Raw genomic sequence first — 439,471 nt, 5'->3', positions numbered from 1 at the left:
CCTAACCATCGAACGCGTCGTCCGGGTTTCGATATCCAGGACGATGCGCCGAGGCGGCAGATGCAGCTGGTCGTCGGGCGGCGCCCGCCGTGCCGCATCCCAAGCGGCGACCCGATCTCCGGTCGCACGTCACGACGCGGCCCGTTCCCGATCCCGGGGGCGGGCCGTCTCGTTTTCGCCGGTATTGCCCCGGAGAGCCGCCCGGCGGACGGGATGGATCCGCATCGCGCGAAGGATTCCAGGATGCGCCACGCTGTCTTTGGCCGTATCGGCTCGTCTATGCCCCTCCGCCTGACGGTTGCCGCGCTGGCGCTCGCCACCGCGCTGCCCGGCACGGCGGCGCGGGCCCAGTATGTCGACGGCCCCGCCTACGGTGCTCCGCCGTCCGGCTACGAGGAGCCGGGCGACGCGCGTGGATATCGCCGGCCGCCGCGCCGGATCGAGCGGGAGCCCGTCGGCTTCAACTGCGATGCCGTGCAGCGGGGAATCACCGGCCCGAAGCCGTTCTCCTGCCCGCTCCCCGGCCCGAAGCCCCTCGGCGTGCGCTGCTTCTGCGATCTCCCGATCGCGTCGTTCAGCCCGCCGCAGACCGCAATCGGGCGGGTCGTGCCGTAAACGCGCCACGGCCGCACCGTCCGGGGACGATGCGGCCACGTCGATCGAGTACGGGTCGGGGGCCCGCCCGGCTCAGTTCAGAACGACGACCTTGGCGCCGACCTTGACGCGCTCGTAGAGGTCGGTGACGTCGTCGTTGGTCATCCGGATGCAGCCCGACGACACCGCCTGGCCGATCGTGTCCGGCTCGTTGGAGCCGTGGATGCGGTACTCGGTCGAGCCGATATACATGGCACGGGCGCCGAGCGGGTTCTCGATGCCACCAGCCATGTAGCGCGGCAGGTCGGGCCGGCGGGCGATCATCGCCTTCGGGGGGGTCCACGACGGCCACTCGCGCTTGGCGGTGATCGTGTTGGTGCCGCTCCAGCTGAAGCCCGGGCGGCCGACGCCGACGCCGTAGCGAAGGGCTTGGCCGTCACCCAGGACCAGATAGAGACGGCGCTCGGCGGTGGAGACCACGATGGTCCCCGGGGTGTAGGGCGCGTTGAAGGCCACGACCTCGCGGGGGATCGGCTGGACCTGCGCCTGCGGCGCGGCCTGCACGCCCTGGCCGTAGCCGGGGGCGTAAGTCCCCTGGTAACCGTACTGGCCCTGATCCGAGTAGTAGGCGTTGGAATCCTCGTTCCCGAAGGGATCGTACGACGAGGCTGCCAGGGCCGGCGTCGCGGCAAGAACAGTCGCGCCGAGGAGTGCTGCGAGTGCGGTGACCGTGGTCTTCATGGGTGGCCTGCCTGTGCGATAACCTTTGCCATTACAAGCGTGGGCATAGCCAGGCAGTTCCACAAAACCGCCAAGATTCTACGGGGCGGCGGAATACGTATCCCCGTCCGACCGTGCGAGGCGGCTCAGTCGACCTCGTCGGTGTGGACATCGAACCGCGCCAGATGCGCGTAACCGAAATTGGTCGAGATCGCGCAATCGGTGGCGTCGCGTCCGCGGGCCATGACGATGCGGCCGATCCGGGGGCAGTTGTGGCGGGCGTCGAAGGTGTACCAGCGCGGTCCCCCGGGCCCGTCGAGATAGACCTCGAACCAGGCGGAGAAATCCATCGGCGCCGGGTCCTTGGGCACGCCGATGTCGCCGAGATAGCCGGTGGCGTAGCGGGCCGGGATGTTCATGCACCGGCACAGGGTGATGGCGAGGTGGGCGAAGTCGCGGCAGACGCCCTCGCGCTGCATGAAGCCGTCATGGGCGGTGCGGGTGGCATCGGCGCGCTGGTAGTCGAAGCGCAGGCGCTCGTGGGCGTAGTCGACGATCGCCTGGACCCGGGCCCAGCCCTCCGGGGTCGAGCCGAACAGCGACCAGGCGGTCTGCGAGAGCTTGTCGGTGTCGCAGTAGCGCGAGCCGAGCAGGAACATCAGCACCGCGTCCGGTAGATCCTGGACCGCGATCTGGCGCGCCTCCGGCACCACCGGGTCGGGCAGGCCGGAATCCTGGACGGTGATGTCGGCCGAGACCGTCAGCTGGCCGGGCGGCGCGAGGATGCGGTGGCAGGTGTTGTCGAAGACGTCTTGATACGCGCGCGCCGGGATCGGCGGATCGAAGGTGATCACGTGCGGCGTCAGCACGTCGGGCATCCGCGACGGGTGAACGGTCAGCATCAGGATCATCGGGGTCGGCTGGGACATCGTGAAGGCGATATCGAAACCGGTCTTGATCTTCATCGCGGCCTTCTCACTGTGTCGCCATCCGCGCGGGGTCGCCACGCACGCTCGTTCTGGGTCCGGCAGCTCAACGCGCCGGGGTGGGGCCGGGCCCCTGACAGTCGGGTTGGGTCGTCGCCGTCGCGGCCAACTCGACCACGTCGACCTCGACGCGCATGCCGAGATCGTCGCTGGCCAGGCCGAAGAAGGAGCCGTGCAGCGGCACCGCCTGCGCGGGGTCGCGGGTCACCGCGACGCGGATCAGGTCGCGGTTGCCGACGATGCCGTTGGTCGGGTCGAACTCGATCCAGCCGGCGCCGGGCAGGTAGACCTGCAGCCACGCATGGGTCGAGCCGCCCCCGACATGGCGCGCCCGGTCGTTGCGGGGATTGTAGAGGTATCCGGACACGAACCGCGCGGCCATGCCGAGGGCCCGCACGCCCTCCATCATCAGCACCGCGAAGTCGCGGCACGAGCCGCGCTTGCCGCGCAGGGTGGTGAGCGGGTCCTGCACGCCCTTCTCGGACCGGGCCAGGTAGGTGAAGTTGGCCCGGACGCTGCGGGTCATGGCGGCCAGCAGCTCCTGCGTGGGGACGCGGCCCTGCTGCGGCAGGAAGCTGCGCGCCCAGGCATCGACCTCGTGGCGCGGGTCGGGCCATTGCCGCTCGATGGAGCGGGCGAGATCCGGCATGTCCTCGGCGCCGTAGCCGAACGGGTAGTCGGTCGCGTGCGGCGCCAGGGGGAAGACCGGCGCGTGCCCGGGCGTATGTTCGAGGGTGATGCCGGACGCGAAGGTCAGCCGCTCAGACCGGGTGTCGAAGGTCGCGACCGCGACGCAATTGCCGAAGACGTCGAACATCCAGCGCAGCGAGGCCGGCTCGGGGGTGATGTCCAGGGTCGCCTCGATCAGCCGCTGATCGTAGCTGTCCCGGGGCCGGAACATGATCCGATGCTCCCCGAAGGATACCGGCCGCCGGTACTGATAGACCGTTCGGTGATTGACGGACAGGATCGGCAAATCGGCAGTCTCCGGGCTCGTGCCGACACGTCTTTCACCACAGTGAGGCATCCACCGATGCAAGAGCCGGGCCCGTCGGGGTCCGGCCCGGTCCGCCGCGCCATACACCGGGCCGGGAAGCCGGCTTCGCGATCGCCCGCGCCGCCGGGACGCTCAGACGACCGGGGGTGCCGGCTCGGCGGTCGCGCGCTCCGCCTCGACCAGCACGTCGAGGGGGCGCCAGGGCTTGGGGATGAACACCGCCTCGGGCGGCAAATCGGGTCTGGGCAGGCCATGGCCCGAGGTGACCACCAGCCGCGCCCGGGGCCAGAGGGTCGCCACCGCCCGGGCGAGCTGCAGCCCGTCCATCCGGCCGGCGAGGCGGATATCGGCGAAGACCAGGGCGACGTCGCCGCCCCGTGCCTGAAGCACCGACAGGGCCGCCTCGGCGCTGTCGCAGCCGATGACGTCGAGCTCGGTCTCCTCGAGCAGGGTCTCGGCCAGGGCGCGGATCTCGGGATCGTCCTCGACCACCAGGGCGACCTGGGGATGGGTCGCGGCGGCCCCGGCGATCTCCGCTCCGCGGCGCGCGGGCGCATCGTCGGCGGTCTGGCGGACGCGGCGGACGAGGGCGGCCAGATGTTCCGGTACACCCTCGGTGACCAAATTATCGTAGACGGACGCGAGTGTACGACCGATCTGATCGAGCGGGATACCCGGCGATAGCGTATCGGTGAGCGGCAGGGGTGCGCTCGTCAGGTGCTTTCTCAAGGACTCCCCCCGAAGTCTTCCCGCACGCCGGAAAAAAACGCAGCGTACAGGGAGGAAAGTCGGCAATCCGCCGGTGGTTGCGCACCCGCAACCGAATCGCCCGCCGGCGCGCCGAGACGTTACTGGGTGGCGGTTTCCGCGTCCGCGTAGGCCATGATCCCCGACACGGCCTGCACGTTCTGGTAGCGCGACCCGCGCGCACTCATCATCGCCTCGAACTTCTCGTGGACCTGCGCCACCGAGAGGCTGAGCGGCTTGCGGTGCCGGCCCCGCCCGACGAACCGGTTCGCGGCGAAGAAGATCGAGCGGTTGGCCCGGGCCGGGCCGGGGAGCAGCGCGGCGGCGGCGGCGGCGGGCTTGTTCACCACGTTGGCGAGGAACTCGCCGGCGTCGTCGGGCCCGAGGAAGTGGGCGAGATAGACCTCGCCCAGGGACAATTCGTGCCCGATGCGCAGGGCGATGCGGGCGGCGTCGCGCTTCAGCATCTCGCCGGCCATCAAGGCGGAGAGATAGGGATCGCGGCGCAGTTCCAGCACCCGGGCGCGCTCGGCTTGATCGGTGATCACCGGCCGGTCGTTGGCATCGGCCGTGATGAGCGCAGCCTCCTTCGCGAGGCCGTATTTGGGTCCGAAATCCCGGACCACGCCGAGCCAGGTCCGCTCGATGAACTGGTACAGGCCCGTGGCCGAGGAGGTCTTAGCCTGGACCGCGGTGACGAAGCTCGATTCCTTGTCGGCCACCGCCATGAGCAGGACCGGGTCGGTCTGCACCGCCTGCGCGGCGCGCACGATCGTCTGGACGAGGTGGCGCCGGATCTTCATCGGGCCGAATTCGAGGATGTCGTTCGGGTCGCCGGCCGCGCTCTCCGACAGGAGGAAGTCGTAGGATACGCGGTCGACCGTGTTGGAGCCGATATCGGTGTCGAGATCGTGCACGGCGGCGAAGCTCGACGAGGCGCGCAGCGGCGTCCGCTCCAGCTCGTCCTCCAGCGCGACGGTATGGATGCGCGGCCGCGGCATCGTGATCTCTGTGGCGGCCTCGGCGGGCGACACGGCCGGCGAGAGGCCCACCTTGCCGAGGTCCACCCCCGACCCGATCAGGGCGGCGCTGAGGCCGCCGGCGATCAGCGAGACCGTCAGCAGCGACCGGAACAGGGCCGGACGGCTGCCATGGGCACGGCCGAGCACCGGCTGCGCGGCGATCACGTCGGCATGGCCGGAGCCGAAATGGCCGGGCGCGGAGCCCGGCTTGCCCGTGATGGTCTTCGACGATCCGACCGCGCGGCCCTGCATCGTTTTCCCGAATCCTCGCGCGCCGTTGACGGCGCCAGAGACTCAACATCGCTTGACAGATGTGGCGACAACACGGCCGCGCTTGTGGCGGCTCTGGGGCGGAGACAGGTGTTTTCGCGGCGGATACCCGGGCGCCCCTCAAGACGGAGCCCCGCCGGATCGGCGGGGAGCGCGGAGCGACAAGGACTTAGACCCCGCGCTCGAACCCCGCCCCGATTGCAACGCGATCGGGAACGGCTCTAAGAGGGCGCCATGCGGGCACCGCTTCAAGGTGAGCGGAGCCCGGTCCCGTGTTCCTGCCAGAGTCAGCCCCGATGAGCGGCGTCAACGAGATCCGGTCGACCTTCCTCGACTACTTCGCGAAGGCGGGACACGAGGTCGTACCCTCTTCGAGCCTCGTGCCGAAGAACGATCCGACGCTGATGTTCACCAACGCCGGCATGGTGCAGTTCAAGAACGTCTTCACCGGCGTCGAGCGGCGGGCCTACGACCGGGCGACGACGGCGCAGAAATGCGTGCGGGCCGGCGGCAAGCACAACGACCTCGACAATGTCGGGTACACGGCGCGCCACCACACCTTCTTCGAGATGCTCGGCAACTTCTCGTTCGGCGACTACTTCAAGGACCGCGCCATCGAGCTGGCCTGGACGCTGATCACCAAGGAGTTCGGCCTGAAGCCGGACCGGCTCCTGGTCACCGTCTACGCCGACGACGACGAGGCGGCCGGCCTCTGGAAAAAGATCGCGGGCCTGTCCGACGACAAGATCATCCGGATCGGGACCTCCGACAATTTCTGGCAGATGGGTGATACCGGCCCCTGCGGCCCGTGCTCCGAGATCTTCATCGACCAGGGCCCGGCGCTCCAGGGCGGCCCGCCCGGCTCCCCGGACGAGGATGGCGACCGGTTCCTGGAGTTCTGGAACCTGGTGTTCATGCAGTACGAGCAGCTGGAGCCGGGGGTGCGCAACCCCCTGCCGCGGCCGTCGATCGACACCGGCATGGGCCTGGAGCGCATGGCGGCGATCCTCCAGGGCGTGCCCTCGAACTACGAGACCGACCTGTTCCGCGCGCTCATCGACGCGGTGGCGCACGCGGTCTCCCGCGCGCCGGAGCCTGCGACGCTCGCCTCGTACCGGGTGATCGCCGACCACCTGCGGGCCTCCTCCTTCCTGGTGGCCGACGGGGTGCTGCCGGGCAACGAGGGCCGCGGCTACGTGCTGCGCCGGATCATGCGCCGCGCCATGCGGCACGCCGAGATCCTGGGCGCGCGCGAGCCCACCCTCTACCGCCTCGTGCCGACCCTGGTCCGCGAGATGGGCCAGGCCTATCCCGAGCTGATGCGGGCCGAGAGCCTGATCGGCGAGACCCTGAAGCTGGAGGAGACCCGCTTCCGGCGCACCCTGGAGCGCGGCCTGTCGATCCTCGACGCGGAGAGCCGCGACCTCGCGGCCGGCGACAAGCTCTCCGGCGAGACGGCCTTCACGCTCTATGACACCTACGGCTTCCCCCTCGACCTGACTCAGGATGCCCTGAAGGCACGGGGTATCGGCGTCGACACCGACGCCTTCGCGGTGGCGATGCAGCGCCAGAAGCAGGCGGCCCGCGAAGCCTGGAAGGGCTCGGGCGACGCGGCCACCGAGACGGTGTGGTTCGGCCTGCGCGAGCGCCTCGGCGCCACCGAGTTCCTGGGCTACGAGACCGAGACCGCGGAGGGCATCGTCACCGCGCTGCTGCGCGACGGTGCCGAAGTCGAAAGGCTCGGATCCGGCCAGAGCGGTTTCGTCCTCGTCAACCAGACGCCGTTCTACGGGGAATCGGGCGGCCAGGTCGGCGATACCGGGCTGATCCTGGCGCCGGGCCTGCGGGCGCGCGTCACCGACACGCAGAAGAAGCTCGGTGACCTGTTCGTCCACCACGTGACCGTCGAGGAGGGGACGCTCGGCCTCGAACAGCCGGTGGAGCTGAAGGTCGATCACGCCCGCCGCCGGGCGATCCGGGCCAATCACTCGGCCACCCATCTGCTGCACGAGGCGCTGCGGCAGGTGCTGGGCGACCACGTCGCCCAGAAGGGCTCCCTGGTGAGCCCAGACCGCCTGCGCTTCGACATCAGCCACCCGAAGCCGATCGAGGCGGAGGAACTGGCCCGGGTCGAGGACATCGCCAACGCGGTGCTGCTCCAGAACGCCCCCGTCGTGACCAAGCTGATGGCGGTGGACGATGCCATCGCGTCGGGCGCCCGGGCGCTGTTCGGCGAGAAGTACGGCGACGAGGTGCGGGTCGTCTCGATGGGCCTGCCGGTCGGCGGGGAGCCTGAGGCGGGACGGCTCAGGAACTTCTCCATCGAGCTCTGCGGCGGCACCCATGCCGCGCGCACCGGCGATATCGGGGCGATCACCGTGGTGGCGGAGAGCGCCGTCGGCGCCGGAGTCCGCCGGATCGAGGCGTTGACCGCCGACGCGGCGCGTCACCACCGCGCCGGGGAAGCCCGGACGCTGGCGGCCCTCGCCGGCATCCTGAAGGCCCCGGTGTCGGAGGCTCCGGACCGCCTCACGGCGCTGATCGAGGATCGGCGGCGCCTGGAGCGCGAACTGGCGGAGACCCGCCGCAAGCTGGCCATGGGTGCCTCGGAATCCGGATCGGGCGGGGGTTCGCGCCAGACCGAGATCGCCGGAATCGCCTTCCGCCGCTCGGTGGTCGAGGGCCTCGACATGCGCGACCTCAAGCCGATCATGGACGAGGAGAAGAAACGCCTCGGCTCCGGCATCGTGGCGATCGTCGCCGTGGCCGCGGACGGCAAGGCGGGCCTCGTGGTCGGCGTCACCGACGACCTGACGGCGCGCTACGACGCGGTCGGGCTGGTCCGGGCCGGTGCCGGCGCGCTCGGCGGCAAGGGCGGCGGCGGCCGCCGCGACATGGCCCAGGCCGGCGGGCCGAACGGCGCCGGAGCCGAAGCCGCCCTCGACGCCGTCGAACAGGCCCTCACCGAAGCCGCCTGAGGCGCGTGCCCCACGTGAAAAGGCCGCCCCGTTTCCGGAGCGGCCTCGATTCAAGGGGTGGGATCGTCTGGGCCGTCGGGCGACTTACTTGCCGCCGCCGCCGCCCTGCGGGGCGACCCGCGACGGCTGATTGGCATTGCCGCCTGCCGCCGAATCGTTCGAGATCGTATCGGCCGGCTGTCCGGTCGGCGAGTAGGTGATCGCCGGATCGGCACCGGTGGCATTGGACTGGGTGCTGACCACGCCCGGCGCCCCGGACGGCACGACCACCGTGGTGCTGTTCGGCGTCTCGATGACTTGAGCGGTTGCCGGCGCGATGACGGCAAAGGCGAGAACGGTGGCGAGCAAAGTCCGGGTCATGAGAATTCCTATCGGTTCCGACCCAGGCAACTTCGATAGCGCACAATCGATCCTGCGATGTTGCGACGCGGCAAAAAATCTGCGATCCCAGCGTCGCGGGCCGCGCGGCTTCAGTTGGCCCGCGTCCAGCTCTGCCGCTTGCAGAAGACGCGCATGACGCAGCCGGAAACCTCGAGGGTGTTGGGCCCGGTGAGGCGCAGCGAGCCGGAATAGGTCTTGCCGTCGTTCGGGTTGTAGAGCGAACCCGCGTAGCCCGAACCGTCCGGTTGGCGCGCGTCGAGGATCTGGACGCCGACGACGCTGCGCCCGCGCAATGCCGGGTCGGGATTCTTGGCATCCAACGCCTTGCCGGGGGCGCTCACGATCGTCCCGCAGAACCCGCCGCCGCAGGGCGCGACGCGGATGCGCGAGCTGCCGGTCTCGGTAAGCCACAGACCCGCCGGATCGGCGGCCCGCGCCGGGCCGCCGGACGCGCCCGCCGCGAGCGCCAACAGAGCCGCAAGGCCAAGCCTCGAACGCATCCCATGCCTCCCGATGATTCTTCCCGCCCGAAGCATGATGCGGAACCCGGCGTTCCGATATCGTCAGGCGGTGACAGCGCCCGGCCGCGTGCCGCGGTGCGCGTGTCCCGGCCGACGCTTCTCCGTCAGCGCGTCGGGGTTGGCAACGCGGTGCCGAGGTAGGTCTCCACGACCTCGCAGAACGGTTGGCCCGCCCCGGTCGAGAGCACCGCGTCCACCTCGAACAGGGGATCGTCCGGACCGGACTCGGCGCCGGCGGCACGAACCGCGACGGTCCGGCGGACCGGAGCGAGCGGGCGCACGACCCGGCCGAACGGAGTACGGGTCCCGTCCAGCGTCGCGTTCATCTCGGGCGTCAGGCGGGCCGGAACGTACCAATTGTCGGCCTCAGACATCACGTGATCGCCGCAGACCAGGCGCACCCGGCGATAGCGCACCGGCTCCTCCGGGCCGATCGCCAACCGCGTGCGCTGCGCGGCGGTGAGCGGCTTCTCCGGCCCGGGCAGGCGCTCCGCCACGAGGTGCGGGTCGGTCGCCATCCTGTGCTCCGCGCACCAGCCTTCCAGGGCGAGCGTCGCGCTGTGGGCGGCGAGGATGCGGCCGCGCAGCCCCGCGACGAGGGCGTCCCGGCCCGTGGATAGGTCGATCGCGGCCGGTGTCTCGGCGAGGGCCTTGCCCGGGCCGCTCACCGGCAGAACGGCTAGCAGGGCCGCGAGTATGCGGGCGCGCGTGCTGTCGTCGCGGGACGCGGAATCGCCGCGACCGGGTGGATGCCCGATGGGCTTCGTCCGCCGAAAAGCTGGCCCACGCCGCGACGGCAATTCCACACCGAGGCTCCTCATCGGACATGCCGGCTTCGGCCGGATGGCCCCGACCTCGGCGCGGGTTAGACGCCCGGGCCGGCCCGAAGTCCACCCCACGCGCCATGCCGGGCGCGGTCGAGAAGCACCCTATCGACCGGACGAGGCGCGCGCCGCCGGCGGCAGGTCGGTGCAGAGGCCGAGCGCGACCTCCGCGGCCAGGCCGACGGTCTCGCCCAGCGTCGGATGCGGATGGATCGTCCGGCCGATATCGACGGCGTCGGCCCCCATCTCGATCGCGAGGGCGATCTCGCCGATCATGTCGCCCGCGCTCGGACCGACGATGGCTCCGCCCACAATCCGCTTGGTCCCGGCTTCGAACAGCAGCTTCGTCAGGCCGTAATCCGCGCCGTTGGCGATGGCCCGGCCGGAAGCCGCCCAGGGAAAGCGCGCCACCTCGACGCTCCGGCCCGCCGCCCTGGCGGAGGCCTCGGTGAGCCCGACCCAGGCGATCTCCGGATCGGTATAGGCCACCGAGGGGATGACCGCGGCGTCGAACCCGGACCTGTGGCCGGCGGCGACCTCGGCGGCGACGAGACCCTGATGCACGGCCTTGTGGGCGAGCATCGGCTGCCCGACGAGGTCGCCGATGGCGAAGATGTGCGGCACTTCCGTGCGCATCTGGCTGTCGACCGTCACGAATCCCTGCCGCACCGCGACGCCCGCGGCGTCGAGGCCGAGCGCCGCCCCGTTCGGCCGGCGGCCTGCGGCCTGGAGCACGAGATCGTAGCGCGTCGCCTGCGCCTCGCCCGCCAGGGTCACGGCGATGCCCTCCGGGCCGGCCGTCGCGGCGACGACCTCGGCGCCGGTCAGCACGCGGTCGAACCGATGGGCGTTGCGCTTGGTCCAGACCGCCACGAGATCGCGGTCCACGCCCTCCAGCAGGTTGGGCAGCCGTTCGACGACGTCGACCCGGGCGCCGAGCGCGCTGTAGACCGTGGCCATCTCCAGGCCGATGATGCCACCGCCGATCACCAGCAGCCGGCCCGGTACGAAGGGCAGTTCGAGCGCCCCCGTGGAATTCACGATGCGCGGATCGTCCGGCAGCATCGGCAGGGCCACCGGCGACGAGCCCGCCGCCACGATGGCGCTGGCGAAGGCGAGGCTCGTCTCGCCGCCCGCGTGCAGCGCCACCGTCACCGCGTTCGCCCCGGTGAAGCGCGCGGTCCCGCGGATCACCGCGACCTTGCGCTGTCGCGTCATCTGGGCGAGCCCGTCGGTGAGGCGGCGCACGGTGCCGGCCTTGAAGTGGCGCAGCTTGTCCAGATCGATCGTCGGCGCGCCGAAGCTGACGCCGTGAGCGGCGAGGCGCTGGGCCTCCTCGGTGACGGCCGCCACGTGCAGCAGCGCCTTGGACGGGATGCAGCCGACATTCAGGCACACGCCGCCCAGCGTCGCGTGGCGCTCCACCAGGATCACCCGCCGCCCGAGATCCGCGGCCCGGAAGGCGGCCGCGTAACCGCCGGGGCCGCCACCGATCACCAGCACGTCGCACTCCGCCTCCGCGGTTCCCGCCGTCGCGGACCCTGCCGTGGCCGGCTTCGCTGGGGCCTCACCGGTGACCGCCTCCACGGCGGCGATGCGGGCGACCAGGGTGCCGGCCGAGACCGTGTCGCCGAGGCCCACCAGCATCTCCACGAGCCGTCCCGCCACCGGCGACGGGATGTCCAGGGTCGCCTTGTCGGATTCCACCACCAGCAGGGTCTGGTCCTTGGCGATGGCTTGGCCGGGCGACACCGGAATCTCGATCACCGGAACGTCGGCGTAGTCCCCCAGATCGGGGACGCGGATCTCGTGAGTCTCGGGCATGGCGTCGTCGATCACAGCAGGGCGCGGCGCAGGTCCGACAGGACCGACGCGATGTGGCCGAGGAAGCGGGCGGCGGCGACGCCGTCGACCACGCGATGGTCCCAGGACAGGCTGAGCGGCAGGATCAGCCGCGACTGGAAGGCGTTTCCGTCCCAGACCGCTTCCGTGCGTGAACGGGCCGCGCCCAGGATCGCGACCTCAGGGGCGTTGATGATCGGGGTGAAGCCGTCGCCGCCGATGCCGCCCAGCGACGACACCGAGAAGCACCCACCCTGCATGTCCGCACCCGAAAGGCTGCCGGCCCGGGCCTTGTCGGCCAGCGCTGCCATCTCGGTGGCGATCGTGATCAGCCCCTTGCGGTCGCAGTCGCGGACCACCGGGACCATCAGGCCCTTCGGGGTGTCCACCGCGAAGCCGACATGGACGTACTCCTTGAGGACGAGGTCGGAGCCCTCCAGGGAGGCGTTGAAGCGCGGATAGGCCCGCAGGGCGAGGGCGGCGGCCTTGATCAGGAAGGCCACCATGGTGACCCGCGCCGGCGGCGTGCGCGTCTCCGCGTTGAGGCCGACCCGGAACGATTCGATCTCGGTGACGTCGGCCCGGTCGAAATTGGTGACGTGCGGGATGGTCAGCCAGTTGCGGCTGAGATTGGCCCCCGAGATCGTCTGGATCCGCGACAGCGGCTCGCGGCGCACCGGGCCGAATTTTTCGTAGTCCACCGTCGGCCACGGCGGCAGCAAGGCGCCGATCCCGGAGGGCGCCGCTGATGTCTGGGCTGGGGCCTGGAGCGCCGCCTTGACGAAGGCGTGCAGGTCCTCGCGCAGGATCCGCCCCTTGGGGCCGGTGGCGGGGACGCGGTCGAGGGTGATCCCGAGCTCGCGGGCGAGCTGGCGCACGGAGGGGCTGGCATGGACCTCGCCCGACGTGACGGGCCGCTGATCGTCGTTCGACGGCTGGGCCGGGGGAAGGCTCGCTCGCAACATGCCACGCGCGCTCCCTCCCCCCTCTGCGGGGGAGGGTGGCCCCCGAAGGGGGGCGGGAGAGGGGAGCGCGGTATCCGGAAGAGTCACGACAGGTGTGAAACCCGCATCGTCGCGCTGCCCCTCTTGCGGGACTTCGTCCCGTCCCCCCCTGCTGCGCAGGGTACCCTCCCCCGCAGAGGGGGGAGGGGTAGGCGCGTCGACCGTTTCGCCGCCTTCCGCCGGCTCGACCATGAGAATCGGCGTGCCCTCCGAGACCTTCGAGCCCACCGCGACCAGCAATTCCCGCACGGTGCCGGCGACCGGGGAGGGGACCTCCATGGTCGCCTTGTCGGATTCGATGCTCAGAATCAGGTCGTCCACGGCGAGGCGGTCGCCCGGCTTCACCAGGAGTTCGATCACCGGCACGTCCCGGTAATCGCCGATATCCGGGAGGGCGATCTGCAGTGCGGCGCTCATGCGGGCGAGTTTCCGTGGCTTGTCTTGGGTGGAGTGGTTTTTGGGGGCGAGGTCCGGGGCCGGGCCGCGCGGCGTTCGTTCGCGCTCTAGCCTCTGTCCCACCCACACGCTCATCCTGAGGTGTGAGCGAAGCGAGCCTCGAAGGAGGGCTCCAGGGATCGCGCGGCCAGCTGGAGGGCTCCTTCGAGGGCTCCGCTTCGCTCCGCCGCCTCAGGATGAGGACGCGGGTTGGATGTCTTAGATCGTCCAGGGCGCCGGCGTATCTGCGTCGATCCCGTAGCGCCGGATCGCCTCGGCGACCGTGGCCCGCGGCACCGTGCCGGCCTCGGCGAGCGCGTGCAGGGCGGCCACCACCACGTGCTGCCGGTCCACCTCGAAGAAGCGGCGGAGCGCATTGCGGGTGTCGCTACGGCCGAACCCGTCGGTGCCGAGCGTCACGAACCGGGCGCCGACATAGGAAACGATGAGCTGCGGGTAGGCCCGGACGTAGTCGGTCGCCGCCACGACCGGCGTCGCGCCCGGGAGCAGCGCCGCCACGTGGCTCACCGGGGCATCGGCTTCCGGGTGCCGCATCGCCTGCCGCTCGGCCTCGCGGGCATCGCGTGCCAACTCGCTGAAGCTCGTGACGCTGAACACCTCCGCGGCGACGTCCCAATCCTGCGCCAGCAGCACGGAGGCGGCGATCACCTCCGGCAGGATCGCGCCCGAGCCGAGGAGGCGGATCGCGGCCTGCCCGGTCTCCGGTCCGGACAGGCGGTACATCCCCTTGAGGATGCCGGCCTCAGCCCCCTCCGGCATGGAGGGCTGGGCGTAGTTCTCGTTCATGGCGGTGAGGTAGTAGAAAGCGTCCTCGCCCTCTTCCATCATCGCCCGGGCGCCGCGATCGACGATCACCGCCATCTCGTAGGCGAAGGCGGGATCGTAGGCCCGGCAGTTCGGGATCGCGGCCGCCGCGAGGTGGCTCGACCCGTCCTGGTGCTGCAGGCCCTCGCCGCCGAGCGTCGTGCGGCCCGCCGTGGCGCCGATCAGGAAGCCGCGCGCCCGCTGGTCGGCCGCGGCCCAGATCAGGTCGCCGACCCGCTGGAAACCGAACATCGAGTAGTAGATGTAGAACGGCAGCATCGACAGGCCGTGGACGCTGTAGGCCGTGGCCGCCGCGGTCCACGACGAGATCGCCCCGGCCTCGGTGATGCCCTCCTCCAGCAGCTGCCCGTCGCGGGCCTCGCGGTAGTAGAGCATCGAGCCGGCATCCTCCGGCTCGTAGAGCTGCCCCTCGGGGGCGTAGATCCCGACCTGCCGGAACAGGTTGGCCATGCCGAAGGTGCGCGCCTCGTCGGCGACGATCGGGACGACGCGCGGCCCGAGATCCTTGTGCTTCAAGAGGTTGCCGAACAGCCGGACCACCGCGGTGGTGGTCGACATCTCCTTGCCGGCCGCCTCCAGGGCGAAGCCCGCATAGGTCGAGAGCGGCGGCACCGTCACGGTCGGCGCCGTGCGGCGCCGAGCCGGCAGGACGCCGCCCAGCATCTCCCGGCGCTCGCGCAGGTAGCGCATCTCGGCGCCGTCCTCGGCCGGCTTGTAGAAGGCCAGCCCCTCCACCTGCGCGTCGGAGAGCGGCAGGGCGAAGCGGTCCCGGAAGGCGCGCAGAGCCTCCACGTCGAGCTTCTTGGCCTGGTGGGAAGTCATGCGCGACTCGCCCGCGCCGCCCATGCCGTAGCCCTTCTTGGTCTTGGCCAGGATCACGGTCGGCCGGCCCTTGGTCGCCTTGGCGGCGGCGAAGGCCGCGTAGAGCTTGCGGAAATCGTGGCCGCCGCGCTTCAGCCGGTCGACATCGGCATCCGACATGTGCGCGACGAGCTCACGCACCTCCGGGTCCTCCCCGAAGAAGTGGGCGAGGTTGTAGGCGCCGTCCTTGGCGCCGAGCGTCTGGTACTTGCCGTCCACGGTGTCGGCGAAGCGGCGCAGCAGGGCGTGGTTGGTGTCACGGGCGAAGATCGCGTCCCACTCGGAGCCCCACAGCACCTTGATGACGTTCCAGCCGGCCCCGCGGAACAGGCTCTCCAGCTCCTGGATGATCTGGCCGTTGCCGCGCACCGGCCCGTCCAGCCGCTGCAGGTTGCAGTTGATGACGAAGGTGAGATTGTCGAGCTTCTCCCGCGCAGCGATCGCGAGGCCGCCGATCGATTCCGGCTCGTCCATCTCGCCGTCGCCGAACACGCCCCAGACGTGCCGGGCGGAGGTGTCGGCCAAGCCCCGGTGGCCGAGGTAGCGCATGAACCGCGCCTGGTAGACCGCGTGGATCGGGCCGATGCCCATCGAGCCGGTCGGCACCTGCCAGAAATCCGGCATCAGCCAGGGATGCGGATAGGAGCAGAGGCCGTCGCCGGCGATCTCCTGGCGGTAATGCTTCAGCTGCTCCTCGGACAGGCGGCCCTCCAGGAAGGCCCGGGCGTAGATGCCGGGGGCCGAATGCGGCTGGAAGTAGACGAGATCGCCGTCCGCGCCGCCCTTGAAGAAGTGGTTGAACCCGACCTCGAACAGCTCGGCCGCCGAGGCGTAGCTCGCCACGTGCCCGCCGAGCTCGCCGTAGGCCATGTTGGCCCGCACCACCATGGCGAGCGCGTTCCAGCGCATGATCGAGGTCAGGCGCTCCTCGATGTCGAGATCGCCCAGGTAGCGCGGCTGCTTCTCGAGCGCGATGGTGTTCCGGTAGGGCGAGTAGGGCAGGGCCTCGTCGAGGATGCCGATCTCCTTCGAGCGGCGCTCCAGCCGGTCGAGGATGAAGCGCGCCCGCGCCGCGCCCTCGGTGCGGAACAGGGATTCGAGGGCGGCCAACCAATCCTGGGTCTCGGCCGGATCGTGATCGACCTCGGCGGAGCGTGCGATCGTCGTCCTCGGCGGTATGGCGTTCATGGGGCAGCTCCCGGCTTTTCATCGAAGCATACGGGTTCGGACGCGGGCCGACATGCCGAATTTTTGTTATGCGGGACCGATGATTAGCATGGTTTGCCCAGTTCGCCGGTGAAACTGGTACATTCTGCCGGCGGCACGACCCGCTCGGGGCCAACCGCGCGATGAAGGATGTCGCTGCGAACCATTCATCGGTCTTCGAGACGGCTCACCGTCGGATCGTTCGGTGCCTCGTCGTACGCCGTCCCTGCGCGCGCAGCGAGGCCACCCGGTGCGCCGCGCGATCGCCAACCGTAGCGCTGCCCCAGGTTGGTTCGCTGCGCACGCAAGGAGGGTCGGCGCATGCGCAAGGGGACGCCCTCCTCGATCGGCACCACCAAAAGCTTTCCTTCCATCCGGCGATCAGCGGCATGCTATGCCCGTCGCAAACCGGAGAACGAAAACGTGGTCTCCCGACCGGCCCATCTGGACGCCGCCAGCCTCCGCATCCTCGAACGGCTGCAGCAGGACAGCGAGATCAGCATCGCCGATCTCGCCGAGCAGGTCGGGTTGTCGACCTCGCCCTGCTGGCGCCGGGTCAACGACCTGAAGGAGGCCGGGATCATCCGGGGCTGCGTCGCGGTGGTCGACCCGATGAGCCTCGGGCTCGCGGTGAACGTCTTCGTCCACGTCTCGCTGGAGAAGCAGACCCAGGCCGCGCTCCAGGCCTTCGACGAGGCGGTCCGCAGTCGCCCGGAGGTGATGGAATGCTACCTGATGAGTGGCGAGGCCGACTACATGCTGCGGGTGGTGGTGGAGGATCTCGGCCAGTACCAGCGCCTGGTGCTCGACCACCTCACCCGCATCCCGGGGGTGGCCAATATCCGCTCCAGCTTCGCGCTGGGGCAGGTGAAGTACACGACGGCACTGCCGCTCGGTCACCTGACGCGGTGATCCGACGACGCCCGCACGACCAATCGCGGGGCAGGGCGGCGGACATCATGAGGATTGGGGCGCGCGCAATGCCCGATCCGGACACGACGCGCTGAAGGGAGGATGGTGGAGCCTAACGGGATCGAACCGATGACCTCTTCCATGCCATGGAAGCGCTCTCCCAGCTGAGCTAAGGCCCCACTTTCATCCGCCGCGGTTTGGGTCCCGCGGGGCCTCGCCGTCCGGCTGTCGTCCGGCGAGGCCGGTTCTATAGGCGGCTCGCGCCGCGGACTCAACCCCTTTTTTTCGTCTCGGTCGGGGTGTTTTCGAAGGCGGTGCGGAGACCGCCTTCAGCTCTCTTCGTCGTTCTCGATGTCGCCGTCGATGAGGTCCGCGACGTCGTCGTCGCCGGCATCCTCCTCCTCGAGGAAGGTATCGTCCTCGGCGGCATCCCCGTCTTCGACCGTCTCGTCCTCGGGTGTCGGATCCGCCTCGTCCTCGGCGGCCTCGACCCCGTCGAGCGAGACCAGCTCCGGACCCTTCTCGTCGGTCTCTTCCTCATCGTCGTTCGACGCCCGCGACACCACCGGCGCCGCAACCCGGCTGGTGGCGGCCGCCTGATAGACCGCCCCGCATTTGGGACAGACGGCGGGGTCGCGGGCGAGGTCGTAGAACTTCGCGCCGCAGCTCATGCATTGGCGCTTCAAGCCAAGTTCCGGTCGGGCCACGGGCGGACACCTCGTCGTCACTACTATCTCGGGGGAGGGGCCCCGTTAGTCGGGGGCGCCGCCCCTGTCAATCGAACCCGCGTGACCGAATCCCGGGCGGCGGGCTCGTGGGGGATCCGGTGGATGACGTGCGACGGTGCGCGTGTTAACCGCACCGCGGTTTCACGGTCCGATTGCAGCGGCGCGGCGATCCCGCGCGACGCGCCGGACCCCAGCCCACCGTCGAGCCCGATCGGACGTCCCGTGTCTCACGATTCGCCTCCCGAGCCCCTCACCGCCGCACCGGGCACGCCCCTCCGGGGGCAGCTGCGTCCGCCGGGGGACAAGTCGATCTCCCATCGGGCGATGATCCTCGGCCTGCTCAGCGAGGGCGAGACCCGGGTCGAGGGCCTGCTCGAGGGCGACGACGTGCTGCGCACCGCCGCCGCCGCCAGGGCGCTAGGGGCCGGAGTCGAGCGCCTCGGCGCGGGCCGCTGGCGGGTGCGGGGCGTGGGCATCGGCGGGCTGTGCGATCCGGCCGACGTGCTGGATTTCGGCAATGCCGGCACCGGCTCCCGGCTGATGATGGGCGTGGTCGGCGGCCAGCCGGTCACCGCGACCTTCGACGGCGACGCCTCCCTGCGCTCGCGCCCGATGCGCCGGATCCTCGACCCGCTGACCCGCATGGGCGCCCAGGTCCTCGCCGAGGCCGAGGGCGGGCGCGTGCCGCTGACCCTGCGCGGGCTCAAGGAGGCGATCCCGATCACCTACGAGACGCCGGCCGCCTCGGCGCAGATCAAGTCGGCGGTGCTGCTCGCCGGCCTCAACGCCCCCGGAACCACCACGGTGATCGAGGCGGCGGCGACCCGCGATCACACCGAGCGGATGCTGCGCCTGTTCGGCGCCGCGGTCAGCGTCGTGCCGCACGGGCCCGGCGGACACGGCCGCAGCATCGCGCTCACCGGCCAGCCGACCCTGCGCGGGACCGACGTGGTGGTGCCGGCCGATCCGTCCTCGGCGGCGTTCCCGCTCGTGGCGGCGCTGATCGTGCCGGGCTCCGACGTGGTGATTGAGGGCGTGATGATGAACCCGCTGCGCACCGGCCTGATCGCCACGCTGCTCGAGATGGGCGCGCAGATCGAGCGCGTGGCCGAGCGAGACGAGGGCGGCGAGACCGTGGCGGATCTGCGCGTGCGGGCGAGCCGCCTGACGGGCGTCGATGTCCCGGCCGAGCGGGCGCCCGCGATGATCGACGAGTATCCGGTCCTGGCCGTGGCGGCGAGCTTCGCCGAGGGCCGGACCCGGATGAACGGCCTGCACGAGCTGCGCATCAAGGAATCCGACCGGCTCGCCGCCGTGGCCGCGGGTCTCGCGGCCAACGGCGTCCGCCACACGGTCGCGGGCGACGACCTCGTGGTCGAGGGGGACGGCACGGCACCTGCAGGCGGCGGCACCGTGGCGACGCATCTGGATCACCGCATCGCCATGGCGTTCCTGGTGATGGGTCTCGCCACGCGGGACCCGGTGACGGTGGATGACGGGGCGATGATCGCGACGAGCTTTCCGAGCTTCCTGCCGACCATGCGGGCCCTCGGCGGCCGGATCGAAGGGTGAACCGCATGCCCCTCGTGATCGCGATCGACGGCCCGGCCGCTTCGGGCAAGGGTACGCTGGCCAAGCGACTGGCCGACCATTACGGCCTGCCGCATCTCGACACCGGCCTGCTCTACCGCGCCGTCGCCCTCGCCCTGATCGATGCCAGCCTGGCGCTCGACGACCACGGTGCGGCGGCCCGGGCGGCGCAGGCCCTCGATCCGGAGAAGCTCGACGACCCGCGCCTGCGCGATCGGGCGATGGGCGAGGCGGCCTCGCGGATCTCCGCGGTCCCGGAGGTCCGGGCCGGCCTTCTGGCCTGGCAGCGGCGCTTCGCGGCCGATCCGCAGGGCGCGGTGCTCGACGGGCGCGACATCGGCACGGTGGTCTGTCCCGAGGCCGAGGTGAAGCTGTACATCACGGCCTCCCCGGAGGAACGCGCGCGCCGCCGCCATCGAGAACTGTCCGGCCGCGGCGACACCGCGACCTTCGCGGCGATCCTGGCCGACATCGAGGCCCGCGACGCGCGCGACGCCGCCCGGGCCGCGGCCCCGCTGCGCATGGCCGGCGACGCGGTGCGGCTCGACACCACGGACCTCGACCCGGACGCCGCCTTCGACGAGGCGCGCGGCATCGTGGAGCGTGCGCGGGGCGGCGCCCGCTGAGGGTTCGTCCCCGGCCTCGTGTTGACCCCCCGGTCCCGCTCACCTATTGCGAACGCGCCGTCCCCAGCGGCCCGCCGCAGGCGTATCGGGGGCGCGAGCGCGTAGCTCAGCTGGTAGAGCAACGGACTTTTAATCTGTAGGTCTTGGGTTCGAACCCCAACGCGCTCACCAAATCTCCTGCAAGCGCAGTGACTTAAGAGCAACAACAAATTCGGTGCTTCCCAGCGACAGGGCTGGGTTGCACGGGGGTAGCACGCGGCAGGGTTGCCGCTTTCCCTCGGTTGCCGCTGAGCAGTTGCCCTGTGACGAGCTGAAGCCGCTAATTGCTGTCGGCGCAGATGCTGGCCATGGCCTGGCGCTGCGCCTCGAGGCCAAGCCCTGAGCGCCCCAGACGGGCCGTAGAGACCCGGAGGTAGGAGACCAAGGCCCCGGCGCTCACCGGCGCTTCTCCTGAGCCTCGGCGGCGCCCTGCATGGCCTTGGCCCAATGTGGGCACGTGTGGGTCCGCAGGTCCTTCAGGTGCCGGCGCTCGTGCACGTGCTCACACATGCGCACGAACTTCTCGGCCCAGGCTCCGGCATCGACGGCCCCCTCCTGATCCGTCCCGAAATCCGTGAGGCCGCAGCGCGGGCAAACGGCCGTGCTCATGCGCTTCCCGTTCCCTGTGGCCACGCGTGACCGATGCACGAACGGTCGTTCGTGCTGACGTCACAGCAGGTGAGAACGGAACGGTTAAGGAAGCGTCATCGGTCGCTCAGCAGCCTATCCGGCATTGCGCAGCGGAGGTAACAAGGCAACGCCAAGTTATTGACGATCAATCAATATTCTTGAGAGCGTACACGCAAAATGTATATCGTTGTCCCAGCAATATAATTAAAACATTATTTGAATCAAGTCTATCGGAACTGAATTTTATGCATACTTTAGCCGTCGATCAGCTCGAGAGGCATCAATGTATTTTGCTAAGCGTTATCATCCGAAAATCCCGTCTGGGAAGGCGCCATCCGAGATTGCACAGATAGAATTTCGCTCATGTTCTCACCCTCACGGTGGCCCGTTACCTTCGAATGATGAATGGTGCAATTTTGGAGATGTTTTTTTACCGTTCCTAAGGATAGCTTTTATAATAACAGAACGAAATAAATCATCTGCTTTAAAATCTTTTAAAGCTCTCGATCTAGAAACGCGATCTGATCTGATACAAAATCTTGAGATTTTGTCAACGTGGTTCAATGGTAACGCGAGATTAGTCGACGCTGCTCGAGCACGATTAGTGATCCTCTGTGCTTGTTTAGCCGAGCATCAAAATTAGCTCAGCCAAGGCAGGCTCATCCAGCGTTCATGGTCAAGCGTGCCCTCTATGGGGCCGCCTCACGGAGACCACATGCGAGCACTCCTCACTGGCACCGCCCTGCTCGTCCTTGCGACGGCCGGGGCCGCTGCCCAGCCCTACGACGACAGGCGACCGCCCCCGCCAGGCGAGGAGGATTTCGCCCGGCCCCCGCCGCCGCCACATCGCTTCAGGCCCCCGCCGCCGGGCGAGGACTTCGATGACGATAGGCCGCCGCCGCCGCATCATCACCGCGGGCCGCCCCCGCCCGATGACGACGATGACGGGCCGCCGCCGCCGCCGCCGCGGCGCTACTGAGAAGCAGCTGTAGGGGCTTCTTTAACCGCCCCGCCGCACCCTGACCTTGGCCGCCGACGAGTGGTCGCACCGGCGTATGCCGGTGGATGCGCCCCCGCGCTGCTGACGCGTGCGGGGGCGTCTGCACGTCTTGGAGGTGCGCGATGCGTGGATCCATGAAGACCGCCGGTGCAACCGCTCTGGCCACGATCATCCTGTGCGCCAGCCAGCCGGCAGCCCAGGCCCGCGACGGCATTGGGGTCGGCGGCGCCGTAGCGCTCGGCGCGCTCGGCGGCGTCGTGGCCGGCAGCGCCATCGCCTCGGCCAACAACGGGTACTACCCGGGCCAGCCGTTCTACCGCACCCCGCCGCCTGTCTACGTCGAAGAGGTCTGCCACTTCGAGCGGCGCGGCTTCATCGATCCCTACGGGGTCGAGCACATCCGGCGCGTGCGCGTCTGCGAATAGGGCCTGTCTCACCGGCCCTTGCTATCCCCGGCGGACGCTCCTAGCCTGAAGGTCTCGGCGCGCATCGCATGCGGCACCGACACCGGAGAGGAGGTCAGCCATGAGACATCACGGCACCAGCCCCCGAGCATCGCGCATTGCCGATGCGGACCAGGACAGTCCGCCCAACCACGACCAGCAGGGATAGTGGCTCTTCGGGCGGTAATCCCAGCCGGATCGAAGAGTGTGGACCCTGCAAAAACCCGCCGCCTCAGGACGGCGGGTTTTTTCGTGGGCCACCGAGCCGACCTCACGACGCTGCAGCGGAACGAACAGATCGCCGAGTGGATCCGGCTCACGGAAGCGTCGCCCGTCGATGAGAAAGTTGGGCAAGTTGCCCAGGTTTCTAAGGGCGGCCGGGGCAGAGAAGGCGGGGTCAGCGCTGCTACGCGCGAGCTCGGGATTGAGCGCACAGAGGCGCGCCGCGCCCTGAAGATCGACGGCATAGCGCCGGCGGCGAAGGAAGCTGCGCGGGCGGCCGGGCTCGAGAACAACCAGAGCGCCCTGCTCAAGGTCGTGCAGGCAGAGCCCGAGCGCCAGGCCGTTCGCTTGTCGTACCACTGTGATCCCGGCGCGGCAGCCAGCCGCATACGGCTCAGCTAACGTGCAGGCGTCTCCTCGAGGCGTCCTTCATGCTGTTCCCCGTGCCTGTCTTCCGCCGCTTCCTGCTGCTCGGGCTCATGCTCGCCAGCCTGATTGCACTGGCGGATGGCGTGGCACACCATGAGCTGCAGAGAGCCACGAGCGAGATGGCCTCTGCTGTGGCCGGCGCGTCCGATGAGTAGCCGAGCGGCGCACGTCGAGGCCCTGGCCCTGCTCCTCATGCTTGCGGGTGTCGGGCCGGCCTCGGCCCTAGTGGCCGAGCCGGCTGACCTGCCAGCGCTCGAGCGGGCGTGGCACGGATGCGTACGCCAGGCGTACGACGGTCAGCAGGATCAGGGCAGCAGACCCGGCCGGGAACGCAACGCCCTGGACGAGTGCAAGCCGCACGAGGACGCCTATGTAACCGCGCTGATGGCAGCTCGCCCCGGTGACGCCGACGCCCCCATGAACGGCTGGGCACGGACCTGGGCGGCGTACGTGTCGTTTGTGGTCGATCCGGTGAAGGCCCGGATCGAGGCTTTGCGCCGCTGATCTACATCGGTACCGCCGCGCGGCGCGAAATAAGCTTCTGTCAGTCGAGGCTACACGGTAGCATTCTAGGCAAGGTACGCTTGTGTAAGGTTTACTTAAGGAGATCGATTTCGCTTAATTGACGGCAAAGGGTGCCAAGCAAGGCGTAGCTGCTAAATTTCTCGACTGATCTAGCAGCTAAATAGTAAGGAAGGCGACACTTGCCTCAATAAGAGGTTTAATACTCGGTATATTACTGATGTTTTCGCTTGTATAGAGACTTTTTTCTAAAGCATCGACAGTTCGTTTCACATCAGACTTAGATTTTTTATAGGTTACTCCAACCGTTTTGTATATCTCCTCTAGTAAATCGGCAGGTTCTTGTATTTCCTCAAAGTCCATACCTACTTCAACACCAAAATTTCTTAGGGCCGCGTAGTTTAATGAAGGATCAATTCTCGCAAAATGATCTATTTCCCAAATAAACCAAGTCTCTACTTCCATAGTTGCAACAACGATTATTGGGCATATGGGCTGTTGTGGAAGTTGTTTAGCAAATCCCGCAATTGCCTTCTCCTTTTCATTATACTCAAAATCAGGCCTTAGGTCGCGCACAATAATTATCTTTTCGTAACCCTGAGCTACCAGCCCATCATATCGTTCTTTAAGTGCGGAAATTACTCGTCCGTCCGCCGCACAATCCAAAATTAGGATATAGAACTCCGGATTATCAGTTGTATTATCTATTGTCGAGCCCTGCATTTCTATTGTCTCAAACTTCCTCCCGCCGAGAAGCTTCCTAGTCTCAATTCTTAAAGGGGATTGCTCAGCGATTGTCTGTAATAATTCCACCACAAATATCTGTTCTGTCTGCCCCTCTGTCAAAATAATCATTTTCTTCATTTTGTGGCTTCCCGAAAGAAGTCTCTAGATAGAAAATCAAAATTGCTGAGACCAGTATAACGAAATTCGTCAAAAACGTCTTTTGAATTACGATAATTTAATGGGTAAACAACGTTTGAATGGCGATCAAGTATGGTCCAATATTTTAGGTTAACGCTATTCATAACAAATCGGTCATTCGTTGAGGCAATCAACTGCATTGAGGTGCCTCTGACGCGACCGATCAACAAATCTATAAGCTCGCAGGAGCGGCTGTAATCCAGCCCTTCGCCGATATCATCGATTATAAGGAGATGCGACTCGTCGTCGAGCAATCCATAATTCACTTGTATAATCGTAGACAGAGCACGAAACATACCTTGCGAGATTTCGAGCTGTTCAATCTGTTTCGGAATATCTCTCTCTTTCACGAATAGACAAGATAACTTACCTCCGACATTCATGATTTGAACAGAATCAGTAAAAGTTATTCCAATATCTTCTAAATCATACCCGATTTTAGCCATATCAGAGATTACTTTAATTTTAAATTTTTCACCATGCTCAATCAACGCTTTTCGAAGGATTGCAGTTACCTGTGATGCGTCTCTAACATTGACTTGTTGTGCGCCTTCTTGAAACATGACAAAGTTTTGCTGACCTAGCGGAGAACCAAATGGTATATAATACGTACCCTTTGACCAATTCAAAAGCTTATCAAGAAAGCTGTGCTGTAATTTATCTTGCCGTACGACTACTGCGAGCTGATCGTCTGGGCTTTGAAAAGGAAGATCTCGACCTTCTTTTTCCGCATAAATAGTTCCCGCGCCACCAGCTTGGCGTGTTAGTTTAGGTACATCATTTATCAGATATTCTTCAAGAATAATCTTTTGATCTTTGATCTGAAGGTTGTACTTAATATGATCGTTTGCGGCTTTGAACGCGAGTTTAAAGTCGCCATTCGCGATTGGCAACTTAATTAATCCACTTAGTCGCGCTACTAAATTCCACAAAACGTTGATAGATCGAGATTTTCCACTTGAATTCCGACCAACAATTAAATTAATACCTTCAAGCGTCATATCCTCCAGACGCCACTCCTTCGGATCGCCAGAATGCTCACTATATGATAAATTTGTTAACTGCATAGCATTTTGAGCCATCTTTTGTCGCGCGAGTTTAGCATGTCATAAAATAGGATTTATGTAAATTGTCTACCGTTGTTACATAACTTCGCTGCGGTCTGTCACGCCGCACTCAGCTGCTGTTCCTGCGCGACCTTTGAAATGGGGCGGGGGGTACGTTCGCGTCATCTAGCACCGTGTCTAGCCTTGGCTTTGGCGTGCCAAAGTACGCCGGTTGCCGTTGTCAGGCATCGAGCTGCCCAGCGAGTGCGGGCCGCTGCTGCCAGCTGTAAGATCGGGCTTTTTGCCTCGCCGACCGGCCAACCCGGTGGGACCGTTCCGAAGGCTTCGCGTGCCGCGTCTACATCCGAGCTTATGCCGGTCACCCTTGAAGTTGTGGGAGGCCAAGGCGCAGAGTCTGATCGAAGTTCCCAGCCGGACTTTTCGGCGGGAACGTTAGTCCGCCAGCATGGCAATGAGCGAGAACGAGCCGGCAAGCGCGAACGTGCCTGCCACCAGGGCCATGATCAGGAGCATTGGAGAAGCCTCAGACGCCCGATAGCGCCGCTTTCCATGAACGCACACGGCTACGCTCGGTTGCGCGGCCGAATGCTGAGCTTCGGCCGCTCGGCCCCGCCCCGATCTGCTCACGGGGCGGGGGAGCGTCCGATCTCACCGGCAGTCGGGCCAATACGCAACGCGGCCCTCGAGCATGGTGCCGGAATTCGGTTAGGCGGCCGTCACCTAGGCCGGCGCAGCCTTGTGCCGGAACAGGCCACGCACGAGCCGGAAAGGCAGCCGCATGAGCCTGTAGAGGGCGTGGGCGGCCATGACGACAAGGACGGCCAGCAGGGCCAAGAGGGTGTTGCGCATGCGGTGCACTCCCGCGGAGTGAACAGGGCGGTCCGCCACCGCTAAGCCTTCAGTAGGCGCGCCGAACGCGGCGCGATTGTGAGGCCGTTCTGGGCGCACCTTGGCAGCCGATGGCGCAGGCTGTTTCTTGTGGACAACCGCAAAAACCTGCCTTGCAGTTGAACACATTTGGCCGTTCATCTCAGGCGCATCTGGTGGAGCCTATGGCCGTCGGTTGACGACGCCCGCCATCAGCACACACCAGACAGCGTAACCGCCTGAACAGGCGGTTTTTTGTGCCCGCAGGGTCGTGCGCCAGCCGCGCACGCGCCCCGCCTTTCCCTGCCTTTACCCAGCACTGCCCGCCCCCGCCTGCCGTCCTCGGCCGGCGGGCACTCGCGCGTGCGCAATCCAGAGAGCGCAATGAATACGACACCAACCGGCACCGCGCCGGAACCCGCCCTGCTGCTCGGCCTCGAGGCGATCGCCCACTTCCTCGGCGTCTCGCCTCGCCAACTTCGACAGCTCGCTACCAACGGCGACGTGCCTTTGTTCAAGCTGAAGCGCTCGGGCCTTCTGGCCGCCCGACCTGCGAGCCTTCGAGCTTGGTTGGAGCAGGAGGAAGCCTTGGCCCTCCAAACACAAGATGGGGAGGCGCGAGCATGAGCAACAATGTTATCGACTTCTGCACTTACCTCCGCTCTCAACAAAATCGCCCGATCAAGCCAGTTTGGGTTCCGGACGCCTACTACAAGATGGTGGACGGACGAGGCATTTCGCACTGGACAGGGCACGAAGTATTATGTCGTCTAGTCAGAAATCCTGAGTACAGAGGCCCCTTGCGGTCCTCCTACGTACTTGCCAGCGACCAGCAAAATCCGTTCGAGTACGTTGAGATTAGGGGCGAAGACGGCCGCCCCATTTGTCGGCCGGCAACACCGCCGTCATGTGATGTTGATGATTTTGACTGGGACACGTTCGAGCGCGAGGCTTGCCGCTCATGACGGATCTATCCGACCTGCCTCTGTTCAGCGGTATCCCCGCCGTTGAACCCACGCCATCGAGGAAGCGCCGCCCTAAGCGGCGCAACCTCTTTGGCGAGCTCGTTTCAGCCTACGTCGAGCCGCCGGCACCTTTGGCTGGCAGCGGCGGTGTGCTGCTGCCCTTTCCGCCGTCACGAGACACACGGCTCATCGCAGAGCTTGCCAGAGCTTTTGTGACCCTACGCGAACGCCATGGCCGCCGGTGCCGGGTAATGCTGCTCGACAAACGGTTCCGGCCAATCGCTACCAAGCTGCGCCGCATGGGCGTCCCGGGTGTCGACGTCGAGGATGAACTCGCTCGCCTCGAGAAGGCAGTCGCTCGCGTCGTTTGGATCCACGACGGCCGTCCAGCCTGCGGGACTGGCGGGGGGAATGCCGCATGAGCCTCCATCACATGCTCAGGGCTTCCACGGCTCTGGAAAGCACGCCGGAGCTCGAGCCGACGACGCTGGAACCCGTATCGGGGGAGGGTGTGCCGGCACCACAAAAATTGGGCCGAGCTGCTACCCAGGCCAAATGGGAATGGCTCGACAGCGTACTTGCTGACGTGGCAGCCCACGAGCTGAGCTCGGCGACCTTCTGTGTCGCCTTCGTCATAGCCCAGCACGTCAACACAAGATCGGGAGACGCGTGGCCCAGTCAGAAGCGGATGATGCGGATGACGGGCTTAAGTGAGACGACATTGCGCGTTCATCTCAAGGCGTTGATCGACCGCGGGCACATCGAGCAGCTGAAACGCGGCGTCCGGAACGGGAACAAATACCGGCTGCGCAGAGCGACCGAGGGGGCGGATCAGGGCTGATCCAAACCCTCGGATTTCAGCGGGTTTAACTGGCCCCGTTCGCGGCCTTTGAAGGCCGCCCAAACCCTCGAAAATCCGAGGGTCTAAACCCTCAGGTTTTCGAGGGTTTCATATGAACCCTGTACGTGAACACATGAGAGGGCTCGTCCCGACACGGCGGGTCGGCAGGGCGGCCAGCGCCCCAGGCGCGTTCAGGCCGGCATGTCGAGCCCGCCCCGGCCGCATGAAGCACGGGTAGAGCCAACGCCTGTCCCCGGTGTCTGACTTCCAAACTACCCGGGCCGTGCATCTCGTTCTGGCATAGCGGCGAGGGCTATGCCCCTCGACCGCGCTTTTGCCGAGAAGGGCGAGGATACGGAACGCGTCAGAGCTACGGCGTGACACTGGAACCCCTAAGCTCACACTTCGCGCCCGCGCACGAGCACATGCGAGGCCGGGCCTGCGCACTCGCTCAAGCTGCCGGGGGCAGACGCGAGCGCGCAGCCCCTCGCCGGCGTGCCGTTGGAAGCTTAAGGGACGTGCCCGCAGTTTTGCGGCCAGTTCGCCCCATAGTTGCTCAGCCAGGAATGACGTCAGGGACGTTCGGCCGGGCATCCTGGAAGGCCACACCAACGGTATCCTCACGCCGCCAAACGACACGTACGGGCGAAGCCGCCGGTTCGAGACCGAGCACGAGATCGAAGTGGCGGGGTACGCTCGTTCCAGGCGGGAACGCCAGGCAGGCCCCGATAGGCGAGAAGTTTAACGCCATACAGTCAACACCGTGCTCGGCCCCGGCGAAGGCGGCACGACCTGCAATCGTTGTATCGGCGCGAAGCTTGAACCTGCGCTCATGCATCGGATTACTCACTACATGTGCGAACTACGTGAGGAATAATACACGAGCGTTCTGAACGGTTCGACCGAAAGCCAGGGCATGTCTGTTAATGATGAACATGGCTCCCGGTCTATAAATCGGCGAGCGCCATCCATCGGCCACGTTGTTCCTGAGATGACGCACGAGGCTAGACCTCAAGCCGAAGCTCGCCGGCAACGGCGCAGGCCAGCGAGTAGGAGCTCGTGAGAGCCGTGGCGCCAAGCTTCAAAGCACAGTTCGGCCAAAATCCTCGTCGTCCGAGCCCTGATCCATGATCCTCGACGCCCTTGACCTTGAAATCTCAGCCATTCTCGGACAGGTGTTGGTTCAAGAGATCGTGTTGTACTCATCGACCATGTGGGACGCAGCCGCGGTGCGTTCCTTCGCCGGCCTTCAGCAATGGGGCAGGCCACGGTTGGCGGCGGGAGCCGGGCGACATGAGCCTTGAGGCCCCGTTCGGCACCCGCCGACGGGGCCTTCTGGTTTCGGCCTGCCGTCACATCCGCTGCAGCTCGAGCCTTCGACCAGGCTGGCCCAATATTGGAACCCATGTGGCCCGCTACAGCCGGCCGCCCGCGCGCCCGCAGAACGGCGCGGGGCTGAGAGCGCGAGGCCTGAGGCGCCTGCTCGAGCGCTGCCCTCGAGAGGGGGAGTACCGCCGACCATTCCACGCCCTTCCCCGCAACGGCACAGGCCATGGCGCACACGGCGGCCGCCTCGAGCTCACGCTCACACCTCGAGCCACGGCTCAGGCAGCACACGCGCCGGCTCAGCTCGAGCCGCACAGCTGAGCCCGCAGCTCGGGCAAGGGCTGAGGCGCGCAGGCCTGGACAGCCGCAGCCTCGCAGGGCTCGCAGAAATTGGTCACAGGCAGGCGCTCGCCCGCCGACTTCCCCCGGCTCACGCGGCAGGCCTTGCGTCTGCCTGCGACCCGCGCAGGGGTGCCGCACGGCATGCCTGGCCAAGTGGAGGGGCTCCCCTCCCCCCCCTTCAAAGGAACGTACCATTCGCGCCAGGGACGGGCTCCCGCGCCAGCCTCTATATTGCGCGTTTCTCACCAGACCTAAAACGTGCTTTCATTTCAGTCCAAAAGCACGAAATCCAGCGCTAACACCCTGATGTAATTGAGCTTGCTGTGATATTCTCGGCCGGTCATTCGATGCGCAGGCCGAAACCATTGTTAGTGCCTACCGTTTTGCTTGAGAGGCTGCCGTGCCAGACTTTTCTACATCCCTAAGTCAACGCCAGAGGACTAGTTCCCTGCGTCCCCTGGTCGAGGTCGTTGCCGCCGAAGCCGAGGTCGACCGGAAGCATCACCGGACCCGGAAGCGCAGCCGCGGCGATTGTTCGAGGGGGTTCTTTGACGACCCCGACAGGTTTGCCCTCGCAGCGATGGTCGCGGCGCAGTTCGCCGGCGAGGCGTCGCCCATGCAGTTCGGCGGCCATCGCTCGGACTGGTCATCGGCTCGGCATGCTGCGGCGCTGTTCGCGCCTGGCCGCGGGCAGCGCGTGACGTATAGCCACCGTCGCGTGGAGGGCGCGCTCATGGCCAGAGCGATCTTCAAGGCGCCGGACCGTCACGAGACGGCTGCCCGTCGGCTGACACGGAAACAGCGGACACTCGAGGGACTGCCGGCGACGTGGGTCGCTCTATCGGGGGCCCTGCTCGCGCATCTGAACAGCTCGGCGAGGAGTGGGGCTCGAGCCTATGCGAGGGCCCTCCTCGGCCGCCTTGGTTGGCGCGACGTCCCGCCTTCTACGTGGACGAGGCTCGGTCAGTTGCTAGCGCCTAAGGAAATCAACGACTTGGCGGAACTTTTGGTCAGTGACCGGCCGTGAAGCATCGCCGATGATCGTGCCAGTTCGCAAACGACCGCAGGCGACCGGCTCGAGGCATGAAAACCACCCCTGTCCCCGTCCTCAATACGCTCGATGACACTCGGGCTCGGCTTGGCCTCGGCAGGACGAAGGTCCGTGAGCTCGTCAACTCGCACGACCTTGAAGCTGTGAAGGTAGGGCGGCGGACGCTCGTGACGGAGGCCAGCATCGAACGCCTAGTCGGCCGCCTGCCTCGCATCCGCTGATCGCCCCTCAGGACCCATCCGTCATGGACATGAAGACCTCTCTGCGTACGACCCTCAACGCCCTCTCTAGGGCCGGCATGCCGCCGGGCGCCGCACTGCCCGCTGCCACGCCCGCTCTCAGCACCGGACAGCCGGCCGGCAACGCCCCTCAGGGGGCGATGCCGAGCCAAGCAGGTGCGGGGAACATGGCCGATATCGTTGACGCGCTGAACGCCGCGCACGGCCTTCGACCCGGCGCCAATCCGGGAGGCCCGTTCGACGCAGCGACCCGGCCGGCTCGGGCCTATGGCGTCGCGGCGCCCGAGGATCTCGCGGCAATGGTGAACGCGGAGCATGGGCTTCACGCCGGCGCGAACGTGCCACCAGAGTTTGCCGCCCGTTTCGCTGCCACCGCTGAGGGAACTGAGTGATGCTCGGCCGCAAGAAGGCACAGGCGGCCGTCGCTCCCGCCCACGAGATCCAGACGCCCGCGGTGTTGCCGCCGGCAGTCGAGCAGGCCGCCCGGGTTGAGCTCGAGCTTGCTAACGCGCGTGAAGACCTCGCGTCGGCCGAGGCAGAGGCGGATGCCGCCCGAGCCGCGTATGACGCGGCCGCCGATGCAGCGAGGCTCTCCGAAGCGGTCGCCGCCCGGGCCCGGGTCGGTGAGGCAGAGACGCTGGTCGACATCGGGCGCCGGCTGGTCGCCCGCCTCGCGGTCGAGCTCGAGGAACTGCTCGAGGGAGCGGCGGACGCCGCTGCAGCGGCCGAGCGAGCGAAGCTGCGCGAGGAGGGTGCGAGAGCCTCGGCCGAATACCAAGCCGCCTTCCGCGAGCGCATGCCGGAGCTCACGGCCGGACTTCGCGACCTCGTCCGGCTTCATGCCCTCGCCGAGCTCGCTCGCGAGGCTGCGGCCGACAAAGGTGTCAGCTTGCCCCGCGCCGACGCTTTCCGCGACATCGAGGGCACGCCGCGCGTCGAATTGAGCCGCCGAGAGCTCGATTTGTGGATCAATCCGACTGGCAGCATTCCCTATGGCGACGTCGACCAGCGGAAGGTGAGGATCCGGGGCGACGGCGTGGGTACTCTGCAGGGCCGCAACCACTTGCACGAAACCACGCACCGGCGCCGCTACGAGGAGGTCACGTTTCGGCCTCGGACCATGGGCGAGGTGGCGCCGCCCTTGTTCGAGCACTTGGTGATGCCGTGCTTCACCGCAGGCGCCCCGGCTGGCTGGTCGCCTTTGAAACAGGGCACCCGGCCCCGCGACGTACTGAACGCGCTCGAAGCGCTCGAAGCCAGGGCAGATAGCCCACGGCCAGAGCCCGAGGTTCGCACCGAGCGTCGGCCGCTCGAGCGTGCCCGCGACGTGCGGACGAGCTCTGAGAAGGGGCCGACAGCAGTGACGGAACTGCTGCGGACGCTCGGCTGACCGTTCACTTATCGAGATTACTGGCATCCTGTGGCGGGATGCCAGTATAGCAGGGCGGTACTTGAGGATTTCGTCGGCAATCCAACAACGGGAAGTAGACCTCTGTGCCCTGCACGCTCCCGAGCGGACATAACAGTCAAGGTCTACGTGCCGACACTTCAATTCCGATCCGATCCACGTGTCAGCGCACGTGGATCGGTAAGCCGCCGCCGGGCCGGGATCCCCCGGCGGCGGCAACTTCCCGGCAAATAGGGGCGTGCAGGCCGTGAGCAATCTGACCTCGACCCTGACCCTGCAGCTCAAGGATGACGGGCTGCAGGCCAAGGCGAAGGCCGATGCCGAGGCGCTCAAGAAGCTCGGCGCGAGCGGGGCGGACCTCAAAAAGCTCGGCGAGGCCGGCGCGGCTGCCCTGAAGCAGCTCGACGCGCTGGCCGGCAAGGGCGCGCGGATCGACGCCTTCAAGGCAGGATCCCGGGCGCTGAAGGAACAGGGCGCGGCCCTGCGCCAGGCGCGCGTGACCGTCACGAAGGAAGCTTCGGCCCTCGCCCGGGCGCAGGCAGCCGGCGACGCCAAGGCGATCAAGGCCGCCGAGAAGGCACAGGCGGCTGCCATGCGCCGCCAGACGGCCGCGCAGGAGGCGTTCCTCGACCGGGGCCGCGCCGTGCGCGCCGCCCGGAACGAGCTGCTGACCGCCGGCGTCGGCCGCGCCGGCCGGGGCCTCGCGCTGGGCGCCGCCGAGAAGCAACTCGCCAGCGAGACCGAGGCGGCGAACGCGCAGCTGCGCGAACAGATCGCCCTGCTCGGCCGCGTCTCTGGCGCCGAGCACAAGGCTGCCACGGCGGCAAAGACACACGCCCTGGCCGAGCGCATGGCCACGGCCGACAGCCGCCGCCAGGCCGTCGCCTCGGCCGAGCGCAGGCTCAGGGACGGCATGGGCCGTTCCGGGGGCGCGGGCGCCGCGGCGGCCGCGGGCGCCGAGGCTGGCATGCTGTCGCACGGCAGCCGCCGGCGGCGCGGGCACGGCGACGACCCCGAGGCCGAAGCCGAGCGCCGTCAGCACTACATTCGCCACCATGGCATCGTGGGCACGGCGGCAGCCGGCGCGGCCGGCTACGCCTCGGCGCATGGCGTCGTGGGCGGCATCGAGCATGCCGTGCACGCGGGGGCGAACTACCAGCACGAGATTGTCGCGCTGCAGAACGCCGGCCGCACGCCGCACGAGCTCGAGGAAATTCACGCGGCCAGCAAGGCGACCACGGCAGCGGTTCCGACCGCTTCATTCGAGGAGAACCTCAAAGTCATCAACGAGACGACCGGCGCGTTCGGCTCGCTCGAGCACGCCATGGAGCACCTGACCTTCATGCAGAAGGCGGCTTCCGTCGTGCACGCGGCGGCCGGCGACAAGGTACAGGACGACGCCGGCGAGATGGGCAACAAGATGGCCCGTTTTGCCGAGGAGCGCGGCACGGCCGGGAACGGCGAGACCTTCGAACGTGAGACCGGAAAGCTCGTTCGGGCCATGGTCTTCACGCGCGGAAACTTCAATCCGACCGAGATGCTCAACTTTGCTCAGCAAGCGAAGTCGAGCCTGCAGGGCTACAATGAGCGGTTCTTGACCGGCATCATGCCGTCCATCGTCGGAACGATGGGCGGCGACAGGGCCGGCACGGCGGCCAACTCGTTCACCGGCGTCATCGACGGCAAGGTCAACCGAAGCCAATTCGGCAGCAGCGGCTCTGCGGGAGGTCATCAGCTTGTCGGGGCAAGCGAACGGCGCCATCGGGCGCGTGAACGCGGCCGGCGGAATGCTCCGAGGCCGGCCAAGCGGTGACCGCTTCCATGACGGCTACACGCCGGGATTTGGGGCAGAGTGATGGGCAACGCCGTGGAATGTGACAGGCTCGAAGACCTAGAGCGCCTCGCCTTGGTCCAGAACGACGCATTGCGCGTGCTCATCGAGCACATGCGGGCCCTGACCGTCGTGAACGGAGCTCTCATTGCGCAGCTCGGCGGCCAAGTTGACCGCGACGTGATCCGAGAGGCGGCCCTTGGCGCCCTAAACGCTCAGGGGAACGTTCTGGGCAGCCTCGCCGGGACCCTGTTCGAGGCCCTCACTCGGGATCCGGTGGAACAGCACGACGTGGTGGCCTCGACGCTCGCCGACAGCCTCGCGAGGCTGCAGTGATGCTGGCAACTCGCCGGCGTGTTGTAGGCCGGGCCGGGCTCGAGCCGGACCGGGCCGAGCATCCGCACCAGATCCGTGTCACGCTCCCGCCCGTGGATCCGAACGCGCCGCCTGTGAAGCGGCCGCCGAGCTCTCGCAGTATAGCCAGGCTGCGGGCGAAGGCCGAAGCGGCCGCCCGGGACGCCGCTGCCGCTCGAGCACTCCGAGCTCAGGTTCAACCCGGGCTGAAGCCACCGGCGGGCAAGCTTTTCGCTGCTGACGTCGACGCTCTCGTGATCCTCGGCCCTGCAGGCGGGCTAGGCACGTCGGAGCTGATCGCACGCACGCTCATGCCGCTCGCCGCGGCCGGGCGGCATCCTGCAGCAGCGCTCGTAAGCGCGGGCGCCTGGCAGGACGAGGCCGCCTTGCGCGAGGCCCTCGCCGGCATCGGTGGGAAGCTCGCCGCCATCGGCCTGCGGATTGACCGGCGGAAAGCAGGGCTTCGCATGGCGAAGGCGAAGCGCGCCTGAGCCCGGCACAGCACCCCGCGCTCATCCTTCCGCCCGCACGTAGGCCGTCGGTAAGGACGTGTTGTTCTGCAAGGTGAAGCTGAACCACGGCAACACGATGCCGCGCGCAACCCCGGAAACTTGATCTAAAGCAGAGAAAACGGCAGCAGTAGCTATGCATTGCCTGTGTGGAAGCTGTTAGCGAACGAACTTCGGCGGGGCGGCTTCATCCCGCCGCATCTCATCGTTACGCATCATGGCCACGAGACCTTGTTCAATAAGTTGGTAATAGGCCCTCGATTTCCGACCGCCTTTTGCAACTTCTAAAGCGTAGCGCTTTGCTGTGTCGCTTGCTCTTGGCCACAACAGTTTTATTGTGTTGTAGCTGGACTGTTCAGCACGAAGACAATAGGCCCGCCCGCGCGGATCGCTGTCAGTAGCGCAGACTGCATCGACATCGTAGTCTGGGATCTCTAGCTCAGCTCCAGGCACTGTCGTTTGACCCGCCGCTGTAGGAGCTGACGGACGTGACATTTCGCGCTGTCGGGCCTCTACAGCGGCCCGGTACTCGGGCGTCGCATAGTAGCCCGGATCGGTCCAGGCGATGGCTGGGGCCGGGACCGCCAGAAGGAGAGGGACAAGAATAGTGCGCATCACGGGTTCGTTCCTGTTCCTGCCTTGCCGCACTTCATGCCGAATCGGAGCGAGGCGCAACGTCGAAATCGCCCGCTGCCCCTCGGCAGCTTTCGTCGGTTCTGCTGGCCGCCAGGCTGCAGAATGAGGCTCATCTCCTCGAAAGCCTGAGGCCGGCGCTCGCCGTTCATACGAGCGCGCGGCGGCCTCAGGCGTCTACAGAGCGCGCCGCAGCCGGGCTTGCGCGATTCTGGGCTGTCAGGCGCCTGTTTCCGGGGTGGGGACGGCTTGAGGATGGTTCTCTGAAATTTCTGGTAGCCGTGGCGTTCGCAGTTGTGCCTGCACTCCCCCTAAAGCCTGTATGGCGCGCCCGAGGCAGACGCAGGCGCAGCCACGCGGCCCACTCGTGGCTCGCTACCGTGACCTTGTTCGTGTCGTTTCTTGAGCGGCTGAGGCGCCGTTCCTCGACGTCGACCAGGCCAAGCGTGCGTGCCTGGCGCAGGGCTCGCTTCGCCACGGTGAGGCAGACGCCGGCGAGCGCCGCGATGTGGCCGAGGGCGAGCGTGCAGGCGCCGCGCTTGGCGACCTCGAGGGCGATGACGGCCAGCACGGCCTGCTCACCCCCCGTGAAGGCTGCCGCGAGCGCCGGGGGCAGGTAGCCGGCTGCGGCCCAACGCCGGCGTCGGGTGAGGCTCTCAGGCGTACGAGGGCGCGACCCGGTACGATGATGCGCGCGGCCAGGCGGCGTCCTCTCCCCTTCGAGGGGAGAGGCGACCGCCGGAACGACCTGCGCCGCGACGGCTGCGAGGGGCTGTACCTTGGTAGGAGCCGCCCGAGCAGCCCCGCGTCGCGCGTTCAGTAGCCCGTCGAGCTGCTCAGCCTCGGCATCTGTGAGGCCGCCAGCCCCGTAGGCCTCCCAAACTGCTGAGACGACTTCGTCCAGCCGGTCGGGAGCAGCGGCCTCCACGGCGCGCCGCATGTGGTCGAACACCATCGTTCACGGTCCCTATAAGGGCCGCGTTCCAGGGTCCGGGCAAGCCGCTACCGTCGCCGGAATTTGCCATTCCAGCTTGACTCGCACAGGCGAGCTATGGCCTCTGGAAGGCGGTGGACCGTTCCTCTTGAGGCTCAGGTTCTAGACGGCCTCATCCCTGGCAGGGGGTGGGGCCGTTGGCTTGTCAAGGGCTCAGTTCCGCGGCGGCAATTCCTCATTTTCCGGGCACAGCCGCTAGGCATATTTGCAGACCAAGGTCGCCGCAACTCCCACCAAGCGGATATTTCGGAGTTTTCGCGGAGAGAAATACTCCGATGGCGGATCGTTCGATGATCTGACCTGTCGGAGTTTGCGCCATCTTGGAGCTTAGTTGGCCGTCAGCATCTTGCTGAACGTAGTTTACTGCTGTCGGCGTGAGACCGCGGCGCCCTGCGCTCGACCGCTGGGCTGTCGCTGAACAGGAGTAGATCGGAAAGGACGCTTATGCGGCGTGCCATCCCGCTTCTGCTCGATCAGTATTCCGAACAGCCCGCAGAAGTAGGTTTTCACCCTCATGGGCTGGTCTGTTTCGCATCGACGCATACCATGCATCGATCATAGCAACGCGATAGATAAGATCGTGCCTTGAGCGATGTCGCATGCTGCCCCTAACGTTCTCGATAAACCATCGAGCGGCATAGTTTGGGGCCGTAACAACTATCTCAGACCCGCTAGCGATTGTGCCGACGTCATAGAAACGGGCACACCTCAGGGCCTTGAGGACTTCATCCCTGTGTGATTGCCTGACACCGATGCAGCGCATCAGATCGTCAAATGAATGCCATGGGAGATGGGGCTCGACGTATGGAGCCCGGAAGAACCTCAGCGGCTTATTGTTGAGCGTGCTGATGTAAATCGGAGAGTTGAGGCTATTCATGCCGCCCTCCGATGATCGTTTGAACGCGTTCGCGCCGACGCGAACGCGGCTGCGACCGAACTGGCGGATCAAGTGCGTCCGCTGCAACCAAAAGAGCCGCCGCAGCCTCACGCGCCGCTTCGGGCAAAAGGAGGCAGGTGGGCCCACTCCCGAGCGAAGAAGCTGTCGCCATTATGCCTACGACCTCGACGCCGTTGTCGAAGGTCACACAGGCAATACGAAGCTCATCCGAGTCTTCTCCACGGACATGTGCACCGTTCCGTAGGTTCAGAACACGTTCCCGTCCGCCTCGCCTAGCTCGACGGCGCGGCGCCCTTGATGCAAACGCATCGTTGCTTGTAGGGAATCTCGCTTCGTCTTCATCCTCGTACAGCCGGTGGATGTCGGCTTCGGACTGCCGCAATGTGTCGGCCATGATCCTGGCGAGGGTCACGGCATGCTGAAATGCCTGCAAATCGCCAAGCGGCGGCAGCAGCGCGCCCGGCACGACGGCCAGGTCGGAAGCGATCACGCCAAGGTCCTCAGGGGCATCCGGGCGCAGGGCGGCTACGGCGATGTCGCGGGCGAGAAGGCCAATAGCCTTTAGCTGGTCGGTCAGCATAGTCTCCTCCCTCACGGCATCATCGCGGAGGTAGAGCTGCGAGCCTGAGCCTCGATCCATGCATCGAGGTCGGTATCTCGATAAAAGACCTTGCCGCCGATTTTATAGTAACGCGGGCCTTTACCCTTCACTCGCCACGCGCGCAGCGTGGAAGGCTTAGATCCAAGCTGATCCGCAGCATCCGTCTCGCATCGGAAACCGCGCTGTTCGAGTGCTGTAGGCTTATCCATCTTTGCCGCCTCGGCTCCAAGTGACCGTTCACGGCTCGCCAACTTAATCAGATTTTCGCGCCGAGCTACGCAAATAAATCGCCGGGTGCTCGGGCATTTCTGGCTCAGAGCCGCAAAGCGCGTCGAATTCCGCATTGAGCCGCACAGCGGCTCGCGCTTCCTCGCGCTGCTCGCTTAGCGCCTGCCCCAAAGCCCTCGCGAGCGCGCGTCGCTCGTGTCCAGGGCTTATTCGGGCCTTCTGGGCGCATTGTGAAAGCTTGAGCATCAGGTCGGTCAGGGCAGCTGACGTCCGGCCCCTGCCGTCCTCAATCGTCCATTTTTCCCGCCTGGCGAGGCGCAAGATGGCTATGGCCCAAACGAGTAGCGTTGTGTCGGGCGGGCGTCCTCGGCGGGCATCGTTGAAAGCGCGATAGCCTTTGTCCAAATCGAAATCGGCACCCTCTGCGCATTCGAGGACCTCACGGGCGAACCTCAGGCGCGCCTTGACATCGTTGGCGATGACTTCAGGGCGGCGCTCAGACCTAAGTAGCTCTTCCTTTAGACGAGCTCGTGCCAAATCTCGCAGAGATTGGTTCAATGCGTGGGCTTGTTTCGAAACCATTCGAAGAGCTGCGATGATCTCGGCATCGTTGTTGTTGCTGCCGAGATACCTGCTGATATCGGCCTCAAGCAGTCCCCTAACTTCATCTGTCGCTTCCCCGCCGACCCGGGCGATTGTTTCGCTGATGGTCGCCCACTGCGCGTCTGTGAAGGCAAAAACCATTCTCAGCCGCCCTGCCGTAGCGTGATGATATTCGATGCTTCGAGTTTCTTTCGCGCCTCCTGCAGTGCCGCCGCTCGCTTCCTCGAGCTCTCCTCAGCCGCACGCTTCACCGCCTCCATCTGCAGTTGGGCGTATCGCATGGCCGTCGCGACCGACTTGTGCCCGCAGATCCGCATCTGATCGGGGAGGGAGATTGTTGGGTCGGAATAGATCTTCGTGCAGAACCAATGGCGCACTAGGTGAGTGGTCGCGTTCTCCTTCGCGACCACGCCGGCCGCCGCCATCGTCTTCTCGAAGGCGCCCTCGAGCGTCTCGACCCGCATCGCCTTCAAGTTCCTCGACGGGCACACAGCCGATACGCCGGCGATCCGAGGCGCGGCCTCCAAGATGCCGCGCGCCTCCTCGGTGAGAGGCTTGGTGAGCGAGCCAGTCTTTGTATCGGGCCATGAAATGACCCCTTCATCGAAGTCGATGAATGACCACTCAAGGCCGGAGATCTCGCCGACACGGCAACCTGTGGCGAACAGGAGGCGGATGCCGAGAGCTTGGAACTCTGTGATGGCGGCAGAGGCCTGCAGCGCCTCTACGGCGTTCAGCAGCTTCGCCACTTCGATATCGGAGAACAGGCGCTCGCGTCGGCGAGAGGCGAACTTGCGCACCCGACAAGGATTCGAGCCGGGTTCACGGAGGCCCCACTGTTCAGCGAGGCTCATCGCCGACGACAGCACCCGCACAATCGCGTTCGCGTGTGTGCGGGTTGCCCGGCGCTGATGGTGGAGCTCGGCTACACGAGCTGGCGTGAGCGCCTTCACGGCTATGTCGCCGAGCTCAGGCTTGAGGACCTTCTCGATAATCTGCCTATAGCCTGAGGCTGTCCGCGCCTTGAGGCGCGTGTCGACATGTTCGGCTACGAACCGGTCGAGGAGGTCACGAACCTTCGGGGCGTTCCGCTCCTCAGTCTGAGCTTTCTTGGCCGCAGCGAGCTCGGCCGCCGGGTCGGCGCCTAGCGTTGCCCCGGCGAGGATCCTTACGGCCTCCTGGCGCGCTTGATCCGGGGAAAGCTTGTCGGCTGCGCCAATCGTCTGACGCCGATAGGGCGCGCTGCGGCCGCGCCCGGCTCGGTAGGCCACGATGTACGTCTTGGCGCCCGTCGGGCGCACACGGACCCCGAAGCCCGTCAGGTCACGATCCCAGGCCGTATACTCGGCCGGGCGGGGCTCGAGCCCGTCGACCATCCGTTTGGTGATTCGCTGTTCGGCCATGCCACTCGCCCGGCCCGGGCTCACAATGCGATCCACGGGGCAGGGCGGGGTAGCACCGAGCCTGTTCCGGGGAAGCACCGGGGAAGCACGCGGGGTAAATAACGAGCGACATTCATCGACGCCCATCGACAGAGTAGGGCGCTAAGCGCCTACAAGGCAATCGTTTTATCGATTGGCGTGCGCATGGGCCAACGCCGTTAACGCGGCTGTTCGCAAGCTTTTAATCTGTAGGTCTTGGGTTCGAACCCCAACGCGCTCACCAAACAGATCGCTGAGATCGCCGCAGAGCCCGCTTTGGCTGTCGGTCGCCGGCTGTTCCCGCTTGCCAATTCTGACGCCTTGATTGGCAAACTCGGTCCGTGACGGACCCGAGGCGTGCGGCCGCGGCGGTTGCGCTGGGCCTCCTCCTGTCCGCTCCCCAGCTCGTGCATCGCGGCCCGTGGGCTGCCGCTCACATCGACGCCAAGGGCTTCCGGCCCGTTCCGGTCACGGACTGATCCAGGTCCCGTCTCGCCGTGCCCCTTTTATGTTCAGGGGCGGTGTCGCGAACCGGATCGGGCGCAAGCTCTCGCCGGGACCATTACTGCAAGATCGGGTTGGGCCTCCGCCGCCTCTTCGGTTCTACGGTTAATCGATCTGATGATTTGCGGTCATCATCGATTTGCGCCGCATAGGTCCCATTGAATGAATTGAACAGCGAGTGGATCTATATGATAATTGGCATTCGATAGACATTACATGAGCCTCAGGAGCAAAATTGGTCCATAAAAATGTCTTGTGCAGGGGCAGTTTTTGAGTATACTAGAGTTGTCGTAAACTAATGGTCAATAATGAGTCGTAGATCTTGATCATTGACTGTAAAAATACATATCCTTTAGGCGAGTATTGCAGATAATTGCTAAAAACCGCAACATGACAATCAGATGACATATCAAGAAAAGCGAACCGACCCCTGTCCAGGGGCAGAAAACCCTCAGATCCAGGCATAAGGCGTCGACACCATGGCTCTCGCGAAGAAATCCGCCGTCCACTCAATGCCGGCCCCGGCCGCCCCGCGGGACAGGGCGCCGGCCGTCGCGGGCCGGTCGCACCTCGCCGCCGAGGCGGAGAAGCGCAAGGCCCGAACCTTCGCGCGCCAGCAGAAGGCCGCCGAGCGGATCGCCTCGGCCACCGCCGAGCTGTCCAGCGGGATCGCCGAGGCGGCAGCCGCGGCCGAGGAGCTGCGCAAGGCCTCCGAGCAGATCGGCGTCGGCGCCGAGGAGGCCGCGGGCGCCGCCCAGGAAACCATGAAGGCGGTGAACCAGGGCGCGGTCCTGATCCAGGCCGCCAAGGAGAATGCCGGCACCTCCCTGCGCAAGACCGAGGCCCTGTCCGGGCTCATCGTCGAGACGGCCGCGCAGATCGGCGCGACGGTCGGGGCCATCGCCAAGGCGTCCGAGCGCCAGGAGGCCTCGGTGAAGCTGGTCGAGGAACTCGACCGGCAGGCCAGCGCGATCGGCGAGATCGTGAAGGCCGTCGCCCGGATCGCCGACCAGACCAACCTGCTCGCCCTCAACGCCGCCATCGAGGCGGCCCGGGCCGGCCAGCACGGCAAGGGCTTCGCGGTGGTCGCCGACGAAGTCCGGACCCTGGCCGAGACCAGCGAGAAGTCCGCCCGGGACATCCAGGAACTCGTGGCGCAGATCCAGGCCGACGTGAAGGTCGCGGCCGACGGGATCAGCCAATCCGCGGTCTCGGCCCGCGGCGAAGTCGACAAGGGCCGGACGGTGACCGCCCAGCTCGAGCGGGTGCGGGGCAACATGGCCGAGATCATCGACGGCTGCGGCGAGCTCGCCCGGGCCGCCGACGAATCGGCGACCGCCGCCACGGAGGCCCAGAAGGGCGCCGAGATCATCGCGGCCGCGGCCGAGGAGCAGAGCGCGGCCTGTCAGGAGGCCGGCAAGATGGTGGAGCAGCAGACCACCGCGCTGTCGCAGAGCGAGGACGCCGCCCAGGAACTGTCCGGCCTCGCCGAGGAACTCAAGAACAGCACCAATATCGGCAAGAGCGCCGAGGAGGTCGCCTCGGCCGCCGAGGAGCTCTCCAGCGCCGTCGAGGAGATCAACCGCGCAGCAGGCCAGGTCACGATCGCCCTCGACGAGATCACCAAGGGCGCGCAGCAGCAATCGGCCGCGACCCAGCAATCCTCGGCGGCGATCGCGCAGATCGAGCGGCGCGCCCAGGTTACCCAGACACTGGCGGGCAACGCCGTGGAGAAGGCCCAGGGGATCTCGGAGCTGCTGATCGAGAACAAGAGCCTGGTTGACGCGATGATCGACGGCCTTGAGCAATCCGTCGAGGCCGGCCGCGTGAGCCGCGACCAGATCGCGTCCCTCGAGCAGGTCAGCCGGCGCATCGACAAGATCGTGGACGCGATCACCACGGTCTCGATCCAGACCAACATGCTCGCGGTCAACGGCTCGGTGGAGGCGGCGCGGGCCGGCGAGTTCGGCAAGGGCTTCGCCGTCGTGTCGACGGATATCCGCAACCTCGCCCGGGATTCCGCCGAGAACGCGGAGCGGATCAAGGACACGGTCAAGACCATCCAGGACACGATCGTGTTCGTGCGCGGCGACCTTCAGGAGATCGCCGACAGCGCCGCCGTCGAGGTCGAGAAGAGCGGCGCCATCTCGCGCAACCTCGACATCGTCGTGAAGGACATGGTCGAGGTGCTGTCGGGCAACCGGGAGATCCTGGCCGGCGCCGACGGCATCACCCGCATGGTCCGGGAGGTCCAGACGGCGATCGAGCAGGTCGCCGCCGCCGCCCAACAGGCGGCGCGGACCTCCGCGGAGGCCGGGATCGCCGCCGGCGAGCAGGGCAAGGGCGCCGAGCAGCTCGCCGCCGCGATCGAGGAGATCGCCTCGCTCGCCGACGAGCTTCAGGCTGCCTGAGCCGAACCGCCCGGAGAGCGAGAGACCGACCATGGCAAACGCAGCAGCTCAGGCAGTGCAGGCGCCGGATCCCGGGTTCACGCCCGATCCGGCCGACGCCGCGGCGCGGAGCGACGAGGTGGACGGCCGCGGCGAGGCCCGTCAGTTCGTGATCTTCCACGTCGAGACGGAGATGTTCGCCGTCGCGCTGGCCGACGTGCAGGAGATCATCCGGATCCCCGAGGTGGTGCGGGTGCCGTTCAGCCCCGCCTCGCTGCTGGGGCTGGCCAACCTCCGCGGCACGGTCCTGCCGGTGCTGAACCTGCGGGACGTGTTCGCCTTCCCGCCCGTGCTGAACGACGATGCCACCCGGGTGGTGGTGCTCGACCAGGGCCATCCGATCGGCCTGGTGGTCGACCGGATGGCCAACGTCGTCACGGTCGATCCCGACCGGATCGAGCCGACCTCGGCGATCGAGGGCAGCGTCGACACCGCGCTCCTGACCGGGATGATCAAGGGCGACGACGGCCGGTCGATGGTGATGATCCTGGACGCGGCCCAGCTCGTCAGTCGCGAATTCAGCCAGATCGCCGCCAAGACCCGCCGGGCCGCCGGCCAGGTGCAGGCCGCCGACGCGGATTCGTCCGCCCGGGCCGAGATCCAGGCCGACGAGGATCAGCTCGTGAGCTTCGAGGTGGCGGGGCAGGAATATGCCTTCCCGATCGAGCGGGTGCAGGAGATCGTCCAGCTTCCCGAGCGCATCACCCACGTCCCGAATGCGCCGGCCCACGTGCTCGGGGTCATCACCCTGCGCAACCGCCTGCTGCCGCTGGTGTCCTTGCGCGAGATGTTCGGCCTCCAGGCCAAGGCGTTCAGCGAGACCAACAAGGTCGTGGTGGTGTCGCTCGGCGACGGCGGGACCCTGTCGGTCGGCGTCGTGATGGACAGCGTCAAGGAGGTGCTGCGGGTCAGCCGCGACCTCGTCGAGGCGATGCCGGCCCTGCTGTCGCAGGACGGCGGCATGGACGAGATCCAGGCGATCTGCCGGCTGCAGGAGGGACGGCGCCTGGTCTCCGTGCTGTCGGTCGAGACGATGTTCGACACCACTGAGCTGCGCAAGCTGGCCGCCACGGAGAATGAGGGCATGCGTGCCGACGGACGACAGGACGGGGACGAGCGCCGGGACGCCGCCGACGAAGAGCAGTTCGTGGTGTTCCGCCTGATGGGCGAGGAATACGGCGTGCCGATCGAGGCGGTGCAGGAGATCGTCCGCGTGCCGGACGAGCTGACCCGGATCCCGAAGGCGCCGTCCTTCGTGGAGGGGGTGATCAACCTGCGCGGCGTCGTCCTGCCGGTGGTCGACCAGCGCCGCCGCTTCAACCTCGCCGAGGCGGAGCGCAACGACCGTCAGCGGATCATGGTCTTCACCGTCCGGGGCGTCCGGACCGGCTTCATCGTCGACTCCGTCTCCGAGGTGATGCGGATCTCCGCCAAGGCCATCGGCGACGCGCCCAACCTGTCGGACGCGCAGCAGCGCCTGATCCGGCGCGTGGCCAATCTGGAGAGCCAGAAGCGCATGGTCCTGCTCCTGGACACGATGCAGCTCCTTGACACCCAGGAAGCCGCCGCCGTCCGGCTCACCACCCATTGAGCGCAGGTCCGGGCGCCGCCCGGACCTGCGTCCCGCTCCCCCGTCACCCTTGCGAGACCCCGCATGATCCGCGCCCTCGTGGCCGATGATTCCGCGTTGATGCGCAGGCACCTCACGCAGCTCCTTGAGGCGGCGGGCGGCTTCACGGTTCAGACGGCCCGCAACGGCGTCGAGGTCCTGGAGGCGCTCCAGAGCTTCGATCCGCACGTGATCACCCTCGACGTCAACATGCCGGAGATGGACGGGATCACCTGCCTGTCGCGGATCATGAGCGAGGATCCGCGGCCGGTGGTGATGGTCTCGTCGCTGACCGAGGAAGGCGCCGAGACGACCCTGCAGGCGCTGAGCCTCGGGGCCGTCGACTTCGTCCAGAAGCCCGGCGGCACGATCTCCCTGTCGATCGACCGGATTCACCGCGAACTGCTGATGAAGGTCCGCAGCGCGGCGACCAGCCGGGTCCGCCGCAGCACCGGCCTGCGCGGGCGCCTGGCCGCCCAGCGCCGCCGCGCTGAGCCGGAGCCGCAATCCCGGGTCGCCGTCGCGAGCGGGGGGCGCCCCGGGCTGGTCCTGGTGGGCGTGTCCACGGGCGGGCCCGGGGTGCTGGAGGAGATCCTGCCGCGCCTGCCGGCCGGTTTCCCCTGGCCGGTCCTGGTCGCCCAGCACATGCCCGGCAGCTTCACCGGGGTGTTCGCCCGCCGGCTGAACGACCTGTGCCCGCTGTCGGTGGTGGAGGTCGCCCGGCAGATGCCGGTCGAGCCCGGCACGGTCTACATCGCCAAGGGGGATGCCGACCTCGTCGTGACCCGCCGCGGCATCGGCTATTCCGCGACCCCGCTGCCGCAGAGCGACGACCATATCTGGCATCCCAGCGTCGCCCGCATGGTCGAGAGCGCGCTGGCCCTGCTGCCCGCCAACCGGCTGATCGCCGTGCAGCTCACCGGCATGGGCGACGACGGCGCCGAGGCCATGGCCCGGGTGCGCGCCGGCGGCGGCCTGACCATCGCGCAGGACGAGGAGACGAGCATCGTCTTCGGCATGCCGCAGGAACTGATCAAGCGCGGCGGGGCCAGCGTGGTCCTGCCGAGCGACGCGATCGCAGAGCAGCTCGTCAGGTGGCTCCGCGCTCCGGAAGCCGGCGCGCGAGTCGGGGAACGCCGCCGTGGCCCTTAAGAAACCGACCCTCCCGCCAAGGACCGAAGCCGGGGCGCCGCAGGCGGATCTCGCCGCCCTCACGGCCGCCCTCGCCGCCCCGGAGGGGGGCGAGCGGCGCCGGGCAGCCCGCGATCTCGGTGCCTTCCCGGAGGCCGGACCGCTCCTCTGCGCGCATCTCGGCCGCGAGCCGGCCGCCAGCGTCCGGGCGGTGATCCTGACGACGCTGATCCGGATCAAGTCCCCCGCGGTGGTCGAGGGCCTGCTGCCGCTGCTGCGCAGCGAGGACAGCGCCCTGCGCAACGCCGCGATCGAGGTGCTTCAGGAGATGCCTGCCGAGGTCGAGCCGCATGTCGCCGACCTGCTGGCCGATCCCGACAGCGACGTCCGGATCCTGACGGTCAACATGCTGAGCCTGCTGCCGCACCCGAAGGCGCCGACCTGGCTGGCCGAGGTCGTGGCGGGCGATTCCCATGTCAATGTCTGCGCGGCGGCGGTCGACGGCCTCGCGGAGATCGGCGATGCCAGCGCCATCGCGCCGCTCCAGGCCCTGGCCGCGCGCTTCCCCGAGGTCCCCTTCATCCGCTTCGCGGCCGCAGCGGCGATCCGCCGGATCGGAGGCGCATGATGCAACTGCCCCGTTCCCTCGTGCAGACCGCCCCGGCGGTCGAGATCACCGAGGACGAGTACGAGAAATTCTACGAATACTTCTATCGTCGGACCGGTATCTCGTTCAGCGGCAAGAAGGAGTATTTCTTCGAGAAGCGTCTTTTCGAGCGGATCGCCAAGACCGGGAGCGACAGCTTCAAGGCGTACTTCACCCTGCTGCGTTTCCAGGCGTCCGGGGAGGAACTGCAGCACCTCGTCAACCTGATGACGGTGAACGAAACCTATTTCTTCCGCGAGGACTATCAGTTCGACGCCCTGGTGCGCGGTATCCTGCCGGAGATCGCCCGGACGCGCCGGTCCGGCGGAACGCTGCGGATCTGGTCGATGCCGTGCTCGACCGGAGAGGAGCCGTACTCGATCGCGATCCAGATCCTGGAAAACTGGTCGCGGGCGGACGAGTTCGCCATCGAGATCACCGGGTCGGACATCGATTCCCGGGTGCTCGCCGATGCCCGCAAGGGGATCTACGGCAACCGCTCCCTGCAGCGGCTGTCGCCGGAGCTGCGAAAGAAGTACTTCCGCGCGGTGGGCGACGATCAGTTCGAGATCCACCACGAGCTGCGCGGCTCCATCGAGTTCTCGATCGCCAACCTGTCCGACTCGATCCACATGCATCGCTACCGCGCGATGGACGTGATCTTCTGCCGTAATCTGCTGATCTATTTCGACGATATGTCCCGACGTGCCGCGGTCGAGGCGCTCTACGAATGCCTGACCCCGGGCGGGTTCATCTGCCTGGGACATTCGGAGAGTATGAGCCGGATGTCGTCGATGTTCCTGCCGCGCAAGTTCGGCGACACGATCGTCTATCAAAGACCGATCGATCAGGATTGATACGGGCATGGCCGGCAAACGAATACTTGTCGTCGAGGACGGCATCACGATGCGGATGTTCTATCAGGACGTGCTCGGCCGGGCCGGGTTCGTCGTCGAGGAGGCCGCCAACGGGGTCGAGGGCCTGGAGAAGGCGCTGCTCGGCGGCTTCGACCTGATGATCGTCGACATCAACATGCCCAAGATGGACGGCTACGAACTGGTGTCCCGGATCCGCCGCGAGCCGTCGCTTCAGGCGATCCCGGTGGTCACGATCAGCACCGAGTCCAAGGACATCGACGCGACCCGGGCCTACGAGGCGGGCGCCAACTTCTACATCGTCAAACCGGCCGATCCCGTGCTCCTCGTCGAGACGGCGCGCCTGCTGACGGGCGCGCGGGCATGAGCAATCCCCTGCTGGCCCGGTTCATCCCCGAGGCGCGCGAGCTGCTGCAGGTCTCGGCCAGCGGGCTGCTGAAGCTGGAGCGGAACCCGACGGACGAGACCGCGATCAACGAGGTGTTCCGGGCTGTCCACACGATCAAGGGCTCGTCCGGCCTGTTCGACGCGGCGGCCCTGACCCGGCTGGTCCACGCCGCCGAGGATCTCCTCGGGGAGGTCCGGTCCGACGCGCTCCAGATCGACTCCGCCCTCGTCGACATGCTGCTCGACAGCCTCGACCAGGTCGGCCAGTGGATCGACGAGCTCGAGCGGCGCGCCGTATTGCCGACGGATGCCGACATCGTCGCGCACCGGATGGCAGCGTCGCTGCGCCAGCGTCTGCGATCGCAGGACGGCGCGGCCGACGGCGCAGCGGCGGACGGCCCGCGGCACGGGGCTGGTCCGGCCTCCGTCGAAGACCTCGCGACTTTGCCGCCGGCGCTTCTCGCCCGCCTGCCGGCCACCGCTTGCCTCGACGCGTTCCGCCGCGCCTGCGGCGGCCAGGCGATCCACCTGGTCCGCTACGAGCCGGAGCCGGGCTGCTTCTTCAACGGGACCGATCCCCTCCAGGCGATCCAGCAGGTGCCGGACGCGCTGGTCCTCGACATCGCGCCCGCCGAACCCTGGGGGCCGCTCGAGGATCTCGATCCCTACCAGTGCAACCTGCACTTCGCTCTGCTGAGCACGGCGGCCCGGGCCGAGATCGAGCTGGCGATGCGCTACGAGCTGGACCGGATCACCATCGCCCCCGTGCGGCCCCGGGACCTGGTGCGGATCGCGGGCGAGGCCAGCGACGGTCCGATCTGGGACGACTTTCGCGAGGCGGCCACGGCCTTCCTCGCCGCCGGGCGCCATGACGACCTGCGCAACGCCGTGGCCGCTCTGCGCAGCGTCGCCGGGCCGACGCTCTGGCGCCGGCAGGCGCTCGACTGGCTGGACGCCGCCCTGTCGGCGCCTGAACCCGATCCGGCGCTCGTCGGCGCATTCGTGGCGGCCGCCGGCTCGGGCCGGCTCAATCCGGTCCCGGCGGCCCCAGCGCTCGCCGCCGTCCAGGCTCCGGCGCCGTCGGCCGCCGATCCGCGCCAGGAACTCGCCCAATCGGTCCTGGCGAGCCAGCACCGGGCGTTGGAGCGGACGGGCTACGATGCGGATCGCCTCGCCTCCGTCGGCACGGTGGTGGAGAACGTGCTCCTCAGCCTCGGCCGCGAAGCCGACCGCGCCGCGTTCCAGGCCGCGCTGGAGGCGGCCCGGGAGGGCCGCTCGGTCGCGCCCGTGCTGAGCGCCCTGTCGGCCGTGCTGGCGGGCGCCCCGCTCCAGCGCGCGGAGGACGCGCCCGCGCCCGCGGAGACGCGTCCGCAGACCTTCGCCGAGGAGGCCCCGCCGGCTCCGGCCCTGGGCGGAAAGGAGCCCGAGCAGCGCCTCGCGGCGAAATCCCTGAAGGTCGACCAGGCCAAGATCGACCTGCTGATGAACCTGATCGGCGAACTCGTCGTCTCGAAGAACGCCCTGCCGTTCCTCGCCAAGCGCGCGGAGGAGACCTACGCCTCGCGCGAGATGTCCCGCGAGATCAAGGAGCAATACGCGGTCATCGACCGGCTCGCCCAGGAGATGCAGGGCGCGATCATGCAGGTCCGCATGCTGCCGGTCTCCGAGATCTTCGACCGGTTTCCCCGGCTGGTGCGCGACCTCGCGCGCAAGCTCGGCAAGCGGATCGACCTCGCCCTCGAAGGCGAGGACACGGCCGCGGACAAGACCATCATCGAGGCGCTGGGCGACCCGCTGCTGCACATCGTCCGCAACTCGTTGGATCACGGCATCGAGTCGCCGGACGAGCGCCGGGCGGCGGGCAAGGCGACCACCGCCCGGATCCTGCTCAAGGCCCGCCAGGAGGCCGACAGCGTCATCATCGAGGTCCAGGACAACGGCCGCGGGATCGACCCGGCCCGGATCCGCCGCGCCGCGATCGCCAAGGGCGTGGTCGGCCAGGAGGAGGCCGACCGCCTCTCCGACCAGGAGGCGATCAACCTGATCTACCGTCCGGGCTTCTCGACGGCGGCGGAGGTCTCCGACCTGTCCGGCCGCGGGGTCGGGATGGATGTGGTGCTGACCACCGTGGAGAAGCTCGGCGGCCAGGTCACGGTGAGTTCCCGCATCGGCGAGGGAACGACGACGCGCCTCGCCCTGCCGCTCAGCATGGCGGTCACCCGGATCATGATCGTGGAGGCCGCCGGCAGCCTCTACGGCGTGCCGATGGACATGATCGTCGAGACCGTGCGGGTGCCGCGGGAGCGCATCCGGATGATCAAGAAATCCGAGACCTTCGTGCTGCGGGAGACGATCATCCCGCTGCTGCGCCTGTCGCGCCTGCTGAACCTGCCCGAGCAGCCCCGCGGCGAGGCCGACGCCGCCGTGCTGGTCTGCCACGTCAACGGCCGGCGTCCCGGGCTGATCATCGACAATTTCCGGGAGGGGATGGACGTGATCCTGAAGCCCCTGGAGGGCGTCCTGACCGGCATCGGCGGCTATGCCGGCACGACCCTCCTGGGGGATGGCCGCGTCCTCCTGGTCCTCGACCTCAGGGAGCTGCTGTGATGGCCATCCGGATCGTCCGCAGGACCGTCCACCTGGAGGGTCACTGCACCGTCGAGGAGGCCTTGCCGCTCCTGGAGGCCCTGCGCAGGCCGGGCGCCCACAAGGTCGTGCTGACCAAGTGCCAGGGGCTGCACGCCGCGATCCTGCAGGTCCTCGCCGCCGCCCGGCCGGCCGCCATTGCGCCGCCCGCCGATCCGGCGCTGGCCGGCCTCGTCATGCCGTTCCTGCAGGCGTCCGGAGCGGCCGCTTGACCACGATTCTGGCCATCTCGAACCGGAAGGGCGGCAGCGGCAAGTCGACGACCTCCGTCAATCTGGCGGCGGAGTGCGGCGCCCGCGGCCGGCGTACGCTGCTGGTCGATCTGGACACCCAGGGGCATGCCGGCCTCGGCTTCGGCATCGTGCCGGAGCGCGACGCGACGACCGCCCACCACATCTTCACGACCCCCGATTTCGACCTGCTGGACGCCGTCCGGCCGACCGCCTCCGCTGGCGTGTCGGTCGTCCCCGCCGACCAGCTGTTCGACGGCACCACGGCCATGGACCGCAGCGCCTCGGCCTTGCAACGCGGCCTGCGCAGACCGGAGATCGCGGCGCGCTTCGACCTCGTGATTCTCGACACGCCGCCCTCGCTGGACATGATCCTGGTCAACGCCCTGGCGGCGGCCGACGGCGTCCTCGTGCCGATGATCCCCCACGCCCTGTCGGCCGAGGGCGTGCGGCAGCTGGCGCGGCTGTTCTTCCGCATCGCCACCACGGTGAACAGCGACCTGAAGGTGGTCGGCCTGCTGCCGGTGATGCTGAACGTGCACACCAACCACCACCGCGAGACCCTGCACGACATCGCCCGGGAATTCGGGATCGAGCGCGTGCTCACCGGGATCCGGACCGATATTCGCCTGGCGGAGGCCTTCGCCGCCCGCGAACCCATCCGGGACTACGCCCCGTCGAGCCGCGGCGCCGCCGATTACGGCCTGCTGGCCGACGAGCTGGCCGCCGTCTGGCAGACCGATGCGGCGCCCGCAACCCACCAGCCATCTTAGGAGACGCGCGTTGGCCACGACGATCATGATTGTCGACGATTCCCCGACGATGTTGATGAGCATCGAGGGCATCCTGACCAAGGCCGGCCTCGGCGTCGTCAAGGCGGTGAGCGGCGAGGAGGCGGTGGCGACGCTGCAGGCGGGGACCAAGCCCAACCTGCTGATCACCGACCTCAACATGGGCGCGATGAACGGGATCGAGCTGATCCGCCGGGTGCGCAAGCTCCCGGGCCTGCAATTCATTCCGATCCTGATGCTGACCACCGAGTCCCAGCAGGACAAGCGCAACGAGGCGAAGTCGGCCGGTGCCACGGGCTGGATCGTCAAGCCGGTGGATCCCGAAGCGCTGCTCAAGGTGATCCGCCAGCTCGTCCCCGGAGCCTGATCGTGCCCTGGGTGCCTCCGCCGCGCGTGATCCGATGGGTGGGTCCGCTCTGCGCTGTCTTCACCGCCGTGGCGCTCGCCGCCATCGGTGCGGTCGCGTTCGGCCCCGCGCCGGGCGTCGCCGCCATCGCGGCGGCCGGCTTCGCGGCGAGCTGGGGGGCGAGCCGGGCCGCAGCAGCGGCGACCCGCCGTTCGATGGAGCCGGAGGCGGCGCCGCGCCCGGAGACGGTGCCGGCGGAGGTGTCCGCGGCGGATCGGCCGGACGCGGCCGGGGCGTCGGCCGCAGCCGGAGGCGCGGCGTTCCACGCCGCCCTCGCCGATCACTTCGCGGTCTATGACCGCCTGTTCGAGCGCGCCGCCACCGACACGGCCTCGGTGACGTCCGAGACCGAGGCCGCCGCCTACGACATCATGACCAGCCTCCGGGAGGTCGATGCCGCCATGACCGAACTCCTGGCCTTCCTCGACCTGTCCGGCTCCAACGCGCGGGTGATCGAGATCGTCGACCAGACCGACCAGCAGCTCGCCGAGAATCGTCAGTTGATCGGCGACTTCCTGGTCCGCCGCGACCAGGACGTGGTGGCCTGCCGGCAGCGCCTCGACGAGCTCGACGTCGCGACCGCGCAACTGACCCTGGCGACCGACGGCGTGCAGACCATCGCCCGCCAGACCAACCTGCTCGCCCTCAATGCCACCATCGAGGCGGCCCGGGCCGAGAAGGCCGGCGCGGGATTCGCCGTGGTGGCCAAGGAGGTCAAGGAACTCTCGGGCACCTCCGCCGGCACCGCGACCCGGATCGCTCAGGATCTAGCCAGCCTGCGCGAATCCATCCGGGAGAATTTCTCCACGCTGGTGACCGACCGGGTCGAGAGCGAGCGCGGCGAACTCATGAAGATCGCCGCGGCGATCGCCAGCCTGACCGAGAACATGGAGCGCCTCGTCTCCCATCAGCGGGACACGCTGGTGAAGGTCCAAGAGGAGAGCGCCCGGATCGCGCAGCCGATCGTCCGGCTGATCGGATCGATTCAGTTCCAGGATGTCACGCGCCAGCGTCTTCAGCATCTCGAGGGTATTTTTGCTGCGGCCCGCACGCATCTGCATGCGCTGGACTTATCAAGTTCCTTGACGAAATCTTGGCCTGACCCTAAGTCGTTTGCTGAGATCGCGCTCGCGGAAGGACCGTCTCCTCCAAGAAGCGTAATGAATCATAATAAAGATATAGAATTGTTCTAGATATTGCCAATATTTTTCAATTTAACTTGCGCGTTTGGTTCGAAATTTGTGCTTCGCACGAACCATTCCTGTGCGTGCGACAGGAGGATTGATCCATGGCATCGGTTCTCCTGACGGATGACGTGCCGGTCGTGCGAATGACGGTCCGGCGGTTTCTCGAACGGGGTCAGCACACGGTCCAGGAATGCGGCTCCGCCGCCGAGGCGGAGGCGCTGCTGAGCGGCCGGCCGTTCGATATCCTGGTCACCGACCTGTGGATGCCCGGACGGGACGGCCTGACGCTGATCGGCTGGGTGAAGGCACACAGGCCCGGCCTGCCGATCATCGCGATCACCGGGGGGGCCCCGCGGGCGCCGCAGGTCTTCTCGATGGAGGAGGCCGCCCGCGTCGGGGCCGACCGCGTGCTCATGAAGCCGGTCGGCATGCAGGAACTCCTGGCCGCCGTCTCCGCCCTGGCCCCAGCGGCCGCCAAGGAGTGACCGAACTGATGCACGGCCTCGGACAAATCCTTCTCCGCAACCGGGCGGGTGTGCTCGACGCCTGGCTCGCACGGCTGCGCGACATCGCGCCGAAGGCGCAGCCCGCCTCAATGCAGCTGCTCAAGCTGGAGCTCGGGACGCTGATCGAGAGGCTGACGGCCTATTTCCTCGCGGACGCAGGCACGGGCACGGGCGAGGGACCCGCCTTCAGAGCCGTCGAGGAACAGGCCGCCACAATCAGTGCCGCCTGCGCCCGCGACGGCCTGACGCCGATGGAGACCGCCACGCTGATCCTGTCGCTGAAGACGATCGCGGGCGAGCTGCTCGACCGCGCCACCAGCGCCAAGGTGACCGAACTCTACACGATGCGCACCGCCCTCGACGCGGTGGTGGACAGGCTGGCGCTGGTCACCTTCGCGGCCTTCGTCGAGACGCGCGAGGAGATCATCAAGCGCCAGGGCCGGGCGCTCCTCGACCTGGCGACCCCGGCGCTGCCGATCTGGCGTCACATCATCCTGATGCCGCTCGTCGGGATCATCGACACCCAGCGGGCGCGGCAGGTGATGGAGTGGCTGCTGGAGGCGCTCGCCCGCGAGGAAGCGCATATCGCGATCCTCGACGTGACCGGCGTGCCGCTGATCGACAGCCGCGTCGCCCTGCACCTGACCAAGACCGTGGAGGCCGCGCGCCTGCTCGGCTCCCGGGTGATCGTCACCGGCATCAGCCCCGATGCGGCCCAGACCCTGGTGAAGCTCGACGTGGACCTGTCGAGCATGATCACCCGGGGGAGCCTGCGGGCCGGCCTGGCCGAGGCCTTCCGGCTCCTCCGCCAGTATGCCAAGGGCGCGACCGAGACGATGCTCTGATGCGCGTCCCCATCCTGCGGCTCGGCCGCGTTCTCCTCACCTCCCTGCCGGCCGACCTGACGGATCAGCAGGTGATGGACCTCCAGATCGACGCCCTCGCGCTGATCCAGGCCGGAAAGGCCGACGGCCTCGTGATCGACATCACGGCGGCCGATGTCGTGGATTCCTACATGGCCCGGATCCTCTCGGAGACGGCCAAGATGGTGCGGATCATGGGTGGGGTCGCGGTCCTGGCCGGCATGCAGCCCGCCGTGGCCCTGACGCTCGTCGAGATGGGCCCGGCCATGATCGACATGGAGACTGCCTTCGATCTCGAGGGCGGCGTGGCCAAGGTCGCTCGGCTGGTGGCGTCCCGTGGAGGTCGCCATGACACAGTCCCGACCGCCTGATCGACCCGGACCGGAACCGGGGACACCCGGCACCGCGACGCACGCGAGCGTCGACATCCGGATCCAGGACGACATCCTGCGGGCCCGCCAGGCGAGCCGCGCGGCCGCCGCGGCGATCGGGTTCGGCACCGTCGATCAGACCCGCCTGGCCACGGTCGTCTCCGAACTCGCCCGCAACACCCTGACCTATGCGGGCGGCGGCGCGTGCCGCGTGCTCACGCGGCTGACGGCGCAGGAGCGGAGCATCGTGATCGAGGTCGAGGATCAGGGCCCCGGGATCGCCGACGTCGCCGGCGCGCTGACCCGCGGATACTCGACCGGGGGCGGCCTCGGCCTCGGCCTTGCCGCCGTGCACAAACTGATGGACGACATGACCATCGAGACCCGTCCGGGCCGCACGCTGGTGCGGGCAGCCATGACGAGGCGCCGATGAATCCGCAACCGGATGTCGTGCAGCCCGACGTGGTCACCGTGGCGGTGACGACCGAGATCGATGCCGCCGAGGCCCGGCAGGAAGCCCGCCGGCTCGCCCTGCGCCACGGCTTCGGCACCGTGCGGGCGCACGGCCTGGCGACCGCGGTCTCCGAACTCGCCATGAACCTCGTCCTCCACAGCGCCCGCGGCGGCCTGATCCGCCTGACCGCGCGGGCATCGACCGGTGCGGCCGTGATCGAGCTCGTCGCCGAGGATGACGGCCCGGGGATCCCCGATCTCGCGCTGGCCATGGAGGACGGCTTCTCCACCCGCGGCGGCCTGGGCTGCGGCCTCCCGGGGACACGCCGCCTGGTCGATGCCTTCGCCATCACCTCAAACGTGGGGGAGGGGACGCGCATCGTCTGCCTGGTGCGGCGGCCATGAGCGCGGGCCCGCAGATCCCGAGCCCCCGGATCGCTGCGGCGACCCGGACCTATCCGGGCGAGACCGCGTGCGGCGACATGGTCGCCTGGTGGCGGGAGGGGGACGCCACGCTGGCCTGCATCGTCGACGGGCTCGGGCATGGGCCGGACGCCCACCATGCCGCCCGGAGCTTGCTGGCCTTGGTCGAGGGGCAGGCGGGGATCGAGCCGACGCAGCGGCTCGCCGTCGCCGACCGGGCCATGCGCCGCACCCGCGGTGCCGCGGCGGCGCTGGTGCGGATCGAGCCGGCCGCGAACACCATCACGGCGGCAGCGGTCGGCAATATCCAGGGCGCCCTGTTCTCCGCCCGCACGTTGCGCTTCGACGGCATGCCGGGCATCGTCGGCGGGGGCCTGCGCCCGCTCAAGCCCCTCATCCTTCCGTTCGCCTGCGCCGACATCCTGGTCCTGTGGACCGACGGTCTTCGGCCGGTGGACCTGATGGCCGATCCGCACGCGGCGCGCGGCGATCCCGAGCGCCTCGCTGCGGACCTGATGGCCAGCCATGGCCGCCAGAGCGACGATTGCGGCGTCCTCTGCGTCGCCTTCCGCGCGTGACGCCGCATGGACATGCTCCTGCAGCGCTACACCGACGGCATGGCCCGCTACGTCGCCACGGCGGACGAGGCCCCGCTCCTCGACATTGAGGAACTCGGCCGCCTGGCGATCACCGACGACATCTCCCTGGACGAGATCGCCGGCCTGCATGAGGGCGCCGCGCTGGCGCTGACCGACCGAGGCGTCCCGATCAACCGGCCGGAGGTCATCCGGCGCATGTCGGCCTGCCTGAGCGCCCTGATGGTCTCGGCGGCGGTGGCCTACCAGACCAAGATCGACCTGCTCGAGCGGCATCGGCAGCAGGAGCGCGACCGGACCGAGCGGGACCGGCAGCGCCTGGAGACCCTCGGCCAGTTCGTGGGCTCGGTGGCGCACGAACTCAACAACCTGCTCCAGCCCGTGCGCGGGATGACCGAGATTATGCTGGCCGATCTGCCCGGGAAGCCCCCGGAACGCGCCGACCTCGAAGTGGTGGAGGCCTGCGCGATCCAGGCGGTCGGCGTCATCCAGGGCATCCTCGGCTATGTCCGGCGCGAGGCGATCGCGCCCCAGCGCCTCGCCTTCGGCGCCGCGGTGGCGACCGCCTGCACCTTCATCCGGCCGGTGCTGCGCCAGCCGTTCGAGGTCCTGATCCACGACCGGGACAGCGAGGTCCTGGCCCTTCAGGGCGAGTTGACCCAGATCCTGCTGAACCTGCTCCAGAACGCCGTGCAGGCCGGGGCGACGCGCATGCGGGTCGAGGTCGACCGGATCGGCGGCGGCTGGGCGGGCGGCCGCGGCGGATCACGGCCGTCGATGCGGCTCCAAGTGGCCGACGACGGCCACGGGATGTCGGCCGCTGTCGCGGCGCACGCCCTCGACCCGTACTTCACCACGAAGGCGAGCGGTCAGGGCACCGGCCTCGGGCTCGCGATCGTCAGGAGTATCGCGCTCGGCTGGTCGGGCGACCTGCAGCTTCAATCGGAGCCGGAGCGCGGAACCACCGTGACCTTGCTGCTTCCGATCGCTGGACCTCATGGGTGATCGCGCGCATCGCTCTGTCGGCGCAGGTCGTCTCCAAACCCGAGCCGTCAGCGACTGTCGCAGCGGCCGGCCGGGCCGTGTCCGGCTGGATTGCGTCGTTCGGGGGCGCGAATGGTTCGCGGATCCGATTCGCTGCCGGGCGTTCCCGGGAAACCGGGATGCCGTCAGCCGAGTCGGCGGATCAGCCTGCGTGTTCGGTCGCGCCGTGTGGTGTTTCGGTCGATGCCGCCTGGACGGTTGCACCGCGGGGCAAGTTCTGCGCGGCAGCGCCGCGACGATTGCGGCGGCCGGTCGGGCCGTTCAAGCGTGTCGCGGGAGCGTGAGCGCCGCCGCGCGGCGCCGCGGGCTCGGCCCGACGACGGACGGGGCGCCGCCCGCTCGAATCCCTGCGCCGTGCCGCATCACCCGGTGGGTGACCGGCGACCCGGCTGCTCTGCCGCGGGAGGTGCGTTGACGCGACACCGCACCGTGTCTATAGAGCGCGCTTCGCCGAGAGGCCGCGCCTTCGCGCGCGCTGCGTCGCGGCCATCGCCAGACAACCTGACGCGACGACCGATTTCCGGCAGAGCCGGCCCGTCGGCATCGCCCGACGAAGAGAACGAGGATTCCATGGCCAACACCGCTTCGGCCAAGAAAATGACCCGCAAGATCGCCAAGCGCACGGCGATCAACCGCTCGCGTCGCTCGCGCATGCGCACCTTCGTCCGCAAGGTCGAGGAGGCGATCGCCTCCGGCAACCAGCAGGACGCGCTCACCGCCCTGCGCGCCGCCGAGCCGGAGATGATGCGCGCTGCGCAGCACGGCATCGTTCACAAGAACAACGTGTCGCGGAAGGTTTCGCGGCTGGCCGCCCGGGTGAAGGCGCTCGCCGCCTAAACCACCCCTAAAATCGAGACGTCCTGAAGCCCGGCTCCCTGAGCCGGGCTTTTTTCTTGCCCGGATCCCCGTCGACCGGACGCCCGGGGGGCTCGAGACGGCCGGAAGCGTTAACCCTATCCAAGAATCGGCGACATTGCAGAGTCAATGCACGGCGTGTAGTTTAACAAAAACTGACACCGTTCAAGCAAAACAGCGCGATTTCGGGACTCAGGCGAATCAATCCGATTCGCCAAGACTCTAGCGCGGCGGGTCAGCGGCCGCCGAAACACTTCCGGATGGGAATCCGCGCCGTCCCCGCAAGTCCCACTGTTAAAGGAACCGTAGGTAATTGTTGATAGGCTCTCCCAATCGGCAAAAGTTCCTCGTTATGGGCTTGACTCCGTTCGGGGGACCCTGTCCCGCCCGTTCGTGCGGGACTCTGAGGGCGTAATTCGTGCGTACGCGCCGCCTGCGGGACTCCGGGGGCAGCGTTGGGAGAGCCAATGATGCGTGTCGACGGAACTGTGGCGAGCGACGACGAAGGCGGCCGCAACGGCGGCGGCACCATGGATTACGGATCCGCCTGGGCGCGCGTGAAGCGCCGCCTGCGCGCAGAGCTCGGCGAGGATGTGTTCGCGAGCTGGTTCGCCCGTCTTGAGCTGGAGGCGGTCGCCGGCGGCACGGCGCGTCTGACGGTGCCGACCCGCTTCCTCAAGAGCTGGATCGAGTCGCACTACCTCGACCGCGTGCTCAATACCTTCAAGGCCGAGGTCGAGGAGATCGCTCGGATCGAGGTCGGCGTGCGCGGCACCGGCGCGCCGGTCCGCACCGTCGCCACGGGGGCGCCGAAGGCAAATCCGGCCAGCGGGCCGCTCGCCCGTCTGCACGCGGCCGGTACGCCCGTCTCGGTGCCCGCGATCGCCCCGGAGCCGCGCCCCGCGGAGAGCGGCGATCTCAGCGGCACGCCCCTGGATGCGCGGCTGACCTTCGCGAGCTTCGTGATCGGCCGCTCCAACGCCCTGGCGCACGCCGCCGCCGAGCGGGTCGCCGCCCACCAGGGGGAGGGCGCGCTCTACAACCCGCTCTACCTCCATGCCGGCGTGGGCCTGGGCAAGACCCATCTCCTGCACGGCATCGGCCACGCCGCCCGCGAGGCTGGGCGCCGGGTCATCTACCTGACCGCCGACCGGTTCATGTACGGCTTCGTCAACGCCCTGAAGACGCAGTCGGCGCTGGCCTACAAGGAGCGCCTGCGCGGGATCGATCTCCTGATCCTCGACGACGTGCAGTTCATCCAGGGCAAGTCGATCCAGGCCGAGTTCGGCCACACGATCAACGCGCTGATCGATGCCGGCCGGCAGGTGGTGGTCGCCTCGGACCGCCCCCCGACCGAGCTCGAGGCCCTCGACGAGCGAGTCCGCTCGCGCCTGGGCGGCGGCCTCGTGGTCGAGATCACCGCCCTGGACGAGGCGCTGCGCGTCTCGATCCTGTCGGCGCGCCTCGCCGCGGTGCGGGCTTCGCATCCGGGCTTCGACGTCTCGCCGCAGGTGGCGACCTACGTGGCCCGGGCGATCACCGCCAACGGCCGCGACCTCGAAGGCGCCGTGAACCGCCTGCTCGCGCATGCGACCCTCACCGGCACCGCCGTGACGATGGAAACCGCCGAGAGCGCGATCCGCGACCTCGTGAAGAACCGCGAGCCGAAGCGCATCAAGATCGAGGACATCCAGAAACTGGTCGCCTCGCGCTACAACGTCTCCCGCTCGGACATCCTGTCGGAACGGCGCACCGCCGCCGTGGTCAAGCCGCGCCAGATCGCCATGTACCTCTCGAAGGTGCTGACCCTGCGCTCGCTCCCGGAGATCGGCCGCCGATTCGGCGGGCGCGATCACACCACGGTCCTCCACGCGGTGCGCAAGATCGAGAAGCAGATCGGCGAAGATTCGGTGCTCGGCGACGAAGTCGAGCTGCTGAAGCGGATGCTCCAGGACTAGTTGAAGGCTCGCCCCTGATCCGGAGCCGACCTGCGCATGACTGCGCGGGTCGGCTCCGGCGGGGAACTGATCCGTGTGCGGCGCCGTCCTGATCCGGGTCCGCCGCAGACAAACGTCTCAGAACACCTGCGCTGTCACGCGCTCTCCGCCGTCTCCGTGCATTCGGGGCTGGCCGAGGGCGCGTGCGCCGTGGCAGACTGGCGTGAGCCGAGACGGCCCTGTAAGGCCGCGTCGCCGCGAGGCGAGAACGGGGACCCCGGGGGAGTGCTGATGACGGACGCCTTCATCTACGACCACGTTCGCACGCCGCGCGGGCGCGGCAAGGCGGACGGCTCCCTCCACGAGGTGACGGCGCTCCGCCTCGCCGAGACGGCCTTGCGCGCCCTCAAGGACCGCAACGCGCTCGACACCCACCTCGTCGACGACGTGATCCTGGGCTGCGTCGACCCCGTGGGCGAGGCGGGCGGCGACATCGCCCGGGCCGCGGCCCTGGTGGCCGATTACGGCGCCCATGTCCCCGGCGTGCAGATCAACCGGTTCTGCGCCTCCGGCCTCGACGCGGTGAACTTCGCCGCCGCGCAGGTCATGAGCGGCCAGCACGCGATGGCGGTGGGTGGCGGCGTCGAAGCGATGAGCCGCATCGGCATCGGAGCCTCGGGCGGCGCCTGGCCGGTCGACCCGGCGATCGCCATCAAGTCCTACTTCATGCCGCAGGGCATCTCGGCCGATCTTATCGCCACCAAGTACGGCTTCACCCGGGACGATTGCGACGCCTACGCGGTCCGCTCGCAGGCGCGCGCGGCGCGATCCTGGGCCGAGGGGCTGTTCGACCGGTCCGTGGTCCCGGTCCGCGACGTGAACGGCATCACGCTGCTCGACCGCGACGAGCACATGCGGCCCGGCACCGACATGCAGTCGCTGGCCGCACTGAAGGCGTCCTTCGTCCAGATGGGCCAGATGGGCGGATTCGATGCCGTGGCCATCGACGCACATCCCGACGTGGAGGCGGTGGATCACGTCCACCACGCCGGCAACTCCTCCGGCATCGTCGACGGCGCGGCCGCCGTTCTGATCGGCTCGCGGGCGGCCGGCGAGGCGGCCGGCCTGCGCCCGCGCGGCCGGATCCGGGCCTTCGCCAATATCGGCTCCGATCCGGCCCTCATGCTCACCGGGCCGGTGGACGTGACCCGCAAGGTCCTGGCGCGGACCGGGATGAACCTGTCCGATATCGACCTGTTCGAGGTCAACGAGGCCTTCGCGGCGGTGGTGCTGCGCTTCTGCCAGGCTTTCGACCTCGACCCGGAGGCGGTCAACGTCAACGGCGGCGCCATCGCCCTGGGCCACCCCCTCGGGGCGACGGGGGCGATGATCCTGGGCACCGCCCTCGACGAGCTGGAGCGGACCGGCAAGGAGCGCGCCCTGGTGACGCTGTGCATCGGCGCCGGCATGGGCACCGCCACGATCATCGAGCGGGTCTGACGGCACCCCGGCACGGGAGCGGCGTGGCGCCGCTCCCCAAAGACCAGGAACGCTGATAGAGGCGCGGGCGACGATCGGCCCGGCCCCGGGCCGGACGATAAATCGATGGGAGACAAGCCCTTGAACCGCCTGATTGCGACGCTCTGCCTGGGCGCCACCCTGAGCCTGCCGCTCGCCGCCCGCGCCGACGAGACCGCCGACCGTGTCGCCGCGGCGACCGCCCTCGTGAACAAGACCCTGATCAAGAACCTCCAGACCGGCTTCAACGTCGCCCTGGAGAAGACCGTGGCGCCGATGCCGGAGGCGCGCGCCGAGTCCGTGCGCAAGGAACTCACCGACGAGTTCGACAAGCAGCGCGGCATCATGGTCGAGGGGCTGTCGAAGGAATACGCGCAGAAGTTCACGCTGGCCGAGCTGAAGCACCTCGACGAGATCTATGCCGACCCGACCTACCTCAAGTTCCAGACCATGAACGCCGATCCCAATTCCGCGGCGACGGCGATTTCCCAGAACTCGGTGACGAAGCTGCTCAACATGCTGGCGGTTGCCTCGGCGACCGACAACACGCCGAAGCCCGGTGCGCCCCCGCTGCCGCCCGCTGCGGCGCCCGCCCCGGCGCAGAAGTAGGCGATGGGCGCCGCGCGCGACCGGCTGGCCTCAGGCCGCGCGCGCGGCCGCCATGGGGGCGAATCCCGCCACGGGCGGCAGCGCCTCCAGGAGCGGCTTGGCGAAGTGGTAGCCCTGCACGAGCGTGATCCCGAGATCGCGAAGGGCGTCGAGTTCACCCGCGGTCTCGACGCCCTCAGCGAGGACCGTCACGTCGAGCGCCCGGGCGATGGCGACCACCCCCGAGACGATGGCGTGGCGGCCGGCATCGGTATCGAGGCCGCGCAGCAGGTCCATGTCGATCTTGATCAGGTCGGGGCGGAAATTCGCCAGCAGGCTCAGGCCCGCGAAGCCGGCGCCGAAATCGTCCAGCGCGGTGAGGAAGCCCTGCTTCCGGTAGGCCGCCACGATACGCTTGACGTGCGCGGTATCGTGGAACCGCTCTTGCTCGGTGAACTCGAACATGATCCGCCGATGGGCGAAATCGACGCGTCGCGCCGCCTCCAGGGACGCGCGGATACAGGCATTCGGCTCGTAGACGGCATTCGGCATGAAGTTGATCGACAGCCGCGTGCCGCTGTCGCGGGCGAAGAGGCGCCCGGCGAGTTCGATCGCCTTGACGCGGGCGGCCTGATCGAACTGGTAGCGCGTCTCCTCGGTGACGCGATCGAGGATCGTCCCGGCCGGCTCGCCGTTCGGGCCGCGCACCAGCGCCTCATAGGCCCAGACGGATCGGTCCGTGAGGTCGAGGATTGGCTGGAACGCCATCGTGAACTCGAAGTCGAGCTTGGTGCCGGCGCGGCAGGCGCGGCAGCCGATATCCTTCATCATGTCCGGCTTCCGTCGGTTCCCCCCGACCGGAAGACCTTGGACGATGGCGCTCTACACAACCTTAACGTGGGCGCGTCGGTTTCATGCCGACGCCATCCTGGGAGGACGGCACCGTGACGCTGACCGATTTCCGCTTCGAGACTGATCCCGACGGTATCGCTCTGGCGACCTGGGATATGCCTGGCCGTTCGATGAACGTGATCACCGAAGGCGTGATGGACCAGCTGGAGCGGATCATCGCGCAGGTCGCCTCCGATCCGGCCATCAAGGGCTGCGTGATCGCCACCGGCAAGGACAATTTCTCCGGCGGCGCGGATCTCACCATGCTCCAGGGCCTCGGCCGGGCCTACGAGCAGCTCAAGGCCGAGCAGGGCGAGGAAGTAGCGATGCGCCACTTCTTCGAGGCGTCCCGGCGCCTGTCGCTGCTGTTCCGGCGGCTGGAGACCTGCGGCAAACCCTTCGCGGCGGCGATCCAGGGCCTGTGCCTGGGCGGCGCCTTCGAGCTGGCACTCGCCTGCCATTACCGGGTCGCCTCGGATGACGGGAAGACCCGGGTCGGCCTGCCGGAGATCAAGGTCGGCCTGTTCCCGGGCGGCGGCGGCACGCAGCGGGTCACCCGGCTGATGCAGACCGGCGACGCGTTGCAGATGCTGTTCAAGGGCGAGCAGATCCGCGCGCCCATGGCCAAGGGCATGGGACTGATCCACGCGGTGGCGCCCCAGGGCGAGATCGTCGAGCGCGCCAAGGCTTGGATCCGCGAGGGCGGCTCCGCGGTGGCGCCGTGGGACGTGCCGAAGTTCAAGGCGCCCTCCGGAAAGGTCTACTCGCCGGCCGGCATGATGATCTGGCCGCCGGCCAACGCCATCTACCGGCGCGAGACGCACGACAATTACCCGGCCGCCAAGGCGATCCTGGCCTCCGTGTACGAGGGGCTGCAGCTGCCGATGGACCTCGCCCTGCGGGTGGAGAGCCGTTACTTCGCCCATATCCTGCGCTCGACCGAGGCGGCGGCGATGATCCGCACGCTGTTCATCTCGATGGGCGAGCTGAACAAGGGCGCCCGCCGGCCGAAGGACGTGCCGGCCACCCGTCTGAACCGGGTCGGCGTGATCGGCGCCGGGTTCATGGGTGCAGGCGTCGCCTATGTGACCGCCCAGGCGGGCATCGAGGTGGTGCTGGTCGACCAGTCGGTCGAAGCCGCCGAGAAGGGCAAGGCCTACGCCCACACGCTGATCACCGGCCAGATCAACAAGGGCCGCGCCAAGACCGCCGACCGGGACGCGCTCCTCGGCCGGATCCAGGCCACCTCGGATTACGGGGCGCTCGCCGCATGCGACCTCGTCATCGAGGCCGTCTTCGAGGATCCGAAGGTGAAGGCCGAGGTGATCCGGAAGGTCGAGGCCGTGATCCGTCCCGACGCGATCTTCGCGTCCAACACCTCGACCCTGCCGATCACCGGCCTCGCCATGGGCGCGCAGCGGCCGGCTCAGTTCGTCGGCATCCACTTCTTCTCCCCGGTGGAGAAGATGATGCTGGTCGAGATCATCAAGGGCGAGGCCACCGGGGACGCCGCGCTGGCCACGGCCCTCGACTACGTGCGCCTGATCAAGAAGACCCCGATCGTGGTGAATGACGCCCGCGGCTTCTTCGCCAACCGCTGCGTCGGCGCCTACATCCTCGAAGGGCACAAGATGCTCGCCGAGGGCGTGCCGCCGGCGATGATCGAGAGTGCCGGCCGCCAGGCGGGCATGCCGGTCGGGCCGCTCTCGCTCAACGACGAGGTCGCCCTCGACCTCGTGCTCAAGATCGCCAAGGCGACGGAGGCCCAGGTCGGAGCGGGGGCCGTCGACCCGGCGCAGAAGGCGATCCTGTCCGCGATGGTCGAGACCCAGGGCCGCCTCGGCCGGAAGAACCGCAAGGGCTTCTACGACTATCCCGAGGGCGCGCCGAAGCGCCTCTGGCCCGGCCTGAAGGACCTGCAGCCGAGCCGCCTCGACCCCGATGCGGTGGACTTCAACGAGCTGAAGCAGCGGCTGCTGGTGGTGCAGGCTCTGGAGGCCGCCCGCACGGTGGGGGAGGGCGTGATCACCGACCCGCGCGAGGCCGATGTCGGCTCGATCCTCGGATTCGGCTTCGCGCCGTTCACCGGGGGGGCCCTGTCCTACATCGACTTCATGGGCGCGGCGGCCTTCGTCGATCTGGCGCGCGGCCTCGAAGCCAAGCACGGCCCGCGGTTCCGGGTGCCCGACAACCTCGCCGCCATGGCTCAGCGCGGCGGCACCTTCTACGCGGAGGCCGAGAAGCGCGCCGCCTGAGATCAGCCGGCCGGACGCCCGTGGGCGGCGTCCGGCAAGCGTGACAGTTCCTCCAGAAGGACGGCGCGTGCGCAGGCACCGAAGGCCCGCATCAGGCGCCCCCGCGCCCGGTCGGGCGGGAACAGCAGCGCGAATCGGACGGGCAGGGCCGGTGCGAAGGGCCGAATCGCGATCGGCGAGACCTTCGCCTCCTCGTGCGCGGCGAGTGGGTTCATCACACTGACGCCGAGCCCGGCCGAGACCAGGGTGCAGATCGACGCGCCGAGCCCCGCCTCGGCGGTAATCGTCAGCGCGATCCCGGCCGCATCGAACACAGCCTCGGTCCGTTCGCGCAGGGCGCTTCCGAGGGAGGAGGCGACGAAGGGCACGCCGCGAAAATCCGCAGGTCCCAGCACGGCGCGCGCCGTCAGCGGGTGGTCCTCCGGCAGGACCGCGACGCAGGCGCGCGTCTCGACATGATCGAGCCGGGCGTCCCGGGCTTCGCCGTAGAGCATCGTCAGCGCGGCGTCGCAGAAGCCGGTGGCAACCCAGTTGTTCACCGTGTCGTCGTCCCCGGAATGGATCGCCACGACCACGTCCGGGTGCGCGGCGCGGAAGCGCACGACCGCTCGGGCGAGGAGGCCCCCCGCCAGCCGGGGCATCGCCGCGACCCGCAGCCGCTCGGCGCCGAAGGCGCGGATGCGTGCAGCCGCCGCCTCCAGGCTGGTGAGACCCACGAAGGCCCGCTCGACCTCGGCGTGGAAGCGGGTGCCGTCGAGGGAGGGGACCACCCGGCTGCCGCTGCGGTCGAAGAGCGGAAGGCCGGTGATCGTCTCGAGCTGGGCGATCAGCCGGCTCACCTGCGGTTGCGAAGTGTGGAGGTGCCGGCTCGCCTCGGTCATGGAGCCTGTGGCCACCACCGCCCGGAAAGCCTCGATGTGCCGGAAGGTCATGCGCCGCTCGGCCATATTGGATCCGTATGCTGGGCGGGTGAATCGGCATTGGACGCGGTCCCGCCGCCGCTCCTACGATCAGTCGGCAAAGATTCGGCGCGACAGCCCGATGTCGCGCGGGTCCGGAGCATTGACGGTTCCGGGAAAACGAGGGGGTTCGGATCGTGTCGAGGGCGCTTTCGCTTCTGGTGGCTTCGCTGTGCTGGGCCGGGCTCGCCGCCCCCGCCGCCGCCGAGGGGCGCCTCGACAAGATCCGCGCCACCGGCCAGATCAGCCTCGGCTTCCCCGACGCGTCGCCGCCCTTCGGCTTCCTCGACCAGGATGCCAAGCCGGTCGGCTATTCGCTCGAGATATGCGAGCACGTCGCGGAGAAGCTCAAGTTGGTCCTGGGCCTCCCGAAGATCGACATCCGCCACGTGCCGGTGATGTCGGCGACCCGGATCCCGCTGATCAACAACGGCACGATCGACCTCGAATGCGGCACCGCCAGCAACCTGCCGGAGCGGCACAAGCTGGTCTCGTTCGCGCCGACGACCTTCGTGGCGCAGGTGGTGCTGGTCGCCAAGAAGGACGCGCCGGTCGACGTGAACGACATCGCCTCGTTCCGCGGCAAGGCCATCTCGGCGCAGGCCGGCGGCGAGACCCAGCGCGTCGCGACTCGGCTCAACGTCCAGGACAAGCTCCAAATCCAGGTGATGCCGGCCAAGGACACCGCGGAGGTGTTCCTGCTCGTGGAGACCGGCCGGGTCGCCGGCGCGATCAACGACGATGCCCTCGCGCACGCCACGGTCGCGGGCGCCAAGCGGCCGGGTGACTACAAGATCGGCACCAAGGGCTTCGAATTCGCGCCCTACGGCATTCTGGAGCCGAAGGACGACCCGGCCTTCAAGGCGGCCGTCGACAAGGCGGTGGTCGAACTGATCCAGGACGGCACCGTGGCGCGGCTCTACACCCGGTACTTCGAGCGCCCGATCCCGCCGCGGGGCATCAACCTCGAACTGCCGATGAGCGACGTGCTGCGGCGCGCCCTGGCCAGCCCGACAGATTCCGGCGACGAGAGCGTGTATCGATAGGGCCGGCGAGTTCGAGATGTCACACGATCTGACCCGCGAGGCCGCAGCGGCGGCCGCCGTCGACCTGCGTAGCGACACGGTCACCCGACCCACCGAGGCGATGTACGCCCGAATGCGCACAGCGCCGCTGGGGGACGACGGGCTCGAAGGCGACCCCACCGCGCGGGACCTCGAAGAGACCGCCGCCGCGATCCTCGGCAAGGAGGCGGGCCTGTTCGTGCCGAGCTGCACCATGGCCAATCTGCTCGCGATCCTGGCGCAGGTCCGGCGCAGCGAGCAGATCCTGCTCGAGGCGCAGGCCCACATGGTCAACACCGAGCGGGGTGCGGCGACCTTCACGGGCACGTTCCTGCTCGGCCTGCCGGGGATCGACGGGGCCATGGACCTCGACCGGCTGGAAGACGCCCTCGGTCCCGGCGCCAGCCCGCTCCGGACCGGCATGATCGCCCTGGAAACGTCCCACAACGCGGCCGGCGGGGCCGTGCTGCCGCTGCAGCATATGGCGGCGGTGTCCGCCCTCGCGGGGGCCCGCGCCATCCCGGTGCATCTCGATGGGGCGCGCCTGTTCAACGCTGCGGCGTCGCTCGACGTGACCCCGGCGGAGGTCGCCGCGTCGGTCGACACGGTCTCCCTCTGCCTCTCCAAGGGCCTCAGCGCGCCGGCGGGGGCGGTTCTGGCTGGCCCCGCCCCGGTGATCGCGGAGGCGCGGCGCCTGCGGAAAATGCTCGGCGGCACCCAGCGCCAGATCGGGATCGTCGCGGCGGCCGGCTTGGAGGCGGTGACGGTGATGGGAGCCCGGCTCGCAGAGGACCATGCGACGGCGCGCCGGCTCAGCGCGGGGCTGAACACGCTCGGGCCCCGCATCGTCGCGAGCATCCCGCAGACCAACATCGTCCAGGTCGATCTAACCGGGACCGGGCGCGACAGCGCCCGCTGGATCGCCGATCTCGAAGGCGCCGGGATCCTGACGCGCCCCTTGGGGCAGCGGCGCCTGCGGCTGGTCACGCACCGGCATATCGGTGCCGGCGACGTGGACCGCGCGATCGCGGCGTTCGGAGCCTGTCTCGACGCGGCGTGACTGTCGCCGGGTCCCGCGTGCCGGCGTTGTCGCCGCGCTACGCCACCCGCGCCCGCGCCCCGAGCATGCGGGCGAGCAGCGCCACATCGGTGGCGTTGTCGGACAGGAGGTCGGAGATGTCCCCGATCTCCAGCGCCTTCACGTGGCGGCAGCGCATCCCGAAGCGGCCGGCTCTGCAGGTGCAGCGCAGTTGCGGACCGCCCGCCCGCTCCTCCAGAACGACGTCGTACCGGTTGCCGGTCGATCCGCGCATGGCGAAGCTCAGGGCCGCGGGGGCGGCCGAAAAGGCGGCGAGGGCCCGGCCGCTGATCGCGCCCGGTATCCGACGGGGGTGGGGCGGTCCGCCGGCGATCCGGGCGATGGGCACGCCGATCGCCGCTGCGAGGCGGTGCACGTCCGCCGTCTCGGTCTCGCGCATGGCGGCCAGGGCGATCGCCGCGCAGGCATAGGCATCCTCCCCGGCATCGTGATGCTCGAAGCGGATGCCGAGGCGCCGGGCGACCTTGCCGAGGCCGCAGCCCTCCGGGGCCGGGAACACCCGGCGCGCGACCTGCACCGTGCACAGATAGGCGAGATCCGGAACCGGCAGGCCGGCCCGGGCGAGGCCGGCGCGCAGGACGCCGATGTCGAAGCTGGCATTGTGCGCCAGGATCAGCCCGCCCGCGAGGTCGTCCAGGTACGGCGCCATCGCGCCGGCGAAATCGGGCGCGTCGACGACGTTCGACGGCAGGATCCCGTGGACCCGGATGTTGCCCGGCGCGAAGCGCATCTCCGGCGGCCGGATCAGGTGGCTCTCCCGCCGCACGATGCGCCCGTCGGCGATCCAGGCGAGTCCCACCGCGCAGGCGCTGTCGCGCCGCTCGTTGGCCGTCTCGAAGTCGAGGGCCAGGACCGTCATCGCGGATCGACCGTGCCGGGTGGGAGTTCTCGGGGTGTTCTCAGGCCGGTTTAGGCCGACCGGAATCCCGCTTCAACCCTGCGCCACCATCGCGAGCCAATCGTCCTCCGACACGACCCGGACGCCGTGCTTCTCCGCGTCCTTCAGCTTCGAGCCGGCCCCGGGACCGGCCACCACCAGATCGGTCTTGGCCGAGACCGAGCCGGAGACCTTCGCCCCGAGCCGCTCGGCCACCGCCTTGGCCTCGTTGCGGGTCATCTTCTCCAGGGTGCCGGTGAACACCACGGTCTTGCCGGCGAAGGCCGAGGCCGCTTCCGGCCGCTCCATCGGCTCGACCCGGACCTGATCGAGCAGGGCCGAGACCGCGTCGGCATTGTGCGGCTCGGAGAGGAACAGGATCAGTGCCTCCGTCGCCACCGGGCCGATCTCGCCGTCATCGGCGAAGATTCGGTAGGCGTCGCCCGGGCGCTGTCCGCCGGCCCGATCGAGCGCGGCCCGCACGGCGTCCAGATCGCCGTAATGCGCGAGCAGGTTCTCGCGCTGGGGCGCGCTCAGGCGCGCGCGTTCCTTGGTTGGCGTCTCGCCATCCTCCGGAAAGCCCAGCTCGAGCAGGCGATCCCGGGTCGTGCCGCCGACCCGGGGCACCGCGGTCAGCTCGATCCAGTCCGGGCCGGGCTGCGCGGCGGCCGCCTCGGCGATGGCGGCGATCAGCGACGGCATGTCGCGGAAGCGTTTGGCCAGGGCCTTGGCGGTGGATTCGCCGATCTGCGGGATGCCAAGGGCGAACAGCAGGCGGTGCATCGGGATGCTGCGGCGCGCCTCGACGCCGGCGAGCAGGTTCCTGATCGCCTTGTCGTCGTCCTCGCCCTTCTTCTTCGGGGTCTTCTTGGGCGGCTCCGCCGACCCCGATTCGGCCCGGCGCTCGGCCGAGAGCGCCCCGCGCCGGGCCACGATGGCGGCTTTCAGCGTATCGAAATCGAGACGGAACAGGTCCGCGGGCTGGCGCACCAGCCCCGCCTCGAACAGGACCTCGATATAGGTCTCCCCGAACCCCTCGATGTCGAAACCGTTGCGCGACACGAAGTGCTTCAGCCGCTCCACCCCCTGCGCCGGGCAGATCAACCCGCCGGTGCAGCGGCGGATCGCGTCCGGCCGGCCGGTGCGCGGGTTGACGGCTCGGACGGCGCGGCTGCCGCAGGCCGGGCAGGTCTCCGGGAACGCGTAGGGCTGCGCGTCAGCCGGGCGCTTCGACAGGTCGACATCCATCACCTTGGGGATGACGTCGCCGGCCCGCACCACCGTCACGGTGTCGCCGACGCGGATGTCGCGGCCGTCGCGGATCGGCTCGCCGTCGGCGCCGACGCCCTTCACGTAGCCCTCGTTGTGCAGGGTCGCGTTGGAGACCACGACGCCGCCGACCGTCACGGGCCTGAGCTTGGCCAGCGGGTTCAGGGACCCGGTGCGGCCGACATTGATGACGATATCCTCGACCGATGTCGTCGCCTCCTGGGCGGCGAACTTGTGGGCCAAGGCCCAGCGCGGCGAGCGCGAGACGAAGCCGAGCCGCTTCTGCAGGGCGAGGTCGTCGACCTTGTAGACGACGCCGTCGATATCGTAGCCGAGCGTGGCACGGTCCGCCTCGATCCGGCGGTAATGGGCCAGCATCGTGGCGATGTCGGTGACGGTCTCGGTGAGCGGGTTCACCGGCAGCCCCCAGGCGGCGAAACGCTGCAGGGCGCCGGACTGGGTCTCGGCGATCGGTGCCGAGAGCTCACCCCAGGCATAGGCGAAGAACTTGAGCGGCCGGGACGCGGTGATCCCCGGATCGAGCTGGCGCAGGCTGCCGGCGGCGGCGTTGCGCGGGTTTGCGAAGAGCGGCTTGCCCGCAGCCTCCTGGCGGGCGTTGATCGCGGCGAAATCGGCGTGGGACAGGTAGACCTCTCCGCGCACCTCACAGATCTCCGGCCAGCCCGCGCCGGCGAGCATGTCCGGGATGTCGTGTACGGTCCGGGCATTGGCGGTGACGTTCTCGCCGACCTCGCCGTCGCCGCGGGTGGCGGCGGTGTCGAGCCGGCCGCCGACGTAGCGCAGGGACAGGGACAGGCCGTCGATCTTGGGCTCGGCCGTGAAGGCGAGGGGCGCGGCCTCGGCGAGCCCCAGGAACCGGCGCACCCGGGCCGTGAACTCGGCGACCTCCGCGTCGTCGAAGGCGTTGCCGAGCGACAGCATCGGCACCGCGTGCCGCACCTTGGCGAACTTTTCCGAGGGCTTGGCCCCCACCGCCGTGCCGGCCGCACCGGTTCCGGCGAGATCGGGGAAGCGGGCCTCGATCGCCTCCAGGCGGCGGCGCAGACGGTCGTAATCCGCGTCCGAGATCTCCGGCGCATCCTCCTGGTGGTAGAGCCGGTCGGCCTCCAGGATCGCCTCGGAGAGCCGCGCGTGCTCGGCGCGGGCCTCCTCGGCGGTCAGGTCGAGGGCGGGCGGATCGGATTGCGCGGCGGCCATGGCGGCGTTCTAGCGCATCGGGCGCCCGGCGGGACCCGGCTGCAAGGCGGCATCCCCGGTTTCCCTCAATCACGGACGGCGAGCAGATCGCCGCGGCCCGCGACCCGGAAGGCGCCGAGAAAGACGATCGCCACGAAGAACGCCACCGCCGACAGCGGAAGGATCGGCGCGAGCCAGCCGGCGAGCGCGGTGCCGGCGACCGAACCCAGGTTCATCGCCGCCATGTAGACCTCGAACTGCGTGGCTGCCCCCGCGCGCCCGCGGCTGGCCTGGAGCAGGGCCGGCATCAGCGCGACGATCAGCAGGCCCGGCAGCATGTCGGTCAGCGCCAGGATCAGCGGTCCGGCCGACCCGGCGCGGCCTGCGCCGAGCAGGGCGGCGGCGGCCATGAAGGTGACGGCGCTGGCCAGCAGGAGCGCGCGCAGCGGCCGGACCGGGCCCGCCCTGTCGGACCAGATCCCCACCGCCAGCGCGCCGGCCGTGCCGCTCGCCAGCGCGAGCCCGGCCTGAATCCGTGAGAGGGCGGCCGGATCCCAGGCCTGGCGCTGGAGCAGATCCACCGAGAAGGGCAGTTCGAACAGGCCTAGCGCACCGTCGAGGCCGAAGCACAGGGCGAGGAGCCGGAGAGCCCTCGGCCGCCGGAGGCTGGCCGCGAGCCGGCGCAGGAAGCGGCGGAACGGGAGGCGTCGGGGCGCCGGTCCGCGCCGGGTCGGCGTGGCGAGGGCATCGGCCGGCGCCTCGCGGACCAGCAGCATCGGCAGGCTCGCCAGGATGGCGGCCGCGAGGAGCCAGCGCGCGCTCACGGCGAGCCCGTAGGCCGCGAGCATCCAGGCGAAGGCCGCGGCGCTGAGGCTCGTCCCGACCACGAACCCTGCCCGCGTGCACCCGCTGACCCGGCCGAGCTCGCCCTCGGGGACGTGGTCCATGATCATCCGGTCGCAGGCGGTGTCGAGGAGGGCGGCGCAGAGGCTGTGCGCGAAGAAGATCAGGCCCAGCCACCCGATCCGATCTTCGCCGCCCCACAACAGGAGCGCCAGGGTGGCGTGGCACCCCAGGATTGCCGCGACGGCGAAGATCCGGCGCCGGCCCATCCGGGAATCCCCGCCCCGGTCGACCACCGGACCCCACAGGAGCGGCTGGAGGGTCCAGGGCAGGCCGGCCAGGGCGAAATGGACGCCGATCTCCGCCGCCGAGACGCCCCGCGCCGTGAGATGGTTGGCCAGGGCGGTCAGCGAGAACCCGGCGATCAGCCCCTGATAGAGGTAGGTGGCGAAGAAGACACCGTAGCGGGTGCGGCGCCCTGAAAGGCTCGGCTTCTGCCGCAGGGTGCTCTCGGCACGGAGCGCGGTCTGCCCGCTCAACCGCGCCGGCCCTTGCCCACTGCGCGATGCGGCGCGATGCTCCTCATGCCGCCTTCACCGGATGCGCTCCCGTGCCCTCACGTTCCCTAGACCCTAGCCCGGGCCGACATCCGTCGCGAGGCGTCGCTTGAGCGCGGCGGACGTGTGGCTCGTTGACCTCGCCCTGTCGCCGAACCGGCTCGCGCGATGCGCGCACGTCCTCGATCGACCGGAGCAGGACCGCGCCGAACGATTCCTGCGGCCGGCGGACCGGGCGCGCTTCATCGCGAGCCACGCCGCGCTCCGGCTGATCCTGGCTCAAGCGCGGGGATGCGCGCCCTCCCAGATCCGCCTGATCGCCAGACCGGGCGGCAAGCCGGAGCTGATCAGTCCGGCCGGGGGCGGCGCCGATTTCAACCTGTCGCATTCCGGCTCCCGGGCGCTCGTCGGCCTCTGCGACGCGGCCGCGATCGGCGTCGATATCGAGGGGCTCCGGCCGATCCCGGACGCCCTGCGGATCGCGCGGGCGCATTTCGCGGCGGACGAAGCCGGCGCCCTCGCGGCCCTGCCGCCCGAGATGATCGGGCCGGCGTTCTTCGGGCTGTGGACGCGCAAGGAAGCGGTGGTGAAGGCCTTGGGCACGGGCCTGTCCGCCCCCCTCGACCGCTTCAGCGTCACCCTGCCGCCAACGCCGCCCCGCCTGCTGCGCGGGGGCAACCCCTGGACGCTGGCGTCGGTCGAGGCAGGCCCCCTCTATGCCGCCACCGTGGCGGTGCGCGCGGTCGGCGCGACGATCCGCCATCACACGCTGCCCGCAGACTGGCCGGACCGTCTCGGCTGAAAGCGGCGAGACCGCGCTTGCGGCGCGCCGAAGGCACGGCTATAAGCCCGCTCGCCGGCCTCGACAGAGATGCGGGACGGCCTTCGGAGTGTAGCGCAGTCTGGTAGCGCACCACGTTCGGGACGTGGGGGTCGCAGGTTCAAATCCTGCCACTCCGACCAATCTTTCCCGAGATTTACCATCCTCCTGGCCTATTGTCGGACCGGTGACGGGTTTACGCCGCGGTGTCGCATCGCGAGCAGCTTGATGCTTGTTGCCGTCTTCGAAACGCGTGCGGTGGTCGACCGCGCAGACCTAAGCACGTCAGATATGACGCGACCGATCTCTGCGAACGATGACCGTCCTCTGCTAAAACGCCAGGGCTCGACCCGCTCATAACCGTGCGCGGCTGCCCGCGCGCTCAAAGCCCCCGAGATCGGCAGTCGGGCCCGGGCGCATGAATCAATCCAGACCATGATCCCTGCGGGTCCAACCGGTGAATGGATAGTCCCAGACGCTACCGGGACGCGCCGGGACCGTAGGCGGTAGCGCCCCGCAGCGGCCGATCGTTCACCCGCATGCTGCGCGTTCGATCCCGCAGGCTATCGTCCCCGGTCTGACAGTCAGGGCGTGCTGCTCCGAACAGGCGGCGGTTTGCCTTGGTCGTCGGGTGGCGGAGTCGAGCATCAGGGGCACGATCCGAGGCGGGGACGCACAGCGACAGCCCACGGCCGTGAAGTCCGTATTGCGTGTGAAGCCCTCCCAAGGCTACGGAGTCCGTGAAGTGCAGCGATCGGCATGGATGTGTCCTGACGCAGATGATGGGCTAGCGCGACATAAATATGATCACTCACAGCTGCAATTGATTTCGTTTCTTGAGGGTCATAAGAGCATGAATATCGATAACAATAGAATTTTTGAATTAGAAAGAGCGGCAGAATTTCATGCCTTCTCTGTGCGGCAGCTTATTGCGCAGCGTGAGCGTTTGTTTAAGATCGCAAAACTGTCATCGAACTTCATAAAATCAGCCAATGCGGTGCAAATTGGCAAAGTCTTGGGCCTGGTTGAGAAGTCAAGCGGGCAGTTTTACCAAGACATATTCGGACTGCTTTACAATCAAGCAAAACAAAACGGCTTTTTTGTCGAGTTCGGGGCGTGTGACGGATTGTTCCTGAGCAATACGGCGTTGCTCGAGAAGGAGTTCGGTTGGGCCGGTATCGTCGCTGAGCCCATGCCCACTTGGCATGCGCAACTGGCCCAGAATCGGAAATGCTTGATCGAGAAGCGGTGCGTCTGGCGAAAAACCAAAGCTCAGATACAGCTCCTAGAGTACAAAGACGACGAACATAAAACGGAATCCCGCATTGCGGGCCACGACTCCAAGGACCGGGACGTCGCGCGGATACATACAGTCGAAACCGTCACATTGACCGATATGCTGACACAGAATGGCGCGCCGAACATTATCGATGTGATGTCTATCGATGTCGAAGGCGGCGAGCTAGATATTATTGCGGACTTCGCATTCGATCGATACAAGATCAATTTCCTGACCATCGAACAGCATGCCGGAAACGCGGAGCCGATTCGTGCGTTGATGGAAGCGAAAGGATATACGCAAGTCCTGGCCGACATTTCCGGGCATGACGGTTTTTATGTACCGCGCGAATCGGCCGAGCAACTCGGGTCATCACAATAGACAGGCCGATCGGCCCCTCGATTTGGATGGGTGCCGAACCGGGAGCGGAGGTCGGGATGACGCCGCAGCGCACCCGCGTTGCCAATCCCGTCCTGACGCGTTGTCCCGCCGAAACTGTAGGAGGTGTCAATGCCCGTGATTCGGTGGCTGATCGGCAAGATCATCGGCTTCATTCTCGCCCAGACCAGGGCGCGCCAAGCCGGCGTGATGGCGAAGCAGCGCGAAGCCGGTCGCTTCGAGGGCGATTATTCGACCAAGGCCAGAAACTTCGAAGATGACTACAACGCCGCCGCGCGGATGCTGAAATCTCGGATCGATAAACGCTTTCCCGACAGCTACTATGCGCGGCTGAGTTCCGGCAACAACAGCTCCTACGATTACGGTCAGGATCGTGCGCTGGCGATCGATACCATGTCGACCGCCATCGCCATGGCGTTGCGCGGCGGCGCCTCCGTCGAACAAGCCGCTGCGGCGGGCGCGGCCAGCGTCGGGATCTGATCGCCCGTATCGGACCGGGCCTTGGAGGCGGGACGGGGTGCTGATTTTCGAAGTCGTGGCGAGGCTGTCCGGCGGCCGGTGCCGGCTCCAGGGCCGGTAGTCACGACCGACACGGTCGTTTTGCAGGACGCGGCGGCTGCCCGGCGCAAGGTTTTCAAAAACCTCTCATTCGGCACGCAGCTTCTGAAGCGCAACGATGATGGCTGCGTCGCGACTCGCCAAATGTCGCCCGTTCGCATTGTGCGGTTGTTATTGTCGCTGTGATGGCGTACAGGTAAGAAATCGACTGTTGGCCAGATATTCGGCCGCATCGCCTGAACAGGGCGAGCGCACTGCATCTCTCCCATTTTCGACGACCAGCGACCGAGCGCGTGCGATGCGTGCGCTCGACCTCTTTGTTTGCCTATAATGATATGGAACACCTATGAGCATCGGCACCGTCAAGTGGTTCAACGACACCAAGGGCTTCGGCTTCATTCAGCCGGATGACGGCGGCAAGGACGTGTTCGTTCACATCTCCGCCGTCGAGCGCGCCGGCATGCAGGGTCTGACCGAGGGGCAGAAGGTTTCCTACGAGATGGAGACCGACCGTCGCAGTGGGAAGCAGTCGGCCGGCAGCCTTCAGGCCGCTTGAGCCTCACTCGTCCTTCGGAACGAGTTGCGAAGCCGTTCCCCCCGGAACGGCTTCATCTATTTTCGGCCGCTGGATCCGAATTCCGGTGTGCATGAGGAGACTTCGTGGGCCAATACAAGACAAGTCAGCTCGTTGATCGCATCGAGGCTGTCACCAAAGCGCGGCAGGCCACGCTCGACCGGTTCCGGGCACGTCCGGCCGCCGATGATCCGGCCGTCCTCGCGCAGCAGGCCGCCCGGCAAGCCGTGGTCGAGGCGCGCGATGTGCGGAACGCCGAGCGGGAAACCGCCCGTGCCGCCGACGAGGCCCGGCGTGAAGCCGAAATCCTGGCGGAGAGCGAGCGCGCCGCGGCCGAACTCATCCGCCAAGAGGCCGAGACGGCCGAGCGGCAGGCAGCCCAGGCCGCCGAACAGAAGGCTGCGCGCGATGCACGCTTCGCGGCGCGCAAGGCCAGAACCCGCCGATAGGCCGTTCCAACCCCTCGAAGCGCTTCCCTGGAGGACGGCACATGTCTCACAAGTTCAAGGTCGGCCAGCACGTCCGGCAACTCGGCCTCAGCTACTCCGGCAACAAGAGCGTGGTCGACGGTCTCTTCGAAGTGGTCCGGCTTACGCCGGATGACCGCTCGGGCGAGCCGACCTACCGGATCCGGTCCGACCTCGGCGAACGGGCCGCGCGGGAAGGCGAACTCGTCCGCGCCTCCTGATGAGGGCTTGACCGGGACACAGACTGCCTCCGCCCGGTGACGACCTGCGAAGCGACGAAGCTGTGCGAGGACCATCCTCGCCAAGGATGGTCACCGGCAGCCGGAAGAAACGACGCGCTGAGGCGACGCCGTTTGTCGGATTGGCACCACGCTGCACGCATGATCCCAACGATCGACGCAGGCAGGACCCGAGATCGTTCCTTAGCGGTTCGATCAGGAGGGCGGGGCTGCCATGCATTTGCAAGTCGGATCGTTCGAAGATGCAGCCACGTTTGATCGTGACTGTGCGTGCTGCTGCGAGGAGCCTGCTGTGTACAATCCTTTCCTGTCATCCCTGATGCTCGCGATCGAGTCGCAGCGCGTGATCGAAATGCGGCTGGTCCGTCTCGCCTGGGGCGGCCGCGAGGGGTTGGCCGAGGCGCAGTCGATGATCGCGGAAAAGGTCGACGCCGCGGCGGAGGCCATGGCCACCCTCATGTTCGGCGGATCGCCTGAGACCGTCATCGCGCGCTACCGCGAACATGTCGCCGCGAACACGAAGCGTCTGAGCATCTAGGACCCAACTATGTCGACGGCCGATTCACCCGCCCCCGATGTCGCGATCATCGAGCCCAACCAGACGGCCTACATCCTCAAGGTCTCGCGTCCGGACGATGCGGAACTGTCCGGGCGTCTGGTGATGTTCTACGCCGCGATCACGACATCCGAGGCCGATGCGCTCGCCGTCGTGCGCCGTGCCGTGAAAGCTGACGCGGATGTCGAGCCGACCGGCGTCCGTCTCTCGCAGCAGACGGCCAGCGCGCTCGCCCTAGAGGCAGGTCTCGCCAGAGCCCTTTGACGCGGTGTTCAGGGGCATCATGGCGGACCGCGGTTCCACCGCGCAGCCCCCCAGTGTCCGCAGGGGTGTCTCCCGCATCCCCGCGGCCGGTCCCCCCGATGGGTCGACCGGCCGCTCGATTCAGCCTCGTCCGGCCGTCTTCATGGCGCCAGCGACGGTGCCCTTGGTCGACGGGGCCGCCGCGTTGGTTTTCGGCACGGGGGCCTTCGGCTTCTTGGTCTCGCGGTTTCCGCGTTTCTTTTCGGTCGCCATGGTCTTGCTCCTGGAGGAAAAGTCGCTGGCGGAACGGTGCCGCCCTCAGGGTCGGATCGTCGGCTCGTCTCCGAGCAGCCGGATCGAGTTCGCGATCGGATTATCGAGGGCGCCGAACACCGCGACGAGGCGATCGCTCGCCCACAGTTCAGCACGATGCCCCTCGACCAATCCGACCGCCTGACGCTCGGCGTCACCGTCGTTGCGGGCCGTGATGATGCAGGTCGTGAGCACGCTGCCGCTCGGGGCGAACCGATGCACCTGATAGATCCGGCGTGCATGCCGCGACCGGGGCTTGGCGGGGAATTTGATGAGGTCTGCCACGCGCGCCTGTCCATCGCAGGCGGGGGCACGGGCCCTCAGCCACCGGAGCCTGGATCAACCGTTCCGGCAGTCTCGATAGTCTGCACCGGCGAGGCACACAAAGATAGCCCTGAACCCGGCTTCCGGCCTGCCAACGCAGCCAGACACTCGCGGCATTGCGCCTACGACTTCCTGAGCTGGTCGGGATGCTTCTCGTCCGGCATCGTCTCGCGCACATGGCGCCGGACGATCTCGGGACTGAATGGTTTACCGATGAACGTCGCGCCCTTGGGCAGGTCCCCCGGTCCGGGCTTCAGCCGACCCGAAGCGACGACCACCGCGATGTGCGGCCACCGCTCCGAGGTGACCCGTGCTAGGTCGAAGCCGTCTGCCTCCCCCGGCATCTGGACATCGGTGAACAGCAACTGCACCGCACCGTGGTGCCGATCCAGCACCTTCAGCGCCTGGGCGACATTCATCGCCTCCAGCACCTGGAAGCCCGCATCCTCCAGGATGCTGGTCGCCTCCATCAGGATCAGGGCGTCGTCATCGACGACGAGGGCGTGGGGCGCAGCGCCCGGATTAAAATGGTTCACTGACTTCAACGCGTACGAGGGGCAATGCGGTTGCGCCCAAGACAAAATAGATTTGTCGCACCCGCCAGGTTTGACGTGCATCTTCAATATGCGACGACCGCTCTATAGAGATGTAAGCCTATGGTCGGTGCCGTGCTAAGCTGACCGCAGGCGGTCGGGACACCCAGCCTCGGCAGCGCCAGATTCGGGATGGTCCGTTGGTCGAGATCAGCATCAGGCACCGGACCACATACCGCTATCGCCAGCCGGTTACCCTCGGGCCGCACCGGCTGATGATGCGGCCCCGGGAGAGCCACGAGCTGCGCGTGCTGTCGAGTACCGTCACCCTGTCACCGGATGCCGCCGTCACCTGGGCTCAGGATGTCGCCGGCAACGCCGTCGCGACGGCGACGTTCAGCTCCGAGGCCGACAGCCTCGCGGTGGAGTGCCTGTCCCGGGTGGTGCTGTCCGCCGCCGCCTACCCGGTCTTCGCCATCGCCGCCTCGGCGATCACGTTCCCCTTCCGCTACACCGACGACGAGTGGACGGATCTCGGGGCGCTGACGATCCTGCAATATCCGGACGGCGCTCCGAGCCTGCGGGACTGGGCGCAGGGCTTCGTGGCCTCCTACCCGACCGACACGCTATCGCTGCTCAAGGACCTGAACGCCGGCGTCGGGAACGCCATCGCCTATCAGGTTCGCGAGGACGAGGGCATGCAGTCCCCGAGCCAGACCCTGTCCCTCCGGATGGGCTCCTGCCGGGATCTCGCGACGCTCCTCGTCGAGGCGGTGCGCAGCCTCGGCTTCGGGGCTCGGGTCGTCTCGGGCTACCTTCACGACCCGTCGCGGATTCTGCTGGGCTCGGCGGATTCCGGGGCCACGCATGCCTGGGCGGAGATCTTCCTGCCGGGCGCGGGTTGGATCACCTTCGATCCGACGAACCGGAGCGTCGGCGGTGCCAACCTGATCCCGGTGGCCGTGGCCCGCGACATCCGGCTGGCCATGCCCCTGGTGGGAAGCTACCTCGGACCGGCGGACGCATTCCTGGACATGTCCGTGGCGGTCAGCGTCGGCGGATAGCGACCGGCGGATCGTCCGAAAGCCGCTCACGGCCTGTCGGGGCGATACCGCCGGCGCGCGACGTTGGACGCATGGGCCTTGGAACGCATGGGCCTCGGAACGCATGGACCTCGGCGGCGACGTGCCGGACGGGTAAGAATGCCATCCATGGCATCGCGATCGCCGGAACACCTTCAGGACGAAGCGGGCTGCGCCGCGGCTTGGTCGCGCTTTGCCCGCAGCGTCATCGCCATCGCGGCGTTCCTCGGCGTGTCGGCGATCGCGTCCGTGGCGATGCTCGATCCCTACGGATTGCGCGCGGCGCCGGGCCACCCACCCGGCCCGATCATGGATGCCAACCAGCGTCTGGCCTACCCGCAGATCGCCCGCGGCGGCGCCTTCGACGCGGCGGTCTTCGGCACCTCGACAGCCCGGCTGCTCGATCCGGACGCCCTCGACAGGGCCTTCGGCGCACAATTCGCCAACCTGGCCATGAACGCCGCCACCCCGGACGAGCAGCTCCACCTGGCCGCGCTGTTCCTGGCGCGGCGGCCGGTGCGCGCCATCCTGTTCGGGCTCGACGCGACCTGGTGCGCGGCCGATCCCCCCGCCCGCACCGCGAACGCGTTTCCGGACTGGCTCTACGCGGAGGGGGCGCCGTGGGGCGTGTTGCGGCAGGTCAACCTGCGGTCCGTCACGGCGGCGGCCCGGGTCGGGCTCGCGCGTTTCGGGCTGGCCCGCCCCCGAATCCGGTCGGACGGCTACGCGGTCTTCACCCCGCCGGAGGATCGCTACGATGCCGCGCGTGCCAGGGCCCATATCCGAGTCGGCGCCGCCGATCCGGCCGCACCCGCCGATCCGCCGGACGCGCCCATGCCAGCGCTCGATCGCCTCGACCGGTTCCTGGGCGGCGTGCCCGCGCAGGCGCTGAAGCTCCTGGTCTTCATGCCGGTCCACGCGGTCGCGCAGGGGCCCCCCGGGACGGCGGCGGGCCGGCGCGAGGCGGCCTGCAAGGCCCGGGTCGCCGCGATCGGAACCCGGCATGGCGCGACGGTGGTGGATTTCCGGATCGCCTCACCACTCACGACCCGGGACGCGAACTACTGGGACGCGCTGCATTACCGCGTGCCGGTGGCGGCCCGGATCGTTACGGATCTGAAGGCCGCGGCCGCGACCGGTGCGGAGGACCCGGCGGGGGTCTATCGGGTGCTGGCCCACCCGTGAGGCGGTATCACGCGGCGGCCCGCTCGGCCCGTGCCCAGCCCTCGCGGGTACCGCTGCAGTAATCCGCGAAGGTTCCCGCCCGGATCGCCGCCCGGGCGCCTGCCATCAGGTCCTGGTAGTAGGCGAGGTTGTTCCAGGTCAGCAGCATCATCCCCAGGATCTCGTTCGACCGGACCAGATGATGCAGGTAGGCCCGGGAATAGTCCCGCGTCGCCGGGCAGGCCGAGGCCTCGTCGAGGGGCGCCGTATCTTCGGCATGGCGGGCGTTGCGCAGGTTGACCCGGCCGTGGCGCGTATAGGCGAGGCCGTGGCGGCCGGCGCGGGTCGGCATCACGCAATCGAACATGTCGATGCCGCGGGCGACCGCGCCGAGGATGTCGTCGGGCGTGCCGACGCCCATCAGGTAGCGGGGCTTGGCCTGCGGCAGGTGCGGCTCGACAACCTCGATCATGGAAAACATCACCGCCTGCGGCTCGCCCACCGCGAGGCCGCCGACCGCGTAGCCCTTCAGGTCGAGGTCGGTGAGTGCCCGGGCGCTCTCAACCCGCAGGGCCGGGACGTCACCGCCCTGCACGATGCCGAACAGGGCCCGGCCGGGCTGCTCGCCGAAGGCGACGCGGCACCGCTCGGCCCAGCGCAGGGACAGGTGCATGGCCTTCTCGATCGCCCCGTGCTCGGCCGGCAGGCGCACGCATTCGTCGAGCTGCATCTGGATGTCGGAGCCGAGCAGTCCCTGGATCTCGATGGAGCGTTCCGGGCTCATGTGGTGGGCGGTGCCGTCGATATGCGAGCGGAAGGTCACGCCCTGCTCGTCGATCTTCCGCAAAGCGGACAGCGACATCACCTGGAAGCCGCCGGAATCGGTCAGGATCGGCCGGTCCCAATTCATGAAGCGGTGCAGGCCGCCGAGGCGGGCCATGCGCTCCGGGCCGGGGCGCAGCATCAGGTGATAGGTGTTGCCGAGCACGACGTCGGCGCCGAGGTCGCTGACCTGCCCGGGATACATCGCCTTGACGGTTGCGGCCGTGCCCACCGGCATGAAGGCTGGGGTCCGGATCTGTCCACGCGGCGTCGTGATCGCGCCGGTGCGAGCCGCGCCGTCCTGCGCCAGCAGGGTGAAGCCGAAGGGGGCAGGGTCGGTCATGGCAGATCCGCGCGCGGGCCGGTGAAGAGCAGGCTGGCGTCGCCGTAGGAGTAGAAGCGGTAGCCCGATCGGATCGCGTGCGCGTAGGCCGCGCGCATCGTCTCCAGGCCCGAGAAGGCCGAGACCAGCATGAACAGCGTCGAGCGTGGCAGGTGGAAGTTCGTCACCAGGGCATCCACCGCCCGGAACCGGTAGCCCGGGGTGATGAAGATGTCGGTGGCGCCGGAATAGGCCGAGAGCCGTCCGTCCGGTGCCGCGGCGCTCTCCAGCAGGCGCAGGGCCGTGGTCCCTACCGCGACGATCCGGCCGCCGGCCGCCCGGACGGCGTTGAGCGCCTCGGCGGTGGCCGCGTCCAGATAGCCGACCTCCGCGTGCATGCGGTGGTCCGCCGTATCCTCGGCCTTGACCGGCAGGAAGGTGCCCGCGCCGACATGCAGGGTGACGTGGTTGCGCTGCAGCCCGGCCGCGTCGAGATCCGCGAGCAGCGCCTCGGAGAAATGCAGCCCGGCCGTGGGGGCCGCGACCGCGCCTGGGCTCCGGGCGTAGACCGTCTGATAGTCGGTCACGTCCCGCGCATCGGTGGCGCGCTTGCCGGCGATGTAGGGCGGCAGCGGCAGGGCGCCCTCGGCCGCGATGGCGGCGTCGAGGGCGGCGCCCGCCCGGTCGAAGTCGAGCACCACCTCACCGGCCTCGCCCTTTCCGGCAACCGTTGCGGTCAGGTCGCCGAAGCGCAGCGTGTCGCCGGCGGCGAGCCGCTTGGCCGGGCGGGCGAAGGCGCGCCAGCGCGCCGGCCCTTCGCGCAGATGCAGCATCGCCTCGGTGCGCTGCCCGGGGGCGCCCGGCCGGGTGCGCAATCCGTGAAGCCGCGCCGGGATCACCCGGGTGTCGTTGAAGACCAGGGCGTCGCCGGCCCGCAGGGTGCCGGGGAGGTCGCGGACGGTCCGGTCGTCCGGCGGCGCACCCGGCCGCACCACCAGAAGTCGCCCGGCATCGCGCGGCTCGGCCGGGCGCAGGGCGATGCTGGTCTCCGGCAGGTCGAAATCGAACAGGTCCACGCGCATCGCGGGCTGCCTGCACTGAACCGCACGCGGTTTCAACCGCGGAACCGCAGCCGAGCGGGCCCGTTTCCGCGTCATCTGAGATGCGAGACGCCCCGCCGATGCCCTGGTACGCCGTGCGACCCCGCGACGACGCCGATCCACGCTGGCCCCTGCCGGGGAAGCCGGAGATCGTCCTGAAGGCTGCGGGTCCGGACGAGGCCCGGGCGAAGTTCGAGGAGGCCTATCCGAGCCAGCCCTTCGGCAGCCCGTCCATGCCGGTGCCGGATACCGGCGCCGGCAGCTTCCGCGGGGATCCGGAGGCGCTGGTCGTGTCCGAGACAAGCGAGCCGCCCGCACCGCGGGATTAGGGTCATGGCAGCCCCCGACCGCCCCCGGCGGGTGACCCTCGATGGGCAACTTCTCGGCTACTGGGAGCGCGAGGCCCTGCGCCTCGAAGCCCTGGCGGCCGCCGCGCGCTTCGCCTGGCAGCGCCGCCAGTTCCTGCGCAAGGCGGAGGCGGCCCGTGCCAAGGCGGCGCCCAGCCGCCAGCGCGAGGCCGAGCGCAGTCCGGAATCGGGGACGAACCCGTCTTAGGCATCGTCCCGAACAGTGTGGCCCTCGCCATCCTGGGCGACACGCGGAAGCCCTTTCGAGGGGTGGCGGTACTGCAACGTGCAGAGAGCCCGCGCCCGATAACCGAGGGTTCCAAGTCGGTTCTTAGCCCAGGCTAAGATCCTTTCGACAGCGTTGAACCTTTGCCGTGGCCTGGGGCCAGCTTCATGCCGTATGGGCGCGCCGACCCCTGATCGGCACTGCCCATGGACCGCACCCAGAAAGCCGCACTCCTCAGCGCCGGCATCGGCCTCGCCGTCACGGCTCTGAAATTCTACGCCGCGTGGCTCACCGGCAGCCTGGCGCTGTACTCGGACGCGCTGGAGAGCATCATCAACGTCGTGGCGGCGATCGGCGCCTTCGTGGCCCTGCGGGTCGCGGCTCGCCCCGCGGACGAGGACCACCCCTACGGACACCACAAGGCCGAGTTCTTCTCAGCGGTCATCGAAGGCGCCTTGATTGCCGTGGCCGCGCTCATGATCTTGCGCGAATCCTTCTATGGGCTGCTCGCCCCCCAGCCCCTGGACGCGCCGGCCGTGGGTGTGGCGATCAATTTCGGGGCCGGGATCATCAACGCGGCCTGGGCCGTGGCCCTGATGCGCTGGGGCCGGCGGTGGCGTTCGCCGGCCCTGATCGCCGACGCGCGCCATGTCTTCTCCGACGTCGTGACGTCCTGCGGCGTCCTGATCGGCGTCGGCGCCGTGGCAATCACGGGATATCCGGTTCTCGACCCCCTCGTGGCCGGCCTGGTCGCGCTCAACATCCTGTGGTCCGGGTTCCGCATGGTGCGCGAATCGGTGGATGGCCTCATGGATCGGGCGGCCCCGCACGAGATGGTGACCCAGATCCGGGCGCTGATCTCCCAGCATGGGGAAGGGGCCCTGGAGGCACACGACGTGCGCACGCGCGCCGCCGGCCAGGCCACCTTCATCGATTTCCACCTCGTGGTCCCCGGCGCCATGACCGTCGAGGAATCCCACGCGATCTGCGACCGACTCGAGACCGCCCTGGGCACGACCATTCCCGGGGCGGTGGTGACGATCCATGTCGAGCCCGGCGAGGAGGCCAAGGGCCACGGATTGCCGGTGCTCTGAACGCCCCCCGTCAGCTCCAGGCGTGCAGCGGCGGGGCGACGCCGTTCAGGGCGTGATTGCCGACGATGGCGTATTTCCACCGGACCGGGTCGTGCAACGTATGCGTCCGGGCGTTGCGCCAGTGCCGGTCCAGGTTCTCGGCCGCCAAGGTCGAGCGCGTGCCCGAGAGCTCGAACAGCTTGTTGGAGGCCGCCAGGGCGACTTCGGTGGTCAGCACCTTCGCCTCGGCCACGGCGAGCTGGGCCGCCGCGACGGTCTCCGCGTCCGGCCGCGCCACCGCCGCGTCGAGGAGGAGACCGGCCCGGACCAGCAGCGCCTCGGCGGCATGCTGGCGGATGGTCAGGTCGCCAACCGCGTGGATCGTGTAGGGATCGTCGGCGGCGCGCTCCAAACCGCTGTCGACCCAGGGCCGCGCCTTGTCGCGGACGAAGCGGATCGTGTCGTCCAGAGCCTCCCGGCCGATCCCCGCATCCACGGCCGCCTGAATGATCTGGAACACCGCACCGTCGGTGGCCGGTGCCGCGTAGCCCTTCCAGGCGGGCACCAGATGCGTCTTGGGCACGCGCACGTCCTCGATCAGCACGGTGCCGCTCGCGGTGCCACGCTGGCCGAAGCTCGACCAATCGTCGATGACGGTCAGACCCGGCGCATCCCGCGCGGCGATGGCGTACCAGGCGCGGCCCTCCTCATCGAGGGCGACGATCGGAACGCGGTGGGCGAGGAGCGCGCCGGTCGCGTAGAATTTCTGGCCGCGGACCACGACGTGGTCGCCGTGATCTGTGAACCGGGTGTCGAAGTCGGCCGCCCGCTTGGTCCCCCGCTCCGAGAACGCGTTGCCGAATCGCGTTCCGCGCAGGATCTCGCTGAACAGCAGCCGCTGCTGCGCGTCGTTCGAGACGGTCCGGATCGCCGCCACGATGCCGAGATGGTTCTGCGCGATCTGCGCGATGGCGGGATCGGCCGCCGCAATGATCGCGATCACCTGCGCCAGCGTCCGGTAGGACAGTTCGGGGCCGCCATGGGCGCGCGGCACGTTGATCGACCACAGCCCGCTCTGGGAGAAGGCGTCGAGTTCGGCCAGCGGCCGCACGGCGCCGCGGTCGCGCTCCGAGGCGCCCCGACGGAAATCATCCGCCAGGCCCCGCGCGACGGCGAGCGCCTCGGTCTCGTCACGGATCACATGGGCCGGGGCGGGCGGCCGCACCGGGCCGGGGGCACCGCGGGCGCCGTGCGGTTCGAGGGTTCGTGCGTCGACGGCGATAGTCATGGCTCACTCCGGGCAAGCAGGGGAACGCGTCGCGGATCGGTCATGCCGCCTCCGCGCGCCGGGCCCGGGCGGCCTCCAGGGCGCGGACCCGCGGGATCACGTGCGCACCGAAATACGCCACCTCCTCCTGGAAATGCAGGAAGCCCAGGAGGGCGAGGTCGGCCCCGGCATCCTTGAGGTCCAGGATCCGCTCGGCGATCTGGTCGGGCGTGCCGATCAGGTTGCTCCGGAAGCCGTCATTGTACTGGACGAGATCCTCGAAGCTGGATTTCGCCCAATTGCCCTCGCCCTCCGGTGAGGCCTTGCCGGCGTTCTTGACCTCGTGGCCGAAGGCCTTCACGGCCTCCGGGTCGGCGTGATCGATGATCTCCCGGAGGACGGCGCGGGCTTCCTCTTCGGTGTCCCGGGCGATGACGAAGGCGTTGACGCCGATCCGCGGGCTGTTGCCGCTCTGCGCCGCCTTGGCTCGGATATCCTCGACCTGGATGCGGATATTGTCCGGCGTGTTGCCGTTGGTGAAGTACCAGTCGGAGACGCGGGCCGCCATGTCGCGCGCCGCCCGCGAGGAACCGCCCTGGAAGATCTCCGGAAGCGGCTGTGGCGGCTTCGGCTTCAACGTGTAGTCGCTATAGCGATAGAAATCGCCGCGGAAGGTGAAGTTGTCCTGCGTCCAGATCCCGCGCAGGCTGCGGATGAACTCCTCCGAGCGGCGGTAACGCTCGTCGTGATCGAGCCAGGGCTCGCCGATGGCGCGGAACTCACCCGAGAACCAGCCCGACACGATGTTGACCGCGACGCGACCCTCGGTGAGCTGGGCGATCGTGGCGATCTGCTTGGCCGCGAGCGTCGGGTTCCAGGGGCCGGGCAGGATCGCGGCGATGACCTTGAGCGTCGTGGTCGCCGCCAGCAGCGCATGGCTGAACGCCACCGATTCGTGCTGATACTCGGCGCCGTATCCGGCGGTGAAGCGGATCTGCGTCAGGGCGTAGTCGAAACCGGCCTTCTCGGCGATCTGCGCCAGCGTCCGGTTATACGCGGCTTCCCAACTCGTCCGCTGCGGGACCTTGCTGATCACCAGGCCCCCCGAGACGTTGGGCACCCAATAGGCGAAGCGGATCGGCTCGCGCTCTGCGTCTGCACTCTGATAGCTGGTCATCCGGCGCTCCCTGGCCTGCGCGGCACGACGTGCGGCGTCACCTTTGGTCGATCGCCGTGGACTGAATACACAATTCAGAAAATCGGCCGACCGCTCAAGACAATCGAAAATATTCCAGCCCCGGCTGCGCGGGTCAAAGGAACAGGTTGCTGTTTTGAGTGCGCCGGCGGCGACGTTCTTCTTCGCAGAACGGCGATCGGACCAGATTTGTCTCGGAGCCGACAACCGGCGGCCGTTGGGGGGACGGAGACGCGAATCTGGAGAACGGCGCGGCGCCGTTCCCCTGCCCGAGACGAGACCGCTAAGCGGCCCGCGGCGTATCGGTCTCGTGCAGGCGCCGCCACGCGAAGACCGAGAAGACCCCGATCAGGCACGCGGCGAGACCGAACCACGTGAACGCGTATTGCAGGTGGTTGTTGGGAAGGTCGACCCGCAACTGTCCGCCGCGCGGCCAGGAGGTCTGATTCGGCACCGCGTCGGCCTCGATCAGGTAGGGCGCAACCTCCGGGACGCCGCGGGCGGCGGCGATGCCGGCAACATCGCGATTGAACCACTCGCCGCGGGCGGGGTCTGCCTCCGGGACGAACAGCCCACGGGGCTCGCTGGCGCGCAGGATGCCGGTGACCGTCGTCGGGCCCTCGATCAGGCCGTCCCGCCGGTCGGACTGCGCCTTCAGCTCGGTCGGAACGAAGCCGCGATTGATCAGCACCATGCCGCCGTCCGCCCGCTCGAAGGGCGTCAGCACGTAATACCCCTGGAGGGCCCGGCCCGGCGTCTCGCCGGCGGCGAGGCCGTGGACCAGGGTCTCCCGGTCGTTGAGGAAGTGGCCGGAGACCTGCACGTGGCGGAACTCATCGCGGGCGGGATCCCAGGCGGCCGGTACGGGGGGCGCCACCGGTTCGGCCCGCGTCAGCCGCACGATCCGGGCGATGAGATCCTCCTTCCAGGCCCGGCGTTCGATCTGCCAGGTGCCGAGACTCAGGAGGATCGCCAGGGCGATCAGGGATGCGAGACCGGGCGCGATCAGGTCGCGCCACGGGCCCCGGGACGCCGCCGCGCTCACAGCTCGAAGCGCCCCTGCTCGGCCTTGTTGCTGAACTGCAGGGCAACCAGCATGCCCTTGAGCGGCCGGACCAGGATCAGGCTGAGACCGACCGACAGCGTCGTGGCGACCAGGGCGTGGACCCAGATCGGTGGCTCGTAGGTGATCTCCAGCCACAGGGCGAGGCCGACCACGATCAGGCCGACGATCGACATCACGAAGAAGGCCGGACCGTCGGCCGAATCGAACTTCGCGTAGTCGAGCCCGCAGGCCTCGCAGGACGGGCGCAGGGTCAGGAACCCCTTGAACAGGTGTCCCTCACCGCAGCGCGGGCAACGGCCCCGCAGGCCCGTGGGGATCGGCGGCGGCGGTGAATAGGTGCGTTGGTCCACGGGCACACTCCAGACCGATCCGAGGGGCCGCGACCGCGCCGCGTCCGGGTCGTCGCCCTCGATATGGGGATTCGCGGAACCGGGACACGAAAAAGGGCGGCCGGAGCCGCCCTTCGCAGGTCCGCCATGCAGCGGGAGGGGCCTCTCAGTGGGCGGCGCCGTGGAAGACGCCCGAGCCCCACACGTAGATGGCGGCGAACAGGAACAGCCAGACCACGTCGACGAAGTGCCAGTACCAGGCGGCGAACTCGAAGCCGAGGTGCTGGCGCGGGGTGAACTGCCCCGCATAGGCCCGGAACAGGCACACCGCCAGGAAGATCGTGCCGATGATCACGTGGGCACCGTGGAAGCCGGTCGCCATGAAGAAGGTCGACGAGTAGATGCTGCCAGCGAAGGCGAACTCGGCATGGCTGTACTCGTAGGCCTGGCAGGCGGTGAACAGCGCGCCGAGGATGATGGTCAGCCACAGGCCGTATTTCAGCCCCTTGCGGTCACCCTCCAGCATCGCGTGGTGCGCCCAGGTCACGGTGGTGCCCGAGGTCAGCAGGATCAGGGTGTTGAGGAGCGGCAGGTGCCAGGGGTCGAACGCCTCGATGCCCTTGGGCGGCCAGACGCCGCCCGTGAACTCCACCCGCGACGCCTGGATCGGGTCGGCGGTGTAGAGCGCGGCCTCGAAATAGGCCCAGAACCACGCCACGAAGAACATCACCTCCGAGGCGATGAACATCATCATGCCGTAGCGGTGATGGAGCTGGACGACCCGGGTGTGGTCGCCCGAATTGGCCTCGTGCGCCACGTCCTTCCACCAGGAGAACATGGTGTAGAGGACGCCGAGCGCGCCGGCGCCGAAGATGTAGGGGCCCGGGGTCAGGGTTCCGATCTGGAGGCTCTTCATCCAGAACACGGCACCGAAGGCCATCAGGAAGCCCGAGAACGCCCCGATCAGCGGCCAGGGACTCGGGCTCAGGATGTGAAAGTCGTGATTCTTGGCGTGCGCCTCGGCCATCGTCCCGTCGCTCCTCACCCGCGCGCCCTGCGCCGTTCCCGGCTTCCGGCCGCACGCTGCTGGCTGTTTGCTCTTGGCCGGGCGCGGCACGGACCTCGCCCAAGCTTGTCCGCACGTTTAGTCGGTGCGGGCCCGTGTTGTCACGCGCCCGCGATCAGAAATCCCGCTTCGCCCCCGTCGGCGCCGAATTGGCCACCGCCGCCGTGACCGGCTGGCCGTTCTTGGCCGCGAAGTAGGTGTAGGAGAGCGTCATCTCCGAGAGATGCGCGGTGTTCGAATCGTCGCGTACCGCCGGATCCACATAGAACACCACCGGCACGTCGAGGGTTTCGCCGGGCTGGAGCGTCTGCTCGTTGAAGCAGAAACAGGCGATCTTCACGAAGTAGCCGCCCATCAGACCGGGCTGGACGTTGAAGGTCGCGACGCCGGTCGTCGGCTTGGGGCCGGTGTTCTGCACCCGGAAGAACACCGTCTTGGTCTCGCCGAGCTTGGCCTCGACGCGATTCGCCTCCGGGGCGAACTTCCAGGGCAGGCCCGGCGCGACGTTGGTGTCGAAATGGACCACCATGCTGTCGTCGGCCCGGGCCGCGGAGGCGGCCAGCGCCGGACCCTGGCGGGGCGTGCCGTCGTAGCCGGTCGCCTTGCAGAAGGCGTCGTAGAGCGGCACCGACGCGAAGGCAAGGCCGACCATGCCGACCGCCAGACCGGCGCAGGCGATGGCGGTGCGCCGCGCGCCTTTTCCGACCTCCGAACGGGGTGCAGTCACAGCGGTCTCCTCAGAGCGGGCGACTCAGGATCTGCGGTCCGAGCTTCACGATCGTCAGGACGAAGAACAGCAGAACCCAGGCGCCGAGGGCCAGCGCGATCGCCACCGAGCGCTTCCGGCGGCGCGCCTCCTCCTCGGGGGTGAGGGGGCGGTACTGGATCTCGGGATCCGGCATGGCGCTCAGCCCAGGACCGGGTAGAACAGGTGGAAGCTCTGCTCCGCCAGAAGTGCCGAGAACAGCGCGAACAGGTACAGGATCGAGAAGCCGAACATGCCCAGGGCGGCACGCTTCTCGGCCTCGCCTGTGGTGTTGCGCAGGACGCGGATGCTGAAGGCGATCATGCCGAGGCCGCCCACGACCCCGATCACCCCGTAGATCAGCCCGCCGAAGCCCAGTGCCACCGGGGCCAGCCCCAGGGGTGCCAGCACCAGCGAGTACCACACGATCTGCCGGCGGGTTGAGGCCGGGCCGGCGACGTTCGGCATCATCGGGATGCCGGCGCGGGCGTATTCCTCGGCCTTGATCAGGGCCAGCGCCCAGAAATGCGGCGGGGTCCAAATGAAGATGATGGCGAACAGGACCAGGGATTCGATCCCCACCGAGCCGGTGACCACCGCCTGCCCGATCACCGGTGGCAGGGCGCCCGCCGCGCCGCCGATGACGATGTTCTGGGCGGTCGCCCGCTTCAGCCACATCGAGTAGATCACCGCGTAGAACACGATGGTGAAGGCCAGGAGCCCGGCGGCCAGGACGTTCGCCGCGAGGCCGAGCACCAGGACCGAGGCCACCGAGAGGAACAGCCCGAAGCCCAAGGCCTCCTCGGAGGAGATCCGGCCCGCCGGGATCGGCCGCGTGGCGGTGCGGCTCATGACGGCGTCGATATCGGCGTCCCACCACATGTTCAGGCACCCGGAGGCGCCCGCACCCACCGCGATGGCGAGGAGCGAGATCGCGCCGATCGCCGGCTGCACGTGGCCCTGCGAGACGACCATGCCGACCAGCGCGGTGAAGATGACGAGAATCATCACCCGCGGCTTGAGCAGGGCGAAATAGTCCGGCACGTCCCCGCCGGCGGCCGAGAGGGCCGGGGCCGGACCGTCCCGTCCGATGGTGTTCGTCAGGCTCGTCATCGCGTCTGCTGCTGCTGTGTCGGTGCCCGGCCGCGCGCGTCACGGCCGGGTCGAAATTGGAGATCGACGTGTTCCAAGGTTGGGCGCGAGCGGTGCCCTCGGCCCCTGCGATTCGCCCTCAGCGCTCGCCCTTGCCGGGAGGTCGGCGACCGGCCCCCGGGGAAGGGCGAGGGCCGCGGATGCGGCCCTCGCGGATATCGATCAATGCGCGCCCGGCTCGTCGACGATGCGGGGCAGCGTCTCGAACTGGTGGAACGGGGGCGGGGAGGGCAGCGTCCATTCCAGGGTGGTGGCGCCTTCGCCCCAGGGATTGTCCGCGGCCCGCTCCTTGGAGCGGAAGGCGAGGACCACGCCGATCACGAACACGAACATGCCCAGGCCGAAGATGTGGCCGCCGTAGGTCGAGACCTTGTGCCAGCCCGCGAAGGCGTCCGGGTAGTCGGCGTAACGCCGCGGCATGCCGGCGAGACCGAGGAAGTGCATCGGGAAGAACAGGACGTTCGCGCCGATGAAGGCCAGCCAGAAGTGCAGCTTGCCGGCCCATTCCGGGATGATGCGGCCGGTCATCTTCGGGAACCAGTAATAGACGCCGGCGAAGATGATGAACACTGCGCCAAGCGACAGCACGTAGTGGAAGTGCGCCACGACGTAGTAGGTGTCGTGCAGGTACTTATCGACCGCCGAGTTCGCGAGCACGACGCCGGTCACGCCGCCGACCGTGAACAGGAAGATGAAGCCCACCGCCCAGTGCATGGCCGCGGTGAAGCGGATCGATCCGCCCCACATTGTGGCGATCCACGAGAAGATCTTCACGCCGGTGGGCACCGCGATCACCATCGTGGCGAACACGAAGTAGGACTGCGTCTGCAGCGAGAGGCCGACCGTGTACATGTGGTGGGCCCACACGACGAAGCCGACGACGCCGATCGCCACCATGGCGTAGGCCATCGCGAGGTAGCCGAAGACCGGCTTGCGCGAGAAGGTGGCGATGATGTGCGAGACGATGCCGAAGGCCGGCAGAATCATGATGTAGACTTCGGGGTGACCGAAGAACCAGAACAGGTGCTGGTACAGGATCGGGTCGCCGCCGCCGGCCGGGTCGAAGAAGGTCGTGCCGAAGTTGCGGTCCGTGAGTAGCATCGTGATGGCGCCGGCGAGCACCGGCAGCGACAGCAGCAGCAGGAACGCGGTCACCAACTCGGCCCAGGCGAAGAGCGGCATCTTGTGCAGCGTCATCCCCGGGGCGCGCATGTTCAGGATCGTGGTGATGAAGTTGATCGCCCCCAGGATCGAGCCGGCGCCCGAGAGGTGCAGGGCGAAGATCGCGAAGTCCACGGCCGGGCCGGGATGGCCGGCGGTCGAGAGCGGCGGGTAGACGGTCCAGCCGGTGCCGGCGCCGGAGGCGCCCGGGGCGCCCTCGACGAACAGCGAGCAGAGCAGCGAGCAGAAGCCGGCCACCGTCAGCCAGAAGGAGATGTTGTTCATCCGCGGGAACGCCATGTCGGGCGCGCCGATCATGAGCGGGACGAACCAGTTGCCGAAGCCGCCGATCAGGGCCGGCATCACCATGAAGAACACCATGATGAGGCCGTGGCCAGTGACGAACACGTTGTAGGTCGCGGGGTTCGAGAAATACTGCAGCCCGGGCTGCTCCATCTCCATCCGGATGCCGAAGGAGAGGAACGCGCCGATCATGCCGGCGCAGAAGGCGAACAGCAGATAGAGGGTGCCGATGTCCTTGTGGTTCGTCGACAGGAACCACCGGGCAAAGAACGACGGCTTGTGGTCGTGGACCTCGTGGGCCTCGGCATGGGCTGCGGCTGTAGCCATGGTTTCGGGTGCCTTGTGGATCTGATGGGTTCGGATCGGTCAGCCGGGGCTCAGCGCGCCTCGGCGAGGCTCGTGCCGGTGTCGTTGCGGGCGTACTTGGTCTTGGCCTCCTTCAGCCAGTCGGCATAGGCCTGCTCGCTGACCACACGGACCACGATCGGCATGTAGGCGTGCCGCTGGCCGCACAGCTCGGAGCACTGACCGTGGAAGGTGCCTTCCTTGTCAGCCTTGAACCACATCTGGTTGAGGCGGCCGGGGACCGCGTCGATCTTGAAGCCGAAGGACGGCATCGCCCAGGAATGCAGCACGTCCGCTGCCGTGACCTGGATCTTCACGATCTTGCCGATCGGCACCACCATCTCGTTGTCGGCCTGCAGAAGGCGCGGCTGCTTGTCCTCGTCGATGTTGGCATCAAAGGTGAAGCCGCCGCCGGCCTCGGTCTGCGGATACTCGTAGGACCAGTACCAGGCATGGCCGATGACCTTGACCATCATGTCGGCCTTCGGGTCCGAGAGCTGCGTGCGCAGGAGGCGGAACGAGGGGATCGCCACGGCGACCAGAATCAGCACCGGGACGATCGTCCAGGCGATCTCGATGGCGGTGTTGTGGGTGGTGCGCGAGGGCGTCGGGTTGCGCTTCTCGCCGAAGCGGAAGATGCACCACAGGATCAGCCCGAGCACGAAGACGGAGATCGCCAGCGACAGCCAGTGCAGGCCGATCTCGAAGCTGAGGATGTCCCGGGCGTTCTCGGTGACCGGGATCTGCCGGCTCATCTCCCACGGCACCGGCTGGCCGAAGCCGCCGGCCTGTGCGCCGGTTGACGGGAAGAGCAGGGCGCCGAGAGCGGCGAGGCTCCAGAATGACCGGTTGATCGTCCGCACCGTCCGCATCTGCCTCTCGTGGCTCCCCTGGCTGTCTGGCTCCCGCCGGACCATCGTCCCGATCCCGGGCGGGATTGTTCCGACGTGACGGAGTACCAGTTGTGTCACCCGGCATTATCCGACCGGGGCTTCAGACCACAAGGGCCGTCGAGGTGCAACCGCACAAGCGTCGCATCGCACGCTTTCCGGCCGGTCCGTGCCATTGCCTCCCCGGTGCGGTGACGGATAGCTGTGCGCGACGCCACCGGAGGGCCGCATGTCGAGCGACACCGATCATCGCCCCCCCGGCCTGCCGCCCTGCGCGGTGGACGTGCCCATGCGGGTGGTCGCCTATACGGGGGCCGAGCAACGGTCCGGAACCCGGGCCCTGGCGGTCGAGGCCCCCGTCAATCTGGTCTACGGCAGCGTGCCCCACGCCGTGATGATGGCCACGCCGGCCGATCTCGCGGATTTCGCCTATGGGTTCAGCCTGACCGAGGGGATCATCGAGGATGCCGCGGAAATCCGCGGGACGCGGGTCGAGGCCGGACCGGAGGGGCTGCGGCTGCATGTCGATCTGGCCCCGGGCCGGCTCCGCGAGCACCTCGCCCGCAAGCGTGCGATCAGCGGCCGCACCGGCTGCGGCGTGTGCGGCATCGAGGATCTGGCCGACTTGCCGCGGGCCGCGATGCGGGCGGCGGCGGACCTGCGGGTCCCGTTGCCGGCGATCGCCCGCGCCCTCGCGGGACTCGACGCGGCGCAGACCCTCGGGGCGGAGACGCGGGCGGTCCACGCCGCGGCCTGGGCTGAGCTCGATGGCACCCTCGTCGCCGTGCGCGAGGATGTCGGCCGCCACAATGCCCTCGACAAGCTGATCGGCGCCCTGATGCGCGGGGAGATGCGGGTGGACCGGGGATTCCTGGTGATCACCAGCCGCTGCTCGTTCGAGATGGTCGAGAAGGCCGCCCGTCTCGGGGCGGCCGTGATCGTGGCGATCTCGGCGCCGACCTCCCTGGCGTTGGAACGCGCCCGGGCGCACGGGATCACCCTCTGCGCCATCGCCCGCGCCGACACGGTCACGGTTTTCACCGGCGCGGAGCGGCTCGCCGACACGTAGCGCGCTATTGCGCCGCGGCAGGTTCCTTCTCCGACGGACCCGGGACGATGGTGGCGCCGCCGATCACCCGGACGGGCTTCCGGTCGGTGGGCGGGTCCTTCCAATCCTTGGTCGCGGGCTTGGCCGCCTCGGCGACGGCGCCCTCGGCCGGCGTGACCGGATTGGCCACGGGGGCGGCGGGCCTCACCGGCGGCGCCTTCTCGATCGCCGCCGACTTGGTCTCGGGCGTCTCGCTCTTTACGGTGTCGGCGGGGGCGATCTTCGGGGCCGGCGCCTCGGGCGAGGCGCGATGGATCGCGCGCAACTCGGGCGCCCGCGGCGGTACGGCGCGTGCGACCTTCCGCGGCGGCAGGCTCCGACCGGCACTATCGGGGTTGAGTCCGTCGGGGCCGCCCTCCGGCCGGAGGGCTTCGCCGGACGGCCGGTGCGGGAGCCGCAGGGCCGGGACCTCCCCGGGCGCGCGCGGGATCGGCCGGCGCACGGCCTCCTCCTCGGTCCAGCCGAAGCCGGGGGCGGGGCGTTCCAGGCGCGCATAGGTGTCCGGGGTGCCGAGCCGCTGACGGCCCACGATCCCCCCGCTGGCGGGGTCGACGAACAGCCGCATCGGCGCGCCCGCCGGGCTGACCGCCTCGACCACATAGACGCGGCCGTCGTAGCGCGGCCGGCTCAGTCCGGTGAACCCTTGGTCGGCGAGGCGCCACGCCACGACCCGCGGGGGCATCACCTCTTCCTCGAAGAACTGGGCGCTGGCGTCGTGGCCGAGGCCCAGAAGGGCGCACCCGGACAGGAGCGCGGCGCAGAGCGCCCGGGTTGTGGTCGTCCGCAGGCGTGCCGCCGTCCTGATCATCGTCACTCTTGTGCGTTCCCGTTCTGGAGACCCGGCAGAGTGTCCGGTCCCGGCATGGTCCGGGCCGGTGAACCCGGACCTCGACCATGCCGGCGAGGTCGTTGCCCCGCATGCCGCTTGTGCTCGGCCCGGTGGGTAGAGCGTGCGATTCGGGCGAGATTGCGGAGGCCGGGTCCGGCGCCCGGACCGCACCCCGGAACCCAGCGTCGACGGTCTCTTGCTGAAAGCATTTCAATCTGGCAATTTCGCGACTTAGGACAGCACAACTGTCCCATCGGCCGTGCACCCCGGCCGTCTCCGACTCGCGCGCAGGCGAGACATCCGGCAGACGGATACGGGCGCGCCAGTGCACCGCTCCCCGAGCGGTCAGGGTCCTCGATGAATGCAAGCTGCTGGACGTGTCCCCGTGGACCGGCCGGATGGCCTGCGACATGAGGTCGGAGCGACTGGTGCCGACGGCCTGCGGGCACGAAACATGCTCGCAGCGTCAAGGCGGGTCCGTCTAGGGGCGACGCGTCCACGGACGGGCGAGGCGAGGGAAGGACGAATCGAAGCATGTCGCAACGCAGAGCCGCCGAAGTGCCCGCCGCTTCCCCGGTCGAGGCCACCGCCCCGCGCGGCGGCGCGATGCCGCTCATCGTGCGCGACCCGGCGCTGCCGGCCTCGCAGGGCGCCTACGACCCGGCCAACGAGCACGACGCCTGCGGCGTCGGCTTCATCGCCGACATGCACGACCGCCGCACCCACGCGATCGTCGCGCAGGGTCTGAAGATTCTCGAGAACCTCGACCACCGCGGCGCGGTCGGCGCCGACCCCAAGATGGGCGACGGCTGCGGCATCCTCACGCAGATCCCGCACGGCTTCTTCGCCGAGGAATGCTCGCGTCTCGGCTTCGAGCTGCCGCCGGCGGGCGCCTACGCCATCGGCCAGTTCTTCATGCCCAAGGCCGAGGAGCCCCGGGCGATCATCCAGGAGATCATCGAATCGGTCCTCGCCTCCGAAGGGCTTCCGCTGCTCGGCTGGCGCGATGTGCCGGTCGATCCGGAGGATCTCGGCGTGGCCGTGAAGGCGACCGAGCCGCATCACCGGCAGGTCTTCATCGGCCGCCCGGCCTCGGTGACCGATCAGGACGTGTTCGAACGCCGGGTCTACGTCGCCCGCAAGGTGATCTCCAACCGGGTCTACGGCCTCGACGACCCGCGGGTGAAGGAGTTCTATCCGGTCTCGGTCTCGACCCGGACCATCGTCTACAAGGGCATGGTGCTGGTCACGCAGCTCGGCGGCTACTTCCTCGACCTGAAGGACGAGCGCTTCGTCTCGGCGATCGCGCTAGTGCACCAGCGCTTCGCCACCAACACCTTCCCGACCTGGCGCCTGTCGCACCCGTACCGGATGGTGGCCCATAACGGCGAGATCAACACGCTGCGCGGCAACGTCAACTGGATGGCGGCCCGGCAGGCGAGCGTCGATTCCGACCTGTTCGGCAACGACATCTCGAAGCTCTGGCCGATCTCCTACGAGGGCCAGTCCGACACCGCCTGCTTCGACAACGCCTTGGAGTTCCTGGTGCAGGGCGGCTACCCGCTCGCCCACGCGATGATGATGCTGATCCCGGAGGCCTGGGCCGGCAACCCGCTGATGAGCGAGGAGCGGCGCGCCTTCTACGAGTACCACGCCGCCCTGATGGAGCCCTGGGACGGACCGGCCGCCGTGGCCTTCACGGATGGCCGCCAGATCGGCGCGACCCTCGACCGGAACGGCCTGCGCCCGGCCCGCTACATCGTCACCGACGACGGCCTCGTGGTGCTCGCCTCCGAGATGGGTACCCTGCCGATCCCGGACGAGAAGATCGTCCAGTCCTGGCGGCTCCAGCCGGGCCGAATGCTCCTGATCGACCTCCAGAAGGGCCGGATCGTCTCCGACGAGGAGATCAAGGGCGAGCTCGCGGCCGCGCATCCGTATGCCGACTGGGTCAAGAACACCCAGATCGTGCTGGAGGATCTGCGCCCGGTGCAGCCGCGCGAATCGCGCGGCGACGTCGGCCTGCTCGATCGCCAGCAGGCCTTCGGCTACACGCAGGAAGACCTCAAGCTGCTGATGCAGCCCATGGCGGTCACCGGCCAGGAGGCGGTCGGCTCGATGGGCACGGATACGCCGCTCTCGGCGCTCTCCGAGAAGTCGAAGCTGCTCTACACCTATTTCAAGCAAAATTTCGCGCAGGTGACCAACCCGCCGATCGACCCGATCCGCGAGGAGGCCGTGATGAGCCTCGTCTCGTTCATCGGTCCGCGGCCGAACCTGCTCGACATGGAGGGCGCGTCCCGGCGCAAGCGCCTGGAGGTCCGCCAGCCGATCCTCACCAACGCCGACCTGGAGAAGATCCGCTCGATCGGCCATTTCGAGGACCGGTTCGACACCAAGACCCTCGACACCACCTACCCGGCCGAGATGGGCGCTCAGGCCATGGACGGCGCCCTCGACCGGCTCTGCGACCGGGCCGAGGCGGCGGTGCGGGGCGGCTACAACATCATCGTGCTCACCGACCGGGCGGTCGGGCCGGACCGGATCCCGATCCCGGCCCTGCTGGCCACCGCCTCCGTGCACAATTACCTGATCCGCAAGGGCCTTCGGACCTCTGTCGGGCTCGTGGTCGAGTCCGGCGAGCCGCGCGAGGTGCATCACTTCGCTTGTCTGGCGGGCTACGGCGCCGAAGCGATCAATCCCTATCTCGCCTTCGAGACGCTGCTGGCGATGAAGGACGAATTCCCGCCGGACCTCACCGACGACGAGATCATCTACCGCTACGTCAAGGCGATCGATAAGGGGCTGCTGAAGGTGATGTCCAAGATGGGCATCTCCACCTACCAGTCCTATTGCGGGGCGCAGATCTTCGATGCGGTCGGCCTGAACTCGAAGTTCGTGAGCCGCGACTTCTTCGGGACCGCCACCACCATCGAGGGCGTCGGCATGGCCGAGGTCGCCGAGGAGACGGTGCGCCGGCACCGCGATGCCTTCGGCGACGCCCCGGTCTACCGCAACGCCCTCGATGTCGGCGGCGAGTACGCCTATCGGTTGCGCGGCGAGACCCACACCTGGACGCCCGACACCGTGGCGACGCTCCAGCACGCGGTGCGCCTCAACGTGCCCGCGCGCTATCGCGAGTTCGCGGGTTTGGTGAACCGCCAGGAGAACCAGCTCAAGACCCTGCGCGGCCTGTTCCGCATCAAGGGGGCGGAGGAGATCGGCCGCGCGCCGGTGCCGCTCGACTCGGTCGAGCCGGCCTCCGAGATCGTGAAGCGCTTCGCCACCGGGGCGATGTCCTACGGCTCCATCTCCAAGGAGGCCCACGAGACGCTGGCCATCGCGCTGAACTCCTTCGGCGGCCGGTCGAATTCGGGCGAGGGCGGCGAGGAGGTCGAGCGGTTCAAGCCCCTGCCGGACGGGCGCTCGCGCCGGTCCGCGATCAAGCAGGTCGCCTCGGGCCGCTTCGGCGTCACGACGGAATATCTCGTGAATTCCGACATGATGCAGATCAAGGTCGCGCAGGGCGCCAAGCCCGGCGAGGGCGGCCAGCTGCCCGGCCACAAGGTCGACGCCAAGATCGCCAAGGTCCGCTACGCCACCCCGGGGGTCGGCCTGATCTCGCCGCCGCCGCACCACGACATCTACTCGATCGAGGATCTGGCCCAGCTGATCTTCGACCTGAAGAACGTGAACCCGGCGGCGGACGTCTCGGTGAAGCTCGTCTCCGAGGTCGGCGTCGGCACGGTGGCGGCGGGCGTCGCCAAGGCCCGGGCCGATCACATCACCATCTCGGGCTATGACGGCGGGACCGGCGCGGCGCCGCTGACCTCGCTCAAACACGCGGGCGGTCCCTGGGAGACCGGTCTGGCCGAGACCCAGCAGACCCTGGTGCTCAACGGCCTGCGCGGGCGCGTCGCCCTCCAGGCCGATGGCGGCATCCGGACCGGGCGCGACGTGGTCATCGCGGCCCTGCTCGGCGCCGACCAGATGGGCTTCTCCACGGCTCCGCTGATCGCGGCCGGCTGCATCATGATGCGCAAGTGCCACCTGAACACCTGTCCGGTGGGCGTCGCCACGCAGGATCCGGTGCTGCGCAAGCGCTTCAAGGGCACGCCCGAGCACGTGGTGAACTACTTCTTCTTCGTGGCCGAGGAGGTGCGGGAGATTCTGGCGTCGCTGGGCTTCACCAAGCTGGAGGAGGCGGTCGGCCGCTCGGACGTGCTCGACAAGGTCGCGGCGATCTCCCACTGGAAGGCGCGGGGGCTCGACTTCACCAAGCTGTTCCACCGGCCGAAGGTGGCCGAGGGCACGCCGATCCGGCACGTCGAGCGTCAGCACCACCCGATCGAGACGGTCCTGGACCGGCGCTTGATCGAGCGGGCCCGGCACGCCATCGAGACCGGGGAACCGGTGGTCGTCACCGATACGATCCGCAATTCGGATCGGGCCGCCGGGGCGATGCTGTCCGGTATGGTGGCGAAGGCCCACGGCCATGAGGGCCTGCCCGACGACACCATCGTGGTGAAGCTCTCCGGCACCGCCGGCCAGAGCTTCGGCGCCTGGGTGGCGGCCGGCGTGACCATCGAGCTGACGGGCCACGGCAACGACTATGTCGGCAAGGGCCTGTCGGGCGGCAAGCTGATCATCCGGCCGAGTGACGCGCTCCGCTCTCCGGCGGACCGGACCATCATGGTCGGCAACACCGTGCTGTACGGGGCCATCGCCGGCGAGTGCTACATCCGCGGCTCCGCGGGCGAGCGCTTCGCCGTGCGCAACTCGGGCGCGATCACTGTGGTCGAAGGCATGGGCGACCATGGCTGCGAGTACATGACCGGTGGCGTCGTCGTGTCGATCGGCGAGACCGGGCGCAACTTCGCGGCCGGCATGTCGGGCGGCATCGCCTACGTGCTCGACGAGGACGGTTCGTTCTCGGCCCGCTGCAACCTGTCGATGGTCGATCTGGAGCCTGTCGAGGAGGAGGACGACCTGATGCGCCGCTTCCACCAGGACGGCGACCTTGAGACCAAAGGGCGCGTCGACATCCTGGCGAACATGTCGGGCCACGACGAGGAGCGGTTGAGCCAGCTCATCACCAACCACCTCAAGTACACGGGCAGCCCGCGGGCCAAGCAGATCCTCGACGACTGGGCGCATTTCCGCACGGGGTTCGTCAAGGTGATGCCGGTCGAGTACCGGCGGGCCCTGCGCGAGATGGAGATGGCGCGGATGCCGGTGGCGGCGGAATAGGGAAGGCGAAAATCCCCGGTCCCCATGCGTATCGTCTACGATGTCGAGAAGCGGGCTCGCACGCTGCGTGACCGCGGTCTCGATTTCGAACGGTGTGCAGAGATCTTCACGGGGACCGAGCTGACCCGCCAGGACACGCGGGGTGAGTACGGCGAGTCCCGATGGGTGACGGTCGGCTATATCGATGACCGTCTCGTCGTGACAGTCTGGACGGAACGAGACGGCGATCGGCGGATCATCAGCTTGAGGAAGGCCAATGACCGAGAGAAAGCGCGCTACGGCGCACGGCTCAGATCGGCAGATCTCCCCTGATGAGATCGGTTGGGATCCGGACGACGCTCCCGAGCTGGATGAGCGCTGGTTTGCCGAGGCCGATGTTAGGGTCGGCGGCTCTCTGATCCGCCCCAGCGGTCGCGCGGGGAATACGGAGCGGGTCGACCTTCCGACTGCGCTCATTGAGCCGTTCCGTGCCCGGGGGGCGGACTGGCAGATTCAGATCGAGGTGGCCCTACGGGAATGGCTGGCAGAACATCCTGAACGGGTCTGAGCGGAGTTACGACGAGCGGACATCCGGCTCGTGTGGGTGGTGGTTGGTCCCGTCGCGACACGGGCAGGAAGAGACGAGCACGATGGGCAAGATCACAGGCTTCCTCGAATTCGACCGGCAGGAGCAGAAGTATCAGCTCGCCGCAGACCGCGTGCGGCACTTCCGCGAATTCACCCTGCCGCTCGACGAGCACGACCTGACCAAACAGGCCGCGCGCTGCATGGATTGCGGCATCCCGTTCTGTCATGGTCCGACCGGCTGCCCGGTCCACAACCAGATCCCCGACTGGAACGACCTCGTCTTCCAGTCGGATTGGGAGGAGGCCTCGCGCAACCTCCACTCCACAAACAATTTTCCCGAATTCACCGGCCGCATCTGTCCCGCGCCCTGCGAGGAGGCTTGCACGCTCAACCTCGAGAATCAGCCGGTGGCGATCAAGACGATCGAGCAGGCGATCGCCGACCGCGCCTGGAACATGGGCTGGGTGAAGCCCGAGCCGGCGGAGACCCGCACCGGCAAGCGCGTCGCGGTCGTGGGCTCCGGCCCGGCCGGCTTGGCCGCCGCCCAGCAACTCGCCCGGGTCGGGCACGACGTGCACGTCTTCGAGCGCGAGCCCAAGGCCGGCGGCCTGCTGCGCTACGGCATCCCGGACTTCAAGATGGAGAAGCGCCATATCGACCGGCGCGTGCGCCAGATGGAGGCCGAGGGCGTCGTCTTCCACTACAATCAGAATATCGGCGTGACGAAGCCGGTCGACGAGCTGAAGGCGGAGTTCGACGCGGTGATGTTCTGCGGCGGGGCCGAGGATCCGCGCAATCCGCAGCTGCCGGGCCAGGATCTCGACGGCGTCCACTACGCGATGCCCTATCTGATCCAGTCCAACCGGCGCGTGAGCCAGGAGCCCATGCCCGGTAACGGCGAACCGCCGATCCTCGCCGCCGGCAAGAACGTGGTCGTCATCGGCGGCGGCGACACGGCCTCCGACTGCGTCGGCACAGCGTTCCGGCAGGGCGCCCTGTCGGTGACGCAGCTCGACATCCGCCAGCGGCCGCCGGAGCGGGAGGACAAGCTCACCGTATGGCCCTATTGGCCGACGAAGATGCGGACCTCCTCCAGCCAGGCCGAGGGCGCGGAGCGCGAGTTCCAGGCCGCGACCCTGCGGCTCGAGGGCAACAGGAAGGGTCAGCTCACGGGTGTCGTCTGCGCCCGGGTGGATGCCAAGCGCCAACCCATGCCCGGCTCGGAATTCGTGCTCCCGGCCGACCTCGTCTTCATGGCGATCGGTTTCGCGGGTTCCGTCCAGAGGGGGCTCCTGGAGCAGTCCGGGATCGGCGTGAGCAAGCGCGGCAACGTCGAGGCCAACGAGGAGGATTACCGCACCTCGGACGGGAAGATCTGGGCCGCGGGGGACATGCGCCGGGGCCAGTCCCTGGTGGTCTGGGCGATCCGCGAGGGCCGTCAGGCCGCCCGCGCCATCGATGAGACGCTGATGGGCGCGAGCGTCCTGCCGCGATAGGCGCGATCGGGACCGGCGCCGGCGCGCTCAGGCCGAAGAGGACCGCTCCAGCCTCATCCGGGCGGCCAGCGGAAATCGTCGGCCCGGCCGGGCTGCGGCATCGGGGCGTTCCCACGCAGCAGGGTCCGCTCCACGGTGCCGAGGTTGTCGGCGTCCCGGGGGCGGCCGCTCAGCAGGGTGCCCCCGGGCGAGACCTCCATCCGGCTCAACGGCACGACGGGACCCGCCGCGGGCTTGACCGGAAGGGCCGGCACGCCGGGGGGCTCGGGCAGGCTCGGCAGCATCGCGGTGATCTGCCGGTCGATGGCCGCCGTGTCGGTGGGCTGCCCGGTCCCGTCGAGGCTCGGGCCGGAGACCGAGGGCGCGGCGCTCGGCGCCACGGCGGCGGACGGCTGGTCGGGCTGCGCCGGCGCCGTACCCATGAGGCGCTTGAGTTCGACATCGGCGAAATGTGCCAGCTTCCGGTCGCCGGCCTTGGTGAAGTGGACGCCGTCCGCGGTGCGGAGCTTGGCGATCTGACCCTCCGGATCCGGCCCCGAAACAGCATACCGGTCCCGGTCGTCGACGAAGCCGGGCCAGATGTCGACATAGGTCGCACCGGCCTTGGTGACGCTGTCGCGCACGATGTCGTTCACGGCGGCCAGGTCGCGGCTCAACGCGTCGCTCTGCATCGGCGGAAGCCCGACCCAGATCAGCGGCAGCTTCCGGTCGGCGAACACCTTGACCAGCGCGTCGACACGGGCCCGGTACAGGGTACGCCAGCGGTCCGTCAGGGGATCGGCGGTCTCGTCGCCCTCGCGGATGGGCTGGCGGTCGTTGGCCCCCATCATGACCACGGCGTAGCGGACCTTCGGGTTCGCCTGCAGATAATCCTGCACCGCCTTCGGCCAGTCGACCACGTCCTTGCGCACGAGACCGCTGTCGCCCTTAGCGCGATCGATGACGGCGACGTCGGCATTGTCCTCGAACACGTCGTCGAGGCCCTTGGCGAGGTGGTCGGCGAGGGAATCGCCGAACACCGCGATCTGAACGTGCGGCTCGGTCTTGGCGACGGCGGGCTTCGGCGGCGTCGGGGCCCGGGCTGGGCGCACCCGGTGCTTGATGGCGGGCACCGGCCGCTGCGCTTCGGTGGGGGCGTAGGTGTTGCGCGGGCGCGGAGCCCGATAGGTCCGCTCGGGCGGCGGGGCGACCGGCTGCGGACGGTCCTCCCAGGGCCAGTAGAATTGGCGCGGCGCTTCCTGCGGCGGCGCGTAGCGGGGCTGTTGCCGCCCGTAATTGCCGTCATCCCGGTAATAGGCGTCCCGGGGGCGCCGGCGCGGCGGCGCCTCGTAGTAGGCGCCATTGCCGGGCTGCTGGTACCCGTCGCCCCACTGCGCCAGCGCCTGGGCGCCACCGAGCAGCGGCACGCCGATCAGCCCCAGCGCGCCGGCCAGGGCCAGCTGAACAGGGCGGATCGCGCCACTTCGGTGACCGACTTTCATGCGCATCCTGTCTTCTTCATCGGGAACGACGCCGTCCTTATCACCCGCACTATAGGGCCAAGGCGTTGGCCGGTCTAAACCGTGATCGCGGTCAGGGTCCGGGCACCCCGCGACCCGCGACATGGGCGAGGAGGGCTGTCGTCGCGTATCCGTCGGCCGGCAGGCCCGCGCCGATCTGGTAACGGCGTACCGCCTCGCGCAGCTTGGGCCCGGCGCGGCCGTCCTTGGGCCCGTCATAGTAGCCGGCCGCCGCGAGTCCGGTCTGCAGCGCCCGCAGGCCCGGCCCGTCGAGGCCCGCCGCCGCGGGCCAAGCCGCGGCCAGCGCGGGGCCGCCGCCGAGCCGGTCCGCGAGATGGCCCACCGCCAGAGCGTAGGAATCGGACGTGTTGTAGCCCCGGATCACCTCGAAATTGTCGGTGATCAGGAAGGAGGGTGCGCCCCGGCCCCCGGGCAGGAACAGGCTGGCGCGGCCGCGGGGGGGCAGCGGGTGGCCGTCGGCACGCCGGACGCCCCGCTCGGCGAAGGCGGCGAGGTCGCCGGTGTAGCGTGCCAGATCGAAATCGCCCGGCAACAGCACCTCGTAGCCCCACGAGAGCGCGGGATCCCAGCCGAGATCCTTCAGATAGGCCGCGATGGAGGCCAGCGAATCGGTCGCGCTGGTCCAGATATCCCGCCGGCCGTCGCCGTCGAAATCGACTGCATGCGCCAGATAGGTTGAAGGCAGGAACTGGACTTGGCCCATGGCGCCCGCCCAGCTTCCGCTCATCCGCTCCGGGGTGACGTCGCCCCGTTGCAGGATGATGAGCGCCGCGAGCAACTCGTCGCGGAACAGGCTGCCCCGGTGACCGGCCGCGGCCAGGGTCGCGAGGGCCCGGATGGTCGGGATCCCCCCCGCGCTGGCGCCGAAATCGGATTCGATCCCCCAGATGGCCAGGACCACCGGACCTGGCACCCCGGAGCGGCGCTCAATCGCTGCGAGCGGCCCGGCCAGGGCAGCCGCGCGTGCACTTCCCTTGGCGATCCGGCCGGCCGAGACGGTGCCGACCAGATAGTCCCAGACCGGGCGCACGAACTCGCTCTGGCGGCGGGTCCGGGCCAGGATGCCGGGATCCGGCGCCGTCACACCGCGGAACGCCGCGTCGAAGGTCTCCGCGGCGATGCCCCGGGCCGCGGCATCGGGGCGCAGGCCGTCGATGAAGGACCGGAAGGCACCCTCAGGGCGAGCGTCCGCCCCGGCACGCGTCGTTGCAGCCGCGAGGCCCAGGACGGCCGCGAGCAACCCTCTGCGCGATGGCATCCGGTCAGATCCGGTTGCGCTTCGACAGACGATCCTCCCAGGCGAGCGCCTGCGCCACGATCGTGTCGAGGTCGTCGTGGCGGGGCTGCCAGCCCAGCCGCGCGCGGATCTGCCCGGCCTCGGCCACGATCTGCGCCGGATCGCCGGCGCGGCGGGGACAGAGCCGCACCGGAAATTCGCGGCCGGACTGCCGCTTCACCACCGCGATCACGTCGAGCACCGAGTAGCCGCGCCCGTAGCCGCAATTCAGCGTCAGGCTCTCGCCCCCCGACCGCAGGTGGTCGAGTGCCACCCGGTGCGCCTCGGCGAGGTCCGAGACCTGGATGTAATCGCGCAGGCATGAGCCGTCCGGCGTCGGGTAATCGGTCCCGTAGACGTCGAGCCGCTCGCGCTGGCCCAGGGCCGCCTGCGTCGCGACCTTGATCAGGTGCGTGGCGTTCGGTGTCGACTGGCCGGACCGGCCGCCCGGATCGGCACCGGCAACGTTGAAATAGCGCAGGATCACGTAGGAGAAGCCGTGGGCCGCCGCCGCGTCGGCGATCATCCACTCGCTCATGAGCTTCGAGCGGCCGTAGGGGTTGATCGGCCTGAGCGGAAGGTCCTCGGGGACGGGTACGATCTCCGGCTCACCGTAGACGGCCGCCGTGGAGGAGAAGATCACGTGCCGCACGCCCGCCCGGACCGCGGCCTCGATCAGGGCGCGGGTCTTCACGGTATTGGCGAGATAATAGCCGAGGGGGTCCGCGACGGATTCGGGCACCACGATCTTGGCGGCGAAATGGGCGAGGGCGTCGATCCGGTGCTGCAGGATCGTCTGGGTGACGAGGGCCTGATCGGCGACGTCGCCCTGCACGAGCTTGACGCCCTCCGGAACCGCCCAGTCGAAGCCGGTGGAGAGATCGTCCAGAACGACGACCTCCTCGTGGCCGGCGTCGAGCAGGGCCAGAACCATGTGGCTGCCGATGTAGCCGGCGCCGCCCGTTACAAGGACCGCCATGTCATCCCCCCAAAAGCCGTCGCCAGTAAGCCTGCTTACGTGGTTGCAGACGGTATATTTACGGCAGGCTAACCCATACTATCCACATCGAGCCCTTGCGACGCGCCGCGTTAGCCTGTCTCACTGGCGCACCGGCCACCGGCGTGGGTGGCGGGCTCGGCGCGGAGCGCGTCGAACCTGTCACTGTGAAGCGTCGACCACGTCGTTCCATTCTGTCCTTGGGGTTACCGATCGATGAAACCGATCCGCAAGGCCGTCCTGCCCGTCGCGGGCCTGGGCACGCGCTTCCTGCCTGCGACCAAGGCAGTCCCGAAGGAGATGCTCACCGTCGTGGACCGGCCGGTGGTGCAGCACGTCGTCGACGAGGCAAGGGAAGCCGGCATCGAGCATTTCGTGTTCGTGACCGGACGCGGCAAGGCGGTCATCGAGGACCATTTCGACATCGCGTTCGAATTGGATCACACCCTGCAGGAACGTGGCAAGACAGCCGCTTATGAGGAGTTGAAGAAGGATCTGCCCCGGGCTGGGCAGACGAGCTTCACCCGCCAGCAGGCACCCCTCGGGCTCGGCCACGCGGTGTGGTGCGCCCGGGAGATCATCGGCGACGAGCCTTTCGCCGTTCTGCTTCCGGACATGCTGAGCCGCGGCTGCATGCAGCAGATGCTGGCGACCTACGAGCGCCACGGCGGCAATGTCATCGCGGTCGAGGAGGTGGCACCCGAGGAGACCCATCAGTACGGGATCGTGAGCGTCGGCGAGACCTACGGCCAGTCGTTCCAGATCACCGGCATGGTGGAGAAGCCCAAACAGGGCACGGCGCCCTCGAACTTCATCATCTCCGGCCGCTACATCCTGCAGCCCGAAATCTTCGGGATCCTGGAGCACGGCAAGAAAGGCGCGGGCGGCGAGATCCAGCTGACCGATGCCATGATCGACCTGATGGAGACCCAGGATTTCTTCGGCCTGCACTACGAGGGGCGGACCTACGACACCGGCTCGAAGCTCGGCTTCCTTACCGCGAACCTCGCCTATGCGCTGGAGCGCAAGGATCTGGCGGGGCCGCTGAAGGCCGAGATCGCCAAGCTCCTCAAGGAGCACGGTTGAGCGGGGCACCGCCCCTGAGAAATTGCGGCTGATCGCTCCGGCCACGGTTCCCCGAGAGGACCGCTCGTTGACTGCCATGCAGCTATGCGTCGGATGCGGCAGCCGCCGCGATTTAGCCCTTGCGTCTTGTGCGGCGCACTTTATTTTGTGCGTTGCGGGATCGCGATGGCGTCGCGGTTTCGCAGCCCTTCTTGGGCGTTTCCTCCCTAGACTTCGGGCCGCTCCTTCGGGAGTGGCCTTTTTTGTTTTGGGGACCGCGGGTTCGCGGGATCGTCTCTATTCGGCGGCCATCCGGCGCGACGCGAGATCACCCAGTCCGGTCGCGACTTCGCCGATCACGGCGCGCAGCGCGTCCACAAGTCCGGGAAACCCGGAATGCATCGCGAGGCTCGTCTCGTTCATGTAGAGCGCGCGATTGACCTCGATCTGGAGGGCGTGGCGTCCGAGGTTCGGCTCGCCGTAATGCTCGGTGATGAAGCCGCCCGCGTACGGCTTGTTGCGCACCACGTTGAAGCCGCGTGCCCGGAAGGCGCTGTCGAACCCGTCGATCAGCGCGGGGGCGCAGGCGGTCCCGAACCGGTCGCCGAGCACGACATCGGCCTTCATCTCCGTATCGCGCCCCAGGCTCGATGACGGCATGGAATGGCAGTCGATGAGCACACAATGGCCATGGCGCTGGGTGGTGCGCTGGATGAGGCCGCGCAGGATCCGGTGATACGGCTTGTACAGGCCCTCGATCCGCGCGGTCGCCTCCTCCACCGGCAACCTCCGGGCGTAGATCTCCTGTCCGTCGGCGACGACGCGCGGAACCGTCCCGAGCCCTCCGGCGACGCGCATCGAACGCGTGTTGGCGAAGGCCGGCAGCCGCCCGTCGAACATGCGCGGGTCGAGCTCGAACGGCTCGCGGTTCACGTCCAGGAACGCCCGGGGAAAGTTCGCCCGCAGCAGCGGCGCGCCGAGCTCGACCACGGGCGCGAACAGGCGCTCGACATGCGCGTCCTCCGACCGGCGCAGGGTCAGGGCATCGAGACGCGACGCGGCGATGAAATGCGGGGGGTAGACGGACCCGGAATGACCGGTATTGAACACGAACGGCAGGGTGTGCGCCGCGGGTTCGTCGACCGCATAGGGCGGGGCGAATCCGAAGGCGTCTGGCTTTACCGATTCGGGAGCGCTCATCGATGCGTGGACAACCCGGCGACGGAACAGGCACGGCAAGCGCGCAGTGTGGTGTGCGTTCGCCCGCCTGTCCACTGCGCGGCGGCGGTCGACGGTGCCGTTCGGGGGATTCCGAACGCACCCTGCGGCGATGATCCTAACACCTTGTTTACCATCGCCTCCCTTTATGGGATCAACACCCTGACACGAAGGCGCGGATCCGGCCGATGAAAATCCTGCTGGCGGAAGACGACAACGACATGCGCCGGTTCCTCGCCAAGGCGCTCCAGAACGCGGGCTACGACGTCCTGTCCTTCGACAACGGCCTCTCTGCGTATAATCGCCTGCGCGAGGAGCCCTTCGAGCTCCTGCTGACCGACATCGTGATGCCCGAGATGGACGGGATCGAGCTGGCGCGGCGCGCCACCGAACTCGACCCCGATATCAAGGTGATGTTCATCACCGGCTTCGCGGCGGTCGCGCTCAACCCGGATTCCAAAGCGCCGAAGGATGCGAAGGTCCTCTCGAAGCCGTTCCACCTGCGCGATCTGGTCAACGAGGTCGAGAAGCTGCTCGCCGCCTGAGCGCCTTCGCGTCGACCCGGGTTCCGGTGGTTACAGGTAAGCCTGTGACCCCGCGGGCATAGGCAATTCGCTCTTCGCGCCCCAATATGGTGGGGGATCACGCGCGGAACGTCGAAGGCCATGCAGCCGGTCACCATCTACACCACGGCGTGGTGCCCCTATTGTTCGGCGGCCAAGAGCCTGCTGAAGGAGAAGGGTGCCGCCTTCCAGGAGATCGACGTCGAGCGCGTGCAGGGCTCCCGCGCCGCCATGGTCGAGAAGGCGGGCGGCCGCACCAGCGTTCCGCAAATCTTCGTGGGTGCCACGCATGTTGGCGGCTGCGACGACCTCTACGCGCTGGAACGGGCCGGCACGCTCGACCGCCTCCTGAAAGACACCGCCGATGCCTGAGGCCTGCTTCACGGCCGCCTGCGTGCAGATGCGTTCGGGTCGGGACCCGGCCGCGAACCGCGACGCGGCCGTGGCGGGCGTGCGCGCGGCGGCGGCCCGGGGGGCCGCCTACGTGCAGACCCCCGAGATGACCTCGCTGGTGGAGCGCAACCGGGAGCGGCTGTTCGCGCATGTCACCACGGAGGACCGCGATCCGACGCTCGCAGCCCTGCGCGAGGCCGCCCGGGAGACCGGCACGGTGGTGCAGGTCGGGTCCATCGCGGTGCGGGCGGGCGACCGGATCGCCAATCGGGCGTACCTGATCGACGCCGATGGCGGGATCCTGGCTGCCTACGACAAGCTCCACCTGTTCGATGTCGATTTGCCGAGCGGCGAACGCTGGCGGGAATCGGCGACCTATACCGGCGGTACCTGTGCTGTGGTCGCCGCCACGCCCCTGGCCGCGATCGGCCTGACGATCTGCTACGATATCCGCTTCCCCGGCCTGTACCGGGCGCTCGCCGAGGCCGGCGCCGAGGTGCTGACCGCACCGGCCTGCTTCACCCGTCAAACCGGTGCGGCTCATTGGCACATCCTGCAAAGGGCGCGGGCGATCGAGACCGGGGCCTTCGTGATCTCGGCGGCACAGGGCGGCGTCCACGAGGACGGACGCGAGTCCTTCGGCCATTCGCTGATCGTCGATCCCTGGGGCCGGGTCTTAGCCGATGCCGGCGGCGACGAACCCGGGATCGTCCTGGCCGAGATCGACCGGGCTCAGGTGGCAGACGCCCGGGCCCGGATCCCGTCCCTGCAGCACGGACGCACCTTCACCGTCGAACGGATCGGCCGTCCGGTCGTGCCGGCACAATAGGCACCGCGAAAAGCGACAGTATGATCCGGTACAGTCTCGTCTGCGAGGCGGGGCACGGCTTCGAGAGCTGGTTCCCGTCCTCCGATTCCTACGACACGCAGGTTGCCCGCGGGCTCGTGTCCTGCCCAGTCTGCGACAGCGCCTCGGTCAGCAAGGCCTTGATGGTGCCGAGCATTGCGCGCAGTGACCGCGGCGCCTCCGTGCCCCCGGCGCCGGTCGTCGAGGCGCCGACGACCCTGATCGCCGAACCCGAACGGCAGGTGCGGGCGATGTTGCGGGCCCTGCGGGAGCAGGTCGTGGCGAGTTCCGAGCATGTCGGCACGCGCTTCCCCGAGGAGGCGCGCCGGATCCATTACGGTGAGGCGGAGGGCCGCTCGATCTACGGAGAGGCGAGCCCCGCCGAGGCGCGCGCCCTCATCGACGAGGGGATCGAGGTGGCCGCACTCCCGATCCTGCCGGACGACCGCAACTAGGCGATCATCCCGACCAGGGGCCTTCAGCGGGAGGCGCGGCGCCGGGGCCGGCCGCCCCGCAGCGGGTCAGGGTCGCGCCGCGGCCGTTCCGGCCAGCGAGGCCAGCGCGAAGGCCACGAGGGCGTTCCAGCCGGCCAATGAGAGCCCGAACACGCGCAGGGCGGCCACCGAGCAATCCACCACCTTGGTCGATTGCAGGGCATTGAGAAAATCCCCGACCTGACCCGGATTGGCCCCCGTGCCGCCCCCGCAATCGGTCGGTCCGGGCCAGAAGCCCCATTCCGCGCCCGCGTGATAGACGCCGATCCCGGCCCCGTAGAGCAGGCCGAGGGCCGCGAGCCCGAGGGCGATCCGGGCAAGCCGCTCCGGCACGAACAGGGCGATCACGCCCAGCGGCAGGGCCGCGTAGTAGGGCAGGCGCTCCGTGAGGCAGAGCTTGCACGGGGCGTAGCCGTATCCGTACTGCATCACCAGCGCGGCACAGAGCGTCAGGGCGGAGAGGATCGCCAGCCACAGGCCGGCGGTCTTGAGACGAAGCGCAGCGGCCGTATTCATCGCTACAAGATCACCTTGAACAGCAGGAAACCGAGGACGACCAGCGCCACGGAGATCGCCACCACGACGTTGAGGTGCCGGTCGAGGACGCCGCGGATCTGGACCCCGTAACGCCCGAGCAGACCGGCCAGGATGAAGAACCGGGCGCCCCGGGTGATGATCGACAGCACTGTGAACCAGAACAGGCTGTAATGGGCGAAGCCCGACGTGATCGTGACGAGCTTGTAGGGAATTGGCGTCAGTCCCTTCAGCAGGATCACCCAGTGGCCGTACCGGGCATAGGATTCCTGGAAGGTCGCCGCCGAGTTCTGCAATCCGTAGAGGCGGATCAGCCATTCCCCGACCGAGTCGAACAGAAGTGCCCCGATCGCGTAGCCGACGAGGCCGCCGAGGACCGAGGCGACGGTCGCGATGGTGGCGTAGAGCCAGACCCGGTCCGGGCGGCTCACCGCCATCGGCACCAGCATCGCGTCCGGCGGCACGGGGAAGAACGAACTTTCCGCGAAGGCCACGGCGCCGAGCGCGTAGGGCGCGGAGGGCCTGACACTGAGGGCCAGGATCCACGCGTAGAGCCGGCGGAGCATTCGGTGTCCCGGATCGAGGTATCGGCCGCCCTTTGAGCATAGGCGCTGCGGCTTGGCCAGATCGCGGCGACGCGCGAAAAATACGCTTGGCCGCCGCCGCCGACCTGTGCGAAGAGCGCCGGGCAGGCGGGTATGGCGGAACTGGTAGACGCGGGCGACTCAAAATCGCCAGCCGCAAGGCGTGGGGGTTCGATTCCCTCTACCCGCACCAAAGCCGCGGCCCGCGCCGGCATCGATCACCGCGCCCGTGACAACCATTAAGGGCAGACGGTCGCGCTGACGCCGGCCTGGGCCATCCCTATCTTGGCCGAGATGCGGCTCTGCGGGCCGCTCCTCGAACAGGGCGATGCCGTGAGTGAGCCTCGGAGCGTGGCGATCCTGGGCGCCGGCATGGCGGGCGCGGCGGCGGCACGCGGCCTCGCGGAGGCCGGGCTGAGCGTCGCAGTGTTCGACAAGGGGCGCGCGGTCGGAGGCCGGATGGCGACCCGGCGGTGCGGGTCGCTACAGTTCGACCACGGGGCCCAGTTCATGCGGGCCCACGGGGCCGCCTTCGCGGCGCGGCTGGCGGAGTGGGAGCAACGGGGAATCGTCGCGCCCTGGGCGGGTGCCGCGCGCTGGGTCGGAATCCCCGATATGACCGCTCCGGTCCGCGCGCTCCTGGCGGGGCTTCCCGTAGCGAGCGGCGTCACCATCACGCGGGTCCGCCGGACCGGAGCCGGCTGGCACCTCGACACCGCCACGGGGACGACCCACGGCCCGTTCGACGCCGTCGCGCTCACCTGTCCCGCGCCGCAGGTGAAGGCCCTGCTCGACGCGTCCGGCTTCGCGCTGCCAAACATTGAGGCCGCGACCTACGCACCGTGCTGGTCGCTGATGGTCGCGAACCCGGGCGCGGCATCCGAGGCGCTGATCGAACCCCGGGAAGATCCGGTCGGTCTGATCGCCCTCGACGCGTCGAAGCCGGGCCGGCCCGGGGGGCTGCGCCTCACGATCCACGCGACGGCGGCCTGGTCGCGGGTCCACCTCGAGGAGCCGCACGAGACGATCGTCGCGGCGCTGCTCGCCGGCGCGGAGCGCGACCTCGGCATCGTCCTGCATCCGACCCATGCGGAGGCCCATCGCTGGCGCTACGCGCAGGTGGACCATCCCCTGGGGGTGCCGAGCCTGTACGATCCGGCCCTGCGGCTCGGCGCGGCCGGCGACTGGTGCCTCGGGGGGCGAATCGAGGCCGCCTACGACAGCGGCGCGGCGCTCGCCGGTTCCATCCTGGCCGATCTCGGCACGGCCGCATGATTCCGCCGATCGCGTTCCATCCCGCCTACGAGGCGAGCCTGCCCGCCGGCCATCGCTTTCCGATGCGGAAATACGGTTTGCTCGCCGAAACGCTGATCGCCCGGGGCCTCGCGCCGCTCGGCTTCGTCACGCCGGAACCGGCCTCCGCCGATATCCTCGTCCGTGCCCACGACCCCGCCTATGTGGAGGCGGTCCTGACCGGCACCGTGAGCCGTGAGGTCGAGCGGGCGATCGGCCTGCCCATCGACGCCGCGGTGGTCCGGCGCTCGCGCAGCTCCGTGGGCGGGACCCTGCTGGCGGCGCGCCTCGCCCTCGCCGAGGGTCTCGCCGGAAGTGCCGCCGGCGGCAGCCACCATGCCCGCCGCGAGCAGGGGGCGGGCTTCTGCGTGCTGAATGACGTCGCGGTGGCGGCGCGCACGCTCCAGGCCGAGGGGCTGGTGCGGCGCGCTCTGGTCGTCGACCTCGACGTCCATCAGGGCGACGGCACCGCGGATTGCCTCGCCCTGTGTCCGGACCTGTTCACGCTCTCGATCCACTGCGAGAACAATTACCCCTCTCGGAAGATCGCCGGCGATCTCGATATCGGCCTCCCGGACCGGCTGGGGGATGAGGGCTACCTCGACGTGCTGCGCGCGCGCCTGCCGCACCTGCTCGACGCGCTCGCGCCGGACATCGTGTTCTACAACGCCGGCGTCGATCCGCACCGGGACGACCGTCTGGGCCGGCTCTGCCTCACGGATGCGGGCCTGTTCGCGCGGGACCGCTTCGTCGTGGCGCAGGCCCGTACCCGTGGGATCCCGCTCGTGGCGGTGATCGGCGGCGGATACGCCACCGACGTGGACGCCCTGGCGCAGCGGCACAGCCTGGTCTTCGAGGCGCTGGCCGCGGAGGCCGCGACGGAGCCGGCACCCGCCCCGGCCCGGGGCGGTACCGGCGGATGATGCACCGCCGCATCAGGGTCCGTCGAATGGAGCCGATGCGGCGGCCTGGTAAGGTTTGCGCAAGCCCCACGTCCCAGGTTTCGAGGCGCGCGGATGTCTCCTGCGAGGCGTCCGCGACTCGTATCCTGTCGCCGTTGAGGTTGAGCCATGCTGGCGCGGGTCTGGGATATCGTGAAGGCGACGCTGGCGGTGGCGGCCCTGATCGCCGCGGCACTCGTCTCGGCCGACAAGCTCGACCGGCAGCGGGCGCAGCCGATCGTCGGCGTGGCGGCGGGCGATCCCGTGGCCACGGGTGCGATCACGCCGGCCCTGCGCCCTTGAGCGGCAGGTCCCGATTCGGACCGCGGCTCACCAGCCGTTGATGCGCGGCCAGACCGCGCCCGTCAGATGGCCGCCCGCGATCTCGTGGTAACGATCATGCTGGGCGCCGGTGGCGCAGGCGTGGTTCGGCAGGATGCGCAGGCGCGCGCCGACCGGCAGGTCGGGCAGGGCGGCCGCAGAGCCCGTCCGGACGGCCAGGATGCCGTGCTCCTGGTTGGCATCCCGGACGATCAGGTCTGGATAGGGGCGGCCGGCGCGGTCGCAGGCGACGCCGTAGCCCTGGTCGACCGCCTGCCGGGCCGTGCCCCGGTCCCGCGACAGCGCCATCCAGCCGGCATCGGTGATGATCCAGCCCTTCTCCCGCTGGTGTCCGATCACCGTCGTCAGGACGGTGAGGGCGATGTCGTCCACCGCGCAGGAGCCGACGCCGGCCTGGAACAGGTCGCCGATCATGAAGACGCCGGCGCGGACCTCCGTGATGCCGTCCAGTCGATGCGCATAGCGCGCGGTCGGCGTGGAGCCGACGCTGACCACCGGGCAGGGCAGGCCGGCGTCCCGCAGCATCGCGGCCGCCGTCACCGCGGCCGTGCGCTCGGCCTCCGCGGCCGCCCGCAGCGCACCCGGGTCGCTCAGCCCGTAGCTGTCGCCCGCGTGCAGCAGCACCCCGCGCAGGCTGGCGCCCTCGGCGAGGACGCGTCCGATCGCGACGAGCCGCGCGGAATCCTGCGGCGTCACCCCGGAGCGATGTCCGTCTGCGTCGACTTCGATCAGCACCGGCAGCCGGTCCCCATTGCGGCGGCTCCAGTCCGCCACGGCCTGCGCCTGCTCCACCGAATCGAGGATGATCGCCAGATCGGTCTGCCACGCCCGGCGGATCCCCCCGACGCGCTCCAGCTTCTGCGGAGCGATCCCCACCGCGTAGATCAGATCTCGGACGCCGCCCTCGGCGAAGTATTCCGCCTCGCGCAGGGTCGAGACCGTCGCGGGACCGGCCTCGGACGCCATGGCGATCTGGGCCACGTCGCGGGATTTGGCGGTCTTGAGATGCGGGCGCAGGACCACGCCGAGCCCGTCGAGCCGCGCGCGCATGGCGGCCACGTTGGCCTTCAGCCGGTCGCTATCCAGCAGAAGGCAGGGGGTCTCCAGGGTGTCGAGCCCACCGCTCTTCTCTACCATCGGCCCGCTCCTGCCTGTCCGCGATGCTTCACGCTTCGCAAGGGGATTATCGTCCGTTCCGCGGAAGGGACAGCCAAGGGCGCCGCCTCGCCCGCAGAGGCTTGCGGATTCACGCATCCCTGCCGGATGCGGGCAACGGTCGGGCCCACACGCGTCTCCCTCCCCCACACAGGGGGAAGGGAGGGCGCGCGGCAGTTCTGGACAGCCATACCCGTCGGCTGAGCGATGAATCAAACGGTCACGGTGCGCGCCCAGCGTCCTGAGGGCGTATAGCTGCTCCGCGGATGGAAACGCCGCTACCCGGCCCTCCGCAGGGCATCCACGAAGGCCGCCGCGTCGCGCGCGATATCGGCCGCATCCTTGCCGGGGCGATAGAGATTCGAGCCGAGACCGAAGCCGTCGGCGCTGGCTGCGCGCCAGCCGGCGATCCCGTCCGGCGTGACGCCGCCGACGGCGAGCACCCGCGTCCCGGAGGGAAGCACGGCCCGGTGCGCCCTCAGCGCTGCCGGCGAGGCGACGTCCGCCGGGAACAGCTTGAGCGCGGTCGCGCCGGCGGCAAGCGCCGCGAAGGCTTCGGTGGGCGTCTGGTAGCCGGGCAGGGAGACGAGCCCGAGGGCGCGGGTCGCGCCGATCACGGTTGCATCCGTGTTGGGCGAGACCACGAGGCTCCCGCCCGCGGCGCCGATTGCCGCGACCTGCGCCGGGTCCAGCACGGTGCCGGCCCCCACGAGGGCGCGCCCGGAGAGGCGCTCGGCGAGGATCGCGATGCTGCGCAGGGGATCCGGGGAGTTGAGCGGCACCTCGATCAGGGTGAACCCGGCCCCCACGAGGGCCTCGCCCACCGCCGGCGCCTCCCCGGGCGTCAGCCCGCGCAGGATCGCCACCAGCGGGCAGGCCGCGAAGGCCGCCTCGAATCGGTTGAGGATGGTCATGCGCTCAGGCTCCAGATGGCGTGGATGCCGGCCGTGATCGAACCCTCCGGCACGATGACGGGGGTCCCGCCCATCTCGGTCACCGCGACCGCGTAGAGGGCGCTCAAGCGACCGCCGCCCAGCAGATGGACGGGACGGCGCCCCAGATCGTCCCGGGTCGCCACATCCGCCCCGATCAGCACGCCGCTGGCGTAGGCGGCGGCCTCGGACCGGGGAAGCCGGTCGAGGAGTAGGCCGGCCCGGACCTCGAACAGGGTTGCGGCGAGGTTGGAGGACGCGATCCCGCGACGCAGCCCGCGCCGGAACGGGGCGCCGTCCGAGACCACCCCGTCGAGAAGGCCCGCCATGATGCCGTGGGACCGAAGCAGCGCGAAGAACTCGCCGGTCATCACCGTGGTGAAGGTCGTGATCGCGCCGTCGACGGTCTCGACCCATTTGTTGTGCGTGCCGGGCTGGCAGAACAGCGCCGTCGGCGGCGCCCCACCCACTCGGATCGCCCCGAGAACCTGGATCTCCTCGCCGCGCATCACGTCGGGCCTCCGGCCGTCCCGCAGGGCAACGCCGGGCACGATGCGCACGCCCGGCGCGACGTCCCGGCAGGCGTCGGCGAGGCGCTCCAGGGTGGCGGGGGCATCGACATAGGGGGCCTCGCACCAGCCCCGGCTCGACCCCACCATCCCGGCCGCGATGACCGGCCCGGCGCCGAAGCGCGCGCGCAGGGCGGCGATCTCGGCCGGATAATCCTCCGGGCCGAGGGCGAGGACACCGCGGTCATCCTGCGCCGACGCGATCACCGCGCCGTCGGACGCCATCGCGTAGGCGCGCCGGTTGGTCGTGCCCCAATCAACGGCGATATAGGCCGCGCGATCGACCATGCTTCCCCCCGGCGGCGAATTTGTCTGAGTTAAGTCGAAGCCTATGGGCGGTCAAGCGCGGGCGGATCCGGAGGCCGGCGGTGAAGAACGGATATCACCGGCCGGGGATTGTCCCGTCGCGCCGAGCGTTTGCGATGGACGGAAGCCGGGCGGTTCGGCGATATGGCGGCAAGAATCGAAAATCGGGAGGGAAGCGCTTGGCACGGGACGTGATCCTGGCGACCGATGGCCTGACGATGGAATTCCGCGGGTTCCGGGCCGTCAACGGCGTCGCGCTGCAGGTCGAGCGCGGGACGATTCACGCGCTCATCGGGCCGAATGGGGCCGGCAAGACCACGTGCTTCAACCTGCTGACCAAGTTCCTCATCCCGACCGCCGGCACGATCCGCTACAAGGACCGCGACATCACCGGCATGAAGGCCGCCGATGTCGCCCGGCTCGGCCTCGTCCGCTCGTTCCAGATCTCGGCGGTCTTTCCCCACCTGACCGTGACGGAGAATGTCCGCATCGCCCTGCAGCGCCGCCGGCGCGGCGATTCCTTCGACTTCTGGCGGCCGGAGAAGGTGCTGCGGGCGCTCGACGGCGAGGCGCTGGCCCTGGTCGAGGCCGTGGGCCTCTCGGACTTCGCCGACGTGCTGGCGGTGGAACTCTCCTACGGCCGCAAGCGGGCCCTGGAGATCGCCACGACGCTCGCCCTCGATCCGGAGATGCTGCTCCTCGACGAGCCCATGGCCGGCATGGGCCACGAGGACGTGGACCGGACGGCCCAGCTGATCCGCCGGGTCTCCAAGGACCGGACCATCCTGATGGTGGAACACAACCTGTCGGTGGTGGCGTCCCTGTCGGACCGGATCACCGTCCTGGCCCGCGGCCAGGTTCTGGCCGAGGGCGATTACGCCACTGTGTCGAAGGATCCGCGCGTGATCGAAGCCTATATCGGGGCGGGACATGCCTAAGACGGCGCTGAAGACACCCGCGCCGGCCGCGGCGACGGACACCCTCCTCACCGTCCGCGGGCTGGAGGGCTGGTACGGCGAGAGCCACGTGCTCCACGGCATCGATCTCGACGTCCGGGTGGGCGAGGTGATCACGCTGCTCGGCCGCAACGGCGCCGGCAAGACCACGACGCTCCGGGCGATCATCGGAATCCTCGGCAAGCGCGCGGGCTCGATCGTCTATGACGGCGTCGAGACCATCCGGATGGCGTCCCGCAACATCGCCCGGCTCGGCCTCGGCTACGTCCCGGAGGAGCGCGGCATCTTCGCGAGCCTCACGGTCCACGAGAACCTGATGCTGCCGCCCCGGGTGAAGCCGGGCGGCATGACGGTGGCCGAGATCCACACCCTGTTCCCGAACCTGAAGGAGCGCGCCGGCAGCCAGGGCACGAAGCTGTCCGGCGGCGAGCAGCAGATGCTGGCGATCGGGCGCATCCTGCGCACCGGCGCCAAGCTGATCCTGCTGGACGAGCCCACGGAGGGTCTCGCGCCGGTCATCATCCAGCAGATCGGCCGGACCATCCAGCATTTGAAAGCCCAGGGCTACACGATCGTGCTGGTGGAGCAGAACTTCCGGTTCGCTCAGACCCTGGCGGACCGTCATTTCGTGATCGAGCAGGGCCGGGTCATCGACATGATCCCCAATGCCGAACTTGACGCCAATATCGACAAGCTTCACGCCTATCTGGGCGTCTGAAGCCTGCAAGCAAAACCGTGGAGGCGCCGGCCTGCGGCGCTCCGAATACACGGCCGACACAGAAGCGTGCCGCGCCGCAGGAGGATGAGAACGCCATGTTCGGACGTATCGCCCGGCCCGTGAGCCTCGCCGCCCTCGCCGGTGCCCTGACGTTGGGGAGCGCCGCCGCCCAGACGCCGGTGAAGATCGGCATCCTCGGCGACCGCTCGGGCGCCTATTCGGACATCAGCGGCGAGGGCTCGGTCGTGGCGGCGAAGCTCGCCGTCGAGGACTTCAAGCCGGAGCAGCACGGGCTCAAGGTCGAGATCGTCTCGGCCGACCACCAGAACAAGCCGGATGTCGGCGCGGGCATCGCCCGGCAATGGTACGACCGCGACGGCGTCGACATGATCACCGACGGGGTGACCTCCTCGGTGGCGCTGGCGATCAGCCAGGTCACCAAGGAGAAGAACAAGGTCTTCATCGACACCGGCGCCGGCACCGCCGACCTAACCGGCCCGCAATGCACGCCGAACACGATCCACTGGGTCTACGACACGGTGGCGCTCGCCAACGGCACCGGCGGCGCCATGGTCAAGCGCGGCGGCAGCACGTGGTTCTTCCTCACCGCCGACTACGTCTTCGGCCAGACGCTCCAGCGCGACACCAGCGCGGTGGTCACGAAAAGTGGCGGCAAGGTCGTCGGCTCGGTGAAGACGCCGTTCCCGACCTCGGATTTCTCGTCGTTCCTGCTCCAGGCCCAGGGCTCAGGCGCCAAGGTGATCGGCTTGGCCAATGCCGGCACCGACACGATCAACTCGATCAAGCAGGCCGGCGAGTTCGGCATCACCGAGGGCGGGCAGGCTCTGGCCGGCCTCCTGGTGTTCTCCTCCGACGTGCACTCGCTCGGCACCAAGGTCGCGCAGGGGCTGGTGCTCACCGAGCCGTTCTACTGGGACCTCAACGACCGGACCCGCGCCTTCTCCGACCGCTTCGCCAAGCAGATGAAGGGCGGCTCGAAGCCCACCGCCAACCATGCCGGCGTCTACTCGGACGTGCTCCATTACTTGAAGGCGGTGGCCGAGCTGAAGTCGACCGCCGACGGCGCCGCCACGGTCGCCAAGATGAAGGCGATGCCCACCGACGATCCGCTGTTCGGCAAGGGCGTCGTCCGGGCGGACGGGCGCAAGATCCACGACATGTACCTGTTCGAGGTCAAGAAGCCCGCCGAGTCCAAGGGCGAGTGGGACCTCTACAAGACGCTCGAGACCATCCCCGGCGATCAGGTCTTCCGTCCGCTCAACGAGGGCAACTGCCCCCTCGTGAAGGGTTGAGGCACGGTCGCGGCGCGGAGGGGAGCCCATGACGACGATCTTCGGCGTTCCGATGCAGGCCCTGTTCGGGCAATTGCTCCTCGGCCTGATCAACGGCTCGTTCTACGCGATCCTGTCGCTGGGGCTGGCGATCATCTTCGGGCTCCTGAACATCATCAACTTCGCCCACGGCGCGCTCTACATGATGGGCGCGTTCGTGGCCTGGATGCTGCTCACCTACGTGGGCTTGGGCTACTGGTGGGCGCTGGGGTTGGCGCCCCTGGTGGTGGGTGCCTTCGGCATCGTTCTGGAGCGCGTGCTGATCGCCCGGCTCTACAAGCTCGACCACCTCTACGGCCTGCTCCTGACCTTCGGCCTCGCGCTGATCATCCAGGGCCTGTTCCGCAACCAGTACGGCGTCTCGGGCCTCCCCTACGCGATCCCGCCCGAACTCTCGGGCGGCCAGCGCCTGCCGTTCATGTTCCTGCCGAACTACCGGGCCTGGGTGGTCGTCGCCTCGCTCACCGTCTGCATCGCCACTTGGCTCGTCATCGAGAAGACCAAGCTCGGCGCCTATCTCCGCGCCGCCACCGAGAACCCGACCCTGGTCCAGGCCTTCGGGGTGAACGTGCCGCTGTTCCTGACCCTGACCTACGGGTTTGGCGTCGCCCTTGCCGGTTTCGCCGGGGTGCTCGCGGCACCGATCTACTCGGTCAATCCGAACATGGGCGCCGACATCATCATCGTGGTCTTCGCCGTGGTGGTGATCGGCGGCATGGGCTCGATCATCGGCTCGGTGATCACCGGCTTCGCCCTCGGTCTGGTCGAGGGGCTGACCAAGGTATTCTATCCGGAGGCGTCGGCCACCGTGATCTTCGTGATCATGGTGCTGGTGCTGCTCGTCAAACCCGCCGGCCTGTTCGGGCGCACGGCCTGACCGCGAACCGAGGCTCCACCCATGGCCGACACCGCCGCCATCGACGCCCCCCCGATCGCCGCCGCGCTGCCGGTGCGCCGGGACGACAAGGCGCTCCATCGCCTGATCTTCGTGGGCATCGCCCTGCTGCTGATCGCGGCGCCGATGCTGCTGTATCCGGTCTACCTGATGAAGGTGCTGTGCTTCGCGCTGTTCGCGCTGGCCTTCAACCTGCTGCTTGGCTACGGCGGCCTGCTCTCCTTCGGCCACGCCGCCTATTTCGGCATGGCGAGCTATCTCTGCGCCTATACGGCCAAGAGCCTCGGCTTCACGCCGGAATTGGCGATCCTGTCGGGCACCGCCACGGCGGCGCTGCTCGGGCTCGTCTTCGGTTCGCTGGCGATCCGGCGGCAGGGCATCTACTTCTCGATGATCACCCTGGCGCTCGCCCAGATGGCGTTCTTCTTCGCGCTCCAGGCGAAGTTCACCGGCGGCGAGGACGGCATCCAGGCGGTGCCCCGGGGCAATCTGTTCGGAATGATCAGCCTCGCGGACGACCGGGCGATGTACGGCCTCGTCTGCGTGATCTTCATGGCCGGGATGCTGCTGATCTACCGCATCGTCCACTCGCCCTTCGGGCAGGTGCTGAAGGCGATCCGCGACAACGAGCCGAGGGCGATCTCCCTGGGTTATCGGGCCAGCCAGTACAAGCTCGCGGTGTTCGTGCTCTCGGCGACGCTGGCGGGGCTCGCGGGCTCCACCAAGGCGATCGTCTTCCAGCTCGCGTCGCTGACCGACATCCACTGGTCGATGTCGGGGGAGGTGGTGCTGATGACCCTGGTGGGCGGCATGGGCACGGTGTTCGGGCCGATCGTCGGCGCGTTGGTGATCGTCACCATGGAGACCTACCTCGCCCAGTTCGGCGCCTGGGTGACGATCATCCAGGGCTGCGTGTTCGTGCTCTGCGTCCTGCTGTTCCGGGAGGGGATCGTCGGCCTGATTGCCCGGGTCGCGCGCAGGCCGCTCTGACGATGCCCGTGGTGACGGTTCATTAACCAAGAACGGCACAACCTGCAGTTCCAAAGCTGTCAGGTTCGCCATCATGAAGGCCCGCTCCCTGAGCATCGACGATCCGGCACTCGATTGCCCGATCCCGCCTGAGACGGTCGGACGCCTGATCAAGGCGGATCCGGACGGCGCCGCCTCCCTCCTGGACGGTATCCCCGAGGCGACCCGGGCCCGTCTGGCGGTCTGGCTCTACGGCCGCAGCCACACGCACGAGATCGGCGTCCGGGTGGCGGCGACCTGCGACGGGGCGACCCTGCGCCGGGCGGCCGGCATCGTCGGCAACGCTCTCTACGACCTGTCCCGGCGCCCCTACGCGGCGCCGAGCCACGGGACGCGGGCCGGCACGGGCCGCATCACCCTGGGCGGGGCGCAAAGGCGCGCCTGAGCGCCGCCGTCGCGGATCGGGGCTGCCACGCGTCGAACGTGGGCAGCCGCCTTCCGGGACGATGCACCAGGGTCTATCCTCGCGGCCGATGTCCACCCCCGCACCCTCTGTCCGACGCCTCGACCCCGTGCTCGTCGACCGCATCGCGGCGGGCGAGGTGGTGGAGCGCCCGGCCTCGGCCGTGAAGGAGCTGGTCGAGAACGCCATCGACGCCGGCGCCCGGGCCATCGAGGTCACCGTGGAGGCGGGGGGCCGCCGGCTGATCCGGGTGGTCGACGACGGCCGCGGCATGAGCCCGGACGACCTCGAACTCGCCGTCGAGCGCCACGCCACCTCCAAGCTCCCCGGCGGCGATCTCACGGCGATCGACACGCTGGGCTTCCGCGGCGAGGCGCTGCCGTCGATCGGCGCGGTGTCGCGGCTGACCCTCGTCACCCGGACCCCGGAGGCCGAGGCGGGGGCGAGCCTGACCGTGGCGGCGGGCCTCAAGGGTCCGGTCCGCCCGGCGCCGGCGCAACGCGGCACGCGGATCGAGGTGACCGAGCTGTTCGCCGCGACCCCGGCCCGGCTGAAATTCCTGAAATCCGACCGGGCCGAGAACGCCGCCATCGCCGAGAGTTTGCGGCGGCTCGCCGTGACGCAGCCCGGCATCCGCTTCACCCTCCGGGCCGATGCCGGCCAGCCCCTGGTGCTGCCGGCCGAGACCGGGCCGGAGGCGGAGCTGCGCCGCCTCGCCGCCGTGCTGGGGCCCGATTTCGCCGCCAACGCCCTGCCGGTCTCGCTGGCCCGGGAGGGTTTTTCGGTGACCGGCCATGTCGGCCTGCCGACCTATCACCGGGGAGCGGCCAACCACATCCACCTCGCGGTCAACGGCCGCCCGGTCCGCGACCGGCTGCTCTTCGGGGCGGTGCGCGGCGCCTACGCCGACACCCTGGCGTCCGATCGCCACCCGGTGCTCGGCCTCGCCATCCTGTGCGATCCCGAGCATGTCGACGTGAATGTCCACCCGGCCAAGACCGAGGTCCGCTTCCGCGAGCCGGGCCTCGTGCGGGCCCTCTTGGTAAGCGCGATCCACGACGCCCTGCGCCGCGGCGGTGTCCGCTCGGCCACGACCGGCGCGGCCCGGACCCTCGACGCCCTGCGCCCGGCCGGTCCGGGCCTGGCGATCCATACGGGCGCAGCCGTGCCGAGCCTGTTCCAGCCGTCGCGTCCGAGCCCCTTCGCGGTCGGCGCACCCTCGGTGGCGGCGCCGCCGGGCTACCGGCGGTCGGATTCCTGGAGGCCGGCGCCGGTTCCGGACGCGGCGGCCTTCGACCCGATGGGGGAGGGTGGCTTCGGCGAGGCGGCCCAGGCCGTGTTCGAGCGGCCCGGATCGAGGTCCGACGCGGCGGCCCCGCCGCAGGCGGATGTCCGCCCCCTCGCCGAGGCTGCCGAGGCGCTCGACCATCCGCTCGGCGCGGCGCGGGCGCAGATCCACGAGACCTACATCCTCGCCCAGACCCGCGACGGCCTCGTGATCGTCGATCAGCACGCCGCCCACGAGCGCCTCGTCTACGAGCGGATGAAGGCCGAGCGCGCCGCTGGCGGCATCGCCCGCCAGGGCCTGCTCATCCCCGACGTGGTCGAGATGAGCCCGGACGAGGCCGACCGGCTGGTCGCCGCCGCGCCCGACCTCGACCGGCTCGGCCTCGCCGTCGAGGCGTTCGGGCCCGGCGCCGTGCTGGTGCGCGAGGTGCCGGCCGCGCTCGTCGGCGCCTCGGTGCGCGATCTCGTGACCGACATCCTCGACGCCCTCGCAGCGAGCGGCGACGAGGAGGGGGGCGCCCCCGCCGCGGAGGGCGGCCCGCTGGGGCGCCGCCTCGACGCGGTCCTGTCGCGGATGAGCTGCCACGGCTCGGTCCGCGCTGGCCGCCGCATGCGGCCCGAGGAGATGAACGCGCTCCTGCGCGCCATGGAGGCGACGCCGAATTCCGGCCAGTGCAACCACGGCCGCCCGACCTCGATCGAATTGAAACTCTCCGACATCGAGCGCTTGTTCGGCCGCCGGTGACGCTCAACCGCCCGGCGCGGGCGGCTTCCAGATCTGCGCCGCCACCTCCGCGGCCGCGCTCAGGGCGGCGTGGAGATCGGGATCGGCATCGCGCGCGCCGGCGCGGATCGCCCGGACCAGGGCCTCGACCGGCGCGCCGGAGAGGACGTTTTCGCCGGTCGCGTGCAGGCGGTCGGCCTCGGCGATCTCGCGCGCGGCGATGCCGATCGCGTTGGCCACCATCAGGGCGACGTAGCGCGGGCGCCCGGTCAGGCCGGGGACCACCTCCTCGGTCAGCGCCCGGCGGGCGGCGTCGAGGAGGGCGGCGCCGGAGGGATCGTCCCGCATGCTCATCTCCACGCCCCGGGGGCCGTCGCCCGCAGGATCGCCCGTTCGAGATCGGGCACCATCCGGCCGGTGAGCGCCAGTTCCAGAGAGAATTCCCGGCCGGAGACGTGCCGCGCGCCCTGCTCCAGGGCAATCACCGCCCAGCGCAGATGCGCCATCACCTCCCAGTAGGCGACGCGCGCCGGATCGATGGCGCGCCCGCCGGCCTCCGTATAGCCCCGGTAGAAGGCCGCGCGGGATCCGATGCCGCCGGCCTCCAGCTCGGGGCGACCGAACCGCCAGCAGGCGGCGCAGAACCAACCCAGATCCTGGGCCGGATCGCCCCAGCCGGCGAATTCCCAGTCCAGCACCGCGGTGAGCCCGGCGGCGTCGACCATGTAGTTGCCGGTGCGGAAGTCTCGGTGCACCAGGGTCGGGGCGGCGCAGTCCGGCGCGCGGACTTCGCCCCAGCGCAGGCCCCACTCGATCGCCGGCCTCGAGGCCCCGATCCCGTCGAGGCTGGCCCGCAGCCGCGCGATCTCGGCCCGTGTCGGGTCCGGTTCGGGCACGCCCAGGAAGGCCAGCGCGGCGGGGGGCGCCCGCGGGTCGAGGGCCGCGTGGATCCGGGCGAGTTCCCCGCCCAGGGTCTCGGTGAGGGCTTCGCGGTCGCCGCCCAGGGTCAGTTCCTTGGCGATGCGCGGCCCCAGCCCGATCCCCTCGACCAGTCCCATCAGCGCGAAGGGTGCGCCGATCACCCCGGGATCGTCGCAGACGCCGACCGGCTCGGGAACCTTCACCCCGGCGGCCCAGACCGCCTCCAGGATGTGGAACTCCTCGGCGCGGGACCGGCTCGACGCGATCGTCGCGGGGGCGTCCATGCGCAGCACGAAGGCCCGTGTCCCGCCGTCGAGCCGGCAGCGGACCAGGCGGTTCTCCTGGATCGAACCGCCGCCGAGGGGGCGGATGTCCTCGATCACCAGGTCCGGGCAGCCGAGATGCCCGGCGATCCAGACGCGCAGCCGATCCTGATCCATCGGCTACAGGCCCGAGACGAGGTGGCCGCCGTCGACCGCGACGACGCTGCCGGTCATGTAGGCGCCGGCTTCGGAGGCGAGGAGCAGGAGCGGGCCGTCGAGCTCGGCGGCTTCGCCGAGCCGGCGCTGTGGCACGCGTTTGATCAGCGCCTTCCCGGCGTCGGACTCGAAAAACGCGTCGTTCAGCTCGGTCTTGATGTAGCCCGGCGCCAGGGCGTTCACCCGGATCCCGTGGCGCGCCCATTCCAGTGCCAGGCTCTTGGTGAGCTGCACCACCCCGGCCTTCGAGGCCGCGTAGGGCGTGAGACCGCCGGTGACGCGCAGGCCGAGGATCGAGGCGATGTTGACGATGCTGCCGCCGGTGCCGTGCTTAACCATGCGCCGGCCCGTCGCCTGCGCGACCAGCCAGACGCCCTTCAGGTTCGTGTCGAGCACGGCATCCCAATCGGCCTCGTCGAGGTCGAGGGCGGGCTTGGTCGCGGTGATTCCGGCATTGTTGACGAGCACCCGGACCGGGCCGAACCGCGCCTCGGCGGCGTCCAGCGCCCGCTCGATGCTGCCGGCGTCGGTCACGTCCATGACGGCGGCGTGGGCTTGGCCGCCCTCCGCCGCGACGCGGGCGACGGTCTCGGCGAGGGCGTCCGCCCGCCGGGCGCAGAGGGTCAGCTGCGCCCCGGCGCGCGCGAGCGTCCCGGCGAAATGGCGGCCGAGGCCGCTGGAGGCGCCGGTGACCAGGACGTGCCGGCCGGCGAGATCGAACAGGTCCGACATCTCAGTGCATCCGTTCGAGGGCGAGGGCGATGCCCTGGCCGCCGCCAATGCACATGGTCACGAGTCCGTATCGGCCGCCGGTGCGGGCCAGCTCGTAGAGGGCCTTCACCGTGATGATCGCGCCCGAGGCGCCGATCGGGTGGCCCAGCGCGATGGCGCCGCCGTTCGGATTGACCTTGGCGGGGTCGAGATCGAGGGCGCGGGCGACCGCGCAGGCCTGGGCCGCGAAGGCCTCGTTCGACTCGATCACGTCGAAATCGGCGGCGCGCAGGCCGGTCCGGTCGAACAGGCGCCGCACCGCGGGAACCGGGCCCATGCCCATCTCGGACGGGTCCACCCCCGCATGGGCATAGCCGACGATCCGGGCGAGCGGCGTCGCTCCCGTGCGCTCGGCCTGCGCGGCGCTCGACAGGACCAGGGCGGCGGCGCCATCGTTCAGGCCCGAGGCGTTGCCAGCGGTGACGCTGCCGGTCTTGGAGAAGGCCGGGCGCAGCTTGGCGAGGTCCTCGACGCCGGTGAGCTTCGGGTGCTCGTCGGTGTCAAACGCCACGGTCTCGCGCTTGCGTTGGACCGGGACCGGCAGGATCTGCTCGCGGAACTGGCCCTCGCGGATCGCCCGGGCGGCCCGGGCCTGGCTCTCCGCGGCGAAGGCGTCCTGCTCGCCCCGGGAGACCGCGTAGCGCTCGGCCACGTTCTCGGCGGTGACGCCCATATGGCCGTGGCCGAACGGGTCGCTCAGCACGCCGACCATGTAATCGACGAGGCTGACATCGCCCATCCGCTGGCCGGTGCGGCCGGATGTCAGGAGATGCGGCGACCGGCTCATGCTCTCGGCGCCGCCGGCCAAGGCCGTGTCGGCGTCGCCCAGCAGGATGGATTGCGCGGCCGAAACGATCGCCTGCAGACCGCTGCCGCAGAGGCGGTTGACGGTGAGGGCCGGCACTTCCTTCGGTACCCCGCCCTCGATGGCGGCGACGCGGGCGATGTAGGCGTCCCGCGGCTCGGTGGGGATGACGTTGCCGAACACCACATGGCCGACGGTCTCCGGCGCCGTACCGGACCGCTTCAAAGCCTCCGCCACGCAGAGCGCCGCCAGCGCGGAGGGCGGCGTGCCCGCGAGGCTACCCCCGAAGGTGCCGATCGCGGTCCGCACCGCGCCTGTGATCACGACATCGGTCATCGTTTCGCTTTCTGGCTCACGCCTCGACCGCCCAGCTCCAAAAGGCATCGCCCTCGGCTTCCAGGCTGCGGTTGAGCACCATTTTGTGGACCTCGTCAGCCCCGTCCACCAGCCGGGCCTGCCTGGCGTAGCGGTAGATCCATTCCAGCGGCGTATCGGTGGAATAGCCCCGGGCGCCGTTGATCTGAATCGCGACATCGGCGGCCGCGTGCAGGAGGTTGGCCACGTGCACCTTGGCCATCGAGACCTCCTTGCGGGCGAAGCTCCCCTGGTCCAGGGCCCAGGCGGCCTTCATCACCAGCAGGCGGCCGATCTCGATCTTCATGGCGAGGTCGCCGAGCATTAGCTGGATGCTCTCGCGGTCGGCGAGCCGGATCCCGAACCCGTGGCGCTCGGCGGCGTAGGCCCGGGCAACCTCGACGCAGCGCTTCGACAGGCCGAGCCAGCGCATGCAGTGGGTCAGCCGCGCCGGGCCCAGGCGGATCTGCGTCAGCTTCAGCCCGTCGCCCTCGTTCATCAAAACGTTCTCGGCCGGGATCTCGAGCCCGTCGAAGAGCAATTCACAATGGCCGCCATGCTCCTCCGGGCCCATGATCGGGATGCGGCGCAGGATCTCCCAGCCGGGCTGGTCCCGGTGGAACAGGAAGGCGGTCAGGCCCTTGCGCGCGTCGTCCGAGGTCCGGGCCATCAGGATGAAGTGCGCCGCTTCCTCGGCGCCGGTGATGTACCATTTGCGGCCGGTGACCACGTAGGTGTCGCCCCGCCGCTCGGCCCGGGTCTGGATCATGCCCGGGTCGGAGCCGCCGCCGGGATGCGGCTCGGTCATGGCGAAGGCCGAGCGAACGGCGCCGCGCACGATCGGGGCGAGCCAGCGCTCTTTCTGGGCGGGCGTGGCGACCTTCTCCAGCACCATCATGTTGCCGTCGTCCGGCGCCGCCGAATTGAACACCACCGGCCCGAAGATCGAGCGGTTCATGGCCTCGTAGCAGACCGCCATGCCGACCTTGTCCAGGCCGGCGCCCCCGGTCTCGGGCCGGAGCTGGAGGCACCAGAGCCCCTCGGCCTGCGCCAGGCCGCGCAGCCGGGCGAGGTCCGGCAGGCCGATATTGCCGTGGCCGTCATAGGCGGAGGGGTCGGATTCCAGCGGCAGGATGTGGGTGTCCACGAAGGCCGCGATCCGGGCGCGGTAATCCTCCACGCGGGGGGAGATGGTGAAATCCATGTCGGGTCGCGGCCTCCGGCCGATGCCTCTAGCGCCGTGCGGACCGGTATTCTGACAGGATCGGCCGCCGTTATCTGCACCGCGACGAACACGAACCGGGTCGGTGAAACGTATCCATTCGACGCGGCTCCCGCGCGGTTCATCCAGGACCCGGCCGGCTCGGTTCGGTCGCGGATCGATCCTGCGGGCTGGGGGCGGGGGTCGCGCCGGGCGGGTTTTGGGTTCGGCCGGCCGACATGTCGAGGCCGTAGCGGAGCGGCGGTCTGCGCTCATGTCAACCCCGGTACGGCCGAGCGGCAGGCGGGATATCGACGGCGTCCGACGCGGCGACGTTGCGGCTCCGGTCAAAAGTCCCGCGCCCGGTCCCGGAGAACGAATTTCTGGATCTTCCCGGTCGAGGTCTTGGGCAGGGGACCGAAAACCACGGTCTTGGGCACCTTGAACCGCGCCATCCGCCCGCGGCAGAAGGCGATCACGTCCTGCGCGCTCGGCGCTTCCGTGCCGGGCTTCACCTCCAGGAACGCGCAGGGGCTCTCGCCCCAGGTCGGGTCCGGCCGTGCCACCACGGCCGCCAGCATCACCGCGGGATGGCGCATCAGCACCTCCTCCACCTCCAGGCTGGAGATGTTCTCGCCCCCGGAGATGATGATGTCCTTCGCCCGGTCCTTGATCTCCACGGATCCGTCCGGATGCCAGACCGCGAGATCGCCGGTCCGGTACCACCCGCCCGCGAGCGCCTGCGCGGTGGCATCGGGATTGCCGAGATAGCCCTTCATGATGGTGTTGCCGCGCAGACAGATCTCGCCCACCGCCGTTCCGTCCCGCTGCACCGGCCGGTCCGTGGCCGGGTCGACGACGGTCACGTCTTCGAGGGTTGCGAGCGGCACGCCCTGGCGCGCCATGCGGGCGTAGCGGTCGTCCTCGGACAGGTCCGCCCAGTCCGGCTGCGCCAGGCAGACGGCCGCCGGTCCGTAGCTCTCGGTCGCGCCGTAGAGATGCAGCACCTCGAAGCCCAGTTCCTCCATGGTGCGGATGATCGTCGAGGAGGGCGCCGCCCCGCCGACCGCGCACCGGACCCGCTGCGGGAAGGCGCGCCGGTCCGCGGCCGGGGCGTGCGCGATCATCGAGAGCACGATCGGGGCGCCGCAGAGATGCGTCACCCCGTGTTCAGCGATCAGGCGGAAGATCGCGGCCGGCTCGACCTTGCGCAGGCAGATCTGGGTCGCGCAGGCGGCGACGCTGGCCCAGGGATAGGACCAGCCGCTGCAATGGAACATCGGCAGCGTCCAGAGATAGACGCTGTCGGCGGTTAGCCCGAAGGTGACGGCGTTGCCGAGCGCCTGAAGATAGGCGCCGCGGTGGCTGTAGACCGCGCCCTTCGGATCTCCGGTCGTGCCGGAGGTGTAGAGCAGGCAGAGGGACTGCCACTCGTCGGCGGGTCCGGTCCAGGCGTGGTCCGGATCGCCGGCCGCAAGCAGCGCTTCGTAGGGGATCGCACCGGGTATGCCGGTCTCGCCGATCGCCACCACCAGGATCGGCTCGGGACAGGCGCTCAGGGCCTGGGCGGCCAGCGGGGCGCAGTCGGCCTCGACGATCAGCACGCGGGCGCCGCCATGGGCCAGCGAGAAGGCGATCGTCGCCGGATCGAGGCGGGTGTTCAGCGGGTTCAGCACGGCGCCGAGCATCGGCACGGCGAAATGGGCCTCGATCATCTCGGGGACGTTCGGGGCGAGGATCGCCACGGTGTCGAGGCGCCCGATCCCGTGCCCGGCCAGGCCCGAGGCCAGGCGGCGGCAGCGCGCGTAGAGTTCGGCATAGGTCAGGCGCCGGGCCCCGTCGATCACCGCAATCCGCCCGCCCGCCGCCGCCGCGGCGCGCGCCAGGAGGCTCACCGGGGTCAGGGGGACGTGATTGGCCGGAGTCCGGTCGAGGTCGCTCTCGAACGGGTGACGGCCGGCGGCGCCGGACCGTGCGGGGCGCGGATGGGACTCCGTCATCGTTGTGCCTTCTGGTCGGGCGCGAAATCGTTGTGGCGCGTGGCGTTCGCTCCGACGGAGGATGATTTCCCGCCCGACCCGGCTGTCAATCGCCGCCGCGTCCCGGGCCGGTGCCCCCGTCCGGTTCTGTCACCCCGCATGGTTGACGGCGGGGCGACCCTGGCCGATGCCCGTAACCTGGGGTCGGGCCGATCCGGGCCGGCGATGGAGGGAAGGCGACCGTGGGGAACGACAACGGGCCGATGGTCTCCACGCAGGCGGGACGGGCCATGGCCGAGGGCGGCGTGGCGCGGGCGCGCGAAGCCTACGAGCGCTTTGCCGAGGCCGGCGAGATGGCGTTGAACGCCTTCGAGGCCTCGATGGCCCAGACCTTCGAGGGGTGGCGCTCGGTGATGGGCTCCAGCCGCGAGACCGCCAACCACCTCAACGAGAGCAACGCGGCGGGCGCCCGGCGGATGCGCGAGCAGTGGGAGGCCGCTGGTGCGCGCCTCTACAACGCCTTCGAGGACAACACCGTGCACACGCTGGCGGCGATGCGCGAGATCGGGCATCGCGTGCTCGTCGCCTCGGACACGAACGTCCGCGCCACCCTGGACTATGCCGAGCGCGTCGCGCAGGCGGCTGATGCCCGGGAGGCGGCGGCCCTGAACGCGGCCTTCCTGCAGAAGCAGGCGCGCCGGCTGACGGACCAGATGGTCGACATCCACCAGACCACCAGCCGGCTCGCCCGCGAGGCCGCGGCACGCACGGAAAAACCGTGACCGCCGACCCGGCGGCGCGCGCGCTTCCGGTGACGGCGATGCCGCGGCTCGACGATCTCAGCCAGGCCGACGTTCCGTTCCGGACCGGCGATTTCCTCGCCTACGCGCCCCACGATTTCCACCGCATCGCCTATGTCGAGTGGGGCGACCCGGACAGCGCGCGTGTTGTCGTGTGCGTCCACGGACTGAGCCGCCAGGGCCGGGACTTCGATCCCCTCGGCTACAGGCTGGCGAAGATGGGCTACCGGGTCGTCTGCCCCGACCTGCCGGGGCGCGGCCTCAGCGGCTGGCTCAAGGATCCGGAACTCTACGGCCTGCCGCAATACGCCGCCGACATGGCGGCGCTCATCGCGCATCTGCGGATCCGCGGACCGATCGACTGGGTCGGCACGTCCCTCGGCGGCCTGACCGGCATGGTCCTGGCCGCGTCGGCCAACACGCCGATCCGCCGCATGGTGATCAACGATATCGGTCCGTTCCTGCCCTGGGCGCCGATCCGCCACATCGGCTCGCGCCTGCGCGACGCGCCGCGGCTGCACCACAACCTCGCCTCGGGCGAGTCGCGCCTGCGCACCGTCCTCGGATCCTTCGGGCCGCTGACCGACGAGCAGTGGCGCCACATCGCCAAATACAGCTTCTTCCGGGAGCCGAACGGAGGCTGGCGGCCCCATTACGATCCGGGCATCGGCGACGCGTTCAGGCCCGGACGGGTCTACAGCGTCAGCATGTGGCGCGACTGGGACGCGATCACCTGTCCGGTCCTGCTGCTGCGCGGGGCGCAATCGGAACTTCTCCTCGCCGCCACCGCCGACGAGATGACCCGGCGGGGGCCGCCGACGGAGCGCGTCGAGATTCCGGATTGCGGCCATGCCCCCGCCCTCCTGGACGATCGCCAACTCGCGATCGTGACGGATTGGCTCGGGCCGGCATCCTAGCCCTGCGACGACGGCGGGCATGATGCGGCGGGGCTGCGCCCAGCGGAATCGCGTCAGTCGAACTCTTGGGCGATGCCGGCGCGAATGTGCATCTCCGTCGCCGCTTCAAATATTCATCCGCCGATCCCTGCGTAGTTTAATCGGTGCACAATAAGTTCAATACAATGCGCGCGCCGAGGCGCGGACGGGCATTGCACAGATCGCGCAACCATCTTCGATATCTCAGATGTCGCCGCCGCGACCTTTCGTTGCGTGCTGGGCTTGGCTGTGGCATCTACTGATCGCAGGCCAGATTCCCGGCCGCACGATATGGCAGCTGTGTGTTGTGGTCGGCGGTTCGGGTTGCGGTTGTGCATGCCCGCCAACAGAGACGACGTTCGGACCCCGACCCATGGCCAAGTCCAGTCCAAAGCCGAAGCAGACGACGGCGATCGATCATGGCGTCGGCAGCCGCATCGCGTTCCTGCGCGCGGCGAACGGGCTGAGCCAGTCCGCCTTGGCGAGCGCGCTCGGGGTGAGCTTCCAACAGGTCCAGAAATACGAGACGGGCAAGAACCGGGTCGGGGCTGGCCGCCTGCAGGCGATCGCCGAGCGGCTCGGCGTCCCGGTATCGAGCTTCTTCGAGCCGGAGGCCGAGAACGCGGCGGATAACGGTCCGGCCTTGCTGCGCGTGTCCGGGGCCGTGGAACTCCTGCGCGCCTACAATCAGATCGCCGACGATCAGATGCGCCGCGACGTTCTGAGCCTCGTGAAATCCGCGGCGCGGATCGGCCACCAGCGGGCCATCGAGGCCGCCGCCGCGGACAATGCCTCCCGCAGTGCGGCTCCGGGCGCCTGAGGTCGACCGGCGCGCTCGGCCGAGAGCTCGCGCAGACGCGACGGGACCCGCGTAGGGTCGTCGCAAAGCCTCACCATCGGCCGCTGTCGGGAAGGGCGCCTCGAAGCGACCGGTCCGTCGACCGTCCGGCTCCCGCATCGTCTGCTCCGAAAGCCGGAGGGTCACCCCGCGGGACGATGTTGGCCCGATCCGGCGGGTGAGCTGACCGACGGCGCAGATCGTGCGGTCAGGCGGCGAACCGCGCCAGGGCGACGGCGGTCTCGCCGTAGGCGCGCCGCTCCAGTTCGGCGAACCCGTCCGGCCAATCGAAGTGCACGGTCTCGGCCTCCTCGACCACCACGAGGGCGCCCGGCGTGAGCCACCCACCCGCGGCTGCGCTCGCCAGAGCCCGGGGCGCGAGATCGCGATGATAGGGCGGATCGCAGAACAGGAGCGAGAACTGACCCGCCGTCCCGGCCGCGCCGAGCCGGGTCGCGTCGCGCCGGAACAGGCGCGTCACGCCCTCGGCGCCGAGGGCCTCGATGTTGGCGCGGATCACCGCCCGGGCCTCCGTGCCGTCATCGACTAGGAGCGCGTAGGCCGCACCCCGCGAGAGTGCCTCGAAGCCGAGCGCCCCGGTGCCGGCGAACAGGTCGAGCACCCGGGCTCCCGCGAAGGCGTCGTCGTAGGCGTGGGCCAGCACGTTGAACAGCGACTCCCGGAGGCGATCCGAGGTCGGCCGGATGGCGGAGGTGCGCGGCGCCGCGAGCCTGCGGCCGCGCCAGGCACCTCCGACAATCCTCATCGCGTCCCGCGCGGCGGCCGCCCACCGCCGGGCTTGCTGCCGAACCCGCCGGGCTTGCCGCCGCCCGGTCGTCCGCCGGGTCTTGCACCCCCGCCGGACCCGCCCCGGCCGGGAGCCTTTCCGGCGAACCCGCCGGGCTTGCCACCGAAGCCGCCTGGTTTGCCGCCGAAGCCGCCCGGTTTGCCGCCGAACCCGCCCGGCTTGCCCCCGGGCCGGGCACCACCCGGTTTCGGGCCGCCGAAGGCCGGCTTACCGCCGTCCTGACCGCGCTTCTGGGTCCGAAAACCGCCCTTGCCGGCACCCGCGCCTTCCGCCGAGCCGGCGTTGAAGGGGCGCTCGCGCCGCTCATCCGTCCTGGGTCCCCGCCGGTCATCCGGCCTGGCATCGCCCCTTGGGCGCTCGGCGGCGCGCGCCGGTGGCCGGTTCGGCCGCTCGCCGCCGCCGCGCTCGCCGCGGGATGCCGGGGCCCGCTCGCCATACGGTGCGGGGCCGCGCGCGCCCCCGGATCCACCCGCACGACCGGAACGGCCGCCGGCGTCCCGCTGCGGCCGCTCGGACGGGCCGTCATCGGCGTAGCGGCGACGCGGTTTCTCCTGGGGCGCAGGCTCGACCGGGGTCGCGGCGAGGCGCTCCACGACGACGCGGCGGTCCCCGGCCCGGATCGAGCCGACGCGTTCGCGTCCGCGTTCCGCGGCGGCGGCCTGCGCGGCCCGTGGATCGGCGCCGCGGCGGGGGATGCGCGTCCCGCGCGGCTTGGAATCGTCGTCGTCGCGCCAAGCGGCGTTGCGCGGTCCGGACCCGGATCCACCCGTCGAAACGCGCGGTGCGGGGGCGGGGCGCGCGGCGTTGCGCCGGCTCGCGGCGCCCCTCTGGGCGGTCTTCGCACCGCCATCCTCGGCCTTGGATCCGCCGAACGGCACGATCGGCTCGCGCACTGGGCTGTCGAAATCGACGCCGGCCTGCTCGGCGAGCGACTTGCCGAGCTGATCCTTGAGGACCCGGGTGCGGATCTCCTCGACGAGGCCGACCTCCAGATCGCCGAGCTGGAACGGCCCGAAGGACAGGCGGATCAGCCGGTTCACCGAGAGGCCGAGATGCTCGAGGATGCGCTTGACCTCGCGATTCTTGCCCTCGCGCAATCCCAGCGTCAGCCAGACATTGTCGCCCTGCACGCGGTCGAGCATGGCCTCGATCGGGCCGTACTCCATCCCGTCGATCGTCACGCCCTTGGCGAGCTTGTCGAGCTGGGCCTGATCGGTATCGCCATGGGCGCGGACCCGGTAGCGGCGCAGCCAGCCGGTGTCGGGATGGGCGATCACCTTGGCGAGGCCGCCGTCGTTGGTGAGGAGCAGCAGCCCCTCGGTGTTGATGTCGAGGCGTCCGACCGCGACGACCCGGGGCAGATCCTCGGGGACAACATCGAAGACGGTCTGCCGGCCCTCCGGATCGCGCGCGGTGGTCACGAGGCCCCTGGGCTTGTGGAAGATCCACAGGCGGCTGCGCTCCCGCAGCGGCATCGGCTCGCCGTCGATCAGGATGCGATCATCCTCGGTGACGTTGCGTGCCGGCGAACTCAACGTCTCGCCGTTGACGCTCACCCGGCCGGCGAGGATCATCGCCTCGGCGTCGCGCCGCGACGCGATCCCGGCGCGTGCCATCGCCTTGGCGATCCGCTCCCCGGGGGGCGTCGGCGCGTCGGCGGGTTCGGCCGACGGGTCCTCGGCCGCCGGCTCGGACGGGGGGCGCACGGGGTGTCGCTTTTCCGGACGCGGCTTGGCGGCGGATTCGGCCGGCGCCGGCTCGGCTGCGCTGCCGGCGTCGGTCGTCGGCGTCCAGCGCCCCACCCGCGCGGTCTCCGGGTCCGGACGGGCGGGACCCTCCGGCGTGTCGTCTTTCGGCATATCGCTCATGCCCGGGCCTTAGCAGAGCCGATACCGACAGGCGAGACGGGTCTTTGGGTCTGGAACGCCGTCGGGTTCCCACACGAAAGGGCCGCTCCCTGGGGAACGGCCCTGAAATCCATCGCTGGCGCTCCGCAGAAGCGGACCCGGTGGCCGATACGGAACGGCGCCGTTCCCGGGCGCCACCACCCTGATCGGAGACCGATACGTCGGTCAGAGCCTGGGAGAGCGGCCCCGCATCACGCCAAACACCGCGGAGATGAGGAACAGCGCGATCGCCACGAAGAAGATCACCTTGGCCGCTTCCATGGCCGTCCCGGCGATGCCGCCGAAGCCGAGCAGAGCCGCGACGAGCGCGACGACGAGAAACGTGACAGCCCAACCGATCATGGCATCCTCGCGTTGTTCGAGCCGGTCCCTGGTGGGAACCCGCCCGTGGCAGGTCCCGTTCCAATCGTCCCGTGGCGATCAGAGCTTGTCGGTTGCCGACTTCACCGTGTCCTTCGCGTCGCCGACAGTGCTCTGGGTCTTGCCCTTGAGCTCCTGAGCCGCACCCTCGGTCTTGAGCTTGTCGTTGCCGGTCGCGTCGCCGATGCCCTGCTTGGCCTTGCCGAGAGCCTCGTTGGCGACGCCCTTGATCTTGTCGGTGGTGCTGCTCATGGCGTTACCCTTCCTGTATTCCTGCGGCGGCGCCGCACGAGATGCTTAGAACGGACACGGTCGCGCGTATGTTCCAGGCCTTAACATTGCTCTGGATCAATCCGCCGGGCCGCGGGGCCGCCCGATTCCGGGTGATGGAACGGCGGCACCATGGCGGATGATTCCCCCGGCCGCGCCGCGGCGCCGGGCGCGCGCGCGTTCGATCAGGCTTTCGCCGCGGCGCGGCGGGCGGAGGCGGCCGGCGAGGTTCCGGTGGGAGCCGTCGTGGTCCGGGACGGGGCCGTGCTGGCCGTCGCCCACAACCTGCCGCGAACGCTGCACGATCCGACCGCGCATGCGGAGATCCTGGCCATCCGGGCGGCCTGCGCGGCGATCGGCGACGAACGGCTCACCGGCTGCGACCTCTACGTGACGCTCGAACCCTGCCCGATGTGTGCGGGGGCGATTTCCTTCGCGCGGATCCGGCGGCTCTACTACGGGGCATCGGATCCCAAGGGCGGCGGCGTCGAAAACGGGCCGCGGGTCTTCAACCAGCCGACCTGCCATCACGCGCCGGAGGTCTATGGCGGCTTCCGAGAACGCGAGGCGGCGGCGCTCCTGCGGGACTTCTTCGCGTCGAAGCGGGTCTGACCGCGGATACGGCAAGGATGCGCAATACCGGGCGGGACCTGCGCCACCGGACGGCGCCGTTCCGGCCCGATCTACGGATTGACCCGCAAGCCGACCAGGAAGGTGTTGTCCTGGAAGCTCGCCCCGGTCACCGTGCTGTTGATCTGCTGGTAGATGTAGGTGCCCCGCAGGGTCAGCCACCGGGTCAGGTGATAGTCGAGCCGCGCGGTCGCCGAGACCCCGTTCTCCCGGATCGTGCTGCCCTGATAGTCGTTCCGCAGGAGCGAGCCGCCGATCACGATCGACAGGTTGCGCAGCAGGTCGTGCTGGATTTCGAGGGTGGCGACGTCGGTGAGGATGCCGCTCGACCCGACGATGGTCGTCTCGGTGACGCCGGTGGCCGCGGTGAGGCGAACGGTGGTGAGCGGGCTCATCGACCAGACCAGGGCGGCGTTGACCAGGGGGGCGTCGATGGCGCGCAGGGTCGGATCGACGTAGGTGCGGTGCTGGATGCCCGCCGAGATCTCGCCGGTGAGCGTGCGCAGCAGGCCGAAGCTGGCCCCGACCATCACGGCAATCCCGTCGGAATCGCGCCGGATACCGTTCTGGTCCTGCCGCAGATCGTAGACGCGGGTATCGGCCAGGATGTCCACGAAGGGGCTGAAGTCCGGATTGACCTCGTAGGCGGTGCGCAGCTGGAGACTGTACTGGTTCAGGTTCCGGTCGGCCTGATTGATGATCGTACCGTCGGACAGCCGGGCGTTGTCGAATTCCGAGCGATCGATCGAGCCGCGCAGCGTCACCGACAGGCGGTTGAAGGTCTCGGTCGCGCCGAGGGACGCCCCGTATACGGCCAGCAGCGGCCGGCTCGTGGTCGCGGCGGCCTGGAGCCCGAGGTTCGCGGCCTGGAGATTGGGGTTCGACGTGCGCTGCGTGTCGACGAGGAAGCGGCCTTCGGCGTCGATGTGCAGATCGCGGTCCGCATCGATGCGCAGGCGCACGACGCCGTCGGCGGCGGGCCGGCTCGCGGGTTCGTTCTGCGGCGTCTCCAGATAGGCGCCGCGCAGGGAGCCCTGGAGCGAACTCGACGACCAGTTGCTCTGGAAATCGACCGCCGCATCGGTGCGCAGGGCCACGGAGCCCTTGGCGAGCTGCCGGCTGGTCTGATCGGGGTTGGAATCGTATCCGAGGCTCTGCGCGAAGCTCGGCAGCACCGTGAACGAGCCGACCTGATAGCCGAGTGGCGCGTAGGCGGGATCCATGGGGATCGGCCGGGCGAGATCGGTACCCAGGATGAAGCCCGGGGTCAGGAGGCCGAGGGCGGCTGAGCCGGGGATGAGCGGCAGGATCGGCCGAAGTTGCGTCGGCGCCTGCGGCAGCGGCACCCCGACCACCGGCTGCTGGATGATCGGTGTGAGCTTCAGGGCCGGGCTCGGAACCTGGGTGATGTCCTGCGTGAACCTGCGGGTCGCGGTGCCGAGCCGGCGCGGGGGCGCGGCGCGCGATCTGAGCAGGGCCGAGGGCGCCAGATTGGCCGGTGCCGTCGAACTGCCGCCGGTGCGCTGGCCGCCTCCGGTCGTGCGGGTATCGAGCTGGGACTGGCCCGGCTGGACCTGCCCCTGCGTCGGGAGCGCGGGCGAGAGCGGCGAGCGCAGGCTGTCGCCGCCGATCTGGTCGCCCCCCGTCGTATCCCCGCTCGGCGAGCCGCGGCCGTCGTCGCGCGACAGCCCGTCCGGGAGGCGCCGCCTCAGGGAGGGGAGGCCGTTCGGGGCCGTATCCAGTCCGGTTCCGGGATTGTCGGGCTGCCCTGTGACGGGGCTGATCGCATCGAAGCGCTGCGCAGAGGTCGGCGACGCCGCGAGCGCGAGCGTCAGGGCTGCATACGCGAGCCGAATCTCGTGCCGGTCCCGCCGGTCAGACCGTGCCGTACGCACTTGATCTCGGTCTCCACCAATATCCCGAGTCCTGAACGCCGGGATTCACCGTCCACGCCGCGACCAAACGGGTCATCGGTATGGTTAATTGAGGCTAGCTCTACGTGGTTAATGTCGCGTCAACGGCGCGTTCGGCCAGCATTTCGAAATCGCGACGGCCTGTTTCCGTCTCGAGTCCGATCCGATTGAGATTTGCGTGGAAATCCGCTAGGATCAGAAAGTTTTCGATCGCATCCGAGATGGATTGGTCGATCCGGATATTTTGAATAACGGGGGTCGATCATGAACGAGAGTGTAGCGAGCGAGCAGTCGGAGCGCATCGAACTGGCTGTCGATATCGTCGCGGCTTATGTGTCGAACAATTCGGTCCCTTCGACCGATCTTCCGGGCTTGATCGACATCGTTCACGGCGCTTTGAGCCATCTCGCGACTGCGGGCGAGGGCTCGACTGGGCCGGCCGAAAAGTTGACGCCGGCGCAGATCCGAAAGTCGATTACGACTGATCACATCGTCAGCTTCGAGGACGGGAAGCCCTACAAGACTCTCCGCCGGCATCTGACGCTGCGCGGGCTGTCGCCGGAGGCGTACCGGGCGAAATGGGGGCTGCCGGTGGACTATCCCATGACCGCGGCGAGCTACTCCGCCCAGCGATCCGAGCTGGCGCGGGCCCTCGGGTTGGGGCAGCAGCGCCGCAAGTATAACGGCCCCGTCCAGCCGATCGTGACGGAAGCGCCGGCCGCAGCGTCGCCGAAGCCGCGCAGCCGGAAGAACGCCCCGGCGGAGTGATCCGCTCGGCCGGTCCCGTTGCACGGTGAGGCGCGCGGACCGCGGAAGCGTGGCAACCCGGCAGCCGTCGATCGGCTACCGATCGGCATCGCCGGGCGATCCGGACCCGCGGCGCAGGCCACGAGGCCTGGTGCGATGAGCGCGCTCTCGGGCCGGACGGCGCGCTTGCGCGTCGCGCAACCGTGCGCCGCGCGTTCGCGGCTAGGCAGGCCGCACGTCGCTGGCATCTTGCGCATGTTGCTTCGCACAATCGAGCGAACATCCCGCGCCGGAGAGCCGCGCCGTGCCGCCATTGCCGATCCTTGCCCTCGCCGTCGCCTCCTTCGGGATCGGCACCACTGAATTCGTGATCATGGGCCTGCTCCCGGAGGTGGCCCAGAGCTTCGGCGTCACGATCCCGCAGGCGGGCTATCTCGTGTCCGGGTACGCCATGGGCGTGGTCGTGGGCGCGCCGGTCGTGGCCATCGCCACGGCGCGCATGCCGCGCAAGGCGGCCCTGCTCGCCCTGATGGGCGTGTTCCTGGCCGGTAACCTCGGTTGCGCGATGGCGCCGAGCTACACGCTGCTGATGGCCGCGCGGATCCTGACGGCCTTCGCGCACGGGGCCTTCTTCGGAATCGGCGCCGTGGTGGCGCGGGATCTGGTGCCGCGGGAGAAGCGGACCCAGGCCGTCGCCCTGATGTTCACCGGATTGACGCTGGCCAACGTCCTCGGCGTGCCCCTCGGCACCGCCCTCGGGCAGGTCGCGGGATGGCGTTCGACCTTCTGGGCGGTGGTGGGGATCGGCCTCGCGGCAGGCTTGGCGATCCAGCTCTGCGTGCCCACGGGGCTGCCCGGCACGCGCGGACGCCTGGTCAGCGAGTTCCGGGCGCTCGGCCGCTGGCCGGTGCTGCGGCCGATGCTGATCTCGACCCTGTCGTCGGTGAGCTTCTTCACGGTGTTCACCTACATCACCCCGTTCCTGACCGGGGTGACCGGGTTCTCGCCGCAGGGTGTGACCGGCGTACTCTTCGCCGCCGGAACCGGACTGACCATCGGCAATCTCGCGGGCGGACATTTCGCTGACCGGGGCCAGATGGCGACGATCGTCGGCAGCTTCCTCGGCATCGTGGTGTCTCTGCTGCTCCTGGCCGTCGTCGCGCACCATCCGGCGATGACGGTCGCGGTTCTGGTCCTGTGGTCGGGGCTGGTCTTCGCCCTGGTCTCGCCGCTCCAGATCTGGGTGGTCGAGGCCGCCAGCGACGCGCCGAACCTCGCCTCGACGCTCAACCAGGGCGCCTTCAACCTCGGCAACGCCACGGGGGCCTGGATCGGCGGCGCCGCCCTGACGCTCGGCGTCGGCTACGGAGAGTTGCCGCTGATCGCGGCGGCGGTGTCGCTCGTCGGCCTCCTCCTCACCCTGACGGCCGTCAGCCGCGCAATGCGGCGGGTGTTTTCTCCCTCAGCGCCGGGGGCCTGAGCGCACGTCGCCGTCGCCGGCAGCATTCTCCCGGTTCCGGTGGCTCAGCCGATGCGCCCGGCGCCGGATTCTCAGCCCCCGCGCACGAGATCGCCGAGCAGGCTCGCCGCCACGGTCGCCTTGGAGACCGTCAGACCGGACGCGCGGATCGCGTCGACCGCATCGCGGATCCGGGCGAGTGACGGCCCCCGGGCCTTCGCCCAGGCCTCGACGGCCCCGGGCCCAGCGCCGAGATCGGACACGATCTCGGCGGTCAGCTTGCGATGGGCGGCGGCGATGCCGGCCACCGCGCGCTCCAGGGCGACGCGATCGAACGTGTCGGCGACCGGGACGGTGCGCGCGGCCGCGGCGAGTTCATCGAGGCGGAAGGCGTGCTCCAGGGCGAAATGCGTGGCGGCCACTTCCTCCACCGGCCGCCCGCCCGCTTCGGCGACCCGGACGATGTCGGGGGCGGAGACCAGGGCGGTGAGGGAGGCGAGCCGCCGGGCCTGCGCCGGTTCCATGCCGAGCTCTTCGAGCTCGGTCGCGCGTGTGTCGATCGCCCCGCGGGCCGCCGCGTCGAGCACCTTGGGCAGCGCCGCCTCCACCGCCGCGATGCCGTCCCGGTAGCGTCCCACAATCGGGGCGAGGCCGCCGGTTAGGTCGAGGTTGCGGATGAACCAGACGATGCGGTTCATCAGCAGATCCTGGACCTCGGCGTAGAGGCCGAGTTGATCCGCGCCGGTGATCCGGCCGGCGAGGCCGTCGATGGCGAGGTTGAGCTCCATCAGGCCGAAGGCGTCCCGGGTCGCCGCATAGGCCTTGGCGATGGTGGCCGCGTCGGCGCCGGTCCCGTCGACCAGGCGCGTGGTCAGGGACGGGCCGCCCCGGTTGACGATGATGTTGGCCAGCGCCGTGGCGATGATCTCGCGACGCAGCCGGTGTCCCTTCACGGCGTCCGGGAACTGCTCGCGCAGGGCCTTCGGGAAGTAGCGCTGCAATTCGCGGTCGAAATACGGGTCGTTCGGTACGGCGCTGTCCAGGATCGCGTCGTGCAGCGACAGCTTCGCGTAGGCGAGCAGCACCGCGTATTCCGGCCGGGTCAGCCCCTCGTTCCGGCGCAGGCGCTCGGTGAGCGTGGCATCATCGGGCAGGAACTCCACCGCCCGGTCGAGGCGCCCCTCGGCCTCCAGCGCCTGCATGGTCCGCAGGGCGAAGCCGGTCTCGCCGAGGCCGCCGCGCTGGGCGAGGGACAGGGCGAGCGTTTGCAATTCGTTGTTGCGCAGGACGAGGTGGCCGACCTCCTCGGTCATGGTGGCGAGCAGGGCGTTGCGGGCCTCGTAGCTCAGCCGCCCGTCACGCTCCGGCGTCATCAGGGCGATCTTGATGTTGACCTCGACGTCGGAGGTGTTCACGCCGGCCGAATTGTCGATGGCGTCGGTGTTGAGGCGGATGCCGGCGCGCGCGGCCTCGATGCGCCCGCGCTGGGTCAGGCCGAGATTGGCGCCCTCGGCGACGACCTTGGCCCGCAATTCCGGGCCGGTGATGCGCACGGCGTCGTTGGCGCGGTCGCCGGCATCGTCGTCGGTCTCGGTCGTGGCGCGGATATAGGTGCCGATGCCGCCGAACCACAGCAGGTCGGCCGGCGCTTTCAGGATCGCCTGCATCAGCTCCGTGGGCGTGGCCTCCGCGCGGTCGAAGCCCAGGGCCGCCCGCACCGGTTCAGAGAGCGGCACCGTCTTCAGGCTGCGGGAGAACACGCCACCGCCCGCCGAGATCAGGCTCCGGTCGTAATCCGCCCAGGACGAGCGCCCGAGATCGAACAGGCGGCGGCGCTCGGCGAAGCTCGCCGCCGCGTCCGGGTTCGGGTCGAGGAAGATGTCCCGGTGGTCGAAGGCCGCGCGTAGCCGGATGCTCTGCGACAGCAGCATGCCGTTGCCGAACACGTCGCCCGACATGTCGCCGACGCCGACCACGGTGATCGGATCGGTCTGGACGTCGATGTCGATCTCGCGGAAGTGGCGGCGCACCGCCTCCCAGGCGCCCCGGGCGGTGATGCCCATGCCCTTGTGGTCGTAGCCCTGGCTGCCGCCGGACGCGAAGGCATCGCCCAGCCAATGGCCCTTCTCCAGCGAGAGCGCGTTGGCGATGTCCGAGAAGGTGGCGGTGCCCTTATCGGCGGCGACCACGAGATAGGCGTCGTCGGGATCGTGCCGGACCGTGTCGGGCGGGGGCACGATCGCGTCGCCGACGATGTTGTCGGTGAGTTCGAGCAGGGTGCGGATGAAGAGCTGGTAGCTCTCGGTGCCCTCCCGCATCCAGGCGGCGCGGTCGGAAGCCGGCGGCAGGCGCTTGGGGAAGAATCCGCCCTTGGCGCCCACCGGCACGATCACGGCATTCTTGACCTGCTGGGCCTTCACCAGCCCGAGGATCTCCGTGCGAAAATCCTCCGGCCGGTCGGACCAGCGCAGGCCGCCCCGGGCGACGTAGCCGAAGCGCAGGTGCACGCCCTCGACCCGGGGGGCGTAGACGAAGATCTCGAACAGCGGCCGGGGCAGGGGCATCGCCGCCACCTTCGCGCAGGCGAACTTGAAGCTGATCGTCTCCCGCGGCTTCCCGTCGGCCCCCGTCTGGAAGAAGTTGGTCCGCACCGCCGCCTCGACGAGGTTGACGAACCGGCGCAGGATCCGGTCGTCGTCGAGGCTGGTGACGTCGGCCAGCGCGTCCTCGATTCCGGCCCGGACATCCGCGGTCCCGGCGGCGCGGTCGCCCTTGGTGGCGGGCTCGAACCGGACGCGGAACAAGCTCACGATCGCCCGCGCGATCCCGGGATGCCGGCTCAGGGTCCCGGCGATGTAATCCTGACCGTAGCGGATGCGCAGCTGGCGCAGGTAGCGCCCGAGCGCCCGGAGCAGCGCCGCCTCACGCCAGGCGAGGCCGGCCTCCAGCACCAAGCGGTTGTAGCCGTCCGATTCCGCCGTGCCCTCCGCGATGGCGAGCATCGCGTCTTCCAGGGGCTGCTCCAGATCCGTGAGTTCGATCGCGGCCCCGCTGGCGCGTTCGAGCAGCATGTCGTGCAGCCAAACCCGGTCCGCCTCGGCGGCACCCGCCGGCACGATCCGGTAGGTGCGCTCGTTGATGACGCGGAAGCCGAGATTCTCCAGGGCCGGCACGCGATCGGACAACGCGATCGCGGTCATGCGCGAGAACACCTTCAGGCGGACCTGCGCGGCCGAATCCGACCCGCGGCGGCCGAGATGCACGGCTCGCGGCTGTTCCGCGCTGAGGCTGTCCAGGATCGCGACATCGCCGACGGCGACCTCCGGCTGGAAATTGTCCCGGTAGGCGGCCGAGAACGCGTCGGCGTACCGGGCCGCGAGCCGGCGTGCCCGGTCGCCGCCCTGGCTCTCCGCGAGAACCGCCCGCAGGGCGTCGCCCCAGGTCCGGACCAGGGCGGCGATGCCGGATTCGAGGCCGGCCGGATCGATCTCGGGGGCGCCCTGGTCGGGAAGGCCGACGATGTAGTGGGTGCGGGCGAGCGGCCCCTCGGGGTAGTCCGGGTAGGCGGCGCTGAGCCGCCCGCCATAGGCGTCGGCGAGGTAGGCGCCGATCCGCGCCCGGATGGTCGAATCGTAGCGCTCCTTCGGGACGTAGACGAGGAGCGAGACGAAGCGGCCGAAGCGGTCCGGCCGCGACAGGACTCGGATCCGCGGCCGGTCGGCGAGGTTGGCGATGGCCAGGGTGAACCGGTAGAGCCGCTCGACGTCGATCTGGAACAGCTCGTCGCGCGGATAGCTCTCCAGCACCGCCAGGAGGCTGCGTCCGGCATGGCTGGTCGGGTCGAGGCCGGCGCGGGCGACGACGGCCTCGACCTTCCGGCGCAGGACCGGAACGTCGCGGGCCGGGCTGGTATAGGCGGTGGCGGTGAACAGGCCGACGATCCGCACCTCGCCCGAGAGCTTGCCGAGGCCGGAGAACAGCTTGACCCCGACATAGTCCAGGTAGGCGGACCGGTGGACGCGGGACTTCACGCTCGCCTTGGTGATGATCAGCGCCTGGGGTTCCTCCAGGAAGGTCAGGATCTCGGGGGTGTAGTCCACCGGCGTCCGGCCCCGGCGCAGCGGCGTGGCGCCGGGATCGCGCAGCACGCCGAGGCTCGACCCATCGACCAGGGGATGCGCCTCGCCGTCGATGCCGTGCTGCTGCATCCCCACGAGGAGGAACTGCCCGTCCGTCAGCCAGTCCAGGAAGGCCCGCGCCTCGGCGATCTCGCTCTCCGGCATGGGGGTCGGTGCCCGGCCCAGATTCTCCGCGAGATCGGTGAGCCGCGCCAGCATCGCGTCGTGATCGTCGGCCGCCAGGGCGACGTCCCGGTAGACGGCCGCCAGCGCCTCCCGCAGCCGCTCACCGGCCTCCGCGGCGAGGCGATCGAGATGGATGTGGATGAAGCTCTCGCGCGCCAGGCTGCCCTGGGCGTCGGCGGTCGTCTCGCCGACTACGCGGATCAGCGCCCCCCCGGCATCCCGCTCGACACCCAGGATTGGGTGGGCGACGAGGTCCGGCGACAAGCCCTGCTCGGTGAGTTCGGCCAGCGTCGAATCCAGCAGGAACGGGCGGTTGTCGTTGATGACCTCGAGGATCGTCATCTCGCGGCGGCGGCCGTCGCGGACCAGATCGACATCGCTCAAACGCATCCGGGCCGGATCGCCGGGCCGACGCGGGTCGGCCAGGAATGCCCGGGCCCGGGCGGCGAGATCGGCCAGGGCATCGGCCTGGTAGGAGGCCAGATCCTCCGGGGTCACCCGCCCGAGCAGGTCGCGCACGAAACCGCCCGGGCCGCCCTGCTCGGTCACGAGGTCGGCGGCGGCCTCAATCAGCCCGGCACGGGCCGTCTTCTGCTCGGAGGAGGACAACGCCGTCGCGGTCTCGAGTGTCATCGCGCTTCTCCCGAACCGGGTTGCCGACCTTGAGCAGATCCCGATCCGGCAGTCGTCGGGAGCGGCGCGGCCTTCATCGTGATGCGCCCTCGTCCGCCGGAACCGGTGTCTCCTCCGGCGGCGCGCGTCCTAGGGATAGCAGCGTGGCCTGCCGTGTCGATGACACGCCCCGGCGGTTTGGGCACCGGTGCATGTCGAACGGCGCGAACCGTCAGGATCCGCTTGAGCACGCGCGGAAATGTGCATATACACGCATTGTGATGGATCACCCTTCGACCGAGCCCTGCACCTGCTCCGCCCTGCGCCGCGCCACGCGCGCCGTCACCACGGCCTATGACGCGGCCCTGCGGCCCTCCGGTCTGCGGGTGACGCAATTCGCGATCCTGCGCCTTCTGGACCGCCTGGGACCGACCCCGGTGACGCGGCTGGCCGCCGAGGCGGCGCTGGAGCGGACCACGATGGCGCGCAACCTCGACCCGCTGGAGCGGCGGGGCCTCGTGCGGATCGCCGCCGGCGAGGCGGATGCGCGCGAGCGGGTGGTGGTGCTGACCGAGCCCGGCCGGGACGCCATCGCGGCCGCGATGCCCCATTGGCGCGCGGCGCAGGCCCGCATCGCCGCCCGGGTCGAGCCCGGAGCCGTCGCCGCCCTGGCCGAAGCCCTGATCGCCGCCTCCTGACCGACCCGCCTTCGCCCCGGAGCCCGACCATGCCATCCCTCGCCGAGACGCGTCCCGCGCCGCGCCTGCACTACGCCTGGATCGTCGCCGCGGTGACCTTCCTGGTCCTGCTCGTCGGCGCGGGCGTGCGCGCCACGCCGAGCGTGCTGATCGTGCCCTGGGAGCGGGAATTCGGCTGGACCGCGTCCATGATCGGGGTCGGGATCGCGCTCAACATCTTCCTGTACGGGATGATCGGCCCCTTCGCGGTGGCGATCATCGAGCGGTTCGGCCTGCGTCGCTCCGTCTGTACGGCGCTCCTCATCCTGGCGATCGGCACGGCCGCGACCAGCCTCATGACCGCGCCGTGGCAGATGGTTCTGCTCTGGGGCGTCGTGGTCGGCTCCGGCTCCGGCATGGTCGCCAACGTGCTCGGGGCTACCGTGGCTGGGCGCTGGTTCGGCAAGCGTCGCGGGCTGGTGCTGGGAATGCTCACGGCGAGCAGCGCCACCGGACAGCTCGTCTTCCTGCCGGTGCTGGCCTCCCTGGCCGTGGGGCAGGGCTGGCGCTCGGTCTCGCTGGTGGTCGCGGCCGCGACCCTCGCGCTCATCCCGCTGGCCGCCCTGCTGCTGCGCGACCGCCCGGCGGATCTCGGCCTGCCGCGCTACGGCGAAACCACGGTGACGCCGACGCCGGTCCTCACCGAGAACCCGGCGATGCGCGCCCTGCGCGGCCTGCGGGTGGGCCTGCGCTCCCGGGATTTCTGGCTGCTCGCCGGCACGTTCTTCATCTGCGGTGCCTCGACCAACGGGCTGGTCGGCACGCACCTGATCCCCGCCTGCATCGACCACGGCATCGCCGAGGTGACGGCGGCGGGGCTGCTCGCGCTGATGGGGATCTGCGACCTGATCGGCACCACGGCCTCGGGCTGGCTCACGGACCGGTTCGATTCGCGCAAGCTCCTGGCTTGGTATTACGGCCTGCGCGGGCTGTCCCTGATCTTCCTGCCCTATTCCTTCGACCTCAGCTTCTACGGCCTCTCGCTGTTCGCCGTGTTCTACGGGCTCGACTGGATCGCCACGGTGCCGCCCACCGTGCAGCTCGCGGGGAAATCCTTCGGCGAGGAGAACGCCGCGCTGATGTTCGGCTGGATCGCGGCCGCCCACCAGATCGGCGCCGCCTCGGCGGCCTGGCTCGCCGGCATGGTCCGGACCGATACCGGAACCTATTTCGGCGCCTTCGTGTCGGCGGGGCTGCTTTGTCTCGTCGCGGCGCTGATGGCCGGCTTCGTCGGGCGCAGGCCCGCCGAACCGGCCCTGCACCCGCTGCCGGCCTGAGCTGCGCCGGGCGGGCGGGATCGTCATAAGTGTGCCGCGATGAGCGAGCCCTGATCGGCCCGTCCCCGCGCATCCCGTGAGCCCGCCTTGACAGTCGTGATCCGGCCCGTGCCGCCGGTCCAGGAGACCCGCGCCCCACGCCCCTGGTCGGGCCCGGGCTTCGTCGAGTTCGTCGCGATCATCGCTCTGATGATGGCGGTGACCGCGATCTCGATCGACAACCTGCTGCCGGCCTTCCCGGCGATCGAGGCGCGCTTCGCCGTGCCGGATCCCAACCGGCTGCAGCTCCTCGTCTACGTCTACATGATCGGCTTCGGTTTCGCGCAGATCGTCTACGGGCCGGTCTCCGACGCCGTCGGGCGCCGGCCCGTCCTGCTGGTCAGCCTCGCGATCTACGTGGTCGGCTGTGGGCTCGCCATGATCGCCCCCAGCTTCGGCTGGCTGCTCGCGGCCCGAATCATCCAGGGCATCGGCGCGGCCGGCGGGCGCGTCCTCTCGGTGGCGATCGTGCGCGACCGCTTCTCGGGGCGCGAGATGGCGAGCGTGATGTCGCTCACCATGATGGTGTTTCTCATCGTCCCGATGGTCGCGCCGGCGATCGGCGGCATGATGCTGGCGCTGGGCTCCTGGGTCTACGTCTTCGTCTCGATGCTGGTGCTGGCCTTCTGGCTGACGCTCTGGTTCTCGATGCGCATGCCCGAGACGCTGCACCCGGAATACCGCCGGCCGCTCTCGCCGGCCTCCACCTGGGAGGCGATCCGCCTGACGCTCCGGACCCGCGTCGCCGTCGGCTACGCCACCGCCCTCGGGCTGATGACCGGCTGCATCATGGGCTATGTCGGCTCGGCCCAGCAGGTGTTCGATACCGGCCTGTACCATCTCGGCCCGCTCTTTCCCCTGGCCTTCGGGCTGGTGGCGGGCGCCATGGGGACGGCGACGCTGATCAACGCCCGGGTCGTCCGGCGGCTCGGGATGCGGGCGCTGTCCCATGGCGGCGTCATCGCCTTCACGGCGGTCGGCCTGCTCCAGGTCGGCGTCGGGCTCGCCTATCACGGCCAGCCGCCGCTGGCCCTGTTCCTGTCGATCCTGGCGCTGAACCAGTTCCTGATCAGCTTCGCCATGCCGAACTTCAACGCGCTCGCCCTGGAGCCGCTGGGTGCGATCGCCGGCACCGCCTCCTCGTTCCTCGGTTTCTACACCACCCTCCTCGGCGCCCTCTGCGGCTTCCTGATCGGGCAGTCCTTCGACGGGACGGTGGTGCCGGTGGGCCTCGGCTATGCCGGCCTCGGCGGGCTGGCGCTGGTCGTCGTCGCCTGGACCGAGCGCGGACGCCTGTTCCGCGGCGGCGTCTCCGGCTGAGGCGGCGGCTTAACCCGGTCTTCAGCGGACCGGGCCAAGCTCCGGTCAGCTTCGCCGCCGACCGGACCCCCCATGATCGCCCGCGCCCAGGACGGAACGCTTCTCGCCGCGCGGCTGCTCCTGGCCGCCGCGCTCCTGCCCACCGGGATCGCCCGGGCCCTCAACGTCTCGGGCTTCGCGCTGACGCTGGCCGGGTCCGGCGTGCCGTTCCCGAACGCCGTCGCCACGGCCGCGGTGGTCGTGCAGGTCTTCGGGCCGCTCGCGCTGATCCTGGGCGTGCTGCCGCGGCTCACGGGGCTGGCGCTCGCCGTCTTCGCGGCCCTGACCGCCTTCGTGCTTCACGCCTTCTGGCATTACATCGGCCCGGCGGCGGTCGCGGAGCGCACGCTGCTGCTGGCCGATCTCGGCCTGGCCGGCGGTTTTCTGATGTACGCCCTGACGGGCCCCGGCGCCTGGAGCTGGCAGGGCTGGCGTTCCGGTGCGGCGCCGCAGGGCGCGAAGCCCACCGGGAAGACCGCCGGCAAGGCCCCCGCGGCCAGGGGCGCCAAGCGGCCGCCCGGCCGTTCCCCCGCCCGCGCGGCGGCCTGAGCGGCAACTAGCCGTGCCGCGGCCGCATCTCGGCGGCGGTGGCGGTCGGAGGGGGAGCGGCGGCGGCGATCGCGTGGCGTCCCGAGATCTCCGACCCGGCATCCGGCGTCAGGCGGCGGAAGGCCAGCGCCGAGACCGCCGAGATCACCGCCACGGCGAAGAAGGCCGGCCCGAAATCGGCCGCCTCGATCTGCGTCCGGCCGTGGAGGCCCGCGGTCCCCTCCAGCGCCAGGGCGCCGAGGGTGACGCCGAGGCTCAATGACAGCTGCTGGCAGACGCTGGCAAAACTCGTGGCCGCGCTCATCTCGCGGGATTCGAGATCGGCATACGCGATGGCGTTGACGCAGGTAAACTGGATCGAGCGCGCGCAGCCGCCCACGAACAGCAGCGCCACCATGATCCAATGGGACGTCTGCGCGGTGTAGAGCCCGTTCACCGCCAGGAAGACGGAGGCGAGCAGCGCGTTCCACGTCATCAGGGTCCGGAAGCCGGTGCGGCGCAGGATCTTCGGCGCGAGGGTCTTCACGAACATCGCGCCGGCCGCTGCCGCGAAGGTGATCAGACCAGAATGCAGGGCGTCGAGCCCGAACCCGACCTGCAGCATCAGCGGCAGCAAAAACGGGATCGCCCCGGTGCCGATCCGGAACAGGCTGCCGCCGAGCACCGCGACCCGGAAGGTCGAGCGGCGCATCAGGTCGAGCCGGACGATCGGGTGGGCGACCCGCCTTGCATGGGCCCAGTAGAGCGGAAGCAGCACCGCGCCGCCGGCAAGGCAGCCCCAGGAGACGGCGGGCGGCAGCAGGTGGCGTCCCATCGAGGCGAGGCCCAGCATCAGCGCGGCGAGCCCCGTCCCGAGCAGCAGGAAACCCAGGATGTCGAGGGGCGGCCGTTCGGGCTCGCGGACATCCTCGAAGAACAGGGTCGCCAGCACGATCCCGGCGCAGCCGATCGGCAGGTTGATGAAGAAGATCCAACGCCAGTCGAACCAGGTGGTGATCAGGCCCCCGACCGGCGGGCCGAGCACCGGTCCGACGAGGGCCGGGAAGGTCAGGTAGGCCAGCGCCGTGACGAGCTGCGATTTCGGCACGCTGCGCAGCACGACCAGCCGCCCGACCGGGACCATCATGGCCCCGCCCATGCCCTGGAGGAACCGCGCCGCGACGAACCACGCCAGCCCGTTGGCGGCCGCGCAGGCGAGGGAGCCGGCCATGAACACCACGAGCGCCGCGCGGAAGACGGTGCGCGAGCCGTAGCGGTCGGCCATCCAGCCACTCACCGGGATGAAGATCGCCAAGCTGACGAGATAGGAGGTCAGGGCGAGCTTCAGCGCGATCGGGTCCTCGCTGAGGCTCGCGGCGATGCTCGGCAGCGCCGTGGCGATCACCGTCGAATCGGTGTTCTCCATGAACAGCGCGGTGGCGACCGTCAGGGGGACGATCCAGAGCGGTTTTTGGGCGGCGGAGGGCATCGGGGGGCAGACGCGCGGCACGCCGCGCCGGTTGCACGGCAGGGCGGCGACCTCGCATCCTCGTGTTTCGCTTATGTATCCATCCTGCAACAGACGTTGCGCAGCGGGCGCCGTTACCTGTTTTGCGCGCGGCTCGATCGCTATGTCTCGATCACGCCGCCGTGATGTCGGCGCAATTCGGCACGGCGCCGGGTCACGAGGAGTTCGATGCAGCCCAGCCCCAGCCCGGCCCGCACCCTGCCGCGGATCGCCGCCGGCGTCGCGCTCCTCTCGATGGTGGCGGCCTGCGGCACCGTCCTCCTCAACGATCGCGGCTCGCTGACCCGCTACGATCGCCTCAAGGCGAGCGATCAGGTCGCGTCCGCCGCCCGGATCTACGTGGACCGGCCGGCGCTGGCCAAAGCGCGCACCGTGCGCATCATCCCGACGGCGTTCCACGCCGATGTGGCGGGGGCCGTGCCGCTGACCGCAGCCGAGCGCCGCCTGATCGCCAACGCCGCCGACCGGGCGCTCTGCTACGACCTGTCGCTGAGATACGATGTCGTGACCGGGCGCGACGCGGACCTGACCGTGCGCGCCCAGGTCACCCGCGTCGATCCCACGGATCTCCTCGGCGCCGGCGCGACCATCGCGGGTTCGGCCGGGGTCACGGTCGCTTCCCAGTTCGGGCTCAGCGCCGCCGAGGGCATCGGGCGCGTGCCGATCCCGCGGGTGCCGATCGGGCTGGGCAGCCTCACCGTGGAGGCCGAGGCTTTGGACCGGAGGCGCGAGCAGCGCGCCGCCATGGTCTGGGGCGGGGCCGCGAACTCCTTCACCAGCCAGCCGCGCTTCTCCCGGGCGAGCGACGCCTACGACCTCGCCGGGGATTTCGGCCAGGATTTCAGCTACCTGCTGGCGACCGGCACGGACCCGTTCACGGCTCCCAACACCCTGCCGACCTGGGACCGTATCCGCGTCACCACCCTGGGCGAGGCGCCCCCCGACCCGGATTGCGAGGCCTATGGCCGGGCCCCGGGGATCGACGGCATCCTGGGCGACTATATCGGCCTGCCGCCCGAATACACCGATCAGGGACCCGCGAAGGCGAGGCGCTGACCGCGCCGATCGGAGTGCGAAAAAGCGGGGGAGCCATGCGTGTTTTCCCGCTGCGGCGCGGCGACGGCGCATTGGCGCCACCGCGGACCCCGTGATACTGCCACTTGCCAACCCGATCCCGCTGCGCGAGCCCACAGGCGCGGCCGTCCGAGGAAAGTTGGCACATGGCCCAAGTAGACTCCGCATCGATCATCGAAGGGCTGACCTTCGACGACGTGCTCCTGCGGCCCGCCGCCTCCTCGGTGATGCCGACCGAGGTCAACGTCGCCTCGCGCCTCACCCGGTCGATCCCCCTGAATCTACCGATCCTCGCCTCGGCGATGGACACCGTGACCGAGGCGCCGATGGCCATCGCCATGGCGGCCAGCGGCGGCATGGGCGTGATCCACCGCAACCTCGAGCCGCCCGAGCAGGCCGAGCAGGTCCGGCTCGTGAAGAAATACGAGTCCGGCATGGTGATGAACCCGATCACCATCCATCCGGACGAGACCCTGGCCGACGCCTTCGAGGTGATGAAGCGTAACCGCATCTCCGGGATCCCGGTGGTGGAGCGGGGTCCGAACGGGTCGCGCGGCAAGCTCGTCGGCATCCTGACCAACCGGGACGTGCGCTTCGCCACGAATTCGGCGCAGCCGGTCGCCGAGCTGATGACCCGCGACCGCCTGATCACCGTCCGCGAGGGCGTGACCCAGGACGAGGCCAAGCGCCTGCTGCACCAGTTCCGCATCGAGAAGCTGCTGGTCGTCGACGACCATTACCGCTGCATCGGCCTGATCACCGTCAAGGACATCGAGAAGCGCATCACCTACCCGTTCGCCGTCAAGGACGAGCAGGGGCGCCTGCGGGTGGCGGCCGCCACCACCACCGGCGACAGCGGCTTCGAGCGGGCCGAGCGCCTGATCGATGCCGGCTGCGACGTGATCGTGGTCGATACGGCGCATGGCCACTCGATCAAGGTGCTCGATGCCGTCGCCCGGGTGAAGCAGCTGTCGAACGCCGTGCAGGTGGTGGCCGGCAACGTCGCCACCCGCGAGGGCGCGCAGGCGCTGATCGATGCCGGGGCGGACGCGATCAAGGTCGGCATCGGCCCGGGTTCGATCTGCACGACCCGGATCGTGGCGGGGGTGGGCGTGCCGCAGCTCACCGCGCTGATGGAGGCCGTGGAGGCCGCCGCCGAGGCCGACATTCCGGTGATCGCCGACGGCGGCATCAAGTATTCCGGCGACCTCGCCAAGGCGATCGCCGCGGGCGCCTCGGTGGCGATGCTGGGCTCCCTGCTCGCCGGCACCGACGAGGCCCCGGGCGAGGTCTTTCTGTATCAAGGCCGCTCGTACAAGTCGTATCGCGGCATGGGCTCGGTCGGCGCCATGGCGCGGGGCTCGGCCGACCGCTACTTCCAGGCCGAGGTCAACGACACCCACAAGCTCGTCCCCGAGGGGATCGAGGGGCAGGTGCCCTACAAGGGGCCGGTGGGCAACGTCCTGCACCAGCTCGCCGGAGGCCTGCGCGCCGCCATGGGCTATGTCGGCGGCGCGACCATCCCGGAGTTTCAGGAGCGGGCGCGCTTCATCCGCATCACCAATGCCGGCCTGCGCGAGAGCCACGTCCACGACGTGACGATCACCCGCGAGAGCCCGAACTATCCGTCGCGGACCTGAGGATCCCCATGCGCACGCTGATCGTCGGGGCCGGAGCGACCGGCGGCTATTACGGGGCGCGCCTCGCCGAGTCGGGCGCCGACGTGACCTTCCTGGTCCGGCCGGCCCGGGCGGAGAAGCTCGCCGCGAACGGCCTCGTCCTGCACTCGCCGCTCGGGGATTTGCACATCCCGAATCCGCAGACCGTCACCGCCGACCGGCTGGCGGAGGCGGGCGCGTTCGACCTGATCGTCCTGTCCTGCAAGGCCTACGACCTCGACAGCGCGCTGGCGGATCTCGCCCCGGCGGTGGGGGCGGAGACGGCGATCCTGCCCCTGCTGAACGGCCTGTCGCATCTCGATGCCCTCGACGCCCGCTTCGGCGCGGAGCGCGTGCTCGGCGGCTCCTGCGCCATCGCCGCGACCCTCGCGCCGGACGGCGCGATCCGCCACATGAGCGAATTGTGCAGCATCACCTACGGCGAGTGGGACGGAGCGCGCACGGCCCGGATCGAGGCGGTCGACACCCTCATGCGCGGCCTGAAGTTCCAGCCGCGCCTGAGCGACGCGATCCTGCTGGAGATGTGGGAGAAGTGGGTGTTCCTCGCGACGCTGGCCGGGGCGACGACCCTGATGCGCGCCGCCGTCGGCGACATCGTGGCGGCGCCTGGCGGCGCCGATTTCATGGCGGCGCTGCACGGGGAATGCACGGTCGTGGCCGCGGCGAGCGGCTTCCCGCCGCGGACCGTGGTGGCCGAGCGGGCGCGGGGGCAGCTCACCGCCGCGGGCTCGACCTTCACGGCCTCGATGCTGCGCGACATCGAGAATGGCGGGCGGATCGAGGCGGATCACGTGATCGGCGACCTGATCGCCCGCGGCCGGCGGCTTGCCCCGGCGGCGGCCTTCCCGCTGCTCACGCAGGTCTATACGGGGCTGAAGGCCTACGAGGCGCGGAAGGGGCGGGAGGCGGCCTGAGCCGCCGCCAACTCAGTAGCGGCCGGGCGGGGGCGCCGGCGGCGCGCCGTATTCGAGCTGCGTCTTGGCGTCGACCGGCCGGCGCGGCGGCGGCGTCAGATCCGGCTGGGCGGCCGGTGCGCTCGCGCAGGCGGCGAGGGAGGCGGCGACCAGGGCCGCGAGGGCGATGCGAACGGCTGACGACATGCGCTGAGAGACTCCCGGTGTCCGCCCGGTCTCGGACCGCCCTGGTCCGCGACGGGTGGATGCCATACGACACGCGGCGATCCGCGCGGCGGACCACCCGGACGCGTTCTGAGCCGCGATCGTGCTCGAAGCTCGGCCGTATCGTGGCGGCATCGTGGGACAAGCGTGGCCGTTTCGCGCCTTGTTCGACTCATTCTGAAGGAACAGACCCCTGACCCCCGCCGCCCGCTGCTCCGCCGCCATCGAGGTGCTCACCGACATCGTAGACCGGCGCCGGCCGGCGGCCGATGCCCTGAAGGATTGGGGCCTCGCCCACCGTTTCGCCGGCTCCGGCGACCGGGCCGGCATCGCCAGCCTGGTCTACGACGCCCTGCGCCGACGGTCGTCCGCGGCCTGGATCATGGGCTCGGATACCCCGCGCGCGGTCCTGATCGGCGCTCTGCGGCTCCAGCAGGGTTTGGCCGCGGCCTCGGTGGCCGCGTTGTTCTCCGGGGACCGCTTCGCGCCCGCGCCGTTGACCGCCGAGGAGCAGGCCCGCCTCGACAGCGGCACGCTGAACGACGCCCCGCCCGAGGTGGCGGGGGACGCCCCGGCCTTCGTGCTGCCGGACCTCGCGGCGGCTCTGGGCGACGACCTCATCCCGGAACTGAAGGCCCTGGCCCGGCGCGCGCCCCTCGACATCCGGGTCAACGCCCTGCGCGGCCGCCGCGAGGACGTGCTGCCGGCGCTCGCCGCCTTCGATGCGGCCCCGACGCCGCACGCCCCCCAGGGCCTGCGCGTGCCGATCGGTGCGGACGGGCGCGGCCCGGCGCTCCATGTCGAGGCCGAGTTCCTCGACGGCTGGTACGAGATCCAGGACGAAGGTTCCCAGCTCGCGGCCCTCCTGGCCGATCCGCGAACCGGCGAGACCATCGTCGACCTCTGCGCCGGCGGCGGCGGCAAGACCCTGGCGCTCGCGGCCGAGACCGGAAACGGCGCCCGCCTGATCGCCACCGACGGCGACCCGCGCCGGCTCGCGCCGATCCACGAGCGTTTGCGCCGGTCCGGGGCCGTGGCGGAGATCCGGACGCCGCGGGGCGGCAAGGCGCGGGCCGACGTGCTGGAGGATCTAGACGGTACGGTCGACCGGGTTCTGGTCGATGCACCCTGCACCGGCTCGGGCACCTGGCGGCGCAATCCGGACGCCAAGTGGCGCCTGCGCCCCGGCAGCCTCGCCCTGCGGACCGCCGAGCAGGCCCAGGTCCTCGACCGGGCGGCGCGGCTGGTCAGGCCGGGCGGCCGCATCGTCTATGTGACCTGCTCGCTGCTGGCCGCGGAGAACGACGCCGCCGTGGACGGGTTGCTGTCGCGCTGGCGCGGGCGCTTCGACGTGGTCGCCGCCGCTGATGTGCTCGCAGCGGGCCCGGCCTCGCTGCCGGCGGCGGTGCGGACCACGCTTCACGGCATCCAGATGACCCCGCATCGCACCGGCACCGACGGGTTCTACGTCGCGGTGATCGCACGGCGCGGCTGAGGTCCGGGACCCCCGGGGCCCTCCGCGGCGTTGGACCGGCGCGCCTTCGGGAGCCGGCCGCACCGCGCGCCGGTCCCGACCTGTCGCTTTTCCGGGAGACGCCCTTGCGCCTGGACCGCCGCCTGCTGCTCGCCGGATTCGGGACTGCCTTCGGCCTGCGCTCGGCGCGGGCCGCCAGCGACGGGCCGCCGGAACCGGCCTCGCATGAATCGATCCGGGCGCTGCCCCGCTCCCTGCCGGGGGCGGATCTGCAGGTGATCGATCTCTGGCCGGGCGAGGCGCCAGGCGGTGGCAGCGGGCCCGACGCGGACGGCTACCGCTATGTCGAGGGTGTTGTCGGCGACATCACTCGGGTGGCGCGGCCTTGCCTGCTGGTCATGCGGCCGGCCAATGCCAACGGTGCCGCGATGATCGTCGCGGCCGGGGGCGGCTACGAGTTCATCGCCCTCGGCAACGAGGGCGTCCCGGTGGGGCGGGTCCTGAATGCGGCCGGCATCACGGTCTTCCTGCTGGTCTATCGCTTGCCGGCAGAGGGCTGGGGCTCGGGCCCCGACGCGCCGCGCCAGGACGCCCAGCGCGCCGTCCGGCTGGTCCGGGCCCGGGGGACGGAGTTCGGCATCGACCCGGCTCGAGTCGGCGTGCTCGGCTTCTCGGCTGGCGGCCACCTGATGGGCGAGACCGCGGTCGGCAGCGCCCTGGATCTCTACGCCGCGGTGGATACCGTCGACGCGCAGCCCGTGCGGCCGGCGCTGGCCGGATTGATCTATCCGGTCATCACGATGCGAAAACCCTTCGACCGGACTCATACGCGCCGGATCCTCGTGGGCGACGACGTGACCCCGGCCGAGATGAAGACCTATTCGGTCGACCTGCAGGTCGGCCCGGACACGCCGCCGACCTTCCTGGCCCAGGCGATCGACGACCCCGTGGCGGTGGCCGATCATCCGCTGCTGATGTTCTCGGCCCTGCGCAAGGCGCGGGTGCCGGCCGAACTGCACCTGTTCGAGCGCGGCGGCCACGGCTTCGGCCTCGGTGCCCCCGGCACGCCGGCGGCGGCCTGGCCCGGGCTGTTCCTGGCCTGGATCCGCCTCCACGGCTTCCAGCGGCGCTGACCCTCAGCCCTGGCCGGCGATCACGCGGTGCAGCTTGGCGACCTTCGGCCGATTGGTGCGGAACTGGCCCCGCTCCACGGACACGAACACCACGGTCGCGATGGCGAGCGTCGTCAGCCACCAGATTGCCGTCAGCCCGACGCCCAGGCAGGCCACCGTGAAGGCCGCCGCAAAGCACCCCATCTCCCCGGGAACCAGGGCGGGACCTTCGCGCCCGGACCGGCGGATCGAGGCGTAGAGCGCGAAGGCTGCGGCGAGGGCCCCGACGATTCCGAGCTCGTACCAGAACTCGAACAGAGCGGTCGTGGGCGCATTCAGCGGCAGCAGCCCGACCAGGCGGCCGCGCAGGGCCGTCTCGAAACCGTGGCCGGTGATCAGCCGCACCGGATCGGTGGTCACCACCTTCTGCCAGCTCTTCAGCGACAGCACCGCCGGCGCCAATGGACCGAGTACGGCGGCGCCCACGGGCCGCGCCAGGAACGGCAGCAGCGGCGCCACGGCGAGCAGGACGGCGGACAGGGTGGCGGTGAGCGTCACGCCGAGCTTCGGCCGGTAGCTCGTCACCGCGAAGGCCACGGAACCGACCGCCAGGGCGGCGATCTGGGTCGCGTCCGGCTGGACCGTGAGCGCCAGGGCAACCAGCAGGGCGACCCCCAGGGCTTCGCGGTCGCGGCGCCGGGACCGGAGCCATGCCAGCGCCGGCCAGACCAGCAGGATGAGCAGCACGAGGCCGCGGTCGAGCGCGCCATCATCCTCGGTCCCGGCCGGCGCCATGTGGGCGCCGAACAGCCCGAGCATGATCGCCACGATCGCGCCTGCGACGATTCCGAGGGGCAGCAGGTAGAGGTTCGCGGACCGCATCCGGTCGGGCAGGGCGAGATAGCCGAGCAGGGCCAGCCCGATCGTGGCCGCGAGGTTGACGAGGCGCTCCAGGGCCGGCCCGAGGAACGGCGTCCAGGTCAGGGACAGCGCCGACCAGAGCACCACGAGCATCCCCGCCAGGAAGGCCGGCGCCGTCAGCAGGCGGTAGGCGGAGGAGCGCACCGGCCGCTGCCGCCGGTCGATCACGCTGGCGATGATCAGCAAAATGACGGCGATCGGCGCGAGGATCACCGAGGCGCGGCGGGCGACCTGCGCCAGGACGGGGAGCACAACGAACAGGCCGAAGAAGCCGATGCGCCGCAGGAGTGCGGCGGCGTCGAGCGCCGGGTCGGCGGTGGTGGGAGTCGACGCGCGGGGCATCAGGCGCCTTCTTCCGGACCGGAACGGCCGGATCCCTGCTCGATACGCAAGCCTCGCGCAAGCCGCTGTAGACGCAGCGCCACACCTTGCCGCCGCGCGCATCGCCTCAGGCCACGGTGGCGGCCTCGCGCGGGCGTCGCCGCACCGCGCGCCGGCCGAGATCCGACACCACCCGCCAGCCGCCCCAGGCGGCGAAGAAGCCGATCAGTCCGGCGGCCAGGCCGTCGGCGCTGGTTGGGATCGCCGGGCTGAAGTCGCGATAGGCGGCTGCAGCGACCGGCATGTCGGGATCGCGCAACATCGCGACGACGCGGCCGAGCGGGCTGGTGGCCGAGGCCAGGGCCTGCTGCTGCGCGCTCAGCCGGGCGAGCCGGGCAATGTCCGCCTGCGCGGCCGCACCGCGCCGGGCCACAAGCTCGTCAGGGTTGCTGCGCAGCCGGTCGACTGCGCCCTCGCGGGTGGTGCCGGAGGCTTGGGCGTCCGATTCGAGCACCGCCACCTGCCGCCGCAATTCATCCGCGGCGCCGCCGATGCGCTGCGCGTATTGCTGCGCGAATTCGGGGGCCTGCGCGGCCACCGCGCCGCCGAGGAGGCCGAGGGCGATGCCGAGGGTGCGGAGCACGCGGAACATGTCAGGCCTCCGGCGCGGGGAATCGCGCATCGACACAGAGCATGCCGGGCCTCACGCTGGAAGCGTCAGCAGGCCGGCCTGCCCATCGCCGCAGCCGAACAGCAAGCGGCTCCCGCGCCCGTCCCAGGCGAGCGCGGTCACACCGCTGCCCGCGACGGACGGCCGCACCAGGAGTTCCGAGGCGTCGGTGAACCGGACCAGCAGGATGCAGCCGTCCTCGTAGCCGATGGCCAAGACCGGCGCCTTCGGGTGGAACGACACGCGCGACACCCGGGCGGAACGGACCCCGCATTCCCGGGGGGCCTTCCCGGTCGGGCCCTCCTTCGAGTCGAACGGCCACACGATCGCGGCCTCGGCGCCGCTGGTGGCGAGCCAGTGCCCGTCCGACGACCACGCCACCGAGCGGACCTTGCCTGGATAACCCGACATCCGCATGTGGCCGCGATCCGGCTGGAGCCGCCACCCGTGCAGGGCATTCTCCTGCATGGTCGTCACCACGAAACGGCCGTCCGGCGACCAGGTCACGTCGATGTGGGAGCCCTTCCAGTCGATCACCTCCGCCGGGGTTTCGAGGTTCGGGTACCAGAGGCTGACGCCGTTGTAGTGGGCGATCCCGAGACGGTAGCCCTTCGGGGCGAAGACGAGGCCACGGCCGGTCGAGGGGGCCTGGAAGCTGCGCTCGCGGCCCTTGGCGTCCCGGGCCACGACATTGCGCCCGGCCGACCAGGCCACGGCGCCGTCCGGATGGAGCGCCAGGGCGTCGATCCAGGCGCCGCCCTTGGCGGATCCCACCTGTTCCACGGCGCCGTCCGCCCGGACCTCGACCACCCGGCCGTCGTCGCCGCCGGTGAGCAGGCGCGCGCCGATCCCGGCCGCCACCAGGATCCCGCCCTCGGGATGGGCGACGAGCCGCGTCAGGCCCGCCACCTGCGCCAGCGCGACGGTGCCGTCGCTGAGCGCCAGGGCCGGCACGTCCTTCAGGAAATGGGCCGCGACCACGTGCGCGCCGGGCTCCAGCGCGGCGACGTGACTGGTGAGGGTGGGATTGCTGACGGGACTGCTCATGGTGCGGGGACCTTCGCGGCAGGCGGTGCCGTGCGCAAGACCAGGATCGCCGTCAGCAGCGCCAGGCCGCCCGAGAGGGCCGCGGGTGCGACCAGCGCGTAGAGGGCGAAATGCCCGTAGGCCTGCGCACCGAGATATGCGCCGAACAACAGGGACAGCCAGACCAGGCCGTCGCCGATCCAGCCCAGCGGATCGCCGGTCCGGGTCAGCGCCTGGGCGATCTTCTGTCCCAGGCTGAAGAGGGCGCCGGTGACGAAGGTCGTGCCGGCGCGGAAGCCCTTCACCTGCGCCAGGACCGCGTTCTGCGAGCCCATCGCCACGGCGACGAAGAAGGCGGCGAGGCCGAGTTCCGGTGATTCGAGGCCCAGCCCGAGGCCGCCGAGGATCAGGAGGGACTCGTAGGCGAGGACCACCGGCGTGGTCCAACGGGCCGGGACCAGGATTGCGAGGCCGCTGCCGAGCACCGAGCCTATCAGGAAGGCGAGGATGAGCGTCGCGGGCAGCACCAGCCGGTGGAAGTCGGCGGCCGCGCCGAAGACAGCGAGCTGCGTGGTGTTGCCGCTCATGAACGAGGTGTAGAGCCCGCCCAGGCGCACGAAGCCCAGGGCATCCACGTATCCGGCCAGACCCGTGAGGAGCAGGCCGAGGCCGAGCTGCAGCAGCCGGCTCACGCGTCAGCCCCCCGGTACGGCCCCGGTAACCTTCCGTTAACCACTTGGATCGCTTCGTTCACCGGCGTGAGAGGTCGGTTAAGACGGCGCTCACCAAACGCGTGCAATTCGATGGAAACAGGGTGAACGCCGTGTCGAGAGGGGCCGTTGCCCCAGCGATCCGACCGGGGGACACCGAGCCCCCGCCGGGTGAGTGGGAGTTGCGTCATGGTTCCGTTCGCTGCCGCTTTCGTCTGCCCGTCCATGCCCGTTCTGGACTCGGCCACCGCCACGATCCTCGTGGTCGAGGATGAGCCGAGCGTCTGCGAACTGGCCGCCGAAACGCTCCTCGACGCGGGCTATCGGGTGCTCACCGCCGCGGATGCCTGGCAGGCCGAGGCGATCCTGGCCAGCCAGAGCGTGGACATGCTCTTCACCGATATCGATCTCGCTCGCAACACGAACGGCCTCGCGCTGGCCCGCCGTGCCCGGGGCCTCTGCCCGGACCTCCCGATCGTCTACACCTCCGGTGGCCGCGCCGACCTGTCGGCCCGCGACGCCGTCTCCGGCTCGGTCTTCGTGCCGAAACCCTATCGCCCGAGCCAGCTCGTGGCGCTGACCCGCGACGTGCTGAACGCCGCGCTCCCCCATCACGCCTGACCCGGACCTCCGAGGACACACGCCATGTGGCGCTCCCTTTCCGCACTCGGCCTCGCCCTGGCGCTGTCGGCCACGCCGGCGAACGCCGCCTGCGACGTGACCGGCGCGAAGATCGAGGAGGCGATCGCCGCCAAGGGCGAATTGCGCGCGGATGCCAATGCTCAGCTGGTGCGCGACCTGCGGACCCTGCGCGACGCCGCCATCGTGCTGGACACGTACAAGTTTCCCGGTGAGTGCGAGGTCCTGCTCGGGATCGCCAAGTCGTTGCTGTCCAACCCCGGCAAGACCATCGAGCAGGGCGGCGACACCGACGAGGACAAGGCCGAGAGCCTGATCGAGGCCCGCGAGCCCAAGGACGCCGCCGGCACGCCGAAGGCGAAGTGACCTCCGGGCACGGCGGGACGCGCAGCCTGCCTGGACCGGGCTTCCGAACGCCCGGTCCGCTCCGCCGTCTTCCGAACGGCGCCGACCGCCCCTCGGGACGCCGCCCCCGCTCGGTTTAGGGCTCCTGCCCGCCGGTCGCCCCGATCTTCGCCCGGGCCATCGCCTGGCCGAGCTTCGCGGCGATCTGGTCGCGCAGCATGTCGGCCATCTCGATGTCGACCAGGCGCCAGGTCAGACCGCGCAGCCGCAATCGGATGCGGGTGCGCGCGCCGCGGGGCGCCTCGGGCGGGATCGGGATCACCACCGCGCGGAAGCCCCGCATTTCGAGGGCCGTGTAATAGGGCAGGAGCCGCCCGACGCTGCGGATCGCGAGGCCTTCGGGCCGCGTGTCGGACGGCCGTTCGAGATCGAGCTTGTCGGGCCAGCCATTGGCGAGCAGGTCGATCACCGTCTCCGGGGTGACCATCGATTCGGACAGGGCCAGGGCCAGCCCGTAGGCGGCATCGCCGAGGCGCTGGCGATCACGGGCCTCCAGGTCCGGGTCGGCCTCCGCGGCAACCCGCATCGCCGCCGTGATCTGACGCACCAGGGACAGGCGGAGCGTCCGGAAGTTCACGTGGCTCTCGATATAGGCCGCGTCGTGCCGGCGCACCGCCTGCGAGAGATCGTAGAGCGACCAGAGCGGGCTCATCGTGAACGCGACCCAGGCGAGGGCCAAGCCGAGCGGGACCATGAGCCAGCGCACGGTCTCAGACCCCCGGCCGCAGCGTCACGAAGCGTCCGCCCAGCGCTCGAGACCCGAGAAGGCCGCCACCACGCGCTCGTAGACCGGGCGTTTGAACGGCACGATCAGGTCCGGCAGCTCGGCGAAGCGGGCCCAGCGCCACGCGTCGAACTCGGCCTTGTGGGCGCCGCCCCCCGGACGCAGCACGTCGATCGAGGACTCGTCACCCAGGAAGCCGTAGGCGAACCATCTCTGGGTCTGCCCCCGGTAGCGCCCCTGCCACGCCTGCTTCATCACGTCGGGCGGCAGGTCGTAGGCGAGCCAGTCCGGAATCTCGGCGAGCAGGCGAAGCGCCTCCGGCGGGACGTTGGTCTCCTCGTAGAGTTCGCGGCGCGCGGCCGCCTCCGGATCCTCGCCCGGATCGACGCCGCCCTGCGGCATCTGCCACATGTACGGGCCTGAGACGTGCTCGGGCCCCGCATCCTTGCTCCGGCGTCCGACGAAGACGCCGCCTCCGGGCGCGATCAGCGCGACGCCCACGCAGGGGCGGTAGGGCAGGGCGCTGCCGGGATCCGAATCCGTCGTCATCGGCCGGACCATAGGTCAGGCCCGCGGGGCGCGGCAACGCCGATCGGGGACGCGGCCCTCCCGTTGCGCCCGGAGACTATCGGTGCGGGAGCGTTTCGCGAGCTCACTCAATCGGCCGTAGTAACCCGCTTCTCGCGGGCGCCGCGCAGGGCGACGCTGGCCGGGACGAGCCGCAGCCCCCGGGCATCGAGATCCCGCGCCCAGCGGGCGATTCGGTCGACACTGAGGGCCGCACCGCTCGCCGAGATCAGGGCGAAGCCGTTGGCCCGGGCCCGGGCTTCGGCCTGCATCAGGGCGGCGTCGATGGCGTCGGCGCGCGGCGTGGCGTCGAGGACGATCTCGGCACGGGCGATCGGCGTGCGGGCCTTGTTGGCCGGCGCGGCCGGGGATTTCGGATTCGTGCCGTCGTCGAGGAAGCCGAGGCCGCGGGCGCCGATCTCGCGCAGGATCGGCTCGAAGGCGGAATCCGCCATCAGCTTGGAGCCCATGTAGTTCACGACGCCGACATAGCCCGGGAAGCGCGCGAGCGCCCAGGCGAGGCGGTCGACATTCTCGGGGCCCTTCAGGGCGGTGAGCAGGCCCTGGGGGCCCGGGTCGCTGTCGGGATAGTCGAACGGCTCCATGGGCAGCTGGAGGAAGACCTCGTGGCCGGCATCGCGCGCCCGGGCGGCGGCGCGCTCGACCTCGCCGCCATAGGGCAGGAAGGCCAGGCTGACGGCTGCCGGCAGGCGCGCGGTGGCACCCGCGGTGGCGGCCTGGCCAACACCGAGCCCGGTCACCACGATGGCGATGCGCGGACCGGTTCCGGGCTCCTCGGGCCGGGCGTAGACGTCGAGGGCGCGCACCCGGCCCTCGCCGAGCTTCGGGATCAGGCCGTGCCGGCCGGTCTCGCTGATGCGCGGGTCCGGCGCGGGGGCGAGTCGCGGCGCGTTGGGGGGCGGGACCCGGATCACCACGGCATCGGTCGGCGCCGAGCCGAGGGGACGCACCACCGTGACGCCGGATGCGGACTCGATCTCCTCCGCGCTGCGCTGGAGCTGGGTCGGTCCGGGGGTGGTCATGGCGACGGACGGCTCTGCCACCGGCACCGGGGCGGCCGGCCGCGCCGCGGGCTCGCGGAACGCGATCATCGCCTCGGCGCGGGGCTCCCCGCCCTGGGGATCGCCGAGCGCGACGACGAGGCCGACCGACAGGGCGAGCGCGGCCGCGATGGCCCCCGCCGCGACCCTCGGCCGGCGCAGGACCGCGAGGTGCCGTCCGAACCGCCCGCTGGGCTGCTCCGGCACCTGCGCCTCCGGCACGCCGAGGGGGCGCGTGAGGATATCGTCCGTGGACTCGGTCAAGCGGCTCTCGACACGGAATCGGTCCCGCCGCGCCGGACGCGGCACGGATCCCGGACGCCATTGCCGGCCGGTATGGTTAACGATCCCCTAAGGACCAGCCCGGGATACGAAAATCCCGCCCGGCAGGTCGGCCGGGCGGGAGCGGATAGCGCCGTTCGTGGTCTGGGCGATCAGTTCGGCAGGCTGGGCTTCTGCTGCTGGGCGTTCGGCGTGCCGTTGGCCGCGCCCTTCTGGATGCCGTGCAGGAAGTCGACCGCCGCGATCAGCTGCTTGTCCTTGGCTGGGTCCGACGGCATGTAGGCGGAGGAGCCGCCGCGCTCGTCGGTGTCCTTCTGCTTCAGGTGGCCCTTCAGCCCGGCCTCGCCCTTGGTCTCGTCCTTGCCCTTCAGCTCGTCCGGCACGTCCTGCAGGACCTCGACATCGGGCTCGATGCCCTTCGCCTGGATCGAGCGGCCCGACGGCGTGTAGTAGCGCGCCGTGGTCAGCCGCAGGGCGCCGGATCCGCCGAGCGGGATGATCGACTGCACCGAGCCCTTGCCGAAGGAGCGCGTGCCCATGATGGTCGCGCGCTTGTGATCCTGCAGGGCGCCGGCCACGATCTCCGAGGCCGAGGCGGAGCCGCCGTTCACGAGGACCACCACGGGCTTGCCCTTGGTCAGGTCGCCGGACTTTGCGGAGAAGCGCTGCGTCTCGTCGGGGTTGCGGCCGCGGGTCGAGACGATCTCGCCGCGGTCCAGGAAGGCGTCCGAGACCATCACCGCCTGGTCGAGCAGGCCCCCCGGGTTGTTGCGCAGGTCGATCACGTAGCCCTTGATCTTGTCAGGCCCGATGTCGCTCGACAGCTTGTCGATTGCGGCGCGCATGCCGTCGAAGGTCTGCTCGTTGAACTGCGTCAGGCGGATATAGGCGACGTCGCCGCCTTCGACCTTGGAGCGGACCGGTTTGATCTTGATCACGTCGCGGGTCAGGGTGACGTCGATCGGGTCCTTCGACTCCTTGCGGCTGATCTTGAGCTTCACGCTCGAATTGACCGGGCCGCGCATCTTGTCGACCGCCTGGTTCAGGGTGAGGCCCTGGACCTGATCGTCGTCGATCTGGGTAATGACGTCGTTGGCGAGCAGGCCCGCCTTGGCGGCGGGGGTGTCGTCGATCGGGGTGACGACCTTGATCAGGCCGTCCTCCATGGTGACCTCGATGCCCAGCCCGCCGAACTCGCCGCGGGTGGTGGTCTGCATGTCGCGGAACGCCTTGGCGTCCATGTAGCTCGAATGCGGGTCGAGCGAGGCCAGCATGCCGTTGACGGCCGACTCGATCATCTTCGACTCGTCCGGCTTCTCGACGTAGTCGGTCCGGACCTTCTCGAACACGTCGCCGAACAGGCTCAGCTGGCGATAGGTTTCGGCCGAGGCGGCCACCGCCCGGGGACCCGATAGGAAGTCGGTCTGGGTGGCCACCATGGAGGTGCCGGCACCCAGGAAGGCGCCGAGCATGATCAGAGACGTCTTGCGCATCAGCCGCGAACCTTCTCGCCAAGTACCGTATTAGTCGGGCTTCTCGCCCACCACGGCTCCGGATCGATGGAGCCGCCGTCCTTCTTGAACTCGACGTACAGGGTGGGATCGCCGTCGGACCCAGTCGGGCCCGGGCCTTTCTCGCCCATGCTGCCGACTGGTTCGCCCGCGAGCACGAACTGGCCGACCTCGACGCTGATCTGTTCCATCCCCGCGAGCAGGAGATAGTAGCCGTCGCCCGCGTTGATGATCAAGAGTTGCCCGTAGGACCGGAACGGCCCGGCGAACTGCACCCAACCGTCGGCCGGGGAGGAGACCGTCGCCTTCGAACGCGTCGCGAAGGACACGCCACGGCTGGTTCCACCGTTGCCGTCGGGCTGGTTGAAGCCCCGCGCCAGCCGACCGCTGACAGGCCGCGGCACTTCGCCCCGCGCCTCCGAAAAATGCACTTTCGGTGCCAGCCGCGCGGGATCGCGGAAGCCGGCCGCGGCAAATCGTTCCTGCGTCACGCGGATCTCGCGTTCGGCCGCCGCCTTCGCCTCCTCGGCGGAGCGTTTGGCCGCCACGGCCTCGGCTTCGGTCCGGTCCAGAAGATCCTTCAGGGTCTTCGCCTGGGCACCGAGCTCGGCAGCCCGGCGGCGCTCGGCGGTGAGGCCGCTCTCGACCTCCGCCTGGCGGGCACGGCGGGCGGCCACCAGGGCCTCGAGGCGCTGGCGCTCCCGCGCCCACCCGGTCAGGTCGCTGGTGAGGCCTTCCTTGTCCTGTGCGATCAAGCCGCGCAGGCGGATCATTTCCGCGAGATCGGCCGCCAGGGTGTCGACCTCCCCACGCAGCTCCGGCACCACGGCACCGAGCAGCATCGAGGTGCGGATGGCCGCGAGCACGTCCTCCGGGCTCACGAGCACCGCCGGTGGCGGGCGCCGTCCCATCCGCTGGAGCGCGGCCAGGATCTCGGCGACCACGCCCCGGCGGGCCTGGAGCGAGCGTCGGATCGCGGCCTCGCTCTCGCTCATCGCCTTCAGCCGCTCCTCCAGGCGGCTCAGCCGGTCCTCGGTCGCCTGCGCCTGACGGCCGGCGTCGAGGAGAGCGGAGTCGAGCTTGGACCGGTCCGTACCGATGGCGGCGATCTCGGCCTCGAACTGCGCCCGCTGGCCGTTGCTGGCGGCCAAAGCATCCTGCACGCGCTTGAGGTTCTCGGCGCGACGGTCGCGCTCCGCATTGTCCCGCTGCGCCGCCTCGGAGTCCGGGGGCGCCGGGGTCTCGGCATGCGCGGGCCACGCGCCATAGGCCGCGGCCAGCAGGACCAGAGCGGTCAGGACACGGCGGGAGGCGCGACCGGACGACGACGGGCCGATGGGGGTATTGGCCCGCGCCCGGACGGCATCGATTTCGACCATGACCACCGCCGGTCAGCCCGCCTCGCCCCGATGATAGGGATGGCCGGCCAGGATGGTCAGGCTGCGGTAGATCTGTTCCAGGGCCAGCACGCGCACGAGTCCGTGGGGCAAGGTGGCCGCCCCGAAGGACAGGATCAGCTCCGCCTTCGTCCGAATTGAGGCGTCCAGACCATCCGGCCCGCCGATGACGACGGTCAGCGCCGGCCGCCCGACATCACGCCAGCCGGCCAACCGCTCGGCCAGGGCCGCGCTGGGGATATCGGCACGGCCGCGCTCGTCATACGCAACCAGGACACCGCCGGGCGGCAGATGGGCGGCGAGCAGCGCTGCCTCCTCGGTGCAGCGGTCCAGGGCGCGTCGTGCGCGCGCTTCCGGGATCTCCACGCTGTCGCAGGCCGAGAAGCCGAGCCCGCGCCCCAACTGGGCGGCGCGGTCGCGATATCGTGACGCGAGTTCCCGCTCCGGTCCGGCCTTCAACCGTCCGATCGCCGCCAGGACGAGTCGCAAGCGGTCGGTCCGGCCTAGCCGAGGGCGAGCCCGACCGGACGATCGGCGCCCCACATCTTCTCGAGATTGTAGAAGCCGCGCACTTCCGGACGGAAGATGTGCACCAGCACGTCGCCGGCGTCGATCAGAACCCAGTCGCAGGCGGGCAGGCCCTCGACCCGGGCGTTGCCGAAGCCGCGGTTCTTCATCTCCTGGATGATCTTGTCGGCGATCGAGCCCACGTGCCGCTGCGAGCGACCCGACGTGATGATCATCGTGTCGGCCAGCGACGTCTTTCCGGCGAGGTCGATGGCGATCGTCTCCTCGGCCTTCATCTCGTCGAGGCAGTCGAGGGCGAGGGCTTTGAGATCGTCCGAGCGCGCCTGGCCGGGCTCGTCCGGGGCGAGAACGGCGGTGCGGATCGTCTCCGTATGAATGGTTTCGGGCAGAGTCCTGGTTCCTCGTGGTGCCGCGGGCGGCGTCACCCCTCGCGGGGAGCCATGAAATTGGCGGTATCGGGCGGCGATTGCAACCGCGCCGTCTCCGAACCCCCGCCACGTCTCGGCATACCGTTACGGATCTCCGTCGAGGACAGGCTCGACCGCGGCCCGTGGAGGAAGGTCCAGGCCGGCGGCCGACGCAGCGCGAGCGTCGAGGCCGCGGCCTCGGGGATGCGCGCCTGCGCCAGCCGCTGGGCGGCGCGGGTGCTCAGCGGGGTCATGGTCCAGCCGGGCCGGTCGATGACCGCGATCGGCACGAGCCGCGCGATCTCGGCGGAGCCTTTCCAGCGGTGGAAGGTGCCGAGCGAATCAGCGCCCATGATCCAGACGAAATGAACGCCGGGGCAGCGACGCGTGAGGAAGCGCAGGGTCTGCACGGTGAAGCGGACGCCGAGGGCCGCCTCGACGCCGGTCACGGCGATGCGCGGATGCCGGGCGACCCGGTGCGCCTGGGCGCACCGCTCCGCAACGGTCGGGAGCGTTTTGCGGCTCTTCAGGGGGTTGCCGGGGCTGACCAGCCACCAGACGCGGTCCAGCCCCAACCGACGCATCGCCAGCACGGAGACGTGGCGATGGCCGAGATGCGCGGGGTTGAAGGATCCGCCGTAGAGGCCGATCCGCATGCCGGGCGCGCTCGGCGGCAAACTCAGCCGCACGCCGGACCCTCGGCCGATGTCACGGACGGATCTGGCCGCTGCCGTGGACGCGATACTTGAAGGTCGTGAGCTGCTCGACGCCCACCGGGCCGCGGGCATGCATCCGCCCGGTGGCGATCCCGATCTCGGCGCCGAACCCGAACTCGCCGCCATCGGCGAACTGCGTCGAGGCATTGTGGGTCACGATCGCCGAATCGACCTCCGCCAGGAATCGGGCCGCCTCGGCCTCATCCTCGGTGATGATCGCGTCGGTGTGATGCGAGCCGTAGGTCTCGATATGCTCGATCGCCGCGGCGATCCCGTCGACCACGCGGACCGCGATGACCGCGTCGAGGTACTCGGTGTGCCAATCCTGTTCCGCGGCGGCGGTCACCCGGGGATCGACCGCCCGCGTCTCGGCGTCGCCGCGGACGGCGCAGCCGGCATCAAGCAGGGCGCCGACCAGGGGGGTAAGATGCGTCGCCGCGCAGGCACGGTCGACCAGCAGGGTCTCGGCGGCGCCGCAGACGCTGGTCCGGCGCATCTTGCTGTTGAGCAGCACGGTGCGGGCCATGGCGAGATCGGCCGCGGCGGCCACGTAGACGTGATTGATGCCGTCGAGATGGGCGAAGACCGGCACCCGCGCCTCGGCCTGAACGCGGGTGACGAGACCGCGCCCCCCCCGGGGCACGATCACGTCGACGCAGCCGTCGAGGCCGGCGAGCATCAAGCCCACCGCCGTGCGGTCGCGGGTCGGTACCAGCTGGATCGCGTCTTCCGGCAGGCCGGCATCGGCCAGCCCCCGGCTCATCGCCCGGGCGATGGCCATGGCGCTGCGGTGGCTGTCCGAGCCCGCCCGCAGGATCGCGGCGTTGCCGGCCTTCAGGCACAGCGCACCGGCATCCGCGGTGACGTTGGGGCGGCTCTCGAAGATCACCCCGATCACCCCGAGCGGCACCGCGATGCGCTCGATCAGCAGGCCGTTCGGCCGCTCGATGGCGGCGAGCTGGCGGCCCACCGGGTCGGCCAGCAATCCGATCTTCTCGACGGCGTCCGCCATCGCCGCCAGGCGTCCGGGATCGAGGGTGAGCCGGTCGATCAGGGCGGCGGTCTGACCGGCGCTGCGCGCGGCAGCCACGTCGCGGGCGTTCTCGGCCAGGATCTCGTCGCGGTTCGCCCGCAGGCGCTCGGCGATCGCCTTCAGAGCGAGATCCTTGGTCTGCGCCGAGGCCAGCGCCATCCGCCGGGCGGCCGCACGGGCGCGCCGGCCGATCGCAGCCATCTGCTCCGGCAGGGCGTCGGCCTCAGCGAAGTCCGATCTCAGATTCAGGACGGGCACGCTGGCGTCCTCGGTTCGCGACAGCCGTTCACCGGCTCGACGGGGAAGGGCGCTGTCTTCGCACATCGTGCGGCGCACCGACAAGTGTGCTGTGTCACAGTCGCCAACAATACTTAACCGGACGCGTTCGACATCAATGCTGCTCCGTCACGGCATTCTTCAGAACAGGGCCAAGTCATCGCGATGCACCATCCAGGCGCGGCCTGGATAGTTGAGCAAATCCGGGATCCGTGCGCTGGGATGCCCGATGATCAGTGCGGCCTCGGCATCGTCGTAGGCGACGAGGCCGCGCCCCAGCGCCCGGCCCTCGGGATCGCGGATCTCCACGGCATCGCCGCGGGAGAAGCTGCCGTCGATCGCCCGGACACCCACGGGCAACAGGCTGGCGCCGCCCCGGAGGGCCTGCACGGCACCGGAATCGATCGTGAGCGACCCCCTGGGTTCGAGGGACCCCGCGATCCAGGTCTTCCGCGCCGCGGTCGGCGTGGAGCCGGACAGGAACCACGAGCAGCGCGCACCCTCCCGCAGCGCCTTCAGGGGGTTCTTCCCGCGCCCGTCCGCGATCACCAGATGGGTGCCCCCGGATACGGCGATCTTGGCCGCCTCGACCTTGGTGCGCATGCCGCCCCGCGACAGCTCGGAGGCCGGCCCGCCCGCCATCGCCTCGATCTCCGGGGTGATGCGTTCGATGACCGCCAGATGGCGCGCGTCCGGGTCGCTCTTCGGCGGTGCGGTGTAGAGGCCGTCGATATCCGAGAACAGCACCAGCACGTCGGCGTCGATCATCGTGGCGACCCGGGCGGCGAGGCGGTCGTTGTCGCCGTAGCGGATCTCCGAGGTCGCCACCGTATCGTTCTCGTTGACGACCGGCACGGCGCGCATCTCGAGAAGCTTCAGCACGGTTGCCCGGGCGTTGAGGTAGCGGCGCCGCTCCTCCGTGTCCTGCGGCGTCACCAGGATCTGGCCAGCCACGATGCCGTGATGGCCCAGCGCCTCGGCCCAATGCCGGGCGAGGGTGATCTGCCCCACCGAGGCCGCCCCCTGGCTCTCCTCCAACCGCAGGGGCCCCGGCGGCAGGCCCAGCACCGTCCGGCCCAGGGCGATGCTGCCGGAGGACACGACCAGCACGTCGACCCCGCGCCCGTGCAGCTCGGCGATGTCCTCGGCCAGGGCCGCGAGCCAGGCATGTCGCAGGCGGCCGGCATTGCGGTCGACCAGCAAGGCCGACCCGACCTTGATCACGACGCGGCGGAAATCTTCGAGGGCGGGGATCATGATTCTTCGCGGACGGGCGGTACGGGGCGGTTTGGACGACGGCTGCGGTCTTGGACAGCCTTAGGCGAAGGCTGAAGGGGAGGATCGGAACCGGGGTGGCGCGCTCAAGCTGCCGGGCTGTAGGCGGGCACCAAATCGGTATGGATGAAATCGTTGCCTTTGAAGAGGAGCGGTACGGCGTGGACCTTGGCGACGGCATAAGACAGGCAGTCGCCGAAGTTCAGGCAGGCGGCATGACCTTGACCCTTGCCGTAGCGGCCAAAGGCGTGAGCAGCAGCTCGGTAGGCTTCTAAGCCGAAATTGACGGTCCGGATGCTGGGCGTGGCGATCAGGCGATCGAGAAACGCATCGGCGAAGGTTGGCATCAGAGAGCCGAGTACCATTCGTGTTTCGAGGAGGGTCGGCGGTCCCACGAGCGCGCGATGACGAACGATGATCTCGTCAAAGATCTGCCCCTCGGGTTCGCCGAGCGCGATCGCGACGAGAGCGGAACTGTCCAGTGCGATCACGCCGGTAGACCGTTCCAATCGTAGAGCCAGCCGTGATCGTTGAGGGCTCTTGGTACGATGTGTGGGCGCGCTTCGGCCACGAGCGCCCGGATCGCCGCGAGTTCGGCCTGTTGGTCAGGATCGAACCCGCCCTCGGCGGACGTATTCCGATCCAGGTCCCGAAGGGCCGTCGCGACGGCCTCGTCGAGTGACGTGCCGAGGCGGCTGGCAAGATTGCGCGCGCGCTGAAAGTCCTCGTCGCGAATCGTCAGCAGCTTGGGCATCGGGCTGTCTCCGGCGCCAGCTTATCGCGCAGGCGCCGCGCCGCCAATCACGGCTCCCACGCCGCCACCGGCTCCCTGTCCGCCTCCACGCTGGCGTCGATCTCGGCCTGGAGTGCGCGCAGCGCCTCCGGCACGCCCTTCCGGCTCGCGGAGGACAGGACCAGCGGTGCCCGTCCGGCCGCGCGCTTCAGCTTGGCCACCTGGCTCTTGAGCGTCTCGGCGTCGAGCGCGTCGGCCTTGGACAGCGCCACGATCTCGGGCTTCTCGGCGAGGCCGTTGCCGTAGGCCTCGATCTCACCGCGAACCAGCTTATAGGTCTTGCCGGCGTGCTCGGTGGTGCCGTCCACGAGGTGCAGCAGCACCCGGCAGCGCTCGACATGGGCCAGGAACTTGTCGCCGAGGCCGACACCCTCGTGCGCGCCCTCGATCAGGCCGGGAATGTCGGCGAGCACGAATTCGCGCCCGTCCGAACGGACCACGCCGAGCCCGGGATGCAGGGTCGTGAACGGGTAATCGGCGATCTTCGGCTTGGCGGCCGTGACGCTCGCCAGGAAGGTCGACTTGCCGGCATTCGGCAGGCCGACGAGGCCGGCATCGGCGATCAGCTTCAGCCGCAGCCAGATCCACATCTCCTGGCCTTCGAGGCCCGGATTGGCGTGTTTCGGCGCGCGGTTGGTCGAGGTCGTGAAATAGGCGTTGCCGAAGCCGCCGTTGCCGCCCTTGGCCAGCCGGATCGTCTGGCCGACCTCGGTCAGGTCGGCGATCAGGGTCTCGCCGTCCTCGGCGAAGATCTGCGTGCCGGCCGGGACCTTCAGCACCGCGTCGGCGCCGTTGGCGCCGTGGCAGTTCGAGCCCATGCCGTGCTCGCCCTTCTTGGCCTTGAAATGCTGCTGGTAGCGGTAGTCGATCAGGGTGTTGAGCCCCTCGACGCACTCGACCCAGACGTCGCCGCCGCGTCCGCCGTCCCCGCCGTTCGGGCCGCCGAACTCGATGAACTTCTCTCGCCGGAACGCGACGCAGCCGGGGCCACCGTCACCGGACCGGATATAGACCTTGGCTTCGTCGAGGAATTTCACGGTCCGTCTCGTCGCTCGTGCCTGCGGGCGGCCCGTAGGCCGCCCGGCGATGAATATGGGGTGCCCGATTGGGCCCGGCGCCCGGGGACGCTCAGGACGCTTCCGCCAGGTCCGGCTCGGTGACCCGCTGGCGCGCGGCCCATTCGGTGCCGTCCAGGGCGAACCAGTCCAGGTCCCGTGCACCGCCGCGGGCCGGGCTCGGCGTCGACCGCCGGTCGGTCCAGCGGAACCCAATCTTCTCGATCACGCGCTGCGAGGCCCGGTTCGCCGGCAGCGCCCCCGCGGTTAGGCAGGTGCCCCCGGCATAGGCGAAGAAGGCGTGGACCAGGGCCCCGGCGGCTTCGCTCATCAGGCCGTTCCCCCACCAGGGCTGGCCGAGCCAGTAGCCGAGATGCGGCGCACCCGCGTCCCCCGCGATTCCGACTAGGCCAATCAGGCGGCCGGGGGCGGCGCGCAGGGTGAGGGCGAGGGTCAGGCCCGTCCCGGCGTTGTTGGCACCGCGGACCTTCACCAGGAAGTCATCGACCGCCTCGCGCCCCAGGGGATGCGGGATATGCGCGGTCATCTCGGCCACGGCCCGCTCGCCCGCGAGCGCCATGATGGCCGGAGCGTCCTTGGCGGTCGGCCAGCGCAGCCACAGCCGGCGGGTCTCGATCCGGAAGACGTCGTCGCGGGTCAGGTCGGGGAACATCGTGCCCTCGCAGGGACGGTGCGCCCGGCCCGGGGCACCGCCTCAAGACGACGAAGGGGAGGATGGCGTCCCATCCTCCCCGGTGTTCCGTCCGACCCGGCCCGTCAGGGGCCCGGCAACGACGTCTCCGGTCCGGTGTGGGACACCGGGCGGGACGCCAGCTTCGCCACGTGGGGCGCCCGCCTGTTATTCCGCGGCCTCAGCCAGCGGCGTTACCGCTACGAAGTCGCGCCCGCGGCGCGTCTCGAAGCGGACATGGCCCGGGACCAGCGCGAACAACGTGTGATCCTTGCCAATGCCGACATTGGTGCCGGGATGCCATTTGGTGCCGCGCTGACGCACGATGATGTTGCCCGGAATCACGGCTTCCGAGCCGAACTTCTTGACGCCGAGGCGCCGGCCAGCCGAGTCGCGACCGTTGCGGGACGAGCCGCCTGCCTTCTTGTGTGCCATGGGATGAACTCCGAATTCTGATCTGCGGGGGTGCGGTCGCGGATCGGGCCCTGACGGACCGCTACGCGCCCTGCGGGGCCGTGCCTCAGGCCTGGATGCCGGTGATGCGCACGACCGTATGGTCCTGCCGGTGGCCGCGCTTGCGGCGCGAGTTCTGGCGACGGCGCTTCTTGAAGGCGATCACCTTCTTGTCGCGGCCGTGGCGTACGATCTCGCCCGTGACGCTGATGCCCGACAGGGTCGGGGCGCCGACCTGAGTCGCGCCCGCGCCGTCGGCGAACAGCAGGACCTCGCCGAAGGTCACGGCCTCGCCGGCCTCGCCGGCCAGGGTGGCGATGGTGATGGTGTCGTTGGCGGCGACGCGGTACTGCTTACCGCCCGTCTTGATGACTGCGAACATCGTTCTCTCGTGTTCTCGAACGGCCTCCGGGGCGGCTGCCCCTGGACCGGCTTCTTGTTTGAAGTCATTGCGCGGGCTTGAGCCCGGACAACGCGAAACGCGCGGACCCCTTGAGAGGCCGCGCGCCATGCGGGCTCAGTAGGGGCGAGGCACCGCCGTGTCAATCCTCGCCGGACGCGCTCAGCGGATCGGCGCTCCGGTGGCCAGGATTCCCCTGGCGACGCTGCCCTGCGGCCCGAACGCCGCCAGCGCCCCCGCGCACCACGCTTCGCGGCCGTCTGCGGCGAGCTGCTGGCGGACCTGGGAGGCGCGCGTCCGCAGCTTCTCCTGCAGTACGGTTTCCTGGCCGGCATTGACCCGGGCGCCGAGGCGCAGGGTCGTCAGCTGTCCGGCCTTCACCTGAACCCCGGGACAGGATTGCTCGGCGATGATCGTCGTGGCCGCCGCCTCGGCGTAGCTGTCGAGGGGGGATGCCGGGGCGACGGGCGCGGGGGAGGGCGCTTGCGCGCAGGCCGGTCCGGCAAGGACCAGGGCCAGGAAGAGAGATGGCCGGCGCAGCGCTCGGACCTCCACGAGGCCGTCTCGGCCGTCCCGCCGGGTCTGGCTTGTCCGGACCCCGTCGACAACGCGCTTCGTCATGCTCGGCCACCTCTCCGACGCGGTGCAGCGACGGCGGCTGCCTACACCCGCGCCGGGGCCGGCGTCACCCGGCCCGCCGCACGGCAACGTCCTCACGGAACCGCCTTGAACTCCCCTTCGATGCGCAGGCTCACCTCGTCGCCGAGGCCCGGGAGGTAGGCGTTGATGCCGAACTCCGAACGCTTGACCATGGCCCGCCCGTCGAACCCGACGGTATAGCGGTGGTCGACCGGATGGATCCCGGCCTGGTTGAAGGTCGCGTCGATGGCGAGCGGCCGGACCGTGCCGCGCAGGTTGAGGTCGCCGGTGATCCGCGCGGTGGTCGGACTCGTCGGCTCGACCGTGGTGGCCGTGAAGGTCGCCGCCGGGAACTTCGCGGTGTCGAAGAAGTCCGGCGCCGCGAGGTGCTCGTTCAGGCGGGTGCTGCCGGTGATCACCCCGGCCAGGGGCACGCTCACGGCGAGGCGGCTCTTCTCCGGGGCCTTCGGATCGAGGGTGAGGGTGCCGGTCAGGCCGGCGAACTGCCCGTAATAGGTCGAGTAGCCGAGGTGCGAGACCGACCACGTGATCTTGCCGTGGTCGGGATCGAGCACGTACGCGCCCGGCCGCACCTGGGTCGGATCCGCGCTCGGCGCGACCGGAACGGCCGCCGCGGCGGGGTCCTCCGCCGCCCGCGCGGGCGCCAGGATCAGCAGGCCCAGCAGGGCAAGAAGTGGCGCGCGCATGCTCGTCCCCCCATGGCCGGCCAAGCTCGGCCGGCGCGGCGCCCGTGATTTCATGAAGTCCCGGCCGGCTCAAGCGCGTCTGGCGGACGCGCTTGCGCTTCTGTAGGCATCCCTCGACAGCGGGCGGGCTTGGAATGATCGGTAAACTCAGGGGCGTGGTGGATTCGTTCGGAGAGGATTTCGTGATCCTCGACGTCTCGGGGGTCGGATACATCGCGCATTGCTCGGCCCGGACCCTTCAGCGCATGCCCAAGGTCGGCGAGCCCGCGGAACTCTCCATCGAGACGTATGTCCGCGAGGACATGATCCGCCTCTACGGGTTCCGGTCCGATGCGGAGCGGGAGTGGTTCCGCCTGCTCCAGACCGTGCAGGGCGTCGGCGCCCGGGTGGCGCTCGGGGTCCTCTCGGTGCTGGAGCCGGAGGCCCTGGCCGGCGCCATCGCGACGGGCGACAAGGGGGCGATCAGCCGCGCACCCGGCGTGGGACCGCGGCTCGCCGCGAGGCTGGCCGCCGAGCTGAAGGACAAGGCCCCCGCCTTCACCCCCATGGATCCCGCCCTGGTCGCCCTGGGCGGCGCCGCGGAGACCGGCGCCCCCCCCGGGCCGGTGGCCGATGCCGTGTCGGCCCTCGTCAATCTCGGCTACCCGCAGATCCAGGCCGCGACCGCCATCGCCGCGGCGCTGAGGGAAGCCGGGCCGGAGGCCGAGGCCAGGGTCCTGATCCGCCTGGGGCTGCGCGAACTCGCGCGTTGACGCCCCGCCGCCGGGTCGGGCGCCCCGGCGCATGGGGGCTGGGCCCGAACATATCGAACCGGGTCTCTTGACCCGGTCAAAGTCGGATGCCATTTCCGAAAAAGACCAGTAAGATGTTGAAACTTCGCTAGTTTTCAACTTTTCTAATCTGGCGGAGTGCAGGAGTTCGGCCCGGAACCCTCGGGCCGCACTGGAAGAAGGCGGGATCTGCGGCACGCATGATCGTCTGTTCTTGCAACGTCCTTTCCGACGGCGCCGTTCGCTCCTGCCTGGCCCCCGGACCGGGATGCCCCCGGACACCGGCCCAGGTCTATGCCTGCCTCGGATGCAGCCCGAAATGCGGGCGCTGCGCCCGGACCATCCGTGCCATCATGCGGAGCGCGCTCGGTCAGGACGAGCCATCGGAGGGCAGCCATGCCTGCTCGACAGCTTGCGCTCAGGCTTGCAGTTTGGTTTTGCTCCAAACTGCGGATGAGGGAGTCGCCGCCTGACGTGACTGCCCCCGCCAGAAAAGACTGCAAGGAGTTCGGGGGCTATGAAGGGCGACACCAAGGTCATCGAGTATCTGAACCGCGGCCTGCGTAGCGAGCTGACCGCCGTCAGCCAATACTGGCTGCATTTCCGCATGCTCAACAACTGGGGCTATATCGATCTGGCCAAGTTCTGGCGCAAGGAATCGATCGAGGAGATGAACCACGCCGACCGGTTCATCGACCGGATCCTGTTCCTCGAAGGGTTCCCGAATCTCCAGGAACTCGAGCCGCTCCGGATCGGCCAGAACGTCCAGGAGGTCATCGAGTGCGACCTCGCCGCCGAACACGGCGCGCGGAACCTCTACCTCGAAGCCGCGCAGTACTGCGACTCGATCAACGACCGCGTGTCCATGCGCCTGTTCGAGGAGCTGGCGGAGGACGAGGAGGGCCATATCGACTTCCTCGAGACGCAGCTCGACCTCATCAAGCAGATCGGCCTGCCGCTCTACGCGCAGCGGCACATCGGCGGACTTGAGCCGATCGCGCCCGAGAAGGATTAATCGGCTCCGGGCCCCCGCGGCGATGCGGGGGCCCACGAAGGATGGCGCAGCTGGCTTGGACGGCCCGCGCCACGAGGCACGGGAACGGGAATCGGGATGCGGCTCGTTGTGGTCGGCGCCGACGGGCGCATGGGGCGGATGCTGGTGCGCGCGGTCGCGGACGCGGAGGGCTGCGCGCTCTCCGCGGCGATCGAGCGGGCGGGCTCGCCGGCGCTCGGGCAGGATGCGGGCACGCTCGCCGGCCTCCCGCCCCTCGGCGTCCCCGTCACCGACGATCCGCTCACGGCCTTCGCCGCCGCCGACGGCGTGCTCGACTTCACAACACCGGCGGCCACGATCCACTTCGCCGAACTCGCCGCCCAGGCCCGCATCGTCCACGTGGTCGGCACCACCGGCCTGTCGGACGACGATCTGAGCAAGCTCGAGGCGGCCTCCTATCACGCGCGGATCGTCCAATCGGGGAACATGTCGCTCGGCATCAACCTGATGGCCGAGCTCGTCCGGCGGGTCGCCAAGGCGCTCGGGGACGAGTTCGACATCGAGATCTGCGAGATGCACCACCGCATGAAGGTCGATGCCCCTTCGGGAACGGCGCTGTTGCTCGGCGAGGCCGCCGCCGAGGGCCGCGATGTCGACTTGAAGGCTGTCCGCGTCTCGACCCGGGACGGGCATACCGGGGCGCGCCGGCCGGGCGATATCGGCTTCGCGACCCTTCGGGGCGGCACGGTGGTCGGGGATCACAGCGTGATCTTCGCCGGCCCGGGCGAGAGCCTGACGATCAGCCACCACGCCGCCGACCGCGGGCTGTTCGCCGCCGGGGCGGTCAAGGCGGCCCTCTGGGTGCATCCCAAGCCGCCGGGGCTCTACGCCATGGCGGACGTGCTCGGCCTGTGACGGGGACCGCACCGCCGATGGAACGCATCCTGGTCCTGGCCCGCCACGGCCAGAGCGAATTCAACCGGCTCAACCTGTTCACGGGCTGGCGCGATCCCGACCTCACCGAGCGCGGCATCGCCGAAGCCCGGGCCGCGGGACAAGCGCTAAAGCGGGCGGGCCACGCCTTCGACGTCGCGTTCACCTCCGGGCTGGTGCGGGCGCAGCACACCTGCGCGCTCATGCTCGAAGAGATGGGATTGGCGGCCATCCCGGTGCTGCGGGACGGCGCGCTCAATGAGCGCGATTACGGCGACCTGTCGGGCCTCAACAAGGACGAGGCCCGCGGCCGCTGGGGCGACGCGCAGGTCCACCAGTGGCGTCGCTCCTACGACGTGCGGCCGCCCGGCGGTGAGAGCCTCAAGGACACGGCGGCGCGGGTGCTGCCCTTCTATATCGAGGCGATCCTGCCCCGGGTGATGCGGGGCGAGCGGGTGCTGGTGGCGGCCCACGGCAATTCGCTGCGGGCCCTGGTCATGGTCCTCGATCAGCTCGACAGCGAGACGGTCGCGGCGCTGGAGATCCGGACCGGCGAGCCCCTGATCTACCGTCTCCACGCGGACACCACCGTCGCGGCCAGGTCGGTTCTCGAACGGGACGCGGCGGCCGGCTGAGTGGCGCGGGAACTCGCACCCGGCCTGATCCACCACCCGGGCTTCCTCGATCCGGCGGCGCGCCTCCGCCTGGCCGACGAGGTTGCCGCGGTGCTCGACGACGCGCCAGCCATCACGCCACGGATGCCGCGCACCGGCACGCCCTTCTCCGTGCGGATGTCCAATGCCGGGCCGCTCGGGTGGGTCTCGGACATCCGGGGCTACCGCTATCAGGCGGTGCATCCCGAGACGGGACGGCGCTGGCCGGCGATTCCGCACACGGCCCTGGCGGCCTGGGACCGGCTCGCCTGCTACCCAGCCCCGCCGGAGGCCTGCCTGATCAACCTTTACGACCCGGGCGCGCGCATGGGGCTCCACCAGGACCGGGACGAGGCGAACCTGTCCGCCCCGGTCGTCTCCCTGTCCCTCGGGGCGCCCGCTCTGTTCCGCTACGGCGGCCTGCGGCGCAAAGATCCGACGCGCTCGGTCCGGCTGCTCGCGGGCGACGCCCTCGTCATCGGCGGCGCCGCGCGGCTGATCCATCACGGGATCGACCGGCTCTATCCGTCGGGCGATCTGCTCGACGCGGATTCACGCGCCGGGTTTCTGCCGACCGGGGGCCGCTGCAACCTGACGCTGCGCCGGGTCACCGCGCCCGCCGGCTGATCGGGCCTCCCAATATCCTGATCTTCCAGCCGCTTGACAGCGGCGGCGCGCCGTCGGACGCATCGCGCAAGGCGCGGCCCACCGGGCCCGCCGGGGAGACACGAAGGCCGATGCTGGTGCGTAACCTGACGCTGCGTCGCGGGCGGAACCTCGTCCGCGCGACCCTCGTGCTCGCGACCCTGGCATTCGGACCCGGTGCCCCGGCCCGGGCCGGGGACGCCGTCTTCCCGCCGGGCTCGCGCTTCGGCTTCGAGCCCCCGGCCGACATGACGCTGTCGCGGCGTTTCTCGGGCTTCGAGCGCAAGGAGGGAGGGGCCACCGTCTCGGTGGTGGAACTGCCGCCGAACGCCTTCGCGGAACTCGTCAGCGGCTTCACCGATGCCAACCTCCTGAGCCAGGGGTTCGCGGTCGAGAAGCGCGAAGAGATCAAGATCGGCGACAACGAGGGCATGCTCTACACCGGCGAGCAGCCCGCCGACCCGAACGCCTCCGCGCCGGCGATCCGGAAATGGATCCTGGTCGTCGGCGCGCCCACCGTGACAGGCCTGGTCATCGCCCAGGCGCTGCCCGACGCCGAGACCGAGGACTCGATGCGGCGGATGGTGACCGGGGTGAGCCTGCGTCCGGCGCTGACGCTGGACCAGCAGGTCGACGCGCTGCCCTTCCGCATCGCCGACCTGGCGGGCTTCCGTCCCGTCCGGGTGCTCGCCGGAAACTCCGTCCTGCTGACCCAGGGCCCCAAGGACCAGATGCAGAATCTGGAGCAGCCGATCCTGGTGCTGGCGCAGGCGGTGCAGCAGCCGCCGACCGCCGAGCAGCGCGACGGCTTCGCCCGCGCGGCGCTGGCCTCGAACCAGACCCTGAAGGATTTCGTGATCGAGCGGGCGCAGAGCTACCGCTCGAACGGCGTCGACTGGCACGAGATCGTGGCCCGCGCCGTCGACCAGCCGACCAACATGCCGGTGGTGGTCTCGCAGACTATCCGATTCAACCCGGACGGCTATCTGCGCGCGCTCGGCGTCGTCCGTGAGGACCAGCGGACCGGGGTGCTCGCGAAGTTCCGCGAGCTGGTCGACAGCGTCCAGCTGAAGTAGCGCCTCACCAGACCGCCGCCTGTCCGTCGCGGCGGGGATCGCTCGCCGCCACGTAGCCCTCGACCGCCGGGTCGCCCATCCGCCAGATGAACTGGCCGGCGCCGAAATCCTGATAGCTATCCTGGATCACCTCCAGCCGGTGGCCCAGGGCCTTCAGCCGATCGAGGGTGGCGGCCGGCATCGCCGCCTCGACGTTGATGTCGAGGCCTTCGCTCACGCGCCAGCGCGGCGCGTCGCAGGCCGCCTGCGGGTTCTGGCCGTGGTCGAGCATCCGCACCAGGGTCTGGACATGGCCCTGCGGCTGCATGTTGCCGCCCATCACGCCGAAGCTCATCACCGGCGCCCCGTCCCGGGTGAGGAAGCCCGGGATGATGGTGTGGAACGGCCGCTTGCCGGGGGCGACGACGTTGGGGCTCTCCGGATCGAGCACGAAGCCGTAGCCACGGTTCTGCAGCGAGATTCCCCAGCCGGGAACCACGACGCTGGATCCGAAGCCCATGAAGTTCGACTGGATGAAGCTCACCATCATGCCGGATTCGTCCGCCGCGGTGAGGTAGATGGTGCCGCCGGCGGGCGGCTTGCCGGGGCCGAACACCTGGGCGCGGTTCCGGTCGATCAGCCGGGCGCGATCCGCGAGATAGGCCGGGTCGAGCATCGCCTCCGGCGTCACCGCCATCCCCCGCGGATCGGCGACGTAGCGGTAGGTGTCGCTGAAGGCGAGCTTCATCGCCTCGATCTGGAGATGCTGGGCCTCCGGTCCGTCGACGGCCAGACCGGCGAGGTCGAAATGCTCCAGGATGCCCAGGGCGATCTGCGCGGCGATGCCCTGGCCGTTCGGCGGGATCTCGTGCAGCGTGTAGCCGCGGTAGTCCTGGGCGGTGGGCGTCACCCATTCGGGGCGATACCCGGCGAGGTCCGCCGCCGTCAGGGCGCCGCCATGGGCCTGGGCATGGGCGGCGATCGCCTCGGCGATCTCGCCCCGGTAAAAGGCCTCACCCTTGGTCTCGCCGATCAGCCGCAGGGTCTTCTCGGCGCCGGGGAAGGTCACCAACTCGCCGACCTCCGGGGCCCGGCCGCGGGGCAGGAAGAACTCCGCGAAGCCCGGCTGCCGGGTGATCGCCTCGACCCGGGCGGCCGCCGCCCATTTCTGCTGCACCACCACCGGCGCGAGATAGCCGCGCTCGGCGATGCGGATCGCCGGTTGCATCAGGTCGGCGAAGGGGAGGCGGCCGAAGCGCTCGCTCAGCGCGACCCAGGCGGCGACCGCGCCGGGGACGGTCACGGAATCCCAGCCCCGCATCGGCGGCCGCTCCGCGGGCCCGTATTTCCGCAGGAAGTAGTCGCGGGTCCAGGCCGCCGGGGCCCCACCGGAGGCGTTGAGGCCGTGCAGCGCCTGGCCGTCCCACAGGATGCAGAAGGCGTCCGAGCCGAGACCGTTGCTGCACGGCTCGGTCACGGTCTTGGCGGCCGCCGTGGCGATGGCCGCATCCACGGCGTTGCCGCCGGCCTGCAGCATCTGGATCCCGGCCTGCGCGGCCAGGGCGTGCGAGGTCGCCACGCAATTGCGCCCGAACATCGGCATGCGCAGGGACGGATACCCGGACACCCAATCGAACGGCTTCATGGCACAACCCTCGCGGCGGCGGCACACCCATGCCCACCGCTCCTGGCATACAGGATATCGGGTATCCGTGAAGGCCCGGATGAGGAGGCCGCAAACGCGAAACGCGGACCCGAGGGCCCGCGCTGCACAACGTTCGATGTGTCTGGACGATTGTGATCAGTAGGGGCGGCCGTAGAGCGGCGAGGTCGGGTCCAGCCGGTCGACGAAGGACAGGTCGACGTTGCGGACCGCGGACGAGCGCGCGCCGATGAACGGGCCGTTGGTGATCGGATCCGGCAGGATCCCGCGGCCGTAGCGATCGCTCGGGCCGTAGGGGGGCGTCAGCTGGTTGGAGGCAGCGATCAGGTAGGGGTTGAGGGCCGGGTTGCGCGAGCCGCCGGCGCCCGGAACGTTGGAGGTGAGCGGCACGTTGCCGGCGTCGAGCCAGCTGCGGGGGCGCACGCGGATCGGGAGCGGGCGGCTGACCCGGTAGATCGGGCCCGGAACGAAGCCATCCTGCGCCTCGGCGGGCGCGAAGGCCAACGCGCCGAGGCCGGTGGCGGCGATGACGCCGAGAAGGGCGATTCTGAGCGAGCGCATGGCCAACCTTATCTGTGAGTGTCACCAGTGTGACGGGCGAAACTTAACAGTTCGCCGCCTTTGACGAGAAGACGCTTGGCCGAGGCTGTTGTTCCGCCTCTAAGGCCGAGCTTACGCGTTTTGCCACACTTGAGCCTCATTTTTTATTTCGCGACCGTTTCGCGCTGGATCCGGCCCCGTCCGCAGCCTCCGCGACCTGCGAGACGGGAGGACAGGACCGCGTCGACGCTGCGCCCGCGAAGGCCGCGGTCGTCTCCGGATCGCCCAGATCGAGGAAGCGCAGCGCGTCGAGTGTGCAGGCCAGCGCCTGGAGCTCGGGCGGCCGCCCGAGCGGGGCACAGGACCAGCCGTCGAGCCGGAAGGCGGCTCCGTGGGTGACGAAGCCCGCGCAGGTTCGCGGCAACGGTCCGCCGAAGGTCACCTCCAGGGTTTCCACCGCACCGAACTTGGTGTCGATCTGGCCGCGCGCACCGGTCCGCAGGACCGAGAGGGCCGGCCGATCGATGGTCGGGCCGGTTGCGGCCCGCCGGGCCAGCAGGACGAACAGCGTAGGTGCCGCGCCGGCTTCCATCCCGCGGCTGAGCGTCACCCGCAGCGCGGGCGCCTCCAGGGCATCGAAGTCGCCCCGGGTGAGCGTATCCTCGCGCAGGCCCGATCGCGGATCGATCCGGGCGGACACGCGCACGGGGTCGAGACCGGGCTCCGCCACGTCGAACCGGGCCGCGGGCAGGGGCGGCGGTGCCGCCGACGGCCGCATCGTCGGGACGAAGCCGAGCCCGGTGCCGGCAGCGGCCAGGGACATGCCGGGGACCGTGGCGGCGGGCCCGACTACCGGACGCCACGCGCAGACGCACAGCAGGGCGATGATGGAAGAGGCGAGGACGAGGCGCAGGCCGAGCGCCCCCGGCGACAGCGCGGTCCGCTCGACGAGCCCCGCGGGCGCGATCCCGGCCCTCGCATCTGCCGATCCGATCAGCATGGCACCCCGTGCGGACAACGGACCCCATGGTCCGCCCGCGACCGTCGCAGGAAAGGATTGAATTCCCTTTCCGGTCCGCGTCCCGCCGTCGGCTTTTCCGGCGCAGGGTGAATCGATCGTTGCGCGGGAGCCGGCCTTGACAGGGCTGACCCTTGCGCGCCTTGCTCGGCCCGACCGTCGATCCCACCTCCGATCAGGACGGGGTCTGCGGTCGCGCCCGTCGATGGGCGCTGTCCGGCACGAACGATCCTTCGGCCGATATGTCTGGCAGGGGCGCGGCGCCCGGATCGGTCAGGGTTTTCCGCGCGGAGACGAGAGATGGGTTACAAGGTCGCCGTCGTCGGCGCCACGGGCAACGTGGGCCGCGAGATCCTCGATATTCTGGCCGAGCGGGCTTTCCCCGCCGACGAGGTTGTGGCTCTGGCCTCGCGCCGCAGCCAGGGTCAGGAAGTCTCCTACGGCGACAAGACGCTCAAGGTCAAAACGCTGGATACCTACGACTTCTCCGACACGGACATCTGCCTGATGTCGGCGGGTGGCGAGACGTCGAAGGAATGGTCGCCGCGCATCGGCCAGCAGGGCTGCGTGGTGATCGATAATTCCTCGGCCTTCCGCTACGACGCGGACGTGCCGCTGATCGTGCCCGAGGTGAATGCCGACGCGGTGGTCGGCTTCTCCCAGCGCAACATCATCGCCAACCCGAATTGCTCGACCGCACAGCTGGTCGTCGCGCTGAAGCCCCTCCACGAGGCGGCGACGATCAAGCGCGTGGTGGTCTCGACCTACCAGTCGGTCTCCGGCGCCGGCAAGGAGGCGATGGACGAACTGTTCAACCAGACCCGCGCGGTCTTCACCGCCGGCGAGATCAAGCAGGACGGCAAGTTCACCAAGCGCATCGCCTTCAACGTCATCCCCCACATCGACGTGTTCATGGAGGATGGCTACACGAAGGAAGAGTGGAAGATGGTCGCCGAGACCAAGAAGATGCTTGATCCCAAGATCAAGCTGACGGCGACCGCGGTCCGCGTTCCGGTCTTCATCGGGCATGCCGAGGCGGTGAACGTCGAGTTCGAGCGGCCTCTTTCGGCCGAGAGGGCCACCGAGATCCTGCGCAGCGCCCCCGGCGTGCTGGTGGTCGATAAGCGCGAGAACGGCGGCTACATCACGCCCCACGAGGCAGCCGGCGAGGACGCGACCTACGTCTCGCGCATCCGCGAGGATGCGACCATCGAGAACGGCCTGAACTTCTGGTGCGTCTCGGACAACCTGCGCAAGGGCGCGGCCCTGAACGCCGTGCAGATCGCCGAGGTCCTGATCAACCGCAAGCTGCTGAACCGGGCCAAGCGCGCGGCCTGAGGGCGCTCGATTACGTACGGGAATCTGGACGGGTGCGCCCGGATTCTCGTTTATGCGGTTCAAGATCGTCCCGCGCTCTCCCTCCCCCCTTTGCGGGGGAGGGAGAGACGCGGAACCGATCGTGCTCCTTCTCGCACGACGCCCCGCAAGCCTTCTGTCACGCGCCTGTCACAGTCTCCGCTCACGCCGCTTGCCGGACGCAACGGAGAGTCATCGTGCTGCGCGCACTCACTTCCTGCCTGATCGGATTGGGGCTCCTCGGCGCGTCCGGAGCGCAGGCAGAGCCGCGCAATGTGGTGTTGTTCGTCGCCGACGGCTTGCGCTACGGCATGGTCGACGCCACGAATGCCCCGACCATGGACCGGCTCATGAGGGCCGGCGTGCGGTTCACCAACACCCATTCGCTGTTCCCGACCTTCACGATGCCCAATGCCACCGCCATGGCGACCGGGCACATGCTCGGCGATACCGGCCAGTACGGGAACACGATCTACACGGCGTTTCCGGTGCCGGGTGCGGGCGAGAGCCTCACGCCGTTCCTGGAGAACGACCCGGTCCTCGGCGACGTCGACGAGCATTTCGCCGGCAATTACCTGAACGAGGAGACGATCCTACGGGCCGCCCATGCCAAGGGCCTGTCCACCGCGAGCATTGGCAAGCTCGGGCCGTCCCTGGTCTTCGATCACACCGCCCGCGCCGGTCAGGAGACGATCCTGATCGACGACAGCACGGGGCGCGCGGGCGGGATCCCGCTGAGCGACGAGCTCAAGACCCGCCTCGGCGCGGCCGGCCTGCCCGTCCAGGCGCCGACGCGGGGCGCCAACGGAGCGGCCGGGAACGCCGAGACGCCGGGCACCGTCGCGGCCAATGTCGAGCAGCAGGCCTATTTCGCCGACGTGGCGACCAAGGCCGTGCTGCCGCTGTTCGCGGCGCGGAAGGCCCCCTTCGTGCTGGTGTTCTGGTCGCGGGATCCGGATGGGACACAGCACAACCAGGGTGACAGTCTGGGCCGGCTAATTCCCGGCATCAACGGCCCGACCAGCCTGGCGGCCATCCACAACGCCGACACCAACCTCGCCACCCTGCTCGCCGCGCTGAAGGAGCAGGGGCTCGCCGACACGACCGACGTGATCCTGACCTCGGATCACGGCTTCTCGACCATCTCCAAGGAGAGCGCGACGAGCTTCGCGGCCACCCAGAGCTACAAGGGCGTCCCGACCCGTCAGCTTCCGCCCGGCTTCGTCGCCATCGACATCGCGCATGCCCTCGGCTCGAACCTGTTCGATCCCGACGCCAAGGGCGCCAAGCTCGCACCGGACAGCTTCCCGAGCCGGGCGAACGGCCTGATCGGCACCGACCCGGTCAAGCCGGACGTGGTGGTGGCGGCCAATGGCGGGTCCGACCTCGTCTACCTCCCCAACGGCGACCAAGCCCTGGCGCGCCGGGTGGTCGAGGCCCTGTCGCGGCAGGACTATGTGAGCGGCCTGTTCGTCAGCGCCGCCCTCGGCTCGATCCCGGGGACGCTACCGCTCTCGGCCATCGCCCTCGACGGCTCGGCGCTGACCCCGATGCCCGCCATCGTCGTGAACTTCCGGAGCTTCTCCACCGGCTGCGCCGATCCGACCACCTGCGGCGTCGAGGTCTCGGACACAGCGCTGCAGCAGGGCCAGGGCATGCACGGCAGCTTCTCGCGGGCCGACACGAGGAACGTGATGGGCGCCCTGGGCCCGAGCTTCCGCGCCGGCCTCGAGAGCCCGGTCCCGGCGAGCAACGCTGACCTCGGCAAGACGATCGCCCGGATCCTCGATCTCACGATCCCCGCAAAGGGCACCCTGGTCGGCCGCGTCCTCACCGAGGCTCTGGTCAACGGCGCGACGCCCATAACCGAAGCGAAGGTCGTGCGCTCGGACCCGGACGCCACCGGTCTGGCGACGATCCTGACGTATCAGACGGTCGGGGGGACGCGCTATTTCGATACCGCCGGCTATCCAGGCCGCACCCTCGGCTTGAGCGGGGAGAGCCGCCCGGCCGCGATCGACGCGCAGTGAGATCGCAACCGGGGTCCCCGGTCCCGTCGGTCCGCCGCCCAGACGCCCCCTGAGCCGCCGTTCGGGGCCGTGTCGCCCCGAACGGGCGGAAGTCGTCCCGGACCCTGGCCTACGCCATGCCGAGGGCCTGCATGTAGAGCTCGAGGATGGCCTCCTGCTCCTGGCGCTCGCTGTGATCCTGTTTGCGGATCCGCAGGATCGTGCGGACCGCCTTGGCGTCGAAGCCCCGGCCCTTCAGCTCGGCGAACACCTCTTTGATGTCGCCCATGATGCCGGCCTTCTCCTCCTCCAGCCGCTCCAGGCGCTCGATGAACTGCTTCAGCTCGTCGGCGGCCACGCCCTCGGCCGACGAGACGTCGCCGCCGGGCCGCTGGGACGCGGCGCTGGGCATCGAATGGGCGTTCATGGAGCTCTCCGGACTGCACGGCGCGGTTGCGCCCTCGACCCGTGGTTAACGGGGCGAACTTACCGGAAGCTTAGCCGATTCGCGGCCGTTCAGTGTCCCTCGGGCCGTGAGGCTGCGAAGCCCGCCTGCTGCTCGGCGCTCGCCTCGGTCTGGAACTGCGCCTTCCAGGCGCCGTAGGGCATGCCGTAGACCGCTTCGCGGCCCTCGTCCTTGGTCATCGGCACGCCGTGGGCGTCGGCGGCGTCCTTGAGCCAGTTCGAAAGGCAGTTCCGGCAGAATCCCGCGAGGTTCATCAGGTCGATGTTCTGCACGTCCGTGCGGGCGCGCAGGTGCGCGACGAGCCTGCGGAACACGGCCGCTTCGAGTTCGGTCCGGGTCTGGGCGTCGATCTCGCTCATTGAAGGCTTTCCACTTCTTGCACAGTCCCAGGATTTCGGGACCGGGCGCGCCGGGATCAAGACGCGATCAGCGGCCGGAGGATGCGGGCGAAGCGCGCGGCCCACTCGAGCTGACCCTCCTCGCCGGCGATCAGATCCTGGCGGATCTCCACCAGGGCGTTGGGCAGGCCGCGCGCGGTGGCGTGACGATCGATCGTGTCGCCCGGCAGGCCGCCGCCATAGGGTTCGTTGTCGCCGACCGTCAGGCCGGCGGGATCGGCTTCGAGGGCCGTGATCAGCGGGCGGGCGAAACGCGCGTCGCGGTCGTAGAGGATGCCGACATGCCAGGGCCGCGGATTGCCGCGCCAATACGGCGTGAAGCTGTGCATGGTCAGGATCGCGGGCGGCCGGCCGGCGGCCTCGGCCCGAGCGATCGCCGCCGCGATGGCGGCGTCGAACGGCGCGTAGAAGCGGGCGATCCGCGCCTGCTTGCCGGCCTCGTCGATCCGGGCATTGCCCGGCACCACGGCGCCGTCGGAGAGGCGCATCACCAGCGTCGGGTCGGTGCGCCCGCGGTTCGGGTCGATGATCAGGCGGGAGAAGTTCGTCAGGATCGCCGGCACGCCGAGCTGCGCGGCCAGGCGCCGGGTCACCGCCGCCGCGCCGATATCGTAGGCGATGTGCCGGGCGAACTCGCGGGCCGGCAGGCCGAGATCGATATCCGGCGGAACATGGTTCGAGGCGTGGTCGCAGGCGATGACGAGGCCGCAGCCGGGGTCGCCGGGTATGATCTCGCAGGGATGCGGCGCCGGATACGGATCCGGGGTGGCCACTTCAATCTCCGGACGGGTCACGGGGCTCCGAGGTCTTCAGATCTGTGCGGGGGTGCCGATGGCGCTTGCCGTGGCGCGGCGGCTCGGGCAGATCACCTATCAAGGATCGTGCGCTCACGGCAAGAAACGGGCCCGCCGCCCGCAGAGAAACGGGCGGGGACCGCGCGATCGGGTCAGAGAGGAGCCCGTCCGACGCCATGACCGAGACCGTCCCGCCCGTCGCCGATCCGGCCATCCAGGCGCAGCGCGCGTTGCTCGACCGCCTGCTCACGGCGGCGATCCGCGCCACCCATCCCGATCTCTGCCTGCCGCCGCATCTGCCGGCGCCGAGCCCGGGCCGGTTGATCATCCTGGCCGCCGGCAAGGCGGCCGGCAGCATGAGCGCGGTGGCGAGCCGGTTCTACCGGCAGCAGCACGGGCTGGGCGACGACCGGATCGTCGGCCTGGCGGTGGCGCGCCACGGCTACGGCCAGGACGCCCCGGGGATCCACATGGTCGAGGCGGGCCATCCGGTGCCCGACGAGGCCGGTCTCGCGGCGACCAAGGAGGCCCTGCGGCTCGCCACCGAGGCCGGCCCGGAGGACGAGGTGCTGGTGCTCCTCTCCGGCGGCGGCTCGGCCAACTGGATCGCCCCGGCCGGTGACCTGACGCTCACCGAGAAGCAGGCGATCACCCGGGCGATGCTGCGTTCGGGCGCGCCGATCGGCGAGATCAACACGGTGCGCAAGCACATCTCCCGGATCAAAGGCGGCCGCCTCGCGCTGGCCGCCCGCAACGCCCGGCGGATTCTCACCCTCGCGATCTCGGACGTGCCGTTCGACGATCCGGCCGTGATCGCCTCCGGCCCGACGGTGCCCGATCCCTCAACCCTGGCCGAGGCCCGCGCCATCTGCGAGCGCCGGGGTATCCCGCTGCCCGAGGAGGGCCTGCGCCTCCTGAACGACCCCAACAACGAGACGCCTAAGGACGGTGATCCCGCCTTCGCCCGGGCCGAGTACCGGATCATCGCCCGTCCGATCGACGCCCTGAACGCCGCCGCCGAGGCGGCCCGGGCCGCGGGCTACGAGCCGGTGATGCTCGGGGCCGACCTGGAGGGCGAGGCCCGCACGGTCGCGGCCGAGCACGCGGTCGAGGCCAAGCGCCACAAGGCGGCCGGGCGCCGGGTCGCGCTGATCTCGGGGGGCGAACTCACCGTCACCATCCGGGGCGAGGGCAATGGCGGCCCGAACCAGGAATACGCCATGGCGCTGGCGCTGGCGCTGGACGGGGAGCCGGGCATCTCCGGCATCAGCGCGGACACCGACGGCACCGACGGCGGCCGCGGTCTCGCCACCGATCCGGCGGGGGGCCTCGTCGATCCGACGACCCTGCAACGGGCCCGCGCCGCCGGCCTCGACCCGGCCGCGATGCTGGATCAGAACGACTCCACCGCGTTCTTCGCGGCCCTCGGCGACCTCGTGAACCCCGGCCCGACCCGTACCAATGTCAACGATTGCCGCATCATCCTGGTCAATTAAGCTGCACGCTCCGGTCCTCTCCGCAGTCACGGTGGCCGGGCTCGCGCTCTTCAGCGCGAGTCCGGCGAAGGCTGATCTGCGCCTGTGCAACCAGACCGGCAGCAAGGTCGGCATCGCCCTCGGCTATCGCGATCCGCAGGGCTGGGTCACGGAGGGGTGGTGGGACCTCGCGCCGAAAGCCTGCGAGACCCTGCTCAAGGGCGCGCTGGCGGCCCGGTTCTACTACGTCTTCGCGGTGGACTATACGCGCGGCGGCGAATGGAGCGGGCGCTCGCTGATGTGTACGCGCGACTCGGAGTTCACGATCCGGGGCATGGAAGATTGCCTTGCCCGCGGCTATGACCGCAACGGCTTCTTCGAGGTCGATACCGGCGAGCAGAAGAGCTGGACCATCCAGCTCACCGATCCCAACCGGGCCGATGCGCCGGCGAAACCGTAACGTCCCGCCCGTGTCCTTGCGCGGCCCCGCCCCGGATGCGCACACCCACGTCCCATCATCACCACGCGGCGAGCCTCCAGGGCGCGCGCCGAGGATTCCGGAGGATATCGCTTGAAACGCTCGCGCCGCACGAAGATCGTCGCCACCCTCGGGCCGGCCTCCGACTCGCCGGAGATGATCGAGCGGCTGTTCCGCGCAGGCGTGGACGTGTTCCGGCTCAACATGAGCCATCTGCCGCGGGAGTTGCTGCCCGAGAAGGTCGAGGCGATCCGGACCATCGAGCGCGAGGCGAGGCACCCGATCGGGATCCTGGTGGATCTGCAGGGGCCGAAGCTGCGGCTCGGCACCTTCGCGGAGGGCGCCGTGATGATCGAGGCCGGTGCCGCCTTCGTGCTCGACGGCGATCCGACCCCCGGCGATTCGAACCGCTGCCACCTGCCGCATCCGGAGATCCTCCAGGCCCTGGAGCCCGGCCACGCGATCCTGCTCGATGACGGCAAGCTGCGGCTCTCGGTGGTCGAGACGTCGCAGAACCGGGCGGTGACCCGGGTCGAGGTCGGCGGACGGATCTCGAATCGCAAGGGCGTGTCGCTGCCGCACACGGTGATCCCGGTGCCGGCCATGACCGACAAGGACCGGGCCGATCTCGACGCCGGCCTCAATGCCGGCGCCGACTGGATCGCCGTATCCTTCGTCCAGCGGCCCGAGGATGTCGCCGAGGTGAAGAAGGTCTGCGCCGGCCGCGCCCTGGTGATGGCCAAGATCGAGAAGCCGCAGGCGCTGGCGCGGCTCGACGAGATCATCGAGATCTCGGACGGGCTGATGGTCGCCCGGGGCGATCTCGGCGTGGAGATGCCCCTGGAGCAGGTTCCGGGTGTGCAGAAGCGCATCACCCGCAGCGCCCGGCGCTTCGGCAAGCCGGTGGTGGTCGCGACCCAGATGCTCGAATCGATGATCACCGCGCCGGTCCCGACCCGCGCCGAGGTCTCGGACGTGGCCACCGCGGTCTACGAAGGCGCAGACGCCGTGATGCTGTCGGCCGAGAGCGCCTCGGGCGCCCATCCGATCGGTGCCGTGGAGACCATGAACCGGATCGCGGAGCAGGTGGAGCGGGACGCGCTCTACTGGTCGATCATCCGGGCGCAGAGTGCGACCCCCGACCACACGGCCAACGACGCCATCGCGGCGGCGGCGCACCAGATGGTCAACGCCCTCGACCTCGACGCCATCATGGCCTGGACCAGTTCCGGATCGACGGCCCTGCGTCTCTCGCGCGAGCGCCCGAACGCCACGGTGATCGCGCTGACACCCCGGCGGGAGACCGCGCGGCGCCTCGCCCTGGCCTGGGGCACCCATCCAATCGTCACGAAGGACGCCAGCGACGTGGACGACATGTCATTCCGCGCCGCCAAGTTTGCCGTGCGCGAAAAGTTCGCCGCAGTGGGCGACCGGGTGATCGTGGTCGCCGGCTTGCCCTTCGGCACGCCCGGGGCCACCAACCTCGTCCGGCTCGCCTTCATCACGCGGGAGCACGCCGAGAAGGCGTGATTCCTATGCGACCCGGTTTTTAAGACCCGCCCGCCGGTCCTGTGCGCAGGCCAGCCCGTGGCCGTTCAACGGCGTCCGATCGAAGGGCTCAGGGCAACCGATCGAAAGATCGCGCTTGGTCGGGTGGAGGGCGCGGATCAGGGAGACCTGTCGGAGATCCGCGCCGCCACCCCGCCGCTCACGGCGTGGCAGCCGGCACGGCCGCGGTCGTCTCGCCGGCGAGCCGCGCGATTTCCTCGGTCACGCGCTCCGCGGCGACGTACTGGAGCATGTGCCCGATCCCCGGCAGCAGCACGAGCCGCGCCCCCGGGATCGCGCGCGCGAGCGGCACCGCCTGAAGGTCGCTGCGCACGATCGGATCGGCCTCGCCGGAGATCACTAGGGTCGGCACGTGGATCGCGCCGTAGCGTGGGCTCTGCGCCGCGAGCGCCGTGGTCAGGCCTAGGAGATCCTGGACGTTGGCGAGCAGCGTCCCGGGGCGCAGGACCAGGGCGGCCCGGGCCGCCTGCGGGTAATCCGGCCGCTCCGGCTGCGGCCGGAAGACCCGGCGCGCCGCCTCCGGCAGGAAACGCTGCGCCAGCGGCGGACCGATGGTGCGGCTGAGCAGCCACGCCACCGGCGGCGTCACGGCGAGCCGCCAGTACCACGGCAGGTCCGGCATGCGGTCCGGCATCGGCATCGCCACGGGTGCGGCGAGGACGAGGGCCGAGACCCGCTCCGGGTGATCGAGGGCCAGCGCCAGTGCCAGCGAACCGGCCCAGGAATGGCCGAACACGATCGCCGGACCGACACCCATGTTGGACAGCGCCTCGGCGATCAGCCGCGCCTGCACGGTCGGCGCCGCGGCCTCCCCGCCGGCGATCCGGTCGCTCCAGCCGAATCCCGGCCGGTCGAAGGCGATGACCCGGAACCCTCGGGCCGCAAGGCGGCGGCCGATGCCCTCCATCGGGTCCGAGGCATTGGCCGAGGCACCGTGCAGGAGGACGATCGGGACCCCGCCCGCGGGCCCGTCCTGGATCGTGGCGAGGCGCCCGCCGGTCACGTCGACGAAGGGCCCGGCCGGCGGATACTCCGCGCCGACCCGCAGGCTGATCACGAGGCTGATGACGGCGCCGACAGCCAGGATGAGGCTCACCGCCGCTATGGGCAGCGCTAGGATGGCGAGCACGATTCCGAGCACCCGGGTCACAGGTCGCGGCCGTCGACCTCCGGCGCGAGACGATCGATCGCCTCGCCGATCTTGTCCATTTGCGGATAGAGTGACCGGGCCCGGCGGAACGCCGCCAGCGCGTGCACCTTATCGTCCTGGGATTCGTAGATCCGGCCCAGGGCGGCCCAGGCCTCGAAATGGCGCGGCTCCAGGACCAGCGCCCGCTTCAGATCGGCGATGGCGTCATCCCTGTCGGTCAGGAGCCAGAACACCGTCGCGCGCCGATTCCATCCCTCGGACCAGTCGGGCTCCAGGGCCGTGACCCGGTCCATCAGCTCGGCCGCGAGCGGGAACTCGTGCGCGGAGACGGCCTGGCGGGCCCGGTCCGTGAGCAGGTCTGCGGTGGCACTGCCGGACCCGGCGAAGCGCCGCTCGATGAGCCGGGCGATCCCCTTGGCCTCGACCGGATCCTCGCTGGCGCGCAGGCGGGCAAACAGGTCGTCGAGGCTCGGCGGCTTCGGCGCGGGTTTCGCCTCGGGCGCCGCGCGGTTGGGCCGCCCGGCGTCGGCTGCGGCCTGCGCCCCCGGCGTCGCGGCGCTGACGGCCGAAAGGAAGACCAGGGCGGCGAGGCAGCGCGTCGGGATCATGACGCCAGAGTGTGCGCCGCCGACAGACCCGTCAACGTGCCGCGGTGCCGCGCACGCGAAAGCAGCCGCGCCCGTATGGGAGCGGCTGCCCTTGCCCGACCGCGGCCGGGCCGAAAGCCTTCAACCCTGGCGGGCCTTGAAGCGCTTCTGGGTCTTGTTGATCACGTAGACCCGGCCCTTGCGGCGCACGAGCTGGTTGTCGCGGTGGCGGCCGCGCAGGGACTTGAGCGAGTTGCGGATCTTCATCGGTCTCTCGAGCCCGGAGGGCCGTCCATGGGTGAGATATCGGGAACGCCGCCGAGGGGCAGGACGCGCGAGCGCGTCCAGCGATCACGGCACACGCATCGCGGGATGGCGCCGCCATAACAGGATTCGCCCCGGCAAGGCAAGGCGCGGCCGCGATGCCGCTCAGTGAATGATGTCGAGGTTCGCGGCCGGCGACGTCTCCACCAGCTGGCGCCCGATCTCGTGCAGCAGCACGTCGAGCAACGGCTTGAGGCGTTCGAATGCCGGCTGGTGCAGCTCCGATCCCGCCGACTCGAACAGTGTCAGCGCCAGCCCGGCGACCCGGTCGATGCCGACCGAAGACTTGTCCGGGTCGCAGAAGGCGGATTCGTCGAGAAAGCCCCCGCCGTGGCTCGCGGTCACGTCGATGACGATCCCGCGCGCCTCGCTCACCCGACCCTCCCGGTCCCGGCTGAAGCGACCGCGCGCCAGGATCCATCGGACGTCGTCCGGTTCCGGCACGGTTCGGTACTGCGCCACGAAGAGGCCGCCCTGGCGAAGGAGATCGTCGATCCGGGCGCCGATCCGAAGCCGATCCCCGGGGTGGACGCGATCCAGGAGCAGCGCGAGGGTCGCGCCGCGATCGTTCCGGGCCGGTGGCACGCCCAGCATCGCGGCCGCGACCGCGTCGCAGCGCAGGATCTCGTCGGCGCCATGCCATTCCCAGGTGCCGACGTCTGAAGCGGCGAGCGTGCGCGCCACGCTTTCGCTGCCCTGTCGCCTCGTCCGCGCGTCGACCCCCACAGGCCCGCTCTCCGCTATCGTTTCGACGGTGCTGCCCGGACCGGGGAAGCTGAGGAAGACCTTAGAGGCACGGCCGACGCGGAACAACGCGACCGGGGCGCAAGCCTGTTAAGGGCCGACCAGTCGCTGAGCGGCTCAAGTTCGTGGGCTCACGCCCGGGCGTAGGTCCCGATGAGCATGCCTTTGCTCAGAACGTGGCCGTCCATGGCCTTCAGGAGCGCGCCGCGGCCCGGCTCGTCCGAGAGATTGAGGGTCTGCCGCAGGGCGTAGATCTGGAACACGTACTCGTGTGGTCCGTGTCCGCTCGGGGGATCCGGGGGCAGCCAGCCCGCACGCAGGAAGCTGTTCTTGCCGAGCGGGAGGGTCTTTCCGGGGCCGGGATCGGAGACGGCGCCCTCGCTGATCTGGGCGAGATCGGGGGGCAGGTTCCACGCGATGAGGTGAACCAGCGGCTGCGGCGTCGGACTCCCTGCATCCTCGACCAGCAGAACCACGGAGGCGGTTCCGACCGGCAGGCCGCTCCAGGTCAGCGGCGGTGACAGCCCCTCGCCGTCGGCGGTGAAGCGGACAGGCATGGCGCTCCTGTCGGCGAAGGCCGGGCTGCTCACGGTGATCGAGGCCGGGATGTCCGGAAAGTCCGCGTGAAAGGCCGTCTTCTCCATGCCGGCCTTCAGGCCAGACAGGGCCTCGCCGACCGCACTGGGAATCTTCTCGAGCATCGCCGTCTCCTCCGCCGCGATCCCAACGGCGGAAGCGGCATCCCGGTTCAGCCCCGGTGCTCGGCCGCGACCATGTAGTTCACCGCCTTGTCCCGGCCGGTGCGCCATCCGTCGGTGAGGGGGTTGTAGACGACCCCGACCGTATCGGCGACATCGAGCCCCCCCGCCCGGATCGCGCGGCCGAGTTCCTCCGGCGTCACGAACTTCGCCCAATCGTGCGTGCCCCGGGGCAGCCAGCCGAGGACGTACTCGGCCCCGACGATCGCAAGGGCGAAGGAGCGGAGCGTCCGGTTCAGCGTCGCCGCGAACAGCATCCCGCCGGGCTTCACGGCCGCGCAGGCCGTGCGCACGAAGGCCGGCATGTCGGAGACGTGCTCGACGACCTCCATGATCAGCACGGCGTCGAAGGTGGTTCCGGCGGCGACCACGGCTTCGATCGTCTCGCCGCGGTAATCGACCGGCACGCCGGCCGCCTCCGCATGGGCGCGGGCGACCGCGATGTTCTGCTCCGCCGGATCGAGGCCCGTCACGGTCGCGCCGAGCCGGGCCAGCGGCTCCGACAGCACGCCGCCGCCGCACCCGACATCGCAGATCGAGAGCCCGTCGAGCGGAAAAGGTGCGCGCGGATCGCGCCCGTAACGGCGGCAGAGGGCGTCCCGGATAAAGGCGACCCGCACGGGATTGAACCGATGCAGCACCCGCATCGGGCCGGCCTCGTCCCACCAGGTCGCGGCGAGGGCGTCGAAGCGGGCGACCTCGCCGCGGTCGACGAAGCCCCCTGTGCGGTGGTCCGTGGCTGCCCTGTCCATGCGCGTTCCGTCCTCAGAGTTCCACCCGCGCCTTATCATGGCGACCCCGGGTAAGTCGCCGCGGCGCGCGCGCGCCATGCTTGGCCGGTTGTTGACACCTCACCGAGCCGCTTGTACCCGCCGGGCACCCTTCGGACCGACCCGCGGCGGGTCCCGGCCCGTCGCCGCGGCGGGTTCCACCCCGTCGCCGCGACGGGTTCCACCCCGTCGCCATCGGGAACCGCGATCGAGAGACCATGCCCCGTCTGGTGATGAAATTCGGCGGCACCTCCGTCGCCAACGTCGAGCGCATCCGCAACGTGGCGCGCCACGTCGCCCGCGAGGTCGCGGCGGGCTACGAGGTGGCCGTGATCGTCTCCGCCATGTCGGGCAAGACCAACGAGCTGGTCGATTGGGTCAAGGACGCGAACGCGCTCTACGACCCCCGGGAATACGATGCGGTGGTGGCCTCCGGGGAGCTGATCACGGCCGGCCTCCTGGCGATCGCGCTCCAGAAGGACGGCATCAAGGCCCGCTCCTGGCAGGGCTGGCAGATCCCGGTTGTGACTTCGGACGCCCACGGCTCGGCCCGTATCGCCGAGATCGACCCGACGAATCTCGAAGCCGGCTTCGCCAAGGGCGAGGTGGCGGTGATCGCCGGCTTCCAGGGGATCCATGCCGAGACCGGCCGGGTGACGACCCTGGGCCGCGGCGGTTCCGACACCTCGGCGGTGGCGGTGGCGGCGGCCATCGGCGCCGAGCGATGCGACATCTATACGGACGTGGACGGGGTCTACACCACGGACCCGCGCATCGTGCCGAAGGCCCGCCGCATGGAGCGGGTGACCTTCGAGGAGATGCTGGAGATGGCCTCCCTGGGCGCCAAGGTGCTGCAGGTCCGCTCGGTCGAGCTCGCCATGGTCCATCGGGTGCCGACCACGGTCCGCTCCTCCTTCGATCCGCCGGACGCCGCGCGCCCGGGCACCCTCATCTGCGACGAGGACGACATCGTGGAACAGCAGATCATCACCGGGATCGCTTTTTCCCGGGACGAGGCGCAGATCACCCTGCGCAAGGTCAAGGACAGTCCGGGCGTCGCCGCCGCGATCTTCGGGCCGTTGGCGGACGCCAACATCAACGTCGACATGATCATCCAGACCGTGTCGGGCGATCAGTCGACCACCGACATGACCTTCACGGTCCCATCCGCCGAGTACGAGCGCGCCCGCATGATCCTCGACGAGGCGCGGACGCAGATCGGCTACGCTCAGATCGAGGGCGCCACCGACGTGGTGAAGGTCTCGGCGATCGGCGTCGGCATGCGTAGTCACGCGGGCGTGGCCGCCAAGGCGTTCCGGGCACTCGCCGAGAAGGGGATCAACATCCGCGCGATCACCACTTCGGAGATCAAGTTCTCCGTGTTGATCGAGGCGGCCTATACGGAGCTTGCCGTGCGCACGCTCCACTCGCTATACGGCCTGGATCAGGCCTGAGCCTGGGACGACGCGGTGTCGATCGGGTCGCGTGGTGTGAGCTGAACAGTCGCGGACCGTTTCGCCGATCCCAGAGCGCGTCTGGCGGCTGCGGCACGGTCCATCCGGCGCCGGCCGTCCCGAGCTTGGCGCCAAGGTTGCAGGGTGGTCGACGCCAAGGCCGCTCACCGACACTGGAACGACGAACCGATGCCCGCTGCGCCCGGAGGCCCGCGCCTGCTGCTGCGCCGCCTCCGCGAAGCGATGGCGGAGCCGGTCAGCCCTCAGGCGCGCCTCGACCGCATTGTCGTCCTGATCGCCGCCAACGTCGTGGCCGAGGTCTGCTCGGTCTATGTGCTGCGGGACGACATTACCCTCGAATTGTTCGCCACCGAGGGCCTGAACCGCGAGGCGGTTCACCAGACCCGGATGCGCGCCGACGAGGGCCTGGTCGGCCTCATCGCCCGCAACGCCGAGCCGCTGTCCCTCTCGGACGCCCAGAACCATCCGGCCTTCTCGTATCGCCCGGAGACCGGCGAGGAGGCGTATCACGCCTTCCTGGGCGTGCCGCTGCTGCGCGCCGGCAACACCCTCGGCGTCCTGACCGTCCAGAACAAGACCTACCGGGTCTATTCCGAGGAGGAGATCGAGGCGCTCCAGACCACCGCGATGGTGCTCTCGGAGATGATCGCCTCGGGCGAGCTGGAGGGCCTGGCGCCCGATGCCGGCACCGCCGCCCGGCGCCCGGTCCTGGCCCGGGGCATCGCGCTCGCCGACGGGATCGGCCTGGGCCACGTGGTGCTTCACGAGCCCCGCGTCGTCGTGAAGACGCTGATCGCCGAGAATGTCGAGCGCGAGGTCGCGCGCCTCGACGAGGCGATCGAGGAGGTGCGCTCGGCGATCGACGCCCTGGTCGAGCGCGGCGATCGGATCGGCACCGCGGAAAGCCGCGAGGTGCTGGAGACCGTCCGGATGTTCGCCCACGACAAGGGCTGGCTCCGGCGGATGCGCGAGGCGGTGGCCTCGGGCCTGACCGCCGAGGCCGCCGTGGAGCGGGTCCAGTCGGACAACCGCGCCCGGATGATGCGCCAATCCGATCCGTATCTGCGCGATCGCCTGCACGATCTCGACGACCTCGCCAACAGGCTGCTGCGCGCCCTGATCGGCCCCGAGGCGGCGGGGGTGCTGGTGCTGCCCGAGAACGCGATCCTCGTGGCGCGCACGATGGGGCCGGCGGCGCTGCTGGATTACGAGGCCTCGACGCTCCGCGGCATCGTCCTGGAGGAGGGCGGTCCGACCAGCCACGTGGCGATCGTCGCCCGGGCGCTCGGGATCCCGGCGGTGGGCGAGGTGGAGAACGCCACGGCGCTCTGCGACGCCGGGGACGCGATCATCGTCGACGGCGTCGCGGGCGAGATCCACGTCCGGCCCGGCCCCGAGATCGAGGCGGCCTATGCCGAGATGGTGCGCCTGCGCGCCCGCCGGCAGGAGCAGTACCGGGCCCTGCGCGACGTCCCGGCGCGGACCCGCGACGGGGTGCGGGTCGGCCTGCACCTCAATGCGGGGCTGCTGGTGGATTTCAGCCACCTGCACGAGACCGGCGCCGAGGGCGTCGGCCTGTTCCGCACCGAGCTGCAATTCATGGTGGCGCAGCGGATGCCGTCGGCCGCGGAGCAGCAGGACCTCTACCGCAAGGTGTTCGCGGCCTCGGCCGGCAAGCCCGTGACGGTCCGGACCCTCGATATCGGCGGCGACAAGATCCTGCCCTACATGGCCAAGCTCGAGGAGGAGAACCCGGCTTTGGGTTGGCGGGCGATCCGCATCGGGCTCGACCGGCCGGCTCTGCTGCGGATGCAGTTGCGGGCGCTGTTGAAGGCCGCCGACGGCGACCCGCTCAAGATCATGTTCCCGATGGTCGCCACGGTGGACGAGTTCGTGCGTGCCCGCGGCATCGTCGAGCGCGAGAAGGCCTACCTGAAGCGCCACGGCTACCGGCTTCCGAGCGAGTGCAAGCTCGGGGCGATGATCGAGGTGCCCTCGCTGCTGTTCCAGATCGACGAGATCGCCCAGGAGGCCGATTTCCTGTCCGTCGGCTCGAACGATCTGATGCAGTTCCTGTTCGCGGTGGACCGGGAGAACCGGCGCGTCGCCAACCGGTTCGATCCGCTCAGCGTCGCGGCCCTGCGGGCGTTCCGGCTGATCGCCGAGCGGTCCAACGCCGCCGGCTGTCCGGTGACGGTCTGCGGCGAGATCGGCGGGCGGCCGCTGGACGCCATGGCGCTGATCGGCCTCGGCTACCGGGATCTATCCATGTCGCCGGCCGCCATCGGACCGGTGAAGGCGATGGTGCTGAGCCTCGACGCAGACGCCGTAACCGAACTCATCGATGCCGAAATGGCGCGCATGCACGACGGCGATTCCCTGCGTCCGGCGCTGACCGCCTTCGCGCACGCCCGCGGCATCCCTATCTAAGGCCGGCCCTTGCCGAACATTCGGCCGGGGATGTACGGCAACGCCACGGCGCTTCCGGGCGGCGCGCCGCGGCGTCCGCCCTCGCATCGGCGGGGCGGGGAGGGGAGGACATCGTGCCGGGTCGAAGACCCGGCGAGCCGCGCCCTTCCGCGCTCGAGACGTGAGCCGCGCCCCGGCTGGACCAAAGCGCACTGACCTGCAGAAACACGGGCGATGATCCCCTTCCCCACCGAGCGCCTCGACGCCATCCTGGCGCGGCACGATTTCGTCACCGCACAGCTCGCCACGGGCGAGGGCGATCCCGACACCGTTGTCCAGCTCTCGCGCGAGCTCTCGGACCTCGATCCGGTCGTGTCGGCGATCCGCCTCTATCGGGCAGCCCTGGAGAACCTCGCGGGTGTCGAGGCTCTCATCGACGAGCCCGGCACCGACCCCGAGATGCGGGCATTGGCGGCCGACGAGAAGCCCGAGGCGCAGGCCGCGCTGGAAGCTGCGCATCACGACCTCCAGCTCCTGCTCCTGCCCAAGGATGCCGCCGACGAGAAGAGCGCGATCCTCGAAGTCCGCGCCGGCACCGGCGGCGACGAGGCGGCCCTGTTCGCGGGGGATCTGTTCCGCATGTACGCCAAATACGCCGAGTCGAAGGGCTGGCGCGTCGAGGTGATCTCGGAGAGCGAGGGCACGGTCGGCGGCTTCCGCGAGGTCGTGGCGGAGGTGAAGGGGCGCGGCGTGTTCGCCCGGCTCAAGTTTGAAAGTGGCGCCCACCGGGTGCAGCGCGTGCCCGACACCGAAACCCAGGGACGCATCCACACCTCGGCCGCCACCGTTGCGGTGCTGCCGGAGGCCGAGGAGGTCGACATCCACGTCAACGATGCGGACCTGAAGATCGACACGATGCGCGCCCAGGGGGCGGGCGGCCAGCACGTCAACAAGACGGAATCGGCGATCCGCATCACCCACCTGCCGACCGGCATCGTCGTGTTCGTCCAAGAGGAGCGCTCGCAGCACAAGAACAGGGCCCGCGCCATGACATTGCTGCGCGCGCGGCTCTACGATGCCGAGCGCAGCGCCAAGGATTCCGCCCGGGCCGCGGACCGCAAGGCGCAGGTCGGCTCCGGCGACCGCAGCGAGCGGATTCGCACCTACAACTTCCCGCAGGGCCGGGTGACCGATCACCGGATCAACCTGACCCTCTACAAGCTGGAGGAGGTCATGGCGGGCACGGCCCTCGACGAGGTGGTGGACGCCCTGATCACCGAGCATCAGGCCGAGCTGCTGGCCGCCGAGGGCATGGCCTGAGCGCCGTCGTGACGACCGGATCGAGCCGTGGCCTGTCCCGCCGCGCGGCCCTGCGGCACTGCGTGGCCGCCCTGGAGGCCGGTGGTCTCGACGGAGCGTCCAGGGATGCCCGCTTTCTGGTGCTGGGCATCCTCGGGATCGAGGCCCGCGACCTCCTCCTCGACGGGGAACGGCCCCTGGGGGACGACGAGGCCGCCGCCCTCGACGCTGCCCTGGCGCGGCGGCTGTCCGGGGAGCCCGTGGCCCGCATCCTCGGGACCTGGGAATTCTGGGGCCTGCCCATCCGGCTGGGGCCGGAGACCCTGGTCCCGCGGCCGGATACCGAGATCCTGGTCGAGGCCGCGCTCGCCGCCGTGCCGGACCGGAATGCGCCCCTGCGCTGCCTCGATCTCGGCACCGGGTCCGGCTGTATCCTGGCGGCGCTCCTCAGCGAGCTTCCCCGCGCCTCCGGGATCGGCCTCGACCGCGCGTTCGGTGCGTTGCGGGTGGCCCGCCACAACGCCACAGCGAACGGGCTCGGCGAGCGGGCGGCCTTCGCGGTCTCGGACTGGTGTGATGCGGTCCAGGGCGCCTTCGACCTCGTGGTCTCGAATCCCCCCTACATCGCGCGCGCCGTGATCCCGACCCTCGACCGGGCGGTCCGGGCCCATGATCCCATCGCGGCCCTCGATGGCGGGACGGATGGGCTCGACGCCTACCGGCGCATCCTCGACGGTGTTCACGGCGGGAACTTGCTTGCCCCCGGCGGGACGCTCGCCCTAGAGATCGGCTACGATCAGGCGGCGGCCGTGCGCCGTCTCGCCCTCGCGGCCGGCTTCTCGGATCGCGGCCTGACCCGCGACCTGGCGGCCAACGACAGGGTCCTGTGCTTCGGTCTTCCCACCGGCGACACGGAAGCCTAAGTAAGGGTCGACGCTTCACCGTCGAAAAAATGCTTGTTGCATCAGCCGGGGAACGCTAGTGTCGGCTTGAAGATCGCGAACCGTTCGTTAAGACGGACGATTGTACGGTCAGCGATGCACGCTGGTCGTCGATGGGTTTGCTGATCCCCCAAACGTTGAACCAGAGCGCGCGTGATGGCGCGGCGGTTCGGCAACACTCGAACCTGACAATCAGCTGGTTTCCGGTGCCTGGTGAGGGCACGCGGTGCGAGGGATGGTCAGACTGACGCGACGGTCGCAATGCGGCTGAACGCGCGGCGCCGCCGGGTGCGCTTGACCGGTCTGCGTCTCGAGATGTTTGCCGGGCGCTCCTGAAGACAGTCGTTTGCGTGAACGAGGGTCATTACAGACCAATGAGACCAAATCAGAATCGACGGATGCGCGGCCGGAACCGGCCGAAAGGTCCGAATCCGCTGACGCGCTCGTACGAATCCAACGGTCCCGATGTCAAAATTCGTGGCACCCCGCAGCACATCGCCGACAAATACGCGCAGCTCGCGCGGGACGCTCTGGCAGCTGGTGACCCAGTAGCGGCCGAAAATTACTTCCAGCACGGCGAGCATTACTTCCGGATTGTATCTGGTGCTCAGGAGCAGACCCGCCCGGCAAACACGGGCGGTTACGCCAGCCGAAGCTTCGACGACGAGATGGACGAAGGCGACGAGGACGGGCAGGGCAACGGCGCGTCCCAGAACGGTCACGCCTACAACGGCTACGACGACAGCGATCCCGGCCAACAGCCCCAGCCCTACGACAACCGCGCGGAGTCCAACCAGCAGGACGGCCGCCAGAACCGGGACCGGTTTCAGAACCGCGACCAGCGGCGGTTCGACAACAACGGCCGGGACAACACCGGCCGACAGGATTACCGCCGGCCGGATCAGGCGCGTCAGGATCAGCCGCGCCAGGATTATCAGCGGCCCGATTACCAGCGCCCTGATTATCGTCAGGACCGTCCGGTCAACCGGCAGGACCGCCAGGATTACGGCCGGCAGGATTTTCGGCAGGATCGCCAGGATAATCGGCAGGACACGCGGCAGGACACGCGCCAGGAGAGTGCGCAGGAGAACCGGCAGGACGGTCGCTCCGAGAACCGTCAGGACCTGCGCGGCGACCAGAACCGCTACGACACCGGACGCGGCGAGGCACCGCGGACCGAGGCACGATCGGAGCCGCGGTCCGACAACCGGCAGGAGCCCCGAGCCGAGGGCCGATCGGAGGGCGTTCCGCGCCGCGAGGCCGCCCCGCGGCGCGAGCGCCGCCGTGAGGCCGCCCCCGTCGTGGCTGCCGAGGATCCGAGCGGCCTGCCGGCGTTCCTGATGGCCCCTGCGCGCCCCGTACAAGCCGCCGAGCCGCCGGACGTGATTCCGGAGCCGGAGGCGAGTGCCGAGGAGGCTCCGGCGGCCAAGCCGCGCCGCCGCCGCCGCCCGCGCTTCGAGAGTGCCGCGGAAGACGGGGAGGCGCGCACGCCCGCCGAGGACGCACCGACCGAGTGAGCGGACATCGCCAACGATGGAACTGAAAAAGGCCGTCCCGGGAAATCGGGGCGGCCTTTTCTGTCCGCGCCGCTCAGCGGCGGGCCGCGCGCCAGTCCGGATAGCCATGGACCCGGTGGACCAGCCGGTGATGCCGGCCGATCTCGCCGTAGGGCGCGATCTCCCAATCCCAAGCCGCTTCCGGCTGGGGCAGGGCGACCCCGAACATCAGGTCGAGGCTGTCGGTGATCCTCCCGGCGCGATCCTCCTCCCGCTGCACCGTGTCGGTGATCAGGCAGACCCGTCCGGCGGTTCGGGCAAAGGCGTCCAGGGCCGCGAGATGGGCCTCGATCAATCGAGCCCCGAGCTGGGAAGGCGCCGCGCATCCCCGAGCCTCGTAGGCGTCGAGCGGCACGATCGGGATCTGCGAGAGCAGGTTGGCCGAGACGATGAGATCTGCGCCCGCGCAGCATTCGGTTAGGTCCCCGGCGAGGCCGGCCCCGATCTCGGCGGTCACCAGGCGGACATGGGCGTGGCGTCGGACCGCGAGCCGCGCCGGCCAGGGATGGACCGCGTCCACGAGGCTGACGCGTTCGAACAGGGTTGCGAGACGATCCAGGGGCACGTCGTCGAGGAGTCCGGAGCCGATGACGACCGCCAGCCCGCGCCGCGGCGTCGCCGCCGCGGCGGCTGCGACCACGCCGCGCGCACGCTCCAGGTGCGGCGTCCAGGCGGCGCGGCAGCGCCGGGATCGGGCGTGGAGCAGCCCGCTCTGCCGGACGTAGCCGAGCCGGCGCAGGCGCAGCGGCGCGGGATTGAACTGCGCCAGCGCCCAGGCGACCAGCATCGCCGTCGGGCTTAGTCCCCGTCGGGGGCCGGGACACCGGCCGGCGTCCCGCGATAGCCTGTGGCCAGGACGTAGAGTTCGCTCGAATCCGCCCGGCTCGCCGCCGGCTTCACGTGGCGGACGGTCGCGAAGTCGCGCTTGAGGTCGGCCAGCAGAGCATGTTCGGTGCCGCCCTGGAGCACCTTGGCGAGGTAGGCGCCCCCCGGCCCCAGTACCTCGCGGGCGAACTCCGCGGCCGTTTCCGCGAGGCCGATGATGCGCAGGTGATCGGTCTTCTTGTGGCCGGTGGCGTTGGCCGCCATGTCGGACAGCACGAGATCCGCCGGGCCGCCGAGCAAGGCGGTCAGCCGGGAGGGGGCCTCGGGATCGAGGAAGTCCAGGGTGATGAAGTCCACCCCCGCCATCGGCTCGATCTCCAGCAGATCGATGCCGACGACCCGACCCGACGGACCCACCGCCCGGGCGGCGATCTGCGACCAGCCCCCCGGGGCGGCGCCGAGATCGACCACCCGCTGGCCGGGCTTCAGCAGCTTGTAGCGCTCGTCGATCTCCATCAGCTTGTAGGCCGCCCGGGACCTGTAGCCCTCGCGCTTGGCCCGGGCCACGTATGGGTCGTTGAGTTGCCGCTCCAGCCAGCGCTTCTGCGACAGGGTCCGCCCGCGCCCGGTCTTCACCCGCTGCTTCAGCTCCCCGCGCACACCGCCGCCGGAACTCGCGCCGCCGCGCCGGTCGCTCATCGCGATGCCCTCATCGCACGGCCTTCCGGATCCAGACCCCGTCCTCGCGCATCATGTTCATCAGCAATCCTTCGCGCAGCCCTCGATCGGCGATGCGCAGGCGCTCGGACGGGAAGGCCCGGCGAATCGCCTCCAGGATCGCGCATCCGGCGAGCACCAGATCGGCCCGGTCGCGGCCGATGCACGGGTTGTCGGCCCGCTGCTCGAGCCGGGTATCCAGGAGATCGTCGATCGCGGTCGTGACATCGTCGTCGTTCATCCACAGGCCGTCGACCCGCCGCCGCTCGTAGCGCGCCAGCCGCAGGTGCATCGCCGCGATGGTCGTGACGGTGCCCGACGTGCCGAGCAGATGGAAATGGGGCGCGGTCGCGGCCGCGGCGGCCCGGAGCGCGAAGGGGGACAGCTTGCCGGCCACCTCCTCGACCATGCCCTCGAACATGCGCCGAGTGACCTCGGCACCGCCGTGGCGCTCGGCCAGCGTGACCACGCCGACGGGCAGGGAATCCCAGGCCCGGATCCGCAGGGTCGGGTCGGTGGAGGGGTTGGCGGCGGCACCGTCCAGCCACGCGATCTCGGTGGAACCGCCGCCGATATCGAAGATCACCACCGATTCCGCCAGCGGATCGGCTAGGGCCGCGCAGCCGGTCACAGCGAGATAGGCTTCGGTCTGGCGGTCAACGATCTCGAGGTCGAGGCCCACCCCCCGGCGGACGCGCTCGACGAAGGCCGCCCCGTTCACCGCGAGCCGGCACGCCTCCGTGGCGATCACCTTGGCCCGCTGCACGCCGCGGGTCTGCATCTTGGTCCGGCAGATGCGCAGGGCTTCGACCGTTCGCTCGATCGCCGCCTCGTTGAGCCGATCGGAGGTCCCGAGGCCCTCGCCGAGCCGGACGATGCGGGAGAACGCGTCGATGACGCGGAAGCCGGAGAAGGTGGGCTCCGCGATCAGCAGGCGGCAATTGTTGGTGCCGAGGTCGAGCGCCGCGTAGGCGGGGCGACGGCGCTCGCGGCCCGGGAGCCCGGCCGGCGGCTGGTGCGGCGCTGCGCCGAGCTGGATTCGGGACGGCGCGGCCGCGGCGGTCTCGTCCCTCATCGGCGCGGCCGTCGGTCCTTCGGGTCGGCCGGGAGCGTTGCGCTCGGCCTGAGCTAATCCGTGACCCTACAGGCTCGGCGGGGAACTGCAACGTCCGATCGTGACAGGTGTCAGGCGACGGCCTTCATGATGCCGGCCCGCCTTGGGATCGGCCGCAGGAGGCTCTTCACCTGCGAATAGGGGCGCGGCCGGTTGATCACCTCGTCGAGGCGGGACCACAGGGTCTTCGGCGAGAACGGCTTGGCGATGATCTCGTTGACCCCGAGCGCCACCGCCCGGTCGACGACGTTCCGGCGGGGTTGGGCGAGCATCAGGATGATCGGGATGGTCGGGCAGGGCGAGGTCGTGGGCGTGCGCGCGAGCCGGATGAATTCCTCGCCCGACAGGATCGACAGGTCCCAGTCGATGATGCTGATGTCCGGCTTGCTCTCCGCCAGCACGCCCAGGGCCTCGGCGCCGTCCGGCGCTTCGAGGACGCGCTTGATGCCGACGCGCATCAGCATGTCGCGCACGATTCGGCGGATGTAGAGACTCTCATCGACGACGAGGGCCGAGAGATCGGGAAAGGTCGGTGTCGCGATCATGGCCGAGCGCAGTGCGGGACGCGTTTTCGACCCTAGCGTGCCAGCGTTTGCGTTTCGCTAATGCGGTTTCTCGCATGTGAATGAATGTGCCGGAGGGCTTCGCACGCCTGCGTTGTTTACCGCAAGAAAGTAACGAAATGGGCGCGTCTGGGCCAAGAAGGTCCTTGCGGTCAAGGCCCGATTGCGTCAGGACTGGGGCGTTATTCTTGGTTACCGCGACCTGGGGTAATGATAGTGCGGGGCGTGGGCTGTCTGGGATGGCGCGCACGCGGTATTCGGAATTTAGGGCGGCGGACGGTTTTTGCGAGCTTTCGATGGGACGTGGTCGTGATTTCAGGGGGCCGCAGAAGCGCGGCTTCGACGAGAGTGGCGAGCCGAGATGGCCTGACCAGGCACCCCCCAGCGGCGGATTCGGTGGTGGGTACGGTGGCGGCGGCTTCGGAGGCGGCGCCGGCGGTGGCGGCGGGTTCGGAGGCGGCGGGTTCGACCGTGGTCCGGCCCGCGGCGCAGCGCCGGTGGCGTCGGGGCCGGAACGTGATGCCACCGTCAAGTGGTTCAACAAGGAGAAGGGTTTCGGTTTCGTCGAGCTGGGCGACGGCTCGGGCGATGCCTTCCTCCACATCCGCGCCGTCGAGGCCGCCGGCCACGCGGATCTCATGCCGGGTACCCGCCTGACCGTGACCACCGCCCAGGGTCAGAAGGGCCCGCAGGTGACCAGCGTCACCAGCGTCGACACGTCCACGGCCGAGGCGCCTGCGCCCCGGCGTGAGTTCCGGCCGCGCACAGGCGGCTACGGCGGCGCCCCCGGTGGTGCTGGCGGTGCCGGAGGCGGCTACGGTGGTGGCGGCGGCGGTGGCTACGGAGCTGGCGGCGGCGGCGGTGGCGGGGGTGGCCGTTTCGCGGGCGGCCCGTCGGTGGAGATGAGCGGCACGGTGAAGTGGTATGACCCTGCAAAGGGCTTCGGCTTCGTGTCGGTCAATGACGGCGGCAAGGACGTGTTCGTCCACCGCTCGGCACTCTCCCGCGCCGGGCTCGAGTCGCTCGCCGAGGGTCAACAGGTCACCCTGGCCGTGGTCGACGGGCAGAAGGGTCGCGAGGCCCAGAGCATCAACGTCGAAGATTGACGGACCCGCGGCGGTCGTTCTGCCGCCGCGATCCATGACAAGATTGGAGGGCGGCGGTTCCGATGGGGCCGCCGTCCTTCGTGTTTCGGGTCCGCCATGCGTCCTGTCCTGTTTTCGATGGTCCTTCTCATGATCTCCGGCTGCGCCCACGCCGGAGACTTCACGGGGTTCTACGCGGGCATCAATGCTGGCTACGCCCGGGGCACCGAACGCGATCGGACCGTGACCCGACCCGCTGCCGAATCGCCGGCATCCCGTGTCCGACCCGGAGCCGGATCCGATTTGCCGCCGAGCGCCCAGGATGCAGTTTCGGCGCTGCGCAGATCCGATCAAGGCCATGTGGCCGCGCAACCCGGGCGCTGAACCACCGCGATGCGGCTCGGGCTGAGGACGTCGGGGAAGAACGGGTCGTGGGCAGGCTTCGCCGGCAACCGGCGTGATCGCTGCCAAAGCACCCCTCGGACGGTCAGTGCGCTCTTCACGCGTTTCCATCGGACACAGAGTGAGTGCCGCCCTGTCTCGTACCGGCCGCCGGATGATGCCAGCGCCCGGCCCTGCGCGTTTCCTCCCCCTCTGCGGGCTATCGGTTTCACACACCGTACTTGGCCGACGCAGCTCCTGCTCGCGGGAGAGTGTTCACATGTCGGCTCGAGGATGCGCTGTAGGCCCCCTGTCCCGTGCAGGAGGGGGGGCGAGGACGCGACGTCTGTTGCCAAGATCGATGCGTGAAACCGTTCGCCCGCAGAACGGAAGGACGGGCGTGTGGCGGACAGGCATCGACCGGGCGACGATCCCGAACGTGAAGGGTGAAACGGCAACCGCCATCGGAGAGGAAACCAGCGCCAGCTCTTGAAACCGCGTGTTCGCGCAGGATGGGAGTCGCCGGCGCAGGCGGATCGGAATGTCCCCGCATCGTCACGTCCGACTTGAGGCCGGTTGCCCCCTTCGGGGACGGTGCTTGAGCCCGGAGGCACGGCCGCAGCCATCCGGTCCAGGCGGCGGCCGTTCTCCGCATCGACCCGCCGATTGGGTCAGCCCGTGACGGTGCGAAGTATTCTAAGCACCTCTGCGCGCTTTGGAATTATTCCGGAACATAGCCGTTGCGTCCCCCTGAAGGCCGCGCTTAGGTGCCGGCATGAGATCACGGCAACGAGAGGTGATGCCATGAGCGCTGATGCCGTGCGCGCCCGGGTGCATCCGGCTCTCGCCTGTCGTCTCGCGATCGCCGCGCGCGTGCTTCTGGCGATCCTGGGCAGTTATACGGTCGCCGCACTTGCGAGCGGTTGGCTCGCCCTCGTCCTGCCCGGAACAAGAGCCGAAGCGGTGTCGACGGCGACGCTGGCGAGCTTCGCGATCATGGCGGCCGCGGTGATCTGGGTGTTCGCGGCGCGGTCGCTCGGGCGGGCGGCGCTCGTGATGGGTGTCGTCGCGGCGCTGCTCAGCACCGGCCTGTGGCTCGCGGGCGCCTTCCAGGGCGGGAGCGCAGCGTGAGTCGATCCAGGAGCGTCCGCCAGTCGATGGCGTGGCTGCACACGTGGTCCGGCCTCGTGGTCGGCTGGGTGCTGTTCGCGATTTTCGTGACCGGAACCGCCAGCTATTACCGCCCCGAAATCTCGAGCTGGATGCGGCCGGAACTGTCGGAGGCGGCGTCCGATCCCGTCGCCGCGGCGACGAGCGCGGGTGCATTCCTTCGGAAGACGATGCCGGACGCCGTGGGCTGGTCGGTCAGGCCGCCCAATGCCGAGAACCCGGCGGTCGAGGTCTATTGGTGGCAGAGCCCCGGGGGGCCATTTCATCACGCGCTGCTCGATCCCTTGACGGGTGAGCGGTCGAAGGTCCGCGACAGCCGCGGCGGCGACTTCCTCTATCGGTTCCATTTCGAATTGAACCTGCCCCCGATCTGGGGACGCTGGATCGTCTCCGCCTGCGCGATGGTCCTGCTGATCGCCCTCGTCACCGGCATCGTGACCCATCGGCGGATCTTCGCCGATTTCTTCACCTTCCGGCGGGACCGCTCGGCGCAGCGCGGCTGGCTCGACGCCCATAACGTCGTGGGGGTTCTCGCGCTGCCGTTCCACCTCATGATCGTCTATACGGGCCTCGTCACCCTCTCATCGATGCTGATGCCCTGGCCGGTCCTGACGGCGTATCAGGGCAACGGATTGCGCTATTACGCGGAAGCCGGTCTCATGATCGCGGGCCGGCCGCCGGCCGGGCGGCCCGGCACGGCGCTGCCCCTCGGCGAGATCGTAGCGCGGTCGATCGCCGCGACCGGGCAGACGCCCGAAGTCGTCATGGTCTCCGGGCCCGGCGATGCCGCTTCGACCGTCACCGCCTATTTCGAGGAACCGCCGGGGCTCGCCCATCTCCACCCACAGATCGCCTACGACGCGGCGACGGGCGCCGAGATCGGGCGCATCGGGGAGGCCGGGGCGGCCACGCGGACCGGCGCCGTCATGGTCGGCCTTCACGAAGCGCATTTCGCGGCCGCGCCCCTGCGCCTGCTGTTCTTCCTCTGCGGCCTCATGGGTGCCGCCACCGTGGCGACGGGCCTGGTTCTGTGGACCGTCGCACGGGCTCCGAAGGGGGCCGATCCGGAGGGCTTCGGCCTGCGCCTCGTCCGCGTCTTAAACCTCGGCACCATCGCGGGTCTTCCCGCCGGGCTCGCCGCCTATCTCCTCGCCAACCGCCTCCTGCCGGTGGATCTCGATGCGCGGGCGGAGTGGGAGGTGCGCGGCTTCTTCGCCGCCTGGATCCTCGCGGCCATCGCGTCCGCGTTCTATCCCCGGGCCCGGGCCTGGCCCCTCGCCCTCATCGTGCCCGCATTCGCGTTCCTGGCGATCCCCGGGGTCGATGCCCTGACCGTGGGCGAGGTCCGCTTCCTGGGCTTCGACGCGGCCATGGCGGGTCTGGGTCTGCTGCTCGCCGTCGGGGCGCGGCTGACGGCCCGGCCGAGACAGAACCGGACCAGGGCGATCCTGCACAGGGCGGCCGAAGCGTGACCATCCCGGCCCTCGTCCTGTCCCTGCTCCTGGGCTTCTCGGGCCTCGCCGCCCTCGCGCTCAGCCTGGACCGGCATCACCGCGCGGTTTTCCGCACCCCGATGCGCGGAAAGCGGGTCGGCGGCCTGCGTGCGGTCGGCTGGGCGGGGCTCGCCCTGTCCTTCGCGGCCGCCGTCGCCTCCGCCGGATGGAGCTTCGGACCGGTGCAGTGGATCGGCTCGCTCACCGGATCGGCGGTGGCCGTGGTGGCGCTGATTGCCTATCGTCCCACCTGGCTCCGGGCCGCGGCCCTGGCGGCCCTGCCGCTCGCCGCCCTGGACCTGCCGCTCGCACTCCTGCGCTGATGGCCCGACAGGTCCGCAATCATATCGGCCCCGCGATCGAGACGGGCCGGCTCGCGGTACAGCTTGCGAAAACGGCCCGTTGCAATGGTCTTCATCGGGCGCCGCGTTGTCCCCTCGCGGTCGGGACAAGAACAGCGTAGACTCGACGTGGTCGCACACTGGCCAAAAGTCCACCTTGATTCGACAGGCCAAAAGCCATTGGCTGCGATCAGAGCGGAAGCGGATGCGGTCCGACGTGAGGGCCGCACGAACGCCAGCTGAAGCCAAAGAGCCGCGGTTCGCGAGGCCGGGGCCAATGGAGGAACAGAGCGATGAACAAGCCGGAATTCCTCGGCGACGCCAAGATCAGGTCGCCGTTCTCGGCCCGTTACGAGAACTTCATCGGCGGCCAGTGGGTCGCCCCCGCGGCCGGGCGCTATTTCGAGAACACCTCGCCGATCACCGGCAAGGTGATCTGTGAGGTCGCCCGCTCGGACGCTCAGGACGTCGACAAGGCGCTGGACGCCGCCCACGCCGCCAAGGAGGCCTGGGGCCGCACCGCGCCGGCCGAGCGCGCCCGGATCCTCAACAAGATGGCCGACCGGATGGAGGAGAACCTCGATCTGCTTGCGCTCGCCGAGACCTGGGACAACGGCAAGCCGATCCGTGAGACGATCAACGCCGACATCCCGCTGGCCATCGACCATTTCCGTTACTTCGCCGGCTGCGTGCGGGCGCAGGAGGGCTCGATCTCCGAGATCGACCACGACACGGTCGCCTACCACTTCCACGAGCCGTTGGGCGTCGTCGGCCAGATCATCCCGTGGAACTTCCCGATCCTGATGGCGGTGTGGAAGCTCGCCCCGGCGCTCGCCGCCGGCAATTGCGTGGTGCTCAAGCCCGCCGAGCAGACCCCGGCCTCGATCCTGGTGCTGATGGAGATCATCGGCGACCTGCTGCCGCCGGGCGTCCTGAACGTGGTCAACGGCTTCGGCCTGGAAGCGGGCAAGCCGCTCGCCTCGAGCCCGCGCATCGCCAAGATCGCGTTCACGGGTGAGACGACCACCGGCCGCCTCATCATGCAATACGCGTCGCAGAACCTGATCCCGGTGACGCTGGAGCTCGGCGGCAAGTCGCCGAACATCTTCTTCGCGGATGTCGCCAACGAGGACGACGACTTCTTCGACAAGGCGCTCGAAGGCTTCACCATGTTCGCCCTCAACCAGGGCGAGGTCTGCACCTGTCCGAGCCGGGCGCTGGTCCACGAATCGATCTACGACCGCTTCATGGAGCGGGCGGTCAAGCGCGTCGAGGCGATCACGCAGGGCTCGCCGCTCGATCCCGCCACGATGATCGGCGCCCAGGCCTCGGGCGAGCAGATGGAGAAGATCCTCTCCTACATCGACATCGGCAAGCAGGAGGGCGCGCAGCTGCTCACCGGCGGCGAGCGCAACGTCAAGGACGGCGAGTTCGCCGAGGGCTTCTACGTGAAGCCGACGGTGTTCCGCGGCCACAACAAGATGCGCATCTTCCAGGAGGAGATCTTCGGGCCGGTCCTCTCGGTCACGACCTTCAAGGACGATGCCGACGCGCTCTCGATCGCCAACGACACGCTGTACGGCCTCGGCGCCGGGATCTGGACCCGTGACGGGACCCGGGCCTACCGCTTCGGCCGTGCGATCCAGGCGGGCCGCGTCTGGACGAACTGCTACCACGCCTATCCGGCCCACGCGGCCTTCGGCGGCTACAAGCAGTCCGGCATCGGCCGCGAGACGCACAAGATGATGCTCGATCACTACCAGCAGACCAAGAACATGCTGGTCAGCTACTCGGCCAAGAAGCTCGGGTTCTTCTGAGCTTCTGCCCGGGTTACCCCCCGAGACACCTTAGCCCCGGCCTCGCGGCCGGGGCTTTTTATCGAGCCGTACCGGGTTCACCGCCTGAGGCAGGCGGCGGCGATGGCGGCCGATTTCTGGTCGTGCAGTCGGATGGTGCGGTCCGCCACCGGCTGCCGGACGTCCTCGCCGGCATTGGCCTCGGCCTTCTCGAGTTCCCAGAGGCGCTCCTTCACCGCCCCGTCGGCATAGCAGCCGCAAAAGGTCGCCCGATCCGCGATCGCGGCGTCGGGGGGCGCGATCCAGTCGATGTGCGTCAGGCAGGTCTGCAGTTCGGCCTCCCGCGCCGGCGCGTTGACATCCTCGCGCGCCAGGACGGGGGCGCCGGCCAGCAGGGCGAACAGCAGGGCGAGGCGGGGGATCAATCGACGCCGTACCCGAAGCCCTCGACGGGCGCATTGGCGATGGAGCCGGGCGGCATGGGGCCGGCATCGGCGCTCACGCTCGGCACGTCGTCGGGCGGCCCGTCCCAGCCGACGACACCCATCGAATTGTCGGGGGTGACGTTCGGGTTTCCGGCGACGCGCCACGCGTGCTGGAGGAACAGCGGCTGGGTGCGCGGCTGGACGCGCAGCGTCAGCGGATCGGCACCGGCCGGGCCCGCCACAAGCGCGGCGAGGACGAGGGCCAGACAAGTGGCGGCAGTTCGTTGCGTCATCGTGTCGATCAGCCGGTCAGGCTCTCCGTTTCGCCCGGAAAGGGCGCATCCTCGGCGAGCAACGCGGCGGAGGCGGATCCGGCACCAGCTTGGCCGTCGGTCCCGGGCGAATATGGAAATCCCGGGCCGCGCACGCATATCAACGGTGAGACCGGGGAGGACACCATGAGCCTTGATGCCAGGATCGAAGCCACGACCGCGGAGCAGGTCGGCGCCGACGGCACGCCGCTGCGTGTCACCGCGACCCCGAAGGCGCTGGGCCTCATCGAGGAGCTCCGCTCGGAATACGGGCCGGTGATGTTCCATCAATCCGGCGGCTGCTGCGATGGCTCCTCGCCGATGTGCTACCCGGTCGGCGACTTCCTCGTCGGCGACGGCGATGTCCATCTCGGCCAGGTCGGCGGGGCGGATTTCTACATCAGCCGGTCGCAGTTCGCGGTCTGGAAGCACACGCATCTGATGCTCGACGTCGTGCCCGGCCGCGGCGGCATGTTCTCGCTGGAGAACGGGCGCGAAAAGCGCTTCCATATCCGCTCGCGCCTGTTCTCGGATGCCGAGAACCGCGCCCTCGAAGGCGCCTGCAAGCTCTGACGGAGGCGAAGGCCATGGCGACCGTGACGCTGGTGAGCGATGCCGAAGCCGAGGCGGATCCGCGGGTGCGCGCGATCTTCGCCGACATCCGGGCGACCCGTGGATCTGACTTCATCAACAACTTCTGGCGTGGATTGGCCCACGATCCCGCCCTGCTGGAGCGGACTTGGACCAGTCTCAAGGCCGTCATGGGCCCCGGGACGCTCGATCCGCTGACCAAGGAACTGGTCTATATCGCGGTCTCGATCGCCAATGGCTGCCCCTACTGCATCCACTCCCACACCGCCGCGGCGCGGGCGAAGGGCTTGACCTCCGCGCAGCACGGCGAGTTCCTGGCGGTGGTCGGCATGGCGAATCAGACCAACGCGCTGGTCACCGGCATGCAGATCCCGGTCGATTCCGCCTTTCAGGTGGGGAAGAGTCCATGAGTGCCGATTCGGACAAACCGCAGGCCGGCTTGCGCGTGGTGCGCGAGAGTGCGCCGTTCCGCGGCAAGCAGGGACACCTCTATCGGCCGGCCATCTCGGCCGAAGCGGTCGGCGCAAGGGCGCTGCACATGCAGCTTCTGGAGATCCCGCCCGGCGAGCGCGCCCACGCGCACAAACACGAATCGCACGAGACGGCGATCCATGTCCTGTCCGGCGTGTCGGGCTGCTTCTGGGGCGAGCACCTGGAGCATCACGCGATCGCGGGCGCCGGCGAGTTCGTCTACATCGCCGCCGACGTCCCGCACCTGCCCTACAATCGCAGCCAGACCGAGCCGGTCACGGCAGTGATCGCCCGGACCGATCCCAACGAACAGGAAAGCGTGGTCCTGCTGCCGGAGCTCGAGACCGGTGTCGATTGGTCGAAGGCCGGATTGTAGACGCTCAGCGCTGCTCGACGCGCTCGTTGGCCAGACGCTCGGCGCGGTTGCGCTCCTCGGCGGAGAGACCGGACAGCGTTTGGTCGAGCCACGCGTCGGACAGCCCCTGGCCCGCCGCGGCGAGGTTCCAGGCCGCCGCCTCCACGGTGTTCTTCGCAACGCCGCGCCCGACCGCGTAGAGCCGCGCGATACGATTCTGCGCGATCGCGTTCCCCCGCGAGGCCGCGTGCAGGAAGTAGCGGGCGGCCGAGCGCTCGTCCTTGGTCACGCCGGTGCCGTTGAACAGCAGGATGGCGTACTCGATCTCGCTGGCGAGATCGCCGTTGTCGGCGCCGCGCCGGAACCAGGCCGCCGCTTTGCTGGGATCCTTCGGCACGCCGCGCCCCTGCAGGTAGAGCACGCCGAGATCGTGCTGAGCCGGCCCGATCTCGGCATCGGCGGCCTTGCGAAACTGCGCGACCGCGGCGGCCTCGTCGGCCGCGGACCCCGTGCCGATCAGGATCAGGCCGAGATTGTACGCCGCTGTGGGCGAGCCCTGGGCGGTGGCCTGTTCCAGCCAGTGGCGGCCCGCCTTGATGTCCTTGGGCATGCCGCGCCCGTCGAGGGCCATCAGACCGAGGGACGACATGGCGGCGGCGTCGTTCTGGGCCGCGGCGACCTTGTACCACTCGGCCGCCTTGACCGGATCCTGCTTCACGCCGAGGCCCTGGTTGTACAGCTCGCCGAGGAGCGTCATCGCGGCGGCATCCTTGGGATTCGCCTCGATGCGCTTGGTCGCCTCCCGGAAGGCGGTCACATATTGCCCACGCTGATACGCCCCGTAGGCAAAATCCGGCGGCTGGCCATTGGCCGGCGGTACGGCACCCCGTGTGTAATTCGGCGTGTACGGGCTTGGCAGCTCCGGCATCGCCTTATGGCCGGGCGTGGCGCCGGACGATCCGGGCAGCGGCGTGGCGCTCTTCGATGGGTCGGTCGGCCCCGCGGCTGCCCAGGCCGGCAGCGCCGCCAGCGCGACGGCGAGGGCCATCGCTGGACCTGTCACCCGCCTCATTGCGCGGGCGCCTGCTGGAGTGCCTGCCGCGCGCGGCCGACGAAAGTGGCGTCTTGCAGCCAGAGCCCGCTCTCGAGCCCGACGAACTCCGCCCCCGTGGCCGATAGCGGACCGATCGCGTCGGCGTTCGCCGCGACGGCGATGCAGGGTGTCTCGAAGATCTCCGCCCACCAGGACACGCGCGCCAGTACCGTTTCCGGGTCTGGCGCGACGCCGTCCGGATAGAGCCCGCCGAACATCAGGTAATCGACACCCGCCTCGCCGGCCTCCATGGCGCCGTGCTTGGTCTCGAGGCCCCCAGCGCCCAGGATCCGCCCGTCGCGCAGCCGATCCCGCAGAGCCTTGAGGTCCCGGGGCTTGTCGACGTGGATGCCGTCGGCGCCCCCGCGGATCGCCACCGCGGCGAGATCGCCGGTGAAGCCCGGACAGGCCACCACCAGGGCGGCCCCGTTTTCCTGCGCCACCGGCGCGACTTGCTTGACGCGGGCGATCAGCCCGCGCTCGTCGCCGGAGGCGAGCCGCAGGATCACGGCGGCGACGTCGCCGGCCCCGCAGGCCGCCTTGAGGGCCGACACGAATTCGTCCATGCCGTCGGCGTCGAGGCCGTGTGGCCCGAGGAGGGCGAGACGCGAAAGATTGCTCATGGCGAGGATCTGAGCGCTCTCAGCGGGCGCCGATCTTCGGATCCAGGGCGCCGCTGGCATAACGCTTGGCCATCTCGGCGACCGAGATCGGCCGGATCTTCGCGCCTTGGCCGGCGGTGCCGAATTCCTCGAAGCGCTGTTTGCACAGCTTCGTCATCGCCTCCATGGCGGGCTTCAAATACTTGCGCGGATCGAACTCGGACGGGTTCTCGGTGAGCACCTTCCGGATCTGGCCGGTCATCGCCATGCGGTTGTCGGTGTCGATATTGATCTTGCGCACGCCGTGCTTGATGCCGCGCTGGATCTCCTCGACCGGCACGCCCCAGGTCGGCTTCATCTGGCCGCCGTGCTGGTTGATGATGTCCTGAAGGTCCTGCGGGACCGAGGACGAGCCGTGCATCACGAGGTGTGTGGTCGGCAGGCGGCGGTGGATCTCCTCGATCACGTTCATCGCCAGCACGTCGCCATCGGGCTGGCGGGTGAACTTGTAGGCGCCGTGGCTCGTGCCCATCGCCACCGCCAGCGCGTCGACCTGGGTCGCCTCGACGAACTTCACCGCCTCGTCCGGATCGGTCAGGAGCTGGTCGTGGCTGAGCGTGCCCTCGGCGCCGTGACCGTCCTCGGCCTCGCCCTGGCCGCTCTCCAGGGAGCCGAGTACGCCCAACTCGCCCTCCACCGAGACGCCGGCCCAATGGGCCATCTTGGTGACGTTGCGGGTGATCTCGACGTTGTAAGTGTAGTCGGCCGGGGTCTTGCCGTCGGCCTTCAGGGATCCGTCCATCATCACCGAGGTGAAGCCGTACTGGATCGCGGTGGCGCAGGTGGCTTCGTTGTTCCCGTGGTCGAGATGCATGCAGACCGGGATGTGCGGGTAGATCTCGACGAGGCCGTCGATCAGCTTGGCCAGCACCACGTCGTTGGCATAGGCGCGGGCGCCGCGGCTGGCCTGGAGGATCACGGGGGAATCCGTGGCATCGGCCGCCGCCATGATGGCGAGACCCTGCTCCATGTTGTTCAGGTTGAAGGCCGGCACGCCGTACTCGTACTCAGCGGCGTGATCGAGGAGCTGCCGGAGGGTGATGCGTGCCATCGTGACTGTCTTCCCGTTTGCCGTTTGGTGGTGTGCTCGATCGCCGACGGCGACTTCAAGATCTCAGGGCGCTCTTATCGTATCGCGCATCCGAGAGCTTCGCTTCTGAATGCTGACGGATGCCGCGAACGGCGTGTTCGGTCCGCGCCACCCCTCAGCTGGCGCGGTTCTCGAGAGTCGCGACGCGCTCCTCGACCTCGCTGACCCGCGCGGCGAAATCGCCGACCGTGGCACGCCTCATCAGGGGCATGCCAGCTGCGTTGCGCCGGTGGTTGCGCAGGCCTGCCTCCAAGCCCTCCCTGCGCGTCTCGCAATTCCCCATCCGCGTCTCGAGCCTGTCGGAACGGACCAGCACCTGGGCGAGGCTCGCCTGGATGCCCGTCAGGATCTCGGACGTCGCGCTTTCGACGGTGTCACGCATCGACTCGCCCCCACGCTGGCCACGGGCGCTATCATAGATATGGCGGGCGCCGCGGAGTAGGAGAGCAACGCCGCCGCGCTCAGCCCGTCACCCGAAGCGCCTCGACTCCGGGGAGCGCCTTGCCCTCCAGCCATTCGAGGAAAGCCCCGCCCGCCGTCGACACGTAGGTGAAGTCGCCGGCCACGCCCGCATGGTTGAGCGCCGCGACCGTGTCGCCGCCGCCGGCCACCGAGACCAGTTGCCCGGCCTTCGTGCGTGCCGCGGCATGCCGGGCGGCGGCCACCGTGGCGGCGTCGAAGGGCGCGAGTTCGAAGGCCCCGAGCGGACCGTTCCAGACCAGGGTCTTGGCCTCGTCGATGGCGGCGTCGATCTCCGCGACCGAGCGCGGGCCGGCATCGAGGATCATGCTGGACTCCGGCACCGCATCCACCGGGACGGTCTCGTGCGGGGCTTGGGCCTTGAATTCGGTGGCCGCGACGGCATCCACCGGCAGGATGATCCGGCAGCCGGCCTTGTCCGCCGCCGCCAGGATGCGATGGGCGGTCTCGGCGAGGTCCTTCTCGCACAGGGACTTGCCCACGGCCTTACCCTGCGCATGCAGGAAGGTGTTGGCCATGCCGCCGCCGATCACCAGCATGTCGACCTTGGCGACGAGGTTTTCCAGAAGATCAATCTTGGACGACACCTTGGCGCCGCCGACCAGCGCGATCACCGGCCGCTGCGGCGATTCCAGGCCCTTGGTCAGGGCTTCGAGCTCGGCCTGCATCTCGCGGCCGGCATAGGCCGGGAGGCGGTGCGCCAGCCCCTCGGTCGAGGCGTGCGCGCGATGCGCCGCCGAGAAAGCCTCGTTGACGTAGACGTCGCCGTTCGCCGCCAGCGCATCCGCGAAGGCCGGATCGTTCTTCTCCTCGCCGGCATGGTAGCGGGTGTTCTCCAGGAGCAGCACGTCGCCGTCCTGCAGGGCCGCCACCGCCTTCGCGGCCGCCTCGCCGATGCAGTCGGACGCGAACGCGACCTTCCGCCCGAGGGCCGCGCCGAGCGCCGGCACAACCGGCTCCAGGGAATCCTTCGGCTCGCGCCTGCCCTTCGGCCGGCCGAAATGGGCGAGCAGGATCACCTTGGCGCCCTGTTCGGCGACTTCGCGGATCGTCGGAGCCACGCGCTCGATCCGGGTTGCGTCGGTGACGCGCCCGTTCTCCATGGGCACGTTCAGGTCGACGCGCATCAGGACCCGCTTGCCCCTCAGGGAGCCGGCATCGTCGAGGGTGCGGAAGGCGCTCATGCGGTCCTGTTTCGGTGGATGGGGTTACTGGACGGTCGTCCCGATCTGGGCGCGCTGCTGCAGCAGGCGGTCGAGGTTCAGCCGCTGCACGGCGATCATCAGCGCGACGGTCAAAATCGCGGTGATCACCGCGGTGAGGACCAGCGCACCGGTCCCCGGCAGGCGCCGGGTCCGCTCGGCGAGCCCCCGCATCTCCGTGCGCAGGGCCGCCAGGTCGGATTGCCGCGCGGCCTCGTTCATCCGGCTGGAGGCGTTCTCGACCTTATCCTCGACACGCGACAGGAGCGCCTCGGAGCGGGCGTACTTGTCTTCGATCCGGGAGCATTTGTCCTCGATCCGGGCGAGCTGGTCGAAGAGCTGGTTGGCCGGAAGCGCCTGCGACGGTGCGGGCGTGGCGGCTACGGCGGGCGGCGGCGCCGGCCTCGGGGCAGGCGGCACAGCATTCGGCCCGCTCGACGGACCCTGCGAAGCGTCGGTCATCCCTGGAGAGTCCCCGGTTCGAGGTGAGACCGCCCGATCGGGCGGGCGGCCGCCGTCCTGTCACGGGACGACGGCTGCCCGCAAGCCGCCTCAGAGGAGTTTGGCCATCGCCACGGCGGTGTCTGCCATGCGGTTCGAGAAGCCCCACTCGTTGTCGTACCACGACAGGATGCGCACGAAGGTGCCGTCCATGACCTTGGTCTGGTCGAGGTGGAAGGTCGACGAATGCGGATCGTGGTTGAAGTCGATCGAGACGTTCGGCCGGTCGGTGACGCCGAGCACGCCCTTGAGCGGGCCTGCAGCGGCGGCCTTGATCGCGTCGTTGATCTCCTGGACCGAGGTCGCGCGCTTGGCCATGAACACGAGGTCCACCGCCGAGACGTTCGGGGTCGGCACGCGGATCGCCGTCCCGTCGAGCTTGCCCTTCAGCTCCGGCAGCACGAGGCCCACGGCCTTGGCGGCGCCGGTCGAGGTCGGGATCATCGAGAGCGCGGCGGCACGGCCCCGATAGAGATCCTTGTGCATCTGGTCCAGCGACGGCTGGTCGTTGGTGTAGGAGTGGATCGTGGTCATGAAGCCACGCTCGATGCCCACCGCCGCGTCCAGAACCTGGGCGACGGGCGCCAGGCAGTTGGTGGTGCAGGAGGCGTTCGACACGACGAGATGCTCGGCCGTGAGCTTGTCGTGGTTGACGCCGTAGACCACCGTCAGGTCGGCGCCGTCGGCGGGGGCGGAGACGAGGACGCGCTTGGCGCCGGCGTCGAGGTGGGCCTTGGCCTTGTCCTTCGAGGTGAAGATGCCGGTGCATTCCAGCGCGATGTCGACGCCCAGATCCCGGTGCGGCAGCTCGGCCGGGTTGCGCACCGCCGTCACCTTGATCCGCTTGCCGTTGACCACCAGGAACTCGCCGTCGACCGCGACCTCGCCCGGGAACCGGCCATGGACGGAATCGAAGCGGAGCAGGTGGGCGTTGGTCTCCACCGGGCCGAGATCGTTGATCGCCACGACCTCGATGTCCGTGCGGCCGGCTTCCGCGATTGCCCGCAGGACGTTGCGGCCGATGCGTCCGAACCCGTTGATGGCAACCTTCGTCACGGCGTCACTCCTTCACCTGATGCGGCTCCCACCGCGCCTCACAAACCATGGGCGCGGCCCGCGGGGGATCTCGGTTCCCCGCCTCCGTGCCGTCCCAGCCGGGCGGATCTGGGCGTGCGGGTTTGAACCGGCGATGAACCGGGCCGGGAGAGGCCGGGCTTCGCCGCCCGCGATCGTCGGAGCGCACGGTGCCTCGGGACTGTCTCGGACCGACGATCCGGCATGTCTCGCGCGGTCCTTTTCGGGAGCGCGCGGCTGTCTAACATGGCACCCCGACCTGTCAAACGCGCGGCCGTGACAAAGACCTTCGATCCACCGACGAATAAACAGGGTTCTTCGGGCTCGACTGGCCGGGCCGGGGGATCCCGGGCTCGGACGTTACTTTGCGCTGGAATTCCGGCGGCATTCGACGGAAAGCTTCGGGTCGGAACGGACGAAAGACCATGGCCGACGGGACCGAAATCAGCGTGATCGACGAGGCGCTCGGCCGGCTGGAAGCAGCCGTGAACCGCATGGATGCCGTCGTTCAGCACCGGCTGGCGAACGCCGCCCAGCCGGACGACCGGGATGCCGAACTCGCCCTGATGGACGAGGATCGGGCCCGCCTCGCCGCCGCCCTCGACGCGGCGAGCGCCCGGCTCGCGCAGGTCACCGCCACGACCGGCGCGGTCGGGCACCGCCTCGACCGGGCGATCGAGACCGTCCAGGATGTCCTCGGGCGATCCTGAACCGGCGTCCGCGCCATCCGGAACGCCGATCGGAGCCGCCCGTGCCGCAGATCAACGTGACCATCGACGGTCGCACCTACCGCATGGCCTGCGGGGAAGGCGAGGAAGCCCATCTCACCGGGCTCGCCGAGACGCTCGACGGGCGCATCGGCGCAATGCGCAAGGATTTCGGCGCCATCGGCGACATGCGGCTGCAGGTGATGGCGGCGCTGACGATCGCGGACGAACTGGCGGAGCTGCGCGGGCGGCTCGCCGCGTTGGAGACGGAAGCGGCCGCGTTGCGCATCGCCGCCGAGGCCGCCGAGCGGGGGAGGGCGACCGATGCGGAGCGGGCCGCGGCGGGGATCGGCCGCGCGGCCGAACGGATCGGGAAGCTCGCGGAGGCTCTCGGGGGATCCGCGCCGCGGGGCTGAGGGTCGAGAGCGGGCACGGCGCCGCGGAGGACCTGACGCCGGCTGCCGATTGCCGGCTGACCGCCGATCCATCGCGGCTCCGACCGGCGCGATGCCGTCTCGTCCGAGCACGTCTCACGCCCGCGCCGGCGAAGGGAGCAAGTGTGGCGGCGGATCGGATTGGAATCCCGGGCCGCCGCAGCGCCGAGGAGACCGTCGCGGCCTTCCTGCGCGGCCCGGATTGCGGTCGGTGACGGTGAAACGATCGGTGGGCCGCCAGACCGTCGCCGATCATCCCGGTCTCCAGCGCCACGAGGCGATCCTGATCGTTCCGGGTGCTGGCCGCGCGTCGATCCGGGTCGGCTCGCGCGGCTCACCGCCGGCCGAGCCCGGCTTTCAGTGCGCCATCAGGCAGCATATGGGCGCGGTGTTCAGGACGTCCCGCGTCGCGCCGCCGAAGGCCCACTCGCGCAGTCGGGAATGGCCGTAGGCGCCCATGACGATGAGATCGGCCTCCTGCTGGCGGGCGAACCGAAGGATCTCGGCACCGTCGCTCGCGGCAGCGCTCAGCAGGTGGGTGGTCGCCGGGGCGCCGTGGCGCGCCAGATGTGCGGTGACGTCCTGCGCGCCCTCCGAGCGGGCGCTGTCGCCCACCGAGGCGACGAAGACCTGTTCGGCGGACCGGATGAAGGGGAGCGCCCCCGAGACGGCGCGGCGGGCTTCGGACGTATCCTTCCAGGCCACGACGATGCGGCGCGCCGGAAGGTCGGCCACGTCGGGCGGTACCACCAGGACCGGTCGGGCCGCCTCCATCAGGACAGGCCCCGGCAGGACGCCCAGGGGGCCGGGGTCGAGATCGGTCGGGTCGGACCTGCCGAGCACCAGTAGATCCGCGGCCCGCGCCTGTTCGACGAGGTAGGCGAGCGGGCTGTCGACACCCCCGCGCCACGCCGTACGGGGCGCTTCCCCGGCGGAGCGGGCGAACAACCCCTGAGCCCGTTCCAGCTCGCGCTGAATCTCGCCCCTGGCGCGCTCGTACTGAGCCTGCGCATCGCGGACATCGTGGGCGAAGAGCGGCACCGGCGCATCGGCCGCGGCGACCCCCGTCAGCAGCGCGTCGAAGCGGTGAGCCAGACCGGCGGCGACGCGCACGCGATCCGGCGCGCCCTCGGCGAAGTCGACGGAGACCAGGATGTTGGCGTAGGTCATGGCGACCTCCTCGGGGCCCGATCCGGGCCCGGAGGAGGCAGTCTGGGCACCGTGCAGATCGCGGCCTTGATCCAGCGCAAATCTCGGGGCCGGCGATGGGTCTCCGGGTCGCGACGCGGCCACGCGCCTCAGCGCATGACGAACGGGTTCTCCGGCGCATCGCGGCTCGTGGAGATCCAGACGCTCTTGGTCTCCAGGAACTCGCGGATCGACTCGACGCCGCTCTCGCGGCCGATGCCCGAGCGTTTCATGCCGCCGAAGGGCATCATGTAGCTGACGGCCCGATAGGTGTTCACCCAGACCGTACCGGCCCGCAGCCCCGTCGACATGCGCATGGCCCGGCCGATATCCTGGGTCCAGACGCCGGCGGCGAGCCCGTAGATGACGTCGTTGCCGAGCCGCAGCGCCTCCGCCTCGTCCTCGAAGCCGATGATCGACAGGACCGGGCCGAACACCTCCTCCTGGGCGATCCGCATGTCGTTGGTGACGCCGGTGAAGATCGTCGGCTCGACGAACTGGCCGCCGATCACCCCGGGCCCGGAGGCCGGGTTTCCGCCGAACACGCAGCGCGCGCCCTCGCTCTTGGCGAGCGCGATGTAGTCGAGCACCTTGGCATACTGGGGCGGCGTGGTGATCGGGCCGATATGGGTGTCGGCCTGCATCGGGTCGCCGAGCTTCGCCGTGCGGGCCAGCGCGATCAGCCGCTCGACGAACGCCTCGCGGATGCTGTTCTGCACGAGCAGCCGCGATCCGGCGATGCAGGTCTGGCCGGTGGCGGCGAAGATGCCCGAGATCGCCCCCGCGGCGGCGGACTTCAGGTCGGCATCGGCGAAGACGATGTTGGGCGACTTGCCGCCGAGCTCCAGGGACACGCGCTTGATCTGGCGGGCGGCCGCCTCGTAGACCTTCGCACCGGTCACGTCGGAACCCGTGAAGGTGATCTTGGCGACGTCCGGGTGCTCGACGATGGCGCTGCCGGCCTCGCCGCCGAAGCCGGTCACGACGTTGAACATCCCGTCGGGGAGCCCGGCTTCCTTGGTCAGGCGCGCGAATTCGAGCGTGCTCGCGGAGGCGAATTCGGAGGGCTTCACCACGACGGCGCAGCCCGCCGCCAGCGCCGGGGCGCATTTCCAGGCGACGAACAGGAGCGGCGAGTTCCAGGCCGTCAGGGCGCCGACCACGCCCACCGGTTCGTGCCGGGTGAACGCGAAGGTCTCCGGCTTGTCGATCGGGATCTGCGCGCCCTCGACCTTGTCGGCGAGGCCGGCATAGTACCACCACCATTCCGGCTGGTAGCGGGTCTGGCCGTACATCTCGGCGAACAGCTTGCCGTTGTCGCGGACCTCGACCTCGGCGAGGGCCTTCGCGTCGCGCTCCACGAGGTCGCCGATCCGGCGCAGCACCTTGCCCCGGGCCGAGGCGGTCATGGTCGCCCAGGGGCCGTCCCACATGGCGCGCTTGGCCGCGGCGACGGCCCGGTCGACATCGGCCCGGGACGCCCGCGGGATCCGGGCCCAGGCCTCACCGCGATAGGGATCGGTCGACTCGAACCACGCGCCCTCGACCGGGTCGACGTGCTGACCGTCGATGTAGAGCTGATAGGTCTTCACGGGGCGCGTCTCCGATGGGACATGCGCGCGATATGGACCGGCAGGACGCCGCCGGCGGGGGCGCGATCAGGCGTTGGCGCTGAGGCGCTTGATGTCGGCGTCGACCATCTCGGTGATGAGATCCTCGAGGCTGGTCTGCGCCGCCCAGCCGAAGGTCGCCTTCGCCTTGGCCGGGTCGCCCAGCAGCACCTCGACCTCCGCCGGACGGAAGAAGGCCGGGTCGATCACCAGGTGGTCGTCGATGTTCAGCCCGACATGCTTGAACGCGATCACGCACATGTCCCGCACCGTCGTCGTGCGGCCGGTGGCGATCACGTAATCGTCCGGCTTCTCCTGCTGCAGCATCAGCCACATCGCCTGCACGTAGTCCCGGGCGTGGCCCCAGTCGCGCTTGGCGTCGATGTTGCCGAGCCGCAGCTCCTTCTGCCGGCCCAGCTTGATCCGCGCCACCGCGTCCGTGACCTTGCGGGTCACGAACTCGACGCCCCGCAGCGGGCTCTCGTGGTTGAACAGGATCCCGTTCGAGGCGTGCAGCCCAAAACTCTCGCGGTAGTTGATCGTCATCCAGTGCGCGTAGAGCTTGGCCACGCCGTAGGGCGAGCGCGGGTAGAACGGCGTCGTCTCGCTCTGCTGGGCCTCCTGGATCAGGCCGAACATCTCCGAGGTCGAGGCCTGGTAGTAGCGCGCCTGCGGGGCGACCGAGCGCAGGCATTCGAGCATGTGCACCGCGCCCAGGCCGGTGACCTGGCCGGTGAGCAGCGGCTGTTGCCAGGAGGAGGTGACGAACGACTGCGCGGCGAGGTTGTAGATCTCGTCGGGCTTGGCGGTCTGGACGATGCGCAGCAGCGCCGACTGGTCGAGCAGGTTGCCGTCGACCAGCTCGACATCGTCGAGGATGCCCAGCCATTTCAGCCGGTGGTCGAACACGCCGGCATGGCTGGAGCGGCGTACGATCCCGGTGACCGCGTAGCCCTTCTGCAGGAGCAGCTGCGCCAGATACGCGCCGTCCTGGCCCGTGACACCCGTGATCAGCGCGCGCTTGCCGGTCATGTACCCGTCCCGTCCCGATGATGCCCGGCTGCTACGACCCGGGCGACCCGGCCGTCAAGGCGAGCGCGTCCGATCGTGACGGCGTCGGGCCCGATGCGCAGGCGCGCAGATCTCGGGATTCACGGGCTATAGAGAAGCTGCAGTCGAGCGGAACCAGGGCGGACCCGGATGATCACCGTCGCCCGCGGCGCGTGCGCGGACGGGCGTCGACGATCCCGCTCCCGGAGGCGTCCATGCGGGCCCGGGTGTGCCCCCGAGCCCGCGGCTCTGGACTGCGACGGCTCAGCCGTTGGCCATGGCCTGCCGCAGCCCGGCCCGATAAGTGTCGATCACCACCGGTTTGCCGCTGCGCTCCACGTGCCAGAAGGTCCAGCCGTTGCAGGCCGGCAGCCCCTGAACCAGGGCGCCGATCTTGTGGATCGAGCCGATGACGAGGCCGTTGTCGAGCTGCCCGTCCGGCCGCACCGTGGCGCGGAAACGGCGGCGCTCGTCGGTGACAGTCTCGCCGGGGCGGATATGCCCCGCCTCGATCACCGACAGGAACGGCACCCGCGGCTCGGCGCGCTTGGTCGGCGCCACCAGGAGGGCCGCCTTCGACAGGGTCTCGACGGAGGCGATCCGGGCGCGTGCGGCCTCGGCGTAGGTCGCCTCGCGCTCGATGCCGATGAAGCGGCGGCCCAGCCGCTTGGCGACGGCGCCGGTGGTGCCGGTGCCGAAGAACGGGTCGAGCACCACGTCGCCGGGATTGGTCGCCGCCATCAGGGTGCGGGCGAGCAGCGCCTCGGGCTTCTGGGTCGGGTGGACCTTCCGGCCGTCCCCATCCTTCAGCCGTTCCTCGCCGGTGCAGAGCGGGATGAACCAGTCCGAGCGCATCTGGAGGTCTTCGTTGCCCCCCTTCAGCGCCTCGTAATGGAAGGTGTAGCCCTTCGAATCCGCCGAGCGCGAGGCCCAGATCAGGGTCTCGTGGGCATTGGTGAAGCGCTTGCCGCGGAAGTTCGGCATCGGGTTGGCCTTGCGCCAGACGATGTCGTTGAGGATCCAGTAACCGAGATCCTGCAACGCGCTCCCGACCCGGAAGATGTTGTGGTAGGACCCGATCACCCAGAGGGTTGCGTTCGGCTTCATCACGCGACGGCAGGCCGAAAGCCAGTCCCGGGTGAAGGTGTCGTAGGCCTCGAAGGTGGCGAACTTGTCCCAGTCGTCGTCGACGGCGTCGACGCGGCTCTGGTCGGGACGCAGCAATCCGGCGTCGCCGAGCTGCAGGTTGTAGGGCGGGTCGGCGAACACGCAGTCGACGCTCGACGCGGGCAGGCTGTTCATGGCCGTGATGCAATCCCCGACCAGCACTTGGTCGAGGGGCAGGGGACGCTGGGCGGGTACGAGACCCATCCGTGGCGCCGACGCGGGCCGCCCGGCACGCGAGACATGTTTCCGGGCGACGGCATCGGCAGCCACGGTACGCGGGGAAGCCATGGCAAACACCGGTTACGCGACTGACCGGCAGACCATGACCCGAACAGGGTAAAGGTCGCGTTGTCGGATTTTTCCGGAGCGCGTCCCGTTCTGGGGCTGCAATTTTTGCCGAGCTGGGTCCGATCTCCGCGGAACGCGTCCCGCACCGGTCGGACCGGGGCTACCGCAGCCCGATCGATCCGATCTCATTCAAAACCTGAAGCCTGCCGTGCATGGACCTTTGCGCGGGGGCCATGACCGTCTCCCGCCCGCGCCGGCGCCAGCTCAGCGGGATCCAGGGTCACGCCCGACGCAGACCTTGAGAGAATTTGCCTATTTGTGATCCTTCTCCGCGGGGCGCGGCATGACTTGAGCAATACATGGCTCGACCCTGATCGATGTATTTCGGCATTCAGCCGGAAATAATCCGCAACGATTGCCCATGTAATTAGAAAGACCGCGATGAAGCCGGCCAAAATGTGACCGCGACAGGCCGTGAAGTCCCGCCTTATTCCGGCCGGTTTCGGCCATGACTGGCGCCGTCCCCGAAAAAACAAAGGGACTGCCTTGAGAATGACGTTTGGTTTCGGAAAGTTCGTTGTCGCCCTCGGTCTGCTGTCCACCACCCTCGGAACAAGCCTTCCCGCCGCCGCGCAGAGCGGAGCGGCCTCTTGGTATGGCAGCGGTCATCGCACCGCGAGCGGCGAGCGTTTCAACCCCAACGGACTGACCGCAGCCCATCGCAGCCTGCCGTTCGGCACGCGGGTCCGGGTCGAGAACCGGCGGACCGGACGCTCGGTCGTCGTGCGCATCAACGATCGAGGACCGTTCGTGCGCGGCCGCATCATCGACCTGTCGCGCGGTTCAGCCCGCGCGCTCGGCATGGGCGGCACGAGCTACGTGTCCCTGCAGGTCCTGAACTGACAGCCGGCGCCCCGGGGGGCCGCGCCGCATGAGCGGCCGGCGGCCCGCCCGGGGGCGTTGTCTCCGGCGGCGGCAGGCCCCATCTGCTGCCGAATTCAGCCGGGATCAGCCGCCCATGCCCAAGCCCCTCATCGTCGACATCCCGCATGACCTCGGCCGCGACGAGGCCAAGCGGCGCCTGGAGACCGGCACCGATCAGGCGCGGGCCTTTCTGGCCAAGAGCGGCGTCGCGGTCGACCAGCTCGCTTGGACGGGCGATCGGCTGGATTTCGGCGTCTCGGCCATGGCCCAGAAGGTGGCCGGGACGATCGATGTCGGCCCCGAGAGCGTGCGGCTGGAGGTGAAGCTGCCGTTCCTGCTCGCCCTGTTCGCCGAGAAGATCCAGAAGGTGGCGAGCAAGGAGGGCAACCTCCTGCTCACCAAGAAATAGCCGTCCGGAACCGGAGCGCCGGCCCCCCGTTTCAGCCCGACCGGTGCAGTGTCGCACCGTCGGCCTTCCGGAGGATCACGGTGTCCCAATCCACCCTCGCCGACCCGGGGCAGATCCCCGAAGTGCCGCAGCAGCCGGGCCCCGGCCCGGACCGGCCCTTCGAGCCCCCGCAGGCGCCGACGCAGCCGCCCGGCCCGGAGATCCCCGGCCAGACCCCGTCGGAATCGCCGGGCATCCAGCCCCAGGAAATCCCGGTCAACGATCCGGGCGCACCCGAGATCAGCCCGCCCACCGGGCCGGCCAATCCGGTCGCCTGACCGCCGATCGACCGAACCGCGGGCGCGGCGTTTGAATGGGCCGCCTTGCGCTGCCATAAGCCCGCCCATGGCCGCTCCCCCGCTTCTCACCCTCCAGGATATCGCGCTCACCTTCGGCGGCACCCCGCTGATCACCCGCGCCGACCTCACCATCGCGCCGGGCGAGCGGACCTGCCTCGTCGGGCGCAACGGGTCCGGCAAGTCGACGCTCATGAAGATCGCCGCGGGGCTGGTCGATCCCGACAAGGGACGTCGGTTCGTCCAGCCCGGCACGACGATCCGCTACCTCGCCCAGGAGCCGGATTTTTCGGGCTTCGCAACCACGATGGACTTCGTCGAGGCCGGCCTGCCGCCGGGGGAATCGACCCACCGGGCCCGCTACCTGCTGGAGAGCTTAGGCCTCACCGGCACGGAGGATCCGACCAAGCTCTCGGGCGGGGAGGGGCGGCGTACCGCGCTGGCGCAGGCGCTCGCACCCGAGCCCGACGTGCTTCTCCTCGATGAGCCGACGAACCACCTCGACCTGCCGGCGATCGAGTGGCTCGAATCCGAGTTGAAGGGCACCCGCGCCGCCATGGTGCTGATCAGCCACGACCGGCGGTTCCTCTCGGCCCTGTCGCGGGCCACGATCTGGCTGGACCGCGGCGAAACCCGCCGGATCGAGCAGGGCTTCTCCCACTTCGAGGCGTGGCGCGACGCGTTCTTCGAGGAGGAGGAGCGCGACCAGCACAAGCTCGACCGCAAGATCGTCGCCGAGGAGCATTGGCTGCGCTACGGCGTCACCGCCCGGCGCAAGCGCAACGTCCGCCGGCTCGGCAACCTCCACGAGCTGCGCCAGAACCGCCGCGAGATCCGCCGCCCGGTGGGCAGTGTCAGCATGCAGGCCTCGGACGCGGAATCCTCCGGCAGCCTGGTGGTCGAGGCCCGGGACATCGGGAAATCCTACGGCCCCCGGAGCATCGTGGACGGGCTGTCGCTGCGGGTGATGCGCGGCGACCGGCTCGGCATCGTCGGGGCCAACGGCGCCGGCAAGTCGACGCTGATCAACCTGCTGATGGGCCGGCTCGCCCCCGATTCCGGCCAGGTCGTGCTCGGCACCAACCTGATGCCGGTGGTGCTCGACCAAGCCCGGGCGACCCTGGAGCCCGGAATGACCGTCACCGACGTGCTCACCGGCGGCCGCGGCGACAGCGTCACGGTGAACGGCCAGAGCCGCCACGTGATCGGCTATCTCAAGGACTTCCTGTTCGCCCCGGAGCAGGCCCGGACCCCGGTCTCGGTGCTCTCGGGCGGCGAGCGCAACCGGCTTCTGATCGCCCGCGCCCTGGCGCAGCCGGCCAATCTCCTGGTGCTGGACGAGCCGACCAACGACCTCGACCTCGAGACCCTCGACCTCCTCCAGGAGATGCTCGGCGACTACCAGGGCACCCTGATCCTGGTCAGCCACGACCGCGACTTCCTCGACCGGGTGGCCGGCAGCGTGCTGGTCTCGGAGGGGGCGGGCCGCTGGGCCGAGTATGCCGGCGGCTACAGCGACATGTTGGTCCAGCGCGGGCAGGGGGTCGAGGCGCGCGCGGTCGCGACCAAGAAGGAGCCGCGCGAACGCCAGGCCGCCGCGCCCACCTCCCAACCGGCCGGCAAGCCGAAACTCGGTTTCAAGGATCAGCACGAGCTGAAGACGCTGCCGGCCCGCATCGCGAAGCTCGAGGCGGCCATCGCTCAGCTCAAGACGATCCTGGCCGACCCCGACCTCTACGCCCGCGATCCCGCCCGCTTCGACAAGGCCTCGTCCATGCTGGCGCAGGCCCAGACCGAGCTGTCGCAGGCGGAGGATCGCTGGCTGGAGCTGGAGATGCTGCAGGCGGGATGACCGCCCCGACCGCGCAAGACGTTCCGGACCGGAGACCGCATGACAGCCTATCAGACCCTCGAACAGCGTTTCGCCCGCCTGGCCGCCCTCGAAGGGGCCGCCGGGATCCTCGGCTGGGATGCGCAGACCCTGATGCCCGACGGCGCCGCCGAGGCGCGGGGCGACCAACTGGCGGTCCTGCGCGGGCTCGCCCACGAGATGCTGACCGCCCCCGGGGCGGCCGAGGACCTCGACGCCGCCGAGCGGGGCACGGAGCTTGAGCCCTGGGCTGCCGCCAACTTGCGCGAGATGCGCCGCGCCCAGGCGCACGCCACGGCGGTGCCCCGGGACCTCGTGGAGGCCAGCTCGCGGGCGGTCTCCCGCTCCGAGATGGTCTGGCGCGAGGCGCGCCGGGACGCCGATTTCGCCAGGCTGGAACCGTACCTCGCCGAGGTGCTGCGCCTGCAGCGGGAGATCGGCCAGGCCAAGGGCGCCGCCCTCGGGCTCGACCCCTACGACGCGCTGCTCGACAGCTACGATCCCGGCATGCGTCGGGCGACGATCGACCCGCTCTTCGCCGATCTGACATCCTGGCTGCCGGCACTGATCGCCCGCGCCCGGGAGATCCAGGCGTCCCAGCCCGCGCCGCAGCTCCTCGCCGGGCCGTTCGACGTGGCGGTGCAGCGGGACCTCGGCCTCGAGCTCATGGCGGCGGTGGGGTTCGACTTCGCCCGCGGCCGGCTCGACATCAGCCTGCACCCGTTCTGCGGCGGCGCCACCGACGACGTGCGCATCACCACCCGCTACGACGAGGCCGATTTCGGACGCGCCCTGATGGGGGTGCTGCACGAGACCGGCCACGCCCTCTACGAGCAGGGCCGCCCGGCCCCGTGGCGGCAGCAGCCGGTGGGCGCGGCCCGGGGCATGAGCCTGCACGAGAGCCAGTCGCTCATCGTCGAGATGCAGGCCTGCCGAAGCCGGGCGTTCTTCACCTATCTGGCGCCGCTGCTGCGGGAGGCGTTCGGGCGGTCGGGGCCGGAATGGTCGCCGGAGAACCTGCATGCCCTGAACACCCGGGTGGCGCCGGGCTTCATCCGGGTCGATGCCGACGAGGCGACCTACCCGGCCCATATCCTGCTGCGCTATCGGTTGGAGACCGCGATGATCGCGGGCGATCTCGCGGTGGCCGACCTTCCCGGTGCGTTCAACGACGGGATGCAAGACCTTCTCGGGCTCGCCGTGCCGGACGATCGGGTCGGCTGCCTTCAGGACATCCACTGGCCGAGCGGGGCCTTTGGCTATTTCCCGACCTACACGCTGGGTGCGCTGGCGGCGGCACAGCTGTTCCGGGCCGCCCGGGCGGCCGAGCCGGCGCTGCCGGACTGCCTCGCGCAGGGCGATTTCGCGCCGCTGCGGGACTGGCTGCGGACCAACGTCCACGAACTGGGCAGCCTGCTCGGGACGGATGAACTGCTCATCCGGGCGACGGGCGCGCCGCTCGGGACGGCGGCGTTCCGGGCGCATCTGGAGGCCCGGTATCTGGGGGGCTGAGGATAGGCGGGGCGGGATGACGGCCGAGACGCGTGACCCGCCTTCTCACCGGCGGACGACGATGGTCATACGTCGCGTCCGGGGCGAGCAACGTCTGAACTTAGCGCCCCTCCATCCCTCCTACAGGTCCAGCACATCCACCGCCGTCCCCAGCCGCGCGCGCGCAATGTCGGCGACGTGGCGGTGGTGCGTGAACAGGATCGGCTGGACGCTGGCGCCGATCTCCGCCAGCGCGTCCAGGCCGTGGCCGGTGCGGGTCTCGTCGAAGGTCGAGAAGAGATCGTCGCCGATGAACGGCGCCGGCTCGGCGCGGCCCGCGTAATCCTCCAGATAGGCGAGGCGCAGCGCGAGGTAGAGCTGGTCGCGCGTGCCCTCGCTCATGCCCTCGATCCCCACCAGGCCGCCGGCGGCGCGCTGTCCGGCGAGCTTCGGTGTGTCGGCCTCGTCGAAGGTCTGCGCGAGCCCGGAGAAGGCGCCGCCGGTGAGCGCCCGGAACAACGCCCCGGCGCGCGCCACCAGGGGATCCTGCTGCCCGGCCCGGTGCCGGGCCACCGCCTGGCCGAGCATCAGCCCGGCGAGCCGCAGCACGGCCCAGGAGCGGGCCGCCGCCTGGAGGTCCGCCTCCGCGGCCTTGCGCTCGGCGAGCGCCAGCTCGGCCCCGGTCCCGCCCTCCAGCTCCGCCCGGCGCCGCTCGGCCCGGTCCCGGTCGGCGAAGATCACTTGGCCGCGTTCGGACAGCGCCTCGGCTTCGAGGGCGAGCCGCGCCAGTTCGGCTTCGAGCACCTCCGGCGACAGAGCCGCGAGCCCGGCCCGCAGATCGGCCTCGGGCAGCCCGTCGGCGGCACCCGCGAGGCCGCCGCGCAGCCGCAGGATCTCGGCGCGCAGCGTCTCGCGGACCCGCAGCCGCCCGTACAGAGCCTCGATCTCCGGCATCGGCGCCTCGGCCAGCGCGGGCATCACCGCCGTGACCAGGCGGGTCAGCGCCGTGCGGGCCGCCGCCTCCCGGTCCGCGGCGGCCCGGCACGCCACCGCGGCCTCCTCGACCCGCCGGTCGAGCTCGGCGCGCCGGGCCTCCCGGGCCTGCGCGGAGACGAGGCGGGCCTGCAGGGTGCGGATCGCCGCCGCCGGAGCCGAGCCTGAGAGATCGGGGGCCAGCGCCGCGACCAGGCCGGCCGCACCCGCCCGGAACGCCTCCATGTCGCGCCGGATGCCGGTGGCCCGGCGGTCCAGGGCGGCGCGTTCGAGGAGGCGGTCAGGGACCGCCCGCCACGCCTCCAGGGCGCTCTCGGCTTCCTCGGGCCGGGCTGACGGGTCGAGGCCGAGGAGTCCGAGCGCCACATTCCACGCGGTCTGCCAGGCGGCCCGGCGCTCCTCGGCCGCCCTGTGCGCCGCCTCCAGCCGTTCCGCCGCGGCCCGCGCCGCGCGCAGCAAGCCGCCGGTCTGAAGGCTCGCCTCCCAGCGGCTCGCCAGGGTCGCGATCCGCGCCTCGATCCGGTCGAGGCTCGCGGCCAGGTCGAGATCGGGCTCCGGCTCCAGCCCGGCGCGGGCACGGAGATCGGCGATCGGTGCCCGGGCGGCCTCGATCCCCGCCCAGATCCGCTCCCGCCCGATCCGCTGATCGGCGAGCCGCTGCTCGGCCTCGATCAGGCTCTCGACCTCGGCAAGCCACGCCGCCATCGCGACGGGGGATCCCGGCTCGATCCCGGCGGGCCGCCACGCCTCGCGCCAGGCCGCCTCGCCCTCGGCAATCTCGGCGGCGATCTCCGCGAGGTCGGCCTCCGCCGCCGCGAGTGCCGCCTCCTCGGCACCGAGGCGGTCGAGATCGGCCGCCTGGGCCGCCACCCGGGCTGCGTCGCCGGCGCGCTCGTCGGCGAGGCGGTCGGCGTCGAGGAGGGCGCGCTCGTAGGCGGCGATCAGGGCGGTCGCGACGGGCTGCCCCGCCGCCAGGGCGTCCCGGAGCGGCGCGAACGCGGCGTCGCGCGTCGCCCGGACGGCCTCGACCCGCTCCCACGTGGCGATCGGCCGGCCAGCCTCGCGCTCGCGCAGCCGGTCGCGGGTGACGGCGGCCTGGCGGCGCGCGGCGTCGCGATGGTCGGCCGCCCGCTCCCGTTCGCGGATCTTGCCGTCGAGGAGGGCCCGATAATCCGCCACCCTCTCGGCGGAGGGCAGGGGCATCCCGACCAGGACGCCGATATCGGGGACCGGGGGCGAGAGCCGGCCCGCCTGATTGCGCAGGAGCACCGTTTCCCGCCGGATCGTGGTGTCGAGGGTCTCGTGGGCGGCGATCCGTTCGTGCAGGCGCGCGAGCGGTTTCAGCGCCTCGCGCAACGGGGTCGGATCGCGCGTGGCGCCGGCCGCCTCGACCTCCCCCTCCAGCCGATCACGCTCGGCCAGCGCCGCGGCGCGGTCGCGGGACAGCTGGTCCTCGGCGGCCGCCAGGGTCCGGTGGTCGCGGATCAGCTGCTCGATCCGGGTCCGCGCGGCGTCGGTCGGCTGGCGCGCCTCCAGCGCCGCGAGGTCGGCGACGCCGATCCGGGCGCGCAGCCGGTCCAGTTCCAGTCCGACCTTGTGGGAATCACCCTCGATCCGCGGCAGGTCGGTGCCGCCCTTCTCGAATTCCCTGGTGCCGCTGAAGGCAGCCAGGATCGCGTCCGCCCGGAGCGTCAGGTCCGGCTCCACGGACACCGCCTCGGCCTCGGCCCCGGCCCGGGCGAGGGCGGATCCGGCCCGCTCGGCCTCGGTCTCGGCGACGCGGCAATCGTCGAGGGTGGCGCCGAGGCGGTCGATCCAGGCGGGATCCGCGTCGATGAGGCCGTCCTCAGCGGCGATTCGCTGGTCCAGGGCATCGATCTCGAACAGGATCGGCCGGACCCGCTTGAGCCGCTCCAGCCGGGCGCGCTCGACCGCCATGGCCTTCTGTTCCGAGCGAAGGGCGTCGAGCTGGCCGGCCGCCGCCGCGATCTCATCGTTCAGGGCGCGCCAGTCGCCGGAGCGCAGGCCCTTCTCGCGGATCGTCCGGCGGGCGGTCTCGTGGCGCTCCAGCGCCTGGTAGAAGGCCCGGTGCTTGGCCTGGCGCGGGGCGAAGATCGCGTCCGCCTCGTCGTCGAGGGCCGCGTGCAGCTCCGTCAGGCCGCGCAGGCCGGAACCCGCCGCGAACAGGCTCGCGCCGACCTCACCCTCGACATCGACCATCTCGCGCCCCCCCGCCCGGAGGCTGGACGCGTCGAGGCCGAAGGCGCGGCAGAACACGGCCCGCGAGATGCCGCCGAGGAACGGGGCCAGGGCGTCGTCAGGGAGCGCTGTCTCGGCGGCGTCGATGAGGGTCCGGCTGTTGCCCTTCCGGCGGCGGAAGGTCAGGCGGCGCCCGTCGGTGGCGGCGATCTCCGCGCCGAGGCGCAGCTGCGGCATGTCGTGCTGGAAGGCGTAGCGGGTGGATTTCTCGAAGCCGAACAGCAGGTCGGTGACGGCCGCCAGCGCGGTGCTCTTGCCGGCCTCGTTGGCGCCCAGCACCACGTGCAGCCGCGCGTCCGGCCGGAAGGCGATCACGCGGTCCGTGAAGGCTCCGTAGCGCTCCAGGGCGAGGTGGATCAGGCGCATCAGGGGTCCTGGGGCATCATCCCGTGTGGGCGGATCGGCGTGGCCGCCGGGGCGCATAGGCCCGGCGATCGCCTCAGCAGTGACGGCCGGTGAGGCGCCCGAGGATCAGCGCCTCGGCCTCGGCGCAGAGGGCGTCGAACTCCGCCTCCAGATCCGCCTCGGCGGCCACCGTGGACGGCAGGCGGCCGCCGATCTCTGCGAGCGCGGCCTTGGCCCGGGACCGGAACTCGGGGTCGCGGTCGAGATCGGCCAGCAGGGCGGCCGGATCGATCGCGGCACCGGATGGCTCGGCCGGCGCCCGGGGCCGGCGCGTCTCGATCTTGAGGCGCTCCAGCCAGAGGTCCTCGTGCAGCCGGTGGGCCGCGGCCTGGATCTCGGCGGTCACGGAGTCCCGGTCGGCCGCCAGCGCGTCATGGGCCTTCGTGGTTCCGGAGAGGTGGATCCGCACCAGCACGAGGCGCGTCGCGGCCAGGTCCGCGAGCGGCCGCAGGGCCGCCTCCACCGCCTCGATCGCGGCCCGGGGATCGGATGATCCGGCGAGGTCCACCGTCACCTGCTCGAACCGAGCGCGGTCGAGGGCGAGGCGGGTGAGCCCGGTCACCCGGCCGTCGGCGACCTCGACCAGAACGGCACCCTTCGCGCCGCACTCGCGGATGCTCCGGCCCTGGAGGTTGCCGGGGAACACGATCCAGGGATCCCGGGACAGCTCGGCGTAGTCGTGGATGTGGCCGAGCGCCCAGTACTCGTAGCCCCGGGCCGCGAGGTCGGCGATCGAGCAGGGTGCGTAGGTCTCGTGAGCCGCGTGGCCGGTGCAGGAGGTGTGGAGGATCCCGAGGTTGAACCAGCCGGGCACGGCGGCCGGGTAGGTCAGCGACAGGTTCTCCTCGACGGCCCGGCTCTGGAAGCTACGGCCGTGGAGCGCCACGCGCAGCGCCTCGATGCGGTGGGTGCCGGCGCGGTTGGCCGGGAAGACGTGGACCGAGGGCGGCAGGGTGATCGCGCGGGTGATCACGCTCTCGGCATCGTGGTTGCCGCGGACCAGGATCGTCGGGATGCCGGCACGGTCGAGGCGCGCCACCTGCCGGGCGAAGAACAGGCCGATCGTGTTGTCGGCCCAGTCGCCGTCATAGACATCGCCGGCCACGACCAGGAACGCCACCGACCGGTCGATCGCCTGGGTGACCAGATCCTCGAAGGCCTGCCGTCCGGCCGCGGCGAGGCGGCGGGCGAGGTCCGCGTCGCGGGTCGCGAGACCCGATAGCGGGCTGCCGAGATGCAGGTCCGCCGCGTGGATGAAGCTGAAGCCCGACATCGGCCTCCGGGGGCACCGGTGAAGCTTGGGATCGCGCGGGGGCCCGCACCCACCGCCGAGGCGGTCTTAAGCCGTCGGGGTCGCCGGCCTCAAGCGCCGTTCGCGGCGAGACCCGCGTTACGAACGCTTCGCCTGCGACCCGAGAGGCGTCACCCCCTCTCGAACGACCGGGCCCCGGGCGCGTTACAGCGCAGCGGTGGCGGGAGAGCCGCCGGGTGAGATACGGTCCGGCTCGATGAACTTCGCTGCAGATCCGGCCTGCCCCGGCCACGCGCCGATCTCCGAAACCCCGTTCCCCCAGGCGGATGGGGTCCGGTCGCCCTTCAAGATCGTGAGCTGGAACCTCCTGCGCCGCACCGGCGCGGCCGCGGACGACGTGGCCGCCCTTGTCGCCCAGGAGAAGCCCGATCTGCTACTGATGCAGGAGGCGACCCGGGCGATCGGGTTCCTGCTGGACCGGATCGGCGGCTACTACGCCTGGGCCCCCCTGCCGGGTCGGATCCACGGGCTGGCCATGTGGAGCCCGACCCCGTGGCCGGTCCCGCCCCGGGTGATCGCGCTGCCCTCGGGCGCCCTGGTGCACCGGGTCTGCCAGATCCTGGATCTCGGGGAATTCGGGATCGCCAACGTCCACCTGTCCCACGGGCAGATGCTGAACCGGCGCCAGCTCCGGCGGATCGTCGCCGAGCTGCCCCCGCGCGCCGCGGTGCTGGGCGATTACAACATCGTCGGGCCGGCCCTCATCCCGGGGTTCCGCGACGTCGGTCCGCGCCGGCCGACCCACGCCATGGTCGAGGTGCTGCCCCTGCGCCTCGACCGATGCCTCGCGCGCGGCCTCGTCTGCCACGACCACGCGGTGCTGCCCCGGGGCCCCTCCGATCACCGGCCGATCGTCGTCCATCTCGGTCCGGCCCCCGAGGCGCACGCCCCCGGTCGCCTCAGAGGTATGGCAGCAGCAGTCGCACGCCTGCGTCGCGCAGACGGACCGGCAAGGCCCGCCCGGCGAGATCCTCCCGGCTGAGCCGTCCCCGCATCTTGCCGCGCATCAGCTGGTCGAGTTCGGCGGCGAGATCGGCGTCGATGATCTCGACGTTCAACTCGAAATTGAGCCGGAAGCTGCGCATGTCCCAATTGGCGCTGCCGACGAAACACCAGATGTCGTCCACCACCATCGTCTTCGAATGATCGAAGGGCGGCTCGTCGAGCCAGACCCGGACGCCGGCCCGCAGCAGCGGCTCGAGATGGGCCCGGCTCGCCCAGTCGATGAACCGGTGGTCGCTAACCCGCGGGATGATGACGTCGACGGTGATACCCCGGATCGCGGCCTGGGCGAGGGCGCCGGTCACGAGTTCGTCCGGCAGGAAATAGGGCGTCGCGAACCGGACGGTCTTGCGCGCGCAGGCGAGCGCCTGAAGGATGACCTGCTCGATCTTCTCGACATCGGCATCCGGCCCGGAGGTCACCGCCCGGGCGACGCTCGCGCCGGTGGGCTCGAGGGCGGTGAACCAGGGCTCGGCGTCGAGGTTCTCGCCGTCGACGAAGGCCCAGTCGGCCGCGAAGGCCGCGGCGAGCTGCTCCACCACCGGTCCGTCCAGCTGGAAATGGGTGTCGCGGATCGGGTGCTCCGGCCCCAGGGCGACGCGGTTCGGGTGCGCGATGTTGAGGCCGCCGGTGAAGGCCGTGCGCCCGTCGAGGATCAGGAGCTTCTTGTGCGAGCGCAGGTTCAGGAAGGGCATCCGCCAGGGCAGGGCGGAGTGCATGAACAGGGCCACCGGCACCCCGGCGGCGGTGAGGCGCCGGTAGACGGGCGCCTGGAAATAGCCGCCCCCGATCCCGTCGATGATGACGCGGACCTTCACGCCGCGCTCCTTGGCCGCCACGAGCGCGTCGCAGAACTCGCGGCCGGTGGGATCGTCGCGGAAGATGTAGCTCGACAGGCCGATGCTGGCCCGCGCCTCCCGGATGGCCGCCAGCATCACCGGGTAGGCCGCATCGCCGTTGCGGAACATCCGCACGGAATTGCCCGCGAAGGCCGGGAGACCGGTGATCCGCCGGATCGCCCGGTCGAGGGGCCAGAGCGCCTCGGGCACCACGGCGTCGTCGGCGTCGGGCAGGTGCGTGGCGTCCGAGGGCTTGGTCCGGAATCGCCGGGCCCGGCGCGAGACGCGATTGATGCCGAAGGTCAGGTAGAGGGCGGTCCCGAAGATCGGCGACAGCCAGGCGAGGCCGATCCAGCCCACCGCCACGCTCACCCGCCGCTTGCGCAACAGGGCGTGCAGGGTGATGCCGATCGCCAGGGTGAAGCCGATGACCGCCTCGACGTCCGACCGCAGCAGGGCGGTCGACTCAAGCCATCGCGTGAGCGCGTTTTCCAAAGTCTCGGCATCCGGTTCGCTGGTGACGGCGCCGGATATACCCGAAGCGGACGCGGTGGCGCGGATTAATGCACGGGTCCGACCGGAGCCGCGACCGGGCGCTCGCAGCGATACGGGCCGCTGCCGTCGAGCGCCGCGTACAGGATGCGGCCGCCGGACTGGATGCAGCGCGCCTTGGCCTCCGCATAGGGCCGGTGGAAGCTCCAGATGGTGATCATCGGTCCGACCATGGCGATGCAGATGCCCCCGAACACCACGGCGGCGGCCCAGGTCGCGCCGTTGCGCTCCGGGCGCGGCGGCCGGGGCGGCGGCATCGTGCCGTAGAAGGCCAGCGTCAGACCGAACAGGTCGATGGTGCTCATCAGCCGTTCCGCGTTGGGGCGCCGGGCCCGGGGAGCTCGGGCGCATCCGCGATCCTAGGGCAGGGCGGCGCCGGAGCCTACGCGCGCCGCGCAGACCGGCCTGCGTCGTATCGCGCCAAGCGGTCGCTCGGGATGCGCGGCGTCACGGCTCCCAGCGGGGCGGACGCTTGCCCAGGAAGGCGTCGATGCCCTCCCGGGCGTCGGCCATCATCATGTTCCGGGTCATGACCTCGGCCGCGTAGCCGTAGGCCTCCTCCAGGCCCATCTCGACCTGCCGGCCGAAGGCCTCCTTGCCGATCGCCAGGACCCGCCGGGCTTTTCCGGCGATCTTCTCGGCGAGGGTGCCGACCGCCGCGTCGAGATCCGCATCCGGCACGACGCGGTTGACCAGGCCGATCCGCAGCGCCTCCCGGGCGTCGATCGGCTCGCCGACCAGCAGCATCTCCAATGCGGCCTTGCGGGAGACGGCACGCGACAGGGCGACCATCGGGGTCGAACAGAACAGACCGATCTGCACCCCCGGCGTAGCGAAGTGCGCCTCCTCGGCGCAGATCGCGAGGTCGCAGGTGGCGACGAGCTGGCAACCAGCCGCCGTGGCGATCCCGTGGACCCGGGCGATCACCGGCTGCGGCAGGCGCACGAGACTCAGCATCAACCGGGCGCAGGTGCGAAACACCGCCTCCGTCGCTGCCCGGGACGGGTCGGCACGCATCTCCTTGAGGTCGTGCCCAGCGCAGAAAGCCGGTCCGGCCCCCCGCAGCACCACGACCCGCACCGCCGGATCCGCGCGGATCGCGTCGAGCTCGCCCTGGAGGGCGCCCATCAGGGCCATCGACAGGGCATTGCGGGCCTGCGGGCGGTTCAGCGTCAGGGTCGCGACGCCGCCGGAATCGCTGCGCAGCAGGACCGGGGCCTGCGGAGCGTCCGGAACGGACGCGGCCGGCGCGACGGAAGCGGTCATGGGGCGTCTCCCGCTGCCGGCTCGCCCAGTACGCGGGGCCGGTCTCCTGGCGGGAGGGTATCACGGAGACCGAGCGCCCGCGATGCCCACCCTCGACCCGCCACAGCGCCGTTCTCGGTCGCGGCGCCGCTGCGGGCGCTCGCAGCGTCCGCGCCGAACCGGCATCCCGGGCGGGGGGCGCCCGCCACGTTCACGAACGCTTAAGGTCTCATGCACGCACGATCGGTCGGCAGACCGGGCCCTGCCCGGGGCTGCCCACATGCGGGAAGAGCGTCCATGATGGTATTGCCGTTCATCGGTCTCGCAGGGAGCGCGGCAGCGGCCCTCGCAGGACGGCGCGGCATCGCCATCGGACTTTGGCTCGTCTCGCTGATCGGCACGCTCGCGCTGTTGTCCGCGCATGCCACGTCCGCGCTTAACCTGAACTTTTGAGCGAGCCACGCACCATGGCGCTGCTTCACGCCCGCACCCTCAACGCCCTCGGGCTGCTCGGCTGCAGCGCGATTCTTCTGGTGGCGTTCGGCTACCAGTTCCTCCTCGGCGAATTGCCGTGCCCGCTCTGTCTCCTGCAGCGGGCCGCCTTCGCGGCTTCGGGCGTCGGCTTCGCGCTCAACATCCGGTTCGGCTCGCGGCCGTCCCATTACGGCGTCACGATCCTGAGCGCGGTCGCGGGCGCCGTCGTCGCGGGTCGGCAGGTCGCCCTGCACGTGGTTCCCGGGACCGGTGGCTACGGCTCCACGCTGATGGGCGTCCACTTCTACACCCTCGCGCTCATCGCCTTCGTGGCGCTCATCGGGGCGGTGGGCGTGCTCCTCCTGGTGGGGGAAGCGCTCCGGCCCGAAACCCGGGGCCAGCACGACGGATGGTTGTTCGGAAAGGCCTGCCTGCTGCTGTTCCTCGGCATCGTCCTCGCCAACGCCGTCTCGACGGCGGCGGAATGCGGCGGCGGCCTGTGCCCGGACGATCCGACGCATTACGAGGCGCTCGACGCCTGGCTGAAGGATGAGCGCCGCCTCCCGTAACCCGCACCGGTTCCGCGACGGTCGCCGCTCAGGCCTGCTCGGCGAGGGCGAGATCGAGGCTGGCGAAATCCGCGCCGGGGCCGTTCCACCACAGAGCCGGATACGCCGCGAGCCGGCCCATCACGGTGGCATAGGTGTCAGCCAGCGCGGTGTCGACGATGACCAGGGTCGCGCCCGACAGGACGAGGCTGTCGGCGAGGGCCTGACCGCTGCGGGTGCCGTCCAGGCAGGTCACGCGCACCCCGACCCTGGCGAGACCGAGGCGGATCGCCTCCGCCTGCCCGAGATCCTGCACCAGCAGCGCGACGCCGGTGCCGGCCCCGAGGCCTTCACCGCAGGCCCAGCGGGCCACGCCGTGCGGACAGGGCGCCGGAGTGGAGACGCCCTGACCGGTCCACCGGTCCACGCCGATGGGCGGAGTCCGGAATCGCCTGTCGGCGTCGCGGGACGCGGGGGCCGGAATGGATGCGGCCGTGGATGTGACGCCGTACATGCGATGCAGACCGCCTGGATCTGGATAAACCGTCACCCTGGCGTGACGCGGGCGGGTTAACACTCCCTCTCACCGATACGCGTGACCAAGCGAGAAGCCGCTTTTCGCCCGCCCGGGCGCCCTGGACTGCGCCTATGGCCAACGAGCCGTGAAGTCCGGCCGAAGGTTTGTCGTCGAATTCGGTCGCATTGGCCCAGGCACCGGTCCGGCCTATCTCCCCGCCTTGAGGCGGCCCGCCAGAGGCCGCCTGGATCGAGGAATCACGCCCGTATGCGCCACATCGCCCTTCCCGCCGCCCTGATGGCTGTCGCCCTCCCGGCGCAGGCGCAGATCCGGAATGCGCCGGCCCCGCGCGCCCTCGAGTTTTCCGCCTACATCTTCGCCGCGTCGAATGTCTGCGGCTACCGGATCGGCAGCGAGCAGTTCGAAGCGCTGCTGGCGAAGCAGAACGTGCGGATCGAGGACGTCCAGCCCCGCGGGCCCTTCGGCAACCGTGTCCAGACGATGTTCACGCTGATGTCGAACCAGATGGCGCAGAACCGCGATCAGGCCTGCATCGCGGTGGCGGGCGAGTACGGGCCCGACGGAACCGTGGCCAAGAACGTGCTGCTGCCGGCCTCCGAGGCACCGGCGAAGCCCGCCGAGCCCGCCAAGCCGCAATAGGGACCCGCGGTCGTCCGGTTCAGCCGAGGTGCCAGTCGATCGGCCGGATCCCGTGCTCCGCGAGCCAGTGATTGGCCCGCCCGAACGGGTCGGAGCCGGGAAAATCCCGGGCGCGGTTGAGTGGCGAGGGGTGTCCGCTCTCGAATACCCCGTGGCGGGCTGAATCGATCAGCGCCGTCCGGGCGCGGGCCTGGGCGCCCCAGAGCAGGAAGACCGCGGGCTCCGGGCGTGCCGAGACCGCGGCCACCGCCTCGTCGGTGAGGGATGCCCATCCGAACCGCAGATGCGCCCCCGCCTTGCCCGCCTCCACGGTCAGCGCGCTGTTGAGCAGCAGGACACCCTGCCGGGCCCAGGGCGTCAGATCGCCACCGGCCGCCCGGTCCGAGCCCGCCTCCGCCAGGATCACCTTCAGCGACGCGGGCAGGCGGCCCGAGCCCACGAACGAGAACGCGAGGCCGTTGGCGTCGCCGGGTGTGGGGTAGGGATCCTGGCCGAGGATCACCGCGCGTACCGCGGGCAGCGGCGTCTCGGCGAGGGCGCGGAAGATCCGGTCCGGCGCCGGCAGCACCTGGGCGCCCGCGGCGAGCCGGGCGTCGACGCGCGCCGCCACCGCGTCGGCTTGCCCGCCCGCGAAGAATGGCAGCGTTAGCCATGGCGAGCCGGAGGCACGGAAGGCCGAGAGGGCGTCGGCGACGGGCGTGTCGGTCATGAGGTCTCGCAATCGGATTCCGTGTCGGGATAAGCTGCGGCCGGTTCCCGTCGCCGGTGCGGCGGTTGCGGCCCGGGGCCGCCCGTGGTTAGGGACATCGGTCGAACGAGCGCCACGGTGCGGCATCTCGCGTCCGCCCTTCGCCGCGCGGCATCGCACCCTACATGGAACGCACCCGACAGGTATGAGTCTCCGGTACGGGGCCAGGCGTCCGCGCCGGCCGCCGGTTAGTGGAAGCCAGAGGAAGGACTCGGCGCGCGGCGCCGGAACGCTGCCATGAACGAACGCGTCGAACCCGCCGCGCTGGCGAATGGCCGGCCCCTGACGACCCTGCAGCCTGCGGCGGGCGGCTTGCCGGCCGACCATCCGAAGGTGGCCTGGGGCCGCGTCGGCGTCCTGCTGATGAATCTCGGCACGCCGGAGGGCACGAGTTACTGGCCGATGCGCCGGTACCTCAAGGAATTCCTGTCGGACCGGCGGGTCATCGAGGTGCCGCGGTTGATCTGGTGGCCGCTGCTCAACCTGATCATCTTGACCAAGCGCCCCGGGCCGAAGGGCCGCGACTATGCCAGCGTCTGGAACAACGCGCGCAACGAAGGGCCGCTGAAGACCACCACCCGCGGCCAGAGCGAGCGTCTGCAAGCCGCGATGGGCGATTCGGTGGTGGTCGACTGGGCCATGCGCTACGGCAAGCCGGAGGTCGCCGATCGGCTTCAGGCGCTCCTCGACCAGGGCTGCGACCGGATCCTGCTGGTGCCGCTCTACCCGCAATACGCCGCCGCCACCTCGGCCACCGCCTGCGATCAGGCGTTCCGGGCTTTGATGGAGATGCGCTGGCAGCCGACGGTGCGGGTCTCGCCGCCCTATCACGACGACCCGGTCTACATCGCCGCCATGGCCGACTCGATCCGCGAGGGGCTGGCCAAGCTCGATTTCGAGCCCGAGGTGATCCTTACCTCGTTCCACGGGGTGCCGCGGAGCTACCTGCTCAAGGGCGATCCCTACCATTGCCAGTGCCTCAAGACCGGGCGGCTGATCCGCGAGGCGCTTGGGCTGTCGCCGGAGCGCATGCGGGTGACCTTCCAGTCGCGCTTCGGAAACGAGGAATGGCTCAAGCCCTATACCGATGAGACCGTGACCGCGCTGGCAAGGTCCGGCGTGAAGCGCATGGCGATCGTGGCCCCGGGCTTCACGGCGGATTGCCTGGAAACCCTGGAAGAACTCGACGGCGAGAACCGCCATTATTTCGAGGGCAACGGCGGCGAGCGCTTCGCCTACATCCCCTGCCTGAACGACACTGACCTCGGCATGAAGGTCATCGAGAACGTCGTGCGCCGCGAACTTCAGGGCTGGATCTGACGCGAAAGCGCTGGGGCGCCGCTTGCGGACGGCCGGGACCGACCTATCATTCTTCGAAGCTGGACGGTTCAGGGATCCGGCGTCGGAGGATCACATGGCGTTCTTCATCGGGATCGCGTGTCCCTGGCTGCTGATCGCGATCCTCGACCGAATCGCCGAAGGACGCCGCAGCGCCGAGCTCACCGCCCTCGGCGTCACGCCACAGCCCGCGCCGGCGCAGTCGAGCTACCTCGTCCCCGACCGGCCGTACTGACGGGCGCGACCGACCCTCAGTACGCCAGGCCAAGAGATGCAGCGCGAGGCTGCGTTTTTCCCATGACCGCAGTCGATGGGTTTGGCTAGCTTGGACGGATCCGCCCATCTGGAGGACGCGATGATTCGTGCCGATCTCGGGGATAAGCTTGAGGCCTTCGTGACGCGGCTGGTCGAAACCGGCCGATACACGTCCGAGAGCGAGGTGCTGCGGGAAGGTGTCCGTCTGATCCGCGACCGGGAAGCGAGCCTCGCTACGTTGGATCAATCGATTGCGATCGGCCTCGCTGAGGCTCAAACCGGGCAGACCAAGTCGGCCGAGGAGGTCTTCGACCGGCTGGAGCGCAAGTATCGGGCGCTCAGCGGCGAGACGGAATGATCGTCCGTTTCACGGACGCGGCGGAACACGATCCGGAAGGGCTCGGCGACTACATCGCGCAGGACAATCCGAAGCGCGCCCTTAGTTTCGTGCAGGAGCTGCGCATGGCCTGCCTGGCGCTGGCTGATTTCCCCGAGCGCTTTCCGTTGGTTCCCCGCCACGAGGACCGTGGCGTTCGACGGCGTGTGCAGGGCGATTACCTGATTTTTTACAAGGTCGAGACTGATGACGTCGTCATCCTGCACATCCTGCGTGGCACGGTCGATCATGCCACACGCCTGTTCCCATCCTGACCGGACTATCAAGCCCGACCGTCGATCGCGCTCGGATCAGGGCTTCTTCGTCTCGGGGGCGGGCTGAGCCGCTCCTTCGGGAGCGTCGGTGCGCACGATCTTCGCGTCCGCGCGGAGCTTCAGGATCAGGTCCTGCTGCGCCTTGCGGACCAAGTGCTGATCGATCTGGTCCTTGAGCTCGTCGAAGGTCGGTTGCGGCTTGGTCCGCTTCTCCTCGACCTTGATCACGTGCCAGCCGAACTGCGTCTTCACCGGGTCGGAGACCTGGCCGGGCTTCATCGCGAAGGCGGCGTTGGCGAAGTCCGGGACCATCCGCTCCTTGGTGAACCAGCCGAGATCGCCGCCCTCGGCCTTCGAACCCGGATCCTTCGAGGTCTCGGCCGCGACCTTGGCGAAATCCTCGCCGCCCTTGATCCGCGCCGCGATGGCCTTCGCCTCGGCCTCGTTGTCCACGAGGATGTGGCGGGCATGCACCTCCTCCTCGGGTTTCATCAGCTTGACGGTCTGATCGTAGATCGCGTGCTCGGCTTCCGGGGTGACCGCGCGCTTGGCCTCCTGCTCCAGGTAGTCGTCCAGCAGGAGCTTGTCGCGGAAATAGGCGAGCTTGCGCTTGAACTCGGGGGTGTCGCCGATCTTGGCCGTCTCGGCGGCCTGGGCGCCGACCCGGAGGTCGACCATGTAGTCGACCAGCAGGTTCTTCTTCTGCGCCTCGTCGACGCCCGGCAGCGACAGGGCCGGGTCGTCGGCCGCGATGGCGAGGTCGCCCTGCGTGATCGGCTTGCCGTTGACGCTCGCCATCACGGAGTCGGGCCCGGCCGGCGTGTTCGCGGCGGGCGTCGTCATCGGGGCCGGAGCCTTCTGGGGCGCCTGGGCCAGGGCGAGGCCCGGCATCGCGATCATGACGGCCAGCGCGCTGACGCGCCGGAGGAGGGCGGTGTGAAGCATGGGGCAGAATCCTCGGCTGACGTCTCGTGGCCGCTCCGGATCGCGCCGGGCGGCAGGCCGCGGCAGAGGTGGCCCGCGTCGCCCGAGAAGGCAAGCGCTGCCGTGCCCACCATCCCGCAACCGTGACCGCGCCGACGCGCGTCGGGCCCGCCTCTTTCAGGTGCGCCGGGCGATGTTTACCTCTATAAGCCCGGCCAACTCCGCCCAGGCCGGCCCGCCACGCTCACCCGTGGGCGGGCTCGCGCGTCCGCAGGTCCATGATGCTCGGCTCCATCGCCAAGAAGATTTTCGGCTCCTCCAACGACCGCCGCGTCAAGGGCTACCGTCCGCGCGTCGCGCAGATCAACGCGCTGGAGGCGGAGATCCAGACCCTGTCGGACGAGGCCCTGCGCGCCCGCACCGACATGCTGAAGGCGGAACTCGCGGGCGGCAAGAGCCTCGACGACATCCTCGTGCCGGCCTTCGCCACGGTGCGCGAGGCGGCCAAGCGCGTCTTCGGCCAGCGCCACTTCGACGTGCAGCTCATCGGCGGTATGGTGCTGCACGAGGGCGGCATCGCCGAGATGAAGACCGGCGAGGGCAAGACCCTGGTGGCGACGCTGCCGGTCTATCTCAACGCCCTGGAGGGCAAGGGCGTCCACGTCGTCACCGTGAACGATTATCTCGCCGCCCGCGACGCCGAGTGGATGGGCCAACTCTACCGGTTCCTCGGCCTCACCGTCGGGACGATCGTCCACGGGCTCGACGACGCGCAGCGCAAGGACGCCTATGCCTGCGACATCACCTACGGCACCAACAACGAGTACGGGTTCGACTACCTGCGCGACAACATGAAGTACGAGATGTCCCAGCTGGCGCAGCGGGGGCACAACTACGCCATCGTGGACGAGGTCGACTCGATCCTGATCGACGAGGCGCGCACGCCGCTGATCATCTCCGGGCCGGTGGATGACCGCTCCGAACTGTACGTCGCCGTGGACGCGATCCTGCCCCGGCTGGTGCGCGAGCATTACGACCTGGACGAGAAGCAGCGCACGGTCTCGCTCACGGAAGCCGGCAACGAGTTCGTGGAGGAGACGCTGCGCGAGGTCGGCCTGCTCAAGGACGGGGACCTCTACGACGCGCACAACGTCAGCCTGGTCCACCACGTGAACCAGGCCCTGCGCGCCCACACGCTGTTCACCCGGGACAAGGACTACATCGTCAAGAATGACGAGGTCGTGATCATCGACGAGTTCACCGGCCGCATGATGCAGGGCCGGCGCTACTCGGAGGGGCTGCACCAGGCTCTGGAGGCCAAGGAGCGGGTCACGATCCAGCCCGAGAACCAGACGCTCGCCTCGATCACCTTCCAGAACTATTTCCGACTCTACAAGAAACTCGCCGGCATGACCGGCACGGCCTCGACGGAGGCCGACGAGTTCGCCGAGATCTACAAGCTCGACGTGGTCGATATCCCGACCAACAAGGAGGTCGAGCGCGTCGACGAGGACGACGAGGTCTATCGCACGGTCGGCGAGAAGTACGAGGGCATCATCGCGGAGATCGACCGGGCGCATAGCCGCCACCAGCCGATCCTGGTCGGCACCGGCTCGATCGAGAAGTCGGAGCATCTGGCCGAGATGCTCAAGAAGGCCGGCTACACCCTGCTCGACTACTCGGATCCGAACGCGCTGACCGACGTCTACAAGGCCGCCCGCGAGGGCCGGGTGACCAAGCGCTTCGCGGTGCTGAATGCCCGCTTCCACGAGCAGGAGGCCTACATCGTCGCCGAGGCCGGCGTGCCCGGGGCGATCACCATCGCCACCAACATGGCCGGCCGCGGCACCGACATCAAGCTCGGCGGCAACATCGAGATGCGGGTCGAGAAGGAACTCGCCACCCTGCCCGAAGGGCCGGAGCGGGATGCCCGGATCGAGGCGATCAAGTCCGAGATCGCCGAGAACCGCGCCAAGGTGCTGGCCTCGGGCGAGAAGGCGGATCCGGAAGCGGGCCGCAAGAAGGACCTGCCGGGCGGCCTCTACATCATCGGCACCGAGCGCCACGAATCCCGGCGCATCGACAACCAGCTCCGTGGCCGCTCGGGCCGCCAGGGCGATCCCGGCCGCTCGAAGTTCTACCTGTCGCTTCAGGACGACCTGATGCGGATCTTCGGCTCCGACCGCATGGACGGGATGCTGCAGAAGCTCGGCCTGGAGCAGGGCGAGGCGATCATCCATCCCTGGATCAACAAGGCCATCGAGAAGGCGCAGCAGAAGGTCGAGGCGCGCAACTTCGACATGCGCAAGAACGTGCTCAAGTACGACAACGTCATGAACGACCAGCGCAAGGTCGTGTTCGAGCAGCGCCGGGACTTCATGGGCCAGGACAGCGTCCGGGAGACCGTGGACGAGATGCGCGAGGGCGTGATCGACGACCTCGTCGCCCGGTTCATCCCCCAGAACGCCTACGCCGAGCAATGGGACGTCGCCGGTCTGCGCGAGCAGGTGAAGGAGGTTCTCAACCTCGACGCGCCGGTCGAGGACTGGGCCAAGGAGGAGGGCATCGCCGACGAGGAGATGCGCGAGCGCCTGCTCAAGGCGACCGAGGAGGCCTACGCGGTCCGGACCGAGAAGAACGGCGCCGAGGTCACCGCCTATATCGAGAAGCAGGTGCTGCTCCAGACCCTCGACCATCTCTGGCGCGAGCATCTCGTGACCCTCGATCACCTCCGGCAGGTGATCGGCTGGCGCGGCTTCGCCCAGCGCGATCCGCTCAACGAGTACAAGTCCGAGGCGTTCGACCTGTTCAACGGCCTCGTGACCGCCCTGCGCGAGCAGGTCACCGCACAGCTCTCGCGGGTCGAAATCATGATGCAGGAGCCGCAAGCCGAATTCCCGCCGGGCGGGCCGGCCCTGCCGCCGATGTTCGCCCAGCATCTCGACCCGGTTACCGGCGAGAACGAGATGGACTATGCCGGCTTCGGCTCGGGCAGCGATGGCGGTGGCGGCCCGGCCTACGGCTTCGCCGCGCAGGGTCTGGCGGTGGACGGGGCGGTGCTGGAGCGCGATCCGAACGATGCCGCCACCTGGGGCCGCGTCGGGCGCAACGAACCGTGCCCCTGCGGCTCCGGCAAGAAGTACAAGCACTGCCACGGCAGCCTCCAGGCCTGAGGCCGCCATGGCGGCGCGGGCGGTCTTTGTCGCCGGGGCCGGCACCGAGATCGGCAAGACCTACGTCACCGCGGCCCTGACCCGGCGCCTCCGGGCGCTGGGTCGGCGGGTCCGAACCGTGAAGCCGCTGGCGAGCGGCGTCCCGCCGTTGAACGATCCGGCCTTCGCCGAAAGCGACACCGCCCGCCTGCTCGACGCGCAGGCGATCGCCCTCGACGAGGGAGCCGTGGAAGCCTGCTCGCCCTGGCGCTTCTCGGCGCCGCTCGCGCCCGACCAGGCGGCCGTCCTGGAGGGCCGGTCCCTGGACCTCGCCGATCTGGTCGGCTGGTGCCGCGCGCAGATCGCCGGAACGGACGGCCTGCTGCTGATCGAGGGGGTCGGTGGCCTGATGAGCCCGGTCACCGGGTCGGCGACGGGCCTCGACTGGCTGCGGGCGCTCGGAGTGCCGACGCTCCTCGTCTCCGGCAGCTATCTCGGGGCGATCAGCCACGCGCTCACCGCCTGCGAGACCCTGCGCCGGCACGGCATCCCGCTGCTCGGAATCGTCGTCAGCGAGAGCGCGGGCGCGCCGGCGCCGGCCGGCACCGTGGCCGCCTCGATCGCCCGCCACGCCGATACGCCGGTCGTCTGCCTCGGACGCGGTGCCGCCTGCCCCGACGCCCTGGCAGACCTGATCGGCATCGGATGAGGCGGGTGATCCGACTGGATGATATGCGGCGACGGCGAATCTCGTTCGTCGCGGCGGCGGCCCTGTCCGCGCTGGACGGTGTGGCCGTGGCCGCTACCTGTCGCGTGGCATCGACCCGCCCAGATCGGGCAGGGTCCTGCGGGAGCTGGTCCGTTGAGTGAGTCCCTTGCCCCCGCCGCGGCTCCGATTCCGGACGCCGCCGAACATGCGCATGATCCTGCCCACGGCCGGTTGCGGCCGGCGCTGATCCTCGGTGCCCTGGGCGTGGTCTACGGCGATATCGGGACGAGCCCGCTCTACGCGTTCAAGGAGGCGGTGAAGGCAGCCACCGCCGGGGGGGCCTCGGTGCCGGCGGCGGCCACGGGGGCGGTGTCGCTGATCCTGTGGTCGCTGATCCTGATCGTGTCGCTGAAATACGCGGTGCTGATCCTGCGGGCCGACAACCGCGGCGAGGGCGGCATCGTGGCCATGCTGGCGCTGCTCGGCGCCCGGCAGGCGCGGCCGGGGACGTGGAAGGCGCTGCTGCTGGTGGTCGGGCTCGTGGGCGCGGCGCTACTCTACGGCGACGGGGCGATCACCCCGGCGATCTCGGTGCTGTCGGCGGTCGAGGGCCTGAAGGTCGATGCGCCCGCGCTCGGGCCGTACGTGGTGCCGATCACCCTGGTCATCCTGATCGGGCTGTTCCTGGTGCAGTACAAGGGCGTGGCCGCCATCGGCCGGGTGTTCGGGCCGGTCATGATGGTCTGGTTCGTGGTCCTGGCCCTGCTCGGCATCGGCGGCATCCTAGGCCGGCCGGAGATCCTCGCGGCTGCCAACCCGTACCAGGCGTTGGACTTCATGCTGCATGCCGGGCTCCCCGTCAGCTTCGCGATGCTGGGTGCGGCCTTCCTGGCGGTGACCGGCGGCGAGGCGATGTATGCCGATCTCGGCCATTTCGGTGCCTTGCCGATCCGTGCCGCCTGGTTCGTGCTGGTCCTGCCCGCGCTGGTGCTCAACTATTTCGGCCAGGGCGCGCTGCTGCTCGCCGATCCCGATGCCATCGAGAACCCATTCTTCCGCCTGTGCCCGGACTGGGCCCACCTGCCGCTCATTCTCCTCGCCACGATGGCGACGATCATCGCCTCGCAGGCGATCATTTCGGGGGTGTTTTCGCTGACCCAGCAATCGGTCCAGCTCGGGTTCCTCCCGGCGATGCGCATCGTACAGACGGCGCGCGACGAGCGCGGACAGATCTACGTGCCGATGGTGAACTGGCTGCTCGCGGTGGCTACCATCGTGGCGGTGGTGATGTTCGAATCGTCCGACGCCCTGGCCGGTGCCTACGGGATCGCGGTGTCGATGCTGATGGGCATCACCACGCTGCTCGCGGCGCTGATCGCGCTGCGTTGGGGCTACAATCCGATTCTCGTCTTCGCGGTGAACGGCTTCTTCCTGGTCATCGACGCCGTGTTTCTCGCCGCCAACAGCGTGAAGATCCTGGAGGGGGGCTGGTTTCCCCTGGTGTTGGCCGGTCTCGTCGCGCTGATGATGCTGACCTGGAAGAGGGGCAACGAGCTGGTCGAGGAGGCCCGCGTGGCCCTGAGGTTGCCGGAGGACGTCTTCCTGTCCGGTCTGCAGCACCGCCCGTTGCTGCGCCTGCCGGGGACGGCCGCGTTCCTGTCCGCGGCCGAGCACGGGATCCCGCTGCACCTCTCGCGATTCGTGGAGCGCAATCACGCGCTGATGGAGCGAATCCTGATCATCACGGCGCTCTACGAGGAGACGCCGACCGTCCCCACGGCACAGCGCGCCCATGTCACGATCCTGGCGCCGGATTTCTACCGGGTCATCCTTCGCTACGGGTTCATGGAGGAGGCCTCGATCCCGGAGGGCCTCGCCTGCGCGGTGGAATCCCGGCACCTGCCGCCGCACGTCCTCGAAGACATGACCGTCTTCGTGGGGCACGAGACCATCATCCCGAAGAGCGACGACCGCGGGATGATGCCCTGGCGGGAGGGGCTGTTCGCCTTCATGCAGCGCAACGCCGAGCGCACCGGCGCCTTCTTCGGCGTGCCGACCCGGCAGGTGGTGGAGGTGGGTACCGAGATCGAGATCTGATCGGCGTCCCCGAGAAGAGGCGCGCCGCCCTCCAAATCTTCGATGCGATCCGGCGGGAGCATCGACAGGCTTCGGAAGAGTACGGACACCGTTCCGGCTCACCGGGTCGGGCCGACCGCCGCGCCGTATCCGCCACGCGACGGGCGACGACTGCTGAGGCGCCGGAATTTCCCCGGCAGGTCCGCAAGCGACGCACGAAACCTTGAGGCGCCGTTCCCCGATTTGCGGGGAACCGTTGCCGTCCCGCCTCGTTCCGCCCCGACCTAGGCGATGCGCCCATCGGCGCGCGCCGGATCGGAGGACAGATGAACAGAGATCATATCGAGGGCGGTGTCCGCCATCTCCGGGGCCGGGCCAGGACGGTGGCCGGAGCGGTGCGCGGCCGGGCCGGCGACCAGTTCGAGGGCGCCTACGATCAGGCCGCCGGAGCGGCTCAGTATGCCTACGGCGAGGCGCGCGACGCCGTGCGCGACCTGCGCGACGGGGGTGAGCACCTCGTCGAGGAGGGCCGGACCCGGTATCGTGAAGTCAGCCAGCGCGGCCGGGACCTGGCCGACGAGGCCATCGAGCGGGGCCAGCACTATCGCGACCGGGCCGTTCATCACGGCCGCTACCTCGCGGCACGCGCGGACGAGAACCGTGCCGCGACGCTCGCCCTCGTGGCCGCGGTCGCGTTCGGTCTCGGCTGGCTGGCTCGGCCCAATCGCTGAGGCACGCGATCCCGCCGGGCGGCGGGGCGGCCGGATCGGCGGCCGTCCCCCGCCCGGAACGCATAAAGACATGTTTATGTCTTGATTGCTTCGCGCCGCTCGAGGTGATAGAGGCTGGCTCCGAACCGAAACGCGAACACGGAGCTGCCGCGTCATGGCCAAGGATTACATCGTCAAGGACATCGAGCTGGCCGAGTACGGCCGCAAGGAGATCTCGATCGCCGAGACGGAGATGCCGGGCCTGATGGCGGTCCGCGAGGAGTACGGCGCTGCGCAGCCCCTGAAGGGCGCCAAGATCGCCGGCTCGCTCCACATGACGATCCAGACCGCGGTGCTGATCGAGACCCTGAAGGCGCTCGGCGCCGACATCCGCTGGGTCTCGTGCAACATCTACTCGACCCAGGACCACGCCGCCGCCGCCGTCGCGGCCGCGGGCATCCCGGTCTTCGCCGTGAAGGGCGAGACCCTCGAGGATTACTGGGACTACACCTCGCGCCTGTTCGACTGGCATGACGGCGGCATGCCGAACATGATCCTCGACGACGGCGGCGACGCCACCATGTTCGTCCATCTCGGCCTGCGCGCCGAGAACGGCGACACCGCCTTCCTCGACAAGCCGGAGAGCGAGGAGGAGGAGATCTTCTTCGCGCTGCTCAAGAAGAAGCTCGCCGAGAAGCCGAAGGGCTGGTTCGCCGGTCTCGCCGACAGCATCAAGGGCGTCTCCGAGGAGACCACCACGGGCGTCCATCGCCTCTACGTGCTGGCCAAGGAGGGCAAGCTGCTCTTCCCGGCGATCAACGTGAACGATTCGGTGACCAAGTCGAAGTTCGACAACCTCTACGGCTGCAAAGAGTCGCTGGTCGACGGCATCCGCCGCGGCACCGACGTGATGATGGCCGGCAAGGTCGCCATGGTCGCGGGCTTCGGTGATGTCGGCAAGGGCTCGGCCGCGTCCCTGCGGAACGCCGGCTGCCGCGTGCTCGTGTCGGAGATCGACCCGATCTGTGCGCTTCAGGCCGCTATGGAGGGTTACGAGGTCGTGACCATGGAGGATGCCGCCCCGCGGGCCGACATCTTCGTCACCGCCACGGGCAACAAGGATATTATCACGATCGAGCACATGCGGGCCATGAAGGACCGTGCGATCGTGTGCAATATCGGCCACTTCGACAACGAGATTCAGGTCGCCGGCCTGAAGAACCTCCGGTGGTCGAACATCAAGCCGCAGGTGGACGAGATCACCTTCGCGGACGGCCACCGCATCATCCTCCTCTCGGAGGGGCGCCTGGTGAACCTCGGCAACGCCACGGGTCACCCGTCCTTCGTGATGTCGGCCTCGTTCACCAACCAGACGCTGGCCCAGATCGAGCTCTGGACCAACCCGGGCAGGTACCAGAAGCAGGTCTACACCCTGCCCAAGACCCTCGACGAGAAGGTCGCGGCCCTGCATCTGGAGAAGATCGGCGTCAAGCTCTCGAAGCTGCGCCCGGACCAGGCGGCCTATATCGGCGTCTCGGAGTCCGGCCCGTTCAAGTCCGAGCACTACCGCTACTGACGCACTGGACCCGCGGCGCGACCGGGTTCCGGTCCGTCCGCCGGTTCGGATTTCGAGCACGGTTTGCGAGGCCCGGCGCACTGCGTCGGGCCTCGCTCGTTGTCAACCCGTGTATGCGGGATCGAACTGTGTCTTCTGTGTGTCGTTAACGACTCATTATGCGCGACCGGCCCACAGCCACGCTTCGTTCCCCTTCCGGGTCGATTCCGACGCACGGTAGAGTGCGGACGAATCTTTGATCGATGGGGCCGCGCCGGTTCAGGGGAACCGCCGCGGGGACGGTGCGTCTTGCGCCGCGCGATGGCGCGCGCTGCTCGCATCGCCGTCGGTGGGCGGGGACAGGGCAAGCCATGGGTGTCGGTCGTGCGACCCGCGTTCGAATCTGCGTGGGTGTGCTCGCCCTGACCCTGGCGAGTGCGGCCCTGGCCGAACTCCCCGACGCGCCGGCGGCGCATGCGACCCGCGAGATCCACAGCGTGGCCGCCCTGGCGATCTTCGGCGGCCTCGTCGCCTTCGCGGTGATCCTCTCCCTGCTCCACCTGTTCGAGCGCGGGCGCTGGACCCGCCGCGAGCGCGAGCTGGCCGCGACCCTCGATGTCCTGCGCGGCGCCCATGACCGCGCCGAGATGCTGCTGAACGCCGAACGCCAGATCATCGTCACCTGGGACCGGCGCAGCGAGCCGGTGGTGGAGGGCGACATCAGCCTCGCGATCCACGGGGAGCGACCGACTTCGGGCTATGCCCGCCGGGTGCTGGCCTTCGGCACCTGGCTCGTCGCCGCCGATGCCAATGCGGTCGAGGCCGCGGTGGAGACCCTGCGGGCGCGGGGCACGGGCTTCAGCCTGAGCCTCCGGACCCAGACGGGCCGGAGCATCGAGGCGCACGGGCAGGCGGTGGCCGGCCGGGCGCTCCTGCGCCTGCGCGAGACCAGCCAGGAGCGCAGCGAGATCGCCGACCTGCGCGCCACGTTGGAGGAGACCCGCCGTGGTCTCTCGGCGCTGTCCGGCCTGCTCGACGCGATCCCGCAGCCGGTCTGGCGGCGGACCCGCGAGGGGACGCTGAGCTGGGTCAACGCCGCCTACGTGACCGCCGTCGAGGCCGAGAGCCGCGAGGCCGCCCTCGATGCCGGCCTGGAGCTGTTCGACCGGTCGGCCCGGGAAACCATCGTCCGCGAGGAGGCCGCCCGGTCCGCCGGCCTGACCCGGGGGGTGCCGCGGCTCTCGGCGATCGTGGCCGGCGGCCGGCGCATGCTCGACGTGTTCGAGACGAGCCTCGACAACGGCCGCGTCGGCATCGCCATCGACGTGTCCGAGCTGGAGAGCGTCCGCGCCGACCTGCAGCGGCAGATGAACGCCAATGTCCGCACCCTCGACCAGCTGCCGACGGCGGTGGCGATGTTCGACGTCTCCCAGCGCCTGATCTTCCACAACGCGGCCTACCGCCAGCTCTGGGGCCTCGATCCGGCCTTCCTCGACGGGCGCCCGTCGGACGGCGAGATCCTCGATCACCTCCGCGCCGAGCGGAAGCTGGAGGAGCACGCCGATTTCCGCGGTTGGAAGCAGGGCGTGCTCGCCGCCTACCGGGCCGCGGAGGCGAACCAGACGTGGTGGTACCTCCCCGACGGCCGCACGCTCCGCGTCGTCGCCGATCCGAATCCCCAGGGCGGCCTGACCTACCTGTTCGACGACGTCTCGGACCACCTGAACGCGGAATCCCGCTACAACGCCCTCCGGCGCCTGCAGGCCGAGACGCTCGATACCCTCGCCGAGCCGGTCGCGGTATTCGGCGCGGACGGGCGGCTGACCCTGGCCAACCGCGCCTTCCACACCGTGTGGCAACTCGACCCCGCCATGGTGGAGGAGCGTCCCCATGTGGACGCCGTCATCGCGGCCTGCCGCGAGCACGCGCCCGCGGAGGAGCCGTGGCTCGACATCCGCGACGCGGTGGTCGGCCTCGAATCGCGCACCGCCCACGCGTGCCGCCTCCACGTGGTGGATGGAACGGTCCTCGACTGCGTCGCACAACCGCTGCCGGAGGGCGCGACGCTCCTCACCCTCATCGACATCACCGCCAGCGTGAATGTCGAGCGGGCGCTGACGGAGAAGAACGACGCCCTGGAGAAGGCGGCGCAACTGCGCGACACCTTCGTCCACCACGTCTCCTATGAGCTGCGCTCGCCGCTCACGAACATCATCGGATTCACCCAGCTCCTGGGCGACGAGACGGTCGGAGCTCTCAACGAGCGGCAGCGCGAATATTCCGACCACATCATGCGGTCCTCGGCGGCGCTCCTCGTCATCATCAACGACATCCTCGACCTCGCCTCGATCGATGCCGGTTCTTTGGAGCTGCAGCGGGAGGAGGTCGACATCCAGGCCACCGTCGAGGCGGCGGTGCGCGGCATCGAGGACCGGCTCGCCGAATCGTCCATCACCCTCGTGCTCGACGTCCCGGAGGATATCGGCAGCGTGCATGCGGACGGGAAACGGGTCCGCCAGATCCTGTTCAACCTGCTCTCGAACGCCGTCGGCTTCTCGGATGCCGGCCAGCGCGTCGAGGTCCACGCCCGCCGGGACGCCCAGGAACTCCTTCTCAGCGTGCGCGATCACGGCCGCGGCATGCCGCCTGAGATCGCCGATTCGGTCTTCCACCGCTTCGAGAGCCACACCCTCGGCACGCGCCACCGGGGGGTCGGCCTCGGCCTGTCGATCGTGCGCTCCTTCGTGGAGCTCCACGGCGGCCGGGTTCATCTGGAGACGGCGCCGGGGGCCGGCACCTGCGTCACCTGCACGTTCCCCCTCGATCCGGCCAATCGATCCCAGCGCACGCCCCTGCCGGATGCCCGGCCGCCGGGACCTGCGGCCGCCCCGGTGCGCAAGCCCGGCGTAGCGCTGCACTGAGCGGCCCGAAACGGCCCGGCCTGGCCGTGGCGCGGGGCGGTGAGACTTGATTCTTCGGCGCACGCCGCGCAGCAGGAGGCATGTCCGCACCTGATCGCTCCGGCTGGGCCGTCTTCGGCATCGGCGATTTCCGTCTGTTCGGGGCGGCCCGCTTCCTGACGGGCCTCGCGTATCAGATGCAGGCGGTGGCGATCGGCTGGTTCGTCTACGACCTGACGCATTCCGCCCTGGCGCTGGGCCTCGTCGGTCTGGCGGGGTTCCTGCCCGCGGTGGTCTGCGCGTTGATCACCGGCCACGTGGCCGACGCCTACGACCGCCGCCTCGTCGCGGCGGCGGCCTTCGCCCTCCAGAGCACGGCGAGCTTCGGCCTCCTGGCTTACGCGTTGACGGGCCAGCACATCGTCTGGCCGATCTACGCCCTGGTGATCCTGGTCGGCACAGCCCGGGCCTTCGCCAACCCGGCCCTCCAGGCGCTTCTGCCGACCCTGGTGCCGGGATCGCAATTCAGCGCGGCCATCGCGTGGAACGCCTCGCTGTGGCAGAGCGCCTCCGTGATCGGGCCGGCCCTCGGCGGCTTCCTCTACGCGTTAGGGCCGGCCGTGGTGTTCGGCGGTGCCGGGGCGAGCTTCGCCCTGGCGAGCCTCCTCACGGCGTTGATCCGCTTCCGGCCAGCACCCTCGGGCGAGCGGCCGCCGATCACCTGGGCGGCGCTCTCGGCGGGCATCGGCTACATCCGCTCGCAGCCGGTTGTGCTCGGGGCGATCAGCCTCGACCTGTTCACCGTCCTGCTCGGCGGCGCCACGGCGCTGCTGCCGATCTATGCCGGGGAGATCCTGCATGTCGGCCCCCTCGGTCTCGGGGCGCTGCGCAGCATGCCGGCCTTCGGGGCCGTCGCCATGGCGATCACGCTGGCGAACCGGCCCCTCCGGCGGCATGCGGGCCTGCGCATGCTGCGGGCGGCCGCGGTGTTCGGCGCCGCCACGGTGGTGTTCGGGCTCTCGACCTCGCTGCCGCTGTCGATGGCCTGCCTGTTCGTCACCGGCGCCGCCGACATGATTTCAGTCTATGTCCGCCAGACCTTCGTGCAGGGCGAGACTCCCGACGCCATGCGCGGTCGAGTTTCGGCGGTAAACACCGTGTTCATCGGCGCCTCGAACGAACTCGGCGAGTTCGAGTCCGGCCTGCTCGCCGCCGCCATCGGGGCGGTCCCGGCGGTGGTCGCGGGCGGCGTCGCGACGGTGGGGATCGCACTGCTCTGGGGGCGGCTCTTCCCGGCCCTGCGGAACCGCGACCGGTTGATGGTGCGGGCGTGATTTGCGCGCCCTCCGGTTTATGACGCGGCTTAGTTCACCGGACTCAAAGGGCCGATCGCGTGACGCTCCGTCGCGCGCTCGATGCGCCGCAGCCGCCCTCGGTTATCCATTTCGCGTCGCCGGATCCGCGAGACTTGGATAAAGCGAATGCAAACAACGGCTTGACCCGAAATTTTCCTGTACGGGCTGGCTCTCCGGAAGGTCTTCATGACCCGCAGCAGCCGCGGACAGGAATGAGGTCAGGCGAGATCCCTGCAATTTCGGCGCCCCCGAGCCCGGACGCGGCACGAACGATGATCCGGAGCCCGACTGGTGAGGCAGATCCCGTTCAGCGCCCCGCCAGCAGCGGCGACCAGGTCGGGTCCGAGGCGTAGGCCGGTGTCGGGACCGGCTGCTCCACCCGGCCGGTGATGTCGACCATGAACAGCTTGCCGCCGCCCTGGCCGCCGGGATCGCGGAAGAACAGCACGTACTGGCCGTTCGGCGCGAAGGTCGGTCCCTCGTTGTGGAAGCCCTCGGTCAGCACTCGCTCGCCGCTGCCGTCGGGCTTCGACACGCAGATGGCGAAGCCGCCGTTGCGCTGGCGGGTATAGGCGATCAGGTCACCCCGCGGCGACCAGGCCGGCTGCGACGCGGACCCCGCCCCGAAGGTGATCCGGTGGGGATTCGAGCCATCCGCTCCCATCACGTAGACCTGCTGCGAGCCGCCGCGATCCGACTCGAACGCGATCTGCGTGCCGTCCGGTGCGTAGGTCGGCGAAGTGTCGATCGCCATCCCGCTGGTGATCGAATGCTGGGCCTTCGAGGCGATGTCCATGGTCACGATGTCGGCGTTGCCGCCCTGCTGCACGCTCATCACCAGCCGGCGCCCGTCCGGCGAGAAGCGTGGGCTCGCGCTCATCGAGTCGACGTTGCCCAGCGCCTGCCGCGCGCCCGTTTCCAGATTGATCACCTGCACCCGCGGCTGATGGCCGGTGGCCTGGGCCATGAAGGCGATGTCCTGCGTGGCGGGCGAGTAGCGCGGAGCGACGATCGACATCTCGCCGCTGGTGATCGCCCGGACGTTGGCGCCGTCCTGGTCCATGACCATCAGGCGCTTGCGGCGATTCTCCTTCGGGCCGGTCTCATCCACGAAGGCGATGCGGCTGTCGAACCAGGGACCGAGGCCGGTGATCTTGGTGTAGACCGCATCCGAGATCAGGTGGCCGGTGCGCCGGGCGTTGGCGGCGTCGGTGCCGTATTGCTGGCCGGTCATCTGCTGGCCGGAGGTCACGTCCCAGAGGCGGAACTCGACCTTCAGCCGGCCGCCGTCGCGGGCGACCCGGCCGGTGACGAGGCCCTGGACGCCGGTGGCCCGCCATTTCTCGAAGTTCGGGGCGGCGTCGAAATTCGGCTGCTCCGGGAACCGCGCGTGATCGAGGGGGGTGAAATACCCCGAGCGGCGCAGGTTGTTGGTCACCACGCCGGAGACGAGGCCGCCGAGGCTCGGATCGCCGCCGAAATCCGCCACGGCGATGGGCATCGGCTGGAAGTTGCCGCCGCCGATGCGCAGCTGCAGCTGCGCCTGGGCCGGCCCGGCCGCGAAGGCCGTCAGCAGGGCCAGGACCGCGACAACGCGCGCGGCGAAGGACGTCGGGAGGCGCCCGGCGGAGGAGATGTGCGGCATGATGGGTCGGATCCGATTGACGATCAGACGGGGTTCGGTTGGGGGCAGGGGAGGGCTGGAGGGCCTCAGGTCGCCGTGAACTCGAACTCCGCGTTGATGGCCTTCCAGTCGTTGTAATACGGCGCGTAGGTGGCCGGTATGTTGTAGGGCGCGCAGCGGCGGACCGCCCGGAGCGCGGCTTGCGCGATCGACTGGTCCACCGCGCTGGCGCCGCCGCGCATGATCCGCGGCTCGGTGCTGAGCGAGCCGTTCGGGTTCAGGCGGATGTCGAGCACCGGCAGGACCACGCCCTGCGTCGCCCCGGGGGGCGCCGCGTAGCAGCGCTCGATCTGCTGCTGGAGCAGCCCGACTAGGGCATCCCGCAGCGACGGCGACAGGCGCTGGGCGTTGCCGGTCGCAGCACCCAGCGCCGCCACCTTCTGCACGGCCTGGCCCGTGGCACCGGTCGATTGCGAGGGCACCTTCGAGGCGAGCATGGAGCGGATGTCGCCCGCGTTGAACTTGTTGGCGAGCTCGGCCTGCTTGCGCGCCTTGGCTTCCCCGTCGGCCTTGGCCTTCGCGTCCGCCATCGCCTTGGCCTTCGCCTTGGCGGCGGCCTCAGCCTTGGCGGCGGCGTCGGCCTTGGCGGCGTCCGCCTTGGCCTTCGCGGCAGCTTCCGCCTTCTCGGCCTCGGCCTCGGCCTTCGCCTCGGCGAGTTCCTTCTGGCGCTCACCTTCGGCCTTGGCTTTGGCCTCGGCCACCTTCTTGGCCGCCTCGGCCTTGGCGGCGGCATCGGCCTTCGCCTTGGCGGCCGCGGCCTTCTGGGCGGCCGCCTCGGCCTCGGCCTCCTGCTTCTCGATCAGCTTCTCCAGCTGCTCGCGCTTCTCGGCCTCGGCCTTCGTGGCGGCCTCCGCCTTGGCCTTCGCCTCGGCCTTCGCTTCTGCCTTGGCGGCCTGCGCGGCCGCTTTCTCGGCGGCCGCTTTCTCCGCAGCCTTTTCGGCCGCCTTCTCGGCGGCTTTGGCGGCGGCCTTCTCGGCGTCGCGTTTCTCCTGCGCCGCCTTTGCGGCCTTGGCCGTCTCCTCCGGATCCGGCTCCCCGCGCAGCGGCATCTCCTCCGCGTTGGCGAGCTTCATCTCGGCGGTGCGGGTCGGCGCGGTCGGCGCGTCGGTCTTGGCGTTCTCGGGCTCCCGGTCCTCGACCTTCTCGGCCTTGCGGTCCGCCCGCGACGTGGCGTTCGGCATCGGCTTGTCGGCCTGCCGCTCGCCCTTGGTGATCTCTGAGAGCTGGTTCTCGGTGATCACCTCGACGGGCACGCCCTCCTGGGCCTCCGGCAGGGCCGGGGCCGCCACGCTGAACAGCGCCAGCGCAAGCAGCGCCACGTGGGTGCCGGCGGAGATCCAGACACCCGGTTCCTTACGATCGAAGCGGAACTCCACGGGTCGGCCCTACTGATGCTCGGGCTCGGTGACGAGGGCGACCTTCTTGAAGCCGCCTCCGGTCACGATCGCCATCACCTGTGCCACGCGGCCGTAATCGACCCGCTTGTCGCCGCGCACGAACACGCGCTCCTCGGTGCCGGTCTTGGCGGCTTCGGTGAGCTTGGGCACGATCGTGTCGTCGGTCAGCTCGTCCTCGCCGAGGAAGACCTGGCCGGTCTGGCGGATCGACAGGGTGATCGGCTTCACGTCGGAATTGAGCGGCGAGGCCTTGGATTGGGGCAGGTCCAGGGGGACGCCCACGGTCATCATCGGCGCCGCAACCATGAAGATGATCAGGAGCACCAGCACGACGTCGATGAACGGCGTCATGTTGATCTCGTTGATGGGACCGCCGCGGCGGCTCCGACGCCGACGGCGCTTGCCGCCCTGCGATGCACCCGCTGCCATGCCCATGAATTGCTCCTCTCTGGATCGTGCTCAGGCGGCGAGCGGAAGGCGCTCGTCGATCTGGCGGGAGAGGATGGCGGAGAACTCGTCGGCGAAGCCTTCGAGCCGCGACTGCGCCTTGGTGACCTCGGCCTGGAGCTTGTTGTAGGCGAGCACCGCCGGGATCGCGGCGAACAGGCCGATGGCGGTGGCGAACAGGGCCTCCGCGATGCCGGGGGCGACGACCGCGAGCGACGTGTTCTTCGAGGCCGCGATCGAGGTGAACGCGGTCATGATGCCCCAGACCGTGCCGAACAGGCCGATATAGGGGCCGGCCGAGCCGATCGAGGCGAGGAACAGCAGGCGGGATTCCAGCCGCTCGACCTCGCGATGGATGGTGACGTCGAGCTGCTTCTCGATGCGCTGCGACAGGGACTGGATCTGGCGGCCCGAGCCCTCGAAGCTCCGCTTCCACTCCCGCATGGCGGCGACGAACACCGCCGCGAGGCCGGTCGCCGGACGGTCGTTGAACGAGCGGAACAGCTCCTCTAGGGAGCGGCCGGACCAGAACGCGTCCTCGAACGCGTCCATCTCGGCCTTCGTCCGGCGGAACAGCAGCGTCTTGTCGACGATGATCGACCAGCACCAGATCGAGGCGCTGAGCAGCCCGATCATCACGATCTTCACGACGAAGTGGGCCTGGAGGAACAGACCGAGCAGCGTCATGTCGGCGACAGGCGCGGCCTGCATCGCGTCGGCTGGGTTCATCCGTCGAGGTCTCCTGCTCCGGGCCGCACTGCGCCGGCTGAAGCCCGCGTCCGCCGGATCCGTGAGCGATATCAATGCTATCGCTGGCGAATCTGTCGAAAGTATGGGCCGTCGACGACGCCCGCATCCCGCCGGCGCGGCAACCCCGTTAAGGGCGTGGCAGGGTTAAGGATCGGTTTCGATCCGGGTGATCCTGAGGGGGGCGCTGGGCGAGGGCGGGTGCTGCAGGCTGGACCTTAGGAAACCGGGGCCGCTATGCTCCCGGAATACGGCGCCGAGTCGCGATCGCCACGCGGCCGGACGAGAGACGTACAGGAAGCGCATGACCCTTCCCGTTCCGAGCCTTCAGGAGCTTCTGCCGACCGGCCCGGCCCGGTTCCTCGGCTGGTCCTGCATCGCCGACCCGGCCATCGCGGGGGCCCTGGCGCGGGCGGGGTTCGATGCCGTGCTCCTGGACCAGCAACACGGCGGCTACGACTACAAATCGAGCTGCGCGGCGATCACCGAGGTGGCCCTGGCCGGCAAGGCCGCCCTGGTGCGGGTCGCGGTCGGCGATGTCGCCATGGTGTCGCGGATGCTGGATGCGGGCGCGGCCGGCATCGTCGCGCCGATGATCAACACGGTGGAGCAGGCGAAGGCGCTCGCCGCAGCCGCCAAGTTCCCGCCGGTCGGTCAGCGCAGCTGGGGCCCGGACCGGGCGATCCTGCTGTCCGGTCTCCGGGACGGGGCCGCGTATCTCGCGGTCGGCAACAGCCGGGCGCTGACCATCGCGATGTGCGAGACGGCGGAGTCGATCGCCGCGCTCGACGCGATCCTGGCGGTGCCGGGCATCGACGGCGTCCTGGTCGGGCCGGCCGACCTGTCGATCGCCCTGTCCAACGGCGCGGCCATCGACCCGCTCGGCGCGGCGGTCACGGCCGCGCTCGGGGAGATCGTGCGCAAGACCCTGGCGGCGGGCAAACTGCCCTGCGCCTTCGCGCCGTCGGCGGCCCGGGCGCGGGAAATGGTGGCGATGGGCTTCCAGCTGGTGTCGATCGAGTACGACGCCCTGACCATCGCGGATGCGTTCGCCCGGCTGTTGCACCAGGCCGATCCGTCGCGGGCAGGCTGAGGCTCAACCGGCCGATGTCTGGGATAGCCGTCGCCGCAGGACGTCCGGCAGGCGGACGGCGCGGCCGTCGCGGACGCAGGCGACCGTCACCTCGGCGGCGACCAAGAGCGCATCGCCCCGGCGGACTTCCTGGTTGAGCAGCATCGAGGCGCCGCGCAGGGCCGTCGTGCGCGTCAGGATCGTCAGCAGATCGTCCATCCGGGCGGCGGTGACGAAGTCGAGGCTCATCCGCCGCACGACGAAGACGAGACCCTGCGCCTCGCGGTACAGATCGGACTGATCGCCGGCGAGGTCGCGGAGCAGTTCCGTGCGTCCGCGCTCCAGGAAGCGCAGATAGTTCGCGTGATAGACGAAACCCGAGAAATCGGTGTCCTCGTAGTAGACGCGCACGCTCAGGCGATGCGGCGGCCGACCATTGTCCTCTGGGTCATCGGCGTTGGGCGGAATGGCGCTCATGCCGGTCCCTTAGCGCATCGGTCTCGGTGCCGGAACCGCGGTCCATGCCCAGCGGACCGGAAGTGCCGCGGTTCCTCCGCGGCGCAACGCGTGTTCCCTCTGCCGAACCAAAGCATCGATTCCGGCACGAACAAGCGTCCGGATGCGACGAAGGCCGCCCGAGGGCGGCCTTCGCAGACATAGTCCAAGCCTGGGAGGGCTATCAGCCGCCGATGCGGGCGGCGAGGCTGGCCGAGTGGGCGTGCTCGTCGGCGATGTAGGGCAGCGCCTCGGTGGCGAAGCGGCGGCCCTGCGCGTCATCACCGGCCTTGGCGTAGGAATCGTATAGCGCCAGCGTCCGGGCGTCGGAGCGGGCCTGCTGATCGATGTAGGTGCGATCGAAGGCGCGGCCGTTCGGGGCCGACTGCAACTGCGTCAGGCGCGCCTGGCCACGCTCGCCGAGGGCCACACGCCGACCCGGCTCGCCGGGGCTGTTATCCACGATCCCGACGGCGCCGAGGGCCCCGCCGATGATGCTGGTACCCAGGTTGGCCGCCACGGTCACGGGGGCGAGCACGAGGCCGACCGGGTTGCTCAGGTCAGTCTGGATGCCCTGGTTGTCCGAGACGACCGTGCCGTTGCGCGACAGGGAGGTGTTCGGCGGCAGCAGCGCGTCGGTGGTCGCCTTGCGCTCGACCAGGACCCGGTTCGCGTAGTTCCGGACGTTCGGGTTGCGCGACCGCTGGAGGGCGATCCGGCTCGCCTCGATGCTGGCGGCGTCCGAGCGCAGGGCCTCGGCGCGGAAGGCCGGGGTCTCGGTGGCGGCTGCGCCGACGCTGTCCTGGTTGGCGAAGGGCAGCACACGGATCGGAAGCGCGTCCTGCGCGAAGGCCGGAGTGGAGAACGCAGCGGCGGAGAAGCCGAGGACGGCGAGCGTGATCTTTTTCATGGCGGAAGTTGATCCCTGACGTTGTTTTTAAAGGCTCGGAGATCTGTCGCAATCCGAAGGGCAGAGCCCAGGCACGGACAGTCTCGCCGGCGCCACGCAGAGTTGGCGCGGTTGCCTCCACAACTGGCACGTGTTCGCGCCGTTCCATGACGTGCACGAGATTTTCTGTCGGACGTCGACCCGACAACTTGGCTCAAGCTTGGCCGCAGCGTTCGTACAGTTCGCGAAAACTTTTGTAATGGCAACAGCTTGTGGATGTCGCATCCGAGCATCGGACCGCGGCTTCGAGCGCTGCTTCTGTAATCGGAGTATGAGCGAGCCGAATTGCAGGCTTGAGTTTCCTGCATAGGACTGCCCGTCGTGGTGTCAGTCCCCGTCGTCGCTGAACAGCATGGGCTGGCCGCGTGGATCACGCTTCGGCTCCGCGAAACCCATGTGGCGGTAGGCATGCCGGGTGAGCACGCGACCCCGGGGCGTGCGCTGCACGAAGCCGTGTTGGATCAGATAGGGCTCGATGATGTCTTCGATGGCGTCGCGCGGCTCGGACAGGGCCGCCCCGATCGTCTCGATGCCCACCGGACCGCCCCCGAACGAGCCCGCGATCAGCTTCAGGTACTTGCGGTCCATGACATCCAGGCCCGCCTCGTCGATGTCGAGGAGCTTGAGCGCCCGGTCGGCGATCGCCCGCGTCACCGTCTCGGCCTCGGCCACCACCGCGAAGTCGCGCACCCGCCGCAGCAGACGCCCGGCGATCCGCGGCGTGCCCCGTGCCCGTCGGGCGATCTCGTTGGCCCCCTCCGCCGACATGCCCACGCCCAGAACCCGCGCCCCGCGGGCGACGATCTGCTCGAGCTCGTCGATCTCGTAGAATTCCAGGCGGATCGGGATCCCGAACCGGTCGCGCAGCGGCGTGGTCAGCAGGCCCGCCCGGGTGGTGGCACCGACGAGCGTGAACTTCGGCAGCTCGATCTTCACCGAGCGCGCCGCCGGCCCTTCGCCGATGATCAGGTCGAGCTGGTAATCCTCCATTGCCGGATAGAGGATCTCTTCGACGGCCGGATTGAGCCGATGGATCTCATCGATGAACAGCACGTCGCGCTCATCGAGATTGGTCAGTTGCGCGGCGAGGTCCCCGGCCTTGGCGATCACGGGACCCGACGTCGAGCGGAAATTGACGCCAAGTTCGCGCGCCACGATCTGGGCGAGGGTCGTCTTGCCGAGCCCGGGGGGGCCGACGAACAGGACGTGGTCGAGGGCCTGGCCGGTTTTGCGCGCGGCTTCGATGAAGATCTGCATGTTCGCCCGGGCCGCGCGCTGGCCGATGAACTCGGACAGGCTCAGCGGACGGATCGTCTGATCGACGTCCTCAGAGCGCTTTTCCGGCGTCAGGAGCGCATTGGTCGGGGCTTTCGGCTTGCTCATGGATCCTTGCTTCGTGGACCGGACCCCGCCGTCCCGGGACCGGAACGCGGTGCGGGCCCCTGGGCGGCCGCCGCGTCGGGGCTCGCCCTCCTTAACGGCGATTGCCGGGAAGTCTAAGCGCCGCCGACGATGGTGCGGCGTTGCACGCCGTCCACCGCTTGCAATGCAACCGAAGCCGCGACCCGCGCATTTCTGCAGCACCGATCCAAACACGGCCGCAGGGCGCTTCCCCCCACCATGATGATCCGAAATCTCGCACGCGGCGCGGCCGGCGTTGCGTTCCTGTGCGCGGCCGCCACGGCGCAGGCCGCGGGCGTCCCGGACGCCACGAAGGTCGCCGATGCCGGCCCGCAGGTCCATTCCGCCACCAGCGCGGACCGGGACGACGAGGCGAGCTGCAGCCGGTCGCGCCGTCGGCTCTGGATCGAGGGCGAGGGCTGGGTGGTTCGGCGGATCACCACCTGCCGCTGAGGCGCGTTACGCATCAGCACTCTCCGCGGCTGGCCATTCGGAACGGGGTCGCGTCGGGTCGGTTTCCCAGCCTCCAGCGCGATACGCTCGCGCCGAACACGCATTGGAACCGGCCCCATGGCGATCCGGACAATTCTTCCGCTCCTTGCCCTCGCGCTCGCGGCGCCAGCGTCGGCGCAGGGGTTCGGTGGCGCGGTTCCCTACGGCTCCGGCTACGCGGACGGCTACGGCTTCGGCGGGCCATTCCTGCGCGGCGACTATATCGGGGCCCCGCTGACACCGGTGCCGAGCCCGACACAGATCGTGCCGGCGCCCTGGAGTTACGGTACCTACGGGGTGCCCACGGTCTCGGGTATCGCACCGGCCCCCGCGGCGCAGCCGGCGCTCCTGGTCATTCAGGGGGTCGGGGCGACGGGCCGCCGCCGCGCCGTCGCGGAAGACCGGACCGCCGGTGCGCAGGTCATCGCGGTTCAGGTTCCTCGGCGGTGAGAGTGGCATACCACGCCGCATAGGGCGTGTTGCGGGCGAGGTGGCGGTTGAGATCGGGGGCGCCGTCGGTCCACCAGACCGGTCCGCGCTCGCCCAATCCGGTCTTGGCCGCGTCCACGGAGGCGCGCGCCGCCCTGAGAGCGTCCGCGGCGCCGGCCTGGCCGTTGCGCTCGGCCTGCTTGGCGGCCCGCACGGCGCGCCGGGCCGCCATCAGGTCTGAGACCAGAGCCGCCCGACGCTCCGGCGACAGGTTGGGATCGGCGCTGCGCCAAAGACGTCCACGAACAACGATATAGCGCCGATCCGGTGTTGGTATTGCCACGCTCATTGCGGCTTCATGCTCGTTGTAGGTGGGTTAAGTCTTACGGATTAGACCTCGGATATCGGGTCCAGGTCACGCCATGCAGATCGCCATCGTCGATTCGAGTCGCGTCGTTCTCCAGATCATCGCCTCCCTGCTCGAACCGAGGGGCCACGCGGTTCACGCCTTCACGGATTCGACCCAGGCACTGGATTTCGTGAAGACGACACCTGCGATCCGTGTCCTGATCACCAGCCTCGAGGTTCGGCCGCTCTCCGGGCTCGAACTGTGCTGGGCCGCGCGCCTGCTCGCGGAGGAGCGCGGGCCGCTGCACGTGATCACGATGTCGTCGGCACGCAACGTCCGCAGTCTGGCCGAAGCCCTCGACAGCGGCGCCGACGACTTCATCGAGAAGCCGCCGAGCGCCGAAGAGCTCTATGCGCGGCTGCGCGCGGCCGAGCGCCTGACCACCATGCAGGCGGAGCTGATCCGTCTCGCCGAGACGGATCCCCTGACCGGGGCCTTGAACCGGCGTGCCTTCTTCAACCGGGCCCGCATGGCGGCCAACCGCGCCGGCGAGCCCGGCGGCGTTTCGGCGATCCTGGCCGACATCGACCACTTCAAGCGCATCAACGACGCGCATGGGCACGATGTCGGGGACGCGGCGATCACGGCTGTGGCCGACCTGATCGCCCGGGAGGGGATCGGCGGTCGGCTCGGCGGCGAGGAATTCGCCCTCATCCTGCCCGAGGGCCGCCTGTCGGAAGCGGCCTCCTGCGCCGAACGCCTGCGCGCGCGCGTAGCGGCGCTGCGGATCCCCGCGGGCGACGATACTGTCCAGCTGACCTGCAGCTTCGGCGTCAGTACCTGGATCGAGGACGACAGTGTCGAGGACCTGATCAAGCGCGCGGATGTCGCCCTCTATGCCGCCAAGACTGGCGGACGTAACCGCGTCGTCCAGTCTTCGGGAGCCACCGCTCCGGTTGTCGCGCATTGATCCGGACGCGCTGCCCCGATTCGATACGCCGACATTAAGCATGCCGGATCGGCGTCCCGGATCGGGACGCCGATCCGGCCAATATCCCCGAAATGGCAGGAAAACGGCCAATATAAAGCTTAATATTCGCGGATTGTCACTGGAACAGTTCTTGGAACTTCGCCTTCGATCCCGGTCGTCTGTATCGAGCCGGGAGAGCGAGGTGCGAGGTTATGAGTACCGCCGTTGGCGTCTTGATTCTGGATGAACCGCAGGACCTGAGCGCGACTGTTCGCGCAACTCTGGAACACATGCCGGAATTCCACACGATCGGCGAGGCTCATCTGGAGATGGCCGATGCCGGCCCCGCGGTCGCGCTCGTCTTCCTCGACGAGATCCGGCTCGCGGACGGGATCGCCCGCCTCGTCGACCTGAAGGAGCGCCAGCCGCACCTGCGCACGCTGGTGGTCTTCGGCGCGCTGAGCGCCGACGATCTCCGCGCCCTGCTGGCTGCGGGGGCCGACGCCTTCATGGCGCGCTCCAAGGCGCCCCGCGACCTCGCGGCTGCACTGCTCGCCCTGGCGGAGGGCTCGGACTGCCTCGTGCCGCCGGAGCAGCCCCTGGCGGAGGCGAACGAGCCGGTCGACAGCCTCGGCCTGACGCCCCGGGAGGCGGAGGTGCTGCGCTTCCTCAGCTCGGGCTTCAGCAACAAGGAGGTCGCACGGCGTCTGGCGCTCAGCGTGCGCACGGTCGAGACCCACCGGCTGAACCTCCGCCGGAAGACGCAGACCGGCCGCCTGAAGGACCTCGTGTCGCTCGCCCGCCAGCTCGGCCTGGCGCCGGTGGTGGACAACACCGATCAGGTCCGGCGGTCCACCGACCGGCGCTCGTCGGGCAACGACAGCCAGTCCCGGCATTGACCGGGACCGGGCACCTGCGCGGGACCGGTGGCCGTCTCAGGCGGCACCGACCCGCGTATCGGCACCGGCCCGCGACGGACGCTCGTCCCTTGCGCCCGACGCGGCCTTGCTCCGCGGTTTCCCGGCACGCGGACCCGTCCTGGCGTTCGGCTTGACCCGTTTGCCATGCCGCGCGGCGTCCGCGTTCACGGCGAGCCGCGCCTGGAGCAGCGCCAGCACGGCGGTCTCCTCGGATCTGAGGCTGGACAGGTCCTCGCTCAGCTCCGACTCGACGGCGTCCTTCAGGTGCAGGAGCAGCCCGCCTTCCAGATAGCAATCGAGGATCTGGGGATGGATGTAGCACTTGCGGCAGACCGTCGGCGTGTTGCCCAGGCGCCCCGCGACGCTCTCGATCGCCGTTCGGATGTTGCGCTTGGCGCCGGCATCGCTGTCGAAGCTCTCGAACGCGCGCAGGGCCAGGGCGGCCAGCACGGTCCCGGCCCAGGTCCGGAAATCCTTGGCGGTGAACTCCTGCCCGGTGATCTCACGCAGATACGCGTTGACGTCCGACGAGGTGACGTCGCGCTGCACGCCGTCGGCGTCGAGATACTGGAACAGCTCCTGCCCGGGCAGGTCCTGGCAGGCCTTGACGATCCGGGCGACGCGGCGGTCCTTGAGGGACACGTCCCAGGTCTTGCCGCTCTTGCCCTTGAACCGGAACGACACGGCCGAGCCCGCGATGCGGACATGCGGATCGCGCAGGGTGGTGAGCCCGTAGCTCTTGTTGGTCCGCGCGTAATCGTCGTTGCCGACGCGGATCAGCGTGGTCTCGAGCAGGTGGACCACCGTGGCCAGCACCTTGTCCCGCGGCAGGCCCGGCCGCTTCATGTCGGCGTCGACCCGCTGGCGGATGGCCGGCAGGGCGTCGGCGAAGGCCATGATCCGGGAGAACTTGTCGGCCTCCCGTGCCTGACGGAAATCCGGGTGATAGCGGTACTGCTTGCGTCCCTTCGCGTCCCGGCCGGTCGCCTGGATGTGGCCGTTCCGGCGGGGGCAGATCCAGACATCCGTGTAGGCCGGGGGGATCGCGAGGGATCGGATACGGGCCAGGATCGCGCGGTCGCGCACGGGGGCGCCCTTCGCGTCGAGGTAGCGGAAGCCGGTGCCGCTGCGCCGGCGCGTCAGCCCCGGGCGGCCGTCATCGACGTAGACGAGCCCGGCCTCCTCCGCCGCAGCGCGCAGGGCTCCGCCGCCCTCGACCGTCTCGACACCCGCCATCGCCCGTCCCCCCGCATACGCCGCCGGACGGCCCGCCCGGCGAGAAGGTCACCATCAACCGGCGGCGCCCGATCGCCGTTCCGCGTCTGCGCATCCGTCGCAGGCCGATCCGCCGCGGCGTGCTAGAGGGCAGCGATGATGCCCGACGCCGCCCTCGACCACGCCCCCGTCCCGATGCGCCGCCTCGTCTTCGTGGTGACGGAGGACTGGTTCTTCGCCTCGCACTTCCTGCCGATGGCGCGGGCCGCCATCGCCATGGGGCTGGCGGTGACCGTGGTGACGCGGGTGCGGGCCCACCGCGCCGCCATCGAGGCCACCGGCGCGCGGGTCGTCCCCCTGGAGGCCGAGCGGGCGAGTCTCAACCCGATGGCGGCCGGCTACGCGGCCGGGCAGCTCGCCGCGATCCTCAAGGCGCTCTCCGCCGACATCGTCCATTGCATCGCGCTGCGCGGGATCCTGATCGGCGGCACGGCGGCCGCGATGGCGGGCATCCCGGCCCGGGTCTACGCGCTGACCGGCCTCGGCCTCGTCGGGGCCCGGACCGACCGGCTCGGGCGCGCGTCGCGGCTCGCCCTGCGGACGTTGATCCGCGGCCCCCTGGCTTCCCGCCGCACCCGCTTTCTGTTCGAGAACCCGGACGATGCCCGGGCCCTTGGCCTCGATCCGCTGGAGCAGACGGTCACCGTGATCGGGGGCGCCGGTGTGGATCCCGACGCCTATTGCCCGCAGCCGCTGCCGGCCATGCCGCCGCTGAAGGTGGCGATCGTCTCGCGCATGCTGTGGTCGAAGGGGATCGACGTCGCCGTGGAGGCGGTCCGTCTCGCCCGGGGGCAGGGCGCATCGGTGGACCTCGCCCTGTACGGCGCGCCGGATCCGTCGAACCGGCGCGCCATCCCCGAGGCGACGCTGCGGGCGTGGAGCCGCGACGGCGTCGCCTGGCACGGCCCCACCGAGGACGTGGCCGGCATCTGGGCCGGCCATCACGTCGCCTGCCTGCCGTCGCGGGGCGGGGAGGGGCTGCCGCGGACGCTCCTGGAGGCCGCTGCCTGCGGCCGTGCGCTGGTCGCCTCGGACGTTCCGGGCTGCCGCAGCCTCGTGCGCGACGGCGTCGAGGGCCTGCTCGTCCCGCCGGACGATGCGCCGGCCCTGGCGCAGGTCCTGGTGCGGTTGAGCCGTGATCCCGGGCTCGTCGCCGCCCTCGGCGCGGCGGCGCGGGCGCGGATCGAGGCCGGGGGTTTCACCGAGGCCGCGGTGACCGACAGCGTCCGCGCCGTCTGGCGCGACCTGCTGGAGGCCTGACCATGCGCCCGCCCGACGATCCCGCCGGCTTCATCCGCGCCAACACCCGCCTCCTACCGGTCCCCTACGCCCCTGAGATCCGGCTCCACGTCGCCGACGAGGCGACGGCTCTGTGGCAGAAGACCGAGGAGGAATTGAACGCGATTGGATTGCCGCCGCCGTTCTGGGCCTTCGCCTGGGCGGGCGGTCAGGCGCTGGCCCGCTACGTCCTCGACAACCCGGCCCTCGTGGACGGCGCGATGGCCGTGGACTTCGCATCGGGCTCGGGCCTGGTGGCGATCGCGGCGGCCCGCGCCGGTGCGCGGCGCGTGCTTGCCAGCGACCTCGATCCGTTCGCCATGGCGGCAATCCGCCTGAACGCCGCCGCCAACGACGTGGCGGGACGGGTCGAGCCCCTCTCCGACAATCTCCTGGGCACCGTGCCCGAGGCCGATCTCGTCCTGGCGGCGGATGTCTTCTACGAACGCGACCTCGCCGCCGCGGTGACCGACTGGCTCTTCGGGCTTCACGCCCGCGGCGTCACGGTGCTCATCGGCGATCCGGGCCGCACCTATCTGCCGCGCACGCGGCTCACCTGTCTGGCCTCCTACGAAGTCCCGGTCTCCCGCGACCTCGAGGATGCCGAGATCAAGCGCAGTCACGTCTGGCGGTTGGAGACATGAGAATCCACACGGATCTCGGGGCGGACGCAGGATGCGCGGCACGGATGACGGTTCTTCCGGAGCCGAAATGCGCTAGCCTCGACCGAGCCCGCCGCGCGCGTCTGGGCGCCTTGCGGCGGAAGGTTTCCCGGTGAAGATCGAGTCGAGCAGCATGCCGAGCCGTCCCCGCGTCGTCGCCTTCTCGGGGAGCGCCAAGCGGCCCTCGCGCACCCGCATTCTGGTCGAGGCGCTCGGGGCCGAACTCGGACGTCTGCGGCCGATCGATCTCGCGGTCTACGACCTTCTCGATGCCGGACCGGGCCTCGGCGCGACGCAGCGCCACGACTTGTCCGCACCGGCGGAGCGGCTGATCGCGGCGATCGAGGGGGCGGACGCCCTGATCGTCGGGACGCCCGTCTACCAGGGCGGCTATGCCGGGCTGTTCAAGCACGTGTTCGACTTCGTCGATCCGTCCCGCATGGCCGCCAAGCCGGTGGTGCTCACCGCCACGGGCGGCGGCCTGCGCCACGCGCTGGTGGTCGAGCACAGCCTGCGGCCGCTGTTCGGCTTCTTCGCGGCGCATGTGGCACCGACCTCGGTCTATGCGGGCTCGGACGACCTGGTCGACGGCCGGATCCTGGACAGGACCGTCGCGGCGCGGCTCGAAGCCGCCGCGGCGGAACTCGCGTCCCTGATCGACCTCGCGCGCCCGCCCGGTTCCGGCCCGACCAACTGACGGGTCACTCCCCGGAAACGCTGCCGACCCTAAGTGCTCGAACGGACGACGCTCACCCGCGAGGGATCATGTCAGGTTCTCCGATCACGACCGGGAAGGCCGCCCCCGTGGCGCTCCCCGCCACCTACGTCACGGCATCCGGGCTGCCGCGCTACAATCCGCTGGCTCAGGCCCTCCACTGGCTGACCGCGGCCCTGGTCCTGGCGGTCCTGCCGCTCGCCTGGGTGGCCGCGAGCCTCCCGCCCGCACCGGCAAAGGGCAGTTTCTTCGTCCTGCACAAGTCGGTGGGCCTGACCATCCTGGCGATCGTCGTCGTGCGGATCGTCTGGCGGATGATCCGGCCCGCGCCGGCGGATCCCCAGGCGCCCCGGCTCCTGACCCTGATCGGGCGCATCAACCACTACCTGATGTACGCGATCTTCTTGATCATGCCGATCAGCGGGTACCTGCTGAGCGCCCTGTCGGGGCGCGACACACCGTATTTCTGGCTGTTCACGATCCCCGGGCTGCCGAAGGACGACGCGGCCCAGAAGATCGCCGACTCGATCCACCTCGTCGGGCAGTGGTTCGTCTACGCGCTGGTCCTGCTGCACATCGCCGGCACGGTCTGGCACCTCGTGATCCGCCGGGACGGCCTGCTGGAGCGGATGCTGCCGGTCCAGGACGGCCGGCGGTCGACCCGGTAACGATCACTCCACGCGGCGCAGGACGAAGGTCGTGCCGACCTCCGGATCGCGCCGCCAGCGTCCGTCGCCGCTCGGCACGAGGTCGATGCTGTGGCCGCGCTTGGCGGTGAGGGTCATCCGGCCGTCGGCGTAGCGCCAGCGGACCGGATCGAACACCTCCAGGCCGCCATCGTGGCAGCCGGGCACCAGGCGCACGCCGCCGCCGCCGCCGTCGAGGGTGATCCGGCAGGTGTCGTGCTCCTGGAACCGGTCGAGGGCGTAGGTCCCCGGGGCCGGGCCGGCCGGGGCGGTCGAGGCCGGCTGCAGCGCGGCCGGCAGGGGCGCCGCCGCCTGGAGCGGGGTCGGGGTGGACAGGTCCGGTGCGACCGGTTCGGCCTCGGCGCCCGCCAGACCGCCGGGGCGCATCGCCACGATATCGAGGGGGACGAGGCTGTACTGCTCGCCGCTCTCCATCCTGGCGACCAAGCTGCGCTGGTCCGGGCGCCGGGCGAATTCGAGGACAGGACGGACGTTGCGGTCGACGAGGCGCACGGCTCCTTCGACGAACAACCAGCCGGCGATCCCGTTCATCACCGGCAGCGCCCGCCGGCATCCGGCCGGGAAGCGCAGGCGCCGGCCGGCCTCACCGCTGTCGAGCACGAGCGTCAACACGCAGCGGCGGTTGGTGCCGTCCCGGGACAGGTCCCAGGTCCCGGGGACTTCGCCGAGCTTCTCGGGCAGGCTGGTCGGCGCCGCGGCCGGTGCCGGCGTCTTCGCGACCGGGGGGCTCGGTTCGGGCAGGGCCGCGGGCGCGTCCTGAGCCGCCACTGGCCACGGGAGCAGGGCCAGGGCGGCCAGCAGGGCGGCCGGTGCGGACTTCACGCGTTCGGGCTCCAGGGTGTCTCGGCGACGGGCGTGAGCGGCCCCCGCCCCTCGAACCACGAGACGACGTTGTCGACGACGAGCTGGGCCATCGCGGCACGGGTGTGCTCTGAGGCCGAGCCGACATGTGGCAGCAGCACCGTGTTGTCGAGGCCGGCGAGGTCGCCCGGGACGTGGGGCTCGTTCTCGAACACGTCGAGCCCGGCGCCCAGGATGGTCCCCGCCTTGAGCGCGGCGGTCAGCGCCGCCTCGTCCACGAGGCTGCCCCGGGCGACGTTGACCAGGATCCCTTCGGGGCCGAGGGCCTCCAGCACCGCCGCATCCACCAGCCCGCGGGTGTCGGCGCCCCCCGGCGCGACCACGATCAGGATATGGACCGCATGCGCCATGCCGATCAGGCTGTTGTGATAGGTGTAGGGAACGTCCGCCTGCGGGCGGCGGCCGTGATAGTCGATGGCGACGCCGAAGCTTTCCAGGCGCCGGGCGATGGCCCGCCCGATCCGCCCGAGCCCGAGGATGCCGACGCGGCGCCCGCGCAGGGAGGCGGAGAGGGGGAACGGGGCCTTCGGCCAATGGCCGGCGCGGAGGTACCGGTCGGCCTGCGGGATCCGGCGGAGGGTGGCGATCACGAGGCCGATCGCGAGGTCTGCGACCTCGTCGGTGAGCACGTCCGGCGTGTTGGTGACGACGACGCCGCGCCGGTGCGCCGCCGCGGCGTCGACCGCGTCGTAGCCGACCCCGAAATTGGCGATGAGCTCCAGTTTCGGCAGCCGGTCGATCAGGGCGGCGTCGACCGCCGCGGCGCCGCCGACGCACAGGGCGCGGATCCGCGGGCCGGTCTCGGCGAGCAATGCCTCGGCATCCGCGGCGCCGGCGAGCCGATGGACGCCGTACCGACCTTCGAAGGCCGCTTCGACGAGCGGATGCATTTTCCGCAGGAACAGGATCTCGGCCGGCGCGTCAGGCATCGCTCACTCCCTCGTTCGGCCGTCCAGCGGCGCGGCCGGTTCCTCAATCCCGCATAGGGCCAGTGCGGGGTGGGACGCCAGCGGGCGCCCCCGCCGCCGATGACATCCGCGCCCCGGCGCCGGGCGGTCATTCGACCGGGGCGCAGCTCGCCCCTTCCGAAATGCCCGCGCGATGCCTAGTAAGAACGACGCATCATCGCGAGAGCTCTGTACCGCCCCATTCTCGAAGACGAAAACCGATGACCAGCCCGCGCACCCTCTACGACAAGATTTGGGACGACCACGTCGTCGATGTCCAGCCGGACGGCTCCTGCCTCCTCTACATCGACCGCCACCTCGTTCACGAAGTGACGAGCCCGCAGGCCTTCGAGGGGCTGCGCGTCGCCGGCCGCAAGGTGCGCCATCCGGAAAAGACGCTGGCGGTGGTCGACCACAACGTCCAGACCTCCGACCGGTCGAAGGGCATCGACGATCCCGAGAGCCTGACCCAGCTCGATGCGCTGGCCGAGAACGTGCGCGATTTCGGCATCGAGTTCTACGACGCCTTCGACCGGCGCCAGGGCATCGTCCACATCATCGGCCCCGAGCAGGGGTTCACGCTGCCCGGCCAGACCATCGTGTGCGGAGATTCCCACACCTCGACCCACGGCGCCTTCGGGGCGCTGGCGCACGGCATCGGCACCTCGGAGGTCGAGCACGTGCTCGCCACCCAGACGCTGGTGCAGCGCAAGGCCAAGAACATGCGCGTTACCGTCGACGGCACCCTGCCGCCGGGGGTCACCGCCAAGGACATCATCCTGGCGATCATCGGCGAGATCGGCACCGCTGGTGGCACCGGCCACGTGATCGAGTATGCCGGCGAGGCGATCCGCGCCCTCTCGATGGAGGGGCGGATGACGATCTGCAACATGTCGATCGAGGGCGGCGCCCGGGCCGGCATGGTTGCGCCGGACCCGACGACCTTCGCCTACGTGAAGGACCGCCCGAAGGCGCCGAAGGGCGCGGCCTTCGACGCGGCGTGCCGCTACTGGGAGAGCCTCGTCACCGACCCGGGCGCCTTCTTCGACCGCGAGGTCCGCCTCAACGCCGCCAACCTGCCGCCGCTGGTCAGCTGGGGGACGAGCCCGGAGGACGTGATCTCAATCCAGGGCCGCGTTCCGGATCCGGCCGAGATCGCCGACGAGAACAAGCGGCAGTCGAAGGAGAAGGCCCTGGCCTATATGGGCCTGACGCCGGGCACCCGGATCACCGACATCACCCTGGATCGGATCTTCATCGGCTCCTGCACGAACGGGCGGATCGAGGATCTGCGCGAGGTCGCGCGGGTGGTCGGCGACCGCAAGGTGCATGAGGGCGTCTCGGCGATGATCGTCCCGGGTTCCGGGCTGGTGAAGGCGCAGGCCGAGGCCGAGGGTCTCGACCGGATCCTGAAGGCGGCGGGCTTCGACTGGCGCGAGCCGGGCTGCTCCATGTGCCTCGGCATGAACCCGGACAAGCTGCGGCCCGGCGAGCGCTGCGCCTCGACCTCGAACCGCAACTTCGAGGGCCGGCAGGGCCCGCGCGGGCGCACGCACCTGGTCTCGCCCGCCATGGCGGCGGCCGCCGCGGTGGCCGGCCGCTTCGTCGACATCCGGGAGTGGCCGCAGGGCTGAAATCCCGATTGACGGCGGCGGTTCCCTTGCCTAAACGAAGCCGTCGCCGGCCGATGGCCGGCGACATGCCCAGGTGGCGGAATTGGTAGACGCGCTGGTTTCAGGTACCAGTCTCGCGAGAGGTGAAGGTTCGAGTCCTTTCCTGGGCACCAATCGACTGACAGCAGCCCGCCAAATCGTTGGCGGGCTTTGTTGTTTTCCGGGTTCGGCGAACCGGGGCCGCGCGGAACGCCCCGTCACGGGGTTCGGACCGGAAGCCCGGCTTCCACCGCCAGCCAGAGCCCGTCCGAGGCGGACTCGATCCTGAACAGGCGCAGTGCGCGGAACGACCAGCCCGGCGAGACGGACCCGTCCCGCAGGTCGAAGGAGGCGCGATGCCTCGGGCAGAGCAGCCGTCCGCCGATGCACCGGCCGAGGGACAGGTCGGCCCCCTCGTGCGGGCAGGCCCGCTCGGCGGCCACGATCCGGCCGCCCGCCTGGACGAGCAGCAGGCTGTGGCCACCCACGGTGATCGGCATCAGCGGGCGATCGCCGAGACGATCGTCCGGGCCCAGGCGGATCCACCCCGGCCGGTCCGCCTCAGCCACCGAGATAGGCGTCCCGCACATGCGGATCCGCGATGAGGGCTTGCCCGGTCCCTTCGAGCACGATGCGGCCGGTCTCGAGGAGATAGGCGTAGTCGCAGAGTTCGAGGGCCGCGAAGGCGTTCTGCTCGACGAGGAGCACGGTCGTGCCGGCGTCGCGGATCGCCCGGATCACCGCGAACATCCGCTCGACGATGTTGGGGGCGAGACCGAGGGAGGGCTCGTCGAACAGGACGAGCTTCGGACGCCCCATCAGCGCGCGGCCGATCGCCAGCATCTGCTGCTCGCCGCCCGACAGGGTGCCGGCCGCCTGGTCGCGGCGCTCGGCGAGGCGGGGAAACTCGCCGTAGATGCGCTCCAGGTCGACCGCGATCCCGGCCCGGTCGCGGCGCAGATAGGCACCCATGGCGAGGTTCTCGGAGACGGTCATCTGCGGGAAGACGCGCCGGCCCTCCGGGCAATGGGCGATGCCGGCGGCGAGGATCCGGCGGGGCTCCGCCCCCCCGATGTCGCGCCCGGCGAACCGGATCGCGCCGGCGCGCGGCGACACCAGGCCCGAGATCGCCCGGAGCGTCGTGGATTTGCCGGCGCCGTTCGCCCCGACGAGGGCCACGAGCTGGCCCTCGCGCACGTCGATCGTGAGACCCTTCAGGGCGGTGACGTGGCCGTAGCCGCAGACGAGTTCGCGGATCTCAAGCATCGGCCGCCTCAAGCACCGCGGCGGCGGCCTGCCGGGCCGCGCTGCCCTGGCCGAGATAGGCCTCGATCACCGCGGGGTCGGCGCGGATCCGGTCCGGCGGCCCTTCGGCGATGAGGCGGCCGTAGTTCAGGACGACGATGCGGTCGGAGACCTCCATCACCATCGGCATGTCGTGCTCGACCAGCAGGATGGTGATGCCGCGCCCCCGGATCTGCTCGATCAGCCGCACGAACACCCGCGTCTCCGAGGCGTTCATTCCCGAGACCGGCTCGTCGAGGAGGAGCATGGTCGGGTCCGTGGCGAGCGCCAGCGCCACCCCGACGAGGCGCTGTTCCCCATAGGCCAGGGCGCCGGCCTTCTCCCGCGCCCTGTCGGCGATCCCGACCCAGTCGAGCAGCGCCTCGGCGCGGTCGCGCAGGGCGCGCTCGCCGGCACCCGAACGGCCGAGCAGCGCGTCGCGGAACGACGTGCGGCTCATCGGGGCCCCCCGGCGCTGGAGGCCGATCATCACGTTGTCGAGCACCGTGTCGTCCGGGAACACGCTGGTGCGCTGGAAGGTGCGGGCCAGGCCGAGGCGCGTGATCGCGTGGGGCGCCAGCCCGTCCAGGCAGGTGCCACGGAATCGGACCGCACCCTGGCTGGGCTTGAGGAAGCCGGTCATGACGTTGAAGGCGGTGGTCTTGCCGGCCCCATTCGGGCCGATCAGGCTGACGATCTCGCCGTCCTGGACGTCGAAATGCAGGTCCGCGATGGCGACGAGGCCGCCGAAGCGGACACCGACATGCTCGACCGAGAGAATCGCGCTCATCGCTGCACCGCCGGACTGGCCTCCAGGACGGGGACGGTCGGCGCCGATCGACGGCCGAGCAGGGCCGACAGTCCCGGCACGATGCCCCGCGGCATCACGAACAGGATCGCGATCAGCACGAGACCGTAGACGATCCACTGGGCCTCGGGCGCCATGACCGGGCGCAGCGCCACCGGCAGCAGGCCGAAGATCAGGCCGCCAACGATCGGGCCCAACAGGGTGCCCTTGCCGCCGGCCACCACCATGATGACCATGCTGACCGTGGTGGCGAACAGGAACACGTCGGGGTCGATGATGCGCAGGTAATGGGCGTAGAGGCTGCCCGCCGCGCCGGCCATCGCGGCCGAGATCACCGCCGCCACCGTCAGGGTGCGGGTGGCGTTGATGCCCACCGAGAGCGCCAGCGGCTCGTTCTCCTTGAGACCGCGCATCGCCCGGCCGAACTGCGAGCCGACGAGCCGGGCGATCACGGCGTAGCAGAACGTGCCGACCGCCAGCACGAGGTAGTAGTTCTGCAGCTTGGTCTTCAGGATCCACATCCCGAGGCCGGGCAGGCCGAGGGTGATCGCCGGGATGTTGGTGAGCGCCAGCGGCCCCTGGGTCAGCTCCACCCAATTGAGGGCCACGAGCCGCACGACCTCGGCGAAGGAGATCGTCACGATCACGAAATAGGCGCCGCGCACCCGGAAGGAGAGCCGCCCGATCAGGTAGCCGCAGCCCCCCGCCGCGACCGTCGCCAGCAGGAACCCGACCGCCGCCGGCCAGGGTGCGTGCACCACCCGGAGGCCGAAGCCGATCTCGACATCGAAGCCGAGGCTCGTGAGCGCGCTGACATAGGCGCCGATGCCGAAGAAGGCGATGTGGCCGAGGCTGAGCTGCCCGGTATAGCCGAGGAGCAGGTTCAGGCTCATCGCGCCGATGGTCAGGATGCCCGTCACGATCAGCGCGTTGAGCAGGTAGGGATTGGGGCCGAGCGCCAGCGGCAGGACGACGAGGCCGGCGAGCAGCGCGAGGGGAAGGAACCGGCTCATCCGATCCGCTCCGCACGCGCGAACAGTCCGGTGGGCTTGCACAGCAGGACCGTGATGATGATCAGGAAGCCCATCGCGTCCCGGTAACCGGAGGAGACGTAGCCGGCGCCGAACTCCTCCGCGATCGCCAGGATGAAACCGCCGATGGCCGCGCCGGTGACGTTGCCGAGGCCGCCGAGGATGACGATGGCGAAGGCCTTGAGCTCGGCGAGCCCGCCCATCTGCGGGAATACCACGTAGACCGGGCCCAGCAGGGCACCCGCCGCCGCCGCGAGCGAGGAGCCGAGGGCGAAGGTGGCGGTGTAGATCCGCCGGACGTCGACGCCCATCAGCGCCGCCGTGTCGGCATCCTGGAAGGCGGCGCGCATGGCGAGCCCGAGCTTGGTCCGGTTGATCAGCGCGTAGGACAGCGCGATCAGGGCGAGCGCCGCCCCGAGCACGAACAGCCGCAGCCAGGAGAGCGAGACCGGGCCGATCTGGAGCGGTGCCTCCGGAAAGGGCGAGGGGATCGCCTTGGCGACGCCGCCGAAGGTCCAGAGCGTGCCCGATTGCAGGATGATGCCGGCGGCGATCATCACCAGCATGGTGGTGTCGATATCCGAGCCCCCGAACGGGCGCAGCAGCAGCAATTCGATGGCGGCCCCGAGGAGGAGCCCGCCCAGGATCGCCACCGGCAGCGCCAGGAAGAAGTTCAGCCCGAGCCCGGCGACGGCCAAGTACATGACGTAGGCGCCGACCGTGTAGAGCGCGCCGTGGGTGAAGTTCACCACGTTCATGATCCCGAAGATCAGCGTCAGGCCGATCCCCAGCAGGGCATAGGTGCCGCCGAGGATCAGCGCGTTGGCGAGGTGCTGGATCAGTTCGTCCACGGGCCTCTCCTGGCGGGTTGCGGGCCGAATGTCCGGCGCCGCGGCGAGCATCTCTCGCCGCGGGGGGCTACCGATTGACATGTCGTGCCTGGGATCATCGCCCGGTCGACCGGTGTGGCGGGCCAAAGCCGCCACGCGCCCTCCCTCCCACGCAGTGGGGGGAGGGAGGGCGCTCGGGACCGGTCGTTGCTCCAATCCGGCAGCGATGTGTGAATCCAGTGTGGGGAGCGAGCACGGGCTGCCCCTACAGGGTCGGCACGATCACCTTCCCGTCCTTGATCTCGATGAGATAGACGTCGGGCTTGCTCTGCCCGCTTTCCTTGCCGGCGGGACCGGCCTTGGCGAAGCGGATCGGCCCGTTGAGCCCGACGAAGTCGACGGACCAGAACGCCTTGGCGATCGCGGCCGGATCGGTCGAGCCCGCCGTCTCGATAGCGTGCGCGATGGCGCGGATGCCGTCGTAGCCGCGGAAGCTCTCGGTGACGCCGGCGAATTCGAAGCCGCGCTTCTTCCAGGCATCGATGAACGTCGCGGTGGCCTTCGGGTCCGGCGTCCTGTCGGGCGACCAGGGCAGGAACGTCGTCAGGTGCATCGTGCCGTCGGCGGCGGCGCCGGCCTGGGCGATGATCTGGTCCGGATTCTGGGAACCGCCCGTGGTGATCACCCGCTTTTTCAGGCCGAGCGCCGCCATCTGCTTGAACAGCAGCACCAGCTGATCCACCGAACTCGTGATCATGATCGTGTCGGAATCCGAGGCCTTCAGCTTGGACAGCTGGGCGCTCATGTCCTGGGCGCCCTGGTCCATGGTCTCGACGAGGCCGACCGTGACGCCCTTGTCCTTGAGCATCTTGCCGAAATCGGTCGCTGCGCCGCGGCCGAAATCGTTGTTGAGGACCAGGAAGTCGACCTTCTTCAGGCCGAGGCGGCCGACCATCGGCGCGAAGGTCTCGGCCTCCAGGGACGAGGGCGGCGAGATCCGGAACACGTAGGGATTGCCCGACGTCGTGATCTTGCCGGACGAAGAGGTCTCGACCAGCATCGGCGTCTCGTAATCCATGAGCTTCGGCATGACGGCGAGCGTCAGGCTGGAGCCCCAGGCCCCCATCATCACCGGGGTCTTGTCGCTGGTGATCAGCTTCTCGGCGACTGCAGCGGCCTCGGTCGGGTTGCTCTTGTTGTCCTCGATCACGAGTTCGAGGGTCTTGCCGAGGACGCCGCCCTTGGCGTTGATCTCGTCGGCGGCGATCTTGGCGCCGTTCACCACGTAGGTGCCCGAAGCCGCGAACGGCCCGGTCAGGGGCTCGTTGACGCCGATGCGGATCGCGTCCGCTTGGGCGCCCGTCGCCGTGAGCGCCAGCAGGATCGCGGTCGTGAGGGTGAACCGGCCAGGCATGCTCGTGTCTCCGGGGTAGGTGGGAAGCGGCGGGGGATCAGGCGCGGCCGAGCCACGCCGCCAGGCGCGCGCGGACGAGGCCGAGGAGCAGGCGGAGGGGATTGAGCCCGGTGGAGGCCGGGGCGGCGGTGCCCGAGAGCCGGGCATCGAGGTTGCGGGAGAAGTCCGCGGCGATGCGGCCGGCGAGGTCGCGCACGAGGCCGGGGCGGCCGAACTGCGCCAGCGGCCCGGTCAGGGTGTAGCCGACCTCGAGCTCGACCCGGGCGGTGTCCGGCGTCGGCCCGGCCTCGACACGATACCGGATCCGGCCCTCGGTGGCCGAGCGGCCGCCCGCGTCGCTGCCGGCGCCGTGGACCGAGCCGCTCCGCGCCGCCGCGTCCCGCGCGATGCGGGCGCGACCCCGGAAGGTCGCCGCGATCGGCCCGATCCGCACCTGCAGGCCGCCTTCGACCGTGTCAGGGTTCGGCCGGGCTGTCAGAACGGCGCCCGGCAGACAGGCGGCGACCGCCTCGATGTCGCCCAGCAGCGCGAAGACGGCCTCGGGCGGATGGGCGAGGTCGAGGCCCTGCGCGAAGCTGTGGGCCGGCACGAAGGATGCGGTGAGATCCGCCACCGCGGCAGGGGTGACCGGGGTGACGGGGGCTGCTGCCGGATGCAGGGGCGCGACGATGGTCTCGCCGATCCGGGCCCCGACCGGGCCGAGGGCACGGGCCGCGCTGGTCTCCGGGCCGATGCCGCGCCCGCGCCGTTCCCTGATCACCGCCATCACCGCCCGGACGATCCCGGCATAGCCGGTGCAGCGGCAGAGATTGCCCGAGAGGCCGACGCGGATCCGCCGCTCGTCGGCCTCCGGCAGTCGCAGGACCAGATCGCGGGCGGCGATCAGCATGCCGGGGGTGCAATAGCCGCACTGGAGGGCGTGCGCGCGGTTGAAGGCGGCCCGCAGCTCGCCCGCGATCTCGTCCGTATCCAGCCCCTCGATCGTGGTGATCGAGGCGCCGGCGCAGGCCCCCGCGAAGGTCAGGCAGGCCCGCGCCGGCTCGCCGTCGAGCAGGACCGTGCAGGCGCCGCAGACGCCGTGCTCGCAGCCGAGATGGGTGCCGGTGAGATCCAGCCCGTCGCGGAGCAGGTCGCCGAGATGGCTGCGCGGCTCGGCCTCCACCCGCAGGGCACGGCCGTTGACCGTCAGGGGCAGCACCAGACGGCCGGACCGCGGTTCCGCGAGGGCGGCGCTCATGCGGCCTCCGGAAGGTGAACGGGGGCGGGCTCGGCCGCCTGCGCGACCGCGCGGGCCAGCACCGTCACGTGGACGTGGCGCTCGACCGCGTCCGCCATGCCGGCGGCGCGCAGGACCGCGTCCGCCGCAGCAGCATCGAACCTTTCCGCGAAATCGGTGCCGATGCGGCCGCCGAAGAGCGGGCGGGCGTCGGCGAGCAGCACGGGCGGCCCCTCGACCGCCCCGATCACCGCCCGCCCCCGTCCCGCGCCGGGTTCGAGGCGCACGGCGCCGATGGCGTGGGCGAACTCGCCGATCTTCGCGCAGTGTTTGACGTAGCCCCAGGCCGCGCCCACGGGCAGGGCGGGGATCCGCACGGCGACCAGGATCTCGCCAGGACCGAGGGCGACCGTGAGCGGTCCGGTGACGAAGCGCTCCACCGGGAGGGTCCGACGGCCGTCCGGGCCCGCGAGTTCGACCTCGGCACCGAGGGCGGTCAGGGCGCTCACCCAGTCGGCGGCCGGGTCGGCGTGGACCAGGCTCCCGCCGATCGTGCCGCGGTTGCGCACCGGCCGGTAGGCGATCGCGGCGGCGACACGCCGGAGGGCACCCCGCGTGAGGTCGGGCACGCGGCCGTCCTCGATATCGGCATGGGTCACGCAGGCCCCGAGCACGAGTGTGTCGCCCTCGACTCGCGCGATGCGGAACTCGGGCACGCCGGTGATGTCGAGGATCAAGTCCGGCTCGACCAGGCGCAGGTTCAGCATCGGTCCGAGGGATTGGGCCCCCGCGATCAGCTTCACATTGCCGGGAGCCCCGGCGAGGCGCGCCAGGAGCGCGGCGAGGCCGCCCGGGCGCTCCCAGGCGAAGGGGGCGGGCTTCATGCGGCCTCCCGGGCGGTTTCCGCCGTTGGCCGGGCGGCGAGCACCGCCTCCACGATCCGCCGCGGGGTGAGGGGGGAGTGCAGCAGCTCGACGCCCAGGGGCGCGAGCGCGTCGTTGATGGCGTTGGCCAACGCCGCCGGGGGCGCGATGGCGCCACCCTCGCCGATGCCCTTCTGGCCGAACCGCGTGTAGGGGGAGGGGGTCTCCATATGGTCGATGCGGGCCATCGGCACGTCGGCGGCACCGGGGAGCAGATAGTCGGCGAAGGTCGAGGCGAGGGGCTGGCCGCGGCTGTCGAACCGCATTTCCTCGAACAGCGCCGTTCCGATCCCCTGCGCGAGGCCGCCGTAGATCTGGCCGTCCACCACCAGGGGATTCACCAGCGTGCCACCGTCCTCGACGATGACGTAATCGAGGATCTCCACAGCGCCGAGATCGGGATCGACCGCCACCACGACCGCGTGGGCCGCGTAGGAGAAGGTGCCGGAATCCCGCACCGGCTTGTAGCCGGCGGTGACTTCGAGGCCGCCGGGATCGGTATCGGGGGCGAGGTCCTGCGGGCGCCGGTACCAAGTCCGGGCGATGGCCTCCAGGGCGATGTCGCCCGAGGGCCCGATCACGTGGCCGCCCGCGAATCGGCATTCCTCGGGGCGTGCCTGGAGCAGGTGGGCGCCGATCCGGACGGCGCGGTCGCGCAGCACCTCGCAGGCCGCCGCCACCGCGCCGCCCGCCATGACCATGACCCGCGAGCCCCAGGAACCGGTGGAATAGGGCGTCATCGCCGTGTCGCCGTGGACGAGGCGGGTGCGCGCGACCGGGACGCCGAGGATCTCGTGGGCGACCTGGGCCAGCGTCGTCTCCAGGCCCTGGCCGTGGGAATGCGCGCCGATCCGCAATTCCAGGCCGCCATCCGGGGTCAGGCGGGCGCTGGCCTGCTCGTGGCCGGGGACCATCGGGATGCCCCAGCCGGAATAGACTGAGGTGCCGTGCGCGGCCTGCTCGCAGTAGACCGAGAGCCCGAGGCCGATCCGGCGCCCATCCGGCTCAGACCCCCGCTGCCGGGCCCGGACCGCGTCGACATCGATCGCCGTCAGCGCCCGGGCGAGCGCCCCCGGGTAGTCGCCGCTGTCGAAATGCTTCTTCGTGATGTTCTCGAACGGCATCTGCTCCGGCCGCACGAGGTTCTTCTCGCGCACCGCCTCGGGCGGGATCCCGGCGGCGCGGGCGACGGCATCGAGCACGAGTTCCAGGGCGAAGCAGACGCCGGTGCGGGCGACGCCCCGATAGGGCAGGATCGGGCATTTGTTGGTCGCGACAGACCACGTGCGGCAGCGATAGGAAGGGAAGTCGTAGGGACCGGGCAGGATGCTGGCGACCTGCGCCGCCTCCAGGCAGGCCGAGAATGGGTAGGCCGAGTAGGCGCCGGAATCGACCGTGGCCTCGCAATCGATGCCGCGGAGCCGGCCGTCCCGCTCCGCGTAGGCGGTGATGCGGTAATGGTGCTCGCGGCAATTGGCGTTGGCGGTCAGGTGCTCGCGCCGATCCTCCAGCCAGCGGACCGGATGGCCGCGGCGCAGGGTCAGCCAGGCGAGCGCCACGTCCTCGGCGAGCAGGATCGCCTTGTAGCCGAAGCCGCCGCCGACATCCGGCGACACGATGCGGATGCGGCCCTGCTCGATGCCGAGGCATTCCGAGAGGCCGTTGCGCACGATGTGGGGCATCTGGGTCGCGGTGTGGACGACGAGCTGGTCGAGGCGGTGATCGAGCTGCACCACGGTGCCGCGGCCCTCGATCGGCGCCATGCACTGGCGCCCCGTCGAGATGGTGCGGCTGACCTGGATCGGCGCGTCGAGGGCGGCCTCGATGCCGATATCGACTAGGGTCTCCAGGAAGACGTTGTCGCCCCAATGCTCGTGGACGAGGGCGGAGCCCGGTTCGCGGGCGGCCAGCATGTCGTGGATGGCGGGCAGCTCCTCCAGGTCGAGCACCACGGCGGCGGCGATGTCCTCGGCCTCGGCGCGGGTCGGGGCGACGCACATCGCGACCAGCTCGCCGACCTGCCGGACCTTGCCGGTGGCGAGCACCGGCTGCTCGGAGGCCTTGAAGCCGGGTAGCCCCGAGACGGCACGGATCGGCAGCACGCCGTCGAGGTCTGCGGCGGTGAACACCCGGTCGCGATAGGCGTCCAACACGTGGATAGCGCGGATGCGGGCATGGGCGAGGGGGCTGCGCACGAAGGCGACGTCCTGCATCCCGGGCAGGCGAATGTCGCCGACATACTGGCCGCGGCCGCGCATCAGGCGGTCATCCTCCTTGCGGGGCAGAGCGACCCCCACGCCCTCGCGGCTCATCGGGCGCCTCCGAGCAGGTCCTGCGCCGCGCGGACCAGGACTCCGTCCGGCCGGCGGAACCCGTCGAGGATCGAGAAATGGTCGGCGCCCGGCACCGGCAGCAGGGCGCCCGGGGCATGGGCGGCGCTGCGCAGGGCGTGGAGGTTGCGGGCATCGTGGACGAGGGCGGGGAGCTCGCGGCTGCCGTAGGCCAGCGTCATCGGCTTGGCCGCGACGGGCAGGCGGAGGGGTGACAGGGTCTCGATCTCGGCATCGGTCAGGCCGAGCTTCTCGTTCAGGTAGGTCTCGCGGATCGGCGTGAGGTCGTAGACGCCGGAGATCGCCAGGGCCGCCGTCACCGCGGGATGCCCGAGATGGAGGGCGGCGAGCTGCGCCCCCGCGGACCAGCCGGCCAGGACGATCGGTCCGCCGATCCCATGAGCGGTCCCATGCCCGGCGAGCCAATCCAGGGCGGCCCCGATCTCGGCGGAAATCCCGGCGAGGCTGGCCTCGGGCGCCAGGGTGTAGCCCGGCATCGCCACCGACCAGCCGGCCCGGTTCAGGCCCTCGGCGAAGCAGGCGAAATCGGCCCGGGCGTTCCGCTGCCAGTAGCCGCCATGGATGAAGACCAGGCAGGGCGCCCGTGCGTCCGCCGCCGGGTAGAGGTCGAAGGCCGAGCGGGCGCCTGCCGCGTAGGGGATGTCGAGGCCGGCCGGGTGCGCGGCGCGGTACGTCGCCGCGGCGGCGTTGCGCGTTGCGACCTGGGCTGCGGCGTCGGCCACGGCCGCGTTGTTGTCGTAGCAAGCGCCCCGGGCCGCGGGGTTTAGGCCGGCCCAGCGGCGGCGGGGATCCGGCGGTGTCGGGTCGTCGAGGACGAAGGCGGGCATCGGCGCCATCTCAGGCCGCGATCGCCTGAGGCAGGATCGGCGAATCGGCCTCGAAGCGCGTCCCGGCGCGCAGGCAGAAGGCGGGGCGCAGCAGGCGCTCGGCGATGACCCGCGTATCCTCGTTGTCGCGCAGCAAGAAGCGGCCGCGCTCGTCGTGCAGCACCGAGATATCGGCCGCGTAGCCGACCTTCAGGGCGCCGATGCTGTCGCTCAGGCCCAGCATCTCGGCCGGGTGCGACGTCACCATCGGCACCACGTCCTCCAGCGAGATGCCCAGCGCCATCATCGAGCTCATCGCCTGGGTGAGGCTGAACCGGGCCTGCCCGAGGAAGGGATGATTCTCGTCGTCGTGATGCTCGTCCGGGGTGCCGGCGGGCTGGGGGACCTCGGTGTTGTAGCCGTGCATGTCGGCGCCCAGCGTGTAGGGGATCACGCCCGCCGGCAGGGACGCCCGGGCCACGCGGTAGGAGAAGTGGCTGCCGTGGCCGACATCGACCTTCAGCCCGGCCTCCATCGCCCGGCGGATGATGTGGTGGACCTCGCCCTGCTCGTTGATGAAGCCGCCCGGATGCCGGGTGAACGGATGAGCCAGCACGTCGCCCGGCCGCAGCAGGGGGATCACCCGCTCGACGATGGTGTCGGCATCCTCGCCGTTGGCGCCCGATTCCGGCAGGCCCCAGAGCTGGCCGAAATGCACGTAGAGCGGCAGGTCGGAGCGCCGGCTGATCTCGGCCGCCATCTCCATGACCTCGATGCCCCAGCGGGCGAAACCGCCGATCTCGGCATGGCCCTTGATGCCGCGCACGAGGTCGCGGTTCTCGGTGGCCGACTTCACCGTGGCGTCGATATCGACGCCGTCCGGGCTGTAGAGGTTCGGGTAGAAATGCCCCTCCAGGCCGCCGACCAAGTAGGCCGACAGGAAGGCCAGCACCCGCGTCTCGGACCGCTCGGCGATGAAATGGCGGAAGCCCGGAAGGGTCATGCAGGAGGGGCCGCCCTGGTCCACCACCGTGGTGACGCCCGAGCGCACGCCGACCATGTCGGGATTCAGGCCGAAGCGCCCGGTGACGTACTGATAGACGTGGGCATGGGTGTCGATCATGCCGGGCAGGACGAGCTTGCCGGCGACGTCGACCACCGCGGCCGCGGACGACGGCAGGATGGTTTCCGCCACGGCGGCGATGCGCCCATCCTGCACCGCGACGTCGCGGATCCCGTCGAGGCCGGAGGCCGGGCAGATGACGCGCCCGCCTCTCAGAACCAGATCGTAGCGGCGATTGTCCATCTCGACCTCGTGATCCTGGCCCGCTCGTTTCGGCATCCCGCTTGCCAAAAGCGAAGCATGCTTCGTATTTCGCAAAGCACAGGGCGTGCCAAGTTAGGAACGGTTCGGTGGAGACGGTTCGATGGTTGAGGGTCTGCACGTCGGCGGCGCGGAGGGGGCGAGCGGGGCGGACGCATCCGTGGCCGCGCAGCGTTGGCCCCTGGTCGAGCGGCCGGGCTTCCTCGCCCGCCGTCTGCACCAGATCCACGTCAGCCTGTTCGCCGAGCGCTGTGCCGCATTCCGCATCACCCCGCTGCAGTACAGCCTGCTCTCGATCCTGCAGGATCTGGAGGAGGCCGATCAGACCACGCTCGCGAACGCGGTCGCCCTCGACCGGACGACGACGACCGGTGCCCTCAAGCGCCTGGCGGCGCGCGGCCTGGTCAGCCGGGCGTCGTCGCCCCGGGATCGGCGCGCGCAGGTTTGTCGCCTGACCGCCGAGGGGGCGGCGCTCCACAGGGCGATGGAGCCAGCGGCGCGGGCGGCACACGCCCTGACCGTCCAGGCGCTCACGCCGGCGGAGCAGGACGTCCTCTCCGGGCTCCTGCGCCGCGTGATCGAGGGCCACGCGCACCGCAGGGGGCAGACCGACATCGCGTGAGGACGTCCCGCCCGCGCGAGGCGCAGGGCATGACCATCGCGGCCCCCGCACCGGATCTTCGGGGAACGCCAGAGCGGCGGCCGCCGAAGCCTGCATGGGTCGCGATCGATCTCCCGACGTCAGGTGTTGTCGCCGCGGATGGCCGCGAGGACGGCGTCGGTGACCTGCCGCGTGGTGGCGGTCCCGCCGAGGTCGGGGGTGTGCAGGGTCGGGTCCGCCGTCACCCGCTCGACCGCGCGCATCAGCCGGTCGGCGGCGGGTTTTTCGCCGAGATGCTCCAGCATCTGGCAGGCCGTCCAGAAGGTCGCGACCGGGTTGGCGATGCCCTTGCCGGCGATGTCGAAGGCCGAGCCGTGGATCGGCTCGAACATCGACGGGAAGGTGCGCTCGGGGTTGATGTTCGCCGTGGGGGCGATGCCGAGCGAGCCCGCCAGCGCCGCCGCGAGGTCCGACAGGATGTCGGCATGCAGGTTCGTCGCCACGATGGTGTCGAGGGTCCCGGGCTTCATCACCATCCGCATGGTCATGGCGTCGACCAGCATCTTGTCCCAGATCACGTCGGGGAAGTCCCGGGCGACCTCGGCGGCGATCTCGTCCCACATCACCATGGCGTGGCGCTGCGCGTTCGACTTCGTCACCACGGTGAGCAGCTTGCGCGGGCGGGAGCGGGCGAGCTGGAACGCGTAGCGGATGATCCGGTCGACGCCCGAGCGGGTCATCATCGAGACGTCGGTGGCGACCTCGTTGGGATGGCCCTGATGGACCCGTCCGCCGACGCCGGCATACTCGCCCTCCGAGTTCTCCCGCACGATCACCCAGTCGAGTTCCGGACCCGAGACGTGGCGCAGCGGACTGGTGATGCCCGGCAGGATCCGGGTCGGACGGACATTGGCGTACTGGTCGAATGGTTGGCAGATCGCCAGCCGCAGGCCCCAGAGGGTGATGTGGTCGGGCACGTCCGGCGCGCCCACCGCGCCGAAGAAGATCGCGTCGTGGTTCCGGATCCGATCGCGGCCGTCGGCCGGCATCATGACGCCGTGCCTCTTGTAGTAGTCCGAGCCCCAGTCGAAGTGGTCGAACGTGAAGGCGAAGCTGCCCGCCTTCTCGGCCAGGGCGTCGAGCACTTCGATGCCGGCGGCGATGACCTCGACGCCGATGCCGTCCGCCGGGATGGCCGCGATGGTGTAGGTCTTCATGAGGGATCTCCGAGGATCGGGCTGCGGCGCGTGGCCACGCTGGCGGCCGGGCGACGGCGACCGTCCGCCTCACCGGGCGCGTCGCTGATATGCGGTTGCCCCGGTGGGCGGCGAGGGCGGCCGCGCGCGGATGTCACGACTTACCGGATCGGCAGGGTGCCTGGGCGGCGCGCCGCCCCGGGGAGGCGGCGCCAACGCCGTTTCCGTCCGAATGACCGGCGCGGATCGGGCTGGGAGCGTTCGACGTCCCGCCGGACCACGCGCGGCCCCTGGGTGGCGCCGATCGCCACCAGGGCCGCCACGCCGATGAGTGCGACCAGCGTCGCACCCCAGAACCAGTTCTCGAACATCGCGCACGCCCCGGCCGAAGATTTTCCTCTTTTACTCAGCAAACCATAGGCAATTGAGGCGGAAAGCGGCCGTTTCTCGCTTTCCTGATCTCACGCCGGAAAATGCTGGGGTCGCGTGTGGATATCGGGGCCGCGCGCGTCCCGATTCGGTGCCGCCCCGCTGACGATCCCGACGCCCGTCGGATCTGGAGCGCCCGCAGCGGACCCGCGGGAAGCGGGGATGGCGGACCGGGACGCGGCGGGTCGAACGCGGCCGGTCGCACCAGGGCGCTCCGCCCGCCGGCAGCCCTCACGAACCCAACCCAAACCGGGCCGTTGGATATAAAGGCGGCAGGCAGACCACCGATTGTGCATCCGCGCCTAAAATTCTAGATACATTTCGAAATATTTCTAGATTTTGCCGGCTACTACTGTTTCTGGATCGGTATTTCGTGGCCCAAAGAGCACATGCGCCGCCAACAATAGCTTCGGATACCCAAATTGTATTGTTCCCACCCGGCGGCCTGCGCATGATGATCGCGCAGTCGGGCAACGCCCAGCGCGGGTCCGGATCGTCCGGCCGCCCGAGACGCGGGCCGAACGCATGGAACGCGGCAAGATCCGGAGAACCGGACACGTCCGCATCATTGGGTCTCGAAGTTTTGGAGATGTCTATGAAGCTCTTGAAGAGCTCGCTGCTCGGGTCCGCCGCCGCATTCGCGGCAGTGGGTGCCGCGCACGCCGCCGACCTGCCGGTCAAGAAGGCGGTGCCGGTCGAGTACGTCCGAGTCTGTAACGCCTACGGCGCCGGCTTCTTCTACATCTCGGGCACCGATACCTGCCTGCGCGTCTCGGGCCGCGCCCGGTTCGAAGGCGGCTACCAGACCAGCTACACCCGCCAGGTCGGCACCAACGCCGGCGACACGTCGGGCTACCAGGGCCGGATGCGCATCAACCTCGATGCCCGCACCCAGACCGCCTACGGCACCCTGCGCGCCTTCGTGCGCTTAGACGCCGGCGCCCGCACCGGTTATTCCGGCGTCGGCCAGTCCGGTACCCAGCAGCGCATCGGCCAGGCCTATGCCGGCATCGGCACCGACAGCTTCGGCCGCGACTCGCAATTCGTCAACGTCGACAAGGCGTTCATCCAGTTCGCCGGAATGACCGCCGGTCGCGCGTCGTCGTTCTTCGACTTCTACGCCCACGACTTCGAGTTCGCCGGTGCCACCGCCGGTTCGGACGTGTTCTCGACCAACCTGCTCGCCTACACGGCGACGGTGGGCAACGGCCTGTCGGCGACGATCTCGATCGAAGATCCGGTCTTCCGCCGGACCCCGATCTTCTCGCCGTTCAACGTGGGCGCCACGGTCAGCTCCGGCAGCGTGTCGAACTTCGGCGTGACCAACCAGCCGACCCCGGTCTTCGTCGGCTATACCGGCGGCATCCCGACCCGCTACGGCAACGTCGACAGCATCGAGCGCGAGCGCCTGCCCGACTTCGTCGGTGTCGTGCGCCTCGATCAGGCCTGGGGCTCGGCCCAGCTCTCCGCCGCCACCCACGAGCTGAACGTCGGCAACCTCTCGACCGCCGCCAGCACCGGAACCGGCACCATCGTGGCCCCGGCCCATACCAGCAACGTTCAGGGCTGGGCGATCCAGGGCGGCCTGAAGATCAACGCTCCGTTCATCGCGCCGGGCGACGCCCTGTATCTGCAGGGTGCCTATGGCGAGGGTGCGCAGCTCTACACCGGTTACTCGCAGTACACCGGCTCGTACACGCAGAGCACCACCACGATCCAGGGTCAGAAGTTCGCCCAGTACTTCTCCGACGCGACGATCAATCCCTATACGGGCCAGCTGCAGACCTCGACCAGCTTCACCGCGGTCGCCTCGTACCTGCACTACTGGACGCCGGAATGGCGCTCGGCCTTCTTCGGCTCCTATGGCGAGCAGAGCTTCTCCAACAGCGCCCGCCTCGCCCAGGGCGCCGCCTACACCCTGGTGAGCGGCCTGGCCGGCAGCAACCCGTTCAGCTCCAACGCGGTCGGTACGCCGGGCACCCGGTTCTACCAGCTGAGCCAGGCGCTGCGCGACACCTACCAGTTCGTGGCCGGTGCGAGCATCATCTGGTCGCCGGTGAAGGACCTCGATATCGGCGTCGAGGGCTTCTACACCCAGATCGGCCTGAAGAGCGGCCGGGCGATCGACCTCGACAAGAGCCCGACCGCCTATGCCAACATCGCCGGCATCAACGCCGGCACCTTCGCCGTGGCGACCGCCACGAAGGACTCGGTCTCGCAAGTGCGGTTCCGCGTCCAGCGCGACTTCTGATCCCCATTGGCGATCGGATAACGGCATCGAGGCCAGAGGCCTCGATGCCGACGAACGACCCTCGTGCACACGAAGACTCAGAAGCCCGGCCTCGTGCCGGGCTCTTTTTTTGGCGTCCGCAGCTCCGGAACCTCGCGACGGCTGGCGCCCATCGCGACCGACGGCGATCGTGACGGGGAGCCGACGACCTGACGCCGGCACGCCTTCGGCCTCGCGGGGCGATGCGTCGATCCCACCCCCGCCGCCCCCGGTTGCCGCCGCGAATGCGGTGCCCGGAACCGGTGTTTACGAAGCGTTCATCCTCCGGGTGTCCGATCGGGGTCGCAGAGGCCGGGAGGAGGACGCGATGCCGAGCAGCACGAATGAAACGCCGCAGGGCCCGATTCTGGAACTCTGGCGCATCGTCGCGCTCGCGCTGATCGTCGCCGCCGGCATGCTGTTCGTCCATATGGTCGTGCCCGCCGACGCCTCGGCGGATCCGATCAGGACCGGGTCCGTCCTAGGCCAAACCGGACAGCCATAGGTCGCCCGCCCGTCCCGCGCCTCTCACTCGCCGCCCTGTCGGCCCCCGGCCTTGGTGAGCGCGCCGGCCGCGGCGGTCAGATCGCGCCGGGCCTGGGTGATCGCCGTCGCCTTCTCGGCCTCCTGCGCGTTCAGGGCCTCGAGGAAGGCGGTCCAGTCGGCGCGGGCGCCGGTCGGAATCTCGCCGTCGAGCCTCTGGCGGAGCTGGGCGACCCGCCCCTCGGCGGTCGCCACCGCCGGCGCGGCGACATCGGCATCGTAGACGCCGACCGCGCAGGTCTGATCGCCGGCCTTCGTGTAATACGTGGTCTTGGGCTCCTCGATCGTGCTCCCGGGCTTCGGAAACAGGTACCGGATCACCGCGATCTGCCCGGGCTTGGCGCTCTCCATCATCGTCCGGATGAAGTGGTTGCCCGTCCGGTCGTGCAGGTCGCGGACGTCATGCCCGTTCAGGATCGGATTGGGATGGGCGCTCATGACGCCGTCCGGCCCGACGCAGAACACGTAGGTGTCGGCGGTGCGGAAGCCCCGGGCCCCGTTGGTGAAATCCTGCAGCGCCTGGGTCTTGTCGGCGGCGAGCGCCCGGTCGACGCGCCCGAGCATCCACGAGGCGAATCCGTTCGGGCTCGGATCGTCGCAGGAGGTCGGGGCCTCGCCGTCGCCGCAGGCCAAAGCCGGACCCGCCGGCATCACGCCGATCAGAAGAAGGGTCGCAAGCGTTAAAGTTTTCAGCATCGTGACGACCCCCGAATGCAGCTTATCTCACCGAATCGGGTCAATCAGAGACCGCGTTCGACGGATTGGCAAGCGCTGGAGATTGTCTTCACGCGTTCGTCAGCACGATCGCGGGTGCCGCCGGCCTACTGCATGGGCAGGGGGATCGCCTCGACGGTGACCTCGCCGATCCCGCGGGCCGCCAGCGCCGTGCGCAGCGGGACGGTCAGGCAGCTCCCGGCCGTGAACGCGCCGAGCGCCGCGCCGTGCCGGTCCGCATCCCGGGGGGCGGAGCCGATCAGCTGTATGACGCGCCGGGCGATGGCGGGTGCCGGATCGATCCAGGTCACCGGCCAGGGCGCCACGGCTTCGAGCCGCGGCAGCAGCAGGGGGTAGTGGGTGCAGGCGAGGCAGATCACGTCGGTGCGCCGGCCATCCGCCGCGGTCACGAAGCACGGGGCGATCTCCGCCGCCAGGGCGGCCTCGTCGACGGGGGTGCCGGCGAGTTCGGCCTCGGCGTAAGCCGCGAGATTCTGGGCGCCGACCAGGCTCACCGCGCAGGTTCCGGCATAGGTGGCGATCAGGTCGCGCGTGTAGGAGCGGGCCACCGTCCCGGGCGTGGCCAGCAGGGAGACGAGCCCCGAGCGCGTGGCCTCGGCCGCCGGCTTGATCGGCGGCACGACGCCGACGAACGGGGTCGTGAAGCGCTGCCGGAGGGCGGGGAGCACCAGGGTCGAGGCGGTGTTGCAGGCGATGACCGCGAGGTCGGGCCGGTGGGTCGCCACCAGCCGCTCCATGACGGCCAGAACCCGGGCGACGAGGGCCGCCTCGCCGAGCCGGCCGTAGGGGAAAGCGGCATCGTCGCCGACATAGACGTAGCGGGCGTCCGGCCGGGCGCGGCGGACGGCGTCGAGCACGGTCAGGCCGCCGAGCCCCGAATCGAAGACCAGGATGGTCGGCTCGGCGGCACCGCGCTGCGCCGCGGCGGAGAGGCTGGCCCCGGCCATCAGATCGATCCGCATGAGAATCCTGGACTCCTCGCGAGCGTCCCGAACGTCGTCATCGAGGGTTAAGGCACTCTCACCGCGGTGAGAGAAAGACCCGCGATCCCCAGCCTGTCGCGTTAACCACAGCGCCGCCGCGGCGAAAACGCCCCGGCGAACGGCCGGACGGCGGACTCGTCCTGCGGAGGTTGTCGGAACACGGCCAAGACATATCTTCTGCGCGCCGAGCCGGAACCGGGGAAACGGTTCTCGGTCAGGCCTGAAACAAGGGACCATCGTCATGGCAGCGACGGCCGCACTGCGCCCGGACGAGACGCGCGACCCCGGGAGAGCCGCCTTCCCGCCGCCGCCCGTCACCGCCCGGCCGATCGACCGCGCCGCCTGGATCGCCGCGTTCCGGCAGGTCCGGGGTGAGACCGAGCGCCGCGCCGCGCCGCTCTCCCCCGAGGACCAGCAGGTCCAGTCCATGGCAGATGCCAGCCCGACCAAGTGGCACCGGGCGCATGTGACGTGGTTCTTCGAGCAGTTTCTGCTGCGGGAGCACCTCCCGGGCTACGCCATCTACGACGTGCGGCTGCACTACCTGTTCAACTCGTACTACGTGGCGGCCGGCCCGCGGCAGCCGCGCATCCAGCGGGGCATGATCACCCGCCCGACCATGGCGGAGGTCGCGGCCTACCGGTCCCATATCGACCGCGCCGTGGAGACCCTGCTGGGTCAGGCATCCGAACGTGCCCTGGAGGCTTTGCTGCCGATCCTGGAGATCGGGCTCTATCACGAGCAGCAGCACCAGGAGCTTCTCGTCACCGACATCCTGCACGCCTTCGCGCAGAATCCCCTAAACCCCGCCTACGATCCGGACTGGCGCTTCCCGGATGCGGCGGCGAAGCCGGGCCAGACCCGCCTCGACCGGGCCATCGCCTGGATCGGGCATGCGGGGGAGGGCTTCTCGTTCGACAACGAGTCGCCCCGCCACGAGGCGCTGATCCCGGCCGGCCGCATCGACCGGGCCCTCGTGACCAACCGCCAGTGGCTCGCCTTCATGGAGGATGGCGGCTACGCCAAGCCCGAATTGTGGCTGTCGGACGGCTGGTATGCCGGTCCGGCCGAGGGCTGGGAGGCCCCCGGCTACTGGCGGCGGGACGGGGAGGGGTGGGCGACCATGACGCTCGCCGGCCAACGCCCGGTGGATCTTGACGCGCCCGTCACCCATGTCAGCTACTACGAGGCTGACGCCTATGCCCGCTGGGCCGGCCGGTTCCTGCCCACGGAGTTCGATTGGGAGGTCGCGGCTCGGGACGGTGGCCTGCCGGACGCGTTCGGCCTCGTCTGGCAATGGACCCGCAGCGCCTACGTGGCCTATCCGGGCTATCGGCCGTTGCCGGGAGCCCTCGGCGAATACAACGGCAAGTTCATGGCCAATCAATTTGTGCTGCGCGGCTCCTCGGTGGCCACGCCCGACGGCCATGCCCGCCTGCCATACCGCAACTTCTTCTTTCCGCATCAGCGCTGGCAATTCACCGGCCTGCGCCTCGCCGACGTTGCCTGACGCGCCCCGGAGCCGCCCGTGACCATCAAGCCAACCTTCCCCGACGCGAAACCGGTCGCGCCGGCCTTCCTCGACGACGTGCGCGCGGGCCTGTCCCGGCCGCAGAAGGCGCTGTCGCCGAAGTACTTCTACGACACCGCCGGCTCTGCCCTGTTCGAGGACATCACGCGGCTCCCGGAATATTACCCGACCCGCACGGAGATCGGGATCCTGGACGGGCGCGGCCCGGAGATCGCGGCGCTGCTGCCGGCGGGGGCAGCGCTGGTGGAGTTCGGGAGCGGCTCGACGTTGAAGCTGCGCCGGCTTCTCCGGCACCTCGACAAACTGGCTGCCTACGTGCCCGTGGAGATCTCCGGGGAGTTCGTCCAGGCCCAGGCCGAGGCCCTGAGCGGCGATTTCCCGCATCTCCGGGTCGAACCGGTGGTGGCCGACTTCACCCGCGACTTCGACCTTCCCGAGAGCCTCGCCGGTCTGCCCCGGGCCGGCTTCTTCCCGGGCTCGACCATCGGCAATTTTGAGCCGGAGGAGGCGGAGGCCTTGCTGCGCCGTTTCGGGCGGATCCTGGGGGCGGGGGCCCACATGATCGTGGGCGTCGACCTGGTAAAGGACACGGCCACCCTGGAGAGCGCCTATGACGACGCCGAGGGGGTCACCGCGGCGTTCAATCTCAACCTCCTGACCCGGATCAATCGCGAACTCGCGGGCCGTTTCGACCTCGACGCCTTCGCCCACCGGGCTGTGTTCAACCCGCAGGCCTCGCGGATCGAGATGCATCTGGTCGCCCGGAACGCGCAGGACGTGGCGGTGGGCTCCGACACCTTTGCTTTCGCGGCCGGCGAGACGATCCATACCGAAAGCAGCTACAAATATACGCGCGAGACCTTCCGGGCGCTCGCTGAGCGCGCCGGCTGGACGTGGATCAAGGTCTGGACCGACCCGCAGAACCTGTTCTCGGTCCACGCCCTGCGGCTGGATTGAGGGCGGGGCGCGCCGCGGCCCGGGCGCGCCGATGCGGTTCCGCTGGCCCTGGTTCTTCCTCGTCGCCCCCGCGCTCGGCGCCCTGGCCGGGCTGCTCTACGGCGCGATCTTCCAGGTTGGCGCGCTGACCGGCGCGGCGATCCGGGGGGCGATCATCGGCACGCCGATCATGCTCTACGAGCGGCGGCTCCTCCTGCCGGCCCTGCGGGAGCGGATCCGGGGCCTCGCCACGCCGCTGTTCCTGTTCGCCACCGTGTCGCTCTACATCGCCATGATCGTCGGCGGGAACGCCGTGGCCAGCACGGTCCTGAACCGCCTGTTCCGCTTTATGTCCAGCGAGCGGAACGCGATGCTCATGTCCGATACCGGACTTCTCTATGCGCTCGCCATCTCGGCCGTCGCGGTCTTCGTGTTCCGGGTCCGCGACCTGATCGGACCGGAGGTCTTCGCCAACCTGTTGATCGGCCGCTATCACCGGCCGATCAGCGAGGAGCGGATCTTCCTGTTCCTCGACGTGACCGGCTCGACGCGCTTCGCCGACCGCCACGGCGACCACGCGGCCCAGGCCTTTCTCGGGCAGGTGTTCAACGCCTTGGCGCTGCCGGTCTCGCAGGCCCGCGGCTCCATCGACGATTACATCGGCGATCTGGCGCTCGTGACCTGGACGATGGAGCGCGGCCTGCGCGACGCTGCCTGCCTGCGCTGCGTGTTCGACTTCGCGGCCCGCCTCACGGCCGAGTCCGAGGCGTGGCGGAACCGCTTCGGACAGGTGCCGGAATTCCGGGCGGCGCTGCATTGCGGTCCGGTGGTCACCGCCGAGATCGGGCTGGAGCGACACAAGATCGCGTATTTCGGCGACGCGGTGAACACCACCGCCCGGCTCGAGGCCCTGTCCAAGACGCTGGACGTCCACGTGCTGATCTCGGCCGATCTCCTCGACCGGCTCGGCCCGCTACCCGGCGATCTCGTGGCCGAGGATCTCGGCGCCCACACCCTGCGGGGACGCGCGGCGCCCCTGGCGGTGGCGGCGATCCGGCAACGCCCCGAGACGACGGCGCCGAGCCGTGCCTTGCCGGGATGACCGCGAGGCTTGCGCCACGGTGCCCCCGGCCGGCGGTGCCGGGGCGGGGCACGCGCCGCCATCCCCGATATCCCCGGTCTTCACGTCGAACGGGTGTCAGTTCAGGTAGGTGCGGATCCAGTTCGGCGACAGGATCTCGCCCTCCTCGGTGATGATCCAGGGCTGCTTGGCCGGATCGGCCAGGGCGCCGGCGGCGGCTCTGATCGCCTCGCGCAGGGTGTCGAACCGCTCGGGTTGCGCCAGTGGGGTGCTGGCCGGGGCCGTGCGCCAGATCGTCAGATCCGCGGGCCGTTCCAGAGCTTCGGTTTCCATGGGTACTCGTCCTCCCGAACCGTATGGGACCGTTCAGATCACCGCCGTCGGCCGGAGCCAGGGAACAGCGGGGATCGCCGGTCTGAGCGTCAAAGCAAGCATCTCTGCGGCGGCTTTGCGATCAATTCGGGCGGTTTCCGAAACCAACGTCCCGCGCGGAAGCACGATGGACGGAACGGTCCCGTTTTCCATATCCGTATTGAGCGCGTATGGGCTGCCGTGGTCTTGCGAGAATTGTGACTATCGAATGATGACCATTCCGTTAGCCGCTATGCGCCGGCCGCCGACGTGTCCCAGAACAGGTTCGGGGCGCGTCGGCGGCCGACCGCTCCCGTGTTGACGCCCTGATCCTGAACGCGCACTTAAGACCCGCGCCCGCCGGGGCATTCCCTCGACCCACTCCCGGAGACATCCGTGCCGGATCGTACCGTGCGCATCGTGCTCGCCGCGGTTCTGGTCCTGCTGGCCCTCTACGTGGTCCAGCCCTACCTGCAGCCGCTGCTCTATTCCGCGGACGCGCCCCGGGCGGTGACGGCCCGCGGCGATCTCGCCCAGTCGGAACAGGCGACGATCCGCCTGTTCGAGCAGGCGAGCCCGTCGGTGGTCCACGTCTTCGCGCAGGGCGCCACCCAGAACCGCGACCTGCTCGACCTCGACGAGGATGGCGGCGAGCAGCAGGGCGGCGGCACGCAGACCGGGACCGGCTTCGTCTGGGACGGGGCCGGCCACATCGTCACGAACACCCATGTCGTGCAGAACGCCGCGCAGAGCGGTGGCTCCGTCTCGGTGCGGCTGAGCGACGGCGCGGTGGTGTCGGCGAGCCTCGTCGGGCTGGCGCCGTCCTACGATCTGGCGGTGCTGCAGCTGGGGCGTGTGACCCATATGCCGCCGCCGCTGGCGATCGGCACCTCGACGGATCTCAAGGTCGGCCAGTCGACCTTCGCCATCGGCAACCCGTTCGGCCTCGACCATACGCTGACCACCGGCGTGATCAGCGCCCTGCGGCGGCGGATGCCGACGAGCGAGGGCCGGGAGGTGTCCGGCGTCATCCAGACCGACGCGGCGATCAACCCCGGCAATTCCGGTGGCCCCCTGCTGGATTCCGCGGGCCGGCTGATCGGCGTCAACACCGCCATCGTGTCGCCCTCCGGGGCGAGCGCGGGCATCGGCTTCGCGATCCCCGTGGACGTGGTGAACCGGATCGTCCCGGAACTGATCAAGGTCGGGCGGGTGCGCAATCCCGGCATCGGCATCATCGCCGCCCAGGAGGCCGCCACGGCGCGGCTCGGGATCGACGGGGTCGTGATCGTGCGGGTCCTGGCCGGGTCGCCGGCCGCGCAGGCCGGCCTGCGCGGCGTCGACGCGCGGATCGGCGATCTCGGCGACGTGATCGTCGAGGCCAACGACCGCCCCGTCCACCGCCTGGCCGACCTCACGGCGGCCATCGAGGAGGCCGGGCTCGGCGCGGCCCTGACCTTGAAGGTCGAACGCGGAGGCCGGGTCCGACAGGTCCGGATCACCACCGCCGACGTCGCGGAGAACCGCCAATGAGGTCCATGTCCCGCCTGACGCTCCTCGTCCTGCTCGGGGTCGGTGCCGCGCAGGCCGCTGAGCAGCCCAGCCGCTCCCGCCTCTGCCCGGAGGATCTGCCCGAGGGCGTCCGGCTGCCGCCGCAGCCCGGCTGCACGCCCGGTGCCCGCCACCCGGTTCCGCGCCGGGACGGGTTCTACGACCTGGGCAACGGGACGACGGTTCAGGTCGGCGGCCGGGCCTCGGCCGAGTATGGCGTGCGGCGCTGAGGATGGCGCTGCTCGCCGGTCTGCTCGCCTGCCTGACGCTGTGGTGGCTGTCCAAGAACAGTCGTGGACTGGGTCCGCGCCTGAAGCGCGCGCTTGGCCAGGGTCTCGGCGCGGCGACCGGCGGATCCCAGACGCGGATGCTCGGCGCTATGGCGCTCCTGGCGGGCGGGTTCCTCCTCCTGCACGGCAACCTCGTCCTGGCGGCGCTCCTCGGGCTGAGCGGCGTCTGGATGATCGAGGGCCAGGAGTCGATGACCGCGCGGCTGCGGCGCCTGATCCGGCCGGTCGCAGGGCGAACGCCCCGCACGCCCCGGCAATCTGGCGATATCCCGGACCGCCTTTACCGCACGACGCTGATCGAGGCGCAGTTGCGTCCGGACGGCGGCCTCCGCACCGGTCGCGTGATCGCCGGGCCCGATGCCGGCGCCTGGCTCGACACCATGTCGGGCGCAGCCTTGATCGCGCTGCTGCGGGCCTGTCGCCAGCGCGACCCCGCCGGGGCCGCCCTGCTAGAGCCGTATCTCGACCGCCGGGCGCCCGGCTGGCGTGTAGACGCTGAGGGCGATCGTGACCCGCGGCCGCGCCGCCCGCCGAACCCAGGGGCGATGACGGAGGAGGAGGCGTACCAGGTCCTGGGGCTTCAGCGCGGGGCGACCGCTGAGCAGATCCGGTCGGCCCACCGGTCTCTGATGAAGCGCGCCCATCCCGACCAGGGGGGCAGTGCCGAGGGGGCGGCGCGCGTCAACGCCGCCCGGGACAGGCTTCTGAACCGACATCGCTGAACTCCACGCGCGTTGTCAGGGGAGGAGAGGGTCTCGGCCGCGGGCGAACAGCGCCGCGGCGTGCCGAGCCGGCGCAAGGGCGCGCCGGCGGGTCCTGGTCGTTTAGCTCCGGGTCGCGAAGCAGCTGAAGCCGCTGCGCTTCAGGGCCGTGCAGGCGTCCTGGGCGGAATCCTGCTCGGCGAAACCCGAGAAGCGGGCGCGGAACAAAGTGGTGCCGCCGTGCTCGACCTTCACCGTATAGGGGGCCGCCTTCGACAGGCTGCCGCCGACCTTGGCGCGCGCCTCCGAGAGCATCGAGCGGGCCTTGGTCTCGTCGTCCATGGCGCCGAGCTGGATCACCCAGGCGGTCGGCACGACGCGGGCTCCGGAGACCGCCTTCGGTGGCTCGTCGCGCTCCATCGAGGCGACCCGGGCCACCACCTTGGCCGTGCCGGGGAAGGGGGCCTGGGCGCTGCTCGCGCCGGCATAGGCCTGGGCCGCCTTCGGGATCCCCTGGGGGCCGGGCTTCCAGGTTCCGCCCGGCGTCGTCGTCGCCGCGGCCCGGGGGGCGAGGTCGAGGGGCTCGCCGGTGGTGCCCGTGGTCTCGACATCCCCGTCATCCGCGTCGGCGACCTGCGTGCGGGTTCGCGATACCGCGTCGGCGACCACGGCCGGGCGGGCGCGCTCTGCGACCTCGGTCACCGGAGGCGCGATCCGGGCGCCGGCATAGGCCCGCGGCAGGCTGCCGCGGACGAGATCGGCCATGATCCGGTCGCGACTCCCGCCGGACTTGCCGCCGAGCACGATCGCCACGATCTGGCGGCCCTCCGACTTGGCCGCGGTCATCAGGTTGAAGCCGGAATCGCGGGTGTAGCCGGTCTTGATCCCGTCGACGCCCTCGACGTTGCCCAGCAGGTGGTTGTGGTTGCCGATCACCCGGCCGCGGAACGCGAAGGACCGGGTCTGGAAGTAGCGGTAATAATGCGGGAACCGGTCCTGGATCGCCCGGGCGAGCACCGTCAGGTCGCGGGCCGTGGTCAGCTGGTCGGGATCGGGCAGCCCCGACGCGTTGGCGTAATGCGTCCGGCTCATGCCGAGGGCGTGCGCCTTGGCGGTCATCATCTGGGCGAAGCGCTCCTCGGAGCCGGCGATGTTCTCGCCGATCGCGCAGGCCACGTCGTTGGCCGACTTGGTGACGATCGCCTTGATCGCGTCCTCGACCGCGATCGTCTGGCCGGGGCGCAGGCCGAGCTTCGAGGGCGCCTGGGCGGCGGCATGGGCCGAGATGGACAGCTCGGAATCGAGGGCGAACTTGCCGCGCTCCATCTGCTCGAACAGCAGATAGAGGGTCATGACCTTGGTGATCGAGGCGGGATGGCGCAGCGCGTCCTCGTTGACCGCGTGCAGGGTCTTCCCGCTCTTCACGTCCACCACCATGGCCGCGTAGGGGGGATTGTAGCCTCCGCCGCCGCTCGCGTGGTGATGGTGGTGGCGCCCACGCCGTGCATCCGCCGGACTGGCCAAGGTCGTCAGGACCGCGGCGGCCAGGATCGCGGCCGGCAGCGCGGGAATCGTCCGGGAGCCGCCTACTACGCTACGCATCACGCCTGATTGCCTCGCGAGACCGGCACGGGCCGGTCATGTCCCCTGTGCGGAGCGGCGCCGGTCGCGTGGCCCCGCTGCATCATCGAAGAGTTAGGCAAGCGCAGTTACAGGCCCGTTAATGCGATCGGCGCGAGGTCGCGATCGTGTCGTTTCTTCTATCGGTTACGGGGCCTGATCCCGGGGATCCCGGGTCGGCGCGCTGGGCCGCCATCGTCCAGCTTGACGGTTGTCCTTGCGGCGCACACAGTCCGTTTCGGATCGATGCCGCCCTTCGTGCCGGTCACCCGGGGCCGGCCGGCGGCGGCCCGGAGATCGGCCATGCAGACTCGCGACCCCCACCCTTTGTTTCCGGTCCCGCCCGGCTTCGGCACCCCGCTGCGGCGGTTCGGAGCCGCGAGCCGAGCCGCCCAGAGCGTCGGGATCGAGTGGGCGGATTCCGCCCGGCAGGGCCTCGATGATGTCAAGGCCACGCTGGGCAAGCTCGCGACCGCGCGTGGTCCGGCGGAGGTCCTGTCGGTCCAGAGCGCGTATCTGCAACGGGCCGGCGCGCGCCTCGTGGCGCGGACCACGGTGGCCGCCGATCTCGTCTCGGCCCTGACCACCGACCTCCTGAGGCCGCCAACGGCGCCACGTCCCGGCCGCGCGCGTTAGCGGGTCGGGGTCCGTGCGCCCGAGACAAGCGCGGCGGGGCGGACAAGTGCGCACAGGCGTCTGGCGAAGTCGGCTCACCGTCTGTAGATTGACCCCCGTGGAGCTGAGCGCTGCTCCCGGCAGGGCCAGGACAGACGTGGCCCTCGGGGCCGGCGACGCCCGCTCCGAACGAGGGATCGGTTCGACGCACATGACACAGGTCCCCCCACAGGGCACCGCAGGTTCGACGAGGGCTCACAGGCCGGCGCGCGGCGCGGCCCTGGCATCCGGTTCGCGCGCGCCGGGCGGCGATGATCGGTCCAACACCGCGATCATCACCCGCACGAAGCCTCGGACCAAGCGCCCGAGCCTCTATCGGGTCCTGCTCCTGAACGACGACTACACGCCGATGGAGTTCGTCGTGCTGGTGGTCGAGCGGTTCTTCAACAAGAGCCACGAGGACGCCTACCACATCATGATGCACGTGCATCAGAACGGGGTCGGCGAGTGCGGAGTCTTCACCTACGAGGTCGCCGAGACCAAGGTGACGCAGGTCATGGACTTCGCGCGCAAACACCAACATCCTCTCCAGTGCGTTATGGAAAAGAAATAGGCGCCGCTCGCGGTAGGCACCCAGACAGAGGCCAGCTTTGCCAAGCTTCTCACGCAGCCTAGAACAAGCCCTCCACCGCGCCCTGGCGCTCGCGGGGGAGCGACGGCACGAATACGCGACGCTGGAGCATCTCCTGCTCGCCCTCGTGGACGATCAGGACGCGGCCGCGGTCATGCGCGCCTGCAACGTCGAGGTCGAGACGCTCAAGCGCAGCCTGGTCGATTACGTCGACACGGAACTGTCCAACCTCACCGGGGACGGACGGCAGGACGCCAAGCCCACGGCCGGGTTCCAGCGCGTGATCCAGCGCGCGGTGATCCATGTCCAATCCTCCGGTCGCGAGGAGGTGACGGGGGCGAACGTGCTGGTGGCGATCTTCGCCGAGCGTGAGAGCCACGCCGCCTACTTCCTGCAGGAGCAGGACATGACCCGCTACGACGCGGTCAATTACATCAGCCACGGCATCGCCAAGCGCCCCGGCGCCTCCGAGTCGAAGCCGGTGCGGGGCGCCGAGGAGGAGGGCGCCGCCGAGCGTCCGAGCGACGAGGGCGATCCCCGCGGCGCCAAGAAGAAGGGCGATGCGCTGGACGCCTACTGCGTCAACCTCAACAAGAAGGCCCGGGACGGCAAGATCGATCCGCTCATCGGCCGCGAGACCGAGGTCCAGCGGACGATCCAGGTCCTGTGCCGCCGGCAGAAGAACAACCCGCTTCTGGTGGGCGACCCCGGCGTCGGCAAGACCGCGATCGCGGAAGGGCTGGCGCGCAAGATCATCCAGCACGAGGTGCCGGAGGTCCTGGCCGACGCCACCGTCTTCTCCCTCGACATGGGCACGCTGCTCGCCGGCACCCGCTACCGGGGCGACTTCGAGGAGCGCCTCAAGCAGGTGATGAAGGAGATCGAGGCGCACCCGAACGCCATCATGTTCATCGACGAGATCCACACGGTGATCGGCGCCGGTGCGACCTCGGGCGGCGCCATGGACGCGTCGAACCTGCTCAAGCCCGCCTTGGCTTCCGGGACGCTGCGCTGCATCGGCTCAACCACCTACAAGGAGTACCGCCAGTACTTCGAGAAGGACCGCGCTTTGGTGCGCCGGTTCCAGAAGATCGACGTCAACGAGCCGTCGATCCCGGACACGATCGAGATCGTGAAGGGCCTGCGCCCGTACTTCGAGGAGTTCCACAAGCTCAAGTACACGACCGAGGCCGTGAAGGCCGCGGTGGAGCTGTCGGCCCGGTACATCAACGACCGCAAGCTGCCCGACAAGGCGATCGACGTGATCGACGAGACCGGCGCCTCGCAGATGCTGGTGCCGGAGGCGCGCCGCAAGCGCACCATCGGCATCAAGGAGATCGAGGCGACCATCGCCACGATGGCCCGGATCCCGCCGAAGACCGTCTCGAAGGACGACGCGGTGGTGCTCCAGCACCTGACCGAGAACCTGAAGCGGGTGGTCTACGGTCAGCCGAACGCCATCGAGGCCCTGACCTCGGCGATCAAGCTCGCCCGGGCCGGCCTGCGCGACCCGGACAAGCCGATCGGCTCGTACCTGTTCGCGGGCCCGACCGGCGTCGGCAAGACCGAGGCGGCGAAGCAGCTCGCCTCCTCCCTCGGCGTCGAGATGCTGCGCTTCGACATGTCGGAATACATGGAGCGCCACACGGTCAGCCGCCTGATCGGCGCGCCCCCCGGCTATGTCGGCTTCGATCAGGGCGGTCTGCTGACCGACGGGATCGACCAGCACCCGCACTGCGTGCTCCTGCTCGACGAGATCGAGAAGGCGCATCCGGACCTGTTCAACATCCTGCTGCAGGTGATGGACCACGGGAAGCTGACCGACCACAACGGCAAGCAGGTCGATTTCCGCAACGTCATCATCATCATGACGACCAACGCGGGTGCATCGGACCTGGCGAAGTCGGCTTACGGCTTCACCCAGACCAAGCGCACGGGCGATGACGTCGAGGCGATCAACAAGCTGTTCGCCCCGGAATTCCGCAACCGGCTCGATGCGATCATCTCGTTCGGCCATCTGCCGAAGGAGGTGGTGGCGAAGGTGGTGGACAAGTTCGTCCTCCAGCTCGAGGCCCAGCTCGCCGACCGCAACGTCACGATCGAGCTCTCGGACGAGGCCCGCGAGTGGTTGGTGGAGCACGGCTACGACGATGCCATGGGCGCACGCCCGATGGCGCGGCTGATCCAGTCGACCATCAAGACGCCGCTGGCCGATGAGGTGCTGTTCGGCAAGCTCAAGGATGGCGGCGCCGTCCGGGTGGTGGTGCGCAAGCCCGAGGACGAGGAGGCGAAGGCCGGCGCCAAAGACAAGCTGGCCTTCGACTTCCCGGCCGGTCCGGTGACGCCGAAGCCCGAGAAGGACGTGACCAACGCCGCCAAGCGCCACAAGCGGGTCAAGCCGCGCGCCGCGGCGCGGAAGAAAACGCCAAAAGATGACAAGGGCGGTGGTGGCGGATCGGGCGGCGGCGTCCGGACCGTGCCGAAGGTGCCACTCGTGCGTGCCTAATGATGCACAGGCTGGCCGGTGGCCTTCCGGACTAGGGGCTGCCGGTCTATGACCGCCGCGACGCGAACGCGCCGCGGCGAGGAGGCGGCCGATGACTGATAAACTGCACGAGGGACCGCTTCCCCCCGTCGCGCAGCCGGCGCCCCCGAAGACGCTGACCTGGCGCGAGGAGCGCCGTCGCCGCCGCCAGCGGCGCAAGCGCGGCGAGGAGGTCCTCGCCTGGGTGCTCGTGCCGCTGATCTGCGTCGGCATCTACCTGGGCGTCAACGCCGGTTTCGACTTCTTCGGGACTTCACCTGGGCAGGTCTGGGATCAGCTGATGCAGGTCAAGGCCATGATGGAGAAGCGTTCGGGTACGCAGGGCGCGCGCGGATAGGGCGGCTGCGGATCGCTAGGCCTGGGAGCTTGCGAGGCTGCCAGTCAGTTCCGACGATCCATGGAGCCCGGCCCGCACTCGAGCGACTAGAGGCGCGCGTCTGTTACGGGACTGAACGCGGTTTCCTTTGGAGTTGACCCTTCACCACGGAGGGGATTCCGGATTTACGGATCGCGCCAGGCGACGCATGGGGACAGGATGAGGCGCGGGTCCTCTCTCCCGTGCCAGCTATGATGTTCCCACATCTCCTGTTGCAAGGCGCGACGCGCTCTCCTCCGCCATGCGGGGAGGCGTTGGAGGTGGGGGTGGTGCAGGATCGAACGGTCTGGTGCCTACTGAGCCACCTCCACCCCTGACCCCTCCCCGCAAGGGGGGGGAACGCGCCGCATTCTCAAGGTCTTAGCGTAAGCCCGAGCAGTGTTAATCCGGTGGCCTGCGCGGGCGAGGAATCGTGTCGCGTTCCGTGCCAGCCGGTGTGGGAGCATCGGCGCGCAGAGGGCGAGGGAGACGCGCCCGGGTCGGCCGTTGCGCATATCGGGAACCGATATGTGACCCGCGTAGTCCGCCGGAGTGAGGGCGCCCGTCACGCGACGCAGCGGCCTTTGCGCAGCCTTCGTCGAGCGAACTGATCCGCCGGCGCTATCCGGAACGGCACCGGCACCCCCAAGGTTCGTCGTGGAGGGGCCTAGCCGCCCCGAGCAACCCAGGAACGTCCATGCGCACAGCGCGACCACCGACCCGACGCGTGATCCTCGCCGCTCCGCTGCTGGCGGCGCCCCTGCTGGCGGCGCCAGCCCTCCGTGCGGCGGCCCGCGGCGGCACCGTGGTGGTGGTCGGCGCCGGGTCGGCGGGCCTGGCGGCCGCAGCGCTCCTGCGCGAGGCGGGTCAGAGCTTCACCCTTCTGGAGGCGCGGGACCGGATCGGCGGCCGCGCCTTCACCGACAGGACGCTCGGCCCGGATTGTCCCTTCGACGCCGGGGCCGAATACATCCATTGGGCCGAACGCAATCCCTGGGCCCCCATCGCCCGGGCGGCGGGCGTCCGCTTCGCCAGCGAGGACGGTTGGGCCCGCACCCTCACCGTCGACGGCCGGGCGGCCACGGGGGCCGAGCAGGCGGCCCGCCGCGCCGGATTTTCCGGCCTCGACGCCCTGCTGGCGCCGAAGGGCGGCGACCCGTCTCTGGCCGAGGCGGCGCGGGCCGGCGGACCGAATGCGGAGCAGGCCGCTGCGGGCCTGAGCCGGCTGTCGCTGGGTGAGGATCCCGAGCGGGTCTCGGCGGTCGATTACGACCGGCTCTGGTCCGGCACCGACCTGTGGGTCGACGGCTACGGCGACCTCGTCGCGCGCCACTTCGCCGACCTTCCGGTGCGCCTCGCCTGTCCGGTTGAGGTGATCGACTGGTCCGGGCCGGATGTCCGGGTCGGGACCGCCCGGGGCACCCTGTCGGCGGCGGCCGTCATCGTCACGGTGCCGGTGGGCGTGCTGAAATCCGGGGCCCTCCGTTTCACGCCCGGCCTCCCCGACCTTCAGCAGGCGGCGCTCGACGGGCTCCACATGGGCGCCTACACGAAAATCGGCCTGCGCCTCGACCCGGGGAAGATCGATCCGGCGGCGTTCGGCGACGCGGTCTCGGTCGCGACCGGCGGCCCGACACTCTACTTCGAGATGGGCCCATTCGGCCGACCCCTCGCGGTGGCCAATCTCGGCGGCGATGGCGCCCGCGACCTCTGCCGCGCCGGCGAGGCGGCCGCGGTGGCGCACGCCACCGAGCGGCTCGGCGCGATCCTGGGCGCGAAGGCGCGGGGCGCGGTCCTGGCCGGGCGGCTCGCGGGCTGGTGGACGGATCCAAAGGCCCTGGGCTCCTATTCGATCGTGGCCCCCGGCCATGCGGAGGCCCGGGACACCCTGCGCGCGCCGATGGGCGGACGGGTGTTCCTCGCCGGCGAAGCGCTGGCCGGCGGCGGTGCCATGACGGTCGGCGGCGCGACCCTCGACGGCGAGCGCGCCGCCCGGGACGTGCTGAAGGCGCTCGGCGCCTGATCGGCCCGGGTAGGGGCGGTGGTTCCTCCGCCTATTCCGCCGCGTCGGACTGGCGGAATCCCTCGATCCCGATCTGATCGGGGTTGATCGCGTGCAGCGCCCGCCGGGCCGCCTCCAGCGGGTGCTCGGCCTCGATCCGGACCGAGGTCAGGTCCGGGCTCTTGTAGACGGTCACGATGGTGTCCATCACCTCGGTCAGGGTCGTGCGCTTGTCCTCGGGCGCCGCGATCAGCAATTGCAGTCCCCAGGCCCGGTAGAGATCGACCAGCGCCTGGCTGTTGCGCACGTCGAGCTTCGAGAACGCCTCGTCTAGCAGGCACAGGCCGAGCCCCGGATTCTCGTCGCCCGGCCGGTCCCCCGGATAATAGGCGCTGGCGAGGGAGGCGGCGATCGCCACGTAGAACGGTGCCTGCGCCTCGCCGCCCGAGCCCCGCAAAGCCCGCGCCGACATGGTGGTGCGGTTGCCCGCCCGGTCGCGCATGCCGATCTCGTACACGAAGTAATTGCGGTAATCGGCGAGCCGCGCCGCATCCTCCTGACCGGCGATCAGCGCGGTGATCTCCTCCAGCGCCGCCGCCATCGGACCCTCCGCCTCCCCGGCGAGCACCGCCTGCGCGGCCTCGGGCGAGCGGGCGGTCTCGGTGGCGAGGGCGTGGACGGCGGCGTAGCGGCGGTCCACCGCCGCCTCGAACGCATAGGTCTGGCCCGTAAAGCTGCGGGCCGAGAGGCGCTCGTTCAGGGCCTCCAGCCGGGCATGCACCCGCTCGAACCGGTCGGCCAGGCGGGTCAGCAGATCCTCGGTCATGAGCCGCCGCATCTCGACCTCGGCACGCTCGGCCTGGGCGCGGTAGCGCCGCAATTCGTGGCCCTCCACGGCGTCGTATTCCCGCCGGACCCAGGCGAACCCGTCGATGGCCGGCGCATCCCCCTGGTTGAGCGGGTTCTCGACCCGCCAGCCGGCGCAGGCCTCCGCCAGCTCCCGCTCGGCAATCCGCCCGTGGGAGCGCGCCGCCTCGGCGGTCTCCCGGGCGAGGCCGCGCTCGGTGGTCGCCCGGGTGCCGGCGGCCTTGCCGTCGAGGCCGGCCAGCGCCCGCCGGGCCTCGGCAATCAACCCCGGGTCGAACCGCTCGGAGCGGGCGACCCGGACCCGGGCCGCATCGCCGCCCGTCAGCTGTCGCAGGGCCGAGCGCCGGGCCGCGAGCGCCGCGCGGGCGGCCTCGCGCATCGTGACCAGCCGGGCGCGCAGGGCCGCCTCGTCGGCCAGCAGGCGATCGAGCGTCGGTTCCAGAGTCTCCGACAATTCGCGCAGGTAGCCGACCCGTTCGGTCGTCAGGGCGGCGATCTCGGCGGTAAGGCCCACGCTGTCGCGCTTCTCGATACCCTCGCGCTCGGTCTGGAGGGTCCGCCGCCGTCCGTCGAGACCGTTCAGCTCGGCCCGCAGGGTGTCGATATCGTCGAGGCCGCGGGCGATGCGGGCCCGGATCGCGGCGGCGGTGCGGGCGGCCTCGCGCAGCACCGCGGCCTCGCCGCGCAGGCGGCGCGCCTCCGCGACCGCGGCCTCGTGGACCCGCCGGCTGTCGACGGTCGGCCCGCGATGGCCGCGGGTCATGAGCAGATCGACGCTCCGGGTCACCGAATAGGCCATGCCGGCCGTGGTGCGCCCGCTCGGCGCCACCGCCCGGGCGAGGCGGGCGAGTTCGGCATCGTCCCGGGCGAGGTCGTAGCCGCCGAGCCGCACCCCCAGGAACGCCTCCGCGTGCGGGTCGCTGGTCTCGATCACCGTGAGCGGCCCGTCGTCGTAGCGGCGGGCGCGCTGCTTGGCGGTGTCGGTGGTCTTGACCAGGATGCAGCGATGGAACCGGTCGCGGCCCGATTGGAGGACGCCGAGGGCCTCGCTCAACCGGTCCGGCGCCACCACCAGCGCCTCGCGGGCGCGTCCGAGCAGGCCCTCCAGGGCCGGGCCCCAGCTTGGATCGACGATCTCGGCCAGTTCGCAGATCGGCATCGCCGCGATGCCGCGGCGCTCCAGCTCACCGCGGAACGCTACCGTGTCGGAGGACAAGCGCGCCGCCGGGCCGGTGCCGGTGCGGGGGGCGGTGCGCTCGGCCTCGCTCTCCTGGGCACGCGCCTTCAGGGCCGCGTCCTCGGCCGCCCGTTCCAGGGCCTCCTCGAAGTCGGGCAATCGCGCCAGCCCGTCGAGGAGCTCGGCCAGGGGCCCCTCGGGACGCAGGACTTCCTCGGGCGGCGCTTCGCGGCGCAGGCCCGCCCGGGCGCAGGATTCGGCCAGGCGCGCCGCCTGCGGGCAGGTTTGTCGCAGGATCGGGGCGACCGGCTGGAGCTTGCCCATCTGGCCGACGAGACCGACGAGGTCGGCGATCCGCCCGGCCAGCTCCTTGCGGTCGCGCTCCAGCATCGAGAGGCCCAGCGTCGAGGCGGCGAGGCGACCCTCGGCGGCGCCGGCGGCGGCCAGCGCCTTCTTCTCGGCGATCTCGCCGTCGATCTCGCGCACGTGGCCGCGGCTCGCCGCGACGCGCTCCCGGGCGATCCGCAGGGTGTCGGCGCCCTCGCGCAGGCGCGTGCGGACCGCGACGAGGTCGAGGCTGCGGCGGCGCAGCTCGGCAGACGCCGCGCGCAGCTCGTGCGCCGCCGTGGCGAGTACCGCCTCGCTCCAGGCCTCGTAGCGGTCGCGCAGGCGGCGCAGCCGCGCCAGCCGGGTCTCCAGCTCGGCGATGGTCTCCAGGAGGCGCCGCCAGTTGGCGATGGATTGCCGGACCCGCTCCACATCCAGCGGCTCCGGCTCCAGCACGAAGGCGCGCACGAAGGCGCTGGTGTCGAAGATCGGCTTGAACGCCACCGCGTTGGCGAAACTGCGCAGGAAATGCCGCGGCTCCGGCGCCGGCGCGCCCTCGCGCAGGGTGGCCAGGACATCGGCGGTGAAGCGCTCGCCGGAGGTCCGGTACTCGGTGAAGCTCGCCGCCCGGGCCCGCAGGTCCCCGGCGATCTCGCTCCAGGGCGCCGTGTAGCTGCCGCCGGGGGCGGTGCGGGCATAGTCGGCGATCTCGAACCGGTGCCCGATCGCGATGAAGCGCGACAGGACGGTCTCCTTCGGCTCCGCGGCCCGGGCCGCCAGCGCCAGGCCGACCGTGACCACGCGCCCCGAGGCCGGGTTCTCGAAGACCAGTGCGAGCACGGTCTCGCAGGATTCCCGGGTCGGGCGGCCGCCCTCCGCGGGGTCGCTGATCCAGCCGAGGCAATAGTCGCGCACCGTGCGCGCGCTGCGCCCGGAGGCCGAGGCATTGAGGGCGAGGCGGCTGGCATTGTTGCCGGCGAGCACGGTGCCGACCGCGTCGAAGATCGTGGACTTGCCGGCCCCGGTCGGCCCGACCAGCGCCGCCGCCCCGCGCAGCCGGATCTGCTCGCGGCGGATCAGATACCAGTTCGAGAGGGCGATGTCGGTGAGGACGTACACGGGGGTCGGGGGGCTGGGCGACGTGCGGGTGGATCGAGGTTCCAGTTGGCCGGGTTCGCCCGCGTATGCAAGCGACCACCGGCCCCGCGCGGATTCCGACCGCGGACGCAGGCGACGAGGCAATCGGTATTCCCTGCCTGAAGGGATACCGGAGCCGTCACCGGCCCGGATTCCCCGGTAATCGATCGGACGCGGCGCTGTCGCAGAATCGTCTCCGATCGGTGGCGGACGGGTGAACGGCCGGTCCGCTCGCCGGGATCGGCGATGGGAAGGGACGCACGCCCCTGTCACCGCGGCCGCACTTCACGACTTGTCAGACAATTTGATCCCTGTATCGTTCGCGCCGGGAGGATCGATAATCGTCATGCGCGCTAGTCTAAAGCTCACATTGAGTGGAATCATTGCTACTCTCATGCTCGCAGCAGCGCTTCAGGTCGGCATTGCAATCTACAATATGCTTGTCGTGAATGGACACATTTCACAGCTACTCGATATGGCGGTGCCGTCCTTGAATGAAGCGCAAGCGATCGACGCCTTGGTCGCCAGAATACGACTCCAGCAAGTCCGATTCGCCACCGCCGATTTCGCCTCCGAACGCGAAGCCGGTGAGAAGACGGTCGATGATTTGGTCCAGGCCCGGACCGCGAGGGTCGGCGCCTATCAGGCCCGCATCGCGTCGGCGGACGAGCAGGCGCTGTACGACGCCCTGGCGGCGAAACTGAAAATCCAGCGCTACGACTGGGACCGCCTGCGCGCGTTCGGTCTCAGTCAGCGCGAAGCCGCGATGTCCTATTATCGCGGGGCGATGCACAACCATTACACGGAGGCAGCTCAGGCTGCGCACGCGCTGGTTGAATGGCATGTGAAGGGCGTCGAAGCGGCCGGACTTTCCGCCCGGGCGAGCCAGGCGGCCGCGGTCCGCTGGACCGTCGTCATCCTCGGCGCCACACTTGTGATCGCACTCGGCGCCACCCTGTACAGCTTCGTCGGCGTGTCGCGGCCCATCACCGTCATGACCCGCGCCATGCGCCGTCTGGCCGATGGCGAGACGCAGGCCGAGATCCCCTGCGCGAACCGGCGCGACGAGATCGGCGCGATGTCGGCCACCCTCCAGGTGTTCAAGCAGAACCTGCTGCATGCCCGTGCCCTGGAAACCGCGACGGCGCTCGCCCGGACCAATGCGGAGGCGCAGCGGCGGCAAGCCGCAATCGCGCTCGCGGGCCGGTTCGAGACCACCGTCGGCGGGATCGTCGGGTCCGGCACAGCCGCGGCGACGCACCTGCAGACAACGGCCGAGAGCCTGACCGCCACGGCGACCCGGACGGCCGGCCAGTCGACCAGCGCGGCCGCGGCAGCCGAGCAAGCCTCCACTAACGTGAACACGGTGGCGGCGGCAACCGAGGAGCTGGGCTCGTCGGTCAACGAGATCGGCCGTCAGGTCGGGGCCTCCGCGGATCTGGCCCTAGTCGCCGTCCGCGAGGCGGGCGCGACCGCCAGCCTGGTCCAGGAGCTCAGCGGGGCCGCGCGCCGGGTCGGGGAGGTCGTGGACCTGATCTCGGCCATCGCCAGCCAGACCAACCTGCTCGCCCTCAACGCCACCATCGAGGCGGCCCGTGCCGGCGCGGCCGGGCGGGGCTTCGCGGTGGTCGCCACCGAAGTGAAGGCGCTCGCCGATCAGACGGGTCGGGCGACCGCCGAGATCGCGACGCAGATCGCCCATATCCAAGGTTCGACCGGTCAGGCGGTCCAGGCGATCGACGGGATCGCCGGACGGATCCGGGAGATCAGCGGCATGGCCACCTCGATCGCCGCGGCCGTGGAGGAGCAGGGCGCGGCGACGCAGGAGATCGTCCGCAACGTCGCCGAGGCGGCGACCGGCACCGCTTCCGTGACCGCCAACGTCACCGGGGTCGCCGGTGCCGCGGAGGAGACCGGTGCGGCGGCCGCGCAGGTCCTGGCCTCGGCCTCCGAGATGGCCCGGCAGGCGTCCGAGCTCGGCACCGAGGTCGAGCGGTTCCTCGCCACGGTGCGGGCCGCCTGACCCGCACCCACGGGGCCGATCAAGCCTCCCCGGCCTCGGACCAGGCCCGCAGGCGCTCGAGCCACGCGTCCGAGGCGAGCACCGTCAGGCCCGGCAGGAGCGCGAGCGGGGTGACCCGTTCGACTCGGTCGCGCTCGCCCAGCCGCAGGCCGCCGCGCCTTGCGTAAAGGCGCAGGATGTCGGCGAGCCGTCCCTCCTCGGGGGGCTCGTTGCGGGCCACGGTGCGGATCTTCTCGACGATCTCGTCGGTGGTGCACTCGACGATCCCGTCAGTGCCGGCGCGATGGTCGCGCAGGCCCTCCTCGTAGAGCAGCCGGAGCGCCAGGAGCACGAGGGTCTCGTCCTTGCGCAGGCGCTCCGAGACGATGTCGTGGCGCGGGGCGTCCGCGGCCGGACTCAGCGAGACCATCTGGTCACGGTGCGAGACGGTCAGCGCGTAGCCGAGGCAGGCGAAATAGTCGGTGAAGAACGGGGCGTAGTGCCGGGCGAGTTCGTAGGAGCGCCCGATCCCCTGGGTGTCGGCGTAGATCACCTGGCCCTTCAACAGCACCTGGAGGGCGCGGCAGAGTTCCTCGGCGTCCGGCGCCCGGGCGCCCGCTGGCGCGGGCTCGTCGCCGTCGATGATGGCGCGGAAGCCCTCAAGCACCGGAGCGCCGCTCCAGGATGAAGTCCGGGCAATCGAGCCAGCCGTTGGTGACGCGCCCGGGCAGCCGCGAGACGGCGTAAAGGTCGCCGAGCTTGGCGTCAAACAGGACGTCGATCTCGCGCAGGCGCTGGAACACGATGAAGTCGTCCACGCCCGCGATCGCGATCTCGGCCCCGCGCAGCGCCGGGGCGTGTCCGAGCCGTGCTTCCACGAAGGCGGTCATGCCCTCGGGGGTGACGGTGGTGCGGCGCCGGAACGCCGCCTTGGCGGCCGCGAAGGCGTCCACCACGGGATCGTCCTCCAGGTCGGGCAGGGGCTCCATGTCGATCGCGGCCTTGCGGGCCCGCGGGGCCTGGAGATGCGCGTGGCCGATCGGCGGCCGCAGCAGCGAGACCTCGGCCGGGACGTCGGGGGCGATCTCCGACCCGCCGACGGCGCGCAGCAGCGCGGCGGCGCGCTCGACGGCGCTCGGATCCGGCCGATCCATGACGTGGAGGGCGGCACCGATCCGGCGCTCAAGCCGCGCCACCACGGCGTCGACGGCGTCGAGGTGATTGTCGAGCCCCTCGAACACCGCGAGGATCTGGGTGAGATCGGCCCGGATCGCCCGCTGGGCGGCGTCGAGATCGGGGCTGCGGCCCTCGCGGATCAGGCCCTCGGCGAGCGCCCGGACCGTGAGCGCGTCGCGCAGGGCCCGGCCGGCCTCGCGCACCACGCTGGCCCGGAAGCGGAACGGGTTGAACCGCGTGTGCAGCGTCCGGTAGTCGCTGATCAGGTGGCGCTCGACGAAATCCTCGAAGAACAGCCGGAACGTCTTGGCGCGGTCGGGCTCGCGCAGGATGCGCTCCTCGACCTTGCGCATGCCGGCGGCGAGGCCGCGGACATGCGCCAGGAAGGCCGCCGCCGCCCGGGCGGCGTTGGACAGGGCCTCGGACCGGCTGCCCGGATCCGAGAGGGCGCTCTCCAGGCCGCCCAGCACCTCCAGCACGGCGCCGCCGTAGGAGCGGGTCTCACCCCGTTCGAGGCGCGACAGCTCCTCCAGCAGCAGCCGCGCCTCGGGGTCGAACTCCACCACCGGCACGTAGCGCTCGCGGCGCTCGATCAGCCAGCCGGTGTCGAGGAGGCGCCGGTAGAGCGCCGTGCGGCGCTCGGCCGGATCGGCGGAGATCGGCTCGTCGCCGCTGACCTCCGGATCGCTCCAGCCGGCGGCGAAGTCGCCGATCTCGGCCAGCAGCTCGGCCTTGCGCACCGGCTCGGCCCCGAGGACACGCCGGTGCAGGTGCAGCAGCAGGGCGGCGTTGAAGCCCCGGCTCGGCGCGGCCAGGGGCTTGAACAGCTCGTCGGGCAGTTGCGCGAACAGCATTCTTTAAGGACTTTCGCCGTCGCGCAGCCGTGCCCTTACTTCGCGCCGAGGAGCTCGACGTCGAAGATCAGGGTGGCGTTGGGCGGGATCACGCCGCCGGCGCCCCGGGCGCCGTAGCCGAGCTGCGGCGGGATGATCAGGGTGCGCTTGCCGCCGGTCTTCATCGTGGCGACGCCCTCGTCCCAGCCCTTGATGACCTGGCCGGCCCCGAGCGGGAAGCTGAAGGGCTGGTTGCGGTCGCGGGAGGAATCGAACTTTTTGCCCTTCTTGCCGCCCTCGTCGAGCCAGCCGGTGTACTGGACGGTGACCTGCTGCCCGGCCTTCGGCTCCGGCCCGGTGCCCACGACTTCGTCCTGGTACTGCAGACCGGACGGCAGGGTCACGGTCTCGGCATTGGCGGCTGTGGTCATGGCGATCAACGCGGCTCCGGCGATAAGGGACAGGCGAGGCATGGTTTCTCCCTGGAACCGGCGCTGTGCGCGCCGGCCGTCGCGCGCCTTCTAGCGACTCGCACCGGTCGAGGCCAGGGAGACGCCGGACGGGTCGTGTCTCAGTCGAAATTTGAGACCGACTGAGGTGTCGACACGATGCGGGTATCGCGGGTAACGCCCGCACCAGGCTCACCATTCTTCGTCACGATCCGCTCGAACTGGACCGGAGCAGCCCCAGCATTCCTGCCAACTTGCCTTTCCACTGCGGCGACAGCCTGAAGGATTTCGGCAACCTGCTGCCGATGCCAAGGTTTCCAGGCGCCAGTGGACGGTATCAGACCGATCGCACGCGCCAATTGTCCATATTGCATAGGACGATCTGTCAGCTCTAACGAGCGTATGACGGTCACAGCTGACAGCGCATATTGCAGCCGCTGACTAACATCCAGATATTTGCCGGGCTCATCGACTGTGGGTAGGTCGCTCATCAGATCACCCTTTCATTTAGCCCGCCACCATCCCCGCGAGAGACACCACCAGCCGCCGGGCGACTTCGTCCTTGCCGAGGCGCGGCCAGGTCTCCACCGTGCCGTCCCGGCGGATCAGGTGGACCGTGTTCTCAGACCCGCCCATCACGCCGCCCGCCGCCGAGACGTCGTTGGCCACGATCAGGTCGCAGCCCTTGCGGGCGATCTTGGCCCGGGCATTCTCCAGCACCGCATCGGTCTCGGCCGCGAAGCCGACCACCAGGGGCGGGCGCGCGACGGACCGGCGGGCGATCGTCGCGAGGATATCGGGGTTCTCGGCGAGGACCAGCGGCGCGGGGCCGGTGCCGTCCTTCTTAATCTTCTTGGCGCCGGCCTCGTGCTCCGGGCGCCAATCCGCCACCGCGGCGGCGAAGATCGCGATATCGGCCGGGAGCGCCGTCTCGACGGCCGTCAGCATCTCCCGGGCGGTCTCCACCCGGATGACAGTGACGCCCGGCGGATCCGGGATCGCCACCGGCCCGGAGACCAGCGTCACGGCTGCGCCGGCCCGGGCGGCGGCCGCCGCGATGGCGTGGCCCTGGCGGCCGGAGGAGCGGTTGGCGATGTAGCGCACCGGATCGATCGGCTCGTGGGTCGGGCCGGAGGTCACGAGCACGCGCCGGCCGGTCAGGGGCCGGTCGCCATCCAGGCCGAGCATTCGTTCAAGGGCGTCGGCGATCTCGTGGGGCTCGGCCATGCGGCCGGGGCCGGTCTCGGGCTCGGCCATCCGGCCGGCGTTGGGGCCGACGATGCGCACGCCGTCGCCCTCCAGGATCGCGCGGTTGCGCCCGGTCGCCGGGTGGGCCCACATCCGCACGTTCATGGCCGGCGCGATCAGGATCGGCAGGGCGGTCGCCAGCAGGATCGTGGTCGCGAGGTCGGCGGCGTGGCCGCCCGCCATCCGGGCCATGAGGTTGGCAGTGGCGGGGGCCACAACCACGGCATCCGCCTGCCGGGCGAGCTTGATGTGGCCGATCTCCGCCTCGGAGGCCCGGTCGAACAGGTCGGTATGGGCTCGCTCGCCGGCCAGCGCAGCCGCGGCCAGCGGCGTCACGAATTCCTGCGCCCCCGCGGTCAGGACCGGGCAGACGCTGGCGCCGCGCTCGCGCAGGCGCCGGATCAAATCGAGGGCCTTGTAGGCCGCGATGCCGCCGCCGATGACGAGGAGGACGCGGCGGTTGGCAAGGGTCTCGCTCATGCCGGGACCCTCTGCGCGCGGCCGCCCGCCCGTCAAGCGGAGCTCAGGCCGCCGCCGGGACGGCTGACGCCTTGAGCCCGCCGAACCGGCGCTCGCGGCGGTGGAACTCCGCCGTCGCCTCAGCGAGGTCCTCGGGCCCGAAATCGGGCCACATCCGCTCGGTGAAATGCAGTTCGGCGTACGCCGCCTCCCACAGCATGAAGTCCGACAGCCGCTGCTCGCCCCCGGTGCGGATCAGTAGGTCGACCTCGACCGGCGAGCCGTGCATCGGCCCGGCGACCAGCGCGCCGAAATTCTCCCGCGTGAGAGCGTCCGCCCCCTGAAGGCGCTGCGCCGCCGCGAGGATCGCGTCGCGGGCGGAGTAGTCCACGCAGATCCGCAGGTGCAGGCGGGTCCCGGCCGCGGTGGCGGCTTCGGCGGCGATGATCGCCTCGGGGATGCCCTCCGGCAGCCGGTCCCGCCGGCCCACGACGCTGAGGCGCGTGCCGGTGCGGGCGAGCCTCTGGGTCTCGTTGCGCAGATAGGAGCGCAGGAGCCGCATCAGCCCGCCGACCTCGTCGGCGGGACGCTGCCAATTGTCCGCCGAGAAGGCGTAGAGCGTCAGCGTGCCGATGCCGAGATCCGGGCAGGCCTCGGCGGTGCGCCGGATCGCCTCGACGCCCCGGTGATGCCCGGCCAGACGCGGCCGCCCGCGCTGCGTCGCCCAGCGCCCGTTGCCGTCCATGATGATCGCGGCGTGCAGGGCCCTCGGCTCCGCTTCGCTTCGCATCGTAAAGTCTCCCGGCATGGGGGTATCGCTTAAGTTTATCGGGGCGGAGTTAACAATCTCGGGAAGCTTAGACAGTCTCACACCGGTTTCGTGGCCGGATCGAGGCCGCGGCGCCCCGATTCCGGCCCGCGATCGGCGGCCTCCGCGGCATCGCGCACGACCTGCTCCAGGACGCTCAGGTAGCCGATGAAGCGCTGTCGGCCGGTGTCGGTCAGCCGGCACACCGTCTGCGGGCGGTTATGCGCGAGACCCTTCTCGAGGCTCACCAGATCCGCCTCGCTCAGCACCGCCAGGTGGCGGCTCAGGTTGCCGTCGGTCAACCCGCACAGACGCTTGAGATCCGGAAACGGCAGGCCCTTCGGATGCGCCACCAGGGAGGTGAGCACGGAGAGGCGCGCCCGCTCGTGGATCAGCCGGTCGAGTCCCTCGTAGGAGAAGCGCCCGACGGCGCGGTCAGCGGTCGTCATCGAAGGCCCGGGCGCTGTGATGGATGATCCCCGCCAGCCAGGCCTGGCCGACCAGGAACGGCAGGCCCATCGCCCAGGGGGAGAGGAGGCGCGTCTCCGCCGAGAGGGCCAGCACGGCGAGCCCGGCGAGCAGATACCAGGCGCCCACGCCCTGGACCGCCCGCGGCAGGATCCGCGCCGAAGCGAACAGGCCCAGGCCGACGAGGACCTGCCACAGGCCGGGCAGCATCCAGACCTCCCCGGGGGCGAAGCGGGCGATCACCAGGGCCAGGCACGCCCCCGCGCCGGCGGCCGGCAGGAAGACCTCGATGGCGTTCCACACCATGGCGTCGGCGAGGCCGGAATGCAGGCGCCGCGAGCGCCGCATCGCCTCCACACCGATCATCGCGAAGGCCGCGAGGGCGGCGGCGACCCAGAGTCCGAAGAACAGGCCGGGCTTGGCCGCCGGATCGCCCAGCCACAGGGCCTGGCCGGCCGCACAGGCCAGCGCGAGGCCGCCGGTGCCGGCGACGGTCGCCGCCCCGACCCCGCGAAATGCCGTGTCGCGCGCGATCTGCGAACGGATCGCCACGATGTCGGCCAATGCCTTGTCCAGGTCCCGCATGCGCCTCATGCCCCGGGGCTGCATCGTGCTTTGCGCCGCAAAGTACCGGCCCGGCCGGATCGTCGCAAGCCAATTCGACCGGTCACGGCGGCGGAATTTCTCAGCATCGGCGCTGCAGGTCGAGTCTGAAATGGGATGAAATCTACCTACCGGTTGTATTCGGACAATCACCGGGCCGGAAAAACCGCTCCTGCGATCCGGTGTCCGGCCGGCCAGCGGGCCGGCGACACCGGCGGCCGGGGCGCGGTAAAACTCTCCTTCGGACAGGGTTTCTCCCGGCGGCCGCACGGCCCATATTGCGTCCATGCCCGCTCCGAAGAAATCGCGCGCCGCCTCCGTCACGGCCTCGTCCGCCAAGGCGTCGAAGCCCGAACTGAAGCCCCTCGACACCTATCTCGCCGCACTGCTGAACCCGGCACTCAACCGCAACCGGCCGCCGCCCGTGGAGCCGGCGCCCGAGGCGCCCGCCCGGCCGGGCAGGCCCAAGAAGCGTGGCGCCAAGGACGGGACCACCGGCGGCTCCTCCCTGGCCGCCACGCGCCGGGCCGAGATCGCCCGCGACGGCTTCGCGGAGGCGCCCCAGGCCGGCTACGCCCTGGGCGACGCCGCCGATGTCGACCCGCGCCTCGCCCAGGCCCTGGGCCTGATCCCGCCCGAGGACGGCCCCGTCCCGGAGGGTGCCGACCTGACGGATCCCGGCGGCGATGGGGGCGCCTCAGCCACCGTGACGGCGCTGGAGCGGCTGCTCACCGAGGGCAACCCGCTGTTCAAGGACGGCCAGACCTGGACCCCGCACCGGCCGGAGCGCCCGCAGAAATCCGAGGGCGGGCTGCGGTTCACGCTGAGATCCGAGTTCGAGCCGGCCGGCGACCAGCCCACCGCCATCGCCGAACTGGTCAAGGGCGTGCAGGTGCACGAGCGCGATCAGGTCCTGCTCGGCGTGACCGGCTCGGGCAAGACCTTCACGATGGCCAAGATCATCGAGGAGACCCAGCGCCCGGCGCTGATCCTCGCGCCCAACAAGACGCTGGCCGCCCAGCTCTACGGAGAATTCAAGTCCTTTTTCCCGGACAACGCGGTTGAGTATTTCGTCTCTTACTACGACTACTATCAGCCCGAGGCCTATGTCCCGCGCTCGGACACGTTCATCGAGAAGGAATCGTCGATCAACGAGCAGATCGACCGGATGCGCCATTCCGCCACCCGCGCCCTGCTGGAGCGGGACGACGTGATCATCGTCGCCTCGGTCTCGTGCATCTACGGCATCGGCTCGGTCGAGACCTACACGGCGATGTCGTTCACCGTCTCGTTGGCCGAGCGGATCGAGCAGCGCCAGCTGATCGCCGACCTCGTGGCCCTGCAGTACAAGCGCATCCAGTCGGATTTCGCCCGCGGCACCTTCCGGGTGCGGGGCGATTCCATCGAATTGTGGCCCGCCCACCTGGAGGATCGCGGCTGGCGGATCGGCCTGTTCGGCGACGAGATCGAGAGCATCGTCGAGTTCGATCCGCTCACCGGCAAGACCATCGCCGAGCTGAAGTTCGTGAAGGTCTACGCGAACTCGCACTACGTGACGCCGCGCCCGACGCTGCAGCAGGCGATCAAGGGCATCAAGAACGAGCTGAACGGCCGGATCGAGGAGCTGACCAAGATGGGCCGGCTGATCGAGGCCCAGCGCATCGACCAGCGCTGTACCTTCGACATCGAGATGATCGAGGCCACTGGCGCCTGCAACGGCATCGAGAATTATTCGCGCTACCTCACCGGCCGGAAGCCCGGCGAGCCGCCGCCGACCCTGTTCGAGTACCTGCCCGACAACGCCCTGGTCTTCACCGACGAGAGCCACGTCACCGTCCCGCAGATCGGCGGCATGTACCGGGGCGACTTTCGCCGGAAGGCGACGCTCGCCGAATACGGCTTCCGCCTGCCCTCCTGTCTGGACAACCGGCCACTGCGCTTCGAGGAGTGGGACGCGATGCGGCCCATGACCGTCCACGTCTCGGCGACGCCCGGCAAGTGGGAGATGGAGCAGACCGGCGGCGTCTTCGCCGAGCAGGTGATCCGTCCGACCGGCCTCGTGGACCCGGTGATCGAGATCCGCCCCGCCCGCAGCCAGGTCGACGACCTGCTGGGCGAGGTCCGGGAGGTGGCGCAGGCTGGCTACCGGACGCTGGTGACCACGCTGACCAAGCGAATGGCCGAGGACCTCACCGAGTACCTGCACGAGAACGGCGTGCGGGTGCGCTACATGCACTCGGACATCGACACGCTGGAGCGGATCGAGATCATCCGGGATCTTCGCCTCGGCGCCTTCGACGTGCTGATCGGCATCAACCTGCTGCGCGAGGGCCTCGACATCCCGGAATGCGCCCTGGTGGCGATCCTCGACGCCGACAAGGAGGGCTTTCTGCGCTCGGAGACCTCGCTGATCCAGACCATCGGCCGCGCCGCCCGGAACGCGGACGCGCGCTGCATCCTGTACGCGGACAACATCACCGGTTCGATGGAGCGGGCGATGGCCGAGACCGAGCGGCGCCGGACCAAGCAGCTCGCCTACAACGAGGAGCACGGGATCACCCCGCAGAGCGTGAAGCGCGGCATCGCCGACATCCTCAGCAGCGTGTTCGAGCGCGACCACGTCCAGGTCGATACCGGCCTGGCGAAGGACGCGATCACGGTCGGCCATAACTTGAAGGCGGTGCTGGCCGATCTGGAGAAGCGCATGCGCGCGGCGGCCGCCGATCTCGACTTCGAGGAGGCGGCGCGGCTGCGCGACGAGCTCAAGCGGCTTCAGGCGACCGAGCTGCTGGTCTCGGACGATCCGATGGCCCGGCAGGGGGATGTGGAGCGCGAGGCCGGCAAGTTCGGCCGGAAAGCCCCGCGCGGGGCGGGACACAGCCGCATCGCCAAGCCCGACCTCGACAATATGGGTCCGGGCACCGACCGCGAGCTGCCGGTCGGCGGCGGCGCGCCGGTCTGGCAGGAAAGGCCGAAGCCCCGCTCGACGCAGGGCCTCGGCGGACAGAAACCAAAATACAAGGGCGGCGGCGGGCGGCGGCGCGACTGAACGGGCGCCGGACCCTCACGCGGCTTCGTGGTTCCGGCCCACACCTTGCGCCGCCGCTTCCTCGCCCGCGTCGACGATCGCTTGCGCGATCCGAACCACGAGGGCGTCGCAGGCCGCGTCGTAGGCGCGGGGATCCGCCTGGACGGCGCCCTCCGCGACGGCGCCGACCCGGTCCCGGACGATCTCGCGCGCGGTGCGCAGCGCGTCGGCGAAGGGTTCGAACGGTCGGGGCATCGCGGCGCTCCGGCAGGCGCCGGGTCGCTCCGGCTTCGGTTGGCCGCTGGAACGAGCGGGCCGGCGAAACCGTTCCCTGCGGCGCTGGACGCGCAGCCCGCACCGGCCCAAATCACCCCCGGTGACAGACGAGCACACGATGGCCTCAGAGACGAACACGCCCCCCGCCCTCGACGACGAGACCCTGGCCTTCGCCGGCCGCGTCTTCCAATACGCGCGGATGGGCCATGCGCAGGAACTCGCCGAGCTGTTCGGCCAGGGCCTGCCGGCCAACCTGCGCAACGACAAGGGCGACAGCCTGCTGATGCTCGCGGCCTATAACGGTCAGGCGGAGGCGACCCAGGTGATCCTGGAGGCCGGCGGCGATCCTGAGCTCGCCAACGATCGGGGCCAGACGCCCCTCGCCGGGGCGGCGTTCAAGAACGATCTGGCGGTGGCGCGGCTGCTGCTCGAACACGGGGCCGCGGTGGACGGCACCGGCGACGGTACGCGCACGGCCCTGATGACCGCCGCGATGTTCGACCGGACCGAGATGGTCGACCTGCTCCTCCAGCACGGGGCCGACCCGGATCGCCGCGACGGCTCCGGCCAGGGCGCGGCCGACATGGCCCGGGCCATGGGCGCGCAGGCGACCCCGGGCCAGCTCGACGCGGCGGCGCGGGCGGTGGGCTGAACGTCAGTCGAGATCCACGGCCGCGGGAGACTGCGATGGGATCACGGCCATCGTCAGCCCGAGAGCCGCAATTACCCGCTGAACGGTGTCGAGGCTCGGGTTTCCGCCCTGCGACAGAGCCTTGTAGAGGCTCTCGCGTCCAAGTCCGCTGGCATCGGCCACGGCCGTCATGCCGCTGGCCCGCGCGACGTCACCGAGCGCCTGGCGGAACGCTGCGGGATCATTCTCCTCCAAGGCCGCCGAAAGGTAGGCGGCGGCCTCCGCGGGCGTGCGGATATAGGTGGCCACATCGAAGGGGCGCGTCGGTGTCGTGCCGTTCGTCATGCGCTGCCTACCCAAACTGTGCGTGCGAGATCGCGGGCCCGAACGATGTCGCGGGTCTGCGAATCCTTGTCGTCGCCGCACAGGAGAATGACGATCCCGCCATCGGCACGCTCGACGAAGTAGACACGGTAACCGGGACCTGTATCGATCTTCATCTCGCTAACCCCACCGCCGACCGGGGCCACCTGTCCGCGATGACCCTCCTGGAGGCGCACGATCCGGCGGAGGATGCGGGCACGGCCTGCGGCATCGCGCAGCCTGTCGATCCACCGGTCGAACACCTCCGTGGTCAACACCTCGGGGACAATCAGTATCCCATAAGATACAAACGATCGCAACGGCGCCCGACATCCGGGGGGATGCATCCTCTGGGGCAATGGGCGACCGGAGAACCGGGAGACGAAACGCCGTGCCGCCCATCACTCGGATCGACACAGGACTTTGGCTCGCTTGCGCGGGGCTGGTCGTGGCGCCATTCGGAGCCGTCGCCGCCGAGACCCCCTGGCCGGCCTTCGGGCACGATCCCAGCAACCGCAACTTCTCCGAACTCACCCAGATCGACCGCGGCAGCGTCGGACGGCTGCGCCCCGCCTGGATCTTCCAGACCGGGGTCACCGGCTACTTCCAGGCCCAGCCCGTGATGGTGGACGGAAGCCTCTACATCTCCACGACGCAGAACAACGTCGCGGCGCTGGATGCGCGCACCGGCAAGCCGCTCTGGACCTACACCCACAAGCCGCGGACGGAGAAGATCTTCGGACCGCCGTCGAACCGCGGCCTCGCCGTCTCGGGCGGCCTTGTCTACGAGGCGACCATGGACGGACGGCTGATCGCCCTGGATGCCAAGACCGGCTACGTGGTCTGGGACAAGGAGGCGGTCCGGCCGGAGGAGGGCGAGACCGAGACCGCCTCGGGGCTGGCGACGACGCTCGGCGGCAAACCCGTTCAGGGCTCGAGCCGCCTGGGCTTCAAGATGCCACCGCTGGTCGCCGACGGGCTGGTGATCGTCGGCGTCACCGGCGCGGGCTACGGCCTCCACATCGAGGACGAGGCGGGCGGCCTCGACGGCGGCGCGGTGGTCGGCATCGAGGGCGGCTACGGCCGGCGCGGCTGGCTTGCGGCTTACGACGCCAAGACTGGCGCGGAGCGCTGGCGCTGGTACGTCACCCCCGCGGAGGGCTGGGAGGGCGGATTCGTGGAAAAAACCGCCGACGGAACGCCGCTCCACCGGGACATCGCGGCCGAGAAGGCGGCGGCACCCGCCAACCGCGAGGCTTGGCGCGTCGGCGGCGGCTCCCTCTGGATGACGCCGGCCTACGATGCCGATCTCGGCCTGATCTTCCTCGGCACCGGCAACCCGGCGCCGCAGAATTTCGGTCTCTCGCGGCCCGGGGACAATCTCTACACGATGTGCCTCGTAGCCCTCGACGTGCACACCGGCAAGATGCGCTGGTACGACCAGCAGGTGCCCCACGACGAGTGGGGCTACGACGTCGCCGCGCCGCCCTTCCTGCTCGACATGCCGGGTGGGAGGAAGGCGGTGGCCTCGGCGAGCAAGACCGGCTGGATCTATGTCCACGACCGCGCGACCGGAAAGCTGCTGGAGCGCTCGGCGCCGCTCCTCGACCAGAAGAACCTGTTCGCGCCGCCGAGCGCGCAGGGCACGGTGGTGGCACCCGGGCCCCTCGGCGCGGTCTCCTGGCCGCCGACCGCCTATGACGGGCGGCTGGCCTACGTGCAGGTCCGCCACGGGGCGACGACCTACACGGTAAAGACGGTGCCGGCGGCCGCCGGACGGCCGGAGATCCGCTACAGCGAGACCGCCGAGGCAAAGGGCGAGCCCGCCTTCAGCACGCTCAGCGCCGTCGATCTTGCCGACGGCGGCCGGATCGCTTGGTCGGTGCGCGCGGCGAGCCGCCTGTCCGGGGGGACGCTCGCGACCGCCGGCGGCCTGGTCTTCTCCGGCGAGGAGGACGGCCACCTCGATGCCCACGATTCCGGTGACGGCCGGGTGCTCTGGCGCTTCCAGTGCGGGGCGGGCATCAGCGGCCCGGCCATGACCTATGCCCTCGACGGCCGGCAATACGTCGCGGTGGCGGCGGGCGGCGCGTCCTACACGAAGGCGGCGGGCTTCGGCACCGGCGACGCACTCCTGGTCTTCGCGCTGCCCGATTGACGCCCACTGAGCTTGGCTGGAAAAGTTCCAAGCGATGATGGCGGGGACTCATCCGATCGATGGCTGACGAGGGGAGCGCGGCCGGCGCCGACGCGGGTTCGCAACCGACCGAACGCGGGCTGCCGGTGATCCGCACAATCGCAATGCCCGTCGACACCAACCCGGCCGGCGACATCTTCGGCGGCTGGCTGATGGCGCAGATGGATCTCGCGGCCGGCAACGTCGCGGCCCGACGCTCGCGTGGACGCTGTGCCACCATCGCGGTCGACGCGATCACGTTCCATCATCCGGTCTTCGTCGGCGACGAGGTCAGCCTCTACGCGTGGCTGGTCACGGTTGGGCGCTCGTCCCTCCGCATTCAGGTCGAGGTCTGGCGGCGCGAGCGGGCGAGCGAGACGACCATGAAGGTGACGGAGGCGACCTTCACCTTCGTGGCGATCGGCGACGACCGGCGCCCGCGGCCGGTGCCGCCGGAGGCGGGTGGGATTAGGCCGTAATAATCGACGGTGGTGCCAGGTGCGGGCGGCGTCTGCACGTTCTTGTCGCTCGCAGACGCCTTGGCGTGAGCGAGTTGTGCCTGCGCCTTATCGACCAGCTTCTGGTCGCAGGCGACGCAGCTGGGGCTATGATTGCGCTTGTCCTGATCGACGACGCTGTTGGCGTCGGCGAGCGCCTGCTGCGCTGCCGCGACTCCCGCCTGCGTCCGGGAAGCCTGTTGTGCCGCCTGGACCGACTTGGCCGATTGCGCCTGCCCCAGGGGTTTGAATGACAGGGTGTCCGCGCCGCGCGGGGTGACCGATCCGATGCTGCTTGCCATCCGTAAAAGTCCGAGCGAACACCTCAGGTGGGATGGTGCAAGTAAGATATTGAGATCACGCTAATCGGTGATCGTCCGGTGCGACTAAAATTTATACAATTTTGGCTGGCATGCAAAAGGCCAAATCAGCTACGTATGATTTTGTAACCGACGATGAATGTGGCTTTGCTTCAGTTCTGGCGTCGGTGCTTATCTCGTCTCTTCCTGCAAGCAAAGCCAGGGGATCCGCGCTACTTCCTTTAAAATGTGAATTTGGTAGTCTGCCCGGATGAGGGGTGCGGTCGCGTTGGCCGAGGCCATCGGCACGCGACTGTCGTGGACCGAGATCTGCGTGAACGGATGTGCTCCAAGCATCATCCCAAGACATAATTTCCGGATTTCGGAAAATGATGATGCAAAATCAGAGACTCAGCACATCGTCCTGATTGAGATCTTCAGGACGATGCGCTGAACGTCGGATCCCATATCAAATCGCTTCGAATCCACCCCATGGTCGTCATTAGCGAGACCGGCGGACGAGACCCGCCGCGCCGTCGCGTGGGCGGAGTTCGGTGAGGCCGGCTCATCGCGGGCCGGTGTCACACCGTCGAGGGCGGCGCTCGCGATGACGGCGCGGCGTGACAGGCGGATCAGCCGCCTCGATTGCCGGCGAGCGCGTAGCGCGTGCGCAGCCGCAGGCCGAACACCGCCATCATGAACATGCAGCAGGTGGCGTTGTTGCCGTTGTACAGAACCGTCTCGAACGAGGCCGAGACGAGGCCCAGGAACCAGAACCGCAGGAACAGCAGCGTCTCGGCGTCCAGACGGCCGCCGCCGGCCACACGCTGCAGGTCGCGCACGGGGGCGAGCACGAAGGCCGCCACGGTGAGCGCGAGGAGCGGCAGGCCGCCGATCAGCGCCGTGTCGAGATAGGCGTTGTGAGCGTGATCGACGGTGTTGACCCAGGTCAGTTCCTCGGAGCCGGCATACATGGTCCGCTCGGTCATCCAGAACGCGCCGAGCCCCCAGCCGCGCCAGGGCCGGATCAGGATGTTGTCGATGGCGAATTGCCAGATCTCGCTGCGCCCCGTGAAGGTCGCGTCGGTGAGGAGCGCCCCGACCGCGTCCTGGATCGGCGGCACCAGGACGGAACCGATGGAGATCAGCGAGAACCCGACCACCGGGCCGAGGAGCAGAAGGCCCCGGGCGAGGCCCCCGGTCAGGATCTGGCAAAGCCCCGTGGTGGCGAGGATCACCGGCAGCAGCAGGATCGCGGTCTTGGAGCCGCTCGCCACCAGGAACCCCGCCGCCAACAGCACGATCCCCCAGCCCAGGAGCCGGCTCGCCGCCGAGGCGACGTAGAGGCCGACGATCACCAGGATCACCATGGCGGCCCCGGCCTCGTTCTTCTGCGGGAAGATCCCGCGCCAGAGGCCCGGATGGCTCGGATCGGAATTGACGTCGAAGGCCGAATGGATCGCGAGGCTCGGTACGAACGCCACCGCCAGGTAAGAGGACAGCACGATCACCAGGGCCGCCCCGGCCATGGTCAACGCCAATTGCCGCGGGGATCGGGCGACGATCAGGACACCCGCCGAGAGCATGGCGGCGATGGCGAACAGTGCCAGCCGCCGCAGCGACAGGCCCGGTTCGATGGACAGGAGGGTCGTCAGGCCGAGCCAGAGGGCGCAGAGCAGGAGCGGCCGCGTCATCAGCGGGCGCAGGTGCCGCACGCCGATCCGGTGGATCGCCGCCGCCATGGCGGCACCGGCGGCGAGGAACAGCACCTGGGTCAGCAGGCTGCCGTCCTCGGAGGCCGCCAGGATCGAGCGATCGGACAGGTCCTTCAGCCAGACATGATTCCAGAGGAGGACGAAGACTGCCCCGTTCAGGAGCACGCGCAGCACGTCCGGAACATCGCGGCCGGCGATGCCCTGGTGCCGCCCCTCGGCGGGGATCCCGATCGCCGCGTCCGCAGAAGCCATGTCCCGTTCCACCGCCGAGCCCGCGACCCATCGAGGTCCCAGAGAAGCATCCCGGTAATCCCACCCACTTCTGTTATCCCGGGGTGACCGCGTCAGCGGGCCCGGAAGGAAGGCTCCGCCGCGCTCCGGCACCCGAGGATGAGAGAATTGGGTCGGACGTTGGTGGCTTCTGTCTGGGACGGCGTGGTTGGCCGCAGCCTCATCTTAGTCCCGGACCCGGCCCGGGCGATGGCAAATCAAAAGATGCACCCACCGATCGCGCACTAACCTTGACGAAGGTTTTCCGGGATCAGCGCCGCATCGTATACTGCGACCGGCTGGCGGATTGGCGCATCAGAAACGCCGCCATCTCGGCGAGTTCCGGGGCCTTCGAGCGGAAGGTCACCGACAGAGCCAGCAGCGTGTCCTTGTGGTCGAGGCCGGGATAGATCCGCTGTTGCACGGGCACATGCTCGGCGCGCAGGCGCGCGGCGAGGCTGACGGTGTGCCGGGGCTTCACCACCGTGTCGGCATCGCCGGTCGCCAGGAAGGCGGGGGGTGACAGCGGGCCGACGAAGCTGCCCGGCTGGGTCGCGGCCGCGTCGGGCGCCTGTCCGAACACCTTGATTGTGGTGTCCTGATCGAGGGGCAGGAAATCGTAGGGGCCGGACAGGCCGGCCACCGCCTTGATCGCCTTGGGATCGACGCCGGCCGCGATCACGTAGCGCGGGTCGAGGCCGAGCATCACGGCGTTGTAGGCCCCGGCGGAATGCCCGGCCAGGACGATCCGGCGCGGGTCGCCGCCATAGGCCGCGATGTTGTCGCGCACCCAGGCGAGCGCCGCGGCGCCGTCCTCCAGGAAGCCCGGGAACGCCGTCTCGGGATAGAGCCGATAGTCCGGCAGCACCGTGACGAAGCCCTGGGCGGCGAGCGCATGTCCGACGAAGGCGTAGTCGTCCTTCGAGCCGCTCTGCCAGGAGCCGCCGTAGAAGAACACAAGGACGGGGGCGTTCTCGGCGGCCGCGGCGGGCACGTAGACGTCGAGCCGCCGCCGCGACCCTTCACCGAAGGGCTGGTCCTTCGCGGCGAGGCGCCCGCCCGGATCCCGCGGGCCGATCGCGTCGAACAGCGCGAGCGGCGAAGCCGCGTTGAGGCCGAACGCGGCGAGCCCGAGGCAGAGCAGGCTGGCAAGCGCAGTGAAGAGCCGTGTCATATCCCGTCCGGTTGTCGCGACCGGCCCATACGGCGCCAGGCTCGGGGCGGATTGATGACGGCCGCGCGGCGGCGTGCGAAAAATCAGGTCCGCAGCACGAAACAGGCGCCCCCGACCTTGCGGATGCGGCCGCACAGGTCGTCGGCGGCCTGCCGGTTCTGTGCCGGGATCCGGATCCGGTAGAACGCCCGGGTGCCACGGTTGCGCAGGCGCGTGCCAATGATCATTGGCCGCACGTCGCCGATCACCCCCGCATAGGCGCTCCGCGCCCGGTTGAAGCTCTGGAGCGCCAGCGCCTTGGAGAAGTTTCCGGCGAGCTGGATCCCCCAGGGCGCGGCCGGGCCCTCGTTGGCCCCCAGGGCGAAGCGATCGCCGCGGGACGGGATGCGCAGGCTGGCGGTGACCTGAAGACAGGTCTGCGCCGGCTCCGGTTTCGCGTCCGCCGTCTCGGGCTTCTTGGGCGCGCCGCCCTCCGGGTATTCGATCGCCTTGGCGGGACCGGTGCGCCAATCGTCGGCCGGGACGCCCGTGATGGCGGCCACGTAGGCGCGGGTCTCGGCGGGCAGGCCGCCATCCCCGGCCAGCCACTTGCTGACACGGGCCGCCCCCCCGTTATAGGCCGCCGCGGCGAGCCCGAGATTGCCGAACTGGCCCTTCAGGTCCGCCAGCAGGTGGGCGGCGTGCGGGATCGCCTGTTCGGGGTCGAACGGGTCGAGGAGCCCGCGCTCCCGGGCAGTCCCGGGCATGAACTGGGCGACGCCCTGTGCCCCCGCCGGGCTGACGACGCCCACGCGAAAGCTGCTCTCGCGCCAGATCAGCCGCGTCAGGAACGGCACCGGCAGGGCACGGGCCTTGGCGGATTCGTCGATCAGGCGGCACAGCGCCTGCTCGACGGTCTCGGTCGCCCCCTCGGATGGAACGGCGGCGGCCGGACGGGCCGAGCCGAGGAGGAAGAGGGCGAGGAGCGCGCCGTGGCGCAGGCGTGAGATGTCCACATCGGCGCTTGTAGCGACCTCCGGTTGCGGATCAATCCGTCGGACAGGGTGGGGCGCGGCCGATCACGGCACCGTGCTCATCGGTCGCCCAGGCCGGTGCATCCTCCCCCAGACGACGCGCCGGTCGCTCGCAGCGCATCGGGGCGCCCGCGATGGCAACCGGCGGCCGCAGGCGCCGCGCCGGGCCCCAGGCCGTTGCCTCGATGTCCGGCGCCAGATCCTCCGCGGTCTCGGCCGCGAAGGCCGGTTCGGGCGGAGCCGCACCCGCCTCGATCAGGAAGGCGGCCGTGCGGGCGAGGGAGAGTTGCGCCCGGCCACCGGTGCCGTCCGACCGGCGCCGGCTCAGCAGCCGAAGCACGGCCGCCGCCATCATGTAGCCGGTGGCGTGATCGAGGGCCTGGACCGGGAGCGGCACCGGAGCGTCGGCCCCGCGCCAATCCTGCCCGGCCTGCGCGATCCCGGTGCTCATCTGGACGAGGCTGTCGAAGCCGCGCCGTCCGGCCCAGGGGCCGGTCCAGCCATAGGCGTCGAGGCAGACCTCGACGAGGCCCGGCGCCAGGTCCGACCGGGTGCGCGCCCCGTAGCCGAGCCCGTCCAGCGCGCCGGGCCGGTAGCCGTGGACCAGCACGTCCGCCCCGGCCAGCAGGGCGTCGAAGGTGGCCCGGTCGGTGTCGCGGCGCAGGTCGAGGCGGGCGCAGGTCTTGCCGGGGGTCACCTCCGGCTCGATGGCGGCCTCGGTCCAGTTGGGCGGGTCGATGCGTAGCACATCGGCCCCGAAGCCCGCGAGAAAGCGCGTCGCCACCGGCCCGGCCAGCACCCGCGTCAGGTCGAGCACGCGCAGGCCGGCCAGCGGGCGCCCCGGCCGGGGCGCCCAGCCCGATGCCGCCGCATTCGTCGGCCGGCCGCCACACGGCGCCAGCGCCACCAGAGGTTCGGCCGCCACCGCACGGCCCTGCGGGTGCGCGGCCCAGGCGTCGAGCCCGCGCATCTCGGCGGCGCAGCCACCCTCGGCCAGGATCGCGGCCTCCAGGGTGGCCGTGTCCCAGTTGGCCACCGCCCGCGCCATGCCGGTGCGATCCGCCTGGGCGCCGAGCACGCGCTCGGCCGCCGCCCGGTGATGCGGCGCGTTGGTGTGGAGCCGGATCCAGCCGTCCCGCGTCTTGTAGTCGCCCGCGACCGGGTCCCAGGGCGCCGGCACGCGCCAGCCTTCCGGCCGCAGCGACGTCGCGAACCAGAACGAGGCGAGCCGCCGGTCCACGGTCACCGGCCCCGTCAGTTCCGCGACCTCGGCGAGCGCCAGCGCGGCCGCCGCGACCGAGCCCGCCGCGAGGTCGCTCACCGCGAAGGCCGAGGGCAGGGCGCCTATCCCGGTGACGTGCAGGCGGTCGAGGGCGCCGGTCGGCCCGTCGAGGGCCTGCCAGATCCGGGCGGCGAAGGCGTGGGATCCGGCCGTCATCGCGATCTCCCGTCCGATCCGCCGCGACCGGGCGGACCATCGTCGCAGCAAGATAGACTAGGGTCATTGGCCCCGCGCGCTATAAGGAGCGGCATGACGTTGGATGAATCCCAGCCGCTGCTGGCCGTCGAGAACCTGTCCGTCGCCTTCCGATCCCGCGCGGGCGAGACGGCGGCGGTCGACGGGATCGACTTCACCATCCGGCGCGGCGAGACCGTGGCGCTGGTCGGCGAATCCGGCTCCGGCAAGTCCGTGACGGCGCTCGCGATCCTGCGGCTCCTCGACGGGGCGGCGCGCCAGGAGGGCCGGATCCTGTTCAAGGGCCGCGACCTCGCGACCCTCCCGGAACGCGCGATGCGCGACGTCCGCGGCGCCGACATCACCATGGTGTTCCAGGAACCCATGACGTCGCTGAATCCGCTCCACACGATCGAGCGGCAGATCGGCGAGGTCCTGGGGCTCCACCGCGGCCTGACGGGGCGCGCCACCCGCCGGCGCATCCTCGAACTGCTGGACCTCGTGGGCCTGCGCGACGCGGAGCGCCGCATCGGCGCCTACCCGCACGAACTCTCCGGCGGCCAGCGCCAGCGGGTGATGATCGCCATGGCGCTCGCCTGCGAGCCGGACCTGCTCGTGGCCGACGAGCCGACCACCGCCCTCGACGTCACGGTCCAGGCGCAGATCCTGGCGCTCCTCGCTGATCTGCAGAAACGCCTCGGCATGGCGATGCTGTTCATCACCCACGATCTCGGCATCGTCGAGCGGATCGCCGACCGGGTCTGCGTGATGCTGAAGGGCCGGATCGTGGAGGCGGGGGCGACGAAGGCGGTCTTCGCCGACCCGCAGCACGACTACACGAGGCGCCTGATCGCCTCGGAGCCGAAGGGCCGCGCCAACCCGGTCCCGGCCGATGCCGCAAACCTGCTCGAGGCCGGGCCGCTCAAGGTCTGGTTCCCCCTGAAGACCGGCCTGCTCCGGAGGGTCACCGGCCACGTCAAGGCGGTGGACGGGGTCTCGCTGAAGGTCCGCGCCGGCGAGACCGTGGGCGTCGTCGGCGAATCCGGCTCGGGCAAGACCACGCTGGGTCTCGCCCTGCTGCGGCTGACGGCCTCGGAGGGGCCGATCGTGTTCCTGGGCCGCACGATCGACAGCTTCACGGTGGCGCAGATGCGGCCCCTGCGGCGGGACATGCAGGTCGTCTTCCAGGACCCCTACGGCTCGCTGTCGCCGCGCATGTCCGTGGCCGATATCGTCGCCGAGGGGCTGGTGGTGCAGGGTGCCGTGCGCGGCCGGGCCGAGCGCCGGGCGGTCGTCTCGAAGGCGCTCGCCGATGTCGGCCTGGACCCGGCCGCCATGGATCGCTACCCGCACGAATTCTCCGGCGGCCAGCGCCAGCGCATCGCCATCGCCCGGGCCATCGTGCTGAACCCCCGCTTCGTGGTGCTCGACGAGCCGACCTCGGCGCTGGACCGCTCGGTCCAGGCCCAGATCGTGACCCTGCTGCGCGACCTGCAGCGGGAGCGCGGGCTGGCCTACCTGTTCATCAGCCACGACCTGAAGGTCGTGCGGGCGCTCGCCAACTACGTGATGGTCATGCAGAACGGCCGCGTGGTCGAGGAAGGCCCCGCCGAGACGATCTTCGCCGATCCGCGGACCGCCTATACGCGCGCCCTGTTCAAGGCCGCCTTCGCCCTCGACAGCGACGCGCCGACCGAGCTGGAGCCCGTCTGACCGTGCCGCGCGCGCTGATGATCGTCCTCGATTCCGTCGGCATCGGCGGCGCCCCCGACGCCGATGCCTACGGGGATGCCGGCTCCGACACACTCGGACACATCGCGGAACACTGTGCGGCGGGCCTGGGCGACCGGGCGGGACTCCGCGCCGGCCCGCTGCGCCTGCCCCATCTCTCCGCCCTCGGCCTCGGGCTCGCCGCCGCCGGCGCCTCGGGCCGGATCCCGCCCGGTCTCGACACCGCGGGCCGGCCGGCCGGCGCCTACGGCCATGCCGTGGAGATTGCCGCCGGCAAGGACACACCGTCCGGCCACTGGGAGATCACCGGGTTGCCGATGCCCGAACCCTGGGGCCATTTCCCCGAGACGCGGCCGGCCTTCCCGGCGGCGCTCACGCAGGCCCTGATCACGGAGGGCGGATTGCCCGGGATTCTGGGCGATCGGCACGCCCCCGGCGTCGCCATCATCGATGAACTCGGGGCCGAGCACGTCCGGACCGGCCGGCCGATCTGCTACACCTCCGCCGACAGCGTGTTCCAGATCGCCGCCCACGAGGAGGCCTTCGGCCTGGAAGCGCTCTACGCCCTATGCCGCGTCGCGCGCCGCCTGTGCGATCCGTACCGGGTCTGCCGGGTCATCGCCCGTCCCTTCGTGGGCTTGGCGGACGCAGGGTTCCGCCGGACCGGCAACCGCAAGGACTTCGCGGTGGCACCCCCGGGGCGCACCCTGCTCGACCGCGCCGCGGCGGCCGGCCGGAGCATCGTGAGCGTCGGCAAGATCGGCGACATCTTCGCCCACCGGGCCACCGGCCGCGAGATCAAGCCGGGTCCGAACGCCGCCTGCCTGCAAGCGGGCCTCGATGCCTTGGCCGACCTGCCCGACGGCGGCCTGGTCTTCGTCAACCTCGTGGATTTCGACACCGAGTACGGCCATCGCCGGGACGTGCCGGGCTATGCCGCTGAACTCGAAGCGTTCGACGCCCGGGTCCCGGAGATCCAGGCGGCGCTCCGCCCCGGCGACCTCGCCATCATCACCGCCGACCACGGCAACGACCCGACCTGGACCGGGACCGACCACACCCGCGAGCAGGTGCCGGTCCTAGCCTTCGGACCCGGCGTGACGCCCCGCTCCATCGGCCGGCGGGACAGCCTTTCGGATATCGGCGCCACGGTGGCGGCCCATCTGGGCCTGCCCTGGGACGGCGCCGGACGACCGTTCCTATAGGGAGGACGACGTGCGGGACGACGACGAACGGCCGCGCAAGGCCGCGGTCCACGAGATCGGGCAGCCCCTCGACACGCTGTCGCTTTCCGACCTCGACGCGCGCATCGCGCTGCTGCGGGCCGAGATCGCCCGGATCGAGGCGGCGCGGGCGGCCAAGCAGGCGGCGCAGGGGGCGGCCGACGCCTTCTTCAAGCGGGGCTGAGGGTTGGACCGGACCGAAACGCTTGCGGCCCTGCGGCGCGGTGAGCTTGGCGGCGCCCGCGAATTGCGGCTGCCCGACGGGCTCACGGAAGTCCCGCGGGAGGTCTTCGCGCTGGCCGACACGCTGGAGGTGCTGGACCTCGGCAGGGGTACCCTGACCGACCTGCCGGCCGATCTCGGCCGCCTGCACCGCCTGCGGGTGCTGTTCGCCTCCGGTAACCCGTTCCCGCGCCTGCCGCCGGTCCTGGGCGACTGCCCGACGTTGAGCCAGCTCGGCTTCCGCGGCTGCGGCATCCAAGAAGTGCCGGCGGAGTCGCTGCCGCGCGATCTGCGCTGGCTCACGCTCACCGACAACCGGATCGGCACTCTTCCTGATGCAATCGGCGCCCGTCCGCACCTGCAGAAGCTGATGCTGGCCGGCAACCGGCTCGCGCATCTGCCCGAGGGCCTCGCGGCCGCGGACAATCTGGAGCTGATCCGCCTATCCTGCAACCGGCTCGACGCCCTGCCGCCCTGGCTCACCGGGCTGCCGCGCCTCGCCTGGATCGCCTATGCGGGCAATCCCGCCGAGCCGGCGACGGAGCCAGCGGCGGCCGCGCGCGTGCCCTGGGGGGAGGTGGCGGTCGGCGATCTCCTGGGGGAGGGGGCCTCGGGCCGGGTCCATCGCGCATCGTGGCGCGGGGAGCCCGTGGCGCTGAAGCTGTTCAAGGGGGCGATGACCAGCGACGGCCTGCCCGAGCGCGAGATGGAAGCCTGCCTGGCGGCCGGTACGCATCCGGCCCTCACAGGCGCCCTCGGCCGGCTCGAAGGCCATCCCGACGGCACCCAGGGTCTGCTGCTCCGGCTGCTGCCGCCGCATTGGCGCGTCCTCGCCGGACCGCCGAGCCTCGCGAGCTGCAGCCGCGACGTCTACGATCCGGATCTGCGGCTCGATCGGGAGCGGGTCCTGCGGATCGCACAATCCGTGGCCGAGGCGGTGGCCCACCTGCACGGGCGCGGCCTGCTCCATGGCGACGTCTACGCCCACAACACGCTCTGGGATGCCGGGACCGGCGCGGCCGTACTCAGCGACTTCGGGGCCGCCTCGGCGCTGCCGGCGGGGGAGGGCGGGGCGGCGCTCGGACGAATCGAGGTGCGGGCCTTGGGGATCCTGCTCGGCGAGCTCCTCGACCGTTGCGCTCAGCCCCCGGCGGACCTGCGGTCCCTGGAACAGGTCTGCCTGCAGGCAGACCCGACCCGGCGCCCCGGACCGGCGGAGGTGGCCGCCACGCTGCGACGGCTATCCGCCCGAGCCTAGCGGCGGCGCGTCTCGCCCGGGATTCGCCCGCGCGGCTCAGTCCGGGATGTCGGCCTGCCGGCGCGCCACCACGGCGAACAGGTCGCCCAGCGCGGCGAGGCTCGCGGCCTGGAGCTGGGCGGCGGGCACCGCGCTGCCGTCCGGGCCGGGCAGATCGCGCGTGGCGGTGGCGGCGGCCACCACGGTCGGGCGGAAGCCGAGCGTGGTGGCCGCCGCGGGCGGTGGAATTCACGCACATATGCGTCATGAAGCCCGCCAGCACGACGTCCTTCACGCCCGTCGCCTCGAGCCGAGCCTGGAGGTCGGTGCCGACGAAGGAATTCGGATAGGCCTTGGTGATCACCGGCTCGCTGCCCTGCGGCGACACTTCCGGACTGATCTGGCCGATCGGAGCGGTCACATCGTAGGGCGAACCGGGCCCGGCATCGTGTCGCACGTGCAGGATCGGGATGCCGGCCGCCCGCGCACGCCGCAGGAGATCCGCCGCCTCGCGGAGGGCGCTCTCGACGCCGTCGAGCCGCATGACCCCCCTCGCGATAGGTCTGCTGCAAGTCGATCATGACGAGCGCCGAGCCCGCGAGCGGGGTCGGCTCCGGGCTGAGGCCGGAGAGGCCGCAGAGGGTCGCCAGATCGGACATGCGGTTGCTCCCGGCGCGCGCCGCGCGGGGCGCGACGGCGTTCTGTTGGGCGGGATCCTACACCGGGCGTCCGAGCCCGCACCATAAATCATAGCGCCGTGGCCCCGCGCCAGACGCGCGGAAAGCCGGGGGGCGGCGCTACCGTGCCGGCGGCCCGGGATCGATCGCCGGAAGCTCGCTCGCAGGCAGACCCGCGCCGGCCTGGACCTGCGTCCCGGCACCGCCCCGGGCGCGGTTGGCGAGCGCCACGGTCAGGCGCTCGGCGGTCTCCGGCTGCATCACCGCCAGAACCTCGGCCATCTTGCGCGGGTTCATGGCCAGAACGATTGGGACCAGCACCTCGTGCCCGAGCCGGTCGAACACCCGGGCGGCATCCTTGGGCTTCATCGCTTCGTACATCGTGACGATGTTCTTGAGGCCCTGCTTCTCGGAATCTTCCTTGGCCTTGGCCACCGCGTCGACCTTGTCCTCGGCCTTCTTGAGATCGCCGAGCCCGGTCTCGAGCTTCCGCTCAGCCTCCCCCAGCATCTTCTCGCGCAGTTCCAGTTCGTCGCTCTTCTGGCGCAGGGCGTCGCGCCGGGCGCCGAGCTTCTCCAGGATCGCGCGCTCGGTGGGGGACGCCGAAGCCGCGGCGGCGGCCGGCTGGGCCGGGGGCGGTTCCGGCGCCTTCTCGGGCTCGGCGGGCTCCGCCTTGGTGCCGACCGATCCGGTGGTGACGGGATCGGACACGTCGAAACCGGTGCGGGCCCGGGCCACCGCCCGTCCGTAATCCGGCAGGAGACCGCTCTCCGGCAGGCCGGCCTGAAGCAGGCTGAGGAGCTTCAGGACGAGGAGCCCGCCCGCCGCGAGGGCCACGGCATCGATGAGGCGCAGCCGCACCGGCCGCACGGTCTTCGGGCGGGAGCGTCGGAGCGCCGTGCCGGCGCGGCGTATCTTCGCCTCGGGATCCGGCTTCGGCGGCGGGATCTTCGGAGCCTTGACCCCGGTCACGCGGCGCGCGCCCGGACGCGGGCCAGCGCGCGCTCGCTCATGGCGAGGGCCGCTGCGGCCGCGGCGCCGAGGCGCTCGCCGTTCGGGCTCGCGGGTTCGGCACGGCGCGGCGTCGGCATCGCCGACTCGGGGGCCGCCGGCGCGGCGGGCGCCGGTTCCGGCCGGGCCGGCACGGCGCGCATCTGCGCCACGATCGCTCCGATCCGCGCGACCACGGCCTCCCCGGCCTCGACCTGCTGCGACAGCTCGACGGTGCGGGCCGCGGCGGCCTCCAGGCGGGCATTGAGGGTGCGGTCGGCCTCGTCGATCGCGGCGCGCAGGCCCGCGATGGCGCGCTCGGCGGTGCCGGTCGCCACCATCAGGTCGCCGATCGTCTGTCGGAGGGCGCCCTCGTCGCCCTTGAGCTGACCGATCCGGCGCGAGAGCCGCAGGGATGTGACGATGGTCGCTGCCAGGAGGACCGCCACCAGGATGTCGGTGGCGAGGGTGACGAAGAGACTCATGATGGGACCCTCATCGATCCTCGCCCAACGTCCGGGGCACCGGACCCTAGACGCTGGGCTAGTTTGTTGATCGGCATCGTGTTTTTCCGAAAGCCGGCGACCACCTGACGGGACGCGGCTTCAATTGTCCGAGCGGTTGTTCATGGAGGCCTCGTAGGCCTGGATCGTCGTGCGCGAGCGGCGCAGGGGCCGGGTGACCTGCACGGCGATGTGGCCGTCGACGCGGCCCATCCGGCCCTGGGTCAGCGCCCAGTCGCCGCAGCGCACGGTGATGAGATCGGAGGGTTTGGCCTCGAACATCAGCGTGTCGCCGACCTTGAGGCCCATGACCTGCTTGAGCGGCAACATCATCTCGTGCAGCACCGCCTGCATGGTCACGTCGGCCTGCCAGATCTCGGTGGCGAGGTGGCCTTCCCAGACATGGTCGCGGCCGAGCTTCTCGCCCATGAAGCTCTGGGTGAGGAGCTCGCGGATCGGCTCGATCGTGGCGTAGGGAAACAGGATCTGCAGCATGCCGCCGCGCCCGTCGACGTCGAGGCGCAGGCTGATCAGGATCGCGGCATTGCCGGGCCGGGTGATGGTGGCGAAGCGCGGATTGGTCTCGATCCGGTCGATGCCGAAGGTCACGGGCGAGAGCGGCTGGAACGACAATTCCAGGTCACCCAGCACGATCTCCACGAGGCGACGGACCAGCGTCATCTCGATCGCGGTGAACGGCCTGCCGTCGAGTCGGCTCGACGTGCCGCCGCGCTTGCCGCCGAGCAGCAGGTCGAAGGTCGCGTAGGCGAGGTTGGAATCGACCGTGACGAGGCCGGAATTCTCCCATTGCTCGGCCCGGAACACGCCGAGCAGCGTCGGCAGCGGGATCGCGTTGAGGTAGTCGCCGAACCGCACAGAGGTGATGTTGTCGAGCGTCACCTCGACGTTGTCCTGGAAGAGGTTGCGCAGGGAGGTCGACAACAACCGGATCATCCGGTCGAAGACGATCTCCAGCATCGGCAGGCGTTCGTACTGGACGACGCCCGAATCGACGATGGCCTGCACGCCCCCGGCCCCGGAGGCCGAGAGTTCGCGCATCGAGAAGCCGAGGACGCCGTCGATCTCGTCCTGGTTCAGCACCCGGTCGTTACCGGCGAGTTCGGGGAGGTTGTCGCTCTCCCCGTCCTCGATCATCGTCGCCCATTCGGCGGCGACGTCCCCTGCGCTGCGCGTCGTGCCCTGTTCGGCGAGCGCCGCGCCCCATTCCTCGGCGAGCGACGAGTCACCGCCCTCGGCCCCCTGCTCCAGCAGGGCGGCGGACCAGTCGTCCTCGTGGAGTGCGTCCTCGGGTTCCATCAGGCCTGCTCGCTCGGGCCCCGGCCGTGTGCCGCGCTGATGACGGGAAGAATCTCTGGCCGCATCACTGGACGATCACGTCCTTGAACAGCACCGCCTCGACCTTGGCGGGGTAGAGCGCGACGTTGACGCGACGTAGCAGCTCCTCGCGCAGTCGGAACAGGCCCACCGAGCCGGTGAGGTCGCTCGCGCGCAATTCGCGCATGTAGACCTGCAGCGCGTCCTCGACCCGCGGCATCAGCGGCTTTACCTCCTCCTCGACCTTGGCGTCCTTCAATTCGAGGGCGAGCCGCACCTTGGCGTACTTGACCTTGTCTTGCGGCAGGTCGGGGCTGAGGTTCAGCACCATCTCGCGCACCTCGACGAACACCACCGGCTTCTTGCCGTCGGGACCGGCGGCGTCCCCGCCGTGGCCGCCCCCGTGCCCGCCCCCATGTCCGCCCTCGGCGACCTCCTTGCCGTCGTCGTGGCCACCGCCATGCCCTATCATCAGGAAGGCCCCCCCGCCGCCCACGACCAGGACCGCGGCGGCGGCGACGATGATCATGAGCTTCTTCTTGCCCTTCGGGGCGGCTTCGGCGCCGGCCTCGCCCTCCTCGGCGGAGGCCTTCTTGGGCTTCTTGGCCATGGCAATAATGCTCTCTCGCCGGAATCCGCGCCCGGGTACGCCTCGATATCGGAGCATCACGGTTAACGTGCCGTTAAGCCGGCAATTCCTGCCGGGCCAGGATTGCCGCAGCGCAGCCCCGACCCGCCACGAGGACCACCGGATTCACAATCAAGTCCCTACATATCAACGGAAATTCCGAACGGTTTCCCGTGGCATGCCGCATGCTGAATGGATCGTTGCCGCCACCGCGGCACGCGAGTCCCAGAGTCCACGATGCAGAATGCTCTCCTCGTCGGCGTGTCGAGCCAGATGGCGCTCCAGCGTGAACTGGACGTGATCGGCAACAACATGGCGAACGTGTCGACCACTGGGTTCAAGGCCCGCAGCAGCCGCTTCCAGGAATACCTGACGCCGGTGGCGAGCGCGGATTCCTTCGCCCGGCCGGACCGGCGCCTGTCCTACGTCATCGACCAGGGCACCACCCTCGACCTGGGGCAGGGCCCGATCGAGCAGACCGGCAACCCGCTCAACGTCGCCATCAAGGGACCGGCCTTCATCGCCGTGCAATCGGCCCAGGGGGAACGCTACACCCGCAACGGCGCCTTCGAGATCAACGCGCAGGGCACCCTGGTGACCAGCGACGGCGACCCGGTCGTGGGCGACGGCGGCCCGATCAGCATCAACGCGCAGGAGACCGGCCTCGCCATCGGCTCCGACGGCACGGTGTCGACCAATCTGGGCATCCGCGGCAAGATCAAGCTGGTCACCTTCGCCAACCCCCAGCGGCTCACCAACGAGGGCGGTAACCTCTACGCCTCGCCGGAGGCCGCGACCTCGGCCGGCCTCGAAGGCCGCGTCGAATCCGGCGCCCTGGAACGGTCGAACGTCCGCCCGGTGATCGAGATGACCCGGCTCATGGACGTGAACCGGTCCTACACCATGGTGTCGAGCATGATCACGCGCCTCGACGAGCTGCGGGGCACGGCGATCAGCCGCCTCGCCAACGTCGCCTAAGGGGACCGGCGATGCGCGCCCTCTACTCCGCCGCCACCGGCATGGCGGCCCAGGAGCTGAACGTCCAGGTCATCTCCAACAACATCGCGAACCTGCGCACCACCGGCTACAAGCGCCAGCAGGTGCACTTCCAGGATCTGCTCTACCAGAACCTGCGCCGGGCCGGCTCCTCGACCTCCGAGCAGAACACGCAGCTCCCCGCCGGGCTGGCGATCGGCTCGGGCGTGAAGACCACCTCGACCGCCCGGGTGATGTCGCAGGGCACCCTGACCTCCACGGAGAAGGACTACGACGTCGCCATCCGCGGCGAGGGCTTCTACCGTGTGACCATGCCGGACGGCCGCACCGGCTACACCCGGGACGGCTCCTTCGATCTCTCGGCCTCGGGCCAGCTCGTGACCCGGGATGGTTACCTGCTCGATCCGGCCATCACCGTGCCGCAGACCGCGACCTCGGTGACGATCAGCGCCACCGGCGCCGTCCAGGCGACGCTGCCGGGCCAGACGGCGCCGCAGGCGCTCGGCCAGTTCCAGCTCTCGCGCTTCGTCAATAAGGTCGGCCTCGAATCGATCGGCGACAACCTGTTCGTCGAGACCGCCGCCTCCGGGCCGGCGATCAGCGGCCTGCCCGGCGCCGAGGGCTTCGGCAACCTCCAGCAGAGCTACCTGGAGGAGGCCAACGTCAATGCCGTCACGGAGATCTCGTCGCTGATCGCGGCGCAGCGCGCCTACGAGATGAACTCGAAGGTCGTCACCGCGGCCGACCAGATGCTCTCCACCGCCTCGCAGATGTTCCGCGGCTAAGCGCACCGCCTCAGGTTCAAGATCATGAATACCGGTCTGCTCCCCGACTCCGCCTCCGATTTCCTCGCCCTGCCCCTCGTCGGCACGGGCGAGGACGAGTCCGACCTCAACCCGATCCTCCGCCGACCCCGCCCGCGGGTCACGCCCCTCGGAATGGCTCCGGTGGTGCGCGCGGTGCTGGCCGTGCTGACCGTCGCGATGCTCGGCGCCCTGGCGATCCCGGCGATGGCCCGGGCGGAGGGCCTGCGCCTGCGCGGCGACGTGACCGCCCGCGGCGACGTGCTGACGCTCGCCGACCTGATCGAGGGGGCGCCGACCGCCCTGGCGGCACGTCCGCTGTTCCGCTCGCCCGCCCTCGGTGCCACCGGGACGATCCAGAGCCGCCGCATCCTCGAGGCCGTCGAAGCGCTGGGCCTCACCGGCATCGAGACCGGCGGCCGGCTGCAGATCGCCGTGCAGCGCGCGGCCCGCCGGATCGGGCCGCCGGAGATCGAGGCCGCGCTCAAGCACGGGTTGGAGACCGGCTACGGCCTCGACCCGCGCAACCTGTCGGTCCGGTTCGACGGCGATGGGCCGACGCTCCTGGCCCCGGTCGACCTCCAGGGCCAGGCCGCGGCCGTGGACCTGACCTACGATCCGCGCTCCCGCCGGGTCGCGGGGCTCGTCAGCCTGGGCGAGCGGCAGGCGTCGCTGCGCGTCTCCGGCGTGGTCCTCGAGATGCGCGAGGTGGCGGTCCTCACCCGCGCCCTCGACCGCGGCGAGACGGTGAAGGCCGGCGACCTCGTCACCGACCGGCGCCCGCGCGAGGCGGTGGCCGCGGACGCCCTGGCGAGCGCCGGCGCGGTCGCCGGTGAGGTCGCCCAGCACGCCCTGGCGGCCGGAACCGTGCTCCGGACCGGAGACACGGCCCCGCCCGAACTCGTCGCCCGGGGCGAGAGCGTGACCATCGTCTACGAGACGCCCAGCATCAGCCTGGCGATGCGCGGCCTCGCCAACCAGAGCGGCCGGCTCGGCGCCGTCGTCAATGTCGTCAACACGGCCTCCCAGAAGGTCCTGCAGGCGACCGTGATCGGCCCGGGCCGGGTCTCGGTGGGCCCCGGCCCGGCGAGCCAGCAGGCCGCCGCCCCCATCCAGGCGACCGCCTCCCTGCGCTGATCGCCCGTTTCGGCGTGGTCCACGCGTAGACCGCAAGAGTAGCCCGAGAGTACCCCGATGGCCCCGCGCACCGTCCTGAACCCGCTCGCCGCCGCGCTGATCGCCGGGGCGCTCGGCGCCTGCAACACCGCCGACCGGCTGTCGCAGGTCGGCGCGACGCCAGCCCTGTCGGCGATCGAGGATCCGACCAGCCAGCCCGGCTACAAGCCGGTCCGGATGCCGATGCCCGACGTGCAGCCGGTCTCCTACGCGCCGAACTCGCTCTGGCGCACCGGCTCGCGCGCCTTCTTCAAGGACCAGCGCGCGGCCCGGCTCGGCGACATCCTGACCGTGAAGGTCAACGTCACCGATCAGGCCAACATCAGCAACGAGACCAAGCGGACCCGGGCCAACACCGAGAGCTTCGGCTTGCCGAACGCCCTGGGGCTCGAGAACAACGCGGTTGGAAAGTCCCTCGGGGTCGGCGCAACCGCCCTGCTCTCCGCCACCTCGGCGACCTCCAACGACGGCGTCGGATCGGTGCAGCGCGCCGAGACCGTGACCACCAACGTCGCCGCCGTGGTCACGCAGGTCCTGCCCAACGGCAACCTCGTGGTCGAGGGCAAGCAGGAGATCCGGGTCAATTTCGAGATCCGCGAGATGGTCGTCGCCGGCGTGGTCCGGCCGGAGGACATCGAATCCGACAACACCATCGACTCGGCCAAGATCGCCCAGGCGCGGATCGCCTATGGCGGCCGCGGCCAGATCACCGACGTGCAGCAGCCGCGCTACGGCCAGCAGATCGTGGATATCCTGCTGCCGTTCTGAGGTGATGATTCGGGCGGCCCATGAACCGACGGGCGTGGAAGAGGCGCGCGGAGGATCATCTGCGCGCCGCACAAACCCTCCTGGCGGCCGGACAGTTCAGCGTCGCCTATTATTTGGCCGGGCTGGCGGTCGAATGCGCCCTCAAGGCGCGGATCGCGCGGTCGTTCCGCAGCGCGACGTGGCCACTCCGGCAATTCGCCAACGACATACACACCCACGACCTGTCACGGCTCGTCATCCTGGCGGAGCTGCGCGACCAGCGGCTGGTCGCCGCCTTGCGCGATCCACCCTTTCTCGATGCCTGGGATATCGTGGCGAAGTGGACGGTCGAGGCCCGTTACGCCGAGTGGTCAGAGGAGGAAGCACACGATATGCTCGATGCCGTCGCGCGGCGGCGATCCGGTGTGATGCCATGGATAAGACGTCACTGGTAGACGAGGATATCGGTGTCGGCCGACGGTTTGTCGCTGCGCTGGAGAAGGCCGGCTTGCCGGTCGCAGCAGCGATGTGGTTCCGGCAGCTGTCGTACGACACGTGGATGCTCGGGATCGCCAGCCCCAACGTTCAAGCTCACGGTCCGCTCTCGGTCATCAGGCTCACGGATGCGGTCCGTCAGACCGGTTTCTCCGACTGCATAAACCGGGACGACCTGTTCTTCTTCAACACGTCTCGGCAGGTGCTCGACGATCTTGCGTCCCTGCCCAAGACGCTGACGGAAGGGGTCCGAGAGGTCTGGAGCTTCCGCGTGAATCATGTTGACATCGACAAGGCGTTTTTCTTCCACCTCGCACTCGATCGACGCGCGACGGAAGTGGCGCCGATCCCTCCAGGCGGGAAGAAGGGCGTCCCGCGCAAGCGCGTGGCCTGACTTTCTCAGTTAACCGCCGGCGCTCAGCCCGCCTCCTCCGGCTCCGGCCCCCGGGTCACGTCGAGGCCCGATCCGGCGCCGGGCGGCGGCCCGACCTTCACCGGGGCGCCGGTGCGGGCGGCCTCGTAGATCGCCTCCATCAGCACCTGATCCTGCAACCCCTCCTCGCCGGGGGTGCGCGGACGCAGGTTCTCCTGGATGCACCGGGAGAAATGGTCCATCTCCAGGGCGAACTGGTTCTTCGCGGTCAGGATCCTCTCGTCCCGGGCGCCGGCCTTTCCGTCCTTGTGGCTCACGAACAGGCGCTGGCCCTCATAGGCGAAGGCGTTCTGGAGATCGACCGAGGCGTTACCGGTGTGCAGGGTCAGGCTGCGCGCCTCGTAGACGCCGTAGCTCGACAGGCACTGCGCAATCACGCCCGACGGGAACCGCATCGTGAAGCTCACCGTCTCCTCGACCTCGCGGTATTTGGGGTCGTCGGGCGGCGAATGGATCTGCGCCTGGATCAGATCGGGCTCCTCGCCGAGCACAGCGCGGGCTGTGTTCAAACAGTAGAGGCCGATATCCGGCAGCGCGCCGCCGCCCGACAGCACCTTCCGGAGGCGCCACTGCTCCGGGAGACCGGTGGTCTGCCCGTTGAACGCCTGGATCAGCCGCGGCTTGCCGAATTCGCCGGTGCGCGCGAGCCGGATCACGGCTCGGTTATGCGGCTCGTACTGGCAGCGATAGGCGATCATCAGCTTGACGTTGGCCCCGGCGCAGGCCGCAATCATGTCGCGGCATTCCTGCGAGGAGACCGCCATCGGCTTCTCACAGAGGATTTGCTTGCCCGCGGCCGCCGCCGCCAGGACGTTGTCCCGGTGGACGCCGTTGGGCGTCACCACGTAGACCGCGTGGACATCGGGATTGGCCCGGAGCCGGTCCCATTCGTCGTAGCCGTAGACCGCGTCCTCCGGCAGGCCGTACTGGCGCGCCACGAGCTTGGCTTTGTCGGGGGAGCCCGACATCACCGCGGCGAGGCGCGAGCGCTTGGCCTCCCCGAAGGCCGGCAGGATCTCGTCGAGGCTCAGGCGGCCGAGGCCGACGACGCAGTAGCCGATGCGCTGGCCGGGCGGCTGCGGGGCCGGGGTCGGGGCGGGCGGACGATCGCCCGGCCCGCGCCAGTTCGGGAACATCACCCGCCCGCCCTGGACCGCGCCGGTATCGGCCGGGACCGAGGGTGCCGGCGGGGCCGCCTGCGCGCCGCCGCCGATCGTGGCACCCGCCAGGGCGCTCCCGGCGGCGAGGAGGGTGCGTCGAGAGAGCCGCGTATCGTCCGCCATGGGCCTCGCCGTGTCGCCGGATTGGAAGGACGGCGCCGGGGCGCCGGGGTAATGGGCGCGGGGCGCCGATGGCGCGCCCGTTGGCTTATGAACGCCGCCAGGTTCCGGGCTGTTTCCGCAAAGCTGCGCGGCGCGCGGACGCGTCGTCACGCGGGCGGTGGGTCCGGGGCCTCGACCTCGCCGCGGCGCTGCAATTGGAGGGCGACGAACCAGCACAGGCATGCCCAGGCCGCGCCGATGCACCAGCCGGCCAGCACGTCGCTGGGCCAGTGGACGCCGAGATAGATCCGGCTGATCCCGACCAGCAGGGTCACGGCGACGCCGAGCCCGAGCACCAGGGCCTTCGCCCGCCGGTGGCGCTCCACCCGCGCCACCAGGGTCGCCAGCGTCAGGTAGGCGATGGCCGACATGGTGGCGTGCCCGCTCGGGAAGCTCGCGGTGAACACCTCCATGCCGTGGGGGACGAGGTCCGGCCGCGGCCGCTGGTAGAAGAGCTTGAGCACCGTCGAGACCAACTCGCCGCTGCCGACCGCCGCGAGCACGTAGAGGCCGATCCGCCGCCGGCCGGACACCGCCAGATAGGCGGCGATCGCACAGGTCAGGAACAGGACCGTGAACACGCTGCCGAGACCGGTGATGTCGCGCATCGTTTCCTCAAGCCAGGGCGGCCCGATCGGATCGGCGAGGTCGGCCGGGTTGCGCAGGGCGAGCAGGATGCGCCGGTCGAGGGCCGCCGTGGAGCCCTCGCCGACCTCATGGGCGAGGTAGAAGAAGCCGTAGCCCAGGATGCTTAGGCCGAGCAGGGCGACCAGGGGCCCGACCTCGTTGAGGCGCAGCCGGAGCCAGACAGCCGTGGCGGGCTCGATCAGCCGGTTGCGCCGCATGCCGCCCGGGACCGGTACGGCACGGTTGTCCCGAGCCATCAGGCGTTCTCCCCGAAGGCGAGGCGGGCGACCGCCTCCCAGGGCCCGCCGAGATAGCGCCACAGCCGGGTCGCCGGGGCGGTGAAGCGGAACGGCACGAAGCCCGCCGCGAGATCGGCGTGGAGCCGGCGCGCCACCTCCGGCGCGACCTTGTTCTGCACCGTCACGTGCGGGCGCCAGCCCTGCCGGTCCTGTGCCGTCAGATAGGGTTCGAACTCGGCGGCGAGGCGGCTCCGGAAGGCCGCCAGGGCCGGCGCGTCCAGCACGTAGGCGACGCCGCGTCCGGTAAAACGCAGGCCCGTCACCGCGACCTCCGGGGGCGGGACCGTGCGCGCGAGGGCGGCGACCGCCGCGATCACGCCGCGCTCCCGGTCCCCGGGCAGGTGATGGAATAACGTGGCGTGGGCGGGGATGACGTTCAGGGATTCGGGGAAATGCCGGCGTCGCTCGCCGTCGAAGCGGGCGAAGGTCGGCTCGTCGAAGGCGAGGGTCAGGATCAGGGGGGCGGTCTCGGTCATGCGGCCGAGATGGCGCCCGTGGCCGCTCAGGTCCAGTAGAGCACCCGCGCCGCCGGCAGGTCACGGGCGAGACATGTCGTCAGATGGGCGCGCATCGCCTGCATCAGCGGCTTCAAGAACACGTATTTCACCGAGCCGAATTTGGTGCGTTTCTCCACGCGGTCGGCCTCGTCCAGGGGCAGGTCCGAGCCCGGATACCAGCCGCGCAGGACCGTCTTGGATCCGGGGGTGAAGCGGTGGGTGATCAACTCTGCGGTGAGGTCGAGGTCCGGCACGCCGGCAAGGGCGTCGGCGGCCGCGCGGATCAGCTCGGCATAGCCCGCCTCCCAACCTTCGACCGGTAGGATCGGCGCGATGGTCAGGCCCACGGGATAGCCGGCCCGCGCCATCTGCCCCAGGGCCGCGAGCCGGGCGTCGAGCGGGTCGGTTCCCCCCTCGTAGCGGGTGGCGGCCCGGGCATTGACTGAGACGCGGATCCGGGTCCGGCCGTTGTGCGGCAGGTCGAGGAGCGGCGCGACCGCGGCGAACTTCGTGGTGAAGCGCAATTGCACCGGCGCGTCCCAGGCGCCGAAATGGCGGATCGCCGCGGACAGCGAGCCGGTGAGATGCTCGATGCCCAGCGGATCGGTGTAGCAGGACGCCTCGAAGGTGGTTCCCTCCTGCGCGCGCTCGGCGGAGGCCGAGGTCACCGCGCCGCGCCCGGCATAGGCTTCGAGATTGCCCAGGATCGCGTCGAGATTGGCGTAGGCACGGGTCACCGGTGGCCCCTGGAGGGAGCCTGCGAGGTAGCAGTACTGGCAATGGGCCGGGCAGCCCTCGGCGAGATCGAAGCGCCAGTCGGCCGAGGGCGGGATCGGCTGGAGCCGCAGCTTGGTGGGCGGCGCCACCGTGAGGGCGAGGGTCGCCTTGGCGGCCGCGTAGGCCCGGCGCGGGTCGGGCTCGCGCGGGCTCGGCAGGCGGTTCGATGCGAGGCGCTCCACCGGAAGGCCCAGCGCCTCGGCGCGGTCGAGCATGGCCCGGCCATGGGCGTGCTCCAGCGCCGCCGGCGTCGCCAGCACCCGCCGGGGCTGCCAGAGGCGGATCGGCCTTGGGCGTTCCCGGCGATCGGGGGTTTCGAGGACCGGGGCGGGCAAGGGCGGCATCCCGGGCGAACGCGCGGCCATGCGAGGCGGGTCCGGCCTAGTCGACCGGTCCCGGTGCGGCTAAAGCACCGCCATGTCAGCAGGCAGGGAGAGCGTACATGTCGGCCGCGAGGGCTGGTTGTTTCTCACCGGGGGCACCAACCGCGTCCTGGACCGCTACCGGGGCGGCCTGCGGCACTGGCTGCTGCTGCGGCGCTGGGCGCGGCTGATCACGACGCGAGCGCGGCACGCGGACCGCCTCGGCATCCGCTGCCTCCACGTGATCGTACCGGAGAAGCTCTCGGTCTACGACGACAAGACCGACGGCCTGCGCTACGCCCCCGCCAGGGCCTCGACCCGGCGCCTGGCCCGCCGCCTCGCCCGCCACCCCGCCTATCTCGATCTCCTGGCCCCGCTCCGGGCCGCCCGGCACGGGCCGGTGCCGCTCTACCTGCGCACGGACACCCACTGGACGGTGCAGGGCTGCCTGCTGGCCTACCGCGAGATCATGCGGGTGCTTGGGGCGATCCCGCCGGCCGATATCGGGACGCGCCCGAAGGTCGTCTCGGACGAGCTCATGGATCTCGGCGAAAAGCTCCGCGACCGGCCACGCGAACGCCTCGAACGATTCATGCTGCAGCGCGATGCGCGCCGGGTCGAGACCGGCCCGCTGCTCGCCGCCTACGAGGCGGAGGGACGCGACCGGGAGGTGCATGTCGGCGCGCATGTCGTCTACCGGAACGATGCGCCGACCGCGGATCCCCGTCGCCTCGTCCTGTTCGGCGATTCCTGCGCGCATTTCGACCCGTTCATGTTGACCGGGCTGCTCGCCGAGAGCTTCTGCGAGGTCCACTTCGTCTGGTCCGCGGGCCTCGACTGGCCGTATATCGAGCGCGTGCGCCCTGATATCCTGCTGTTCGAGGTGGCCGAGCGGTTCCTCGCACGCCTGCCGAAGGACGATTTTGACGTCGCGGTCGCGGGCCAGCGCGGGACGGGCGGCCGGCTCGCACAGATCAGGGCAGGCGGCCTGAAACCGCGGCCGAGCGAAGGTGCCGATGGGTAGATCGGTGCCGATCCGTAGATCGGTGCCGATCAGTAGATCGCCGTATCCATCCGGGCGAAGTCGTTGATGCCGGCGGCCTGGTACTTGGCGAAGGATTCCGGCGCGCAGGCGATCCCGATCATGAGGACGAGGAGGGTCGCGAGGCAGGCGAGCGTGGCCGTGACCACGTCCGCGTGCCGCCTCAGAGCGTGAATCAACAGGCATCCGAACGTGAACAGGGCCGCCTCGGCAACGGGCACCAGCGCGAACGACATCACTCCACCTCCATCGACGTCCCGCAAAGCCCTGTGGCCGATCTGACCGGCGCTGGCGGACGGACGCGGGAGAGATGCCGCATTTTGCTGCACTGCAACAGAAGGGCCGATGCAAGCCTGCCTTGCGCTGAACTCGCGGGCCGGGGGGCACGCACCGGGCGGGCGTCGGGCACGTGCTCGGAGCCCCGGCGCCGGGCGACTTCCCCCGGGCGACGGGCGTCCCATCTGGAACGGGACCGGCCTTGGCGCTGGACTGGTGGGACGGGATACGACGATGGGACTCCTGGTAGACGGCGTCTGGCGCGATCAGTGGTACGACACCGCCGCCACGGGTGGCCGTTTCGAGCGGAAGGCCTCGGCCTTCCGCAATTGGGTCACCGCCGACGGCGCCCCGGGCCCTTCGGGGGCGGGCGGTTTCCGCGCTGAGCCGGGCCGCTACCACCTCTACGTCTCCCTGGCCTGCCCCTGGGCCCACCGCACCCTGATCGGGCGTGCCCTGAAGGGCCTGGAGGCGGCGATCACCGTATCGGTGGTCGATCCGCATATGGGATCGGAGGGGTGGGTGTTCGGTGATACGCCGGGTGCGACGCCGGACCCGATCCACGGCGCCCGGCGCCTCTACGAGGTCTATCTGGCGGCGGACCCGTCCTATACCGGCCGCGTCACCGTGCCGGTGCTGTGGGACCGCCAGCGGGCCACCATCGTGTCGAACGAATCGGCCGAGATTTTGAGAATGATGAACGGCGCCTTCGGCGGCACGGGGCCTGACCTGTACCCCGAGGACCTGCGCGCCGAGATCGATGCGGTGAACGCCCGCGTCTACGACCGGGTGAACAACGGCGTCTACAAGGCGGGTTTCGCCACCACGCAGGACGCCTATGCCGGCGCCTTCGAGGCCCTGTTCGCGGAACTCGACGCCCTCGACGATCGCCTCGGCCGGACCCGTTACCTTTGCGGCGACCGGCTCACCGAGGCGGATATCCGCCTGTTCACCACCCTGGTGCGGTTCGACGCCGTCTATGTCGGCCATTTCAAGTGCAACCGGCGCCGGATCGCCGATTACCCGAACCTCTCGAACTATTTGCGCGATCTCTACGCGCTCCCGGGCGTCGCGGCGACCGTCGACCTCACACATATCAAGCGGCACTATTACGAGAGTCATCCGACCATCAACCCGACCGGGATCGTGCCGCTCGGGCCGGACCTCGACTTTTCCGCCCCGAACGATCGGGTCCTGCGGTTCGGCGCGCGGGCGTGAGCCCACGACCGCCGCGGCACGACGCCCGGATCCCGGATTTGACGCGCGCGCGGCGCTGAAACGGTATCCCCTTCGGCGCCGCGTGCTCTAAGTCGGCCTTCAACCGGAGGATGTCCGACACGCCATGACGAACCGCCTGCGCCTCGCCCTGCTCTGCGCCCTCGTTACCCTGCCCTCCGCGGCGCGCGCCCAGGCGGCTCTGCGCCTGGACGGCACCTGTGAGAAGCTCGTGATCGGGACGCAGGATCTCAGCGCCTCCTGCCGGAATGTCCTGACGAACGCGGTGAGCCGCAACCGCACTAGCTTCGATTTCTCCACCTCGGACGGTCGGACCCTCAGCTTCAGCGGCAACGGCGCCCAGCAGGAGGCCACCGAGGAGACCGATCCGCTGCAGCCGATCAATGTCGTCACCACCGGCACGGACGCCGCGCCGACCCTGGCGATCGGCGCCTGCCGATTCTCGACGCCGGAACCGGGCCGCACGGCGATCACCTGCGAGGCCAGCGCGGCGGATGGGCGACCCTTCGCGGGGACTTTCGTGACCGTGGCTCGGGCCGCGGCGGGGGCGCCGGCCGCCCCGGCACCGCGCTGAGCCGGACTGGTCAGACGGCCTCGCAAGCCCCATTTAAGCGGCTCCAGCAAAAAGGTTCCGAAGCCAAACCGATGCTCAACGATATCCTCGCCGGGGGCGGCGCCCCGGCCGTCGACACAGGCTCCCTGATCAAGGACACGACCACCGCGAGCTTCCGCCAGGATGTGATCGCCGAGTCGATGCACCGTCCGGTGCTCGTCGACTTCTGGGCGCCCTGGTGCGGGCCCTGCAAGCAATTGACGCCGGTGCTGGAAAAGGTCGTCCAGGAGGCCGCGGGCGCCGTCGCCCTGGTGAAGATGAACATCGACGAACACCCCTCGATTGCGGGCCAGCTCGGCATCCAGTCGATCCCGGCGGTCATCGTCTTCCAGAAGGGCCAACCGGTCGACGGCTTCATGGGTGCGGTGCCCGAGAGCCAGATCAAGGAACTGATCGGGCGCGTGGCCGGTCCGATGCAGGATCCGATCGAGGCCGCCCTGGCCGATGCCGCAGCCATGATCGAGGAGGGTGACCTCGCCGGCGCCTCCGAGATCTACGCCGCGATCCTGGAGCAGCAGCCCGACAACGTCCCGGCGCTGGCCGGCCTCGCCAAGATGCAGCTGGACGCCGGCGAGATCGAGAACGCCAAGCGGGTGATGGCGATGGTCCCCGAGGCGAAGGCCGCCGATCCGGCTCTCGCCGGCATCCGCGCCGCCCTGGACCTCGCGGAGCAGGCCGCCTCGCTGGGCGATCTGGCGGGCTTGCAGCGGCAGGTCGACGGCGATCCTGATGCCCATCAGGCGCGGTTCGACCTCGCCCTGGCCCTTGCCGCCGCGGGGGAGCGCGGCCAAGCGGTCGATCACCTGATCGAGCTGCGCAAGCGCGACAGCGCCTGGAATGACGACGGCGCGCGCAAGCAGCTTCTGCAGTTCTTCGAGGCCTGGGGCGTGATGGATCCCGACACCATCCGCGGACGGCGCAAGCTCTCGGCCCTTCTCTTCTCGTGAGGCGCCGGCTCGCGCTCACGCCTATCCGTCCGCCCCTCTGCGAGGCGCCATGAGCACCCATGCGAGCTACAAGGGCCCGGCGGATTGTCCCGCGGTGATCCCGGTCTTCCCCCTCTCGGGGGCATTGCTTCTGCCCCGTGGGCAGATGCCGCTGAACATCTTCGAGCCCCGCTATGTGGCGATGATCGACGACGCCATGCGGACCGATCGGATCATCGGCATGATCCAGCCCGATCCGGAGGGGTCGGGTGCGGCGAGCCCGAAGCTCTACCGCGTTGGCTGTGCCGGCCGGATCACGCAATATGCCGAGACCGGCGATGGCCGTTATCTGGTCTCGCTCACCGGGATCAGCCGTTTCCGGATCGAGAGCGAGCTCACCTCGACCAGCCTCTATCGGCGCTGCCACGTCTCCTATGACACCTTCGCGGTGGACTTCGCGCCGCGGGCGGGCGAGGAGCATGTCGACCGCGACGGCGTGCTCAAGGCCCTGCGCGACTTCGTGGAGTCGAACGACCTCAAGGTGGATTGGGCGGGGATCGACGAGGCGCCCGACGAGGCGCTGGTCAACGCGCTCTGCATGATGAGCCCGTTCGGCGTCCGCGAGAAGCAGGCGATGCTCGAAGCCCCGGACCTCAAGACCCGGGCGGAGATCCTGATCGCGGTCACGCAGATGGAAATGGTTCGGGGTTCGGGCCCCGAATCGACGATGCAATAGGGTGCGCGCGCGATGTCCAACGACCTCACCACCCCCGTGGAGGCGACCCGGGTGGATCCGAAGCTCCTCGAGATCCTGGTCTGTCCGCTGACCAAGGAAACGCTGGAATACGATTCCGCCCGTCAGGAGCTGATCAGCCGCTCCGCCAAGCTCGCCTATCCGATCCGCGACGGCATCCCGATCATGCTGCCGGAGGAGGCCCGGCCGCTCACGGATTGACGGCCGGTCGGGGGTCTGCCGGGGGAACAGAGACGCGTGGCAGGTTTGGACTGCCATACCCCGCGACGGGGGGTGAGCCCAAACCCGATCTGTCAATCCGGCAGATCCTTCGGGGCGGGGACCTGCGACACTGTTTCTCGCAACCCATACCTCTGAGCGACTGAGCGCAGTCAAATCAGCACCGTCTGACACGATAGGGCACGCATCACTTCGCCGCAGGTGAAAGATCCGGCCAACCAGGTCTGTAGGATCTGATCACGCCGGGCATCGTCGCCGGCCATACTCTTGCCGCGTCCCGCGTTCAGCCCAGGGTCATCCTTGATCAACGATTCTACTTCTGCGCGCCGCGGCGTGCAGAATTTGCATTGCTCAGAGATTGCTCCAGATGATCAATTTAACCGCCGTTGCGGCCATTGCCACTGGCCTGTCCCTCATGATCGGCGTACCCGCAGAGGCGGAGCCGAGCAGCCACAACGGGACCTGGGCGGTGGAGCTGGTCACGGATAGCGGCCTGTGCAGCGCCCGCTATTCCTACGCCCTCGCCATCCGTGAGGGACAGGTACAGCTCGTCTCAGGGGGCGCCGGCGCCCGGGTGAACGGCCATGTCAGCGCGGACGGCCTTGTCGGGCTCACCGTCAACAACGGCACCGCGAGCGGCACCGGGACCGGACGGCTCCAGGGCGGCAGCGGCGCCGGAACCTGGAAGGTCTCGTCCCTCTGCGCCGGACGCTGGACCGCCCGGCGCAGCGACACCCGCACCGCGGAGGTGGAGTGACGGCGCCTGAGATCGTCGATGCTCCCGAAGCGCGACCGTCACCCTTCGGGACCAGGTCTTAGGCCGCCGCTGCGAGCCAGCTGCGCGCCTCGTTCAGGCGGGCGCGCTCGAACACCTTGATCTGCGTCGGCGAGACGAAGTTGAACGTCTCGGCCAGGGCCTTCAGCCAGGGGGCGTCCGTCACCAGGGCGACGTGGCTGACGCTCTTCATCATCGAGAAGCCGAATCGCGGGTCCTTGAAGAAGGCCGCCGGCTCCATGCCCTCGAAGGCGCGGATATCCTCGAGCAGCTTGATCTTGCCGCCCTTGTCGAGGTCGGCCTTCATGGCCGTCATCGCCGCGTTCATCTCCTCGTCGGAGATCTTGCCGTCGACCACGATCTCGGCGACGTTCGAATCCGGCGTCTTGGTATAAGTCAGCACTGATCGCTCCTCCGGGAACCGCCCGCGCCCCGTCGCCGCTCTCAGGCGCGGGGTTCGCCGCCCGTGGCTTCAGTGTCCTACAAAAAGCTCTGCGGGTCGACATCGATGGCGACTCGAACGTTGCCGCGCACCTTCGGCCCCCGGGCGAGCCAGGCCCGGAGATAGCCCTGGAGGTCGACGTTGCGCTCGGTCTTGACCAGCAGCCGGAAGCGGTAGCGCCCCCGGATCAGGGCCAGCGGCGCCTCGGCGGGCCCGAGGACCATGACCCCATCGGGCGGCTCGGCGGCCCGGGCCAGCGCCTGCCCGTGCGCCTCCGCGACCGCGCGATCGTTGGCCGAGACGATCAGGGCGGCGAGCCGGCCGAAGGGCGGCAGGCCGGCCGCCTCCCGGGCCTGGATCTCCTCCGCGTAGAAGCGCTCGGCATCCCCCGACAGCAGGGCCGCGATCACCGGATGATCGGGCTGGTAGGTCTGGACGAGCGCCCGGCCGGGCTTGTCGCCGCGACCGGCCCGGCCGGTCACCTGCTGGAGCAACTGGAAGGTGCGCTCCGCCGCCCGAGGATCGCCCGAGGTCAGGCCGATATCGGCGTCGAGGACGCCGACCAGAGTCAGGAAGGGAAAGTTGTGGCCCTTGGCCACGAGCTGCGTGCCGATCACGAGGTCGCATTCCCCGGCCGCCACGGCGTCGAGTTCCTGACGCAGGCGCTCGGCACCGCCGGGGAAATCGCTCGACAGGACGACGATGCGCCGGCCCGGAAACACGTCGGCGGCCTCCTCGGCGATCCGCTCGACGCCGGGGCCGCAGGCGGTGAGGTTGTCGAAGGTGCCGCACTCGGCGCAGGCCTCCGGACGCCGCTCGGCGTAGCCGCACTGGTGGCAGACGAGGGCCCGGCGGAAGCGGTGCTCCACGAGCCAGGTCGAGCAGTTCCGGCACTGGTAGCGGTGGCCGCAGGCGCGGCACAGGGTGAGCGGCGCGTAGCCGCGGCGGTTGAGGAACAGCAGCGCCTGCTCGCCCCGCTCCAGGGTGTGCTTCACCGCGTTGACGAGCGGCGGGCTGAGGAAGCGGCCGCGCTCGGGCTGGTCCTTGCGCATGTCGATCGCCGCGATGTCGGGCATGCGCCGGCCTCCGAACCGCTCCGGGAGCAGGACGTGCCGGTAGCGCCCGCGCGCCGCGTTCACGCGGGTCTCGATGGCGGGCGTCGCCGAGGTCAGCACCACCGGGCAGCCTTCGAGGCGGCCGCGCACCACCGCCATGTCGCGGGCGTGGTAATGAACGCCGTCCTCCTGCTTGTAGGCGGTCTCGTGCTCCTCATCGACCACGATCAGGCCGAGGCGGGCGAAGGGCAGGAACAGGGCCGAGCGCGCCCCGACCACGACCAGCGCCGCGCCCTCGGCCACCGCGGCCCGGAGCCGCTCGCGCCGCTTGCCGCCGATGCCGGAATGCCACGCCGCCGGGCGCACCCCGAACCGGGCGGCGAAACGGTCGAGGAACTGCGCCGTTAGGGCGATCTCGGGCATCAGGATCAACGCCTGCCGCCCGGCCCGGATGCAGGCGGCGACCGCCTCGAAATAGACCTCGGTCTTGCCCGAGCCGGTGACGCCTTCGAGCAGCACCGGTTTGGTGTCGACGGCATCGGACGCCGCCGCCTCATCGGACGGCCGATGCCACGGAAATCCCTCCAGCAGGGCCGTGACGGCCTCCGCCTGGGCGGGGGAGAGGGGCGTCCGGGGAAAGTCCGGATCGGGCCGCGGTGCGACCGGCTCGGGCTCGACCGCGACGGTCGCCAGAACGCCATCGTCGATCAGCCCGTCGACCACCGAAAGCGAGACCCCGGCCTCCTTGGCGAGCGCACTCTTGCCGCGCAGCGCGCCATCGGCGGCGACCGCCAGCACCTTGGTGCGGGCGGGGGTGGCCCGGGTGGGGGGCTTGTCGGTGAGGCGTACCGCGACTCGCGCGGTCTCGGTCGCGGCGGCTTCGTCCGGCAGGCGCAGCACCATAGCAAGCGCCGAGCCCTTCGGCGCCAGCGTGTAGCGGGCGATCCAGTCGACCAGGCTGCGCAGCGGCTCCGAGAGGGGCGCTACCGGGAAACGGCCCGTCACCGGCCGCAAATTCGAGCCGCCCGCGGTCTCGGTCAGCCCCCACACGACACCGACGATCTCGCGCGGGCCCAGCGGCACCTGGACCACGTCGCCGGCGGCGAGGTCGAGCCCCGTCGGCACCACGTAGCTGTAGGGCGTATCGAGGGCGAGCGGGATCAGGATCTCGGCGACGAAGGGCATGCAGGGCTTTTCGGGCGGCTCCGTTCCGGGTCCGTACCATAAGCCGCGCGAAAAAGACCCGCCGCTTCAGCGACGGCGCAGGCCGGGGACCCGGAGCGGCGAGCAGCAACCCCATCATCCCCGGATGGGCCCTCGCCTGGGCGGAATCAGCAGGTGCGGCGGACGGCGTAGCGGTAGCGGCGGCCCTGCGCATCGAGCAGTTCGCTGTCGGGACTCTCCTGCCAGACGACTTCATCGTCGGGCCCCGCGGCATTCGTGAGGGTCGCGCCGCGGACGATGTCGAGATTCAGGCCGAAGCCGTAGCTGACGGCCGTCGCCTCCGTGATGGCGGAGGCGATGTCGGCCTCGTCGGGGAGGCAGGCGAACAGGACGCCGTCGGAAATGGCCAGGGTGTAGGTTTGCACGAATGAGCTCCAGACTCTCCGTAAGCGGGGACCGGCGCGACAGCGGCGGAAGCTAGGGACCGCGGCCGGGATGTGAAGCGCGTTCGCCGAAGTGCTGCATTGCAACATCTCGTGAGGCCGCCGGTCCGATACAACCGGGTTCCTATTCGCTCAGCGGGTTGCAGACGCGTCCGGGAAGCACCTCTGCGGGTGGGCCGTCCGGCCCGCAATCAGCTCCTGATGCCGGGTAGGCCGGCTGGGTTCTCCGGCTCGACCACCACCGTTGTCGGTACGGCGCCTTCTCCGGCCAGGGCGTCCGCGAGGGTCTCCGGCTCGATCGCCGCCCCGGCTGATCCGCCGGTGCCCGACGGCACCGGCGTGATCCGGGCGGTCTCCCGCCGGGGCCCGGTTTCCGCATCGGCGGCGTGCTCGTCGGCAACCCCCGCCACGGTATCGGGGGCGATCAGGCCGATGGCGGCCGCGTGCTCGGCCATGGCGACACTGTCGGCGGCCAGGACCAGGCTCGATCCCGCCCGTGCGACTGCGCCTGCCAGCCGCACGATCTCCTCGACCCGGGCGGCATCGCGGGACACGTTGCGGATGTAGACCGCGAGCACCCGCCCGGGATTCTCCTCGACGATCTGCGCATAGACTTCCGGATCGTGCTGGCCGCTGTCGCCGATCAGCACGAAGGGCAAGTCCCGGTAGAGGGCGAGCATGTGGCGGATCAGCGCCTGCTTGTGGTCCGTGGCGCGACGCGGCAGCGGGTGCGTCCAGGACAGCCCCCATTCCCGCAGGAACAGCACCGGTCCCACCGGAATGCCGTGACGCTGGAAGAACTCCGACAGCATCTCGTAGAGGCCCCAGGGCGCGCGGGAGACGTAGAGCATCGGGTTGCCCTCGGCGCCGCCGGCGCCCGCGTGGAGCGCCCGGTACAGGGCGGCGACCCCGGGGAAGGCGACCCGGCTCTCGGCATCCTCCACGAACAGCCGCCACAGCATCTTCAGCTTGTTGGCGACGCCGGTGCGCATGACCGTGTCGTCGATGTCGCTGACCACGACGCAGCGGCAGCCGTCCGGAGGGATGAACACCGCGCCCTCGGCGGGGATCGCCGGTTGTCCTTCAAGGACGAGGTCGACCGGATGCCAGCGGCCGCGATCGTTCGGAACGTCCTGTGGGTGCAGGTGCACGCGGAAGTAACCGTCGCGGTCGGTCTCGACGCGAGCCCGGTCGCCGCCGAACGCGGCGGTCACCACTGCCCCGGCGACCGTCCGCCGGGCGATGCGGCGACGCAGATCGCGCCACTGTGCCCGCAGCGAGTCCGGATCCTCCCCCGGGATCCCGGGGGATTGCCGGAAGACCCGGCCGATCAGGAAGATCGCATCCCGGGAGCCGTAGCCGCGGTAGGGCTCGACCACGAGCCCGCCGCGGCCCTTGCCGCCATGACCCTGGGCGCGGCGGACCGGGCGGACGAGAATCCGCAGCGCCTTGGCGACGCCCCTGCCTGCGCGCGAGGCCATGGCGGGCCGTTCAGGCTTGCGGAAGCTCGGGGCTCAGCCCCATCGCGTCCAAACCCTCTTCCAGCAGGTCTCCGGCATCGGGCGAGCCGAGCAGTTCCTTCATGGCACCTTCGCCGGCGGCCTCGCGCTCGCGGGCGAAGCGCACCGCCTCGCCCCACTCCTCCGGCTCCATGTCGCCGCGCCCGACATAGAGCAGGGCCAGCAACTCCGCGCGGGAATCGTCGTCGAGCCCGGCGATCACGCCGCGCACCTCGGATTCCGTCGCATCGTCGGTGCCGGCGACGAGGACGTCGGTGGAGCCGTCGTCGATCGGGTTCGAACCCGAATCCGGATCGGTGTCGCCCTCCTTCACCTCGATCGCCCGCAACCGCATGACGATGTCGGTGACGGTCTCGACGGGGATATCCATGCGCTGATCTCCGGACGTGAATGGGTCGGGCCCGCCGGGCCCTCGAGCCGCGACAACGGGCGAGCGGGCGACGGGTTCGCCCCATCCCCATCGAAGGCCGCATGCGTGGTCCGCGCCACTTCCCGGCCCGACGTCCGTGGGTTAGAGCCGGGAAAACTTTTTCGACGATCGGATCGATGCTGGCGATAGACGTGGTTTCTCAGAAGACGGCCCGAATATCGCTTGCCGATACCGTTCACTCCCAAGTCGATGATGGCAGGTTCAGGCGCGCCGCCGCGTGGCGCGCGTTGATCCCGATCTTCGGGGGGCTCGGGGCGCTGGTGGTGTCCGCGCTGATCGCGCCGGGCATCGTCGCGGCGCGTCCCGCCGGCATGGAAAGCGGCGCGCCGAGCTGCTTCGTTACCGGGGGTGGTGGGCTGGAGATCTGCCGGGACGGCTCGGAGGCCGAGGGCGTGCTGATCGCGCCAGCACCCTGCGCCTTCGTGCGCGGCGTCCAGATCCTGCGGCTCCCCCGCACTGAGGCGCCCGGTCCGATCCAGACTCTGTTCCAGGGTCAGACTCCGATCGCATCCCGCCGGGACGAGCCCTGTCCGGAGCGGCGCGCCACGGACAGCCGGGACGGCGGTTCGCTGCGCACCGGCCGGACCTTCGAGGCCCTGGTGACGACGCTGCCGCCCACGGCCGACCGGTTCTGGGTCGATCTGCCCGAGGTGCGCGGGCGGTCCCGCGGCTGGTCCGAGCCGACGCCGGCCGCCGAGGGGATCGGCCCGCGCGACCCGATCGCGGTCGCGGGGCGCGACTGGGCCGGCGAGGCCTACAGCTACGTGTTCCTGCTCGGACAGGAACGGGTCGCGGTGGCCGACGACTCCGACACGCAGACGCAGGGCCGCCGCGGCCGCCGGACGTCCGACCGGGACGATCCCGCCGACGGACCGGCCGATGTCCGGCGCCGGGTACAGATCGAGGCCCGCACCCTCGACTTCCAGAGCTTCGAGATTCGCACCCGCTCCGCCGATGGCTACGGCCTCGCCTGGACCCCGTTCGCCCCCGGTTCAGGCCGGAGGGAGCCGCCCAATCCCGCGGCGGTGATCGACGAGGCCGGCAAGCCGGTGGCGTCCGCCTGCACGGCGCCGGCCTTCGAGACGCACGGGCTCGCCGGATCGATCAGCGTCGTCGATCACACCTACCACTACGTCTACACCGACGTGCTGCCCGAGGATTGCGGCCTCGCCCCCGAGAAGCGGCGTACGGCGCTCTACCTGCGCACCGCGCAGGACCTGTCGGGCCCGAAGGTGTGGTCCACGGCCCGAAAGCTTGCCGGGCCGCTGCCGCCGGGGAGCCTCGTGCGGGTGGCGCGGGCCAAGGGGATGCAGCGCTGGGCGGTGTCCTATACCTGCCAGCGGCCTGCCAACGCGCCGGGCGGTCCCGTGGCCGATATCTGCCTGCAATACACCACCGACATGAACCTCGACGGGATCGGTGCCCTCACGCTCTACGCGGATCCGGTGGAGGCCGGCCGCTCGCCGGCCTATCTCGGCCTGCGCTCGGGCGGCGACGGCAGCGGCCGCTATGACCGGAGCGCCCATTTCTGGATGACGGATGCGCAGGGCAACCTCGACACGCCGTCGATCTACCCCGGCAAGGCCGGGTTCCTGACCTGGCTCGACCGGCTGGCGCCCACCGCCTCCGGACGCGACACATCGAGCCTCTACGGCCGGCCGGTCTACTGGGCGACGTGGACGGTGCGCCGGATCGGCGCGCAATAAGCTGCGCGACCCGCTATATGGGCGGCCTTCCCGCCGCACGAGTCGTGCCTCTTGGAACCGATGGACACCCATATCGACCTGTGGTTCGCCGCGAGCATCGTGGTGATCTCGCTGCTGCTCTCGGCCTTCTTCGCGGGTGCCGAGACCGCCTTCACGGCTGCCTCCCGGGCCCGGATGCACGCCCTGGAACAGGCGGGCGACCCGCGCGCCGCCATCGTCAACCGCATCCTGGCGATTCGCGAGCGCTTCATCGGCGCGATGCTGATCGGCTACAACATCGTCGCGATCGGCGCCTCGGCCTTCACCACCAGCGTGCTCACGGCCCTGTTCGGCAAGAACGGCGTGATCTACGCCACGGTCGGCATGTCGGTGCTGGTCATCGTCTTCGCCGAGGTGCTGCCGAAGACGCTCGCCATCTCCAAGCCAGACAAGGCGGCCCTGCTCACCGCCCGGCCCGTGGCCTTCGCGGTGGCGATCATGGGCCCGGCCGCCATCGCGATCGAGCACCTCGTGCGGCTGATGCTGAAGCCGTTCGGCGTGACCATCGGCGAGCACCAGTCGATCCTCACTGCCGCCGAGGAGCTGCGCGGCCAGGTGGCGCTGATGCACCGGGAGGGCGGCGTCGCCAAGGCCGAGCGCGACATGCTCGGCGGCCTGCTCGACCTGTCGGACCTGTCGGTGTCCGACGTGATGGTCCACCGCACCAAGATGCGGGCGATCGACGCCGATCAGCCCTCCGAGGACATCGTGCGGGCGGTGCTGTCCTCGCCCTATACGCGCATGCCCCTGTGGCGGGGGACACCGGAGAACATCGTCGGCGTGCTCCACGCCAAGGATCTGCTCCGGGCGCTCGACGCCGCGGGGGGGGACGCCTCGGGCCTTAAGGTCGAGGCGCTGGCGCTCGAGACGTGGTTCGTGCCGGGCACGACCTCGCTGCGCGCCCAGCTCAAGGCGTTCCTGACCAAGAAGACCCACTTCGCGCTTGTGGTCGACGAGTACGGCGAGGTCATGGGCCTCGTGACCCTGGAGGACATCCTGGAGGAGATCGTCGGCGAGATCGCCGACGAGCACGACGTCACGGTCTCCGGCGTGCGGCCGCAGGGCGACGGTTCGGTGAACGTCGACGGCGGCGTCCCGATCCGCGACCTGAACCGGGCCATGGACTGGAACCTGCCGGACGAGGAGGCCACCACCATCGCGGGCCTCGTCATCCACGAGGCACGGACCATCCCCGACCAGGGCACCGCCTTCAATTTCCACGGCTTCCGGTTCCAGGTGATCCGGAAGACCAAGAACCGGATCACGACGCTGCGGATCACGCCGCTGACTGCGACGGGGGTGCAGGCGAGCGGGCCGGCCGAGGCGCAACGCGACGCGGTGTGAGCCCGGCGTCGCATCAAGCCTGCGGCGAGCGTCCGTCCCTGAGAGAGAGAGCGAGCGCAGCGAGGCCAAACAGGCCGCCGAGCGCACAGGCGCCCGACCAGCCGACGAGCACCCAGGTGAGGCCCGAAAGGCTCGAACCCAGCGCTGCGCCGATGAAGAACAGGCCGGTGAACAGCCCGTTCAGGCGCCCCCGTGCCTCCGGCCGCAGCATGTTGATCGCTCGTCGGCCCAGCGCCTGATCGGCGATGACACCCAGGTCGAGGATCACGGCCGCGAAAGCCATCACGGCGAGCGCGACCGGCCCCGGCATCCCGTCAGCGGATCCCGCCCCGCCCATGGCCGCCAGCACCATGGCCGCGATGACGCTCAGATGCGCGAGGATCGTCGCAGGTCGGGTCAGGCCCCTGTCGCCGGCGCGGCCGGCGATCGGCGCGATCACGGCGCCGGCTGCACCGGTCAGAGAGAAGGCGGCGATTCCGGTCTGGCCGAGGTCGAAGGGCGGCAGAGCGAGCCGCAGGGCCACCGTGGTCCAGAAGATCCCGAAGGCCGCCATGCAGAGCCCCTGATAGCCCGCCCGGCGCCGGAGGATGGGCTCCTCCTTGAGGAGCACAAGCAACGAAGCGAGCAGGCCGCGATAGGAGGCCTTCTGGGACGGCCGGCGCTCCGGGATGGTCCGTGCGATGATGATCGTGAGCAACGCGACCAGGCCGGCGAGCAGCCCGTAGAACCAGCGCCATCCGGCATATTCGGCGATTACGCTCGCGCTCGGCCGGGACAGCAGGATCCCGAGCATCAGGCCGGTCATGACGTTTCCGACGACGCGCCCGCGCTCGGCCTCCGGCGCGAGGCTGGCGGCGATCGGCACGAGCATCTGGATCGCGCTGGCGGTCAGCCCAATCAGGAACGAGGCGATCAGAAAGAGCGGCGCCGAGGGCGCCACGGCGGCCACGAAGAGCGCGAGCGTTCCCGCCGTGAGCGTCCGTCCGATGAGCCGACGATTCTCCATAAGGTCGGTCAATGGCACCAGAAGGAACAATCCGCCGGCGTAGCCCAGCAGCGTGACCGTCGTGACGAAGCTGGTTTCTGCTGCATCGAGCCCGAGCGACGGTCCGATAAGACCCGCGAGCGGCTGCGAGGCGAACAGGCTCAGAACGATGACGCCAGCCGCTATGGCTAGTGTTATCACGAAACCGCTAGAGAGTGTTATAATATTATCAGATCCGATAGACTGTGTATGAGCAGAGTCATTCATGAAAATCCGCCGAATTTGATCTTTCTGATGACCAAATGATAGCTCGATGATTTTATAGTGACAATAAAAATGTTCCGAGATAGTCTCTTACAAAAGTCGTGAGATTGATGTCGGCCCTGGACAGATACCGAACGTTCGTCGAGATCGTCGATCGCGGAAGCCTGACGGTCGCGGCCCGGCATCTTGGCGTGTCGCTGCAATCGGTGAGCCGGGCGCTCTCGGGGCTGGAGAGCGAACTCGGGGTCGAACTGGTCCGTCGCACGACGCGTCGATTGCAGCCGACGGCGGCGGGTCTGTTGTTTCACGCCCGCATCAAGGCGGCGTTGATCGAGATCGACAGCGCGCGCGCGGAGATCGGCCGCGACAGCGAGCGCGTCGCCGGAACGTTGCGGGTCGGCGCCCCGGTCCTGTTCGCGCCGCGGCACGTCGTCCCGGCCTGCGTCACGTTCCTCGAACGGCACACGGAGCTCGAGATCGACCTGATCCTATCCGATGCGCAAGCCAATCTCGTCGATGAGCGGCTGGACGTCGCGATCCGGATCGGCGACCCCGGTCCGCTCCACCTGAAGATCCGCCCCCTCGCGCAACTGCGCCGGGTGAACGTCGCCGCGCCGGAATATCTCGCGCACCACGGCATGCCTCGGAGGCCGGAGGACCTGGGCAATCACATCTGCGTCGTCCGGACCTTCGGGCCCGAAGGCGATGCGTGGCCCGTCGTGATCGACGGCCAGCCCGCGCGCATCCCGGTGCATGGGCCTCTTCGCTGCAACGAGGCGACCGCAGCCAATGCGGCCGTCGCGGCGGGTGCCGGCCTCGGCCTCGCCCCGCTCTGGCAGATCCAGGCGGATCTCGATCACGGCCGCCTGAAGATCGTGCTCGCGGAATTCGAACCCCCGCCGATTCCGGTCCAGGCCGTCTGGCTCGGGGCCGCGGGGACGCCGGTACGAACGCGCCTGTTCGTCGAGACCCTCGCCCTCCATCTGGCGTCGGAGGGCTTGCGAAGCTGATCGAGCCGCGCCGCTCTCGATAAGTCATCCCGAGGACTGCGCGCAGGGAAACCGGCTTTACGAGCCAGGTTGCCACTGCCCCCGCCTCAGCCCGGCATCGCCTCCAGCCCCTCGGCGCGGATCCAGTCGCGGGTGCGGTCGAGCGCCCGACCGAGGCGGTCGAACAGCGAATCGATCTCGTCGGGGGTGATGATCAGTGGCGGGCAGACCGCGACTCGGTCGCCGGCGAGCGACCGCACGATCAGCCCCTCGCCCTGCGCGAAGGTCACGCAGCGGGCCGCCACGCCGGCCTTCGGATCGTATTGCCGCTTGCTGCCCTTGTCGGCGACGATCTCCAGCCCGCCGATCAGACCGAGGCCGCCCGCCTCGCCGACGATGGCGTGATCGGCGAGCGCCGAGAGCCGGCGCTGGAAGTGCGGCGCCTTCTCGGCCGCCCCCTCGATGACGCGGTCGCGCCGGTAGATCTCGATTGCCTTCAGCGCCACCGCAGCCGCGACCGGGTGGCCGGAATAGGTCGTGCCGTGGCCGAAGGTGCCGAGCTTCTGGCTCTGGGCGACCAGGGCGTCGTCGAGCGCCGGGTCGATGCTCACGCCCCCCAGCGGCATGTAGGCCGAGGTGAGCGCCTTCGCGAAGGAGATCGAGTCCGGTTTGATCCCAAGGGCCTCGCTGCCGAACCACGTGCCGAGGCGGCCGAACCCGCAGATCACCTCGTCGGCAATGAGCCGGACATCGTACTTCGCCAGCACCGCCTGGATCGCCGGGAAGTAGCCCCGCGGCGGCACGATCGCCCCGCCCGCGCCCATCACAGGCTCGGCGATGAAGGCCGCCACCGTCTCGGGGCCCTCGCGCAGGATCGTCTCCTCCAGCTCGGCGGCGAGCCGGGCCGAATAGGCCTCCTCGGTCTCGCCCGGCTGGGCGCCCCGATAGAAATGCGGGCAGGCGACGTGCAGGAAGCCCGGCAGCGGCAGGTCCCAATCGGCGTGGTTCGCCGTCAGGCCAGTCATGGAGGCGCTCGCCACCGTGACGCCGTGATAGCCTTTCTGCCGGGCGATGATCTTTTTCTTTTGCGGACGCCCCAGCGCGTTGTTGTAGTACCAGGTCAGCTTGACCTGGGTGTCGTTCGCCTCCGAACCGGAGGACGTGAAGAAGATCTTCGCGGTCGGGACCGGCATCAGCTCCTTGAGGGTCTCGGCGAGCTCGATCCCCGGATCGTGGCTGCGCCCCGAGAACAGGTGCGTGAACGGTAACCGTGCCATCTGCGCCCGGGCCGCCTCGACGAGTTCGGCGTTCGAATAGCCGAGCGCCGTGCACCACAGGCCCGACATGCCCTCGATATAGGAGCGCCCCTCCGCGTCGAAGACGTGGACGCCCTCGCCGCGCTCCAGAACCAGCGGGCCCACCTGCCGGTGCGTGGACAGGTTGGTGTAGGGGTGAAGCAGGGTTTCGACGTCGCGGGTCGCGAGATTCGAGAGCATCGGCTGCAAGGTCCTCATCCCGAGGGGATCGACCGCCACACTACCGACCCGAAACACCGGCAGGTAGCCCGTCGGAACCGCGTCCGGCCGTTGCCGGACGCATGCCGCAAGCGACGGTGCCTGGCGACGCACGACCCATGCTGAATCCCGAAACCTTCGTGGCCCAGCCCGCTCCCGGTCGCAGCTGCGGTGCCTGCACGCTCTGCTGCAAGGTCTACGACGTGCCGGCGGTGGAGAGCGTGGCGGGTACGTGGTGCCGCCATACGCGGGCCGGACAGGGCTGCGCGATTCACGCCACCCGCCCCGACCATTGCCGGGCCTTCCACTGCCTGTGGATGACGGAGAGCTGGCTCGGGCCGGAATGGAAGCCCGACCGCGCCAAGATGGTGCTGGCCCTGGATCCGCTCACCCGCAACATGAACGTGCAAGTCGATCCCGGGCAGGCGAACGCGTGGCGGCGCGAGCCCTATTACGCGCAGCTCAAGCGCTGGGCCGTCGCCTCGGTGCCGCAGCGCCGGCACGTACTGGTCCATGTGAACAAGAGCACGACCGTCGTCCTGCCCGACCGCGACGTCAGCCTCGGGGTGATGTCGGCCGCGGACCGCATCGTCTCCCGCGAGCGGATGACGCCTCAGGGTCTGACCTTCGACGTGGAGAAGGCCCCCGCCTGAGTGCGGATCCGGCCCGATGGCGCGGCAGGTGCGGTACGGCGATCCTTGCGGCGCGGGTCGGTTTGCCCGACTGATCGCGCATGACCACGGTTCACGATTTCACCGTCACCGCCGCCGATGGCACGCCCTACCCCCTGTCCCAGCATCGCGGTCGGGCGCTGCTCATCGTGAATACGGCCTCCCGCTGCGGGTTCACGCCGCAATATGCAGGGCTCGAAACGCTCTGGCGGAAGTATCGGGACGCGGGCCTCACGGTCCTGGGTTTCCCCTGCAACCAGTTCGGCGCCCAGGAGCCTGGTGACGCCGCCGCGATCGAGCGCTTCTGCAGCCTGACCTACGATGTCAGCTTTCCGGTGCTCGCCAAGGTGGCCGTGAAGGGCCCCGGGATCGAGCCCTTGTTCGATCACCTCACCCGGACCCGGCCCGGACTGTTCGGCTCGCGGACGGTGAAGTGGAACTTCACGAAGTTCCTGGTGGGCCGCGGCGGCCAAGCCATCGCCCGCTACGGCCCCGGCACCAAGCCCGCCGCCCTGGAGGCGAAGCTGCAGGCGGCGTTGTCGGAGCCGGTGTGAGGTCGGTCCGAACGCAATCCTAAATCCCCCCGACCGCGACCGCGACCGCTGCCGCGCCCCCGGACGCACCCCTCGGGCCGCACGCGCGCAGCACAGTCCGCAGGGAGGCCACCGGAAAGGGCCGCACCGCCTCGCGCAGGATCCCCACGAGGAAGCGGACCTCCGCAATCTTGCGCAAGGTCAGGACCGGGGCGCCCCCGGCGACGGCCCGGTCTTCGAGATCCCTCAGGGCGTCGAAGAGGGCATAGCGATCACGCGCATCGCCGTAGGATTGCATACGCGCGACGAGCGAGGTCATCTCGCCTTCGAACCTGCAACGAATGGTCTGATCGGCGTACATGGTCGACCCGGACGTGATGGGACAGACTTTAAATCAGTCTCCACCGCGTGTCAGCCGACGACACCGGGCACGCATCGCAAGTTTCGGTTTGTTGCGCGCGTGCATCGGCCGGGCCCGGCCGCCGCAGGGTAGGCCGCTCAGCGGCGGCCCTCCACGAAGTCGGACGCGGCTTCGAACTCGGCGCGGCGGGCTTCGAGACGGGCCTCCGCCTCGGCGTCCCGGCCCCATACCTCCGCTTGATAGGCCTCGTCGACATGGGCGGCCGCCCAGGCCTGCGCCGGCCTGAGGTGACCCCGGAGCACCGCCAGCGCGATCAGGAGCGAGCCGGTGAGCGTCGTCAGCGTGTGCAGGCCGGCCAAGCGGAACGGATCGGTCTCCGCCGTGACCGCGGCCGCGAGCGCCCGCACGGTATCGGGCGGCTGCTCCACGTGCATCACGCCCTCGCTGAGGATCACCCGGGCGCCGAACGCCTCCCGGGCCCAGGCGAGGACCGGATCCCAGGCCGCCCCCTGCGCGGCCACCAGCCGGTCGGGTTCCGCGGCCCGGTAGGCGACGAGATCGGTGCCCGCATAGGCACATAGGTCGGCCGCGACCGCGTCCAGCCGGGGGGCGACGCCGTCGATGGCCGTGTTGGCGAGGCGGGTCAGGGGCATCCGCGCCGGATCGATCTGCGTCTCCTGGGCATCCCATTCGGCCGCGACCTTCTCGGCCAGAGCCCGGGTCGGGAGCCGGAGCGGGTTGCGGGCCGGCGTGTTGGCCGGACGCCCGTCCAGGGTCAGGCGGAAGCCCTCCGGCCCCTCGGAGACGCCGGCCTGCTTGTAGAACCGCTGGGGCAGGGCCGGCTTGGCATGGCCGCGGGCGGCCCGCATCGGGTCAGGCTTCTCGTCCGCGCCCGGTCGGCCGAGCCAATCTGTCGTCTCATCGCTCATGGGTGCGAGATAGGCGTTCCCGGGCCCGCGCGCGAGCCTCCCGGCGTCAGGATCGTGCCGCGGTTGATTCGAGGAGCCGAGCCTCCAGCGCGCTGGCGCTCGGCACCACGGTCGCGGCGCCGGCCCCATAGAGGGCCTCGGGCGGGTGATAGCCCCAGGCGACCCCGACCGAAGCGGCGCCGGCCGCGACGCCCATGGCGATGTCGAAGGTGGTATCGCCGACCATGATTGTGGCGTCTGGGGTGCAGCCGGCCTCGGCCATGGCCTGCTCGAGCATGGCCGGATCGGGCTTTGACGGGGCGTCGTCGGCGCTCTGCGTGGTGACGAACCAGTCCGTCCAGCCGTGATGCGCCACCAGCCGGTCGACGCCGCGGCGCGACTTGCCCGTGGCCAGGCCGATCAAGATATCGTCCCGGGCCTTCAGGCGGGCCAGAAGATCGGCCATCCCGGGAAACAGCGGCTCCTCGTAGGCGGGATCGAGGCGCAGCCGGTTGTAGGCCTGCTTGTAGCTCTCCGAGAGTTCGGCGATCGGCCCGTCCTCCCCGACGAGGCGGCGGAACGCCTGCGGCAGCGACAGGCCCACCACCGACAGCGCCTCCCGCCGTTCCGGAGCGGGCAGGCCGTTCTCCGCGAAGGCGAGCCCCTGGGCGGCCACGATGAGGTGCTGGCTGTCGACGAGGGTTCCGTCGACGTCGAACACGACGAGCCTCATCGCCGGATTTGGGTCGGCGGCCGTCCGGGCGGCGGGGAATCGTAAGACCGCGTCACGGCTTCCGGCCCGGCTGGGTCGGCTGCTGGACGGGCTGTCCCGCCTGGCTGCGGGTCCGCTCGTAGCCGAGCCGGCAGCGGATCAGGAAGCGCCGCCTCTTGCCGCCGCGCAGGCCCCGCTGGTGCGAGGCGCGGTTGCAGGCCGCGTAGGACCGGCGGCGGCGCTCCACCCGGGCGCTGACGGTCTGTCGCGACGCCGCCTCGCCGGGCGAAGCGGCCGGATGCGGCGTCGCCGTCTCGACCGGCGGGGCGCCGTTCGCCGGCAACGCCGGCTTGGACGCCTCGCCCGGGGCAGCATGCGCGATCGACCCCGCAAGGCACAGGGCAGCGAGGCAGGCCAGCAGCGCGTGCTTCATACGTCAGGGTCTCGAACCGCCGGGGAACAGCGCCGCTTCGGATCGGCGGCGCGCGGGAGCATATGAGGCGGGGCGACCGGTTGCCAAGGTATCCGCCCGATGAGACCCGCCATCATGGCCCGCGTTTCACCCGCGATGAAGCGGACAGACGGTCCCGCGATGAACCTCCTGCTGTTCCCCGGCTTCATGACCGATGCCGATCTGTGGTCCGATGTCGCCGGCCGACTCGCAGAGGTCGGGCCGCTTGCGCATTGCGACCTCAGTCGGGACGCCACGATCCGCGCCATGACGGATCGGGCGATCGCCGCGGCGCCGGACCGGTTCGCCCTCGTGGGCTTCTCCATGGGCGGCTTCGTGGCCCGCGAGATCGCCCGGAGCGCGCCGGAACGGGTGCGGGCGCTGGTGCTGATCACGACCTCGGCCCGGGCCGATACACCGGCCCAGGCACAGCGGAAGGCCGCCGCGGTCGACCATGTCCGCCGTCGGGGCTTCGCCGGCCTGAGCCGGTCGGCGATCCTCCAGTCGGTCCATCCGGAACGGACCGGTGATGCCGCGCTGATCGCGCGCATCCGGCGGATGGGCGATCGGCTCGGCGGCCCGGTCTTCCTGCGTCAGGCCGGGCAGGCCCGGGACTCCGACCAAGCGCGGCTCGGCCTGATCGCCTGCCCGACGCGCGTCGTGGCGGCCGCCCAGGACGCCCTGCGCGGCCTCGACGAGGCCCGGGAACTGCAGGCCGGCATCCCCGGCGCGGTGCTGACGGTGCTCGACGGGTCGGGGCACATGCTGCCCCTGGAAGCCCCCGCCGCCCTCGCGGGTGCGATCGTGCCGTGGCTGCTGGCTCAGGCCTCCGGTGCCTCGACGATCGGATCGTAGCGGGCGGCGTCGAAGCCCAGGAGGTTCCAGCTCTGGGCCATGTGGGGCGGCAGCGGCGCGCTGACGTCCACCGGCCGGCCAGTGCGCGGGTGCGGGATCACGATCCGGCGGGCGAGCAGATGGAGGCGGTTCTGGATGCCGCCCGGCAATTCCCAGTTCTCCACCGAGAAATATTTCGGGTCACCCACGATCGGATGGCCGATATGGGCCGCATGGGCGCGCAGCTGGTGGGTCCGCCCGGTGACCGGCTTGAACGACAGCCAGGACAGCTTCTGGGCGGCCTGATCGACCATCGCGTAGTAGGTCAGGGCGTGGCTCGCACCCTCGTCGCCGTGCTTGGCCACGCGCATGCGCGCGTCGGCGTCGGTGAGTTCCTCCTTGGCGAGGTAGGTGGAGACCCGCCCCTGCCGGACCCGCGGCACGCCGGCGGTGAGCGCCCAATAGATCTTGCGCGCGGCGCGCGAGCGAAAGCTCTTGGCCAGGGTTGCGGCGGCAAGCCGGGTCTTGGCGACGATCAGGCAGCCGGCCGTGTCCTTGTCGAGCCGGTGCACGAGGCGCGGCTTCTGGCCGTCCGGCCCGGTCAGCGCGGTGAGCAGCCCGTCCACGTGCCGGACCGTCCCCGACCCGCCCTGGACCGCGAGGCCGAAGGGCTTGTTCAGGATCATCATGTCGGCGTCCTCGTAGAGGATCAGCGAGCGGATGAAGTCAGCGTCGTCCTGGTCGCGCCCGGCATTGCGCGGGCGCTCGGTCGGCTGGTCGAGGCGCAGCGGCGGCACGCGCACGCTCATGCCGGGCTCCAGCCGGTCGTTGGGTTTGGCGCGCTTGCCGTCGACCCGCAATTCGCCCTTCCGGACGATGCTCTGCACCCGGGTGAAGGGCAGGAGGGGAAAACGCGCGGTGAGGAAGCGGTCGATGCGCATGCCGGCCTCGTCCGGTTCGACCGTCAGGGTCTGTACGCCCGAGGCGAGGGTCGCGGATGCGGCGGCGCGCTGCTCGCGCCGGGTCGGTCCGGCGGGCGGGGCAGGGGGCGGGACCGGAGCCTCGGGGCGCTTCGCGGCCGGTCTGGGGGCGGATCTGGCACGGGCCGGCGCAGGGGCGGGCCGCCCGGGCGGGCCACCCGAGGCGACGCGGGGCTTCGGCTTCGCGGCCGCCTGGGGGGTACCCTGCGCGGTCCACGGATCGCGCGCGCCGGCATCGTCGCCGCGATTCCGGGCCGCTCGCTCGGCGGCATCGCGGGCGGAGGTACGGGGGCCGGTGCGGGCACGCCCGTCAGCCTGGAACTTGCCGGCCGGGGGCCTGCGCCCCTTCGAGCCGCCGCGGGGGGGTGGTCGTGTCGTCATGATTCCGCCAGCACCCGTCTCCGCTTCGGACGGAACGTCCGGGCGCATCGGCCGCGGCGTCGCGGACGTCCGGACCCATGGGGTCGCTGGGCTCTATCATCGCAGAGGCGCAGCGGCAAAGGCGCCGGGCGCCGCCGGTCCTCGCCTCAACCCGCCTTAGGGGGATGGGCGCATTCGTCCCCGCGCCGATCGGCCCTCCGAGGAGGGCGGTTTCAGCTTCACCGCTACCCCTTCTTGGGGGGGCGGCATCACCTGGACGCGTAAACGCGCTTGATGATTGGCTGAGGCCGCTCGTTGGGCCCATGGCTGCCCGTGTCCGTGCAGGTGGCCGCGAGCTCATTGCGGATCGCGCCCGCGTTCTTCCGCGCCTGGGCAATGTCGAAGAGCGTCTGCATCTCCATCAGCATTTCCATCCCGCATCCGAACGCGGTTTCGATCCGCAGAGCCAGATCGGCTGTGAGACTGGTTTTCTCCGCGAGAAAATCGGACAGGACTTGGCGCGGAACGCCGAGCCTGCTGGCGGCGCTCATGGCCGTCAAATTGCGCGGCTCCAGGATCTGCCGACGCACGAAACCCCCCGGATGACCAGGATTTTCCAGTCGATACGTCGTGTGCATTGCGCGCTCCTCACGCGATACCGACCGGCCATATCCCGGTCGACCGACAAGAGCTTGGCGGACGCAATCAAGAGATCTTCGACATCCCGACATGTGGCCGCCAAGGACCGCACGGTTTACGCGGCAGAACGCGTTTCGTTCCATGTTGGTTATATTGTATAAATACCATAGAATTTTATTTTACATCGCTATTATATTCATCGATAAGATATAATATGCTGATACAGTGGCGGATATCTTTTCAAAAACATACTGGATGTGGAATTGGACCGGTGCCGGGCCGATCTCCGCGATCCCGGATCCGTCATCTACCGTCCTTCCGTCGGGCGCTCGCCGCGTGGCGCGTCGTCCATGCAGGTGCCGCACGCCCATGTCCGAAGATAGCGCGGCAGCGTCCGGTCGGTGACGAGGTCGAAGGGAATCCAATCGTATTGCTGGACCGGCTCATGCCGGATCAGCTTGACGGCATCGTCGACGGCGCGTCCGCCCTCCAGGGCCGCATCCTGGAAGACGGTCACGTGAATCCGCTTGCGATGCATCGCCTCGATGCCGTCGAGTGTCCCATCCACGCCGCCGATCAGGATCTGTCCCAGAGGAATCCCGGCCGCTTCGAGCGCGTCCGCCGCGCCGATCGCCATCTCGTCGTTGTTGGCGGCGATCGCGTCGATCTTCCGGCCGTCGGCCAGCCATTTCGCCACGAGGGACGCAGCCCGCTGGCGGTCCCAGTCCGCCGCAGCTTCCTCGACGACCGTGATGCCGGGAAAGCCCGCCAGCACCTCCTTCACCCCTTGCGTCCGCAGGGCCGAGGCCGAGTGGGAAGCCGGTCCCCGGATGATCGCGAGCCGTCTCTGGCCGTTCATCATCTGCGCCAGCATGGTCATCTGCAGCCGTCCGGCCACGAGGTCGTTCGGGAGGGCAAGCGCGACCCGCCCGGCGAACCAGTCCTCGCGCGGGCCATTGTTCACGTAGACCAGGGGGATGTCGGCATTCTGCGCGAGCCGGGTGATCTCCGCGGTGGCGGCGGCCTCCACCGGCAGGACGATCAGCGCCTCGACCTTGTCGCGGATGAAGGCCTTGATCTGCTCGATCTGCTTCGCGCCATCCCCGGTTTCGGCATGGGCGAACAGCACGGATTGGCCAGGATAAGCCTTCACGCGCTCCTGGATGCCGTCGCGGAGGAACTGAAAGAACGCCACGGGCGGGACCATCGTCACACCGATCGTCCCGGCGGAGGCGGGGGGCGCGCCACAGCCCGCGGCGATGCCGAGGACCAGCGCCAATCCCGAAGCTCTCAGGCGGGAGGATGCGACGGCTAAGAATCGGGGTCTTGCGGGCATGAACTCATGTCTCTGCGGGTGGGCCCGAGGGCGGGAGCGGCCGGCGACGCGATCGACGGCCTCGGGGCGCTGCGCGGTGGCTTCAGGCCACCCGGATGGTGCGGAGGAACTGGGCGACCTCGCCGCCGAGGTGCTCCGCCTGCCCGGACAGCGCATTGGCCGCCTCCAGCACCTGACCGGCGGCGGATCCGGCCTCCTGGGCCCGGGTCGCGACGCCGGTGATCGTGGCCGTCACCTCCCCGGTTCCGGTCGCCGCCTGGGTAATGTTGCGTGCGATCTCCTGGGTGGCGGTGTTCTGCTCCTCGACCGCCGCCGCGATCGAAGCCGCCGCCGCACTCAGGTCCTGGATGCGGGTGGTGATGCCGCCGATGGCCGTGACCACATCGGAGGTGGAGCCCTGGATGGTCGCGACATGCTGCGCGATGTCGTTCGTGGCCGCTGCGGTCTGGGTCGCCAAAGCCTTGACCTCGGCCGCCACCACGGCGAATCCGCGTCCGGCATCCCCGGCGCGGGCGGCCTCGATCGTGGCGTTCAGCGCCAGAAGGTTGGTCTGTTTGGCGAGAGTCGAGATGATGCCGACGATATCGCCGATCTGGGCGGCCGCCCCGCTCAGCGCCTGCACCAAAGCAGCCGTCTGCGCGGCCTCCCCGGCGATGCCGTTTGCCATGGCGGACGAGACCTCGGCCTGACGGCCGACTTCGCGGACCGACGACTCGAGATCCCCGGCAGCCTCGGCCACCATCTTGACGTTGGCGGCGGCCTCCTCGGCCGCGGACGCCACGGCGGTGGACTGCACCGCCGTCTCACTGGCGATCCCCGTCATGGACCGGGCCGTCCCGCGCAGTTGCGTCGAGGCCGTGGCGAGCGTGGTCACGATCCCGCCGACCGCCGTCTCGAAGCGGCCGGCCATTTCGGCCATCTCCTGTCGGCTCTGCGCCTCGGCCTGCAGGCGCGCCTCGGCCGCCTCCTGCTCGAGGGTTCTGGACCGTCGCATGTTCTCCTGGAAGACCCGTAGGGTTCCGGCCATGGCGCCGATCTCGTCCGTGCGATCGCCCGCGGGAACCGCCACGTCGGGGTCGTTCTCCGCGAGGCGCCGCATGATGCCGGTCATCGTCATGAGCGGCGTGGCCACCCTGCGGATGATGAAGCCGCTGACGACCAGGGTCAGGATCGCCACGATGCCCAGAGCGGCGGCCACCGAGAGGGTCGACGCCCTGCCGACCGCGTCTGTCGCCGCGGTCTGATCGATGACCCGCGTCTGGCGATAGGCGAGGACCGCGCGGACCGCCTTCCGGAATGCCTCCGCGTCCTCGCCGAAGGCGCCGAACACGACCGTATCGGCCAGGGCGTGCTCGCCGGCCCGATCGAGCGCGGACACTTGGCTCTCGAGCGCCAGAAAATGCTGCCACGCCTCCCGCAGCCGATGTGCGAGCGCCTGCTCCTCCGGGCCGGATACGGTCGGCGCATAGCGACTCCAGGCCGTGGAGAAGGCTTGCTGCGCCGTCTCGAGCTGGGCCTCGTAAGACCGCGCCTGGTCCTTCCCGCGCGCGTTATGAGCGAGGATATCCAGGGCCCGAAGTTCCTGGCTGTCCTCATTCATGAGGCCCAGATTGGCCACGGCATCGATCTCGCCGACCACCGACTGTGCGGCCTGGTTGATCAGCCCGACACGGCTGATCGCGAATATGCCGATCAACATAGACAGGATGAAGAGGACGACGAATGATCCAGCTATCAGTTTTCTCAAGCTAAAAATGGATCTTTTTTCCGTACTATGCACATCTTGCGACATTCGCCTAACCGTCTTAAAATCAGTGCCGATTCGGTCAGGTTATAATACGCAACATCAACGCGCGCACCATGACAGAGCGGTTGATTTCTAGGACAAGAAATTTCATTTCGACAAAATAAAAAATCTTTTAGCATTTTTTGCGTAACTATTGGAAAGTACATACGGGATTGTATGACGGGGAAAGCTATCAAACCCGCATCTCTTAAATCCACAAAAACGATGCGTGCTCAGCAGACGCTCTAAAAACTACGGCAGAGATTCGTTTGTCCGCTGAAGATGGCGTACCGACCTTCGCGCCGCTGGATCCCCAGGCAGGGTATTCCCGACGCTTGACGCGCCAGGCGCGCGCAGCCAAGCTTGTTTCCGACGGTTCCCTTCGGGGATCAAAAGGGAACGCGGTGAGGGATCCGTCCCGAGGCCGCGGCTGCCCCCGCAACTGTAAGCGGCGAGCCCTTCACCACCACGTCACTGGGTGATCCCCGGGAAGACGGTGCGAGGGCGGTGACCCGTGAGCCAGGAGACCTGCCGTCAGCCGTGGTCACACGCGAAACGCGTCGGGCGGGGTGTCCTGGCGGGTGTCGAGACGCCCGTGCGCCCGCACGGTCGGCGAGGCCTCGTTCGCGGTGACGTGCCACAGCAAGCGCGCCCGCGACGCCCGTCCCGATGTCCGTTCCCGCCGTCTCGTTTCGTTCGACCGTGAGCCCACGACGCATTCCCGCGCTCGTCGGCGGTCCGCGATCCGGACGATCGAGGAATTGCAATGTTATTACGTTGCTTATAGGACGATCAGGCCGGCGGGAGCTGCGCACGGACTTTTCCCCGACATGTCCCCATCGATCCATCACCCCCGCTCCGCAGGGTCCGCCCCGGTCTGCGGCCTGCTCCTCACACTCCTGGCGAATCCCGCCGCGGCGCAGGAGGCCGTCACCCTGGACGAACTCTCCGTCCAAGGCTCCGGTGGCGATCCGAACCGCGTCACGCCGAACGGCCTCAACCTGCGCACGCCCGACCGGACCGCGAGCCGGATCGGCCTGACACCCCTGGAGACGCCGGCGAGCCTCGACATCGTGTCGGGCGAGACCGCCCGGCTGCGCGGCCAGGATACGATCGCCGAGGCCGTGACCCAGGACGCGACCGGCATCACCACGATCGCAGCACCCGGCAACGGCAACGGCGCCTTCACGTCCCGCGGCTTCGCGGGCCCGAACTCAATCCAGCAGCTCTATGACGGCACGCGCTTCTACGTGGGTGCGAACACCGTCACCTTCCCGTTCGACACCTGGAACGTCGAGCGGATCGAGGTGCTGCGCGGGCCGTCCTCGGTGCTCTACGGCGACGGCGCCATCGGCGGCGTGATCAACGTGGTGCCGAAGAAACCGGTCTTCGTGCCGATCAATACGGCCCGCGCGGTCATCGGGACGGACGGGGTCGCGCGGCTCGCCCTCGATTCCGGCGGGGCGCTCGGACAGGTCGAGTTCGGCGACACCTTCGCGTACCGCCTCAGCGTCAGTGGCAACCGCGCCGACGGCTGGGTCCGGCCGGAGGGCGATTTTCGCAATCTCGCGGTCTCGGCCGCCCTGCTGTTCCAGCCGAGCCCCGACCTCGCGTTCACGCTCAGCCACGATCTCGGCTACCAGGAGCCGGCGCGCTACTGGGGCACGCCGCTCGTCGGGGGCCGGATCCCGGACCTGATCCGATTCAACAACTACAACGTCCGCGACGCGAAGATCACCTGGGCCGACAACTGGACCCAGCTCAAGGCCGAGTGGTCGCCCTCGGCGGACATCACGGTGCGCAACACCGCCTATCGGCTGACCAGCCGGCGCCATTGGCTCGACGTCGAGCAGTATTCCTACAGTCGTGGCTCCGGGCTGGTCGACCGGAGCGACGATCTGGAAATCTATCACAGCCAGGAGCAGGTCGGGGACCGGCTCGACGCGAGCCTTAAGGGCAGCCTGTTCGGCCTGCAGAACGCGTTCGTGGCCGGCTTCGACGTGAACCACATCGACTTCCGCCACACGAACAATTTTTACTTCGACCAGACCACCAGCGTGCCGCTGACCGGCTACGATCCCGGCTATTTCCCGCAGGACGGGCGAGCGCGGCCGGCCTACGCCACCCAGACGAGCCAGGCCTCGGTCTTCGCCGAGGATCGCGTGATTTTATCCGACAGGCTGTCGTTCCTCACCGGGGTGCGCCTCGACGTGCCGACCCTCCACCGGGAGGATCTGCAGACGGGATCGCGATTCGAAAAAACCTACCGCGCCCTCGGCTACCGGTTCGGTCTCGTCTACAACCCGACGCCGGACAGCGCGCTCTACGCCCAGTACAGCGTCGCCACCGACCCGGTGAACAGCCTGATCACCCTGTCGCAGTCCCTGGCGGGCTTCAAGCTCGCCACGGGTGACCAGGTCGAGATCGGCACCAAGGGTCTCGCCTTCGACGGCGCCCTCGAATGGACGGTCGCCGGCTACCGGATCGTCAAGGACAATCTGATCTCGGCCGTGCCGGGGCAACCGACGCTCTCCACGCAGGTCGGAAGCCAATCCTCGCAGGGGTTCGAACTGGCGCTGGGCTGGCGGTTCGCGCCGGGCTGGCGGCTCGACGGCAACCTCGCGCTCCTGCACGCGCAGTACGACCGGTTCGACCAGACCGTGAGCGGCGCCACCGTCTCGTATGCCGGCAACCAGCCGATCGACGTGCCCGAGCGCGTGGCCAACCTCTGGCTGACCTGGGATCCCGTCCGCGACTGGACCGCGCGGATCGGTCTGCAGAACGTGGGACAGGTCTACAGCGACTTCGGCAACACGGCGCGGCGCCCGGCCTACAGCCTCGTCAACCTCGTCCTCGACCATCAAGTGACGGCCGAATCGCGCCTGAGCCTGCGCGTCTACAACCTGTTTGACAAAGTCTACGCGATCAGCGGCAACGCCGCGAACGGGGTGGGAACCAACTGGCTGCTCGGGCGGCCAAGATCGGTCGAGGTCGCCTATACGGTGACGTGGTGAGGCGGCCGCGGCGGGTCGCCAAGGCGGGGCGGCGCTGGCTGCTCCTGTTCCACCGTTGGGCCGGAATCGCCGCGGGGCTGTTCTTCGCCCTGTGGATCGGCTCCGGGCTGGTCATGCTCTACGTGCCGTTCCCGACGCTCACCGAGACCGAGCACCTGGCACGGCTGGATCCGATCGCCTGGGATCGGGTCTCGGTTGCGCCGGACGACGCGCTCCGCGCCGGCGGCCTCGTCGGCGTACCCGCGGCCTTCGTACTGGAGATGCGCGGGGCGGAGCCCGTCTACCGGATCAGCCAGCACGACGGGACCCGGGCGACGGTCTCGGCGCGGACCGGGGAATTGCTCGGGCCGGTGACGCCCGGCGAGGCGCTGCGTCTCGCGGCCGCGGGTTTTTCGGATGCGGGCGTCGAGCCGGTGAAGCGCGACCAGTGGACCGTCACGGCCCAGTACGATCCGCTCCGGCCGTTCCTAAAGGTCGCCCTCGGCGATCCGGCGGGAACCGAACTCTACGTGTCTCAGGTCACCGGCGAGATCGCCCTCGACACGACCCGGTCCGAGCGAGCCTGGAACTGGGTTGGCTCGGTGGCGCACTGGATCTACCTCACGCCCCTGCGCGCCCGCGCGGAGCTGTGGCGGACGCTCCTGCTCTGGCTGTCGGGGTTCGCGTCCCTCGGGGCGCTGAGCGGCCTCCTGATCGGGATCTGGCGGCTGCGCCTCCGGCGACGCTACGCGGGCGGCGCCGTGACGCCCTATCGGGGGCTTGCGCGCTGGCACCACCTGCTCGGCCTCGCGGGCGGGATCGGCCTGGGCGCGTTCATCGTGAGCGGCTGGATCTCGATGAATCCGAACCGCTGGTTCTCGTCGGTCCGGCCGCCCGCGGAGTTGCTTTCCGCCTATGCCGGAACGCCGCCGCCGCTCGGGCTCAACCCGCGGCAGCTGCAGGTTTTCGCCGCGCCGGAGACCCGAAGCCTGCGATTTGCCGCCATCGGGGGAGACTGGTGGATCGTCGCCCAGGCGCCGGAGTGCGTCCGCGCCGCCGGGGCGGAGGGCGGCCACCTCGAAGCCGGCACCATCGCCCGTGCGGCCGCTCGGGCTGTGCCGGGCGGCTCCCTGCGGACGGCCAAGCAGCTCTCCGCCTACGATGCCTACTGGTATCCCCACGGCGCCGATCCGCGGCCGCTCCCGGTGCTGCGCCTGCGCTTCGACGATCCGGCCTCGACGTGGCTCCACATCGACCCCCGGGACGGGAGGATCCTGCAGCGGCTGGATCACTCGGGCCGGATCAGCCGCTGGCTGTTCGATGCCCCGCACCGCCTCGACCTGCCGGGGCTCACCGGAAACCGCCTGCGCCACGATGCGGGCCAATGGATCCTGAATCTCCTGGCGGCGTCCGTCGCGGTGACCGGGATCGTTGCGGGCTGGCGCAGGCTGCGGCGGACCCCGTCCGCTCCGGGGAGGTCAGGCGGGTTCTGAGAGCCGATCGATCGGCGGCTTCTGCGTCGCCCGGCCGCAAGCGCCGCGGCCGACCGGACCGAACGTCAGCCGTGGCACACGCGCCGCGGCCGAGGAGGGGCTGCCGGACATCCCGTGCCGACGGCGGCAGCCTGCGCGTGCCGTGGCGAGAATGCCCGCTCAGGCCTCGAACAGGGATCCCTGTCGGGTCGCTGCGGCACGCGCGCTGGCTCGCCGTCCGGGCGTGGGGGACGCGGGCGTGCTTCCGCGACGCCCGGGCTTTGGCGGCAGGGACGGATCGGATGTCCCCTCGGGCACGGCGGCGACGGTCCCGTCGGAGAATTGGAGGCTGAGGCGGGCGGCGGCGGCGGCCTCCGCAGCCCGGCGGACCGGCAGGCCGGCGGCGTCGCGCACCAGCACGTAGCCGCGGTCGAGCACGGCGCGGTAGCTGAGCGAGCCCAGGAGCTGCGCCAGGCCCTCCAGACGGTCGCGCCGCCGCTCGACGCCGCGCGCACCGGCCTGGGCGAGCCGGTCGGACAGGGCGAGCAACCGGTCGGCGCGGCGGGCCTGGAGGGCGCGGGCCCGCTCCAGGCTCGCGTCACGGGCCACGACGAGCCGGCGCCCGAGCTGGACCAGGGCCTCGCCCTTGCGCTGCACGTCGTTGCGCAGGGCGGTCAACGGCCGGTGATCGATCCGCCCCAACCGCGCGCGGGCGTTGGCCAGCGCCACGTCGGGGGAGCGCCGGGCCATCCGGTCGAGGAGGAGCTGGAGCCGGGCGCGGTGGCGGCTGGCGCCCGCGGCCAGCGCCGGGGCGAGGCGGGCTTCCGCGAGGTCGAGCCGCTGGCGTTTGGCCGCCAGGAGGGCGTCGGCGCCGGGCAGCGCCCGCCCGAGCGCCCGCAGGTCTGCCCGGTCGCGCTCGATCCGGCGCCCGACCGCGCCGATGCCCCGGGCGGACAAATCCGCGACCGTGGCGATCAGGTCGGCCCGGACCGGCACGGCCATCTCGGCGGCCCCCGTGGGGGTCGGGGCGCGGCGATCGGAGACGTAGTCGATCAGCGTGGTGTCGGTCTCATGCCCCACCGCCGAGATCAGCGGGATCGCGCTCTCGAAGGCGGCGCGGACCACGCATTCCTCGTTGAAGGCCCAGAGATCCTCGATCGAGCCGCCACCGCGGGCGACGATCAGCACGTCCGGGCGCGGGATCGGACCGCCCTGCGTCAGCGCGTTGAAGCCGCGGATCGCGGCCGCGACCTCCTCGGCCGCGCCGTCGCCCTGGACACGCACCGGCCAGACCAGCACGGGCCGCGGGAACCGATCCTCCAGCCGGTGCAGGATGTCGCGGATCACGGCCCCGGTGGGTGAGGTGACGACGCCGACCACCCGCGGCAGATAGGGGATCGCCCGCTTGTGCTCCGGGGCGAACAACCCTTCCGCGGTGAGCTGTTTCTTGCGCTCCTCCAGCAGGGCCATCCAGGCGCCGAGGCCCGCCGGCTCCAGGCTCTCGACCACGATCTGGTACGAGGACTTGCCCGCGAAGGTGGTGATGCGGCCAGTGGCGATCACCTCCAGCCCCTCCTGGGGCTTCTGGCGCAGACGCCCGAACACGCCCTTCCAGACCACCGCGTCGATCCGGGCCTGCCCGTCCTTCAGGGAGAAATAGGCATGGCCGGAGCCGTGCTGCCCGCGGTAGCCCGAGATCTCCCCGCGCAGGCGCACATGCCCGAACGCGTCCTCGAGGGTGCGCTTGAGGGCGCCCGCTAGATCGCCGACCGTCCATTCCGGCTGGTTGGCGGTGAGCACGCTGGTCGGCGGGATATCCGAAGCGGGCTGGGACGCGGGGCGCGGGGGCGGCACGAGGGGCATGGCGGGACGCTAGGCGGCCTGCGTCGCAAGGTCAAAGTCCGGGGCCGGCCTACTCGACCGCGAGTTCGCGCGGCGCGTCCGAGATCGCGACCCGCGGCACCAGCAGCGACAGCACGAGTGTCAGCGCCGCCACCGCAAAGACCGTCCAGAAGGTGCCGTGGAGCGCGTGCTGGAGTCCGGCCCGGATCGCGTCGCCGCCGGCGCCCAGGCTTCCCGGATCATCGAGGAGGCGCCGGAGCTGGTCGGAATCCACCGCCGGCCCGCTCGACGGGTGCGCGAGCCGATAGTTCAGCACCGCTCCCAGCACGGTGGCCCCGAGGGTCGAACCGAGGTTGCGCGCGAAGATGTTCGAGGCGGTGGCCGCCCCGCGCTGCGCCCAGGCGACGCTGTCCTGGATGATCACGATGGCGGCGGTCGACAGGAAGCCCATGCCGAGGCCCATCACGACCGAACCGCAGGCCGCCACGACCGGCGACGTGTCCGGTGTCAGCGCTATGAAGGCACTTGCGCCGAGCGGCAGCAGGCCCGCGCCGATCAGCAGGATCGGGCGCAGGCCAAAGCGTACGAAGCTGCGCGCCGCCGTGGTGGCGCCGATCGGCCAGCCGAGCACCATCAGGGTCAGGGTCAAGCCGGCGATCAGGGGTGATTGCCGCAGCACACCCTGCACGTACATCGGCAGGAAGGCCGTGAGACCGATCACCGTCATGCCGGAGAGCAGCGTCGCGGTGTTGGCGGTGGCGATCGGGCGCTGCATCCACAGGCGGATATCGAGCATCGGGTCCGGTGCGCGCCGCTCCTGGAGCACGAACAGGATTGCGGCGACCACGAAGGCCACGCCCGGCCACAGGGCGGCGGCCGGCGAGTCCCCCGCGGCGGTCAATGCCATCATCAGCGCCGCGATGGCGGCGGTCAGCAGGGCCGCGCCGAGGGCGTCGGTCCGGCGGCGGCTTCGCTCCACGCCCTCATGCAGGAAGCGCAGGAACAGCCCGGCCGCAATCAGACCGATGGGCAGGTTGATCCAGAAGATCCAGGACCAGCTCAGATGGCCGATGATCAGGCCGCCGACCAGCGGGCCGGCCACCGAGGAGATGCCCCAGACGCTCGCGAGGTAGCCCTGGATCCGGCCGCGCTCCCGCGCCGAATAGAGGTCGCCGACCACCGTCAGGCTCACCGGCTGGATCGCCCCCGCGCCGATGCCCTGCACCAGGCGGAACAGGATGAGCGAGGGCATCGACCACGCCAGTCCGCAGAGCAGGGAGCCGAGGAGGAAGACCGCGATGCCGAACATCAGCACCGGCCGGCGCCCGTAGAGGTCGGACAGCTTGCCGAACACCACCGTGGTCGCCGTCTGGGTGAGCAGGAAGGACGCGAACACCCAGGCGTAGAGATGCAGGTCGCCGAGCTGCCCGGCGATCTGCGGCATCGCGGTGGAGACGATCGTCGCCTCGATGGCGATCATGAACATCGCCGCCATGACCGCGGCGAGGACCAGCGGGCGGCGCGTCTGAGGGGGAATCGACATGGCGCCGATTTAGGCCCCGGCGGGCACGTCACCCAGTTTCCCGGCAGCGCGGCGCGGCCTCCGCCGCGACGTTTGTGCGGCAGCGCACATCAGCAAGGCAGGAGAGCCGCCCGAGGCGCATGGGCGCGTTCCGGAGCGGCTTTCAGGAACATATCGCCGCTGCGCCGACCGGGCGATCCGATCAGGTTGTCCCGGCCTCGCTGTTCGAATCCAGGTCCCGGCCGCGGGTCTCCGGCAGCAGGAAGGCGGCGACTGTCCCGATCAGGCTGAAAGCCGCGAGGTAGTAGGCGGGCGCGAGCCGGTCTCCCGTCGTGGCGATCAGCCAGTTGACCATGTAGTTGGTGCTGCCGCCGAAGACCGAAACCGCGACCGCATAGACGATCGACAGGCCGGCACTGCGCACCGCCCGGGGCAGGGCCTCTGGAATGCCGACGATCACCGCGGCGGCGTTGATCGACGACAGCGCCGAGAGCAGGAACGTCACCGCGTAGACGCTGGCGGCGCTCGGCGCCTGGACCACCCAGGCGAAGGCCGGCACGGACAGGATCAGGATCGCCGCCCGCGGCCAGATCATCACGGGCCGCCGGCCGACCCGGTCGGCCAGCCACCCGCCGAGCAGCGGGAACGCCACCGAGGCGAGCCCGAGCGCGATCGGCACCGCGGTGGCGGCGGTCTCGCTCAGGCCGAGGGTTGCGCCGGCATAGACCGGCATGTTGGTGCCGACTGCGTTGGATACCGTCGAGGCGGAGATGACCAAAAAGGTCAGCCCCAGCAGGCGACCATGCTCGCGCAGGAGCCGGCCGACCACCGCGAGGGTCGAGGCGGCGGCGTTCGGATCCTCCTCGGCGCCAGCGGTCTCCGGCAGGTGGCTGCGGATGATCAAGCCCACCGGCACCACGCCGAGACCGAGCAGGAACATCAGCCGCCAGCCCCAATCCGCCATCGCGTGCTCGCCGACGGACAGCGCCAGGATGGTGGCCACGATCCCGGCGAACAGGGCGGCGCAGCCCTGGCTGGCGATCTGCCAACTCGTCACGAAGCCGCGCCGATCCGGTGGGGCCGCCTCCAGCAGATAGGCGGTGGACGGGCCGACTTCGCCGCCCAGGGCGAGCCCCTGGATGAGCCGCCCGACGATGACGATCACCTGCGCCCAGCCGCCGATCGCCGCGTAGGACGGGCAGGCGGCCAGGATCAGCATGCCGAGCGCCATCAGCGCGATGGTGATCAGCATCGCCGGCTTGCGCCCGGCGCGGTCCGCGAAGGCACCGATCAGGGCGCCCCCGATCGGCCGCATGACGTAGCCGACGCCGAACAGGGCGAGCGACGCGAGCAGGCTGTGGGTCGGATCGGTGGCCGGGAAGAACGCCGCCCCGATGGGCTTGGCGAAGAAGGCGTAGACCGTAAAATCGTAGAATTCGAGGGCGTTGCCCAGCACCACGGCGCCGACCGACTTGCGGTCGAGAGCCGGGTGCGCCGTCGCGCCGGGATGCGGGGCGGTCCGGGCGTCCATCATCGCCCCCCGTCGACGGGGTGCTGTGCGATGCCGCCGATGACCGGCGCGGCGCCGTCCGCCAGGGCCTCGTCGTAGCCCGCGAGCCAGAGCGTGCGGGCCTGCGTGCCCTCCGCGTAGGGGCAAGCCTCGCGGGCCAGACCCTTCCCGGGGGCGGCGCGGCCGAGCGCGTGTGTGTCGAGGTCGTTGGGGGGTGAATCCATTCGGCGCGGGTCCTTGGCTGGCGCGTCGTCTCGAAACCGGGCTGACGGCCTCCCGGGGAAGGCGACGCGCATCAAAAGCGACCGCGGCGTGCCGGTTCCGGGAACCTGGGCCGCCGCGCTGTCGCCTCCGCCGCGATGTAGGGCGCAGGTTGCGCCGCCGTCAGTGCAGGATGGGATCGTCCGAGATCGGCAGGGTGACGGCCTCGCTGAACGGAAATTCCAGCACCACGTCGCCGGCCGCGTCGGTGACCACCAGGCACGCGGCCATCAGCCGGGTTTGATCCTGGCCGTCCCGCAGGGCGGCGCGGATCGTGCGGCGCGCCGCCTCCCAGGCCTCGTCCGGATCGCGCAACGCGATCCCGGTCGGGTCGCTGATCCGCTCATCGCCGATCTGCGTGTGGAAGAAATAGTGCGGCATTGTCTTCACCGATGGCGGGGTGTCCGGCTCGGGCACCGCGTACAGGTGGGCTTCGATTCGGTCCGGCGCATCACCCTGCCGCGGGGAACGGCGTCGACCGGTGGACCTACGGACGGCTCAGCTGTTGGCCGACCGCGCGTCCGGCGCCGTGGGGACGGGCCGGAGCGTGCGCACCTGAGCGGACCCGGATCCGGCGCGATGATGCTTCTCCATCAACATCAGCGGCCGCAACTCGGGCTCGGCGAAGTCGAGGAGCCTGGCATTGCGCCAGCGCGGCTTGCCGGCGCCGCGGCCGAACCACCGCGGGCGCTCCTCCTCGACGAGCAGCACGAGCCGCCCCGTCCAGGATTTCCGAAACCAGAACCGCCCGGTCAGCGACATGATCCGGTCTCCTCGCAAAAGGGCGCCTGCGACGGACGGCGATACCGGCCGCGCCCTGTATCGATTCAATACCAAACTTGGCTGATGAAGTCCCGAAAGATCGGGTCGAATAATGGGACCACCCACACGGTCCGAGCCGTTCCGCCCGGATCCTCGGCCGCGGCTCAAGCGGCGAAATGGCGGGCGAACAGCGCCAGCACGGCGAGCCAGACGAGGCCGGATACCCCGTACACGAAGCCACGCAGGAAGGCGGATTCGAGCGCCGCATGCGCGGAATGCCGATCCGCTCGCGCAGCACCCGGCTTCGCTGGCGCCGACCTGTGCCGGGCCGCGGGCGGGGGCGCGACGAGCAGGCGCGTCAGGCTTTCCGGAAGGGATCGGTCATCGGGATGCACGGCGCTATGTGGAGTACAGGGCTCAGGCCCGGGCCGACAAGGCCTTCGTCGTCACCGGCATCCGCCGAGACAGACGGCGCCCACCCGCCGATCTCTGAACGGGTGACGGAGGCCCCGCGCGGCGGCCCGATGCGGCTTCCAAGTGCCGCAGGGAGCCGAGAGCCGGGCTGCGGGTTAAGGCCTATGGCGGCCGGATAAGATCGCCAATCCCGGGCCTCGGTGGTCGGCTTCGTGAGGCTTGGCCGTTGCGCCGGGCCTGTGGATTCAATTAGAGCTATTCCAGGCAGGCGAGCTCTGCCTCACAGTGCTGCCGCGACGGCGGCCAACAGGAGGAAATCCATGCGTTCACTGGTTTTCGGCGCCGTCCTCGCCGCCCTGATCCCGCTCTCCGCTGAGGCCCAGGAGGCCGGAGACGCGGCCGCAGGCGAGAAGGCGTTCGCACCCTGCAAGGCGTGCCACAACTTCCAGAAGAACGGCGTCGGTCCGGACCTGAAGGGTGTCGTGGGCCGAAAGGCGGGCACCTACGAGGGCTACAACTACTCCGCCGCGATGAAGGGCTCGGGCATCACCTGGGATGAGGCGAACCTGCACGAGTGGCTGAAGAACCCCAAGGCGAAGGTGCCCGGCACCAAGATGATCTTCCAGGGCTACCCGGACGACAAGAAGATCAACGACGTGATCGCCTACCTCAAGACGCAGTCCTGATCCCGGATCACGGCTGACGCGATCCGGGGGTGGCCGAAGGGCCGCCCCCGGATTCATTCAGGACAACCTATTCGGTGATGAGGCCCGCCTGCAGGCCCATCCGCAAGGTTACGAGGTCGTGCAGCAGGGTCTCCCGGCCCGCCGCGTCGAGGCCGGTCAGGCCGCCGGCATCATCGGGGATGCAGGCGAGGAGGTCGCGCAGCTTCGCGCCGGCCGGCGTGAGGAAGATGCTGACCTGACGTTCGTCGGCCCGGTCCCGGGCGCGGCGCACGCGCCCCGATCCTTCGAGGCGCTTCAGCAGCGGCGTCAGGGTGCCGGAATCGAGGAACAGGCGATTGCCGATCTCCTTGACCGAGAGACCGTCCTGCTCCCACAGCACCAGCAGAACCAGATATTGCGGATACGTCAGTTCGTGGCGGCCGAGCAGGTTGCGGTAGGCGCGCCCGAAGGCGTGCGCGGCGGCGTAGACCGCGAAGCACAGTTGGTTGTCGAGACGCTGCCGCTCCTGCGTCGAAGGCTGGTCGGCGGTCGCGTGACCCGCTCGATTCGGCGCAGCGCCGCTCTGCAAAGCAGTCGGGCCTGGCATAGGAATGCTCTCTCTCTAGTATAACGGGCTCGCGTACCGGTATGGCGGAAAGCCTCTCTTATGCAGTTCGCCACACCAGTACAATCGGCGTAATCGGCGCGGAACGCGACCACGATGGTTGTAGCCCGGCGTTCAGCCGTCCATCAGCGGGTGCAGATCCCGTACCATTGCCTTCAGCCGCTCATCGAGGACGTGCGTGTAGATCTGTGTCGTCGAGATATCGGCGTGGCCGAGCAGCTCCTGCACGATGCGCAGATCGGCCCCGTTCTGCAGGAGATGACTGGCGAAGGCGTGGCGGAGGACGTGGGGGCTGACGCGGTCGGGCCGCAAGCCGGCCTCAAGGGCCACGGCCTTGAGGTCGCGGGCGAAGGCCTGCCGGGTCAGATGGCCGCTGTCGCTGTCCGCCGGAAACAGCCACGCGCAGTCCTCGGGCACGGCCGCGAGATGGGCCGACATGGCGGCGCGGGCCGCCTCGGTCAGCGGCACGAGGCGCTCGCGGCCGCCTTTTCCCTTGATGAACAGGTATGGCTCGAGGCTCGCCCCCGCGGCCCGGGGCAGGGCGACGAGTTCGGAAACCCGCAGGCCGGTGGCGTAGAGGAGTTCGAGCAGGCAGACCATCCGCCGCGCCCGCCGGGCCGGGCCCGGCGCCTCCCCGGTGCCCACGGAGGCCTGCGCGACGGCGAGGAGCCGGTCGACCTCGGCGACGGACAGGATCTTCGGCAGGACCCGGCCCCGGCGCGGCCCCGACACCGCGACGCTCGGATCGGCCTCGACGACGCCCTCGGAGTACAGGAACTTGTGGAAACCGCGCACGCAGGACAGCCGCCGGGCCGCCGACGAGGCCTTGAGACCGCGGGTGTCCAGATCGGCCAGGAAGCTCCGGAGCGCCCCGGCATCCACCTCCTCCAACGCGATCCCGACCCGGGCGAGGTAAGCCAGGTAATCGTCGAGGTCGCGCCGGTAGGCGACTAGCGTGTTGGCGCCGGCACCCCGCTCGGCGGCCATCATGTCGAGGTAATCGGCGACTTCCGGGGAGGGCGTCGGACCGGGGTCGCCGCCCGCGGCCACGCTCAACGGCCGCCCGGCTGCAGCTTCGCGGCGGGGATGGTCACGCTCATTTCCCGGGGTGTCGGCTGAACGAAATTCGCGAGCGCGAACATCGCGGCGAAGACGAGACCCGCCAGGATCGCGAGGATGGCAAAGAAACGGAACAGGGTCGGCACGTCGGTCGAACCTCGGGCGGGCGCTGCGGGCGGCGGGAATCGGCGGCGGGCATGGGGATGCGCGGCGGTTCTCTTCGCGCCGACGCGGGTGCCCGGTTTCCACCACGCGATCAAGGCGCTGACAAGGCCCACGACGACACAGCGATGCGTTTCGCTGGCCGCTTGAATCGCGCTAAGAGCCTGCCGCAGGATGCGAGATCGCCCGGGGCCGTGCGCCCGGGGCGGCGGCGCGGCGTTGGGGGCGCCGGACGGATGCGGTGCAGGGGTCGATGCAGGAGCCGTTGAACGAGGCGGAGGGTGGCGAACCGATCGAGGCGCGGCTGCGCCGGGCGCTCGGCCCGCGCTCGATCGTGCTCGTCGGCCTGATGGGCGCGGGCAAGAGCACCGTGGGCCGTCGCCTCGCGAGCCGCCTCGGCCTGATCTTCAAGGATGCCGACATCGAGATCGAGGCGGCGGCCGGCCTGACGATCCCCGATATCTTCGCGATCTACGGCGAGCCGAGTTTTCGCGACGGCGAGGAGCGGGTGATCTCCCGCCTGCTCCGGGCCGGCCCCCTGGTGCTCGCCACCGGCGGCGGCGCCTATCTGCGCGAGGCCACGCGGCGGCGCGTGGCGGAATCCGCGGTCTCGGTCTGGCTCAAGGCCGATCTCGACGTCCTGATGCGGCGGGTACGCAAGCGGGGCAACCGGCCGCTGCTCCAGACCGACGATCCCGAGGCGACCATGCGCGACCTGATGGCGGTGCGCCATCCGGTCTACGCCGCCGCCGACGTGGTGGTGATCTCCCGCGAGGTCTCGCACGACCGGGTCGTTCAGGACGTGCTCGAAGCCCTGGATACCCATCTCAACGGGGCGCGCACCGTCTCCGTCGCCGCGCAGTAGGATTGAGCGAGTCCGTCCGTGACCGAGCCTTCGACCCATCCCGATCCCCTGACGGTCCACGTGCCCCTCGACGGAGGCCGCGCCTACGACATCCGGATCGGGCGCGGCCTGATCGACGCCGCCGGGCCGCCTGTGGCAGCGCTCGGCGGACGCCGGGCCGCGATCGTCACGGACGAGACTGTCGGGGCCCTCTATGCCGGCCGCCTGCGGGCGAGCCTGGAGTCGAGCGGCCTCCAGGCCGGCATCGTGACGGTCGCGCCCGGCGAGGGCTCGAAATCCTACGCGGGCTACGCGGCCGTCTGCGACGGCCTCCTGGCGCTGAAGGTCGAGCGCGGCGATCTCGTGGTGGCCTTGGGGGGCGGCGTCGTGGGCGACCTCGCCGGCTTCGCGGCCGCGACCCTGCGGCGCGGCGTCCGTTTCGTGCAGGTGCCGACGAGCCTGCTCGCGCAGGTCGATTCCTCGGTGGGCGGCAAGACTGGGATCAACGCGCCCCTGGGCAAGAATCTGATCGGCGCCTTCCACCAGCCCCGCTTGGTCCTGGCCGATACCGCGGCCCTCGACACCCTGTCCGAGCGCGAGATGCGCGCCGGCTACGCCGAGGTCGCCAAATACGGGCTGATCGCCGATGCCGGCTTCTTCGACTGGTGCGAGGCGAACTGGCGCGGGATCTTCGCCGGCGGCCCGGAGCGTGAGGCGGCGGTGGCGTCCTGCTGCCGGGCCAAGGCGGCGGTGGTGACCCGCGACGAGCGGGAGGACGGCGAGCGGGCGCTGCTCAATCTCGGCCACACCTTCGGCCACGCCCTGGAGCGCCTGACCGGCTACGACCCGGCCCGGCTGGTCCACGGGGAGGGGGTGGCGATCGGGCTCGCCCTGGCCTTCCGCTTCTCGGCCCGGCTCGGGCTGTGCGCCGGCCAGGAGGCGGGCCGCGTCGCCAACCACCTCGCCCTGGCCGGCCTGCCGACCCGCCTGCAGGCGGTCCCAGGCGGATGCGGCGGCGCGGAGGCGATCCTCGACGCCATGGCGCAGGACAAGAAGGTCCGCGACGGCGCGCTGACCTTCATCCTCGCCCGCGGGATCGGGCGGAGCTTCATCGCCCCGGGCGTCGACCGGGCCGAGGTGGCGGCATTCCTGCGCGACGAGTTGGCGGCGGATCGGGTCGCCTGACGCCGTTCGGGGCGCTTCCGGCCTTGCCTATCCCGGGTCGGACAGCTAAGAGCCTGCCACGTCCGGCGCAGCCGATCTCGCGCCGTTCACGGCCCCACCGGGGCCCGGGCCGCAATAGCTCAGCTGGTAGAGCACCTCATTCGTAATGAGGGGGTCGGGGGTTCGAATCCCTCTTGCGGCACCACTTCCGGTCAAACCATCGCCAGCACCGCCGCGATCAGCGCGACACCGACCGCCAGCCACGCCGCGTAATCGCCGATCAGGCCGCTGTGCAGCACCTCCAGGGCGCGCGTCGGCGCCGATTGTGTCACGCTGACCGGCCGGACCACCAGCGCCGGCAGGGTCTTGCGAAACAGCCCGTAGCCGGCGCCCGCCAGGGCGGCGATGAGGGAGGCCCAGGGCAGCCAGGCGGGCCCCTCCGCCAGAGCCTCCACCGCCGGGCGGTGCAGGAACGCCGAGGCCGCCCGCGGGAGGGCATGCCCGATCAGATCCGCCGGCAGCCCGATATCGAGGGCCAGCAGCACACAGCACGGTCCCAGCATCAGCCAGAGCGGCCGGTTGGCCTTCTCGCGCTCGTCCTCGCTCGGCGCCCCGGCCTCGTCGCCGGGATCCGGACCGAGCCCCAGGAAGATGCGGCCGGCCGCCCGCAGGACCGCCGCCCCGGTCAGCGCCGCACCGATACCGCCGGCCGCCAGGGCGATCCCGTGACCCTGCTGCGCCAGCGCCCCCTGGACGAGGCGCGTGCCCTGGTCGAGCACGCCGAGCGGCAGGCCGCAGAGCAGCAGCCCGGCCAGCCCCATGGCGATCCCCGCCGGCCAGATCCCGCGCCCGAGGCCGCGCAGGGCGATCTCGTCGATGCTGGCCTGCGTGGCGAGCAGGATGCCGGCGATCATGAACAGGGCGCCCTTCACCAGCCCGTGTCCGACCACGTAGACCAGCATGCCGCCGGTCCCGCCCGCCGAGAGTGCGCCGATGCCGGTCAGCATGATCCCGGCATGGGAGATCGTCGAGAAGGCGAGCATCCGCTTGAGGTGACGCTGCAGCAGCGCCATCCAGCCGCCGAGGAGCGCGGTGACGCCGCCGAGTCCGATCAGCAGCACCGGCAGGGCGTGCTGGACCTGTCCGGAGGCCCCGAACACGACCGCGCTCACCTTGGCCAGGCCGAACAGCCCGAGCGACACCATCGAGCCGGAGAAGATCACCGAAACCGGGCTCGGCGCCACCGCGTGGGCGTCGGCGAGCCAGAACTGGAACGGCACGATCGCGCCCTTGATCATCAGGGCCGCCGCCACGAGGCAGAAGGCTCCGGCCACCACCGGATCGCGCCCGCCCCGGGCCACCGCAGCCGCGATGCCCTCGAAATCCAGCGTTCCGGTCTGGGCGTAGATCAGCCCGATGCCGCCAAGCATCAGGAAACCCGCGAGGCTGTTGACCACCGTGAAGTTGATGGCGCCGGCGAGCGCCGATTCCGCAAGGTGGTAGGCCGTGAGCGCGAAGGCGGCGACGCTCATCACCTCGAACCACACAAACAGGTTGAACATGTCGCGGGTGAAGCAGAACCCGACCATGGCGGCCAGGAACAGCAGCATCAGGATCTGGAAATGACCGTGGGTGCGGTCGAAGAAGCCCCAGGCGAACACGAAGGTCAGGGCGTAGAGCAGGCCGATGAAGGCGGCGACCCAGCCGCTCGCCTCGTCCACCGAGAACCCGATCCCGAGATGGACGCCATCCCGCGGCTCCCATCCGCCGAACCAGTACACCAGGGGCCCGTCGGCGGCGTGCAGGGCGATCGTCCCGCAGAGGATCGCGACGCCGAGGGCGGCCAGCGTCGCCAGGATGTCGGGGAGGCGGCCCGGCAGCAGATGCGCGGTGGCGAGCAGCGCCGCGCAGACCACGAGCGGGAGGGCGACCGGTAGGGGCAGAAGCGCGGCGGGGAAGGCGGTCACGATGTTTTCCCCGCGCCGTCGTCCGCGCGGCTCGAAGCCTGGTCGCGCCGGGATCCACCACCCGCGCGCATCGGCCGGAGCTTCTCCGGGTCGAGGCTGCCGCCGCGCTTGTAGGCCTGAATCGTCAGAACTAGGAGGAGGGCGGTGAGCGTCGCCCCGACCACGATGTCGGTCAGCACCAGCGCCTGCATCACCGGATCGACCGCGGGGGTGCCGGGCGGGTGGTCGTAGAAGATCGGCGCGATGCTGCCCCAGCGGTAGCCGAGGCCGAGCAGCAACACGTAGGTCGCCGATTGGCAGATACCGAGGCAGCCGACGAGATGAATGAAGTTCCGGCTGGTGGCGATGCCGTAGAGGCCGATCCCGAACAGCCACGCGGCGACCGCGTAGGGCAACATCGTCACGCCGATTCCTCTCCTGGCTCGTCGGGCTCGTCCGCCGCGCGGGTCTCCTCCATGAATTCCAGGAAGAGCTGCGTGAACCCGCCCGTCACCGCCAGGGCGACGCCGAGATTCTCGACCAGCATCAGCCCGCCGGAGAACAGGTCGCGGAAGGTGCCGAGCGGCAGGACATTCTGCATGAAGGCGGCGCCGGTGAGCATCGGCGCCAGCCCGCACAGGGCGAAGAGTAATGCGCCGCCCCCCTCCATGGCGTCGAGCCAGTGGCTGCGGATCGCGTCGCGCCAGCCGGCATAGCCCTCGCCGAGGTAGATCAGCAGCGTGGCGGAGGCGAGGATCACGCCGCCCTGGAAGCCGCCGCCCGGCGTCACGGTGGCGTGCACCACCACGTAGAGCCCGAACAGGGCGGTGAGCGGCCCGGCGATCCGGCAGGCGAGCACGACAGCCTCGGAGCGCGGGATCACGGCGCGGCCGGGCCGGCGCATGGCGTGCTCGGTGTTGCCCTCGCCGCGGCGGCCGCGCAGCAGCACCACCGTGCCGGTGATGGCGGCGAGTAGCATGAACTCCTCGCCGAGGGTGTCGAGGCCGCGCAGGTCGAAGTTGATGGCGCTCACCATATTGGCGACGTGCCGCGCCTCAGGCGTGATCGCATTGATGCGCTCGCCGTACTGCGCGATCGTCGCGCCGAAGGGCGGCAGCCCGGCGATCACCGTGGCGGCGCACGGCAGCAGGATCAGGCCCGCCAGGGCCAGCAGCGCGACGCGGATCCGCGGGCTCACGGTTTCTCCTCGGGGGGCTGGGTCCGCACCGCCATGAGTGCCACGAGGAACAGGAGCGGGACCGCCGCCGCGCCGACCGTCAGTTCCGACAGGGCGACGTCGGGGGCCTGGAGGGCGTCGAACAGGATTGCCAGGACGAGGCCGTTGACCGCGATGGCGAAGACCTGCCGGACGGGGTCACGCACCAGCACCACGGCCGTCCCGGAAATCGCCGTCAGCAGGAACAGGAGCGGCAGGATCACCGTCATGCCGAGCGGCCCTCGCGCATCAGCACGGCGCGGCCGGACACGTGCGACAGCACCGCCGCCCAGGACAAGTACAGCACCATCATCAGGAGGATCTTGAGGGAGCGCCCGGAGATGCCGTCGGCCAGGAAGGCCGCCACCGTGACCAAGCCGGAGGCCGTGACGTTCAGGAAGGCGAGGGCGTGGAACCGGTCGAGGGCCCGGGGCAGGCGCCACAGGGCCAGGGCGGACAGCCATGTCGCCGCCACCGCGAGGCCGAGCAGCGCGCCGATGACGACGCTCATATCCAGCGCTCCAGGAAGACCGCGAGCAGCAGGGTGCCGGGCAGGTTGAGCAGGACCAGGGTGAGGGCGAGGTCGGTGATCGAGGCCTGGTCGGTGGCGAAGGCCATCAGCGTCAGGATCAGCACCGTGACGCTGCCGGCAAGCTGATAGGCCGCGAAGCGCTGGCCGGGCCGGCCGCGCCACGCCAGCGCCGCCGCGAGCACCATCGGCGGCAGCAGCCCCAGGATGGCGGCCGTCCAGATGCTCATGACGCCGAGTCCTCCAGGGAGTGCGTCGCCACGGTCCCGTGCTCGCGGTCGAGGGTCAGGACGTAGCTGTCCGGGGCGAGGGAAGCGGCGAACAGGCCGACGGCGCGCGCGGCCGGAGCCGTATCGCCGTGCGGCGTCGCCCACGCAATCTCGGCAGCGCTCCGGTCACGGGTCGCGCCGCCCTCGACGCGGCCGAGGAGGGCCTTTATCAGATGCAGTCCGACCCGCGCGGTCTGCCGGGGCATGCCGACGAGGGCCGGCCCGACCGGCCGGAGCGCTGCCCGGTCGAAGCGGAACCGCACGCCGCCGCGTCGTCCCGCGACCCCCCACCAGGCCGTGCCGAGGGTGGCGCAGACCACCGTGGCGAGGCCCTCGTTCACGCTCAAGGACCCGGCGAAGACCAAGTAGGCCAGGGCAAGGGCGATCCAGATCGCGACCGCGTCGCGCGTCGACCGTTCCTTGATGCCGCTGATCGGTCCTGCCCGCATCGATCCTGCCCGGGGCACGTCCCGCGGAAGCGTGGCCATGCGCTGCCCGACCAAACGTGGCCGCGGGCGCCAGCGTTCCCGGAACCCGACGACACGGTTCCGTGTAGGGCCTGTGAGAGCCCGATACACGTCATCCCAAAGTCGCTGCGCCTGCTGAAGCCCTGCGGCGCAGGACCTCCAGAGACGGGGGTGGGTGGGACATCCGTGATCGAGGGCACGGGCAGGCACAGGAACATGCGATGACAGCCGAGATTCTCACCATCCGCTTCGTGCACGAGGGCTGGAGCCGGTTCGGCATCGCGCAGGTGCGCCTCGCCGACGGCGCGGTGGTCGAGCGGGAGTTCGAGGATCACGGCAATTCGGTGGGCGTGCTCCCCTACGATCCCGAGCGCCGGGTCGCCACCCTGGTGCGCGAGCTGCGGGTGCCGCCGCTGTTCGCCGCCGGCGAGCAAGTCCAGCTGGAGGCCCCAGCCGGCCTGATCGACGACGGCAGCCCGGAGGAGAACGTCCGCCGGGAGGCCCTGGAGGAGGTCGGCCTGCGCCTGACCGCGCTCGAATTCATCGGTGCGACCTATTCCTGTGCAAGTCTGACCACCGAGAAGATACACCTCTACCTCGCCCCCTACCGCCGGTCGGACCGGGCCGAGGCGGGGGGCGGCGCCGCGGGCGAGCACGAGAACATCAAGGTCGTCGAGATGCCGCTCGTCGAGCTCGCTGGCCTGGCCGACCGGGCCGAGATCACCGACCTCAAGACGCTCACCCTGGTGCTGGCTTTGCGCGCGCGCCATCCGGAGCTGTTCCGCGCGTGAGAATCCGCTATCGCGTTATCGCCCAGGGGTTGCTGACCGCTGCGGTGCTCGCCGGGGTCGCGTGGATCGCCTTCCACCTGCGCTGAGGCCGGCGCAAGCTCACGAGTCAGGGATCGATGGCATGAGCGATGACCCAGGACACGCCGAACCGCACGGGCTCGACCGCGGGCTGACCAATTACGGCGACCGCGACTTCGCCCGCTATCTGCGCCGCTCCTTCGCCCGCTCGATGGGCATCTCGCCGGGGCTGCTGGACAAGCCGGTGGTCGGCATCGCCATGACGCCGTCGGGCTTCAACAATTGCCATCGCGGCATGCCCGAGCTGGTGGAGGCGGTCTCCCGCGGAGTCCTGGCCGCCGGCGCCCTGCCGCGGCCGTTCCCGACCGTGTCGCTCGGCGAGGTTTTCCTCAACCCGACCAGCATGATGTACCGCAACCTGATGGCCATGGACACGGAGGAGATGATCCAGGCCCAGCCGATGGATGCGGTCGTGCTGATCGGCGGCTGCGACAAGACCGTGCCGGCCCAGCTCATGGGTGCGGCCTCGGCGGGGCTCCCGGCGATCCAGCTCGTGACCGGGCCGATGTCGACCGGCCGCCACCGGGGCCAGCGGCTCGGCGCCTGCACGGATTGCCGGGGCTTCTGGGCGAAGTACCGGGCCGGCACCGTCGATGCGGAGGAGATCGCCGAGGTCGAGGGACGGCTCTCGGTCACCGCCGGCACCTGCGCGGTGATGGGCACGGCCTCCACCATGGCGTGCATCGCGGAGGCGCTCGGCATGTCGCTGCCCGGCACGGCCGCGATCCCGGCGGTCCATTCCGACCGGCTGGTGGCCGCCGAGGAGACCGGCCGCGCGGCGGTGCGGTTGATCCAGTCGAAGATCGCGCCCGCGCGGGTCATCACCCGCAAGTCGGTGGAGAACGCCATCCGGGTGCTGATGGCGGTCTCGGGTTCGACCAATGCCATCGTCCACCTGACGGCGATCGCCGGACGGCTCGGCATCCGCATCCCCTATGCGCGCTTCAATGAGATCTCCGACGCGACGCCGGTGCTGGTCGACCTGAAGCCGGTGGGCGAGGGCTACATGGAGGATTTCCACGCGGCCGGCGGGATGGGTGCGCTGCTGCGCGAATTGCGCCCGCTCCTGCACCTCGACACCGTGGACGTGGAGGGCCGGACGCTGGCCGAGCGCCTGGACGAGCCCGCCGGCTGGGTCGACCGTGCGGTGATCCGCCCCTTCGACAACCCGGTCTCACCGCTGGGTGGGCTGGTCGCGCTCACCGGCAACCTCGCCCCCGAGGGCGCGATCTTCAAACGCGCCGCCGCGACGCCGGAGCTGTTCGAGTCGGAAGGGCGGGCGGTGGTGTTCACCGGCCTGGAGGACCTGAGCCGGCGGATCGACGATCCCGACCTCGACGTGGGCCCGAACGACGTGCTGGTGCTCCAGAATGCCGGCCCGCACGCGGCTGGGATGCCGGAGGCGGGCTACCTGCCGATCCCCAAGAAACTCGCCCGGGCGGGGGTGAAGGACATGGTCCGCATCTCCGACGCCCGGATGTCCGGCACGGCCTTCGGGTCGATCGTGCTGCACATCGCCCCCGAATCCGCCATTGGTGGGCCGCTGGCTGCGGTGCGCGACGGCGACCGGATCCGGCTGTCGATCCGCGAGAAGCGGATCGATCTGCTGGTGGAACCCGAGGAGATCGCGCGGCGGCTCGCCGGCCACACGCCGCCGCCGGCCCCGACCCGGGGCTACAAGGCGCTCTACCGGCGCACCGTCACCCAGGCCCCCGAGGGCTGCGACTTCGACTTCCTGATGGGGGAGGGGCACGAGGGCTGAACCACCTGGCTTGATCGCCGGGCGCGCCGGGGCCATCGTCCGGACGAGAGTTCGGGAGGGAACCGGATGACGCGCGCCTGCATCGTGGGCTGGGCCCACACCCCCTTCGGCAAGCTCGAGGAGCCGGATGTCGAGGGCTTGATCGCCCGGGTCTCGGGCGAAGCGCTGGCCCATGCCGGGATCGACGATACGCAGGTCGACGGGATCTATGTGGGCTCGATGAACACCGGCTTCTCGAAGCAGGGTTTCGAGGGATCGCTGGTGGCGGTGAACCGGCCGGGCCTCGCCCACGCCCCCGCGACCCATCTGGAGAACGCCTGCGCCACCGGGTCGGCGGCACTCTACGCGGCCCTCGACTTCGTCGACAGCGGCCGGGGCCGCGTCGCCCTGGTAATCGGCGCCGAGAAGATGACGGCCAAGACCGTGGCCGAGACCGGCGATATCCTGCTCGGCGCCTCCTACCGGAAGGAGGAGGCCGAGATCGAGGGCGGCTTCGCGGGCGTGTTCGGGCGGATCGCGGCGGGCTACTTCCAGCGCTACGGCGACCGCAGCGCGGAGCTGGCCCGGATCGCCGCCAAGAACCACCGCAACGGCGTCGGCAACCCCTACGCGCAATTGCGAAAAGATCTTGGCTTCGAGTTCTGCAATCGGGTCTCGGAGAAGAATCCCTACGTGGCGGCACCGCTCCGGCGTACCGACTGCTCGCTGATCTCTGACGGGGCGGCGGCCCTCGTGGTGGCGGATGCCGAGACCGCCGAGGCGCTGGAGCGGGCGATCGGCTTCCGCGCCCGCGCCCACGTCAACGACATCCTGCCCCTGTCCCGCCGCGATCCGACGGAATTCAAGGGCGCACGGCTCGCCTGGGAGAAGGCGCGGGCCGAAGCCGGGATCGGCAACGACGACCTGTCCTTCGTGGAGACCCACGACTGCTTCACCATCGCCGAGCTGATCGAGTACGAGGCAATGGGTCTCGCGGCCCCAGGCGAGGGGTACTGCGTGGTGCGCGAGGGGCTGGCCGAAAAAGGCGGCCGGCTGCCGATCAACCCGTCCGGCGGCCTGAAGGCGAAGGGCCATCCGGTGGGCGCCACCGGCGTGTCGATGCATGTAATGGCCTGCCTGCAGCTCATGGGCGTGGCCGGCGAAATGCAGGTGCCCGGCGCCGAACTCGCCGGGATCTTCAACATGGGCGGCGCGGCGGTGGCCAATTACGTGTCCATTCTGGAACGCCGGCGCTGACAAGCGCTCTTCCTCCCCCGCGGGAGGGGCTACGATGCTCGCAGAGCTCTGCCGGATGCCTGCGACGGTCGGCGCTGAATCCCCCTGCGGGCGAGGGCGGTCCCGGAGATTTTCGTGACGCCTAGTCCGATAAGGCGAAACAGTCCTGTCGGCCGGTGTCGGTCACGGCTCTCGGCCGGGGGTTCACCGCCCGGATCCCTCGTCCGCCCACGCGGAGCGGGCGTCAGGCCGCCCGCTGGATGAAGGCGCGGAGGGTGCGGACCAGGGTCGTCGGCTCGTAGGGCTTCGGGATGAAGCGGGCGCCCTCCGGCATGTCGTTCGGGCCGGGTGTGCCCATCCCCGAGACCACCAGCACGGGGATCGACGGCCAGCGATGCGCCACCAGGCGGGCGAGGGCGAAACCGTCCATCGAGCCCTGCGGCATGTCGACATCCGTCATCAGGACGCCGACATCGTCGCGGTTCTCCAGGACCTTGAGCGCCTTGTCCGCATGGCTCGCCTCCACCACGGTGAAGCCGGCATCCGCCAGGGTGTCCGCGGCCTCCATCAGCAGCAGTCCGTCATCCTCCACGAGGAGCACCACGGGTTGGTCGGACGGGCTTTCTGACATCAGGCCTGCGGAGGTGTGCCGTGAATTCCGAAGCCCGCGCCGTATTCCTCCGGGGCTCACCCCGTCAAGGCGCGGGGGCCGCGCTGCGTCAGGCCGCCTCCTCGCGCTTGCCCAGGCGCTTGTCGAGGTAGGTGTCCACCGTCTGGGTGAGCTCCTCAACCTTGCCGTCGAAAAAGTGGTTGGCACCCTCGACCATCTGGTGCTCGATGATGACGCCCTTCTGGGTCTTCACCTTCTCGATCACCGGCATGACCTCCCGGGCGGGGGCGACCCGGTCCTCCGAACCGTGCACGAACAGGCCGGATGACGGGCACGGGGCCAGGAAGGTGAAGTCGTAGCGGTTCGCCATGGCGGCGATCGAGATGAAGCCCTCGATCTCGGGCCGGCGCATCAGCAACTGCATGCCGATCCAAGAGCCGAAGGACACGCCGGCGATCCAGCAGGACTTCGCCTCGGGATTGACCGACTGCACCCAATCGAGGGCCGCCGCGGCGTCGGACAGCTCGCCCGAGCCGTGGTCGAACGCACCCTGGCTCCGCCCAACCCCGCGGAAATTGAAACGCAGGGCTGCAAAGCCGCGATTGGCGAAGGTGTAAAAAAGGTTGTACACAATCTGATTGTTCATCGTACCCCCGAATTGGGGGTGCGGGTGCAGGATGATGGCGATCGGTGCGCCGCGCTTCTTGGGGGCTTGGTAACGGCCCTCCAGGCGGCCGGCCGGACCTGTGAAGATGACTTCGGGCATCGCTCGTCTCTCACTCTCGAGATCGCACGCCCGGCGGTCGGCGCGGCAGCCTTGACTCGTCGCGTGCGCACCATAAAAGCACTCTTAGAACAGTTCTAGTCGATTGGAACAGTTCTAAAAAGGCGGTTCGGTGGTTCGCACCGGCTGCCGCACTGACCCGGGCTGGTCGGTGGGATCTCTTTCTGTCGGCGCGCCTTAGCACGCCGAACCGGTGCGCGGGCAAGGAATTGTGACGCGCGGCGGCGATGGGCAAAACGGAACGCGTATGAGCCGGGCACGCGCCTATCTCGACTACAACGCCACCGCCCCGGTCCGCCCGGCCGTCGCGGACGCGGTGGCGCGCGCCTTGATGCTTCCGGGCAATCCCTCATCGATCCACGCGGAGGGCCGTTCGGCCCGGGCCGCCCTGGAGGCCGCCCGCGCTCAGGTCGCGGCCCTGGTGAACGCGCGGCCCGAGCAGGTGATCTTCACCAGCGGCGGGACCGAAGCGGCCAACGCGGTCCTGTCGGGCGCCCTGCGTGGTCGCGGCCTGCCGGCCCCGACCCGCCTCCTGCACACGGCGACGGAGCATCCCTGCGTGGCCGTGGGCCATCGCTTCCCGGAGGCGGCGGTGGAGCAGTTGCCGGTCACCGGCGACGGCGTGATCGATCTCGCCGTGCTGGAGGCGCGTTTGGCCGACCTGGCGGGCGAGACCGTATTGTTGTCGGTCCACGCGGCCAACAACGAGACCGGCGCCGTGCAGCCGCTGAGCGACGTGGCGGCCCTGGCGCTGGCGCATGGCCGGACGCTGGTCCACAGCGATGCCGTGCAGGCGGCCGGCAAGGTCGCCCTCGACATCGCGGGACTCGGCCTCGATGCGCTGTCCCTGTCGGGCCACAAGTTCGCGGCGCCGAAGGGCGTCGGTGCCCTCGTGCTGGCCGATGGCGTCACCCTGGAGAGCGCCTTCCTGCGCGGCGGCGGCCAGGAGCGTCGGCAGCGCTGTGGCACCGAGTGCCTGCCGGCCATCGTCGGCATGGGCGAGGCGGCCCGGATCGCTCGCGAATCGCTCGACCCGGAGGCCCGGCGCTTGTCGGCCCTGCGTGACCGGATCGAGGCGGGCGTGCGGGCCCTCGCGCCCGACGCCGTGGTGTTCGCCGCCGGGGCCCCACGTCTGCCCAACACCCTCAGCGTCTCTGTCCGGGGGCTCGACGCGCCCTCGGCCCTGATCGCCTTCGACCTCGCCGGCGTGGCGGTGTCGTCGGGCTCGGCCTGCTCGTCGGGCAAGGTCGCACGCTCGGCGACGCTGGCCGCAATGGGCGTCGGTCCCGACCTCGCCGGGGGGGCGCTGCGCGTCAGCCTCGGCTGGAACACGGTGGACGAGGATGTGACATGCTTCCTCGACGCCTTCGAACGGGTGTTGCAGCCCCTATATAGACGACGAGGACAGGCGGCCTAAGCGCCGCTCCCCCCGCTTTCCGACACACGCTTCCCGGCCCTTGACGCCGGAGATGCCCAGGAGACGCTGATGCCTGCCGTGCAGGAAACCATCGACCGGGTCCGCTCGATCGACCTCGACCAGTACAAGTACGGGTTCGAGACCACCATCGAGATGGAGAAGTCCGAGAAGGGCATCTCCGAGGATGTCGTGCGCTTCATCTCGGCCAAGAAGAATGAGCCGGCGTGGCTGCTGGAGTGGCGCCTCGACGCCTATCGGCGCTGGCTGACCATGAAGGAGCCGGAGTGGGCCCGCGTCTCCTACGACAAGGTCGACTACAACGACATCTACTACTATGCGGCGCCCAAGCGCCCGGCGGCGATGTCGCTCGATGAGATCGATCCCGAGATCCTGAAGACCTACGAGAAGCTCGGCATCCCGCTGCGTGAGGTCGAGGTGCTGGAAGGCATCGCGCCGGAGCGCCGGGTCGCGGTCGACGCCGTGTTCGACTCGGTCTCGGTGGCTACCACCTTCAAGAGGGAACTCTCGAAGGCCGGCGTGATCTTCATGCCGATCTCCGAGGCGGTCCAGGAATATCCGGAGCTGGTGAAGAAGTACCTGGGCACGGTTGTACCCTCGACCGACAACTTCTTCGCGACGCTGAACTCGGCGGTTTTCTCCGACGGTTCGTTCGTCTACATCCCGCCGGGCGTCCGCTGCCCGATGGAGCTGTCGACCTACTTCCGCATCAACGAGCGCGACACCGGTCAGTTCGAGCGCACGCTGATCATCGCCGACAAGGGCTCCTACGTCTCGTACCTGGAGGGCTGCACCGCCCCCAAGCGCGACGACAATCAGCTCCACGCCGCGGTGGTCGAGCTGGTCGCCCTGGATGACGCCGAGATCAAGTACTCGACGGTTCAGAATTGGTACCCGGGCGACAACGACGGCAAGGGCGGGATCTACAACTTCGTGACCAAGCGCGGCGACTGCCGCGGCGACCGCTCGAAGATTTCTTGGACCCAGGTCGAGACCGGCTCGGCGATCACCTGGAAGTACCCGTCCTGCATCCTGCGCGGCGACGAGTCCCGCGGCGAGTTCTACTCGATCGCGGTGTCGAACGGCATGCAGCAGGTCGATTCCGGCACCAAGATGATCCATCTCGGGAAGAACACGACCAGCCGGATCATCTCGAAGGGCATTTCGGCGGGCCGTTCGCAGAACACCTACCGGGGTCTCGTCTCGGCCCACAAGAAGGCCAAGGGCGCGCGGAACTTCACGAACTGCGACTCCCTGCTGATCGGCGATCAGTGCGGGGCGCACACCGTGCCCTACATCGAGTCGAAGAACGCCTCCGCCGTGTTCGAGCACGAGGCGACCACCTCGAAGATCTCCGAGGAGCAGATGTTCTACTGCCAGCAGCGCGGCCTCTCCGGGGAGGAGGCGACCGCGCTGATCGTCAACGGCTTCGTCCGGGACGTGCTGCAGCAGCTGCCGATGGAGTTCGCCGTCGAGGCCCAGAAGCTGATCTCGATCAGCCTTGAAGGCTCGGTGGGCTGAGGGCTCGGAACGGGTGCGTGCATCCTCCCTCCCCCTTGCGGGGAGGGGCAGGGGTTGGGGTGGTGCCGGGTAAATTGCGGCGTCTCCTTCTGCTCAACCCCCACCTCCGGCTCCTCCCTGCAAAGGGGCAGGAGAGCGCGTCGCGCATGATCACGCCAGGATGCGTGAGCGTCGAGGCGTCGGGGACGGGACGATTAGCGAATTCAGACAGGACTAACGAACTATGCTGGAAATCAAGAACCTCGTCGTGCAGATCGAGGACAACCGCATCCTCAACGGCCTGAACCTCACCGTGAAGGACGGCGAGGTCGCCGCGATCATGGGCCCGAACGGCTCGGGCAAGTCGACGCTCTCCTACGTCATCGCCGGCAAGGCGGATTACGAGGTCCTCGACGGCGAGATTTTGCTCGACGGCCACAACCTGCTGGAGATGGAGCCGGACGAGCGCGCCGCGGCCGGCGTGTTCCTGGCCTTCCAGTACCCGCTGGAAATCCCCGGCGTCGGCACCATGACCTTCCTCAAGGCCTGCCTGAACGCCCAGCGCCGCGCCCGCGGCGAGGGTGAGATCTCGACCCCGGACTTCATCCGCGCGGTGAACGCCGCCGCCGACCGGCTTGAGATCAACAAGGACATGCTCAAGCGCGCCCTCAACGTCGGCTTCTCCGGCGGCGAGAAGAAGCGCATGGAGATTCTTCAAATGGCGCTGCTGCAGCCGAAGTTCTGCGTCCTCGACGAGACCGATTCCGGCCTCGACATCGACGCGCTGCGCATCGTCTCCGAGGGCGTGAACGCCCTGCGCGGCCAGGGCCGGTCGTTCCTGGTCATCACCCACTATCAGCGGCTCCTGAACCACATCGTGCCGGACGTGGTCCACGTCATGTCGAAGGGCCGGATCGTGAAGACTGGCGGCAAGGACCTCGCCCTCGAGCTCGAAGCTTCAGGCTACGCCGAGTACAGCACCAGCGAGGCCGCCTGAGCCATGGCCGACGTCACCAACCTCCGCTCCCCCGCCGAGGCCGGCCTGTCGAAGCTGTTCGAGACCGCCCGGCAGAGTTTCGCCAGCGAGGCGGCGATCAGCCGCGAGGAGGCGTTCCGCTTCTTCGAGGCGACCGGCCTGCCGAGCCGCCGGGTCGAGGCGTTCAAGTACACCGACCTGCGTGCCGCGATCTCCGAGGCCGCGCCGCCCTCAGAGGCGCCGAGCCTCGACGCCGCCAGGGAGGCCGTCGGGCGCGCCAAGGGCTTTGCCGGAATCGAGGCGGCGCGCCTCACCTTCGTGAACGGTCACCTCGTCCGCGAGCTGTCCGATCTCGACCGGGTCCCCGAGGGCGTCACGGTCGTTCCGCTCACCGAGGCCATGACTTCGGGTGACGCCGCGCTGAAGCTGCTCGGGCCGGTGATCCAGGCCCGGGACAACCCGATCTACCAGCTCAATACCGCCTTCCTGGCGGACGGGGCGCTGATCACGGTTGCCCCCGGTGCGAAGCCGGCCTGGCCGATCCATCTCCGCTTCGTCGGGACCGGCGACAGACCGTTCTCGACCGCGACCCGCGTGCTCGTAAATCTTGGCGAGGGCGCGGAGTTCAGCCTGCTCGAGAGCCATGAGGGTCCGGACGGCCTCACCTGCCAACCGAACGACGCCCTCGACGTGGTTGTCGGCCCCAGGGCCGCATTCCGGCACACCCGCCTGAATATCGAGGGCGATGCCACCGTGGCGCTCTCGACCCTGTCGCTCAAGGTCGAGGCCGAGGGCCGGGTCGAGACGGTCAACCTCGTGACCGGCGCGGTGCTGTCGCGCCACCAGATCTACGTTCTGGTCGCGGGCGCGGACACGAACGTCGTGGTCAATGGCGCCGCTATGTTGCGCAAGGGTCAGCTCGCCGATTCGACGCTGCTCGCTGATCACGCCGCCGTCGGCGGTATCGGGCGCGAGCAGTTCAAGACGGTGATCGACGGCGACGCCACAGGTGTGTTCCAGGGCAAGATCATCGTCCGGCAGGTCGCCCAGAAGACCGACGGCAAGATGAAGTCCGACTGCCTCCTCCTCACCGACGAGGGGCAGATGATGAACAAGCCGGAGCTGGAGATCTTCGCTGACGACGTCGCCTGCGGCCATGGCGCCACCTGCGGCACGCCGGATGAGGATCTGCTGTTTTACCTGATGGCCCGCGGCCTGCCGCGCCCCATCGCCGAGAGCCTGCTGGTTCAGGCCTTCGTGGGCGAGGCGGTGGAGGCGGTCACGCACGAGGGCGCCCGCGCGGCGCTGATCGGCGAGATCGAGGCCTGGCTGAAAGCGCGGGGCTGACTACACTCGACCCTCACCCCTTTGCGGGGGAGGGTGCCGAATGGAGTGAGGCGGGAGAGGGGAGCGACGGTGCAGGATGGGGCGATGCCCTTCGCACGCGCAGACCTCTCCGGCGGCCGGGCTCCCCTCTCCCGACCCTCGCTGACGCGAGGGCCACCCTCCCCCGCAGAGGGGGAGGGAGATCCGCGAGCGTGACCCGATGAACGCACACATCCTTAGCCCCACCTACGATGTCGCGGCGGTCCGGAAGGATTTCCCGATCCTGGCGCAGCAGGTCTACGGCAAACCGCTCGTGTATCTCGATAACGCCGCCTCGGCGCAGAAGCCCAAAGCCGTGATCAACGCGATGGTTTCCTGCATGGAGACCGGCTACGCCAACGTCCATCGTGGCCTGCACTACATGGCCAACGCCGCCACCGAAGGGTTCGAGGGCGCCCGCGAGACCACGCGGCAATTCCTCAACGCGGCGTCCACGGACGAGATCATCTTCACCCGCAACGCCACAGAGGCCTACAACCTCGTGGCCTCGTCCATGGGCTGGGGCGGCCTGATCGGGGAGGGGGACGAGATCATCCTCTCGATCATGGAGCACCACTCCAACATCGTGCCCTGGCACTTCCTGCGCGAGCGCCGCGGCGCCGTGATCAAGTGGGCGCCGGTGGACGAGGAGGGCAACTTCCTGGTCGAGGAATACGAGAAGCTGTTCTCACCCCGCACCAAGATGGTGGCGATCACCCACATGTCGAACGTGCTCGGCACCGTGACGCCGGCCGCCGAGATCGTGCGCATCGCCCACGCCCACGGCGTACCGGTCCTCCTGGACGGGGCGCAGAGCGCGGTGCACCAGCCCGTCGATGTGCAGGCGCTCGACTGCGACTTCTTCGTCTTCACCGGCCACAAGGTCTACGGTCCGACCGGGATCGGCGTGCTCTACGGCAAGAAAGAGTGGCTGGAGCGCCTGCCGCCCTACCAGGGCGGCGGCGAGATGATCCGGACGGTGAGCGCGGATTCGGTCACCTACAACGACCCGCCGCACAAGTTCGAGGCCGGGACGCCGGCGATCATCGAGGCGGTCGGCCTCGGGGCGGCGCTGGAATACATGATGACCATCGGGCGTGACGCCATCGCGGCGCACGAGGCCAAGCTCACCGCCTACGCACAGGAGCGGCTCGCGGCGATGAATTCCGTACGCCTGATCGGTACCGCCGCCGGCAAGGGCGGTGTGATCGCCTTCGAGATGAAGGGCGCGCATGCCCACGATATCGCCACGGTGATCGACCGGCAGGGCGTCGCGGTGAGGGCCGGAACGCATTGCGCGATGCCGTTGCTGACGCGCTTCGGCGTCACCTCGACCTGCCGCGCCTCGTTCGGCCTCTACAACACCACCGCCGAGATCGACACCCTTGTCGAGGCGCTCGGCAAAGCAGAGATGCTGTTTAGATGACGATCTGCGATAAGGCGGGTCGCGACCGTGTGGGCCCGGGGAGAGTGAAACGATGAGCACCGACGCCACCATCACGGGCGGCATGAACGCCCCGGACGTCGCGGGCGCTTCCGCGATCCCGCCGGCGGAGATGGACCGCCTGACCGATGACATCGTGGCCGCGCTGAAGAGCGTCTACGATCCCGAGATCCCGGCGGACATCTACGAACTCGGCCTGATCTACAAGGTCGATATTGGCGACGACCGGAAGGTCGCCATCGATATGACGCTGACGGCACCCGGCTGCCCAGTGGCGGGCGAGATGCCCGGATGGGTCGAGAACGCGGTGAGCGCCGTGGCGGGCGTCCAGTCCTGCGCGGTCACCATGGTGTTCGACCCGCCGTGGGATCAGAGCCGCATGTCGGACGAGGCCCGCGTCGCCCTCGACATGTGGTAGGCCCGCCCGAGCGCATCGCGTTATTCCGAGCTTCTGCAGCAAACGTTCGGGACGACGCATCAGGGGATCGCGCGTGCCGGCTCGAAGGCAATGGCGTCGGCGATATCGGCCAGGGCCAGCGGAGATCCGATCTCGGGCAGGCCGATGATGTCTCTAGTCGATTCGTAGGGTTCTGCTGCCAGATCGGCCTCGATCCGCCGGTACAGCAATACGCTCGGGAACCGCGCCTCGACTAGGCGGATGCCGTTTGTACTCGTCGCGCTGGCGGATCCGGTCGACACTGCCGGTCGAGGGCGACCGAATCTCTACGATGAGGCGGGGGCGCGGGTCTCATGCTTCCGACGGACATCCGCGTTCGTGAAGCCTGAGCGCGCGGACGATACCGTGACCGCGCGACGGAACACAACGCGAAGCCGTGCCACGCCGCGGGTACGAGCCGGCCGCAAACTGCGGCGATCTACGTAGCCGTTAAGCCCCCACTAACCATAGCGGCGCAGACCGGAACGTGCCGCCACGGGAGCGGTCTCTTCCCCACGCGCTCGGTGAAATCGAATGGCTTCGGGCTACGTGATCGCGGCCGTGTTGGAGGCGGCGGGCTTGATCGGGCTCGCGATCGCCCTCGTCACGATGCGGGCGGAACGGCGGGCCAAGGCCGCCGAATTGCGAAGCTTCCTGCGGTCGGGTCAGAGCGCGTCATCGGCCTTCGACACGGCCGGCTCGTACCGCCAGACCGACTCCGGTACGCGCGTCATTGCCATTCCCTACACGTCGAAACGCCGTGACGGCGTTCCCGCCCCCGAGACGGCGGCCCGCTCGGCCCTTGGGCGGGCGATCCAGCAATCCCGCACCGACATCCCCGTGCCGGTCAGCGCAGGATGATGTCGAGGCCGCTGCCGAACAGCACGACGACGCTGAGCGTCAGCATGAATTTCAGATCTTCGAGACGGGCGCTCATGGTCGATCCTCTCCGATCGGCGGCTGCATCGCCGCCCGGCCATCGCATTACCAACTCATTAACGGAATTTCCGCGAGTCCTTTCAGCTTCTGTTAGGGATTTACGGACGCTTTCCATTCGGTAAGGTTAGTTCTTCGTTAAGAAGCGCTGCGCTTCGGCTCAACCGGCTTACGGCCGGAGGGACGGCTTGCCGGTGTGGCAGAGCACCGGCGCATGCGCTCAGAAAGGCCTTGATCATGGACGAGCGACGGAGCGGCGCCCTCGCGAGGACGGTCGACTGGGTGTTCAGGAACCGAAGCACCGGGGCGATCACGGTCGCGCAATGGCCAAACCTGCCGCTCTGGCTGTTCGGCGGGTTCTCCCTGGCGGCGTGGTGGGCGCAGGCGAATCCGTCCCTGGCGCCGTGGCTCTCGTTCGGCGCGGACCTCGCCTTGGCGTGGTGGGCGCTCGACGAACTCCTGCGCGGCGTCAATCCGTGGCGTAAGTTCCTCGGAGCCGCGACCCTCGTCGGTCTCGTCGCGCTCATCACGCTTCGGCGATCAGCTTAGATGCAGCACGATCCGCCCGATTGCAGAACAGATCGGTGAATACGCATTCGTCATGTTTTAGTACTTGTTCGACGGCCACCGACGGAATGATCCGGATCGCCTAGACATGACATCCCGAGCACGATGCGCAGTTTGCGACCCGGCAGAAACATAACGGTAGGTTGCACCGGCGGGAATTTTGTGAATGGTCGCGCCGGGCGTCGGCGCGAGCGCCCGGTCGAGGGTCGGTGTTGAAGCCATCATGACGGAAGCAGGGGGATGCGATCAGATGGGCGCCGCTTCGTCCACTGACGAGCGGGCGCGGCTGCTGGCCCAGATCGCTGAGGCCTTGCAGATCCCCGTCTCGACCTTTCGCCTCAGGAACGCCGGCGATGCGCTACGCAACGGACCGGCCGCGACGGAATGCGCAGCGCTGTTGGCCGCCTTCTCCCGAATCGACGATCCGGATCGGCGCGCGAAGTGCCTTTTGATGGTTGAGGGTTTCAGCGAGCGCTGACGCCCCGCGCGCTCGGCCGTGCGCCGGCGCACACAGGAACGGTCCAGGACGGGGACGCGGCGTGCTATAGCGCCGACCTCTCAGAGCCGGCTCGAAGCCGCGGCAAGGCCGCCGGCGCTGGACTGCCCCCCGTTCCGCTCAGGCCCTGATGCCAATCATCTCCATCTCGAAGCTGTCAAAGACCTACACGTCGGGGTTCAAGGCTCTGCGCGACATCGACCTCGCCATCGAGCGGGGGGAGATCTTCGCGCTCCTCGGCCCGAACGGCGCCGGCAAATCGACCCTGATCAATATCGTCTGCGGCATCGTCACGCCGAGTTCCGGCACGGTGCTGATCGATGGCCACGACATCGCGGGTGACTACCGCGCCGCCCGCCGGGCGATCGGGCTCGTGCCGCAGGAATTGACCACCGACGCGTTCGAGACGGTGCTGAACACGGTGAGCTTCTCCCGCGGCCTGTTCGGGATGCGACCCGACCCGGGCCATATCGAGCGGATCCTGCGGGCCCTGTCCCTGTGGGACAAGCGCGACAGCCGGCTGATGACCTTGTCCGGCGGGATGAAGCGCCGGGTGCTGATCGCCAAGGCCCTGTCGCACGAGCCCCGGATCCTGTTCCTCGACGAGCCTACGGCGGGCGTCGATGTCGAGCTACGCCAGGACATGTGGGGCCTCGTGCGCGACCTGCGCCAGCAGGGCGTCACCGTCATCCTCACCACCCACTACATCGAGGAAGCCGAGGAGATGGCCGACCGTATCGGGGTGATCCGCCGGGGTGAGATCATCCTGGTGGAGGAGAAGGCCGCGCTGATGCAGAAGCTCGGGCGCAAGCGCCTCACCCTGCACCTCCAGCAGCCGATCGAGACGGTCCCACCGGAACTCGCCGATCACGGGCTGGCGCTGTCCGGCGATGGCCGCGAACTGGTCTACACCTACGACACCCGGGCTGGGCGGACGGGGATCACCGGTCTGCTCACCGGGCTCGCCGCAGCGGGCATCCGCTTCAACGACCTGCATACCGAGCAGAGTTCGCTGGAGGATATCTTCGTCGGCCTCGTGCGCGAGGAAGGAGCCCCGGCATGAACGGATCGCACAGCATGAATTGGCCGGCGGTCCGTGCCATCTACCGGTTCGAGATGGGCCGGTTCTGGCGCACCGCCGGGCAGAGCATCCTCGCTCCGGTCATCTCCACCACCCTGTATTTCGTTGTCTTCGGCGCCGCGATCGGCTCCCGGGTCTCGGCGGTCGACGGCGTTCCCTACGGGCTGTTCATCGTGCCCGGGCTGATCATGCTCTCGCTGCTGACCCAGAGCATCGCGAACGCCTCGTTCGGCATCTACTTTCCGCGCTTCGCCGGGACGATCTACGAGATCCTGTCGGCGCCGATCTCGCCGCTGGAGGTGGTGCTCGGCTTCGTCGGCGCGGCGGCGTCCAAGTCGATCCTGATCGGCCTGATCATCCTGGCGACTTCGGCCTTGTTCGTGCCGCTGCGGATCGACCATCCCCTCTGGATGATCGGCTTCCTGCTGCTCACCGCGGTGACGTTCAGCCTGTTCGGCTTCGTGATCGGCCTCTGGGCGGATGGGTTCGAGAAGCTGCAGCTGGTTCCGCTCCTCGTGGTGACGCCGCTGACCTTCCTGGGCGGGAGCTTCTACGCCATCGGCATGCTGCCGCCGTTCTGGCACGCGGTGAGCCTGCTCAATCCGGTGGTCTACCTGATCAGCGGCTTCCGCTGGGCCTTCTTCGGCAAGGGGGATGTCAGCATCGCGATCAGCCTGGGCATGACCGCGTTGTTCCTGGTCATTTGCCTCGGGCTCGTCGCCTACATCTTCCGCACCGGCTACCGGCTGAAGAGCTGAACCGTTAGGGCTGCGCCGCCAGGAAAGCCAGCACACCGTCCCGGTGCGGCTTGGCGCCGACCGCGGTGGAGTGGTCCTTGCCCTCGATCTCGAGCGCCCGCGCGTCCGGCATCAGCGCAGCCAGAGCCGGGCCGGAGCCCGCAACGGTATCGAGGGTCCCGACCGAGACCAGCACCGGTACCTCGATCTGCGCGAGTTCCGCCCGGCTGAGCGTCTGGCGCGAGCCGCGCATGCAGGCGGCCAAGGCCCGCAGGTCGCTCCGGGTCTGTTCGGCGAAGATGCGGAAGGCCGCGGCTGTCGGGTTCGGAGCCGGCGTCCCGGCGGGGGCCTCGAGCGCCTCGGCGATGCCGGAGGGCAGCCCCTTGCCCTCGACGAGGTGCATCCCGAGCCCGCCGATCAGCGCCGAGCGGACCCGGTCCGCGTGGTCCAGGGCGATATGGGCGGTGATCCGGCCACCCATCGAGTAGCCCATCACGTGGGCGCGTGCGATGCCGAGATGGTCGAGCAGCCGCACCGCGTCGCCCGCCATCGCCTCCGAGCTGTAGGCGGCCGAGTCGTAGAGCTTCTCGCTCTTGCCGTGACCGCGATTGTCCAGGGCGATCGCCCGGTAGCCGGCCTGGGTCAGGGCCTTCACCCACTGCGTATTGACCCAGTTGACCGCGTGGTTCGATGCGAAGCCGTGGATCAGAAGGATCGGCTGCCCGGCCCCCTGAGTCGGCGGAACGTCGATATAGGCGATCCGCACGCCGTCGGAATTGAAGGATTCCATGCCGCGCAACCCGTGCTCCTCAAGCTCGGCCACGGCTTAGACCACGCGGCCACACCGGGGCAACGCGGATCGCGCCGCTTGCCGGGCAGGACGCCGGCTGGCAAACCGCCCCGGTCATGATGGACACGCAGCCTTACGGCACCTACGAACCGGCCGGCCTCGTAGCGGCGATCACCCGCCGGACGAACCGGATCCCGGCCCAATCCTGGTATGGGCGGCGCCTCGCGCTGTTCCTCCGCCGCATCGCGATCGCGCGCCTCGGCGGCAAACCCCTCGACGTGACCCGCTACGGCGCACGGATGCGGCTGCACCCGTACAACAACAATTGCGAGAAGAAGGTGCTGTTCACGCCGCAATTCTTCGATCCCGAGGAGCGTGCGCTCCTGCAGGAGCGTCTGCCGAAGGATTGCGTGTTCCTCGATATCGGCGCCAATATCGGCGCCTATGCCCTGTGCGTGGCCGCGTTCTCCGGGCCGGCCGCGCGGATCGTCGCCGTCGAGCCGCAGCCCGACGTGTTCGACCGCCTGACCTACAACATCGCCCAGAATCCGTTCCACACCGTCAAGGCGGTCGCGTGCGCGGTCGCCGACAAGGCCGGCGAGTTGACCCTGTTCATCGATCCGAGGAACCGCGGTGAGTCGAGCCTGCGCATCGTCGGCACGAATGAGGGCGCCCGGATCACCGTGCCGGCGGTGACGCTCCTCGACCTCCTGCGCAGCGAAAGGCTGTCGCGGGTGGACGCCGTCAAGCTCGACGTGGAGGGTGCCGAGGATCTGATCCTGGAGCCTTTCCTGCGCGGGGCCCCGGAGGCGCTGCTGCCGCGCATCCTGCTGATCGAGAACGGCACCGGGCAGTGGCAGCTCGACCTGCCGCAGCACCTGAAGGGCTACGGCTACCGCGAGATCGCGCGGTCCCGGCTGAACCTGATGTTCGAGCGCACGGGCGTCAGGGCGGCGTGATGACCGGGATCTCGTCGGCGATCGTCACGCCCTCCGGCCCGACGGCGCAGCGATAGGCGCGGACAGCCACGCCGGCCGCCCGCGCATCGCGGAAAGCGCGATCGAACACCGGATCGATGTCGCGGGCGACGTCGAACGCCTCCGCCTGCATCTGAACTACGATCACGACGAGGGCTCGGCCCCCCTCCGTCACCACCTGGGCGAGGTCCCGCATGTGCCGTGCGCTGCGGGCGGCTTTACAGTCGGGAAACTCCGCGAGCCCCGCTCGGCGCATCAGGTGGCAGTTCTTCACCTCCACATGGCACGGGCCGCCTTCCGCGCCGCTCGCCAGGAAGTCGACCCGGCTCGCCTGGGCGTAGCGAACCTCCGGCCTGAGCGTGTCGTGACCTTCGAGGGCCGCGATGGCACCCGACCGGAAGGCCTCGGCGACGAGGGCGTTCGGGCGCAGCGTGTTGAGGCCGACCCATTGCCGCCCGCCCGGCAGGTCGGCCTCCACGAGTTCCCAGGTCAGCGGCAGCTTCCGCGCCGGATTGCCCGAGCGGGAGAGCAGCACGCGCGCGCCGGGCGTGTTGAGACCGAGCATCGCGCCCGGGTTCGGGCAATGCGCGGTGACGAGCCCCTCGTCGGTCTCGATATCGGCCAGGAAGCGTTTGTAGCGCTGGACGAGCCGTCCCGGCAGGAGCGGCGCGGCGAACTGCATCGGATCCTCGGGGTTTGCGTAGTCTCAGGCGGCCGTTGCGCTATCTGCCTGCGAGACCCGCCCGACACCAGAGTTCCATGACCCAGCCTTCCGATTCCGTCACCGCCGCGATCCTCGTCATCGGCGACGAGATTCTCTCGGGTCGCACCAAGGACAAAAACATCGGCACCATCGCCGATTTCCTCACCGCCGCCGGTATCGACCTGCGCGAGGTGCGGATCGTGCCCGACGAGGCCGCCATGATCGTCGAGGCGGTTAACGCGCTCCGAAGCCGTTACACCTACCTGTTCACCACCGGAGGGATCGGGCCGACCCATGACGACATCACCGCCGATTGCGTGGCCGAGGCCTTCGGCGTCGGGATCGACATCGACGAGCGTGCCCGGGCCATGCTGCTGGAGCGGCACAAACCGGAAGATCTGAACGAAGCGCGCCTGCGCATGGCGCGGATCCCGTTCGGCGCCGATCTGATCGCCAACCCGGTTTCCACGGCGCCGGGCTTCCGCATCGGCAATGTCCACGTGATGGCGGGCGTGCCGGGCATCATGCAGGCCATGCTCGACGCGGTCGCCCCGACCCTGACGGGCGGGACCGCGATGATCTCCGAGACGATCGAAGCGGCCGGCCTGCCCGAGGGCAGCTACGCGGGGGAACTCGGTGCCATCGCCAAGGCGCGCCCCACGGTCGCCATCGGGTCGTATCCGGCCATGACGCCGGAGGGGTTCCGCAACCGGATCGTGGTGCGCAGCCGGGATCCGAACGCGCTCGCCGAGGCGCGGGGCGCGGTCGAGGATCTGCTAGCGCGGTTGTCGGCCTGAACGAAAGTCGGGCCTCCGATCGGATCGAGTGGCGTAGCGAGGCTGAGCGGATGGTGCGGGACAAGAACAAGCGGGCCGATCAGGCGGCCCGCCGGGACGAATTGCTCAAGGAAGTCTCCGAGATCGGACGGCCGGATGCCTACGTCCTGCACGAGGTGATCCGCCTCGAAGGCGACGAGGAATTGCGGCGGCAGGGTCTCGCGCTGTTCCTGTCCGCCTTCTCGGCCGGCCTCAGCATCGCCCTGTCGCTGATCGTGCCGGGCGTGCTGCGGAGCCACCTGCCCGACACCGACTGGGCGAAGATCGTCAGCTCGATGGGCTACGCGGTCGGATTCCTGGTCGTCGTTCTGGGCCGGCAGCAGCTCTTCACCGAGAACACCATCACGCCGATCCTGCCGCTGCTGCACGACCGATCGGTGAAGACGGCCCAACGGGTGGTGCGGCTCTGGTTAATCGTCCTGTCCGGCAATATCCTCGGCACGCTGGCTATCGCGACGGTCATCGCCCATTCCGGCGCGTTCGAGCCGCCGGTGCTCAAGGCCTTCGCCGAGATCAGCCACGACGCCATCGCGCACGACTTCTGGGCGACCTTCGTGAAGGCGATCTTCGCCGGCTGGATGGTTGCCCTGATGGTCTGGTTCCTCCCGGCCACCGGCAGCGCGGCACCCTTCGTGATCCTGCTGATGACCTGGCTCGTGGCGCTCTGCAGCCTGGCGCACATCGTCGCTGGCTCCGTGGAGGCCTTCTATCTCGTCGTCACCGGTGCGGCCTCCATGGGCGATTACGGGATGAAATTCTTCCTGCCGACCCTGTTGGGCAACGCCTTCGGAGGGGCGACCCTGGTGGCGGTGCTCAATTACGGACAGGTGGCGCCGGAGGTCGAGGAGACCAAGGCGGTCGAGGGCGAGCGTCCTGACTGACGCCAGACGCGGGCGGCCCGGCTCAGTCGAGGCGGACGGGTGGGCTGATCAGGCGGTCGAGATCATCGAGGAGCCATGTCAGGGTCCCGCGCAGCGGCCCGTAGAGGCCGATCTGGTGCTGGCGATACAGCAGGTCGTGGGTCAGCCGTGCGGAGAGCCCGTTCAGGCGACCGCCGCCGAACGTGTAGCGGCCCAGCGTACCCCACCCGTTGAAATCGGCCAGCGAGACGATGGCGCCCTTCTCGACGTAGTGGAACGGCGGAAGCTCCGCCGCGACCGCGTCACTGCGGGCCAGCGCGCGGCCGAGATGGCGGGCGAGATGCTGGGCCATCTGCCGCGCAGCCTGAGCGGTCGCCGGGACGGGCTTGCCGGAGCGCGGGTCGCTGAGGCTCGCGCAGTCACCCAGCGCGATGATGGCCGGATCGCGGGTCGTACGCAGGTCGGGGCCGACGATGAGTTGCCCGGTCCGCGAGCGGTCCAGACCATCGAGGCTGGCGAGCACGTCCGGCGCCTTCACACCCGCCGCCCAGACTTTCAGCCCCGCCGGGATGTGGGACCCGTCCTTCAACGAGAAGCCGGCGGCATCCGCCCCCGTGACCATCGCGTTCGTCCGCACCGCGACGCCGAGATCCGAAAGGGTGCGGGCGGCCGCCCGCGAGACCGCCTCGGGAAACGCGGGCAGCAGGCGCGGGCCACTCTCGATCAGTGTCAGGCGCAGGCGCTCCGGAAGATCCGGCGAGCCGTAGGCCGAGAGCAGGTTGATGGCGTGCTTCAGCTCGGCGGCCAGCTCGACCCCGGTGGCGCCCCCGCCCACGATGGCGATCCCCAGCATCCCGCCGCGATCGAGCCGCGCCAGCAAATGACGCCGCAGTTGGGTGTGGAACTGCTCGGCCTCGGTCAGATCGTCGATGGTCAGGCAGTGCTCGGCCACCCCCGGCGTACCGAAATCGTTGGCACGGCTGCCGATGGCAAGGACGAGCAGGTCGTAGGCAAGATCGACCTGCGGGTGCCCGTCCGCAGCCTCGACGGCCAAGCGTGCGCGCCGCGACCGCAGGTCGATGCCGACCAGGGCTCCGGGCTGAAAGCGGAAGCCGTTGCGGCGGGCCTGGGCGAAGAAATCCAACTTCTGCCGGTCGACCCGGGCCGTGCCAGCCGCGAAGGTGTGCAGCATCGGCTTCCAGACGTGGGACAGGCTGCGATCGGCCAAGGTCACGTCGGCGTGGCCGCCCCGCCCGAGACTGGTGGCAACCTCGATGCCGGCGACGCCGCCACCGACGATCACGATCCGCGCCCGATCCGTCATGATGTCTCCGCGTTCACACGGGTCGGGAACGCGGTCACCGTCGCCGATGTTCGCGCCAAGCGACCCCGTTCCTCATCGTGCGCGCAGCGGGGCGATCCGACGAAGCGCTCCACGTCCCGGTACACACGGCGCCCCGGGGATTGGTTCGCTCACGCTCGCAAAGAGATCGGTGGTCGTGAAATGAAAAAGCCGCCCGGAGGCGGCTTCTCGAAAATTCGTTGCCGGGACTGGATCAGGACCGCAGACGAGTCCGGACCTCGCCGAGGCTCGCGCGGATCAAGCCCTGCGCGGCCTCGCCCTGCATCCGCTCCCGCAGGATCGTCTCCGACACCTTCACGGCGGCTTCCGCCGCAGCGGCGCGAACCTGCGCCTCGGCCTGCGCTTCGGCCTGGGCGATCTTGGTCTCGGCGGCCTTCGTGCGCCGGGCCAGGAAGTCGTCGAGCTTGCGGTGACCCTCCTCGGCGGCGCGCTCGGCCTCCTCGCGGGCGCTGGCGACGATCGACTCGGCCTCCTTCTCGGCCTCGGCGCGGCGGCGCTTGTAGTCGGCCAACACGGCGGCTGCCTCCTCGCGCAGGCGCTTGGCCTCGTCAAGTTCGTGACGGACGCGGTTGGCGCGGCCGTCCAGGCCCTTGGTCATCGCGGTGAAGCCGCCGACCTTCCAGGCGATGCCCACGAAGATCACGAACGCGACCGCGACCCAGAATTCGGCTTCGAGCAGCATCGGGGGGTTCCGTCTAGTGTGCGGTGGCGTCGAGGGCGCGGTCGAGGCTAGCCCGGTCCGGGGCTTGGCCTGTCAGGCGCTCGACGATCGCCGTCGCGGCCTCCCCCGCGATGGAACGGACGTTGCCCATCGCGGACTCGGTCCGGGCGCGGATCGTAGTCTCGGCGGCGGCGATCTTCCCGTTGAGCTCTTGCTCCAACGCCTTGCGCTTGGTCTCGGCCTCGGCAGCCAGCGTGTTGCGGGTGGTCTGCGCGATGTCACGGGCCTTGCCCTGGGCATCCCGGAGAGCCGTCTCGAAGGCCACGCCGGCGGCATCCGCCTCGGTCTTCATTGCCTGGGCCTGATCCAGATCGGCACGCAGGCGCTCGGCACGGGCGTGCAGGATCGACTGGATCCGCGGCAGCGCGACCTTATCCATGAGGTAGTAGAGGAGGCCGAAGGCCAGGGCGAGCCAGATCAGCTGCGCCAGATAGCCGGAGGTCTCGAAGGGCGGGAAGGCGCCGGTATGCGCCTCCGTGTGCTCGACGTGGCCCGGCACGATCTGCGTGTCGTTGCCCGGAGGCGGCGTGGTGAGGGGATTGGGCTGCGCCATGAGACCGCTACACTGACACCGTTCGCTGAGGCCACCGCCGGGGCGGTGACGGACCAGGGCGGACACCCATTGAGAGCGTCCACCCGTTCACCGGCCGGAGGTCGCGAACAACCGCGGCCTCCGGCGCGCCGATCAGACGGCGAAGAGCAGCAGCAGCGCGATCAGCAGCGAGAAGATGCCGAGCGCCTCGGTGAGGGCGAAGCCCAGGAGCAGGGTGGCGCGCTGGCCGTCGGCCGCGGACGGGTTGCGAAGGGCGCCGGCGAGGAACTGACCGAACAGGTTGCCGAGGCCGATGCCCGCACCCGCCATGCCAAGGCAGGCGAGGCCGGCGCCGATGTACTTCGCAGCGACGGGATCCATGGTAACTCCTGAGGTCTCTTCAGATCGAAACGTGCGGTGACGTTCGCGGCGGGTGGAGCGGCCGGGTCTAGGGTCTAGTGGCCGGGGTGAAGGGCATCGTTGAGGTAGATCGCCGTCAGCGTCGCGAAGACGTAGGCCTGAAGCGCCGCAACGAGGAACTCGAGAGCGGTCAGCGCGATCGTCAGGAACAGCGGGAGCGGCGATAGCACGCTCCAGGCGCCCGCGAGAAGAAGCTGAACCACGAAGAACGCGAAGATCTTCATCGCGATGTGGCCGGCCAGCATGTTGGCAAACAGACGCACCGACAGGCTGATCGGACGCGAGATGAACGAGATGATCTCGATCGGCACCAGGATCGCCAGCAGGGGCTTCGGCACGCCCGACGGCACGAACAGGCCGAAGAAGTGGGTGCCGTGCTTCATCACGCCGAAGATCACCACGGTGCTGATCACCAGGGCGGCGAGGCCGAAGGTGATGATCAGGTGGCTGGTGACCGCGAAGGCGTAGGGGATCATCCCGAACAGGTTCAGGATGAGCACGAACATGAACAGCGAGAACACGAGCGGCATGAAGCGCTTACCGCCGTCGCCGGTCGCCTGGTGGAGCGTGTCGGCGATGAATTCGTAGAATACCTCGGCCAGCGACTGCATCCGGCCCGGAACGATCGAGCGCGAGGCGGTCGCCATGATCGTGATCAACGCGATGACGCCGACGGCGGCGAACATGTACAGGGCGGATTGCGTGAACGCGAGCTGCTGATGGCCGATATGGCCGAGCGACACGAGCGGCTTCAGCTCGAACTGCTCGATCGGGTCGATCGTGACCGCCATTCCCGCTCCCACCCCTCTTGTCCGGCGCGCCGACGCAGTCGGCCGCCTCACATTTCCTCAGACCGGCGCGCCTTATGGCTCCTGCCGGTCGCGTCGCCCAGGACGCGAGCCGGCGAAACCCGACACCCGCATCACGTTGTAGACCCCCGCGACGAACCCGAGCATCAGAAGGACGATCATGCCCCAGGGTTTGGTCCCGAAGACATGATCGACGATCCAGCCGAGTATGCCCCCCGCGATCACGCCGGCGACGAACTCGGTCGAGAGCGTCATGGCCTGGCCCAGCGAGGACGATCCGCCGTTCCGAGGTCGCGTGGAAGGATCGGCAGTGGCCTGCGGCCGCTTCCGTTCGATCTGCGTCTCGAGACGTCTGAGCCTCGCGGAGAGGTCGCTGTCCGTCGGCGTCCCCTCGGTCCCGTTCCCATCCCGTGCGTCGTCGCCGTTCACGGCTTAAAACTCACAGGGCGGGAGGATCCGGGGCCGGCTGGACGCCCCCAGCAAGCGGGCCGCACCATAGTTTCGCCTACCTTGGGTGTCAAGGCGAAGCCCATACACCATAAGCCATTGATTTTTATTTGGTATTCCAGTCCCGGCGATCCCGTCGGTACAGCGCTTCCGGCGAGGTCGGCCGAACGATCAGGCCCCCAGGATCGGCTTGATCACCTTCTCCATGCCTTCGACCGTCATCTCGCCGGTGTAGCGCTCGCCGTTGATGAAAAAGGTCGGTGTCGAGTCGACCTTGAACACGTCGAGCCCGCGCTGCTTCACGGCATTGACCGCGGCGTAGACCTTCTGGTCCTTCAGGCAGGCCTCGAAGGTCTGCTTGCTGTAGCCGGCCTGGCGGAGCATCTGCTCCAGCGCGTCCACCGGCTTCGGCGTGAAGGCCCAGCCCGCCTGCTGATCGAAGAGCAGATCGGTGATCGGGTAGTACTTCGCCTCACCCTCGCACCGCGCCAGCATGAAGGCCGCGGTGGCGAGCGGATCGAGGGGGAACTCGCGGAGTGTGAAGCGCACCTTGCCGGTGTCGATGTAGCGTTCCTTCAGCACCGGCCAGGTGGTGCGGTGGAAGGCGGCGCAGTGCGAGCAGGTCATCGAGGCGTACTCGATGATCGTGCATTTGGCGTCCGGCGGGCCGAGCCAGACATCCCCGAGGGGACCGGGCTGGAGCAGCGCGGCCGTCTCAGCATTCTGTGCCTGGGCGCGGCGGGGGAGAGAGGGCAGGGCGAGGCCGGCGCCGAGGGCGAGGCCGGAGAACTTCAGAGCGTCGCGTCGCGTCGTCATCGGGCTGGCTCCGCCGGAATGATCAATCTTGGCGTCCCGATGCGGGTAACCGGGCGCGACCGTCCTGGCAAGGTGACCGATTCGCTCCGATCACCGCTCCGGACGCGTGGCCACGGCCGCGGTGCCGAGGCGGTCGAGGGCGGCGCGCAGCTTGTCGTCGGCGATCCCCGCCACCGCCTTCTGCACCTCGACGGCCCGGGCCGGATCGACGTGGGCACGCGGCGCCGTCCGGCCGCCGCGGCCGACCCGATCCTGCTGCAGCACGATCCGCGACACGCAGGCCCAGCCGTAATGCGCGTTGATGCGCTGGATCACCACCGGGGCCAAGTGTTGGAGTTCGATGGCGAAGACACCCTCGACGCGTACCACCAACGTGCCGGAATCCGGCGCCTCGGCGCCCGTGCGGCGGCGCTTGGGCCATTCGAGCTTGGACGGCCGGCAGTAGCGGGCGAGCCGCTCGCCGACGATCTCCGGCCAGGCGGCCAGGATGTCGGTCGACGCGAAGCCCTGCGCGGCGAAGGCCGGGCCGATGCAACCCTCGATCAGCTCGGCCAGCGGTTTGACGCGCGCCATGGTGGTTTCGGCTCCGCCCCTGTGGATCCGGAAACAGTACAGCAGGATAGTTGACGAAGGGAGCATGCGGCCGCGCCGTCGCCGCCCTATGATCGCCGCGCCCCTCCGGCTATGCAGCGCGGTCCCTCTCGACCTGCCCATGCCAGCCCGCACAGAAACGGAACCCGGACCCAGCGCCGCCGACCTGCTCGCCTGGTATGACCGGCACCGCCGGGTCCTGCCCTGGCGCGCGCTGGCGGGCACGGTGCCCGACCCCTATCGGGTCTGGCTGTCCGAAGTGATGCTGCAGCAGACCACGATCGCGGCTGTGCGACCGTATTTCGAGCGCTTCCTCACGCGCTTCCCCGACGTCTTCGCCCTCGCGGCCGCCCCCGAGGAGGCGGTCATGTCGGCCTGGGCCGGGCTCGGCTACTATTCCCGCGCCCGCAATCTCCACGCCTGCGCGAAGGCGGTGGCGGCCGCCGAGGGGCGCTTTCCCGATACCGCCGAGAGCCTGCGCCGGCTTCCGGGGGTCGGCGCCTACACCGCCGGGGCGATCGCCGCGATCGCCTTCGGGCGTCCCGAGGCCGCCGTCGACGGCAATGTCGAGCGGGTGCTGAGCCGGGCCTACGCGATCGAGGCGCCGCTGCCGGGGAGCCGACCGGAGATCCGCCGGCTGACGCAGGCCCTGGTCCCGCCGGACAGGCCCGGCGACTTCGCCCAGGCGCTCATGGATCTCGGGGCGACGATCTGCACGCCCAAGCGCCCCGCCTGCGCCCTCTGCCCCTGGATGCGGCCCTGCCACGCCCGGGCGCAGGGCACCCAGGAGACGTTCCCGCACAAGATCCGGGTCGCCAAGGGGGCGTTGCGCCGCGGTGCCGCCTTCGTGGCGATCCGCAGCGGCGACGAGGCGGTTCTGCTGCGGACGCGGCCGCCGGAGGGTCTGCTGGGCAACATGGCCGAACCGCCGGGCAGCGCCTGGGATCCGGATTACGACGTGGCCGCCGCCCTGCTGGACGCCCCCCTCGACGCCCGCTGGCGGCGCCTGCCGGGCCTCGTGCGCCACGGCTTCACGCATTTCCCCCTGGAACTGACCGTGTTCTCGGCTCGGGTGGCGCTCTCGACACCGATTCCGGCCGGGATGCGGTTCACGCCGCGCGCCGCCCTCGACGATGAGCCGCTGCCGGGGCTGATGCGGAAGGTCCTGGCCCACGCGTTCGACCCGAAGCCGGAGCCCGAGAAGAAGCCGCGGGGGCGCCCGAAGAAGGAGCCGCCGCCGATGCCGCTGCTCGCGGCGATCGAGCCGCCGATCTCGATGCCGGATCCCCCGCCACGCCCGCTCGTGCGGGCGGTCCCCAAGCCGCAGCCGAAACCGGCGCCCGCGCCGCCCCCGGATGCGGACGATCTCCTGGAGGGCGCGGATGAGCCGCCGGCGACGGTGCGGCCGAAGCCGCCGGCGCATCGGACCCGATCGGCGCGGAAGCGCTGACGCCGCGACCGAAAAGCCGCGAGGCGGCGTCAGGGACGCGCCAGCCAATCGCCGACGCCCGTCAGCGAACGAAATTCCTCCAGCGCGTGAACCCGGGCCGCCGGGAGCGCGGACCGGGCCATCGTGGCGAGGGCGTGCCCGGGACCGAGTTCCAGAACCCGGTCGGCGCCGTATTCGCGGCAGGCCTCCAGGCAGGCGGCCCAGTCGATGGTCCGCGAGATCTGCGCCGCCAGCTTGTCCAACCCGTCCGCGGCCCGGAAGACGGCCGCACCGTCGAGCCCGCTCAGGAGCCGCGGCGCGCCGGGGGGCGGGCGGTGCGGGGTGGTCCCGGCGAGGGCGCCCCGGAATGCATCCGTCGCCCCCGCCAGCAGGGGCGTATGCGAGGGCGTATGGACCGGCAAGACCACCGCCCGCTGTGCCCCATGCTGGCTGGCGTCCCGGCAGAGCGCTTCGAGGGCGTCGCGCGCTCCGCCGACCACCCCGCTATCCGCGGCGTTGCGGATCGCGAGATGGCAGCCGTGCCCGGCCGCGAGGGCGGCCAGCGTGTCGAGCCCCAGGCCCCGGATCCCCGCCAGCCCGAAACCGGCTCCCGTGACGGCGTCCATGGCCTCCGCCCGCTCGGCCGCAAGTCTCAGCACGTCGGCCGCATCGAGCCGCCCGGCGACGCCCCAGGCCGCGAGATCGCCGATGCTGTAGCCCGCCACGACGGTACGGCCCGCCGCCGCGGTGCCCAGCGCCCGCCAGCCGGTGAGCGCGGACACGCAGCACAGGATCTGACCGGTCCGGTTTCCGTGCAGGGCGTCACCGCCGGTCCGGACGAGGTCGCGCGGGTCGATGCCGCCGAGGAGCGGCGTAGCGGCGGCGAAGATCTCCTGCGCCGCAGGGTGGTCGGCCGTCATGTCGAACATGCCCGGGTGCTGGCCGCCCTGGCCGGACAGGAGGATGGCGAGGGTCATGCGGTCGGCGGTTCGCGCAATGGGGCGACGGGTCTGAGGCAAACCCGATCGCGGCTCTTGGCCAGCACCGACCCGCCTTCGGGGGCATCGTGCAACTCGCGCCAGTGCAGGCCGGCTCCGTCGGGCAGCAGGATCTCGCCGTCGATGCGCATCGGCGCCGCCCTTGCGATGGCGTCGAGTCCGGCGAGCAGACCGGCCGGCACCGGCACCGGACAGGACCAGAGCAGATCGAGGTCGGATGTCGCGCTCAGGTAGGTCAGGCCGGTGACGGCCTGCCAGAGCAGCGCACCGAACGGGCGCGGAGCGATACCGTGGCGGTGCCCGAGCGCGACCAGCGCGGTGACGGTCTGGCCCCAGGCCGCGGGCGCGTGCTCGGCAACGTCCGCCAGGCCGGGGGCCGTCATCGGTGTCAGCGCGTCCATGGGCAGTGCGAGACCGATCCGGCGCTTGCCATCGGATGGCGGCATCGGCACGCCCAGGGGGACGGCGTCGCCCGTCTCCCCCGGTAGGCGCTGCCGCACGATCAGCGGGCGGCTCGCCTCGGCCCAGCGGCCGAGATGCGGATGGCCGGCGAGGTCGGATCGGGTCCCGAGCCACGCCGCCCAGGCCGCCGGATCGGCCCGGACGAGGTCGTGGCGGCGGAAGGGTTCGGCCAAGCCGGTCTCAGTCAAGGCGGGCCTGATCGACCACCGCCCGTGCGACGTCGCGCGCCACCGGACGGCCGCCGCGCTCCGCGCCGAGGCGGTCGCGGAGGTCGCCCGGCTGGATCCCGGCGACGAGGTCACGGATCTGCCCGTCCAGGGGCTTGCCCGGATCGAGGACGACGTGGACGGCGCCGGTGGCCACCATGTTGTCGAGCCCGGGCGCGAAGACGGGGGTCGATTTCGCCATCTCCTCGAGCCGGTCCAGGGGCAGCTTGGTCACCCGGGCCACCGACGGCAGGTCCATCACGCTCGGGTTCGCCCCGGGGAGCGCGGCCAGCACCCGCGTCGCCAGGGCGGTGGCGATGAAGGCGCCCGCCGCCGAGTGCCCGTAGATCAGCCCGACGGTCGGATGGCCCGAAAAGTCCGCCAGCAGCAGCGCTTTGGCGAGGTGGGCGAGGCATTCGTTCAGCCCAAGAAGTTCGTCCCGGCGGCTCATGCGCTGGCTGTCTGAATCGACCGCCACCAGGATCGGCGCCTTGTCGCCGGCCCGGACGGCATCGAGCACGGCCCGCGACAGGGTGAGCGCCCCGTCGACGCCCAGCGGGGTATCGCCGTCGATGCCGACGACCGTGGCCTGCCCCCCGGCGAAGGGCCCGGTTCCACGCACCAGCCCGTCCTCGACCGTGACGGAATGCCCATCCGGGAACAGGGAGCCGAGGATCTCAGCGAGCGTCATGGTCGGCCTCCCTGATCCGGGTCACGATCTGGTCGAAGGCGTCCGTATCCATCGCCGGCACCGCCTCCGGGTCGTTGACGCCGAGCCGGCTCCAGATCTCCGTCGCATCGCGGCAATCGCCGAAGCGCGCGATCCGGTCCTGGAGCCGGGCCTGCTCGGCCTCCAGGGTCGCGAGGTCGAAGGCCGGCGCCCGGCCGATCAGGTCCAGCGCCGCCCGCCGGAAGGCCGCGACGGTGTCGGCGCAGAAGGCGTCGGCGCCTCCGGTCAGCCGGCGGTGCTTGCCGCCCATGGTGCGCCAGACGAGCGCCCGGTCGCGGGAATCGAACTCCTCGGCGCCCTTGTTGGTCTCGATCACCTCCGGACCTGACACCGAGATGCGACCGCCCTCGGAGACCGCGAGCCGTGAACAGGTGCCGGCGATGAGGCCACCGCCGCCGTAGCAGCCGGCCCGGCCGCCGATCAGCCCGATCACTGGGATGCCCGCCGCGCGGACCTCGATGATCGCCCGCATCGTCTCGGCGATGGCGGTCTCGCCGGCATTGGCCTCCTGAAGCCGCACGCCGCCGGTGTCGAACAGGATCAGCACCGCCCGGGGCTTCAGGTCGAGGGCTGCGCGCAGCAGGCCGACCAGCTTGGCGCCGTGGACCTCGCCGACGGCGCCGCCCATGAACCGGCCCTCCTGGGCGGCGATCAGGACCGGGTCGCCGTCGAGGGTGGCGCGGGCGACCACGATGCCGTCGTCGAAGGCGCGGGGCAGGTCGAACAGCGGCAGGTGCGGGCTCATCCGCCGCTCGGTGGGCGGCAGGAACTCGCGGACGCTTCCCGGATCGGCGAGCGCGACCACGCGCTGGCGGGCGGTGGCCTCGTACCAGCTCAGGGCGTCCGGATCGGTGCTCGCCGCGCGGTCGACAGCCATGGTCAGGCCTCCATCAGCCGGGCGCCCTGGAGCAGGCGCAGGAACACGGTGTCGGGGCGGGCGCCGCCATCGTTGATGCTGATGCGGATCCCGCCGGGCTGGGCCCGCGCGACGAAATCCGCCACCACCGCCTCCCAGACGTCGCCGTAGCCGGCGATGGGCGTCGCGATGGCGATCTCGCAGGCATCCGGCGGCAGCACGCGCTCCAGCAGGATCTCCAGGTTGCCGGAGGCAACCACGCCGGTGATCGCGCTCGGCACCGCGCCGGGCAGCGGTCTCTTCGTGCTGTGGCGGAAGGTCAGGGATTCCATCCGACGGTTCCTTGAAAGGCGCCTCTCCCCACCCCGTGGGGAGGAGGTGGGGGTGGTGCGAGATGAGTTGCTGCGGTGCCTTCTGCACCCCCCATCCCTGGCCCCTCCCCACAAGGGGGAGGGGAAATTTCGCAATGCAATCTACCAGTTCCGGAACTTCGCCGGCGGCTCGTAGAGCCCGCCCGACCAATGCACCAAGTCCTTGATTGACTTCGCGGCGAGCAGCGCCCGGTCGGCGTCGAGGGGTTCGATGCCGAGATCCTCGGGGCGGCGGATGATGCCCCGGGCACGCAAAGCCTCGACCTTTGCTCGATCGCGGCCGCGGCCGACCTCCGTGTAGCCCGCGACCCCGCGGATCGCCTGCTCGCGCTCGTCGGCGTCCCGGCAGAGCAGGAGGTTGGCGATGCCCTCTTCCGTGACGATGTGGGTGACGTCGTCGCCGTAGATCATCACCGGCGCGAGTTCGAGACCGATCTTCCTGGCGAGTTCCAGGGCATCGAGTTTCTCAACGAAGGTCGGAACCAGCTTCTCCCCAAACGTCTCGACCAGCTGGACCACCAGCTTGCGCCCGCGCATCAGCGCCGGATCACCCACGATCTGGCCCTCGCGCCCCGCCTTCATCCAGGGATCGGAGGGATGGCGGCGTCCGTGCGGGTCGGACCCCATGTTGGGCGCGCCGCCGAATCCGGCGACCCGCGACTGGGTCACCGTGGAGGAATGGCCCATCAGGTCGATCTGGAGGGTCGCGCCGATGAACATGTCGCAGGCGTAGAGCCCGGCCGTCTGGCAGAAGGCCCGATTCGAGCGCAGGGAGCCGTCGGGGCCGGTGAAGAAGATGTCCGGCCGCGCGCGGATATAGCGGTCCATGCCGACTTCCGAGCCGAAGCAGTGGACTTGGCTGACCCAGCCCGACTCGATCGCCGGGATAAGGGTCGGGTGCGGATTGAGCGCCCAGTGGGTGGCGATCTTGCCCTTGAGGCCGAGCTTCTCGCCGTAGGTCGGCAACAGCAGCTCGATCGCCGCCGTCCCGAACCCGATCCCATGGTTGAGCCGGCGGATGCCGTATTCCGCATAGATTCCCTTGATCGCCATCATGGCGATCAGGATCTGCGTCTCCGTCATGGCGGCCGGGTCGCGGGTGAACAGCGGCTCGACGTAGAACGGTGTGTCGGCCTCGACAACGAAGTCGATCCGGTCGCCCGGGATGTCGACCCGCGGGACCTTCTCCACGATCTCGTTCACCTGCGCGACCACGACGCCGTTCTTGAAGGCGGTCGCCTCGACGACGGTGGGCGTGTCCTCGGTGTTCGGGCCCGTATAGAGATTGCCGTCCCGGTCGGCCGAGACGCCGGCGATCAGCGCCACGTTGGGCGTGAGGTCGATGAAGTAGCGGGCGAACAGTTCGAGATAGGTGTGGACCGCCCCGAGCTCGATCTGCCCGCCGTAGAGCATCTTGGCGATGCGCCCACCCTGCGGGCCGGAATACGAGTAGTCGAGCCGCTTGGCGATCCCAGTCTCGAACACGTCGAGATGCTCCGGGAGCACGATGCCCGACTGCACCATGTGCAGGTCGTGAATCCTGTCCGGGTCGCAGGCACTCAGCCCCCGGGCGAGACAGTCGGCCTGCTTCTGGTTATCGCCCTCGAGGCAGACCCGGTCCCCCGGCCGCAGGATCGCTTCCAAGAGTTCGACGACGGCGGCGGCCGGCACGACCTTGCCGTCGGCATGGGCACGACCCGCCTGGAGGCGGGCGTCCCGGGCCTCCCTCTCACCGCGCCACTTGGTCATCCGTGCGCCCTCAAGATGTTCGCCAACCCATCTAGACCGGCAGGCGGTATTTTCAAACCGGTTTCGATCACGGTTTCG

At 70.0% G+C, this 439,471-nt stretch carries 446 protein-coding genes, 6 tRNA genes, 2 pseudogenes and 1 riboswitch; of the genes and pseudogenes, 221 read left to right on the top strand and 233 right to left on the bottom strand.

The annotated features are described in order from the left end of the window. The first annotated feature begins 243 nt into the window (after positions 1–243). Entirely contained in the window at positions 244–615 is a 372-nt protein-coding gene (locus AC3IF1_RS27115; RefSeq protein WP_489220102.1) for a hypothetical protein, read from the top strand. A gap of 72 nt (positions 616–687) precedes the next feature. Here AC3IF1_RS27115 and AC3IF1_RS27110 read toward each other — a convergent pair whose 3' ends face one another. The 5 genes from AC3IF1_RS27110 to AC3IF1_RS27090 form a co-directional block, all read right to left on the bottom strand. Beyond that, the gene (locus AC3IF1_RS27110) at positions 688–1,335 is read right to left on the bottom strand and encodes a L,D-transpeptidase (protein WP_243971412.1); all 648 of its coding nucleotides are present in this window, start codon (positions 1,333–1,335) and stop codon (positions 688–690) included. 125 nt (positions 1,336–1,460) lie between these two features. After that, positions 1,461–2,279 carry a transglutaminase-like domain-containing protein gene (locus AC3IF1_RS27105; RefSeq protein ID WP_489220101.1) on the bottom strand — a complete coding sequence of 273 codons (819 nt, stop codon included), beginning with the start codon at positions 2,277–2,279 and terminating at the stop codon, positions 1,461–1,463. 67 nt (positions 2,280–2,346) lie between these two features. Continuing rightward, entirely contained in the window at positions 2,347–3,276 is a 930-nt protein-coding gene (locus AC3IF1_RS27100; RefSeq protein ID WP_243972659.1) for a transglutaminase family protein, read from the bottom strand. 153 nt (positions 3,277–3,429) lie between these two features. Then, complete coding sequence (locus AC3IF1_RS27095) at positions 3,430–4,026, bottom strand: response regulator (protein ID WP_489220100.1); 597 nt, start codon at positions 4,024–4,026, stop codon at positions 3,430–3,432. Positions 4,027–4,145: 119 nt separating this feature from the next. Further along, positions 4,146–5,318, bottom strand: a complete 1,173-nt coding sequence (locus tag AC3IF1_RS27090) for a transglycosylase SLT domain-containing protein (RefSeq protein ID WP_243972656.1) — start codon at positions 5,316–5,318, stop codon at positions 4,146–4,148. Positions 5,319–5,632: 314 nt separating this feature from the next. Here AC3IF1_RS27090 and alaS point away from each other — a divergent pair, with 314 nt between their 5' ends. Continuing rightward, complete coding sequence (alaS, locus tag AC3IF1_RS27085) at positions 5,633–8,314, top strand: alanine--tRNA ligase (protein WP_489220099.1); 2,682 nt, start codon at positions 5,633–5,635, stop codon at positions 8,312–8,314. A gap of 84 nt (positions 8,315–8,398) precedes the next feature. Here alaS and AC3IF1_RS27080 read toward each other — a convergent pair whose 3' ends face one another. The 6 genes from AC3IF1_RS27080 to mdeB all read right to left on the bottom strand — a co-directional run bounded on the left by AC3IF1_RS27080 (position 8,399) and on the right by mdeB (position 16,216). Beyond that, the gene (locus tag AC3IF1_RS27080; RefSeq protein WP_243972650.1) at positions 8,399–8,674 is read right to left on the bottom strand and encodes a hypothetical protein; all 276 of its coding nucleotides are present in this window, start codon (positions 8,672–8,674) and stop codon (positions 8,399–8,401) included. Between the two features lie 110 nt (positions 8,675–8,784). Further along, on the bottom strand, positions 8,785–9,195 hold the full coding sequence (locus tag AC3IF1_RS27075; RefSeq protein WP_243972648.1) for a DUF2147 domain-containing protein: 411 nt from the start codon (positions 9,193–9,195) through the stop codon (positions 8,785–8,787). Positions 9,196–9,320: 125 nt separating this feature from the next. Continuing rightward, complete coding sequence (locus AC3IF1_RS27070; protein WP_489220485.1) at positions 9,321–9,914, bottom strand: hypothetical protein; 594 nt, start codon at positions 9,912–9,914, stop codon at positions 9,321–9,323. 231 nt (positions 9,915–10,145) lie between these two features. Beyond that, a complete protein-coding gene (lpdA, locus tag AC3IF1_RS27065) occupies positions 10,146–11,864 on the bottom strand; it encodes a dihydrolipoyl dehydrogenase (RefSeq protein WP_489220098.1) in 1,719 nt (572 codons plus the stop codon). Positions 11,865–11,875: 11 nt separating this feature from the next. Beyond that, positions 11,876–13,303 (bottom strand): 2-oxo acid dehydrogenase subunit E2, encoded by a 1,428-nt coding sequence (locus AC3IF1_RS27060; protein ID WP_489220097.1) that lies wholly within the window; start codon positions 13,301–13,303, stop codon positions 11,876–11,878. Between the two features lie 237 nt (positions 13,304–13,540). Further along, the gene (gene mdeB / locus AC3IF1_RS27055; protein WP_489220096.1) at positions 13,541–16,216 is read right to left on the bottom strand and encodes an alpha-ketoglutarate dehydrogenase; all 2,676 of its coding nucleotides are present in this window, start codon (positions 16,214–16,216) and stop codon (positions 13,541–13,543) included. A 441-nt stretch (positions 16,217–16,657) separates the two neighbouring features. Between mdeB and AC3IF1_RS27050 the strand changes: the two genes are divergently transcribed. After that, positions 16,658–17,146 (top strand): Lrp/AsnC family transcriptional regulator, encoded by a 489-nt coding sequence (locus AC3IF1_RS27050; RefSeq protein WP_007564896.1) that lies wholly within the window; start codon positions 16,658–16,660, stop codon positions 17,144–17,146. Between the two features lie 103 nt (positions 17,147–17,249). Here AC3IF1_RS27050 and AC3IF1_RS27045 read toward each other — a convergent pair. Both AC3IF1_RS27045 and AC3IF1_RS27040 read right to left on the bottom strand, forming a co-directional pair. Then, a tRNA-Ala gene (locus AC3IF1_RS27045) sits at positions 17,250–17,325 on the bottom strand. Between the two features lie 150 nt (positions 17,326–17,475). Continuing rightward, a complete protein-coding gene (locus tag AC3IF1_RS27040; protein WP_489220095.1) occupies positions 17,476–17,853 on the bottom strand; it encodes a TIGR02300 family protein in 378 nt (125 codons plus the stop codon). A gap of 243 nt (positions 17,854–18,096) precedes the next feature. Between AC3IF1_RS27040 and aroA the strand changes: the two genes are divergently transcribed. The 3 genes from aroA (at position 18,097) to AC3IF1_RS27025 (ending at position 20,261) form a co-directional block, all read left to right on the top strand. Continuing rightward, on the top strand, positions 18,097–19,446 hold the full coding sequence (gene aroA / locus AC3IF1_RS27035; RefSeq protein WP_489220094.1) for a 3-phosphoshikimate 1-carboxyvinyltransferase: 1,350 nt from the start codon (positions 18,097–18,099) through the stop codon (positions 19,444–19,446). A gap of 5 nt (positions 19,447–19,451) precedes the next feature. Then, positions 19,452–20,090 carry a (d)CMP kinase gene (gene cmk / locus AC3IF1_RS27030; RefSeq protein WP_243972631.1) on the top strand — a complete coding sequence of 213 codons (639 nt, stop codon included), beginning with the start codon at positions 19,452–19,454 and terminating at the stop codon, positions 20,088–20,090. 95 nt (positions 20,091–20,185) lie between these two features. Then, positions 20,186–20,261: transfer RNA gene (locus AC3IF1_RS27025), tRNA-Lys, on the top strand. Between the two features lie 169 nt (positions 20,262–20,430). Here the strand turns inward: AC3IF1_RS27025 and AC3IF1_RS27020 are convergent. Both AC3IF1_RS27020 and AC3IF1_RS27015 read right to left on the bottom strand, forming a co-directional pair. Continuing rightward, positions 20,431–20,529 (bottom strand): annotated as a pseudogene (locus AC3IF1_RS27020) (recombinase family protein); the annotation flags it as partial. Further along, positions 20,526–20,738 (bottom strand): hypothetical protein, encoded by a 213-nt coding sequence (locus tag AC3IF1_RS27015; RefSeq protein ID WP_489220093.1) that lies wholly within the window; start codon positions 20,736–20,738, stop codon positions 20,526–20,528. The pseudogene AC3IF1_RS27020 and the gene AC3IF1_RS27015, both read right to left, overlap by 4 nt. 1,155 nt (positions 20,739–21,893) lie before the next feature. Between AC3IF1_RS27015 and AC3IF1_RS27010 the strand changes: the two genes are divergently transcribed. The 4 genes from AC3IF1_RS27010 to AC3IF1_RS26995 all read left to right on the top strand — a co-directional run bounded on the left by AC3IF1_RS27010 (position 21,894) and on the right by AC3IF1_RS26995 (position 23,357). Then, the gene (locus tag AC3IF1_RS27010; protein ID WP_489220484.1) at positions 21,894–22,184 is read left to right on the top strand and encodes a hypothetical protein; all 291 of its coding nucleotides are present in this window, start codon (positions 21,894–21,896) and stop codon (positions 22,182–22,184) included. A 225-nt stretch (positions 22,185–22,409) separates the two neighbouring features. Then, positions 22,410–22,826 (top strand): hypothetical protein, encoded by a 417-nt coding sequence (locus AC3IF1_RS27005; RefSeq protein ID WP_489220092.1) that lies wholly within the window; start codon positions 22,410–22,412, stop codon positions 22,824–22,826. Between the two features lie 29 nt (positions 22,827–22,855). Further along, a complete protein-coding gene (locus tag AC3IF1_RS27000; RefSeq protein ID WP_489220091.1) occupies positions 22,856–23,008 on the top strand; it encodes a hypothetical protein in 153 nt (50 codons plus the stop codon). Next, positions 23,001–23,357, top strand: coding sequence for a hypothetical protein (locus AC3IF1_RS26995; protein WP_489220090.1), 357 nt, complete (start codon positions 23,001–23,003; stop codon positions 23,355–23,357). The genes AC3IF1_RS27000 and AC3IF1_RS26995 overlap by 8 nt, the downstream gene beginning before the upstream one ends. Before the next feature lie 177 nt (positions 23,358–23,534). On the opposite strand, the gene AC3IF1_RS26990 is transcribed toward AC3IF1_RS26995, so the two are convergent. The 3 genes from AC3IF1_RS26990 to AC3IF1_RS26980 all read right to left on the bottom strand — a co-directional run bounded on the left by AC3IF1_RS26990 (position 23,535) and on the right by AC3IF1_RS26980 (position 26,215). Continuing rightward, complete coding sequence (locus AC3IF1_RS26990; protein ID WP_489220089.1) at positions 23,535–24,239, bottom strand: hypothetical protein; 705 nt, start codon at positions 24,237–24,239, stop codon at positions 23,535–23,537. Beyond that, on the bottom strand, positions 24,236–25,381 hold the full coding sequence (locus tag AC3IF1_RS26985) for an AAA family ATPase (RefSeq protein WP_489220088.1): 1,146 nt from the start codon (positions 25,379–25,381) through the stop codon (positions 24,236–24,238). The genes AC3IF1_RS26990 and AC3IF1_RS26985 overlap by 4 nt, the downstream gene beginning before the upstream one ends. Positions 25,382–26,086: 705 nt before the next feature. Continuing rightward, entirely contained in the window at positions 26,087–26,215 is a 129-nt protein-coding gene (locus AC3IF1_RS26980) for a hypothetical protein (RefSeq protein ID WP_489220087.1), read from the bottom strand. A 402-nt stretch (positions 26,216–26,617) separates the two neighbouring features. On the opposite strand from AC3IF1_RS26980, the gene AC3IF1_RS26975 reads away from it, so the two are divergent. The 3 genes from AC3IF1_RS26975 (at position 26,618) to AC3IF1_RS26965 (ending at position 28,039) form a co-directional block, all read left to right on the top strand. Next, positions 26,618–26,860 carry a hypothetical protein gene (locus tag AC3IF1_RS26975; RefSeq protein WP_489220086.1) on the top strand — a complete coding sequence of 81 codons (243 nt, stop codon included), beginning with the start codon at positions 26,618–26,620 and terminating at the stop codon, positions 26,858–26,860. A 334-nt stretch (positions 26,861–27,194) separates the two neighbouring features. Beyond that, positions 27,195–27,620, top strand: a complete 426-nt coding sequence (locus AC3IF1_RS26970; RefSeq protein WP_489220085.1) for a DUF6074 family protein — start codon at positions 27,195–27,197, stop codon at positions 27,618–27,620. Next, complete coding sequence (locus tag AC3IF1_RS26965; RefSeq protein WP_489220084.1) at positions 27,617–28,039, top strand: helix-turn-helix domain-containing protein; 423 nt, start codon at positions 27,617–27,619, stop codon at positions 28,037–28,039. Before AC3IF1_RS26970 ends, AC3IF1_RS26965 begins: the two co-directional genes overlap by 4 nt. A 556-nt stretch (positions 28,040–28,595) precedes the next feature. Here AC3IF1_RS26965 and AC3IF1_RS26960 read toward each other — a convergent pair. Then, positions 28,596–28,877 carry a PilZ domain-containing protein gene (locus tag AC3IF1_RS26960; RefSeq protein WP_489220083.1) on the bottom strand — a complete coding sequence of 94 codons (282 nt, stop codon included), beginning with the start codon at positions 28,875–28,877 and terminating at the stop codon, positions 28,596–28,598. Positions 28,878–29,166: 289 nt separating this feature from the next. On the opposite strand from AC3IF1_RS26960, the gene AC3IF1_RS26955 reads away from it, so the two are divergent. After that, positions 29,167–29,343, top strand: coding sequence for a hypothetical protein (locus AC3IF1_RS26955; RefSeq protein WP_489220082.1), 177 nt, complete (start codon positions 29,167–29,169; stop codon positions 29,341–29,343). A gap of 785 nt (positions 29,344–30,128) precedes the next feature. Here the strand turns inward: AC3IF1_RS26955 and AC3IF1_RS26950 are convergent. Further along, entirely contained in the window at positions 30,129–30,341 is a 213-nt protein-coding gene (locus tag AC3IF1_RS26950; protein WP_489220081.1) for a hypothetical protein, read from the bottom strand. A gap of 449 nt (positions 30,342–30,790) precedes the next feature. On the opposite strand from AC3IF1_RS26950, the gene AC3IF1_RS26945 reads away from it, so the two are divergent. The 6 genes from AC3IF1_RS26945 (at position 30,791) to AC3IF1_RS26920 (ending at position 35,081) form a co-directional block, all read left to right on the top strand. Next, positions 30,791–30,979, top strand: a complete 189-nt coding sequence (locus AC3IF1_RS26945; protein WP_331293347.1) for a helix-turn-helix domain-containing protein — start codon at positions 30,791–30,793, stop codon at positions 30,977–30,979. Between the two features lie 23 nt (positions 30,980–31,002). Further along, positions 31,003–31,389 (top strand): hypothetical protein, encoded by a 387-nt coding sequence (locus tag AC3IF1_RS26940; protein WP_489220080.1) that lies wholly within the window; start codon positions 31,003–31,005, stop codon positions 31,387–31,389. Then, positions 31,389–32,387 (top strand): hypothetical protein, encoded by a 999-nt coding sequence (locus AC3IF1_RS26935; protein ID WP_489220079.1) that lies wholly within the window; start codon positions 31,389–31,391, stop codon positions 32,385–32,387. The genes AC3IF1_RS26940 and AC3IF1_RS26935 overlap by 1 nt, the downstream gene beginning before the upstream one ends. Positions 32,388–32,652: 265 nt before the next feature. Beyond that, on the top strand, positions 32,653–34,218 hold the full coding sequence (locus tag AC3IF1_RS26930; protein ID WP_489220078.1) for a hypothetical protein: 1,566 nt from the start codon (positions 32,653–32,655) through the stop codon (positions 34,216–34,218). A 42-nt stretch (positions 34,219–34,260) separates the two neighbouring features. Next, on the top strand, positions 34,261–34,572 hold the full coding sequence (locus AC3IF1_RS26925) for a hypothetical protein (protein ID WP_489220077.1): 312 nt from the start codon (positions 34,261–34,263) through the stop codon (positions 34,570–34,572). Further along, positions 34,572–35,081: a hypothetical protein gene (locus AC3IF1_RS26920; protein ID WP_489220076.1), complete on the top strand. Its 510-nt coding sequence runs from the start codon at positions 34,572–34,574 to the stop codon at positions 35,079–35,081. The genes AC3IF1_RS26925 and AC3IF1_RS26920 overlap by 1 nt, the downstream gene beginning before the upstream one ends. A gap of 820 nt (positions 35,082–35,901) precedes the next feature. Here AC3IF1_RS26920 and AC3IF1_RS26915 read toward each other — a convergent pair. The 5 genes from AC3IF1_RS26915 to AC3IF1_RS26895 form a co-directional block, all read right to left on the bottom strand. Further along, positions 35,902–36,687 (bottom strand): hypothetical protein, encoded by a 786-nt coding sequence (locus AC3IF1_RS26915; RefSeq protein ID WP_489220075.1) that lies wholly within the window; start codon positions 36,685–36,687, stop codon positions 35,902–35,904. Positions 36,688–37,595: 908 nt separating this feature from the next. Then, positions 37,596–38,204, bottom strand: a complete 609-nt coding sequence (locus AC3IF1_RS26910) for a hypothetical protein (RefSeq protein WP_489220074.1) — start codon at positions 38,202–38,204, stop codon at positions 37,596–37,598. 11 nt (positions 38,205–38,215) lie between these two features. Then, positions 38,216–38,434, bottom strand: a complete 219-nt coding sequence (locus tag AC3IF1_RS26905) for a helix-turn-helix transcriptional regulator (RefSeq protein ID WP_489220073.1) — start codon at positions 38,432–38,434, stop codon at positions 38,216–38,218. A 43-nt stretch (positions 38,435–38,477) separates the two neighbouring features. Next, entirely contained in the window at positions 38,478–39,197 is a 720-nt protein-coding gene (locus AC3IF1_RS26900; protein ID WP_489220072.1) for a hypothetical protein, read from the bottom strand. Between the two features lie 2 nt (positions 39,198–39,199). After that, on the bottom strand, positions 39,200–40,459 hold the full coding sequence (locus AC3IF1_RS26895) for a site-specific integrase (RefSeq protein ID WP_489220071.1): 1,260 nt from the start codon (positions 40,457–40,459) through the stop codon (positions 39,200–39,202). A 1,001-nt stretch (positions 40,460–41,460) separates the two neighbouring features. On the opposite strand from AC3IF1_RS26895, the gene AC3IF1_RS26890 reads away from it, so the two are divergent. From AC3IF1_RS26890 to AC3IF1_RS26785, 22 genes are all read left to right on the top strand, one after another. Further along, on the top strand, positions 41,461–43,392 hold the full coding sequence (locus AC3IF1_RS26890) for a methyl-accepting chemotaxis protein (protein ID WP_489220070.1): 1,932 nt from the start codon (positions 41,461–41,463) through the stop codon (positions 43,390–43,392). Between the two features lie 31 nt (positions 43,393–43,423). Continuing rightward, positions 43,424–45,022 carry a chemotaxis protein CheW gene (locus AC3IF1_RS26885; protein ID WP_489220069.1) on the top strand — a complete coding sequence of 533 codons (1,599 nt, stop codon included), beginning with the start codon at positions 43,424–43,426 and terminating at the stop codon, positions 45,020–45,022. 63 nt (positions 45,023–45,085) lie between these two features. Beyond that, complete coding sequence (cheB, locus tag AC3IF1_RS26880) at positions 45,086–46,192, top strand: chemotaxis-specific protein-glutamate methyltransferase CheB (RefSeq protein WP_489220068.1); 1,107 nt, start codon at positions 45,086–45,088, stop codon at positions 46,190–46,192. After that, on the top strand, positions 46,182–46,799 hold the full coding sequence (locus AC3IF1_RS26875; protein ID WP_489220067.1) for a HEAT repeat domain-containing protein: 618 nt from the start codon (positions 46,182–46,184) through the stop codon (positions 46,797–46,799). The genes cheB and AC3IF1_RS26875 overlap by 11 nt, the downstream gene beginning before the upstream one ends. Then, the gene (locus AC3IF1_RS26870; protein ID WP_489220066.1) at positions 46,796–47,674 is read left to right on the top strand and encodes a CheR family methyltransferase; all 879 of its coding nucleotides are present in this window, start codon (positions 46,796–46,798) and stop codon (positions 47,672–47,674) included. Before AC3IF1_RS26875 ends, AC3IF1_RS26870 begins: the two co-directional genes overlap by 4 nt. A gap of 7 nt (positions 47,675–47,681) precedes the next feature. Further along, entirely contained in the window at positions 47,682–48,059 is a 378-nt protein-coding gene (locus tag AC3IF1_RS26865) for a response regulator (protein ID WP_489220065.1), read from the top strand. Further along, on the top strand, positions 48,056–50,686 hold the full coding sequence (locus AC3IF1_RS26860) for a chemotaxis protein CheA (protein ID WP_489220064.1): 2,631 nt from the start codon (positions 48,056–48,058) through the stop codon (positions 50,684–50,686). The genes AC3IF1_RS26865 and AC3IF1_RS26860 overlap by 4 nt, the downstream gene beginning before the upstream one ends. Next, positions 50,686–50,937 (top strand): hypothetical protein, encoded by a 252-nt coding sequence (locus tag AC3IF1_RS26855; RefSeq protein ID WP_489220063.1) that lies wholly within the window; start codon positions 50,686–50,688, stop codon positions 50,935–50,937. Before AC3IF1_RS26860 ends, AC3IF1_RS26855 begins: the two co-directional genes overlap by 1 nt. Beyond that, complete coding sequence (locus AC3IF1_RS26850; RefSeq protein WP_489220062.1) at positions 50,934–51,728, top strand: ParA family protein; 795 nt, start codon at positions 50,934–50,936, stop codon at positions 51,726–51,728. The genes AC3IF1_RS26855 and AC3IF1_RS26850 overlap by 4 nt, the downstream gene beginning before the upstream one ends. Before the next feature lie 10 nt (positions 51,729–51,738). After that, the gene (locus AC3IF1_RS26845) at positions 51,739–52,113 is read left to right on the top strand and encodes a response regulator (protein WP_489220061.1); all 375 of its coding nucleotides are present in this window, start codon (positions 51,739–51,741) and stop codon (positions 52,111–52,113) included. Positions 52,114–52,151: 38 nt separating this feature from the next. Next, positions 52,152–53,345, top strand: a complete 1,194-nt coding sequence (locus AC3IF1_RS26840) for a methyl-accepting chemotaxis protein (protein WP_489220060.1) — start codon at positions 52,152–52,154, stop codon at positions 53,343–53,345. Positions 53,346–53,440: 95 nt separating this feature from the next. Continuing rightward, a complete protein-coding gene (locus tag AC3IF1_RS26835) occupies positions 53,441–53,824 on the top strand; it encodes a response regulator (protein ID WP_489220059.1) in 384 nt (127 codons plus the stop codon). Positions 53,825–53,832: 8 nt separating this feature from the next. After that, positions 53,833–54,690 (top strand): STAS domain-containing protein, encoded by an 858-nt coding sequence (locus tag AC3IF1_RS26830; protein WP_489220058.1) that lies wholly within the window; start codon positions 53,833–53,835, stop codon positions 54,688–54,690. Beyond that, the gene (locus tag AC3IF1_RS26825) at positions 54,690–55,079 is read left to right on the top strand and encodes an STAS domain-containing protein (RefSeq protein WP_489220057.1); all 390 of its coding nucleotides are present in this window, start codon (positions 54,690–54,692) and stop codon (positions 55,077–55,079) included. The genes AC3IF1_RS26830 and AC3IF1_RS26825 overlap by 1 nt, the downstream gene beginning before the upstream one ends. Further along, positions 55,057–55,512, top strand: coding sequence for an ATP-binding protein (locus AC3IF1_RS26820; RefSeq protein WP_489220056.1), 456 nt, complete (start codon positions 55,057–55,059; stop codon positions 55,510–55,512). Before AC3IF1_RS26825 ends, AC3IF1_RS26820 begins: the two co-directional genes overlap by 23 nt. After that, positions 55,509–55,937, top strand: coding sequence for an anti-sigma regulatory factor (locus tag AC3IF1_RS26815; protein ID WP_489220055.1), 429 nt, complete (start codon positions 55,509–55,511; stop codon positions 55,935–55,937). Before AC3IF1_RS26820 ends, AC3IF1_RS26815 begins: the two co-directional genes overlap by 4 nt. Next, positions 55,934–56,533 carry a SpoIIE family protein phosphatase gene (locus tag AC3IF1_RS26810; protein WP_489220054.1) on the top strand — a complete coding sequence of 200 codons (600 nt, stop codon included), beginning with the start codon at positions 55,934–55,936 and terminating at the stop codon, positions 56,531–56,533. Before AC3IF1_RS26815 ends, AC3IF1_RS26810 begins: the two co-directional genes overlap by 4 nt. A gap of 6 nt (positions 56,534–56,539) precedes the next feature. Next, positions 56,540–57,556: a sensor histidine kinase gene (locus AC3IF1_RS26805; protein ID WP_489220053.1), complete on the top strand. Its 1,017-nt coding sequence runs from the start codon at positions 56,540–56,542 to the stop codon at positions 57,554–57,556. 609 nt (positions 57,557–58,165) lie between these two features. Beyond that, positions 58,166–58,432: a 30S ribosomal protein S20 gene (gene rpsT / locus AC3IF1_RS26800; protein WP_243964963.1), complete on the top strand. Its 267-nt coding sequence runs from the start codon at positions 58,166–58,168 to the stop codon at positions 58,430–58,432. A gap of 488 nt (positions 58,433–58,920) precedes the next feature. Further along, a complete protein-coding gene (gene dnaA, locus AC3IF1_RS26795; RefSeq protein WP_489220483.1) occupies positions 58,921–60,408 on the top strand; it encodes a chromosomal replication initiator protein DnaA in 1,488 nt (495 codons plus the stop codon). A 270-nt stretch (positions 60,409–60,678) separates the two neighbouring features. Further along, on the top strand, positions 60,679–61,887 hold the full coding sequence (locus tag AC3IF1_RS26790) for an acetyl-CoA C-acetyltransferase (RefSeq protein ID WP_489220052.1): 1,209 nt from the start codon (positions 60,679–60,681) through the stop codon (positions 61,885–61,887). Between the two features lie 120 nt (positions 61,888–62,007). Continuing rightward, positions 62,008–62,514 carry a DUF2059 domain-containing protein gene (locus AC3IF1_RS26785; RefSeq protein ID WP_243964966.1) on the top strand — a complete coding sequence of 169 codons (507 nt, stop codon included), beginning with the start codon at positions 62,008–62,010 and terminating at the stop codon, positions 62,512–62,514. Positions 62,515–62,544: 30 nt separating this feature from the next. Here the strand turns inward: AC3IF1_RS26785 and AC3IF1_RS26780 are convergent, their stop codons facing one another. Further along, positions 62,545–63,324 carry an EAL domain-containing protein gene (locus AC3IF1_RS26780; RefSeq protein WP_489220051.1) on the bottom strand — a complete coding sequence of 260 codons (780 nt, stop codon included), beginning with the start codon at positions 63,322–63,324 and terminating at the stop codon, positions 62,545–62,547. A gap of 113 nt (positions 63,325–63,437) precedes the next feature. Here AC3IF1_RS26780 and AC3IF1_RS26775 point away from each other — a divergent pair, with 113 nt between their 5' ends. Further along, a complete protein-coding gene (locus tag AC3IF1_RS26775; RefSeq protein ID WP_489220482.1) occupies positions 63,438–65,639 on the top strand; it encodes a 3-hydroxyacyl-CoA dehydrogenase NAD-binding domain-containing protein in 2,202 nt (733 codons plus the stop codon). Positions 65,640–65,641: 2 nt separating this feature from the next. On the opposite strand, the gene AC3IF1_RS26770 is transcribed toward AC3IF1_RS26775, so the two are convergent. Beyond that, positions 65,642–66,586, bottom strand: coding sequence for a LysR substrate-binding domain-containing protein (locus AC3IF1_RS26770; protein WP_489220050.1), 945 nt, complete (start codon positions 66,584–66,586; stop codon positions 65,642–65,644). Between the two features lie 149 nt (positions 66,587–66,735). Here AC3IF1_RS26770 and AC3IF1_RS26765 point away from each other — a divergent pair, with 149 nt between their 5' ends. Beyond that, positions 66,736–67,644 carry an amino acid ABC transporter substrate-binding protein gene (locus AC3IF1_RS26765; RefSeq protein ID WP_489220049.1) on the top strand — a complete coding sequence of 303 codons (909 nt, stop codon included), beginning with the start codon at positions 66,736–66,738 and terminating at the stop codon, positions 67,642–67,644. Positions 67,645–67,660: 16 nt separating this feature from the next. After that, positions 67,661–68,722 carry a threonine aldolase family protein gene (locus tag AC3IF1_RS26760; protein ID WP_489220048.1) on the top strand — a complete coding sequence of 354 codons (1,062 nt, stop codon included), beginning with the start codon at positions 67,661–67,663 and terminating at the stop codon, positions 68,720–68,722. A gap of 37 nt (positions 68,723–68,759) precedes the next feature. On the opposite strand, the gene AC3IF1_RS26755 is transcribed toward AC3IF1_RS26760, so the two are convergent. The 3 genes from AC3IF1_RS26755 to AC3IF1_RS26745 form a co-directional block, all read right to left on the bottom strand. Beyond that, positions 68,760–69,620 (bottom strand): 3'-5' exonuclease, encoded by an 861-nt coding sequence (locus tag AC3IF1_RS26755; protein ID WP_489220047.1) that lies wholly within the window; start codon positions 69,618–69,620, stop codon positions 68,760–68,762. A gap of 72 nt (positions 69,621–69,692) precedes the next feature. After that, a complete protein-coding gene (gene ligA / locus AC3IF1_RS26750) occupies positions 69,693–72,125 on the bottom strand; it encodes an NAD-dependent DNA ligase LigA (protein ID WP_489220046.1) in 2,433 nt (810 codons plus the stop codon). Positions 72,126–72,190: 65 nt separating this feature from the next. After that, positions 72,191–73,486 carry an MFS transporter gene (locus AC3IF1_RS26745; protein ID WP_243964974.1) on the bottom strand — a complete coding sequence of 432 codons (1,296 nt, stop codon included), beginning with the start codon at positions 73,484–73,486 and terminating at the stop codon, positions 72,191–72,193. Positions 73,487–73,613: 127 nt separating this feature from the next. On the opposite strand from AC3IF1_RS26745, the gene AC3IF1_RS26740 reads away from it, so the two are divergent. The 9 genes from AC3IF1_RS26740 (at position 73,614) to AC3IF1_RS26700 (ending at position 78,660) form a co-directional block, all read left to right on the top strand. Continuing rightward, positions 73,614–74,306 carry a 4'-phosphopantetheinyl transferase family protein gene (locus tag AC3IF1_RS26740; protein ID WP_489220045.1) on the top strand — a complete coding sequence of 231 codons (693 nt, stop codon included), beginning with the start codon at positions 73,614–73,616 and terminating at the stop codon, positions 74,304–74,306. A gap of 84 nt (positions 74,307–74,390) precedes the next feature. Beyond that, a tRNA-Pro gene (locus AC3IF1_RS26735) sits at positions 74,391–74,467 on the top strand. Positions 74,468–75,177: 710 nt separating this feature from the next. Beyond that, positions 75,178–75,984 (top strand): FkbM family methyltransferase, encoded by an 807-nt coding sequence (locus AC3IF1_RS26730; RefSeq protein WP_489220044.1) that lies wholly within the window; start codon positions 75,178–75,180, stop codon positions 75,982–75,984. Between the two features lie 129 nt (positions 75,985–76,113). Beyond that, positions 76,114–76,482 carry a hypothetical protein gene (locus tag AC3IF1_RS26725; protein ID WP_489220043.1) on the top strand — a complete coding sequence of 123 codons (369 nt, stop codon included), beginning with the start codon at positions 76,114–76,116 and terminating at the stop codon, positions 76,480–76,482. A gap of 424 nt (positions 76,483–76,906) precedes the next feature. Then, positions 76,907–77,116 carry a cold-shock protein gene (locus AC3IF1_RS26720; RefSeq protein ID WP_243964979.1) on the top strand — a complete coding sequence of 70 codons (210 nt, stop codon included), beginning with the start codon at positions 76,907–76,909 and terminating at the stop codon, positions 77,114–77,116. Positions 77,117–77,220: 104 nt separating this feature from the next. Beyond that, complete coding sequence (locus AC3IF1_RS26715) at positions 77,221–77,583, top strand: DUF6481 family protein (RefSeq protein WP_489220042.1); 363 nt, start codon at positions 77,221–77,223, stop codon at positions 77,581–77,583. A 41-nt stretch (positions 77,584–77,624) separates the two neighbouring features. After that, positions 77,625–77,822 carry a hypothetical protein gene (locus AC3IF1_RS26710; protein WP_243964981.1) on the top strand — a complete coding sequence of 66 codons (198 nt, stop codon included), beginning with the start codon at positions 77,625–77,627 and terminating at the stop codon, positions 77,820–77,822. Between the two features lie 310 nt (positions 77,823–78,132). Beyond that, a complete protein-coding gene (locus tag AC3IF1_RS26705; RefSeq protein ID WP_489220481.1) occupies positions 78,133–78,378 on the top strand; it encodes a hypothetical protein in 246 nt (81 codons plus the stop codon). A gap of 9 nt (positions 78,379–78,387) precedes the next feature. Next, the gene (locus tag AC3IF1_RS26700) at positions 78,388–78,660 is read left to right on the top strand and encodes a hypothetical protein (RefSeq protein ID WP_243964982.1); all 273 of its coding nucleotides are present in this window, start codon (positions 78,388–78,390) and stop codon (positions 78,658–78,660) included. Positions 78,661–78,780: 120 nt separating this feature from the next. Here the strand turns inward: AC3IF1_RS26700 and AC3IF1_RS26695 are convergent, their stop codons facing one another. The 3 genes from AC3IF1_RS26695 to AC3IF1_RS26685 form a co-directional block, all read right to left on the bottom strand. Further along, positions 78,781–78,912, bottom strand: a complete 132-nt coding sequence (locus tag AC3IF1_RS26695; RefSeq protein WP_279598123.1) for a hypothetical protein — start codon at positions 78,910–78,912, stop codon at positions 78,781–78,783. Between the two features lie 45 nt (positions 78,913–78,957). Continuing rightward, a complete protein-coding gene (locus AC3IF1_RS26690) occupies positions 78,958–79,236 on the bottom strand; it encodes a hypothetical protein (protein ID WP_489220041.1) in 279 nt (92 codons plus the stop codon). 161 nt (positions 79,237–79,397) lie between these two features. Further along, entirely contained in the window at positions 79,398–79,811 is a 414-nt protein-coding gene (locus tag AC3IF1_RS26685) for a response regulator (protein ID WP_489220040.1), read from the bottom strand. Positions 79,812–80,008: 197 nt separating this feature from the next. Here AC3IF1_RS26685 and AC3IF1_RS26680 point away from each other — a divergent pair, with 197 nt between their 5' ends. Both AC3IF1_RS26680 and AC3IF1_RS26675 read left to right on the top strand, forming a co-directional pair. Next, the gene (locus AC3IF1_RS26680) at positions 80,009–80,872 is read left to right on the top strand and encodes a transglutaminase family protein (RefSeq protein ID WP_489220039.1); all 864 of its coding nucleotides are present in this window, start codon (positions 80,009–80,011) and stop codon (positions 80,870–80,872) included. Positions 80,873–81,019: 147 nt separating this feature from the next. Next, positions 81,020–82,075 carry a hypothetical protein gene (locus AC3IF1_RS26675; RefSeq protein ID WP_489220038.1) on the top strand — a complete coding sequence of 352 codons (1,056 nt, stop codon included), beginning with the start codon at positions 81,020–81,022 and terminating at the stop codon, positions 82,073–82,075. A gap of 7 nt (positions 82,076–82,082) precedes the next feature. Here AC3IF1_RS26675 and tgt read toward each other — a convergent pair whose 3' ends face one another. Next, on the bottom strand, positions 82,083–83,219 hold the full coding sequence (gene tgt / locus AC3IF1_RS26670; protein WP_243964986.1) for a tRNA guanosine(34) transglycosylase Tgt: 1,137 nt from the start codon (positions 83,217–83,219) through the stop codon (positions 82,083–82,085). After that, positions 83,216–84,280, bottom strand: a complete 1,065-nt coding sequence (gene queA, locus AC3IF1_RS26665; RefSeq protein WP_489220037.1) for a tRNA preQ1(34) S-adenosylmethionine ribosyltransferase-isomerase QueA — start codon at positions 84,278–84,280, stop codon at positions 83,216–83,218. Before queA ends, tgt begins: the two co-directional genes overlap by 4 nt. A gap of 98 nt (positions 84,281–84,378) precedes the next feature. On the opposite strand from queA, the gene AC3IF1_RS26660 reads away from it, so the two are divergent. The 3 genes from AC3IF1_RS26660 to AC3IF1_RS26650 all read left to right on the top strand — a co-directional run bounded on the left by AC3IF1_RS26660 (position 84,379) and on the right by AC3IF1_RS26650 (position 85,965). Further along, entirely contained in the window at positions 84,379–84,627 is a 249-nt protein-coding gene (locus AC3IF1_RS26660) for a hypothetical protein (protein WP_243964988.1), read from the top strand. A 4-nt stretch (positions 84,628–84,631) separates the two neighbouring features. Further along, complete coding sequence (locus tag AC3IF1_RS26655) at positions 84,632–84,853, top strand: hypothetical protein (protein ID WP_489220036.1); 222 nt, start codon at positions 84,632–84,634, stop codon at positions 84,851–84,853. A gap of 224 nt (positions 84,854–85,077) precedes the next feature. Then, positions 85,078–85,965 (top strand): cation diffusion facilitator family transporter, encoded by an 888-nt coding sequence (locus tag AC3IF1_RS26650; RefSeq protein ID WP_243964990.1) that lies wholly within the window; start codon positions 85,078–85,080, stop codon positions 85,963–85,965. Positions 85,966–85,975: 10 nt separating this feature from the next. Here the strand turns inward: AC3IF1_RS26650 and AC3IF1_RS26645 are convergent, their stop codons facing one another. The 10 genes from AC3IF1_RS26645 to coxB form a co-directional block, all read right to left on the bottom strand. Then, the gene (locus AC3IF1_RS26645) at positions 85,976–87,232 is read right to left on the bottom strand and encodes an SfnB family sulfur acquisition oxidoreductase (protein WP_489220035.1); all 1,257 of its coding nucleotides are present in this window, start codon (positions 87,230–87,232) and stop codon (positions 85,976–85,978) included. A 40-nt stretch (positions 87,233–87,272) separates the two neighbouring features. Then, positions 87,273–88,388 carry a dimethylsulfone monooxygenase SfnG gene (sfnG, locus tag AC3IF1_RS26640; RefSeq protein WP_489220034.1) on the bottom strand — a complete coding sequence of 372 codons (1,116 nt, stop codon included), beginning with the start codon at positions 88,386–88,388 and terminating at the stop codon, positions 87,273–87,275. A 301-nt stretch (positions 88,389–88,689) separates the two neighbouring features. Next, complete coding sequence (locus AC3IF1_RS26635) at positions 88,690–89,451, bottom strand: SURF1 family protein (RefSeq protein ID WP_489220033.1); 762 nt, start codon at positions 89,449–89,451, stop codon at positions 88,690–88,692. Next, on the bottom strand, positions 89,448–89,822 hold the full coding sequence (locus tag AC3IF1_RS26630) for a DUF983 domain-containing protein (protein WP_489220032.1): 375 nt from the start codon (positions 89,820–89,822) through the stop codon (positions 89,448–89,450). Before AC3IF1_RS26630 ends, AC3IF1_RS26635 begins: the two co-directional genes overlap by 4 nt. Positions 89,823–89,967: 145 nt before the next feature. Next, positions 89,968–90,828, bottom strand: coding sequence for a cytochrome c oxidase subunit 3 (locus AC3IF1_RS26625; protein WP_243964998.1), 861 nt, complete (start codon positions 90,826–90,828; stop codon positions 89,968–89,970). Between the two features lie 154 nt (positions 90,829–90,982). Next, positions 90,983–91,594 (bottom strand): cytochrome c oxidase assembly protein, encoded by a 612-nt coding sequence (locus AC3IF1_RS26620; protein ID WP_489220031.1) that lies wholly within the window; start codon positions 91,592–91,594, stop codon positions 90,983–90,985. A gap of 10 nt (positions 91,595–91,604) precedes the next feature. Then, complete coding sequence (locus AC3IF1_RS26615; protein WP_243965001.1) at positions 91,605–91,769, bottom strand: hypothetical protein; 165 nt, start codon at positions 91,767–91,769, stop codon at positions 91,605–91,607. A 5-nt stretch (positions 91,770–91,774) separates the two neighbouring features. Continuing rightward, the gene (locus tag AC3IF1_RS26610; protein WP_489220030.1) at positions 91,775–92,725 is read right to left on the bottom strand and encodes a heme o synthase; all 951 of its coding nucleotides are present in this window, start codon (positions 92,723–92,725) and stop codon (positions 91,775–91,777) included. 201 nt (positions 92,726–92,926) lie between these two features. Further along, a complete protein-coding gene (gene ctaD, locus AC3IF1_RS26605; RefSeq protein ID WP_243965008.1) occupies positions 92,927–94,555 on the bottom strand; it encodes a cytochrome c oxidase subunit I in 1,629 nt (542 codons plus the stop codon). A 50-nt stretch (positions 94,556–94,605) separates the two neighbouring features. Beyond that, a complete protein-coding gene (gene coxB, locus AC3IF1_RS26600; RefSeq protein WP_489220029.1) occupies positions 94,606–95,445 on the bottom strand; it encodes a cytochrome c oxidase subunit II in 840 nt (279 codons plus the stop codon). Between the two features lie 247 nt (positions 95,446–95,692). On the opposite strand from coxB, the gene fdhD reads away from it, so the two are divergent. Continuing rightward, positions 95,693–96,532 (top strand): formate dehydrogenase accessory sulfurtransferase FdhD, encoded by an 840-nt coding sequence (gene fdhD, locus AC3IF1_RS26595; protein ID WP_489220028.1) that lies wholly within the window; start codon positions 95,693–95,695, stop codon positions 96,530–96,532. Positions 96,533–96,536: 4 nt separating this feature from the next. Here the strand turns inward: fdhD and AC3IF1_RS26590 are convergent, their stop codons facing one another. Then, positions 96,537–97,379 carry a hypothetical protein gene (locus AC3IF1_RS26590; protein WP_489220480.1) on the bottom strand — a complete coding sequence of 281 codons (843 nt, stop codon included), beginning with the start codon at positions 97,377–97,379 and terminating at the stop codon, positions 96,537–96,539. 555 nt (positions 97,380–97,934) lie between these two features. Here AC3IF1_RS26590 and gltB point away from each other — a divergent pair. The 4 genes from gltB to AC3IF1_RS26570 all read left to right on the top strand — a co-directional run bounded on the left by gltB (position 97,935) and on the right by AC3IF1_RS26570 (position 104,713). Beyond that, on the top strand, positions 97,935–102,650 hold the full coding sequence (gene gltB / locus AC3IF1_RS26585) for a glutamate synthase large subunit (RefSeq protein ID WP_489220027.1): 4,716 nt from the start codon (positions 97,935–97,937) through the stop codon (positions 102,648–102,650). 24 nt (positions 102,651–102,674) lie between these two features. After that, positions 102,675–102,962 (top strand): BrnT family toxin, encoded by a 288-nt coding sequence (locus tag AC3IF1_RS26580; RefSeq protein ID WP_489220026.1) that lies wholly within the window; start codon positions 102,675–102,677, stop codon positions 102,960–102,962. Continuing rightward, positions 102,907–103,197 carry a hypothetical protein gene (locus AC3IF1_RS26575; protein ID WP_489220025.1) on the top strand — a complete coding sequence of 97 codons (291 nt, stop codon included), beginning with the start codon at positions 102,907–102,909 and terminating at the stop codon, positions 103,195–103,197. The genes AC3IF1_RS26580 and AC3IF1_RS26575 overlap by 56 nt, the downstream gene beginning before the upstream one ends. A gap of 82 nt (positions 103,198–103,279) precedes the next feature. Then, positions 103,280–104,713: a glutamate synthase subunit beta gene (locus tag AC3IF1_RS26570; protein ID WP_243965017.1), complete on the top strand. Its 1,434-nt coding sequence runs from the start codon at positions 103,280–103,282 to the stop codon at positions 104,711–104,713. A gap of 53 nt (positions 104,714–104,766) precedes the next feature. Here the strand turns inward: AC3IF1_RS26570 and AC3IF1_RS26565 are convergent, their stop codons facing one another. The 3 genes from AC3IF1_RS26565 to galE all read right to left on the bottom strand — a co-directional run bounded on the left by AC3IF1_RS26565 (position 104,767) and on the right by galE (position 108,488). Beyond that, positions 104,767–106,200 carry an SGNH/GDSL hydrolase family protein gene (locus AC3IF1_RS26565; RefSeq protein ID WP_489220024.1) on the bottom strand — a complete coding sequence of 478 codons (1,434 nt, stop codon included), beginning with the start codon at positions 106,198–106,200 and terminating at the stop codon, positions 104,767–104,769. 85 nt (positions 106,201–106,285) lie between these two features. Beyond that, the gene (locus tag AC3IF1_RS26560; RefSeq protein WP_489220023.1) at positions 106,286–107,491 is read right to left on the bottom strand and encodes a lytic murein transglycosylase; all 1,206 of its coding nucleotides are present in this window, start codon (positions 107,489–107,491) and stop codon (positions 106,286–106,288) included. A gap of 4 nt (positions 107,492–107,495) precedes the next feature. Then, on the bottom strand, positions 107,496–108,488 hold the full coding sequence (gene galE, locus AC3IF1_RS26555) for a UDP-glucose 4-epimerase GalE (protein WP_489220022.1): 993 nt from the start codon (positions 108,486–108,488) through the stop codon (positions 107,496–107,498). A gap of 234 nt (positions 108,489–108,722) precedes the next feature. On the opposite strand from galE, the gene galU reads away from it, so the two are divergent. Then, positions 108,723–109,592, top strand: a complete 870-nt coding sequence (galU, locus tag AC3IF1_RS26550) for a UTP--glucose-1-phosphate uridylyltransferase GalU (RefSeq protein ID WP_243965023.1) — start codon at positions 108,723–108,725, stop codon at positions 109,590–109,592. Positions 109,593–109,868: 276 nt separating this feature from the next. On the opposite strand, the gene AC3IF1_RS26545 is transcribed toward galU, so the two are convergent. Then, complete coding sequence (locus AC3IF1_RS26545; RefSeq protein ID WP_489220021.1) at positions 109,869–110,771, bottom strand: N-formylglutamate amidohydrolase; 903 nt, start codon at positions 110,769–110,771, stop codon at positions 109,869–109,871. 206 nt (positions 110,772–110,977) lie between these two features. Between AC3IF1_RS26545 and cpdR the strand changes: the two genes are divergently transcribed. The 4 genes from cpdR (at position 110,978) to AC3IF1_RS26525 (ending at position 113,047) form a co-directional block, all read left to right on the top strand. Continuing rightward, the gene (cpdR, locus tag AC3IF1_RS26540) at positions 110,978–111,334 is read left to right on the top strand and encodes a cell cycle two-component system response regulator CpdR (RefSeq protein WP_003603128.1); all 357 of its coding nucleotides are present in this window, start codon (positions 110,978–110,980) and stop codon (positions 111,332–111,334) included. A gap of 120 nt (positions 111,335–111,454) precedes the next feature. Beyond that, a complete protein-coding gene (grxC, locus tag AC3IF1_RS26535) occupies positions 111,455–111,724 on the top strand; it encodes a glutaredoxin 3 (protein WP_243965026.1) in 270 nt (89 codons plus the stop codon). Beyond that, positions 111,717–112,574 carry a carbon-nitrogen hydrolase family protein gene (locus AC3IF1_RS26530; protein ID WP_489220020.1) on the top strand — a complete coding sequence of 286 codons (858 nt, stop codon included), beginning with the start codon at positions 111,717–111,719 and terminating at the stop codon, positions 112,572–112,574. The genes grxC and AC3IF1_RS26530 overlap by 8 nt, the downstream gene beginning before the upstream one ends. 20 nt (positions 112,575–112,594) lie before the next feature. Next, entirely contained in the window at positions 112,595–113,047 is a 453-nt protein-coding gene (locus AC3IF1_RS26525; RefSeq protein ID WP_489220019.1) for a DUF1178 family protein, read from the top strand. A gap of 66 nt (positions 113,048–113,113) precedes the next feature. Here the strand turns inward: AC3IF1_RS26525 and AC3IF1_RS26520 are convergent, their stop codons facing one another. Together AC3IF1_RS26520 and AC3IF1_RS26515 are read right to left on the bottom strand one after the other, a co-directional pair. Next, positions 113,114–113,602, bottom strand: a complete 489-nt coding sequence (locus AC3IF1_RS26520; protein WP_489220018.1) for a disulfide bond formation protein B — start codon at positions 113,600–113,602, stop codon at positions 113,114–113,116. A 2-nt stretch (positions 113,603–113,604) separates the two neighbouring features. Continuing rightward, positions 113,605–114,186 (bottom strand): YqaA family protein, encoded by a 582-nt coding sequence (locus AC3IF1_RS26515; RefSeq protein ID WP_243965033.1) that lies wholly within the window; start codon positions 114,184–114,186, stop codon positions 113,605–113,607. A 126-nt stretch (positions 114,187–114,312) separates the two neighbouring features. On the opposite strand from AC3IF1_RS26515, the gene AC3IF1_RS26510 reads away from it, so the two are divergent. From AC3IF1_RS26510 to AC3IF1_RS26495, 4 genes are all read left to right on the top strand, one after another. Beyond that, positions 114,313–114,397: transfer RNA gene (locus AC3IF1_RS26510), tRNA-Leu, on the top strand. A gap of 140 nt (positions 114,398–114,537) precedes the next feature. Continuing rightward, positions 114,538–115,479, top strand: a complete 942-nt coding sequence (locus AC3IF1_RS26505; RefSeq protein ID WP_489220017.1) for an NAD(P)/FAD-dependent oxidoreductase — start codon at positions 114,538–114,540, stop codon at positions 115,477–115,479. After that, the gene (locus AC3IF1_RS26500) at positions 115,476–116,420 is read left to right on the top strand and encodes a histone deacetylase family protein (RefSeq protein ID WP_489220016.1); all 945 of its coding nucleotides are present in this window, start codon (positions 115,476–115,478) and stop codon (positions 116,418–116,420) included. Before AC3IF1_RS26505 ends, AC3IF1_RS26500 begins: the two co-directional genes overlap by 4 nt. 147 nt (positions 116,421–116,567) lie before the next feature. After that, positions 116,568–116,741: a hypothetical protein gene (locus tag AC3IF1_RS26495; protein ID WP_489220015.1), complete on the top strand. Its 174-nt coding sequence runs from the start codon at positions 116,568–116,570 to the stop codon at positions 116,739–116,741. A 27-nt stretch (positions 116,742–116,768) separates the two neighbouring features. On the opposite strand, the gene AC3IF1_RS26490 is transcribed toward AC3IF1_RS26495, so the two are convergent. The 3 genes from AC3IF1_RS26490 to AC3IF1_RS26480 form a co-directional block, all read right to left on the bottom strand. After that, entirely contained in the window at positions 116,769–117,917 is a 1,149-nt protein-coding gene (locus AC3IF1_RS26490; protein WP_489220014.1) for an alanine racemase, read from the bottom strand. A 296-nt stretch (positions 117,918–118,213) separates the two neighbouring features. Then, on the bottom strand, positions 118,214–118,849 hold the full coding sequence (locus AC3IF1_RS26485) for a 2-dehydro-3-deoxy-6-phosphogalactonate aldolase (RefSeq protein WP_489220013.1): 636 nt from the start codon (positions 118,847–118,849) through the stop codon (positions 118,214–118,216). Then, positions 118,846–119,724: a 2-dehydro-3-deoxygalactonokinase gene (locus AC3IF1_RS26480; RefSeq protein ID WP_489220012.1), complete on the bottom strand. Its 879-nt coding sequence runs from the start codon at positions 119,722–119,724 to the stop codon at positions 118,846–118,848. The genes AC3IF1_RS26485 and AC3IF1_RS26480 overlap by 4 nt, the downstream gene beginning before the upstream one ends. A 197-nt stretch (positions 119,725–119,921) precedes the next feature. Here AC3IF1_RS26480 and AC3IF1_RS26475 point away from each other — a divergent pair, with 197 nt between their 5' ends. The 7 genes from AC3IF1_RS26475 to mutL all read left to right on the top strand — a co-directional run bounded on the left by AC3IF1_RS26475 (position 119,922) and on the right by mutL (position 127,127). Then, positions 119,922–120,680, top strand: coding sequence for an ABC transporter ATP-binding protein (locus AC3IF1_RS26475; RefSeq protein ID WP_243965048.1), 759 nt, complete (start codon positions 119,922–119,924; stop codon positions 120,678–120,680). Next, the gene (locus AC3IF1_RS26470) at positions 120,673–121,416 is read left to right on the top strand and encodes an ABC transporter ATP-binding protein (protein ID WP_489220011.1); all 744 of its coding nucleotides are present in this window, start codon (positions 120,673–120,675) and stop codon (positions 121,414–121,416) included. The genes AC3IF1_RS26475 and AC3IF1_RS26470 overlap by 8 nt, the downstream gene beginning before the upstream one ends. Positions 121,417–121,511: 95 nt before the next feature. Next, positions 121,512–122,729, top strand: coding sequence for an ABC transporter substrate-binding protein (locus AC3IF1_RS26465; RefSeq protein ID WP_489220010.1), 1,218 nt, complete (start codon positions 121,512–121,514; stop codon positions 122,727–122,729). A gap of 28 nt (positions 122,730–122,757) precedes the next feature. Then, positions 122,758–123,645, top strand: coding sequence for a branched-chain amino acid ABC transporter permease (locus tag AC3IF1_RS26460; protein ID WP_243965487.1), 888 nt, complete (start codon positions 122,758–122,760; stop codon positions 123,643–123,645). A 21-nt stretch (positions 123,646–123,666) separates the two neighbouring features. Continuing rightward, complete coding sequence (locus tag AC3IF1_RS26455; protein ID WP_489220009.1) at positions 123,667–124,653, top strand: branched-chain amino acid ABC transporter permease; 987 nt, start codon at positions 123,667–123,669, stop codon at positions 124,651–124,653. A 73-nt stretch (positions 124,654–124,726) separates the two neighbouring features. Beyond that, complete coding sequence (locus AC3IF1_RS26450; RefSeq protein WP_243965498.1) at positions 124,727–125,077, top strand: hypothetical protein; 351 nt, start codon at positions 124,727–124,729, stop codon at positions 125,075–125,077. Positions 125,078–125,165: 88 nt separating this feature from the next. Further along, positions 125,166–127,127 carry a DNA mismatch repair endonuclease MutL gene (gene mutL, locus AC3IF1_RS26445; RefSeq protein ID WP_489220008.1) on the top strand — a complete coding sequence of 654 codons (1,962 nt, stop codon included), beginning with the start codon at positions 125,166–125,168 and terminating at the stop codon, positions 127,125–127,127. A 3-nt stretch (positions 127,128–127,130) separates the two neighbouring features. Here mutL and AC3IF1_RS26440 read toward each other — a convergent pair whose 3' ends face one another. The 6 genes from AC3IF1_RS26440 to AC3IF1_RS26415 form a co-directional block, all read right to left on the bottom strand. Beyond that, on the bottom strand, positions 127,131–127,454 hold the full coding sequence (locus AC3IF1_RS26440; protein ID WP_489220007.1) for a DUF6285 domain-containing protein: 324 nt from the start codon (positions 127,452–127,454) through the stop codon (positions 127,131–127,133). Positions 127,455–127,456: 2 nt separating this feature from the next. Next, positions 127,457–128,467, bottom strand: a complete 1,011-nt coding sequence (locus tag AC3IF1_RS26435) for a phosphotransferase family protein (protein ID WP_489220006.1) — start codon at positions 128,465–128,467, stop codon at positions 127,457–127,459. Positions 128,468–128,470: 3 nt separating this feature from the next. Beyond that, positions 128,471–129,238 (bottom strand): SDR family NAD(P)-dependent oxidoreductase, encoded by a 768-nt coding sequence (locus AC3IF1_RS26430; protein ID WP_489220005.1) that lies wholly within the window; start codon positions 129,236–129,238, stop codon positions 128,471–128,473. A gap of 1 nt (position 129,239) precedes the next feature. Further along, positions 129,240–130,418, bottom strand: a complete 1,179-nt coding sequence (bktB, locus tag AC3IF1_RS26425; protein ID WP_489220004.1) for a beta-ketothiolase BktB — start codon at positions 130,416–130,418, stop codon at positions 129,240–129,242. Between the two features lie 16 nt (positions 130,419–130,434). Next, positions 130,435–131,640 carry an acyl-CoA dehydrogenase family protein gene (locus tag AC3IF1_RS26420; protein ID WP_489220003.1) on the bottom strand — a complete coding sequence of 402 codons (1,206 nt, stop codon included), beginning with the start codon at positions 131,638–131,640 and terminating at the stop codon, positions 130,435–130,437. A gap of 344 nt (positions 131,641–131,984) precedes the next feature. Beyond that, the gene (locus tag AC3IF1_RS26415) at positions 131,985–133,637 is read right to left on the bottom strand and encodes an AMP-binding protein (protein ID WP_489220002.1); all 1,653 of its coding nucleotides are present in this window, start codon (positions 133,635–133,637) and stop codon (positions 131,985–131,987) included. Between the two features lie 221 nt (positions 133,638–133,858). On the opposite strand from AC3IF1_RS26415, the gene AC3IF1_RS26410 reads away from it, so the two are divergent. The 3 genes from AC3IF1_RS26410 to AC3IF1_RS26400 all read left to right on the top strand — a co-directional run bounded on the left by AC3IF1_RS26410 (position 133,859) and on the right by AC3IF1_RS26400 (position 136,171). Next, entirely contained in the window at positions 133,859–134,398 is a 540-nt protein-coding gene (locus AC3IF1_RS26410) for a phasin family protein (RefSeq protein ID WP_489220001.1), read from the top strand. Beyond that, complete coding sequence (locus tag AC3IF1_RS26405; RefSeq protein WP_489220000.1) at positions 134,395–135,333, top strand: alpha/beta fold hydrolase; 939 nt, start codon at positions 134,395–134,397, stop codon at positions 135,331–135,333. Before AC3IF1_RS26410 ends, AC3IF1_RS26405 begins: the two co-directional genes overlap by 4 nt. Positions 135,334–135,724: 391 nt before the next feature. Continuing rightward, on the top strand, positions 135,725–136,171 hold the full coding sequence (locus tag AC3IF1_RS26400; RefSeq protein ID WP_489219999.1) for a helix-turn-helix domain-containing protein: 447 nt from the start codon (positions 135,725–135,727) through the stop codon (positions 136,169–136,171). 226 nt (positions 136,172–136,397) lie between these two features. On the opposite strand, the gene rsmD is transcribed toward AC3IF1_RS26400, so the two are convergent. The 4 genes from rsmD to AC3IF1_RS26380 all read right to left on the bottom strand — a co-directional run bounded on the left by rsmD (position 136,398) and on the right by AC3IF1_RS26380 (position 139,516). Beyond that, entirely contained in the window at positions 136,398–136,955 is a 558-nt protein-coding gene (rsmD, locus tag AC3IF1_RS26395; RefSeq protein ID WP_489219998.1) for a 16S rRNA (guanine(966)-N(2))-methyltransferase RsmD, read from the bottom strand. Then, complete coding sequence (locus AC3IF1_RS26390; RefSeq protein ID WP_489219997.1) at positions 136,952–138,865, bottom strand: pseudouridine synthase; 1,914 nt, start codon at positions 138,863–138,865, stop codon at positions 136,952–136,954. Before AC3IF1_RS26390 ends, rsmD begins: the two co-directional genes overlap by 4 nt. A gap of 204 nt (positions 138,866–139,069) precedes the next feature. Next, complete coding sequence (locus tag AC3IF1_RS26385) at positions 139,070–139,246, bottom strand: DUF1328 domain-containing protein (RefSeq protein ID WP_243965578.1); 177 nt, start codon at positions 139,244–139,246, stop codon at positions 139,070–139,072. Positions 139,247–139,324: 78 nt separating this feature from the next. Further along, entirely contained in the window at positions 139,325–139,516 is a 192-nt protein-coding gene (locus AC3IF1_RS26380) for a CsbD family protein (protein ID WP_243965580.1), read from the bottom strand. Positions 139,517–139,666: 150 nt separating this feature from the next. On the opposite strand from AC3IF1_RS26380, the gene AC3IF1_RS26375 reads away from it, so the two are divergent. Beyond that, positions 139,667–140,146, top strand: coding sequence for a nucleoside deaminase (locus AC3IF1_RS26375; protein WP_489219996.1), 480 nt, complete (start codon positions 139,667–139,669; stop codon positions 140,144–140,146). A 71-nt stretch (positions 140,147–140,217) separates the two neighbouring features. Here the strand turns inward: AC3IF1_RS26375 and AC3IF1_RS26370 are convergent, their stop codons facing one another. Then, a complete protein-coding gene (locus AC3IF1_RS26370; protein WP_489220479.1) occupies positions 140,218–142,020 on the bottom strand; it encodes an outer membrane beta-barrel protein in 1,803 nt (600 codons plus the stop codon). Positions 142,021–142,341: 321 nt separating this feature from the next. Between AC3IF1_RS26370 and AC3IF1_RS26365 the strand changes: the two genes are divergently transcribed. Together AC3IF1_RS26365 and AC3IF1_RS26360 are read left to right on the top strand one after the other, a co-directional pair. Beyond that, positions 142,342–142,845 carry a Ros/MucR family transcriptional regulator gene (locus AC3IF1_RS26365; RefSeq protein ID WP_489219995.1) on the top strand — a complete coding sequence of 168 codons (504 nt, stop codon included), beginning with the start codon at positions 142,342–142,344 and terminating at the stop codon, positions 142,843–142,845. A gap of 283 nt (positions 142,846–143,128) precedes the next feature. After that, positions 143,129–144,304, top strand: coding sequence for an MFS transporter (locus AC3IF1_RS26360; RefSeq protein ID WP_489219994.1), 1,176 nt, complete (start codon positions 143,129–143,131; stop codon positions 144,302–144,304). Positions 144,305–144,375: 71 nt separating this feature from the next. Here AC3IF1_RS26360 and AC3IF1_RS26355 read toward each other — a convergent pair whose 3' ends face one another. After that, complete coding sequence (locus tag AC3IF1_RS26355; protein ID WP_489219993.1) at positions 144,376–149,220, bottom strand: NAD-glutamate dehydrogenase; 4,845 nt, start codon at positions 149,218–149,220, stop codon at positions 144,376–144,378. Positions 149,221–149,480: 260 nt separating this feature from the next. Here AC3IF1_RS26355 and AC3IF1_RS26350 point away from each other — a divergent pair, with 260 nt between their 5' ends. The 4 genes from AC3IF1_RS26350 (at position 149,481) to AC3IF1_RS26335 (ending at position 153,160) form a co-directional block, all read left to right on the top strand. Continuing rightward, positions 149,481–149,897, top strand: a complete 417-nt coding sequence (locus AC3IF1_RS26350) for a MarR family winged helix-turn-helix transcriptional regulator (protein WP_489219992.1) — start codon at positions 149,481–149,483, stop codon at positions 149,895–149,897. 29 nt (positions 149,898–149,926) lie between these two features. Beyond that, positions 149,927–151,213, top strand: a complete 1,287-nt coding sequence (locus AC3IF1_RS26345) for an MFS transporter (protein WP_489219991.1) — start codon at positions 149,927–149,929, stop codon at positions 151,211–151,213. A gap of 192 nt (positions 151,214–151,405) precedes the next feature. After that, on the top strand, positions 151,406–152,572 hold the full coding sequence (locus AC3IF1_RS26340) for a multidrug effflux MFS transporter (RefSeq protein WP_489220478.1): 1,167 nt from the start codon (positions 151,406–151,408) through the stop codon (positions 152,570–152,572). Between the two features lie 72 nt (positions 152,573–152,644). Continuing rightward, positions 152,645–153,160, top strand: a complete 516-nt coding sequence (locus AC3IF1_RS26335) for a DoxX family protein (protein ID WP_489219990.1) — start codon at positions 152,645–152,647, stop codon at positions 153,158–153,160. A gap of 7 nt (positions 153,161–153,167) precedes the next feature. Here AC3IF1_RS26335 and AC3IF1_RS26330 read toward each other — a convergent pair whose 3' ends face one another. Then, positions 153,168–154,628 carry an MFS transporter gene (locus AC3IF1_RS26330; protein WP_489219989.1) on the bottom strand — a complete coding sequence of 487 codons (1,461 nt, stop codon included), beginning with the start codon at positions 154,626–154,628 and terminating at the stop codon, positions 153,168–153,170. Positions 154,629–154,835: 207 nt separating this feature from the next. Here AC3IF1_RS26330 and AC3IF1_RS26325 point away from each other — a divergent pair, with 207 nt between their 5' ends. The 3 genes from AC3IF1_RS26325 to panE all read left to right on the top strand — a co-directional run bounded on the left by AC3IF1_RS26325 (position 154,836) and on the right by panE (position 158,334). After that, entirely contained in the window at positions 154,836–155,723 is an 888-nt protein-coding gene (locus AC3IF1_RS26325) for a DUF3313 domain-containing protein (protein WP_489219988.1), read from the top strand. Between the two features lie 164 nt (positions 155,724–155,887). Next, a complete protein-coding gene (gene guaB, locus AC3IF1_RS26320) occupies positions 155,888–157,381 on the top strand; it encodes an IMP dehydrogenase (RefSeq protein WP_489219987.1) in 1,494 nt (497 codons plus the stop codon). A gap of 8 nt (positions 157,382–157,389) precedes the next feature. After that, on the top strand, positions 157,390–158,334 hold the full coding sequence (gene panE / locus AC3IF1_RS26315; protein WP_489219986.1) for a 2-dehydropantoate 2-reductase: 945 nt from the start codon (positions 157,390–157,392) through the stop codon (positions 158,332–158,334). Between the two features lie 12 nt (positions 158,335–158,346). Here the strand turns inward: panE and AC3IF1_RS26310 are convergent, their stop codons facing one another. Then, positions 158,347–158,520, bottom strand: a complete 174-nt coding sequence (locus tag AC3IF1_RS26310) for a hypothetical protein (RefSeq protein ID WP_243965640.1) — start codon at positions 158,518–158,520, stop codon at positions 158,347–158,349. Positions 158,521–158,731: 211 nt separating this feature from the next. Between AC3IF1_RS26310 and AC3IF1_RS26305 the strand changes: the two genes are divergently transcribed. Both AC3IF1_RS26305 and AC3IF1_RS26300 read left to right on the top strand, forming a co-directional pair. Beyond that, positions 158,732–160,033 carry an RsmB/NOP family class I SAM-dependent RNA methyltransferase gene (locus AC3IF1_RS26305; RefSeq protein ID WP_489220477.1) on the top strand — a complete coding sequence of 434 codons (1,302 nt, stop codon included), beginning with the start codon at positions 158,732–158,734 and terminating at the stop codon, positions 160,031–160,033. A 104-nt stretch (positions 160,034–160,137) separates the two neighbouring features. Further along, entirely contained in the window at positions 160,138–161,145 is a 1,008-nt protein-coding gene (locus tag AC3IF1_RS26300) for an alpha/beta hydrolase (RefSeq protein ID WP_489219985.1), read from the top strand. A gap of 3 nt (positions 161,146–161,148) precedes the next feature. Here AC3IF1_RS26300 and AC3IF1_RS26295 read toward each other — a convergent pair whose 3' ends face one another. The 4 genes from AC3IF1_RS26295 to AC3IF1_RS26280 all read right to left on the bottom strand — a co-directional run bounded on the left by AC3IF1_RS26295 (position 161,149) and on the right by AC3IF1_RS26280 (position 164,754). After that, complete coding sequence (locus tag AC3IF1_RS26295; protein ID WP_489219984.1) at positions 161,149–162,387, bottom strand: peptide ABC transporter permease; 1,239 nt, start codon at positions 162,385–162,387, stop codon at positions 161,149–161,151. A gap of 106 nt (positions 162,388–162,493) precedes the next feature. Continuing rightward, positions 162,494–163,018, bottom strand: a complete 525-nt coding sequence (locus AC3IF1_RS26290) for a DUF2937 family protein (RefSeq protein ID WP_489219983.1) — start codon at positions 163,016–163,018, stop codon at positions 162,494–162,496. 51 nt (positions 163,019–163,069) lie between these two features. Further along, entirely contained in the window at positions 163,070–164,083 is a 1,014-nt protein-coding gene (locus AC3IF1_RS26285; protein ID WP_489219982.1) for a WD40 repeat domain-containing protein, read from the bottom strand. Beyond that, on the bottom strand, positions 164,080–164,754 hold the full coding sequence (locus AC3IF1_RS26280; protein WP_489219981.1) for a YoaK family protein: 675 nt from the start codon (positions 164,752–164,754) through the stop codon (positions 164,080–164,082). The genes AC3IF1_RS26285 and AC3IF1_RS26280 overlap by 4 nt, the downstream gene beginning before the upstream one ends. Before the next feature lie 207 nt (positions 164,755–164,961). On the opposite strand from AC3IF1_RS26280, the gene AC3IF1_RS26275 reads away from it, so the two are divergent. Then, positions 164,962–165,393, top strand: coding sequence for a response regulator (locus AC3IF1_RS26275; protein ID WP_489219980.1), 432 nt, complete (start codon positions 164,962–164,964; stop codon positions 165,391–165,393). 24 nt (positions 165,394–165,417) lie between these two features. Continuing rightward, complete coding sequence (locus tag AC3IF1_RS26270; RefSeq protein WP_243965654.1) at positions 165,418–165,777, top strand: photosystem reaction center subunit H; 360 nt, start codon at positions 165,418–165,420, stop codon at positions 165,775–165,777. A 115-nt stretch (positions 165,778–165,892) separates the two neighbouring features. Here AC3IF1_RS26270 and AC3IF1_RS26265 read toward each other — a convergent pair whose 3' ends face one another. The 18 genes from AC3IF1_RS26265 to AC3IF1_RS26180 form a co-directional block, all read right to left on the bottom strand. Beyond that, on the bottom strand, positions 165,893–166,522 hold the full coding sequence (locus AC3IF1_RS26265) for a DUF2939 domain-containing protein (RefSeq protein WP_489219979.1): 630 nt from the start codon (positions 166,520–166,522) through the stop codon (positions 165,893–165,895). Positions 166,523–166,546: 24 nt separating this feature from the next. Beyond that, the gene (locus AC3IF1_RS26260; RefSeq protein WP_489219978.1) at positions 166,547–167,101 is read right to left on the bottom strand and encodes an RNA pyrophosphohydrolase; all 555 of its coding nucleotides are present in this window, start codon (positions 167,099–167,101) and stop codon (positions 166,547–166,549) included. A gap of 95 nt (positions 167,102–167,196) precedes the next feature. Further along, on the bottom strand, positions 167,197–168,432 hold the full coding sequence (locus AC3IF1_RS26255; protein ID WP_489219977.1) for a divergent polysaccharide deacetylase family protein: 1,236 nt from the start codon (positions 168,430–168,432) through the stop codon (positions 167,197–167,199). A gap of 170 nt (positions 168,433–168,602) precedes the next feature. Next, the gene (locus AC3IF1_RS26250) at positions 168,603–169,943 is read right to left on the bottom strand and encodes a S41 family peptidase (protein ID WP_243965662.1); all 1,341 of its coding nucleotides are present in this window, start codon (positions 169,941–169,943) and stop codon (positions 168,603–168,605) included. Beyond that, positions 169,943–171,340: a murein hydrolase activator EnvC family protein gene (locus AC3IF1_RS26245; protein WP_489219976.1), complete on the bottom strand. Its 1,398-nt coding sequence runs from the start codon at positions 171,338–171,340 to the stop codon at positions 169,943–169,945. The genes AC3IF1_RS26250 and AC3IF1_RS26245 overlap by 1 nt, the downstream gene beginning before the upstream one ends. A gap of 12 nt (positions 171,341–171,352) precedes the next feature. Next, a complete protein-coding gene (gene rlmH, locus AC3IF1_RS26240; RefSeq protein ID WP_489219975.1) occupies positions 171,353–171,847 on the bottom strand; it encodes a 23S rRNA (pseudouridine(1915)-N(3))-methyltransferase RlmH in 495 nt (164 codons plus the stop codon). Between the two features lie 14 nt (positions 171,848–171,861). Beyond that, on the bottom strand, positions 171,862–172,311 hold the full coding sequence (gene rsfS, locus AC3IF1_RS26235) for a ribosome silencing factor (RefSeq protein ID WP_409564772.1): 450 nt from the start codon (positions 172,309–172,311) through the stop codon (positions 171,862–171,864). Further along, entirely contained in the window at positions 172,308–172,982 is a 675-nt protein-coding gene (locus tag AC3IF1_RS26230; protein ID WP_489219974.1) for a nicotinate-nucleotide adenylyltransferase, read from the bottom strand. Before AC3IF1_RS26230 ends, rsfS begins: the two co-directional genes overlap by 4 nt. A 19-nt stretch (positions 172,983–173,001) precedes the next feature. Then, a complete protein-coding gene (locus tag AC3IF1_RS26225; RefSeq protein ID WP_489219973.1) occupies positions 173,002–174,300 on the bottom strand; it encodes a glutamate-5-semialdehyde dehydrogenase in 1,299 nt (432 codons plus the stop codon). Positions 174,301–174,459: 159 nt separating this feature from the next. Next, a complete protein-coding gene (proB, locus tag AC3IF1_RS26220; protein ID WP_489219972.1) occupies positions 174,460–175,575 on the bottom strand; it encodes a glutamate 5-kinase in 1,116 nt (371 codons plus the stop codon). Between the two features lie 104 nt (positions 175,576–175,679). Further along, on the bottom strand, positions 175,680–176,084 hold the full coding sequence (locus AC3IF1_RS26215; RefSeq protein ID WP_489219971.1) for a type II toxin-antitoxin system VapC family toxin: 405 nt from the start codon (positions 176,082–176,084) through the stop codon (positions 175,680–175,682). Further along, entirely contained in the window at positions 176,081–176,347 is a 267-nt protein-coding gene (locus AC3IF1_RS26210) for a type II toxin-antitoxin system VapB family antitoxin (protein WP_489219970.1), read from the bottom strand. Before AC3IF1_RS26210 ends, AC3IF1_RS26215 begins: the two co-directional genes overlap by 4 nt. A 47-nt stretch (positions 176,348–176,394) precedes the next feature. After that, on the bottom strand, positions 176,395–177,423 hold the full coding sequence (gene obgE, locus AC3IF1_RS26205; protein WP_243965692.1) for a GTPase ObgE: 1,029 nt from the start codon (positions 177,421–177,423) through the stop codon (positions 176,395–176,397). A gap of 91 nt (positions 177,424–177,514) precedes the next feature. Further along, on the bottom strand, positions 177,515–178,114 hold the full coding sequence (locus AC3IF1_RS26200) for a GNAT family N-acetyltransferase (RefSeq protein WP_489219969.1): 600 nt from the start codon (positions 178,112–178,114) through the stop codon (positions 177,515–177,517). A gap of 186 nt (positions 178,115–178,300) precedes the next feature. Further along, the gene (rpmA, locus tag AC3IF1_RS26195) at positions 178,301–178,567 is read right to left on the bottom strand and encodes a 50S ribosomal protein L27 (protein ID WP_489219968.1); all 267 of its coding nucleotides are present in this window, start codon (positions 178,565–178,567) and stop codon (positions 178,301–178,303) included. 85 nt (positions 178,568–178,652) lie between these two features. After that, positions 178,653–178,967, bottom strand: a complete 315-nt coding sequence (rplU, locus tag AC3IF1_RS26190) for a 50S ribosomal protein L21 (RefSeq protein WP_243965702.1) — start codon at positions 178,965–178,967, stop codon at positions 178,653–178,655. Positions 178,968–179,147: 180 nt separating this feature from the next. Continuing rightward, positions 179,148–179,606 carry a hypothetical protein gene (locus tag AC3IF1_RS26185; protein WP_489219967.1) on the bottom strand — a complete coding sequence of 153 codons (459 nt, stop codon included), beginning with the start codon at positions 179,604–179,606 and terminating at the stop codon, positions 179,148–179,150. A 92-nt stretch (positions 179,607–179,698) separates the two neighbouring features. Further along, the gene (locus AC3IF1_RS26180) at positions 179,699–180,331 is read right to left on the bottom strand and encodes a YceI family protein (RefSeq protein WP_489219966.1); all 633 of its coding nucleotides are present in this window, start codon (positions 180,329–180,331) and stop codon (positions 179,699–179,701) included. A 134-nt stretch (positions 180,332–180,465) separates the two neighbouring features. Between AC3IF1_RS26180 and ruvA the strand changes: the two genes are divergently transcribed. The 7 genes from ruvA to AC3IF1_RS26145 all read left to right on the top strand — a co-directional run bounded on the left by ruvA (position 180,466) and on the right by AC3IF1_RS26145 (position 185,402). Next, positions 180,466–181,083: a Holliday junction branch migration protein RuvA gene (gene ruvA, locus AC3IF1_RS26175; RefSeq protein WP_489219965.1), complete on the top strand. Its 618-nt coding sequence runs from the start codon at positions 180,466–180,468 to the stop codon at positions 181,081–181,083. A 218-nt stretch (positions 181,084–181,301) separates the two neighbouring features. Then, positions 181,302–181,574, top strand: coding sequence for a (2Fe-2S)-binding protein (locus tag AC3IF1_RS26170; protein WP_243965717.1), 273 nt, complete (start codon positions 181,302–181,304; stop codon positions 181,572–181,574). 44 nt (positions 181,575–181,618) lie between these two features. Further along, positions 181,619–182,116: a bacterioferritin gene (bfr, locus tag AC3IF1_RS26165; protein ID WP_091714294.1), complete on the top strand. Its 498-nt coding sequence runs from the start codon at positions 181,619–181,621 to the stop codon at positions 182,114–182,116. Positions 182,117–182,212: 96 nt separating this feature from the next. Continuing rightward, positions 182,213–183,010 carry a 4-hydroxy-tetrahydrodipicolinate reductase gene (gene dapB, locus AC3IF1_RS26160; protein WP_489219964.1) on the top strand — a complete coding sequence of 266 codons (798 nt, stop codon included), beginning with the start codon at positions 182,213–182,215 and terminating at the stop codon, positions 183,008–183,010. 17 nt (positions 183,011–183,027) lie between these two features. Next, complete coding sequence (locus tag AC3IF1_RS26155) at positions 183,028–183,663, top strand: 2,3-bisphosphoglycerate-dependent phosphoglycerate mutase (protein WP_489219963.1); 636 nt, start codon at positions 183,028–183,030, stop codon at positions 183,661–183,663. Then, entirely contained in the window at positions 183,664–184,308 is a 645-nt protein-coding gene (locus AC3IF1_RS26150; protein WP_489219962.1) for an alpha-ketoglutarate-dependent dioxygenase AlkB, read from the top strand. It begins immediately after the preceding gene. Between the two features lie 110 nt (positions 184,309–184,418). Next, a complete protein-coding gene (locus AC3IF1_RS26145; RefSeq protein ID WP_489219961.1) occupies positions 184,419–185,402 on the top strand; it encodes a hypothetical protein in 984 nt (327 codons plus the stop codon). A 4-nt stretch (positions 185,403–185,406) separates the two neighbouring features. Here the strand turns inward: AC3IF1_RS26145 and AC3IF1_RS26140 are convergent, their stop codons facing one another. From AC3IF1_RS26140 to AC3IF1_RS26130, 3 genes are all read right to left on the bottom strand, one after another. Then, positions 185,407–187,026, bottom strand: coding sequence for a gamma-glutamyltransferase family protein (locus AC3IF1_RS26140; RefSeq protein WP_489219960.1), 1,620 nt, complete (start codon positions 187,024–187,026; stop codon positions 185,407–185,409). Between the two features lie 156 nt (positions 187,027–187,182). Continuing rightward, positions 187,183–187,605, bottom strand: coding sequence for a hypothetical protein (locus AC3IF1_RS26135; RefSeq protein WP_489219959.1), 423 nt, complete (start codon positions 187,603–187,605; stop codon positions 187,183–187,185). A gap of 136 nt (positions 187,606–187,741) precedes the next feature. Further along, positions 187,742–188,602, bottom strand: coding sequence for a hypothetical protein (locus AC3IF1_RS26130; protein ID WP_489219958.1), 861 nt, complete (start codon positions 188,600–188,602; stop codon positions 187,742–187,744). A gap of 300 nt (positions 188,603–188,902) precedes the next feature. Between AC3IF1_RS26130 and AC3IF1_RS26125 the strand changes: the two genes are divergently transcribed. Then, a complete protein-coding gene (locus tag AC3IF1_RS26125; RefSeq protein WP_489219957.1) occupies positions 188,903–189,940 on the top strand; it encodes an aspartate-semialdehyde dehydrogenase in 1,038 nt (345 codons plus the stop codon). A gap of 215 nt (positions 189,941–190,155) precedes the next feature. After that, the gene (locus AC3IF1_RS26120; protein WP_489219956.1) at positions 190,156–191,988 is read left to right on the top strand and encodes an alkaline phosphatase family protein; all 1,833 of its coding nucleotides are present in this window, start codon (positions 190,156–190,158) and stop codon (positions 191,986–191,988) included. A gap of 109 nt (positions 191,989–192,097) precedes the next feature. On the opposite strand, the gene AC3IF1_RS26115 is transcribed toward AC3IF1_RS26120, so the two are convergent. The 3 genes from AC3IF1_RS26115 to AC3IF1_RS26105 form a co-directional block, all read right to left on the bottom strand. Continuing rightward, on the bottom strand, positions 192,098–192,379 hold the full coding sequence (locus tag AC3IF1_RS26115) for a DUF2312 domain-containing protein (protein ID WP_243965991.1): 282 nt from the start codon (positions 192,377–192,379) through the stop codon (positions 192,098–192,100). Positions 192,380–192,483: 104 nt separating this feature from the next. Next, positions 192,484–192,792 carry a DUF1244 domain-containing protein gene (locus tag AC3IF1_RS26110; RefSeq protein ID WP_243965759.1) on the bottom strand — a complete coding sequence of 103 codons (309 nt, stop codon included), beginning with the start codon at positions 192,790–192,792 and terminating at the stop codon, positions 192,484–192,486. A gap of 56 nt (positions 192,793–192,848) precedes the next feature. Beyond that, on the bottom strand, positions 192,849–193,625 hold the full coding sequence (locus tag AC3IF1_RS26105; RefSeq protein WP_489219955.1) for an N-formylglutamate amidohydrolase: 777 nt from the start codon (positions 193,623–193,625) through the stop codon (positions 192,849–192,851). Positions 193,626–193,801: 176 nt separating this feature from the next. Between AC3IF1_RS26105 and AC3IF1_RS26100 the strand changes: the two genes are divergently transcribed. From AC3IF1_RS26100 to pyk, 3 genes are all read left to right on the top strand, one after another. Then, entirely contained in the window at positions 193,802–195,121 is a 1,320-nt protein-coding gene (locus AC3IF1_RS26100; protein WP_489219954.1) for a glycerate kinase type-2 family protein, read from the top strand. After that, positions 195,087–195,560, top strand: a complete 474-nt coding sequence (locus AC3IF1_RS26095; RefSeq protein WP_489219953.1) for a DUF1036 domain-containing protein — start codon at positions 195,087–195,089, stop codon at positions 195,558–195,560. Before AC3IF1_RS26100 ends, AC3IF1_RS26095 begins: the two co-directional genes overlap by 35 nt. Before the next feature lie 111 nt (positions 195,561–195,671). Further along, positions 195,672–197,108 (top strand): pyruvate kinase, encoded by a 1,437-nt coding sequence (pyk, locus tag AC3IF1_RS26090; protein WP_489219952.1) that lies wholly within the window; start codon positions 195,672–195,674, stop codon positions 197,106–197,108. Positions 197,109–197,286: 178 nt separating this feature from the next. Here pyk and AC3IF1_RS26085 read toward each other — a convergent pair whose 3' ends face one another. The 6 genes from AC3IF1_RS26085 to ubiG form a co-directional block, all read right to left on the bottom strand. Then, entirely contained in the window at positions 197,287–198,276 is a 990-nt protein-coding gene (locus tag AC3IF1_RS26085) for an alpha/beta fold hydrolase (RefSeq protein WP_489219951.1), read from the bottom strand. 17 nt (positions 198,277–198,293) lie between these two features. Continuing rightward, positions 198,294–198,905: a tetratricopeptide repeat protein gene (locus AC3IF1_RS26080; RefSeq protein ID WP_489219950.1), complete on the bottom strand. Its 612-nt coding sequence runs from the start codon at positions 198,903–198,905 to the stop codon at positions 198,294–198,296. 120 nt (positions 198,906–199,025) lie between these two features. Beyond that, the gene (gene ykgO / locus AC3IF1_RS26075; protein ID WP_003601867.1) at positions 199,026–199,151 is read right to left on the bottom strand and encodes a type B 50S ribosomal protein L36; all 126 of its coding nucleotides are present in this window, start codon (positions 199,149–199,151) and stop codon (positions 199,026–199,028) included. A 162-nt stretch (positions 199,152–199,313) separates the two neighbouring features. Then, positions 199,314–199,934 carry a PAS domain-containing protein gene (locus AC3IF1_RS26070; protein WP_489219949.1) on the bottom strand — a complete coding sequence of 207 codons (621 nt, stop codon included), beginning with the start codon at positions 199,932–199,934 and terminating at the stop codon, positions 199,314–199,316. Positions 199,935–200,083: 149 nt separating this feature from the next. After that, positions 200,084–200,653 (bottom strand): YbhB/YbcL family Raf kinase inhibitor-like protein, encoded by a 570-nt coding sequence (locus AC3IF1_RS26065; protein WP_489219948.1) that lies wholly within the window; start codon positions 200,651–200,653, stop codon positions 200,084–200,086. A 47-nt stretch (positions 200,654–200,700) separates the two neighbouring features. Continuing rightward, entirely contained in the window at positions 200,701–201,462 is a 762-nt protein-coding gene (gene ubiG / locus AC3IF1_RS26060; protein ID WP_489219947.1) for a bifunctional 2-polyprenyl-6-hydroxyphenol methylase/3-demethylubiquinol 3-O-methyltransferase UbiG, read from the bottom strand. Between the two features lie 236 nt (positions 201,463–201,698). Between ubiG and AC3IF1_RS26055 the strand changes: the two genes are divergently transcribed. The 5 genes from AC3IF1_RS26055 (at position 201,699) to AC3IF1_RS26035 (ending at position 209,121) form a co-directional block, all read left to right on the top strand. Then, positions 201,699–202,934, top strand: coding sequence for an aspartate kinase (locus AC3IF1_RS26055; RefSeq protein ID WP_489219946.1), 1,236 nt, complete (start codon positions 201,699–201,701; stop codon positions 202,932–202,934). Between the two features lie 189 nt (positions 202,935–203,123). Beyond that, the gene (gene ptsP, locus AC3IF1_RS26050) at positions 203,124–205,385 is read left to right on the top strand and encodes a phosphoenolpyruvate--protein phosphotransferase (protein ID WP_489219945.1); all 2,262 of its coding nucleotides are present in this window, start codon (positions 203,124–203,126) and stop codon (positions 205,383–205,385) included. 213 nt (positions 205,386–205,598) lie between these two features. Continuing rightward, positions 205,599–206,684: a peptide chain release factor 1 gene (gene prfA / locus AC3IF1_RS26045; RefSeq protein ID WP_489219944.1), complete on the top strand. Its 1,086-nt coding sequence runs from the start codon at positions 205,599–205,601 to the stop codon at positions 206,682–206,684. 8 nt (positions 206,685–206,692) lie between these two features. Further along, entirely contained in the window at positions 206,693–207,586 is an 894-nt protein-coding gene (gene prmC, locus AC3IF1_RS26040; protein ID WP_489219943.1) for a peptide chain release factor N(5)-glutamine methyltransferase, read from the top strand. A 416-nt stretch (positions 207,587–208,002) separates the two neighbouring features. After that, a complete protein-coding gene (locus AC3IF1_RS26035; protein WP_489219942.1) occupies positions 208,003–209,121 on the top strand; it encodes a DUF4167 domain-containing protein in 1,119 nt (372 codons plus the stop codon). A 73-nt stretch (positions 209,122–209,194) separates the two neighbouring features. Here AC3IF1_RS26035 and AC3IF1_RS26030 read toward each other — a convergent pair whose 3' ends face one another. From AC3IF1_RS26030 to AC3IF1_RS26015, 4 genes are all read right to left on the bottom strand, one after another. Next, positions 209,195–209,947 (bottom strand): hypothetical protein, encoded by a 753-nt coding sequence (locus AC3IF1_RS26030; protein WP_489219941.1) that lies wholly within the window; start codon positions 209,945–209,947, stop codon positions 209,195–209,197. Positions 209,948–209,958: 11 nt separating this feature from the next. After that, complete coding sequence (locus AC3IF1_RS26025; RefSeq protein ID WP_243965905.1) at positions 209,959–210,684, bottom strand: RlmE family RNA methyltransferase; 726 nt, start codon at positions 210,682–210,684, stop codon at positions 209,959–209,961. A 10-nt stretch (positions 210,685–210,694) separates the two neighbouring features. Continuing rightward, positions 210,695–211,777 (bottom strand): Ppx/GppA phosphatase family protein, encoded by a 1,083-nt coding sequence (locus tag AC3IF1_RS26020; RefSeq protein ID WP_489219940.1) that lies wholly within the window; start codon positions 211,775–211,777, stop codon positions 210,695–210,697. A 110-nt stretch (positions 211,778–211,887) separates the two neighbouring features. Then, positions 211,888–212,361, bottom strand: coding sequence for a response regulator (locus AC3IF1_RS26015; RefSeq protein WP_243965911.1), 474 nt, complete (start codon positions 212,359–212,361; stop codon positions 211,888–211,890). Positions 212,362–212,675: 314 nt separating this feature from the next. On the opposite strand from AC3IF1_RS26015, the gene AC3IF1_RS26010 reads away from it, so the two are divergent. The 5 genes from AC3IF1_RS26010 (at position 212,676) to adh (ending at position 218,666) form a co-directional block, all read left to right on the top strand. Then, on the top strand, positions 212,676–213,485 hold the full coding sequence (locus tag AC3IF1_RS26010) for a cold-shock protein (protein ID WP_489219939.1): 810 nt from the start codon (positions 212,676–212,678) through the stop codon (positions 213,483–213,485). 1,164 nt (positions 213,486–214,649) lie between these two features. Then, on the top strand, positions 214,650–214,976 hold the full coding sequence (locus AC3IF1_RS26005; RefSeq protein ID WP_489219938.1) for an iron transporter: 327 nt from the start codon (positions 214,650–214,652) through the stop codon (positions 214,974–214,976). Positions 214,977–215,002: 26 nt separating this feature from the next. Beyond that, positions 215,003–216,487 carry a PepSY-associated TM helix domain-containing protein gene (locus tag AC3IF1_RS26000; RefSeq protein WP_489220476.1) on the top strand — a complete coding sequence of 495 codons (1,485 nt, stop codon included), beginning with the start codon at positions 215,003–215,005 and terminating at the stop codon, positions 216,485–216,487. Next, complete coding sequence (locus tag AC3IF1_RS25995) at positions 216,484–216,831, top strand: DUF3325 domain-containing protein (protein WP_489219937.1); 348 nt, start codon at positions 216,484–216,486, stop codon at positions 216,829–216,831. Before AC3IF1_RS26000 ends, AC3IF1_RS25995 begins: the two co-directional genes overlap by 4 nt. A 311-nt stretch (positions 216,832–217,142) precedes the next feature. Further along, positions 217,143–218,666: an aldehyde dehydrogenase gene (adh, locus tag AC3IF1_RS25990; protein ID WP_489219936.1), complete on the top strand. Its 1,524-nt coding sequence runs from the start codon at positions 217,143–217,145 to the stop codon at positions 218,664–218,666. Positions 218,667–218,743: 77 nt separating this feature from the next. Here adh and AC3IF1_RS25985 read toward each other — a convergent pair whose 3' ends face one another. After that, positions 218,744–219,070 carry a hypothetical protein gene (locus tag AC3IF1_RS25985; protein WP_489219935.1) on the bottom strand — a complete coding sequence of 109 codons (327 nt, stop codon included), beginning with the start codon at positions 219,068–219,070 and terminating at the stop codon, positions 218,744–218,746. Beyond that, positions 219,067–219,363 (bottom strand): hypothetical protein, encoded by a 297-nt coding sequence (locus AC3IF1_RS25980; RefSeq protein ID WP_489219934.1) that lies wholly within the window; start codon positions 219,361–219,363, stop codon positions 219,067–219,069. Before AC3IF1_RS25980 ends, AC3IF1_RS25985 begins: the two co-directional genes overlap by 4 nt. A 165-nt stretch (positions 219,364–219,528) precedes the next feature. On the opposite strand from AC3IF1_RS25980, the gene AC3IF1_RS25975 reads away from it, so the two are divergent. Genes AC3IF1_RS25975 through AC3IF1_RS25965 form a run of 3 tightly spaced genes read left to right on the top strand, consistent with a single transcriptional unit; the run spans position 219,529 to position 220,819 of the window. Then, positions 219,529–219,954, top strand: a complete 426-nt coding sequence (locus tag AC3IF1_RS25975) for a DUF779 domain-containing protein (RefSeq protein WP_243965933.1) — start codon at positions 219,529–219,531, stop codon at positions 219,952–219,954. 14 nt (positions 219,955–219,968) lie between these two features. Next, on the top strand, positions 219,969–220,382 hold the full coding sequence (locus AC3IF1_RS25970) for a carboxymuconolactone decarboxylase family protein (RefSeq protein ID WP_243965936.1): 414 nt from the start codon (positions 219,969–219,971) through the stop codon (positions 220,380–220,382). Next, the gene (locus AC3IF1_RS25965; protein ID WP_489219933.1) at positions 220,379–220,819 is read left to right on the top strand and encodes a cupin domain-containing protein; all 441 of its coding nucleotides are present in this window, start codon (positions 220,379–220,381) and stop codon (positions 220,817–220,819) included. Before AC3IF1_RS25970 ends, AC3IF1_RS25965 begins: the two co-directional genes overlap by 4 nt. Before the next feature lie 4 nt (positions 220,820–220,823). Here the strand turns inward: AC3IF1_RS25965 and AC3IF1_RS25960 are convergent, their stop codons facing one another. The 7 genes from AC3IF1_RS25960 to gap form a co-directional block, all read right to left on the bottom strand. Then, on the bottom strand, positions 220,824–221,846 hold the full coding sequence (locus tag AC3IF1_RS25960; RefSeq protein ID WP_489219932.1) for a tetratricopeptide repeat protein: 1,023 nt from the start codon (positions 221,844–221,846) through the stop codon (positions 220,824–220,826). A gap of 20 nt (positions 221,847–221,866) precedes the next feature. Then, positions 221,867–222,514: a thiamine phosphate synthase gene (locus tag AC3IF1_RS25955; RefSeq protein WP_489219931.1), complete on the bottom strand. Its 648-nt coding sequence runs from the start codon at positions 222,512–222,514 to the stop codon at positions 221,867–221,869. Positions 222,515–222,533: 19 nt separating this feature from the next. Then, positions 222,534–223,604 (bottom strand): class II fructose-bisphosphate aldolase, encoded by a 1,071-nt coding sequence (fba, locus tag AC3IF1_RS25950; RefSeq protein ID WP_489219930.1) that lies wholly within the window; start codon positions 223,602–223,604, stop codon positions 222,534–222,536. Between the two features lie 154 nt (positions 223,605–223,758). Then, positions 223,759–224,025, bottom strand: a complete 267-nt coding sequence (locus AC3IF1_RS25945) for a hypothetical protein (RefSeq protein ID WP_489219929.1) — start codon at positions 224,023–224,025, stop codon at positions 223,759–223,761. Positions 224,026–224,104: 79 nt separating this feature from the next. Then, positions 224,105–225,307 carry a phosphoglycerate kinase gene (locus AC3IF1_RS25940; RefSeq protein ID WP_489219928.1) on the bottom strand — a complete coding sequence of 401 codons (1,203 nt, stop codon included), beginning with the start codon at positions 225,305–225,307 and terminating at the stop codon, positions 224,105–224,107. A gap of 24 nt (positions 225,308–225,331) precedes the next feature. Then, positions 225,332–225,787 (bottom strand): hypothetical protein, encoded by a 456-nt coding sequence (locus tag AC3IF1_RS25935; protein WP_243965952.1) that lies wholly within the window; start codon positions 225,785–225,787, stop codon positions 225,332–225,334. A gap of 90 nt (positions 225,788–225,877) precedes the next feature. Continuing rightward, the gene (gene gap / locus AC3IF1_RS25930; protein ID WP_489219927.1) at positions 225,878–226,882 is read right to left on the bottom strand and encodes a type I glyceraldehyde-3-phosphate dehydrogenase; all 1,005 of its coding nucleotides are present in this window, start codon (positions 226,880–226,882) and stop codon (positions 225,878–225,880) included. Positions 226,883–227,325: 443 nt separating this feature from the next. Between gap and AC3IF1_RS25925 the strand changes: the two genes are divergently transcribed. Beyond that, positions 227,326–227,610 (top strand): DUF4164 family protein, encoded by a 285-nt coding sequence (locus tag AC3IF1_RS25925; RefSeq protein ID WP_489219926.1) that lies wholly within the window; start codon positions 227,326–227,328, stop codon positions 227,608–227,610. Positions 227,611–227,651: 41 nt separating this feature from the next. Then, positions 227,652–228,023, top strand: coding sequence for a cell division protein ZapA (locus AC3IF1_RS25920; protein WP_243965963.1), 372 nt, complete (start codon positions 227,652–227,654; stop codon positions 228,021–228,023). Positions 228,024–228,398: 375 nt separating this feature from the next. Here AC3IF1_RS25920 and AC3IF1_RS25915 read toward each other — a convergent pair whose 3' ends face one another. The 4 genes from AC3IF1_RS25915 to AC3IF1_RS25900 all read right to left on the bottom strand — a co-directional run bounded on the left by AC3IF1_RS25915 (position 228,399) and on the right by AC3IF1_RS25900 (position 233,344). Further along, positions 228,399–229,211, bottom strand: a complete 813-nt coding sequence (locus AC3IF1_RS25915) for a universal stress protein (protein WP_489219925.1) — start codon at positions 229,209–229,211, stop codon at positions 228,399–228,401. A gap of 128 nt (positions 229,212–229,339) precedes the next feature. Then, positions 229,340–230,821, bottom strand: a complete 1,482-nt coding sequence (locus tag AC3IF1_RS25910) for an aldehyde dehydrogenase (RefSeq protein WP_489219924.1) — start codon at positions 230,819–230,821, stop codon at positions 229,340–229,342. 66 nt (positions 230,822–230,887) lie between these two features. After that, a complete protein-coding gene (gmd, locus tag AC3IF1_RS25905; protein ID WP_489219923.1) occupies positions 230,888–231,871 on the bottom strand; it encodes a GDP-mannose 4,6-dehydratase in 984 nt (327 codons plus the stop codon). A gap of 282 nt (positions 231,872–232,153) precedes the next feature. Beyond that, positions 232,154–233,344, bottom strand: coding sequence for a site-specific DNA-methyltransferase (locus AC3IF1_RS25900; RefSeq protein WP_489219922.1), 1,191 nt, complete (start codon positions 233,342–233,344; stop codon positions 232,154–232,156). 552 nt (positions 233,345–233,896) lie between these two features. Between AC3IF1_RS25900 and AC3IF1_RS25895 the strand changes: the two genes are divergently transcribed. From AC3IF1_RS25895 to AC3IF1_RS25875, 5 genes are all read left to right on the top strand, one after another. After that, on the top strand, positions 233,897–234,247 hold the full coding sequence (locus AC3IF1_RS25895) for a septal ring lytic transglycosylase RlpA family protein (protein ID WP_243964674.1): 351 nt from the start codon (positions 233,897–233,899) through the stop codon (positions 234,245–234,247). Between the two features lie 115 nt (positions 234,248–234,362). Beyond that, positions 234,363–234,677 carry a polyhydroxyalkanoic acid system family protein gene (locus AC3IF1_RS25890; RefSeq protein ID WP_243964647.1) on the top strand — a complete coding sequence of 105 codons (315 nt, stop codon included), beginning with the start codon at positions 234,363–234,365 and terminating at the stop codon, positions 234,675–234,677. A gap of 80 nt (positions 234,678–234,757) precedes the next feature. Next, a complete protein-coding gene (locus tag AC3IF1_RS25885; RefSeq protein WP_243964648.1) occupies positions 234,758–234,994 on the top strand; it encodes a hypothetical protein in 237 nt (78 codons plus the stop codon). Between the two features lie 67 nt (positions 234,995–235,061). Beyond that, on the top strand, positions 235,062–236,864 hold the full coding sequence (locus tag AC3IF1_RS25880; protein ID WP_489219921.1) for an ATP-binding cassette domain-containing protein: 1,803 nt from the start codon (positions 235,062–235,064) through the stop codon (positions 236,862–236,864). Positions 236,865–236,903: 39 nt separating this feature from the next. Then, positions 236,904–238,394: a carboxypeptidase M32 gene (locus tag AC3IF1_RS25875; RefSeq protein ID WP_489219920.1), complete on the top strand. Its 1,491-nt coding sequence runs from the start codon at positions 236,904–236,906 to the stop codon at positions 238,392–238,394. 120 nt (positions 238,395–238,514) lie between these two features. Here AC3IF1_RS25875 and AC3IF1_RS25870 read toward each other — a convergent pair whose 3' ends face one another. After that, positions 238,515–241,991 carry an AAA family ATPase gene (locus tag AC3IF1_RS25870; RefSeq protein ID WP_489219919.1) on the bottom strand — a complete coding sequence of 1,159 codons (3,477 nt, stop codon included), beginning with the start codon at positions 241,989–241,991 and terminating at the stop codon, positions 238,515–238,517. Positions 241,992–242,064: 73 nt separating this feature from the next. After that, positions 242,065–243,303 carry a metallophosphoesterase family protein gene (locus tag AC3IF1_RS25865; protein ID WP_489219918.1) on the bottom strand — a complete coding sequence of 413 codons (1,239 nt, stop codon included), beginning with the start codon at positions 243,301–243,303 and terminating at the stop codon, positions 242,065–242,067. Positions 243,304–243,538: 235 nt separating this feature from the next. On the opposite strand from AC3IF1_RS25865, the gene AC3IF1_RS25860 reads away from it, so the two are divergent. After that, on the top strand, positions 243,539–244,324 hold the full coding sequence (locus tag AC3IF1_RS25860) for an endonuclease/exonuclease/phosphatase family protein (protein ID WP_243964654.1): 786 nt from the start codon (positions 243,539–243,541) through the stop codon (positions 244,322–244,324). Here the strand turns inward: AC3IF1_RS25860 and AC3IF1_RS25855 are convergent. The 3 genes from AC3IF1_RS25855 to AC3IF1_RS25845 all read right to left on the bottom strand — a co-directional run bounded on the left by AC3IF1_RS25855 (position 244,242) and on the right by AC3IF1_RS25845 (position 247,001). Beyond that, positions 244,242–245,678, bottom strand: a complete 1,437-nt coding sequence (locus tag AC3IF1_RS25855) for a phospholipase D-like domain-containing protein (protein ID WP_243964656.1) — start codon at positions 245,676–245,678, stop codon at positions 244,242–244,244. The genes AC3IF1_RS25860 and AC3IF1_RS25855 overlap by 83 nt on opposite strands. A gap of 65 nt (positions 245,679–245,743) precedes the next feature. Continuing rightward, positions 245,744–246,040 (bottom strand): hypothetical protein, encoded by a 297-nt coding sequence (locus AC3IF1_RS25850; RefSeq protein WP_489219917.1) that lies wholly within the window; start codon positions 246,038–246,040, stop codon positions 245,744–245,746. Positions 246,041–246,182: 142 nt separating this feature from the next. Further along, a complete protein-coding gene (locus AC3IF1_RS25845) occupies positions 246,183–247,001 on the bottom strand; it encodes an enoyl-CoA hydratase (RefSeq protein ID WP_489219916.1) in 819 nt (272 codons plus the stop codon). Between the two features lie 276 nt (positions 247,002–247,277). Between AC3IF1_RS25845 and AC3IF1_RS25840 the strand changes: the two genes are divergently transcribed. Next, complete coding sequence (locus AC3IF1_RS25840; protein ID WP_243964660.1) at positions 247,278–247,433, top strand: DUF5993 family protein; 156 nt, start codon at positions 247,278–247,280, stop codon at positions 247,431–247,433. Between the two features lie 14 nt (positions 247,434–247,447). Then, positions 247,448–248,023, top strand: coding sequence for a disulfide bond formation protein B (locus tag AC3IF1_RS25835; RefSeq protein ID WP_243964661.1), 576 nt, complete (start codon positions 247,448–247,450; stop codon positions 248,021–248,023). Between the two features lie 28 nt (positions 248,024–248,051). Here the strand turns inward: AC3IF1_RS25835 and AC3IF1_RS25830 are convergent, their stop codons facing one another. Next, positions 248,052–248,429 carry an AMP-dependent synthetase gene (locus tag AC3IF1_RS25830; RefSeq protein ID WP_243964662.1) on the bottom strand — a complete coding sequence of 126 codons (378 nt, stop codon included), beginning with the start codon at positions 248,427–248,429 and terminating at the stop codon, positions 248,052–248,054. Between the two features lie 357 nt (positions 248,430–248,786). Between AC3IF1_RS25830 and AC3IF1_RS25825 the strand changes: the two genes are divergently transcribed. Next, positions 248,787–249,179, top strand: coding sequence for a hypothetical protein (locus AC3IF1_RS25825; protein ID WP_243964663.1), 393 nt, complete (start codon positions 248,787–248,789; stop codon positions 249,177–249,179). Positions 249,180–249,198: 19 nt separating this feature from the next. Here the strand turns inward: AC3IF1_RS25825 and AC3IF1_RS25820 are convergent, their stop codons facing one another. Beyond that, complete coding sequence (locus AC3IF1_RS25820; RefSeq protein ID WP_243964664.1) at positions 249,199–249,888, bottom strand: uracil-DNA glycosylase; 690 nt, start codon at positions 249,886–249,888, stop codon at positions 249,199–249,201. 276 nt (positions 249,889–250,164) lie between these two features. Here AC3IF1_RS25820 and hemH point away from each other — a divergent pair, with 276 nt between their 5' ends. From hemH to AC3IF1_RS25800, 4 genes are all read left to right on the top strand, one after another. Further along, entirely contained in the window at positions 250,165–251,247 is a 1,083-nt protein-coding gene (gene hemH, locus AC3IF1_RS25815; protein ID WP_243964665.1) for a ferrochelatase, read from the top strand. Between the two features lie 94 nt (positions 251,248–251,341). Continuing rightward, a complete protein-coding gene (locus AC3IF1_RS25810; RefSeq protein ID WP_243964666.1) occupies positions 251,342–251,500 on the top strand; it encodes a hypothetical protein in 159 nt (52 codons plus the stop codon). Positions 251,501–251,620: 120 nt separating this feature from the next. Then, the gene (locus tag AC3IF1_RS25805; protein WP_243964667.1) at positions 251,621–251,878 is read left to right on the top strand and encodes a type II toxin-antitoxin system ParD family antitoxin; all 258 of its coding nucleotides are present in this window, start codon (positions 251,621–251,623) and stop codon (positions 251,876–251,878) included. Beyond that, entirely contained in the window at positions 251,875–252,171 is a 297-nt protein-coding gene (locus tag AC3IF1_RS25800) for a type II toxin-antitoxin system RelE/ParE family toxin (protein ID WP_489219915.1), read from the top strand. The genes AC3IF1_RS25805 and AC3IF1_RS25800 overlap by 4 nt, the downstream gene beginning before the upstream one ends. 36 nt (positions 252,172–252,207) lie before the next feature. On the opposite strand, the gene AC3IF1_RS25795 is transcribed toward AC3IF1_RS25800, so the two are convergent. Next, positions 252,208–253,116, bottom strand: coding sequence for a peptidylprolyl isomerase (locus AC3IF1_RS25795; protein ID WP_489219914.1), 909 nt, complete (start codon positions 253,114–253,116; stop codon positions 252,208–252,210). 260 nt (positions 253,117–253,376) lie between these two features. Here AC3IF1_RS25795 and secA point away from each other — a divergent pair, with 260 nt between their 5' ends. The 7 genes from secA (at position 253,377) to AC3IF1_RS25760 (ending at position 265,531) form a co-directional block, all read left to right on the top strand. Then, the gene (secA, locus tag AC3IF1_RS25790) at positions 253,377–256,268 is read left to right on the top strand and encodes a preprotein translocase subunit SecA (protein ID WP_489220475.1); all 2,892 of its coding nucleotides are present in this window, start codon (positions 253,377–253,379) and stop codon (positions 256,266–256,268) included. 7 nt (positions 256,269–256,275) lie between these two features. Beyond that, positions 256,276–256,956, top strand: coding sequence for a dethiobiotin synthase (gene bioD / locus AC3IF1_RS25785; protein ID WP_243964672.1), 681 nt, complete (start codon positions 256,276–256,278; stop codon positions 256,954–256,956). Positions 256,957–257,109: 153 nt separating this feature from the next. Beyond that, the gene (locus AC3IF1_RS25780; RefSeq protein ID WP_489219913.1) at positions 257,110–259,053 is read left to right on the top strand and encodes a potassium transporter Kup; all 1,944 of its coding nucleotides are present in this window, start codon (positions 257,110–257,112) and stop codon (positions 259,051–259,053) included. A gap of 305 nt (positions 259,054–259,358) precedes the next feature. Beyond that, complete coding sequence (locus AC3IF1_RS25775; RefSeq protein WP_489219912.1) at positions 259,359–259,763, top strand: CsbD family protein; 405 nt, start codon at positions 259,359–259,361, stop codon at positions 259,761–259,763. Positions 259,764–259,917: 154 nt separating this feature from the next. Next, positions 259,918–261,318 carry an adenosylhomocysteinase gene (gene ahcY / locus AC3IF1_RS25770; RefSeq protein WP_489219911.1) on the top strand — a complete coding sequence of 467 codons (1,401 nt, stop codon included), beginning with the start codon at positions 259,918–259,920 and terminating at the stop codon, positions 261,316–261,318. A gap of 350 nt (positions 261,319–261,668) precedes the next feature. Then, entirely contained in the window at positions 261,669–264,218 is a 2,550-nt protein-coding gene (locus tag AC3IF1_RS25765; protein WP_243969733.1) for a sensor histidine kinase, read from the top strand. A gap of 80 nt (positions 264,219–264,298) precedes the next feature. After that, positions 264,299–265,531 (top strand): MFS transporter, encoded by a 1,233-nt coding sequence (locus tag AC3IF1_RS25760; RefSeq protein WP_243969734.1) that lies wholly within the window; start codon positions 264,299–264,301, stop codon positions 265,529–265,531. 328 nt (positions 265,532–265,859) lie between these two features. On the opposite strand, the gene tolB is transcribed toward AC3IF1_RS25760, so the two are convergent. The 4 genes from tolB to tolQ form a co-directional block, all read right to left on the bottom strand. Further along, positions 265,860–267,197 (bottom strand): Tol-Pal system beta propeller repeat protein TolB, encoded by a 1,338-nt coding sequence (gene tolB, locus AC3IF1_RS25755; RefSeq protein WP_489219910.1) that lies wholly within the window; start codon positions 267,195–267,197, stop codon positions 265,860–265,862. A 65-nt stretch (positions 267,198–267,262) separates the two neighbouring features. Beyond that, positions 267,263–268,612: a cell envelope integrity protein TolA gene (gene tolA, locus AC3IF1_RS25750; protein ID WP_489219909.1), complete on the bottom strand. Its 1,350-nt coding sequence runs from the start codon at positions 268,610–268,612 to the stop codon at positions 267,263–267,265. A gap of 9 nt (positions 268,613–268,621) precedes the next feature. Continuing rightward, entirely contained in the window at positions 268,622–269,068 is a 447-nt protein-coding gene (locus AC3IF1_RS25745) for an ExbD/TolR family protein (protein ID WP_243969739.1), read from the bottom strand. A 24-nt stretch (positions 269,069–269,092) separates the two neighbouring features. Beyond that, positions 269,093–269,809, bottom strand: a complete 717-nt coding sequence (tolQ, locus tag AC3IF1_RS25740) for a protein TolQ (RefSeq protein WP_043349106.1) — start codon at positions 269,807–269,809, stop codon at positions 269,093–269,095. Positions 269,810–270,131: 322 nt separating this feature from the next. On the opposite strand from tolQ, the gene AC3IF1_RS25735 reads away from it, so the two are divergent. Continuing rightward, entirely contained in the window at positions 270,132–270,920 is a 789-nt protein-coding gene (locus AC3IF1_RS25735; RefSeq protein ID WP_243969740.1) for an HpcH/HpaI aldolase family protein, read from the top strand. Positions 270,921–270,923: 3 nt separating this feature from the next. On the opposite strand, the gene ybgC is transcribed toward AC3IF1_RS25735, so the two are convergent. From ybgC to ruvB, 3 genes are all read right to left on the bottom strand, one after another. Continuing rightward, a complete protein-coding gene (gene ybgC / locus AC3IF1_RS25730; protein WP_489219908.1) occupies positions 270,924–271,376 on the bottom strand; it encodes a tol-pal system-associated acyl-CoA thioesterase in 453 nt (150 codons plus the stop codon). A 202-nt stretch (positions 271,377–271,578) separates the two neighbouring features. Further along, the gene (locus AC3IF1_RS25725; protein ID WP_489219907.1) at positions 271,579–272,304 is read right to left on the bottom strand and encodes a DUF4142 domain-containing protein; all 726 of its coding nucleotides are present in this window, start codon (positions 272,302–272,304) and stop codon (positions 271,579–271,581) included. Positions 272,305–272,670: 366 nt separating this feature from the next. After that, on the bottom strand, positions 272,671–273,726 hold the full coding sequence (ruvB, locus tag AC3IF1_RS25720) for a Holliday junction branch migration DNA helicase RuvB (protein ID WP_243969745.1): 1,056 nt from the start codon (positions 273,724–273,726) through the stop codon (positions 272,671–272,673). A 237-nt stretch (positions 273,727–273,963) separates the two neighbouring features. On the opposite strand from ruvB, the gene AC3IF1_RS25715 reads away from it, so the two are divergent. Next, entirely contained in the window at positions 273,964–274,197 is a 234-nt protein-coding gene (locus AC3IF1_RS25715; protein ID WP_489219906.1) for a hypothetical protein, read from the top strand. Between the two features lie 117 nt (positions 274,198–274,314). After that, positions 274,315–274,686: a hypothetical protein gene (locus tag AC3IF1_RS25710; RefSeq protein ID WP_489219905.1), complete on the top strand. Its 372-nt coding sequence runs from the start codon at positions 274,315–274,317 to the stop codon at positions 274,684–274,686. Here AC3IF1_RS25710 and AC3IF1_RS25705 read toward each other — a convergent pair. Then, positions 274,658–275,014 (bottom strand): hypothetical protein, encoded by a 357-nt coding sequence (locus AC3IF1_RS25705; protein WP_489219904.1) that lies wholly within the window; start codon positions 275,012–275,014, stop codon positions 274,658–274,660. The two genes, AC3IF1_RS25710 and AC3IF1_RS25705, sit on opposite strands and share 29 nt — an antisense overlap. A 73-nt stretch (positions 275,015–275,087) precedes the next feature. Between AC3IF1_RS25705 and AC3IF1_RS25700 the strand changes: the two genes are divergently transcribed. After that, entirely contained in the window at positions 275,088–275,984 is an 897-nt protein-coding gene (locus AC3IF1_RS25700) for a GGDEF domain-containing protein (protein ID WP_489219903.1), read from the top strand. A 212-nt stretch (positions 275,985–276,196) separates the two neighbouring features. Next, positions 276,197–276,883, top strand: coding sequence for a response regulator transcription factor (locus AC3IF1_RS25695; protein ID WP_489219902.1), 687 nt, complete (start codon positions 276,197–276,199; stop codon positions 276,881–276,883). 36 nt (positions 276,884–276,919) lie between these two features. Here the strand turns inward: AC3IF1_RS25695 and AC3IF1_RS25690 are convergent, their stop codons facing one another. Continuing rightward, positions 276,920–278,140: a DNA topoisomerase IB gene (locus tag AC3IF1_RS25690; protein ID WP_489219901.1), complete on the bottom strand. Its 1,221-nt coding sequence runs from the start codon at positions 278,138–278,140 to the stop codon at positions 276,920–276,922. A 135-nt stretch (positions 278,141–278,275) separates the two neighbouring features. On the opposite strand from AC3IF1_RS25690, the gene AC3IF1_RS25685 reads away from it, so the two are divergent. The 4 genes from AC3IF1_RS25685 (at position 278,276) to AC3IF1_RS25670 (ending at position 281,502) form a co-directional block, all read left to right on the top strand. Then, positions 278,276–279,439: a glycosyltransferase family 4 protein gene (locus tag AC3IF1_RS25685; protein WP_489219900.1), complete on the top strand. Its 1,164-nt coding sequence runs from the start codon at positions 278,276–278,278 to the stop codon at positions 279,437–279,439. A gap of 2 nt (positions 279,440–279,441) precedes the next feature. Further along, the gene (locus AC3IF1_RS25680) at positions 279,442–280,101 is read left to right on the top strand and encodes a class I SAM-dependent methyltransferase (protein ID WP_489219899.1); all 660 of its coding nucleotides are present in this window, start codon (positions 279,442–279,444) and stop codon (positions 280,099–280,101) included. Between the two features lie 151 nt (positions 280,102–280,252). Continuing rightward, positions 280,253–280,816, top strand: coding sequence for an NAD(P)H-dependent oxidoreductase (locus tag AC3IF1_RS25675; protein WP_489219898.1), 564 nt, complete (start codon positions 280,253–280,255; stop codon positions 280,814–280,816). Between the two features lie 68 nt (positions 280,817–280,884). Further along, complete coding sequence (locus tag AC3IF1_RS25670; RefSeq protein ID WP_489219897.1) at positions 280,885–281,502, top strand: cytochrome b; 618 nt, start codon at positions 280,885–280,887, stop codon at positions 281,500–281,502. A gap of 3 nt (positions 281,503–281,505) precedes the next feature. Here AC3IF1_RS25670 and AC3IF1_RS25665 read toward each other — a convergent pair whose 3' ends face one another. Continuing rightward, positions 281,506–282,363: an AprI/Inh family metalloprotease inhibitor gene (locus AC3IF1_RS25665; RefSeq protein ID WP_489219896.1), complete on the bottom strand. Its 858-nt coding sequence runs from the start codon at positions 282,361–282,363 to the stop codon at positions 281,506–281,508. Beyond that, on the bottom strand, positions 282,360–283,331 hold the full coding sequence (locus AC3IF1_RS25660; RefSeq protein WP_489219895.1) for a 2-hydroxyacid dehydrogenase: 972 nt from the start codon (positions 283,329–283,331) through the stop codon (positions 282,360–282,362). Before AC3IF1_RS25660 ends, AC3IF1_RS25665 begins: the two co-directional genes overlap by 4 nt. A 239-nt stretch (positions 283,332–283,570) precedes the next feature. Between AC3IF1_RS25660 and leuC the strand changes: the two genes are divergently transcribed. Both leuC and AC3IF1_RS25650 read left to right on the top strand, forming a co-directional pair. After that, the gene (gene leuC / locus AC3IF1_RS25655) at positions 283,571–284,983 is read left to right on the top strand and encodes a 3-isopropylmalate dehydratase large subunit (protein ID WP_489219894.1); all 1,413 of its coding nucleotides are present in this window, start codon (positions 283,571–283,573) and stop codon (positions 284,981–284,983) included. Between the two features lie 67 nt (positions 284,984–285,050). Further along, positions 285,051–285,135: transfer RNA gene (locus AC3IF1_RS25650), tRNA-Leu, on the top strand. An 84-nt stretch (positions 285,136–285,219) separates the two neighbouring features. On the opposite strand, the gene AC3IF1_RS25645 is transcribed toward AC3IF1_RS25650, so the two are convergent. The 11 genes from AC3IF1_RS25645 to AC3IF1_RS25595 form a co-directional block, all read right to left on the bottom strand. Next, positions 285,220–285,501 carry a Rieske (2Fe-2S) protein gene (locus AC3IF1_RS25645; protein ID WP_489219893.1) on the bottom strand — a complete coding sequence of 94 codons (282 nt, stop codon included), beginning with the start codon at positions 285,499–285,501 and terminating at the stop codon, positions 285,220–285,222. Positions 285,502–285,562: 61 nt separating this feature from the next. Next, on the bottom strand, positions 285,563–286,267 hold the full coding sequence (locus AC3IF1_RS25640; RefSeq protein WP_489219892.1) for an ABC transporter ATP-binding protein: 705 nt from the start codon (positions 286,265–286,267) through the stop codon (positions 285,563–285,565). Continuing rightward, on the bottom strand, positions 286,260–287,075 hold the full coding sequence (locus AC3IF1_RS25635; RefSeq protein ID WP_489219891.1) for an ABC transporter ATP-binding protein: 816 nt from the start codon (positions 287,073–287,075) through the stop codon (positions 286,260–286,262). Before AC3IF1_RS25635 ends, AC3IF1_RS25640 begins: the two co-directional genes overlap by 8 nt. Beyond that, on the bottom strand, positions 287,072–288,106 hold the full coding sequence (locus tag AC3IF1_RS25630; RefSeq protein WP_489219890.1) for a branched-chain amino acid ABC transporter permease: 1,035 nt from the start codon (positions 288,104–288,106) through the stop codon (positions 287,072–287,074). The genes AC3IF1_RS25635 and AC3IF1_RS25630 overlap by 4 nt, the downstream gene beginning before the upstream one ends. Continuing rightward, on the bottom strand, positions 288,103–288,975 hold the full coding sequence (locus tag AC3IF1_RS25625) for a branched-chain amino acid ABC transporter permease (RefSeq protein WP_489219889.1): 873 nt from the start codon (positions 288,973–288,975) through the stop codon (positions 288,103–288,105). The genes AC3IF1_RS25630 and AC3IF1_RS25625 overlap by 4 nt, the downstream gene beginning before the upstream one ends. A gap of 244 nt (positions 288,976–289,219) precedes the next feature. Beyond that, positions 289,220–290,368 (bottom strand): ABC transporter substrate-binding protein, encoded by a 1,149-nt coding sequence (locus AC3IF1_RS25620; RefSeq protein WP_489219888.1) that lies wholly within the window; start codon positions 290,366–290,368, stop codon positions 289,220–289,222. 37 nt (positions 290,369–290,405) lie between these two features. Continuing rightward, positions 290,406–291,605 (bottom strand): xanthine dehydrogenase family Fe-S subunit, encoded by a 1,200-nt coding sequence (locus tag AC3IF1_RS25615; RefSeq protein WP_489219887.1) that lies wholly within the window; start codon positions 291,603–291,605, stop codon positions 290,406–290,408. Beyond that, a complete protein-coding gene (locus AC3IF1_RS25610) occupies positions 291,602–292,468 on the bottom strand; it encodes an FAD binding domain-containing protein (RefSeq protein WP_489219886.1) in 867 nt (288 codons plus the stop codon). Before AC3IF1_RS25610 ends, AC3IF1_RS25615 begins: the two co-directional genes overlap by 4 nt. Next, positions 292,465–294,819 carry a xanthine dehydrogenase family protein molybdopterin-binding subunit gene (locus AC3IF1_RS25605; protein ID WP_489219885.1) on the bottom strand — a complete coding sequence of 785 codons (2,355 nt, stop codon included), beginning with the start codon at positions 294,817–294,819 and terminating at the stop codon, positions 292,465–292,467. The genes AC3IF1_RS25610 and AC3IF1_RS25605 overlap by 4 nt, the downstream gene beginning before the upstream one ends. Continuing rightward, positions 294,816–295,685: an alpha/beta hydrolase gene (locus AC3IF1_RS25600; RefSeq protein WP_489219884.1), complete on the bottom strand. Its 870-nt coding sequence runs from the start codon at positions 295,683–295,685 to the stop codon at positions 294,816–294,818. Before AC3IF1_RS25600 ends, AC3IF1_RS25605 begins: the two co-directional genes overlap by 4 nt. A gap of 10 nt (positions 295,686–295,695) precedes the next feature. After that, positions 295,696–296,970 carry an amidohydrolase/deacetylase family metallohydrolase gene (locus tag AC3IF1_RS25595; protein WP_489220474.1) on the bottom strand — a complete coding sequence of 425 codons (1,275 nt, stop codon included), beginning with the start codon at positions 296,968–296,970 and terminating at the stop codon, positions 295,696–295,698. 121 nt (positions 296,971–297,091) lie between these two features. On the opposite strand from AC3IF1_RS25595, the gene AC3IF1_RS25590 reads away from it, so the two are divergent. Further along, complete coding sequence (locus AC3IF1_RS25590; RefSeq protein WP_489219883.1) at positions 297,092–297,610, top strand: MarR family winged helix-turn-helix transcriptional regulator; 519 nt, start codon at positions 297,092–297,094, stop codon at positions 297,608–297,610. Between the two features lie 119 nt (positions 297,611–297,729). Here AC3IF1_RS25590 and AC3IF1_RS25585 read toward each other — a convergent pair whose 3' ends face one another. Next, entirely contained in the window at positions 297,730–298,806 is a 1,077-nt protein-coding gene (locus tag AC3IF1_RS25585) for a tartrate dehydrogenase (protein ID WP_489219882.1), read from the bottom strand. A gap of 140 nt (positions 298,807–298,946) precedes the next feature. Beyond that, positions 298,947–299,156, bottom strand: coding sequence for a hypothetical protein (locus AC3IF1_RS25580; protein ID WP_243969797.1), 210 nt, complete (start codon positions 299,154–299,156; stop codon positions 298,947–298,949). Positions 299,157–299,809: 653 nt separating this feature from the next. On the opposite strand from AC3IF1_RS25580, the gene AC3IF1_RS25575 reads away from it, so the two are divergent. Continuing rightward, entirely contained in the window at positions 299,810–301,465 is a 1,656-nt protein-coding gene (locus tag AC3IF1_RS25575; RefSeq protein ID WP_489219881.1) for a porin, read from the top strand. Between the two features lie 346 nt (positions 301,466–301,811). Then, the gene (locus AC3IF1_RS25570; protein WP_489219880.1) at positions 301,812–301,988 is read left to right on the top strand and encodes a hypothetical protein; all 177 of its coding nucleotides are present in this window, start codon (positions 301,812–301,814) and stop codon (positions 301,986–301,988) included. 23 nt (positions 301,989–302,011) lie between these two features. Here AC3IF1_RS25570 and AC3IF1_RS25565 read toward each other — a convergent pair whose 3' ends face one another. Both AC3IF1_RS25565 and murI read right to left on the bottom strand, forming a co-directional pair. Further along, complete coding sequence (locus AC3IF1_RS25565) at positions 302,012–302,677, bottom strand: cache domain-containing protein (RefSeq protein ID WP_489219878.1); 666 nt, start codon at positions 302,675–302,677, stop codon at positions 302,012–302,014. 170 nt (positions 302,678–302,847) lie between these two features. Further along, positions 302,848–303,723 carry a glutamate racemase gene (gene murI, locus AC3IF1_RS25560; RefSeq protein ID WP_489219876.1) on the bottom strand — a complete coding sequence of 292 codons (876 nt, stop codon included), beginning with the start codon at positions 303,721–303,723 and terminating at the stop codon, positions 302,848–302,850. 262 nt (positions 303,724–303,985) lie between these two features. Between murI and egtB the strand changes: the two genes are divergently transcribed. Genes egtB through AC3IF1_RS25545 form a run of 3 tightly spaced genes read left to right on the top strand, consistent with a single transcriptional unit; the run spans position 303,986 to position 307,313 of the window. After that, a complete protein-coding gene (gene egtB / locus AC3IF1_RS25555) occupies positions 303,986–305,254 on the top strand; it encodes an ergothioneine biosynthesis protein EgtB (RefSeq protein ID WP_489219874.1) in 1,269 nt (422 codons plus the stop codon). An 18-nt stretch (positions 305,255–305,272) separates the two neighbouring features. Beyond that, entirely contained in the window at positions 305,273–306,232 is a 960-nt protein-coding gene (egtD, locus tag AC3IF1_RS25550) for an L-histidine N(alpha)-methyltransferase (RefSeq protein ID WP_489219873.1), read from the top strand. A 31-nt stretch (positions 306,233–306,263) separates the two neighbouring features. Next, positions 306,264–307,313 (top strand): adenylate/guanylate cyclase domain-containing protein, encoded by a 1,050-nt coding sequence (locus AC3IF1_RS25545; RefSeq protein ID WP_489219872.1) that lies wholly within the window; start codon positions 306,264–306,266, stop codon positions 307,311–307,313. A 96-nt stretch (positions 307,314–307,409) separates the two neighbouring features. Here AC3IF1_RS25545 and AC3IF1_RS25540 read toward each other — a convergent pair whose 3' ends face one another. Further along, positions 307,410–307,625, bottom strand: coding sequence for a hypothetical protein (locus tag AC3IF1_RS25540; RefSeq protein WP_243972289.1), 216 nt, complete (start codon positions 307,623–307,625; stop codon positions 307,410–307,412). A 414-nt stretch (positions 307,626–308,039) separates the two neighbouring features. Here AC3IF1_RS25540 and AC3IF1_RS25535 point away from each other — a divergent pair, with 414 nt between their 5' ends. From AC3IF1_RS25535 to AC3IF1_RS25525, 3 genes are read left to right on the top strand one after another with little or no spacing between them, the layout of a single operon-like run. Then, the gene (locus tag AC3IF1_RS25535; RefSeq protein ID WP_489219871.1) at positions 308,040–309,176 is read left to right on the top strand and encodes a S1C family serine protease; all 1,137 of its coding nucleotides are present in this window, start codon (positions 308,040–308,042) and stop codon (positions 309,174–309,176) included. Continuing rightward, on the top strand, positions 309,173–309,424 hold the full coding sequence (locus AC3IF1_RS25530; protein WP_489219870.1) for a hypothetical protein: 252 nt from the start codon (positions 309,173–309,175) through the stop codon (positions 309,422–309,424). The genes AC3IF1_RS25535 and AC3IF1_RS25530 overlap by 4 nt, the downstream gene beginning before the upstream one ends. A gap of 2 nt (positions 309,425–309,426) precedes the next feature. Continuing rightward, entirely contained in the window at positions 309,427–310,206 is a 780-nt protein-coding gene (locus AC3IF1_RS25525; protein WP_489219869.1) for a DnaJ domain-containing protein, read from the top strand. A gap of 102 nt (positions 310,207–310,308) precedes the next feature. On the opposite strand, the gene AC3IF1_RS25520 is transcribed toward AC3IF1_RS25525, so the two are convergent. Beyond that, positions 310,309–311,787, bottom strand: coding sequence for a serine hydrolase (locus tag AC3IF1_RS25520; RefSeq protein ID WP_243972280.1), 1,479 nt, complete (start codon positions 311,785–311,787; stop codon positions 310,309–310,311). 321 nt (positions 311,788–312,108) lie between these two features. Here AC3IF1_RS25520 and AC3IF1_RS25515 point away from each other — a divergent pair, with 321 nt between their 5' ends. The 5 genes from AC3IF1_RS25515 to AC3IF1_RS25495 all read left to right on the top strand — a co-directional run bounded on the left by AC3IF1_RS25515 (position 312,109) and on the right by AC3IF1_RS25495 (position 317,974). Continuing rightward, complete coding sequence (locus AC3IF1_RS25515; RefSeq protein ID WP_489219868.1) at positions 312,109–312,441, top strand: phasin family protein; 333 nt, start codon at positions 312,109–312,111, stop codon at positions 312,439–312,441. 190 nt (positions 312,442–312,631) lie between these two features. After that, positions 312,632–313,033 carry an ATP-dependent Clp protease adapter ClpS gene (gene clpS, locus AC3IF1_RS25510; RefSeq protein ID WP_243972276.1) on the top strand — a complete coding sequence of 134 codons (402 nt, stop codon included), beginning with the start codon at positions 312,632–312,634 and terminating at the stop codon, positions 313,031–313,033. Between the two features lie 37 nt (positions 313,034–313,070). Then, positions 313,071–315,557: an ATP-dependent Clp protease ATP-binding subunit ClpA gene (gene clpA, locus AC3IF1_RS25505; RefSeq protein WP_243972275.1), complete on the top strand. Its 2,487-nt coding sequence runs from the start codon at positions 313,071–313,073 to the stop codon at positions 315,555–315,557. Between the two features lie 91 nt (positions 315,558–315,648). Beyond that, positions 315,649–315,933, top strand: a complete 285-nt coding sequence (locus AC3IF1_RS25500) for a hypothetical protein (protein WP_243972273.1) — start codon at positions 315,649–315,651, stop codon at positions 315,931–315,933. Positions 315,934–316,648: 715 nt separating this feature from the next. Further along, positions 316,649–317,974 carry a flavin monoamine oxidase family protein gene (locus AC3IF1_RS25495; protein ID WP_489219867.1) on the top strand — a complete coding sequence of 442 codons (1,326 nt, stop codon included), beginning with the start codon at positions 316,649–316,651 and terminating at the stop codon, positions 317,972–317,974. Positions 317,975–318,005: 31 nt separating this feature from the next. Here the strand turns inward: AC3IF1_RS25495 and AC3IF1_RS25490 are convergent, their stop codons facing one another. Further along, positions 318,006–321,443 carry an SbcC/MukB-like Walker B domain-containing protein gene (locus AC3IF1_RS25490; protein WP_489219866.1) on the bottom strand — a complete coding sequence of 1,146 codons (3,438 nt, stop codon included), beginning with the start codon at positions 321,441–321,443 and terminating at the stop codon, positions 318,006–318,008. Positions 321,444–321,807: 364 nt separating this feature from the next. Between AC3IF1_RS25490 and AC3IF1_RS25485 the strand changes: the two genes are divergently transcribed. Further along, the gene (locus AC3IF1_RS25485) at positions 321,808–323,484 is read left to right on the top strand and encodes a methyl-accepting chemotaxis protein (protein WP_489219865.1); all 1,677 of its coding nucleotides are present in this window, start codon (positions 321,808–321,810) and stop codon (positions 323,482–323,484) included. Positions 323,485–323,503: 19 nt separating this feature from the next. Here the strand turns inward: AC3IF1_RS25485 and AC3IF1_RS25480 are convergent, their stop codons facing one another. The 8 genes from AC3IF1_RS25480 to AC3IF1_RS25445 all read right to left on the bottom strand — a co-directional run bounded on the left by AC3IF1_RS25480 (position 323,504) and on the right by AC3IF1_RS25445 (position 329,489). Next, the gene (locus AC3IF1_RS25480) at positions 323,504–324,130 is read right to left on the bottom strand and encodes a DUF4194 domain-containing protein (RefSeq protein WP_489219864.1); all 627 of its coding nucleotides are present in this window, start codon (positions 324,128–324,130) and stop codon (positions 323,504–323,506) included. Next, the gene (locus AC3IF1_RS25475) at positions 324,123–325,493 is read right to left on the bottom strand and encodes a Wadjet anti-phage system protein JetA family protein (RefSeq protein ID WP_489219863.1); all 1,371 of its coding nucleotides are present in this window, start codon (positions 325,491–325,493) and stop codon (positions 324,123–324,125) included. The genes AC3IF1_RS25480 and AC3IF1_RS25475 overlap by 8 nt, the downstream gene beginning before the upstream one ends. Before the next feature lie 35 nt (positions 325,494–325,528). Beyond that, positions 325,529–325,945 (bottom strand): FKBP-type peptidyl-prolyl cis-trans isomerase, encoded by a 417-nt coding sequence (locus tag AC3IF1_RS25470; protein WP_243972261.1) that lies wholly within the window; start codon positions 325,943–325,945, stop codon positions 325,529–325,531. A gap of 98 nt (positions 325,946–326,043) precedes the next feature. Then, positions 326,044–326,412, bottom strand: a complete 369-nt coding sequence (locus AC3IF1_RS25465) for a hypothetical protein (protein WP_489219862.1) — start codon at positions 326,410–326,412, stop codon at positions 326,044–326,046. A gap of 16 nt (positions 326,413–326,428) precedes the next feature. Continuing rightward, the gene (gene coaBC, locus AC3IF1_RS25460) at positions 326,429–327,649 is read right to left on the bottom strand and encodes a bifunctional phosphopantothenoylcysteine decarboxylase/phosphopantothenate--cysteine ligase CoaBC (RefSeq protein WP_243972260.1); all 1,221 of its coding nucleotides are present in this window, start codon (positions 327,647–327,649) and stop codon (positions 326,429–326,431) included. A gap of 43 nt (positions 327,650–327,692) precedes the next feature. After that, a complete protein-coding gene (locus tag AC3IF1_RS25455) occupies positions 327,693–328,418 on the bottom strand; it encodes a di-trans,poly-cis-decaprenylcistransferase (RefSeq protein WP_489219860.1) in 726 nt (241 codons plus the stop codon). A 77-nt stretch (positions 328,419–328,495) separates the two neighbouring features. Next, positions 328,496–328,885: a transcriptional regulator gene (locus AC3IF1_RS25450; RefSeq protein WP_243972257.1), complete on the bottom strand. Its 390-nt coding sequence runs from the start codon at positions 328,883–328,885 to the stop codon at positions 328,496–328,498. Further along, positions 328,872–329,489, bottom strand: coding sequence for a hypothetical protein (locus tag AC3IF1_RS25445; RefSeq protein WP_243972254.1), 618 nt, complete (start codon positions 329,487–329,489; stop codon positions 328,872–328,874). The genes AC3IF1_RS25450 and AC3IF1_RS25445 overlap by 14 nt, the downstream gene beginning before the upstream one ends. A gap of 304 nt (positions 329,490–329,793) precedes the next feature. Between AC3IF1_RS25445 and uvrB the strand changes: the two genes are divergently transcribed. Further along, complete coding sequence (uvrB, locus tag AC3IF1_RS25440) at positions 329,794–332,556, top strand: excinuclease ABC subunit UvrB (protein WP_489219859.1); 2,763 nt, start codon at positions 329,794–329,796, stop codon at positions 332,554–332,556. A gap of 15 nt (positions 332,557–332,571) precedes the next feature. Here the strand turns inward: uvrB and AC3IF1_RS25435 are convergent, their stop codons facing one another. After that, a complete protein-coding gene (locus AC3IF1_RS25435) occupies positions 332,572–332,790 on the bottom strand; it encodes a hypothetical protein (protein WP_489219858.1) in 219 nt (72 codons plus the stop codon). A 139-nt stretch (positions 332,791–332,929) separates the two neighbouring features. Here AC3IF1_RS25435 and AC3IF1_RS25430 point away from each other — a divergent pair, with 139 nt between their 5' ends. Then, a complete protein-coding gene (locus AC3IF1_RS25430; protein ID WP_489219857.1) occupies positions 332,930–333,463 on the top strand; it encodes an ankyrin repeat domain-containing protein in 534 nt (177 codons plus the stop codon). Positions 333,464–333,466: 3 nt separating this feature from the next. On the opposite strand, the gene AC3IF1_RS25425 is transcribed toward AC3IF1_RS25430, so the two are convergent. Both AC3IF1_RS25425 and AC3IF1_RS25420 read right to left on the bottom strand, forming a co-directional pair. Beyond that, on the bottom strand, positions 333,467–333,787 hold the full coding sequence (locus AC3IF1_RS25425) for an addiction module antidote protein (protein ID WP_489219856.1): 321 nt from the start codon (positions 333,785–333,787) through the stop codon (positions 333,467–333,469). Next, positions 333,784–334,080, bottom strand: a complete 297-nt coding sequence (locus tag AC3IF1_RS25420) for a type II toxin-antitoxin system RelE/ParE family toxin (protein WP_489219855.1) — start codon at positions 334,078–334,080, stop codon at positions 333,784–333,786. Before AC3IF1_RS25420 ends, AC3IF1_RS25425 begins: the two co-directional genes overlap by 4 nt. Positions 334,081–334,253: 173 nt before the next feature. Here AC3IF1_RS25420 and AC3IF1_RS25415 point away from each other — a divergent pair, with 173 nt between their 5' ends. Next, the gene (locus AC3IF1_RS25415) at positions 334,254–335,963 is read left to right on the top strand and encodes a pyrroloquinoline quinone-dependent dehydrogenase (protein WP_489220473.1); all 1,710 of its coding nucleotides are present in this window, start codon (positions 334,254–334,256) and stop codon (positions 335,961–335,963) included. Positions 335,964–336,022: 59 nt separating this feature from the next. Continuing rightward, positions 336,023–336,460 (top strand): acyl-CoA thioesterase, encoded by a 438-nt coding sequence (locus tag AC3IF1_RS25410; RefSeq protein WP_489219854.1) that lies wholly within the window; start codon positions 336,023–336,025, stop codon positions 336,458–336,460. Between the two features lie 949 nt (positions 336,461–337,409). Here the strand turns inward: AC3IF1_RS25410 and AC3IF1_RS25405 are convergent. From AC3IF1_RS25405 to AC3IF1_RS25390, 4 genes are all read right to left on the bottom strand, one after another. Beyond that, on the bottom strand, positions 337,410–338,744 hold the full coding sequence (locus AC3IF1_RS25405; protein WP_489219853.1) for an O-antigen ligase family protein: 1,335 nt from the start codon (positions 338,742–338,744) through the stop codon (positions 337,410–337,412). A gap of 289 nt (positions 338,745–339,033) precedes the next feature. Continuing rightward, positions 339,034–339,936: an alpha/beta hydrolase gene (locus AC3IF1_RS25400; RefSeq protein ID WP_243972238.1), complete on the bottom strand. Its 903-nt coding sequence runs from the start codon at positions 339,934–339,936 to the stop codon at positions 339,034–339,036. A gap of 83 nt (positions 339,937–340,019) precedes the next feature. After that, positions 340,020–340,931 carry a lytic transglycosylase domain-containing protein gene (locus tag AC3IF1_RS25395; RefSeq protein WP_489219852.1) on the bottom strand — a complete coding sequence of 304 codons (912 nt, stop codon included), beginning with the start codon at positions 340,929–340,931 and terminating at the stop codon, positions 340,020–340,022. 31 nt (positions 340,932–340,962) lie between these two features. Further along, the gene (locus AC3IF1_RS25390; protein WP_489219851.1) at positions 340,963–342,387 is read right to left on the bottom strand and encodes a CoA transferase; all 1,425 of its coding nucleotides are present in this window, start codon (positions 342,385–342,387) and stop codon (positions 340,963–340,965) included. 93 nt (positions 342,388–342,480) lie between these two features. On the opposite strand from AC3IF1_RS25390, the gene AC3IF1_RS25385 reads away from it, so the two are divergent. From AC3IF1_RS25385 to AC3IF1_RS25370, 4 genes are read left to right on the top strand one after another with little or no spacing between them, the layout of a single operon-like run. Further along, on the top strand, positions 342,481–344,118 hold the full coding sequence (locus AC3IF1_RS25385; RefSeq protein WP_489219850.1) for an ABC transporter ATP-binding protein: 1,638 nt from the start codon (positions 342,481–342,483) through the stop codon (positions 344,116–344,118). A gap of 2 nt (positions 344,119–344,120) precedes the next feature. Beyond that, positions 344,121–345,341 carry a phosphopentomutase gene (locus AC3IF1_RS25380; RefSeq protein WP_489219849.1) on the top strand — a complete coding sequence of 407 codons (1,221 nt, stop codon included), beginning with the start codon at positions 344,121–344,123 and terminating at the stop codon, positions 345,339–345,341. Positions 345,342–345,351: 10 nt separating this feature from the next. After that, entirely contained in the window at positions 345,352–345,543 is a 192-nt protein-coding gene (locus AC3IF1_RS25375; RefSeq protein WP_243972230.1) for a DUF1192 domain-containing protein, read from the top strand. Between the two features lie 3 nt (positions 345,544–345,546). Next, on the top strand, positions 345,547–346,839 hold the full coding sequence (locus AC3IF1_RS25370; protein WP_489219848.1) for a leucine-rich repeat-containing protein kinase family protein: 1,293 nt from the start codon (positions 345,547–345,549) through the stop codon (positions 346,837–346,839). Between the two features lie 36 nt (positions 346,840–346,875). On the opposite strand, the pseudogene AC3IF1_RS25365 reads toward AC3IF1_RS25370, so the two are convergent. The 5 genes and pseudogenes from AC3IF1_RS25365 to fliL all read right to left on the bottom strand — a co-directional run bounded on the left by AC3IF1_RS25365 (position 346,876) and on the right by fliL (position 350,933). Next, a pseudogene (locus AC3IF1_RS25365) lies at positions 346,876–347,477 on the bottom strand (cysteine hydrolase family protein). 138 nt (positions 347,478–347,615) lie between these two features. Continuing rightward, on the bottom strand, positions 347,616–348,467 hold the full coding sequence (locus AC3IF1_RS25360; RefSeq protein ID WP_243972224.1) for a MotE family protein: 852 nt from the start codon (positions 348,465–348,467) through the stop codon (positions 347,616–347,618). Continuing rightward, complete coding sequence (locus AC3IF1_RS25355) at positions 348,464–348,970, bottom strand: DUF6468 domain-containing protein (RefSeq protein ID WP_489219847.1); 507 nt, start codon at positions 348,968–348,970, stop codon at positions 348,464–348,466. The genes AC3IF1_RS25360 and AC3IF1_RS25355 overlap by 4 nt, the downstream gene beginning before the upstream one ends. A 120-nt stretch (positions 348,971–349,090) precedes the next feature. Then, complete coding sequence (fliM, locus tag AC3IF1_RS25350; RefSeq protein ID WP_489219846.1) at positions 349,091–350,305, bottom strand: flagellar motor switch protein FliM; 1,215 nt, start codon at positions 350,303–350,305, stop codon at positions 349,091–349,093. 64 nt (positions 350,306–350,369) lie between these two features. Beyond that, positions 350,370–350,933, bottom strand: coding sequence for a flagellar basal body-associated protein FliL (gene fliL, locus AC3IF1_RS25345; protein WP_489219845.1), 564 nt, complete (start codon positions 350,931–350,933; stop codon positions 350,370–350,372). Positions 350,934–351,188: 255 nt separating this feature from the next. Between fliL and flgF the strand changes: the two genes are divergently transcribed. Genes flgF through AC3IF1_RS25315 form a run of 6 tightly spaced genes read left to right on the top strand, consistent with a single transcriptional unit; the run spans position 351,189 to position 355,562 of the window. After that, positions 351,189–351,929: a flagellar basal-body rod protein FlgF gene (gene flgF / locus AC3IF1_RS25340; RefSeq protein WP_489219844.1), complete on the top strand. Its 741-nt coding sequence runs from the start codon at positions 351,189–351,191 to the stop codon at positions 351,927–351,929. A gap of 11 nt (positions 351,930–351,940) precedes the next feature. Beyond that, positions 351,941–352,732 (top strand): flagellar basal-body rod protein FlgG, encoded by a 792-nt coding sequence (gene flgG, locus AC3IF1_RS25335; RefSeq protein ID WP_243972215.1) that lies wholly within the window; start codon positions 351,941–351,943, stop codon positions 352,730–352,732. Between the two features lie 24 nt (positions 352,733–352,756). After that, positions 352,757–353,887: a flagellar basal body P-ring formation chaperone FlgA gene (gene flgA, locus AC3IF1_RS25330; RefSeq protein WP_489219843.1), complete on the top strand. Its 1,131-nt coding sequence runs from the start codon at positions 352,757–352,759 to the stop codon at positions 353,885–353,887. A gap of 57 nt (positions 353,888–353,944) precedes the next feature. Beyond that, the gene (gene flgH / locus AC3IF1_RS25325; protein ID WP_243972211.1) at positions 353,945–354,694 is read left to right on the top strand and encodes a flagellar basal body L-ring protein FlgH; all 750 of its coding nucleotides are present in this window, start codon (positions 353,945–353,947) and stop codon (positions 354,692–354,694) included. 20 nt (positions 354,695–354,714) lie between these two features. Then, positions 354,715–355,128 carry a HEPN domain-containing protein gene (locus tag AC3IF1_RS25320; RefSeq protein ID WP_243972208.1) on the top strand — a complete coding sequence of 138 codons (414 nt, stop codon included), beginning with the start codon at positions 354,715–354,717 and terminating at the stop codon, positions 355,126–355,128. Beyond that, entirely contained in the window at positions 355,107–355,562 is a 456-nt protein-coding gene (locus AC3IF1_RS25315; protein WP_489219842.1) for a hypothetical protein, read from the top strand. The genes AC3IF1_RS25320 and AC3IF1_RS25315 overlap by 22 nt, the downstream gene beginning before the upstream one ends. Positions 355,563–355,585: 23 nt before the next feature. Here the strand turns inward: AC3IF1_RS25315 and AC3IF1_RS25310 are convergent, their stop codons facing one another. From AC3IF1_RS25310 to AC3IF1_RS25295, 4 genes are all read right to left on the bottom strand, one after another. Continuing rightward, positions 355,586–356,884, bottom strand: coding sequence for a Gfo/Idh/MocA family protein (locus tag AC3IF1_RS25310; RefSeq protein WP_489219840.1), 1,299 nt, complete (start codon positions 356,882–356,884; stop codon positions 355,586–355,588). A 146-nt stretch (positions 356,885–357,030) separates the two neighbouring features. Then, the gene (locus tag AC3IF1_RS25305; protein ID WP_243972306.1) at positions 357,031–357,768 is read right to left on the bottom strand and encodes a phosphatase PAP2 family protein; all 738 of its coding nucleotides are present in this window, start codon (positions 357,766–357,768) and stop codon (positions 357,031–357,033) included. 38 nt (positions 357,769–357,806) lie between these two features. Further along, a complete protein-coding gene (locus AC3IF1_RS25300; RefSeq protein WP_489219839.1) occupies positions 357,807–358,325 on the bottom strand; it encodes a 2'-5' RNA ligase family protein in 519 nt (172 codons plus the stop codon). A 26-nt stretch (positions 358,326–358,351) separates the two neighbouring features. After that, entirely contained in the window at positions 358,352–359,467 is a 1,116-nt protein-coding gene (locus AC3IF1_RS25295; protein ID WP_489220472.1) for an SPL family radical SAM protein, read from the bottom strand. A 73-nt stretch (positions 359,468–359,540) separates the two neighbouring features. Between AC3IF1_RS25295 and AC3IF1_RS25290 the strand changes: the two genes are divergently transcribed. Next, the gene (locus AC3IF1_RS25290) at positions 359,541–360,509 is read left to right on the top strand and encodes an alginate O-acetyltransferase AlgX-related protein (protein WP_489219838.1); all 969 of its coding nucleotides are present in this window, start codon (positions 359,541–359,543) and stop codon (positions 360,507–360,509) included. A 29-nt stretch (positions 360,510–360,538) separates the two neighbouring features. Here the strand turns inward: AC3IF1_RS25290 and AC3IF1_RS25285 are convergent, their stop codons facing one another. Next, the gene (locus AC3IF1_RS25285; protein WP_243972198.1) at positions 360,539–360,763 is read right to left on the bottom strand and encodes a hypothetical protein; all 225 of its coding nucleotides are present in this window, start codon (positions 360,761–360,763) and stop codon (positions 360,539–360,541) included. 274 nt (positions 360,764–361,037) lie between these two features. Here AC3IF1_RS25285 and AC3IF1_RS25280 point away from each other — a divergent pair, with 274 nt between their 5' ends. From AC3IF1_RS25280 to AC3IF1_RS25255, 6 genes are all read left to right on the top strand, one after another. Next, complete coding sequence (locus AC3IF1_RS25280) at positions 361,038–362,021, top strand: glutathione S-transferase family protein (protein WP_489219837.1); 984 nt, start codon at positions 361,038–361,040, stop codon at positions 362,019–362,021. A 124-nt stretch (positions 362,022–362,145) separates the two neighbouring features. Beyond that, complete coding sequence (locus tag AC3IF1_RS25275; protein WP_243972194.1) at positions 362,146–362,613, top strand: hypothetical protein; 468 nt, start codon at positions 362,146–362,148, stop codon at positions 362,611–362,613. 71 nt (positions 362,614–362,684) lie between these two features. Then, positions 362,685–363,599, top strand: coding sequence for a thioredoxin (gene trxA, locus AC3IF1_RS25270; protein WP_489219836.1), 915 nt, complete (start codon positions 362,685–362,687; stop codon positions 363,597–363,599). 49 nt (positions 363,600–363,648) lie between these two features. Beyond that, the gene (locus tag AC3IF1_RS25265) at positions 363,649–364,314 is read left to right on the top strand and encodes an LON peptidase substrate-binding domain-containing protein (protein ID WP_489219835.1); all 666 of its coding nucleotides are present in this window, start codon (positions 363,649–363,651) and stop codon (positions 364,312–364,314) included. Between the two features lie 12 nt (positions 364,315–364,326). Continuing rightward, the gene (locus AC3IF1_RS25260; RefSeq protein WP_243972187.1) at positions 364,327–364,533 is read left to right on the top strand and encodes a Trm112 family protein; all 207 of its coding nucleotides are present in this window, start codon (positions 364,327–364,329) and stop codon (positions 364,531–364,533) included. Positions 364,534–364,918: 385 nt separating this feature from the next. Further along, positions 364,919–365,308, top strand: a complete 390-nt coding sequence (locus tag AC3IF1_RS25255) for a hypothetical protein (protein ID WP_489219834.1) — start codon at positions 364,919–364,921, stop codon at positions 365,306–365,308. 58 nt (positions 365,309–365,366) lie between these two features. Here the strand turns inward: AC3IF1_RS25255 and AC3IF1_RS25250 are convergent, their stop codons facing one another. The 5 genes from AC3IF1_RS25250 to AC3IF1_RS25230 all read right to left on the bottom strand — a co-directional run bounded on the left by AC3IF1_RS25250 (position 365,367) and on the right by AC3IF1_RS25230 (position 370,320). Then, on the bottom strand, positions 365,367–365,729 hold the full coding sequence (locus tag AC3IF1_RS25250) for a SpoIIAA family protein (protein WP_243972184.1): 363 nt from the start codon (positions 365,727–365,729) through the stop codon (positions 365,367–365,369). Positions 365,730–365,806: 77 nt separating this feature from the next. After that, entirely contained in the window at positions 365,807–368,008 is a 2,202-nt protein-coding gene (locus tag AC3IF1_RS25245) for a primosomal protein N' (protein WP_489219833.1), read from the bottom strand. Positions 368,009–368,154: 146 nt separating this feature from the next. Continuing rightward, on the bottom strand, positions 368,155–368,412 hold the full coding sequence (locus AC3IF1_RS25240; protein WP_243972180.1) for a hypothetical protein: 258 nt from the start codon (positions 368,410–368,412) through the stop codon (positions 368,155–368,157). 209 nt (positions 368,413–368,621) lie between these two features. Beyond that, positions 368,622–369,911, bottom strand: coding sequence for an App1 family protein phosphatidate phosphatase (locus AC3IF1_RS25235; protein WP_489219832.1), 1,290 nt, complete (start codon positions 369,909–369,911; stop codon positions 368,622–368,624). A 10-nt stretch (positions 369,912–369,921) separates the two neighbouring features. After that, complete coding sequence (locus AC3IF1_RS25230) at positions 369,922–370,320, bottom strand: DUF3775 domain-containing protein (protein ID WP_243972176.1); 399 nt, start codon at positions 370,318–370,320, stop codon at positions 369,922–369,924. Between the two features lie 287 nt (positions 370,321–370,607). On the opposite strand from AC3IF1_RS25230, the gene AC3IF1_RS25225 reads away from it, so the two are divergent. Further along, positions 370,608–372,086: a hypothetical protein gene (locus AC3IF1_RS25225; RefSeq protein WP_489219831.1), complete on the top strand. Its 1,479-nt coding sequence runs from the start codon at positions 370,608–370,610 to the stop codon at positions 372,084–372,086. A gap of 60 nt (positions 372,087–372,146) precedes the next feature. Continuing rightward, complete coding sequence (locus tag AC3IF1_RS25220; RefSeq protein WP_489219830.1) at positions 372,147–373,469, top strand: HlyC/CorC family transporter; 1,323 nt, start codon at positions 372,147–372,149, stop codon at positions 373,467–373,469. Between the two features lie 13 nt (positions 373,470–373,482). On the opposite strand, the gene AC3IF1_RS25215 is transcribed toward AC3IF1_RS25220, so the two are convergent. After that, a complete protein-coding gene (locus tag AC3IF1_RS25215; RefSeq protein ID WP_489219829.1) occupies positions 373,483–374,655 on the bottom strand; it encodes an MFS transporter in 1,173 nt (390 codons plus the stop codon). A gap of 173 nt (positions 374,656–374,828) precedes the next feature. Here AC3IF1_RS25215 and AC3IF1_RS25210 point away from each other — a divergent pair, with 173 nt between their 5' ends. Beyond that, entirely contained in the window at positions 374,829–375,728 is a 900-nt protein-coding gene (locus tag AC3IF1_RS25210) for a LysR family transcriptional regulator (protein WP_489219828.1), read from the top strand. 86 nt (positions 375,729–375,814) lie between these two features. Here AC3IF1_RS25210 and AC3IF1_RS25205 read toward each other — a convergent pair whose 3' ends face one another. Beyond that, positions 375,815–377,203, bottom strand: coding sequence for an aminotransferase (locus tag AC3IF1_RS25205; RefSeq protein WP_489220471.1), 1,389 nt, complete (start codon positions 377,201–377,203; stop codon positions 375,815–375,817). Positions 377,204–377,340: 137 nt separating this feature from the next. Between AC3IF1_RS25205 and AC3IF1_RS25200 the strand changes: the two genes are divergently transcribed. Both AC3IF1_RS25200 and AC3IF1_RS25195 read left to right on the top strand, forming a co-directional pair. Next, on the top strand, positions 377,341–377,874 hold the full coding sequence (locus AC3IF1_RS25200) for a hypothetical protein (RefSeq protein ID WP_489219827.1): 534 nt from the start codon (positions 377,341–377,343) through the stop codon (positions 377,872–377,874). Positions 377,875–377,954: 80 nt separating this feature from the next. Beyond that, positions 377,955–378,446 carry a glutathione peroxidase gene (locus AC3IF1_RS25195; RefSeq protein WP_489219826.1) on the top strand — a complete coding sequence of 164 codons (492 nt, stop codon included), beginning with the start codon at positions 377,955–377,957 and terminating at the stop codon, positions 378,444–378,446. A gap of 19 nt (positions 378,447–378,465) precedes the next feature. On the opposite strand, the gene AC3IF1_RS25190 is transcribed toward AC3IF1_RS25195, so the two are convergent. From AC3IF1_RS25190 to AC3IF1_RS25175, 4 genes are all read right to left on the bottom strand, one after another. Then, positions 378,466–378,786 carry a hypothetical protein gene (locus AC3IF1_RS25190; protein WP_489219825.1) on the bottom strand — a complete coding sequence of 107 codons (321 nt, stop codon included), beginning with the start codon at positions 378,784–378,786 and terminating at the stop codon, positions 378,466–378,468. Positions 378,787–378,923: 137 nt separating this feature from the next. After that, a complete protein-coding gene (locus AC3IF1_RS25185; protein ID WP_489219824.1) occupies positions 378,924–379,715 on the bottom strand; it encodes an ATP12 family chaperone protein in 792 nt (263 codons plus the stop codon). A gap of 46 nt (positions 379,716–379,761) precedes the next feature. After that, positions 379,762–380,427 (bottom strand): HAD-IA family hydrolase, encoded by a 666-nt coding sequence (locus AC3IF1_RS25180; protein ID WP_489219823.1) that lies wholly within the window; start codon positions 380,425–380,427, stop codon positions 379,762–379,764. A gap of 52 nt (positions 380,428–380,479) precedes the next feature. Further along, positions 380,480–380,839, bottom strand: coding sequence for a hypothetical protein (locus AC3IF1_RS25175; protein WP_489219822.1), 360 nt, complete (start codon positions 380,837–380,839; stop codon positions 380,480–380,482). A 159-nt stretch (positions 380,840–380,998) separates the two neighbouring features. On the opposite strand from AC3IF1_RS25175, the gene AC3IF1_RS25170 reads away from it, so the two are divergent. Continuing rightward, the gene (locus AC3IF1_RS25170) at positions 380,999–381,712 is read left to right on the top strand and encodes an alpha/beta fold hydrolase (RefSeq protein ID WP_489219821.1); all 714 of its coding nucleotides are present in this window, start codon (positions 380,999–381,001) and stop codon (positions 381,710–381,712) included. Here AC3IF1_RS25170 and AC3IF1_RS25165 read toward each other — a convergent pair. From AC3IF1_RS25165 to AC3IF1_RS25150, 4 genes are all read right to left on the bottom strand, one after another. After that, positions 381,679–383,052 carry an RluA family pseudouridine synthase gene (locus tag AC3IF1_RS25165; protein WP_489219820.1) on the bottom strand — a complete coding sequence of 458 codons (1,374 nt, stop codon included), beginning with the start codon at positions 383,050–383,052 and terminating at the stop codon, positions 381,679–381,681. The genes AC3IF1_RS25170 and AC3IF1_RS25165 overlap by 34 nt on opposite strands. A 248-nt stretch (positions 383,053–383,300) precedes the next feature. Next, a complete protein-coding gene (locus tag AC3IF1_RS25160; protein WP_489219819.1) occupies positions 383,301–383,669 on the bottom strand; it encodes a HigA family addiction module antitoxin in 369 nt (122 codons plus the stop codon). Between the two features lie 308 nt (positions 383,670–383,977). Then, positions 383,978–384,949, bottom strand: a complete 972-nt coding sequence (locus AC3IF1_RS25155; RefSeq protein ID WP_489219818.1) for a substrate-binding domain-containing protein — start codon at positions 384,947–384,949, stop codon at positions 383,978–383,980. A 139-nt stretch (positions 384,950–385,088) separates the two neighbouring features. Next, entirely contained in the window at positions 385,089–386,798 is a 1,710-nt protein-coding gene (locus AC3IF1_RS25150) for a methyl-accepting chemotaxis protein (RefSeq protein WP_489219817.1), read from the bottom strand. A 350-nt stretch (positions 386,799–387,148) separates the two neighbouring features. Then, positions 387,149–387,342: riboswitch (cobalamin riboswitch) on the top strand. 280 nt (positions 387,343–387,622) lie between these two features. On the opposite strand from AC3IF1_RS25150, the gene AC3IF1_RS25145 reads away from it, so the two are divergent. After that, the gene (locus tag AC3IF1_RS25145) at positions 387,623–389,806 is read left to right on the top strand and encodes a TonB-dependent receptor (protein WP_489219816.1); all 2,184 of its coding nucleotides are present in this window, start codon (positions 387,623–387,625) and stop codon (positions 389,804–389,806) included. Then, entirely contained in the window at positions 389,800–391,278 is a 1,479-nt protein-coding gene (locus tag AC3IF1_RS25140) for a PepSY domain-containing protein (protein WP_489219815.1), read from the top strand. Before AC3IF1_RS25145 ends, AC3IF1_RS25140 begins: the two co-directional genes overlap by 7 nt. A 159-nt stretch (positions 391,279–391,437) precedes the next feature. Here the strand turns inward: AC3IF1_RS25140 and xseA are convergent, their stop codons facing one another. The 7 genes from xseA to AC3IF1_RS25105 all read right to left on the bottom strand — a co-directional run bounded on the left by xseA (position 391,438) and on the right by AC3IF1_RS25105 (position 397,549). After that, positions 391,438–393,120: an exodeoxyribonuclease VII large subunit gene (gene xseA, locus AC3IF1_RS25135; protein WP_489219814.1), complete on the bottom strand. Its 1,683-nt coding sequence runs from the start codon at positions 393,118–393,120 to the stop codon at positions 391,438–391,440. A 49-nt stretch (positions 393,121–393,169) separates the two neighbouring features. Next, entirely contained in the window at positions 393,170–394,642 is a 1,473-nt protein-coding gene (locus AC3IF1_RS25130) for an MDR family MFS transporter (RefSeq protein ID WP_489219813.1), read from the bottom strand. Positions 394,643–394,823: 181 nt separating this feature from the next. Continuing rightward, positions 394,824–396,152 (bottom strand): MFS transporter, encoded by a 1,329-nt coding sequence (locus AC3IF1_RS25125; RefSeq protein WP_489220470.1) that lies wholly within the window; start codon positions 396,150–396,152, stop codon positions 394,824–394,826. After that, positions 396,152–396,355 (bottom strand): ribosome modulation factor, encoded by a 204-nt coding sequence (locus tag AC3IF1_RS25120; RefSeq protein ID WP_243972139.1) that lies wholly within the window; start codon positions 396,353–396,355, stop codon positions 396,152–396,154. Before AC3IF1_RS25120 ends, AC3IF1_RS25125 begins: the two co-directional genes overlap by 1 nt. A 160-nt stretch (positions 396,356–396,515) precedes the next feature. Beyond that, positions 396,516–396,773 carry a DUF6894 family protein gene (locus AC3IF1_RS25115; protein ID WP_489219812.1) on the bottom strand — a complete coding sequence of 86 codons (258 nt, stop codon included), beginning with the start codon at positions 396,771–396,773 and terminating at the stop codon, positions 396,516–396,518. Between the two features lie 117 nt (positions 396,774–396,890). Beyond that, a complete protein-coding gene (locus AC3IF1_RS25110) occupies positions 396,891–397,154 on the bottom strand; it encodes a hypothetical protein (protein WP_489219811.1) in 264 nt (87 codons plus the stop codon). Positions 397,155–397,318: 164 nt separating this feature from the next. Beyond that, positions 397,319–397,549, bottom strand: coding sequence for a hypothetical protein (locus AC3IF1_RS25105; RefSeq protein ID WP_489219810.1), 231 nt, complete (start codon positions 397,547–397,549; stop codon positions 397,319–397,321). Between the two features lie 339 nt (positions 397,550–397,888). Here AC3IF1_RS25105 and AC3IF1_RS25100 point away from each other — a divergent pair, with 339 nt between their 5' ends. After that, positions 397,889–398,254: a c-type cytochrome gene (locus AC3IF1_RS25100; protein ID WP_489219809.1), complete on the top strand. Its 366-nt coding sequence runs from the start codon at positions 397,889–397,891 to the stop codon at positions 398,252–398,254. Positions 398,255–398,321: 67 nt separating this feature from the next. On the opposite strand, the gene AC3IF1_RS25095 is transcribed toward AC3IF1_RS25100, so the two are convergent. From AC3IF1_RS25095 to AC3IF1_RS25085, 3 genes are all read right to left on the bottom strand, one after another. Next, positions 398,322–398,840 carry a MarR family winged helix-turn-helix transcriptional regulator gene (locus AC3IF1_RS25095; protein WP_489219808.1) on the bottom strand — a complete coding sequence of 173 codons (519 nt, stop codon included), beginning with the start codon at positions 398,838–398,840 and terminating at the stop codon, positions 398,322–398,324. A gap of 132 nt (positions 398,841–398,972) precedes the next feature. Further along, positions 398,973–399,908, bottom strand: a complete 936-nt coding sequence (locus tag AC3IF1_RS25090; RefSeq protein WP_489220469.1) for a site-specific tyrosine recombinase XerD — start codon at positions 399,906–399,908, stop codon at positions 398,973–398,975. Between the two features lie 2 nt (positions 399,909–399,910). Further along, positions 399,911–400,063 carry a histidine kinase gene (locus tag AC3IF1_RS25085; RefSeq protein ID WP_489219807.1) on the bottom strand — a complete coding sequence of 51 codons (153 nt, stop codon included), beginning with the start codon at positions 400,061–400,063 and terminating at the stop codon, positions 399,911–399,913. A gap of 269 nt (positions 400,064–400,332) precedes the next feature. Here AC3IF1_RS25085 and AC3IF1_RS25080 point away from each other — a divergent pair, with 269 nt between their 5' ends. The 3 genes from AC3IF1_RS25080 (at position 400,333) to AC3IF1_RS25070 (ending at position 402,292) form a co-directional block, all read left to right on the top strand. Next, the gene (locus AC3IF1_RS25080; protein WP_243972123.1) at positions 400,333–400,944 is read left to right on the top strand and encodes a shikimate kinase; all 612 of its coding nucleotides are present in this window, start codon (positions 400,333–400,335) and stop codon (positions 400,942–400,944) included. Between the two features lie 18 nt (positions 400,945–400,962). Continuing rightward, on the top strand, positions 400,963–402,108 hold the full coding sequence (aroB, locus tag AC3IF1_RS25075; protein WP_489219806.1) for a 3-dehydroquinate synthase: 1,146 nt from the start codon (positions 400,963–400,965) through the stop codon (positions 402,106–402,108). A gap of 108 nt (positions 402,109–402,216) precedes the next feature. After that, a tRNA-Thr gene (locus AC3IF1_RS25070) sits at positions 402,217–402,292 on the top strand. A gap of 7 nt (positions 402,293–402,299) precedes the next feature. On the opposite strand, the gene AC3IF1_RS25065 is transcribed toward AC3IF1_RS25070, so the two are convergent. Genes AC3IF1_RS25065 through AC3IF1_RS25035 form a run of 7 tightly spaced genes read right to left on the bottom strand, consistent with a single transcriptional unit; the run spans position 402,300 to position 406,535 of the window. After that, positions 402,300–404,054 carry a complex I subunit 5 family protein gene (locus AC3IF1_RS25065; protein ID WP_489219805.1) on the bottom strand — a complete coding sequence of 585 codons (1,755 nt, stop codon included), beginning with the start codon at positions 404,052–404,054 and terminating at the stop codon, positions 402,300–402,302. Next, a complete protein-coding gene (locus AC3IF1_RS25060; RefSeq protein ID WP_489220468.1) occupies positions 404,051–404,452 on the bottom strand; it encodes a sodium:proton antiporter in 402 nt (133 codons plus the stop codon). The genes AC3IF1_RS25065 and AC3IF1_RS25060 overlap by 4 nt, the downstream gene beginning before the upstream one ends. A 2-nt stretch (positions 404,453–404,454) precedes the next feature. After that, on the bottom strand, positions 404,455–405,231 hold the full coding sequence (locus AC3IF1_RS25055; RefSeq protein WP_489219804.1) for an MnhB domain-containing protein: 777 nt from the start codon (positions 405,229–405,231) through the stop codon (positions 404,455–404,457). Continuing rightward, the gene (locus AC3IF1_RS25050; RefSeq protein ID WP_243972117.1) at positions 405,228–405,479 is read right to left on the bottom strand and encodes a Na(+)/H(+) antiporter subunit B; all 252 of its coding nucleotides are present in this window, start codon (positions 405,477–405,479) and stop codon (positions 405,228–405,230) included. The genes AC3IF1_RS25055 and AC3IF1_RS25050 overlap by 4 nt, the downstream gene beginning before the upstream one ends. After that, on the bottom strand, positions 405,476–405,760 hold the full coding sequence (locus AC3IF1_RS25045) for a monovalent cation/H(+) antiporter subunit G (RefSeq protein WP_489219803.1): 285 nt from the start codon (positions 405,758–405,760) through the stop codon (positions 405,476–405,478). The genes AC3IF1_RS25050 and AC3IF1_RS25045 overlap by 4 nt, the downstream gene beginning before the upstream one ends. Beyond that, a complete protein-coding gene (locus AC3IF1_RS25040; RefSeq protein WP_243972113.1) occupies positions 405,757–406,008 on the bottom strand; it encodes a monovalent cation/H+ antiporter complex subunit F in 252 nt (83 codons plus the stop codon). The genes AC3IF1_RS25045 and AC3IF1_RS25040 overlap by 4 nt, the downstream gene beginning before the upstream one ends. Next, positions 406,005–406,535: a hypothetical protein gene (locus AC3IF1_RS25035; RefSeq protein WP_489219802.1), complete on the bottom strand. Its 531-nt coding sequence runs from the start codon at positions 406,533–406,535 to the stop codon at positions 406,005–406,007. Before AC3IF1_RS25035 ends, AC3IF1_RS25040 begins: the two co-directional genes overlap by 4 nt. Positions 406,536–406,735: 200 nt before the next feature. On the opposite strand from AC3IF1_RS25035, the gene AC3IF1_RS25030 reads away from it, so the two are divergent. From AC3IF1_RS25030 to AC3IF1_RS25020, 3 genes are all read left to right on the top strand, one after another. Next, on the top strand, positions 406,736–407,305 hold the full coding sequence (locus AC3IF1_RS25030; RefSeq protein WP_489219801.1) for an NUDIX domain-containing protein: 570 nt from the start codon (positions 406,736–406,738) through the stop codon (positions 407,303–407,305). Between the two features lie 121 nt (positions 407,306–407,426). Further along, positions 407,427–409,145, top strand: a complete 1,719-nt coding sequence (locus tag AC3IF1_RS25025; RefSeq protein WP_489219800.1) for an IlvD/Edd family dehydratase — start codon at positions 407,427–407,429, stop codon at positions 409,143–409,145. Between the two features lie 66 nt (positions 409,146–409,211). After that, a complete protein-coding gene (locus AC3IF1_RS25020; RefSeq protein ID WP_489219799.1) occupies positions 409,212–410,381 on the top strand; it encodes an acetyl-CoA acetyltransferase in 1,170 nt (389 codons plus the stop codon). A 223-nt stretch (positions 410,382–410,604) separates the two neighbouring features. Here AC3IF1_RS25020 and AC3IF1_RS25015 read toward each other — a convergent pair whose 3' ends face one another. Together AC3IF1_RS25015 and AC3IF1_RS25010 are read right to left on the bottom strand one after the other, a co-directional pair. Then, the gene (locus AC3IF1_RS25015) at positions 410,605–410,991 is read right to left on the bottom strand and encodes a response regulator (protein WP_243972105.1); all 387 of its coding nucleotides are present in this window, start codon (positions 410,989–410,991) and stop codon (positions 410,605–410,607) included. A gap of 88 nt (positions 410,992–411,079) precedes the next feature. After that, positions 411,080–411,736, bottom strand: a complete 657-nt coding sequence (locus tag AC3IF1_RS25010) for an alpha/beta hydrolase (protein WP_243972104.1) — start codon at positions 411,734–411,736, stop codon at positions 411,080–411,082. Positions 411,737–412,001: 265 nt separating this feature from the next. Here AC3IF1_RS25010 and AC3IF1_RS25005 point away from each other — a divergent pair, with 265 nt between their 5' ends. The 6 genes from AC3IF1_RS25005 to AC3IF1_RS24980 all read left to right on the top strand — a co-directional run bounded on the left by AC3IF1_RS25005 (position 412,002) and on the right by AC3IF1_RS24980 (position 418,892). Then, positions 412,002–413,171, top strand: coding sequence for a cysteine desulfurase family protein (locus tag AC3IF1_RS25005; RefSeq protein WP_489219798.1), 1,170 nt, complete (start codon positions 412,002–412,004; stop codon positions 413,169–413,171). 69 nt (positions 413,172–413,240) lie between these two features. Further along, a complete protein-coding gene (sufB, locus tag AC3IF1_RS25000; protein ID WP_489219797.1) occupies positions 413,241–414,710 on the top strand; it encodes a Fe-S cluster assembly protein SufB in 1,470 nt (489 codons plus the stop codon). Positions 414,711–414,933: 223 nt separating this feature from the next. After that, a complete protein-coding gene (sufC, locus tag AC3IF1_RS24995; RefSeq protein WP_489219796.1) occupies positions 414,934–415,686 on the top strand; it encodes a Fe-S cluster assembly ATPase SufC in 753 nt (250 codons plus the stop codon). A 3-nt stretch (positions 415,687–415,689) separates the two neighbouring features. Further along, a complete protein-coding gene (locus tag AC3IF1_RS24990) occupies positions 415,690–417,012 on the top strand; it encodes a SufB/SufD family protein (RefSeq protein ID WP_489219795.1) in 1,323 nt (440 codons plus the stop codon). A 199-nt stretch (positions 417,013–417,211) separates the two neighbouring features. After that, positions 417,212–418,456 carry a cysteine desulfurase gene (locus AC3IF1_RS24985; protein WP_489219794.1) on the top strand — a complete coding sequence of 415 codons (1,245 nt, stop codon included), beginning with the start codon at positions 417,212–417,214 and terminating at the stop codon, positions 418,454–418,456. A gap of 52 nt (positions 418,457–418,508) precedes the next feature. Next, entirely contained in the window at positions 418,509–418,892 is a 384-nt protein-coding gene (locus tag AC3IF1_RS24980; protein ID WP_489219793.1) for an SUF system Fe-S cluster assembly protein, read from the top strand. A gap of 59 nt (positions 418,893–418,951) precedes the next feature. Here AC3IF1_RS24980 and AC3IF1_RS24975 read toward each other — a convergent pair whose 3' ends face one another. Next, a complete protein-coding gene (locus AC3IF1_RS24975) occupies positions 418,952–419,173 on the bottom strand; it encodes a hypothetical protein (protein WP_489219792.1) in 222 nt (73 codons plus the stop codon). 271 nt (positions 419,174–419,444) lie between these two features. Between AC3IF1_RS24975 and AC3IF1_RS24970 the strand changes: the two genes are divergently transcribed. The 5 genes from AC3IF1_RS24970 to AC3IF1_RS24950 all read left to right on the top strand — a co-directional run bounded on the left by AC3IF1_RS24970 (position 419,445) and on the right by AC3IF1_RS24950 (position 422,748). Continuing rightward, positions 419,445–419,771: a hypothetical protein gene (locus AC3IF1_RS24970; protein WP_489219791.1), complete on the top strand. Its 327-nt coding sequence runs from the start codon at positions 419,445–419,447 to the stop codon at positions 419,769–419,771. A gap of 312 nt (positions 419,772–420,083) precedes the next feature. Then, entirely contained in the window at positions 420,084–420,395 is a 312-nt protein-coding gene (locus tag AC3IF1_RS24965; RefSeq protein WP_489219790.1) for a hypothetical protein, read from the top strand. 184 nt (positions 420,396–420,579) lie between these two features. After that, complete coding sequence (locus tag AC3IF1_RS24960; protein ID WP_243966670.1) at positions 420,580–420,891, top strand: hypothetical protein; 312 nt, start codon at positions 420,580–420,582, stop codon at positions 420,889–420,891. 145 nt (positions 420,892–421,036) lie between these two features. Next, positions 421,037–421,972: an ABC transporter ATP-binding protein gene (locus tag AC3IF1_RS24955; protein WP_243966826.1), complete on the top strand. Its 936-nt coding sequence runs from the start codon at positions 421,037–421,039 to the stop codon at positions 421,970–421,972. A gap of 14 nt (positions 421,973–421,986) precedes the next feature. Further along, on the top strand, positions 421,987–422,748 hold the full coding sequence (locus AC3IF1_RS24950) for an ABC transporter permease (protein WP_243966827.1): 762 nt from the start codon (positions 421,987–421,989) through the stop codon (positions 422,746–422,748). A gap of 4 nt (positions 422,749–422,752) precedes the next feature. Here the strand turns inward: AC3IF1_RS24950 and AC3IF1_RS24945 are convergent, their stop codons facing one another. Further along, the gene (locus tag AC3IF1_RS24945; RefSeq protein ID WP_489220467.1) at positions 422,753–423,517 is read right to left on the bottom strand and encodes an alpha/beta fold hydrolase; all 765 of its coding nucleotides are present in this window, start codon (positions 423,515–423,517) and stop codon (positions 422,753–422,755) included. Between the two features lie 116 nt (positions 423,518–423,633). On the opposite strand from AC3IF1_RS24945, the gene AC3IF1_RS24940 reads away from it, so the two are divergent. Then, on the top strand, positions 423,634–424,476 hold the full coding sequence (locus AC3IF1_RS24940; protein WP_489219789.1) for an FkbM family methyltransferase: 843 nt from the start codon (positions 423,634–423,636) through the stop codon (positions 424,474–424,476). Here AC3IF1_RS24940 and sfsA read toward each other — a convergent pair. Further along, positions 424,463–425,176: a DNA/RNA nuclease SfsA gene (gene sfsA, locus AC3IF1_RS24935; RefSeq protein ID WP_489219788.1), complete on the bottom strand. Its 714-nt coding sequence runs from the start codon at positions 425,174–425,176 to the stop codon at positions 424,463–424,465. The two genes, AC3IF1_RS24940 and sfsA, sit on opposite strands and share 14 nt — an antisense overlap. Positions 425,177–425,253: 77 nt before the next feature. Between sfsA and AC3IF1_RS24930 the strand changes: the two genes are divergently transcribed. Together AC3IF1_RS24930 and AC3IF1_RS24925 are read left to right on the top strand one after the other, a co-directional pair. Next, the gene (locus AC3IF1_RS24930; protein ID WP_489219787.1) at positions 425,254–425,994 is read left to right on the top strand and encodes a competence/damage-inducible protein A; all 741 of its coding nucleotides are present in this window, start codon (positions 425,254–425,256) and stop codon (positions 425,992–425,994) included. Between the two features lie 50 nt (positions 425,995–426,044). After that, positions 426,045–426,914, top strand: coding sequence for a formate/nitrite transporter family protein (locus tag AC3IF1_RS24925; RefSeq protein WP_243966675.1), 870 nt, complete (start codon positions 426,045–426,047; stop codon positions 426,912–426,914). A 22-nt stretch (positions 426,915–426,936) separates the two neighbouring features. Here AC3IF1_RS24925 and AC3IF1_RS24920 read toward each other — a convergent pair whose 3' ends face one another. The 8 genes from AC3IF1_RS24920 to AC3IF1_RS24885 all read right to left on the bottom strand — a co-directional run bounded on the left by AC3IF1_RS24920 (position 426,937) and on the right by AC3IF1_RS24885 (position 432,574). Then, positions 426,937–428,217 carry an NAD(P)/FAD-dependent oxidoreductase gene (locus AC3IF1_RS24920; protein WP_489219786.1) on the bottom strand — a complete coding sequence of 427 codons (1,281 nt, stop codon included), beginning with the start codon at positions 428,215–428,217 and terminating at the stop codon, positions 426,937–426,939. Positions 428,218–428,449: 232 nt separating this feature from the next. Then, positions 428,450–428,935 (bottom strand): F0F1 ATP synthase subunit B family protein, encoded by a 486-nt coding sequence (locus AC3IF1_RS24915; protein ID WP_489220466.1) that lies wholly within the window; start codon positions 428,933–428,935, stop codon positions 428,450–428,452. Between the two features lie 16 nt (positions 428,936–428,951). Further along, positions 428,952–429,530 carry a F0F1 ATP synthase subunit B family protein gene (locus AC3IF1_RS24910; RefSeq protein ID WP_489219785.1) on the bottom strand — a complete coding sequence of 193 codons (579 nt, stop codon included), beginning with the start codon at positions 429,528–429,530 and terminating at the stop codon, positions 428,952–428,954. A gap of 132 nt (positions 429,531–429,662) precedes the next feature. Beyond that, positions 429,663–429,890, bottom strand: coding sequence for a F0F1 ATP synthase subunit C (locus tag AC3IF1_RS24905; RefSeq protein WP_007566773.1), 228 nt, complete (start codon positions 429,888–429,890; stop codon positions 429,663–429,665). A 74-nt stretch (positions 429,891–429,964) separates the two neighbouring features. Next, the gene (locus AC3IF1_RS24900) at positions 429,965–430,720 is read right to left on the bottom strand and encodes a F0F1 ATP synthase subunit A (protein WP_489219784.1); all 756 of its coding nucleotides are present in this window, start codon (positions 430,718–430,720) and stop codon (positions 429,965–429,967) included. 72 nt (positions 430,721–430,792) lie between these two features. Further along, positions 430,793–431,167 carry an AtpZ/AtpI family protein gene (locus AC3IF1_RS24895; RefSeq protein ID WP_489219783.1) on the bottom strand — a complete coding sequence of 125 codons (375 nt, stop codon included), beginning with the start codon at positions 431,165–431,167 and terminating at the stop codon, positions 430,793–430,795. Between the two features lie 189 nt (positions 431,168–431,356). Next, positions 431,357–432,001: a DsbA family protein gene (locus tag AC3IF1_RS24890; protein WP_489219782.1), complete on the bottom strand. Its 645-nt coding sequence runs from the start codon at positions 431,999–432,001 to the stop codon at positions 431,357–431,359. Between the two features lie 90 nt (positions 432,002–432,091). Next, complete coding sequence (locus AC3IF1_RS24885) at positions 432,092–432,574, bottom strand: DUF721 domain-containing protein (RefSeq protein ID WP_489219781.1); 483 nt, start codon at positions 432,572–432,574, stop codon at positions 432,092–432,094. 139 nt (positions 432,575–432,713) lie between these two features. On the opposite strand from AC3IF1_RS24885, the gene mutY reads away from it, so the two are divergent. Then, the gene (mutY, locus tag AC3IF1_RS24880; RefSeq protein WP_489219780.1) at positions 432,714–434,042 is read left to right on the top strand and encodes an A/G-specific adenine glycosylase; all 1,329 of its coding nucleotides are present in this window, start codon (positions 432,714–432,716) and stop codon (positions 434,040–434,042) included. Positions 434,043–434,071: 29 nt separating this feature from the next. On the opposite strand, the gene AC3IF1_RS24875 is transcribed toward mutY, so the two are convergent. From AC3IF1_RS24875 to mdcA, 6 genes are all read right to left on the bottom strand, one after another. After that, entirely contained in the window at positions 434,072–434,998 is a 927-nt protein-coding gene (locus tag AC3IF1_RS24875) for an acyltransferase domain-containing protein (protein ID WP_489219779.1), read from the bottom strand. Beyond that, positions 434,995–435,654 carry a malonate decarboxylase holo-[acyl-carrier-protein] synthase gene (gene mdcG, locus AC3IF1_RS24870; protein WP_489219778.1) on the bottom strand — a complete coding sequence of 220 codons (660 nt, stop codon included), beginning with the start codon at positions 435,652–435,654 and terminating at the stop codon, positions 434,995–434,997. Before mdcG ends, AC3IF1_RS24875 begins: the two co-directional genes overlap by 4 nt. A 7-nt stretch (positions 435,655–435,661) precedes the next feature. Beyond that, positions 435,662–436,378 carry a biotin-independent malonate decarboxylase subunit gamma gene (gene mdcE / locus AC3IF1_RS24865; protein WP_489219777.1) on the bottom strand — a complete coding sequence of 239 codons (717 nt, stop codon included), beginning with the start codon at positions 436,376–436,378 and terminating at the stop codon, positions 435,662–435,664. Continuing rightward, the gene (locus AC3IF1_RS24860) at positions 436,365–437,294 is read right to left on the bottom strand and encodes a biotin-independent malonate decarboxylase subunit beta (RefSeq protein ID WP_489219776.1); all 930 of its coding nucleotides are present in this window, start codon (positions 437,292–437,294) and stop codon (positions 436,365–436,367) included. Before AC3IF1_RS24860 ends, mdcE begins: the two co-directional genes overlap by 14 nt. A gap of 2 nt (positions 437,295–437,296) precedes the next feature. After that, on the bottom strand, positions 437,297–437,605 hold the full coding sequence (gene mdcC / locus AC3IF1_RS24855; RefSeq protein WP_243966688.1) for a malonate decarboxylase acyl carrier protein: 309 nt from the start codon (positions 437,603–437,605) through the stop codon (positions 437,297–437,299). A 141-nt stretch (positions 437,606–437,746) separates the two neighbouring features. After that, on the bottom strand, positions 437,747–439,393 hold the full coding sequence (mdcA, locus tag AC3IF1_RS24850) for a malonate decarboxylase subunit alpha (protein ID WP_489219775.1): 1,647 nt from the start codon (positions 439,391–439,393) through the stop codon (positions 437,747–437,749). Positions 439,394–439,471: the final 78 nt, after the last annotated feature.

The sequence above is a fragment of the Methylobacterium sp. E-012 genome (assembly GCF_057836545.1).
This window is presented reverse-complemented; position numbering and strand designations above follow the sequence as displayed.

What these genes read in the sequence shown, in the direction of transcription:
- AC3IF1_RS27115 (WP_489220102.1), top strand. Translation starts at nt 244, where the DNA reads ATGCGCCACGCTGTCTTTGGCCGTATCGGCTCGTCTATGCCCCTCCGC.
- AC3IF1_RS27110 (WP_243971412.1), bottom strand. Translation starts at nt 1,335, where the DNA reads ATGAAGACCACGGTCACCGCACTCGCAGCACTCCTCGGCGCGACTGTT.
- AC3IF1_RS27105 (WP_489220101.1), bottom strand. Translation starts at nt 2,279, where the DNA reads ATGAAGATCAAGACCGGTTTCGATATCGCCTTCACGATGTCCCAGCCG.
- AC3IF1_RS27090 (WP_243972656.1), bottom strand. Translation starts at nt 5,318, where the DNA reads ATGCAGGGCCGCGCGGTCGGATCGTCGAAGACCATCACGGGCAAGCCG.
- alaS (WP_489220099.1), top strand. Translation starts at nt 5,633, where the DNA reads ATGAGCGGCGTCAACGAGATCCGGTCGACCTTCCTCGACTACTTCGCG.
- AC3IF1_RS27080 (WP_243972650.1), bottom strand. Translation starts at nt 8,674, where the DNA reads ATGACCCGGACTTTGCTCGCCACCGTTCTCGCCTTTGCCGTCATCGCG.
- AC3IF1_RS27075 (WP_243972648.1), bottom strand. Translation starts at nt 9,195, where the DNA reads ATGCGTTCGAGGCTTGGCCTTGCGGCTCTGTTGGCGCTCGCGGCGGGC.
- lpdA (WP_489220098.1), bottom strand. Translation starts at nt 11,864, where the DNA reads ATGCCCGAGACTCACGAGATCCGCGTCCCCGATCTGGGGGACTACGCC.
- AC3IF1_RS27060 (WP_489220097.1), bottom strand. Translation starts at nt 13,303, where the DNA reads ATGAGCGCCGCACTGCAGATCGCCCTCCCGGATATCGGCGATTACCGG.
- mdeB (WP_489220096.1), bottom strand. Translation starts at nt 16,216, where the DNA reads ATGAACGCCATACCGCCGAGGACGACGATCGCACGCTCCGCCGAGGTC.
- cmk (WP_243972631.1), top strand. Translation starts at nt 19,452, where the DNA reads ATGCCCCTCGTGATCGCGATCGACGGCCCGGCCGCTTCGGGCAAGGGT.
- AC3IF1_RS27015 (WP_489220093.1), bottom strand. Translation starts at nt 20,738, where the DNA reads ATGAGCACGGCCGTTTGCCCGCGCTGCGGCCTCACGGATTTCGGGACG.
- AC3IF1_RS27010 (WP_489220484.1), top strand. Translation starts at nt 21,894, where the DNA reads ATGAAGACCGCCGGTGCAACCGCTCTGGCCACGATCATCCTGTGCGCC.
- AC3IF1_RS27000 (WP_489220091.1), top strand. Translation starts at nt 22,856, where the DNA reads ATGCTGTTCCCCGTGCCTGTCTTCCGCCGCTTCCTGCTGCTCGGGCTC.
- AC3IF1_RS26995 (WP_489220090.1), top strand. Translation starts at nt 23,001, where the DNA reads ATGAGTAGCCGAGCGGCGCACGTCGAGGCCCTGGCCCTGCTCCTCATG.
- AC3IF1_RS26990 (WP_489220089.1), bottom strand. Translation starts at nt 24,239, where the DNA reads ATGAAGAAAATGATTATTTTGACAGAGGGGCAGACAGAACAGATATTT.
- AC3IF1_RS26985 (WP_489220088.1), bottom strand. Translation starts at nt 25,381, where the DNA reads ATGGCTCAAAATGCTATGCAGTTAACAAATTTATCATATAGTGAGCAT.
- AC3IF1_RS26980 (WP_489220087.1), bottom strand. Translation starts at nt 26,215, where the DNA reads ATGCGCAACACCCTCTTGGCCCTGCTGGCCGTCCTTGTCGTCATGGCC.
- AC3IF1_RS26975 (WP_489220086.1), top strand. Translation starts at nt 26,618, where the DNA reads ATGAATACGACACCAACCGGCACCGCGCCGGAACCCGCCCTGCTGCTC.
- AC3IF1_RS26970 (WP_489220085.1), top strand. Translation starts at nt 27,195, where the DNA reads ATGACGGATCTATCCGACCTGCCTCTGTTCAGCGGTATCCCCGCCGTT.
- AC3IF1_RS26965 (WP_489220084.1), top strand. Translation starts at nt 27,617, where the DNA reads ATGAGCCTCCATCACATGCTCAGGGCTTCCACGGCTCTGGAAAGCACG.
- AC3IF1_RS26960 (WP_489220083.1), bottom strand. Translation starts at nt 28,877, where the DNA reads ATGCATGAGCGCAGGTTCAAGCTTCGCGCCGATACAACGATTGCAGGT.
- AC3IF1_RS26955 (WP_489220082.1), top strand. Translation starts at nt 29,167, where the DNA reads ATGATCCTCGACGCCCTTGACCTTGAAATCTCAGCCATTCTCGGACAG.
- AC3IF1_RS26950 (WP_489220081.1), bottom strand. Translation starts at nt 30,341, where the DNA reads ATGGCCGCCGAACTGCATGGGCGACGCCTCGCCGGCGAACTGCGCCGC.
- AC3IF1_RS26945 (WP_331293347.1), top strand. Translation starts at nt 30,791, where the DNA reads ATGAAAACCACCCCTGTCCCCGTCCTCAATACGCTCGATGACACTCGG.
- AC3IF1_RS26940 (WP_489220080.1), top strand. Translation starts at nt 31,003, where the DNA reads ATGGACATGAAGACCTCTCTGCGTACGACCCTCAACGCCCTCTCTAGG.
- AC3IF1_RS26935 (WP_489220079.1), top strand. Translation starts at nt 31,389, where the DNA reads ATGCTCGGCCGCAAGAAGGCACAGGCGGCCGTCGCTCCCGCCCACGAG.
- AC3IF1_RS26925 (WP_489220077.1), top strand. Translation starts at nt 34,261, where the DNA reads ATGGGCAACGCCGTGGAATGTGACAGGCTCGAAGACCTAGAGCGCCTC.
- AC3IF1_RS26920 (WP_489220076.1), top strand. Translation starts at nt 34,572, where the DNA reads ATGCTGGCAACTCGCCGGCGTGTTGTAGGCCGGGCCGGGCTCGAGCCG.
- AC3IF1_RS26915 (WP_489220075.1), bottom strand. Translation starts at nt 36,687, where the DNA reads ATGGTGTTCGACCACATGCGGCGCGCCGTGGAGGCCGCTGCTCCCGAC.
- AC3IF1_RS26910 (WP_489220074.1), bottom strand. Translation starts at nt 38,204, where the DNA reads ATGCTGACCGACCAGCTAAAGGCTATTGGCCTTCTCGCCCGCGACATC.
- AC3IF1_RS26905 (WP_489220073.1), bottom strand. Translation starts at nt 38,434, where the DNA reads ATGGATAAGCCTACAGCACTCGAACAGCGCGGTTTCCGATGCGAGACG.
- AC3IF1_RS26900 (WP_489220072.1), bottom strand. Translation starts at nt 39,197, where the DNA reads ATGGTTTTTGCCTTCACAGACGCGCAGTGGGCGACCATCAGCGAAACA.
- AC3IF1_RS26895 (WP_489220071.1), bottom strand. Translation starts at nt 40,459, where the DNA reads ATGGCCGAACAGCGAATCACCAAACGGATGGTCGACGGGCTCGAGCCC.
- AC3IF1_RS26890 (WP_489220070.1), top strand. Translation starts at nt 41,461, where the DNA reads ATGGCTCTCGCGAAGAAATCCGCCGTCCACTCAATGCCGGCCCCGGCC.
- AC3IF1_RS26885 (WP_489220069.1), top strand. Translation starts at nt 43,424, where the DNA reads ATGGCAAACGCAGCAGCTCAGGCAGTGCAGGCGCCGGATCCCGGGTTC.
- cheB (WP_489220068.1), top strand. Translation starts at nt 45,086, where the DNA reads ATGATCCGCGCCCTCGTGGCCGATGATTCCGCGTTGATGCGCAGGCAC.
- AC3IF1_RS26870 (WP_489220066.1), top strand. Translation starts at nt 46,796, where the DNA reads ATGATGCAACTGCCCCGTTCCCTCGTGCAGACCGCCCCGGCGGTCGAG.
- AC3IF1_RS26865 (WP_489220065.1), top strand. Translation starts at nt 47,682, where the DNA reads ATGGCCGGCAAACGAATACTTGTCGTCGAGGACGGCATCACGATGCGG.
- AC3IF1_RS26860 (WP_489220064.1), top strand. Translation starts at nt 48,056, where the DNA reads ATGAGCAATCCCCTGCTGGCCCGGTTCATCCCCGAGGCGCGCGAGCTG.
- AC3IF1_RS26855 (WP_489220063.1), top strand. Translation starts at nt 50,686, where the DNA reads ATGGCCATCCGGATCGTCCGCAGGACCGTCCACCTGGAGGGTCACTGC.
- AC3IF1_RS26835 (WP_489220059.1), top strand. Translation starts at nt 53,441, where the DNA reads ATGGCATCGGTTCTCCTGACGGATGACGTGCCGGTCGTGCGAATGACG.
- AC3IF1_RS26830 (WP_489220058.1), top strand. Translation starts at nt 53,833, where the DNA reads ATGCACGGCCTCGGACAAATCCTTCTCCGCAACCGGGCGGGTGTGCTC.
- AC3IF1_RS26825 (WP_489220057.1), top strand. Translation starts at nt 54,690, where the DNA reads ATGCGCGTCCCCATCCTGCGGCTCGGCCGCGTTCTCCTCACCTCCCTG.
- AC3IF1_RS26820 (WP_489220056.1), top strand. Translation starts at nt 55,057, where the DNA reads ATGACACAGTCCCGACCGCCTGATCGACCCGGACCGGAACCGGGGACA.
- AC3IF1_RS26815 (WP_489220055.1), top strand. Translation starts at nt 55,509, where the DNA reads ATGAATCCGCAACCGGATGTCGTGCAGCCCGACGTGGTCACCGTGGCG.
- AC3IF1_RS26810 (WP_489220054.1), top strand. Translation starts at nt 55,934, where the DNA reads ATGAGCGCGGGCCCGCAGATCCCGAGCCCCCGGATCGCTGCGGCGACC.
- AC3IF1_RS26805 (WP_489220053.1), top strand. Translation starts at nt 56,540, where the DNA reads ATGGACATGCTCCTGCAGCGCTACACCGACGGCATGGCCCGCTACGTC.
- rpsT (WP_243964963.1), top strand. Translation starts at nt 58,166, where the DNA reads ATGGCCAACACCGCTTCGGCCAAGAAAATGACCCGCAAGATCGCCAAG.
- dnaA (WP_489220483.1), top strand. Translation starts at nt 58,921, where the DNA reads ATGCGTGTCGACGGAACTGTGGCGAGCGACGACGAAGGCGGCCGCAAC.
- AC3IF1_RS26790 (WP_489220052.1), top strand. Translation starts at nt 60,679, where the DNA reads ATGACGGACGCCTTCATCTACGACCACGTTCGCACGCCGCGCGGGCGC.
- AC3IF1_RS26780 (WP_489220051.1), bottom strand. Translation starts at nt 63,324, where the DNA reads ATGATGAAGGATATCGGCTGCCGCGCCTGCCGCGCCGGCACCAAGCTC.
- AC3IF1_RS26770 (WP_489220050.1), bottom strand. Translation starts at nt 66,586, where the DNA reads ATGGCCGAGCGGCGCATGACCTTCCGGCACATCGAGGCTTTCCGGGCG.
- AC3IF1_RS26760 (WP_489220048.1), top strand. Translation starts at nt 67,661, where the DNA reads ATGTCACACGATCTGACCCGCGAGGCCGCAGCGGCGGCCGCCGTCGAC.
- AC3IF1_RS26755 (WP_489220047.1), bottom strand. Translation starts at nt 69,620, where the DNA reads ATGACGGTCCTGGCCCTCGACTTCGAGACGGCCAACGAGCGGCGCGAC.
- ligA (WP_489220046.1), bottom strand. Translation starts at nt 72,125, where the DNA reads ATGGCCGCCGCGCAATCCGATCCGCCCGCCCTCGACCTGACCGCCGAG.
- AC3IF1_RS26730 (WP_489220044.1), top strand. Translation starts at nt 75,178, where the DNA reads ATGAATATCGATAACAATAGAATTTTTGAATTAGAAAGAGCGGCAGAA.
- AC3IF1_RS26725 (WP_489220043.1), top strand. Translation starts at nt 76,114, where the DNA reads ATGCCCGTGATTCGGTGGCTGATCGGCAAGATCATCGGCTTCATTCTC.
- AC3IF1_RS26720 (WP_243964979.1), top strand. Translation starts at nt 76,907, where the DNA reads ATGAGCATCGGCACCGTCAAGTGGTTCAACGACACCAAGGGCTTCGGC.
- AC3IF1_RS26710 (WP_243964981.1), top strand. Translation starts at nt 77,625, where the DNA reads ATGTCTCACAAGTTCAAGGTCGGCCAGCACGTCCGGCAACTCGGCCTC.
- AC3IF1_RS26700 (WP_243964982.1), top strand. Translation starts at nt 78,388, where the DNA reads ATGTCGACGGCCGATTCACCCGCCCCCGATGTCGCGATCATCGAGCCC.
- AC3IF1_RS26695 (WP_279598123.1), bottom strand. Translation starts at nt 78,912, where the DNA reads ATGGCGACCGAAAAGAAACGCGGAAACCGCGAGACCAAGAAGCCGAAG.
- AC3IF1_RS26675 (WP_489220038.1), top strand. Translation starts at nt 81,020, where the DNA reads ATGGCATCGCGATCGCCGGAACACCTTCAGGACGAAGCGGGCTGCGCC.
- tgt (WP_243964986.1), bottom strand. Translation starts at nt 83,219, where the DNA reads ATGACCGACCCTGCCCCCTTCGGCTTCACCCTGCTGGCGCAGGACGGC.
- queA (WP_489220037.1), bottom strand. Translation starts at nt 84,280, where the DNA reads ATGCGCGTGGACCTGTTCGATTTCGACCTGCCGGAGACCAGCATCGCC.
- AC3IF1_RS26660 (WP_243964988.1), top strand. Translation starts at nt 84,379, where the DNA reads ATGCCCTGGTACGCCGTGCGACCCCGCGACGACGCCGATCCACGCTGG.
- AC3IF1_RS26655 (WP_489220036.1), top strand. Translation starts at nt 84,632, where the DNA reads ATGGCAGCCCCCGACCGCCCCCGGCGGGTGACCCTCGATGGGCAACTT.
- AC3IF1_RS26650 (WP_243964990.1), top strand. Translation starts at nt 85,078, where the DNA reads ATGGACCGCACCCAGAAAGCCGCACTCCTCAGCGCCGGCATCGGCCTC.
- AC3IF1_RS26645 (WP_489220035.1), bottom strand. Translation starts at nt 87,232, where the DNA reads ATGACTATCGCCGTCGACGCACGAACCCTCGAACCGCACGGCGCCCGC.
- sfnG (WP_489220034.1), bottom strand. Translation starts at nt 88,388, where the DNA reads ATGACCAGCTATCAGAGTGCAGACGCAGAGCGCGAGCCGATCCGCTTC.
- AC3IF1_RS26625 (WP_243964998.1), bottom strand. Translation starts at nt 90,828, where the DNA reads ATGGCCGAGGCGCACGCCAAGAATCACGACTTTCACATCCTGAGCCCG.
- AC3IF1_RS26615 (WP_243965001.1), bottom strand. Translation starts at nt 91,769, where the DNA reads ATGCCGGATCCCGAGATCCAGTACCGCCCCCTCACCCCCGAGGAGGAG.
- AC3IF1_RS26610 (WP_489220030.1), bottom strand. Translation starts at nt 92,725, where the DNA reads ATGACGAGCCTGACGAACACCATCGGACGGGACGGTCCGGCCCCGGCC.
- ctaD (WP_243965008.1), bottom strand. Translation starts at nt 94,555, where the DNA reads ATGGCTACAGCCGCAGCCCATGCCGAGGCCCACGAGGTCCACGACCAC.
- coxB (WP_489220029.1), bottom strand. Translation starts at nt 95,445, where the DNA reads ATGCGGACGGTGCGGACGATCAACCGGTCATTCTGGAGCCTCGCCGCT.
- fdhD (WP_489220028.1), top strand. Translation starts at nt 95,693, where the DNA reads ATGTCGAGCGACACCGATCATCGCCCCCCCGGCCTGCCGCCCTGCGCG.
- AC3IF1_RS26590 (WP_489220480.1), bottom strand. Translation starts at nt 97,379, where the DNA reads ATGATCAGGACGGCGGCACGCCTGCGGACGACCACAACCCGGGCGCTC.
- gltB (WP_489220027.1), top strand. Translation starts at nt 97,935, where the DNA reads ATGTCGCAACGCAGAGCCGCCGAAGTGCCCGCCGCTTCCCCGGTCGAG.
- AC3IF1_RS26580 (WP_489220026.1), top strand. Translation starts at nt 102,675, where the DNA reads ATGCGTATCGTCTACGATGTCGAGAAGCGGGCTCGCACGCTGCGTGAC.
- AC3IF1_RS26575 (WP_489220025.1), top strand. Translation starts at nt 102,907, where the DNA reads ATGACCGAGAGAAAGCGCGCTACGGCGCACGGCTCAGATCGGCAGATC.
- AC3IF1_RS26570 (WP_243965017.1), top strand. Translation starts at nt 103,280, where the DNA reads ATGGGCAAGATCACAGGCTTCCTCGAATTCGACCGGCAGGAGCAGAAG.
- AC3IF1_RS26565 (WP_489220024.1), bottom strand. Translation starts at nt 106,200, where the DNA reads ATGCGCATGAAAGTCGGTCACCGAAGTGGCGCGATCCGCCCTGTTCAG.
- AC3IF1_RS26560 (WP_489220023.1), bottom strand. Translation starts at nt 107,491, where the DNA reads ATGCCATCGCGCAGAGGGTTGCTCGCGGCCGTCCTGGGCCTCGCGGCT.
- galE (WP_489220022.1), bottom strand. Translation starts at nt 108,488, where the DNA reads ATGGCGGTCCTTGTAACGGGCGGCGCCGGCTACATCGGCAGCCACATG.
- galU (WP_243965023.1), top strand. Translation starts at nt 108,723, where the DNA reads ATGAAACCGATCCGCAAGGCCGTCCTGCCCGTCGCGGGCCTGGGCACG.
- AC3IF1_RS26545 (WP_489220021.1), bottom strand. Translation starts at nt 110,771, where the DNA reads ATGAGCGCTCCCGAATCGGTAAAGCCAGACGCCTTCGGATTCGCCCCG.
- cpdR (WP_003603128.1), top strand. Translation starts at nt 110,978, where the DNA reads ATGAAAATCCTGCTGGCGGAAGACGACAACGACATGCGCCGGTTCCTC.
- grxC (WP_243965026.1), top strand. Translation starts at nt 111,455, where the DNA reads ATGCAGCCGGTCACCATCTACACCACGGCGTGGTGCCCCTATTGTTCG.
- AC3IF1_RS26530 (WP_489220020.1), top strand. Translation starts at nt 111,717, where the DNA reads ATGCCTGAGGCCTGCTTCACGGCCGCCTGCGTGCAGATGCGTTCGGGT.
- AC3IF1_RS26525 (WP_489220019.1), top strand. Translation starts at nt 112,595, where the DNA reads ATGATCCGGTACAGTCTCGTCTGCGAGGCGGGGCACGGCTTCGAGAGC.
- AC3IF1_RS26520 (WP_489220018.1), bottom strand. Translation starts at nt 113,602, where the DNA reads ATGAATACGGCCGCTGCGCTTCGTCTCAAGACCGCCGGCCTGTGGCTG.
- AC3IF1_RS26515 (WP_243965033.1), bottom strand. Translation starts at nt 114,186, where the DNA reads ATGCTCCGCCGGCTCTACGCGTGGATCCTGGCCCTCAGTGTCAGGCCC.
- AC3IF1_RS26500 (WP_489220016.1), top strand. Translation starts at nt 115,476, where the DNA reads ATGATTCCGCCGATCGCGTTCCATCCCGCCTACGAGGCGAGCCTGCCC.
- AC3IF1_RS26495 (WP_489220015.1), top strand. Translation starts at nt 116,568, where the DNA reads ATGCTGGCGCGGGTCTGGGATATCGTGAAGGCGACGCTGGCGGTGGCG.
- AC3IF1_RS26490 (WP_489220014.1), bottom strand. Translation starts at nt 117,917, where the DNA reads ATGGTAGAGAAGAGCGGTGGGCTCGACACCCTGGAGACCCCCTGCCTT.
- AC3IF1_RS26485 (WP_489220013.1), bottom strand. Translation starts at nt 118,849, where the DNA reads ATGACCATCCTCAACCGATTCGAGGCGGCCTTCGCGGCCTGCCCGCTG.
- AC3IF1_RS26480 (WP_489220012.1), bottom strand. Translation starts at nt 119,724, where the DNA reads ATGGTCGATCGCGCGGCCTATATCGCCGTTGATTGGGGCACGACCAAC.
- AC3IF1_RS26470 (WP_489220011.1), top strand. Translation starts at nt 120,673, where the DNA reads ATGCCTAAGACGGCGCTGAAGACACCCGCGCCGGCCGCGGCGACGGAC.
- AC3IF1_RS26465 (WP_489220010.1), top strand. Translation starts at nt 121,512, where the DNA reads ATGTTCGGACGTATCGCCCGGCCCGTGAGCCTCGCCGCCCTCGCCGGT.
- AC3IF1_RS26460 (WP_243965487.1), top strand. Translation starts at nt 122,758, where the DNA reads ATGACGACGATCTTCGGCGTTCCGATGCAGGCCCTGTTCGGGCAATTG.
- AC3IF1_RS26455 (WP_489220009.1), top strand. Translation starts at nt 123,667, where the DNA reads ATGGCCGACACCGCCGCCATCGACGCCCCCCCGATCGCCGCCGCGCTG.
- AC3IF1_RS26450 (WP_243965498.1), top strand. Translation starts at nt 124,727, where the DNA reads ATGAAGGCCCGCTCCCTGAGCATCGACGATCCGGCACTCGATTGCCCG.
- mutL (WP_489220008.1), top strand. Translation starts at nt 125,166, where the DNA reads ATGTCCACCCCCGCACCCTCTGTCCGACGCCTCGACCCCGTGCTCGTC.
- AC3IF1_RS26440 (WP_489220007.1), bottom strand. Translation starts at nt 127,454, where the DNA reads ATGCGGGACGATCCCTCCGGCGCCGCCCTCCTCGACGCCGCCCGCCGG.
- AC3IF1_RS26435 (WP_489220006.1), bottom strand. Translation starts at nt 128,467, where the DNA reads ATGGATCAGGATCGGCTGCGCGTCTGGATCGCCGGGCATCTCGGCTGC.
- AC3IF1_RS26430 (WP_489220005.1), bottom strand. Translation starts at nt 129,238, where the DNA reads ATGTCGGACCTGTTCGATCTCGCCGGCCGGCACGTCCTGGTCACCGGC.
- bktB (WP_489220004.1), bottom strand. Translation starts at nt 130,418, where the DNA reads ATGACCGATGTCGTGATCACAGGCGCGGTGCGGACCGCGATCGGCACC.
- AC3IF1_RS26420 (WP_489220003.1), bottom strand. Translation starts at nt 131,640, where the DNA reads ATGGATTTCACCATCTCCCCCCGCGTGGAGGATTACCGCGCCCGGATC.
- AC3IF1_RS26415 (WP_489220002.1), bottom strand. Translation starts at nt 133,637, where the DNA reads ATGACGGAGTCCCATCCGCGCCCCGCACGGTCCGGCGCCGCCGGCCGT.
- AC3IF1_RS26400 (WP_489219999.1), top strand. Translation starts at nt 135,725, where the DNA reads ATGGCCAAGTCCAGTCCAAAGCCGAAGCAGACGACGGCGATCGATCAT.
- rsmD (WP_489219998.1), bottom strand. Translation starts at nt 136,955, where the DNA reads ATGAGGATTGTCGGAGGTGCCTGGCGCGGCCGCAGGCTCGCGGCGCCG.
- AC3IF1_RS26390 (WP_489219997.1), bottom strand. Translation starts at nt 138,865, where the DNA reads ATGAGCGATATGCCGAAAGACGACACGCCGGAGGGTCCCGCCCGTCCG.
- AC3IF1_RS26385 (WP_243965578.1), bottom strand. Translation starts at nt 139,246, where the DNA reads ATGATCGGTTGGGCTGTCACGTTTCTCGTCGTCGCGCTCGTCGCGGCT.
- AC3IF1_RS26380 (WP_243965580.1), bottom strand. Translation starts at nt 139,516, where the DNA reads ATGAGCAGCACCACCGACAAGATCAAGGGCGTCGCCAACGAGGCTCTC.
- AC3IF1_RS26375 (WP_489219996.1), top strand. Translation starts at nt 139,667, where the DNA reads ATGGCGGATGATTCCCCCGGCCGCGCCGCGGCGCCGGGCGCGCGCGCG.
- AC3IF1_RS26365 (WP_489219995.1), top strand. Translation starts at nt 142,342, where the DNA reads ATGAACGAGAGTGTAGCGAGCGAGCAGTCGGAGCGCATCGAACTGGCT.
- AC3IF1_RS26355 (WP_489219993.1), bottom strand. Translation starts at nt 149,220, where the DNA reads ATGACACTCGAGACCGCGACGGCGTTGTCCTCCTCCGAGCAGAAGACG.
- AC3IF1_RS26350 (WP_489219992.1), top strand. Translation starts at nt 149,481, where the DNA reads ATGGATCACCCTTCGACCGAGCCCTGCACCTGCTCCGCCCTGCGCCGC.
- AC3IF1_RS26345 (WP_489219991.1), top strand. Translation starts at nt 149,927, where the DNA reads ATGCCATCCCTCGCCGAGACGCGTCCCGCGCCGCGCCTGCACTACGCC.
- AC3IF1_RS26340 (WP_489220478.1), top strand. Translation starts at nt 151,406, where the DNA reads ATGGCGGTGACCGCGATCTCGATCGACAACCTGCTGCCGGCCTTCCCG.
- AC3IF1_RS26335 (WP_489219990.1), top strand. Translation starts at nt 152,645, where the DNA reads ATGATCGCCCGCGCCCAGGACGGAACGCTTCTCGCCGCGCGGCTGCTC.
- AC3IF1_RS26330 (WP_489219989.1), bottom strand. Translation starts at nt 154,628, where the DNA reads ATGCCCTCCGCCGCCCAAAAACCGCTCTGGATCGTCCCCCTGACGGTC.
- AC3IF1_RS26325 (WP_489219988.1), top strand. Translation starts at nt 154,836, where the DNA reads ATGCAGCCCAGCCCCAGCCCGGCCCGCACCCTGCCGCGGATCGCCGCC.
- guaB (WP_489219987.1), top strand. Translation starts at nt 155,888, where the DNA reads ATGGCCCAAGTAGACTCCGCATCGATCATCGAAGGGCTGACCTTCGAC.
- panE (WP_489219986.1), top strand. Translation starts at nt 157,390, where the DNA reads ATGCGCACGCTGATCGTCGGGGCCGGAGCGACCGGCGGCTATTACGGG.
- AC3IF1_RS26310 (WP_243965640.1), bottom strand. Translation starts at nt 158,520, where the DNA reads ATGTCGTCAGCCGTTCGCATCGCCCTCGCGGCCCTGGTCGCCGCCTCC.
- AC3IF1_RS26295 (WP_489219984.1), bottom strand. Translation starts at nt 162,387, where the DNA reads ATGCCCCGCGCGTCGACTCCCACCACCGCCGACCCGGCGCTCGACGCC.
- AC3IF1_RS26290 (WP_489219983.1), bottom strand. Translation starts at nt 163,018, where the DNA reads ATGTTCCGCGTGCTCCGCACCCTCGGCATCGCCCTCGGCCTCCTCGGC.
- AC3IF1_RS26285 (WP_489219982.1), bottom strand. Translation starts at nt 164,083, where the DNA reads ATGAGCAGTCCCGTCAGCAATCCCACCCTCACCAGTCACGTCGCCGCG.
- AC3IF1_RS26275 (WP_489219980.1), top strand. Translation starts at nt 164,962, where the DNA reads ATGGTTCCGTTCGCTGCCGCTTTCGTCTGCCCGTCCATGCCCGTTCTG.
- AC3IF1_RS26270 (WP_243965654.1), top strand. Translation starts at nt 165,418, where the DNA reads ATGTGGCGCTCCCTTTCCGCACTCGGCCTCGCCCTGGCGCTGTCGGCC.
- AC3IF1_RS26260 (WP_489219978.1), bottom strand. Translation starts at nt 167,101, where the DNA reads ATGGTCCGGCCGATGACGACGGATTCGGATCCCGGCAGCGCCCTGCCC.
- AC3IF1_RS26250 (WP_243965662.1), bottom strand. Translation starts at nt 169,943, where the DNA reads ATGCGCAAGACGTCTCTGATCATGCTCGGCGCCTTCCTGGGTGCCGGC.
- AC3IF1_RS26245 (WP_489219976.1), bottom strand. Translation starts at nt 171,340, where the DNA reads ATGGTCGAAATCGATGCCGTCCGGGCGCGGGCCAATACCCCCATCGGC.
- proB (WP_489219972.1), bottom strand. Translation starts at nt 175,575, where the DNA reads ATGATCCCCGCCCTCGAAGATTTCCGCCGCGTCGTGATCAAGGTCGGG.
- AC3IF1_RS26210 (WP_489219970.1), bottom strand. Translation starts at nt 176,347, where the DNA reads ATGCCCAAGCTGCTGACGATTCGCGACGAGGACTTTCAGCGCGCGCGC.
- AC3IF1_RS26200 (WP_489219969.1), bottom strand. Translation starts at nt 178,114, where the DNA reads ATGTTCCCCGACCTGACCCGCGACGACGTCTTCCGGATCGAGACCCGC.
- rpmA (WP_489219968.1), bottom strand. Translation starts at nt 178,567, where the DNA reads ATGGCACACAAGAAGGCAGGCGGCTCGTCCCGCAACGGTCGCGACTCG.
- rplU (WP_243965702.1), bottom strand. Translation starts at nt 178,967, where the DNA reads ATGTTCGCAGTCATCAAGACGGGCGGTAAGCAGTACCGCGTCGCCGCC.
- AC3IF1_RS26185 (WP_489219967.1), bottom strand. Translation starts at nt 179,606, where the DNA reads ATGACGAAGCGCGTTGTCGACGGGGTCCGGACAAGCCAGACCCGGCGG.
- AC3IF1_RS26180 (WP_489219966.1), bottom strand. Translation starts at nt 180,331, where the DNA reads ATGCGCGCGCCACTTCTTGCCCTGCTGGGCCTGCTGATCCTGGCGCCC.
- ruvA (WP_489219965.1), top strand. Translation starts at nt 180,466, where the DNA reads ATGATCGGTAAACTCAGGGGCGTGGTGGATTCGTTCGGAGAGGATTTC.
- AC3IF1_RS26170 (WP_243965717.1), top strand. Translation starts at nt 181,302, where the DNA reads ATGATCGTCTGTTCTTGCAACGTCCTTTCCGACGGCGCCGTTCGCTCC.
- bfr (WP_091714294.1), top strand. Translation starts at nt 181,619, where the DNA reads ATGAAGGGCGACACCAAGGTCATCGAGTATCTGAACCGCGGCCTGCGT.
- dapB (WP_489219964.1), top strand. Translation starts at nt 182,213, where the DNA reads ATGCGGCTCGTTGTGGTCGGCGCCGACGGGCGCATGGGGCGGATGCTG.
- AC3IF1_RS26155 (WP_489219963.1), top strand. Translation starts at nt 183,028, where the DNA reads ATGGAACGCATCCTGGTCCTGGCCCGCCACGGCCAGAGCGAATTCAAC.
- AC3IF1_RS26145 (WP_489219961.1), top strand. Translation starts at nt 184,419, where the DNA reads ATGCTGGTGCGTAACCTGACGCTGCGTCGCGGGCGGAACCTCGTCCGC.
- AC3IF1_RS26140 (WP_489219960.1), bottom strand. Translation starts at nt 187,026, where the DNA reads ATGAAGCCGTTCGATTGGGTGTCCGGGTATCCGTCCCTGCGCATGCCG.
- AC3IF1_RS26135 (WP_489219959.1), bottom strand. Translation starts at nt 187,605, where the DNA reads ATGCGCTCGCTCAGAATCGCCCTTCTCGGCGTCATCGCCGCCACCGGC.
- AC3IF1_RS26125 (WP_489219957.1), top strand. Translation starts at nt 188,903, where the DNA reads ATGGGTTACAAGGTCGCCGTCGTCGGCGCCACGGGCAACGTGGGCCGC.
- AC3IF1_RS26115 (WP_243965991.1), bottom strand. Translation starts at nt 192,379, where the DNA reads ATGCCCAGCGCCGCGTCCCAGCGGCCCGGCGGCGACGTCTCGTCGGCC.
- AC3IF1_RS26110 (WP_243965759.1), bottom strand. Translation starts at nt 192,792, where the DNA reads ATGAGCGAGATCGACGCCCAGACCCGGACCGAACTCGAAGCGGCCGTG.
- AC3IF1_RS26100 (WP_489219954.1), top strand. Translation starts at nt 193,802, where the DNA reads ATGACCGAGACCGTCCCGCCCGTCGCCGATCCGGCCATCCAGGCGCAG.
- AC3IF1_RS26095 (WP_489219953.1), top strand. Translation starts at nt 195,087, where the DNA reads ATGTCAACGATTGCCGCATCATCCTGGTCAATTAAGCTGCACGCTCCG.
- AC3IF1_RS26080 (WP_489219950.1), bottom strand. Translation starts at nt 198,905, where the DNA reads ATGATCCCGACGCGCTGCCTCGCCGCCCTGGTCTTCCTTTCGGCCGTC.
- ykgO (WP_003601867.1), bottom strand. Translation starts at nt 199,151, where the DNA reads ATGAAGATCCGCAACTCGCTCAAGTCCCTGCGCGGCCGCCACCGCGAC.
- AC3IF1_RS26065 (WP_489219948.1), bottom strand. Translation starts at nt 200,653, where the DNA reads ATGCTCGAGAAGATTCCCAGTGCGGTCGGCGAGGCCCTGTCTGGCCTG.
- ubiG (WP_489219947.1), bottom strand. Translation starts at nt 201,462, where the DNA reads ATGGACAGGGCAGCCACGGACCACCGCACAGGGGGCTTCGTCGACCGC.
- AC3IF1_RS26055 (WP_489219946.1), top strand. Translation starts at nt 201,699, where the DNA reads ATGCCCCGTCTGGTGATGAAATTCGGCGGCACCTCCGTCGCCAACGTC.
- ptsP (WP_489219945.1), top strand. Translation starts at nt 203,124, where the DNA reads ATGCCCGCTGCGCCCGGAGGCCCGCGCCTGCTGCTGCGCCGCCTCCGC.
- prfA (WP_489219944.1), top strand. Translation starts at nt 205,599, where the DNA reads ATGATCCCCTTCCCCACCGAGCGCCTCGACGCCATCCTGGCGCGGCAC.
- AC3IF1_RS26035 (WP_489219942.1), top strand. Translation starts at nt 208,003, where the DNA reads ATGCGCGGCCGGAACCGGCCGAAAGGTCCGAATCCGCTGACGCGCTCG.
- AC3IF1_RS26030 (WP_489219941.1), bottom strand. Translation starts at nt 209,947, where the DNA reads ATGCTGGTCGCCTGGGCGCTGGCGCAGTTCAATCCCGCGCCGCTGCGC.
- AC3IF1_RS26025 (WP_243965905.1), bottom strand. Translation starts at nt 210,684, where the DNA reads ATGAGCGACCGGCGCGGCGGCGCGAGTTCCGGCGGCGGTGTGCGCGGG.
- AC3IF1_RS26020 (WP_489219940.1), bottom strand. Translation starts at nt 211,777, where the DNA reads ATGAGGGACGAGACCGCCGCGGCCGCGCCGTCCCGAATCCAGCTCGGC.
- AC3IF1_RS26015 (WP_243965911.1), bottom strand. Translation starts at nt 212,361, where the DNA reads ATGATCGCGACACCGACCTTTCCCGATCTCTCGGCCCTCGTCGTCGAT.
- AC3IF1_RS26010 (WP_489219939.1), top strand. Translation starts at nt 212,676, where the DNA reads ATGGGACGTGGTCGTGATTTCAGGGGGCCGCAGAAGCGCGGCTTCGAC.
- AC3IF1_RS26005 (WP_489219938.1), top strand. Translation starts at nt 214,650, where the DNA reads ATGAGCGCTGATGCCGTGCGCGCCCGGGTGCATCCGGCTCTCGCCTGT.
- AC3IF1_RS26000 (WP_489220476.1), top strand. Translation starts at nt 215,003, where the DNA reads ATGGCGTGGCTGCACACGTGGTCCGGCCTCGTGGTCGGCTGGGTGCTG.
- adh (WP_489219936.1), top strand. Translation starts at nt 217,143, where the DNA reads ATGAACAAGCCGGAATTCCTCGGCGACGCCAAGATCAGGTCGCCGTTC.
- AC3IF1_RS25980 (WP_489219934.1), bottom strand. Translation starts at nt 219,363, where the DNA reads ATGACGCAACGAACTGCCGCCACTTGTCTGGCCCTCGTCCTCGCCGCG.
- AC3IF1_RS25975 (WP_243965933.1), top strand. Translation starts at nt 219,529, where the DNA reads ATGAGCCTTGATGCCAGGATCGAAGCCACGACCGCGGAGCAGGTCGGC.
- AC3IF1_RS25970 (WP_243965936.1), top strand. Translation starts at nt 219,969, where the DNA reads ATGGCGACCGTGACGCTGGTGAGCGATGCCGAAGCCGAGGCGGATCCG.
- AC3IF1_RS25965 (WP_489219933.1), top strand. Translation starts at nt 220,379, where the DNA reads ATGAGTGCCGATTCGGACAAACCGCAGGCCGGCTTGCGCGTGGTGCGC.
- AC3IF1_RS25960 (WP_489219932.1), bottom strand. Translation starts at nt 221,846, where the DNA reads ATGGCCCTCGCCGTCGCGCTGGCGGCGCTGCCGGCCTGGGCAGCCGCG.
- AC3IF1_RS25955 (WP_489219931.1), bottom strand. Translation starts at nt 222,514, where the DNA reads ATGAGCAATCTTTCGCGTCTCGCCCTCCTCGGGCCACACGGCCTCGAC.
- fba (WP_489219930.1), bottom strand. Translation starts at nt 223,604, where the DNA reads ATGGCACGCATCACCCTCCGGCAGCTCCTCGATCACGCCGCTGAGTAC.
- AC3IF1_RS25945 (WP_489219929.1), bottom strand. Translation starts at nt 224,025, where the DNA reads ATGCGTGACACCGTCGAAAGCGCGACGTCCGAGATCCTGACGGGCATC.
- AC3IF1_RS25940 (WP_489219928.1), bottom strand. Translation starts at nt 225,307, where the DNA reads ATGAGCGCCTTCCGCACCCTCGACGATGCCGGCTCCCTGAGGGGCAAG.
- AC3IF1_RS25935 (WP_243965952.1), bottom strand. Translation starts at nt 225,787, where the DNA reads ATGACCGACGCTTCGCAGGGTCCGTCGAGCGGGCCGAATGCTGTGCCG.
- AC3IF1_RS25925 (WP_489219926.1), top strand. Translation starts at nt 227,326, where the DNA reads ATGGCCGACGGGACCGAAATCAGCGTGATCGACGAGGCGCTCGGCCGG.
- AC3IF1_RS25915 (WP_489219925.1), bottom strand. Translation starts at nt 229,211, where the DNA reads ATGACCTACGCCAACATCCTGGTCTCCGTCGACTTCGCCGAGGGCGCG.
- gmd (WP_489219923.1), bottom strand. Translation starts at nt 231,871, where the DNA reads ATGACCGGCAAGCGCGCGCTGATCACGGGTGTCACGGGCCAGGACGGC.
- AC3IF1_RS25900 (WP_489219922.1), bottom strand. Translation starts at nt 233,344, where the DNA reads ATGGCTTCCCCGCGTACCGTGGCTGCCGATGCCGTCGCCCGGAAACAT.
- AC3IF1_RS25895 (WP_243964674.1), top strand. Translation starts at nt 233,897, where the DNA reads ATGACGTTTGGTTTCGGAAAGTTCGTTGTCGCCCTCGGTCTGCTGTCC.
- AC3IF1_RS25890 (WP_243964647.1), top strand. Translation starts at nt 234,363, where the DNA reads ATGCCCAAGCCCCTCATCGTCGACATCCCGCATGACCTCGGCCGCGAC.
- AC3IF1_RS25880 (WP_489219921.1), top strand. Translation starts at nt 235,062, where the DNA reads ATGGCCGCTCCCCCGCTTCTCACCCTCCAGGATATCGCGCTCACCTTC.
- AC3IF1_RS25875 (WP_489219920.1), top strand. Translation starts at nt 236,904, where the DNA reads ATGACAGCCTATCAGACCCTCGAACAGCGTTTCGCCCGCCTGGCCGCC.
- AC3IF1_RS25870 (WP_489219919.1), bottom strand. Translation starts at nt 241,991, where the DNA reads ATGCGCCTGATCCACCTCGCCCTGGAGCGCTACGGAGCCTTCACGGAC.
- AC3IF1_RS25865 (WP_489219918.1), bottom strand. Translation starts at nt 243,303, where the DNA reads ATGTCGGGCTTCAGCTTCATCCACGCGGCGGACCTGCATCTCGGCAGC.
- AC3IF1_RS25860 (WP_243964654.1), top strand. Translation starts at nt 243,539, where the DNA reads ATGAACTTCGCTGCAGATCCGGCCTGCCCCGGCCACGCGCCGATCTCC.
- AC3IF1_RS25850 (WP_489219917.1), bottom strand. Translation starts at nt 246,040, where the DNA reads ATGAGCACCATCGACCTGTTCGGTCTGACGCTGGCCTTCTACGGCACG.
- AC3IF1_RS25845 (WP_489219916.1), bottom strand. Translation starts at nt 247,001, where the DNA reads ATGACCGCTTCCGTCGCGCCGGCCGCGTCCGTTCCGGACGCTCCGCAG.
- AC3IF1_RS25840 (WP_243964660.1), top strand. Translation starts at nt 247,278, where the DNA reads ATGATGGTATTGCCGTTCATCGGTCTCGCAGGGAGCGCGGCAGCGGCC.
- AC3IF1_RS25835 (WP_243964661.1), top strand. Translation starts at nt 247,448, where the DNA reads ATGGCGCTGCTTCACGCCCGCACCCTCAACGCCCTCGGGCTGCTCGGC.
- AC3IF1_RS25825 (WP_243964663.1), top strand. Translation starts at nt 248,787, where the DNA reads ATGCGCCACATCGCCCTTCCCGCCGCCCTGATGGCTGTCGCCCTCCCG.
- AC3IF1_RS25820 (WP_243964664.1), bottom strand. Translation starts at nt 249,888, where the DNA reads ATGACCGACACGCCCGTCGCCGACGCCCTCTCGGCCTTCCGTGCCTCC.
- hemH (WP_243964665.1), top strand. Translation starts at nt 250,165, where the DNA reads ATGAACGAACGCGTCGAACCCGCCGCGCTGGCGAATGGCCGGCCCCTG.
- AC3IF1_RS25810 (WP_243964666.1), top strand. Translation starts at nt 251,342, where the DNA reads ATGGCGTTCTTCATCGGGATCGCGTGTCCCTGGCTGCTGATCGCGATC.
- AC3IF1_RS25805 (WP_243964667.1), top strand. Translation starts at nt 251,621, where the DNA reads ATGATTCGTGCCGATCTCGGGGATAAGCTTGAGGCCTTCGTGACGCGG.
- AC3IF1_RS25800 (WP_489219915.1), top strand. Translation starts at nt 251,875, where the DNA reads ATGATCGTCCGTTTCACGGACGCGGCGGAACACGATCCGGAAGGGCTC.
- AC3IF1_RS25795 (WP_489219914.1), bottom strand. Translation starts at nt 253,116, where the DNA reads ATGCTTCACACCGCCCTCCTCCGGCGCGTCAGCGCGCTGGCCGTCATG.
- secA (WP_489220475.1), top strand. Translation starts at nt 253,377, where the DNA reads ATGCTCGGCTCCATCGCCAAGAAGATTTTCGGCTCCTCCAACGACCGC.
- bioD (WP_243964672.1), top strand. Translation starts at nt 256,276, where the DNA reads ATGGCGGCGCGGGCGGTCTTTGTCGCCGGGGCCGGCACCGAGATCGGC.
- AC3IF1_RS25775 (WP_489219912.1), top strand. Translation starts at nt 259,359, where the DNA reads ATGAACAGAGATCATATCGAGGGCGGTGTCCGCCATCTCCGGGGCCGG.
- ahcY (WP_489219911.1), top strand. Translation starts at nt 259,918, where the DNA reads ATGGCCAAGGATTACATCGTCAAGGACATCGAGCTGGCCGAGTACGGC.
- AC3IF1_RS25765 (WP_243969733.1), top strand. Translation starts at nt 261,669, where the DNA reads ATGGGTGTCGGTCGTGCGACCCGCGTTCGAATCTGCGTGGGTGTGCTC.
- AC3IF1_RS25760 (WP_243969734.1), top strand. Translation starts at nt 264,299, where the DNA reads ATGTCCGCACCTGATCGCTCCGGCTGGGCCGTCTTCGGCATCGGCGAT.
- tolB (WP_489219910.1), bottom strand. Translation starts at nt 267,197, where the DNA reads ATGCCGCACATCTCCTCCGCCGGGCGCCTCCCGACGTCCTTCGCCGCG.
- AC3IF1_RS25745 (WP_243969739.1), bottom strand. Translation starts at nt 269,068, where the DNA reads ATGGGCATGGCAGCGGGTGCATCGCAGGGCGGCAAGCGCCGTCGGCGT.
- tolQ (WP_043349106.1), bottom strand. Translation starts at nt 269,809, where the DNA reads ATGAACCCAGCCGACGCGATGCAGGCCGCGCCTGTCGCCGACATGACG.
- AC3IF1_RS25735 (WP_243969740.1), top strand. Translation starts at nt 270,132, where the DNA reads ATGACCCTTCCCGTTCCGAGCCTTCAGGAGCTTCTGCCGACCGGCCCG.
- ybgC (WP_489219908.1), bottom strand. Translation starts at nt 271,376, where the DNA reads ATGAGCGCCATTCCGCCCAACGCCGATGACCCAGAGGACAATGGTCGG.
- AC3IF1_RS25725 (WP_489219907.1), bottom strand. Translation starts at nt 272,304, where the DNA reads ATGAAAAAGATCACGCTCGCCGTCCTCGGCTTCTCCGCCGCTGCGTTC.
- ruvB (WP_243969745.1), bottom strand. Translation starts at nt 273,726, where the DNA reads ATGAGCAAGCCGAAAGCCCCGACCAATGCGCTCCTGACGCCGGAAAAG.
- AC3IF1_RS25715 (WP_489219906.1), top strand. Translation starts at nt 273,964, where the DNA reads ATGATGATCCGAAATCTCGCACGCGGCGCGGCCGGCGTTGCGTTCCTG.
- AC3IF1_RS25710 (WP_489219905.1), top strand. Translation starts at nt 274,315, where the DNA reads ATGGCGATCCGGACAATTCTTCCGCTCCTTGCCCTCGCGCTCGCGGCG.
- AC3IF1_RS25705 (WP_489219904.1), bottom strand. Translation starts at nt 275,014, where the DNA reads ATGAGCGTGGCAATACCAACACCGGATCGGCGCTATATCGTTGTTCGT.
- AC3IF1_RS25700 (WP_489219903.1), top strand. Translation starts at nt 275,088, where the DNA reads ATGCAGATCGCCATCGTCGATTCGAGTCGCGTCGTTCTCCAGATCATC.
- AC3IF1_RS25695 (WP_489219902.1), top strand. Translation starts at nt 276,197, where the DNA reads ATGAGTACCGCCGTTGGCGTCTTGATTCTGGATGAACCGCAGGACCTG.
- AC3IF1_RS25690 (WP_489219901.1), bottom strand. Translation starts at nt 278,140, where the DNA reads ATGGCGGGTGTCGAGACGGTCGAGGGCGGCGGAGCCCTGCGCGCTGCG.
- AC3IF1_RS25685 (WP_489219900.1), top strand. Translation starts at nt 278,276, where the DNA reads ATGATGCCCGACGCCGCCCTCGACCACGCCCCCGTCCCGATGCGCCGC.
- AC3IF1_RS25680 (WP_489219899.1), top strand. Translation starts at nt 279,442, where the DNA reads ATGCGCCCGCCCGACGATCCCGCCGGCTTCATCCGCGCCAACACCCGC.
- AC3IF1_RS25675 (WP_489219898.1), top strand. Translation starts at nt 280,253, where the DNA reads ATGCCGAGCCGTCCCCGCGTCGTCGCCTTCTCGGGGAGCGCCAAGCGG.
- AC3IF1_RS25670 (WP_489219897.1), top strand. Translation starts at nt 280,885, where the DNA reads ATGTCAGGTTCTCCGATCACGACCGGGAAGGCCGCCCCCGTGGCGCTC.
- AC3IF1_RS25660 (WP_489219895.1), bottom strand. Translation starts at nt 283,331, where the DNA reads ATGCCTGACGCGCCGGCCGAGATCCTGTTCCTGCGGAAAATGCATCCG.
- leuC (WP_489219894.1), top strand. Translation starts at nt 283,571, where the DNA reads ATGACCAGCCCGCGCACCCTCTACGACAAGATTTGGGACGACCACGTC.
- AC3IF1_RS25645 (WP_489219893.1), bottom strand. Translation starts at nt 285,501, where the DNA reads ATGCCGATCACCGTGGGTGGCCACAGCCTGCTGCTCGTCCAGGCGGGC.
- AC3IF1_RS25640 (WP_489219892.1), bottom strand. Translation starts at nt 286,267, where the DNA reads ATGCTTGAGATCCGCGAACTCGTCTGCGGCTACGGCCACGTCACCGCC.
- AC3IF1_RS25635 (WP_489219891.1), bottom strand. Translation starts at nt 287,075, where the DNA reads ATGAGCGCGATTCTCTCGGTCGAGCATGTCGGTGTCCGCTTCGGCGGC.
- AC3IF1_RS25630 (WP_489219890.1), bottom strand. Translation starts at nt 288,106, where the DNA reads ATGAGCCGGTTCCTTCCCCTCGCGCTGCTCGCCGGCCTCGTCGTCCTG.
- AC3IF1_RS25620 (WP_489219888.1), bottom strand. Translation starts at nt 290,368, where the DNA reads ATGCCTGGCCGGTTCACCCTCACGACCGCGATCCTGCTGGCGCTCACG.
- AC3IF1_RS25615 (WP_489219887.1), bottom strand. Translation starts at nt 291,605, where the DNA reads ATGAGCGCCGCCCTCGCGGAACCGCGGTCCGGCCGTCTGGTGCTGCCC.
- AC3IF1_RS25610 (WP_489219886.1), bottom strand. Translation starts at nt 292,468, where the DNA reads ATGAAGCCCGCCCCCTTCGCCTGGGAGCGCCCGGGCGGCCTCGCCGCG.
- AC3IF1_RS25605 (WP_489219885.1), bottom strand. Translation starts at nt 294,819, where the DNA reads ATGAGCCGCGAGGGCGTGGGGGTCGCTCTGCCCCGCAAGGAGGATGAC.
- AC3IF1_RS25600 (WP_489219884.1), bottom strand. Translation starts at nt 295,685, where the DNA reads ATGCCCGCCTTCGTCCTCGACGACCCGACACCGCCGGATCCCCGCCGC.
- AC3IF1_RS25595 (WP_489220474.1), bottom strand. Translation starts at nt 296,970, where the DNA reads ATGGACAATCGCCGCTACGATCTGGTTCTGAGAGGCGGGCGCGTCATC.
- AC3IF1_RS25590 (WP_489219883.1), top strand. Translation starts at nt 297,092, where the DNA reads ATGGTTGAGGGTCTGCACGTCGGCGGCGCGGAGGGGGCGAGCGGGGCG.
- AC3IF1_RS25585 (WP_489219882.1), bottom strand. Translation starts at nt 298,806, where the DNA reads ATGAAGACCTACACCATCGCGGCCATCCCGGCGGACGGCATCGGCGTC.
- AC3IF1_RS25580 (WP_243969797.1), bottom strand. Translation starts at nt 299,156, where the DNA reads ATGTTCGAGAACTGGTTCTGGGGTGCGACGCTGGTCGCACTCATCGGC.
- AC3IF1_RS25575 (WP_489219881.1), top strand. Translation starts at nt 299,810, where the DNA reads ATGAAGCTCTTGAAGAGCTCGCTGCTCGGGTCCGCCGCCGCATTCGCG.
- AC3IF1_RS25570 (WP_489219880.1), top strand. Translation starts at nt 301,812, where the DNA reads ATGCCGAGCAGCACGAATGAAACGCCGCAGGGCCCGATTCTGGAACTC.
- AC3IF1_RS25565 (WP_489219878.1), bottom strand. Translation starts at nt 302,677, where the DNA reads ATGCCGGCGGGTCCGGCTTTGGCCTGCGGCGACGGCGAGGCCCCGACC.
- murI (WP_489219876.1), bottom strand. Translation starts at nt 303,723, where the DNA reads ATGCGGATCGATCTGATGGCCGGGGCCAGCCTCTCCGCCGCGGCGCAG.
- egtB (WP_489219874.1), top strand. Translation starts at nt 303,986, where the DNA reads ATGGCAGCGACGGCCGCACTGCGCCCGGACGAGACGCGCGACCCCGGG.
- AC3IF1_RS25545 (WP_489219872.1), top strand. Translation starts at nt 306,264, where the DNA reads ATGCGGTTCCGCTGGCCCTGGTTCTTCCTCGTCGCCCCCGCGCTCGGC.
- AC3IF1_RS25540 (WP_243972289.1), bottom strand. Translation starts at nt 307,625, where the DNA reads ATGGAAACCGAAGCTCTGGAACGGCCCGCGGATCTGACGATCTGGCGC.
- AC3IF1_RS25530 (WP_489219870.1), top strand. Translation starts at nt 309,173, where the DNA reads ATGAGGTCCATGTCCCGCCTGACGCTCCTCGTCCTGCTCGGGGTCGGT.
- AC3IF1_RS25525 (WP_489219869.1), top strand. Translation starts at nt 309,427, where the DNA reads ATGGCGCTGCTCGCCGGTCTGCTCGCCTGCCTGACGCTGTGGTGGCTG.
- AC3IF1_RS25520 (WP_243972280.1), bottom strand. Translation starts at nt 311,787, where the DNA reads ATGCGTAGCGTAGTAGGCGGCTCCCGGACGATTCCCGCGCTGCCGGCC.
- AC3IF1_RS25515 (WP_489219868.1), top strand. Translation starts at nt 312,109, where the DNA reads ATGCAGACTCGCGACCCCCACCCTTTGTTTCCGGTCCCGCCCGGCTTC.
- clpS (WP_243972276.1), top strand. Translation starts at nt 312,632, where the DNA reads ATGACACAGGTCCCCCCACAGGGCACCGCAGGTTCGACGAGGGCTCAC.
- AC3IF1_RS25500 (WP_243972273.1), top strand. Translation starts at nt 315,649, where the DNA reads ATGACTGATAAACTGCACGAGGGACCGCTTCCCCCCGTCGCGCAGCCG.
- AC3IF1_RS25495 (WP_489219867.1), top strand. Translation starts at nt 316,649, where the DNA reads ATGCGCACAGCGCGACCACCGACCCGACGCGTGATCCTCGCCGCTCCG.
- AC3IF1_RS25485 (WP_489219865.1), top strand. Translation starts at nt 321,808, where the DNA reads ATGCGCGCTAGTCTAAAGCTCACATTGAGTGGAATCATTGCTACTCTC.
- AC3IF1_RS25475 (WP_489219863.1), bottom strand. Translation starts at nt 325,493, where the DNA reads ATGCTGTTCGCGCAACTGCCCGACGAGCTGTTCAAGCCCCTGGCCGCG.
- AC3IF1_RS25470 (WP_243972261.1), bottom strand. Translation starts at nt 325,945, where the DNA reads ATGCCTCGCCTGTCCCTTATCGCCGGAGCCGCGTTGATCGCCATGACC.
- AC3IF1_RS25465 (WP_489219862.1), bottom strand. Translation starts at nt 326,412, where the DNA reads ATGAGCGACCTACCCACAGTCGATGAGCCCGGCAAATATCTGGATGTT.
- coaBC (WP_243972260.1), bottom strand. Translation starts at nt 327,649, where the DNA reads ATGAGCGAGACCCTTGCCAACCGCCGCGTCCTCCTCGTCATCGGCGGC.
- AC3IF1_RS25455 (WP_489219860.1), bottom strand. Translation starts at nt 328,418, where the DNA reads ATGCGAAGCGAAGCGGAGCCGAGGGCCCTGCACGCCGCGATCATCATG.
- AC3IF1_RS25450 (WP_243972257.1), bottom strand. Translation starts at nt 328,885, where the DNA reads ATGACGACCGCTGACCGCGCCGTCGGGCGCTTCTCCTACGAGGGACTC.
- AC3IF1_RS25445 (WP_243972254.1), bottom strand. Translation starts at nt 329,489, where the DNA reads ATGCGGGACCTGGACAAGGCATTGGCCGACATCGTGGCGATCCGTTCG.
- uvrB (WP_489219859.1), top strand. Translation starts at nt 329,794, where the DNA reads ATGCCCGCTCCGAAGAAATCGCGCGCCGCCTCCGTCACGGCCTCGTCC.
- AC3IF1_RS25435 (WP_489219858.1), bottom strand. Translation starts at nt 332,790, where the DNA reads ATGCCCCGACCGTTCGAACCCTTCGCCGACGCGCTGCGCACCGCGCGC.
- AC3IF1_RS25430 (WP_489219857.1), top strand. Translation starts at nt 332,930, where the DNA reads ATGGCCTCAGAGACGAACACGCCCCCCGCCCTCGACGACGAGACCCTG.
- AC3IF1_RS25425 (WP_489219856.1), bottom strand. Translation starts at nt 333,787, where the DNA reads ATGACGAACGGCACGACACCGACGCGCCCCTTCGATGTGGCCACCTAT.
- AC3IF1_RS25410 (WP_489219854.1), top strand. Translation starts at nt 336,023, where the DNA reads ATGGCTGACGAGGGGAGCGCGGCCGGCGCCGACGCGGGTTCGCAACCG.
- AC3IF1_RS25405 (WP_489219853.1), bottom strand. Translation starts at nt 338,744, where the DNA reads ATGGCTTCTGCGGACGCGGCGATCGGGATCCCCGCCGAGGGGCGGCAC.
- AC3IF1_RS25400 (WP_243972238.1), bottom strand. Translation starts at nt 339,936, where the DNA reads ATGACACGGCTCTTCACTGCGCTTGCCAGCCTGCTCTGCCTCGGGCTC.
- AC3IF1_RS25390 (WP_489219851.1), bottom strand. Translation starts at nt 342,387, where the DNA reads ATGACGGCCGGATCCCACGCCTTCGCCGCCCGGATCTGGCAGGCCCTC.
- AC3IF1_RS25385 (WP_489219850.1), top strand. Translation starts at nt 342,481, where the DNA reads ATGACGTTGGATGAATCCCAGCCGCTGCTGGCCGTCGAGAACCTGTCC.
- AC3IF1_RS25355 (WP_489219847.1), bottom strand. Translation starts at nt 348,970, where the DNA reads ATGAGTCTCTTCGTCACCCTCGCCACCGACATCCTGGTGGCGGTCCTC.
- fliM (WP_489219846.1), bottom strand. Translation starts at nt 350,305, where the DNA reads ATGGAACCCGAGGACGCACTCCACGAGGACGACTGGTCCGCCGCCCTG.
- fliL (WP_489219845.1), bottom strand. Translation starts at nt 350,933, where the DNA reads ATGGCCAAGAAGCCCAAGAAGGCCTCCGCCGAGGAGGGCGAGGCCGGC.
- flgF (WP_489219844.1), top strand. Translation starts at nt 351,189, where the DNA reads ATGCAGAATGCTCTCCTCGTCGGCGTGTCGAGCCAGATGGCGCTCCAG.
- flgG (WP_243972215.1), top strand. Translation starts at nt 351,941, where the DNA reads ATGCGCGCCCTCTACTCCGCCGCCACCGGCATGGCGGCCCAGGAGCTG.
- flgA (WP_489219843.1), top strand. Translation starts at nt 352,757, where the DNA reads ATGAATACCGGTCTGCTCCCCGACTCCGCCTCCGATTTCCTCGCCCTG.
- flgH (WP_243972211.1), top strand. Translation starts at nt 353,945, where the DNA reads ATGGCCCCGCGCACCGTCCTGAACCCGCTCGCCGCCGCGCTGATCGCC.
- AC3IF1_RS25320 (WP_243972208.1), top strand. Translation starts at nt 354,715, where the DNA reads ATGAACCGACGGGCGTGGAAGAGGCGCGCGGAGGATCATCTGCGCGCC.
- AC3IF1_RS25315 (WP_489219842.1), top strand. Translation starts at nt 355,107, where the DNA reads ATGGATAAGACGTCACTGGTAGACGAGGATATCGGTGTCGGCCGACGG.
- AC3IF1_RS25310 (WP_489219840.1), bottom strand. Translation starts at nt 356,884, where the DNA reads ATGGCGGACGATACGCGGCTCTCTCGACGCACCCTCCTCGCCGCCGGG.
- AC3IF1_RS25305 (WP_243972306.1), bottom strand. Translation starts at nt 357,768, where the DNA reads ATGCGGCGCAACCGGCTGATCGAGCCCGCCACGGCTGTCTGGCTCCGG.
- AC3IF1_RS25300 (WP_489219839.1), bottom strand. Translation starts at nt 358,325, where the DNA reads ATGACCGAGACCGCCCCCCTGATCCTGACCCTCGCCTTCGACGAGCCG.
- AC3IF1_RS25295 (WP_489220472.1), bottom strand. Translation starts at nt 359,467, where the DNA reads ATGCCGCCCTTGCCCGCCCCGGTCCTCGAAACCCCCGATCGCCGGGAA.
- AC3IF1_RS25290 (WP_489219838.1), top strand. Translation starts at nt 359,541, where the DNA reads ATGTCAGCAGGCAGGGAGAGCGTACATGTCGGCCGCGAGGGCTGGTTG.
- AC3IF1_RS25285 (WP_243972198.1), bottom strand. Translation starts at nt 360,763, where the DNA reads ATGTCGTTCGCGCTGGTGCCCGTTGCCGAGGCGGCCCTGTTCACGTTC.
- AC3IF1_RS25280 (WP_489219837.1), top strand. Translation starts at nt 361,038, where the DNA reads ATGGGACTCCTGGTAGACGGCGTCTGGCGCGATCAGTGGTACGACACC.
- AC3IF1_RS25275 (WP_243972194.1), top strand. Translation starts at nt 362,146, where the DNA reads ATGACGAACCGCCTGCGCCTCGCCCTGCTCTGCGCCCTCGTTACCCTG.
- trxA (WP_489219836.1), top strand. Translation starts at nt 362,685, where the DNA reads ATGCTCAACGATATCCTCGCCGGGGGCGGCGCCCCGGCCGTCGACACA.
- AC3IF1_RS25265 (WP_489219835.1), top strand. Translation starts at nt 363,649, where the DNA reads ATGAGCACCCATGCGAGCTACAAGGGCCCGGCGGATTGTCCCGCGGTG.
- AC3IF1_RS25260 (WP_243972187.1), top strand. Translation starts at nt 364,327, where the DNA reads ATGTCCAACGACCTCACCACCCCCGTGGAGGCGACCCGGGTGGATCCG.
- AC3IF1_RS25255 (WP_489219834.1), top strand. Translation starts at nt 364,919, where the DNA reads ATGATCAATTTAACCGCCGTTGCGGCCATTGCCACTGGCCTGTCCCTC.
- AC3IF1_RS25245 (WP_489219833.1), bottom strand. Translation starts at nt 368,008, where the DNA reads ATGCCCTTCGTCGCCGAGATCCTGATCCCGCTCGCCCTCGATACGCCC.
- AC3IF1_RS25235 (WP_489219832.1), bottom strand. Translation starts at nt 369,911, where the DNA reads ATGGCCTCGCGCGCAGGCAGGGGCGTCGCCAAGGCGCTGCGGATTCTC.
- AC3IF1_RS25230 (WP_243972176.1), bottom strand. Translation starts at nt 370,320, where the DNA reads ATGGATATCCCCGTCGAGACCGTCACCGACATCGTCATGCGGTTGCGG.
- AC3IF1_RS25220 (WP_489219830.1), top strand. Translation starts at nt 372,147, where the DNA reads ATGGACACCCATATCGACCTGTGGTTCGCCGCGAGCATCGTGGTGATC.
- AC3IF1_RS25210 (WP_489219828.1), top strand. Translation starts at nt 374,829, where the DNA reads ATGTCGGCCCTGGACAGATACCGAACGTTCGTCGAGATCGTCGATCGC.
- AC3IF1_RS25205 (WP_489220471.1), bottom strand. Translation starts at nt 377,203, where the DNA reads ATGCTCTCGAATCTCGCGACCCGCGACGTCGAAACCCTGCTTCACCCC.
- AC3IF1_RS25200 (WP_489219827.1), top strand. Translation starts at nt 377,341, where the DNA reads ATGCTGAATCCCGAAACCTTCGTGGCCCAGCCCGCTCCCGGTCGCAGC.
- AC3IF1_RS25195 (WP_489219826.1), top strand. Translation starts at nt 377,955, where the DNA reads ATGACCACGGTTCACGATTTCACCGTCACCGCCGCCGATGGCACGCCC.
- AC3IF1_RS25190 (WP_489219825.1), bottom strand. Translation starts at nt 378,786, where the DNA reads ATGTACGCCGATCAGACCATTCGTTGCAGGTTCGAAGGCGAGATGACC.
- AC3IF1_RS25185 (WP_489219824.1), bottom strand. Translation starts at nt 379,715, where the DNA reads ATGAGCGATGAGACGACAGATTGGCTCGGCCGACCGGGCGCGGACGAG.
- AC3IF1_RS25180 (WP_489219823.1), bottom strand. Translation starts at nt 380,427, where the DNA reads ATGAGGCTCGTCGTGTTCGACGTCGACGGAACCCTCGTCGACAGCCAG.
- AC3IF1_RS25175 (WP_489219822.1), bottom strand. Translation starts at nt 380,839, where the DNA reads ATGAAGCACGCGCTGCTGGCCTGCCTCGCTGCCCTGTGCCTTGCGGGG.
- AC3IF1_RS25170 (WP_489219821.1), top strand. Translation starts at nt 380,999, where the DNA reads ATGAACCTCCTGCTGTTCCCCGGCTTCATGACCGATGCCGATCTGTGG.
- AC3IF1_RS25165 (WP_489219820.1), bottom strand. Translation starts at nt 383,052, where the DNA reads ATGACGACACGACCACCCCCCCGCGGCGGCTCGAAGGGGCGCAGGCCC.
- AC3IF1_RS25160 (WP_489219819.1), bottom strand. Translation starts at nt 383,669, where the DNA reads ATGCACACGACGTATCGACTGGAAAATCCTGGTCATCCGGGGGGTTTC.
- AC3IF1_RS25150 (WP_489219817.1), bottom strand. Translation starts at nt 386,798, where the DNA reads ATGTCGCAAGATGTGCATAGTACGGAAAAAAGATCCATTTTTAGCTTG.
- AC3IF1_RS25145 (WP_489219816.1), top strand. Translation starts at nt 387,623, where the DNA reads ATGTCCCCATCGATCCATCACCCCCGCTCCGCAGGGTCCGCCCCGGTC.
- xseA (WP_489219814.1), bottom strand. Translation starts at nt 393,120, where the DNA reads ATGCCCCTCGTGCCGCCCCCGCGCCCCGCGTCCCAGCCCGCTTCGGAT.
- AC3IF1_RS25130 (WP_489219813.1), bottom strand. Translation starts at nt 394,642, where the DNA reads ATGTCGATTCCCCCTCAGACGCGCCGCCCGCTGGTCCTCGCCGCGGTC.
- AC3IF1_RS25125 (WP_489220470.1), bottom strand. Translation starts at nt 396,152, where the DNA reads ATGGACGCCCGGACCGCCCCGCATCCCGGCGCGACGGCGCACCCGGCT.
- AC3IF1_RS25120 (WP_243972139.1), bottom strand. Translation starts at nt 396,355, where the DNA reads ATGGATTCACCCCCCAACGACCTCGACACACACGCGCTCGGCCGCGCC.
- AC3IF1_RS25115 (WP_489219812.1), bottom strand. Translation starts at nt 396,773, where the DNA reads ATGCCGCACTATTTCTTCCACACGCAGATCGGCGATGAGCGGATCAGC.
- AC3IF1_RS25110 (WP_489219811.1), bottom strand. Translation starts at nt 397,154, where the DNA reads ATGTCGCTGACCGGGCGGTTCTGGTTTCGGAAATCCTGGACGGGGCGG.
- AC3IF1_RS25100 (WP_489219809.1), top strand. Translation starts at nt 397,889, where the DNA reads ATGCGTTCACTGGTTTTCGGCGCCGTCCTCGCCGCCCTGATCCCGCTC.
- AC3IF1_RS25095 (WP_489219808.1), bottom strand. Translation starts at nt 398,840, where the DNA reads ATGCCAGGCCCGACTGCTTTGCAGAGCGGCGCTGCGCCGAATCGAGCG.
- AC3IF1_RS25080 (WP_243972123.1), top strand. Translation starts at nt 400,333, where the DNA reads ATGCAGGAGCCGTTGAACGAGGCGGAGGGTGGCGAACCGATCGAGGCG.
- AC3IF1_RS25060 (WP_489220468.1), bottom strand. Translation starts at nt 404,452, where the DNA reads ATGTTGCCCTACGCGGTCGCCGCGTGGCTGTTCGGGATCGGCCTCTAC.
- AC3IF1_RS25050 (WP_243972117.1), bottom strand. Translation starts at nt 405,479, where the DNA reads ATGACGGTGATCCTGCCGCTCCTGTTCCTGCTGACGGCGATTTCCGGG.
- AC3IF1_RS25045 (WP_489219803.1), bottom strand. Translation starts at nt 405,760, where the DNA reads ATGAGCGTCGTCATCGGCGCGCTGCTCGGCCTCGCGGTGGCGGCGACA.
- AC3IF1_RS25040 (WP_243972113.1), bottom strand. Translation starts at nt 406,008, where the DNA reads ATGAGCATCTGGACGGCCGCCATCCTGGGGCTGCTGCCGCCGATGGTG.
- AC3IF1_RS25035 (WP_489219802.1), bottom strand. Translation starts at nt 406,535, where the DNA reads ATGGCCACGCTTCCGCGGGACGTGCCCCGGGCAGGATCGATGCGGGCA.
- AC3IF1_RS25030 (WP_489219801.1), top strand. Translation starts at nt 406,736, where the DNA reads ATGACAGCCGAGATTCTCACCATCCGCTTCGTGCACGAGGGCTGGAGC.
- AC3IF1_RS25025 (WP_489219800.1), top strand. Translation starts at nt 407,427, where the DNA reads ATGAGCGATGACCCAGGACACGCCGAACCGCACGGGCTCGACCGCGGG.
- AC3IF1_RS25020 (WP_489219799.1), top strand. Translation starts at nt 409,212, where the DNA reads ATGACGCGCGCCTGCATCGTGGGCTGGGCCCACACCCCCTTCGGCAAG.
- AC3IF1_RS25015 (WP_243972105.1), bottom strand. Translation starts at nt 410,991, where the DNA reads ATGTCAGAAAGCCCGTCCGACCAACCCGTGGTGCTCCTCGTGGAGGAT.
- AC3IF1_RS25010 (WP_243972104.1), bottom strand. Translation starts at nt 411,736, where the DNA reads ATGCCCGAAGTCATCTTCACAGGTCCGGCCGGCCGCCTGGAGGGCCGT.
- AC3IF1_RS25005 (WP_489219798.1), top strand. Translation starts at nt 412,002, where the DNA reads ATGAGCCGGGCACGCGCCTATCTCGACTACAACGCCACCGCCCCGGTC.
- sufB (WP_489219797.1), top strand. Translation starts at nt 413,241, where the DNA reads ATGCCTGCCGTGCAGGAAACCATCGACCGGGTCCGCTCGATCGACCTC.
- sufC (WP_489219796.1), top strand. Translation starts at nt 414,934, where the DNA reads ATGCTGGAAATCAAGAACCTCGTCGTGCAGATCGAGGACAACCGCATC.
- AC3IF1_RS24990 (WP_489219795.1), top strand. Translation starts at nt 415,690, where the DNA reads ATGGCCGACGTCACCAACCTCCGCTCCCCCGCCGAGGCCGGCCTGTCG.
- AC3IF1_RS24985 (WP_489219794.1), top strand. Translation starts at nt 417,212, where the DNA reads ATGAACGCACACATCCTTAGCCCCACCTACGATGTCGCGGCGGTCCGG.
- AC3IF1_RS24980 (WP_489219793.1), top strand. Translation starts at nt 418,509, where the DNA reads ATGAGCACCGACGCCACCATCACGGGCGGCATGAACGCCCCGGACGTC.
- AC3IF1_RS24970 (WP_489219791.1), top strand. Translation starts at nt 419,445, where the DNA reads ATGGCTTCGGGCTACGTGATCGCGGCCGTGTTGGAGGCGGCGGGCTTG.
- AC3IF1_RS24965 (WP_489219790.1), top strand. Translation starts at nt 420,084, where the DNA reads ATGGACGAGCGACGGAGCGGCGCCCTCGCGAGGACGGTCGACTGGGTG.
- AC3IF1_RS24960 (WP_243966670.1), top strand. Translation starts at nt 420,580, where the DNA reads ATGGTCGCGCCGGGCGTCGGCGCGAGCGCCCGGTCGAGGGTCGGTGTT.
- AC3IF1_RS24950 (WP_243966827.1), top strand. Translation starts at nt 421,987, where the DNA reads ATGAATTGGCCGGCGGTCCGTGCCATCTACCGGTTCGAGATGGGCCGG.
- AC3IF1_RS24945 (WP_489220467.1), bottom strand. Translation starts at nt 423,517, where the DNA reads ATGGAATCCTTCAATTCCGACGGCGTGCGGATCGCCTATATCGACGTT.
- AC3IF1_RS24940 (WP_489219789.1), top strand. Translation starts at nt 423,634, where the DNA reads ATGATGGACACGCAGCCTTACGGCACCTACGAACCGGCCGGCCTCGTA.
- sfsA (WP_489219788.1), bottom strand. Translation starts at nt 425,176, where the DNA reads ATGCAGTTCGCCGCGCCGCTCCTGCCGGGACGGCTCGTCCAGCGCTAC.
- AC3IF1_RS24930 (WP_489219787.1), top strand. Translation starts at nt 425,254, where the DNA reads ATGACCCAGCCTTCCGATTCCGTCACCGCCGCGATCCTCGTCATCGGC.
- AC3IF1_RS24925 (WP_243966675.1), top strand. Translation starts at nt 426,045, where the DNA reads ATGGTGCGGGACAAGAACAAGCGGGCCGATCAGGCGGCCCGCCGGGAC.
- AC3IF1_RS24920 (WP_489219786.1), bottom strand. Translation starts at nt 428,217, where the DNA reads ATGACGGATCGGGCGCGGATCGTGATCGTCGGTGGCGGCGTCGCCGGC.
- AC3IF1_RS24910 (WP_489219785.1), bottom strand. Translation starts at nt 429,530, where the DNA reads ATGGCGCAGCCCAATCCCCTCACCACGCCGCCTCCGGGCAACGACACG.
- AC3IF1_RS24905 (WP_007566773.1), bottom strand. Translation starts at nt 429,890, where the DNA reads ATGGATCCCGTCGCTGCGAAGTACATCGGCGCCGGCCTCGCCTGCCTT.
- AC3IF1_RS24900 (WP_489219784.1), bottom strand. Translation starts at nt 430,720, where the DNA reads ATGGCGGTCACGATCGACCCGATCGAGCAGTTCGAGCTGAAGCCGCTC.
- AC3IF1_RS24890 (WP_489219782.1), bottom strand. Translation starts at nt 432,001, where the DNA reads ATGACGACGCGACGCGACGCTCTGAAGTTCTCCGGCCTCGCCCTCGGC.
- AC3IF1_RS24885 (WP_489219781.1), bottom strand. Translation starts at nt 432,574, where the DNA reads ATGGCGCGCGTCAAACCGCTGGCCGAGCTGATCGAGGGTTGCATCGGC.
- mutY (WP_489219780.1), top strand. Translation starts at nt 432,714, where the DNA reads ATGCCAGCCCGCACAGAAACGGAACCCGGACCCAGCGCCGCCGACCTG.
- AC3IF1_RS24875 (WP_489219779.1), bottom strand. Translation starts at nt 434,998, where the DNA reads ATGACCCTCGCCATCCTCCTGTCCGGCCAGGGCGGCCAGCACCCGGGC.
- mdcE (WP_489219777.1), bottom strand. Translation starts at nt 436,378, where the DNA reads ATGACGCTCGCTGAGATCCTCGGCTCCCTGTTCCCGGATGGGCATTCC.
- AC3IF1_RS24860 (WP_489219776.1), bottom strand. Translation starts at nt 437,294, where the DNA reads ATGGCTGTCGACCGCGCGGCGAGCACCGATCCGGACGCCCTGAGCTGG.
- mdcC (WP_243966688.1), bottom strand. Translation starts at nt 437,605, where the DNA reads ATGGAATCCCTGACCTTCCGCCACAGCACGAAGAGACCGCTGCCCGGC.
- mdcA (WP_489219775.1), bottom strand. Translation starts at nt 439,393, where the DNA reads ATGACCAAGTGGCGCGGTGAGAGGGAGGCCCGGGACGCCCGCCTCCAG.